General features: G+C 49.1%; 362 protein-coding genes, 1 tRNA gene, 5 pseudogenes and 2 other annotated features. Of the genes and pseudogenes, 254 read left to right on the top strand and 114 right to left on the bottom strand.

Features of this window, described 5'->3' with window-relative positions:
* The first annotated feature begins 469 nt into the window (after positions 1 to 469).
* The 16 genes from CRG97_RS25930 to glnA all read left to right on the top strand — a co-directional run bounded on the left by CRG97_RS25930 (position 470) and on the right by glnA (position 20,296).
* A complete protein-coding gene (locus CRG97_RS25930) occupies positions 470 to 991 on the top strand; it encodes a 3D domain-containing protein (protein ID WP_481856224.1) in 522 nt (173 codons plus the stop codon).
* A 131-nt stretch (positions 992 to 1,122) separates the two neighbouring features.
* On the top strand, positions 1,123 to 1,323 hold the full coding sequence (locus CRG97_RS25925; RefSeq protein WP_098748677.1) for a hypothetical protein: 201 nt from the start codon (positions 1,123 to 1,125) through the stop codon (positions 1,321 to 1,323).
* A 197-nt stretch (positions 1,324 to 1,520) separates the two neighbouring features.
* Positions 1,521 to 2,642, top strand: a complete 1,122-nt coding sequence (liaF, locus tag CRG97_RS25920) for a cell wall-active antibiotics response protein LiaF (protein WP_098748548.1) — start codon at positions 1,521 to 1,523, stop codon at positions 2,640 to 2,642.
* Positions 2,643 to 2,647: 5 nt separating this feature from the next.
* Positions 2,648 to 3,730, top strand: a complete 1,083-nt coding sequence (locus CRG97_RS25915) for a sensor histidine kinase (protein WP_098748547.1) — start codon at positions 2,648 to 2,650, stop codon at positions 3,728 to 3,730.
* Between the two features lie 18 nt (positions 3,731 to 3,748).
* The gene (locus CRG97_RS25910; protein WP_076324472.1) at positions 3,749 to 4,402 is read left to right on the top strand and encodes a response regulator; all 654 of its coding nucleotides are present in this window, start codon (positions 3,749 to 3,751) and stop codon (positions 4,400 to 4,402) included.
* 160 nt (positions 4,403 to 4,562) lie between these two features.
* Positions 4,563 to 6,203, top strand: coding sequence for a S1C family serine protease (locus tag CRG97_RS25905; RefSeq protein ID WP_098748546.1), 1,641 nt, complete (start codon positions 4,563 to 4,565; stop codon positions 6,201 to 6,203).
* A gap of 129 nt (positions 6,204 to 6,332) precedes the next feature.
* Positions 6,333 to 7,019: a response regulator transcription factor gene (locus tag CRG97_RS25900; protein ID WP_098748545.1), complete on the top strand. Its 687-nt coding sequence runs from the start codon at positions 6,333 to 6,335 to the stop codon at positions 7,017 to 7,019.
* A 1-nt stretch (position 7,020) separates the two neighbouring features.
* Complete coding sequence (locus CRG97_RS25895) at positions 7,021 to 8,478, top strand: sensor histidine kinase (RefSeq protein ID WP_098748544.1); 1,458 nt, start codon at positions 7,021 to 7,023, stop codon at positions 8,476 to 8,478.
* A 52-nt stretch (positions 8,479 to 8,530) separates the two neighbouring features.
* On the top strand, positions 8,531 to 9,481 hold the full coding sequence (locus tag CRG97_RS25890) for a 4-hydroxy-3-methylbut-2-enyl diphosphate reductase (protein WP_098748676.1): 951 nt from the start codon (positions 8,531 to 8,533) through the stop codon (positions 9,479 to 9,481).
* A 743-nt stretch (positions 9,482 to 10,224) separates the two neighbouring features.
* Complete coding sequence (locus tag CRG97_RS25885; RefSeq protein WP_098748543.1) at positions 10,225 to 11,181, top strand: ABC transporter permease; 957 nt, start codon at positions 10,225 to 10,227, stop codon at positions 11,179 to 11,181.
* A 31-nt stretch (positions 11,182 to 11,212) separates the two neighbouring features.
* Positions 11,213 to 12,109: a carbohydrate ABC transporter permease gene (locus CRG97_RS25880; protein ID WP_076324467.1), complete on the top strand. Its 897-nt coding sequence runs from the start codon at positions 11,213 to 11,215 to the stop codon at positions 12,107 to 12,109.
* 79 nt (positions 12,110 to 12,188) lie between these two features.
* The gene (locus CRG97_RS25875) at positions 12,189 to 13,859 is read left to right on the top strand and encodes an extracellular solute-binding protein (protein WP_083659761.1); all 1,671 of its coding nucleotides are present in this window, start codon (positions 12,189 to 12,191) and stop codon (positions 13,857 to 13,859) included.
* Positions 13,860 to 13,938: 79 nt separating this feature from the next.
* Positions 13,939 to 15,513, top strand: coding sequence for a response regulator (locus CRG97_RS25870; protein ID WP_098748542.1), 1,575 nt, complete (start codon positions 13,939 to 13,941; stop codon positions 15,511 to 15,513).
* A 38-nt stretch (positions 15,514 to 15,551) separates the two neighbouring features.
* Positions 15,552 to 17,342, top strand: a complete 1,791-nt coding sequence (locus tag CRG97_RS25865; protein ID WP_098748541.1) for a sensor histidine kinase — start codon at positions 15,552 to 15,554, stop codon at positions 17,340 to 17,342.
* A gap of 179 nt (positions 17,343 to 17,521) precedes the next feature.
* On the top strand, positions 17,522 to 18,577 hold the full coding sequence (aroF, locus tag CRG97_RS25860) for a 3-deoxy-7-phosphoheptulonate synthase (protein ID WP_098748675.1): 1,056 nt from the start codon (positions 17,522 to 17,524) through the stop codon (positions 18,575 to 18,577).
* 294 nt (positions 18,578 to 18,871) lie between these two features.
* Complete coding sequence (gene glnA, locus CRG97_RS25855) at positions 18,872 to 20,296, top strand: type I glutamate--ammonia ligase (protein WP_098748540.1); 1,425 nt, start codon at positions 18,872 to 18,874, stop codon at positions 20,294 to 20,296.
* A gap of 177 nt (positions 20,297 to 20,473) precedes the next feature.
* On the opposite strand, the gene CRG97_RS25850 is transcribed toward glnA, so the two are convergent.
* The gene (locus tag CRG97_RS25850) at positions 20,474 to 21,517 is read right to left on the bottom strand and encodes a LacI family DNA-binding transcriptional regulator (protein WP_098748539.1); all 1,044 of its coding nucleotides are present in this window, start codon (positions 21,515 to 21,517) and stop codon (positions 20,474 to 20,476) included.
* A 415-nt stretch (positions 21,518 to 21,932) separates the two neighbouring features.
* Between CRG97_RS25850 and CRG97_RS25845 the strand changes: the two genes are divergently transcribed.
* The 8 genes from CRG97_RS25845 (at position 21,933) to CRG97_RS25810 (ending at position 31,054) form a co-directional block, all read left to right on the top strand.
* Positions 21,933 to 23,273, top strand: coding sequence for an ABC transporter substrate-binding protein (locus tag CRG97_RS25845; RefSeq protein WP_098748538.1), 1,341 nt, complete (start codon positions 21,933 to 21,935; stop codon positions 23,271 to 23,273).
* A 107-nt stretch (positions 23,274 to 23,380) separates the two neighbouring features.
* The gene (locus CRG97_RS25840) at positions 23,381 to 24,274 is read left to right on the top strand and encodes a carbohydrate ABC transporter permease (RefSeq protein WP_076324460.1); all 894 of its coding nucleotides are present in this window, start codon (positions 23,381 to 23,383) and stop codon (positions 24,272 to 24,274) included.
* Positions 24,274 to 25,110: a carbohydrate ABC transporter permease gene (locus CRG97_RS25835; RefSeq protein ID WP_098748537.1), complete on the top strand. Its 837-nt coding sequence runs from the start codon at positions 24,274 to 24,276 to the stop codon at positions 25,108 to 25,110. Before CRG97_RS25840 ends, CRG97_RS25835 begins: the two co-directional genes overlap by 1 nt.
* A gap of 25 nt (positions 25,111 to 25,135) precedes the next feature.
* Complete coding sequence (locus tag CRG97_RS25830; protein ID WP_098748536.1) at positions 25,136 to 27,862, top strand: GH36-type glycosyl hydrolase domain-containing protein; 2,727 nt, start codon at positions 25,136 to 25,138, stop codon at positions 27,860 to 27,862.
* Positions 27,863 to 27,940: 78 nt separating this feature from the next.
* Positions 27,941 to 28,825: a hypothetical protein gene (locus CRG97_RS25825; RefSeq protein ID WP_098748674.1), complete on the top strand. Its 885-nt coding sequence runs from the start codon at positions 27,941 to 27,943 to the stop codon at positions 28,823 to 28,825.
* A 101-nt stretch (positions 28,826 to 28,926) separates the two neighbouring features.
* Positions 28,927 to 30,015: a 3-phosphoserine/phosphohydroxythreonine transaminase gene (gene serC / locus CRG97_RS25820; RefSeq protein ID WP_098748535.1), complete on the top strand. Its 1,089-nt coding sequence runs from the start codon at positions 28,927 to 28,929 to the stop codon at positions 30,013 to 30,015.
* A 122-nt stretch (positions 30,016 to 30,137) separates the two neighbouring features.
* Positions 30,138 to 30,602: a tRNA (uridine(34)/cytosine(34)/5-carboxymethylaminomethyluridine(34)-2'-O)-methyltransferase TrmL gene (trmL, locus tag CRG97_RS25815; RefSeq protein WP_098748534.1), complete on the top strand. Its 465-nt coding sequence runs from the start codon at positions 30,138 to 30,140 to the stop codon at positions 30,600 to 30,602.
* Between the two features lie 197 nt (positions 30,603 to 30,799).
* A complete protein-coding gene (locus CRG97_RS25810; RefSeq protein ID WP_009595823.1) occupies positions 30,800 to 31,054 on the top strand; it encodes an AbrB/MazE/SpoVT family DNA-binding domain-containing protein in 255 nt (84 codons plus the stop codon).
* Between the two features lie 281 nt (positions 31,055 to 31,335).
* On the opposite strand, the gene CRG97_RS25805 is transcribed toward CRG97_RS25810, so the two are convergent.
* Both CRG97_RS25805 and CRG97_RS25800 read right to left on the bottom strand, forming a co-directional pair.
* Positions 31,336 to 32,421, bottom strand: a complete 1,086-nt coding sequence (locus CRG97_RS25805) for a phosphodiester glycosidase family protein (protein WP_098748533.1) — start codon at positions 32,419 to 32,421, stop codon at positions 31,336 to 31,338.
* On the bottom strand, positions 32,418 to 32,825 hold the full coding sequence (locus CRG97_RS25800) for a hypothetical protein (protein ID WP_098748532.1): 408 nt from the start codon (positions 32,823 to 32,825) through the stop codon (positions 32,418 to 32,420). The genes CRG97_RS25805 and CRG97_RS25800 overlap by 4 nt, the downstream gene beginning before the upstream one ends.
* Positions 32,826 to 33,206: 381 nt before the next feature.
* Between CRG97_RS25800 and CRG97_RS25790 the strand changes: the two genes are divergently transcribed.
* Positions 33,207 to 33,863, top strand: coding sequence for a DNA-binding response regulator (locus tag CRG97_RS25790; RefSeq protein ID WP_076324451.1), 657 nt, complete (start codon positions 33,207 to 33,209; stop codon positions 33,861 to 33,863).
* Positions 33,864 to 33,973: 110 nt separating this feature from the next.
* Positions 33,974 to 35,188, top strand: a complete 1,215-nt coding sequence (locus CRG97_RS25785; protein ID WP_098748530.1) for an aminotransferase-like domain-containing protein — start codon at positions 33,974 to 33,976, stop codon at positions 35,186 to 35,188.
* Positions 35,189 to 35,326: 138 nt separating this feature from the next.
* Here CRG97_RS25785 and CRG97_RS25780 read toward each other — a convergent pair whose 3' ends face one another.
* Positions 35,327 to 36,103: a DUF2161 family putative PD-(D/E)XK-type phosphodiesterase gene (locus tag CRG97_RS25780; RefSeq protein WP_098748529.1), complete on the bottom strand. Its 777-nt coding sequence runs from the start codon at positions 36,101 to 36,103 to the stop codon at positions 35,327 to 35,329.
* 266 nt (positions 36,104 to 36,369) lie between these two features.
* On the opposite strand from CRG97_RS25780, the gene CRG97_RS25775 reads away from it, so the two are divergent.
* Together CRG97_RS25775 and CRG97_RS25770 are read left to right on the top strand one after the other, a co-directional pair.
* Positions 36,370 to 38,265 carry a PrkA family serine protein kinase gene (locus CRG97_RS25775; RefSeq protein ID WP_098748528.1) on the top strand — a complete coding sequence of 632 codons (1,896 nt, stop codon included), beginning with the start codon at positions 36,370 to 36,372 and terminating at the stop codon, positions 38,263 to 38,265.
* 213 nt (positions 38,266 to 38,478) lie between these two features.
* Complete coding sequence (locus CRG97_RS25770; RefSeq protein WP_098748527.1) at positions 38,479 to 39,540, top strand: globin-coupled sensor protein; 1,062 nt, start codon at positions 38,479 to 38,481, stop codon at positions 39,538 to 39,540.
* A 130-nt stretch (positions 39,541 to 39,670) separates the two neighbouring features.
* Here CRG97_RS25770 and CRG97_RS25765 read toward each other — a convergent pair whose 3' ends face one another.
* Positions 39,671 to 41,062, bottom strand: a complete 1,392-nt coding sequence (locus tag CRG97_RS25765; protein WP_098748526.1) for a SpoVR family protein — start codon at positions 41,060 to 41,062, stop codon at positions 39,671 to 39,673.
* A 286-nt stretch (positions 41,063 to 41,348) separates the two neighbouring features.
* Between CRG97_RS25765 and CRG97_RS25760 the strand changes: the two genes are divergently transcribed.
* On the top strand, positions 41,349 to 43,145 hold the full coding sequence (locus CRG97_RS25760) for a S9 family peptidase (RefSeq protein ID WP_098748525.1): 1,797 nt from the start codon (positions 41,349 to 41,351) through the stop codon (positions 43,143 to 43,145).
* Positions 43,146 to 43,205: 60 nt separating this feature from the next.
* Here the strand turns inward: CRG97_RS25760 and CRG97_RS25755 are convergent, their stop codons facing one another.
* Entirely contained in the window at positions 43,206 to 44,189 is a 984-nt protein-coding gene (locus CRG97_RS25755) for a cation diffusion facilitator family transporter (protein ID WP_098748524.1), read from the bottom strand.
* Between the two features lie 327 nt (positions 44,190 to 44,516).
* Between CRG97_RS25755 and CRG97_RS25750 the strand changes: the two genes are divergently transcribed.
* The 4 genes from CRG97_RS25750 to glpX all read left to right on the top strand — a co-directional run bounded on the left by CRG97_RS25750 (position 44,517) and on the right by glpX (position 47,389).
* Positions 44,517 to 44,690: a GapA-binding peptide SR1P gene (locus CRG97_RS25750; protein ID WP_076324443.1), complete on the top strand. Its 174-nt coding sequence runs from the start codon at positions 44,517 to 44,519 to the stop codon at positions 44,688 to 44,690.
* A 207-nt stretch (positions 44,691 to 44,897) separates the two neighbouring features.
* Complete coding sequence (locus CRG97_RS25745; RefSeq protein ID WP_009595798.1) at positions 44,898 to 45,560, top strand: helix-turn-helix transcriptional regulator; 663 nt, start codon at positions 44,898 to 44,900, stop codon at positions 45,558 to 45,560.
* A gap of 13 nt (positions 45,561 to 45,573) precedes the next feature.
* A complete protein-coding gene (locus CRG97_RS25740) occupies positions 45,574 to 46,380 on the top strand; it encodes a pyruvate, water dikinase regulatory protein (RefSeq protein ID WP_098748523.1) in 807 nt (268 codons plus the stop codon).
* Positions 46,381 to 46,411: 31 nt separating this feature from the next.
* Positions 46,412 to 47,389, top strand: a complete 978-nt coding sequence (gene glpX, locus CRG97_RS25735) for a class II fructose-bisphosphatase (protein ID WP_098748522.1) — start codon at positions 46,412 to 46,414, stop codon at positions 47,387 to 47,389.
* Between the two features lie 97 nt (positions 47,390 to 47,486).
* Here glpX and CRG97_RS25730 read toward each other — a convergent pair whose 3' ends face one another.
* On the bottom strand, positions 47,487 to 47,990 hold the full coding sequence (locus tag CRG97_RS25730) for a hypothetical protein (RefSeq protein WP_076324440.1): 504 nt from the start codon (positions 47,988 to 47,990) through the stop codon (positions 47,487 to 47,489).
* 241 nt (positions 47,991 to 48,231) lie between these two features.
* Positions 48,232 to 49,089 carry a DegV family protein gene (locus CRG97_RS25725; protein WP_098748521.1) on the bottom strand — a complete coding sequence of 286 codons (858 nt, stop codon included), beginning with the start codon at positions 49,087 to 49,089 and terminating at the stop codon, positions 48,232 to 48,234.
* 172 nt (positions 49,090 to 49,261) lie between these two features.
* On the opposite strand from CRG97_RS25725, the gene CRG97_RS25720 reads away from it, so the two are divergent.
* Positions 49,262 to 50,152 (top strand): hypothetical protein, encoded by an 891-nt coding sequence (locus tag CRG97_RS25720; RefSeq protein WP_098748520.1) that lies wholly within the window; start codon positions 49,262 to 49,264, stop codon positions 50,150 to 50,152.
* Positions 50,153 to 50,233: 81 nt separating this feature from the next.
* Here CRG97_RS25720 and CRG97_RS25715 read toward each other — a convergent pair whose 3' ends face one another.
* On the bottom strand, positions 50,234 to 51,151 hold the full coding sequence (locus tag CRG97_RS25715; protein ID WP_098748519.1) for a molecular chaperone DnaJ: 918 nt from the start codon (positions 51,149 to 51,151) through the stop codon (positions 50,234 to 50,236).
* A 267-nt stretch (positions 51,152 to 51,418) separates the two neighbouring features.
* Here CRG97_RS25715 and CRG97_RS25710 point away from each other — a divergent pair, with 267 nt between their 5' ends.
* The 5 genes from CRG97_RS25710 (at position 51,419) to CRG97_RS25690 (ending at position 56,852) form a co-directional block, all read left to right on the top strand.
* Complete coding sequence (locus CRG97_RS25710; RefSeq protein ID WP_076324436.1) at positions 51,419 to 52,168, top strand: DeoR/GlpR family DNA-binding transcription regulator; 750 nt, start codon at positions 51,419 to 51,421, stop codon at positions 52,166 to 52,168.
* Positions 52,168 to 53,079, top strand: a complete 912-nt coding sequence (pfkB, locus tag CRG97_RS25705) for a 1-phosphofructokinase (RefSeq protein ID WP_098748673.1) — start codon at positions 52,168 to 52,170, stop codon at positions 53,077 to 53,079. Before CRG97_RS25710 ends, pfkB begins: the two co-directional genes overlap by 1 nt.
* A gap of 82 nt (positions 53,080 to 53,161) precedes the next feature.
* Positions 53,162 to 55,123, top strand: a complete 1,962-nt coding sequence (locus tag CRG97_RS25700; protein WP_098748518.1) for a PTS fructose transporter subunit IIABC — start codon at positions 53,162 to 53,164, stop codon at positions 55,121 to 55,123.
* A 149-nt stretch (positions 55,124 to 55,272) separates the two neighbouring features.
* The gene (locus tag CRG97_RS25695; protein ID WP_098748517.1) at positions 55,273 to 56,124 is read left to right on the top strand and encodes an MBL fold metallo-hydrolase; all 852 of its coding nucleotides are present in this window, start codon (positions 55,273 to 55,275) and stop codon (positions 56,122 to 56,124) included.
* A gap of 122 nt (positions 56,125 to 56,246) precedes the next feature.
* Complete coding sequence (locus CRG97_RS25690; protein ID WP_098748516.1) at positions 56,247 to 56,852, top strand: YitT family protein; 606 nt, start codon at positions 56,247 to 56,249, stop codon at positions 56,850 to 56,852.
* 97 nt (positions 56,853 to 56,949) lie between these two features.
* Here the strand turns inward: CRG97_RS25690 and CRG97_RS25685 are convergent, their stop codons facing one another.
* The 3 genes from CRG97_RS25685 to CRG97_RS25675 all read right to left on the bottom strand — a co-directional run bounded on the left by CRG97_RS25685 (position 56,950) and on the right by CRG97_RS25675 (position 59,012).
* Complete coding sequence (locus tag CRG97_RS25685; protein WP_098748515.1) at positions 56,950 to 57,618, bottom strand: bifunctional 2-keto-4-hydroxyglutarate aldolase/2-keto-3-deoxy-6-phosphogluconate aldolase; 669 nt, start codon at positions 57,616 to 57,618, stop codon at positions 56,950 to 56,952.
* 64 nt (positions 57,619 to 57,682) lie between these two features.
* The gene (locus CRG97_RS25680) at positions 57,683 to 58,645 is read right to left on the bottom strand and encodes a sugar kinase (RefSeq protein ID WP_098748514.1); all 963 of its coding nucleotides are present in this window, start codon (positions 58,643 to 58,645) and stop codon (positions 57,683 to 57,685) included.
* A 160-nt stretch (positions 58,646 to 58,805) separates the two neighbouring features.
* Positions 58,806 to 59,012, bottom strand: coding sequence for a DUF1657 domain-containing protein (locus CRG97_RS25675; RefSeq protein WP_098748513.1), 207 nt, complete (start codon positions 59,010 to 59,012; stop codon positions 58,806 to 58,808).
* 161 nt (positions 59,013 to 59,173) lie between these two features.
* On the opposite strand from CRG97_RS25675, the gene CRG97_RS25670 reads away from it, so the two are divergent.
* Entirely contained in the window at positions 59,174 to 60,034 is an 861-nt protein-coding gene (locus CRG97_RS25670; protein WP_098748512.1) for a DUF421 domain-containing protein, read from the top strand.
* Between the two features lie 182 nt (positions 60,035 to 60,216).
* Here CRG97_RS25670 and CRG97_RS34310 read toward each other — a convergent pair whose 3' ends face one another.
* The 6 genes from CRG97_RS34310 to CRG97_RS25645 all read right to left on the bottom strand — a co-directional run bounded on the left by CRG97_RS34310 (position 60,217) and on the right by CRG97_RS25645 (position 65,306).
* Positions 60,217 to 60,300, bottom strand: coding sequence for a putative holin-like toxin (locus tag CRG97_RS34310; RefSeq protein ID WP_223260591.1), 84 nt, complete (start codon positions 60,298 to 60,300; stop codon positions 60,217 to 60,219).
* Positions 60,301 to 60,563: 263 nt separating this feature from the next.
* Positions 60,564 to 61,679, bottom strand: a complete 1,116-nt coding sequence (locus tag CRG97_RS25665; protein WP_098748511.1) for a GerAB/ArcD/ProY family transporter — start codon at positions 61,677 to 61,679, stop codon at positions 60,564 to 60,566.
* Between the two features lie 45 nt (positions 61,680 to 61,724).
* Positions 61,725 to 61,922, bottom strand: coding sequence for a hypothetical protein (locus CRG97_RS25660; protein WP_098748510.1), 198 nt, complete (start codon positions 61,920 to 61,922; stop codon positions 61,725 to 61,727).
* Positions 61,923 to 61,934: 12 nt separating this feature from the next.
* The gene (locus tag CRG97_RS25655; protein ID WP_098748509.1) at positions 61,935 to 63,110 is read right to left on the bottom strand and encodes a Ger(x)C family spore germination protein; all 1,176 of its coding nucleotides are present in this window, start codon (positions 63,108 to 63,110) and stop codon (positions 61,935 to 61,937) included.
* The gene (locus tag CRG97_RS25650) at positions 63,110 to 64,570 is read right to left on the bottom strand and encodes a spore germination protein (RefSeq protein ID WP_098748508.1); all 1,461 of its coding nucleotides are present in this window, start codon (positions 64,568 to 64,570) and stop codon (positions 63,110 to 63,112) included. Before CRG97_RS25650 ends, CRG97_RS25655 begins: the two co-directional genes overlap by 1 nt.
* 208 nt (positions 64,571 to 64,778) lie before the next feature.
* Positions 64,779 to 65,306: a DUF2062 domain-containing protein gene (locus CRG97_RS25645; protein WP_098748507.1), complete on the bottom strand. Its 528-nt coding sequence runs from the start codon at positions 65,304 to 65,306 to the stop codon at positions 64,779 to 64,781.
* 201 nt (positions 65,307 to 65,507) lie between these two features.
* Between CRG97_RS25645 and CRG97_RS25640 the strand changes: the two genes are divergently transcribed.
* From CRG97_RS25640 to CRG97_RS25575, 14 genes are all read left to right on the top strand, one after another.
* The gene (locus tag CRG97_RS25640) at positions 65,508 to 65,864 is read left to right on the top strand and encodes a PadR family transcriptional regulator (protein ID WP_098748506.1); all 357 of its coding nucleotides are present in this window, start codon (positions 65,508 to 65,510) and stop codon (positions 65,862 to 65,864) included.
* On the top strand, positions 65,861 to 66,541 hold the full coding sequence (locus CRG97_RS25635) for a permease prefix domain 1-containing protein (protein ID WP_098748505.1): 681 nt from the start codon (positions 65,861 to 65,863) through the stop codon (positions 66,539 to 66,541). The genes CRG97_RS25640 and CRG97_RS25635 overlap by 4 nt, the downstream gene beginning before the upstream one ends.
* Positions 66,538 to 67,110, top strand: coding sequence for a DUF4825 domain-containing protein (locus CRG97_RS25630; protein ID WP_098748504.1), 573 nt, complete (start codon positions 66,538 to 66,540; stop codon positions 67,108 to 67,110). The genes CRG97_RS25635 and CRG97_RS25630 overlap by 4 nt, the downstream gene beginning before the upstream one ends.
* A gap of 44 nt (positions 67,111 to 67,154) precedes the next feature.
* Entirely contained in the window at positions 67,155 to 68,471 is a 1,317-nt protein-coding gene (locus CRG97_RS25625; protein WP_098748503.1) for an LLM class flavin-dependent oxidoreductase, read from the top strand.
* A gap of 172 nt (positions 68,472 to 68,643) precedes the next feature.
* On the top strand, positions 68,644 to 69,624 hold the full coding sequence (locus CRG97_RS25620; RefSeq protein ID WP_098748502.1) for an aldo/keto reductase: 981 nt from the start codon (positions 68,644 to 68,646) through the stop codon (positions 69,622 to 69,624).
* A gap of 77 nt (positions 69,625 to 69,701) precedes the next feature.
* On the top strand, positions 69,702 to 71,042 hold the full coding sequence (locus tag CRG97_RS25615; protein WP_098748501.1) for an LLM class flavin-dependent oxidoreductase: 1,341 nt from the start codon (positions 69,702 to 69,704) through the stop codon (positions 71,040 to 71,042).
* A 5-nt stretch (positions 71,043 to 71,047) separates the two neighbouring features.
* Entirely contained in the window at positions 71,048 to 71,824 is a 777-nt protein-coding gene (locus CRG97_RS25610; RefSeq protein ID WP_098748500.1) for an ABC transporter permease, read from the top strand.
* Positions 71,825 to 71,863: 39 nt separating this feature from the next.
* Positions 71,864 to 72,880, top strand: a complete 1,017-nt coding sequence (locus tag CRG97_RS25605) for an ABC transporter substrate-binding protein (protein WP_098748499.1) — start codon at positions 71,864 to 71,866, stop codon at positions 72,878 to 72,880.
* Between the two features lie 20 nt (positions 72,881 to 72,900).
* Complete coding sequence (locus tag CRG97_RS25600; protein WP_098748498.1) at positions 72,901 to 73,674, top strand: ABC transporter ATP-binding protein; 774 nt, start codon at positions 72,901 to 72,903, stop codon at positions 73,672 to 73,674.
* Between the two features lie 36 nt (positions 73,675 to 73,710).
* A complete protein-coding gene (locus CRG97_RS25595) occupies positions 73,711 to 74,553 on the top strand; it encodes a sulfurtransferase (RefSeq protein WP_098748497.1) in 843 nt (280 codons plus the stop codon).
* Positions 74,554 to 74,764: 211 nt separating this feature from the next.
* Positions 74,765 to 75,358, top strand: coding sequence for a TetR/AcrR family transcriptional regulator (locus CRG97_RS25590; protein WP_098748496.1), 594 nt, complete (start codon positions 74,765 to 74,767; stop codon positions 75,356 to 75,358).
* 94 nt (positions 75,359 to 75,452) lie between these two features.
* On the top strand, positions 75,453 to 76,550 hold the full coding sequence (locus CRG97_RS25585; protein ID WP_098748495.1) for an alpha/beta fold hydrolase: 1,098 nt from the start codon (positions 75,453 to 75,455) through the stop codon (positions 76,548 to 76,550).
* Between the two features lie 255 nt (positions 76,551 to 76,805).
* The gene (locus CRG97_RS25580; RefSeq protein WP_237566588.1) at positions 76,806 to 77,654 is read left to right on the top strand and encodes a helix-turn-helix transcriptional regulator; all 849 of its coding nucleotides are present in this window, start codon (positions 76,806 to 76,808) and stop codon (positions 77,652 to 77,654) included.
* A 203-nt stretch (positions 77,655 to 77,857) separates the two neighbouring features.
* Positions 77,858 to 78,376: a DinB family protein gene (locus tag CRG97_RS25575; RefSeq protein ID WP_098748494.1), complete on the top strand. Its 519-nt coding sequence runs from the start codon at positions 77,858 to 77,860 to the stop codon at positions 78,374 to 78,376.
* A gap of 88 nt (positions 78,377 to 78,464) precedes the next feature.
* Here CRG97_RS25575 and CRG97_RS25570 read toward each other — a convergent pair whose 3' ends face one another.
* Complete coding sequence (locus CRG97_RS25570) at positions 78,465 to 79,493, bottom strand: LacI family DNA-binding transcriptional regulator (protein WP_098748493.1); 1,029 nt, start codon at positions 79,491 to 79,493, stop codon at positions 78,465 to 78,467.
* A gap of 326 nt (positions 79,494 to 79,819) precedes the next feature.
* On the opposite strand from CRG97_RS25570, the gene CRG97_RS25565 reads away from it, so the two are divergent.
* On the top strand, positions 79,820 to 80,869 hold the full coding sequence (locus tag CRG97_RS25565; RefSeq protein WP_098748492.1) for a 2,3-butanediol dehydrogenase: 1,050 nt from the start codon (positions 79,820 to 79,822) through the stop codon (positions 80,867 to 80,869).
* Positions 80,870 to 80,973: 104 nt separating this feature from the next.
* On the opposite strand, the gene CRG97_RS25560 is transcribed toward CRG97_RS25565, so the two are convergent.
* Together CRG97_RS25560 and CRG97_RS25555 are read right to left on the bottom strand one after the other, a co-directional pair.
* On the bottom strand, positions 80,974 to 81,978 hold the full coding sequence (locus tag CRG97_RS25560; RefSeq protein ID WP_098748491.1) for a FecCD family ABC transporter permease: 1,005 nt from the start codon (positions 81,976 to 81,978) through the stop codon (positions 80,974 to 80,976).
* A 2-nt stretch (positions 81,979 to 81,980) separates the two neighbouring features.
* Complete coding sequence (locus CRG97_RS25555; RefSeq protein WP_098748490.1) at positions 81,981 to 83,021, bottom strand: FecCD family ABC transporter permease; 1,041 nt, start codon at positions 83,019 to 83,021, stop codon at positions 81,981 to 81,983.
* Positions 83,022 to 83,172: 151 nt separating this feature from the next.
* Here CRG97_RS25555 and CRG97_RS25550 point away from each other — a divergent pair, with 151 nt between their 5' ends.
* The 3 genes from CRG97_RS25550 (at position 83,173) to CRG97_RS25540 (ending at position 85,110) form a co-directional block, all read left to right on the top strand.
* Positions 83,173 to 84,189, top strand: a complete 1,017-nt coding sequence (locus tag CRG97_RS25550) for an iron-hydroxamate ABC transporter substrate-binding protein (RefSeq protein WP_098748489.1) — start codon at positions 83,173 to 83,175, stop codon at positions 84,187 to 84,189.
* Positions 84,190 to 84,357: 168 nt separating this feature from the next.
* Complete coding sequence (locus CRG97_RS25545) at positions 84,358 to 84,639, top strand: sigma factor (protein WP_098748488.1); 282 nt, start codon at positions 84,358 to 84,360, stop codon at positions 84,637 to 84,639.
* Positions 84,640 to 84,735: 96 nt separating this feature from the next.
* The gene (locus tag CRG97_RS25540) at positions 84,736 to 85,110 is read left to right on the top strand and encodes a VOC family protein (RefSeq protein ID WP_098748487.1); all 375 of its coding nucleotides are present in this window, start codon (positions 84,736 to 84,738) and stop codon (positions 85,108 to 85,110) included.
* 158 nt (positions 85,111 to 85,268) lie between these two features.
* Here CRG97_RS25540 and CRG97_RS33375 read toward each other — a convergent pair whose 3' ends face one another.
* Positions 85,269 to 85,412, bottom strand: a complete 144-nt coding sequence (locus CRG97_RS33375; RefSeq protein ID WP_179090678.1) for a hypothetical protein — start codon at positions 85,410 to 85,412, stop codon at positions 85,269 to 85,271.
* A 289-nt stretch (positions 85,413 to 85,701) separates the two neighbouring features.
* Here CRG97_RS33375 and CRG97_RS25535 point away from each other — a divergent pair, with 289 nt between their 5' ends.
* The gene (locus CRG97_RS25535) at positions 85,702 to 86,466 is read left to right on the top strand and encodes an exodeoxyribonuclease III (protein WP_098748486.1); all 765 of its coding nucleotides are present in this window, start codon (positions 85,702 to 85,704) and stop codon (positions 86,464 to 86,466) included.
* A gap of 98 nt (positions 86,467 to 86,564) precedes the next feature.
* Here CRG97_RS25535 and CRG97_RS25530 read toward each other — a convergent pair whose 3' ends face one another.
* Positions 86,565 to 87,464 carry a LysR family transcriptional regulator gene (locus tag CRG97_RS25530; RefSeq protein ID WP_098748485.1) on the bottom strand — a complete coding sequence of 300 codons (900 nt, stop codon included), beginning with the start codon at positions 87,462 to 87,464 and terminating at the stop codon, positions 86,565 to 86,567.
* A gap of 144 nt (positions 87,465 to 87,608) precedes the next feature.
* Here CRG97_RS25530 and CRG97_RS25525 point away from each other — a divergent pair, with 144 nt between their 5' ends.
* Positions 87,609 to 88,358 (top strand): SDR family NAD(P)-dependent oxidoreductase, encoded by a 750-nt coding sequence (locus CRG97_RS25525; RefSeq protein ID WP_098748484.1) that lies wholly within the window; start codon positions 87,609 to 87,611, stop codon positions 88,356 to 88,358.
* A 226-nt stretch (positions 88,359 to 88,584) separates the two neighbouring features.
* Positions 88,585 to 89,775 carry an enoyl-ACP reductase FabV gene (gene fabV, locus CRG97_RS25520; RefSeq protein WP_098748483.1) on the top strand — a complete coding sequence of 397 codons (1,191 nt, stop codon included), beginning with the start codon at positions 88,585 to 88,587 and terminating at the stop codon, positions 89,773 to 89,775.
* A gap of 118 nt (positions 89,776 to 89,893) precedes the next feature.
* Here the strand turns inward: fabV and CRG97_RS25515 are convergent, their stop codons facing one another.
* The gene (locus CRG97_RS25515; RefSeq protein WP_098748482.1) at positions 89,894 to 90,589 is read right to left on the bottom strand and encodes an HTH domain-containing protein; all 696 of its coding nucleotides are present in this window, start codon (positions 90,587 to 90,589) and stop codon (positions 89,894 to 89,896) included.
* A gap of 94 nt (positions 90,590 to 90,683) precedes the next feature.
* On the opposite strand from CRG97_RS25515, the gene CRG97_RS25510 reads away from it, so the two are divergent.
* The 3 genes from CRG97_RS25510 to CRG97_RS25500 all read left to right on the top strand — a co-directional run bounded on the left by CRG97_RS25510 (position 90,684) and on the right by CRG97_RS25500 (position 97,226).
* Positions 90,684 to 91,178 carry a GyrI-like domain-containing protein gene (locus tag CRG97_RS25510; protein WP_098748481.1) on the top strand — a complete coding sequence of 165 codons (495 nt, stop codon included), beginning with the start codon at positions 90,684 to 90,686 and terminating at the stop codon, positions 91,176 to 91,178.
* Positions 91,179 to 91,451: 273 nt separating this feature from the next.
* A complete protein-coding gene (locus tag CRG97_RS25505; protein WP_098748480.1) occupies positions 91,452 to 94,085 on the top strand; it encodes a winged helix-turn-helix domain-containing protein in 2,634 nt (877 codons plus the stop codon).
* A 156-nt stretch (positions 94,086 to 94,241) separates the two neighbouring features.
* Positions 94,242 to 97,226: an S-layer homology domain-containing protein gene (locus CRG97_RS25500; RefSeq protein WP_161952970.1), complete on the top strand. Its 2,985-nt coding sequence runs from the start codon at positions 94,242 to 94,244 to the stop codon at positions 97,224 to 97,226.
* A 125-nt stretch (positions 97,227 to 97,351) separates the two neighbouring features.
* Here CRG97_RS25500 and CRG97_RS25495 read toward each other — a convergent pair whose 3' ends face one another.
* Both CRG97_RS25495 and CRG97_RS25490 read right to left on the bottom strand, forming a co-directional pair.
* The gene (locus CRG97_RS25495; protein ID WP_098748478.1) at positions 97,352 to 98,209 is read right to left on the bottom strand and encodes an AraC family transcriptional regulator; all 858 of its coding nucleotides are present in this window, start codon (positions 98,207 to 98,209) and stop codon (positions 97,352 to 97,354) included.
* A 150-nt stretch (positions 98,210 to 98,359) separates the two neighbouring features.
* Complete coding sequence (locus tag CRG97_RS25490; RefSeq protein ID WP_098748477.1) at positions 98,360 to 99,460, bottom strand: DUF3626 domain-containing protein; 1,101 nt, start codon at positions 99,458 to 99,460, stop codon at positions 98,360 to 98,362.
* A 232-nt stretch (positions 99,461 to 99,692) separates the two neighbouring features.
* On the opposite strand from CRG97_RS25490, the gene CRG97_RS25485 reads away from it, so the two are divergent.
* The 4 genes from CRG97_RS25485 (at position 99,693) to CRG97_RS25470 (ending at position 104,173) form a co-directional block, all read left to right on the top strand.
* The gene (locus CRG97_RS25485; RefSeq protein ID WP_098748476.1) at positions 99,693 to 100,454 is read left to right on the top strand and encodes an SDR family NAD(P)-dependent oxidoreductase; all 762 of its coding nucleotides are present in this window, start codon (positions 99,693 to 99,695) and stop codon (positions 100,452 to 100,454) included.
* Positions 100,455 to 100,501: 47 nt separating this feature from the next.
* Positions 100,502 to 100,951 (top strand): YdeI/OmpD-associated family protein, encoded by a 450-nt coding sequence (locus CRG97_RS25480; protein WP_098748475.1) that lies wholly within the window; start codon positions 100,502 to 100,504, stop codon positions 100,949 to 100,951.
* Between the two features lie 259 nt (positions 100,952 to 101,210).
* On the top strand, positions 101,211 to 102,617 hold the full coding sequence (locus CRG97_RS25475) for an MBOAT family O-acyltransferase (protein WP_098748474.1): 1,407 nt from the start codon (positions 101,211 to 101,213) through the stop codon (positions 102,615 to 102,617).
* A 17-nt stretch (positions 102,618 to 102,634) separates the two neighbouring features.
* Positions 102,635 to 104,173, top strand: a complete 1,539-nt coding sequence (locus tag CRG97_RS25470) for a copper amine oxidase N-terminal domain-containing protein (protein ID WP_098748473.1) — start codon at positions 102,635 to 102,637, stop codon at positions 104,171 to 104,173.
* Between the two features lie 94 nt (positions 104,174 to 104,267).
* Here CRG97_RS25470 and CRG97_RS25465 read toward each other — a convergent pair whose 3' ends face one another.
* Positions 104,268 to 104,999 (bottom strand): MORN repeat-containing protein, encoded by a 732-nt coding sequence (locus CRG97_RS25465; protein WP_098748472.1) that lies wholly within the window; start codon positions 104,997 to 104,999, stop codon positions 104,268 to 104,270.
* A gap of 142 nt (positions 105,000 to 105,141) precedes the next feature.
* On the opposite strand from CRG97_RS25465, the gene CRG97_RS25460 reads away from it, so the two are divergent.
* Positions 105,142 to 105,714: a hypothetical protein gene (locus CRG97_RS25460; protein WP_098748471.1), complete on the top strand. Its 573-nt coding sequence runs from the start codon at positions 105,142 to 105,144 to the stop codon at positions 105,712 to 105,714.
* A 607-nt stretch (positions 105,715 to 106,321) separates the two neighbouring features.
* Here CRG97_RS25460 and CRG97_RS25450 read toward each other — a convergent pair.
* From CRG97_RS25450 to CRG97_RS33115, 3 genes are all read right to left on the bottom strand, one after another.
* A protein-coding gene (locus CRG97_RS25450; RefSeq protein WP_098748469.1) for an IS3 family transposase occupies positions 106,322 to 107,439 on the bottom strand; the annotation gives its coding sequence in 2 pieces (ribosomal slippage) (positions 106,322 to 107,193 and positions 107,193 to 107,439; 1,119 coding nt in all).
* Between the two features lie 431 nt (positions 107,440 to 107,870).
* Positions 107,871 to 108,572 (bottom strand): DUF5626 family protein, encoded by a 702-nt coding sequence (locus CRG97_RS25445; protein ID WP_098748468.1) that lies wholly within the window; start codon positions 108,570 to 108,572, stop codon positions 107,871 to 107,873.
* 563 nt (positions 108,573 to 109,135) lie between these two features.
* The gene (locus tag CRG97_RS33115; protein WP_161952969.1) at positions 109,136 to 109,300 is read right to left on the bottom strand and encodes a hypothetical protein; all 165 of its coding nucleotides are present in this window, start codon (positions 109,298 to 109,300) and stop codon (positions 109,136 to 109,138) included.
* Positions 109,301 to 109,918: 618 nt separating this feature from the next.
* Here CRG97_RS33115 and CRG97_RS25440 point away from each other — a divergent pair.
* Positions 109,919 to 110,980 (top strand): suppressor of fused domain protein, encoded by a 1,062-nt coding sequence (locus CRG97_RS25440; RefSeq protein WP_098748467.1) that lies wholly within the window; start codon positions 109,919 to 109,921, stop codon positions 110,978 to 110,980.
* A 151-nt stretch (positions 110,981 to 111,131) separates the two neighbouring features.
* The gene (locus CRG97_RS25435; RefSeq protein ID WP_076324394.1) at positions 111,132 to 112,115 is read left to right on the top strand and encodes a diaminopimelate dehydrogenase; all 984 of its coding nucleotides are present in this window, start codon (positions 111,132 to 111,134) and stop codon (positions 112,113 to 112,115) included.
* 51 nt (positions 112,116 to 112,166) lie between these two features.
* Here the strand turns inward: CRG97_RS25435 and gdhA are convergent, their stop codons facing one another.
* Positions 112,167 to 113,546: an NADP-specific glutamate dehydrogenase gene (gene gdhA, locus CRG97_RS25430; RefSeq protein ID WP_098748466.1), complete on the bottom strand. Its 1,380-nt coding sequence runs from the start codon at positions 113,544 to 113,546 to the stop codon at positions 112,167 to 112,169.
* 387 nt (positions 113,547 to 113,933) lie between these two features.
* Between gdhA and CRG97_RS25425 the strand changes: the two genes are divergently transcribed.
* On the top strand, positions 113,934 to 114,824 hold the full coding sequence (locus tag CRG97_RS25425) for a hypothetical protein (protein ID WP_098748465.1): 891 nt from the start codon (positions 113,934 to 113,936) through the stop codon (positions 114,822 to 114,824).
* Positions 114,825 to 114,915: 91 nt separating this feature from the next.
* Here CRG97_RS25425 and CRG97_RS25420 read toward each other — a convergent pair whose 3' ends face one another.
* A complete protein-coding gene (locus CRG97_RS25420) occupies positions 114,916 to 115,752 on the bottom strand; it encodes a YitT family protein (RefSeq protein ID WP_076324391.1) in 837 nt (278 codons plus the stop codon).
* A 321-nt stretch (positions 115,753 to 116,073) separates the two neighbouring features.
* On the opposite strand from CRG97_RS25420, the gene CRG97_RS25415 reads away from it, so the two are divergent.
* A complete protein-coding gene (locus tag CRG97_RS25415; protein ID WP_098748464.1) occupies positions 116,074 to 116,838 on the top strand; it encodes an SDR family oxidoreductase in 765 nt (254 codons plus the stop codon).
* Between the two features lie 84 nt (positions 116,839 to 116,922).
* Positions 116,923 to 117,459 (top strand): SMI1/KNR4 family protein, encoded by a 537-nt coding sequence (locus CRG97_RS25410; protein WP_098748463.1) that lies wholly within the window; start codon positions 116,923 to 116,925, stop codon positions 117,457 to 117,459.
* Between the two features lie 89 nt (positions 117,460 to 117,548).
* Here CRG97_RS25410 and CRG97_RS25405 read toward each other — a convergent pair whose 3' ends face one another.
* Complete coding sequence (locus CRG97_RS25405; RefSeq protein WP_098748462.1) at positions 117,549 to 117,887, bottom strand: VOC family protein; 339 nt, start codon at positions 117,885 to 117,887, stop codon at positions 117,549 to 117,551.
* 266 nt (positions 117,888 to 118,153) lie between these two features.
* Between CRG97_RS25405 and CRG97_RS25400 the strand changes: the two genes are divergently transcribed.
* The 7 genes from CRG97_RS25400 to CRG97_RS25375 all read left to right on the top strand — a co-directional run bounded on the left by CRG97_RS25400 (position 118,154) and on the right by CRG97_RS25375 (position 127,771).
* Positions 118,154 to 119,770, top strand: coding sequence for a helix-turn-helix domain-containing protein (locus CRG97_RS25400; RefSeq protein WP_237566580.1), 1,617 nt, complete (start codon positions 118,154 to 118,156; stop codon positions 119,768 to 119,770).
* A 95-nt stretch (positions 119,771 to 119,865) separates the two neighbouring features.
* Complete coding sequence (locus CRG97_RS25395; RefSeq protein ID WP_098748460.1) at positions 119,866 to 120,873, top strand: ABC transporter substrate-binding protein; 1,008 nt, start codon at positions 119,866 to 119,868, stop codon at positions 120,871 to 120,873.
* 363 nt (positions 120,874 to 121,236) lie between these two features.
* Positions 121,237 to 122,424 (top strand): multidrug effflux MFS transporter, encoded by a 1,188-nt coding sequence (locus CRG97_RS25390; RefSeq protein ID WP_098748459.1) that lies wholly within the window; start codon positions 121,237 to 121,239, stop codon positions 122,422 to 122,424.
* A gap of 516 nt (positions 122,425 to 122,940) precedes the next feature.
* Positions 122,941 to 124,932 (top strand): serine hydrolase domain-containing protein, encoded by a 1,992-nt coding sequence (locus tag CRG97_RS25385; RefSeq protein ID WP_098748458.1) that lies wholly within the window; start codon positions 122,941 to 122,943, stop codon positions 124,930 to 124,932.
* Between the two features lie 69 nt (positions 124,933 to 125,001).
* Complete coding sequence (locus CRG97_RS33035; RefSeq protein ID WP_153047513.1) at positions 125,002 to 125,202, top strand: hypothetical protein; 201 nt, start codon at positions 125,002 to 125,004, stop codon at positions 125,200 to 125,202.
* A 106-nt stretch (positions 125,203 to 125,308) separates the two neighbouring features.
* Positions 125,309 to 126,670, top strand: coding sequence for an SMI1/KNR4 family protein (locus CRG97_RS25380; protein ID WP_098748457.1), 1,362 nt, complete (start codon positions 125,309 to 125,311; stop codon positions 126,668 to 126,670).
* Between the two features lie 75 nt (positions 126,671 to 126,745).
* Positions 126,746 to 127,771 carry a leucine-rich repeat domain-containing protein gene (locus CRG97_RS25375; RefSeq protein ID WP_098748456.1) on the top strand — a complete coding sequence of 342 codons (1,026 nt, stop codon included), beginning with the start codon at positions 126,746 to 126,748 and terminating at the stop codon, positions 127,769 to 127,771.
* Positions 127,772 to 127,922: 151 nt separating this feature from the next.
* Here CRG97_RS25375 and CRG97_RS25370 read toward each other — a convergent pair whose 3' ends face one another.
* From CRG97_RS25370 to CRG97_RS25350, 5 genes are all read right to left on the bottom strand, one after another.
* Positions 127,923 to 128,642, bottom strand: a complete 720-nt coding sequence (locus tag CRG97_RS25370; RefSeq protein WP_098748455.1) for an SDR family NAD(P)-dependent oxidoreductase — start codon at positions 128,640 to 128,642, stop codon at positions 127,923 to 127,925.
* Positions 128,643 to 128,727: 85 nt separating this feature from the next.
* The gene (locus tag CRG97_RS25365; protein ID WP_098748454.1) at positions 128,728 to 129,564 is read right to left on the bottom strand and encodes a sulfurtransferase; all 837 of its coding nucleotides are present in this window, start codon (positions 129,562 to 129,564) and stop codon (positions 128,728 to 128,730) included.
* A gap of 169 nt (positions 129,565 to 129,733) precedes the next feature.
* Positions 129,734 to 131,944 (bottom strand): acyltransferase family protein, encoded by a 2,211-nt coding sequence (locus CRG97_RS25360; protein ID WP_098748453.1) that lies wholly within the window; start codon positions 131,942 to 131,944, stop codon positions 129,734 to 129,736.
* Positions 131,945 to 132,400: 456 nt separating this feature from the next.
* Positions 132,401 to 133,561 carry a sporulation protein YhbH gene (gene yhbH / locus CRG97_RS25355; RefSeq protein ID WP_098748452.1) on the bottom strand — a complete coding sequence of 387 codons (1,161 nt, stop codon included), beginning with the start codon at positions 133,559 to 133,561 and terminating at the stop codon, positions 132,401 to 132,403.
* A 167-nt stretch (positions 133,562 to 133,728) separates the two neighbouring features.
* Positions 133,729 to 134,151, bottom strand: a complete 423-nt coding sequence (locus CRG97_RS25350; protein ID WP_076324378.1) for a hypothetical protein — start codon at positions 134,149 to 134,151, stop codon at positions 133,729 to 133,731.
* A gap of 211 nt (positions 134,152 to 134,362) precedes the next feature.
* Here CRG97_RS25350 and CRG97_RS25345 point away from each other — a divergent pair, with 211 nt between their 5' ends.
* Positions 134,363 to 134,743 carry a DUF423 domain-containing protein gene (locus CRG97_RS25345; protein ID WP_098748451.1) on the top strand — a complete coding sequence of 127 codons (381 nt, stop codon included), beginning with the start codon at positions 134,363 to 134,365 and terminating at the stop codon, positions 134,741 to 134,743.
* An 85-nt stretch (positions 134,744 to 134,828) separates the two neighbouring features.
* On the opposite strand, the gene CRG97_RS25340 is transcribed toward CRG97_RS25345, so the two are convergent.
* Positions 134,829 to 135,377, bottom strand: a complete 549-nt coding sequence (locus CRG97_RS25340; protein WP_237566579.1) for a hypothetical protein — start codon at positions 135,375 to 135,377, stop codon at positions 134,829 to 134,831.
* Positions 135,378 to 135,609: 232 nt separating this feature from the next.
* On the opposite strand from CRG97_RS25340, the gene CRG97_RS25335 reads away from it, so the two are divergent.
* Positions 135,610 to 135,912, top strand: coding sequence for a YunC family protein (locus CRG97_RS25335; RefSeq protein ID WP_098748449.1), 303 nt, complete (start codon positions 135,610 to 135,612; stop codon positions 135,910 to 135,912).
* 174 nt (positions 135,913 to 136,086) lie between these two features.
* Here CRG97_RS25335 and mtnA read toward each other — a convergent pair whose 3' ends face one another.
* Positions 136,087 to 137,166 (bottom strand): S-methyl-5-thioribose-1-phosphate isomerase, encoded by a 1,080-nt coding sequence (mtnA, locus tag CRG97_RS25330; RefSeq protein WP_098748448.1) that lies wholly within the window; start codon positions 137,164 to 137,166, stop codon positions 136,087 to 136,089.
* The gene (gene mtnK, locus CRG97_RS25325) at positions 137,163 to 138,386 is read right to left on the bottom strand and encodes an S-methyl-5-thioribose kinase (RefSeq protein ID WP_098748447.1); all 1,224 of its coding nucleotides are present in this window, start codon (positions 138,384 to 138,386) and stop codon (positions 137,163 to 137,165) included. Before mtnK ends, mtnA begins: the two co-directional genes overlap by 4 nt.
* Positions 138,387 to 138,693: 307 nt before the next feature.
* Between mtnK and CRG97_RS25320 the strand changes: the two genes are divergently transcribed.
* The 6 genes from CRG97_RS25320 (at position 138,694) to sufB (ending at position 144,781) form a co-directional block, all read left to right on the top strand.
* Positions 138,694 to 139,170, top strand: coding sequence for a Dps family protein (locus CRG97_RS25320; protein ID WP_076324372.1), 477 nt, complete (start codon positions 138,694 to 138,696; stop codon positions 139,168 to 139,170).
* Between the two features lie 444 nt (positions 139,171 to 139,614).
* Positions 139,615 to 140,397: a Fe-S cluster assembly ATPase SufC gene (gene sufC, locus CRG97_RS25315; protein WP_076324371.1), complete on the top strand. Its 783-nt coding sequence runs from the start codon at positions 139,615 to 139,617 to the stop codon at positions 140,395 to 140,397.
* Between the two features lie 22 nt (positions 140,398 to 140,419).
* Entirely contained in the window at positions 140,420 to 141,724 is a 1,305-nt protein-coding gene (sufD, locus tag CRG97_RS25310) for a Fe-S cluster assembly protein SufD (protein ID WP_098748446.1), read from the top strand.
* Complete coding sequence (locus CRG97_RS25305; protein WP_098748445.1) at positions 141,721 to 142,941, top strand: cysteine desulfurase; 1,221 nt, start codon at positions 141,721 to 141,723, stop codon at positions 142,939 to 142,941. The genes sufD and CRG97_RS25305 overlap by 4 nt, the downstream gene beginning before the upstream one ends.
* Positions 142,931 to 143,350 carry a Fe-S cluster assembly sulfur transfer protein SufU gene (gene sufU / locus CRG97_RS25300; protein WP_098748444.1) on the top strand — a complete coding sequence of 140 codons (420 nt, stop codon included), beginning with the start codon at positions 142,931 to 142,933 and terminating at the stop codon, positions 143,348 to 143,350. The genes CRG97_RS25305 and sufU overlap by 11 nt, the downstream gene beginning before the upstream one ends.
* A gap of 33 nt (positions 143,351 to 143,383) precedes the next feature.
* Positions 143,384 to 144,781 carry a Fe-S cluster assembly protein SufB gene (gene sufB / locus CRG97_RS25295; RefSeq protein ID WP_076324367.1) on the top strand — a complete coding sequence of 466 codons (1,398 nt, stop codon included), beginning with the start codon at positions 143,384 to 143,386 and terminating at the stop codon, positions 144,779 to 144,781.
* A gap of 191 nt (positions 144,782 to 144,972) precedes the next feature.
* Here the strand turns inward: sufB and CRG97_RS25285 are convergent, their stop codons facing one another.
* The 5 genes from CRG97_RS25285 to moaD form a co-directional block, all read right to left on the bottom strand.
* Positions 144,973 to 146,688 (bottom strand): ABC transporter permease, encoded by a 1,716-nt coding sequence (locus CRG97_RS25285; RefSeq protein WP_098748443.1) that lies wholly within the window; start codon positions 146,686 to 146,688, stop codon positions 144,973 to 144,975.
* The gene (locus CRG97_RS25280) at positions 146,689 to 147,393 is read right to left on the bottom strand and encodes an ABC transporter ATP-binding protein (protein ID WP_098748442.1); all 705 of its coding nucleotides are present in this window, start codon (positions 147,391 to 147,393) and stop codon (positions 146,689 to 146,691) included.
* A 15-nt stretch (positions 147,394 to 147,408) separates the two neighbouring features.
* On the bottom strand, positions 147,409 to 147,990 hold the full coding sequence (locus tag CRG97_RS25275) for a TetR/AcrR family transcriptional regulator (RefSeq protein ID WP_098748441.1): 582 nt from the start codon (positions 147,988 to 147,990) through the stop codon (positions 147,409 to 147,411).
* 679 nt (positions 147,991 to 148,669) lie between these two features.
* Positions 148,670 to 149,716: an HD-GYP domain-containing protein gene (locus CRG97_RS25270; RefSeq protein ID WP_098748440.1), complete on the bottom strand. Its 1,047-nt coding sequence runs from the start codon at positions 149,714 to 149,716 to the stop codon at positions 148,670 to 148,672.
* 87 nt (positions 149,717 to 149,803) lie between these two features.
* Positions 149,804 to 150,541: a molybdopterin converting factor subunit 1 gene (gene moaD / locus CRG97_RS25265; protein ID WP_098748439.1), complete on the bottom strand. Its 738-nt coding sequence runs from the start codon at positions 150,539 to 150,541 to the stop codon at positions 149,804 to 149,806.
* 113 nt (positions 150,542 to 150,654) lie between these two features.
* Here moaD and CRG97_RS25260 point away from each other — a divergent pair, with 113 nt between their 5' ends.
* The 10 genes from CRG97_RS25260 to CRG97_RS25215 all read left to right on the top strand — a co-directional run bounded on the left by CRG97_RS25260 (position 150,655) and on the right by CRG97_RS25215 (position 161,475).
* Positions 150,655 to 152,088: a bifunctional metallophosphatase/5'-nucleotidase gene (locus CRG97_RS25260; protein WP_098748438.1), complete on the top strand. Its 1,434-nt coding sequence runs from the start codon at positions 150,655 to 150,657 to the stop codon at positions 152,086 to 152,088.
* A gap of 69 nt (positions 152,089 to 152,157) precedes the next feature.
* The gene (locus CRG97_RS25255; protein ID WP_098748437.1) at positions 152,158 to 152,982 is read left to right on the top strand and encodes an undecaprenyl-diphosphate phosphatase; all 825 of its coding nucleotides are present in this window, start codon (positions 152,158 to 152,160) and stop codon (positions 152,980 to 152,982) included.
* Between the two features lie 108 nt (positions 152,983 to 153,090).
* Positions 153,091 to 154,176 (top strand): HD-GYP domain-containing protein, encoded by a 1,086-nt coding sequence (locus CRG97_RS25250; RefSeq protein WP_098748436.1) that lies wholly within the window; start codon positions 153,091 to 153,093, stop codon positions 154,174 to 154,176.
* Positions 154,177 to 154,205: 29 nt separating this feature from the next.
* Positions 154,206 to 156,467, top strand: coding sequence for an MMPL family transporter (locus tag CRG97_RS25245; protein WP_098748435.1), 2,262 nt, complete (start codon positions 154,206 to 154,208; stop codon positions 156,465 to 156,467).
* Positions 156,468 to 156,605: 138 nt separating this feature from the next.
* Positions 156,606 to 157,745 carry a radical SAM/CxCxxxxC motif protein YfkAB gene (gene yfkAB / locus CRG97_RS25240; protein ID WP_098748434.1) on the top strand — a complete coding sequence of 380 codons (1,140 nt, stop codon included), beginning with the start codon at positions 156,606 to 156,608 and terminating at the stop codon, positions 157,743 to 157,745.
* Positions 157,746 to 157,770: 25 nt separating this feature from the next.
* The gene (locus tag CRG97_RS25235; RefSeq protein WP_098748433.1) at positions 157,771 to 159,096 is read left to right on the top strand and encodes a hemolysin family protein; all 1,326 of its coding nucleotides are present in this window, start codon (positions 157,771 to 157,773) and stop codon (positions 159,094 to 159,096) included.
* A 34-nt stretch (positions 159,097 to 159,130) separates the two neighbouring features.
* Entirely contained in the window at positions 159,131 to 160,162 is a 1,032-nt protein-coding gene (gene ytvI / locus CRG97_RS25230) for a sporulation integral membrane protein YtvI (RefSeq protein WP_098748432.1), read from the top strand.
* 149 nt (positions 160,163 to 160,311) lie between these two features.
* Positions 160,312 to 160,533 (top strand): spore coat associated protein CotJA, encoded by a 222-nt coding sequence (locus tag CRG97_RS25225; protein ID WP_098748431.1) that lies wholly within the window; start codon positions 160,312 to 160,314, stop codon positions 160,531 to 160,533.
* A 6-nt stretch (positions 160,534 to 160,539) separates the two neighbouring features.
* Positions 160,540 to 160,815 carry a spore coat protein CotJB gene (locus tag CRG97_RS25220; RefSeq protein WP_076324356.1) on the top strand — a complete coding sequence of 92 codons (276 nt, stop codon included), beginning with the start codon at positions 160,540 to 160,542 and terminating at the stop codon, positions 160,813 to 160,815.
* 90 nt (positions 160,816 to 160,905) lie between these two features.
* Positions 160,906 to 161,475, top strand: a complete 570-nt coding sequence (locus CRG97_RS25215; RefSeq protein ID WP_098748430.1) for a manganese catalase family protein — start codon at positions 160,906 to 160,908, stop codon at positions 161,473 to 161,475.
* 102 nt (positions 161,476 to 161,577) lie between these two features.
* On the opposite strand, the gene CRG97_RS25210 is transcribed toward CRG97_RS25215, so the two are convergent.
* Both CRG97_RS25210 and CRG97_RS25205 read right to left on the bottom strand, forming a co-directional pair.
* Positions 161,578 to 162,948 carry a sensor histidine kinase gene (locus CRG97_RS25210; RefSeq protein WP_098748429.1) on the bottom strand — a complete coding sequence of 457 codons (1,371 nt, stop codon included), beginning with the start codon at positions 162,946 to 162,948 and terminating at the stop codon, positions 161,578 to 161,580.
* Positions 162,945 to 163,631 (bottom strand): response regulator, encoded by a 687-nt coding sequence (locus tag CRG97_RS25205; protein ID WP_098748428.1) that lies wholly within the window; start codon positions 163,629 to 163,631, stop codon positions 162,945 to 162,947. The genes CRG97_RS25210 and CRG97_RS25205 overlap by 4 nt, the downstream gene beginning before the upstream one ends.
* Positions 163,632 to 163,810: 179 nt before the next feature.
* Between CRG97_RS25205 and CRG97_RS25200 the strand changes: the two genes are divergently transcribed.
* Both CRG97_RS25200 and CRG97_RS25195 read left to right on the top strand, forming a co-directional pair.
* The gene (locus tag CRG97_RS25200) at positions 163,811 to 164,215 is read left to right on the top strand and encodes a DUF6220 domain-containing protein (protein WP_098748427.1); all 405 of its coding nucleotides are present in this window, start codon (positions 163,811 to 163,813) and stop codon (positions 164,213 to 164,215) included.
* Positions 164,216 to 164,217: 2 nt separating this feature from the next.
* A complete protein-coding gene (locus tag CRG97_RS25195; protein ID WP_098748426.1) occupies positions 164,218 to 164,427 on the top strand; it encodes a DUF5957 family protein in 210 nt (69 codons plus the stop codon).
* Positions 164,428 to 164,459: 32 nt separating this feature from the next.
* On the opposite strand, the gene CRG97_RS25190 is transcribed toward CRG97_RS25195, so the two are convergent.
* Complete coding sequence (locus tag CRG97_RS25190) at positions 164,460 to 164,738, bottom strand: hypothetical protein (RefSeq protein ID WP_098748425.1); 279 nt, start codon at positions 164,736 to 164,738, stop codon at positions 164,460 to 164,462.
* A gap of 194 nt (positions 164,739 to 164,932) precedes the next feature.
* On the opposite strand from CRG97_RS25190, the gene CRG97_RS25185 reads away from it, so the two are divergent.
* Positions 164,933 to 165,619 (top strand): HAD family hydrolase, encoded by a 687-nt coding sequence (locus tag CRG97_RS25185; RefSeq protein WP_098748424.1) that lies wholly within the window; start codon positions 164,933 to 164,935, stop codon positions 165,617 to 165,619.
* Between the two features lie 104 nt (positions 165,620 to 165,723).
* On the opposite strand, the gene CRG97_RS25180 is transcribed toward CRG97_RS25185, so the two are convergent.
* The 6 genes from CRG97_RS25180 to CRG97_RS25155 are packed head-to-tail and all read right to left on the bottom strand — an operon-like array spanning position 165,724 to position 172,433.
* Positions 165,724 to 166,839 carry a YheC/YheD family endospore coat-associated protein gene (locus CRG97_RS25180; protein WP_098748423.1) on the bottom strand — a complete coding sequence of 372 codons (1,116 nt, stop codon included), beginning with the start codon at positions 166,837 to 166,839 and terminating at the stop codon, positions 165,724 to 165,726.
* On the bottom strand, positions 166,821 to 167,360 hold the full coding sequence (locus tag CRG97_RS25175; RefSeq protein ID WP_098748422.1) for a GNAT family N-acetyltransferase: 540 nt from the start codon (positions 167,358 to 167,360) through the stop codon (positions 166,821 to 166,823). The genes CRG97_RS25180 and CRG97_RS25175 overlap by 19 nt, the downstream gene beginning before the upstream one ends.
* A gap of 53 nt (positions 167,361 to 167,413) precedes the next feature.
* Complete coding sequence (locus CRG97_RS25170; RefSeq protein WP_098748421.1) at positions 167,414 to 168,520, bottom strand: YheC/YheD family endospore coat-associated protein; 1,107 nt, start codon at positions 168,518 to 168,520, stop codon at positions 167,414 to 167,416.
* Entirely contained in the window at positions 168,517 to 169,890 is a 1,374-nt protein-coding gene (locus CRG97_RS25165) for a YheC/YheD family endospore coat-associated protein (protein WP_098748420.1), read from the bottom strand. Before CRG97_RS25165 ends, CRG97_RS25170 begins: the two co-directional genes overlap by 4 nt.
* A complete protein-coding gene (locus CRG97_RS25160) occupies positions 169,887 to 171,023 on the bottom strand; it encodes a YheC/YheD family endospore coat-associated protein (protein WP_098748419.1) in 1,137 nt (378 codons plus the stop codon). The genes CRG97_RS25165 and CRG97_RS25160 overlap by 4 nt, the downstream gene beginning before the upstream one ends.
* A gap of 15 nt (positions 171,024 to 171,038) precedes the next feature.
* On the bottom strand, positions 171,039 to 172,433 hold the full coding sequence (locus CRG97_RS25155; protein WP_098748418.1) for a YheC/YheD family endospore coat-associated protein: 1,395 nt from the start codon (positions 172,431 to 172,433) through the stop codon (positions 171,039 to 171,041).
* Between the two features lie 137 nt (positions 172,434 to 172,570).
* Here CRG97_RS25155 and CRG97_RS25150 point away from each other — a divergent pair, with 137 nt between their 5' ends.
* From CRG97_RS25150 to CRG97_RS25135, 4 genes are all read left to right on the top strand, one after another.
* Entirely contained in the window at positions 172,571 to 173,737 is a 1,167-nt protein-coding gene (locus CRG97_RS25150) for a DUF445 domain-containing protein (protein WP_098748417.1), read from the top strand.
* A gap of 72 nt (positions 173,738 to 173,809) precedes the next feature.
* The gene (locus tag CRG97_RS25145; protein ID WP_076324343.1) at positions 173,810 to 174,157 is read left to right on the top strand and encodes a YlbF/YmcA family competence regulator; all 348 of its coding nucleotides are present in this window, start codon (positions 173,810 to 173,812) and stop codon (positions 174,155 to 174,157) included.
* Between the two features lie 141 nt (positions 174,158 to 174,298).
* Complete coding sequence (locus tag CRG97_RS25140; RefSeq protein WP_076324342.1) at positions 174,299 to 174,586, top strand: hypothetical protein; 288 nt, start codon at positions 174,299 to 174,301, stop codon at positions 174,584 to 174,586.
* A 178-nt stretch (positions 174,587 to 174,764) separates the two neighbouring features.
* Positions 174,765 to 176,099 carry a DRTGG domain-containing protein gene (locus CRG97_RS25135; RefSeq protein ID WP_098748416.1) on the top strand — a complete coding sequence of 445 codons (1,335 nt, stop codon included), beginning with the start codon at positions 174,765 to 174,767 and terminating at the stop codon, positions 176,097 to 176,099.
* 81 nt (positions 176,100 to 176,180) lie between these two features.
* On the opposite strand, the gene CRG97_RS25130 is transcribed toward CRG97_RS25135, so the two are convergent.
* From CRG97_RS25130 to CRG97_RS25120, 3 genes are all read right to left on the bottom strand, one after another.
* The gene (locus tag CRG97_RS25130; RefSeq protein WP_098748415.1) at positions 176,181 to 176,492 is read right to left on the bottom strand and encodes a YtpI family protein; all 312 of its coding nucleotides are present in this window, start codon (positions 176,490 to 176,492) and stop codon (positions 176,181 to 176,183) included.
* Positions 176,493 to 176,627: 135 nt separating this feature from the next.
* Positions 176,628 to 177,131 (bottom strand): sporulation membrane protein YtrI, encoded by a 504-nt coding sequence (locus CRG97_RS25125; protein WP_098748414.1) that lies wholly within the window; start codon positions 177,129 to 177,131, stop codon positions 176,628 to 176,630.
* Positions 177,132 to 177,134: 3 nt separating this feature from the next.
* Positions 177,135 to 177,461: a YtrH family sporulation protein gene (locus CRG97_RS25120; protein ID WP_076324338.1), complete on the bottom strand. Its 327-nt coding sequence runs from the start codon at positions 177,459 to 177,461 to the stop codon at positions 177,135 to 177,137.
* A 178-nt stretch (positions 177,462 to 177,639) separates the two neighbouring features.
* On the opposite strand from CRG97_RS25120, the gene CRG97_RS25115 reads away from it, so the two are divergent.
* The 8 genes from CRG97_RS25115 to CRG97_RS25080 all read left to right on the top strand — a co-directional run bounded on the left by CRG97_RS25115 (position 177,640) and on the right by CRG97_RS25080 (position 186,875).
* Positions 177,640 to 181,365 (top strand): DNA polymerase III subunit alpha, encoded by a 3,726-nt coding sequence (locus tag CRG97_RS25115; RefSeq protein ID WP_098748413.1) that lies wholly within the window; start codon positions 177,640 to 177,642, stop codon positions 181,363 to 181,365.
* A 145-nt stretch (positions 181,366 to 181,510) separates the two neighbouring features.
* Positions 181,511 to 182,005 carry a phosphatidylglycerophosphatase A family protein gene (locus CRG97_RS25110; RefSeq protein WP_076324336.1) on the top strand — a complete coding sequence of 165 codons (495 nt, stop codon included), beginning with the start codon at positions 181,511 to 181,513 and terminating at the stop codon, positions 182,003 to 182,005.
* Positions 182,006 to 182,161: 156 nt separating this feature from the next.
* Positions 182,162 to 182,350 (top strand): hypothetical protein, encoded by a 189-nt coding sequence (locus CRG97_RS25105; protein WP_006212044.1) that lies wholly within the window; start codon positions 182,162 to 182,164, stop codon positions 182,348 to 182,350.
* Between the two features lie 92 nt (positions 182,351 to 182,442).
* On the top strand, positions 182,443 to 183,336 hold the full coding sequence (accD, locus tag CRG97_RS25100) for an acetyl-CoA carboxylase, carboxyltransferase subunit beta (protein WP_071218063.1): 894 nt from the start codon (positions 182,443 to 182,445) through the stop codon (positions 183,334 to 183,336).
* Positions 183,336 to 184,325 (top strand): acetyl-CoA carboxylase carboxyltransferase subunit alpha, encoded by a 990-nt coding sequence (locus CRG97_RS25095; RefSeq protein WP_098748412.1) that lies wholly within the window; start codon positions 183,336 to 183,338, stop codon positions 184,323 to 184,325. The genes accD and CRG97_RS25095 overlap by 1 nt, the downstream gene beginning before the upstream one ends.
* Positions 184,326 to 184,436: 111 nt before the next feature.
* Positions 184,437 to 185,864 (top strand): pyruvate kinase, encoded by a 1,428-nt coding sequence (gene pyk / locus CRG97_RS25090; protein ID WP_098748411.1) that lies wholly within the window; start codon positions 184,437 to 184,439, stop codon positions 185,862 to 185,864.
* A 104-nt stretch (positions 185,865 to 185,968) separates the two neighbouring features.
* The gene (locus CRG97_RS25085; RefSeq protein WP_098748410.1) at positions 185,969 to 186,478 is read left to right on the top strand and encodes an acyl-CoA thioesterase; all 510 of its coding nucleotides are present in this window, start codon (positions 185,969 to 185,971) and stop codon (positions 186,476 to 186,478) included.
* A 4-nt stretch (positions 186,479 to 186,482) separates the two neighbouring features.
* A complete protein-coding gene (locus CRG97_RS25080; protein WP_098748409.1) occupies positions 186,483 to 186,875 on the top strand; it encodes an FxsA family protein in 393 nt (130 codons plus the stop codon).
* Between the two features lie 161 nt (positions 186,876 to 187,036).
* Here CRG97_RS25080 and ytvI (CRG97_RS25075) read toward each other — a convergent pair whose 3' ends face one another.
* On the bottom strand, positions 187,037 to 188,155 hold the full coding sequence (gene ytvI / locus CRG97_RS25075) for a sporulation integral membrane protein YtvI (protein ID WP_098748408.1): 1,119 nt from the start codon (positions 188,153 to 188,155) through the stop codon (positions 187,037 to 187,039).
* A 376-nt stretch (positions 188,156 to 188,531) separates the two neighbouring features.
* Here ytvI (CRG97_RS25075) and citZ point away from each other — a divergent pair, with 376 nt between their 5' ends.
* From citZ to CRG97_RS25050, 5 genes are all read left to right on the top strand, one after another.
* Positions 188,532 to 189,644 carry a citrate synthase gene (citZ, locus tag CRG97_RS25070; protein WP_076324330.1) on the top strand — a complete coding sequence of 371 codons (1,113 nt, stop codon included), beginning with the start codon at positions 188,532 to 188,534 and terminating at the stop codon, positions 189,642 to 189,644.
* 143 nt (positions 189,645 to 189,787) lie between these two features.
* Positions 189,788 to 191,080: an NADP-dependent isocitrate dehydrogenase gene (gene icd / locus CRG97_RS25065; RefSeq protein ID WP_098748407.1), complete on the top strand. Its 1,293-nt coding sequence runs from the start codon at positions 189,788 to 189,790 to the stop codon at positions 191,078 to 191,080.
* Between the two features lie 14 nt (positions 191,081 to 191,094).
* Positions 191,095 to 192,036 carry a malate dehydrogenase gene (gene mdh, locus CRG97_RS25060; RefSeq protein ID WP_076324328.1) on the top strand — a complete coding sequence of 314 codons (942 nt, stop codon included), beginning with the start codon at positions 191,095 to 191,097 and terminating at the stop codon, positions 192,034 to 192,036.
* 152 nt (positions 192,037 to 192,188) lie between these two features.
* The gene (locus CRG97_RS25055) at positions 192,189 to 192,614 is read left to right on the top strand and encodes a hypothetical protein (protein ID WP_076324327.1); all 426 of its coding nucleotides are present in this window, start codon (positions 192,189 to 192,191) and stop codon (positions 192,612 to 192,614) included.
* 290 nt (positions 192,615 to 192,904) lie between these two features.
* On the top strand, positions 192,905 to 193,771 hold the full coding sequence (locus tag CRG97_RS25050) for an SDR family oxidoreductase (RefSeq protein WP_076324326.1): 867 nt from the start codon (positions 192,905 to 192,907) through the stop codon (positions 193,769 to 193,771).
* Positions 193,772 to 193,901: 130 nt separating this feature from the next.
* On the opposite strand, the gene CRG97_RS25045 is transcribed toward CRG97_RS25050, so the two are convergent.
* Positions 193,902 to 194,273 carry a hypothetical protein gene (locus CRG97_RS25045; protein WP_098748406.1) on the bottom strand — a complete coding sequence of 124 codons (372 nt, stop codon included), beginning with the start codon at positions 194,271 to 194,273 and terminating at the stop codon, positions 193,902 to 193,904.
* Between the two features lie 218 nt (positions 194,274 to 194,491).
* Here CRG97_RS25045 and CRG97_RS25040 point away from each other — a divergent pair, with 218 nt between their 5' ends.
* The 15 genes from CRG97_RS25040 to CRG97_RS24970 all read left to right on the top strand — a co-directional run bounded on the left by CRG97_RS25040 (position 194,492) and on the right by CRG97_RS24970 (position 211,637).
* Positions 194,492 to 196,048 carry a fumarate hydratase gene (locus tag CRG97_RS25040; RefSeq protein WP_098748405.1) on the top strand — a complete coding sequence of 519 codons (1,557 nt, stop codon included), beginning with the start codon at positions 194,492 to 194,494 and terminating at the stop codon, positions 196,046 to 196,048.
* A gap of 163 nt (positions 196,049 to 196,211) precedes the next feature.
* Positions 196,212 to 197,183 (top strand): bile acid:sodium symporter family protein, encoded by a 972-nt coding sequence (locus CRG97_RS25035; protein ID WP_098748404.1) that lies wholly within the window; start codon positions 196,212 to 196,214, stop codon positions 197,181 to 197,183.
* A gap of 25 nt (positions 197,184 to 197,208) precedes the next feature.
* Positions 197,209 to 199,023 (top strand): two-component system histidine kinase PnpS, encoded by a 1,815-nt coding sequence (gene pnpS / locus CRG97_RS25030; protein ID WP_098748403.1) that lies wholly within the window; start codon positions 197,209 to 197,211, stop codon positions 199,021 to 199,023.
* A 70-nt stretch (positions 199,024 to 199,093) separates the two neighbouring features.
* A complete protein-coding gene (locus tag CRG97_RS25025) occupies positions 199,094 to 199,825 on the top strand; it encodes a response regulator transcription factor (RefSeq protein WP_076324321.1) in 732 nt (243 codons plus the stop codon).
* A gap of 176 nt (positions 199,826 to 200,001) precedes the next feature.
* Entirely contained in the window at positions 200,002 to 201,192 is a 1,191-nt protein-coding gene (locus CRG97_RS25020) for a methyl-accepting chemotaxis protein (protein ID WP_098748402.1), read from the top strand.
* 121 nt (positions 201,193 to 201,313) lie between these two features.
* Entirely contained in the window at positions 201,314 to 202,315 is a 1,002-nt protein-coding gene (locus CRG97_RS25015; protein ID WP_098748401.1) for a PstS family phosphate ABC transporter substrate-binding protein, read from the top strand.
* A gap of 98 nt (positions 202,316 to 202,413) precedes the next feature.
* Positions 202,414 to 203,307: a phosphate ABC transporter permease subunit PstC gene (gene pstC, locus CRG97_RS25010; protein ID WP_481856223.1), complete on the top strand. Its 894-nt coding sequence runs from the start codon at positions 202,414 to 202,416 to the stop codon at positions 203,305 to 203,307.
* Positions 203,308 to 204,183 (top strand): phosphate ABC transporter permease PstA, encoded by an 876-nt coding sequence (gene pstA, locus CRG97_RS25005; RefSeq protein ID WP_076324317.1) that lies wholly within the window; start codon positions 203,308 to 203,310, stop codon positions 204,181 to 204,183.
* A gap of 48 nt (positions 204,184 to 204,231) precedes the next feature.
* Positions 204,232 to 204,987 (top strand): phosphate ABC transporter ATP-binding protein PstB, encoded by a 756-nt coding sequence (gene pstB / locus CRG97_RS25000; protein ID WP_098748399.1) that lies wholly within the window; start codon positions 204,232 to 204,234, stop codon positions 204,985 to 204,987.
* Positions 204,988 to 205,036: 49 nt separating this feature from the next.
* Positions 205,037 to 205,696, top strand: a complete 660-nt coding sequence (phoU, locus tag CRG97_RS24995) for a phosphate signaling complex protein PhoU (RefSeq protein WP_076324315.1) — start codon at positions 205,037 to 205,039, stop codon at positions 205,694 to 205,696.
* A 266-nt stretch (positions 205,697 to 205,962) separates the two neighbouring features.
* On the top strand, positions 205,963 to 208,623 hold the full coding sequence (gene polA / locus CRG97_RS24990; RefSeq protein WP_098748398.1) for a DNA polymerase I: 2,661 nt from the start codon (positions 205,963 to 205,965) through the stop codon (positions 208,621 to 208,623).
* Between the two features lie 145 nt (positions 208,624 to 208,768).
* On the top strand, positions 208,769 to 209,602 hold the full coding sequence (gene mutM, locus CRG97_RS24985) for a DNA-formamidopyrimidine glycosylase (protein ID WP_098748397.1): 834 nt from the start codon (positions 208,769 to 208,771) through the stop codon (positions 209,600 to 209,602).
* A 122-nt stretch (positions 209,603 to 209,724) separates the two neighbouring features.
* Complete coding sequence (locus tag CRG97_RS24980) at positions 209,725 to 210,465, top strand: MntP/YtaF family protein (protein WP_098748396.1); 741 nt, start codon at positions 209,725 to 209,727, stop codon at positions 210,463 to 210,465.
* A 9-nt stretch (positions 210,466 to 210,474) separates the two neighbouring features.
* A complete protein-coding gene (coaE, locus tag CRG97_RS24975) occupies positions 210,475 to 211,074 on the top strand; it encodes a dephospho-CoA kinase (RefSeq protein ID WP_098748395.1) in 600 nt (199 codons plus the stop codon).
* Entirely contained in the window at positions 211,071 to 211,637 is a 567-nt protein-coding gene (locus tag CRG97_RS24970; RefSeq protein ID WP_098748394.1) for a lytic transglycosylase domain-containing protein, read from the top strand. Before coaE ends, CRG97_RS24970 begins: the two co-directional genes overlap by 4 nt.
* Before the next feature lie 67 nt (positions 211,638 to 211,704).
* Here CRG97_RS24970 and CRG97_RS24965 read toward each other — a convergent pair whose 3' ends face one another.
* Complete coding sequence (locus CRG97_RS24965) at positions 211,705 to 211,932, bottom strand: alpha/beta-type small acid-soluble spore protein (RefSeq protein WP_053492022.1); 228 nt, start codon at positions 211,930 to 211,932, stop codon at positions 211,705 to 211,707.
* Between the two features lie 148 nt (positions 211,933 to 212,080).
* Between CRG97_RS24965 and nrdR the strand changes: the two genes are divergently transcribed.
* Both nrdR and CRG97_RS24955 read left to right on the top strand, forming a co-directional pair.
* Complete coding sequence (gene nrdR, locus CRG97_RS24960; protein WP_076324309.1) at positions 212,081 to 212,554, top strand: transcriptional regulator NrdR; 474 nt, start codon at positions 212,081 to 212,083, stop codon at positions 212,552 to 212,554.
* Between the two features lie 175 nt (positions 212,555 to 212,729).
* Positions 212,730 to 212,802 (top strand) — tRNA-Ala (locus CRG97_RS24955).
* Positions 212,803 to 213,488: 686 nt separating this feature from the next.
* Here the strand turns inward: CRG97_RS24955 and CRG97_RS24945 are convergent.
* Positions 213,489 to 213,800 carry a YbjQ family protein gene (locus CRG97_RS24945; protein ID WP_076323519.1) on the bottom strand — a complete coding sequence of 104 codons (312 nt, stop codon included), beginning with the start codon at positions 213,798 to 213,800 and terminating at the stop codon, positions 213,489 to 213,491.
* Between the two features lie 304 nt (positions 213,801 to 214,104).
* Here CRG97_RS24945 and CRG97_RS24940 point away from each other — a divergent pair, with 304 nt between their 5' ends.
* The 6 genes from CRG97_RS24940 to CRG97_RS24915 all read left to right on the top strand — a co-directional run bounded on the left by CRG97_RS24940 (position 214,105) and on the right by CRG97_RS24915 (position 220,659).
* A complete protein-coding gene (locus CRG97_RS24940) occupies positions 214,105 to 214,338 on the top strand; it encodes a carbohydrate-binding protein (RefSeq protein ID WP_161952968.1) in 234 nt (77 codons plus the stop codon).
* Between the two features lie 347 nt (positions 214,339 to 214,685).
* Entirely contained in the window at positions 214,686 to 215,837 is a 1,152-nt protein-coding gene (locus tag CRG97_RS24935) for a GntR family transcriptional regulator (protein WP_098748392.1), read from the top strand.
* Positions 215,838 to 215,870: 33 nt separating this feature from the next.
* Complete coding sequence (locus CRG97_RS24930) at positions 215,871 to 216,689, top strand: MBL fold metallo-hydrolase (protein ID WP_098748391.1); 819 nt, start codon at positions 215,871 to 215,873, stop codon at positions 216,687 to 216,689.
* Positions 216,690 to 216,730: 41 nt separating this feature from the next.
* A complete protein-coding gene (locus tag CRG97_RS24925; RefSeq protein ID WP_202619000.1) occupies positions 216,731 to 217,837 on the top strand; it encodes an extracellular solute-binding protein in 1,107 nt (368 codons plus the stop codon).
* A gap of 87 nt (positions 217,838 to 217,924) precedes the next feature.
* Positions 217,925 to 218,953 (top strand): ABC transporter ATP-binding protein, encoded by a 1,029-nt coding sequence (locus CRG97_RS24920; protein ID WP_098748389.1) that lies wholly within the window; start codon positions 217,925 to 217,927, stop codon positions 218,951 to 218,953.
* Positions 218,950 to 220,659 (top strand): ABC transporter permease, encoded by a 1,710-nt coding sequence (locus CRG97_RS24915; RefSeq protein WP_098748388.1) that lies wholly within the window; start codon positions 218,950 to 218,952, stop codon positions 220,657 to 220,659. Before CRG97_RS24920 ends, CRG97_RS24915 begins: the two co-directional genes overlap by 4 nt.
* Before the next feature lie 260 nt (positions 220,660 to 220,919).
* On the opposite strand, the gene CRG97_RS24910 is transcribed toward CRG97_RS24915, so the two are convergent.
* Entirely contained in the window at positions 220,920 to 221,999 is a 1,080-nt protein-coding gene (locus tag CRG97_RS24910; protein WP_098748387.1) for a substrate-binding domain-containing protein, read from the bottom strand.
* A 329-nt stretch (positions 222,000 to 222,328) separates the two neighbouring features.
* A complete protein-coding gene (locus CRG97_RS24905; RefSeq protein ID WP_098748386.1) occupies positions 222,329 to 223,270 on the bottom strand; it encodes an MTP-1 family protein in 942 nt (313 codons plus the stop codon).
* Between the two features lie 145 nt (positions 223,271 to 223,415).
* Here CRG97_RS24905 and CRG97_RS24900 point away from each other — a divergent pair, with 145 nt between their 5' ends.
* The 6 genes from CRG97_RS24900 (at position 223,416) to CRG97_RS24875 (ending at position 233,387) form a co-directional block, all read left to right on the top strand.
* Positions 223,416 to 224,264, top strand: coding sequence for a helix-turn-helix transcriptional regulator (locus tag CRG97_RS24900; RefSeq protein ID WP_098748385.1), 849 nt, complete (start codon positions 223,416 to 223,418; stop codon positions 224,262 to 224,264).
* A gap of 286 nt (positions 224,265 to 224,550) precedes the next feature.
* A complete protein-coding gene (locus CRG97_RS24895) occupies positions 224,551 to 225,465 on the top strand; it encodes an ABC transporter permease (RefSeq protein WP_098748384.1) in 915 nt (304 codons plus the stop codon).
* 11 nt (positions 225,466 to 225,476) lie between these two features.
* On the top strand, positions 225,477 to 226,373 hold the full coding sequence (locus CRG97_RS24890; protein ID WP_098748671.1) for a carbohydrate ABC transporter permease: 897 nt from the start codon (positions 225,477 to 225,479) through the stop codon (positions 226,371 to 226,373).
* Positions 226,374 to 226,487: 114 nt separating this feature from the next.
* Complete coding sequence (locus CRG97_RS24885; protein WP_098748383.1) at positions 226,488 to 228,113, top strand: ABC transporter substrate-binding protein; 1,626 nt, start codon at positions 226,488 to 226,490, stop codon at positions 228,111 to 228,113.
* Between the two features lie 101 nt (positions 228,114 to 228,214).
* A complete protein-coding gene (locus tag CRG97_RS24880; RefSeq protein WP_098748382.1) occupies positions 228,215 to 231,262 on the top strand; it encodes an alpha-mannosidase in 3,048 nt (1,015 codons plus the stop codon).
* Between the two features lie 499 nt (positions 231,263 to 231,761).
* On the top strand, positions 231,762 to 233,387 hold the full coding sequence (locus CRG97_RS24875; RefSeq protein WP_098748381.1) for a hypothetical protein: 1,626 nt from the start codon (positions 231,762 to 231,764) through the stop codon (positions 233,385 to 233,387).
* Between the two features lie 106 nt (positions 233,388 to 233,493).
* Here the strand turns inward: CRG97_RS24875 and CRG97_RS24870 are convergent, their stop codons facing one another.
* Positions 233,494 to 235,785 (bottom strand): AraC family transcriptional regulator, encoded by a 2,292-nt coding sequence (locus tag CRG97_RS24870; RefSeq protein ID WP_098748380.1) that lies wholly within the window; start codon positions 235,783 to 235,785, stop codon positions 233,494 to 233,496.
* A gap of 299 nt (positions 235,786 to 236,084) precedes the next feature.
* Here CRG97_RS24870 and CRG97_RS24865 point away from each other — a divergent pair, with 299 nt between their 5' ends.
* The 3 genes from CRG97_RS24865 to CRG97_RS24855 all read left to right on the top strand — a co-directional run bounded on the left by CRG97_RS24865 (position 236,085) and on the right by CRG97_RS24855 (position 239,540).
* On the top strand, positions 236,085 to 236,996 hold the full coding sequence (locus CRG97_RS24865) for an ABC transporter permease (RefSeq protein WP_237566578.1): 912 nt from the start codon (positions 236,085 to 236,087) through the stop codon (positions 236,994 to 236,996).
* Positions 236,997 to 237,028: 32 nt separating this feature from the next.
* Complete coding sequence (locus CRG97_RS24860; protein ID WP_098748378.1) at positions 237,029 to 237,940, top strand: carbohydrate ABC transporter permease; 912 nt, start codon at positions 237,029 to 237,031, stop codon at positions 237,938 to 237,940.
* A 61-nt stretch (positions 237,941 to 238,001) separates the two neighbouring features.
* Positions 238,002 to 239,540, top strand: coding sequence for an extracellular solute-binding protein (locus CRG97_RS24855; protein WP_098748377.1), 1,539 nt, complete (start codon positions 238,002 to 238,004; stop codon positions 239,538 to 239,540).
* A 79-nt stretch (positions 239,541 to 239,619) separates the two neighbouring features.
* Here the strand turns inward: CRG97_RS24855 and CRG97_RS24850 are convergent, their stop codons facing one another.
* On the bottom strand, positions 239,620 to 240,624 hold the full coding sequence (locus CRG97_RS24850; RefSeq protein ID WP_098748376.1) for an SGNH/GDSL hydrolase family protein: 1,005 nt from the start codon (positions 240,622 to 240,624) through the stop codon (positions 239,620 to 239,622).
* 42 nt (positions 240,625 to 240,666) lie between these two features.
* The gene (locus CRG97_RS24845) at positions 240,667 to 241,734 is read right to left on the bottom strand and encodes a GntR family transcriptional regulator (protein ID WP_237566577.1); all 1,068 of its coding nucleotides are present in this window, start codon (positions 241,732 to 241,734) and stop codon (positions 240,667 to 240,669) included.
* Positions 241,735 to 241,997: 263 nt separating this feature from the next.
* Between CRG97_RS24845 and CRG97_RS24840 the strand changes: the two genes are divergently transcribed.
* The 5 genes and pseudogenes from CRG97_RS24840 (at position 241,998) to CRG97_RS24820 (ending at position 246,564) form a co-directional block, all read left to right on the top strand.
* The gene (locus CRG97_RS24840; protein WP_237566576.1) at positions 241,998 to 243,020 is read left to right on the top strand and encodes an SGNH/GDSL hydrolase family protein; all 1,023 of its coding nucleotides are present in this window, start codon (positions 241,998 to 242,000) and stop codon (positions 243,018 to 243,020) included.
* A 175-nt stretch (positions 243,021 to 243,195) separates the two neighbouring features.
* Positions 243,196 to 243,540 (top strand): annotated as a pseudogene (locus tag CRG97_RS24835) (sensor histidine kinase); the annotation flags it as partial.
* Between the two features lie 460 nt (positions 243,541 to 244,000).
* Positions 244,001 to 245,263, top strand: a complete 1,263-nt coding sequence (locus CRG97_RS24830) for a M20/M25/M40 family metallo-hydrolase (protein ID WP_098748375.1) — start codon at positions 244,001 to 244,003, stop codon at positions 245,261 to 245,263.
* A 24-nt stretch (positions 245,264 to 245,287) separates the two neighbouring features.
* The gene (locus CRG97_RS24825; protein WP_098748374.1) at positions 245,288 to 246,085 is read left to right on the top strand and encodes a DUF3100 domain-containing protein; all 798 of its coding nucleotides are present in this window, start codon (positions 245,288 to 245,290) and stop codon (positions 246,083 to 246,085) included.
* The gene (locus CRG97_RS24820; RefSeq protein ID WP_098748373.1) at positions 246,082 to 246,564 is read left to right on the top strand and encodes a hypothetical protein; all 483 of its coding nucleotides are present in this window, start codon (positions 246,082 to 246,084) and stop codon (positions 246,562 to 246,564) included. The genes CRG97_RS24825 and CRG97_RS24820 overlap by 4 nt, the downstream gene beginning before the upstream one ends.
* 664 nt (positions 246,565 to 247,228) lie before the next feature.
* Here CRG97_RS24820 and CRG97_RS24815 read toward each other — a convergent pair.
* The 4 genes from CRG97_RS24815 to CRG97_RS34305 form a co-directional block, all read right to left on the bottom strand.
* A complete protein-coding gene (locus tag CRG97_RS24815; RefSeq protein WP_098748372.1) occupies positions 247,229 to 248,839 on the bottom strand; it encodes a GMC family oxidoreductase in 1,611 nt (536 codons plus the stop codon).
* Between the two features lie 1,352 nt (positions 248,840 to 250,191).
* Positions 250,192 to 251,019 carry an NmrA family NAD(P)-binding protein gene (locus CRG97_RS24805; protein ID WP_098748371.1) on the bottom strand — a complete coding sequence of 276 codons (828 nt, stop codon included), beginning with the start codon at positions 251,017 to 251,019 and terminating at the stop codon, positions 250,192 to 250,194.
* 59 nt (positions 251,020 to 251,078) lie between these two features.
* Positions 251,079 to 251,543 carry a MarR family winged helix-turn-helix transcriptional regulator gene (locus tag CRG97_RS24800; RefSeq protein WP_098748370.1) on the bottom strand — a complete coding sequence of 155 codons (465 nt, stop codon included), beginning with the start codon at positions 251,541 to 251,543 and terminating at the stop codon, positions 251,079 to 251,081.
* Positions 251,544 to 251,673: 130 nt separating this feature from the next.
* Positions 251,674 to 251,727 carry a hypothetical protein gene (locus CRG97_RS34305; protein WP_481856222.1) on the bottom strand — a complete coding sequence of 18 codons (54 nt, stop codon included), beginning with the start codon at positions 251,725 to 251,727 and terminating at the stop codon, positions 251,674 to 251,676.
* Positions 251,728 to 251,824: 97 nt separating this feature from the next.
* On the opposite strand from CRG97_RS34305, the gene CRG97_RS24790 reads away from it, so the two are divergent.
* From CRG97_RS24790 to CRG97_RS24770, 6 genes and pseudogenes are all read left to right on the top strand, one after another.
* Positions 251,825 to 252,403, top strand: coding sequence for a hypothetical protein (locus tag CRG97_RS24790; RefSeq protein WP_098748369.1), 579 nt, complete (start codon positions 251,825 to 251,827; stop codon positions 252,401 to 252,403).
* 205 nt (positions 252,404 to 252,608) lie between these two features.
* Complete coding sequence (locus CRG97_RS24785; RefSeq protein WP_098748668.1) at positions 252,609 to 252,992, top strand: GntR family transcriptional regulator; 384 nt, start codon at positions 252,609 to 252,611, stop codon at positions 252,990 to 252,992.
* Entirely contained in the window at positions 252,989 to 253,855 is an 867-nt protein-coding gene (locus CRG97_RS24780; protein ID WP_098748368.1) for an ABC transporter ATP-binding protein, read from the top strand. The genes CRG97_RS24785 and CRG97_RS24780 overlap by 4 nt, the downstream gene beginning before the upstream one ends.
* Positions 253,848 to 254,474: an ABC-2 transporter permease gene (locus CRG97_RS24775; protein ID WP_098748367.1), complete on the top strand. Its 627-nt coding sequence runs from the start codon at positions 253,848 to 253,850 to the stop codon at positions 254,472 to 254,474. Before CRG97_RS24780 ends, CRG97_RS24775 begins: the two co-directional genes overlap by 8 nt.
* 17 nt (positions 254,475 to 254,491) lie before the next feature.
* Positions 254,492 to 254,569 (top strand): annotated as a pseudogene (locus tag CRG97_RS34050) (YfzA family protein); the annotation flags it as partial.
* A gap of 78 nt (positions 254,570 to 254,647) precedes the next feature.
* On the top strand, positions 254,648 to 255,079 hold the full coding sequence (locus CRG97_RS24770; RefSeq protein WP_098748366.1) for a DnaJ family domain-containing protein: 432 nt from the start codon (positions 254,648 to 254,650) through the stop codon (positions 255,077 to 255,079).
* Between the two features lie 169 nt (positions 255,080 to 255,248).
* On the opposite strand, the gene CRG97_RS24765 is transcribed toward CRG97_RS24770, so the two are convergent.
* The 6 genes from CRG97_RS24765 to CRG97_RS24740 form a co-directional block, all read right to left on the bottom strand.
* Positions 255,249 to 256,772, bottom strand: a complete 1,524-nt coding sequence (locus tag CRG97_RS24765) for an ABC transporter substrate-binding protein (protein WP_098748365.1) — start codon at positions 256,770 to 256,772, stop codon at positions 255,249 to 255,251.
* A 30-nt stretch (positions 256,773 to 256,802) separates the two neighbouring features.
* Complete coding sequence (locus CRG97_RS24760) at positions 256,803 to 257,564, bottom strand: response regulator transcription factor (protein ID WP_098748364.1); 762 nt, start codon at positions 257,562 to 257,564, stop codon at positions 256,803 to 256,805.
* A complete protein-coding gene (locus CRG97_RS24755; RefSeq protein ID WP_098748363.1) occupies positions 257,539 to 259,302 on the bottom strand; it encodes a sensor histidine kinase in 1,764 nt (587 codons plus the stop codon). Before CRG97_RS24755 ends, CRG97_RS24760 begins: the two co-directional genes overlap by 26 nt.
* 137 nt (positions 259,303 to 259,439) lie before the next feature.
* Positions 259,440 to 260,936: an ABC transporter substrate-binding protein gene (locus CRG97_RS24750; RefSeq protein WP_098748362.1), complete on the bottom strand. Its 1,497-nt coding sequence runs from the start codon at positions 260,934 to 260,936 to the stop codon at positions 259,440 to 259,442.
* A gap of 90 nt (positions 260,937 to 261,026) precedes the next feature.
* The gene (locus tag CRG97_RS24745) at positions 261,027 to 261,956 is read right to left on the bottom strand and encodes a carbohydrate ABC transporter permease (RefSeq protein ID WP_098748361.1); all 930 of its coding nucleotides are present in this window, start codon (positions 261,954 to 261,956) and stop codon (positions 261,027 to 261,029) included.
* 12 nt (positions 261,957 to 261,968) lie between these two features.
* The gene (locus tag CRG97_RS24740; protein ID WP_098748360.1) at positions 261,969 to 262,925 is read right to left on the bottom strand and encodes an ABC transporter permease; all 957 of its coding nucleotides are present in this window, start codon (positions 262,923 to 262,925) and stop codon (positions 261,969 to 261,971) included.
* A 410-nt stretch (positions 262,926 to 263,335) separates the two neighbouring features.
* On the opposite strand from CRG97_RS24740, the gene CRG97_RS24735 reads away from it, so the two are divergent.
* Positions 263,336 to 263,818, top strand: coding sequence for a hypothetical protein (locus CRG97_RS24735; RefSeq protein WP_098748359.1), 483 nt, complete (start codon positions 263,336 to 263,338; stop codon positions 263,816 to 263,818).
* A 377-nt stretch (positions 263,819 to 264,195) separates the two neighbouring features.
* On the opposite strand, the gene CRG97_RS24730 is transcribed toward CRG97_RS24735, so the two are convergent.
* From CRG97_RS24730 to CRG97_RS24715, 4 genes are all read right to left on the bottom strand, one after another.
* Complete coding sequence (locus CRG97_RS24730; protein WP_098748358.1) at positions 264,196 to 264,540, bottom strand: YolD-like family protein; 345 nt, start codon at positions 264,538 to 264,540, stop codon at positions 264,196 to 264,198.
* Positions 264,537 to 265,805: a DNA polymerase IV gene (locus CRG97_RS24725; RefSeq protein ID WP_237566575.1), complete on the bottom strand. Its 1,269-nt coding sequence runs from the start codon at positions 265,803 to 265,805 to the stop codon at positions 264,537 to 264,539. The genes CRG97_RS24730 and CRG97_RS24725 overlap by 4 nt, the downstream gene beginning before the upstream one ends.
* Positions 265,802 to 266,188: a YhjD family protein gene (locus CRG97_RS24720; RefSeq protein WP_237566574.1), complete on the bottom strand. Its 387-nt coding sequence runs from the start codon at positions 266,186 to 266,188 to the stop codon at positions 265,802 to 265,804. Before CRG97_RS24720 ends, CRG97_RS24725 begins: the two co-directional genes overlap by 4 nt.
* An 88-nt stretch (positions 266,189 to 266,276) precedes the next feature.
* The gene (locus CRG97_RS24715; RefSeq protein ID WP_098748356.1) at positions 266,277 to 267,005 is read right to left on the bottom strand and encodes a 2-phosphosulfolactate phosphatase; all 729 of its coding nucleotides are present in this window, start codon (positions 267,003 to 267,005) and stop codon (positions 266,277 to 266,279) included.
* Between the two features lie 200 nt (positions 267,006 to 267,205).
* Between CRG97_RS24715 and CRG97_RS24710 the strand changes: the two genes are divergently transcribed.
* From CRG97_RS24710 to CRG97_RS24695, 4 genes are all read left to right on the top strand, one after another.
* Entirely contained in the window at positions 267,206 to 268,516 is a 1,311-nt protein-coding gene (locus tag CRG97_RS24710; protein WP_098748355.1) for an MFS transporter, read from the top strand.
* 113 nt (positions 268,517 to 268,629) lie between these two features.
* Positions 268,630 to 269,496 (top strand): phosphosulfolactate synthase, encoded by an 867-nt coding sequence (gene comA, locus CRG97_RS24705; RefSeq protein ID WP_098748354.1) that lies wholly within the window; start codon positions 268,630 to 268,632, stop codon positions 269,494 to 269,496.
* Between the two features lie 385 nt (positions 269,497 to 269,881).
* Positions 269,882 to 270,523, top strand: a complete 642-nt coding sequence (locus tag CRG97_RS24700) for a YitT family protein (protein WP_098748666.1) — start codon at positions 269,882 to 269,884, stop codon at positions 270,521 to 270,523.
* Positions 270,524 to 270,700: 177 nt separating this feature from the next.
* Positions 270,701 to 271,147, top strand: coding sequence for a DUF5946 family protein (locus CRG97_RS24695; protein WP_098748353.1), 447 nt, complete (start codon positions 270,701 to 270,703; stop codon positions 271,145 to 271,147).
* Positions 271,148 to 271,234: 87 nt separating this feature from the next.
* On the opposite strand, the gene CRG97_RS24690 is transcribed toward CRG97_RS24695, so the two are convergent.
* The 6 genes from CRG97_RS24690 to CRG97_RS24665 form a co-directional block, all read right to left on the bottom strand.
* Positions 271,235 to 273,616 carry an ABC transporter permease gene (locus tag CRG97_RS24690; RefSeq protein ID WP_098748352.1) on the bottom strand — a complete coding sequence of 794 codons (2,382 nt, stop codon included), beginning with the start codon at positions 273,614 to 273,616 and terminating at the stop codon, positions 271,235 to 271,237.
* Between the two features lie 6 nt (positions 273,617 to 273,622).
* Positions 273,623 to 274,387, bottom strand: a complete 765-nt coding sequence (locus CRG97_RS24685) for an ABC transporter ATP-binding protein (protein WP_098748351.1) — start codon at positions 274,385 to 274,387, stop codon at positions 273,623 to 273,625.
* Positions 274,388 to 274,487: 100 nt separating this feature from the next.
* The gene (locus tag CRG97_RS24680; protein WP_098748350.1) at positions 274,488 to 275,936 is read right to left on the bottom strand and encodes a HAMP domain-containing sensor histidine kinase; all 1,449 of its coding nucleotides are present in this window, start codon (positions 275,934 to 275,936) and stop codon (positions 274,488 to 274,490) included.
* A gap of 5 nt (positions 275,937 to 275,941) precedes the next feature.
* Positions 275,942 to 276,649 (bottom strand): response regulator transcription factor, encoded by a 708-nt coding sequence (locus tag CRG97_RS24675; RefSeq protein WP_098748349.1) that lies wholly within the window; start codon positions 276,647 to 276,649, stop codon positions 275,942 to 275,944.
* Between the two features lie 348 nt (positions 276,650 to 276,997).
* The gene (locus CRG97_RS24670) at positions 276,998 to 278,980 is read right to left on the bottom strand and encodes a DUF4832 domain-containing protein (protein WP_098748348.1); all 1,983 of its coding nucleotides are present in this window, start codon (positions 278,978 to 278,980) and stop codon (positions 276,998 to 277,000) included.
* Between the two features lie 222 nt (positions 278,981 to 279,202).
* Positions 279,203 to 280,225 carry a LacI family DNA-binding transcriptional regulator gene (locus CRG97_RS24665; RefSeq protein ID WP_098748347.1) on the bottom strand — a complete coding sequence of 341 codons (1,023 nt, stop codon included), beginning with the start codon at positions 280,223 to 280,225 and terminating at the stop codon, positions 279,203 to 279,205.
* Positions 280,226 to 280,577: 352 nt separating this feature from the next.
* Between CRG97_RS24665 and CRG97_RS24660 the strand changes: the two genes are divergently transcribed.
* From CRG97_RS24660 to CRG97_RS24590, 15 genes are all read left to right on the top strand, one after another.
* Positions 280,578 to 281,942, top strand: coding sequence for a DUF4832 domain-containing protein (locus tag CRG97_RS24660; RefSeq protein WP_098748346.1), 1,365 nt, complete (start codon positions 280,578 to 280,580; stop codon positions 281,940 to 281,942).
* Positions 281,920 to 283,263, top strand: a complete 1,344-nt coding sequence (locus tag CRG97_RS24655) for an acyltransferase domain-containing protein (protein WP_098748345.1) — start codon at positions 281,920 to 281,922, stop codon at positions 283,261 to 283,263. The genes CRG97_RS24660 and CRG97_RS24655 overlap by 23 nt, the downstream gene beginning before the upstream one ends.
* The gene (locus CRG97_RS24650) at positions 283,226 to 284,317 is read left to right on the top strand and encodes a DUF4832 domain-containing protein (protein WP_098748344.1); all 1,092 of its coding nucleotides are present in this window, start codon (positions 283,226 to 283,228) and stop codon (positions 284,315 to 284,317) included. The genes CRG97_RS24655 and CRG97_RS24650 overlap by 38 nt, the downstream gene beginning before the upstream one ends.
* A gap of 34 nt (positions 284,318 to 284,351) precedes the next feature.
* On the top strand, positions 284,352 to 285,617 hold the full coding sequence (locus CRG97_RS24645; RefSeq protein ID WP_237566573.1) for a Gfo/Idh/MocA family protein: 1,266 nt from the start codon (positions 284,352 to 284,354) through the stop codon (positions 285,615 to 285,617).
* A gap of 34 nt (positions 285,618 to 285,651) precedes the next feature.
* Positions 285,652 to 286,578 carry an ABC transporter permease gene (locus CRG97_RS24640; RefSeq protein ID WP_098748342.1) on the top strand — a complete coding sequence of 309 codons (927 nt, stop codon included), beginning with the start codon at positions 285,652 to 285,654 and terminating at the stop codon, positions 286,576 to 286,578.
* Positions 286,578 to 287,474, top strand: a complete 897-nt coding sequence (locus tag CRG97_RS24635; RefSeq protein WP_098748341.1) for a carbohydrate ABC transporter permease — start codon at positions 286,578 to 286,580, stop codon at positions 287,472 to 287,474. Before CRG97_RS24640 ends, CRG97_RS24635 begins: the two co-directional genes overlap by 1 nt.
* 70 nt (positions 287,475 to 287,544) lie before the next feature.
* A complete protein-coding gene (locus tag CRG97_RS24630) occupies positions 287,545 to 289,002 on the top strand; it encodes an ABC transporter substrate-binding protein (protein WP_098748340.1) in 1,458 nt (485 codons plus the stop codon).
* Between the two features lie 263 nt (positions 289,003 to 289,265).
* Positions 289,266 to 290,234, top strand: a complete 969-nt coding sequence (locus CRG97_RS24625; RefSeq protein WP_076324236.1) for a LacI family DNA-binding transcriptional regulator — start codon at positions 289,266 to 289,268, stop codon at positions 290,232 to 290,234.
* Positions 290,235 to 290,411: 177 nt separating this feature from the next.
* Positions 290,412 to 291,368, top strand: coding sequence for an ABC transporter permease (locus tag CRG97_RS24620; RefSeq protein ID WP_098748339.1), 957 nt, complete (start codon positions 290,412 to 290,414; stop codon positions 291,366 to 291,368).
* A gap of 12 nt (positions 291,369 to 291,380) precedes the next feature.
* Positions 291,381 to 292,277: a carbohydrate ABC transporter permease gene (locus CRG97_RS24615; protein ID WP_098748338.1), complete on the top strand. Its 897-nt coding sequence runs from the start codon at positions 291,381 to 291,383 to the stop codon at positions 292,275 to 292,277.
* A 130-nt stretch (positions 292,278 to 292,407) separates the two neighbouring features.
* Positions 292,408 to 294,033, top strand: a complete 1,626-nt coding sequence (locus CRG97_RS24610) for an ABC transporter substrate-binding protein (RefSeq protein ID WP_098748337.1) — start codon at positions 292,408 to 292,410, stop codon at positions 294,031 to 294,033.
* Between the two features lie 28 nt (positions 294,034 to 294,061).
* Positions 294,062 to 296,527, top strand: a complete 2,466-nt coding sequence (locus CRG97_RS24605; protein WP_098748336.1) for a PfkB family carbohydrate kinase — start codon at positions 294,062 to 294,064, stop codon at positions 296,525 to 296,527.
* The gene (locus CRG97_RS24600) at positions 296,524 to 298,803 is read left to right on the top strand and encodes a GH32 C-terminal domain-containing protein (RefSeq protein WP_098748335.1); all 2,280 of its coding nucleotides are present in this window, start codon (positions 296,524 to 296,526) and stop codon (positions 298,801 to 298,803) included. Before CRG97_RS24605 ends, CRG97_RS24600 begins: the two co-directional genes overlap by 4 nt.
* Positions 298,804 to 298,884: 81 nt before the next feature.
* A complete protein-coding gene (locus CRG97_RS24595; protein ID WP_098748334.1) occupies positions 298,885 to 300,540 on the top strand; it encodes a glycoside hydrolase family 172 protein in 1,656 nt (551 codons plus the stop codon).
* Between the two features lie 2 nt (positions 300,541 to 300,542).
* Positions 300,543 to 301,967 carry a glycoside hydrolase family 32 protein gene (locus CRG97_RS24590; RefSeq protein WP_098748333.1) on the top strand — a complete coding sequence of 475 codons (1,425 nt, stop codon included), beginning with the start codon at positions 300,543 to 300,545 and terminating at the stop codon, positions 301,965 to 301,967.
* An 86-nt stretch (positions 301,968 to 302,053) separates the two neighbouring features.
* Here CRG97_RS24590 and CRG97_RS24585 read toward each other — a convergent pair whose 3' ends face one another.
* The 4 genes and pseudogenes from CRG97_RS24585 to CRG97_RS24570 all read right to left on the bottom strand — a co-directional run bounded on the left by CRG97_RS24585 (position 302,054) and on the right by CRG97_RS24570 (position 306,780).
* Positions 302,054 to 302,773: a LacI family DNA-binding transcriptional regulator gene (locus CRG97_RS24585; protein WP_343225215.1), complete on the bottom strand. Its 720-nt coding sequence runs from the start codon at positions 302,771 to 302,773 to the stop codon at positions 302,054 to 302,056.
* 137 nt (positions 302,774 to 302,910) lie between these two features.
* Complete coding sequence (locus tag CRG97_RS24580) at positions 302,911 to 304,839, bottom strand: serine hydrolase domain-containing protein (protein ID WP_098748332.1); 1,929 nt, start codon at positions 304,837 to 304,839, stop codon at positions 302,911 to 302,913.
* A 434-nt stretch (positions 304,840 to 305,273) separates the two neighbouring features.
* Positions 305,274 to 305,468: pseudogene (locus CRG97_RS34300) on the bottom strand (IS3 family transposase); the annotation flags it as partial.
* A gap of 646 nt (positions 305,469 to 306,114) precedes the next feature.
* Complete coding sequence (locus tag CRG97_RS24570) at positions 306,115 to 306,780, bottom strand: FadR/GntR family transcriptional regulator (RefSeq protein WP_098748331.1); 666 nt, start codon at positions 306,778 to 306,780, stop codon at positions 306,115 to 306,117.
* 288 nt (positions 306,781 to 307,068) lie between these two features.
* Between CRG97_RS24570 and CRG97_RS24565 the strand changes: the two are divergent.
* The 20 genes and pseudogenes from CRG97_RS24565 to CRG97_RS24470 all read left to right on the top strand — a co-directional run bounded on the left by CRG97_RS24565 (position 307,069) and on the right by CRG97_RS24470 (position 330,313).
* Positions 307,069 to 307,904: pseudogene (locus CRG97_RS24565) on the top strand (sugar kinase).
* A gap of 38 nt (positions 307,905 to 307,942) precedes the next feature.
* The gene (locus tag CRG97_RS24560) at positions 307,943 to 308,587 is read left to right on the top strand and encodes a bifunctional 4-hydroxy-2-oxoglutarate aldolase/2-dehydro-3-deoxy-phosphogluconate aldolase (protein ID WP_098748330.1); all 645 of its coding nucleotides are present in this window, start codon (positions 307,943 to 307,945) and stop codon (positions 308,585 to 308,587) included.
* Between the two features lie 13 nt (positions 308,588 to 308,600).
* Entirely contained in the window at positions 308,601 to 309,752 is a 1,152-nt protein-coding gene (dgoD, locus tag CRG97_RS24555; protein ID WP_098748329.1) for a galactonate dehydratase, read from the top strand.
* 118 nt (positions 309,753 to 309,870) lie between these two features.
* A complete protein-coding gene (locus tag CRG97_RS24550) occupies positions 309,871 to 310,140 on the top strand; it encodes a hypothetical protein (RefSeq protein ID WP_098748328.1) in 270 nt (89 codons plus the stop codon).
* 298 nt (positions 310,141 to 310,438) lie between these two features.
* Entirely contained in the window at positions 310,439 to 311,119 is a 681-nt protein-coding gene (locus CRG97_RS24545) for a TetR/AcrR family transcriptional regulator (protein WP_098748327.1), read from the top strand.
* Entirely contained in the window at positions 311,100 to 311,468 is a 369-nt protein-coding gene (locus CRG97_RS24540) for a DUF4180 domain-containing protein (protein ID WP_098748326.1), read from the top strand. Before CRG97_RS24545 ends, CRG97_RS24540 begins: the two co-directional genes overlap by 20 nt.
* Before the next feature lie 60 nt (positions 311,469 to 311,528).
* Complete coding sequence (locus tag CRG97_RS24535) at positions 311,529 to 312,182, top strand: formylglycine-generating enzyme family protein (RefSeq protein WP_202619003.1); 654 nt, start codon at positions 311,529 to 311,531, stop codon at positions 312,180 to 312,182.
* A 314-nt stretch (positions 312,183 to 312,496) separates the two neighbouring features.
* Entirely contained in the window at positions 312,497 to 313,450 is a 954-nt protein-coding gene (locus CRG97_RS24530) for a glycoside hydrolase family 43 protein (protein ID WP_098748324.1), read from the top strand.
* 625 nt (positions 313,451 to 314,075) lie between these two features.
* On the top strand, positions 314,076 to 315,815 hold the full coding sequence (locus CRG97_RS24525) for an extracellular solute-binding protein (protein WP_098748323.1): 1,740 nt from the start codon (positions 314,076 to 314,078) through the stop codon (positions 315,813 to 315,815).
* A gap of 29 nt (positions 315,816 to 315,844) precedes the next feature.
* Complete coding sequence (locus tag CRG97_RS24520; RefSeq protein WP_098748322.1) at positions 315,845 to 316,816, top strand: ABC transporter permease; 972 nt, start codon at positions 315,845 to 315,847, stop codon at positions 316,814 to 316,816.
* A 15-nt stretch (positions 316,817 to 316,831) separates the two neighbouring features.
* Positions 316,832 to 317,767: a carbohydrate ABC transporter permease gene (locus CRG97_RS24515; protein WP_098748321.1), complete on the top strand. Its 936-nt coding sequence runs from the start codon at positions 316,832 to 316,834 to the stop codon at positions 317,765 to 317,767.
* 51 nt (positions 317,768 to 317,818) lie between these two features.
* Complete coding sequence (locus CRG97_RS24510) at positions 317,819 to 319,597, top strand: glycoside hydrolase family 2 protein (protein WP_098748320.1); 1,779 nt, start codon at positions 317,819 to 317,821, stop codon at positions 319,595 to 319,597.
* An 11-nt stretch (positions 319,598 to 319,608) separates the two neighbouring features.
* On the top strand, positions 319,609 to 320,613 hold the full coding sequence (locus tag CRG97_RS24505) for an aldose 1-epimerase (protein WP_098748319.1): 1,005 nt from the start codon (positions 319,609 to 319,611) through the stop codon (positions 320,611 to 320,613).
* Positions 320,614 to 320,677: 64 nt separating this feature from the next.
* On the top strand, positions 320,678 to 322,420 hold the full coding sequence (locus tag CRG97_RS24500; RefSeq protein ID WP_098748318.1) for a glycoside hydrolase family 2 protein: 1,743 nt from the start codon (positions 320,678 to 320,680) through the stop codon (positions 322,418 to 322,420).
* Positions 322,421 to 322,510: 90 nt separating this feature from the next.
* The gene (locus CRG97_RS24495; RefSeq protein WP_098748317.1) at positions 322,511 to 323,908 is read left to right on the top strand and encodes a family 43 glycosylhydrolase; all 1,398 of its coding nucleotides are present in this window, start codon (positions 322,511 to 322,513) and stop codon (positions 323,906 to 323,908) included.
* 242 nt (positions 323,909 to 324,150) lie between these two features.
* Positions 324,151 to 325,098 carry an ArsR/SmtB family transcription factor gene (locus CRG97_RS24490; protein ID WP_098748316.1) on the top strand — a complete coding sequence of 316 codons (948 nt, stop codon included), beginning with the start codon at positions 324,151 to 324,153 and terminating at the stop codon, positions 325,096 to 325,098.
* A 299-nt stretch (positions 325,099 to 325,397) separates the two neighbouring features.
* Complete coding sequence (gene tetA(58), locus CRG97_RS24485) at positions 325,398 to 326,429, top strand: tetracycline efflux ABC transporter Tet(58) subunit A (protein ID WP_098748315.1); 1,032 nt, start codon at positions 325,398 to 325,400, stop codon at positions 326,427 to 326,429.
* Entirely contained in the window at positions 326,426 to 327,241 is an 816-nt protein-coding gene (gene tetB(58) / locus CRG97_RS24480; RefSeq protein WP_098748314.1) for a tetracycline efflux ABC transporter Tet(58) subunit B, read from the top strand. The genes tetA(58) and tetB(58) overlap by 4 nt, the downstream gene beginning before the upstream one ends.
* A 118-nt stretch (positions 327,242 to 327,359) precedes the next feature.
* Positions 327,360 to 327,592: a binding site (T-box leader), on the top strand.
* Between the two features lie 93 nt (positions 327,593 to 327,685).
* Entirely contained in the window at positions 327,686 to 328,945 is a 1,260-nt protein-coding gene (tyrS, locus tag CRG97_RS24475) for a tyrosine--tRNA ligase (protein ID WP_098748313.1), read from the top strand.
* A 231-nt stretch (positions 328,946 to 329,176) separates the two neighbouring features.
* Positions 329,177 to 330,313 carry an NAD(P)H-dependent flavin oxidoreductase gene (locus CRG97_RS24470; protein WP_481856221.1) on the top strand — a complete coding sequence of 379 codons (1,137 nt, stop codon included), beginning with the start codon at positions 329,177 to 329,179 and terminating at the stop codon, positions 330,311 to 330,313.
* Positions 330,314 to 330,418: 105 nt separating this feature from the next.
* Here the strand turns inward: CRG97_RS24470 and CRG97_RS24465 are convergent, their stop codons facing one another.
* Positions 330,419 to 331,489 carry a hypothetical protein gene (locus tag CRG97_RS24465; RefSeq protein ID WP_237566571.1) on the bottom strand — a complete coding sequence of 357 codons (1,071 nt, stop codon included), beginning with the start codon at positions 331,487 to 331,489 and terminating at the stop codon, positions 330,419 to 330,421.
* 169 nt (positions 331,490 to 331,658) lie between these two features.
* On the bottom strand, positions 331,659 to 332,531 hold the full coding sequence (locus CRG97_RS24460) for an AraC family transcriptional regulator (RefSeq protein ID WP_098748311.1): 873 nt from the start codon (positions 332,529 to 332,531) through the stop codon (positions 331,659 to 331,661).
* A gap of 221 nt (positions 332,532 to 332,752) precedes the next feature.
* On the opposite strand from CRG97_RS24460, the gene CRG97_RS24455 reads away from it, so the two are divergent.
* The 4 genes from CRG97_RS24455 (at position 332,753) to CRG97_RS24440 (ending at position 338,629) form a co-directional block, all read left to right on the top strand.
* On the top strand, positions 332,753 to 335,569 hold the full coding sequence (locus tag CRG97_RS24455) for a winged helix-turn-helix domain-containing protein (protein WP_098748310.1): 2,817 nt from the start codon (positions 332,753 to 332,755) through the stop codon (positions 335,567 to 335,569).
* Positions 335,570 to 335,733: 164 nt separating this feature from the next.
* Positions 335,734 to 336,657 carry an NAD(P)-dependent alcohol dehydrogenase gene (locus tag CRG97_RS24450; protein WP_098748309.1) on the top strand — a complete coding sequence of 308 codons (924 nt, stop codon included), beginning with the start codon at positions 335,734 to 335,736 and terminating at the stop codon, positions 336,655 to 336,657.
* 308 nt (positions 336,658 to 336,965) lie between these two features.
* A complete protein-coding gene (locus CRG97_RS24445; protein ID WP_098748308.1) occupies positions 336,966 to 337,934 on the top strand; it encodes a helix-turn-helix transcriptional regulator in 969 nt (322 codons plus the stop codon).
* An 83-nt stretch (positions 337,935 to 338,017) separates the two neighbouring features.
* Positions 338,018 to 338,629 carry an SRPBCC family protein gene (locus tag CRG97_RS24440; RefSeq protein WP_098748307.1) on the top strand — a complete coding sequence of 204 codons (612 nt, stop codon included), beginning with the start codon at positions 338,018 to 338,020 and terminating at the stop codon, positions 338,627 to 338,629.
* A gap of 929 nt (positions 338,630 to 339,558) precedes the next feature.
* Here the strand turns inward: CRG97_RS24440 and CRG97_RS24435 are convergent.
* A pseudogene (locus CRG97_RS24435) lies at positions 339,559 to 340,207 on the bottom strand (transcriptional regulator).
* Positions 340,208 to 340,752: 545 nt separating this feature from the next.
* Between CRG97_RS24435 and CRG97_RS24430 the strand changes: the two are divergent.
* From CRG97_RS24430 to CRG97_RS24415, 4 genes are all read left to right on the top strand, one after another.
* Entirely contained in the window at positions 340,753 to 340,935 is a 183-nt protein-coding gene (locus CRG97_RS24430; RefSeq protein ID WP_098748306.1) for a GapA-binding peptide SR1P, read from the top strand.
* Between the two features lie 395 nt (positions 340,936 to 341,330).
* The gene (locus CRG97_RS24425) at positions 341,331 to 342,185 is read left to right on the top strand and encodes an NAD-dependent epimerase/dehydratase family protein (protein WP_098748305.1); all 855 of its coding nucleotides are present in this window, start codon (positions 341,331 to 341,333) and stop codon (positions 342,183 to 342,185) included.
* Positions 342,186 to 342,589: 404 nt separating this feature from the next.
* Positions 342,590 to 343,891: a DUF1963 domain-containing protein gene (locus CRG97_RS24420; protein WP_098748304.1), complete on the top strand. Its 1,302-nt coding sequence runs from the start codon at positions 342,590 to 342,592 to the stop codon at positions 343,889 to 343,891.
* 128 nt (positions 343,892 to 344,019) lie between these two features.
* The gene (locus CRG97_RS24415; protein WP_098748303.1) at positions 344,020 to 345,492 is read left to right on the top strand and encodes a stalk domain-containing protein; all 1,473 of its coding nucleotides are present in this window, start codon (positions 344,020 to 344,022) and stop codon (positions 345,490 to 345,492) included.
* Positions 345,493 to 345,680: 188 nt separating this feature from the next.
* Here CRG97_RS24415 and CRG97_RS24410 read toward each other — a convergent pair whose 3' ends face one another.
* Complete coding sequence (locus CRG97_RS24410) at positions 345,681 to 346,850, bottom strand: MFS transporter (protein ID WP_098748665.1); 1,170 nt, start codon at positions 346,848 to 346,850, stop codon at positions 345,681 to 345,683.
* Positions 346,851 to 347,229: 379 nt separating this feature from the next.
* Here CRG97_RS24410 and CRG97_RS24405 point away from each other — a divergent pair, with 379 nt between their 5' ends.
* From CRG97_RS24405 to CRG97_RS24390, 4 genes are all read left to right on the top strand, one after another.
* Positions 347,230 to 347,811: a TetR/AcrR family transcriptional regulator gene (locus CRG97_RS24405; protein ID WP_098748302.1), complete on the top strand. Its 582-nt coding sequence runs from the start codon at positions 347,230 to 347,232 to the stop codon at positions 347,809 to 347,811.
* Between the two features lie 148 nt (positions 347,812 to 347,959).
* A complete protein-coding gene (locus CRG97_RS24400; RefSeq protein ID WP_237566570.1) occupies positions 347,960 to 348,463 on the top strand; it encodes a GNAT family N-acetyltransferase in 504 nt (167 codons plus the stop codon).
* Between the two features lie 229 nt (positions 348,464 to 348,692).
* A complete protein-coding gene (locus CRG97_RS24395; protein WP_076324201.1) occupies positions 348,693 to 348,977 on the top strand; it encodes an autorepressor SdpR family transcription factor in 285 nt (94 codons plus the stop codon).
* Positions 348,961 to 349,599, top strand: a complete 639-nt coding sequence (locus CRG97_RS24390) for an SdpI family protein (RefSeq protein WP_076324200.1) — start codon at positions 348,961 to 348,963, stop codon at positions 349,597 to 349,599. The genes CRG97_RS24395 and CRG97_RS24390 overlap by 17 nt, the downstream gene beginning before the upstream one ends.
* 130 nt (positions 349,600 to 349,729) lie before the next feature.
* Here the strand turns inward: CRG97_RS24390 and CRG97_RS24385 are convergent, their stop codons facing one another.
* The 3 genes from CRG97_RS24385 to CRG97_RS24375 form a co-directional block, all read right to left on the bottom strand.
* Positions 349,730 to 350,398, bottom strand: a complete 669-nt coding sequence (locus CRG97_RS24385; RefSeq protein ID WP_098748300.1) for a hypothetical protein — start codon at positions 350,396 to 350,398, stop codon at positions 349,730 to 349,732.
* Between the two features lie 141 nt (positions 350,399 to 350,539).
* Complete coding sequence (locus CRG97_RS24380; protein ID WP_098748299.1) at positions 350,540 to 351,205, bottom strand: YczE/YyaS/YitT family protein; 666 nt, start codon at positions 351,203 to 351,205, stop codon at positions 350,540 to 350,542.
* Between the two features lie 166 nt (positions 351,206 to 351,371).
* Complete coding sequence (locus CRG97_RS24375; protein ID WP_098748298.1) at positions 351,372 to 352,355, bottom strand: glycoside hydrolase family 43 protein; 984 nt, start codon at positions 352,353 to 352,355, stop codon at positions 351,372 to 351,374.
* Positions 352,356 to 352,524: 169 nt separating this feature from the next.
* Between CRG97_RS24375 and CRG97_RS24370 the strand changes: the two genes are divergently transcribed.
* The gene (locus CRG97_RS24370) at positions 352,525 to 353,874 is read left to right on the top strand and encodes an aminotransferase-like domain-containing protein (RefSeq protein WP_098748297.1); all 1,350 of its coding nucleotides are present in this window, start codon (positions 352,525 to 352,527) and stop codon (positions 353,872 to 353,874) included.
* A 33-nt stretch (positions 353,875 to 353,907) separates the two neighbouring features.
* Positions 353,908 to 354,282, top strand: coding sequence for a winged helix-turn-helix transcriptional regulator (locus tag CRG97_RS24365; protein WP_098748296.1), 375 nt, complete (start codon positions 353,908 to 353,910; stop codon positions 354,280 to 354,282).
* A gap of 56 nt (positions 354,283 to 354,338) precedes the next feature.
* On the opposite strand, the gene CRG97_RS24360 is transcribed toward CRG97_RS24365, so the two are convergent.
* Together CRG97_RS24360 and CRG97_RS24355 are read right to left on the bottom strand one after the other, a co-directional pair.
* A complete protein-coding gene (locus tag CRG97_RS24360) occupies positions 354,339 to 355,415 on the bottom strand; it encodes an SDR family oxidoreductase (RefSeq protein ID WP_098748295.1) in 1,077 nt (358 codons plus the stop codon).
* A 293-nt stretch (positions 355,416 to 355,708) separates the two neighbouring features.
* On the bottom strand, positions 355,709 to 356,371 hold the full coding sequence (locus tag CRG97_RS24355; RefSeq protein ID WP_098748294.1) for a CatB-related O-acetyltransferase: 663 nt from the start codon (positions 356,369 to 356,371) through the stop codon (positions 355,709 to 355,711).
* A 436-nt stretch (positions 356,372 to 356,807) separates the two neighbouring features.
* On the opposite strand from CRG97_RS24355, the gene CRG97_RS24350 reads away from it, so the two are divergent.
* Both CRG97_RS24350 and CRG97_RS24345 read left to right on the top strand, forming a co-directional pair.
* Entirely contained in the window at positions 356,808 to 357,569 is a 762-nt protein-coding gene (locus CRG97_RS24350) for a DUF2935 domain-containing protein (RefSeq protein WP_237566587.1), read from the top strand.
* Between the two features lie 19 nt (positions 357,570 to 357,588).
* Positions 357,589 to 357,984 (top strand): YmaF family protein, encoded by a 396-nt coding sequence (locus CRG97_RS24345; protein ID WP_098748292.1) that lies wholly within the window; start codon positions 357,589 to 357,591, stop codon positions 357,982 to 357,984.
* Positions 357,985 to 358,082: 98 nt separating this feature from the next.
* Here the strand turns inward: CRG97_RS24345 and mgtE are convergent, their stop codons facing one another.
* Entirely contained in the window at positions 358,083 to 359,438 is a 1,356-nt protein-coding gene (gene mgtE / locus CRG97_RS24340; RefSeq protein ID WP_098748291.1) for a magnesium transporter, read from the bottom strand.
* 214 nt (positions 359,439 to 359,652) lie between these two features.
* Here mgtE and CRG97_RS24335 point away from each other — a divergent pair, with 214 nt between their 5' ends.
* Both CRG97_RS24335 and CRG97_RS24330 read left to right on the top strand, forming a co-directional pair.
* Positions 359,653 to 360,573: an aldo/keto reductase gene (locus tag CRG97_RS24335; RefSeq protein ID WP_098748290.1), complete on the top strand. Its 921-nt coding sequence runs from the start codon at positions 359,653 to 359,655 to the stop codon at positions 360,571 to 360,573.
* Between the two features lie 227 nt (positions 360,574 to 360,800).
* Positions 360,801 to 361,757 carry a 3'-5' exoribonuclease YhaM family protein gene (locus CRG97_RS24330; RefSeq protein ID WP_098748289.1) on the top strand — a complete coding sequence of 319 codons (957 nt, stop codon included), beginning with the start codon at positions 360,801 to 360,803 and terminating at the stop codon, positions 361,755 to 361,757.
* Positions 361,758 to 361,821: 64 nt separating this feature from the next.
* Here CRG97_RS24330 and CRG97_RS24325 read toward each other — a convergent pair whose 3' ends face one another.
* Entirely contained in the window at positions 361,822 to 363,279 is a 1,458-nt protein-coding gene (locus CRG97_RS24325) for a sensor histidine kinase (RefSeq protein WP_098748288.1), read from the bottom strand.
* The gene (locus CRG97_RS24320; RefSeq protein WP_098748287.1) at positions 363,276 to 363,965 is read right to left on the bottom strand and encodes a response regulator transcription factor; all 690 of its coding nucleotides are present in this window, start codon (positions 363,963 to 363,965) and stop codon (positions 363,276 to 363,278) included. The genes CRG97_RS24325 and CRG97_RS24320 overlap by 4 nt, the downstream gene beginning before the upstream one ends.
* Before the next feature lie 356 nt (positions 363,966 to 364,321).
* On the opposite strand from CRG97_RS24320, the gene CRG97_RS24315 reads away from it, so the two are divergent.
* From CRG97_RS24315 to CRG97_RS24245, 15 genes are all read left to right on the top strand, one after another.
* Positions 364,322 to 365,530: a DUF418 domain-containing protein gene (locus CRG97_RS24315; protein ID WP_237566569.1), complete on the top strand. Its 1,209-nt coding sequence runs from the start codon at positions 364,322 to 364,324 to the stop codon at positions 365,528 to 365,530.
* A 427-nt stretch (positions 365,531 to 365,957) separates the two neighbouring features.
* Positions 365,958 to 367,028: a bifunctional 3-deoxy-7-phosphoheptulonate synthase/chorismate mutase gene (locus tag CRG97_RS24310; RefSeq protein WP_053492057.1), complete on the top strand. Its 1,071-nt coding sequence runs from the start codon at positions 365,958 to 365,960 to the stop codon at positions 367,026 to 367,028.
* 81 nt (positions 367,029 to 367,109) lie between these two features.
* Positions 367,110 to 367,340 (top strand) — a binding site (T-box leader).
* Positions 367,341 to 367,442: 102 nt separating this feature from the next.
* Positions 367,443 to 369,005 carry a 2-isopropylmalate synthase gene (locus CRG97_RS24305; protein WP_098748285.1) on the top strand — a complete coding sequence of 521 codons (1,563 nt, stop codon included), beginning with the start codon at positions 367,443 to 367,445 and terminating at the stop codon, positions 369,003 to 369,005.
* Between the two features lie 491 nt (positions 369,006 to 369,496).
* Positions 369,497 to 370,660: an MFS transporter gene (locus CRG97_RS24300; RefSeq protein WP_098748284.1), complete on the top strand. Its 1,164-nt coding sequence runs from the start codon at positions 369,497 to 369,499 to the stop codon at positions 370,658 to 370,660.
* Between the two features lie 188 nt (positions 370,661 to 370,848).
* On the top strand, positions 370,849 to 371,721 hold the full coding sequence (locus tag CRG97_RS24295; RefSeq protein WP_098748283.1) for a LysR family transcriptional regulator: 873 nt from the start codon (positions 370,849 to 370,851) through the stop codon (positions 371,719 to 371,721).
* Between the two features lie 104 nt (positions 371,722 to 371,825).
* Positions 371,826 to 372,725 (top strand): NAD-dependent epimerase/dehydratase family protein, encoded by a 900-nt coding sequence (locus CRG97_RS24290; protein WP_098748282.1) that lies wholly within the window; start codon positions 371,826 to 371,828, stop codon positions 372,723 to 372,725.
* A gap of 311 nt (positions 372,726 to 373,036) precedes the next feature.
* A complete protein-coding gene (locus CRG97_RS24285) occupies positions 373,037 to 374,608 on the top strand; it encodes an extracellular solute-binding protein (RefSeq protein ID WP_098748281.1) in 1,572 nt (523 codons plus the stop codon).
* A 29-nt stretch (positions 374,609 to 374,637) separates the two neighbouring features.
* Complete coding sequence (locus CRG97_RS24280) at positions 374,638 to 375,849, top strand: glucuronate isomerase (RefSeq protein WP_098748280.1); 1,212 nt, start codon at positions 374,638 to 374,640, stop codon at positions 375,847 to 375,849.
* Positions 375,850 to 375,894: 45 nt separating this feature from the next.
* Positions 375,895 to 376,197, top strand: a complete 303-nt coding sequence (locus CRG97_RS24275) for an ArsR/SmtB family transcription factor (RefSeq protein ID WP_076324483.1) — start codon at positions 375,895 to 375,897, stop codon at positions 376,195 to 376,197.
* Between the two features lie 149 nt (positions 376,198 to 376,346).
* On the top strand, positions 376,347 to 377,531 hold the full coding sequence (locus tag CRG97_RS24270) for an MFS transporter (protein ID WP_098748279.1): 1,185 nt from the start codon (positions 376,347 to 376,349) through the stop codon (positions 377,529 to 377,531).
* Positions 377,532 to 377,743: 212 nt separating this feature from the next.
* On the top strand, positions 377,744 to 378,787 hold the full coding sequence (locus CRG97_RS24265) for a LacI family DNA-binding transcriptional regulator (protein WP_098748278.1): 1,044 nt from the start codon (positions 377,744 to 377,746) through the stop codon (positions 378,785 to 378,787).
* 729 nt (positions 378,788 to 379,516) lie between these two features.
* Complete coding sequence (locus tag CRG97_RS24260) at positions 379,517 to 380,476, top strand: ABC transporter permease (RefSeq protein WP_098748277.1); 960 nt, start codon at positions 379,517 to 379,519, stop codon at positions 380,474 to 380,476.
* A gap of 19 nt (positions 380,477 to 380,495) precedes the next feature.
* Entirely contained in the window at positions 380,496 to 381,380 is an 885-nt protein-coding gene (locus tag CRG97_RS24255; RefSeq protein WP_076324174.1) for a carbohydrate ABC transporter permease, read from the top strand.
* A 48-nt stretch (positions 381,381 to 381,428) separates the two neighbouring features.
* Positions 381,429 to 383,051 (top strand): extracellular solute-binding protein, encoded by a 1,623-nt coding sequence (locus CRG97_RS24250; protein ID WP_098748276.1) that lies wholly within the window; start codon positions 381,429 to 381,431, stop codon positions 383,049 to 383,051.
* Between the two features lie 33 nt (positions 383,052 to 383,084).
* Positions 383,085 to 384,356 carry a Gfo/Idh/MocA family protein gene (locus CRG97_RS24245; RefSeq protein ID WP_098748275.1) on the top strand — a complete coding sequence of 424 codons (1,272 nt, stop codon included), beginning with the start codon at positions 383,085 to 383,087 and terminating at the stop codon, positions 384,354 to 384,356.
* 92 nt (positions 384,357 to 384,448) lie between these two features.
* Here the strand turns inward: CRG97_RS24245 and CRG97_RS24240 are convergent, their stop codons facing one another.
* Positions 384,449 to 384,880: an Lrp/AsnC family transcriptional regulator gene (locus CRG97_RS24240; protein ID WP_098748274.1), complete on the bottom strand. Its 432-nt coding sequence runs from the start codon at positions 384,878 to 384,880 to the stop codon at positions 384,449 to 384,451.
* A gap of 124 nt (positions 384,881 to 385,004) precedes the next feature.
* On the opposite strand from CRG97_RS24240, the gene CRG97_RS24235 reads away from it, so the two are divergent.
* The 8 genes from CRG97_RS24235 to CRG97_RS24200 all read left to right on the top strand — a co-directional run bounded on the left by CRG97_RS24235 (position 385,005) and on the right by CRG97_RS24200 (position 395,805).
* Positions 385,005 to 385,763: an MBL fold metallo-hydrolase gene (locus CRG97_RS24235; RefSeq protein ID WP_098748273.1), complete on the top strand. Its 759-nt coding sequence runs from the start codon at positions 385,005 to 385,007 to the stop codon at positions 385,761 to 385,763.
* A 271-nt stretch (positions 385,764 to 386,034) separates the two neighbouring features.
* Positions 386,035 to 386,925 (top strand): helix-turn-helix transcriptional regulator, encoded by an 891-nt coding sequence (locus CRG97_RS24230; protein WP_098748272.1) that lies wholly within the window; start codon positions 386,035 to 386,037, stop codon positions 386,923 to 386,925.
* Positions 386,926 to 386,978: 53 nt separating this feature from the next.
* Positions 386,979 to 387,797, top strand: a complete 819-nt coding sequence (locus CRG97_RS24225) for an NAD(P)H-binding protein (protein ID WP_098748271.1) — start codon at positions 386,979 to 386,981, stop codon at positions 387,795 to 387,797.
* A 61-nt stretch (positions 387,798 to 387,858) separates the two neighbouring features.
* Positions 387,859 to 388,815: an ATP-binding cassette domain-containing protein gene (locus CRG97_RS24220; protein ID WP_098748270.1), complete on the top strand. Its 957-nt coding sequence runs from the start codon at positions 387,859 to 387,861 to the stop codon at positions 388,813 to 388,815.
* Complete coding sequence (locus CRG97_RS24215; RefSeq protein ID WP_098748269.1) at positions 388,812 to 389,645, top strand: ABC transporter permease; 834 nt, start codon at positions 388,812 to 388,814, stop codon at positions 389,643 to 389,645. The genes CRG97_RS24220 and CRG97_RS24215 overlap by 4 nt, the downstream gene beginning before the upstream one ends.
* Before the next feature lie 202 nt (positions 389,646 to 389,847).
* Positions 389,848 to 391,905: a HelD family protein gene (locus CRG97_RS24210; RefSeq protein ID WP_098748268.1), complete on the top strand. Its 2,058-nt coding sequence runs from the start codon at positions 389,848 to 389,850 to the stop codon at positions 391,903 to 391,905.
* 290 nt (positions 391,906 to 392,195) lie between these two features.
* On the top strand, positions 392,196 to 393,971 hold the full coding sequence (locus CRG97_RS24205) for an ABC transporter ATP-binding protein (RefSeq protein WP_098748267.1): 1,776 nt from the start codon (positions 392,196 to 392,198) through the stop codon (positions 393,969 to 393,971).
* Positions 393,955 to 395,805 carry an ABC transporter ATP-binding protein gene (locus tag CRG97_RS24200; protein ID WP_098748266.1) on the top strand — a complete coding sequence of 617 codons (1,851 nt, stop codon included), beginning with the start codon at positions 393,955 to 393,957 and terminating at the stop codon, positions 395,803 to 395,805. The genes CRG97_RS24205 and CRG97_RS24200 overlap by 17 nt, the downstream gene beginning before the upstream one ends.
* An 82-nt stretch (positions 395,806 to 395,887) precedes the next feature.
* On the opposite strand, the gene CRG97_RS24195 is transcribed toward CRG97_RS24200, so the two are convergent.
* On the bottom strand, positions 395,888 to 396,757 hold the full coding sequence (locus tag CRG97_RS24195) for a LysR family transcriptional regulator (protein WP_098748265.1): 870 nt from the start codon (positions 396,755 to 396,757) through the stop codon (positions 395,888 to 395,890).
* 125 nt (positions 396,758 to 396,882) lie between these two features.
* On the opposite strand from CRG97_RS24195, the gene CRG97_RS24190 reads away from it, so the two are divergent.
* The gene (locus CRG97_RS24190; RefSeq protein WP_343225209.1) at positions 396,883 to 397,569 is read left to right on the top strand and encodes an ankyrin repeat domain-containing protein; all 687 of its coding nucleotides are present in this window, start codon (positions 396,883 to 396,885) and stop codon (positions 397,567 to 397,569) included.
* Positions 397,570 to 397,602: 33 nt separating this feature from the next.
* The gene (locus CRG97_RS24185; RefSeq protein ID WP_098748264.1) at positions 397,603 to 398,829 is read left to right on the top strand and encodes an amidohydrolase; all 1,227 of its coding nucleotides are present in this window, start codon (positions 397,603 to 397,605) and stop codon (positions 398,827 to 398,829) included.
* Between the two features lie 123 nt (positions 398,830 to 398,952).
* Here CRG97_RS24185 and CRG97_RS24180 read toward each other — a convergent pair whose 3' ends face one another.
* The gene (locus tag CRG97_RS24180) at positions 398,953 to 399,639 is read right to left on the bottom strand and encodes a G1 family glutamic endopeptidase (RefSeq protein ID WP_098748263.1); all 687 of its coding nucleotides are present in this window, start codon (positions 399,637 to 399,639) and stop codon (positions 398,953 to 398,955) included.
* 273 nt (positions 399,640 to 399,912) lie between these two features.
* On the opposite strand from CRG97_RS24180, the gene CRG97_RS24175 reads away from it, so the two are divergent.
* Entirely contained in the window at positions 399,913 to 400,536 is a 624-nt protein-coding gene (locus tag CRG97_RS24175) for a phospholipase D-like domain-containing protein (RefSeq protein WP_098748262.1), read from the top strand.
* 24 nt (positions 400,537 to 400,560) lie between these two features.
* Here CRG97_RS24175 and CRG97_RS24170 read toward each other — a convergent pair whose 3' ends face one another.
* On the bottom strand, positions 400,561 to 401,046 hold the full coding sequence (locus CRG97_RS24170) for an anthrone oxygenase family protein (RefSeq protein WP_098748261.1): 486 nt from the start codon (positions 401,044 to 401,046) through the stop codon (positions 400,561 to 400,563).
* Positions 401,047 to 401,388: 342 nt separating this feature from the next.
* Here CRG97_RS24170 and CRG97_RS24165 point away from each other — a divergent pair, with 342 nt between their 5' ends.
* The 5 genes from CRG97_RS24165 (at position 401,389) to CRG97_RS24145 (ending at position 406,079) form a co-directional block, all read left to right on the top strand.
* On the top strand, positions 401,389 to 402,789 hold the full coding sequence (locus tag CRG97_RS24165; protein ID WP_098748260.1) for an ABC transporter substrate-binding protein: 1,401 nt from the start codon (positions 401,389 to 401,391) through the stop codon (positions 402,787 to 402,789).
* Between the two features lie 99 nt (positions 402,790 to 402,888).
* Positions 402,889 to 403,779, top strand: a complete 891-nt coding sequence (locus tag CRG97_RS24160; RefSeq protein WP_098748259.1) for a carbohydrate ABC transporter permease — start codon at positions 402,889 to 402,891, stop codon at positions 403,777 to 403,779.
* A gap of 16 nt (positions 403,780 to 403,795) precedes the next feature.
* Positions 403,796 to 404,629 (top strand): carbohydrate ABC transporter permease, encoded by an 834-nt coding sequence (locus CRG97_RS24155; RefSeq protein ID WP_098748258.1) that lies wholly within the window; start codon positions 403,796 to 403,798, stop codon positions 404,627 to 404,629.
* A 148-nt stretch (positions 404,630 to 404,777) separates the two neighbouring features.
* Positions 404,778 to 405,137 (top strand): VOC family protein, encoded by a 360-nt coding sequence (locus CRG97_RS24150; protein WP_098748257.1) that lies wholly within the window; start codon positions 404,778 to 404,780, stop codon positions 405,135 to 405,137.
* A 144-nt stretch (positions 405,138 to 405,281) separates the two neighbouring features.
* On the top strand, positions 405,282 to 406,079 hold the full coding sequence (locus tag CRG97_RS24145) for a TetR/AcrR family transcriptional regulator (RefSeq protein WP_098748256.1): 798 nt from the start codon (positions 405,282 to 405,284) through the stop codon (positions 406,077 to 406,079).
* Between the two features lie 168 nt (positions 406,080 to 406,247).
* On the opposite strand, the gene CRG97_RS24140 is transcribed toward CRG97_RS24145, so the two are convergent.
* From CRG97_RS24140 to CRG97_RS24130, 3 genes are all read right to left on the bottom strand, one after another.
* Entirely contained in the window at positions 406,248 to 407,039 is a 792-nt protein-coding gene (locus tag CRG97_RS24140; protein ID WP_098748255.1) for an ABC transporter permease, read from the bottom strand.
* Positions 407,036 to 407,920 carry an ATP-binding cassette domain-containing protein gene (locus CRG97_RS24135; RefSeq protein WP_098748254.1) on the bottom strand — a complete coding sequence of 295 codons (885 nt, stop codon included), beginning with the start codon at positions 407,918 to 407,920 and terminating at the stop codon, positions 407,036 to 407,038. The genes CRG97_RS24140 and CRG97_RS24135 overlap by 4 nt, the downstream gene beginning before the upstream one ends.
* Before the next feature lie 231 nt (positions 407,921 to 408,151).
* A complete protein-coding gene (locus tag CRG97_RS24130; RefSeq protein ID WP_098748253.1) occupies positions 408,152 to 409,501 on the bottom strand; it encodes an alpha-L-fucosidase in 1,350 nt (449 codons plus the stop codon).
* A gap of 116 nt (positions 409,502 to 409,617) precedes the next feature.
* Here CRG97_RS24130 and CRG97_RS24125 point away from each other — a divergent pair, with 116 nt between their 5' ends.
* Positions 409,618 to 410,448, top strand: a complete 831-nt coding sequence (locus tag CRG97_RS24125) for an AraC family transcriptional regulator (protein ID WP_237566568.1) — start codon at positions 409,618 to 409,620, stop codon at positions 410,446 to 410,448.
* 65 nt (positions 410,449 to 410,513) lie between these two features.
* Here the strand turns inward: CRG97_RS24125 and CRG97_RS24120 are convergent, their stop codons facing one another.
* From CRG97_RS24120 to CRG97_RS24110, 3 genes are all read right to left on the bottom strand, one after another.
* A complete protein-coding gene (locus CRG97_RS24120; RefSeq protein WP_098748252.1) occupies positions 410,514 to 410,816 on the bottom strand; it encodes a putative quinol monooxygenase in 303 nt (100 codons plus the stop codon).
* Between the two features lie 5 nt (positions 410,817 to 410,821).
* A complete protein-coding gene (locus CRG97_RS24115) occupies positions 410,822 to 411,814 on the bottom strand; it encodes a helix-turn-helix transcriptional regulator (RefSeq protein WP_098748251.1) in 993 nt (330 codons plus the stop codon).
* A 64-nt stretch (positions 411,815 to 411,878) separates the two neighbouring features.
* Complete coding sequence (locus tag CRG97_RS24110) at positions 411,879 to 412,376, bottom strand: DinB family protein (RefSeq protein ID WP_098748250.1); 498 nt, start codon at positions 412,374 to 412,376, stop codon at positions 411,879 to 411,881.
* A 212-nt stretch (positions 412,377 to 412,588) separates the two neighbouring features.
* On the opposite strand from CRG97_RS24110, the gene CRG97_RS24105 reads away from it, so the two are divergent.
* Positions 412,589 to 413,509 (top strand): aminoglycoside phosphotransferase family protein, encoded by a 921-nt coding sequence (locus CRG97_RS24105; protein WP_098748249.1) that lies wholly within the window; start codon positions 412,589 to 412,591, stop codon positions 413,507 to 413,509.
* 90 nt (positions 413,510 to 413,599) lie between these two features.
* Positions 413,600 to 413,971 carry a hypothetical protein gene (locus tag CRG97_RS24100; RefSeq protein WP_098748248.1) on the top strand — a complete coding sequence of 124 codons (372 nt, stop codon included), beginning with the start codon at positions 413,600 to 413,602 and terminating at the stop codon, positions 413,969 to 413,971.
* A 207-nt stretch (positions 413,972 to 414,178) separates the two neighbouring features.
* On the opposite strand, the gene CRG97_RS24095 is transcribed toward CRG97_RS24100, so the two are convergent.
* Positions 414,179 to 415,318 carry a zinc-dependent alcohol dehydrogenase gene (locus CRG97_RS24095; RefSeq protein ID WP_098748247.1) on the bottom strand — a complete coding sequence of 380 codons (1,140 nt, stop codon included), beginning with the start codon at positions 415,316 to 415,318 and terminating at the stop codon, positions 414,179 to 414,181.
* Positions 415,319 to 415,771 lie beyond the last annotated feature (453 nt).

The following is a 415,771-nucleotide window of genomic DNA, read 5'->3' as shown; positions in this document are numbered from 1 at the left end:
GTGTTAGATATAGAATTTATAAGTTATCAGTGGAACTGATGAAATTCTATATCGCAAGAAAACCTACCCCTGCATCGCGGTCGCTCATCCTTGAAGTGGCCTCGATAGAGGTTTTCTTATCAAAAGCGGACTTTTTGAACAACCTCTATAAAGCTTAAGTAACGATGGGACATGCAAACCTCTGCCATCACGTATATTCTATTTGGGAAGTGGGAACCCTCGCTAGTAAGGGGGAGGTACTCACATGATCCAATGGAAAAAGTGGCAGAGGTTTTTTGCTGGTTTTATTTTATCAGCCGTCTTGTTTAGTGCAGGTTCTTCAATAGTAGAAGCGCACAATCTGATTCTAAGCGAATCCTATGATTCAACAGACTTCAGAAATGTGTATGATCCGGCCGGGGGAATTCAAGGCTCCGATTACGTGGAAATGTCTCGCTTCTATGCGCTTCGTGTAGCAGGTTTTAGCGATATGAATAGATACTTGGAAGTTCCGAATACGGGGCCTAAGGCCAGCGAGCCTGGGAAGAAACGCGAATCCATGCCTGTGCTTGCGCCGAGGGAGGACCAGGTGCTGCATACGGTGAAGGTAACCGCTACAGGGTATACGGCAGGTTATGAATCGACCGGGAAGAAGCCGGGACATCCTCAATATGGAATCACCTACTCCGGGGTGAAGGTTAAGCGGGATCGAAATATGGTATCTACGATTGCCGCGGATCCGAATGTATTCCCGCTTGGCAGTATTCTCTATATACCGGGCTATGGTTATGGGATCGTAGCGGATATCGGCTCTGCGATCAAAGGGCAAAAAATCGATCTTTACTTCTCCACAACCAAACAAGTGTTTAAGGAGTGGGGGAAGAAGGACGTCGAGGTACAGGTAATTAAAACCGGAAGCGGCAAATGCACGGAAGAAATGCTGAGAACCCTGGATAACGCGATCGAAACCTATCGTTTCCTGCCTTCATCTGTTTTGGAGGAAGCCATTTAGGATGATTTTTGCGCGTAGATTGGTAGTAAACATTTAAGAATAATGCCTCCCTGTTCATCACATACTACTTTTCGGGGGCCAAACCCCTGAAGAGGATGATGGTATTGCATATGAACAGGGAGGTGAATACTGTGGCTAAAAAGAACAAGGTACAAGAAAACTTTAAAACACCGAATGAAAAGTTTAACGCTGAGTTTGCTGAAGATACCAGCATAGCCAGCAACCCAAAAGGGAATTCCAAAGTTCAAGAGAACTTCAAAAAACCGAACGAGAAGTTTGACGCTGAGTTTGGCGAACTGAACACACCAGGGGACCATTCTGCAAACCGTTAAGGCGTAGATGTCAGCGCCCGTTCGTGCCAAATAAGACCTCCGCTTTAGCGGGGGTCTTTTATTATGGTTTAATTCCCATTTTTATCCATGAACTCAGTCTCTAGACCGAGATCAACTTCATTCCACCGCCGCTAACCAGTTCATCGCAATATGTTGTACACTGTAGTTAAGAAAAAATAGAACTGGAAGGCAAGGGGATGACCATGAGTAGAAAAGGATGGAGCCAGCTTAGCAACGGTTTGCTGCTCATCGGTATTGGTGTGGTATTTCTTCTAAATCAGCTCGATATGATACATGTGGATCTTGGTTATATATTCTCGACCTTTTGGCCGGTGTTCATCATCTGGTTCGGCCTGCAAAGCTTAATTTATGCACGTGGAGGAGCACTATGGGGCTCCGTTGTGCCAATCATAATCGGATCGTACTTTCTTGGAAGAAACCTGGATTTGATTGACTTCTCATTCGGCGATCTGATCAAGTATGCGATTCCGATTATCCTGATTGGGTTTGGATTGCAGGTTATTTTTAAACCGAAACCTCATACGCCGCCGCCATCACCGCCAAGTCCGGATGACTTCAGCTCGCATCGGCGCGACGATTACAACATTCCCGATCCGCCTGAAGCGCGTCCGCTTGATTCTTCCCTGGATGACGAATTCGAACGGAGATTTGGCAAGCAAGACAAGGCTGACAAGACTGAGAATATTCTGCCTGATCCAGAATCAGAATCACCGGATTTACATGAGCCGGGCAAGGGGTACCGCTGGCAGGGACAGCATCATGAACGCCAGCGCCAGGACCGTCAGGATCGCAGCCGGTTCAGAGTTCATGTTGATTTTGACGATAACGGCAAAAGCTACAGCGACGGATCGGATTATAAGGATGAACAGCACCACCAACATCACCAACACCACCATCATCAATCTTGGCACAGCCATGATGCGGTGAACAAGTCCTCTTTTATCGGGGACGTGCATATGGGAAAAGATTATTTTCAGCTGAAGCCGACAAATATCTCGCAGTTCATCGGTGATACGGTGCTGGATCTGACTAAAGCTCAAATCCCATACGGTGAAACGAAAATCAACATCTCGGCGTTTATCGGGGACGTCAAAGTATTCGTTCCGAATGATTCGGATGTCGGCATTCATGTCACGACCAACTCCTTCATCGGCGATATGAAGGTGCTGGAGGAAAGCCGCAGCGGCTTTATGAGCAATGCCGGTCTGGAAAGCCCGCATTATAGGGAAGCAGGTAAGAAAATTCGAATCACCGTCAGCGTATTTATCGGTGATGTCAAAGTGAATAGGGTAGGATAACCGTTATGATGGGAATATTGAAAAATACCAAATGGGTGATACTGTTTTACTTTCTGTTGATTGGAGCCGGGGTTGCTGTTTTCCTGTATACAGCAAACCAATCCGGCTACATACATATTGAAGATAACCGGCTGTGGGTGTATTACACGGTCGGTGTACTTCTGTTTACGGGGATTGCGGGATACATCGCGGGACAGCGCATCCAGCGACCGCTGGACCTGCTTCATCTGAACATGCTGCAGGTTGCCAAAGGAAATCTGAACGTGCGACTGCCAGCCATGGAAGACGGCTCTTTTGCCAGAGTATACGATGAGTTTAACGGAATGACAGAAGCGCTGGAGAAGAAGATGAAGCTGCTGCAGCGCCTGGGTGAGCAGGATGTCATTGAGAAAGAGATTGCTGCGGAAGCCGCGGTGCTGGAGGAACGACGCCGGATGGCAAGGGACCTGCATGATACGGTCAGTCAGCAGTTGTTCGCGATTCATATGTCGGCATCATCCCTACCGGCAGTTCTGAAGAGAAACCCGGAGCAGGGCGATAAAGTGCTCGGTCAGTTGATCGAGATGTCTCATGTGGCACAGAAGCAGATGCGGGCGCTGATTGCACAGCTTCGGCCTGTTGAACTGGAAGGAAGAACCCTGGAGGAGGCACTCGAACGGTGGTTCCCGGATTACTGCCGTCAAAATGGCCTGAAGGGCATGAAGGATGTCGAACTCTACGGCGGGGTATCGGATGCGATTGAGCATCAGCTGTTCCTGATTATACAGGAAGCAGTGGCTAATATTGTGAAACATGCCGGTGCAAGCCTTGTCAGCATGTCGCTTCGTGAGGATCAGAAACGCGTTATTTTAAGCATTAGCGACGATGGGATTGGGTTTGACGAGGTGGCAGGCAAGCAGGGTTCATACGGGCTGTCCACGATGCGTGAGCGAGCCGAAAAGCTTGGTGGGCAGGTCGATATTATAAGTAAAAAGGGTGCGGGAACAACAGTTCGCGTGAATATTCCTCTGTTTGAGGCCGAGGGTAATCAGGGATCGGCTGCGGAAAAGAGTAAGGATCAGGAAGTGCTGGCTGAGCCAGTGGAATAGAGAGGGGACAACATCATTATGGGTACGATTCGGATATTGCTGGCGGATGATCATGATATGGTTCGTATGGGATTAAAAACGTATTTGTCACTGGACCCGGGATTTGAAGTGATCGGAGAGGCCGCAAACGGCCAAGAGGTTGTCGATATGTTAAGAAATGGGGATGAGGCAGACCGGCCTGATCTCATTCTTATGGATCTGATGATGCCGGTGATGAACGGGGCAGAGACCACACGTGCTGTCATGTCCGAGTTCCCGGACCAGAAGATCGTGATTCTGACCAGCTTTCTCGAAGACGAGCTTGTGGTTGAGTGCATTGAAGCGGGGGCTGTCAGTTATGTACTGAAGACAGTTTCGGCCGACGAGCTCATCTACGCTCTTCAGGGAGCGTTCAGGGGTATGCCGGTCATGACCAAAGACGTGTCGGAAGCACTCACCCGCGGGATCCGCCGACATATGGTGAACGGCGATGATTCCGGGCTTACCGAGCGCGAGAAGGAAGTTTTGCTGCTCATTGCCGAAGGTAAGAGCAACAAAGATATCGGTGAAGAGCTGCATATCAGCATTAAAACGGTCAAAACCCATGTCAGCAATCTGCTGATGAAGTGTGAGCTGGAAGACCGCACGCAATTGGCGATTTATGCCCACCGTAAGGGATGGGTCAAAATGTAGCGACTCCACTCGGATCAGATTCCTTTGACGCGGCCTTAGCTTTCTTTTTATCTGCCTTTTAATTGTTTTTAAGGTACTATTAAGGTTTATAGTACACAATAAGAACAGTTAATCAATTAAACCACTTGGAAGCAAGTGATTTTAAATAGGAGGTAGACCTATGGACGACCAAAGAAAGCGCTACGGGTATCCGGATGATGAGGGAATGAACAACGAGTCGAATAACAATGAAGCACCGAGACGTGAGGAAGCATCCACGAAGAATTCGTCTTATTACTATTCTTACGGACCGTTTCAGTCCATACCCAGCGAACGTGATGATCAGCAGCCAGAGCGGCCATACCAGAGCCGGGAATCGAAGGAAGTGGAAGTTACCGCTCCGCAGCCTGTCAAACCGATTCCATCCTCCGGTTTCTCGCAGTCACATTCCTCCGGAAGCCAGGGGGGCGGCGGGTCTATGGATTCGATGCAAAGAAATAAAGAATGGAACTACAGCCAGAAGCCTAAAAATTCCGTGAAGACGGTGCTGTTGTCCTTCATGGCAGGTGTCCTTGTCATTTCGAGCCTGATGTTTGCCGCTGACCGCACGAATCTGTTTACACCTGATGCGGCGTACTCATCAGAGCCAGCCCAAGAAACTTCAGCCAAAGTCGATGATAACGGCGGAGCTACTACGGCATCGACTATGATTCCTTCGGGTCAAGGAGATGTATCGGCGGTTGTAGATCAGGCGAGTCCTGCCGTTGTACTGATCGAGACGCTTGTAAACAGCAGCAATCGCCAGAGCGCGAATCCGAATATGAATGATCCGTTCTGGTACTTCTTCGGCGGCGGCCAATCGAGCCAGGAAGGAAATGGCGGAAACAGTGGAAACGGTGGAAGCAGCAACAACGGAGGTCAGGAATCCCAGCTTCAGCCTTCCGGCATCGGCTCGGGTTTCATCTTTGAGAAGTCGGGATACATTTTGACGAATGAGCATGTGATCCATGGCTCAGATGTGATCCAAGTAACGGTACAGGGTACCAAAAAGCCTTATGAAGCGAAGCTGCTCGGTTCCAGCTATGAGCTCGACTTGGCCGTGCTAAAAATCGAAGGGGCCGATTTCCCGACGGTGCAGCTGGGCGACTCCAATTCGCTGAAGGTCGGTGAATGGCTTGTTGCCATCGGTAACCCGCATGGTTTTGAGCATACGGTAACCGCAGGCGTACTTAGCTCGAAGGAACGCGAGATTGATATTCAAGGAACGAACGGCGAAGCTGAGCGGAATTATGAGCATCTTCTGCAAACCGATGCCTCGATTAATCCGGGTAACTCCGGGGGACCGCTTCTCAATCTGAAGGGTGAGGTTATCGGGATGAACGTAGCCGTCAGCGCGGAAGCGCAAGGGATCGGATTTGCAATTCCGTCCAGTACGATCAAGGAAGTTGTGGAATACCTGAAGAATAATGAGGAAGTTCCGAAAGAGCCGGTTCCGTTTATCGGGGCAAGCCTAGGAACGGTCACTCCGCAAATTGCCCAGTCTTTGGGTACCGACGTGAAGGAAGGTTCTTATGTTGACAGCGTTGTATTCCGATCGCCGGCTTATGAAGCGGACCTGCGTCAATATGATATCATTGTGGGCGTGGACGGAACAAAATATCCGACCTCGAAGGATCTGACTGAATTCATACAATCGAAGAAGGTTGGAGACAAAATCACACTGAATGTGGTTCGTAACGGTAAGAACATTGATTTGCCGCTGACGATTGGGGACCGTAATAAGTTTGATCTATCCCAACAGCAGCAACAACAGCAACCGTAACCCTGGATAGGTGTGACAACAAGCGGAAGGGACCATTCCCTTCCGCTTGTCTTGTCCTTGAGGCGACCGATATAATGGGATTGTAACGTCGAACTAAATTAAACGTTAGAAGATAGAGGAGATGTCGCTATGCGATCCCGGATATTAATTGTAGATGATGATGAGAAGATTATTTCCATGCTGCGCAGGGGACTTGCGTTTGAGGGCTATGACGTCCTGAGCGCATCCAACGGAGCGGAAGGCTTGAAGGTGATCTTGAGTGAGGACCCGGACGTTGTCGTTCTGGATGTGATGATGCCTCAAGTCGATGGATTTGAAGCGTTGCGCAGACTCCGGGAAGGCGGAAGCACGACACCGGTGCTGATGCTGACCGCGAAGGATGAAGTGGAGAATCGGGTGAAGGGACTGGATACCGGAGCGGATGATTATCTGGTCAAACCTTTCGCGCTGGAGGAGCTGCTTGCCCGCGTACGGGCTTTGCTGCGCCGTAAAACCGGGGACGATAGCTCTAACCACCGACTGACCTACGAGGATCTTGTGATGGATACCGATGCAAGGGAAGTTATTCGCAGCGGGCAGCGACTGGAACTAACCGCCAAGGAATTTGAGCTGCTGCATCTGTTTATGCAAAATCCGAAGCGGGTGCTGTCCCGCGATTTAATAATGGATAAAATATGGGGCTATGATTACAGCGGGGAGTCCAACGTGCTGGAGGTTTATATCGCCATGCTCCGGCAGAAGACCGAGGAACATGGAGGTAAACGGCTGATCCAGACGATCCGCGGAGCCGGCTATATTTTAAGAGGAGATAACTAGCATGTCCATTCGGTTAAGACTGACAGCATGGTATACCGGCATTTTATTTGTGACACTGCTGATTTTCAGCTCGGCGGTGTATGGCTTTGTCCATTTGTATACGTATGAGGAGTTAAAGCAGCGATTAGTACAGGAAGCAAATAAGATTGGTTACACATCTTCGTCTGTTGCACTTCTACCGGATCGTTCCTCCGCGCTTAATATGGAGGCAGCTGATTTATACGTTCAGCTGTATACTTTCTATAATGGGTCCATCTGGAGATCTGGGAATATGGAGTTCAGTGGTTTGCAATTTGAGAATCCGACTGTAGACAGAGCATTAAGTATGACCAAACCCGGAGAGTTTAAACGATTTTCGTTTAATGGGGCCTCCTTCATTGTATACGAATCCCCGGTCGTTGAAACGAACTCAAGGAAATTATTCGGATGGCTTCAGATCGGAGCAAGTACGCGAACCATCGAGCAAACCTTAGATCGACTCCAATCCATCCTTATCATGGGATCCGCAGCAACACTTGTCATTGCTTCAACATTAGGGTTATTCCTCGCCCGGAAATCCATGAAACCGATCGGCAAGGTAACGGAGGCAGCGGAGCAGATCCAGAAGGGGACCGACCTCAGCGTACGAATCGAATACGATGGTCCGGAAGACGAGATTGGTCAGTTGATTGGCACGTTTAACGGGATGCTTGAGAGGACGGAGGGCTTTTACAAAGAGCTTGAAGATGCCTATGCGGCGCAGCGCCGATTTGTATCGGATGCTTCCCATGAACTCCGAACGCCCCTGACCACCATCCGGGGGAATGTGGATCTCCTCCAGAAGATGTGGACGGAAGCCCCTGGCGAGAGAGCGAATATGGACGAGGAAACGATTAAGCAAATCTCGGTCGAAGCGGTGGGAGATATATCCGATGAAGCGAAGCGGATGAGCCGGCTGGTGAACGATATGCTGTCTCTGGCGCGGGCTGATACCGGCCAGACCTTTGAACTGGATCCGGTCCCTCTGCAGCCTTTGGTTGAAGAGGTCGCAAGGCGCGCTCATTTCCTCGAGAAAACCGCTGAGTGGCATGTCGGAGAGCTGTCTGTCCTAAACGGGGTTTATGTAGAAGGAAATAAGGACTACTTGCAGCAGATGCTGTTCATTTTTATCGAGAATGCGTTCAAGTATACGCCGGAGGGTGAGGTCAGCCTGGATGTCGTCCTGTACAAGGGTCAGGTCGGTCTGCGCATTTCGGATACGGGGATCGGTATGGATAAGGATGAGGTTCCGTTTATATTCGAGCGCTTCTACCGTGCGGATCAGTCGAGAGGCATCACGAGTGGCACCGGTCTTGGACTGTCTATCGCCAAATGGATTATTGATGAGCACAAGGGCTCTGTCGAGGTTGTTACCCGAAGAGGGGAAGGCAGCACCTTTATCGTCTGGCTGCCCGTCGTCTTTGCTCCTCCTCTGGAATAGGTTATAATAGACTAGATACTTTACGTATTACAACGGAAAGCAGGTGAGGATCATCGAAGTCTTGAAAATATCGCCGAGAGGTTACTGTTACGGTGTCGTTGACGCTATGGTCTTGGCACGTCAGGCGGCCCAGAATCTGGATCTTCCTCGGCCTATTTATATATTGGGCATGATCGTGCATAACAGTCATGTCACGCAATCCTTTGAGGATGAAGGCATCATTACGCTGGACGGTCCGAATCGGATGGAAATCCTGAGTCAGGTGGAGAGCGGCACCGTTATTTTTACCGCACACGGGGTCTCTCCCGAAGTACGCAAGCTTGCGAGAGATAAAGGGTTAACCACGCTCGACGCCACTTGTCCTGATGTGACGAAAACCCATGATTTGATCCGGGAAAAGGTAGCGGACGGGTATGAGATCATTTATATCGGGAAGAAGGGGCATCCCGAGCCGGAAGGCGCGATCGGGATTGCACCGGAACACGTGCATCTGATCGAGAAGGAAGAAGAAATTGAACAGCTTCAGATAAATTCGTCCCGAATCATCATTACGAACCAGACAACGATGAGTCAATGGGACATCAAGCATATCATGAAGAGTCTGCTCGATAAATTCCCGGGAGCGGAGATTCATAATGAAATTTGCCTTGCAACGCAAGTGCGGCAGGAAGCGGTAGCCGAGCAAGCGGGCCAGGCAGATTTGGTCATCGTGGTCGGGGATCCGCGCAGTAATAACTCGAACCGTCTTGCACAGGTATCCGAAGAGATAGCTGGCGTTCCGGCTCACCGCATTGGCGATGTGACGGAGCTTAAACGCGAATGGCTTGAAGGCGTAGGCAAAGTGGCTGTTACATCAGGGGCATCAACACCGACTCCAATTACCAAGGAAGTCATCGCCTATTTGGAACAATATGAACATGATCAGCCGGAAACTTGGGAGATCAAACGTACGGTGAATATGAATAAACTGCTTCCGCCGGTTCGGGTGAAGAGTAAGTCATAAGAATGGAATACTAATTTTCTTAATACAATCGTCGCGATTTTATCGTGACGGTTGTATTTTTTTGCTGATATCGGTACGTCCTTAATATTATCTTGTCATCGTCCTATTTGGCTCCTTTTCTCGAACAGGGGGATAAGCGTTTATTTTCATGATCACCTATGATATATTAGGAGTTCGAGTCCATTGACTACAGAAAATGGTTTATAGCATACCAGCAGAGGACAGCGTTCAGCTAAACATTGATGGTGTTACCGGAAATTATATCAGTTCATGAATCATTACCTAAACATAACAAGAGATCCATTTTTAATAGTTCAAATTAAGGCTGTTTTAGCATTTATCCATGATGCAATATCAGGTAATAGTGATCGTTATGGATTGTAGCTTAGTTTATAAAAACTATGAATGGTTTAGCCAAATCGTGCTAATTGATAAACTCTCCCCTTGTGGTGAATGGTGGAACAACAGTTCATTTGAAATGAACTGAACACTGTAGACCTAAGGGGATTTTCTATGTCCCGTATTAAGAACAGACGATGAATTTTGGACAACCTCGCCGGATACAGGATCATTTTTTTGGACTAGCAGTAACCCCGTAAATATCCCAAATCTGTAAGCGTTTTAATTTTCGATTGAATAATATCATTTTTCGTTGAATAGGCAAATGTTTATATTGGATAGTTTATTCTACAATGTTAGACATCAGGTAAACTTCATGGCATAGAACACACGGGGGGTTGGACATGGCGCAAATATCCGTAGAACAGGAACCTGTTCCAAAACGGAAAAAGGACAGCTTATTGATTCGCTTTGCTAAACAATGGGATATTCAGTTAATGGTGCTTCCTGCACTCGCACTCATTTTTGTGTTTAGCTATATACCGATGTACGGTATTCTAATGGCTTTCCAGGACTTTAACATTTTCAAAGGGATGGGCGAGAGCCCATGGGCTGGATTCAAGCATTTCGAAATGTTTTTTGAATCACCTGAATTTATGACGGTTATGCGAAACACGATCGTCATCAGTTTACTTAAATTTATCATTGGTTTCCCTGCACCGATTATGCTGGCGCTGATGCTGAACGAGGTTCGGCATATGTTCTTTAAGAGATTGGTGCAAACCGTCAGTTATCTACCGCACTTCCTGTCTTGGGTTATCGTTTCAGGATTTGCGATTTCTCTCTTGTCAACGGATAACGGCAGTGTGAACATTCTGCTACAAAAGCTGAATTTGATTGAAGAGCCGATCAACTTCCTGTCCATTCCTAAGTATTTCTGGACGATACTCGTAACGACAGGGGTTTGGAAAGAGATCGGGTTCTCCTCGATTGTTTACTTGGCAGCTGTTGCCGGGGTTGACCCGCACATGTACGAAGCAGCTGACATGGATGGTGCAAGCAAATTCAGGCAGATCTTTACGATTACGCTTCCATCGATTATGCCGGTCGTTGTTATCTTTATGATTCTTGCCATTGGTAACTTGCTAACTGCGGGCTTCGAAGACATCTTGCTCTTGGCTAAGAACCCGGTATTGCGAGAGGTATCCGACGTTATCGACACGTATGTCTATCGAATAGGTATTGAAAATTCCCGATTCTCATATGCAACGGCTGTAGGCTTGTTTAAAGCGGTAATCAGCGTCATGCTTCTGACGATTGCCAACTTGATTGCACGTAAATCAGGGAACAGCTTATGGTAAAAGACCACTATGATGAAGGGAGCGGGTAATTGTGGTACGTCTAGCATTTGGTGACAAAGTGATGATGGTCATCATTTATATCTTCTTGGCATTACTGGCCTTTGTAACTTTTTATCCGTTTTGGAACGGACTTGTCATTTCATTTAACTCAGGTTCAGATACAGCAATGGGGGGCGTTACCTTCTGGCCCCGGGACTTTACATTAGAGAATTATGGGATCGTCTTTCAGGATAACAGGCTGCTGAATGGTTTCAAGATTTCGGTGCTTCGTACCGTGATCGGAACCATCTCCTCCATACTTGTAACCTCTATCTTCGCTTATGGGATGACGAAGAGCGAACTGATCGGCCGTAAGTACTACATGGTTATGTGTATTATTACGATGTATTTTGGCGGTGGCTTGATCCCATCCTTTATGCTCGTTCGCGGTTTGGGTCTGATGGATTCTTTCTGGGTGTTCATTATTCCGGGCTTGGTAAGTGTGTGGAACATGATCATCTTCCGGACGTTCTTTAACGGCCTCCCGAATGGTCTTGAAGAGTCCGCCAAAATTGACGGCTGTGGCAACTGGGGTATTTTCTTTAAGATCATTCTCCCACTGTCCGGTCCGGTAATCGCAACATTGTCATTGTTCACCGCGGTTTCGCATTGGAATGAATGGTTCTTGCCGAGTATCTACATCAATAACGAGAACTTGCTGCCAATTCAGACCATGCTTCGCCAGATATTGAACTCTAATATTATGTCTGAACAGATGAGCAATCTAGATTCGGCTTCTCAGGCCGTTCTCTCCCGGATGCAGAGTGTGACCTCCAAGTCGTTGTCCATGGCAACCATGATGGTGGCAACACTTCCGATTATTATGGTGTATCCATTCGTACAGAAGCACTTCGTTAAAGGTGTTCTGGTAGGCTCCCTGAAAGAGTAAGGGCAACAATATGTGTTGTTTGAAGCATTATGCTTTAGACATAAATATCAAGTGTAAAGACGAAAGGGGAAATTAGAGAATGAGGTTGAGAAAGAAATCGCTGACCACATCGATGACGGCTTTGCTTGCGGCAGCGCTAATGCTTTCTGCATGCGGCGGCGGCGGTGGAACCAAGACTGCTAACCCTGAGCCAGCAGGCGAAAGCGGAACTAGCACGCCTCCAACGGAGGCATCTGACAAGTTTGTGCTTGGCGAAACTCCGCTTGAGTTCAGCTTCTATGGTCATTATAACGAGTACACCATGCCTCCATGGGGGCAAGACGAATCCTCGAAATGGATTAAAGAGAATAAGAAAGTAACCGTAAATGCCATTCATTCGCAAGGTAACGCACAACAAAAATTCAATACCATGATTGCTTCCACGGAGCTTCCAGATGTTATGTGGATGGATCGCGGACCGGATGTAGAGAAATTACGTCAAGCAGACATGCTTGTGCCTTATGACGAATATCTCGATAAATACCCTAACTTGAAGGAATGGATGGGTGAGGAAGGCCTGAACATGCTTCGTTCCCCTGACGGTAAACTGTATCAGTTCCCGAACTGGTATACGAACCAACCGAACGGTAACGCAGGGTATGTTGTTAATAAACAAATCTACCATGAGTTAGGTTCACCTAAACTGGAAACAACAGATGATTTGTACGAATACCTGAAAGCAGTTAAAGCCAAATATGGCGATAAAGTTGTTCCATTTGAACCGCACGTTCAAGGTCAAGGTATTGAAGTACTGTATTCCGCTTTTGCTGAAAATGCTCTAACGCGCTGGATCAGCATCCGCGGCGTGCCTAACGGTGACAAGTTGTCTTCCATCTTTACTGATCCTATCTTCCGTGAGTCGATGCAGTATTCCGCGAAGCTGTTCCGTGAGAAGTTGATTTCTCAGGATGCTATGACTCAAACTGTAGATCAGGTTAAAGAGAAAGTGAACACGGGACGAGTTGCAGTATATGCTGCTTCAAGCCCGACTGAAAATGCAATGAACGCACATGCCGATTTGGCAGCAAAAGATCCAAACGGAGGATATTTCATGATCTGGCCGATTCACAAAGAAGGCCTGGACAAGAACAAAATCTTCCCTGGTACTTACACGCAATTGGGTTGGAACGTAAGTGTAATTACGAAGTCTGCTAAAAATCCAGAAGCGATCTTCGCATTCCTGGATTGGTACACAGGTCCTGAAGGACAAAGTGTTCTGATGTGGGGTCCTCCAGGAGGATATTGGGATGGATTTGAAGACGACGGTGTGACACCTAAATTTACTGAGAAGTATGTATCTGATGCAGCCGGTCTTAACAAGCTGCAAGCGATAACAACGAACTTGCATTGGAACGGTAACACGGTATTTATTGATACAGCAAAAGCAAAATATGAAAGCACATTGCCAGAGGAGCAGCGTAACTGGTCCACTCGTTGGCAGTATGAAGTCACTTGGAAAACTCAAGCAAATGCTACGGAATACATCAACCTCGATCCGGCCCCGGACAGCGAGGAAGGAATTATCCGTCAGCGTGTAGAAGATATCTTTACAGAATCCAGAGCGAAAGCCCTGTACGCGAAGGATGATGCTGAAGTATTGGCAATCCTCGACAAGGCGGAAGCCGATGCGCAATCTGCCGGATATGATAAACTTCTTGCATTCAAAACAACGAAATGGCAAGAAAACGTTGCAAAAATGAAAGGCCAATAATAATCTTTACTTAAAACCAAGAAGGGTATGCTGCTCATGCAGTATACCCTTATCGGAATTTATGGGGGAGATGGTACCCGTGTATAAAGTGCTGCTGGCAGACGATGAAATACTGGACCTAGAGGGCATGAAGAGCTTTATTCCATGGGAAAATCTCGGAATGAAAGTGGTAGACTCGGTCAATAATGGCTTTGCTGCCTGTGAGGTTCTCGAAAGGGAGAAGATCGACATCCTCGTTACCGATGTACGCATGCCGAATATGACCGGGCTTGAGCTTGCTCAGCGGGCACTGAAATTGCAGGAGGAACTCCGGATTATCTTCGTAAGCGGTTATCAGGACTTTGGTTATGTGAAGCAGGCGATTGCCTTGAATGCATGCAGTTATGTGCTAAAGCCGATGGAGGACCAAGAGCTGATTGATGCATTAACGAAGGTGAGGGTGGAGCTGGATCGTCTCCATGAACGCAAGGAGACCGAAGAAGCTTACCAGCAGATGATCCCCATCCTCAAAAATCAGTACCTCCTGCAAATTCTTCAGAGGCCCTACGATGGAGCCATACTGGATATTATCAAGCGGGAGTACCGATTGACGGAGCTTCACTGGCCGGTTTGTGTCATTTTGCTAGAGCTTGATAATGTGAGCACCTGGCGAAGCAGCTTGCTCGATTCCGAGGAAAAGCTTAGTGTCATAGAGGAGTATTTCTCGAGACTGCATAAACTGCTCGAACAGAACGGCTTCGAATACATATGCAAGGTAACAGATCAGCGGACGGCCGTATTGCTTAACGGGGGCAGGGGCAAAGAAGAGATTCAATCCCTGCTTGAGGAATTGAAGCAGGAATATAACTATACGATGACGGTAGGAGAAGGAAGAGCTGCCTACCAACTGGAGCAGCTTCACACGTCGTATCAGGAGGCATTGGCCGCGCTGGACTACAAAATGTTCCGGGGCAAAGGTAAATGGATTCTGTACAGCGAGGTGCCTACCGAGGACCGTGAGGATGTAAAAAGTCTCGATATCCGTCTGGATGCCTTATTTACAGCCATGACAGAGTATGATATCGTTCGTATTTATGATGAACTGGAAGCGATTCAATTGCTTGCATCCAATATCAGATCCAAGTTCACCATACGCAATTTAGCGGTGTATATTATGGTGAAGCTGGAAGGCCATCTTCAGACGATGAATGAAGAGTTATACCGTATGGCAGGATTGGAGCTCAAAAATCTTGATATTCTACTTCATTTTGAAACGATGGATGATATTTTCTCATGGCTTCGCATGAAGGCAATGGAAATTTCGGAAATGCTCAAGAACCGCAAATCAACAAAGAATGGCAGGCTGGTCGAAGAGATCATAGAAAATATCCAAGCGCGTATGCATGAGAATATCACGCTGCGAGATATGGCAAACCGGTTTTCTTTTTCACCGAATTATCTTGGGGTACTCTTTAAGGAAGAAACCGGACATAACTTCAGCGACTATGTAATCAAGCTCCGCATGGAGCGCGCTAGAGATCTGCTCAAGACGACCAAGCTCAAAATATACGAAATTGCATCGCAAACAGGATATCAGTATTTGCCTTATTTCAGCAGGCAGTTTAAGGAAATGTATGGAATGACACCTCTGGAATACCGGCGCAAGCACTCGTAATTGGCAAAATTCAGATTAGATGTGGGGTCAAACAGGTGATGGCAGGGAAATTCGAACGAATACGGGTCAAGATACCTTTCGGGTACAAGTTAATGATTTCGTACTGCGTGTTCATCATTATACCGGTGCTGCTTGTCGGTCAGATTGCGAATCAGGTCTTCGTAAAGTCCACTCGGGAGCAGACGTATAACAATATTCAGGGTACGCTGCATCAGATGAGCGAGAATATATCGTATAAGATGGAGGACATGATCCGCATATCGGACATGCTTTATTTTGATACAACCTTTAACAGTCGTCTGCGTTTTACTGAAAGTGCTTGGATTAGCTATGACACAACGATTAATGTGTTGATTCCGAAGCTGGAGACCGCGGTGAGTACGGCTAACCGAAGGATCTGGTTATCGATCTACCTGCGTAATGACGACCTTAGGGAGATCTATGACAATTATTCCCATTCAGACCCGCTGGATTCCAACAAACGTCTGTTTGATATTTATCAATATGACAGGCTAGAGGACCGGTCATGGTATAAATTGTATCCAAAGGAAGAGAATTATGGCGTAACCTTGCAATGGAAACAGATTGAAGACGATGTGAGGAACGGACGCATTTCCTTGCTGCGGCGGTTGGTGGATATCAGCTCGACGATTAAACCGCAGGAGATCGGATTCATGCGGATCAACGTCAGTATGACCGACCTGTTCGAAAGCATGGATTACAACAAGATCGGTGACGGAACGGCATTATATTTATCGGATTCCCAAGGGCGGGTGGTTCTTTCCTCGGGAGGTATACAGACAACCGTCTTCAAGGAAAAAGAACTTCGCAAGAACGGCGACCTCCTCATTCGGAAGCCCATTCCCCAGCTCGGATGGGATTTGATTGCCGTCGTCCCTGCTCAAATCGTGGAGAAAGATACGGTCAAAATTCGTAATTTAACTTACCTGATCTGTCTGATTTGTATCGCTATCTTTTTTGTGGTCAGCATTTTGGTCTCCAGATACTTCAGCCGCCGGGTTTCCAAAATCGTATCGGTGCTGGACTCGTTCCAGGAAGGGGAATTCCACAAGCGGGTATCCTTTAAGGGCAATGATGAATTTACGCATATTTCCTCTGCTCTGAATGATATGGGCAGCAATATCGGCAAGCTGATCAATGAGGTGTATCTGGCCGACCTTCAGAAAAAAGAAGCGGAACTGGAATCGCTGCATGCGCAGATTAACCCGCATTTCCTATACAACACCCTATCCTCCATCAGCCGCTTGGCGCGGTTTGGGATGCTGGATAAACTGCAGCGTATGGTGATGGACTTAGCGAAGTTTTATCGCCTGTCGCTTAACGATGGCCGGAATATCATCTCCGTGAAGAATGAACTGGAACAGGCTCAGGCGTATGTAGATATTCAAAAGATTAAATACGACGAACGGATGCAGGTTACTTATGATTTCGAGCCGGAAGTGGTCCGGTATGAAACCGTGAAATTGATTTTGCAGCCGTTTATCGAGAATGTGCTGGAGCATGCCTGGACCGGGGATTATATTCATGTTCGAATTACCGCCAGAGTGCTGGAAGACGTCCTGGAATTTAAAATTATCGATAATGGAGTCGGGTTCCCGCCCGGCAGAGTTCTGGACAATACAGGCGGACAGGATCTAACCAATGCCGGATACGGTATTCGAAATGTGGATCAACGAATCAAACTTCACTATGGCAGCGAATATGGGGTCACGTTATTCAGCCGAGCAGGAATTGGGACAACGGTAAGAATTGTGATACCACTCGTGAAGCGAACCGTAGCGGAAGGACGCAGCAAAACATTGATGTAACAGGTAATCGACATCTCCCGATCGTGCAGGCTTGAAGAATGGGCTTGACGAGGGGAGATTTTTTCTGTATATTTACTTTATCAGGTAAAAGCATAAAAGCTTAAAAGCGAACAAGCGCGAAAGTGATTATCCATCGATTGAAATTGAAATTGGAATATATTCAGAAAGAAGGTTTTATTATGATCGTAATTACATCCAATCAAATATCAGAGGAACAAGTTCAGCATATCGTAAGCGAGATTGAGAAGGAAGGACTGCAGGCTCACGTATCCCAGGGGGCGGACCGTACCGTGATCGGGCTGATCGGCAGCGTGAACCCGAAGCTTGCGGAGCATCTTCGCCAAATGAAGGGCGTAGAGAATGTGGTTAAAATCTCCAAGTCCTACAAGCTTGCTAGTCGTGATTTTCATCCGGATGATACCGTCATTGATATTAAAGGCACCAAGATTGGCGGCGGCAATCTGGTCGTCATGGGTGGTCCATGCGCCGTGGAATCCGCACAGCAGATTGACGAGATCGCGCAGCTGGTTAAGGCAGCAGGCGGACAGGTGCTTAGAGGTGGCGCTTTTAAGCCTCGTACGGGCCCATACAGCTTCCAGGGCGTTGGCGTTGAAGGTTTGATTATGATGGCGGAAGCCGGGCAAAAACATGGCCTGCTGACGATTACGGAGGTTATGACGCCCGAATACGTGGATATTTGCGCGGAGTACGCCGATATTCTGCAAGTGGGTACCCGTAATATGCAAAATTTCGATTTGCTTCGGAAACTGGGTACCTGCGGTAAGCCGGTTTTGTTGAAAAGAGGTTTCAGTTCAACCTATGATGAATTCCTGAATGCAGCGGAGTACATTCTTGCCGGCGGCAATCCGAATGTCATGCTCTGTGAACGTGGAATCCGAACATTCGAAACGTACACCCGAAATACGCTGGATTTATCTGCCATCCCTGTTTTACAAGGGTTGAGCCACCTTCCGGTCATTTCTGATCCGAGCCATGGAACAGGACGACGCGAGCTTGTCGAACCGATGTCCAAGGCATCCGTGGCGGCTGGAGCAGACGGCCTTATTATTGAAATGCACACAGATCCAGATAATTCCATGACAGGCGACGGGGTTCAATCCCTGTTCCCGGATCAATTTGCCGCATTGCTTAAAGACTTGGAGCAGCTGGCCCCACTAGTAGGGAAAAGCTTTGCGACTGCCAAAGCACCTGCTTCTGAATTTGCGCGCGTATAGTAATTGATAAGCGACGTTGTACACTCGGGGATAGCGTTAAGAACATAGTTAAGGTTCGCCAATTCCTTAAATCTAATATAAAAGACATCTGCAAAAAGCTTGCAGGTGTCTTTTTTCTGGGTTTACATTAATTGGTTTCTTATGTTATATAACCTGACATTGTTTTCAAAAATACCTTACATAGGTATTGACGTCAGGTTATCTCCCGGCATATAATGACGAAAAGAAATCGAAAGATTATGAACATTGTTAAGCTGTTTAAGTCTTAATGTTCGGAAATTGGGAGGAAGAGACATGTCGGTAGAGAAAGTATTGCAAACCATTAAAGAGAACAATATTGAGTGGGTCGATTTTCGTTTTGTAGACTTGTCGGGACGGGTTCATCATATTAGCTTGCCGGCTTCAGAAGTAGATGAAGAAACATTCGTGAACGGGGTAGCGTTCGATGGATCTTCTATTCCAGGATTCCGCGGCATTGAAGAATCGGATATGGTTATGATGCCTGATCCGGATTCTTGCTATATCGATCCGTTTACAGCACATCCTACGCTTAACATTATGAGCAACATTTATACACCGGAAGGTGATTCATATGAGCGTGACCCGCGCGGTATCGCAGCTCGTGCCGAGCAATACCTTCAAGAGGCCGGTATCGGAACAGCAGCATTCTTCGCACCGGAATCCGAGTTCTTCCTGTTTGATGAAGTTCGCTATGAAAGCTCCATGAACAGCTCCAGCTATTTCGTAGACTCCGAGGAAGCACATTGGAATACGAACCGCAAGGAAGAAGGCGGCAACCTTGGTTTCAAAGTTGGCGTTAAGGGTGGATATGTTCCAGTAGCACCTGTGGATACTCAGCAGGATATCCGCAGCGAAATGTGCCGATTGCTTGATGAAGCAGGACTTCGCGTTGAGCGTCATCATCATGAAGTAGCAACTGCCGGCCAAGCGGAAATCAACTTCCGTTTCGATACATTGAAGAAAACAGCTGACAATTTGTTGATCTATAAATATATCGTCCATAACACAGCGCGCCAATATGGCAAAACGGCTACGTTCATGCCGAAGCCATTGTTCGGGGATAACGGAAGCGGCATGCACGTTCACCAGTCCATTTTCGATGGTGACACCCCATTGTTCTATGAAAAAGGCGCTTATGCTAACCTGAGCCAAACAGCGATCCACTACATCGGCGGTATTCTGTACCATGCGCCTGCATTGATCGCTTTGACGAATCCAAGCACCAACTCCTTCAAACGTCTGGTACCAGGCTATGAAGCGCCGGTTAACCTCGTATTCTCCAAGGGCAATCGTTCTGCCGCAGTGCGGATTCCGGTTGCAGCCGTAACGCCGAAGGGCTGCCGCATCGAGTTCCGTACACCGGATTCCACGGCGAACCCTTACCTTGCATTCTCCGCTATGCTGATGGCTGGCTTGGACGGTATCAAGCGTAAAATCGATCCTACCGCACTCGGTTATGGACCATTCGATAAAAATATCTATGAATTGTCCGACGCCGAGAAGAAGGAAATCCGCAGCGTACCGGGTTCCCTGGACGAAGCCTTGGATGCACTTCAAGCAGACTATGAGTTCTTGACTGAAGGCGGCGTATTTACGCAAGAATTCCTCGAGAACTTCATCGAGTTCAAGCGTGCCGAAGCCAAAGCGGTTAACATCCGTGTTCATCCGCACGAGTACTCCCTCTACTACGACCTATAATAAACAACGTCAAAAAGCCTAGGGCATCATGCCCTGGGCTTTTTTTTGCACACATATAAAGCCTAGCTAGGTTAGGCGAGGATGACCATACCTAGGGAGAACAAGGGCTATTTTCAAAGGCAGGCATGAATAGCCTTGCTCTTGGCTGAAGCAGCCCCTTACTCCCTTACCCCAGCTTTACTCTTTAAAGTATCCGTAGTGATGCGTATTGCTTCCGCAAGATTCCCGAACGATGAGTTCAGGCTCTACGACAAAGGAGCTGATGGGCGATTGTTTATGGATAAGGTCGTAGAGCATGAGCGCTGCCAGGCGACCGATTTTCTCTTTGTTTTGCCGAATCGTCGTTAGTTTGGGTGTTGTATATTTGCACGCCTCAATATCGTCACAACCGATGATCGATACATCGTCAGGGACCTTCAGGCCATGTTCCTGAAGCGCTTGGATGGCTCCAATCGCAATCTGATCGGAGGCCGCAAAGATCGCGCGAGGAAGGGAACCCGCTTGGATCAGCCGTGTCATGGCTTTGTATCCGCTTGCCTCATGAAAATCTTCACCGCTTAGGAACCATTCCGCACGGGCTGGAAGCCCGAAGCTATCCATGGCGTTACGATAACCGGCTTCACGCTTGTTGGAGATTTCAGACTCCTTGCTGCCTCCGATGAACCCCAAGTCTCTGAAGCCTTGAAGATAGAAATGCTCCACGACCTTCGAGGACATTTTATAATTATCGGACATGATATGCCCCGACATTTCGCCGAACAGTTCAATATCGACCCCGATACACGGAATATCGCTCTCATCCAGCTCTTTAATCGAGGGCTCGATTTCCTCGCCGGATATAATGACACAGCCATCCACCTGATAATGACGACATCGGCCGAGGTAGTCGGCGTCATCCCCTTGGAATTTCTCATTTGAAAAAAACAGTAGATCGTAACCGAGAACCCCCATTTGCTTCTTAAAGGAATTGAGAACTTCAACAAAAAAAGGATGAGTAAAATCGACATTCAGCTTTCCCGCAAATATGATGCCGATTAAATTCGATTTCTTGGTTGCTAATGTTTTCGCAGAATTGGAAGGGGTGTATCCCGTCTCTTTCATAATTTCCAACACGCGTGCTTTGGTCTCTTCGGATACATCACTGTAGTTGTTGATAATCTTGGAGACGGTGGATACGGATACCCCGGCCATTTTAGCGATTGTTTTGATGTTTAACGCCATGCAAAACGCCCCTTATTCTGTTTATATTATCATTTCATAATTTTCGTGAGTTTTCGTTAAGTATGATTGCTACTTGTCCGTTATTCAGTACAGAAGCGAAACTGTTTCGTAAATTAGTGTATCTGCTTTAACTAGGTAAGTCAATGAAGAGAGTAGTCAGGATGCTTGTAATAGAAAGGAATAAAGCTGAATCGCGTTCAATAACAAAATATTTTGGGAAAGAGAAAAAAAGCTTTGACAAACAAAATATTATGAGTAATAATAGGCCTTGCGAAACCGCTTTCGGTATATTTCGCTGAATTTCGAAAATTTATAATTATTGTTTCGTAACATCAAGATTGTACTGGGCGAGAAAAAGCGGAATGATGAATCCGGTTTCATAATGAATTGCACTTTAATTTCAGGGGGTAAGGAAATGATTAAGAAATTATCAGCAATACTTTTGGCGGGTGCTCTGACTTTCTCGCTAGCGGCTTGCGGAAGCAGTGATTCAGCCGATAAAGGTACACCTGCGAAAGGTGATAAAAAGGTCATCAAAATTTTACACTGGAAACAAGATAACATCAATAAAGCGGTTGAAGAGATCAACAAGAAATTTGAAGAGAAGTATCCTGAGTATACGATAGAGTATACCACTACGGGTCCGGATGACGAATACAAGCAGGCGCAGAGAGCAAGAATTACCGCTAATGACGTCGACGTTTTGGCTGATTTATCGGGAATGAGACTTTCCCCGCAGGAATGGACACCGGGTGCGAAAGTACCTGATTGGCAGCAGTGGATTGATACGGGATTGATCGCGGATTTATCCGACCAAGCCTTCATTAAGAATTATAACGCTAACGATATTGAAAAAGCCGGAACTTATAACGATAAAGTGTATGCGATTCCAACGGGCAAGGTTGCGATGTCCGGTCTGTTCTACAATAAGGAGATCTTTGAACAGAATGGATTGAGTGTTCCGAAAACGTGGTCGGAGTTCATCAAGCTCAATGATGATCTAAAAGCCAAAGGCATTACCCCGATTGTTGTTGCAGGTAAAGACGTATGGCCTTTGAAACTCCCTGTATTCGCCCTGCAAGCCAAAATTCTGGGCGGCGGAGACCAGCAGAAGTGGATTGAAGGCGTTTGGAAAGGCGAAACGGCTTATAACGATGAACAAGCAATCGAAGTATTGGAAAAAATGAAGACGCTTCAAGACAATTACATGATTGACGGATTCATGGGGATTGATTATGCAACAGCGCCTTCCTATTTTGCAACAGGAAAAGCGGCCATGCTGGCTGATGGCTCTTGGGATGCTCCAACCGTCGCAGCAGCAAATCCGGAGCTGAAATTCGGTTACTTCCCGCTTCCGGCTACGGAAGATGCAGCCAAGAATGCCTCTTTTGTCGGCAAGTATGACGTAACCTGGTATGCAACCGAGAAGGGACCGAACAAAGAAGGAGCCCTAAAATGGCTTGAATTCTTCTCCGAGCCGGAAAATTACACGACATTCGTGAAAGCTGCCGGTTTCATCCCGACACAGGATAACATTCAGACGGAAAGCGACTTTATTGACAATGAACTGACCCCATATCTCGGAGAGTTCGAATTGGCGTACGAAATCATGATGATTAACCGTCAAAATATTGGCGAGCATCTGGCTGCAGAAGGTGTTCATACAGAATTCCTGGCACCGGGCGGTCCATACAAAACAGCAAAAGAGCTGGCTGACATTCAACAAAAAGAATGGGAAGCTGCTGCTCCGAAATAAGATTCTTCTATTATAAAGAGACCTATATAGAATGAACCATACTGTAGTCGGGGTCTGTGCAGCAGGCCCCGACATTTATTGAAATGGGATTTTGCGAGGTGAGAGAGATGTATCCATTTGGAAAAGGATTTAACCGATTCATACCCTTATTGCTGCTGCTGATACCGATGGCGCTTTACATCGTGTTTTATTTTGGACCATCGATCCTGACGGTCATCTATTCCTTTACCGATGTCAAGAACCTCCCGGGCAGCACGTACCAATTTGTCGGGCTTGATAATTATAAGGAATTATTCTTCTCGGGGAACTCAGGGGAGCGGTGGCGTTCCATCGTAAACACCCTGATCTTTATGTTCGTTGTTACGATCGTGCAGAACGGGGTCGCTCTGTTTATCGCCGTCATCATTAACCAGCGCCTAAAAGGCGATTATTTCTATCGCGCGGTATTCTTCTTGCCGGTTGTACTGGGCGTAGCTGTCGTTGCTCTCATCTGGGGGATGATGTTCGATCCGTTAAACGGACCTGTCAATCGCCTCTACGACGCTCTCTTCGGCTATCAGGACATGTTCTTTGGGAGCTTCACTCACGCGTTCGGCTATATTATTTTCGTCCAAATTTGGATGTACATGGGCTATTCCATGCTGATCTTTCTGGCCGGACTCCAATCGGTCCCTAAAGATTTATACGAGGCGGGTCATATTGACGGCACCAGCAAGTGGCAATCTTTCCGTCATATTACCTTCCCCCTGATCGCACCATCCTTCACGGTGAATATGCTGTTATCCATCATTGGCGCAATGTCTACCTTTGATATCATTTTGGCGACAACAGACGGTCGCTTCAATACAAGGACGATGGCTTACGACGTGTACAAAGAGACGTTCCGGGGAAGCTTGGAAATGGGCCTTCCTTCGGCGCTGTCCGTTGTGCAGTTCCTGATTATTCTCCTCTTTGTTGTGGTGGCTGTCAGACAGACGCGTAAGAGAGAGGTGGAGTATTGATGCGAAATTCCAAAACCACGCAAATTCTTTCTTACGCCGTCATATGTTTGCTGCTGATTCTGTATGTCGTTCCGCTTCTGCTCGTATTCAACGTATCACTTAAGTCCTTCAACGAATACTTGCTCAATCCGATCGGGATCGTCCAGAACATGGAATGGGGTAATTATACGCAGGCATGGTCTGAGGGCAATTTCGCCGGTTATTTCGCGAACAGCTTAATTTATACGGTAGCTGCGACGGTACTGACCATCATCGTGTCGTTGTTTGCGGCGTTTCCGGTCGCGCGCGGATATGTGATGTGGAGCGGCTTCATATATATGTTCTTTTTGCTGTCCCAGTTTCTTCCGAATCCGATGGTTGCCCAGTATAAACTCATGCTGTCCTTCAAGGAGAGTGTTTCGTTCTTCGGGTATGATACCAAGCTTGGTTATATCTTGCTGAAAACGACGGGAACGGGCGTTGTGTTCATGATGTTTGTCGGCTACATCAAGTCGATTAGCCGCGATCTGGATGAGGCCGCCGGGATGGATGGTTCCGGTTATATCCGTTACCTGTTCCAGATCATTCTGCCGCTGATGAAGCCGGTTATCGCAACGGGCGTCATTCTGACCGCGATTGGAATCTGGAATGATTTTGTCGGTCCGATCATGTATCTCCCGAGTCCGTCCAACTATCCTATTACGTTTGGCCTAAAGGAATTCAGGGGGCAATACGGGAATAACTGGCCGCTGCTTGCATGCGGAATTACGATCGTAGCGGCGCCATTGATCATTCTGTACACGTTCATACAGAAATATCTGGTGGACGGGGCGCTGGCCGGAGCCGTCAAATCCTAAGGCATAGAAGGGAAGAGATCGCGATATGAAATCAACAGGATGGAAGTTTGAGGGAAACCATGGGGTCTTTACGTTGCGTAATCCCGAACATCATAACTATTTATATTTTCCTTTAGTGAATGAGGCCGGCATGATGTCGGCCGTCACGCCGAATCTTCACGGTGAAATGACCAGCAGTCATAATACGTTTTTCATGTCGCCCGTATCGGTGGAGGATCTACATAATTCCAAGTCCGCACGTAACTTCTGGGTGCATATTGACGGGCATGGCGCATGGTCCGTAACCGGAAATTCAGCCAAGCAGAATGCAAACCGGTTCATGAACAAAGAAGAAGAAAGCCAATTGGCAGCCGGGTTTTTATGGCATAAGCTGACACGGATGAACGGGGAAGCCGGACTGCAAGCGGAAGTAACCAGCTTCGTTCCGGTAACGGATGACAAAATCGAGTTAATGAAAGTAACGCTGACCAACGTAGGCGAGCAGACGCTAAAACTGACCCCTACCGCGGCGATCCCGCTGTATGGCCGTTCGGCAGACGACCTGCGGGACCACCGTCACGTGACATCCCTGCTTCACCGGATCTTTGTCCATCGCAAAGGGATCGAAGTCCAGCCTGCTCTCTCATTTGACGAGCGGGGTCACCGTATCAATCACGTATCCTACAGCGTCCTAGGTGCGGAAGCGGACGGTGCGGAACCGATCGGCTATTTTCCGGTGCTTGAAGAGTATATTGGGGAAGGCGGCGCTCTCGATTGGCCTGAGGCTGTCATTGCCAATAAGCAAGCGGGCGCGCAGGCAGGTGACTCCTTGGAGGGATATGAGGCCATTGGAGGTCTGCGGTTTGCGGGGGTTCAACTGCAGCCTGGCGAATCCAGGGCTTATGTTATGGCGATGGTCATTTCGGAAGATCGCGCCGAGACCGGAAGACTTGCCGAAACGTATTTATCGGAGAAGCGCTTTGATGAGCTGCTTGCTCAGAATGAAGCCTATTGGAATGACAAACTGAATACCGTATCCTTCCATACCGGCGATCAGCAGCAGGACTTGTGGATGAAATGGGTAACCTTGCAGCCGATATTGAGGCGTCTCTATGGCAACTCATTTCTTCCTTATCATGACTATGGCCGTGGAGGACGTGGATGGCGTGACCTCTGGCAGGACTGCCTGGCATTGATGATCATGGAACCATCCGAGGTCCGGTATCTGCTGCTTAATAATTATGCGGGTGTACGGATTGATGGAAGCAATGCTACAATTATTGGAACGAAGCCCGGTGAGTTTATCGCTGACCGGAACAACATACCGCGCGTATGGATGGATCACGGTGCATGGCCGTTCATGACGACGCTGCTTTATTTGGATCAGAGCGGGGATTTGGATTTCCTGAAGCAGCCGCAGACCTATTTCCGCGACGTATTTGTAAGTCGGTGCAAGGAGAAGGACAGCGGATGGCTGCCTGAGCATGGGAATCTACTCTTAACCGTGAACGGTGAGGTATACGAAGGTACGATACTGGAGCACATGCTGCTGCAGAATCTGGTTCCGTTCTTTAATGTAGGTGAGCACAATAACATCAAGCTTGAGGGAGCGGACTGGAATGATGGTCTCGATCTTGCTCCGGACAGAGGCGAGAGCGTAGCCTTTACTGCGTTCTATGCAAGCAATTTGATGCAGCTTGGCGATCTGCTGCTGGCATGGCAGGACAGAGAAGGCGTTGAGTTTCTTGAAATCGCGGAGGAAATGGCTGTGCTGTTCGATTCGGTAACGGCACCCGTCTCATATGAAGATGTGCAGGGGAAGCTGGAGCTGCTTGATCAGTATTATGAGGCTGTTAAAGTCTCCGTGACCGGAAACAAACGAGAGTTTAGCGTTACGGATGTTGTGAAGGATTTGAAACTGAAAGCGGACTGGATCATCCGGCATTTGCGCAGCAAAGAATGGATTACAAGCCAAGAAGGATACTCGTGGTTTAACGGTTATTACAATAATGACGGAGCGCGCGTGGAAGGCGATCATCCCCTTGGCGTGCGCATGACGCTCACAGGCCAGGTCTTTGCCGTTATGGGCGGAATCGCGGACGATGAACAGGTAGGACAAATTACGAAGTCGGTTGATCGGCATTTAAAAGATCCGAGCATCGGCTATCGTCTGAATTCGAACTTTGGCGAGATTCAGCAAAATCTCGGGCGGGCATTCGGTTTCGCGTTCGGACATAAAGAGAATGGAGCCATGTTCAGCCATATGAGCGTCATGTACGCTAACGCTCTCTATAAGAGAGGTTTTGTCCAAGAGGGATACGAGGTATTGCAATCGATTTACGATTTAAGCAATGACTTTGAACGCAGCCGGATGTATCCGGGTATTCCTGAGTACATCAACGAGAAGGGGAGAGGGATGTATCCCTTTCTTACCGGGTCGGCAAGCTGGCTTTTGCTCACCATGCTGACCGAGGTTTTTGGAGTGAAAGGAAATCTGGGACATCTGCTCTTGGAGCCGAAGCTTAGTCCTTCGCAATTCGGAGCCGACGGTACTGCTGCTGTGCATACGCGGTTTGCGGGTAAACAGCTTCAGATTGTATACAGCAATCCGAAGCGATTGGATTACGGAAGTTATACGATTCAATCGGTAACGCTGAACGGCGAGAAGATTCAGCTGCGCAGTCAGAAACCGGGGGCTGCCGAATTGGATCGCAGCTTGCTGTCTGCGTTATCCGAAGACGAGTGTCAACGAATTCGTGTCGAGCTTGCCTGACACACGAGCATACAACATTTGGGAAGCCCCGGCAGGCAAGTTGGCCGGGGCTTCTTCATCATGAATGGAGCGATTGTTTTGGAACATCAATTAGCAAACGGGCAATTGGAAGTCGATATAGCGGAAGTCGGTCTTTATCAAGGCACGCGTTTTGACCGGACCGGTTTCATTACCCAGGTCAAATTGACCGAGAGTGGTCACACATTCTGTGTTCATGAGTTTGCGGATGGGTTTAACCCTCAGGCCGGGTCCGGATTGTGCAACGAGTTTGGACTGCATGAGGGGATGGGTTATGCAAAGGCGGAAGTAGGTGGGTGGTTTCCCAAATTAGGAGTGGGCCTTCTCAAACGGGTCAGCGAGGACCCGTATCACTTTCAGTATACGTATCCGGTGGAACCTTTCAATGTGGATATCACTTCGGATGACGTGAGCATTTCATATACAATGCATCCTAGGAACGTCAAAGGGTATGGGGCAAAACTCGTTAAGAAAATCTCGATTCAGGACACGGCATTGACGATAGATTATGAGCTCTGCAATGAAGGAAGCCAAAGGATGGATACGGAGGAGTACATTCATAATTTCATAGGGATTAACGGAGAACTGGTAGGACCAGAGTATAAACTGAAGTTACCGGTCCCTGTCCGCTTTACGGAGGTCGAATCGGATTATACCTCGGGCCTGCTGTCTGTTCAGGATAACGAGATAGGCTGGAATGCCAGACCGGACAAGCCCTTTTATGGGAGAATGCAAGGCTTTATCGGCAGCGATTATCCTTATTCCTGGGAGCTAACGCACAGCGCCAGCAGGGCGGGAGTCAGGGAGATTAGTGATTTTCCGGTCGCGCATATGGCTCTGTGGGGGACCGGCCACGTTATATCGCCAGAAGTGTTTATTCAATTAAGCCTGGCACCCGGAGAAAAGAGATCCTGGAGTAGAAAGTTCCAATTCTTCTGTTGGTAGCCGGAGAAATCAATGTGAATAATTACACTTGAAGGTCTATGGGATTGTTGCTATGATTAGCGTTAATTAGCATTCATAGTAGAGAAAGGGTGGAGAGTCTTTTGAGCAAGAGAGCATACAATTTTAACGCAGGACCTGCTGCATTGCCGCTTGAAGTGTTGGAGCGCGCCCAGGCCGAATTCGTCAATTACGGGGATACCGGCATGTCGATCATGGAAATGTCTCATCGCGGTGCTGTATATGAAGCGGTTCATAACGAAGCGCAGGAGCGCCTGCTGTCCCTGCTGGGGAATCCATCCGGCTACAAGGTGTTGTTCATCCAAGGCGGTGCAAGCACGCAATTTGCAATGATTCCGATGAACTTCTTGGGACAAGGCCAGGTTACGAACTATGTAATGACGGGAAGCTGGTCTGACAAGGCGATTAAAGAAGCCAAGCTGATCGGCGAAACTCATGTGGCAGCCTCCTCTGAGGAGAGCAAGTACATGGCTCTGCCTAGCCTTAAGGACATCAAGCTGTCGGATCATGCAGCTTATCTCCATCTGACTTCTAATGAAACGATTGAAGGCACACAGTTTAAGGAATTCCCGGATACCGGTTCGGTACCGCTTATCTGTGATATGTCGAGCGATATCCTCAGCCGTCCGTTCGATTTGAACCAATTCGCGATGGTCTATGCGGGCGCTCAGAAGAACTTGGGGCCGTCCGGCGTTGCGGTTGTGATCGTCAGAGAGGATATGATTACAGATTCTCCTAAACATCTGCCGACTATGCTCCGTTACAATACGTATTTGAAAAATAACTCGCTGTATAATACGCCACCTTCTTTCGGCATCTATATGATCAACGAAGTGCTGAAGTGGATTGAGGAGAAGGGTGGCCTGCAAGGCGTTCAAGAGATGAATCGCAAGAAAGCCGCACTCATCTATGATGCCATCGATAACAGCGAAGGCTTCTACCGCGGCTGCGTGAATGCAGAGGTTCGTTCCGATATGAACATTACGTTCCGTCTTGCCTCCGAGGAGCTGGAGAAGGAATTCGTAAAGGCGTCGGAGCAAGCAGGCTTTGTCGGTCTGAAGGGTCATCGCAGTGTCGGCGGTTTGCGGGCTTCGGTCTATAACGCCGTCCCGTATGAGAGCGCTCAGGCGCTGGTAGAATTCATGCAGCAGTTTAAGAACAGTCACAGCTAAGATCATACAAATATGATAACCTTCCGCCGGTTCGGCGGAAGGTTATTTCTGGATATCCCGGGAAATCGGGAAGGAATCGGTTATAATAAAAATAAAACAGAAGAAAAGGTGGACTTATCAACATGGCATTACACATCGTACTAGTCGAACCGGAAATTCCAGCCAATACGGGCAATATCGCCAGAACTTGCGCCGCAACGGGCACACATCTGCACCTGGTCCGTCCGCTCGGTTTTAATACAGACGACAAGACATTAAAGCGGGCCGGGCTGGATTACTGGTATGCCGTACATATTGAATATCATGATTCCTTTGAGGAGTTAAAGGCACTTTATCCGGAAGGACGCTATTTCTACGCCACGACGAAGGCAACCAAGCGTTATATGGATATCGAATATCAAGACGGGGATTTTTTGGTGTTTGGCAAAGAAACCAAGGGATTGCCGCCGGAGCTGCTAGCCGCGAATAGCGAGCACTGTATTCGCATGCCAATGACGGATAAGGTGCGTTCACTGAATTTATCCAACTCTGCAGCGATTATGGTATATGAAGCACTGCGTCAATTGGATTTCCCGGGTATGGAATAAGTTTTTGCAAAGCTTTGAGTTTTTTTGGGGAATATCATCCAGTATACCTAGTTGATATTGAAAAAAACTAAGAAATTCTTAATTTCCAGCAGGATTCGACAACTTTTTATCGAACTATTATACTAGGCCCTTGTTATCAGTTCTGAACTGTGGTGTCAGAAATCACTTGTTGAAAATGAAAGAGGTGTACAATCGTTATGAAACCTGCTGGTGTTGTTCGTAAAGTTGATCAGCTGGGAAGAATCGTTCTGCCTAAGTCTCTACGCAAGAGATATCAAATGAACGAGGGGGATCCCGTAGAAATTCTTGTACAGGGGGACCATATTATATTGGAGCGCTATCGTCCGAAATGCGTCTTCTGTGGTTCTATGGACGGAGTTAGCGAGTTTAAAGAGCGCTATATCTGTTCACAATGCATGTCCGAAATGCAGCAGCTTCCGAAACATGCCTAGTACCTCAAATGAATTACCTTTTGCGCATCGCTAATGAGCGGTGCCTTTTTTGTTCCTCAAAAAAATAAAACTCCCCCGATATACGAGGGAGACGCCTTACAGGCCTTTGGTTTTATCATCATTGTATGCCGCGGTCCAAATGCCAACCATGTAAAGGGCGAATACGAGCATGACGATCCAAAATGTTAATGAGAACGACATTCTTGCCACCTCCTGCTAAGCTAACCTTATTATAACCACCTTGAGCCAAAAAATAAACGAGAATATGAGTGCCGATTCTATCATTTGAAAAATAAGAAGTGCGTGGGTACCGGGCGCAGATTTCCGTCCGACGGTTTGTTCACGACTCGGCCGTTTAGGATTAGGGATGCGGACCCGCCGCCATCGAGATTATAAGCGTCAATCACGCCCAAATTTTTAAGCTTGTTCTGCAGCTCTTGCAGCGTGGCTCCCGATTTGCCCTTCTCGTCATATCCTTCGGTAACCAGGATGAGCAGCTGATCGTCCTTGTAATTGCCGATGACGGTACGCGGTGCCCGGCCGGGGGTCGTTCTCCATTTCTCGGGAATTGCTGTTTTGCTGCCGTTTTGGAGCAGCACGGGTACAAAGGTAGCACCGAACATGGGATCAAGCCGGTCAAGCTCGCTCTGGCTGTAGAACTTGCCACCGATCAGCTTGCCGGATTTGCTCATGCCGACAAAGGCAAGATCCTTAAAGCTCGGTTGAAACCCCGAGACGTATTTGCCATCATAATAGGTCGTGCTCAGCGGATGTCTGCCCCCGTTCCCGTCAGCGTATCCACCGGCATTAATCCCTGCAACCGCACCATGCCGGCTTACGGCACGCATGGTGGTTTCTACGGACCCGGGTCTGCCGCTTTCGCCCCCTAGCGACATCTTCATCGCGGAAGGATCCTTCAATTTGACCTTCATCGCATATCCGTGGTAAGTACCCGGGTTGATCTTGTATAACTCAATTCGAATCCGGTCACTGTTGACCGTTTCAATAGGGGCACCCAGTTTGGTTGTGATCCGGCGATTATAGATTTGCTCCGGGCGTGAAGCTTGTGCTTCCGCTGTTTGCAGAATGGTTCCTACCGTGGCGGTCGTTTGCCGATAGAGCTTGGCCGTTTTTTCAATGGAGGATATCGTCTGTTCCGCATAGACGGCGGCTTGATCCAAATCCTGTTTGATCACGGCGGACTGTTCCGATATGCTGCCGGATGGTATGTACTCCGCGGTTTCGTGCGACAGGCGCGGCGGTTCCGTAATTAACCACATACATAGCAGCATTCCGATAAAAGGTGCAATGGCCAGCATAAATGTACGGTTTAACTGCTTGGGACGGATATACTTCAGTGTTCTCACTTCAGCAGCTCCATCTTGCGTTCCAGCTCTTTCAGCTGTTTCTCAACTTGGCTTAGCTGACTGTACAGCTTGTTGCTGTTGTCCGTTTTGCCGCTAGCCTGATCCTTGGTAAAGGTCAGCAGCTCATTAAACGACTGAACCTTGCTCTGCATCTCGTCCATTTCCTGAACCAGCTCGTTAAACCTTTGGTCGTACTCCGCTTTGAATGCCGCCATCTCCTGGCGCGTATCCTGCTGCAGCTGCACCACGACTTGCTCTTTCAAGTGATTGCTATATAGGTAGGCTGCGGTGGTACCCAGCCCGATGAGAACAATCCAAAATACCCAGAACCATTTGGTGGATGGCCCCTTTTGCTGCACTTCCTCACGGGATTTATAGGGGGTATTGTGTTCCTGCTCCAACATTGGCATTTCATCACCCCTCAAAAACTATCATTTTTTCCAAATTTCATTCTAACATGTCAGGATTACTTTCGCAAAGACGAACTAATAGCACTTGTTTTTATGAAAAATAGATTGCCTAGAAAGATAGAGTGGGATACAATCTGTATAGATTTGATTATCAAACAGGATACATATAAGACATTCGCCATGCATACCGTCAAAGGCCCTGCGCCTATAGGATTAATTAACCTTATTTCTACACGAATAACGGCTCCGAATTGCGTCTATCCATATCTGCAAACAACGGAGATTCGCAATACCGGATATGTAAGAAATTGACGGCGCTTACTTAATAGAGATACTAGAGATTCAAGTTTGCTGATACAGGAGGTCTATTAGAAAATGAATCAGGTTTGGCGGGTAGTTATCGTCGGCAGTCAACCTACAAGCATGCTGGGAACAAAATTGATTTTGGAAGAGCAGCAGGATCTGCTCGTTGAGGGAATGACATCCTCGGATTCAGAAGGGCTTCGAATGGTCGGGGATTTGCTTCCTGACTTGGTACTATTGGATTATCATTTGTCGGAACATACCTCGGAAGCCGTATTGGAGCAGATGAAGCAGCTGTCCCCTAAGACCCATGTCGTCATTATGACCGACAATGATGGCCTTCCTTTGCTGCAATCCTTGATCAGCCGCGGTGCAAGCGGCCTATTGTCCAAGCAGGCATCCACTTTTCAACTCATACATATGATTACCGGACTCCGGGAAGGCGTTGCCTCGCTTCCGCTCGACTGGGTAAGGCAAGGCATCTGGCCGTTAACGGCCTCTGCAATGAACGAAGGCGGACTCCAGCTTTCCGAGACGGAGGCTTTTATAATGGAACGGATCGTCCAGGGCATTACATACGACAAAATCGCCATGGAAATTCAGGTAAGCCGCCGCTCAATTGACAATTACCTCCGCAAAATCTATGTGAAGCTCGGGGTATCCACTCGTGCGCAGGCGATCGAGAAATATGCCCTCTACACCCGCCAAGGCCGGCAAATTTATGCCTAATGCAGGATTAAGGTTATAATATATAAATATCAGGAATACCTTTTAGAGGTTGTTAAGAGGCTCCTGAATACAAAACCGAGGTTTTGATAACGGTTAGAGGAGGGACTTCCATGCAGTTTTCCTTTGCTTCCCGTGCACAGACCCTTTTGTCATCCCCGCTGCGCGATATCAGGGAACTTGCGAAGCGGGATTCTTTTATTTCCTTGGCAGAAGAGCTGCCGGCCGAAGAGTTGTTTCCTTTGCATTCACTGGCAGAAGCGGCGACATCGGTGCTCTCCGAGGACCCGCTTGCCTTGCAGTACGGTGAGGCAGAAGGGTATGGGCCGCTGCGCGAGTGGCTGAGCGAGGACTTTTCCCGGCGTAAAGGCCTGAGTGTCCTGCCTCAGCATATTTTGCTGACAACGGGCACCCAGCAGGCCATCGATTTGCTGGTCAGGGTGTATGTGGACCCGGGCGACCCGGTACTGGTGGAGAATCCAACCTCACCAGGACTGCTCCAGGTGCTGCGCCTCCAAGGTGCGGTCATCGTGCCTGTGGAGGGAGATCAAGACGGGATGCTGCCGGAGCACCTGGAGACCATGATCCGGCAGCACAAGCCGAAGCTGCTTATGGCTGCGCCCAATTTTACCAATCCGACAGGCGTGATGTGGAGTTTGGAGCGGCGTAAGCAGGTGCTGGAGCTGTGTATCTCACACGGACTTCTTATCGTGGAGGATGATTCTTACGGTGATCTTTATTTTGTGGATCCCAAGAATCCGAAGCCCCGAATTCCTTCCATCTTCTCACTTGAGGAGCCGCAGGGAGGACATGTTCTGTATGTGGGCTCGTTCAGTAAAACCGTTGCGCCGGCGCTGCGTACGGGATGGGCTGCCGGGAACCGGCGCTTGATTGAGATGATGACGGCTGTGAAGCAGATGGCCGACTGGCAATCCAGCATGCTGAACCAGCGGATGCTGCACCATCTGCTGGAATCGAAGCATTTTAAGCTGGAAGATCATATCGGCATGCTCAATCGGGAATACGCAACGAGGCTCAAGCTGATGGTGGAGCTGCTGAAACGCAGCGCATGGAAGGATTCGAAGTATGCAGTGCCTGCCGGGGGGATGTTTCTCTGGGTACAGCTGCCTCCAGGCTTGAATGGGGATGCGCTCCTAAGAGCTACTCTATTAAAAGGAGCCGCTTTCCTGCCAGGCTCGATGTGCTCGGCAGCTGATCATACCCGTGAGTGTATCCGGCTGAATTTTACGCATCCGGGGCGGGATGAGCTGCTGCTGGGCATGAATCTCATCAGCGAGGCCGTAATGGAATTTACAGCCCGGAATTAGACATGGAAGGTTTCTTTTTACGAATCGTGTATAACATAGCAAAGCTGCTGATGGAGCCTGATTTCAGGTTCGGAAGAGAATCAGCAGCTTTTTTTTCATGGGCGAATATTTATTTGTTCGAAGGTCTGCATCCAGAATTTATGATTTCAATACGGTAGCATAGTCTGCCAGGGCCTGTACGCCGGCCGGTGTCAGCACGTAGCGTCCGCGGCTCACCCGACGGAACCAGCCGTAGTAATTGCGCTGCAGAATGTCAGCCGCTGATCCAACGCCGCTTCGATCCCGCACAGCCGCGGGAGAAATACCGGGCAGCATCGCAGGGGCAGTCCCTTCTTGAAGCTCATGCCCCTCCTGTAATTCACGCGAGCTCCGCTGCTCCACTTCCGCCGCATTCATGGCAGCAGCCACGCGCAGCGTCTTCTCGCGATAAGCGGTAACCAGCTTGGCTCTCGTTACCCCACCTGTGTTGTAATCGCCGCTGCGCTCACGAAATTCATACAACAGGCGTTCCTTGCGTCTGATGGCGGTCCTTCCCTTCTGTACCGCCATTTCCGGCTCACAGAGCACCTCGATGAAGGGCACTTTGGTTTTATAGAAGGTGACCGTAATGAGTCCCAGTCCCAATCGTCCGCAAAGCCCCGTCAGCTCCGCCCAGCGCTGATTGACCGCTCCTTTCTTCGCCCGGCTCTTCTCAACGGCTAGGTAAACGTAAGGAGTCAGCTTCAAACGCTCGATGCCTTGGAGCAGAAGGGCCAGATTGAATGTTTTTTTCAGCTCCACAATCAGCGGTTCATCGGCGCCCTCTTTCATACCGACAAGATCGCAATTGCGTACCTCGCCCTTCACTTCATATCCGTTCAATTCAAAAAAGGCCTTCAGGGGAGCGTACAGCTCGGCTTCATGCTTTATCGCCATGATGACTCTCCTTTTATTCGAAAGATGCTTTAATGTCAAGTTAATGTAATTTCAGTATAGCATGGGGACGGCTCGCGTGGCGTACCCGAGTGTAGAATGGACCGGTGGTTAGATAAAATTGCATGCGCATGACTTCGAAAATAAGGTCAACTATTCCAAGTAAGTCGCATAGGTATGTAATACACTTTTTCGAAAATGGAATGTTTTCTAATGACGCTGTGGAATGGAAGCCAATCCCCATAAACAGACTCATAGGAGGTAGCGAAATGGATATTTTCGAACGCATAGCATCATATCGGGCAGAAGGCGACCGTTTGGCGTGGAGCGGCACATTTAGGGAATACATTGAAATACTTAAGAAGGATCCCTCTCCAGCCATGACGGCACATGCCCGTGTATATGACATGATCGAATCCTACGGTTTCGAAGAGAGCGGGGGTCAGAAAAAATATAAGTTTTTTGAACAGGAAATCTTCGGTCTCGACCGAGCTGTTGAGAAACTCGTTGAGGAATATTTCCATTCCGCGGCCCGCAGACTAGATGTACGTAAACGCATACTGCTGCTTATGGGGCCCGTCAGCGGCGGGAAATCCACGCTAGTCACGCTGCTGAAGCGCGGCCTGGAGAAGCATTCCCGTACCGATCGTGGGGCCATATATGCGATATCCGGCTGCCCGATGCAGGAGGAGCCGCTGCATCTGATTCCACTGGAGTTAAGACCTGAAATCGAGAAGGAGCTTGGCGTCCGAATCGAGGGCAATTTGTGCCCGGCTTGCCAGCTCCGCCTTAAAACCGAATACGGCGGAGATATCGAACAGGTTGAAGTCGAGCGGGTATTAATCTCCGAAGATAACCGCGTCGGCATCGGCACATTCAGTCCGTCCGATCCCAAGTCGCAGGATATTGCCGATTTAACCGGCAGCATCGATTTCTCCACCATCACGGAATACGGCTCGGAGTCGGATCCGCGTGCCTATCGCTTTGATGGTGAGTTAAACAAAGCGAACCGCGGTTTGATGGAATTCCAGGAGATGCTGAAATGCGACGAGAAATTTCTGTGGAATTTGCTCTCCTTGACCCAGGAAGGGAACTTTAAAGCGGGCCGGTTCGCGCTAATAAGCGCGGATGAGCTGATCGTGGCTCATACCAACGAATCCGAGTATAAAGCATTCATTGCCAATAAGAAAAACGAGGCGCTGCAATCCCGGATGATTGTTATGCCGATTCCTTATAACCTGAGAGTCAGTGACGAGGAGAAGATCTACTCGAAGCTGATCGGCCAAAGCGATATGAAGCATATCCATATCGCGCCGCATGCGCTTCGTTCTGCCGCGATATTCTCCGTTTTGACGCGCCTGAAGGAAACGAAGAAGCAAGGGATGGATCTGATCAAGAAGATGCGCATGTACGACGGGGTGGAAGTCGAAGGATATAAAGAAGCGGACCTGAAAGAGATGCAGAATGAATATTTGGAAGAAGGCATGTCCGGGATTGATCCGCGATATGTCATTAACCGGATATCCAGTGCTTTGATTAAGCAGGACCTTCAGTGCATTAACGCGCTGGATATGCTGCGGGCGATCAAGGATGGGCTGGATCAGCATGCTTCGATTGCCAAGGAGGAGCGGGAGCGCTATCTGAATTTTATTGCCGCCGCACGCAAGGAGTATGATGATCTGGCGAAGAAGGAAGTCCAGAAGGCCTTTGTGTATTCCTTCGAGGAGTCTGCCAAGACGCTGTTCGAGAATTATTTGGATAACATCGAAGCATTCTGCAACTGGACGAAAATCCGCGATCCGTTAACGGATGAAGAGATGGATCCGGACGAAAGATTGATGCGTTCGATCGAGGAGCAGATCGGCGTCTCGGAAAACGCGAAGAAGGCTTTTCGGGAGGAGATCATGATTCGCATCTCGGCTTATTCCCGGAAGGGTAAAAAGTTCGAGTATCACAATCATGAGCGCCTGCGCGAGGCGATTGAGAAGAAGCTGTTCACCGACCTGAAGGATATCGTCAAGATTACAACCTCGACCAAAACGCCGGATGCCGTGCAGTTGAAACGGATCAACGAGGTTAGCTCCAGACTGATCGAGGAGCATGGGTACTGCCCGGTATGTGCGAACGAGCTGCTGCGTTATGTGGGCAGCCTATTGAATCGGTAATACCCGATAGAATAATGGAATGCCATGAGAAGCCACCTAAGAAGTTAGGGTGGTTTCTCATGCTTCGGGATGAAATAGCCCGGTTAGGAGGTGCAAATATACACATAATTAGGACTTTAGAATTATGTCTAGGTGGTAAATATAGTCTATAATGGACCCTAAGTACTTGAACCTGTGATATGGATCACGTTATTTAGGAGTGGATTTTTCGAAATGATTGATGTTTCCCCGAAAAGACGCCAACAGTTGGAGTATATCGGATTGGATGAACAAGGGTTGGAACTGCTGGCTAAACATCGTGACGTGTTTGCGAAGGTGGTTGAAGAGGTCGTTAACCGGTTTTACGCGCAGATCGGGACGCAGCCGCAGCTGATGCAGATTATCGAGCGTACCTCGACCGTTGAACGGCTTAAGGAGACTCAGCGGGTATATTGGATGTCACTTGCGTCAGGGAGAGTAGATGATGCTTATATTGCCGAACGGATTAAGATCGGACAAGTTCACTCCAGAATCGGCCTGAAAACAGACTATTACCTTGGTAGTTACATGGTTTATCTGGACATCGCCACAGATTTACTGAAGCAAATCGTACCGGATCAGTGGATCCAAGTGGTGCATACGCTGAGCAAGATGTTTAATTTGGACTCCCAGCTCGTCCTGGAAGCTTACGAAATGAAAGAGAAAGAGAAAATCAGCAATTTGGTATCGGATCAACAAAGGATGTTGGAAGCGATTACAAATGCAGTTCAAGAATTGACGGCCATGATCGTGGAGCTGGATCAAAGCGCGGCGTTAATGGCAGACAATGCAATCAAAACAGCAGAGGCACAGGATAAAGCGCATACACTGACTTCCGAGCTGGGCGAAGAAATTCTGCATATTGAGCAGATGGGAAGCTTGATCAGGGAAATCTCGGATCAGAGCCACCTGCTCGGTCTGAATGCGGCGATTGAGGCTGCTCATGCCGGGGAATTAGGCAGAGGCTTCGAGGTGGTTGCCGGGGAAGTCCGAAAGCTGGCCACCAACTCCAAGAAGGCGATGGATGAGATTCAGGACAAGGTTAGCGGCATTATTCGCAAGCTGGGTCTTGTGGAGCAGGAATCGAAAAAAACGTCCATGAACGCACGTAATCAGGCGGCTAGCTCACAGGAATTGGCTGCTTTTGTGAAAATGATGGAAAAGCTGGCCGATGATTTGGAATCGCTTCAACATGAATATGATGTTCAGAAGCACGATGTCCAAGAGGGAACCATATCCGAGAAGGTAAGCGTATAACAGGGACCTAAGAAGCGAATAGATTAATGATATCTGTAAACAACAGCAGCACCCGCGTTGAGGAGAATTCCCTCATGTGCGGGTGCTGTTTGTTATATGGCGCCACATTGTTCTTCAAGCATTGCGTGTGTTAAATAAATCGCCGATGGAGCTTCTTGCCGTCGTAGGAGAACAGGATCGGTTTGCCCTCGATCATGCTGTGCAGATGCACGGGTTTGCCCCAGAGCCGGTAAACATAGGGGATGGTGCGCTCCATATACTTCAGGTCAAGCTCAATACCTTCGTACAGATGCTTGATCATCAGCTCGCCGGAGCGGAGATGATCGCCATCGGTCACTACGAGAAACGGGGAGCCGCCGTTTACGCGGGAGACGACCAGCTGATCGCGGATATTTTCCCACGCCTTGTCGGTGATTTTCCACTCCGGACCTTTTTTCTCAAAGACATACAGGTCCAGATCCTCCACCAATTCCTTTGTCAAATAATTACGCAGGAAGGAGATATCGGAGTCGTATTCGCGGACATCAAACATCTTCTCCCGATCCCAGCGACGTTCGATATCCTCGAAGATTTTTAGCCCGAGATAGTAAGGGTTCAGGCTGTGGCGTGACGGCTGCACGACCGAGGCGTTAAGCTTGGCAAATTCCACCGTTTCCTCGCTGGTTAGGTCCATCTCTCGCAGAATACGCTGATGCCAGTACGAAGCCCAGCCCTCGTTCATGATTTTGGTTTCCATCTGCGGCCAGAAGTACAGCATCTCCTCCCGCAGCATGCTCATAATGTCCCGCTGCCAATCCTCCAGAATGTCGGAGTGCTCCTGAATGAACCACATGATGTCTTTCTCCGGCTCGGGCGGGAAGCGTTTGGGTGACGCCGGCGATTTGTCGGCTTTGCCTTCACCGTCTTCGTCCATATCCCATAAATCGTCGTACCGGCCCGGAGGCTTCTGCCGCTTGGCTTCCTCCTTCTGCTCCTTCATCCTCCGTGCGGTGTACCGCTGCTTATCAAGTTTATCCGGTCTTATGATATGCGGATCCACATGCTCTTGAATCGCTAGCACGGCGTCAATAAACTGCTCAACCGCCTCCGTGCCATGTTCGATCTCATAACGGGAGATGCGCTCGGCAGTAGCCGACATGCTCTCGACCATATTACGGTTGGAGACGGAGAAGCGGGCGTTGTTTTTAAAGAAATCGCAGTGTGCAAGGACATGGGCGACTATGAGTTTATTCTGAATCAGGGAGTTGCCGTCCAGGAGAAACGCATAACACGGATTGGAGTTGATCACGAGCTCGTAGATTTTGCTAAGGCCGAAGTCGTACTGCATCTTCATTTTATTGAAGGTTTTTCCGAAGCTCCAGTGGCTGAACCGGGTAGGCATGCCGTAGGCACCGAAGGTGTATATGATGTCTGCCGGGCAGATCTCATATCGCATAGGGTAAAAATCAAGGCCAAAGCCTGTAGCGATCTCGGTAATCTCCGCAATGGAACGTTCCAGTTCCGCGATCTCGTCTTGGTGCACGAGAATCCCCCCTTCGTTATTAAAAACATGGTTCTTATCATTTATATGGAATCTTGGTGCAGATATGCGGGCTGAAGAGGGAATCCGTGAACGGATGATGGCAAACGCACAGACTGGCCTTAGGTCAAAAAGTGCCTCATCTCGATCCACAGTCGTAGCCATCTGCCAGACTATGTAACGATGCCCCTTGGAAAGCTTTGCGTTATAATGGGATTAATCCAGTGGTTGGCAAACTTCTCCATTTATTAACCGATGGATAATAAAATAAGGTCAGGGAGGCAATGGAATGATCGAATTTCCTAAACCCGATGTGGAGCAATTTTTTCAAACGTATGGCATTCGTACCTTCGGAATCAGCGCAGACGAGTCACGGCTCGTGTTCAGCAGCAGCCTGAACGGAAAGTTTAATTTATGGGCCATGGAGTTAGAAGGGGAGACGTCCTATCCTTATCCGCTTACATACAATGACCAGATTGCAAGTTTTATCAAGCTGGACCCGGAAGGGCGACATATCTTAACGGCGTTTGACCGTGACGGGAATGAGAATTATCAGTTTCATGCGCTGCCTTGGAATGGTGGTGAACCGATGCCTTTGTTTGAAGAGGCTGATGCGGATGACAAACATTATTTCGTACATCTGTCAGAGGACGGCAAGCGCTTATATTACGTTACGTCGAAAGACAATCCATCCTTTCTGAACTCGCGTATATACCATCTGGATACCAAAGAGGATCAGCTGCTGCTTGAAGGCCAGGTTACGTCAACCGAAATGTGTGCTGTCAGTCCCGACGAGAAAACCATCGCGTATACCCAAATGTATGCCAACACCTACTATGTCAGTTACGTGAAGCGTGAAGGCGAAGAGCCGTTGTGCTTGACACCTTCTCCTGAACAGGTGCATATCTCGGGTGATGTGCTGTTCGCCAGCAATGACCAGGTCATTTTTGCAACGGATTACGAATCGGAATTTTCATATGTAGCCACTTACGACATTCCTCAGCAGAAGTTTGAACCGCTGTGCCGCATCGACCGGGAGAGCATCCAGCTCTTGCGCTACCATAAGGATTCACGGACTCTCTATATCGTCACGGAAAAAGGGGTGGAGGATCGACTGTATGCCTATTCGCTCGACAGCGGTGAGTTAACCGCCATTCCTCTTCCATCGGATATCGTGGAGCAGCTGAACGTGACGAAGTCCGGCAATCTGTACCTGCTGGCCCGCGGCGCCGTGAAGCCGCTTAATATTTACCGTTACGCCGGCGGTGCATGGAGCATGATCACGAAGAACGTCCTGACAGGATTAACCGACGAGGACATGGTGACACCGGAAGTTGTAACGTATCCCTCTTTTGACGGAATGGAGATTGAGGCGCTCCTGTTCCGCGCCAAAGACCATGTGGCGAATGGTTATACGGTATTTTGGCCGCATGGCGGCCCGCAAGCCTCGGAACGCAAGCAGTTCCGTTCCATGTTCCAGTATATCCTGGCCAAAGGGTATCACATCTTTTGTCCGAACTTCCGGGGAAGCACGGGTTACGGCAGCTCCTTCGTGAAATTGGTGGAGCAGGATTGGGGCGAGGGACCGCGCAAGGACTGCTTGGCAGGCATGGATTGGCTGTTTGAGCAAGGCATCTCGAGCCGCGAGAAGCTCTTCGTGATGGGCGGAAGCTACGGCGGTTATATGACTCTGCTGCTGGCAGGGCGTAATCCGGAGTATTTCAAAGCGGCCATTGATATTGTCGGGGTCAGCAACCTGTTTACCTTCTACAACTCGGTACCCGAGCACTGGAAGCCGATTATGGAACGCTGGATAGGCGATCCGGAACGGGATAAAGAACGCTTTATCAAGGATTCGCCGATTACGTACCTGGATGATATGGTGAACCCGATGCTGATCATCCAAGGGGCTAACGATCCGCGTGTCGTCAAAGAGGAGTCTGACCAAATTGTCGAAGCTTTGAGGGTGAAGGGTCGTGACGTGGAATATCTCGTGTTCGAAGACGAGGGTCATGGCATTACGAAGAAGGCCAACGAAAAAATCGCTTATGCGCGGATGGTCGAATTCCTGAAGCGCAATCAGTAAGAGTCGTATAAAAAAGAGGCATGCCCCAGGTCCAATCGGACCCTGAGGTATGCCTCTTCCTCATTGACTTGGATGATTCAGATCCTCGCTCGGATTCCAGAGCTTGATTCCATCGTCCTCCAGGATGCCCAAGGTCACGTCCGAGATGTTCGTATCCTGGGTCAGCAGGGCGTTGATTCTCATTTTGGAATGGCCGGCCTCGGCCAGGGTCATCCCTTTCTTCAGTTCAATGTAGGCCTCCACATGATAGTTGCGGCCTTCCTGCAGGATGCGAAGACGATTGATATCGCGGACATCCGGATCGCCGAGAATGATCTGGGAGATCTTCTCCTCCACTTCATTCGGAGCGGCGACTCCGATTAAGCCGACCATATTGTCATATCCGACCTTAAAGGCAACGCCTACCATCAGACAGCCGATCAGGATTGTGGCGATTCCATCCAGGATGAGGAAGTTAAAGAAATATGCGAATATAATGGCAACCAGAGCAAAGAGGGCGCCAAGCGTAGCCACGATGTCTTCATAGAACACAAGGCGTGTAGGCGGAGCAGCGCGGCCGGCATTTTTGAAAGCGGCGGGCAGCAAAGCAAGGCCGGATGCTTGAACGCGGGTTTCCTTCATAATCTCTTTCATGGCTTTAACCAATATGGAACCGTCAATGATAACGGCAATGGCCAGCACAATAAAATTAAGCCAGAAATTCGTGGCTTCTTCCGGATGTTTTAACAGCTTGAAACCTTTCAGTATCGTTTCGTAGGCCATGATGGTAACCACGATCACCGCGACCATACAGACCAGATTAATGACCCTGCCGAATCCGGTGGGGAACTTCTTGGTCGGCTTCCGCTCGGCCAGCACGCTGCCTACGAATACAAACCCTTGGTTTACGGCATCGGCCACCGAGTGCATGGCGGATGCAAACATCGTACCGCTGCCGCTAACGGACGCTGCAATCCCCTTGATTATGGCCAGTCCCGTGTTGCCCAGTGCCGCTATCGCGGATGAGGTGTTTCCTTTCTTAATGAGCTGCCATGTGTTCTTCAATCCAAACCCTCCGTCTATAATGTCAATTTCTATTAAATCTGAAGTATATATTATCATATCATGCCAAATTAAGGGTATCCCCTATGCTCCACACATGAAACATGATGACATAAATATTACTCAACATGTTTTTTGTTTCATTATCATAATTTACTCATATCTTCATTTCTTACCCAATACATTAAGAATATAGTGGAAAATAAAGGGATGTATGTTAGCGAAACGGTTGGTCTGGTCTTTAGCAGGATGTGCGAATCGAGTTACCCCCTTGATAACAAAGCGTAAACTGCCTTGCAGCAAAGTGAAAAAACATAAGGAGGAAATGTTATGAAAGCGTTAACAAGTCCGGAGGCAGCGAAAGGCAAGGCAAACGAGGAATGGGGCCTGATTATATGCTCCAGATGTGATGAAATGGTGGACACGATTCCAACCGACGGAGTGAAGATCATTTATGGATTTTGCGGTAAAGGAGAATGCAAAGGCACAGACCCTCAAGATTAAACAATTGATAATGGTTAGATGAAAAGTAAATACAAACACAAAGCATGCTTATGGGGAGGAAACTTTCCTGAAGCATGCTTTTTTAGTGGATTTATAACCTTTTTTGATGGGCATTAAAAAAATGATTGATACCTAATTATGTATTTTTGGACGAAAATATGTTGCATATATATTATATATGACGTATTATATCGGCAAGTAGAGGAAATGCACGCAGGAGGGATCACTATCGAACTGACGACAAGGCAGCAGGATATCGTCGATATCGTAAAAAAACATGCACCGATTACAGGAGATCAGATTGCGGAGATGCTGAATGTCAGCCGAGCCACCCTTCGTACCGATTTATCCAAACTGGTGGTTCTGGATTATATTGATGCTAAGCCAAAGGTAGGGTACTTCCTGGGAAAGCGGGGTACGCGCGACCGGGAGGAGAAGTTTCGCCTGCTCAAAATGAAGGTTGGCGATCTGCACGGTGTTCCGGTTATTGTGCGTGAGACCACGACGATTCATGAAGCCGTTGTATCCTTGTTTCTGGAGAACGTGGGGAATCTGATCGTTACCGATGCCGACGGCCATCTGGCCGGGATTGTGTCCCGCAAGGATTTGCTTAAGGTAACGCTTGGCAACCCAACGGCATCCTCCATGCCGGTAAGCCTGATTATGACCCGCCGGGCTAACGTGACAACCGTGCAGCCGGAAGATACGGTGCTGGATGCCGCGCGAAAAATCATCAATCATCAAATCGATAGCCTGCCGGTTGTTGTTCCATCCACCACGGGGAATCCGGGGGAACACTGGAAGGTTGTGGGTCGGATTACAAAAACGAATATTATCAAAATGCTGCTCGACATGGTGGCCGAGGAATAATGGGAGGAATCGGATGAATCAGGCAATCACTCATTTCATAGCAATCTGTTCGGACTCCATTGGGGAGACGGCTGAAGCGGTTGTGCAAGCTACGTTACGCCAGTTCGAGCTTCCGAATACAGAGATTAAACGTTATATGAACGTTCGCGACGAGGATGAATTGACCGAATTGATGGAGGAGGTGGCGCGGCGCGGAGGCTTTGTGGCTTACACGCTCGTGCAGCCGGAGCTTCGCGAGGTAATGCGGGAGGAAGCCGTAAGGCTCAACATTCGTACGGTGGATATTATGGGGCCGATGATGCAGGCATTTGCCGATACGTTCAACGATTATCCCAAACGGCTGCCGGGGCTGCTGCATCGCTTGGACGACAGCTATTTCCGGAGGGTCGACGCGATGGAATTCGCTGTCCAATATGATGATGGCAAGGACGTTAGCGCCATTTTGAAGGCGGACATCATATTGCTGGGCGTATCCCGAATCTCAAAGACGCCGTTATCGATGTTTCTCGCTCATAAAGGCTACAAAACGGTCAATTTCCCGATTGTACCGGAGATGTCGCCCCCTTCACAGCTTAGAGAAGTAACGGACGGCACGATTATCGGACTTACGATCGAACCGAAGCATCTGCTCAAAATCCGCAGCGAGCGCTTAAAGGTCATGGGATTGCCGCACCAGGTGCAGTATGCATCCCTTGAGCGGATACAAGAGGAACTGGATTATGCGTTGTCGCTGTATGCGGAGCTCGGATGTCCCGTCATTGATGTTACTGACAAGGCGATTGAGGAATCCGCAGGACTGATCATGAATTATTTGAAATAAGTTGCATCGGTATTAAAGGAGGGATTCATTCATGGAGAGTTCATTAGCATTGGAGCTTGTAAGAGTGACGGAGGAAGCGGCGCTGCAATCCGCCCGGTGGACAGGAAGAGGTGACAAGAACAGTGCTGATGAAGCCGCGACGGTTGCCATGCGCAAGCATTTTGATTCCGCAGCGATGGATGGGGTCGTTGTCATAGGTGAAGGCGAGATGGATGAAGCGCCCATGCTGTATATTGGAGAGCGCGTAGGGAACCGCAAAGGTCCGAAGATGGACGTAGCGGTGGATCCGCTCGAAGGAACGGAAACGGTGGCCAGCGGGCTGAATAACGCGTTGTCCGTGATTGCGGCAGCTCCCCGCGGAACCCTTCTGCATGCACCCGATATTTATATGCATAAGCTCGCGGTTGGACCCGAGCTTGCGGGCAAGCTGAGTTTGAATGATCCGATTGAGGTAACCCTTCGAAAAGCATCGGAGATCCTATCAATGCCGCTGTCGGAGATGACGGTATCCATTCTCGATCGTGAGCGACACAGCGCGATGATCAAGGCTTTGCGAGAGTCCGGGGTAAGGATTAAACTGTTGAGCCACGGAGATGTCATGGGAGCGATCGAGACCTGCACCGACAGTGAAGTCGATCTCTATGTGGGCTCCGGAGGGGCTCCGGAAGGCGTTCTCGCTGCCGCCGCTTTGAAATGCCTGGGCGGAGAAATCCAGGGACGGCTCATACCGGAGACACCGGAGGATTTTATCAGATGTCAGGACATGGGGTTGAAGCATCCCGAGCAGCTGCTGACGATGGAGGATATGGTAGGCCGCGAAGGCGTATTATTCGTGGCTACCGGCGTGACAGCTGGCGATTTCCTGCGCGGCGTGAAGTATATGCCAGGTCAGCGGGCCGAAACGCATTCCGTCATGATGTACTCCGGCACGAGAACCGTCCGTTATATCCGCAGCGTTCATCATCTGTTTCAAAGCAGTGAAACCTTAGCTGCCGCTGCCTCTTCTTGATGCAAACGCAGGGAATCCATAACATAAAGGCACTCCAAAGGTTAACCAACCTTCGGAGTGCCTTTATGCGTTGTTAACGGTTGAGTGCAGCGGATGCTTAACCGTGTCTCTTCCGTCCGAGCATCAGCCAAGCTCCGCCAAGCACAAGCAGCACGGCGATGACAGGCTGCACGACGGACAGGTAATTCAGCACAGGTCCGATTGAGAATACCACGAAGAACAGCAGCGACAATACGGTCAGAATGTTAATCGGGATGAGCAGCCACTTATTACGCGATCCGAACCAGTAGAACTCGAACAGCCCTGCCGCAACGGCCAGGATAAAGCCGGGCCACATGGAACCCCACGAGTCGAACAAGGAAGCGATTTGGCTGACAATACCGGCTGTGAGCAGAATGCCGCCCGGTATTAACAGTCCGATACCCTGTCGTCCAACCAGCGAGAAGTACATCCAGTGAAAAAACAGGCCTAACGGGATCACGAACAAGGTAGGCCAGAATGTGGCGAAGATGGAACCGGCGCCTACCGATCCGCCTTGGTTTAAGAGTAAGTATGCGCCGAGCAGGATGAGCAGCGGTGCCAAGATTGTACGTTTTGTCATACAAACTTCGTTCCTTTCCTTTTGTAGATTGATTAATCCAAGAATACCATGTTATGGATGGGGATGTCCTCGGTCCTTCGGGGAATGTTTCACCTAGACTTTAGTCTAGGATGGCATGTTTAGCCAATAGGCAGCCCGTTTAATAAGGTCCTAAGCGCACGGTTGGAGGCATGAGTACAGAAAAGACAGTCCTGCAGCAGAGCGTTATAATAGCAGGACTGTCTTTTTCGAATGAAGGATATTATGAAGGCTTCTTGGTATACATGAGTCCGACGGTTTGAGGACCGCAGTGGCTGCAAATGACGCAACCCGCCGTAGAAATGCTAACCTGCCGTGCGCCTGTTTTCTCCTGCAGCTGCTTCTGCAGGAAGCGGGCTTCCTCTTCGGCCATGGTATGTACAACAACAATCAGATCATTGTCCATTTTGTCCACTTGAGCCAGCGCATTTTGGATCATCTGCTCCAGTGCCTTCTCTTTTTTGCCGCGTACCTTGTAAGCGGGGATCATGCCGCCGTCCACGACTTTGATAACGGGGCGGATTTTCAGCAGGCTGCCAATGATGTTTTGCATGCCGGAACAGCGTCCGCCTTTATATAAATAATCCAGCGTATCGACAACGAATTCGCACTCCACTTCATTTACGGTATGGCTTAATAGCTCCACAATTTGCGGTATGGAAGAACCTTCATTGGCCGCGTGAACAGCCTTCATGATAAGGAGTCCGATGCCGGAGGAAAGATTGCGTGAATCAAACACGGTAACCCGGCCCTCGGGCAGCTCACCTGCTGCGATCAACGCATTTTGGTATGTGGAGGAAAGCTCTGATGAAATGCTAAGGAACAGGATATCCTCGCCTTGTTCAATGGAAGGCGTGAAGGCCGCAATGAAGTCAGACGGAGAAGGTGCCGCTGTTTTGGGCAGGCTGCCGATCTGATCGACTTTGGCGTATAGCTGTTCCGGTGTAATGTCGACTCCGTCGCGCAAAGATTGTTCTCCGAATACGACGTAGAGCGGAACGATGCCGATATTATATTCTTCTATCCATGAAGGTGGTAAGTCGCAAGTACTGTCAGCAAAAATTCTAATTTTACCAGACATGAACATCTCCCTTTATCAACTAATTGAATCTTGTACTACTAGAATACCTTGTTTGATGGGAAAAGGGAATGCTCTTGTCGTTGAAGTCGCGGAAGCATTGGATTTGCCTCAAAAAAGGGGAATTGTGCAACATTTTCGCAGGGCTCCCGTTAATCATAATGGAGGTGGTTTTATGGCTAAGCGAAGGCATTTGAGCAAAATGATCGCATTAACGACCGCTGCAATGCTGCTGATGGCGATAACGGCATGCGGAGGTGAAGACCCAACTTCTCAGCCGCCGGCTAATCCGAATCCAATAGAGGATAATTTCAAGGAACCGGTTGAACCCGTCGAAGAGCCGAAGTACGAGATTAAGCAGGGAACTGGTACCTATGTAGGTCAAATCGATAACAATTCCGTTGAAATTGAAACAGCAGATGGCCCTACCGCGTTCCGTCTGGGCGCTGGTATGGACCAAGTGATATCCAAACTTCAGGGAGATGAGTCCGTCTCGTATGAGTATTGGGAGCAGCCTATTGAGGGCGAAGAGGAATTGAAACAACTGATCCTCACCAAGCTGACGGTGGAAGAGGGAGGCGGGGGCACGGATTCAGAGAACGCGCAGCTGCCTGCAACCAAAGATTTTGAACTTGAGCTGGAGGGCATGAAAGAGACCAAAACAGCCAAACTGGCCAAGGGCGACGGTTACGCGCTGTATATATTTGATATCTTTTCCTTTGATGCAAAGACCAACAAGCTGACCATGAATGTGGATCAAGATTATTATGTCGAGATAACGAAGCTGCCTTCGGATTATAACGAGGATGAACTCAAGCGGGAAGCGGAGAAAGAGCTTGCCGAGGCAGGTAAAGTTCGTGAGGCTGGCGGCAATGAGAAGCATAAGGGCATGGAGGATGCGTCCGTGTATATGATAGGCGAAGGTGAGAGCCTGACCAAGATGTACATTGTGGATGAGATTGACGGACAGGGCTATATTTTCCGCGTCAATAACCCTCACCGTGAACCTTCCGAAGGATTTGCCACGCATGCCTTTACATCCTTGAGCTCGATCGTTAATCAATAATGCGCATAAAAACAGCCTCGGCTGTTTGGCCATAAGGCTAAGCAGCGAGGCTGTTTTTGTTATTCATATGGATGGGAGCATCTATTGTTGCTTGGACGTCTCCAAATATTGCTTAATGAAGCGCAATGCATTTGCGTCACGTTCCGTGCCTTCACGAATGCCCGCAAACATTTCTTTCTTAAGGACAGGCAGTTCTTCGCCAAGCGCGCTGCCCATAATATCCACGGCATACACATGCTCCGAACCGTCTTCCTCATTTTTTCCCTTTACCAGCATCTCCGGCTTGAGCAGCTCTTTCAGCTCGCCTTCAACCTCCGCTTCGAGCGGACGAACCATCCCTTGATTGCCAACCCAATCAAAGGCAGTCTGATCCATAATGTACAGGTCCGGGCGCTCGGTGGACAGTACAAGCAGTGCCTTTTGCAGCATGGCTGCATCCTGCGGATTGTTGGAATCCAGAGGCGGTACATAGTTAATGTTAACGGTTACGCGTTTCCAATCGGGGAATTGCGCCAGAATCGCGTCTTCGATCGGTTTGAGGTCTTGTCCTCCATCCTGATTCATATAAGATCCGAGGAACATGACTTCCAGATCAACCGGGGGCAGATTGGCCAACCGTTCTTTCTCGGCCTGATGGTTGAAAATGCTGATCACGATATAAATGAGTACGCCGACTAGAGCAATACCGCCGAGCACATGAAATTTATAATAACGGAAGAAATGATCGGTTTTCTCCGCTGTCCCGGCAAACCTTTTATATTTGCCGTACCGTTTCTGATTCATCTCTTCCAAAGCTTTACGGTTCTCTTCTTCAAGGATGAATTTATAGGCTTTGGTGATTTCGGCAAACTCGGCTTCGAACTCCTCCGCCCGGTCCGGCTCCCGCCTTTGATGTGAGCGGGTTTGGCGCATGAGCAGCGTATACCGGTCGTCGAGCTGTTCCTTGGTTGCATCCTCTGGTAGACCCATTCGCTCATAGGCTTCTTTCAATTGGTCCATTCATGTCACCTCTTCTATACTGTGAGAGTTTCCTATTTACCAGTATATAGTGTAGAGGCTGCAGGTTACAAACGTTTATGTGATGTTTCGACACTTGCCGGCTTGATAATGGGTAAACTGTCATGAACAAGCAAAAAATGGCGAATGAAAATGATCCTATATGGTAAATGATTTTCGGATTTCCTGAATGATTATGAATGTTTTTGAAAGTTTTAGATTGTTTTTCGAGATAGTTATGGTACTATATGCAATGAGGGGGGATTCATTATGCTGACGGAAGAAAGATACCGAATCATTTTAGAGCGCTTGCAAGAACGCGGCGTCGTGAAGTTGCAGGAATTGGTTGAACTCCTTGAAGCTTCGGAATCAACAGTAAGGCGTGATTTGATCGACCTTGAAGAACGTCAATTATTAAAGCGCATTCATGGCGGAGCGGCTCTGCCGAGCCCTAAGATACAGGAACCTGGAATTGAGGAAAAAACGTTCAAAAACATTCAACAAAAAAATGTCGTTGCTCGTTTAGCGGCCGCACAGGTGGAGGATGGAGAAAGCATTTACCTCGATGCGGGAACGACCACGCTGGCGATGATACCGTTCATCGATGCGAAGGACGTCACGGTTGTTACAAATGGTTTATCCCACATCGAAGCGCTGGTAAGCAAACGAATCAAAAGCTATCTACTGGGCGGCATGATGAAAATTCATACCAAAGCCGTCATCGGAAGCATTGCGCTGCAAAATATGGACAACTTCCGCTTTGACCGCTGCTTTTTGGGCACGAACGGTGTGGATGTAGAGATGGGCTACACCACGCCCGATCCGGAAGAAGCTTTGATTAAGCGGCGAGCCCATCAGCTGTCCGCCTCCAGTTATGTCCTTGCGGATTCCAGCAAAATAGGTGAGGTTTCCTTCGCTAAATTGCTGGATCTGAACGAAGCGACGCTAATTACAGAGCCCTTGCCGGAATCATGGAAGAAGGCCATCTCACAGAAAACCAAAATAATTGAGGGATCATGATGATATATACGGTTACACTGAATCCTTCCATCGATTATATCGTGGAAGTTGAGCATATCGAGCTTGGCGGATTGAACAGAATGACCCGGGACTTGAAGTTTCCGGGGGGGAAAGGAATTAATGTATCGCGGGTGCTGAACCAGCTTGGAGCTGATAATACGGCCATCGGTTTCCTGGGCGGATTCACCGGTCGTTATATAGACGAGATGCTGGGCAAGGAAGGAATCCGCACCGATTTCGTAAATATCGCGGACGATACCCGCATCAACGTCAAACTTAAGCATGGCGACGAGACCGAGATCAACGGCCTGGGTCCTATCATCCGCGAGGAAGAAACGAAAGAGCTGCTTCATAAGCTGTCACGACTTCAAGCAGGGGATATCGTTGTGTTGTCCGGCAGCGTTCCGCCTTCGCTGGGAACTGACTTCTATGGCCGTCTTATCGAAGCGTGCCGGAAGAGCGGCGCCGAATTCGTGATGGACACCACCGGCGAGGCGCTGATGAAGGCTTTGGCCTGGAAGCCGCTCCTTGTTAAGCCGAATCATCACGAACTGGCCGAGTTATTCGGCGTCGTTATCGACTCAAGCGAGAAGCTTGTGGAGTACGGCCGAAAGCTGCTCGAGGAAGGAGCGCAGCATGTCCTTATCTCCATGGCCGGCGAAGGGGCTTTGTTTATCACGACTGATCGGGTATATCATGCCAACGTACCGTCAGGTACAGTCCGTAATTCCGTCGGGGCCGGCGATTCGATGATTGCCGGATTCGTCGGTACGCTTGCGATGGGCAAGGATCCGATCGAGGCATTCCGGACAGGTGTCGCCTCGGGAAGCGCGACGGCGTTCTCGGACGATTTGGCTGTGCGGGAAACGATTGATCGACTTCTTCCGCAGGTTAGGATCACGGAATGGTAAGCCGCCTTACATCGAATCCGGCGTTATGACGCGGCTATAGCGTGGTAGTCATCACGATGATTTCAAGGGAGTGTGAACCAGCATGAAAATTACGGATTTAATGATACAAGAAACGATGATCATGGACCTAAAGGCGGTCACGAAGGAGGCAGCCATTGATGAATTGATCGCAAGCCTGGCAGCAAGCGGACGGATCAACGATCCGGTCTTGTTCAAAGAGATGATTCTGAAGCGTGAAGCCGAATCCAGTACGGGGATTGGGGGCGGCATCGCGATGCCGCACGCAAAGACGAAAGCTGTTAATGAACCGACCGTTGTGTTTGCCAAGAGCAGTCAGGGCGTGGATTTCGAAGCGTTGGACGGAGAGGCGGCGTATGTGTTCTTCATGATCGCTGCTCCGGAAGGAGCCGGGAATACCCATCTCCGGACGCTTGCTGCGCTATCGCGGCTGCTGATTGATGCGGAATTCATCGGTCAATTGATGAATACGAAGACGCCCGGGGAAGTAACAGCTTTATTCGATTCGAAACAGGAGATTGAAGAAGCTGCCAAAGCGGAGAAGGAAGCGGCCAAGAGAAGGGAAGCGGCAAAAAAGGAATCGGAGAAGCATCAGGAATCCGATATAACTTCCCAATCTGACCCTATGAAGGGTCCTGCCGGAACCTCGGAAGCTTTTGTTGTTGCCGTAACGGCGTGCCCAACCGGTATTGCCCATACATTTATGGCTGAAGATGCCCTGAAGAAGAAAGCCCAGGAAATGGGCGTCGAAATCCGGGTGGAGACCAATGGCTCGGAAGGTGCGCAAAACGTGTTGACGGAAGAGGAAATCCGCAGGGCTGCAGGCGTCATCATTGCGGCCGACAAAAACGTGGAAATGGCCCGCTTTAACGGAAAGCCCGTGCTCCAGCGACCTGTCAGCGACGGTATCCGCAAATCGGAGGAGCTGATTCGCAAGGCGATGAGCGGCGATGCGCCGATCTACCGGAGCGAAGGCGGCGGTGAGTCGCAGGCGAAAGAGAAGGGCAGTATTGGCACTAAAGTGTATAAGGACCTGATGAATGGTATTTCGCATATGCTGCCATTCGTCGTGGGAGGCGGCATTCTTCTGGCTATCTCCTTCCTGATCGAGCAGCTTGCAGGTGAACATCATCCCCTCTTTCAGCTGCTGCAGACGATTGGCGGGGGAGACGGCGCCTTCCATTTCCTGATTCCGGTTCTGGCGGGATTCATTGCGCTGAGTATAGGTGATCGTCCGGCATTGATGCCCGGCATGGTCGGAGGCCTGATGGCCCTCAATTCCAATTCGGGATTCCTAGGCGGACTTGCGGCAGGTTTCTTGGCGGGTTATGTGGTGATCCTGCTGCGCAAAGCATTTGCCGGGCTGCCAAAAGCGCTTGACGGCTTAAAGCCGATTCTGCTGTACCCGGTTGTCGGCCTCCTTGTCACCGGAACCATCATGTTCTACCTGTTTGATCCGTTCTTCAGCTGGATCAATCTCGGTCTGATTGGTATTCTGAACAATCTGGGTACCGGCAACGCGGTGATTCTCGGTCTTATTCTGGGTGGAATGATGTCAATTGATATGGGCGGTCCCTTTAATAAAGCGGCTTATGCATTTGCGATCGGCGTATTTACATCCAGCGGCAACACGAACGGCGCCATGATGGCTGCGGTTATGGCTGGCGGGATGGTTCCTCCGCTCGCCATTGCGCTGGCAACGACGTTCTTCAAGCATAAGTTTACGGAGCAGGAACGAAAGTCCGGCGTGACCAACTACGTGATGGGCCTTTCCTTTATAACGGAGGGCGCGATCCCGTTTGCCGCAGCCGATCCGCTGCGTGTGCTGACATCCTGTATCCTCGGCTCGGCGGTTGCCGGCGGGTTGACGCAGCTGTGGAGCATCAACGTCCCTGCTCCTCACGGGGGGATCTTTGTTGCCGCTCTGGCCAACCATGCGCTTCTGTTCTTGCTGGCCGTTCTTATTGGCGCGGTGATATCAGGCATGCTGCTTGGTCTATGGAAGAAGCCGCTTGAACGTAATTAGGATTCATATATATGAGACAAAACGAGTTTGGAGTGGGCATTTTTGCTTACTCCAAACTCGTTTTTTTCTTTGTCGGTTGGGCCATTTCTACAGATGACCGCATGTTATAATCTAGTCATGATAGTGAAAGGGAAGGAGAAATAATAGAGATGATGGAACAGAACAGCAAGCATCGAGGTCCCGAACAGCTTATCGAAGAAATCAACCGGACGTCCACAGCCGAAGGGATGGCAGCGGTATGGTTCCTGGGGCAGGAGAGCGTTGTCCTTAAAGGTGGGGAGGTTGTCATTTACATCGACCCTTATATGTCAGAAGATCTGGAACGCAAAGCGGGATTTAAGCGCGCATTCCCTGCACCGCTGAAGCCGGAGCATATCACGAATGCGAACATGGTACTAATCACCCATGAGCATGACGATCATATGGATCTGGGAACGATTGCGGTGATAGCCAAACAGAATCCGGAGACAGCCTTTGTTGCACCAGCTTGCTGTCATGAAGCGATGAGAGAGGCTGGTGTCGCGCCGGAGCGCTTGTTCGCGGCGGTGTGCGATCAATGGCAGCAGTTTGAGGGCTTCCGTCTGATGGCGATTCCGGCTGCCCATGAAACCCTGGATGAGCATGAACAGTTTGGACACCGATTTGTCGGATATCTGGTGGATATCCAGGGCGTGTTGATCTACCATGCAGGAGATACGGTCGTTTATCCTGGTCTGGTTGAAAGATTACAGGCGCATTCGATTGATATCGGGATGGTGCCGATCAACGGGGGAGATGCCTTCCGCCGGAATGACGGGATCGTTGGAAATATGGGCTTCCGGGAGGCCACAGAGCTTGCCGCAGCATCGAGATTCGATCTGACCATTCCGATGCACTACGATATTTTCCCTTGGAATGGAGAGAAGCCAGGGTATTTTGTGGATTATTGTTATGAGAATTATCCATATATGAAGACCAAGGTGATGGCACGGACCGAGCGTTTAATTTATGTAAAAGATTAAAAGCGAAAAGCATCCGAATCGAACCCGGTGGAATTTTTTTCAAATGCGGGACAGCAAGTTCGCAATTTTCCGAAATGACAAGCATATAAATAAGACATGCCCTTATAAATGGAGATGGGGAAATGGTGTCATTTCGAAAACACGTCATTATCGTGATCGGCAGTTTTCTGATCGCGATGGGGACCAATTTTTTTCTTGTCCCGCATAAAGTTTTGGACGGTGGAGTTATCGGCATTGCTCTGATTGCTAACTATGTGTTTGATCTACATATTGGATTCGTCATCATTTTGTGCAGCATTCCCATGTTTATCGCAGCCTGGATATTAAATCGCGAAATCTTTTACAATAGTCTGTCAGGCATGCTGATATCTTCATTTATCATCGATTTGCTTTCACCGCTGCAACCGGGTTTTTTGCGATTTTTTGCCCCGCATGTCATCCTAAGCGCGCCCCTGGGCGGGGCTTTGATCGGGGCCGGCCTTGGGTTTATGCTTAGAAACAATGCAAGCACGGGCGGAACGGACCTGTTGGCACATTTCCTGGCAAAATATTTGCCGTTAAATGTAGGCGTCATTATTTTGCTGATGGATGTCGTTATCATCGGTTTCGGAGGCATCCTGCTGTCGGGAAGCACCTTCATGTATTCCGTTTTGACAATAGTAGCAGGCGGGTTTACGACGGGAATGCTCACGCAAAAGCGTTGGTTCAAAAAGAGACGGATTAAATAAACAGACAAGCCTATCAAGTCGACTCTTGATAGGCTTGTCTGTTTATGAAAATAACAATATTCGGCGAAAACTGTGTAACAAATCAGTACATCATTTTTTATCTTTGGGCATGAGCTTCTTTAAATGCGTTGATATAAGCGCGTGCCTTTTCTGTAATCAGACTGAAGTCTCCATTCTTTAGCGCGTCCTTGGTTAGATCCGATCCGATCCCGACCGCAAACGCGCCGGCCTTGATCCATTCATGCAGATTGTCCAAATTTACGCCCCCGGTTGGCATGATGTTGGCTTGCGGGAGCGGACCCTTCAGGGATGGAATGACGGATGGGGAGTACAAATTCCCCGGGAAGAGCTTAACGACATCGACGCCAAGTTCAAGAGCGGCGACGATATCATGAACGGTTACGGCACCCGGCATCACCGGGACGCGGTAACGATTACTGAGCAAAATGGTATCGCGGTCGAAGCCGGGCGAGACCACAAATTCGGCGCCGGCAAGAATGGTGATTCTGGCTGTTTCGGCATCCAGAACCGTGCCTGCGCCGATAATGGCATAATTATCCGCTTGCGGATCTTTGGAGGAGTACATTTTGGCCAGCGTCGTAATGGCTTCGGTAGCAAACGGTACAGTCATGGTGACTTCGATAACCTTGATACCGCCTTCAATCGCACGTTTGGCAACCTCGACAACCTCTTCAGGGGAATCCCCGCGAAGGACAGCGACGACACCTGCATGATGAATTTGTTCGATCAATCTTAGTTTTTTCATGTTAACACACTCCTTCTCGTCTATGAATGGATGTTAGAAAGATGGCTCGTTGAAAGAACAGGAGTTAACGTTCGATATGAGCAGCATTCCCGCGCCGCTGCTCTACTTCTTCCCATGTCGGAAGTGCTTCCCAATCACCGGGCGCTTGGATCACCAGTGAACCGGTTAAGCCGCCCAGTGAAAGAGCTTCTTCGGGTGTCCAGCCTTTGGCAATACCAGCAAGGAAACCGGCACAGAAGCCGTCGCCTGCTCCCACGGTATCCACCACTTGATCCACCTGCTCAAAGGGAAGGGAATAGGTGTGGTTCTTGTGGACAATGACATTGCTCCCATTGAAACTTTTGATAACGGACATTGCGGGAAGCTGTCGCAGACGATCCAGGATCACCTGCTCGTCCTCTGTTTCGAACAGCAGCTTGCATTCATCATAGCCCGGAAGAAAATAATCGCAGACTTCCGCAAGCTCCAGCAATACAGGACGAGCTTCCTCGATATTCCATAGCTTGAGCCTGAGGTTAGGGTCAAAGCTGATCTGGACGCCATGCGCTTTGCATACGGAAATGACATGACGTATCGTCTCCAGGCAGCTGCTGCTTAAAGCTGCGGTGATGCCTGTAAAATGAAGGATGCGGGCATCGGCTATGTATTCGGAGTCTACATGGTCCGGCGTCATTTGGCTGGCGGCAGAGCCTTTGCGGTAGTAATAGACGGAGGATTGACCGCGAACGTTCTGTCGCAGCATAAGACCGGTCGGTGCTGCATCCGTTTGTCTGGCGGCGGAAATGTCGACACCTTCGCCTCGAAGCGTTTTCAAAATACCGGTTCCGATCGGATCGTTGCCGAGTTGACCGAACCATCCGCTGCTGCAGCCAAGCCTGGCTAATCCGATGGCGAGATTGCTTTCGGCACCACCGAAGGATTGTGCCATGCTTCCTCCTTGACCTATGCCCCGTGTGCCTTCCGGATATAATAATCCCATCGATTCACCGAACGTGATGACATCGATAGAACGCGTACCATTCTTCATAGAATCTACCCCCTTGTATTCAGTCTCCGTTATTAACACTTTACCCTGATGGGGAGGATAACTCAATAATAAATAACACAATATAAAGTACCTCCTATCAGGGGAAGATAGGAGGTATGCATGGGCTTACACGCGATGGAGCTAACAAAAAAACAAATGGTTAGAAACCTTTATACTGAGGCTCTTCCTGTTCAAGTTTCTGAACCCGCTGGGCCACTTGGTCCACGACTTGCTGTGTTTGTTGTGCTGCTGCCGTGAACAAATCCTTGGCATTTTGATCTTGCGTGGACAGTGCAAATTGCTCAAGGCTGGCCTGAGCGCTTTTTAAGGATGAGAGACATGTTTTGACATCGGAAGCTACGGTCATTGTTTTTTATCACTCCTTTCATGCGTAATAATGTACGCATTTTGCAGAAGAACATGCATGGAGCATAGCTTGGGAAATAATGGTGTGATTTCTGAAAGGATATTTGACAATAATCTATAGAGTGATTATTAAGTCGAGACATCAAATGAGGAGGCTTTATTGTGGCCCAATGGTTGGAAATCGTACTTAGAACCTTATGTGCTGTGGTTGTGTTGTTTCTGATGACGAAAGTGCTGGGAAAGCGGCAGGTTTCGCAGCTTTCTTTTTTTGAATATTTAACGGGGATTACGATCGGCAGCTTGGCCGCCTATATCTCCTTGGATCTTGAGGCGAACTGGTATTTGGGATTAGTTGGGCTGGGCGTATGGGTAGGCTGTTCATTACTTATTGAATTCCTACAAATCAAGAGCAAGAAGGCCAGGGACTTTATCGATTTCAAGGCGACCGTACTCATTAAAGATGGGAAGATATTGGAAGGCAATTTAAAGAAAGAAAGACTGTCTACCGATGAGTTAATGGAGCAGCTGCGGAAAAAAGACGTGTTTCAGGTCGCTGACGTGGAATTTGCCATCATGGAGTCAAGCGGGGAGATTAATATTCTACAGACGCGCGAGAATCTGCCTTTAACCCCCAAAGATCTTGGTATCCAGGTAGCGCCGGAAAAAGTTGCACAGGTTGTGGTCATGGATGGTAAAGTCATGGATGAACCGCTGCGCGTAGCAGGCTTCAATCAGGGATGGCTGGTGGAAGAACTGGACAAGCAGGGCGCCAAGATCAAGGACGTATTTCTTGCCCAGGTAGATGCTTATGGACAACTAACCATCGATTTATATGATGATCAGATTCAGGTTCCCCAAAATGAGGAGCGGAAACTGCTCTATGCGAATTTAAAGAAATGTCAGGCGGACTTGGAGTTATTCAGCCTCAGTACAAAGAGTAAAAAGGCAAAGAAAATGTATGAGGACTGCTCCAAAGAGATCGAGCAAATTATAGCCAAGGTAAAGCCCATCCTAAATACTTAATTCGTCACCGCCATTCGTCACCGCCGAGTCATAATTCCGTAAAAATCAGAATAGGATATTTTTGTGTATTACAAAAGGAGTCGGTTGCCGCCGACTCCTCGCACAGCAGATCATCACCTGCAAGGTGGATATTTGCTTGCAACCAGACGTAAGAAATAGATTCATCTGTACAAGGGACGGGTCTATTTCTTATTATGGAAGGCAAGGATCGAAACGACCAGAGTGGCGAACGATATCATTAAAGCCAAAGCTTCATTCACGCCCATGCCTATCACCTCCTGCTGCCACCTTTGCCAGCTGGTCTACTGTACTATATAATATGCCAATTGCTTACAATAAAAGAACCTTTTTGTAGGAAGCGCTTACATAAAATGTTGATTTTTTGACGAGATCAGAAAGAATAAACTGCAGAGGATTATTATACTTATCTCGGTACTAAAGTTGACATATAATCCGGTAACTGGGAGAGCAGCAAATGCCGCTCTCCCAGTTTCTGTTTTTCAATAGGGTATCGATTCAGTTTCAAGGTTCAAGCGGGTTTATGATTAGCTTTAGGTTTGTGTTTACTTTTGGGTTTGCGTTTGCGGAACAGGGAGGCCATCCAATAGAAGATAGGGATGAACTCCATAAGAATAAAGAACATTACCATCCCGAAAGAATTGAAGTCCTGGAGAAAGAGGATCGGATTTTGCGAATACTGATATGCAATCACGATAGCCGTTCCCCCAACGATGGCGATCAGCGGCCCATCCATTTGCTTCAGGTGAAGCAATTTGGCAAGACATCTTACACTTACATGGATGAGAAAGGCGCTGTGGAAAAACATCGAACTGCTCCATAATCCGATGATAAGCGGGTCAGCATTGCCGAGGAACCCACTGGCTGAGCGCATTATTTCAACAAGTGGATATTGCATCTCCCGCCCTAGATAAGGACCGAAATTCAGTAAAGCGGAGGCCCATTGGAGCAATATGCCTATAGTCACCAATATCCCTGCTGTCGCGAGGTTTCGAAACGATTTCCGATTAAATTGGATATAGGGAGCGAGAAAGAGAAAGACGATCCATTCCGCGAAGAATGAAAAACAGAACAGGGCATCCTTAACTGCCGACTCATAATTGTGATGCCTGACCATTGCAATCATCATATCAAAATGGGCTTCCTTGAAGAAAAACATGTTCATGGACACGATCGCAATGACAATGACGAGAAACAGACCGTCTGAAATATAAATCATCGTCTCCATGCCCCATCTGGCGGTTATCATAACAACGAAACCCACGATCAGGATCAAGAACCATTGAGGAGACTCACGCATATAATTGGTGTCGAAGAATAAGGTGAAGCTTTCGATATCCATTCCTGTGTAATTGATCGACCAGAAGAAAACCAAAGCGACGATCGGGATATGAATCCATTTGCTGACAAGTTTACTGCCGAAATCGATCCAGGGTTTCTGAGGATCCCACAGCGCTAGCTTTACCGTAAACCACAGGAAAATCAAACTCATCGCATAGCCGCCCAGAATCGCAGCCCATCCTAAATAAGCCGAGTTCCACAGTAAAGGACTGATCAGAAATCCGGTAGGTATGGCGTTAAGATAGACAAATCCGAAACGGAACAGCTGCCAGGGAGTATTGCGCATGTTGGGTTCGTACATCCTTTCCGTTATAGATTTTATTACCCTATGTTATTCAAGCCAACCGAACAGCAGCATGATCAGATGATTAGGGGTCAGCCACTCGTGAGCGTATAAGGCGATTACATTCCAGACGGAAAAGGCAAGGATCAGAATGAGCATCGTCCATTTTTCACGGGGGGACCTTACCTTTTTCTTCGCGAAGTACCATTCAGTCAAGGAGTATACGAGGAACAGAAGAGCGAGCATGGGCAAGCCTCCTTATTTCGGATTCATTCTGAGTATGGATCCGAAGTTTCGAATCTTGATATCGGTAACAACCTGGATCTCCACTTCGTTTTTATAATAATCGGGCCAGTTGGCACGAACCTTCTGCCAATGATCCGGATAGTTCCAATCCACCAGCATGCCAAGCTGCAGGATGTCTGCTCCTACCCGTTGCGACGTACGAAGAGCCTTTCTCAAATGACCGGCGATTTGATCATTGACCTCGCGTTCGATGAGCTCTTTCATCTGAAGAGTATCAAATTGCTTCTGCTTCTGATTGTATACGACATCGCCTGTCCCGTTTAGCTTCACCGTGAACACGGGATGACCTGAAACCATGCGAACCGACTTCTTGGAGCTTGATGTGATGAGAAACACGCTTGCCTTCTTACCTTCATCCCATGAAACGGTATACAGAGGACCTTTTACCTCGTTTACTGCCCAACTGACAGCAAGTGACTCCTTCATCGGGAGTGTGGCAACTAGTTTATGATGATGGAAAAGCGCCGTACCTTGAATCCCTGCCCAAGGCTCCAGCTTCTCTTGGTCGGCTACCATATGTTTCAAGCCTGCTGCCAAATAGTTCAAGGCATAGCCTTGGTTGGCTGATTCGGCATAGAGGTAATCCTTTAAGTTCGTTGTGATCATGTTGTGTTGGTTCGCAAAACGGATGAGCACCTCCGAGGGCATCTGCTCAAAGACCGGTGTCAGCTCCGCGACTTTCTTGGCGTCTCCGGGCGCAACCATTAAATAAGCACTCAGGTTGGTTGACGGTTCCCGCTGTAGCCAGTCCGTGAGCTCTTCTAATCCTGCCTCCGCGTAGCTTTTGCCCACAACGACGACCTTACTGTGACTGAAGTCAAAACGCCTGGAAAGATCCCGTTGAATCAGGTGCAGGGCATCCTGAACAGTACTAGAGGTCTTGGTTACCATGGCATAAGGGCTACCACCACCTTGCTTGCCTGCTTGGCTTCCAGATGTAAGCCGGTTGGGCAGGGGGGCACTGATCGTAACTTCTACGGTGTCGTCTTGCTGACCTTTATTCACATACATGGCAAATACAAAGGTCTGCTGATTGATCTCCACTTTGGTCATAGTGAAACCACAACCCGTCAACAGCGTCAGAGGAAGCACTATTTTGAACATGTTAAACAATTTGAGTAGAGGCATTATGGCTTTCTTCTCCTTAAATTGTTGGATGACGCATAGGTCTTAGGCCGCTTCTTCATCAGCATGGATGGTGCCCTCAGGAAGGTATCCTTCCATTCGGATATCACAAGCGGCGCAACGGGCTGCAGATAAGGCGTATTAAACGACTTCAGGGAAGCCATGTGGCCATACACAAGGAAGGCAGCGGCAAATACGCCGATAAGACCGAGTGTCCCTCCCAGAATGAGTATGGGGAAACGCAGCAAGCGGAACGCCAGCCCGAGCTCGAAGTGCGGAATGATATAAGAAGCGATTCCGGTTATGGACACCACGATGACCATCGGGTTGGATACGATACCGGCTGCTACAGCCGCCTGCCCAATGACGATGGCGCCGATGATGGATATGGTCTGCCCGACGGGTTTGGGGATCCGGGTTCCGGCTTCCCGCAATGCTTCGAAGGTAAGCTCCATGATCAGCGCTTCGGTTAAGGCGGTGAATGGGATGTTCTCACGTGATGCCGCAATGGTGATCAGCAGATCGCTGGGTATGATGGAAGGCTGAAATGTGGTGATCGCCACATATAGCGAAGGCATCAGCAATGAAATGACGGCGAACATGAATCGGATAATCCGGATCCAGCTGGAAGAGAAGAAGCTATGATAATAATCCTCGGACGACTGCAGTAGGGAAAATAGAGTGACAGGCACAATAAGAGCCGACGGCGTTCCATCCTGCATGATGCCGACCCTGCCTTCAAGCAGAGAAGCGGCTACGGAATCCGGTCGCTCCGTGTATTGAAACTGCGGAAACGGGGATTTCACGCCTTCCTTCATTTGCTCGGACAAGGTGCTGATCCCGAAGGTGCCATCAATGGATATGCTATTCAGCTGCCGGTCCACTTGAGCGACAACTTCGGGTTTGCATAAGCCATCGACATACACCATATATACGGCGGTTTTGGAATAGTCACCAATCTGATAACGTACGGTTTTGAGATCCGTATGTTTGATTTTGTGCCGGAGCAGCGATAAATTCGTACCAATGTCTTCGATAAAAGCTTCTTGCGGCCCGTTCACCACCAGCTCATTCTGAGATTCCGAAACCGCCCGTTTCTGATACAAGGCGATGTCGAATAAATAAGCCTCTGCCAATTGCTCCACAACCACTACCGCCGTGCCTTCGACAATCATATTGGCAATATACTCCGCCGAGGAAGAACGATGAAATGGAACCGATAGGATATCTCCACGATCCATACGGTCAATGAAGTCGTTAAAGTTATGCTGAATCAATGCGGCTTCCTTAATCAGCGGTTTAACGATATGCTCGTGCAGAGTGCTGATATCCACAATGGATTCAATATAGATAACGGTGCACGTCGATCCATGGATACGTAAGGATTGATAGATGACATCCTCGCAATTCGCAAGCCGCTCTTTAACAGGGGCAAGCAGTACGTGCTGCACCTTCGATTTCATTTTTGTTCTTCCCTCCTTTGCCGGTCGTAGTAAAGGCTCATCCTCTTTAGAATGCCGTACTTTTAGCAACTTATACCGAATTTTCCAGAGAAACTGGCCAGGGACTGAAGAGAAGTTGAAATAAGGCAGGGACAATGTAACTTGATTATGAATAAATAAAAAAAGCGCCTGGGAAGGGGTTCCAGGCGCTTTTCATTATGAGCTTTAATCAAGACTTCGATCTTCCTCTGCGAATGAATTCTTTGATTCTATGAAGCAAGGGTCTGCGGTAAAGGGAGAGCAAGATGCGCAGCAAAATATAGAGTATCAATGTAGATAGGATGCTGTTGATGAGGGCGCCGACAAGAAAGTTGACGCCCATATCGCCTAATCTGCCAAAATGATTTGTCTCAATTCGATAATCCGTCTCGGGGACAGGTGCCGAGAGAGCATCTTCGATTTCAAAGGTTTTGGGAAATGTGGTGAACAGATGCACAAATACCCCGATTCTATAGTTTAAATAGAACAGGATCGGCCACAAGACAGATCCAGTCGAAGCTGCAAGGAAGGCGGAGGGGATGTTCGCCCGAACCATACGAGCGAGCAGCGGAGCCAGCAGCAGATCAATGCCAAAGGTTGGATACCAGCAAGGGAAGAAACCTACGGCAAAACCGAGCGCAATTCGATGATCGCTATTTTGCATGCGGAGAGTCCGGAGAATATAGTATTTGAGTCGTCGAATGTATTTATGAAGCAAAACCGTCTCCTCCTGCACGTGCTAAATACAATAATGAAGCAATTCTAATTATTATAGGAAGAACTTTCAAGAATTATATAGTAGTGCTTGTAAACCGTCAATCGACGAAGAGAGAAATATATGTGTGAGGTATTACTTTGACATACATAGTAATATGCGTTATGTTATACCCATTCCATTCCGTTAAGGAGGTCCGGGTATTTGATAGAATCCTTATATAACAGTGATTTGATACGTGGAAATATTGATACCTTTATTTTGCGCGTGTTATCGGACGGGGATAATTACGGTTATCAGATCATTAAAGAAATCTCGATACGAAGCGGGAATCGATTTGAACTGAAGGAGCCTACATTGTATTCCAGTCTGAGAAGATTGGAGAAGCAGGGATTGATCCGTTCCTATTGGGGAGAAGAAACCCAGGGCGGAAGGCGCAAATATTACAACCTCAGCCAGGAGGGACAGGGACGCTTGCTGCAAAATCAAGAGGAATGGAAGGCTGCACGCGAGATTATCGATGTTCTGATCGGGAACGGAAAGGAGCTGACAGAGCAATGACCAACAGGCATGACCTGGAGATCTTTGTGGACCGTCTATTTGCGAATCAACGCAAAACCAAGGAAGTGGTAGAGCTGAAGAATGAGGTTCTCAGCAATTTGGAGGCGCGGGTTACGGATTATATGGAGAACGGCATGGAATATCAATCGGCCATCAGTCTGGCTATCGATAACATCGAAGATATCGAGGCCCTCATTGACGATAATCAAAAAGTTTACAGCTACCGTTTCCGTTATGACCTTGTTCAGAGCGCACTTATTTATTCCTTGCTGGCCTGGATCGTCACCATCCCGGCCCGATTTTTGCCAAGCGGTATAGGGGTGAACACCCTCCTGCTGTGCGTTGTTGTCTTCACCGGAGCGGTGTATCTTTCCATGTCACGGCATCTGAAACGGTATGAGAAGCAGACAAGAATAATCAACGCAGGTAAATTGGCCAAATGGAGTAAAGGGGCATGGTGGTTGTGGTCGATATTTATCGTAGTCGTATCCATGTACACCTTCGTGATTCAATACGGCAGTGATCTATGGTTTGGGCGAGCACTGCGGATCGATGGGCCCTATTCGTTCTACGAAACCGTCATGCGATATGCCATCCCGATGACGTCGGTCATCATTCCGCTGCTTATCCAAAAAGCTTGTAAACTAACTCTTCAACTTGAGGTGAATGAACCATGAGCAGAAAAAATTGGCTGATTGTTGCGCTGCTGCTTATCGGCGTAGTGGGTATGGCTGCACTGGAGGGATTCATTAAGCCCAGGGCAAATGAACAGGCCATTCAATATGAAGCGGAGCAGAATGATCCGTTGACGCATGATATCCGAAATTCGTTAAGCTTCGCCAGCCCGTATATGGGGAATGCCGGGAACCTGATCAATTTGAATGCTTCGCTTCCCATGCGTGACATCGAACGCACATTTCAGCTCTACCCGGAGGAATTGACGGCCGAGCTCCGGCTCCAGGCCAGGGCCGGTGATCTGCAAGAGGAGAAGCTGAAGCAGCTACTGGTTTATAATTCCACTGCGAATTTTGCCATGATTGATAATTTGGAGAAACTGATCTTCGCCTTTGAAGACCAAACCTTCACCATCCGGCGGGACGAGGTTGAGTCGTGGTATGGCAACCAGGTTACTCTTGCTTCATTACAGGATGCCGGGACATGGGAGAAGGAGGTTCAATCCCGTCTTGATGATATGAAGTACGTCGGTGATTACGTAGAGAAACTGGTTGAGCGTAAGTTTCTGTAGAGATAAACAGCTTCAGTAGAGATAAAGGGAAGGTGAGCATAGAGATGGGTGCGGAGCGACGCCAATTAAGTCTGGGCGCTTTTCTAATGAATTACGGCCATCATATTGCCGCTTGGCGGCATCCCGGTTCGGCGGGGGTCGGAGCCGTGGATTACGATTTCTATAAGCGCTGCGCTCAAGCAGCCGAACGCGGGAAATTCGATATGGTATTCCTTGCGGACAACAACTCGATTCCGTTGATCGAGGATTTGCGGACGAATGTCAGCTTTCTTCAACCTGAAGCGTTGACCATGCTCAGCAGTCTGGCTGGCGTCACGGAGTATGTTGGATTAGCCGGTACGGCATCTACTACATTCAACGAGCCCTACGCATTGGCAAGGCGCCTGTCCACGCTGGATCATATCAGCGGCGGCAGAGCCGCATGGAACGTGGTGACCTCCACGAAGGATGCGGAGGCACGCAATTTCGGCTCGGCGGAATTAACGGAGCATGGGAAGCGGTATGAACGGGCGGAGGAGTTTCTACAGGTTGTTAAGGAATGTTGGAACAGCTGGGAGGACGACGCCCTTGTGTTGGATCGGAAGAGAGCTGTCTTTGCGGATACGACCCGGATTCATCGGGTTCATCATGAAGGAGAGTTCTTCAAGGTAGAGGGCCCGTTGAACATGCCTAGATCTCCGCAAGGCAGACCCGTTATCATTGAAGCGGGAACCTCGGAAGCGGGAAGAAGGCTGGCGGCCCAAACGGCCGATGTTGTCTTTACGGCCTGCGAGAGTAAAGAAGATGCGATAAGGTATTACCGCGAGTTTAAGGACTTGCTCAAGGAGTATGGACGGGAAGGGGAAGAGGTGAAGGTTCTGCCGGGCCTACTGATCTTCCTTGGAGAGAGCGAAGCCGAGGCTTTGGCGTATCATCGGACGTTCAGCGAGCTCATCTTGCCGGAAGCAGGGGTGAAATATGTATCGCAATTGCTGAATGCTGATTTGACAGGATATCCGGTAGACGGTCCGCTGCCTGATCTGCCGAGGGAAGGGAACAGCAGCCGGGCGATCATGATTATGGATATGGCCGTGAAATCGGGCATGAGCATTCTGGAGCTAGGCCGGCATTACGCGGTATCCAGAGGTCATATGACGATGATCGGAACCCCGCAGCAGATTGCCGATCGGATCGAGGATTGGTTTCGAAGCGGGGCTTGCGACGGATTCAACATTATGGCCCCTTTGCTTCCGGGTGGTCTCGAGCAGTTTGTGGAGCGTGTAGTGCCGCTGCTTCAGCAGCGCGGCGTGTTTCGCGAGGACTATACAGGCAGAACGTTACGGGATCATCTCGGTCTCATCCGGCCGGAAACCCAACATTAAAAATAATTGACGACAAAATTAGACGATGCTATAATCCTACTTAACATATCGGAAATAATAGAATTGATGCGCATTCTACCGGACAGCCGGAGATGCATCCTTGGATCAGCTTGTGGTCCGAGGTGTGTCTTCGGCTGTTTTTTTGTATGAATCTTACGAGGAGGCAGCAATCATGAAGTATAGAGCACTGGGTAGAACCGGAATTCAAGTGTCGGAGGTGAGTCTGGGGACGATGGCTTTCGGGCGCTGGATTGATGAGAGGGCTTCGGCCGCCGTATTGGATCAGGCACTTGGGTCTGGCATCAATCTCATCGATACGGCTGACGTGTACGGCACCGGTATGGATAACGGGAACGTAAACCAGCTTGGGGAATCGGAAGAAATTCTGGGCAGGCTGCTGAAGGAGCGAAGACAAGATATTCTCCTAGCTACCAAGCTGCATAACCGGATCGGTCCCGGCATTAATGACCAAGGCCAAAGCCGCTATCATATCTACCGTGCGCTGGAGAATAGCCTTGCCCGGCTTCAAACGGATTATATCGATCTGTATCAAGTGCACCGGTTTGATGAGTTTACCCCGCTGGAAGAGACGCTTGAGGCGCTTACGGATCTTGTACGTCAGGGTAAAGTCCGCTATATCGGCTGCTCGAACTATGCGGCTTGGCAGCTGGCCAAAGCTCATGGCATCAGTGCGCTCCACGGTCTGCGCAGGTTCGAGAGCGTACAGCCGGAATACAGTCTCATTACAAGAGATATCGAACGTGAATTAATTCCCTTTGCCCAGTCCGAGCAGGTTGGGGTTATCGTGTACAGCCCGCTCGGCCGGGGCATATTGTCCGGGAAGTACCGGGCGGGCGAAGCTCCCCCATCGGACTCGCGCCTGGCTGCAGGCGAACAGAGATTGCAATTGCTGCTGAACCAGCGGCATGCACTCTCCGTTGTGGAAGCGATCCGGCCGCTGGCCGAGCACCGGGGATGGACGCTTCCGCAGTTCGCCCTGAACTGGGTGCTCAGTCGCCCAGGCATCACATCAGCCATTGTCGGGGCATCGAAGCCCGAGCATATCGCGGATTCATTGAAGCATTCGGATGAGCGGCTGACAGAGGAAGAACTGCAGGAAATCGACCGCTTATCAGAGGGAATTCGCGGATAAAGCAGATATATAGCGATAGCTATACGGCACGATGATTATCAACCATAACCATTACAGATCAGGAAGGTGACACAACTATGAGTTCAAAACGTCGTCAATTGCATCTTGGATTGTTTTTATTTGGGACGGGCTATCATCCCGCGGGCTGGAGGCTGCCCGAAGGCAAAACGGACGGTGCCTATGACCCCCAGTTCCTGAAAGAGGTTGCCCAGAAACTCGAGAAGGCCAAGTTTGATTTCTTCTTTCTGGGGGACCGATTGGCCACGAGCGCGGATATGCAGCATTTATTCCCTTCCCAAATGACGCGGCTGGAGCCGTTTACGATGCTGTCCTATCTGGCTGCGGCAACGGATAAAATCGGTTTGATTGGCACGGTGAACACCACCTATGCGGAGCCGTACAACATCGCACGCATCACGGCATCCTTGGATCATCTAAGCCAAGGCCGGGCCTCATGGAATGTCGTGACGGGTTCCGATCCGCGGGCAGCGCTGAATTTCAGCCGGGAGAAGCATTGGGATAACGCCAAGCGGTACGACTATGCTGAGGAATTTATCGAGATCGTCAGCGGGCTGTGGGACACCTGGGAGGACGACTCCCTTCCGCGGGACAAGGCAAGCGGTGTGTTCGCCGACGGAAGCAAAGTACACGCCCTGGACCATGTCGGCGAGCATTTCTCCGTCGCAGGGCCGCTGAACATTCTGCGCCCGATGCAGGGGCAGCTGCCGCTCATCACAGCTGGAACCTCCCTGCGCAGCCAAATGCTGGCGGCTAAATATTCCGACATGGTCTTCACGGGAACGAATGTGAAGGAAGTTGCCGTCAAATTCTTCAAGGAAGTGAAAGGCCGGCTTCCGGAGTATGGACGGGAAGCTTCGGATTTGAAGGTCCTGCCTGGACTGGTTCCGATCGTGGGCCGGACGGAGGAAGAGGCGCGTGCCAAATATGCGGAGCTGAATGAACTGGTTGTGACCGATTACGATCTGGGTCCGCTGTCGGATAAGATCGGGATTGATCTAAGGGGGTATCCCCTGGAGGATCCGCTGCCGGATGTATCCGCTTCGGAAACGGCATTGCACTGGGCCGACCTGGCCAGAAAGGCCAACGGACGCGAGGATATTACGATCAGGGATCTGTTCTATTTCTTCACCGTCACGGTCCGCGGGCATCTGCTTGTTGTCGGCAGCGCGACGCAAGTGGCGGATATCATCGAGGAATGGTTCCGGGATGAAGCGGCCGATGGATTCAATGTATGCCCGCCTTATATGCCGGGTGGACTGGATCTGTTCCTGGAGCTGGTTGTACCCGAGCTTCAGCGTCGGGGCTTATTCCGTACCGAATATGAAGGCAGCACCTTCCGGGAGCACTTGGGACTAAGCCGCCCGGGGAACCGCTATGATCTGATTGCGAAGGGGTGAGCCTGATGGGAACGAGGAAAGCCAAGAAATTTCGCGGCATCTGGGTGGGACAGGCGGCTTTGCTGCTGATCATACTGGGCATCTGCGAGCTTCTGGTTCGCACGGAGACCGTCAGCAGCCTGTATCTGCCTGCGCCCTCCAAAGTATTCCAAGAGCTGTTTAAACTGTTTGGTGACGGGGAGATTTGGAAGCATCTGTACGTCACGCTGGCCGAATTCGTTGCGGGCTATGGCATTGCGGCACTTGGAGGCCTGGCCGTGGGCATGGCTCTGGTGCTGATTCCTTGGGCGGAGCAGTTCTTCAGGCCCTATCTTTCGGCGCTGATGGCGATTCCAAAGGTGACGATTGTGCCGCTGCTAGCCCTCTGGCTCGGGATCGGGATCACGCATAAAATATCGATTGTGTTCCTATTCTGTTTCTTTACGATCACGGTCAATACGATGACCGGGATTAAGCAGACGGCGGACAACCATCTGAAGGTCGCCCAAGTATTCGAGGCCACGCGGTACCAGACCATCATGAAGGTGATTTTGCCATCGGCTGCGCCGACCATTTTTGCGGGTCTGCGCCTATCGGCTGCAACCGGACTGGTCGGGGCTCTGTTTGGGGAGATGCTGGCGTCGAAGGATGGCCTTGGGAACATTCTCGTGAAGGCAACATCGCTGTACAATACTGCGCAGGCTTTTGCTATTGTAGCGCTGGTTACCGTCGTATCCGTACTTATTATTTCATTAATCGATTTGTTGGAACGCAATGTGTTTTTGAAATGGAAATCATCATAGACCATCGGAAAAAGCGTCACTTACAGGGGAGAGATCCATATGACCAGAAGAGGAATACGTTCATACATGATTGCATTTGCAGCGATATGGCTGATCGCCATGACGGCCGGCTGCGCAAGCGGCACGGATAATGGCAAGGGAGCAGCTCCGTCCACAGAGGGCGGAGAAAGCGCTGCGGGAAACAAGCTGAAGAAGATTCGATACGCACCGCTTAGCGGTGCCAGCGGATTGGCAGTGTCCTTCGGGGCGGAGAAGGGATTCTTCGAGGAAGAAGGACTCGACGTCGAGTTTATTACCACCAAGGACCCGATTGCCGGCCTGACCAGCAAAGACATCGATGTGGTCGACGTAGCTACGACGACAGCGATTGTAGCTGCGGGTAAGGGCGCACCCGTCAAAATTGTCTCCTCCATGTTCCGGACCAAAGGCCCGTTCTACCTGATTGCCTCACCGGAAATCAAGACGGTGGAAGACCTGAAGGGCAAGAAGGTAGGCATCGCCGTGTTTGGCAGCGGGCTGGAGGTGTATACGCAGGTCATCCTGAAGGAGCATGGATTGAAGCCGGAGGATGTGACCTTCATTGCTAACAGTACGCATCAGGCGGCATACGCGAGTCTGGAAACCGGACAGGTTGACGCCACCATCATCCATGAGCCGTTCGCTTCCCTCGCGGAGAAGCAGGGAAAAGGAAATATCATTGCTACAGGCTGGGATTACCTACCGACCTTCCACACCGGGGTGCTGGCGGCGCGTGAGGGGATTCTGAACGAGAAGCCGGAATTGGTAGAGAAGCTGCTGCGGGCCTATTTTAAATCGCAAGAATATGCGAAGAGTCATCCGGACGAGTATAAGGCTTACTATCTGAAGAACATCGAGATCGATCCCGAGGTGCTGGATCTGGCGCTGGAGCGTGAAGAGGTGCTGTGGGAGAACAATCCGGACGTGGACATCAACGCGCTGAATGACACCCAGCAGATCCAAAAGGAATTGGGCTTCCAGGATGAGATCTACAAGGTGGAGGACATTCTTGACCTCCGATTTATTCCAAAAAAATAAGTGTGGCAGGAGGAGTTCAAATGTCTGGCTTTACGGTGAAAAATGTCTCAAAGGTATATGACGGCGATCTTCCTACGATCACGCTTCAACATATAAACTTGCAGGTCCGGGATGGCGAATTCCTGTGCATCCTTGGGCCGAGCGGCTGCGGGAAAAGCACGCTGCTCGAACTGCTGGCGGGACTGCAGCTCCCGACGGAAGGCGAGATTTTGCTGGATGGTGCGAAGGTTCAGGGACCCACGCGGAGCTCGGGGGTCGTGTTCCAGGATGCATCCCTGTATCCATGGCGTACGATCTCGCAGAACGTCGGCCTTGGGCTGGAGATCGGCGGCATGAAAAAAGCAGAGCGGCAAGCGCTCGTAGACAAATATTTAAATATGGTCGGTCTGCAGGGATTCGGCTCGAAATATCCCCATCATCTGTCGGGAGGCATGCGGCAGCGCGCCGGGATCGCAAGGGCGCTCGTGAATAGTCCCAACATCCTCCTGATGGACGAGCCTTTCGGCGCGGTGGACCATCTTACCCGGCTCCAGCTTCAGCAGGATCTGCTCCGCATATGGCAGGAGGAGAAGAAAACGGTAATCTTTGTTACCCATGATGTATCAGAATCCGTCTTTCTCGCAGACCGAGTCGTCCTGTTATCCCCGCGTCCTGGGCGTATTCACCATATTTTCGACGTTCCCCAGGAGCGTCCGCGCAAGCGGGAGGATGCCAGTCTTCTGAAGATTCAGAACGATATCTACTCGGCGATTTATGACGTGAAGACGGAAGAGGATTTGGAATTTACGATTTAAGAACAGCCGCTGGAAATCAGAAGGGATGTGGAATTATTGTCAAATCTCGTAAGCAAGGAATGGGTGTTGGAACAGCTGGAGTCGAAACCGGGTCGGCTGGTTATCGCGGATGTCCGATTCAGCCCGGGTGATGCAGGTTACGGCTTTGAGGCTTACCAGCGTGAGCATGTGCCCGGTGCCGTATTCGTTGATTTGAAAAAGGATTTGATGGATCTGCCAAGCGAGCACGGCGGCCGGAGTCCGCTCCCGCATCCGGAGGAGCTGGCCCGGCGACTCGGCAAGCTCGGGATCGATGCCAATACGCCTGTCGTTGTCTATGACGATGACCTCCGCCCGGAAGGAGCGCGGTTATGGTGGATTTTGAAATATCTGGGCCACGGGTCGGCATATATATTGGATGGAGGGTTCGCAGGCTGGAAAGCAGTCGGATATCCGCTTACTTCAGGGGAAAGCGAAGTGACGCCGCGTTCTTTCCAGACAAATGTCCAACAGGATTGGCTGGCTGATGTGAACGAGGTGAGGGCGAAGCTTGGCGCAGCCGGCGTGACCCTGCTCGATTCAAGGGACTGGAAGCAGTTCACGGGAGAAACCGCGCCGCTGGATCCGGTGGCCGGACATATTCCGGGAGCGGTGCATGCTTTTTGGAAGGACGGGATGAATGAAGAAGGGACACTGAAGGGAGCAGAGCGGCAGCGGGAACGTTTTGCTGGAATATCTCCCGAGGATGAAGTAATAGTCTACTGCGGCTCTGGGTTGTCGGCTTGTCCGAACGCCCTGGCTTTGCAGGAAGCCGGATACCGCAAGGTGAAGCTGTACGCAGGCAGCTGGAGCGACTGGATCAGCTACAAGGACAATCCGGTAGCCACTGGGAACATGTAAAGCGGAAGAGCCAGCGTCTGACGTGGGTTCCGATAATAAAGCGGTATAGCACATATATGCCTTTGAACTCTCCTTATCTATTCTCCTGTTTTTTCTCCACTAGCGAAATCTATTCAGCGAAAATAAAACATCTTGTAGGAAACAGGAAAAAGGATTATTATATTTTTATTGACTGTATAACGTATTTGTAGTCAGTAAAAGGAGAGGGATTATGCCTAAGATTGTCACCGAACATGAAAAAGATATGGTAAGAGAAGCGATGTTTACACAAGGGATTGAACTGATTCGCAAGAAAGGCGTAAAGCGGATTACAGTAGAGGATATCACCAGTGCGACCCATATCGGCAAAGGTTCCTTTTACTCGTACTACAATTCCAAAGAAGAACTTCTCTATTCGATTATCAAAAAGAGCGAGAGCAGAATGTTTGAGAGAGTGGAGGCCGTATTATCTAAAAATACAAATTTGAATGAAAGGCTTGTAAAAGTATTAAAGGAAATTTATCTGGCAGCGGACAGTATCGTGCTCTACGTTTCCCCATCGGACATAGAGCTGCTGCTTCGTAAGCTCCCAGCTGAGGTAGCGGACCGGGAAGCGTCCAAATCAAACGACTATTTTAGCAGGACGCTGTCGCTTTGCGGCATTGACGAATCGAGATGCGAAATGGATGTGCTTGCCTATTTAATGAACGCACTCCATTTTGTTGGGTCGACAGATATGACTTTTGGTGAGCGGGGAAGAGAGAAGGCCTTGGATATACTTGTCCATGCCATTGCCGACTATATGACGGGAGGAGCCGAGCAATGAGTGAATCCCTGAAGAAATACAAACCGTTGTATGGGATTGCCCCTAATTGCTCTGCTCTGTGTAACCCAGATCCTAACGTTTACCGGAGGAAACGATGACTGTTATATGGATCGTAATAGCCGGGTTACTCTTATTCGCCGTAAGCTTCGTTCTGTTTGTCCAGTACAAGAAAAAGAAGATTGCACATCAAATTCGGATGAATCCCATGAGTAATGGTATTGATTGCAGAGAATTCGTAACCATCGGCGGCATTTCGCAATATTTGCATCATCGGGGCGAGGACATGGATAATCCAGTGATGCTGTTTTTGCACGGCGGTCCAGGAGAACCTATATTGCCGTTTGCCCAAGAGTTTCAGATCCCGTGGGAGAAGCATGTTACGATCGTACATTGGGATCAAAGAAACAGCGGCAAAACGTATTTCAACAATGATCCGAAACAAGTTGCCCCAACGGTTACGGTTGACCGTATCGTTCAGGATACATATGAAATTGTGAACTATTTGAAAGAAAAGTATCATAAAGAGAAGATTATCATTTTGGGGCATTCCTGGGGCTCGGTGTTAGGCAGCCTGTTCAGCAAACAATATCCGGAGCTTGTGCAGGCTTATATCGGCGTTGGGCAGGTTGTCAATATGATGGACAATGAACGCGTCGGCTATGAAAAAGTACTGGAAGTGGCGAAAATGGCCGGAAACGACAACGATTATCGGGATCTTCTTCGGTTGAAGCCTTACCCCCCGCCTGCATTCGATAGCGGCATGGTTAGGAACCTTATGAAGGTTCGAAAATTACAAAGAAAATATAAGTTATCGGCTGGTCCAACAACAGAGCTTATCCTCAATGCGTTAGGTTCACCATTTTATACGCTTAAGGATATGAGATATTTTTTCATCTCCGGAGCATTTGGCGAAGGACAGCGTCCTATTTGGAAATATTTATGGGAATCGTTCGATCTGTCGTCTATGGGCGCCGCATTTGAAATTCCAGTCTTTTATATCCATGGAGAGCGGGACTGGCAAACCCCCTATCCGCTGGCGGAGGAGTTTTTTTCAACAATCCAAGCGCCGCTCAAGCTGTTTTACTCCATTCCGGAAGCGGGCCATATTCCCATGCTGGAGCGGAAGGAAAAATTCAACGAGGCCTTATTTGATATTTTGGAGCGAACGAATGTTACGGCGAAGGTCAAGTGAGTCTCTGTACAGGGCTGCCGTTAATACAGGCGGATACCCAAGCCAGCTGGAGCGACTGGATCAGCTGCTGGGACAATAAGGGAGCGGGGGATAGATAAATACGGAAGGTTTGTCGACCAGATCACTGGAGGCACAGCTATGGGGCTGTGTCTTTTTGTTGTTTTTTATCTGATAAACTCAGGCGCAACAATGCCAGGATTCTACGGTAGCAGGAAACATTCTTTTTTTGTGAGGGAGGGATTTCATGTGAAGGAGATGGCCTTCGAATATGCCGAAATGAAGTACTGCATACCTTCGGAGATGGAAAGAAAGGGCGGAATTTGGATTCTCCGTACAGGCCGCAGCATGGCGAAACCCCATTATTACGTGGGCCCCAAAGTATCCGAAAACTATGCGCTGCATTTTGTTCTAAACGGAAAGATCACACTGGCTTATGGGGATGAGGAGGTCACCTTGTCGGAAGGGGATGTCTTTTGCCTGTTCCCTCATACAAGGTTCAGTTACTGGGAACCGAACCACCATTCGGAGCCGATGCTGCGTACGCAGTGGGTCGTCCTGGATGGTGAATTAACCGACAGTGCGTTGACCCGGATCGGGTTATCTCCGCGCAAGCCCTTTATGTTTGCCGGGATGAAGGGGGAGCTGCAGGCGGTGCTGAATCAAATATACGGGTGCGTGGATGACGATACCGCCCGAAACGAATTTGGACGACAAAAATGGTTATATCAGTTGTTTGAACTGCTGGCTGCCGCCACGGTCAGAAAAGGGAGCAAATCGAACTGGCTCGAGCAAAGCGTGTTTTATATGGATTCCCATTACATGGAGGGGATCACGGTTACGGATGTTGTCGAGTATGCCGGCGTACACCGGACGCATCTGTATTGTGAGTTTATTCGGGCGTATGGCATCAGTCCGAGTCATTATTTAATGAAGCTGCGGATGGAGCGGGCAGCGGTGCTGCTGACCGAAACCGACGTGTCCGTGACGGAGGCTGCTTTTTCGCTGGGATATTCCAACCTCCACACGTTCTCGAGAGCATTCGCGAAATATTACCACACGTCGCCTACCTCGTATCGGCAGCAGCACGTGCCGGTGCCAATGTAGTGAATTAGACGGGTAGGGATTTGTGAAAGCAATACGACTATTCACGCCTACTTGGCAACATATATGCTAGAATAGGATCAGATTATTTTCAGGAGGCGTTTGAGATGAAAACAACAATCGTTCACGGGCAAACTTATATGGGGATTAGCGCATAATTGCCCTTAAACTGCGTGCTTCCCCGCCTATGAAAAGGGGAACGACGATTGAAAACATGGATATTGCGGCAGTATGATTACCACGTATGGGCAAACCGGAAGGTTTGCGAGTATTTGCAGGGGCTTTCGGAAGAGGTATACCGCAAGGAGATAGTCAGTGTCTTTCCATCCATTTATGAAGCGATGGTTCATATCTATGTCATTGATTCCGGCTGGCTGTCATTTTTTAATGCGGGCGGAGTTTCGGAGGTGTCACCTTTGTACCTGGAAAATCTCAAGGATTCGATCGATCGGCTGGTTGCGGAGACGGAAGGCAAGCGAATCGAAGAACTGGAGCACCTAATGGACGATCTGGCGGTGCGCTTCAGGCTGTTCATCGAAGAGCATGAGAATCTGGAAACCGTCTATCCGTCCGGAGACTTTAAAGCCAGCTGTCTGGATTATATCCAGCATATGGTCAATCACGGGTCGTACCACCGAGGGAACGTAACCGCCATGCTCCGGCAAATCGAACATCCGGGTACGCCTACCGACTACGGCTATTACTTGTATACTTTGAGTCATTAAGCGTCCAATATTCCAATTAAAGAGTCGAAAGAAAGAGCCTGGGACTTCATGTTCCAGGCTCTTCTTTATGGGCCTCGGTTGCTGCATCCTAGTCGGTTGTTGCATTTCGTATAAAGGACATGCTGGATTCCCTGACGATGAGCCTCGGTTCGAATTGCACGCGTTCGTATTGGCCGGACTTTTGCTCGCGAAGCCGCTTGAGCAGCAATTCCGTAGCCAGCCGGGCTACTTCATCGCCCATGATAGACACCGAGCTGATCTGAGGCGTTGTGACGGTGGTCCATACATTGTTATCGATGCCGACGACGGCCACATCATCGGGAACCCGAACCTTTAGCTCTTTAAAACGGTTGACGATGCCGATAGCAACCATATCGTTTACCGCATAGATGGCGTCCGGCATATGTTTCAGGCCATAGAAATAGTCCGCTGCACGAACCCCTGTTTCAAACGAGAAATCCTCTCCGAAATAGACAAGCGACGGATCGACTTGCGTCAGCGATTGCTCATATGCCCAATACCGCTCTTCGATTTTGTCCTTGGGCGCACCGGCATAGGCGATTCGGGTCCGTCCGATTTTCAGCAGATGCTCCATAACAAGCCTGCCCTCCTGACGTGCGAGGCCTACGATATCGGCTCTATACTCATCTCCCAGCTGTTTCCCGTAATTAATGATTGAGACGGGGAGGCTCGATTTGTTGATCAGGTCGCCCAGTGTTTTGGGATAGGCCAGTGGCATAATAATCAAGCCATCTACGTGCAGCTTCTTGATATCTCTTACGATTTCAAGCTCGTTTCGTGCATTCCCAGCTGTATTGATCTGAACAACTCGATATCCGTGCTGCTTGGCGGTCTGTTCCACCGACCAGGCGATTTCCGGGATGATCGCATTTCGGATGTCAGGCACGGCCAAGGCGATTTGATTCGTCTGCCGCACCTTCAGGCTTTGAGCCGATGTATCCGGACTAAATCCGATTTCTTCGATCACCTGCAAGACCCGTGCTTTCGTTTTCGGACTGATTCCCTTGCTGTTGTTGATGGCTCGAGACACGGTTGCTATTCCAACGCCCGCTTGTTTGGCGACATCTTCAATCGTCACCTTTTTGGGATTCACCATATTCAAAAGTCCTCTCTATATAACGGAAACGTTTCCTGTTCTTGTTCTGATTTGAGATCTTAATGGAGCAATACCTATATTATACCATTAAGAATACCTTTAAATCATGGAACACCTCGGCGAAGAAAAGAAGTGCAGGAAGCGTGCTGTATACATTGCTGAAGATCACTGGAAAAGAGGGGGATCATTGATCTCAGGTTGTCCATGACTTTTCATACATTTTAGGCAATGTTGTTTGACATATTGTCGAAAATGTGACATATTTGATTTCGGAAACGTTTCCTGTTTTGTTTTTATTTTTTCGAACCCATAAGGAGATGAAGACAATGCAAGCATTGCGCTGGCATGGAGTAAAGGATCTGCGTCTGGAGACAATTTCGGAGCCGCAAGCAACGAGTGGAAAAGTGAAAATCAAGGTTGAATGGTGCGGGATTTGTGGTAGTGATCTCCACGAATACGTAGCTGGGCCTATATTTATACCTGAGAATACGCCTCACCCCCTTACTGGAGAACAGGCTCCGGTTGTAATGGGCCATGAATTTTCCGGCCAGGTGGTAGAGGTTGGCGAAGGCGTTACGAAATTCAAGGCTGGTGACCGCGTGGTTGTTGAGCCAGTATTTGCATGCGGAAAATGCGAAGCTTGCAGACAAGGCAAATACAATCTGTGCGACAAAATGGGCTTTCTCGGCCTTGCCGGCGGTGGCGGCGGATTCTCCGAATATGTAGCCGCGGATGAGCATATGGTTCATAAAATTCCGGACAGCGTCTCCTATGAACAAGGGGCTTTGGTAGAGCCTTCGGCAGTCGCCTTGTATGCCGTACGCCAAAGCCAGCTGAAAGCAGGGGATCGGGCAGTTGTATTCGGTGCGGGACCGATTGGTCTGCTCGTTATCGAAGCATTGAAGGCAGCAGGGGCATCCGAGATTTACGCAGTAGAACTGTCTGCTGAGCGTAAACAAAAGGCCGAAGAATTGGGGGCTATCGTCATTGATCCCAAGGCTTACGATGTCGTAGAAGAACTTCATCGTCGCACCGGCACCGGGGTAGATGTGGCATTCGAAGTAACGGGTGTTCCACCTGTACTGAATCAAGCCATCAACTCTACGAAGATCGGCGGACAGATTATGATTGTCAGCATCTTCGAAACCTCCGCGCCCATCGTGCCGAATGACATCGTAATGAAGGAGCGCAATATTACTGGAATCATCGGTTATCGCGACGTATTCCCGGCTGTCATTAGCCTGATGGAAAAAGGATTCTTCCCTGCGGATAAACTGGTAACCCAGCGGATCAAACTGGATGAGATTATTGACCGGGGCTTTGAGGCCTTGCTCAAAGAGAAGAACCAGGTGAAGATTCTGGTGAGCGCTCACTAAACGCCGCGCCGCAGTTGTACAAGTTTTAGCGCATGACACAAAAGAACGGCGATTACCTCCTGTACCGGGAGGTAATCGCCGTCTTTTTGTTATACTCGTTCAACTTAATCCTTGATCAGCAAATATATAAAGTAGGGCGCTCCTAGGCAGGAGACGACCAATCCAACCGGGATCTCGGAAGGGGCCATCAGGTTCTTGCCGATCATGTCGGCCACAAGCAGCACCAGAGAGCCAAGAAGCGCAGAGACAGGCAGCATGCCCTGATGACGGGGGCCCACCAGCTTACGCGCCAGATGCGGTGCAACCAGTCCCAGGAACGCGATGCCGCCGCCAACGGCCACGCAGGCGCCGGCCAGGGCAACGGAGATGAACAGCAGCGTTCTTCGCTCGCGTTCTACCGTGACCCCAAGTCCCGCTGCCGTGTGGTCCCCCAGGTTGAGCACATTCAAATGTTGCGATTTATATACCGCCCAGGGAATCAGCAGAAGGATCCACGGAAGGATTGCAACGACATATTCCCAGCTTGCTCCCCATATGCTTCCGGACAGCCAGATGGTGGCCTGCATGAAATTGTTGGGGTCCATCATGAGCTGAAACACGATAATAAGCGCCCCGAATGCCGCGTTGATGCCAATCCCCACAAGAACCAGCCGGATCGGCGTCACGCCTTGCTTCCAGGCTAGCGAATAAATGAGAAAGGCGGCAAGAAATGCACCCAATAGCGCGGCAAAAGGCATGATATAGACGGACCATATGCCGGAACTGAACGAGCTGCCTTGAAAATAAAAGATATACAGCACGACAGCCAGTCCTGCTCCGGAGTTAATGCCTAGAATGCCCGGGTCTGCCAGAGCGTTCCGTGAAACACTCTGCAGAATAGCGCCGGAGACGGCGATGCCTGCACCGATCAGGATGGCAATGACCATGCGGGGTAAACGAAAGTGCATCAGAACGGTATAATTTTGCTCGGATCCTGTCCCGTTGAATGCTTTGATGACCTCAGCCAGCGGGATTTTCATCGTTCCCATATTCAGGCTGACCAGAAACACGGCAAATATGGCCAGCAGCAGGATCATCGACACGGACATGATTTTTCTCGTTGTATTCATCGTTACAGTCCCCTCCCTTCCCGACGTGCAAGATAGAGGAAGAAGGGAACACCGATCATCGCCGTAATCGCACCGACAGGCGTCTCGAACGGAGGGTTGATCATCCGCGCCCCCACATCGGCAAACACCAGCAGAAGTGCTCCCATGACAGCGGAGCAAGGGATGATCAGTCGATAGTCGGGACCTACGATGAAGCGAACGATATGCGGGATGACAAGCCCCACGAATCCGATCGTTCCGCCCACAGCTACCGATGCGCCCGTGAGGAGCAGCACAACAAGCGTGCCCAGGAACTTCACGGTTCCTGTTTTTTGGCCAAGCCCGGTAGCGACCTCCTCACCTAGGCTCATGACGGTAATGGATCTGCTGAGTGCCAATGCAATCAGCAAACCAATGATGGCGACAGGGATCAGGAGCTGCACGTTCACCCATTGCACGCCCGATACACCTCCGGCATACCAGAAGCTGATATCCTTGGCAACATTAAAGCGGATGGCAATGGCTGAGGAAATCGAGCTCAGGAGCGCGGTTACGGCTGATCCGGCCAGCGCCAGCTTAACAGGCGTCAGGCCCCGCTTGGATAACGAGCCGATGAGAAGCACCAGCCCAGCCCCAAGGCCCGCACCGGAAAAAGATAGCAGCATGAGCACGGTGATGGACGGCGACTCCATCAAGGCAAACCCAATCGACATCATGAAAGTGGCACCTGCGGTGACTCCCATAATGGAAGGGGAAGCGAGCGCGTTCCTTGTCATGCCCTGCATGATGGCTCCGGAAACGGCCAAGGAACCGCCGATCAGCGCAGCTGCCAAGGCCCTCGGCATGCGCAGTCTCTGGATAATCTGGTGCGAGGTGGAATGGGGATCGAAGTGGACAAACGCCTCCCATATGGTGGACAATTGGATGTTCGACGCACCATAGATAATCGAGGATGCCATAGAGGCAGCGAGGAGGCTAAGCCCCAACAGAATGACGGCCGCAGCTGTCTTGGGGCGGTAGATTGATTTTGCAGTTGTTTTGTTAATAGGCTGATTTGCTTGCATAGTCACCTAAACCTTTATGTTGATAAAAAAATTAAAATAACGTATTGTAATTGAGAATGAATTTCATTATCATGGTTATTATTATATCACTTCATCACAAGATTGCTAGTGATCTATGCAGAAAAAATATACATAAAGGGGACCTATAACAATGAGTCGGTTCAAGAAAAAAATATGGATAATCGCAGGACTATTGGCAGCTTTCACGCTGCTTGCAGCTTGTGGAAATAGCAAGGACGCAGCCGGGAACGAGCCAACGGAGGCGCAAGCACCAAGCGAGCAGAACGGCGGCAACCAAGCCAAGCCGGCCGAAGGAAGCGCAGAAGCCAAGACAGAACGGACACTGACAGACGCCATGGGCCATGAGGTGAAAATTCCGGCTGAGCCGAAACGGGTGATTGCTTCTTACTTGGAGGATAACCTGGTGGCGTTGGGCATTATTCCGATCGCGCAGTGGTCGGTCAAAGGCGGAAGCGTCCAGGATTATCTACAGGACTCATTGAAGGATGTGCCTACGATTGAGCATGATCTTCCCTTTGAAGCGGTAGCGAGCTTCCAGCCGGATCTATTGATCATGGACTCGGCTTCCATGGTAGAAGGCAACAAGTACAGCCAATACGAGAAGATTGCTCCAACCTACGTCATCGGCAATGAGGTCAATAACGATTGGCGCGAAGAGCTGAAGAAAGTGGGAGAAATCTTTGGCATGGAGGAGGAAGCGCAAGCGGCTCTCGATAAATACGAGCAGAAGGCAAAGGATGCCAAGGAGAAAATCCAGCAATCGATCGGCGGTGAATCTGCTGCAGCGATTTGGCTTGTCGGCGGTAAATTGTTCGTCGTTAGCGAGACGTTGTCCAGCGGAGCCGTCATGTACGGTGACTTGGGTCTTACGGTTCCGAATGTGGTGAAGGAAATCTCGGCATCGGCTACGGGCAACTGGTCATCCATTTCCCTGGAGAAATTGGCGGAACTGGACGCGGATCATCTGTTCTTTATTAATAGTGACGGCGAAGGGGCCGAAGTGCTTCAGGATCCGCTCTGGGCGAATATTCCGGCTGTTAAGAACGGCAACATCTATGAATATGGAAAAGATACGAGCTGGTTGTATACCGGCACGATTGCTAACAGCCAGATCATTGATAACGTGCTGGAGAGTTTGGTGGAATAAACGATATCAGATTGAATGTGCAGCCGTCTTCCCGGTGTTGATCGGGGAGGCGGCTATTTTGTTTGGATACTTTAACCTGCGCTTTGCGGATTCAGGGTATTGCACATGAAATTTGAGCAGGAAAACATCAGCGCCCCCGAGAACTAATTAGCGAGGTGGTTGACTGCTATGCCAGAATATACGCTGGATTTGCCCGGTCTGCAGACCAGGCTGCACAGATATTGCCTGCATGTGACCAGGGACCTTTGGGAAGCGGAGGATCTCTTGCAGGAAACGATGATCAAAGTAATGCGGGCGGTTGAAACAGAGCCAGAAAGGCCATTATCCAATGCCTATTTATATCGTATAGCGAGTAACGCTTGGAAAGATCGAGTGAAGAGGGATAAGTCCAATCTGAGTGTTTCTTATATAGAGGATCCGGACGGCAATGTGTGGCTGATTACAGAGTGAGGACATTTTTTCAGAGCTTTGTTTGGTTTTTGCACGAAATATCGTTTCTTTTGTATTGGAACACAACCAAACTCAATATAGGGAGGAGGATGGAGATTGACCAGACCCCCATTGTACGGCGTGGGAATTTTTGTTCCGGTGAGTGATTTGAAGCGTTCAACGGCATGGTATACCGAGATGCTGGGCCTCGAGATCATTCACAAGGATGAACCCGATGCAATCGTCATGAGAATGAACGATGAGAAAGTGAGCTTTTGTCTAGTGCGGTCCTATGAGGTGAAGCAGCCGGTTTTTCCTAAAAATGATTATGGTGTAGGACAGTACTTCAATATCCACACCACGGATGTTGGCGGGATGCATCGGCAGTTGAAAGCCAAGGGAGCAGATGTGGGCGATATTGAGGACTTTGATGGATTTCAAGGCTTCTCACTGACGGATCCGGACGGCAACCGGTATGGCGTGACGTCGTAGCGAAACCAAGTACAGCGGTATTGGAATAGACAAGATGGTGTCACTCTTATAAAAAGAGCAGGATATAGCAATAGCAAAAAACACCCGTTACATTGCCAAGCAAGGATGGGTGTTTTTGCTGTTTGATTGTTTATGGAATGCGCATCGGCGGTAACCTGCTATTCTTGATCCCGGCAGTTCTCCTCGGCGGCCGAAGTAAACTCTTCTTCGTTCTCGGAAGCAAGCTTATCTCCGTATTGGTCCAATCGCTCAGGACTGCTGGATGGCCCGTCGTTCTTAGGTTTGTTGTTTCTGCCTGCCATGCTGTATTCCTCCTTTTGTGGGGTTCTCATCGATTGCGGGCGTACGAATGATCGAACTTCGCGAACGTTTATGTTGTTCCTGATTTGGCGCGGGATTATGCACGTACCACAACTTCACTTCATGCTTTGCGGACACTTGTGCCTTCAGTCATGAGTTGTTGATGAAGTTATGGTGAAAGCGCGCGAAGCTGCTTGTTCGTTCCGGCCGTGACGTGATACCATAATAGAATTTAGAAGATTCATAGATTCAACACGCTAAAACGATATGGATACCACGGAGGTTGCGTAAATGAAGCTAGTGTCATGGAACGTCAACGGATTGCGGGCCTGTGTAACGAAGGGCTTTATGGATTATTTTCAACAGGCGGATGCCGATATATTTTGCGTGCAGGAGACGAAGCTGCAAGCCGGGCAAATTGAGCTTGAATTGGGAGCGGAGTATCAACAATATTGGAATTATGCGGAGAAGAAGGGATACTCGGGAACGGCGGTATTTACGAGAATCGCACCATTGTCCGTTCGCTATGGTCTGGAGGAGGACAGCGAGCCCGAGGGCAGAGTGATCACGCTGGAGTTAGAGGACTTCTATCTTGTGAACGTATATACGCCGAATGCGAAGCGTGACCTGAGCAGGCTGGATTACCGGCTGGAGTGGGAGGAACGGTTCCGTTCTTACTTGCTTCAGCTTGACGAACGCAAACCCGTGATCGTATGCGGTGACTTGAATGTGGCGCATCAGGAAATCGATCTGAAAAATGCCAAGTCCAATCATGGCAATTCCGGCTTCACGCTGGAAGAGCGGGGCAAAATGACCGATCTGTTGGCAGCTGGCTTTATCGATTCCTTTCGATATTTCTACCCGGATCGCACGGATGTATACAGCTGGTGGTCGTATATGGCCAAGGTAAGGGAGCGGAATATCGGCTGGCGCATCGACTATTTTCTGACGTCTGCCCGTTTAACCGAGAAGCTGAAGGATGCCGAGATCGACTGCCATGTGATGGGAAGCGATCATTGCCCGGTGAGTTTGACGTTTAGCGAGTCATTACGTTAATACAGATTTTAAAAAAGCCAACCGGAGAGCAGGGGGCTGGATAACGGTCACGACCCTACTTGTCGGTTGGCTTTTATATTTGGGAGCAGAGGCTCCGTTCATCCAATCTGATGCTTCAGCTTGTCCAAAAAGATCGATGCCGGCTTCGACAGATAGTGAGTTCCGGGCTGTACCCAACCGAATGAGGAAGCAGCATGGCCGGGGGGCATCTCCAGCTCCAGCGTTACGATGTCTCCCGAAGGGATGGGCGTGAAGCTGGAGAAGGACAAATCGACCCCCACCGTGACCGCAACATTCTCTTCGACGACCTTCTGTAGGACCCTTGTCTGGTTGGTTGAGAAGAGCAGATCCATTTCCCCGTATTGCTCCTCGAATACATCCATCAGCTTGAACAGATTGTCATCCTTGTAGAGAACCAAGGGGTATTTACGCAGTTCTTCCGGCGTGATCGATTGCCGCATGGCGAGTGGAGATTGACGGCTGACCCCCACCACGAATTTGCTCTCCAGCAGCTTGCCGAAGTGGAGGCCGCGGTGTTGATGAATGATGGAATCATCGACAAAAATCAAACCGATATCCGCATGATTTTGCTTGATATCCTCAATAATATCAAGAGTTGCTTTTTCCGTAATTTCCAGTTTAATCTGGGGAAAGTCCTTTTTGAACTGGATAATGGCATCGATGGAAAGTGTTAAGGGTACCGGCACGGTAGCAATCCGCAAAGATCCGCTCAGCAGGTTGGAATATCCTTCGGCCTCCGATTTCAGCTCCTGAAATTGTTCCAAAATGGCATAGGCTTTCTGGAGGATTCGCTGGCCCTCGGCTGTGGGTACGGCACCAAGCCGTGATCGGGTAAATAAGGAGAAACCGAACTCGGCTTCTAGGCTGGACACCGCTTGGCTGACGGCAGAAAGGGTAACATTGCAATTCTGGGCTGCTTTGGTTAACGATCCTGCCTTGGCCGTCTCCACGATATACTCCAGTTGTTCAAGATTCATATGGCCCCATCCTTAATTTAAAGTTAAGTAATATTAATTAGGTTTAAATTTACTTAAATATAACCTAGCGTTACAATGAACACAAGGACATGGACACAAAATGTTCAAATAATAACGCTATTTTACCCTAGGAGGTCATTGATAATGTCAGAACAACGTGTAGCGGTAATTACCGGTGGAGCGAGCGGAATCGGTCGTCAGGTCTCCCTTAAATTTGCAAGAAAAGGCGATCGCGTCGTCGTAGCCGATTATAATGAGGCTGCCGGTCAAGAGACGGTGGACATGATCAAAAAAGAAGGCGGCGAAGCCACTTTCGTTCAAGTCGATGTTTCCAAACAAGAAAGCGTCGAGGCGCTTGTGGATAAAGCGGTTGAGCTTTATGGCCGCATCGATGTCATGCATAACAATGCGGGGATTGGCGGCGCTGGACCGGTTCTCGAGCAAAATATGGATCTCTACCATCGCACCATTAACGTGAATCAGCACGGGGTTGCCTACGGTATTATTGCGGCAGGCCGAAAGATGAAAGAGCTTGGCATTAAAGGCGTAATCATCAATACAGCATCCGTATTCGGATTCCTGGCTTCACCCGGAACGTTTGCTTATCACGCTACAAAAGGCGCCGTCATCATGATGAGCAAATCCGCTGCACTTGAACTGGCACCATACGGTATTCGTGTCGTTGCCGTTGCTCCTGGAGCAGTTGATACACCGATTATCCAAGGCTTTAAAGATTCTGGACTGCTGGATTCCATGAGAGCCAAAGTCATGGGCGGAGAATTAACACAACCTGAAGTTGTCGCAGATACCGTGTATCTCGTGTCTCTGGATGAAGCCGCTGCGATTACAGGCAGCGTGGTCATGGCTGACCAAGGGTACGCTTCATTTAAATAATTTAACGGCCATACCATGGATTGCTAATTATCGGATAAAACTCTAAAATAACCTCTCTTTTGAATCGGTGCTGGCTGCAGCTACCATGATTCGAAAAGAGAGGTTTTCTTGGTTTTCCTGTCAAAAGATTTCCTCTCTCCACAAAAAACAGTTAAAATAGAAAGGAAATTTAAAAGACCATACATATGGTGTCAGACGACGAGTACTGGAAGAGAGGTATATAAATATGATCATTAAACCTAGAACACGCGGATTTATTTGCACAACGTCCCATCCTGTAGGCTGCGAAGCCCAGGTGCAGGAGCAGATTGATTATGTGTTAAAACAGCCTGGCATCGAGGGGCCGCGCAATGTGCTGGTCATCGGCGCTTCAACAGGCTACGGCTTGTCGGCCAGAATTGCTGCCGCATTCGGCTCCCGGGCGAATACCGTGGGCGTGTATCGTCCCAGCCAGGCAACCGAGAAGCGGACCGCTTCGGCGGGCTGGTATAATTCGGTCGCTTTCGAGAAGGCAGCGGAGGCCGCAGGCTTAAAATCGTTCAGCGTGACGGGAGATGCTTTCACGCAAGAGACCAAAGCCAAGACGGTTGAGCTTATCCGCCAAGAGCTGGGCCAGGTTGATCTTGTGGTGTACAGTGTTGCCTCGGCGCGCCGTACGCTGCCTGAGACGGGTGAAACGGTCAACTCCGTATTGAAGCCGATCGGACCGGCCTATACCAACAAGACGGTAAACTTCCATACGGGTGAAGTGACGGAGGTAACGATTGAGCCGGCCACGGAAGAGGAAGTGAAGAACACCGTAGAGGTGATGGGCGGCGACGATTGGGAATTATGGATGAATGAGTTGGCGGAAGGCGGCGTTTTGGCTCCTAATGTGACCACGATTGCGTTCTCCTACATCGGCTCCGAGATTACTAAAGCCATTTACCGTGATGGATCGATTGGACAAGCCAAGGATCATCTGGAGGCCACCGCGCTGAAATTGAACGAGAAGCTCTCTGCCGGAGGCGGACGCGCTTATGTGACGGTTAGCAAAGCGTTAGTGACCCAATCCAGCTCGGCGATCCCGGTCGTTCCGCTGTACGTATCGGCGCTGTACAAAGTCATGAAGGAGAAGGGGCTGCACGAGGGCTGCATCGAGCAGATCTATCGTCTATTCTCCGATCGTCTCTATAAAGGGCAAGAGACGCCGGTGGATGAGAAGGGCCGTATCCGTATCGACGATTGGGAACTTCGTGATGATGTGCAAGCCGAAGTGGCCGAATTGTGGAGCAAGGTTACGAGCGAAAATATTGAAGAACTGACAGACCTTGCCGGTTACCGCCGCGAGTTCTTCCAGCTGTTCGGCTTTGAAACCGACGGCGTGGATTACGATGCGGATGTGAATCCTGTGGTCGATAATCCGAAAGCCATTTAACGAGTAAAAGCGAGTCACGGATCATGATCCGGGGCTCGTTTTTTTTAGCTGGAATAAGACCTTTGCCCCTGTGTAAGGTGTGACTTACCGAAGGATTGATGACGATTCGGGAAGTCTCTTATTCAATTAAAGGGATGTAGATTTGGGCTTTAGAGGCATGTATCGAGGTTCTCAGCTCTAAGCTGTAGAGCGTCGGGTTTGGCGTAAGGCCCCGTTGTTTCAACTGCTGGATAACATAGGCATAGGATTGGTCGGTATCCTCCCGGTCGGCATGTCCTTCGTGGGTGTACATGGCATATTCCTGTGTCCGCAAGGTTAAACCCACCATCCGCTTTGGCGTATCACGAATCGTGGTTACCTCGACTCCGGCTACATAATGATAGATCTGCTGCCGGTTCAAAACAGCTGCAATATACAAGGGATTCGACGTTTTCTTGCGGATATATGGAATTTCCTCCATGCGGTCCTGGAGTTCCTGCCAGAGCTTTGGCTTGAGGGCTTGGGACATATAATAGGCCGTGAAAGGAAGCAACATTTCCAGGCCGACGATTAGGGTCTGCGGTTTGATGATCCGCTGAATGGATTCATTCGTCTGCGCGGATCGTTCTATCATTTGCCGCGATGTCAGCATGGAATAACCGCCGTTTTTCCCCTCATTAGCGTATAAAGGAACACCTAGACGAGACAGCTCGTGAAGATAGCGGAGCATCGTACGGTACGAAACCGAGAATTCTTCGGCTAACTCGCCGACGGTGAAGTTTTGCCGTTCATACACCCGCTGCATGACCTTAAGGATCCGTTCGGTTTTGGGCATGATTTCGCTCCTATGATTTTTTTATACTGTGACAGTTTCTGGCATAGTTCAAGTATATAATGAAATCAAATATAGGATAAAGGAGCATTTACGGATGACTATCGATCAACGAAACGAAGCAGCGGTTACGAGCAAGGAAGCTTTTCAGGCGATAGGATTGAAGTGGGAAGGGACATTTGCCGAAGCGGGTGCAGGCGGGATACGTGCGGTGCATCGGACGCTGCAAGAGCGGCTCGAGGAGATACCCCATGCCTTACATACCGACACGTTGCTGGGGTTATCTTATCACGCAGTTCCCGGCGGTGAGGGATTTATTCATTACGCGGTCGTGGAAGTGGAACGGATCGACGAAGTTCCGGACGGGATGGTTACGATATCCGTTCCTGCTTTAACCTATGCCACTTGTACTCATCAGAAAGAGCAGAGCATCGATCAGTCGTATAACAACATCTATGCCTGGATTAAAGAACAAGGTTACTCGGAATATAACCCGGATCATTTAACGCATTTCGAAAAATATCCGATGAGTCAGGATCCTTATTCGGATGACCCGGAATTTGTCATCATGATTCCCGTGCAGACCAAGTAGACGGATCAGGTAGGTACACCATACCCGATGACGATGGACTTTCTTCCTGCTGTACAGCGTATTACACAAAGAAGCCACCCGCTCTGATGAAGAGCGGCTTTTTCTTTTATATGAGCATATGAAGGAGTCTTCGAATGGTCCAGGATTGTAAATTGGAGCTTACTGCCCTGTTCACGGAATGGTAGAATAGTACTGAAATGATGGATTAACGCGTCTGGGTGTTATGTTGTCAGCTTATGTCCCAGCCTAAAATTCGAAGTGAGACGGAGGCGTATGATGATAAATGGAACTGAACTCGGTGTACGAGAGCCGCTGCTGCATTCGAAATTAACCGTTCCCAGAACGATGTCCACTCTAATCCCTCGGCCGCGTCTGGATGACAGGCTGATGGATGCGATGTCGGGAAATATGACCCTGGTCTGCGCTCCGGCGGGATACGGAAAAACGACGCTTGTCAGTGAATGGCTGCTGCAGCAGGAGAGACAGACTGCTTGGGTGTCACTGGATGTCGGCGATAATCAAGGCTCCCGCTTTTGGAGGTACATCACGGCGGCCATTGCTAAAGCGTTTCCGACGTATGAGGGTGAAGTCCAGCCCGTGCTGCCGCTTCTGCATACGGAAGGTTATGCTCAAGGGCTTATCGTGTACCTGAACATGCTGGATAAACTGGATCAGGAGCTGATCCTGGTTCTTGATGATTTTCATGTGATTCAGAATGAAATTTTGCTGGCGTCATTCGCTTATTTTACGGACTATTTACCCAAGTGCATCCATGTTTGCCTCATCAGCCGTACCGAACCCGCTTTCTCTGTAGCTCGCATGGAAGCCAGGCAGCTTGCCAGCAGACTCAATGCCGAAGACATGCGGTTTACCGAGAAGGAGGGTGCGCAGTTTTTTGAACGCACTGACTTGCCGCTGAACACGGAGCTCTCCTCCGTGCTCGTCAGAAAAACCGAGGGATGGATTACTGGGCTTAAGCTTGCATCCATTGCGATGCGACGGCAGGAGAATAAAGAGTCGTTTATCCATAATTTTGCAGGGGATAGCCGAGAAGTGAAGCGGTATCTGTTCGAAGAGGTATTCTCCGCTCAGGGCGATCGGATGAAGCAATTTTTGCTTACATGCTCGATCCTGAAGCGCTGGAATGTTTCCTTAAGCGTGGCTGTGTCCGGATTTGAGGATAGCCGCGAGCTAATCGAATCGATAGAACGTTCTCATCTGTTTGTCGTGGCACTGGATGATAAGGGAGAATGGTTCCGATTTCATCATTTGTTCTTGGAATTTTTGCTAAGACGCCTTGAACAGAATGAACAGGTTAATAAGAGACTGTTATATAAGGCAGCCGGCGATTGGTGTTGTAAACAGCGCCTTGAAGAGGAAGCCGTTGAGTATTACTTGCAAGGTCAATATTACGAACAGGCCGTATTGCTGTTAAGCGAGATGACTTCCCGCGTCGTGGATTGGGAATGGTCGAATCTGCAAAAATGGTTATCCGCGATTCCGAGCGACATTTTGCTTCAGCACCCGGTTCTCTTTTTCTCTTATGCCAATTCGTTGATTGCCGAGGAATCTGGGGAAATCTCTGAGGGAGAAGCACTGCTGCATCAAGCGGACGCCTGGTATGCCGAAGCCTATGAGGGATTGAGCGAGGCGCAGCGCCATGAATATTTGGCGATGTCACATTATGTACGCGGCACGTTAATGGTATTTGGGCGGAATGATCTGAAGCTGGCGAAGCAGGAGTATGAGCAGGTCGTGCGATATGCTCCGAGTGGCATCAAAATCATATTCGGCCAACCGGAGAAGCCGCTGCAGCCAATCACGGTAAAAACCTATAAAATTGGACGCGGCCATGCCTCAAGGTCGATTGCAGCGCCTTACACCATGCAGATGGCAGAGGTGTATCAGGCTGTGAATCCGATTTTTCTAGGCAAGTTATATCTTAATCATGCGGAAGTACTCTACTATTGGAATGATCTATCGGCGGCTGCCGATTATGTTTCCAGGGCGATGACGTGGATCAGTCAAAATCCTAACCGGCCTGAGCATGATCTTGTTGCGAGCTGGATCCTCCAGGCGAAGCTCAAGGCGGCCGAAGGCCATATGTTTGAAGCCCTGGAGCTGCTTGAAGGCGGGCAGCGGCGGATGAAGTGGATGGACATTCCCCGAGGGATGGAAATTTTACATCTGGAGGGCATACGTCTCCAATTGCAATACGGTGATCCGGCGCCTGCACTGGCTTGGGGTGAACAGTGCCATTTATCCAGCCGGGACAGGGTAGCTGTCTTTGAATTATTTGACTATCAGCTGTTTGCCCGCGTTCTTGTTCTACAGGGTAGATGGGAGGAGGCCGAAGAGCTGCTGGACCGGCTGCTGTACCTTGCGGAGAGTGAGATGAGGCCGATCGATGCGGCCGAAATTTTATGTATTACGGCCGTGATGCTGCAGTCCAGGGAGGAGCAGCGCAGAGCGCTGATTCAGCTTGAAGAGGCGCTCCAGGTATCGGAGGCCAATGACTTCACCCGGATATTCCTCGATGAGGGCGCTCCGGTCATGGGAATGCTTCACGAATTGATCCGCGCCAAGCAGCGGGGACAACACCGTGGGAAGGATTCCGCCTCTCTTTCATTTGTCAGATCGATTCTGGCTGCAGCGGATGGAATGGCCGAATCGGTGGATTCCCCGCTGGAGGCTCTGTTAACGTCCAGGGAGATGGATGTTTTTCAAGGACTGCTCGATCATCTGAGCGGAAGGGAAATTGCAGAGAAACTGAATGTTACCTATGAAACGGTGAAGACGCATCGGAAGCGGATCTATAGCAAACTGAATGCGGCCAATCTGAGTGAGGCAATTGCGCAGGCCGAGAAGCTAAGCGATCCCAAGAGAACGAATAAACTTCAAATTTGATGTGATGTATCCATTTCCCACCTCCTCTATCCCCCCTTAGGGGGATTTTTTGTTTTACGCGTTGTCTTACAATGAATTCGGAGCACACCAATAAAGGACAGGTCTATTTCATGAACGGGAGGTTAGAAGTTGAAGTTGATGAACGGGAGGAGATGTATGAATATTCGAAAAGGTTATAAATTCATGATGGCACTGCTATGCAGCCTTTTGCTGCTGCAGCCGAGTGCCTTTGCGGCCGTGCCAGACTATGAGAATAAATTCGAGATCACCCAGCTTGGCGGTAAGGTGACAGATTTAAAGTCGGGTGATTTCAACCATGACGGTCATTTGGATTTTGCGGCCATAACGGATGATGGGTGGGTCCATGTATTCTATGGCCAGGGGGATGGAACATTTGGTCCTTCACCACAAAGCCTGCAGGTTCTGGGGGTGCCGCATTCACTAGAAATCGATGATTACGATCAGGACGGTCATTTGGACTTGCTGATCGGAACGCAAACAGGGACGTTCATATGGTACGGGGAAGGTGACGGTTCCTTTCGTGATATGAGGCTGCTTTCATTGCTGCTTTCTCAGGATATTGTGGCTGCGGACTTTGATTTGGATGGTAGGACAGACATTATGATTATTAATTTCAATCAGGTTACCATTGTTCACGTAGCCGCAGATAGAAGTTTTACTATGGTCCCCATCACTTTGACACCAGGCGGCAATAGAGCGACAACAATCACGAATGGAGCTATTGGCACGGTGGATTTGGTTGTCGCAAGCCCGATGCTGGGTCTGCAGCGGTATAAGGGAAATGATTATACGCGGAGCGAGAGCTTTCATCTAATACCGGGAAATATCGTGGATCTCGTTTCAACGGATATTAATGGTGACGGGCACATCGATATTCTGGCGCTGAATGATATGTTGGGTGTCTTCTTTTATATGAATCAAGGGGACAATACATACAATCTTCAGCAGAACTCTCTAGTCCCGGGCAATCAAAAGGTTTATGCAGAGGATGTAAACGGGGATGGTCAAGCGGAAATAATCGTTGCGACGGGAAAAGGCGTTGAATTGTATTCCAAGGAGTATGCGTCAGCCCAGTTGAATTTGCTGTGGCAGACCGAATTGGCGGCTCAGGGAAATGGAATACACCGGGCGCTTGTCGGGGATTATGCCGAGGACGGAATGCCGGATCTCATTGTATCTTCTAATCACACCCTGTATATCTATAAGGCAATTGTTGTGCAACCCGAACCGGGCACGCTAAGGCTGGAAGCGGCTGATTATGAGGTTTCGGAAGACGGATCTGAGGTGCGGGTGAAAGTGATGCGTGAAGGAGGCAGTCATGGTGCTGTCGCTGTCACTTATCATACTGCGGACGGAAGCGCTAAGGCTAACAAGCATTATACGCCAGCTTCGGGAACGCTCGCATTTGCCGATGGAGAGCTTGAGAAATGGATTGAGATCGAAATTCTAAATGATAGTATCCATGAAGAAGACCGTGAGTTTTATTTGAATATTGCTGCAGTGCCAGGTACAGCCGTTGGTACGCCAATCCAGGCGGTTATCACGGTAACCGAGGATGACCCGCAGCCAGACACGGAAGAGCCGTTATGGCCTGCGGCTGCGGAGCTGCTTGCATCCGACATATCCATCGACTCCCTCAAGCTGTCTTGGCCTGAAGCCACGGACAATGACGAGGTTGCAGAATATCGCATTTTTAATGGGAATGATGCCACGCCGGCAGCAACCGTGACGGGTGCCACGTATTCCTACGTGATGAACGGTTTGGCGGCCGACACATCGTATACGCTTAGCGTCCGTGCCTATGATCGGGCCGGCAATGCGAGCGTTCCGCTCCAGACGACGGTTCAGACGCTGGAAGATCCGAATTCAGGCCCTGATCCGGATCAGGAAGCCCCGGTATGGCCTGATTTCGGACAACTGACGATATCTGACATTAGCACTACATCGATGAGGTTATCCTGGCCGCAAGCCTCGGATGATGAAGAGGTTACAGGATATCGGGTATACCGCGAAGATACCGCAGATACTCCGGTAGCAACGGTAACTGGCAGTACGTATTCCTACGTAGTTGGTGGGTTAACGCCGAATACATCCTATACGTTTCGAGTAAAGGCGTATGACCATGCCGGGAACGAAAGCACACCGCTCCAGGCAGCAGCCAGGACACTTCAGCTCCCTACGACGCCTCCAACTCCAAGTCCAGGAGGCGATCCTGATCCAGGACCGGCGAATCCGAACCCAACTACACCGATGATTCCTTCGGATAGCGCACAGCTTCATACATTCTCTATTGGAATTGGGGAAACCGGGGATGCTTTGAAGCTGAGTCCAGCCTTCTCGCCGAACGTGTTCGCGTATCGGGCCGAGACCGAGTCGTCAGAGATCCGATTCGATCTGACGGCCGCTCATAGCAAGGCGAGAATCACCGGACCTTGGGATAAAGATGGCCGGCTCTCCTTAAAACCTGGGGAGAATGTCATAGAGATTAAGGTAACGGCCGAGAGTGGTAAGGTGAACACGTATACCCTGACCATTGTTCGCAGCGTGCCAAATCTTGAGCCGCCGATCAAACCTGAACCTCCTCAGGCTCTGGAAGCTTTTCGTGACACGAAAGGACACTGGGCTCGGGCAGCGATTGACGAGCTGGCCAGCAAAGGGCTGGTCAAAGGCTACGCTAACAGCATATTTAAGCCGGATTCCTTGATTAGACGTGATGAATTTACGGTGATGCTGGTTAGAGCACTGGCTTTGCAGGGTGACAGCAAGTACACGTTTAAAGATGAATCAGACATCCCAGGATGGTCTAGGGAAGCGGTAGGGCTTGCGGCAGAGGCAGGGATTATCCAGGGATATAAGGATGGGCGATTCCAACCTGCAGGCGTTATCACAAGAGCGGAGTTAACCGTTATGCTCGCCAAAGCGTTAGGTTTAGAACCGCTTCAAGGACAGGATGCCAAGTTTGCAGACCTTCCGAGTTTTTCAGCCTGGGCCAAAGGCTATATCGCCGCCGCATACGCCGAAGGACTGGTTAGCGGTCGCAGCGGCGGGAAGTTCGAGCCGGATGCCCCGGCCACCCGAGCAGAGGCCGTGGTTATGCTGCGACGCATGCTGAACAAGTAACGTCAAGATCACAGCCTTGATGCACAATTTCTATATAAGAGCCGCAAACTCTGTATTGCACAGAATTTGCGGCTTCTTTTATTATGATTTTTTGGCAAAAAAGTGCACGTCTTCAGCGATGGAATCTACTGTGCCTTTCTTACGACAGGAATCCATAACTCGTTCTTATGCTCGTCCGGAGGAAGATAGCATTCGATGGCAGGAAGCGGTGCGAGATCATAAGCATGGGATGGTATCCACTCCGTATAAAGACGCTTCCACATCTCCGCAATGCCGCTCGGATCTCCTTCCAGCTCGAATACGGCCCAAGTGGCGGCGGGGAAACGCCGCTGTACCATCGGTTCCTGAGGCGTATCCTGGGATACAACGGACATGATGTAGTCAAAATGCTCATTCTTCCCGTAGTCACCGTCTGCACAAACACCCAGTATTCCCCGGATTGGATGGTCTTGCACACGATAGTTCCATAGCTTCTCGAAAATGCCCTTCTCCTGAGCCTCCATCCAGAGGCGGGGAACGTCTTCATAGGCACGCTGCGTGCTTACCTGCTCTTTGAAACCGACCACGGAAAACTCCTTCATTTCTTCGATTCTGTAATTCATTTCGGCAGCCCCTCGCATTGAGAATTGAAAGGAGATGCGGGGATAGGCCTTCAGTTTGGTACCCGTCTGACGTGCGGCCGTCGGCGTTGTGCCATGCATGTTCTGGAATGCACGCGCGAACGCCTCCGGGGAATCATAACCATATTTAAGGGCAAGGTCGATTACTTTGATTTCGCTGTTTTGCAGCTCGTAGGCGGCCAGTGTCAGCCGGCGTCTCCGTATGTATTCGGACAGCGAAACATCCGTAATGAACGGAAACATGCGTTGAAAATGGTACACGGAGCAGCATGCGATCTGTGCAGCTTCAGCGTAATCGATCTCCTCGGTTATGTGTCCTTCTATATAGCCTATGGCCTCATTCATCCGCTGGACCCAATCCATCCGGTCATCATCCTTTCTAAGATCAATATATAAGAAGCTGCGCCTAAAAGACCTAGCCGTTGCTGAACGGATATCGCTAGCCCGGTTATCTTTAGTCGGACCCTCATGCCAATGCGCGTACTTAGGCAAAAATAAAGCTTAGCGGTTTGGTCAATACGGATACGAATGTCCATACTTTACGAGCACATGCCACAGCTGTTTGAGATGCTGGAAGGTTTCATCAAATGTTCCCCAATCGCTCCACTCGCTTGGATCATGGTGCAGTTGAGCAGCGGCTTTGCCAATAATGGCTGCATCCAGCATGCCCAGCGAGCCTCCAAAACGTTGATCGATCCGTTTGGCGAGCGGCGGCATGACGGGTCCCCGGAAATCATCCGGAACATCCTGTACAGCAAGGCGGAAGCCTGGGTGCCAGAACAAGGTGAGGTTATACCGTTCACATAATGCATGGAGCAATTGGCCAATCGGGGTGTCCCGGTAGGACGGATCGGCCACTAGGGCCTCCACATCGCTGGACAAGTCGATGACACCATGGATTTGCGCTTCAATATAATCATCCAAGGAACGCCCAACGGGCCCGGAGGAGCCGGTATTCGATAAAGGCAGATGAAGAATCCGCTCCAGCATGTATGGAATGTCCACATCCCGGTAACCCAGGGCCGAGCCTGTAGACTCAACTTGATGCAAGAGTGCAGCGAGAATTGAATTCCATTGACGAATGGTACCTACAAACTCAGGACCTGCATGACTGTCTCCGAATGTAAAGGTGCAACGGTTCAATATGTTAGGGGATAGCACCAACAAACAGGAACCGAAGCGGGGAGATGCACCATCGGCATAATTCATGAGATTGAGTGCTCCGTATTTCGGCCGCTCGTCGTTACGTACATCAGGCTGCTGGTAGGCACCGCCAAACAGGAGCCGTTCCCATTGGTCGCGGTCACCGCCCGGGTAGGCGGTTCGGCTTCCATTCGTCACGCTCGTGATGAACTGGTTATGATATATGCCTTCTGCCAAGAGGGATTCGATGACAGCGTGTCCGGTGGGCATTATCCGATCCGGATGGAAATTTAACGTAACACGTGCAGACTTTCCGATATGGGTTAACAGCGAGCCGATCGTTACGGAGTCTTGTTCATGTTTCCGCAAGATTTGTTCCGTCATTTCCAAAGCGACTTTTCGTTGGGCCGCCGCTGTTGATTCGACATGAAGAATCGCTTGTTGCTGCGCTTCAGATAATCGTTCGCTCATACTTGGATTTCCTCCATTCTCTCCATACTCTCCATACTAGACAACGATCGCTATATTTCTCATCATTTCTAGCCCACGGGCAGAGATTCCTCTATTGCTGCTGCAAATTAACGTACTTTAGGCCTTAATCGGATGGATTTACTGGGGAGGGGGATCTGGGAACGATTGCGACTGACCAGCCATCATGCTTTAATGAAACTACATAGAATCTAAGGTGATGGAGGTATTACATATGCAGCCTAATTTCAGCATTCAGGATAAAATCGCAATCGTGACGGGGGCCAGCAAAGGCATCGGCTATGGACTAGCCCAAGCGCTGGCAGCAGCAGGAGCCAAGGTTGCCGTCATGGCACGAAGCAAAGACTCGCTGGATCGATTGGTCGAGGAAATCTCTCAGGCAGGAGGTCAGGCCAAGGCCTATGAGCTGGACGTCCGGAATGTGGAGCAGATCCGAACCGTGTTTGGTCAGGTAGCCAAGGATTTCGGCCGGCTCGATATCGTGGTCAATAACGCGGGTCTGGGAGAGGGGATGCTTGCGGAAGATATCACCGAGGATTATTGGGATGAGATGATGGACGTGAATTTGAAGGGCGTATTTTTCTGCTGTCAGGCCGCCGGCCGCATCATGCTGGAGCAGGGGGACGGAAAAATCATTAACGTCAGCTCCCAGGTGAGTGTCGTTGGGATTACGGAAGGGGCTGCCTATTGCGCCTCCAAAGGCGGCGTGAATCAGCTGACAAAGGTGCTGGCGCTGGAGTGGTCCAGCCGTGGCGTGAACATCAATGCCGTCGGTCCTACGTTCATCCATACGCCGGGAACAGCCGAGCGACTGGACTCCCCCGATTTTCGCGACGGCGTCCTGGCACGGATCCCGGCAGGGCGAATCGGTACCATTGGCGATGTGGCTGGAGCCGTTATTTATCTCGCCTCCCCGGCATCCGATCTTGTTACAGGCACTTTGCTGCTTGTGGATGGCGGCTGGACGGCACAATAAGGCTGTGTTCGTGGTAGCCCATGATTTTTAACTGGAGGAATACAAAAATGGAATTTCAAACGACGATACAGTTAGGCGGTAAGACGGCAACAGGGTTTCAGGTGCCGGATGAAGTTGTGGAAGGCCTTGGTTCGGGCAAAAGACCCCCAGTTGCAGTCACCATCGGCAAGCATACCTATCGCAGTACCATCGCCCCTATGGGAGGCGTATTCATGCTGCCGCTCAGCGCAGAGAACCGGCAAGCAGCGGGAGTTGCAGCGGGTGACGAAGTGACCGTTCAGATTGAGCTTGATACCGAGCCGCGCGAGATCATGGTACCCGAGGATTTTTCCGCGACTCTGGATCTGAACCCGGTGGCACGACAATACTTCGATAATTTGTCCTACAGTAATAAACGCCGCTTGGTGCTGTCGATCGAGGGGGCTAAGGCGATGGAAACCCGTCAGCGGCGAATCGATAAGACCATCTTGATGCTGAACGAGGGACGTTCACAGTAGCCGGGGTTATTTATACTACGCAGATCTATAGCATGGCAACAAGGGGACCGCATGAATAGCGGCCTCTTTTTTTATACGAAATTACTAGGTTTTATAGCTTATCTTTATATGAAAAAAGTTCGATATATATCATATCGAGTCCTAAACAAGAAAATTATATCTCGAATGTAAAATATATGATATTATTTAGAAATTACCGCCAAGAATCGACATCGTTAACGAATGGTCAATTTAGAAAGTCGGAGGTGCCTTTCCCGGCATGTTGTTTAATTCCTATCCCTTTATTTTTATATTCCTGCCGATCACGGTTATCGTATATTTTGGGTTGAATCGGTTTCGATATAGCCTGGCAGCCAAGTGCTGGCTGGCGCTTTCTTCGTTATTTTTTTACAGCTGGTGGAATATCAGCTATCTTCCTCTTCTTCTCGCTTCGATTGCCTTCAACTATTTCATCGGACGGCTGCTGCAAGCCCGTCAAGCCAACTCCAAAGACCCTTCTTCCTCCCAGCGGGGTGCCAGAGGCATATTAATTTGTGGCATCACAGGCAATGTGCTGCTGTTAATCTACTATAAATACGCCGATTTCTTTCTCGTTAATATAGGAGCTGCAACAGGGTGGGAAGTATCTCTCCTCAATCTGGTGCTGCCGCTTGGGATCAGCTTCTTTACCTTTACCCAAATCGCATATTTGGTAGATGCTTACAAAGGGAAGGCCAGTGAGTACAATATCGTCAACTATGTGCTGTTTGTGACCTTCTATCCTCATTTGATCGCGGGACCGATCCTGCATCATGGTGAGATGATGCCGCAGTTCGATCGGGTTCGGGGGAAGCTGTGGGATTGGGGAAACGCCGCTAACGGTGTTTTTATATTCTGTGTCGGCTTGTTTAAGAAGGTGGTCATTGCCGATACACTGGCGATCTATGCCAATGCGGGCTTTGACACAGCAGCGGGCTTCGTTGATTCCTGGATCGCTGCTTTGTCATACACATTTCAACTCTACTTCGACTTCAGCGGTTACACCGACATGGCCATCGGTGCGGCGCTTCTGTTCAATATTCGGCTGCCGCAGAACTTCAATTCGCCTTATAAGGCGCTGAACATACAGGATTTCTGGCGGCGCTGGCATATGACCCTAAGCCGTTTTTTGCGGGACTATATTTATATCCCGCTCGGAGGCAACCGCCGGGGTGAAGCGATCATGCTGCGGAACCTGGTGCTGACCTTCCTGATTGGCGGTTTGTGGCACGGTGCCGGCTGGACCTTTCTGTTCTGGGGCCTGCTGCACGGCGTGGGACAAGTCATTCACCGATTCTGGGGGAAGCTTGGCATTGCGATGCCGCGTCTTCTCGCTTGGACGATCACCTTTGTGTTCATTACGGTTACCTGGGTCTTTTTCCGTGCGGAAAGCTGGGCTCAGGCTATGCGTTTATTAAAGGGAATGAGCGGTTTGTCAGGCATTCATCTCTATTTGAATGATGCCATATTAGAGCCGCTGGCCATCATTGTTGTCATCGCGCCGATTGTGCTGCTCTGCCGGAATTCCTCGGAATTGTCGGTTTCCTTCCGTCCGAATTTCAAGCAAGCCGTCGTATGTGCGGTTCTGTTTGTCATCTCTCTGATGTACATCACCCGCATTAGCGAGTTTTTGTATTTTAATTTCTAGGAAAGGCGGCGTTCAACATGCCAACGACATCAACGGCCACCAAGTCGGCGTCTCCCAAGTCGAGCGCAGCCGCTGCTCCTCAATCCGTTCGTATTCATCGGAGGGCAGGGAGAAGGATGCTGATTCAGTTTGCGCTCGCTTCCCTCATTGTTGCACTGCTGGTCGGCTGCATGACATTTGTATTGGATCCCTTTCAGTTCTACCGCAAAGCGACCTGGTACGCTCCGATCTTTACCAGCGAGCAGCGATACCAGAACCCGGGACTAGCCCGCAATTACCCATATGATACCATCATCCTCGGCACATCCATGACGGAGAATTTCCTGCCGTCCGAAGTGGGAAAGGCGCTGGGAGGCCAAGCGCTAAAGTTATCCATGCGCGGATCGACAGCCGATGAGCAGTATAAAATTGCGTCTCTGGCGCTTCAGACCGGGAAGGTAAAGACCGTTTTGTGGGGATTGGACTATTTTGCGCTGAAGAATCCGGATGAAGGCGCGGACGACTATTTTCCGGAATATCTGTATGACGATATCTGGTGGAATGATTATAAGTACTGGTTCAATTATTCAGCCTATGAAAACTTTGCGAGAGGGATCGTCAAAACACTCATGGGAGGCACTCCCCAAAATATCGAAAATCTGTACAACTGGCACAACGAGGTGTCATACGGAAATGATCAAGTGATGAATGCCTATGATCGGGCTCGAAATACGGAATACTATTTCAGCGTGAATGAAGAGCCGATCGAGCAGGTTCAGCATCATTTCAATACGTATGTATTGTCCTTGGTAGAGGCTTATCCCGACGTTGAGTTTATTGTCTATTACCCGCCATACAGCATCCTGAGGCAGAAGCTGTGGCAGGATACGAACCCGGCCCGTTACAGCAATCAACTGGAGATGAAGACGTGGATGTTCCAGCAGCTGAACCGTCACGGCAACACGCAAGTATATGATTTTCAGGCGGAAGCGGACTGGACCTATGACTTCTCGCAGTTCAAGGATCTTTCTCATCATTCCCAGGACATAAACTCCCGGATTACTCAAGCGGTGAGCCTGCAGGATGCCCGCTATAAGATGACGCCCGAGAATGCCGCGACCTTCATGGAGCAGTTAACCAAACAGGTTGATACAGTGCTGATAGTCGGGAAGGAAGCCCGAAGCGTGGAGGTACGGATTACCGAAAACGGAGAACCCGTCCATTTTACAAGTCGGAAGATGCCGGATGAGACGGAATTGATGGTACCCGTGAAGGAAGCGGTTAAAGCGCTCGGGTTAACGGCGGCATATAACGCAGGAAAAATAACTTTATCGGGTAAAGGTTCTGTCGCCGAACTGACGGTAGATTCAACGAAAGCTTGGGGGTGGAGCAGCCAAGAGGATCGCAAGAAAGAAGCGGCCGCAGCCGAAATTACGCTTCGGCATGCTCCTTATATCTCGGAGGGCAAGACGATGATGCCACTCCTGCAAACGGCAGATTTATTGGGGTATCAAGTAGAGGTGAAGAAGCTGGATCATTATACGTTACAGTTTGTGCTCGAGGGTCCTGCATCTTAGAGATATTGTGATGGATAGGCTCCTTCGGTAATAGAAGAACCCGGTCTTGCTATAGGCAAGTTACCGGGTTCTTTGACGATTGTATTGGGTCAGGTTATTTTAATGGAACCTGCTTGGACAATGCTTCAAATTGCTCCAGGTGAGGAGCCACTTTGTTTTGAATGCTCTTGAAATATTGGATCGCGGCGTCATTTTGACGCTGTTCAGCCGCCGAGTTGGCAGGGAAAACCGAAGATTTTTTGTTGATGGAGCCGTTTCTGTAATGAACGCTGAACATCGTTCCGGCGGCCCAGGCTTTCTTTATGTTTTGATTGAAGCCCATGATTTCGAGCGATTCCTGGCCTTTCTTGTAGATAAAGTTGTAGTCGGGATCCGCGATGGCATGAGTGACATCGTATCCGCTTTGGAAGACGCCTGCCTGGAATGTCCCTTTCTGGATCTGATTCCATCGGACGGACCCGTCAGGCAATGTCACCTTATGCGTCAGGATGCCTTCGCCATCCATTTTGTCGTTACTCCAGCGGCCGGTGTATACCACCTTATGTGTTTCACCGTCTACTTGGTATTCGTTAATGTATTTACCGTTTCCGGTGCGCTTCCCGTTAATGAATTCGCCGGAATATTGTTTGCCATTTCCCCATTTGATCGTACCGCGTCCATTGGGCTGGCCGTTGGCTGCTTCACCGTAATAGGACGTCCTTTCGGAGATCTGTATCCATTCCTTGGCTGAGGTCGCATCGACGGAAACCGGCAGCGAAGCTAGTGAAGAGGCCATAATCGAAGCTGAAAGTGTTAAGGTTACGGATAATGCCGTTATTTTTTTCATGAACATGTAGGCTCCTTCGTTGATATGGTTCTATTATACACTTCTCTGGAAACTTCTTCATTCCCCTATACGTCCTATATAATGAAGTGGAAGAGGATGGTGATATGGGCATGAACGGTGAAGATATTCGGATACGGCGAGAATGCACATGACTCAGGAGGAGCTTGTAGATTTAAGGTCATACATACAAGAGCACGCACTTCCCTTTACAGATAGGTTTCGCATACAGCAATGGGAATACCCGGACGGCGAAGAGGGCTCCTTCTTTTTACAGCTGCCTAAAGCTGATGCACAGTCAGATCTGGAGGCATTCGGCCTGCTGCTGTTAAGACTGGAATTTCTGGAGCAGGAATTGAACTGGACCAAGACGGAAGTGGAACAAGCCGGGACACGCATTCTGACAACTGCCTTATCTTATATGATCGACAATGGGACATGCTCGCCCGTGGAATGGAAGGAACTATTAGGAAGATCCTCGGAGTTGACGAAGGGGCATCTGGACATTGAAAATGAGATCACCGGGGAGTCCCGTAATCTGGTACTGTACGATGATTGGAACCTGCTGCAATGGTTTGGCATGAATTCGAATGACTATTATATGTATCTCTCCCTAGCGAGGGGAAAAAGAAACCTGATACTAGCAGATCAAAATCCTACTCTCAACGCATCTGTAGCCTGTTTCTTGGCGGTTACAACTACAGATGACTACAACTAATGTAAGGGGAGGAAAGATGGGATTTCTGCCGGTATCGGGTTTCTTCATATATCATATAATGGGCAAGAATATAATATACCAAACATCAAGATACAAAAAAGAGACCTTATTATGATGGTTAGGTCCCTTTTTCGCACTAGTCTACAATGATCAATCTAATCGACATAGATAGCTATGTACGATATAAAAATGGAAAGCAATAGAAATGTTGGGAGGAATACATGTGACTCTGGGTGAAACAACAGCTAAGACAGACCCCGCGCTTATTATCATTCAACAGTCCTTAATATTTTCTCAACTTCTTTCAATCTTTGTTCTAACTCAATTAATTGTTTTTGTTGATCTTGTAAAATAATCTTTTGTTCATTAATTAACTTTTGGTTCGAGCGATTTTCGTGATTCCTAAACATTCTACTAAAGATTATAATGATTAGTAGAAGAATTATAATAATAAATATTAAACTGACACTCATTAATGATGATGCATTAATCATTTATCGTTCTCCTTTCATTTGTTTAATAATATTGATTATTCAATTATGGATCCTTCAATCCACACAAAGACTTCACTAGATCGTGAATAATATCTTGGATTGTCAACAGTAAATCAAACAACATTTTTAAGGGCTGACTGGCGGTATTGAATAGGCGTCATATAGCCTAAAGTTCCATGAATGCGATGTTTGTTAAACCAGTTGACGTAATCGGATAATTCCAGTTCTAACTGTCGAAGGCTCTGGAAGTTCATCTGGTTCACGAACTCTGTTTTCATGATTTTATAGGTGGCTTCGGCGACGGCGTTGTCATATGGGCAACCTTTCATGCTGAGTGAGCGGCCAATATCAAACGTCTCTAAAAGCTCATCCATCTTTTGATTTTTAAACTCACTTCCTCGATCTGTATGGAACCATTGGATCTGACGTAGATCGCCCTCAATAGTCGCAAATGCGCGGGCAATCAGAGTAGCGTCCTTGTTCGGACTTGCACTATGGCCAATGATTTCTCGATTAAATAGATCCATCAGCACACAAATGTAATGCCATCGGTTCTGGACCTTCACGTACGTCAGATCGCTGACGACGAAGCGCTTGGCTTCCTTTTGCTCAAACTTTCGATCTAGGACATTTGCCGTTGTTGCTTCGTTACATGCCGTCTTATGTGGCTTGTATTGAGCTACCGTGTACGTGGAGACCAAACCTTGCTCTTTCATGATTCGACCAATTCGACGTCTGGATACGATGAAGCCGCGCTCATGGAGCTTAACTTTGATCTTGCGTGTACCGTAGGCTTTACGATTCTTTTGGAAAATCTCCACAACAGCTTCGGTAATATCGTCTTCATTCATTTGTTCTTTGGCTTCATAGTAAAAAGTACTTCTTGCGATTTGCAGGACGTCACACATTGCTGATACTGAGTATTTATCACGGTTGTTTTGGATGATAGTTACTTTCATCCCATGATCAGCGCGGCTTGCTTTAAAATATCGTTCTCCATTTTGAGGCGCTGGTTCTCTTTTCGTAAAGCAATGAGTTCATTTTCTTCCACAGAGCGATTGTTCTTCTCTGAGAACAAGCCTGAGGTTTGAGATTGCTTAATCCAACGATCTAAAGATGAGGCTGTGAGGCCATATTCCTCCACAATCGCCGCTCTGGACTTCCCATTCTCATAGAGTTCTACCATTTGTTTCTTGAATTCTGTTGTAAATGTCCGTCGTTCTCTTGGCATTGTAGATCCGCTCCTTTATCTTATCTGCTTATTCTACAAGCCCTTATTTTTATTGTCCAACTAAGTGTAGCCGGTCCATCTTCATTTAATTTAAAATCAAATTGTTTCAAAATAGAAATATCTCATAGCCTTTCCGCTATTAGATATTTCTATTTCACTGTCTATAAGTTCTACCCCCTCTAATTTTTTCGAATGAAGATAAAACAAAGTTCGGCTTATTATTAATTGACGAGCTAGTTCACTCACATAGTACCTCCCACCATAGAGATTAGAAATGATTTTTAATCGTAAAGGATAGAAAGTGTTTCTAATACTAATAATAACTGATCATATGAGAATCCTGTTGAAACAGCAATAAGTTGTATTAAAAAATGTAGAACAAGCCTTGTAACAGCATGTTCTACATTTTGAATGTTCTTTTTAATATACCATTACATATACGAAGGGGTACTATAATGACTATTACCAACTTGAAGTTTTAGCCAGCAAGTTCCTCCGCCCCAACCGCCCCAACCACTAACAATGAAGCTTAATTTAGCCTCTGCTGGATAATTAAGATCTTCCTTATACTGTATAACATTTAAACTTACATCACTTATAGTACCACCGACTCCGTTTACATCTCCATCATAAACTCTAGTGATATAACTCATGCCTTGATTTACCGTTGTAAAATCAGCATAAAATTGAGCAAATAATACGATTTCATTTTTATATATTCTTGCGCCACGATAGTTGGTGTAACCAGAACCCGAACTTATATTACCTGGATCTAAATCATAAGGTGTAATTACATCCGATACTTCTGCCGTAGATAAGTCCATTGCTGACACAGATATTGAACCATCTTGAAATATTTCCACTTTTTCTTCAATATCATTTTTTAGAACTGTACGGGTAGATACAGGTTTAACCCCTTTCAATGAATCCCATTTTTCATTGTTTTTTAGCTTATTAATCAGATCTTCTTGTGTTTCTTCACTGACGCCGTATTCTGATAAAGACATTTTAATACTAGTAATTTCATTATTCGATAGGATCAATTCGTTGCCTTTTTCTTCGGATGCAAATGCTTGACTATTAACAGTTAGAAAAAGTGTTAAAATCGTAATAATGGATAGTATTTTTTTCATTGAAAATCCTCCTTATGTACTAGTTTATAATTTACATAAAATGGAATTGTCTACCCTCCTCTCATATCCCTAAATCTTCCAGTTTGATTGTACCACAATTATTCCGTTAAATGTTATATATTTCTAATTTATAACAAAATTTTCATCTTCGAAAATCGATTGTGATTCTGACAACTGGACTGCTATAATAGATATATATAAACTAAACAATCTCATCTCAGAAATGATATCCGTTTTTCACGTATACTTTCGTTATGATGAAGATATTTTTTCGTCTATAACTGGAATCTGATCCTGAAACAAACAGAAGCAGCCCGGCATATAGCCGGCTTATTATCTATACAATATTTATTCCTCCTGTTCAGAAACTGACCCAGAGCCCCAACATTCATCACATTTCCCTTGTTCTGTGTAACGAGCACCCTCACATTCAGGACAAACAATCAATCAGAATTATATCCAATGTGCTACTTGCTGTTATTCGGTGCAATCCACGCACCATAGCTTATATTTTGAGTCGATCCTTAAGATTCCAACCGCATCTTTATCTACCATGTCCCACGTTAAACGTTTGCTGCAACTACAGCAGTTCCCCAGGTTACCGTTAGAAACGCCACACAAGCTAAGAGCCAATTAACTTCCAATCCAGTGTCAGGATTTCGTGCATCTAATAGACTCCACAGGTTTCCTCTTATTTCTCCGATTCGCATTACTTTTTCTTTTGACATTAAGTTCCCCTCCTGTGGTATAGTATCCTCAATTACTCTGCTAACTTACCGTTCGCATCTGTCCAGGAAACTTCCCTTGTCTTGGTATGATAGCCGGTTATTAGTGGGTAAGTAACTGTCCAATTTCCAACAGCTTTTTCCTGGCAATCCCCACTTCCAGCCCCTCCACCACTACCGCCAGAAGGCGAAATTACTCTACAACCAGTAGTAGCGATATTATTAGTCCGGTCTTTATCGGGCTTTTCCTTATCTGGATCCACATGCACACTGATGTTATGGACACCCGCGCTAGTACCCCCGGCCCAAAATCACCTTTAATCTTCATCTTTTGTATAGAGAAGATGACGAGTGTAGTTGTTCAGCTCTTAGATCGATTACATATAATAATAAGAACTTCTTCTTTAGGAGGCTGATGAAAAGATGCTTAGATGTTATTGTCAAAGTATTACAAGGTAAATATTATATCCTAGCGGTTATTGCTGGAATCGACTAACGATAGTCTTCGACATCGGTATTCAACCGCTTGAATAGCGGGGGGCTTCACGAAACATTTGAATGCTTGAGCCTATTCGGATACGGTTTAATTTTGGAGGTAAACGATAACGGGAGGGAACAGGATTGACACATGAAGAAAACGCCGCAGGTTGGGACGCGATTGATGAGAAGCTGCTGAAGCTGTACGGGGAGCAGGAGCCGAAACATTACGGGGCTCTAATTCCCTATGCTCTTGGAGGACCCGATCCGCTGAATGGAATCAGCGCTTATACGTCGAATGCCCCAAGTCCGCATTGGCATATGGTTACTTATGGCTTTAGCGAGCTGTATGACAAGGAATCGGACAATCTGGAGGAGAGCGGTTACGGATTCGAATTGACGTTCAGGCTGGCTAAGGGGGAGGATGAGGAAGAGCCGCCGGCGTGGGCGTTAAATCTGCTTCAGAACATGGGGAGATATGTGTTTAACAGCGGGAATGTTTTTCGCTCGGGGGATTATTTGGATGCCAATGGGCCGATCTGTCTGGGTGCCGATACACAATTGACCGCACTCTCCTTTACCCTGGATCCCGAGCTGCCAGGGATGGATACGCCGAATGGTCGGGTAGAATTCCTGCAGATGGTTGGCATCACACGTGAAGAACTCGAGGCGATGCAGACATGGAATACGCTTGGTGTATTACAAGCTTGCGGGGAGCATATGCCGCAATACATAACGGATCTGGATCGGGATTCGCTGCTGAAGGTACCTTCGATTTCGGAAGCCGTTGACCGAGGGACAAAACAAGAGGGCTCGAACACCGGATTTCTCTACGTGAGCCAGCTGGCTTTTGAACCGGGGAAGAAGGGCTGGTTAAGTAAAACTCGGGCTACATTACAAATAGGTGCCAAGCAGGCCGAAATTATCGGGAAGCTGCTGCAGGGCCGAATTCTGAAGGATAAGAAACTGAGCCTTGTAGGTTCGGATGTTCGGGTCGTATTTGAGCCGGGAGAAGAGAGCCGCTGGACTGCGGAGGACGGAGATGTTACCCTGGTTTTGGACGATCGAACCGCGGGTGAATTCTCAAGCCGATTGCTGCCGCAGGTCAGCACCTTCGAGCTTTCTGGCTTGCAAGGAATCCGGATTGAGGTCCTGAAGACGGAAATCAAGGATCAAGAAGGAAATGTTGTACAAGTTATCGGATAGTACGGTGAAAAATAAGAATAACACAGATAGAAACAATTTCCTGTCCATATAAAATAGTTTACAATTTGAGTGATGTCTATATACTTATACTTTAAAGCGGTACATAAACATCATGCTACAGGGAAATGGTTCTGACAAAGGGAGGATTACATTGAAAGCATCTATTAAAGTAGGGATCGTAGGTTATGGAAACTTGGGCAAAGGCGTACAGAAAGCAATCGGGCAAAATCCGGATCTGGAGCTGGTAGCCATCTTCACGCGCAGAGACCCGCAGCAAATGCCGTCCAATTCCGGTGCTCGCTTCGAGCATATATCAGCGGCAGAGCAATACATCGGCAAGATTGACGTTATGATTCTGTGCGGCGGTTCGGCTACGGATTTGCCTGAGCAAACGCCACAGCTTGCCAGCATGTTCAATACGGTAGACAGCTTTGACACACACGCGAAAATCCCTGAGTTTTTCGAGGAAGTCAACAAAGCAGCGATGGGCGGAGGCCGTGTCAGCGTCATTTCGACGGGCTGGGATCCGGGCTTGTTCTCCATGAATCGTCTGCTTGCCGAAGCGATTTTGCCGGAAGGAAAAGATTATACCTTCTGGGGCAAAGGCGTGAGCCAGGGCCACTCGGATGCCATCCGTCGTGTTCCCGGGGTGAAGGCAGGCGTTCAATATACGGTTCCAGTAGAAGAGGTTATCAACCAAATCCGTGCTGGTGAAACACCGGAGCTCGCCACGCGCGAGAAGCACCGGAGAGATTGCTTCATCGTAGCGGAAGAAGGTGCGGACCAAGAGCAGATCCGTCAAACGATTGTGTCGATGCCTAACTATTTTGCCGATTACGATACAACCGTAACTTTCATTACGCAAGAAGAGCTTGAGGCTGAGCATGCAGGCATGCCTCATGGCGGATTTGTCATTCGCAGCGGCGTAACCGGAAGCGGAAATAAACAAATTGTTGAATTTGGCCTGAAGCTTGACAGCAACCCGGAATTTACGGCCAGTGTGCTGGTGTCTTATGCAAGAGCTGCCCATCGTTTGAGCAGAGAGGGACAGAAAGGCGCCAAGACGGTGTTTGATATCCCGCTGGGATACTTATCCCCAAAATCGGCCGAAGAGCTCCGTAGCGAGCTTCTATAAGCTGTAAGAAGCCCTACCGCATATGCGGTAGGGCTTCTTTTTGTTTCTTATTTATACGATACCTTGTGCGATCATGGCATCAGCGACTTTAATAAATCCTGCGATGTTGGCACCAGCCACTAGATTGCCGGCTACGCCATACTCCTCTGCAGCATCTACGGCACTGCTGTAGATGTTTTTCATGATCTGATGCAGCTTCGCATCCACTTCTTCAAAGGTCCATGACATTCTCATGCTGTTCTGGCTCATTTCCAGCGCGGATACGGCAACCCCGCCTGCATTGGCGGCTTTAGCCGGTCCGAACAGCACGCCGCTGTTGATGAACTGCTCAATCGCTTCCAGCGTGGAAGGCATATTGGCTCCCTCACCGATAGCTTTTACACCATTCATGATGAGTGTTTTCGCTGCTTCTTCATCCAGCTCATTCTGCGTGGCGCAAGGAAGTGCGATATCGCATGGAATGGTCCAGATGCCCGTGCAGCCTTCGGTATATTCGGCATGCGGGTGAATCTTGACGTATTCGCTGATCCGCAGGCGATCCCGTTCCTTCAGCAGCTTCACGGTTTCGAGGTTAATTCCGTCCGGATCGTACAGGTACCCGTTGGAATCACTGCAGGCGATGACGTGTGCACCGAGCTGCTGTGCTTTTTCAATCGCGTAGATGGAGACGTTGCCCGAGCCGGACACCACGACGCGGCTGTCTTTGAAGCTAAGGCCTTGCGAAGCCAGCATCTCCTGTACGAAGTAGACGCAGCCGTAACCGGTTGCTTCCGTACGTGCCAGGCTTCCGCCATAGATGACGCCTTTGCCTGTCAGAACGCCGGCCTCATGTCCGCCGCGGATCCGCTTGTATTGGCCGAACATATAACCGATCTCGCGAGCGCCGACACCGATATCGCCAGCAGGCACATCGGAATCAGGTCCGATATGGCGGTACAGCTCGGTCATGAAGCTCTGGGTAAAACGCATGACTTCCTGATCGGACTTGCCTTTCGGATCGAAATCCGAACCGCCCTTGCCGCCGCCGATGGGCTGGCCTGTGAGCGCATTTTTGAAGATTTGTTCAAAACCAAGGAATTTGACGATACCGGCATACACCGAAGGATGGAACCGGATGCCGCCTTTGTACGGACCCAGCGCGCTGTTAAATTGAACACGGAACCCGCGGTTTACTTGGGTTTTACCTTGATCATCCACCCATGGAATACGGAAGGTGATCATTCGTTCAGGCTCCACAAGGCGTTCCAGAATACCGTGTTCCCGATATTTCGGATGCTGGGCTAAAACAGGGACGAGGGAATCTACAAATTCACGGACGGCTTGATGAAACTCTTGCTCATGCGGATCTCGAGCCACCACTTGGTTATAGATGGATTCCACATAGTCTTTCGCGGCAGTAAGGGGTGAAGAAACGGAAATATTCGTAGTCACTTTTGCGATGCACTCCTTCAAATCGTTAAAGTAGAATTGCGTGATAAATCGTCTGTTTTGCGGGAAAGGTAGCCTGTCTCGGACAATTTGTACTAAAACATTAAAAGTTTGCACTCAGCATTTTTAAGTTAAAAAGAATTGTATAGAATCTTGCCCCGTATTACCAATAAAATGTTTTTTGCGAACTCATTAAATATTTCTATAAAGTTGTCATTTGGTGTAAGTTAATAAGTCATAACTCCGTGTTTCGTGTAGCTAAAATGCAAAAAATAATCCGAATTTGTCATGGGGAAATACAAATAAAAGGAACTTTGGCTTCAACTTTTTCGGTATGTTTAGCGTCTGAGGTTATGGAAGACTTGGAATCTTATTACAGGAGCTGAGGGCATGAAAAGGTTATCGGCAGCGATGTTTATTATGGCAATAAGTACCTTGACGGCATGTGCGGATCCGGAGATGGAGCAGGCCCCCGCCCCACCCGTTTCGGACGTGAAGCCGGCGCCTGATATAAAGGATGAGCAGCCCTTGGTGGTCCAGGATGTGGCTGCTTTACAGGAAGGGACCTTCGCTTTTGCCGACGAGACGGGGCATAGGCTGTTGGTAGACCCGGATGCGGCTATTCAGGATGAGCAAGCCTCGCTGATTGCCGTGGGACAGGGAGGCGTGGTGCTTCCGGTTCAATATGCCGGCTCGCAGCCAGCGACGGAGGAAGATAACGGCAGGCAAACCGCACCGAATTTCAGCCATCAGGCTGGACAATTGTATGAGGTGAGCGAAGGGGCCGCAGAACCGAATTCCACCTATTTTATCATCCCTAAGCGCCATCTTCCTACGGATGCCTTAATGACTATTCAACCAGCAAATCCGGAGGAGATCAATGAACAGGGGCTGCAGGACATCAAGGACAGCAAGGGGAGAGAAGTAGACAAGGCATGGCCCATTGTTCAACTTCCTGATGGGGAGTCCCTCTATCTGGTGCAATTCGTCAGACAGGGTGATGATATGCTGGCAAGCCTGGCGCTGAAACGTGAGAGCGGCTGGTTATATTATGATTATCCGGCGAAGTTTGATCCGAGCTCTACATGGAGAGTGGATGATCAAGGCGAGGTGCGGCCGGAGATGTTCTCATTTCTCTTTGCGGCAAAAACGGAGCTTGGCTTTGTGTTGGGCGTCCAATGGATGGGCTCGGAAGGAGAGAATGTTTCGCTTCTGTCCGTGTCGGATGATGCCATTACGGATCTCGGGCTGGCGTATGGAAGATATATGTCTCCCTTATAAGCCGAAGATGGAACTGAGTATAATGAAAAAAGATCGAAACCTGCCCGAACGGCTGTTTCGATCTTTTTTTGTATAAAGGATAAGTCCCCTCTTATTTTGAAATATCAATAAATCCTTCGCCAAACACGTCGCGTACGTCATGGATCGTGACAAAAGCGTTTTTGTCTTCGGCCCGGACGATTTTTTTGAGCATGGAGACTTCCTGTTTACTGATGACGATGTAGAGCACATCTTTGGTCTGACCGGTGTAATATCCATAACCCCGGAGCACAGTCACCCCGCGATCCATAATCTCCGTAACCCGAATTGCGATGCGATCATGATGGGTCGAGATGATGGTAACGGCCTTTTTGGGATTCAAGCCTTCAATAATGAACTCCATCGCCTTGGTGCCGATATAGAGGATGACCACGGTGAACATCACCTTCTCGATCCCGATTACAAAGACAGACAGTCCGGCCACGATCAGGTCAAAGAACAGCAGGGCATAACTGATATTCCAATCCCAATATTTATTAGCCAGGCGGGCCAATATCACCGTACCCGCCGTTGTGCCACCCACCCGGACGATGAGTCCAATCCCGACGCCGGCAAACAGTCCGGCAAATATGGCATTGATCACCGGCTCATCCGAAGCGATGCTCCAGTTCTCCGTCAAATGAAGGAACAGAGAGTGAAAGGCAACAACGATAATGGTATAGACCGTCGTTTTTTTATCCAGAAGCTTGTAGCCGATAATCAGCAAAATCCCGTTAATCACAATGCCGACCAGCGCCGGGGACCATTTCAGCACATAAAACAGAATGATCGAGATCCCGGTAACGCCGCCTTCGCCAAAATCGTTGGGAATGACGAATAAATTGACGGCCAGCGCAAAAATAAATGCCCCGATGAGCAGCATGATCATATCAAACGCTCTTTTTTTCATACGATATACCTCCATGACTTTCAACAAGCTCACAAAAAAAGCGACTAAAGGAAAAAATCATCCTTTAATCGCTTTATGCAAACACAGGTTGCGCAGCTCTTTTGATATTCTCATTATAATAATCATTACATGGAATGTAAATGATTTTTAATTCACTGAGCGTAGGCGGCGACGCAAATGCCTACATTCTAGCCCCCCCCGTGCAGGCGGGGCATCTTTTATGGGGTTTATCAAGAGGAAGGCGAGAATAGGAGCGCAATATTTCGAAATGGGGCCTGTGATAAAACTAAAAGTGAAAGAAAAAGAGGAGATGATGAGAACATGAATACATTGACGGGAAAAGTTGCTTTGGTTACGGGCTCCAGCCGAGGCATTGGACGTGCCATCGCGATACGATTGGCAAAGGAAGGAGCGTTGGTAGCCGTTCACTATGGCAAGAACCATGAGGCCGCGGAAGAGGTCGTGAGCGAGATAACCGAGGCCGGAGGTGAAGCTTTCTTGGTAGGGGCGGATCTTACTTCCATGGATGGAATAAGTGCCGTGTATGGGTCGCTGGATGAGACGTTAAAAGCACGAACCGGTAATACGCAATTCGATATTCTAATCAACAATGCAGGGATCGGCTTAGTGGAAACCATCGAGGAGACCACGGAGGAAAGCTTTGATGAAGTGATGCGAATGAACGTGAAGTCGCCATTCTTCATGATTCAGCAGGCTCTCCCACGCCTTCGAGACGATGGCCGCATTATCAATTTATCTTCTGCGGTAACCCGAATCTCCTTGCCCAATATTCCTGCGTATACGATGACGAAGGGGGCCATCAATTCGCTGACCCTCTCCCTGTCGAGCCAGCTAGGTTCCCGCGGAATCACGATCAATGCGATACAGCCTGGATTCGTTGCTACTGACATGAATGCCGCCATGCTTCAGGACCCGGCCTCGTTCCAATTCGGAGCCGGCTATTCGATCTTCGGAAGATGGGGTGAGCCTGGGGATATCGCAGATATTGCAGCATTTCTGGCTTCTCCGGACAGCCGCTGGATCACCGGTCAATGCATCGATGCCAGTGGAGGATCCCATCTGTAATGACTGCTCCCTCTTTCCGATATTTCCATTATAATGATTGGAGAAGATCCAAGACAGGAAGTACCAGGATGGAGGAAGGCCAAGATGTGGAATATCAATTTTGAGCACCCGTATGACAAACGTTCCGGCGCGACCGGTGAACAAATGACTCGTTTTGTTAAGGAGTGGAATACGGAGCTGTCTACGCAAGAAATGGATGAAATCAAGGGAAGACAAGTGAATCCTTTTCACAAAACGTCTCCCTTTTACGATCAATATACGCCGCTCGATCCTGCAGGCTGGAAGCTGCCCCAGAGGAATTTCCCCGCAAGCTATTTGGACTTATTGAAGTATTCCAACGGCGGGGAATTTCAACAGGGAGAACGTCTTTTTCAGTTCTTTAGCACGGATGACCTGAGGGAGATGAACCTGGCTTACGAGCTGCCGGAGTATATGCCGAAGGCTGTATCGTTTGCTATGGATGGAAGCGGAAATCATTATATGTTCGATATGAGGGAAGAGCCGGTAAACGGTGAATATCCGATTCTGTTCGCGCATTCCGGCAGCTTGGGCTATGAGGACTGCGAGCGGGTTGCGGATTCTTTGCTGACGTTATGCACGGAGACATGGGAGCTTTATTAAGCCTGACATAACATAAGAGCCCACGCGTGATGCGTGGGCTTTTGCGTGTAGCGGATGAGGAATGGCGTTGTCCCATGTAACGATGATGATTAGGCCAGAACTTCGACAGTAAACCCGCCCGGTGCCTTAATGTAAAATGTCCATCCGTGGGCTCTTTGGGGCGGCTTGACATCGAAACCATCATCCTTTAGACGCTGATAGAGTTCATTTACCTTCGCTTCGCTTTCCTGAATAAAGCCAATATGAAACGTCTTGGGGTAGTTAATCTCGGTACCCCGCATTAAAGTCAGCACCATTCCTTGATCGTCAAACAGCGCTGCAAATGACTGACCGCGCTCGCCTCCGATTTTGAGTCCGAAATAGGTTTGCAAAAATTCCTTTGCCGCAGTTACATCAGTGACAGTGAGATTAAGATGGTTCAGTATCATATCGTGCACACTTCCTCCCTGTGGAATGAGTGGTTCTGAATTCAAGCGTAGCACATTTAAGCAAGTGGAGAGCTTATGTAGGTTTAGGGCAGGAATGGTCGGCGAAACCCGTCACATAAGTCGAATGTTTTAGATAAGGCTTCGTCATGATTGCTTGGAAGGAGGAAGCTTATGAAATGGATTTAACGTAACAGATGGAGCAAAGCATCTGGTATAATAACATCACATTAATTGATAATGATTATCATAATCAAGGAGGGCGTTCCGTGTCACTACCTTCAACGAATAAACTTCCCCCTCATTTTTTTCACGTACCGACTCGTCTAATGGGATTGGATGAAGAGATTCCGAACGCCAGCGGAAATCACCAAGAGCAGAGCTATCGCATCGTGATCATCCAGGAGGGAGAGGGCCTGCTGCATGCGGATGAGCGATCCTATCCGGTTTTCAGAGGAAGCGTATTTGGTTCCGGCAGCCTAACGGAACTCAAGCTGGAGTCCATAAGATTAACGCCTTTACGGGGGCTTTATATGGAATATCGATGCTTATGTGTAGATGACAGCGCATCTTACGGACTTGAATGTAATGTTCCGATTCATGACATTCCGTCCGAGATTTTACGGCTGGCCGGAGAGCTTGAGAGCATCTGGGGAGGTGCGAATCACGGGGAGCCTTTTCAGCTGCAGCATCTGTTCATTAAACTGCTGCAAGAGATCCATGCGGAGACGATATCCAGATCATCTTCACAGCAACGATCTTGGGTGGAACAAGCCCTGCAGTATATGGAAGAGAACTACTATAAAGATCTGACAAGAGAGCAGATGGCCGCTAGGGCGGGTGTTAGTCCGGAGCATTTCTCGCGCAAGTTTCGCAAGCATACCGGACGTACTTTTAATGAATACTTGACCCTGTTTCGAATACGTAAAACGCAAGAACGACTGTTGACCGGGTCGCAAGATTTAAATACGCTGGCACAGGAAGTAGGGTATAAGGAGGGCTTGTACCTCAGCCGTAAATTCAAGGAAGCCGTAGGCATGTCTCCCACGGCTTATAAACGTAAACCGAAGCGAATCACCGCATTGAACCTAAACCATACGGCATCCTTGTTGGCGCTTGGCGTTACACCTGAGCTGGGGGTGTATACCCCTTGGCTTCAGCAGACCCCATACAGCAATCATCTGAGTGCAGACCATCGTTTCGACCCGTATGCTCTCGCATTCGATCATTATTATGAGACGATAGCTTCATCCAATCCGGATCTGATTATCAGCTACGATTCGGCAATTGAGAACAAGGCGCTACTCGCTTTGGCGCCTGTCCTGGAGCTGCCGTTCAAGACGATGAGCTGGCGCGAGCAATTCCGCTTCATCGCTTCCGCTATAGATAAAGATGCGGCAGCGGAGGAATGGCTGTCGCGTTACAACGAACGGGTCGATCACTCGAATGAGGTACTCAATGGAGTGCTTAGTAAGCGGGGAAGCGCCATCGTCTGGGAATTTTGCGCGGAGACAGCCTATTGCTTCAGCGGCAGTTTTGGCAGAGGGAGCCAGATTCTATACGACGATATTGGATTTCATCCGCCTGCCGGGCTGGTGGATGAAGGGCTCCATCGCCGCGGATATGTGGAAGCGGCAATCGGCAAGGTCGCTTCTTACGTGGCCGATCATATATTCATAACGTCATTACCTAACCATCCCTACGGTCTGGAGCGCGTCAAAGCACTGTTCAGATCACCGGATTGGCGGCATTTGGATGCGGTACGGCACAATCGAGTCTATGTTCTGAATCAACCGGAATTATTCTTCGGATATGATCCCATCTCCTCGCAAGCACAGCTGCGCGAATTAATGAAAGTGCTGACAGGACATCATAAATTTGCATGAGTAGACATCATTTTAAGGCATAGCCATTGGAGGGGACAGGAGGTAATGTTTATATGAGAATGATTATCGTTATCGATACATAAGGGGGATATAAAGTGTTTTCTTTTCGTAGTTTAAGCAGAAGGCGTGTAACTCTTGTTACCGCAGTGCTCTTTCTGGCATTTATGCTCAGTGCCTGTGGAGCAGGAGAGACAAGTAAGGGAAATAACACGGAGACCGTACCGACCGCAGCTAATGATTCATTGCAAGCGCTGGATACGAATTCGGCGGAAGAATCCAAAGTGAAAACCGTTTCTACCGTCAATGGCGATATCGAAGTTCCGGTGAGTCCGAAGCGCATCGTCGCAGAAGAATATTTGGGCAGCCTGATTGCGCTTGATGTCATTCCGGTTGGAGCGCCGGGGCTAACCATCAAAAATTATTATTTTAAAGAATCCTTAAAAGGAATCGAGGATATCGGGGATTACGGAAAACCGTCGGTCGAGAAAGTCATGGCTTTAAACCCGGATCTCATCATTACCGGCAATGGGGAATCAACCTATGAACAGCTAAGCAAAATCGCACCCACTATCGTCATTCCATATGGAGATTTAAAGAATGCCCATGAAGAGTTGACTTATTTCGGCGAGTTATTTGGTAAGGAAGAGGAAGCCAAAACCTGGCTGGAGGAGTATGATCGGCGTATTGCCGCAGCCAAAGCTAAAGTCGATGCAGCGATTCCGGCGGATGCGACCTTTAGCATTTTGGAAGACGGCGAGAAGACAACCTGGGTGTACGGTGATAATTTCGGCCGTGGCGGTCAGCCTGTCTATCAGGCATTGGGAAGAAAGCCTCCGGGCGGGGTGGCTGCGGAAATATTAGAGAAGCAATGGGCTGAGTTAACGGCTGAAATGATAGGAAAATACGCGGGCGATTACATTATTATGACGTCCAATACGCGTACGATCGAAGATTTCCGAGCGGATCCGATTTGGGGTAGTCTCCCTGCGGTCAATAAGGGGAACATGTATGTATGGCCCGAGGAGCGTTCCTGGTATTACGATCCGCTTGCCGTTCTAGCCCAGACGGAAGAATTGGCAGAATGGCTCTCCAAGAAGAATTGATAAATAAAAGGTGCTCGCATGGTCCTGTAAGTTTTCAGGGATGGCGGGTGCCTTGTTTTTTGATTGTGATGCAAGTACGAGCAATCAATTCCTCAAAAAAATAAAACCTTCTCTCATTTTTCTGTTTTTGCTGCCCCTGGCCCAAAGTGTAAGGCTTCCCGTGGGAGGGAGAATCAAGAGCTCAAGAGCGCATTTTGCCTGCAATTCTGCTATAATACTCGGTAGATATAACCCCCTTATTCAGAAAAAAAGGTGACTTTTTATGCTTTCATTTACTAGACTAACGAAATGCAAACCCCCGATCCCGTAATTTCTTTGCCAGCCAACTAGAGATTTTTTGAAATGATAAGGGGGATGTTAGCTGTGCAAAGAAAAATCTCAAATCCATCCATATGGTTATTAATTATCCTTGTGGGTTTCCCACAAATTAGTGAAACGATATATACACCTTCATTACCGGACATTGCCCATCAATTGGGAGCAAGCAACAATGCAATCCAACTAACGCTCAGCATTTACTTCTTAGGTTTTGCCTTCGGAGTGTTTTGCTGGGGAAGGCTTTCGGATTCCATCGGACGTCGTCCTGCTATGCTGTGGGGCATCCTGGTTTATGGATTAGGCAGCTTGGGCTGCTATCTATCCGGTTCGGCCGAATGGTTATTGGTGAGCCGATTCATTCAGGCTTTTGGTGCCAGCACCGGCTCGGTCGTCACCCAAACCATTTTGCGTGAGAGTATCGATGGAGCCAAGCGTCATGCGGTGTTTGCCCAGATTTCGGCAGCGCTTGCGTTTACGCCCGCTATTGGGCCGCTCATTGGCGGATGGGTGGATCAATCTCTTGGTTTCAGAGCAGTGTTCTTGACGTTGGTTTTGATGAGCGCCGCCATTTTGTTGTATACCTGGACTTCTCTGCCTGAAACCAGGGTAAAGGCGGTCTCGAAGATTAACACCCTCTCCGTGGGCAAGCGCCTGGTCTCTGACCCCAGAATATGGGGATTCGGTTTTCTCATTGGAGCCACCAACGGCATATTGTTCAGTTACTATGCGGAGGCCCCGTTTATTTTTATTGAATTTTTTCAGATGAGCCCCGGTGGCTTTGGTTTCTTCGGTATCTTTGTTGCGATGTCATCCATCTTAGGTGCGATGCTGTCGAAGAAACTGCTGACCAGGTTCCAGGCTGAGCGCATTATCGTGATCGGCACGATCATTACGATGCTGGGGGCCCTTTGCCTTACCGTTCTTGCTGTTAGCGGAATTAACGCCACTTTAATGGATATGGTGTTCATGGTAGCGTGTATTTTTATTCTGCTGCTCGGCATCGGAATGGCGATTCCGAATTGCCTTAGTCTAGCGCTGAACCAATATGGAGATGTGCTCGGAACGGCAGGAGCGATCTTCGGATTGGGTTATTACATTGTTGTCAGCCTGATTACGAGCGGCATGAGTCTTCTTCACAATGGCTCGTTAATCGTGATGCCCTTGTATTTTCTTGGCCTTGCCGTAGTCATGGTCTGCGTGAGCAAGAAGCTTGCTGGATATGCGCGGAGGTAGTTTGGCATCTTGTTTAAGTTTCATATAGGATTGAAAAGAAGCTGTCCCCTTTCTAGCAGGAGGGGCGGCTTCTTCTTGTTACACTGGATTAATAGAGCGGCGGTGGTGCGCCTATCGATAAAAGATTCCCTGCTGTAGTGGAATATTTATCCATCGTTTGGTACCATTTTAACTAGAACTATAATACTTTACTTAATTAAAGTGATTAAACTGAAGTCGGAGGTTCAAAAAATACTGTGTGAAAATTCGAGTCTAATGGTTTATTTTAACACCTGTGAGCTCTTCCCCAGTTTTAGGAATGCATCTTTCACTTGAACGACCATTTCATCCAAATTCTTGATACTTGTTGAGCAATCTTTTATGGTCATAAATCCTAGTGCCTAATTGTCATATGACATTTTGAAGTGTCTTGGCATTGTGGGTGACGAAATGACACTTGTTGATATGACAAGCCTTTTGCCATACTCGGTTCAGCCAGTTGTTATGAGGCAAATACATTTTGAGGAGAGACCATGTATGAAAAAAAAGACTCGCACCATCGCGGTTCTGCTATTATCCGCTATGGCAACGACCGCATGTATCCCAGCTAGCAGCTCGACAGCTAGCGCAACAATGGCCACACCCATTGCATCTGTAAGTTCTAGCTTGGAGGGGCCCCGCGATGCCAAGGAGCTAGAAGCATTTGCAGATAGCGTTTTTGCGGACGTGATGAAGAAGTATAACACAGTCGGTTCTAATTTTGCGGTCGTGGGCGATGGGAAAGTGTTACTAAGCAAAGGTTACGGTTATGCTGACAAAGAAAAGAAGATTCCCGTTGATAAAGACACCGTTTTCCAGATCGGCTCTGTTACCAAGACATTCACGGCCTTGGCGGCTATGCAGATGGTCGATAAGGGGAAAATCGATTTACGAGGCGACATTCAAAAGTACTTAGGAGGAGTGAAGATTCCGAATAAAACGGGGAAAAAGCTGACCATGTATGATCTGCTTACCTATGCAACCGGATTTGAATCACCCGATATCTCTTCGTATTATTCACCGGAATATGTTAACAAAAACTTTCCAATAAAGGATTTTGTCAAATCACATATGTCAGCGGTTGTGAGGCCTCCGGGAGAAGCATACGTTTATGACAATTTTGGGTTTTTGCTAGCGGGGTATGCGGTAGAGAACGTCTCGGGAATGCCCTATTCGAAGTATATGGAGAAAAACATTTTCAACCCGTTAGGCATGACCTCAACGAATGTACGGTTTACGCCCGAACTATTAGGCAGAATGGCTGCTCACTATGGACCGAAGGGTGAAAAGATCCCCATGGATGGAACTATGCCTACAGAAAAACCTGAAGGTGGTATCATCTCAACAGCAGATGACATGGCAAAGTATCTCTTAATGCATCTGAACAAAGGAAAGTATGATGGCAAAGAAATTGTGAGCCAAAAAAGCATAGAGCAAATGCACACATACCAGTTTTTTGCTGATAAAACGATTCCTCTTACAACAATCGGGTTCGAAGGCTACTTCAATGAGAAGATGAATGGTCAACATGTGATTCTAAAAGGAGGGAATGTTACAGGGCATTCATCCCTGATTGTTATTCTGCCTGAGAAAAATGTAGCCTTGTATATGTCCAACAATGACGACAACCCCTATGTGAGCATTGACGTGTATGAAGCGTTTATGAATCACTATTATCCAAGAAAGACAGAAGTTTCAAAGCCAACCTATTCGGCAATCAGTGAGCAGCAAGCCAAAGCGTATGTCGGATTATATAAAAACACGCGTATGGAGGCCTCAAGGACTATGGTTTCTTATTCGAACGGGAAATTAGTTACGGAAACAGCTTCAGGCAAGCATACGCTGAAAATGATCCACCCTTTATTGTTCGAAGATGAATCAGGTACTAAAATGACGTTTAAGAAAAACGCAGCTGGCCATATTGCATATATGTATTCTACGGGTCTACCAGACTTAGTTGCATTTTCAGAAAAAGTTAACGTTGATTCACCTTTCTCTGATGTACCTGCGAATAGTAAGTATAAATCATATATTAACAATCTCAAGGCTTTGAAAGTCATGAACGGGAAGTCTTCCCATACCTTTGATCCAAAAGGAACGATGACTCAAAGTGAATTCTCAGAAGTGCTACTTCGCGCCCATGGGTGGCATAAACAGCCTTACATGATTGAACTCAATAAGAAGCAGATGAAAGCCGGACTGCCTAATTATCAGCCTAATTCTCCGATCACTAGACAAATGGCGGCGGTGATGATCCAAAACCTGAAACAGGTAGAGCCTAGAACGAAGGTTAAACTGAGTGGCACAACGGATGCCTGGGCAGTTGAAGCCATCAAAGCGCTTATATCCCAAGGGATCATGGACCCGGATACCAAGGTTAAATCTGATGGCTCCGTGAACTTCCGTTCAAAAGAACTTTTGAAACGTCAAGAGGCTAGTGCCTTATTGGATCAAGCATTTAATTACTATACTTTACCGATTAGTCACTAATTTACCCGACTCATGAACCCCCAGTCAAATTGAAGGGTTTATACAGTAAGAATCAAGCGGCTGCCGTTATTGCCGTATCCGTTGGCATTCTACACCGAACGATCTCAAGTTATCCTGGAGCGAAATTTCATTGCAAACCAGGGGCTCCAGTATCGACACCGGACCGCTCCTGATCTCGGCTGGTCTGTTTGGAACTGGAGCAGCATGATGAGGCCTTCCAGGGAAGCGAAGAAGTATCTTGACTATTATCTGGGTCGAATCAAAGGGTAGAACGTGGATGCGGACAGCTTCATGTCGATGGCTGTCTGAAAAAGCCTGGACGGTCATTGCCGGGACGCAAACGACTGATTATATGGATATCTAAGGAGTGAACAGAATGTATGGCGAGCAGGTGCTGCGAGTTCGTGAAAAGCTGAAACAGGCGGCTGCCGCAGATCCGAACTGTCAGGTATTCGGTGCGCGTATGCACCAATACCGGTTGAATGAGCCGTTGAGTCAGGCAGAGCTTGTGCAGTTTGAGCAGCAGCATGGCGTTAAGCTTCCGGATGCGTACAGGGTTTTTCTTACTGAGATTGGAAATGGAGGAGCAGGTCCCTATTACGGCATTCATCCGCTTGGGAAGAAGCAGGTGATTGGGCTGGAACGGATTCATGGACCCTCGGTGCTCCGAGCAAGGGAGGATCAAGCGGCTGGAAAGATGACGAAACTTTGTCTCGATAATGATATAGACGATGAGGCGTACGATGAGGCTATGGCTGAGTGGTGCCAGGGCCTGCTGAATATCGGAGAACAGGGGTGCGGCTATGAGACGATGCTGATCGTTACCGGAGAATACCGCGGAAAAGTTGTGTATCTTGATCTAGATCAATACCAATCCTTTTTTACATATGAGGAGCATTTTCTGGATTGGTATGAACGCTGGCTGGATGAGACCATAGCTGGTTATGAGAGCGCCTGGTTTGGGCTGCGAAGAGGAGGGGATGACCAGGCCTTGATGAAGCTGTACCATACTGTACGGGATGAATATACCCGGTACGAGGCTTTGGAAGGCATGCTTAAACTGCCTTCCATTGCACCGGAAACCGCAGATTTTCTAGTCGATCAATATGAGAGGGGCCCGGGGAATATTCCAAACCTGGCTTTGCAAGTACTGGCCAAAATGGATTTTGACCGTGCCGATCCGCTCATCCGGAGGACGCTGCATAGTCAGGACCCCGCGGCGCGACTGCTGGGCATGCAGCTGATCAAATGGTATATGCCGCAGGGGGAGAGGCGCTTTATGGACGAACTGCTCGCTCTGCTCCCGCAGGAGCTGAATGAGGAGGCATTCCGTCTCTGCAGTCAGCTTCTGTACGAGGCCGGGGTTGAGCCGCTACCGCTGCTCATTCCTTTTTTCAGGCACCCTAACCTGGAGTTTCGTATTCAGGCAGTTTATCTGGCAGGGAAATCGGCGGATAAGGCGAACTATGTATCAGAATTCATGCGGGCACTGGAGGACGAAGAGGTACGTGTCCAGCATGCCGCACTACAGGCACTTAGGGAGGTCACCGATCCCGGTTTGCTGGAAATCTATGAGCGAATGCTGCGCCAGCATAAGACTAACAAGGACTACATCCGCTCCAATATCAAGGTGCGCCTGGAGGAATTCGCCTTTGCCTCATTAGAGGAGATCGAAAGAGAGATTCCGGCAGACTGGACGCATGTGCGGGGCATGTTGAAGAAGATAGCGGGTCTTTAATGGTGGCATGAGGCTCAAATGGACTTTTTTCTTATAGAACTTTAATTTCCTTTCAAAGAAATGGAGGCGAACGAAATGAGCGAGCCGTGGGCTGCATCGATGAGCGGGGTCCCCTGGAGCACGGACAAAATGGACAGTGCCGTTAAACAGCTGAGGAACCGTGCAACCATTGGTTTTGTTGTTGGGGCAGACAAAGCAGAAGATCTGCTGAAGCTGGATAAACAGGTGTTCTCCAAGCGTCCGGACTTGATATTGCATATCTATCATGCCGAGCCGAAAGGTCGTTATACGGAGGAATTTTTGGAGACACTTTCAGGATTGAAGTTTGTCGCTGCTTTGCACCTGGATCTCAAACAGCAACAGGATTTGAACAGGCTGGGTGGGATGGATCGAATGGAGTTTCTTAAGATACGCTCGCCCAAAACGCAAGATCTCGACTTTATCCAGAATTACAAGTTTTTAAAATACCTTGAGCTCAGTGGCAAATTTGATGATCTATCTGCGATAGCGGACTGCATTCGGCTGGATACGCTGGTCCTGAACTGCGCGATCGACCAGCTGGATTTTGCCGTGGATTTGCCGCTGATGAAGTATCTGGCCATAGACAGCTGTATTTTGAACGGTTCGCTGGAAGTGCTGGCTAACTCCAATATAAGTATGCTAAGGCTCTCTGCCGTCCGAAACCTGACGAATATCGATGCCCTGGCGGTATTGGATCATTTGGCTTTCCTTCACTTGTCGCTGCCGAAAGTCGAGCGCCTGTGCGATTTCTCGCATATGCGAAATCTCCGGCAGCTTGAGCTGGATTACATGAAATCCTTGCAGGAGATCAGGAACTTGTGGACCGCCGACCGGTTGGAGGTTCTGATGTTAAAGGAGATTCCTACAAGGATCAAAGCGGAAGCCTTGGACGGCTTGGCGGATATGGATTGCCTGCGGCAGGTAGACTTCCGGTTTATCGATTCCGGCAAAGGCCGGATTGCCGCCATCCGCAAGCGAATGGCTGAAGCGGGCAAAGAGGATCTTCTCTACGAGAATATCGCCGAGGAGAAGCGGATACAATCGATGGCTCTTGAGCATCTATCAGGGAGACTGATGTAAGAGTGCAGATGCTATAAAATCGGCAAAAAGCCCGCTATGGTAGCGGGCTTTTTGCTGATTTTAATCTTTTTACACGTCCCAATCCACCGGGTTCCCCACATAACAAATCCAATCGCTCGAGCTGCCGGCGTACAGCTATCATATGGTATAGTTAGATATTCGTATCCATTAGCGCCGGAATATTGATTTCTTTGACACAGGCTGCTTTAGACAAGCTGACCACACATTTTACTAAGGAAACTATATCCTGGAGCGGAATACGTGTCCCATTATAGGCAGAAAGGGCACGATCAACCCCTTCTTCATATGGAATTTCAGCAGCCAATTCACCAGGATTAATACATGTCACAGCAATACCATCTTCTCTCGTGTGCTCCCTAAGAGCCTCTGTAATTCCTCGAATAGCGAATTTTGAGGCAACAAAAGAAACTTGACTGCTGTTCGCATTATTCAGGCCTGCTGTCGAACCAATAAGGATAATTTTTCCTGCATTAGATTTACGAAGATGAGGCAATAACGCTTGAATACATACAATTGCAGCAGTAATATTCACTTGTATAAGATTACTGATGTCAGCAGGCTCATCGTGATCGAAGGTATAATGATTCTCAAAACCTTCTTTTTCCCAAATTCCTACATTATATATGAGAACATCCAATGTTTCGTTCTGCAGCTTATCCTTAATCAGTGTCGATGAATGGAACTCAGACAAATCCGCTGGTATCCATTCCCGTTCAATGCCATCCTCTAAATCCAAACTTTCAGGCTTGCTGCGAGCAACCACCCAAACTTTATCTCCTCGCTGAGGTACACCCCTAACAAAAGCATCTCCCAATCCCTTACTAGCACCAAACACAATATATGTTTTCATCTACATTCTCCTTATTACATCGCCCAAGGCATACAAGCTTAATGGCGATGTAATCATCATTCATATCATGTTCACGTCTTAGCTCCTATTCCTCTCCAGTCGCCACCGGATTCTCCTCGTAGCTGATCCAATCGCTCCAGCTCCCTGCGTATAGCTTCACGTTGCCGTAACCGGCTTCCTCCAGGGCAAGCACGTTCGGACAAGCGGTGACGCCGGAGCCACAGTATACGATAATCTCGGCATCTTGCGGGATATTGGTAAAATGCTCGCGAAGCGCGCCTGCATCCTTCCAATGTCCAGAGGTGTCCATGACCCCTTTCCAGAAGTAGTTCACCGCCCCCGGAATATGTCCGGCCTTGGTGTCCAAAGGCTCCTCGACTCCAGCATATCTGCGGGGCTCACGGGAATCGATAATCGTTTGGGTACCCTGCACCGACGCCTCGCGTACCTCATCTACGAGGACCAGTTTATCGGGCTTAAGCTTGATTTCATATGGTACCGGAATCACGATCGGTTGTTCATCCGTTAACGGATACGAAGCGTCCTTCCAAGCCGTAAAGCCTTCATCCATCACATAAGCCTGTTCATGCCCGATGTATTTCAGCAGCCACCATAGACGGCTGGCCATGGCTCCGCCCTGGTCGTCATAGATGACGACGCGGCTGCTCTCCTGAATACCGGACTGGCCGAGACGCTGTGCAAGCTGATCCAGGGCCGGTAGAGGATGGCGTCCGCCATGTTGGGTGATAGGGGAGGAGAGGTCCTTCTCCAAGTCAAGGTAAACGGCACGCGGAATATGCGATTCCTCGTAAGCGGCCCGGCCGCTTTCCGGCTTGCCGAGGGCAAAACGGCAGTCAACGATGACCAGATCGGGTTCATAGAGTCTCGCCAGCAGCCATTTCATTGTCACGATATTGTTCATATACCAGGACACCGCCTTCTATTAAGAAATAATGAGATTAAGTAACCGAATTATATCATATTGCTGCTTCCGATTACGTATATAACTAAAAAGTCGACCTGTCTCACAGAAGGATGAGATCAGGTCGACGATATGAGAATGAATGATGGCAAGAATCAGGATAAACGCTTTATTTCTTGATAGCTTGAAGCAGTATGGACGTGTAGGCCTCGGCACCTTCTGGCTCCAGATGGACGCCGTCAGACCGGAAGTATTCCGGATGATCCTTACTGGCTGAATACCAATCTACCAGCGTAACCTTCGGGTTCTGGGCAGCCGCTTTTGCCAGCATGCCGTTTACGTTCTGTTCCCAATCACGTGGAACCCGTGTATTGATAAGCAGAATTTGCTTAGCCGAATCCAGCGGACGCAGAAGAGAATCCAGATCCTTTTTCGAGAACGCCCCGTTGGTTCCTAGCCCGATGACGATAATGCCGCCATCTATCCGGTTCTGGGCTTTCATAACGGGAATCAGGTCATCGGCCTGACGCATTTGGCGGCCTATCACCGCATCGATGTGAATGCCAGGCAGCGATTTCTCCAGATAAGGGGAGACCCCGAGCATGACCGAATCTCCAATGGCCGTGATGGCGGACTTGGATACCGGAGGATTTTGAGGCTCATTCGTTGGCTTCGTAGGATTGCTCTTTCCGCCTGTCGTTTCGCCTGCCGAGTCCTTGGATTGAGCTGGCTTATCAGTCTTATCCTCACCAGGTTTACCAGCTTTATCTTCGTTCGGTTGATCCGGGATTGTTTTCCCGGAATCAGCCTTATCGGAGCTTCCGTTCCCTGCGTCGGTTGGCTCATCTTTATTGTCAACGTCATTTCCAACAGGATGATCCGGCTCTTCGTTCCCGCCAGCACCGTCATTGCCAGACCCTGTTGCTCCATCTGGAATCCGCAGTTGATCCGCTTCTTCATCGGAGTTTGGCTTCTTCACAACACCAGGCTGCTTCGCGTCGGTAGGCGGCGGGGTTACGTTCCCGTTCGTGTCTGCAGGAAGCGGCGATTGTCCTTGTGGTGGCTCCATCGCTCCGGGCTCTCCACCTTCAGTCTGGTCCGGTTCTTCCGGGGCAGGGTCATCGAGGTTTAGCATGGCGGCGATATCGCCCACCGTTCTCGCAGAGGATACACTGCTCATCATCCCCGAGCAAAAAACGCCGATTAGAATTAGCGAGCTTATCGACACGATCCAGCCTCTTAACGAAATCGAAGTCGAACGGCGCCGAATGGATCGGGCCTTAAACCATAATTTCTTCAGTCCGCCATGTCGTATCGGTTCTTCAACATACTTCCAGGATAGGGCCGCCAGCAGAACGCTTGCCGCAATTTGCAGTGCAACCTGAGGCAAACTCAGATCGCCTGCTCCGGATGCAGGTGAGGTCAGGATCATCACCGGGTAATGCCATAAGTAAATCCCATAGGATCGAACGCCGATCCATAACAGGGGTTTCCAGCTTAACAAGCGGCTGATCGAAGCTCCTGGGTGCGCCAACACCGCAACGAGGACGGCGGCGGCAAGAGAGAAGAGGAACATGCCTCCTTGATACAGGAACGAATCGTAACGGTCCACCTGCCACATCATGGAGAGTATGATAAGCATTGCCACGGCGCCTGTCACATTGAGTCTGCGCCGGGTAGCCCTTGAAACAGGGGTGGACAGCTTCCAACTGGGCCATACGACAGCCAGCCCAGCTCCGATGAGCAGACCAAACGCTCGGGTATCCGTTCCATAATAGACCCGGCTAGGATCATCTCCCGGCTGATAGATCATCGCCATGGCCAAAGCCGAAATCGCGGCTCCGGCAGCAATGAAAATAAACAGCTGTCCCCTGCGGGGGAATAGCTTGAGAACCGCTAACATGATCAAAGGCCACAGTATGTAGAACTGCTCTTCCACAGCAAGCGACCAGAAATGCCCCAGTGGAGAAGGTGGGCCAAATGATTCGAAATAAGATTGCTGCTGAAAAATAAACTGCCAGTTGCTTATGTATGTAACGGCGCCGAGCACCTCACTCCGGAGCGTAGCCAGTCGCGATCGGTCAAACAGCGTAACCCATACCACAAGGATGAACAGCATGAGCAGCATGGCCGGCAGGAGCCGCCGGAACCTTCGTATCCAGAAATCTTTCAGATCGATCCGGCGCTGGTGATGCCATTGCGATGCGAGAATATCTGTAATGAGATACCCGGACAGTACAAAGAATAAACTTACTCCGAGAAAACCACCGCCTGCAAAACCAAAACTCCAGTGGTATCCCATCACTCCGATCAAGGCGAGGGCTCTAAGCCCATCGAGACCGGGCATGTAGCGTGAACGTGGCTTATCTGATGCTGGCACGGGAGATCGCTCCTTTCGAAGGATCTGCGCTTATGCCGCCCTGTAACAGCCGCTGCGATAATATGTAGGACATATTCTCAAACGTCTGGGTGCTGAATAGTGAATGTGTCATTTGGAACATGGTAAACCTTCCCTTTCCTTTATAGGAGGATATTTTAAATTAAGGAGACGCATATCGAATCCTGTAATATCCTGCAACAAGATGTCATAGCTAATACTATCATTCCTGGAAAATCAGAAGGTGACAAAAAAGTGAAGCTACGGCTACATTAAGATGTCAATAATAAAACAGATTTTTCATTCGAAAGGAAAAGTCTGCAGACTCCGTTGTCCATGCTTCGGTAACGATCTGTTAGCCGTATCGCAGTAGGCCATAAGAAAGAGGAGGTCCCCGCCTCCTCAGATATCTGGATGAACATGCATCCATGATTTTCCTTTTATAAATTTTTATATGGATTAAATGGCGGCTCCTTGCCGTTTACGAAAAAAGGTTTTGAGTGCCTCGTACACTTCCCCTTTGTCTTTGATGACATGGTACATGAATTGGTCCAGCTTGATATTCTTATAGGCCGACATCAGCGTGCTGCTGCGATTGTATTGATTGACCTCACCGTAACCGAACATGTTGCTTATCTTCAGCAGCTCGCCGATGAGTTTGACGCAGCGTTCATTATCGGACGTGAGATTATCGCCGTCGGAGAAGTGGAAGGGATAAATGTTGTATTGGGAAGGGGGATAACGGTGATGGATAATATCAAGCGCCTTCTGATAAGCGGATGAACATATGGTTCCGCCGCTTTCACCTCGCGTGAAGAACTCTTCCTCGGTCACTTCTTTTGCTTCGGTATGGTGGGCGATAAACACGATTTCTACTTTCTCGTACTGTTTGCGGAGGAAACGGGTCATCCAGAAGAAAAAGCTGCGCGCGCAGTATTTCTCAAAGGAGCCCATGGACCCGGACGTATCCATCATGGCGATAATAACCGCATTGGACTCCGGAATGACGGTATCGTCCCAAGTCTTGTAGCGCAGGTCGTCCGGACTGATGCCGTGGATGCCGGGTTTGCCGTCTCTGGCATTGCGGCGCAAATTCTCCAGGATGGTGCGCTTCTTGTCAATGTTGGACATGATGCCCTTTTTGCGGATGTCGTTGAAAACGATGGATTCTGTCTCGATCTGCTCTTTATCCTTAGGCTGCAGCAGCGGGAGCTCCAGTTCCTCAAACAGCATGTTCTCCAGTTCTTCCAGGCTGACCTCGGTTTCCACGATGTCCTGCCCTGCCTGATCGCCGGCCGATTCCCCCTTACCGGGCTGGGCTGACGAAGGGTCGCGTCCAAGGACGTCCCCAACCTGACTGTCACCGTCGCCCTGACCGACATGCTTTTGCTTTTGGTAGTTATAGATGAAACGGTATTCGTCAAGGCTTCGGATCGGAACTTTAATGATCTGCTTTCCGTCGGACAGAATAATGTTTTCCTCGGTAATAAGGTCGGGCAGGTTGCGTTTGATGACTTCACGGATTTTATGCTGATGACGTACCTGATCCTGGTAGCCTTTGCGGTGCAGCGACCAGTCTTCACGGGATACGACAAACGACAGAGCGTCTTCATTTTGCATGGACAGTCACCTCCCAAGTGTAGCCTTGACTCGGTTGCCGTCTTTTCGGCTGTAGTAATTCATTATATTCGGGAGAAAGAGCGATATGTGAGTAATGAATCCGGGTTTGTCATGAAAAAGACACTTAACCTGAGATGAATCAGGCAAGTGTCTCGAAGTGGTGCTCCTTAAGCACTTAATACGAATAGGAAAAGAGCTCCGATGGTGATAATGACTACGCCATTCACGATGGTTGCGATGACGGCGACGACACGCTTGCGCGTTTTGGAGAAGCAGCCTACAATGCCAAGCACCAAGCCGACGATATTGATGACCATGACGAGGATGAACACGGCCGCCAGCGTGGTCATCGCTTCCAGCGTTTCCTGAGTCGGCTCAAGAATCGGTCCATTCTCCGTCATGTAAGGCTCAATCATCGTTGTGCCGAGTGCGCCGAGTAGAATATACCCGAGCAGCGTCACGATCGACAGTATGAATGAGGCGATGCCGAAGCGAGAGTTTTTTCTGTCCTCGGGTGGAATAAATGTGGTTTTAGGTCGTTTGGGTGAACCTTGGTCCTCGGATGGGGAGGAAGGTGATTGTTGATCCATGTGTTTAATCGCTCCTAACTTAAGAATTCATTCTCTAATAGGTACATGTGGGTCTTCAATAAAAAGACATCCTTATTAATCTTTCACAAAATGGCCCTGAAATCAAGTCCAAAGCGCTTGCATGCCGGTGGAAAAGCTTCATCGAATCCGTTAAACTTAATTTGATTACATAAGGACACGGGTGTCCACTGACAAAAGGGGTTGAAAAGGCATGAGTCGTAGATTCATTGCATGGGGTTCGATCCTGATGGCATTGTCTGTCGCTATCGGGGCATTCGGTGCCCATATGCTGAAGGATAAGATTACGCCGGACGAACTTGCCATTTATGAGACCGGAGTTCATTATCATATGATTCACGGACTTGCGGTGCTGATTGCGGGGATTGTGGCGAAGGTTCTGGGCGAATCCCGGAAGCTGTTCTGGGCAGGGGCTTTATTCATCGCGGGAACCGTCATATTTTCCGGAAGTCTCTACGTGTTAAGTATATCCGGCATCAAGTGGCTTGGGGCGATCACGCCGATCGGCGGTGTCTCCTTTATCGTGGGTTGGCTGATGCTGATGTCTTCGGCGCTCTCCCGAAAAAATGCTTGATGTTAAAAAAACGGCTTCACCGATCCCTTCTTATGGGGCGGCGAAGCCGTTTTTTTAAAATGGATTCCGTTGATGTGATACCAACTCAGCTGACGCTGAACTCGTCAATTTCATTGAGCTTGAAGGTATACACCTGTTTCTCATCGACATGATAAACGTTGACCAGGAAATTGCTTTCATCATAGTTGAGAATCCGGCAGGGCAGACTTGTCTGCTTACCGTGGCGGTTGGTTGTCAGGCGAACAAGGCGATTGTCCTTACTGTATACTTTAATCCATTCGAAAGGATCACTTCCGGTGAGTGGAGTTTGGACAGGGGGTACGCTTGCAGCGATCTTTTTTTCCGGCGAGGATGTCGCAGGTGGCACAGGTGGCGCAGGTTTCTCTTTCTGAGAAGCGGCAGAAGCCATCTTCCCGGAGGCTTTGCTAATAACGGAATCTTTCTTGGCTTGAACCAAGGTGTTGATAATTTCTCCAAGTTCCATTCCGGATTTAACCCGGAAATCGACGACTTCAGCCTTGTCGTTCAGCATTTCTAGCAAATATTGCAAAGCCAGTGCGTTGGAGGAACTCTTGACCAGAATATCAACGTTGAATAAAAAGCCGTTATCATCGGTGACAGGAATTGTGTTCATAGCTTTTATCATTCACCAGCTTTCACATGTTTTCTACTGAATCAAATATACCATAAATTTCGAATATTAATAGTCCTAATGTCATGTGTATTTCATCTTTATTCTATTGACTTACGAGTCATTCGCACCATATACGTAGGTTGGAATGCATAATATCAGAGACATTCGCACCATGTCGGTTCCAAAAGAATAAACATAATTCTAAGCCGACGTGAGGGGAGGTTTGTTGATATTGGTGACTTTACTGCCGATCGATATTGAAGGACATACTGTTATGGGCGTCGAGGTACAGCTTCCGAAAACAACGCTGCTGGCCGTATACACTTCCCGCGGCTATATTATGTGCGGTGCACTCGATGTGGGCCTCCTTAACGAAAAGCTTGCGGACCGCAAGATTATCGCAGGAAGAGCCGTAGGGGTTCGCACATTGGAGCAGCTGCTGGAGGCGCCGCTGGAATCGGTAACCCTGGAGGCGGAGAAGTGGGGCATTCATCCTGGCTTGGCTGGCAAGGATGCGATCCTGCGCATGTTATGAGTCATATATGGCTTACGTTACAAGAGTGATTCCCGTGCGGATCGCTCTTTTTTTAGAGATAAGAAAGTATCAACTTTAAATGCACTAACATGCAAACCGCAAAAAAAAACGGACAATACGGCTGGAGGGCCGTTTGTCCGTTTTATGATGCCATAAAACATTCGGATACAGCGGCTATTCGAACAAGCTTTTTAAGCTCTCATGATAAGGAGCCTGCACGACGCCTTTTTCCGTAATGATTGCTGTCACATACTCATTCGGCGTAATGTCGAAGGCAGGGTTGTACACTTTTACGCCTTGCGGCGCTGTGCGCTTGCCGAAACCTTCCGTGATCTCTTCCGCTGGCCGCTCCTCAATCGGAATATCGGCGCCTGTCTTCGTATTCAGATCAATCGTCGACAGCGGGCACGCCACGTAGAAAGGAATGCCGTGAGCTTTAGCAAGGACCGCTACTCCATACGTTCCGATCTTATTGGCGACATCGCCGTTTGCGGCAACGCGATCCGTACCGACGATCACCGCTTGTATCCAGCCTTTGGACATGACCATGGCGGCCATGTTATCCGCCAGCAGTGTCACGTCGATCCCCGCCTGCTGGAGTTCAAAAGCAGTTAAACGCGCGCCTTGCAGGACAGGTCTTGTCTCATCCGCGAACACCTTGATGTTCATCCCTTGCTCATGAGCGAGATACATCGGTGCCAGTGCGGTCCCGTACTTGGCAGTCGCCAGTCCGCCCGCGTTGCAGTGGGTAAGCACACCCATACCCTCTTTGAAGAACGGCAGCGCGTTTTCGCCGATGCGGCGGCATACATCCTCGTCCTCGGCCCGAATGGCCTCGGCTTCGGCGAGCAGCGATGCATTCAGTCCGGCCGTATCCAGTTTCGATTCTGCCAGCTTCTCAGCCGCAAGCTTGATACGGTCCAGCGCCCAGAACAGATTGACGGCCGTCGGTCTGGAAGTGGCGAGATAAGCGCAAGTTTTTACGACTTGCTGCAGCCATCCCTCGTTATCGTTGGCTTCAACCTGCATGCCGCCAAGGACCGCGCCGAATGCTGCCGCGATGCCGATAGCCGGCGCGCCGCGGACTTTCATGGAGTGAATGCCTTCCCAGACTTCCTCCGGTGTGAAGAGCTGGAGATAGACAATCTCTTCCGGGAGTAATCGCTGGTCCAGTAGGACCAGATGGTCTCCCCCCCAATAAACCGAGCTTAGCGGTTCATAGGTGCTGGCATTGCCGGTAGTCATACCGCTCATATCGATACCTCATTTCCTGTAGTTGCTTGTGTGATCAAAGTTAAAATGTCCTCAAAGGACTTGATGCTGCGATGATGACGCACGAGATTTTTGCCGATAGCAAGCGCTTTGCGCTGCGCAGCTTCTCTGGCTTTATCATCGGCTATGGTGTCAATGTCCGCAACATGGGACAATCCGACGATGCGCCGGATCATTTTGCAGCCTGCGAATCCTGCGGTGTCCTTCAAAATCTGTGATACATAATGGTCCTGATAACCTGGTGTCCGGGACATTTCGTCCAAGAGATCATCGTTCCACAGCATGCGGAAGTTGTTCTCGAAGTGGGTCCACACGTCGCTTGCCATCTCGAGGAGTTTGGCTTCCCGGGCAGTCATCGTATGCTCGTCCTGACACCAGCCCGGCTGCGCCGCATAGTTGAGCAGCAGATTGCCGATGACCGCACCGATATCGAATCCCATCGGGCCGAAATAAGCGAATTCCGGGTCGATGACCTTGGTCGATTCCGGCGTGACGAAGATGCTGCCTGTATGCAGATCCCCGTGCAGCAGGGCCTGTGCGTGAGTCAGAAACTTCTCCCGCAGCAGCGCGACTTCAAAGTGAAGCGGCAGGTCGGCACGGAGGGCTTCGGCTTCATCGGCGATGCTCTGCGCATAATTGTTATTGGTGGATTCGCGGTATGGATCTTCGAAGATTAAATCTTCGGTAATTTTGCATAAATCCGGATTGACAAAGCGGCCGGCAAGTTCCTTCTTCTTCTGTTGGTTCATCCCGAGATCCGACGTGTAGAACAGGGTTCTGGCCATGAAGCGGCCAATATGCTCTGCGAACTTCGGATAGGCATTGCCTTCGATCAGGCCTTTGCGCATGATGGTATACTCGCTCAGGTCTTCCATTACCGTGTAGGCGAGCTCATCCGAATAACCGTATACTTTGGGCACGAGGTCGGGGCAAATGGAGTACTCTGTCTCCAGCGCCAGACGTTCGATGCGGGCCCGGTCGAGAGACAGCGGCCAGGATTCGCCTACAACTTTTGCATAAGGAACAGCTTGCTTGATAATGATACTATCAGTTGTATTTTTGGCGGTGACATGAAACACCAGATTGAGATTGCCGTCGCCGATTTCGCGGCATTCGAGCTGGGCATGGTCCGGGAACCGGCCCGGTATACTTTTAGCTAATTGTATAGCTTCTTCCGCGTTCAGCGGATGATATGCAGACATGGATGGTCACCCCCAAATATAATAGAAGAAAACAAAGCCAACTTTTTTGCTTGGTATTACCTAGTATAACGTTTTTTCGCGAATTTTGTATAATTTTTTGGCAAGACGAAAGGTTTGCGAAATTGATTCGCTTTGTAGTCCTAAGGGTAAACTATAAATAGACGCCCCAGCACAGGATGTACTCATATATTAAGGAAGGAATGGCATTAGCAGATGGTACCAGTTACAATGGGTATACACCGCTCTGCCGAATGTTCCTTTGACGCAGTACAGGGTGCATTTCATATAGAAAAGGAAGGGATTAACCATGGCAAAAACTACATCTGGCAAAGCTGCAGGAAAAACGAAGAACGCAAGTCTGGAGCAATTGTTGAATCAGCAGGTTGCGAACTTCAACGTGCTCTATGTCAAACTCCACAATTATCACTGGTATGTAACCGGAGAGCAATTCTACTCCCTTCATGTTAAATTCGAAGAACTGTATGACGAAGTTACACTTAAAATGGATGAGGTTGCGGAGCGCTTGCTCTCGATTAAAGGCAAACCTGCTGCAACGATGAAAGAATATTTGGAACTTGCGACAGTCCAGGAGGCTTCGGGCAACGAGGATACCCGCGGCATGGTACAAGCTTTGATTGAGGACTTTGCAACCGTATCTGAGGAGCTGGCGGAAGGTATCGAAATGGCTGAGGAAGCCGGAGATGCGCCAACAGCGGACATGTTCACCGGGTTTAAGGCTGATCTTGAGAAGCATATGTGGATGCTGCGTTCGTTCCTTGGATAAAGCGTGAATACAACAGAATGATGCCTATTCTTCCCTTGTATTTGCAAGAGCTAAGGTTCCCGGTTACTGTGCCGTGTGCCTTATCTCGTGATGTTGACCTGAGCACCGTCTGTCAACGCGCGATAAACGCCGGTGCCGGATGCCGTAATGATTCTCAGGAGCATTAGCAAATAGGAAGGGGAACAGGGCGAACGAAACAGGCTTGGCCGGTCTATCGGTCATGCCTGTTTTTTTAATTGTTACGGTTGTCTGAATGTTGTCTGTAAAACGCTTGTCCGGTTGAAATACGTCATATTTTATTATAAAATGGCTTGAGAATCATTGATAATCAGTTTAGAATGATTATAAATAAAGAATTATTTTTTGTTTTATGAAATCAGGGCGTCCAATCCTGTTATCATATAGGACAACAATACACTACCTATTCAACGGAGGGAATCTAATATGTCAACCAAGTTTGTCATTGAAGGATTGAAAGCAACAATCGAAGGCAAGGAGATCCTTAAAGGGATCAACCTTGAGATGAAGGGCGGAGAAGTTCATGCCATCATGGGACCAAACGGTACAGGCAAAAGTACTTTGGCTTCCGCGTTGATGGGGCATCCTAAATATGAAGTTACAGAAGGTAAAGTATTCCTTAACGATGAAGACGTGCTGGAGATGGAAGTTGACGAGCGCGCCCTCGCAGGTTTGTTCCTGGCCATGCAATATCCAAGCGAAATCGCCGGCGTTACGAACTCCGATTTCCTGCGCAGTTCCATCAACGCACGCCGCGGTGAAGGCAATGAGATTTCCCTGATCAAGTTCATTCGTCAAATGGAAGGCAAAATGAAGGAGCTCGAGATGAATCCTGAGTTCGCTCACCGTTACCTGAACGAAGGTTTCTCCGGTGGTGAGAAGAAACGTAACGAAATCCTGCAAATGATGATGCTGGATCCGAAAATCGTCGTGCTTGACGAAATCGACTCCGGTCTTGATATCGATGCTTTGAGAATTGTGGCGAACGGTGTAAATGCCATGAAATCCGAAGAACGCGGTTTCTTGATTATTACCCACTATCAACGTTTGCTTAACTATATCACTCCAGATTACGTTCACGTGATGATGCAAGGACGTATCGTAAAATCCGGCGGCCCTGAACTGGCACAGCGCCTGGAGGCAGAAGGTTATGACTGGATTAAGGAAGAGCTGGGCATTACTGATGAAACTGTAGGTCAAGACGCGTAAATAGACGGGAGGAGGAAACGATATGACTACACAAACCATTCTTCCGGTCAACGCTGAGGCTCTGAAGGCATTGTCCGAAAGTAAACAGGAACCGGCCTGGCTGACAGACAGCCGTTTGGCTTCCCTGGAACTGGCTGGCCAGTTGGAACTGCCCAAGCTGGAGAAACAACGCATCGAGCGCTGGAACATCCAAAGCTATGGTGAATATAAAGAGAGCAACAAACTTGCTTCCCTTGACGAATTGCCTGAACAGGTAGCCAAACTTGTCGAAGGTTCAAGAGAAGGCGGCTTGGTTATTCAACGCAACTCGGGAACCGTATATGTAAGCTTGGCTCCGGAACTTTCCGCCAAAGGCGTAATTTTCACCGATTTGGAAACAGCGGTTAAAGAACACGCGGATTTGGTTAAACCTTATCTGCATCAAGCGCTTAAGAATGACGAGCATTCGATGGGCGCTCTGCATGCTGCCGTATGGAACGGCGGGGTGTTCCTCTATGTTCCTAAGAATGTCGAGGTCGATGTACCTCTGCAGGCGGTGATGCTGACGGATGATGCCGAAGCAACATTTGCTCCGCATGTGCTGATCGTAGCTGAAGCGAACAGTCAGATCACTTATGTAGACAACTACGTATCGGATTCTCTGGCAGCACCGGTGACCCATAACGGAGCGGTGGAAGTATTCGCCAAAAACGGCGCAAAGGTGCGTTATGCTTCCGTTCACCAATTGGCTGGGGAAGTAACCGATGTTACATTCCGTCGTGCGATGCTGGACAATGACGCTTCGATCGAGTGGATCGTTGGTGAAATGAACAATGGCGATACAGCTAGCGATACCATGAGTATCCTAAAGGGCAACGGCTCGACATCCGATGCAAAAGTCATCGCGGTAGGTTCCGGATCCCAGAAGCTCAACTACACCACGCGAGCGAAGCATTATGGCAAGAGCTCCGAATCCCAGATGATTACCCGTGCGGTTATGCGCGAAGAGGCACAAGCCATCATCAACGGAATTACCAAGATCGAGAAGGGTGCAACGAAGGCGGACGGACAACAGACCGAGCGCGTGCTGATGCTCAGCCCGAAAGCTCGCGGCGACGCGAACCCGATTCTGTTGATTGACGAGGATGATGTAACAGCTGGACACGCAGCGTCCGTAGGACAAGTGAACCAGGAGCAAATTTACTACCTGATGTCCCGTGGTATTTCGCGTACCGTGGCAGAATCCTTGATTATATACGGCTTCCTGGCTCCGGTAGTCAGCGAAATTCCGCTTGAGGGACTTCGCGACCAACTGCAGGGGCTCGTTGAAAGGAAGCTGGGACAATGATCGCCTCTGTCCGTGAGCAATTTCCCATTCTTCATCAGGAGATCAACGGACATCCGCTGGTATATCTCGACAATGCCGCGACATCGCAAAAGCCGCAGGTGGTCATAGATGCTATCAAGCGGTACTACGAGTGGGAGAACTCCAATGTACACCGCGGGGTTCATACACTCGGCAGCCGTGCTACTGATGCTTATGAAGGAGCCAGGGAGAAGGTTGCCCGTTTTATTAATGCCGAGAGTTCGGAGCAAATTATTTTCACCCGCGGTACGACGACGGCCCTGAATCTGGTAGCTTCGTCCTACGCGCGCTCTGTGTGCGGTCCTGGGGATGAAATTGTCCTGACGGAAATGGAGCATCACAGTAATCTCATACCGTGGCAGCAGGCGGCTATCGCCGTTGGCGCTACGCTGAAATATATTCCTCTGCAGCCTGACGGCACGATCCGTGTCGAAGATGTAGAGGCACTCGTTACCGAACGGACCAAGGTTGTAGCCATCGCTTACGTATCCAACGTGATGGGCGTTGTACATCCCGTGAAACAAATGGCGGAAATCGCGCACCGCCACGGTGCCATCATTGTGGTGGACGGTGCGCAAAGCACACCGCATATGAAAGTGGACGTCCAGGACCTGGATTGCGATTTCTACGCTTTGTCCGGCCATAAGATGTGTGCTCCAACAGGTATCGGCGCATTATACGGCAAGAAGGCGCTGCTGGAATCAATGGAGCCGATCGAATTCGGCGGAGAAATGATCAATGATGTTGGATTGTACGAGTCGAACTGGAAGGAGCTCCCTTGGAAGTTTGAGGGAGGGACGCCTATCATTGCAGGGGCTGTCGGTTTGGGCGCTGCCATCGATTTCCTGGAGGAAATCGGAATGGATGCCATCGAGCAGCATGAATCGCAGCTTGCGGCTTACGCCATGAACCGCCTCTCCGAGATCGAAGGCATTTCCATTTACGGTCCCCGTGAGCGTAAAGTAGGCCTCGTTACATTTAACCTTGGCGACGTTCACCCGCATGACGTGGCAACCGTGCTGGATGCACAGGGGATTGCGATTCGTGCAGGACATCATTGCTGTCAACCGCTTATGCGTTGGTTAAAAGTATCCTCTACGGCACGCGCGAGCTTTTATCTGTATAATACAGAAGAGGACGTTGATCGATTAGTTAGCGCCTTAATCCAGACAAAGGAGTATTTTGGCGATGCAACTTGACGATTTGTACAGACGTGTCATCATGGATCATTATAAGAACCCCCGCAATCGCGGCAAGTTTGAAGACGATGCGGTAACCATCGATTTGAACAATCCGACTTGCGGAGATCGCATTTCCTTGCAGCTTAAGGTAGAGAACGGCGTAGTAGCCGATGCCAAATATACAGGGGAAGGCTGCTCCATCAGCATGTCTTCCGCTTCGATGATGACGGACGCTGTAAAAGGCAGAACGCTGGATGAAGCGATCAGTCTGGCGGATCGGTTCTCCTCCCTTATGAAAGGCGAGGCTGTAGATTTTGACGAGTACGAGGATATTGAAGCCCTATCCGGTGTTAACAAGTTTCCTGCACGCATTAAATGTGCAACCCTTGCGTGGAACGCACTCCGAAAAGGAATAGACGCGAAGTAAGTGAATCAATAGATCGATAGGGAGGTAAGTTAAATGGCTAAAAAGGCACCAGAAATTGGAGAGTATAAATATGGTTTCCGTGATGAGCACAAAGCTATTTTTCAAACCGGCAAAGGTTTGACGCGTGAAGTCGTAACGGAAATTTCCAAAATCAAGAACGAGCCGGAATGGATGCTGGAATTTCGTTTGAAATCACTGGAGCAGTTCGAGAAAATGCCAATGCCTCGCTGGGGCGGCGATCTCGACGAGCTGGATTTCAACGATATCCAGTACTATGTAAGACCTTCCGACAAGCAAGGCAAGACTTGGGAGGAAGTTCCTACCGAGATCAAGGAAACCTTTGATAAATTGGGTATTCCGGAAGCAGAGCAGAAGTTCCTTGCGGGTGTATCCGCACAGTACGAATCTGAAGTTGTTTACCATAACATGCAAAAGGATCTTGAGGATCAAGGCGTTATCTTCATGGATACCGATACAGCTCTCAGAGAGCATCCTGAGATCTTGAGAGAGTACTTTGCAACAGTAGTGCCTCCAACGGATAACAAATTCGCTGCGCTGAACAGTGCCGTATGGTCTGGCGGAAGCTTCATCTATGTTCCAAAAGGCGTGAAATGTGAAATTCCGCTGCAAGCGTATTTCCGGATCAACTCCGAGAACATGGGCCAATTCGAACGTACGCTGATCATTGCGGACGAAGACAGCTTCGTGCACTACGTAGAAGGATGTACAGCGCCAATCTACAGCACGAACTCGCTTCACAGTGCGGTGGTCGAGATCATCTGTAAAAAGAATGCGCGCGTTCGTTATACAACCATTCAGAACTGGGCGCCGAACATCTACAACCTCGTGACCAAGCGTGCCGTTGCTGAAGAGAATGCAACGATGGAATGGGTGGACGGCAACATCGGTTCCAAGCTGACAATGAAGTATCCTGCCGTTATCCTGAAGGGTCGCGGTGCAAAAGGGATGGTATTGTCCATCGCTGTAGCAGGCAAAGGCCAGCATCAGGATGCAGGAGCCAAAATGATTCACTTGGCACCGGACACGACTTCTACGATCGTATCCAAGTCCATTAGTAAGCATGGCGGTAAAGTAACGTACCGTGGACTGGCTTCCTTCGGTCGCAATGCAGAAGGCGCGAAAGCCAACATCCAGTGTGATACACTCATCCTCGATAATGAATCGACGTCTGATACGATTCCTTATAACGAGATCAAGAATGACAACATTACGCTAGAGCATGAAGCGACCGTATCCAAGGTGTCCGAGGAACAATTGTTCTACCTCATGAGTCGTGGCCTTAGCGAGTCTGAAGCTACGCAAATGATCGTTATGGGCTTCATCGAGCCATTCACCAAAGAACTTCCGATGGAGTATGCCGTTGAGATGAATCGACTCATCAAGTTCGAAATGGAAGGCAGTATCGGCTAATGACATAAAACCCTTGTTGCAGCAAGGTTTTTATGGTGGTATGGAATCGTCAAAAATTAGGTTGTGCCGATTTTGTACCGACAGTTTTATCTTTTAGTGTAGGAGGCGAACTTTTTAAGTTCGTCTTCTTCAATTTTTTTAGTTATATCTAGATATGTGTACGCTGTAGTTTTTAGTTTTTATACAATAAGTTAAAAATAATCTGTTATCTGTTCTTGATTTATAATTTTTTTTATTTTGAAATTAAAAATCATCTGTACACACGTATAAATTACATTTAATATTAACAAAATTATTAATATAGTAATCGTATTTGTTTGAAAAGGCATATAGTCACCAGTTTGTATAGATAGTCCCTTTTGTATTAATTGGCTTATCCAGATACTCGGAAAAAGTGTCACGATAAATGAGAAGCACAAAATAGGTCTATAAATATTGATTAACATTTTATTAATTTGCTTTGTTTGGTATCCTAATAAATCTAATACTAATATATCTTTTATTTTTTCTTGAAAATTGAGTAATAACACCAAATAAATTAAAAGGCAGCCAATTATACATCCCAATACTTGATTAATGACCCCACTCATGCGGTTAGATACCGCATTTTTATCCAATTCTATCAATCTGTCTGTCATCGTGATGGTCTTTCCACTGTGCATAATTAAAGGCTCCGTACTCAAAACGCCTGTATGAACGTTTTTCGGAACACCTAACCACTCGGCCACTTGCTTTTTAGAGATATAAATCGAATTCGTCTCTGCATTTTCAGCTATATCTAATATGGTTGCCGATTGCCTTTGTCCAGAAATCGTAAAAGTAATTTTGTCCCCTTTGTGGAATCCATACAGTTCCTTGAGTGCCGGATTAATTAGAACTTGATTATCTGTTGGAATTGTCAATGATATCCCTTGTTCATTTTTTAGTTCAAGCAGATGGGCAGGTCCATTCATTCCAACGATCTGTTGAATAACTTCTTGTTTAGGTTCAATTTCTATGGCGATAGGTGTTCGTAAATAATAACTAACTTCATGATTACTTTCATCGTCTGTCTGATACTCGTCGTGTTTTGTGTCAAAGCTATATCTATGTCCTTCTGTTTGGGATGTATATACTTTTTTACTACTTAAATTTAAAGAAATACTTATGACAAACAAAGTTGTAACTATTCCTACAGTAATAACTGTTAATAAAATGGTTATTGGTTTTCTCATTGCTATCCTGACAGACAATTTATAACGTTTTGGCACAATATTTGCGAGTTTTTCAGCCAAGTGATTTTCTTTTTGCTTGTCTGAACCATTGAGAAGTAATGCTGTTTCTTCATTATAAAACTGGTTGCAAGCCCAAAATGTAATAATGCACAAGACAATAACTACTAATAAAACGCCCAACAGGGAACTAGAGAGATGAATACCTTTTTTCACATTTTCAACAGAATAAGCTTCAATGCTGGCAGTTAGTAATAGATCAGAACCGAACCATCCTAGTATCATTCCTAACAATGAGCCTACGAAAGAAATTAGAAAGGTAAATGAGATGAATAGAAAACATATCGTTTGATCGGTATAGCCTAAAGCCTTAAAACATCCGATTTCCTTTTTATGAAGAGTAAAATATCGTTTATAGAACATGTAGAAAATAAATCCAGTTATCAGAGTTAAAATAATTAAAAAACTACGCGCAAGAATGGTATTGGATTGTAATGCTGTAAGAAATTTTTCTTGATTATCCGTTAAAGTCTGGCCTGATTGAATCATTGATTTTAATGTACTCATATTTTCATCCACTGAGAATTGGACAAAAAAATACATAAAAGACGTCAATGTTACCAATGCAAAAAGGATGACAATATTGCTTTTCGTTTTTAATAAGCTTGTAAATGACTGTTTAAATAAATATTTCATTTAATTGATCTCCCAATCTATTTCATTTGCAGATAAAGGGGTTTCATTCCATATATCTTTATAAACAGCACCATCTTTCACCGTAATGACTCGATCTGCCGTTTCTGCAATTTTTAAATTGTGAGTAGTAAAAATAACGGTTACACCATATCTCTTTTTGAATTCATGTAAAAGGGCGACAACTATTTTACTATTTTCTTCATCAAGTGAGCCTGTAGCTTCATCGCAAAATAAAACATGAGGTTTTTTTATAATCGCTCTTGCAATGGCAACGCGCTGTTGCTGACCTCCTGATAATTGGGATGGGAATTTAGATAGAATGTCCTCAATTCCTAATATTTTTGTTGTTTCGTTATACGATAGATCTACTTTTTGAGGAGACATGCCAATTTTAATATTTTCTTCTGCGGTTAAATCTGCAAGCAATAAATAATTTTGAAAAATAATACTAAGTTCATTGCGCTTTAAATTTGATAGTTCTCTTTTGCTTAGTTTGGTGATATCAATATCATTATAAAAAACTTTGCCAGAAGTCGGATGTAATAGACCAGATAAAACATTAAGTAATGTAGACTTTCCAGAACCACTTTGACCTAAAATAACAGTGAACGAATTAGAGGAGATGGACAGGTCTATTCCTTGTAAAACCGTTTCGTTATTGTTAAATTTTTTTATTATTTTTTCTGCCCTAATAATCGGCTTCATAATTGTCCTCCATTCTCAAGTTGAAACTATTCTTTTTATCATCATGTCTATCTGCTCGTCTATCAGTGTTGGTGAAACAGACATGCTCAAAGCCATAATCGTTAACCCTTCAAGTAAAATCACAATTTGCCTTGCCATTCCATCTGTATCTAGAGGCATTATTTCTTTTCGCTCAATTCCATAGGACAGTGTTTTCGAAATCATAGCAACAGCATCATTAAAGTACTGCTCTAAAATCCCCTCGAACGAATTATCTTTTTGAGATAAGAAAAACTCATAAATGGCTAACCTAATAGTGCTATCAATGTTTAATAACTCCTCTTTCTGCTGCTGCAAAAATTCAGTTAAAATGGTTACGGCATTTTTTTTATTTTTCATGCTTTCATAAAAATAAGAATTATCTGCGCTTTTCTGGGACGATAAAATCCCCTCAAAAATTTCTTTAGTGGAGCTAAAATATTTGTATAAACCTCCCCGGCTTATACCACATTCCTCAACAATGTCTTTCATGGTCACAGAGGTATAGCCCTCCCGGATAAAAACATGTATAGCCTTTGCTAAAATATAATTTCTTTTCTCAACAGCTTTTGACCCCATATAAAAATGTACCTCCTGGAATTACTAATAAGTAGCGAGTGACACGTGTGTCACTTTATTACTTAGTAGAATATACGACACGTGTGTCACTTTTTCAAGCCTTTTAAATCATTTGGTGCTTTCGCCCAAAAAAAATAATGTGTCCTTTAAGACCAAGAAAAAATGGCACCCCCCAAAATTTCAATCGGATTAACCCGGAGGTTTATCCAATGTCCATTTTAGGGAGTGCGATCGATTCCATCCCCTACGCTACTTACTTTTTATGTCAAGAACTGATTATAAGATTGAGCCGTTAAGCAGTTGGAGACCATGACTGGGCACAATAGGGCGGGCATACTGAGGAGCTTACAATACCTGGAGGAGCACGGATTAATCCAGTGGCCGGATAAGGTAGCGAGGATCTTATCCATATCTCCGGAAAAACCGCTTAATCTTGCCCAGTACATAACGGACCCTTCACTTTGCCCCTTTTTTATGTTCGGATTGTTTGCGCTATGTAGATTTCATTGTGACTTTTATGGTTGCCCGAGCCGTCTCGAAAGGACAAGCCTTTTATTTTGTCAGAAATCAAGAGTGAGGGGATGTGAGGAATGTCACAAAAGCGCGCGAAAAAACCGCCAGCATACTAGCCTGACGGTTATATGGGCTATTTATAAGGGGCCTTAGGCGAAAACGCCGGTTACAGAAGAATCTCTTGGATCTCGGTATTATATTCCTTGGAGAGGTCGATGAATCGATCCTCAGTTTTCACGAGCGGACGGAAGTAATCCGAAGGATTGTTCATGACGATATTGCCGGATTCGCCGGTCGTCAGCAGAACCTTTTTACCGATAAAGTTCGGCAGCATCTGCTGGATGAAAGCATGCGTCGGCTTGCCGTTCAGTTTACCGAAACTAAGACGATACAGCTCCCGAAGTACGGTTAACAGCTGCTGCTTGGATTGATAGACCCGGTTCGTTGTCATCGCGCTATATACATCGGCTACAGCGCAAATATGAGAGTATGGATGAATCTGGTCTGCACGGAGCGCTCGTGGATAGCCGGAAGCATCATCCCGTTCATGGTGCTGGAGTGCGACCATAGCGGTAATCTTATCTTCCATGGATTCGGAGATCATCTCGTATCCATAGATGGTATGCAGCTTCACTTCCTCATATTCTTCAGAAGTCAGCTTCCCTGGCTTGTCCAGTATATTCCTTGGAATTTTGCTTTTGCCGATATCATGGAGATAGCCCGCTTTGCCGATTTCATAAGCTTCCTTGTCGGAGTAACCCATCCAATCCGCGATATAGTACGATAACATTCCTACTTGAATGGAGTGCCTGTAGGTATAATCGTCTTTACCATTAAAAAGCAGAAGCAAGGAGACCACGTCCGTATGCTCATTCAGAGAGCCGACTAAGGGTTTGAAAACATCGTCCACAACGGACTCATTGAATTTACCGGTTTGTGACGCTTCGGTAAATAAGGTGGAGCACCCGTCAAATGCAAGATTGAAATGGGGTTTAACCTTGTTGTATGAATCTGAAATTTCAGATGATGAATCGAGGGATACGGACAGTGCGCGTGGGTTTATTTCTATGTAATCGATACCGTGCTGCAATAGCTTGGATATATCCTCTAACCGAAGGGTTGCTCCTTTTTGTAGAACATGAACGCCGTTTGTGTTGTAAGCATCATCCTGCATTTGATCACCGGGTATCAGGTCCGTGACATGTACTCTCAAATCATTGCACCTCTTGCCCTTATATAAGTAAAAAGATCAAAACTATCTTAGCAAGAAAATTATGGTTTTACAATGTGTAATCATGACTTATTGCCTAACGGTTGGGTCCCAGGGTCCGGTCTGCGGTCCTTTCCATTCCGAACCATCGTCCCAGATCTCCTTTTTCCAGATTGGAACGGATCGCTTCAATTGTTCGATGGCATAACGGCTGGCCTCATAACATGCATTCCGATGCGGGGAGGATACAGCGATAACAACACTGGTTTCTCCAATACCGACCGTACCGATACGGTGGGAAATCGCACATTGTGTGCCGGGCCATTGTCGAAAAATGTCAGCACATATTTGCTGCATCTCTTTTAGCGCCATCGGGATATATGCTTCATACTCTAGCGTAACCGTTCGCATCTGGCCGGTCATCTCTCGCGTTGTACCTACAAAGGAAAGCGTTGCTCCATGATTATCATGATGAACTTTGGCAATGGTTGCTTCTACGGACAACTGGTCGTAGGATATAGAGCACTTCCCATCTGCCGAGGACCTGGATCCGGAGTCTTGCGGGGCGGTTCCGTCACCACCGGACACAGGTGGAATCAGAGCTACCTCGTCACCGCTTTGAATAAGCTGATCCGGTAACGCATACTCTTGATTGACCGCGACGAAAGCCGTGGAAATCTGGGATTGGACATCAGGATAAGCCTCGCTAAGAAGCAGCTTCAATTCCCCGGCTGTAAGGGGAAAGCCCGGTACGTTAAATGTAAGTGAAGCTGTGCCGATTCGATCAGCTAATCCTGCAAATAATAATATAGAAATGGTTGTTGACATTCTTCATCACCTCGTAATTCTTATGGGCTACAATATACCATATTCTTCGCTAAAATGTTATGCTTGTAAGACCGGAAATTATGGAATAACGAACATGGGGAGGGGGCCGCCAGATGGGGTTAGGGAGCAACAAGCAGAAGCTGACGATATTGTATACCAACGATATTCACAGCCATTTTGAAATGATGAGTAATGTGGCGGCACTTATTTCCCGGGAAAAGGCGGTTGCCGGTGATAAGGCAATTGTGCTGGATATCGGTGATCATATGGACCGGGCATCGGTGGAAACCGAAGGCACGATGGGCCAAGCCAATGTGGATGTCATTAATTTGACAGGATACGACGCCATCACGATTGGCAATAACGAAGGGCTCACCATTTCGTATGATGTTCTGGAGAGTGTATACGCCGGACTGCAGTGTCCCGTTGTGTGCTGCAACATAAGCGAGACAAAGAGCGGTAAACCTCCTTCATGGATGAAGCCGCATGTGATCCTGGAACGAGAAGGCATTCGAATCGGGCTCACCGGCGCAACGGCTGCTTTTGCAGGATTTTATCAATTGTTAGGCTGGGAAGCCGGAGATCCGGTGCAGGCTATTGCTGAACAAGTGCGAGCGCTTCAGGGCCAGTGTGATATCATGATTGTTTTATCCCATTTAGGACTAACGATTGATAAAAGATTAGCAGAAAATGTTGAGGGGATTGATGTTATTCTAGGCGGTCATACCCATCACATCCTTGAGGAGCCTCTGATGATTGGGAAAACTGCCGTGTGCGGTGCAGGCAAGTTCGGACAATACGTAGGTCGCCTTGTCATGCAGCGCGATCATGCAGAAGATCGCTTTACCTGTATAGAGGGAAGTCTGCTGCCCGTGGATAAAAACTTGATGGAACCCATCGTAGAGCAGGCGATCATGAAACACCATGAGCTGGCAAGGGAGAAATTAACGGAGGCCGTAGCCGTTATTGACCGTAGTCTGCCCATTCACTATGAGGAGGAGTCGCCGTTTGCGAACCTGCTGGCTCAGGCAGTGCTGCAGCACACGGATGCCGATTTTGCTATCGTGAACTCGGGGCAGCTGCTCGGACCGCTGCCGGAGGGCGAGATCAGCACCGGTATGCTGCATGGCCTGTGCCCGTCCCCGATTAATCCCTGCGTCGTGAAGCTGCGCGGAGAACATATTTATCAAGCACTTGAGGAGAGCCTGCTCCAGGAGTTCAGCGGGAAGAAGATACTGGGCTTTGGCTTCCGCGGTTATATATTAGGCGGCCTGGCTGTCGATGGATTGAAGATTCACTATGACAAGAACGGAGAGCCTTATCGCAAGATCACGCATATCTCCATGAAGGGACAACCGCTAGAGCCGCAGCGAGAATACAAGGTGGGAACACTCGACATGTTCACTTTCAAAATCGGATATGAGTCGTTGTCACTTGGTAAGGATACGGTATATATGCTGCCGGAGTTTATTAGAGACTTGCTGCGAAGTGAGCTTTCGAGGCCCGGTTCGCTTGAAGAGTCCATGATTCCACGCTGGATATCCTGACAATCCCCGACTAACTTCCTTTGGCCGAGCATACATATGAGGAGGACAAAGGTAAGGAGGGGAAGGATCATGGATTTTATCACATCCATTATACTGGGGATTGTGGAAGGACTGACCGAATTCATTCCGGTGTCTTCCACAGGCCATATGATCTTGACGGCTAAGGTGCTCGGTTACGACGATCAAACTCCGATCATGAAGACGTTTGAGGTTGTTATTCAGCTTGGCGCTATTATGGCGATCGCGATTGTTTACTGGAATCGGATTTTGAACCTGCTCGGCTGGAGCCGAAGTGAACCATTGACCAAGAAGATGCCTCGAAGACGATTGAATTTGATTCATATCTTTTTGGGGATTGCGCCGGCCCTGCTGGTTGCTTTTTTTGCGAGGGATTTCATCAAGAGCCTGTTCCATGCACAGACGGTGTTGTTTGCACTCGTTGCCGGTGGTATTTTTATGATTTTTGCAGAATGGTACAATAAACATAAAGTTCAAGTGATATCGCATGATTTGGATGACTTGACATATAAACAGGCCTTTCAGATTGGCGTCTACCAGATCATATCCGTATTATGGCCGGGTTTTTCCCGTTCGGGATCCACCATCTCCGGGGGGATGCTTAGCGGTGTGAGTTATAAGGCATCGGCCGACTTCTCGTTTATTATCGCAATTCCCATTATGTGTGCTGCATCCGGATATGAATTGCTGGATTCTTATCGATATTTTACTTTAGATACGATCGGTGTATTTCTTGCCGGATTTATCGTTTCGTTTGTTGTCGCTTATTTTGTCGTCTTGGCCTTCATGAAGCTCATACAGAAGATAAGGCTTACTCATTTTGCGATCTACCGTTTTGTTCTCGCTGCCGTTTTTTGGCTGTTTATCATGCATTAAGCAGGAGGAGACACAAGGAGGAGATCCGGCTTCTTCGTATCGTGATCCACTGAAGACTAGACGCTATATCCCACACAAGTTTGAGAATAGCAGAGGAAGTGACGGATTTTGCGTCTTATACCTATCAACGCGTTGAGGCCGGGGATGGTTCTTGGTAAAAGAATATATAATAGCGATGGTTTAATTCTGCTTGCCGAAGGCGTGGAGCTGACAACAGGGCTGATCCGCCGTCTGGGCACGTTGGAACTCGGGTATGTCTATATCGAGGAACCGATGACGGAGGATATCGTGGTTCCGGAGTTGTTGACCGAGGAAACTCGACTGCACGCGATCCAGTCAATTCGGACGAGCTTCAAGACCCTGGAGAGCCAGGTTGCTCTGAAGGGAAGCTTCCTTCATTTAGGCAAAACGTTCTCTGGAATGATGGAGTCTATTATGGATGAAATATCGGATCATGACGAGGGCATGGTGCTGCTGACCGACATGAATACGAACGATTACAACTTGTATCGTCATTCTCTTAACGTATGTCTGTATTCAACGGTTCTTGGTGTGTCTTACGGCTATAATCGGCAGGATCTGAAGGTGCTGGGCTTGGGGGCATTGCTTCACGATATCGGCAAGACGAGGATATCCCAGGAGCTGCTGAATCATCCAGGACGTCTGAGCGAAGAAGAATTTCGCGAGGTTCAGAAGCATACGGAGATCGGGTTCAAAATATTGAAAGATGAACCCAACATTCCGCTGTTATCGGCGCATTGCGCCTTGTCACATCATGAGCGCCTGGATGGCAGCGGTTATCCCCGAGCCTTGAAGGGACCTGAGATCCATGAATACGCCAAATGGATTGCGATTACGGATTCTTACGACGCGATGACAACACAGCGGGTGTACAAGCCTGCCTTATTGCCGCATCAAGCGGTAGAGGTGATGTATGCAGGCTCGGGAACACTGTATGAACAGTCATTCCTGGCCATGTTTCGGGATCGGGTTGCGATATATCCTCCAGGGATCACCGTGAAATTGCATACGGGTGAGAGTGGAGTGGTATCCAAAATTCACGCACATGTGCCTCATCGCCCCGTTGTCCGCGTATTAACGGATGCCGAAGGCACCCCGCTATCTGCACCTTACGAATTGGATTTGTCGGAAACACTGGCCATTATGATCGCTGGTATCGGACGAGCACCATAGATAAAACTTGACCTAAAGGAGGTTGACTCGTGAGACGTAACGGCCATACAACATTGCTGCATACATGGGGGCGACAGATTTACCGCTACCGTAAAGCGATTGTTGTGACCTGGCTTCTTTTGTTTTGCGGGCTGCTTCCGTTTGCGTTCAAGCTGCCGTCCATTCTGCAGCACAACGGGTTTACGCCGAAGGATAGTCCGGCCCAGATCGGGATCGAGAAGCTAGAAGAGGGATTAGGATTGTCGGCAGCCTCATTGGATGTTGTCGTAGTCAGTCAGCACGATGAGAATCTGACGGCAGGCACGGCCCAGAGGCGAATATTGACGGAGCTTGCGCCTTTGCGAGCCCGTCCCTATGTCAGGGATATTTATATGAATATGGCAGCCCATAAGGCAGGCCAGGATCATATCGTATCCGTGACGGTGCTGCTGGATCTGGATTCCACGGAAGCCTTGAAGCAGTTTGAAGAGATTCGAGATTCGGTTCCGAGCATCACGGGAGCGGATACTTACATAACAGGGAACACCGCCATCTTCGCCGACATGAACCGAGCCGTCAAAAGCGATATTATCCATGCCGAGATGGTAGGCATTCCCTCAGCTTTACTCATTCTGGCCGTCGTATTCGGAACATTGACTGCCGCGATCCTGCCATTGTTAGCCGGTGTTGCCAGCGTGGTGGTCACGATGGGAATCCTGTATTTCGTCGCTTTGGCCGACGGTTCGATCAGCAATTTCCTTCCGAATGTTGTAACGATGCTGGGGCTGGCCGTGGGTATTGATTATGCTTTGCTGGTCGTAAGCCGCTTCAAAGAAGAGATGCGGGCACGGAGCGGAGATGTGGGAACTGCCCTGGCTGTCACTTGCGCAACTGCCGGCAAAGCGGTGATGTTCTCCGGTGCGGCTGTGTTGATTGGTTTCGTGGCGATGAGTTTCATAGACCTGCCGATCTTCCGTTCCTTCAGCATAGGCGGCATTACCGTCGTGCTGTTATCGGTGCTGGCCGGTAACACGCTTCTTCCCGCATTATTGGGAATATTGGGCCCGCGTATAGAAACGCTCCCTCTATTCCCTGCCGCATACCGGACGCTTCGGGCACGGCAGACCTCCGGTATGTGGAGAAAGCTCTCCAGATTTGTCATGGCGCATCCTGTAACCATCTCTATCGCAGCGATCGGTTTACTGTTGGTGGCGATTTATCCTGTTAGGCACATGAATATCGCGATCCCCGCAGCCGAAGTGCTTCCCCCCGCCTATGAATCCCGTTATGGTCACGACCTGCTCATACAGGCTTATGACGAACGTGAATTGAATTCGATCGTTGTGGCGGTGGAGCTTCCGGCCTCTTATGAGGAGTCTCTCAGCATCGAGCTAATGAAGGTATATACGGATGAAATCAGGATGATGCCGGGCGTGAAGCAGGTAGAGAGTTATCTGAGCATTGGCAGAGGATCGGTAGAGGAAGCATCGAAGTATTTATCCCGCGAAGATATCCGCCAGCAGCTGGAGCAGCATCGTTTTGTTAAGGGGAAAATGGCAGCCGTCGCCGTGATCCCGGAATATGGGGAATCCCATGAGCTTACCATGCAGCTTGTCCGAGCGTTACGGACGATGGACACGAATGAGCTGACGACCTATGTCACCGGAAGCCCCGCGTACAAACTGGATATCATTGAGGTCATCCATCAGAATATCTCCTTCGTTCTGGTCTTTGTATTTGTAGTTACCTATGTCATTCTCCTCCTGGCGTTTCGATCGGTCGTACTCCCTTTAAAAGCGAGCATAATGAATATGCTTAGCCTCGGCGCCGGACTCGGTATCGTGGTGTGGGTATTTCAAGAGGGGATAGGCGCGCAGTGGCTGGGTGTTTCCTCTACGGGATCTATCTTTGCGCTTTTGCCGATTCTGATATTCTGCGTGGTGTTTGGCATATCGATGGACTATGAAGTCATGATGCTCTCGCGTATGATGGAGAACTATGAACGGACGGGGGACAACGAATTCAGCACAGCTGAAGGTCTGGAGAGCACGGGCGGGCTGATTACAAGCGCTGCCTTAATCCTGGCCGTCGTTGTGGGTGCGTTTGTATTTACGGATAATGAAGTAATGAAAGCGATCGGTTTAGGCCTGACAGCAGCCGTTCTGCTGGATGCCACCGTAATTCGGGTGCTGCTTGTGCCTGCGTTTATGAAGATGATGGGCAAAGCGAATTGGTGGAGTCCAAGATGGATGTTTCCGGCACACAAACTTACTACCAAGGAACGCTCAGACAAACATGGGGAAGCCGAATGATTCCCGGCCGAATCAAGCAGAAGCCTTCTGTTTGGGTATGTTATAATCATATAATGGACATTATCAAAACCGTAGAGTACATAAAGCGTAAGTTGTACTGCATGAATCGGTAATTCAAAGAAATCAGGTGAGTGAACCATGAGTAATACAGCACAGCCATTTCCATCAGCCGTAAGGCCCATTTCGCCGAGTTATGATCCGTGGGATCCGATAACTTCACTGCGCGAGCATGGTCGTCATGTGCTGACCAGTGTGGAAATGACAGTGACGCATCTTTGTAATATGCGCTGTGAGCATTGCGCTGTCGGTGATATGCTTGTCATGAAGGAAGCCCCGATGCTGCCTCTCGATACGATGCTGAAGCGACTGGACGAGGTAGAGCATCTACAGACGATTAGTCTGACGGGCGGTGAACCGGCATTTTTGGGCAAGACGGTGGACAACGTGATTGTTCCCTTGCTCAAGTATGCCAAGGAAAGGGGCATCCGGACCCAGATTAACTCCAATCTGACGCTCGATCTTAGTCGGTATGAGAAAATGCTGCCTTATCTGGACGTTATGCATATCTCATTCAATTATTTGAACGGGGATGACTTCTATGAGGTCGGATTTGCAAATAGCGCACGTTCTGTCTCCAAGGAGACGGCATACAAAATGTACGATACGATGCTGGTCAATTCGGAGAAGCTGAGTGCAGCGGGTATGTACATATCCGCTGAATCGATGATTAACTATCGGACGCATACGAAACTCAGCGGCATTCACAAGCTGATCAAGGATATGGGCTGCAAAAGGCACGAGGTTCACCCGATGTATGCCTCAAACTTTGCTTCCGCTCTGCCCGTATTGTCCTTGAATGATACGAAAGCTGCCATCCACCATCTGCTCGATGTCCGGGATCGGGACATGTGGATGCTGTTCGGAACGCTGCCCTTCTATGCCTGCAGCTCCGATGATCATGACCAAGAGATCATTCGCCGTCTGCGGCAAGAACCGAACGTAACGGTCCGGAATGATCCGGATGGTCGTAATCGGGTGAATGTGAATTTATTCTCGGGTGACGTATATGTAACGGATTTTGCTGATATCCCGGCTTTTGGTAATATTAAGGAACAGAAGCTTGACGATATTTTTAACGAATGGACAACGGGACACCCGTTGAATCAAACGGTTAACTGTCACTGCGATGCAGTGAGCTGCTGTGGGCCGAACCTGTTGGTGGCGGACATGTACTACCGGGGTGTGGATTTCAAGTCAAGGCAAGCAAAGACAAACTAGAACTCTAGAAAGAAGGCGTGTCATCATGGCGGAGGAATTTGAGGTCGGGAAACTGATTTTGAATTTGCTCTTGGTTTTCCTGCTCGTTTTGTTGAACGGCGTGTTTGTAGCTGCTGAATTTTCACTGGTGAAAATGCGTCAATCCCGGTTGACCCAGCTCGTTAGCGAAGGGAACCGGCTGGCTGGCATTGCCCTGAAAGTAAATCAGAAGCTGGATGCGTATTTATCCGCAACTCAGCTTGGGATCACATTAACTTCCCTGGGTCTTGGCTGGATTGGGGAGCCTGCCATTTCAGAATTGCTGGTGGCTCCCATTATGCATAGCATTGGCTTTACGGATGAGCGATTGATTAGCACGATATCGGTTGCGGTGGGATTCTGTATTATCACTTTCCTGCATATTGTGTTAGGGGAGCTTGCACCGAAGTCTTTGGCTATTCAGCGGACGGAGGGGACGGCTCTGATTCTGTCGGCGCCGCTGCTGTGGTTTTATCGCATTTTTCTGCCGGTGATCTGGGTTCTGAATGCTTCCGCTAATCGTATTCTGAAGATGGTCGGCATCGAGCCGGCAAGTGAGGCCGAAGCAGCCCACTCCGAGGAAGAGATTCGGATTCTGATGAACGAGAGCGCAAAGAGCGGTGTCATTGACGAGAACGAGATGAAATTAATGGACAACCTGTTCGATTTTTCTGACTTGAGAGCCCGAGAAATTATGCTGCCAAGGACGGACATGGACGTTCTTTTCACCAATTATACCTTGGAAGAGAATCTTCAGATCGTCAATGAGACGAAGCATTCCCGTTACCCGGTTGCAACGGACAACAAAGATCGCATTATCGGGTTTGTCCATATTACCGATCTCTTGCTGGCGGAGCCTGATAAGCAGCGAAATCTGGCTTCCTTGATGAGACCGATTATGGACGTATCGGAATCGACGGAGATCAGCGAGGTGCTGCGGAAGATGCAGGCAAGACATGAGCAGCTTGCGCTCGTGGTTGACGAATATGGAGGGACGGCCGGTATTCTGACAGCTGAGAAGATTCTGGAAGAGATTGTAGGGGACCTGTACGATGAATTTGAAGATGAGCGGCCTGAAATTGAAGTGTATGATGAGTACTTTTCAGTGGACGGGCGGATGCTCATTGAAGAAGTGAATGATTTGACCGGCTTGATGATTGAAGAGCATAACGTGGATTCCATTGGCGGTTGGTTATTCAAGGAGCTTGAAGGGAACCCGGCGGTCGGGAAGAAATCCACCTTTGACGGGGTGGTCTTTGAGGTAGAGGAGTCTACACGGTTGCGTGTAACTCGCGTCATGATTCATCAGAAGCTCGAGAGCAGCTTCACCTAGAACTAGCAAGACTCTATTTGTTAGGAAGTGGATTATGTCGATAAAGCAGCTCATATTTATCGGTCTCGGCCTCTTGTTGCTGTACGGAATGTTTACCGTTGGAGCTCCGTTCTTGTTGGCCATCGTGATTGCTATTGCATTGGAGCCGTTAAATCGGCTCTTAATGAAAAGACTTCGGTTGAACCGCATCGCGGCCGCAACGGTGACAAGCACGTTATTCCTTCTTTTGATGCTGCTGTTGGCTTATTTGATCGGTCTGCAGGTGTTTAACCAGCTGGTCGAATATTGGAGCCGGGCTCCGCAATATTTTGACGGGGCTAACGAATTCCTTCAGCATACGATTATTCAAGCGCAAGACATGCTGAACGGCATTTCGCCGGGGCTTGCCGACAGCCTTACCGAATTCATGTCGAATATTTCTTCCTATATACGGTCGCTTGTCAATTCGGTATCATCAACATTTTTGTCCTTTGCCAAAACGCTGCCGAACCTGTTCGTCACGTTCATTGTATTCTGCGTAGCGGTGTTCTTGTTCGCTTTCAGCCTCGATACGATGCGTGAGAAAGTGTTGTCGCTATTCGATGAGACATCACAGTCGCAGGTGAATGAAGTGCTGATCAGCCTGAAAAAATCAATTTTCGGCTTTTTGCGGGCACAGCTGATTCTCAGCCTGTTTACGTACGTGATCACGCTGCTCGGCTTGCTGGTATTAGGCGTTAACTATCCGCTTGCCATCGCCCTGCTTGTGACCATTGTCGACATTCTGCCGATTCTGGGTGTAGGTTCCGTCTTGATACCATGGTCTATCTACCTGCTTGCAGTAGGCGATATTTTTACAGGGGTTGGCTTGATCTTCATGTTCATTCTGATTACGGTAATCCGCCGCGTGCTGGAACCGAAGGTCATAGGGGATGCCGTCGGAATCGGCGCACTGCCTGCCCTGGTCAGCATGTATATTGGATTTAAACTGGTGGGTGTGATCGGATTTTTTATCGGTCCCCTGGTCGTTATTATCTATTCCGCTATGCGTAAAGCTGGCTTGTTCCAAATCAAAATTAAATTTTGAGGACAACTTGATAAGAACCCTTTTCCCGGAAATATTCCAGGGAAGAGGGTTTTTTTGTCATTTTGGAGTTCATTTTCTGGGCGGAAGACATATGTTAAATACGAAGAGCCATTGATAACAACGGAAAGTAAACATAAGGAGGAATACCCTTGAAGGAAAATCCAGAGGTGCGCGTATACCCGGTATTTCATTCGCCATTCGATCCTTGCCCTCCCAAGCTCTACAGATCGTATGTGGTGCCTGTCAACCAGTATGTCGTGTTTCAACCGGCCGGACTGCCGCAGTTCAGCCCTGCCGAGGCGTTGAGACACGGAACGTTATGGCCATCCTTGTATAGCCTGTATACCTCGCGAAAATTCAAAGGAGAGTGATCGGCCGTGAATGAAGCCAGACCCCAGGTTGGAGATCTGAAGTATTACGAAATGCTGGAGCAGCTGCAGGCATTGGATTTTGTCCTGGTGGAGCTGAACCTGTATTTGGACACCCATCCGGATGACCTGAAGAGCATCGAGCAGTTCAACAAACTAACCCAGGAAAGGACTGTGCTTGCGAAGCAATTTCAAGAGCTGTATGGGCCGCTGCAAAATTTTGGCCGTGCTTTTTCCAGATATCCGTTTGAATGGGCCCAAGGTCCTTGGCCTTGGCAGGTTTGACGGTGTTGGCAAGCGGGCTGCTGCCCTCTTCACCACCTGCATGCAGCCCTCATGAAGAGGAAAAGCGAGAACAAGGAGGCGGAAGATCTCATGTGGGTATATGAAAAAAAGCTTCAGTATCCGGTACGTGTAAGTAAATGTGATCCAAGGATGGCGAAGTTCTTGATTGAGCAGTACGGTGGGGCTGATGGGGAGCTAGCGGCAGCACTCCGCTACTTGAATCAGCGGTATACCATTCCTGACAAGGTCATCGGATTGTTGAATGATATCGGGACCGAGGAATTCGCACACCTTGAAATGATTGCCACCATGGTGTTTAAATTGACGAAAGATGCCACGGTTTCGGAGATGGAGGGTGCCGGATTGGGCGCGCATTATGTCAATCACGATCATGCGCTGTATTATGAGAATGCCGGAGGGGTTCCGTTTACGGCAACCTATATTCAAGCAAAAGGCGATCCGATTGCGGATTTGTATGAGGACATTGCGGCAGAAGAGAAGGCACGTGCTACATATCAATGGCTCATCGACATGACGGATGATGTGGATTTGCAGGACAGTCTCAAGTTTTTGCGGGAACGAGAAATCATCCATTCCATCCGCTTCAGGGAAGCCGTAGAGATCATCAAGGAGGACCGGGCAACGAAAAAAATATTCTAGGGGAGAGGAGATCGTTTCGACATTCTAATGTATAACCAATGACAGACCCGGTCGATATCTGTCCGGGCCTGTCTGTTTATGTTGGATAGGAGTATGGGGCTATTATATCCCGTGCGACTGCTGATCCGAGTCATGATAGGGCAGCCGGACCGTAAATGTAGTTCCTTGCCCCTGCTGGCTCTCCACCTGAATCGTGCCACCGTGAGATACGATAAATTCCTTGGCAATCGCTAGACCCAGTCCCATACCGCCTTGATGCCGCGCACGTGCTTCATCCGCGCGGTAGAAGCGGTCAAAGAGATAGGGAAGATGCTGGGCGTCAATGCCTGGGCCTGTATCCCGAATATCAATCCGTAGCATGCCGGAAGCGGGCTCCTCTTGTAAGGTAATGTGGACAAGCCCGTCTTGGGGTGTATACCGAACCGCGTTGATGAATAGATTCAGAAACACCTGTGTGATGCGGCTTGGATCCACAGGAACGGAAGTGTGTTCCGTAGTGCTCGTCAAACGCAGGGTCAAATTCTTGGCATCGGCATCTGGCTCTATGCGCTCCTGAATCTGACCCAGCAAATCCAGCATGTCCGTAGGTTTCCGAACCAGCGGCAGCTGCTTCGCTTCGGCCAGAGATAGTTGGTGGAGGTCTCCTACGAGACGGGTTAAGCGAATCAACTCATCCTGGATGGGAAGTAATAGTTCCGGCTGGATCGGTTGCCTGCTCTGTTGAAGCAGATCCAGCTTGCCTCTGACGATCGTCAGCGGTGTTCGAAGCTCATGTGCGACATCAGCCACCAGATTGCGACGGACCATCTCGGACTGTTCGAGTCTGGAAGACATTCCGTTAAAAGCAAACGCGACCTTCCCGTATTCATCTTCCGAGGTAACGGGAGCCTGGATACCGTACTCGCCTTGACCGAGGCGTTCGATGGCCGGTACGAGTTTGCGCAGCGGCGCAGTAAGTCTCCGCGATATCCAGTAGGCGGCTCCGAGGGAGAGCAGGACGAAGAGGATAGTGCCTCCTCCCAACAGAATGATGATGGATGTGGGTGTGCCAATTCGAAGCTTGGACAGGTTTGCAATATCCGTATCATAATAATACACGTCCGCAATCGGTTTGCCTTCAAAATATAACGTCCGTTTAACCCCCAAGCGTTTGATCTGTTTTTCCACCGCGTCCCCCTCATGCAAGAGAACCGTTTGTTCCCTGGATACCAGCAGGATACTTTCCTGGTGGTCGGCTACTGGTAGACTTTCGGTTAACCATTCCTGATCCTGAATGGCACGGAAGGTGTTCCCATTCTTCACATAGTAGCTGAGCAGCCTGGCCTCAAGCTGATTCAGCTCCTCTTCACGCGAGGTTTGCAGCATGACATCCATGGAGTCGCGGATCACAATGTAAGTAAGAAGGACGAAAACGGTGCTGAATCCGATAATAAACGACGACAACACGATGAATATCTTACGTCCAACACTCATGGCTGCTGTTCAAACCGGTAGCCGAAACCATACACCGTTTTTATAAAAATGGGCTCGGCAGGGTCATCTTCTACTTTTTTACGGATCCGGCTGATATGGGCGTCCGCGGTCCGTTCATCATTGTGGATATCGTCCTCCATGGCCGCTTGAAGCAGTTGCAGACGGCTGTATACCACGCCCGGTCTGGAAGCAAGGGTAAGGAGGAACTTGAATTCGGTAGGAGTCAGCTGAATCTCCTGGCCGCGTTTCCATACCCGGCATTGGGTTTCCGAGATCGTTAATTCGCCGCGCTCAAGCAAATCTTCGGAAACCGAACCGCCTTCCATTCTGCGCAGAACAGAACGAATCCGGGCAGCCAGCTCGCGGAGTGAGAAAGGCTTGGTCATATAATCATCCGCCCCTACCTCAAGCCCGATTAGTTTATCCGTCTCCTCAATCCTTGCAGTAACCATAATGATGCCGACACGGCTTGATTTTCTGAGCTCGCGGCATACCTCAATGCCGCTTAATTCAGGCAGCATCCAATCAAGTATGACCAGGGAAGGCTTGAAAACTCTCGCTTTGGCTAAAGCCTCCGTACCTGTCGCAGCGGTAATAATCTGAAATCCTTCTTGCCGGAGGAATGACTCCATAAATTCAATGACTTTCCGTTCATCGTCTACAAGAAGCAAGGTATGTGCCATGCTGAATCCTGCCTTTCTTCTGATTCGTTAGGTTTAACCTTAAATCCCCCCCATTATATACGGTTTCCAGCCGCGAATGGAAAATTTCACGGAATCCGCAAGCCATCATCACAAGATCACAACATTCCGGTGATAGGATGGTATCCGTAACGATCATGAAACAAGAGAGGGGTATCGAGATGAATCAACAAGCTTCATCTGTAATAAAAACACCGCTCGCCGGTTGGATTTCACTAGGGCTGGCCTGGATTTTTGTTGTTTGTATTGCTATTCAGACGCTATTTGCCGGCATGGCGCTGTTTCACGATGGATCGATGTGGAGAAGCCATACTCTATTTGTTCATTTTTTTGAAATTGTGCCGCTGCTTATGCTGCTTTCGGGTTTTGCAGGCAAGCTGCCCGCCAAGTATAAATGGAGCTCGTTGGTCATGTTGTTATTGGTCCTCAGCCAGTATTTCACGGCCAATTTCCCTGGTGCGGGTGCATGGCATCCGGTCATTGCCATCGGATTGTTCTGGCTCGCGGTGGACACGGCGCGCTCCGTTCTGCCGTATTATCGACAGGGACAAAGAGGGGTAGATTGAATATGAAAGGCCTTGCGGCGCTCTTGATGGCTTTAATCGGAGGTTATGCGGGTGGGCTCATTCTGAATGAAGTGATTGCCGTTATGTCGCAAGTATTATATGGAGGAGACGAAAAGGGGTTGAAGGGTCTCAAGTATTTGCCGGTAGTTACCTCAGCATTATGCGCCGCCACATTAATGATTTGGCGTCCACGTTCGTGCTTTAAACGATAAACGCCAATCAGGTGGTACCTACCTCTACCCTATTACCCTTCAACTGCCAGCGATACCCAAACGAACAGGATATAGAACAGAATGGGGATCATCATTCCCATGGACAGCAGGAGCCATACGAGCGGCGTCCGGATCATCTCTTTAACAACTACGATCGGGCTGCGGACATACCGTTCTTTCTTAAGGCGGCTCACCATCCGCTTGAGAATGACAGCTTGTTCATGGGGATCATAGCGGCTCAGCTCAGCCAACAGCTCGGCTTCCAGCTGCCCAATTGGCGGTGCAGTATCAAACTCCTTTATTCCAGGCATGTAAATCCCCCTCATCGTAGTACGTGTTATATGTATAACAACTATAAAGCACTCCTGGTTACGCATATTTTATAGGCGGAAGATCAAAAGTAAATGAGGAGATGGGGTTTGCAGATGTGATATGGTTCCTATATGATGAGGAAAGATTAGACTAGAATCAGATTATATGGATTGAAGGGAAGGGAAGGACCAAATTGGAAAATACAGCAACGTTGATCAAGCCGGAAGCGATGATATTTGACATGGATGGAACGCTGTTTCAGACGGAGACCCTGCTGCTGCCCGCCTATCACAAATTGTTCGACATTTTACGTGAAGAGGGGCATTATGAAGGAGAAACGCCGGATGAGGAGCTCATGCTTGGATGTCTGGGAATGCTGCTCGAAGACATTTGGAAGATTGTCATGCCGAATGGAACGCCGGCAGCCCATCGCCGTGCAGACGAGCTGCTGCTGCAACTTGAACTCGAAGGCTTAAACAATGAAGCAGCCGTATTGTATCCTGAAGTGAAGGAGACGCTGGAGGAGCTTCATCGGCGCGGCGTCCGATTGTTTGTTGCCAGCAACGGCCTGGAGCATTACGTAAAAGGCATAGCCGAAGCGAGAGGGCTTATGTCGTTCTTTGAAGGAGTCTACAGTGCCGGAGAGCATGGAACGGCTTCAAAGGTGGATTTGGTACGATTACTGCTTGATCAACATGATATCCGGGATGCCTGGATGGTAGGGGACCGGTCATCGGATGTGGAGGCAGGCAAAGAGAACGGACAAACCGTCATTGGCTGCCACTATGCAGGCTTTGGCGGGGAGCAGGAGCTGAAGGGATCAGACGTCGTCATTCATTCTTTTTCACAGCTGCTGAAGCTTCATGACCAAGCCGAGTAGATCGATAGGAGTCACAAAGGCTGTTCCCAAGGGTAGCAAGCAACCCTCTTGGAAACAGCCTTTGTGTATTTCTGATTCTAAAATACGGTTTCTTATGATTTATCTTAAGCATTTTTCGCGGATTTTTTTTGACTGTATACCCACATTGCATATTCTAAAGGTTTCACCATGGATTCACGGTAGGCAGCCATATCGCCGATTTGTGAGAAGACTTCCCTTGATGGCTTAGGATTCACCTCGAGGAGAAGAACTCTTCCGGTTTTGTCCACGGCCAGATCCAGGGCTAGCTCGCACAAGCCTCCATACTGTCCGTCAAGAAATTGGGCTACATCCACGCCGAGGGAATCGGCTTCCTCGCGGATGCTGGCGCGCTTTACCGGATCTGTGATCCATTTACTTAATAATTCTTCCATCATGGTCGCGATTCCGCCGCCATGCAGGTTGGAGGTAACGCTCTTCGGCGCCCCGACGCGTCCCACGCAACCGGTCACCTGCCATTGACCGGATCCATCTTTCTGTACGAGCATGCGGTAGTCATGCACTCTTCCGTCGGTCAGCTCCAGTTGTATCCCCTCTTGAACCAGATATCGATCTTTATTGCCCCAGCCCGACAGATATTGCGCCAAATGGCCTGAAGGCATTCGTTTCGGTTTAATAATACTCCGATTGGAATTGCGTCCCCGGATTTCATACGTGCCCGCAACCCCCGGAACCTTCGTAATCCGCAGAATTCCGCGTCCGCCCGTTCCGTTGATCGGTTTAAAATAGACGGTAGGATGAACATTTAGCATCCGGTGGATGTCACCTGTTCTTGTTACGATCTGAGTATCCGGCAGATGGGGCCGGAAGCGTTTCTTGGTGGACAGTACTTGATGAATCGTCCATTTGTTGCGTAAAGGTCTGTTCAGAAATAGCAAATGCCGATAGCGGGAACGAAAGCGCAGCAGCTGTTGAAAGCGGGGGCTCTTTTGAATGCGGCAGCGATCAAAAATCATATTGGGAAACGAACGCCATCTCCGGCTCCAACTCCGGTGATCAGGATCGTATTCCATGGCGTTGATCAGGCCTTGGGTGCTGTTGACATCGGCGGGAGTGAAGACGTAAACGTCAAGCCCCATCGCTTTTCCTTCCCTGATCATATGCTCGTAGATATGCCGCTCCTCCAGCGTTTTCCGTTCATCCAAGTATAACGTCATAATTCCTAAGACGGGTTTTGACACAGAAGTTCACCTTCTTGTATAGAGTCAGCACTAGATGTTGAAGAACTTTGGAATTCGTGCAGGGGCAGGGTTCCGCTCATAACGAGCGTAGGTTTGCCTGTGGGTCCTTGCTCAAGCGCAATGGCCTGCAGCCCTGCATGAAAGCACATTTGCAAACTTGCTGAATGATCAGCAGCCACTTTGCATCGCAGCCGCCCGAATCTGGATAATTGTGAGCGGATCAGGGAAGAGCCGATATGCCGGTTGCGGTATAGAGGGTGTACAGCAATCATACAGGCACCTTCTCCATAGTCCGCCGCAAAGCAAATCCCCACCGGTATGCGGCCGATATCGCTTCGAACCGTAGCTGCCATGATAGAAGTGCCGGGCTGCAGCAGCTCGTCATAGGATAGCGAGGCCAGACGCTGGTAACCTTCGCGGGTTAGACGCTTATTGCTGTAACGCCGGAAGAATTCGCTGCACTGCTGTCTGGCATACTGCCATTCATCCGGGCTTGAGAGAGAGAGACATGAGATCTCCACATGATCCACTCCTTTCATGGTTATTCTAAATGGTGTTCTAGATCATGCAAAGGCTACCTTTGTTTGATGAGGTATTCGGAATATTGAAAAATTCGTTCCAGTGATTTTTTGCGGATCGCAGGTTCGTCAAACTTCATCGGTCTTGAGTTGGCTTCAAAGAACCAAAGGACGCCTTCGTTATCAATTCCGAGGTCCATAGACATTTCACCATGCGTTTGACCGGAGCTCTTCTCAATCTGCCGTGCTATATGCACGGCCGCTTTTCTAACTTCGCCAAGGATGGCATCGGACCGTTCCGGACCGAATACGATCGGAAGCAGCTTCTCCGGATCCTCAATCGTTCCTCCGCGGGGAACATGCGTGGTTATGCTCTTGGCGCCTGCCATGCGAGCACCGATTCCCGTGACCGCCCAGGAACCGGACTCATTCTTTTGCACAAGAATGCGGAGGTCAAAGGCGCGCCCGTGGACCTGGGCTAACTCAATCCCCTGCTGGATCAGGTACGAACTTCCTTTGGTTTCCTGATAAACCCGATTCCAAAGCCGCTCTAAAGAGGCCGCTTTGTACGTGGTGCTGTTTTTGTTGTTCTGAATCTGTATGCGGTAGGGGAGCGGCTTGTTTTTCTGGTACCGTATCCTCATAATACCTTGACCGGCTTTGCCGTCCTCGGGTTTAAGATACAGGTAGGGCATCTGCTTCATCACATCATACAAAGTGGGGTAACCTTTCAAACGCTTAGTCAAAGGAGCCCACTTTTTGGTTAAGCGTGATTTGTTCAGCCAAGCAAACAGCCGCCATTTGTTAAAGAAGTGCGGATTGTAGATATCGATATGGGGATGTTTTTGGCATTCCTTGATTTTACGGCGAACCCAGGGGAGGGCTTCATCCTCTCGGTAAGGGATCCGGTTATATATTACCTGGGGCAGAGGGCATAGCCTCTGCTCCCAGATATGGTCATTGTTCAGGATGTAGCCCTTGACAGCCCCCGTATCAAGCATCAGATCACGTACAGTCACTACATAGACCAGAAAGCCCATCTCTTTTCCCGTCTTGATGATTTCCTGAAAGTTTTGCCGGTTGCCCCTGAACATCGTATGCGTATCGTGCATGGTCAGGATGGCTACAACCGATCTTCCATCACTCTCCACTCGGTTGATCACGAATCATTCCCCCTGTGGAAGCCGCTGAGATACATACTGTGTTCAAAAATATGCTCGACCGATGCCTTTCCTTCCCCTTTAAGGGAAGGGTGGTTGAATATCGATCGGCCCGGCTTCGAATTCGCTTCAAACATCCATATTCTCTCGTTGTCATCTATTCCGATATCGAACCCGATTTCTCCTAACAGATGCGGATGATGATTCTCGATCGCTTCCGACATCGCGATGGCAGCGTCCTTGGCACGCTCCAGCACATCTTTCGCTTTGGAGCCGAAGGCCCGGCTGAGCGCGTGCTCCGGTGTCATCAAGGAGCCCCCGTTCTTGATATGCGTCGTGACACTGCCCCTTCCGGCCTTTTTCGCACCGATACCAACCACGGACCAGCGGTTTTTGCTGTTCTTATGCATGTGGAATCTGAAGTCGATGGGGCAGCTATCGATTTCAATGAGGCGGATTCCTTGCTGGATAACATAGTTTCGTAGCTTGGAGCCGTGCTTGGCCTGAAGCATCCGCATCAGACTATTAAAGCTTGGGAACTTGAGAAGGGTGTTACCCCCGTTTCCGTGATAACGCGCAAAATATCCTTTTTTGGGAAGATAGGTTAACCGGTAAATCCCGAGGCCTAAACTTCCGGCTGAGGGCTTATAATACACAAAGTTGTGACGCTCCATCATATCCTTAATCCGCTCGGGACTAGGATTATTATACGTTTCCGGCAAATATTTGCCTGCCTGCACATCGCCGTCCAGTTGCGAGTATACATCGGATTTATTGAAGAAGGCCCAGTTGAAAAATTTGATGTTGCGCTTCAGAAACCGATCTCTCAGTTGATTGGTAAAGGGGGAGAAGTCGGTTTTCCGGCTAGGCAGGCGATTATAGACGACATTAGGGAGCGGAACGGTCTTGCGGACAAAACCGCCGCCGGAACCGAGCATATAGGCATGAACGGTTTCGCGCTGCCAGTTGATATCCCGGGGGGCAAAGGCATATACGAACATTTTTTTGTTGCCCTCACGAAGGAGCTGCCGAATATACGAGGTTCGGGCTCCAAAAGGGCTGGATGGATTATGCGGTCCGTCGGACAGAACCCCAACCACAGGCCCCAGCTCGATTTCGCCCTCACGGGGGGAATGGATATAGACAGGGCCCTGTCTGGGAACGTGGATGCCATTTCGGACACCGTTGCTTAAATAGATGTGTTTCCCCGATCGCTCAATCGGTTTCACAGCAGCGGACACCGTATTGGTACCGATGCGAAGCTTAATCGATTTCCTGCTTGATAGCCCAAGGCTCTTTAGAAGCGAACCGGATAAAAAGACGACTTTTTCGGGCTGCTGCGAGAAATGAATATTTCCGAAATTCAAACTCATGTATTTACCCTCCTAAGTTGTCGAAGCAATAAATAACGGGCGTATTGAATCGGATGTTCGACGGACAGCCGGGCTGCGTGACCATCTCCCGTTAGTGTAAATGCGCGGCGGCCCGGTTTGGAGTTGACCTCTAGAATCCAGATCCGTCCCTTTGTATCCACGCCAAAATCGATTCCCAGCTCGCCAAGTCGGCCGAATCCTTCTTCGAGCAAAGATGGAAGCTGAGCGGACAGATCCCGGATGTTCTGAATGATCTTCATGGCCTGTTCTTCTCCGAAATCAGTCGTTAGATAGGGAAGGGCTGGAAATGCCGTACCTCCCCCGTGTAGGTTCGAGGTCAGCCCTTGGCTTACGCCTTGCCGTGCGGCGATTCCTGTGATGGACCATATGCCGCGGTCATTCTTTTGAACCAATGACCGAATATCAAACGGGTCTCCGTTACGGTTACAAAGCTCCAGGTAGGGTTGAATGATAAACCGGCGTCGGCCGGTAAAACGCCTCACCCATTCGTTCATCTCTTGTGCGGGAATGGTCTGCTGGAACATGCGATTGCTCCGATCCCTTCCTTGCAGTCTGACACGCTGTTGATCTGTCAGAGCGAGGTACAAAGTATGACGGCCTTGGGAGCCTCCGCTAGGCTTCATGAAAAGTCTGCTGCCAAAAGCCTGCAAAGCCCTGCTCAGTGTTTCGGCTCCCGTATAGTTTAAGGTTGCCGGCAGATAAGGTCTTAAGGCGGAGGAGCGCTTTAATACTTGATGCACTTTCTGCTTGCCGGGCAGACCTCGTGACCACAGCTTTGCGCCCTGCTGCAGCAGTTGGTCCAGACATTGGCCGGCAGCAGCCGTTTCCTCACCGTTTCGGTGCAGGCATCGGTCATAGATGACGTCAGGAGGAGGAAAGGTGCCGATGGTCCAGCCATCTCCCGGATTGAATTGATATCCTTGTATCCTGTCTATGGAGCTTTCAACACCAGAAGCAGGAGAGGCATCATCCGGACAAAAAACAAATACCTGCATGCCGAGTTCCTTGGCCTTCGAGCTTAGTTCACGGAGAAATTCCTTCTCGCTAAAGGGAGGAAAGCCCGGTTTGCGGCATACCATGACACCCAGGGTGCCTATCTTGTTTGAGGACATAGGGTTCTCCTTTTTTTAGAAACCCGTCAAATATTGACAGTACTGAACGAGTCGTACGGCTGACGGTCTTACTTTGGAGTCGGCATTCAGCGGTGCGTTTTCGCTTTTGGACGGCTTGGAGTTGACCTCCAGGAGCCAAATGCGTCCTGTCGTATCAATTGCCAAGTCAATGCCCAGCTCTCCGAAATGATAGGGAATGGCAGCCTCCAGTCCGTGAGCAATATCGAGCGCCGCTTGATTCATTCGAGCGGGAGCCGTTTGCTTGGAGTTTAACGGGATACTACTCATGGCAAGTGCATCCTTGACGGAAGAGAGTGTACCGCCTCTGGCGAGATTGGAAACAAAGTGGTTTCCGCCAGCAATGCGGGCCACGACCGAGGTCACTGCCCATTTGCCGTTTTTGTCTTTATGAACAAGCGCGCGAAAATCAACGTTTCGCCGGTTGATGCGGATTAAATCCAATCCTTGCTGAATTTGATAACGCGTTTTTTTTATTTTTCCGGTTAAGCTGCTGAACAGCTTTGGAAGCGAGGAGTAGGTATTCTTCTTACTTCCTTCAAGAGAGGTGGTCATCGTTTGATAATGGCCGTTCTCTTGGCGGGATATCCGGATGATACCTTTTCCCAGACTACCCCGCACCGGTTTCAGGAAGACCGTCCGATAAGCAGCGCACATTTTTTTGAGCGTCGGATAACCGCTGAGCAAGTAGGATTCTGGCAAATATTTCTGCAGTTTCGCATCAGGTCCGAGTGCCTCGAAGACATCGGATTTATCGAGAAATTTCTCGTTAAAGATATGGGTGCCAAATTGTGATTTTACTTCTCTCATAAAATGCTGTACGCTAGGACTATTCTCCAGTTTGCGGGTAGACAGCCGGTTATTAATGACGTCCGGAGCTGGAACGCTGAGCTTTTTCCATCCCGCGTCATAAGCAACGGCTTCAAGTGTTGCCGGGTTCGAACCGATCATGTCAGGTGTGAAAAAATATACATATGCGCCTTGTTTCTTGGCTGCGTTGACCATTTCCAAGCAGAAAGCTGAGATCGATCCAAAAGGTTTATCAGGTTCATCCGGTTGATAGCGGCTGACCATGATCCCGATAAGCGGACCGAGCTTCAGTGTTCTTTCCGTTGGATAATATTTGACATTCATGACGGTACGAGGAAGAAGTCCCGAATGGCTGAATACGGAAGGGCTTAGGGCCAGCGAGTTCGATTTTCCTCCTGAGGTAACGCTGACTTCCTGCTTGAAGGAGCCAAAGGCAAGCTGTACCTTTGAATCTGTCGGGATACGGAGCTGTCTTATGAGCCGGTCACCAAGCTTGATATCGTTATCCGAAAGCTGGGCTGAGCGGATTAATTGAGTCGATATCTTGGATTTGGTGTTGGATTTAATCTTGGATTTGCGCATGATGGATCTCCTTCCGACAACAACTGGTTACTTAAGTGAACAGACAAAAGACTTCATCTGATCATTGCATGTAATGCATCATATGAGGACATATATCCCTTGGTGATTGTACTGCTCGGGAAAAAGGAGTGCTTAAAATGCAGAACTGGCTGTTTATTTTGGTGAACGTGTGCGTTGCTGCTTTTGTTGGCGGCATAACGAACCATTTTGCGATAAAAATGCTGTTTCATCCTCGTGAAGAAAAAATCATCCTAGGTCGCCGTATACCCTTTACACCAGGGCTCATCCCCAAGCGTAAAGACGAAATAGCCGAGTCGTTGGGACGCGTGGTCTCGGATTACCTGGTAACAAGCGAGGGCTTGCAGGAGCTTATTCGTAAGCCGGTGTTTCGGGGTAAGATAGAGGACAGCCTCTATCGGAAGCTGGAGGAATGGAGCCAGTCGGAGCTGAGCTTCCGAGACTTGGCGCTAAAGGTATGGAGTTCCGAACAGTGGGAGCAATTGAAGGTCCGTGCTGAACAATCAGCCCGCCAGCTTACGGCCCGGGGTGCCGCAGCAGTATGGCATGGCTACGGGCTGGAGGCAAAACCGCTGAAGGAGCTTGTTCCCGGCTGGTCGGAGGAAACGATCCAGGGCTGGAGCGGGGCTGCCGCCGATATTGTGCTGAAGGAGCTGAAGAACACGCTGCTGTCCGCTAAGGGGCAGCTTATGCTTTCGGATGTGGCTTCTTCGCTCATCGATAAGGCAGGCGGATTTCTCGGGACCATGGCTTCGATCTTTGTAGATGAGGATAAGCTGGTCCAGAAGCTGACGCCCATGCTGATTCAGCAGCTGGAGGGAGAGAAAATCCGCAAGACCATTACGGATATCATCTCAGGAAAGCTGTCGTATTACGGTGATATGCCGCTTGGGGATCTCATCGAACATGTCGCGGATAAGCCGGGCCTAGCTTGGATCACCCGGACTTTGGATGATAAGCTTCCTTGGTCCAAGTGGATTGAGCGGATCGAGCTTCTTCGTGTTAGCGAAGTGATCGGACCGCGAATGCCGGCCATTGGGGCAGCCTTGCCTGGACTGCTCGATAAGGGACTGGGTTTCCTTGAGCGAAGCATCCCGGCTGCGATGAAGGCTGTTAACTTGCCGCAGCTCGTTCAGGAGCAGGTGGAGAAGTTTCCAATTGAGCGGCTGGAAGAGATCATTCTAAGTGTATCCGGCCGCGAATTCAGGGCTATCACATGGCTTGGGGTTCTGCTGGGCGGAGTGATTGGATTGTTCCAATCCATGCTGATTGTGCTGTGGAGATGAGATGTTTGATGGAGTAAGGCGAAAGGCGAATTAAAAACGGCATTTCGGCCGAATATATTGGAGGAATTAAAAATGAACATTTATGACAAGGCACATGATTTGGCAAAAGCGATGAGGGAAAGCAAGGAGGTAGAGGAGATCACCTCTGCTATGAAACTCGTGGATGCAGATCCGGAGAGCAGACGCATGCTGGATGATTTTCGTCAGCGCCAGATGGAGCTTCAACAGCGCATGATGTCCGGCGATATGCCGGCTCAGGACGAAATGGAGAAGATGGAGAAGCAGTTTGAGGTGCTTAGCTTGAACCTGAACATTCGTCGTTTGTTTGACGCTGAGCGGCGTTTGAGTGTCATCATCGAAGACGTGAACAAGATTATATCGGATAGCCTCCAGCATCTGTACGGACCAGCTCAACCATAAAGCAATCTATTTGTAACCATGATGCGGGTCGTTAATTTCGGATCGAATTTGAACAATTTTTAAAAACTTGTCTCATAAATTGCGCAAGCTCCTCATAGAGTAGAAATATAGATTTCAGAGAGTAGAGGAGCTGCGTTTACAATGAAAAAAAAGAAGAACAAGTTTAAACACACCGCTTATTTATTGGTTGCACTCGGCATGTTGATATACGCCTTACCCAGCATTTCTTTTTCTGGCGGGTTCTCGTGGGTTTCGCTGTTCGGTGCAGTCTGGGCAGGATTTGCCCTGCTCGTGATCGGTTCGCATCTCTATTACCTCATCGGTGTAGATGAAGCGAAACAGAAAGCGCTCGATGAGATCCGCAAGGAGAAATTGCGTCAATGGGAATTGAAATGGCCTGAGGAACAGAAGAGCCAGGAAGCTAATTAAGAGTTGGATCATAGCGAGCGTTGTGATGAACAAAAACCTCCCTTTAAGGGATACGGTTGGATCGCCCATCCGTTATCCTTTATGGGAGGTTTTTTTGTATCTGACGGGTATGGGAGTGTTATAGGACGTGATATAATAGATACAGTATGGTACAGATAGTGTTCTGGGGGTGTAACAGTTGGACGTTCGAGATGATACGATTACTAAACACGAGCAGTTGGTTCAGCATATTGAAAGTTTGAAGGTTGGAAGCAAAATATCGGTACGACGGTTAGCTAAAGAGATGGGCGTCAGCGAGGGCACCGCTTATCGGGCGGTGAAGGAAGCGGAAAGCCTGGGCATTGTGGTCACGAAGGAGCGGATCGGCACGGTTCGTGTGGAACGGAAGCCGCGGAACATATCCGAGCAGCTTATGTTTGCCGATGTTGTTGAAATAGTGGAAGGGCATGTGCTTGGCGGTGCGGAAGGGCTTAATAAAAGCCTGCATAAATACGTGATTGGCGCTATGAAGGTAGAGGCGATGATCCGATATATCGATGCCGGAAGCCTCATGATTGTCGGTAACCGTGAGGATGCCCATTTCCTGGCACTTGAGCAGGGGGCGGGCGTATTGATTACAGGCGGTTTTGGAACCAGCCGGGAAGTGAAGCAGCTGGCAGACCAGCTGCATCTGCCCATTATATCGTCCCGTCATGATACGTTTACCGTCGCCTCCATGATTAACCGCGCCATTTTTGACCGTTTAATTAAGAAGAAAATTATGCTGGTGGAGGATATCGCTCATGATAAGCCGAAAAATCACCAGTTGAAAAACTCCGTCACCGTTGAGGAATTCAAACGGATTTCACAGGCGACCGGGCAAATCCGGTATCCGGTAACAGACGAATGGAACCGGGTCATCGGCATCGTCGGGGTTCGGGATGTGGAAGGGCTCGCCGAAACTCAGCCGATCGAGAAAGCGATGACCCGCAACCCGGTAACGGCAAGCATGAAAACGTCGCTCGCATCTGCGGCGCAGATTATGATGTGGGAAGGGATCGATTTTCTGCCGATTGTGGATCGGAACCGCAAGCTGCTTGCAACGATTACTCGTAAAGAAGTGCTAGGGGCACTGCGGGATGCGCGAAATCAGCCTCAGCTCGGCGAAACGTTTGATCAGCTGATCTGGAATGGGATTGCAGAGGATCGGGATGAGGAAGGGCGTTTGTTCTTTCACGGTTTTATCACACCCCAAATGGCTTCAGAACTTGGAACGATTTCGCAAGGAGTGCTTACGACCGTAATGAGCCAAGCGGCGGTTAAAGCGGCCAAGGATATCAGCGGCTGGGATCATGTCCTCGATCATCTGTCGACGTATTTCATCCGGCCTGTGCAGATCGAGGATCCGATTGTCATTATGCCGAAATTGCTGGAGCTCAGCCGCCGTACCTGCAAGATGGAGATTGAGATTCAGCATCAGACGAACCTGATTGCCAAAGCGGTCATGACAATGCAGGCGATCGATCACGGCTAAAATAAACTCCGGACAAAATAAAGGGGCATCCTGCAGGTCTTAATAGACCTTCCGGGATGCCCTTGTTCCGTTTAATTTAATTTAGCTGGCCGTCCGCGAATCCTTCAGTCTGCTGTAATAGGTGCGGCTTCTTATGCCGGAAAATATATTAAATGCGCCAAGCACCAAGAATACGGCTTCTACAATGACAGCCGGCGTGGAGCCGCTGAACAGAAACATGCAGACTAGCGAAAGGGAAACCAGCATAATGCCCATATAGAGGTTCATCATGGACATATAGATTCCGCGATCAGCGGGATCCGCTACTCGCCGTGCGCGAATGCTATACAGCGCGGCAGCGATTACGGACAGAACGAGGATAATGTATAGGATATAGTGGATGACTGTGATCATGGAATGGAGGGCTCCTTTATATTCAGTAACATGCTTACGATATAGCAAAAAGTGCGTGTTCAATAAGTCAGGCTGACTTACTGAACAACCTCTTAAAGCGTGTTAGATTCGATCATGTACAGTACCGATATTGTATCATGATCCGGTTGACTTTGCATCCACATGATCAAAGCTAACCCAGATTTGAAGTACACCTTCCATCACAAGCATGGTCTTGATCTGGACCTTGTAATCCTTTTCGCGAACCGTATATATTTTGTCGCTAAGGAGTGAGCGCGTCAGCTTGCTATCTGCGTCGATATCAAACACATTACGGCCCCGAAGGGCTGCCAGATCCTCGCCCATAAGCCTGACGAGTTCTTTGATGATCACGGGATCCAGCGGCGCCCTGTCGTTTTGCTCGCTCCGGATCTTGATTTCTTTGATGACCGTGGATTGTTTATTGTATTTTTTTAACGACTCGATGTCTTCTTCATATTGTGCAATTTTGATCTGCTGGCCTTGATTCGTTTCCCATAGTTTATTGTAGGCTGCATGATAGACCGAGTTGTAGACGATGCTGCCGACAACCATCCCCAGCACGAAGATGGATGCGACCTGATAGAAGGGGCGGAAGCGGTGGGTTGGAGGTACGCGCATCGATTAACTCCGGCTGGAGCACACCCATTTGACCAGCTCGCTGCCCATATGTGCTCCAAGAAATGCAAAGCCGAGATATAGAATTTGTTTGATCACAGGGGATAAATTACCGCCAAGCATATTGCTCTCAATGACCCGCATCGGATCGATGGTGCCTCCGATGGCAGCCGCAAGCGCCCAAATCTTAATTCGGTCTGCGACCTCCATCATGGTGTGGGTGGGGGGCTGCAGGGACAGCACGGCGCCCACACCTCCCACCATGGCTCCCCCCAGCACGATGCCGAAGGCTATAAAAAAGTCCAGGATCGCTTTTGATAAAAAAACGCTCATGCCCTCATGTCTCCTCTCTTCTCTTGGTGGATGTCACGGCAACCGCCTGTCCACGTACTTCCTAGTTTCATTCTATGGGCGGGCCTAGCGGGATTATGATAAAATGGTATAAAGACTTTTAAAGATATCTTTGGATTGATTTTAAATATACATGTACCGGCGAAAGGAAGGCGTTACGATGAGCTCTTTCGTGCATTTGCACGTGCATAGTGAATACAGTTTGCTCGATGGAGCGGCACGTATCGGTGACCTGGTGCGGGAAGCGGCGGCGCTTGGAATGAAATCGCTGGCGCTTACGGATCATGGCGTGATGTATGGTGCCGTTCCGTTCTATAAAGCCTGCATGGCGCAAGGCATCAAACCGATTATCGGCTGCGAGGCCTATATCACGGCAGGCTCCCGCAAGGAGCGGGGAAGCCGCAAGGATCAGCCGATCTATCATTTGATTCTGCTTGCCAAGAATGAGACCGGCTATCGCAATTTGATGAAGCTGTGCTCGATTGGGCATCTGGAGGGGTACCATTACAGACCCCGAATCGATATGGAGGCACTCGCCGCCCATCATGAAGGCATCATATGTCTCAGCGCTTGCTTGGGCGGCGAGGTTCCCCAGCATCTGCTTCATGGACGTGAGGCGGAAGCGAAAGCCGCTGCGCTTCGTTACCAGGCGATTTTTGGAGAAGACTACTACTTGGAGCTGCAGGATCACGGAATTCCGGAGCAGAAGCGCGTGAATCCCCAGCTGATTCAGCTGAGCCGCGAGACCGGCATTCCGCTGGTCGCTACCAATGATGTGCATTACCTGGCTGAGAGCGATGCTGAAGTTCAGGACGTCCTGATCTGCATCGGCACGGGCAAAACGGTGGAAGATGAAGACAGGCTGCAAATCCAGACGAACCAGCTCTATTTGAAGAGCGGCAGCGAAATGGAGCGTCTGTACCCCCATGTGCCTGAAGCTATATTGAATACGGCTAAGATTGCGGACCAATGTAACCTGGAGCTGGAGTTCGGCAAGTCCATTTTGCCGGAATACAGCTCTCTTCCCGAAGGGGAAAATGCAGCCGAATACTTGCGGGATCTCTGCTTGAACGGGCTGAAAGAACGTTATGGGAATACGGAGCGGTGGCAGGATGAAGCGCTGCGCAGCGAGCTGGAGCAGCGACTGAACTATGAGCTCGGTGTCATTGAGAGCATGGGCTTCAGCGATTATTTCCTGATCGTATGGGATTTTATCGCCTACGCCCACAGGCAAGGCATCGCGGTTGGGCCGGGCAGGGGTTCATCGGCGGGCAGCTTGGTAGCTTACACGCTTCACATTACAAATGTGGATCCGATGAAATATAAATTGTTGTTTGAACGCTTCCTGAACCCGGAACGGATTACGATGCCGGATATTGATATCGACTTCAGTGACGAGCGCCGGGAAGAAGTCATTGATTATGTGGTGGATAAATACGGGAAAGAACATGTCGCCCAGATCATTACGTTCGGTACGATGGCGGCAAGGGCGGCCGTCCGTGATGTCGGACGTGCGCTGAATGTGCCGTTCGGGGATGTGGACAAGGCGGCCAAGCTGATCCCTAACCATCTGGGCATCAGCATCGCAGGAGCGATGGAGCAAAGCCCGCAGCTGAAGGAGCAGTACGAGACGAAGCCGAAGGTGCGCGAGCTGATCGATATGGCGATGAAGGTCGAGGGCATGCCCCGTCATGCTTCGACGCATGCGGCGGGCATTGTCATTTCCCGCGATCCGCTGACGGATGCGGTGCCGCTGCAGGAAGGCAGCGAGAAGACCGCGCTGACGCAGTATTCCATGGAGAATCTGGAGAGCGTGGGGCTGCTCAAGATGGATTTTTTGGGTCTGCGGACGTTGTCCATCATTGAGCGTACGCTGCGATGGATTCAAGAATTGACAGGGAGAACACTTGATTTCGAACAAGTGCCGGATGACGATCATCTGACGTATGAGATGCTGGGGCGAGGCGATACCACGGGCGTATTTCAGTTCGAATCCGCGGGCATCCGGCGGGTGCTGAAGGATCTGAAGCCTTCGGTATTTGAGGATATCGTATCCGTCAATGCCTTGTACCGCCCGGGTCCCATGGAGTTTATTCCGAAGTTCATCCAAGCCAAGCACGGCCGGATAGAGCCGGAGTATCCCCATTCGGACCTGATCCCGATATTAGGCGATACGTACGGCATTATCGTCTATCAGGAGCAGATCATGCAGATCGCTTCGACGATGGCCGGCTTCTCGCTCGGGGAAGCCGATTTGCTGCGAAGAGCGGTTTCGAAGAAGAAGCGCGAAGTGCTGGACCGGGAGCGGAGCCATTTCGTGTCGGGCAGTCTCAAGCTCGGCTATAGCGAGGATGAGGCCAACCGTGTGTACGATATGATCGTCCGGTTCGCGAATTACGGATATCCCCGTGCGCATGCCGCCGCTTACGGCGTGCTGGCCTTCCAGACGGCTTATCTTAAGGCGCACTATCCGGTTCCGTTCATAGCTTCCATGCTGACTGCGGTTATGGGCAGCCACCGGAAGGTAGCCGAATACGTGCTGGAGGCACGGCGGCTCGACATCGAGGTAATGCCGCCGGACGTCAACGAAAGCGGAACGTATTTCACGCCGGTCATGAGCGGCCCTGCTGCGGAGGGTGGCGATGATGAAGCCGGTCGTCCGGCCGGAGGCGGAATCCGATTCGGGCTTGCCGCGATTAAGAACGTTGGCACGCAAGCGGTGGAGAATATCGTCGAGATCAGGCGCGAAAAGCCGTTTGAAAGCCTGCTCGATTTTTGCCGCCGGGTGGACCTCCGCGTATGCAACAAGCGCGTGATCGAGTCGCTTATTCAGGCGGGGGCCTTCGATTCCTTGCAGGGTCACCGCTCCCAGTTGGTCGCCATGCTGGACGAAACGGTTGAAGCGGCCGTGAAGTGGAGAAAGGAACGGGATGATCTCCAGATTCAGCTCTTCGATTTCGTGGAAACGACGAATTGGGACATTGAATATCCGGACATCCCGCCATATACCGCAAGTCAGCAGCTCGAATTCGAACGTGAGCTGCTGGGCATGTATTTGTCCGGTCATCCGCTGGACGGATTCGAAGATACGCTGACGGAATCCGGAGCTGATCGGTTAATGGATCTGCATGAAGCGGAAGATGAGTCGATGGCTACGGTTGCCGGGATGGTGGTTACACTAAAGACCATTACGACGAAACAGGGGAAGGCGATGGCCTTCATGGAGTGCGAGGATCAAATCGAGCGCTGCGAGGTCGTTCTCTTTCCCGAAGTGTGGAAGCGAAGCGCGCATCTGATAGAAAAAGGCGCGCTGCTCGCGATCCGGGCGAAGGTCCAGCTGCAGGACGAAGGCTTCAAGCTGCTGGCCGAAGAAATCGCTCCGCTTGAGGAGCAAACCTTGAGCCAACTGGTTCACCGGAGCAAGGTTCGGGGAACAGCAGGCGGAGGAAGATCCGGCGGAGAGAATAACGGCCGGGGCGTAAAATCGGGTGCAGTCGGCATGCCGCCGGTTTCGGCCGGTAATCCATCGGCCGTCCCGACCCCGGAGCCGCTTGCTGCCCGTAGTGGCGATGATTCGGCCTCAATCCGAAATGAAGCATCGGGCAGCAGCTTATCGCCCGAGAAGGAATCTCGTACCGTCGTATCGAATCATAAGGCTGAGCAGCGCGTGTTTGTGAAAATAACGGCCGATGCGGAGCAATCGGAGCTGCTGGTGAAGCTGAAAGAGCTCCTGCAGCAGCATCCGGGGCATGTGCCAACGGTGCTGTTTTATGAGCGAAGCCAGAAGGTGCTTGCGCTTAGCGATGCCTATCGGATTAAGCCTTCGACAGAGCTTTTTGCCGAAATGGAGAGCATGCTGGGCAAGGACACCGTTAAAGTGAAGTGACATGAAAATTTAAGAACGTTTCCCATCCCTCCCGCATACAATTAGGACACTACAGGTAATGTTGGCCGAGTATTCGCATGAAGAAGGCTCTTCGTGATAGAACCGGATTGAAAGAGCGCGGCCAAAGACGCGGGGGGGATTTGTGATGTCAATGGACTTGGCAGAAAGCATGCTCAGCCGCAGAGGAGTCAGCGTAAGCTCCATCGCGGATATTGTGTTGAAGCTGCAGCAGCGTTATCATCCGAAGTTAACCATCGAGCAGTGTGAAGAAAGCGTCCGGGCCGTTCTCGGCAAGCGCGAAGTCCAGTATACGCTGTATACGGGCATTGCGCTGGATGAGCTGGCGGAGAAGAAACTGCTGCCGGAGCCGCTGCAATCGATTATGGAGCAAGACGAACCGCTCTACGGAGTGGATGAGACCATGGCGCTTGGTGTCACGAGCATATATGGCATGATCGGGCTGACCAGTTTCGGCTACCTGGACAAAGAAAAAATAGGTGTGATTGAGATATTAAATGAAAAGTCGGACGGGATTCATGTGTTTCTGGATGATCTCGTTGCAGGCATCGCCGCTGCCGCTTCCTCGCGCATCGCGCATAACAATCCCGATGCGGCCCATTATACCGCAGGTTCTGACTGATTTGCGCGAGCGGTGTCGAATCGCTGCATAAGGGTAAGATTTGGCTTTCAGCCCCCCTGCTCTCTTTGTTGAGGTAAAAACTGAAGTATGTTATCATTATCCATTATATCGGCTCAGGATATGCCTGTGGGACGAGATTAGGGGGATCTGAAAGGCATGTGGACGGTAATCTATATTGCGCCAACTGCAAAGGTGGCGGAAATGATCAAGACCAGGCTAACGGAAGAAGGTTTTTTGGTTCAAAGCCGTCCTGTGAATCTTTCCAAACAGCAGTTTGAGATTTTGGTACCCTCCGGAGAGCTTGAGGAAGTACAGGAAGTGTTGAATTCGATATTGCACCCCTAGTTTCATCTGGGTTACATAGCGAAGCTTAGCGTACGGATCGGCGATGTGCTATTGCGGCGGCCATTCAAATTTACGGCTGGAGAGGTGTAGTTGTGTTTAAAGACTTGTTTCAGAAAAAAAGGAAATACGCAACGATCCCATCGGAACGACTTGGGACAGCAGGGCAGCCTCAGGAAGGCGAACGCCCGAAACGGGAAATTCCGGAAGGTCTGATGAATAAGTGTGCTAAGTGCGGCACCATTCAATACAGCAAAGAGCTTGAGAAGAATCTGAAGGTGTGTCAGGAATGCGGACATCATATGCGCCTGAACGCAGTAGAACGGATTGCCATGACGCTGGATGAGACAGGCTTTGAAGAGTTTGACGCGGATATGATCTCGGTGGATCCGCTCAAATTTCCGGGATATGCGGCCAAGCTCGAGCAGCAGAAGATGAAATCCGGTCTTCATGATGCGGTTATTACCGGTCAAGGCTCGATTCTCGGCCAGCCTGTTGTGGTAGCCGTGATGAGTTTTGATTTCTTCACGGGAAGCATGGGCTCCGTCGTCGGGGAAAAAATCACCCGAGCGATCGAGTTTGCGACGGACAAGCGTTTACCGCTTATTATTTTCTCCACCTCCGGCGGTGCCCGGATGCAGGAGAGTATTCTCAGTTTGATGCAGATGGCCAAAACAAGCGCAGCCCTGTCCAGGTTTAACGAACTCGGTGGGCTCTATATTTCAGTGATAACGGATCCGACGACCGGCGGTGTATCCGCCAGCTTTGCGACGCTTGGTGATATCAATATTGCCGAGCCTGGAGCCGTATTCGGTTTTGCCGGCCGTATCGTTATTGAACAGACCATTCGCCAGAAGCTGCCGGATGATTTCCAGACAGCGGAGTTCAACTTGGCGCATGGTCAGCTTGACATGGTTATTCATCGGAAAGATATGCGTTCCATGCTTGGTAAGCTGCTGGAGATGCATACCGTGAAAGGGGGATTCTGATGTCAGGCGAACTGCCTTTTGAAATGCCACTTGCCGAAATGCGCAAGAAGATTGATGAGCTGAAACAATTCGGACAGGAAAAAGGGATCGATTTCACGGATGAAATCGCCCGCCTGGAAGAACGATATAGTCGTTTGGAGGAAGAAATTTATTCTTCGATTTCGCCTTCCCAGAAAATGCATCTGGCCCGTCATCAGCAGCGACCGACGTCGCTTGATTTGATCCAGTTGATCTTTACGGATTTTATTGAGCTGCATGGAGATCGTCTCTACGGGGACGATCTTGCCATTGTCGGCGGCTTGGCCAAACTGGACGGTGTTCCGGTCACGGTGGTCGGCCAGCAGCGCGGTAAGGATACGAAGGATAATATCGCACGTTTCTTCGGAAGTCCGCATCCGGAAGGCTTCCGTAAAGCCCTGCGACTTATGCATCAGGCGAACAAGTTCAAGCGTCCCATTATCACGTTTATTGATACAAAAGGCGCATATCCGGGTAATACAGCAGAAGAAAGAGGTCAGTCCGAGGCGATTGCCCGTAATCTACGGGAAATGTCGTCCCTTGGGGTGCCTATTGTTTGTGTGGTCATCGGCGAAGGTGGGAGCGGCGGTGCTCTTGCGATGGCTGTAGGCAATCGTGTGTTGATGCTTGAGCATGCCATTTATTCCGCCATTTCACCGAACGGCGCGGCATCCATTCTGTGGAAGGATGCATCCAAAGCGGACCAGGCTGCGGAAGCCATGAAGATCACCGCTAAGGACCTGCTTGAAATGGAAGTCATTGAGGAAATTATACCGGAGCCTAAGGGCGGTGCGCACCGCAACTATGAAGAGACGGCTGCCGCCATTCAAAGCGCACTGATCAGCCAGCTGAAAGAGCTATCCGTCATGGATGCCTGCGAGCTGAAGGAAGACCGGTACCGCAAGTTCCGCAAGATTGGCGAATTCGATTTTGCGAAGGCGGAACAGGAAGACGATTCTGTGAAAATCTGATGAGTATGTGACGATATGACAAAGTTCCTATACAAATTAGACTTTTTGTAGTAGATTTAGTTGTTGGAAAAAGAGATATAGAGAACCCTTTAATAAACGGAGGAAACCCAAATGCGCAAAACAAAAATTGTATGTACCATCGGTCCTTCCAGTGAATCGTTGGAAAACACCAAGAAGCTCATTATGGCCGGCATGAACGTGGCTCGTCTGAACTTCTCTCACGGCGACTTCGAGGAGCATGGCAACCGGATCAAGAACATCCGCCAAGCTTGCGAAGAGTTGAACAAAACGGTAGCGATCCTGCTTGACACCAAAGGACCGGAAATCCGTACAGGTAAACTTGAAGTGGAACCGATTGAGCTTGTACAAGATGAATATATCACCCTTACTACCGAGGAAATCCTTGGTGATAAGAATCGTTTGTCCATTACTTATAAAGAGTTGCCGCAAGATGTTCAAGTCGGATCCACGATCTTGATCGATGACGGTTTGATCGGTCTGACTGTGGTGGAGATTCAAGGCTCCGAAATCAGATGCCGCATCGTCAATGGCGGAACCATTAAGAGCAAAAAAGGTGTAAACGTACCGGGAGTCGCGATTTCGCTCCCAGGGATTACGGAAAAAGACGCCAACGATATCGTTTTCGGGATCGAACAGGGCATCGATTTTGTTGCCGCTTCCTTCGTTCGTAAAGCAAGTGACGTGCTTGAAATTCGCGAATTGCTGAAGAAGCATAATGGCGAGCACATCCAAATCATCTCCAAAATCGAGAACCAGCAGGGCGTTGACAACCTGGATGAAATCCTCGAAGTATCCGATGGCTTGATGGTAGCCCGCGGCGACCTCGGCGTTGAAATTCCGGCTGAGGAAGTTCCATTGGTGCAAAAACGCATGATCGAAAAATGTAACCTGGCTGGCAAACCGGTCATTACGGCTACGCAAATGCTGGATTCCATGCAGCGCAACCCACGTCCTACCCGTGCAGAAGCAAGTGACGTTGCCAATGCGATTTTTGACGGTACCGATGCCATCATGCTGTCCGGCGAAACGGCTGCAGGTAAATATCCTGTAGAATCCGTGTTGACCATGTCCCGTATCGCAGAGAAAGCGGAATCCGCACTGAACTATCGTGAAATGTTCTTGAAACAGCGTATTGCTCAAGATACCAGCGTTACCGAAGCAATCAGCCAATCCGTTGCGATCTCGGCACTCGACCTGAATGCCAAAGCAATCATATCGTCCACGGAATCTGGTCAAACGGCTCGTATGGTATCCAAATACCGTCCAGAGGCTCCTATCGTCGCTGTCACGACTCAAGACAGAACGATGAGACGTTTGGCACTGACTTGGGGCGTAACGCCGGTTAAAGGCGAACAGGCTTCTTCTACGGACGAGATGTTTGATTACGCGCTGCAAGGCGGCGTGAAGTCCGGACTCGTTAAAGAAGGCGATCTTGTTGTGATTACAGCAGGCGTGCCGCTGGGCCGTTCCGGTTCGACCAACCTGCTGAAAGTGGATCAAATTCCACAACAGAAGTAATACAACAGTCAAGAATCCGTTGGATTCTGAATATAGCAGCATATGAGCAATGGACGATGATTCTGTCGACCATTGCTTTTTGCATAGATAAGGGGGTGATGTTGATGCCTAAGCCATCCGTACCGACACTAAGCCGCTGGTTCTGGACGTCATTTCGGGTGCGTTATCAGGAAAGCGATCAAATGGGTGTCGTATACCATGCTAACTATTTAAACTGGTTCGAGATCGGGCGCACCCAAATGATCCGTGAAATGGGATTTACGTATCGCGGAATGGAAGAAGAAGGCGTCCTGCTCCCGGTGGTTGATCTTGATATCAAGTATCGCCACCCTGCGCGGTATGATGATCTCGTAACGGTATTTACCAGAATGACTGCTTTCTCCCCGCTTCGAATACACTATGAATATGAGGTCCGTTTGCTGAGCGAACAGGAGCAGGCAGATTTGGGGACGATGGATTTGTCTCCCGAATCCAGGCTTCCCGGTACCTTGTTAACGGCAGGTGCGACCCGACATGTATGGCTGAATCGAGAGTGGAAGCCGGCCCGACTGGATAAATGCTCCCCAAAGCTGTATGATGCATTGAGGGACACCCTTTGGGGGAGGAAGGAGTAGCTTCATGTTCAAATGGTTGCTGGCAGCGATTATCTTCGTGCCTGCTATTGAAATATTCGGCTTCCAGTTTGTTGCGGATCGCGTGGGTGGCATGAATACCTTGCTATTGACACTGCTGACCTCTGCGGTTGGCGTGGCCATGATGAGGTTCGAAGGTCGCAAAGCGATGGAAGATGCCAAGCAGAGAATGAACTCAGGCATGGTTCCGGGTGCTTCCATGGCTGATGGCCTATGTATATTTGCGGGTGGAGTACTACTTATTCTGCCGGGCTTTGTAACTGACATTATCGGATTTACGCTGATATTTCCGTTGACCCGCCCGCTGTATCGGATTTTGCTGTTGAAATGGATGAAGAAAAATATGAAAAACGGCAAGATTACGATCTTTCGCAGGTAATACAAACAGGATCACCCATAAGACCGGCCCCTTCGTGGGCCGGTCTATTTATGCACGGAGTAAGAGAGAGTATCAGGGAGTACCATGAAGTACTTCTATTCAGTCCTGCGATAATCGGATCACTATTGCCCCATCATGAGTCAAACCTGTTCGTCCGACGGCTACCTGAACCTGCCTCCGATAATATAATTCCTTAGGTCCTTGAATACATGGGCCCGGTGAAATGCATCCAGGATGACAAGCGACACAGGACCTACAATCAGTCCCAGAATGCCAAACAGCTTGAGCCCAACGAACATGCCCAGCAGGGCGGCGAGCGGGTCCAGTCCCACACTGCTGGCAAGCACCTTGGGCTCCATGATCTGCCTGACGATCAGGATGATGCTGTACAGGACGGTCAGTCCGATGCCGAGGGTCAGGTCGCCCGACATAAAGGCATACAGCGACCAGGGGATCAGGACGATGCCGACGCCGAGGTATGGGAGAAGATCCACCAAGCCGATCAGAAGTCCGATGGAGAAGGCGGAATCGACCCCGAGCGCATAAAGCGTGATGATGACGATGAGGGCCGTGATGGAGATGAGGATCAGTTGGGCCCTCGCGAATCCGAACAACGCTTTTTTTAGGTCCGAGAAGATATAGATCATGGGTTTGCGAATGACGTCGGGCAGGATGCGGGTAAGCGCGCGATTATGGCGCTCCCAGCTGTTGCTGAGAAAGAATGTTGACAGTAAAACAACAATCAGAATCGTGCCTAAGTTCGGCAGGTAATAAATAATTTGCAAAATTCCGTTAAAAATACTAGTAACTAAATCGGTCACAGCCGTGCCAATCGTTTGTGTCGTGCGGGTAATATTTTGATTGATGGTATCGTGATAATTCGGGTTGTTCTGATAGAACCGGCTAATCTCATTGATGATATTCTGGAAGCTATCATTCTGCATCCAGGCCGTCAGCCATTCCATCCAGGTATCAATATGGAGATTGAAGGACTGGGACAGAATAATCAGTTCCTTGACCAGTCTGGTAACAGCCGCAGTAAGAATCAGCAGAGCCGCTCCGAAATACAGCAGCAGTGACAACGTGACGGCGAGCCACCGCGGCAGCTTCAAACTCCGCTGAAGCAGGTGGACGCAAGGATTCATGGCATAGGCGATGATCCAGGCCAGAAGGAAGGGATAAAGCAGCGGCAGCAGTACATATATCAAATAGGCAATCACGAAGATGGAAGACAGCACCCACACTCCCCGGCCAAAACGCTTGAGCATCAATCGTTCCAAACAATCACACTCCTTTGCAGCACTTCAGGGACGAGCAGAATCGCTCATTCCTATACGTATGCAAGGAGTTTCAATATAAGGATAAAGAGTTGGAAAACGCTTGTCTTCATGATTCGACAATGAGAATTATCACAGGTATAATGGAATTGTAAGTGATTTCAAAAAAATGTTTATGGTGTCGATAAAACAATTTGATGCGGCGAATGTCGCTGCTCTTGTTCACATATCAGACAAAATCCAGTATGATATGAGAAGGTTTATGACTAGGACCATAGCAATTTTTTTCGCGTTTTTCTTTTTTATCCGACTTCATGAAAATGTTTTCATGAATGTCAAAATAGTTCAGTTTATCCCGATCATAAAGGAGAGATGTTGCATGACAGCTACCAAGGGTTTGGAAGGCATTGTAGCTACCACCTCCGCGATTAGTTCGATCGTCGATGGCGTTCTGACTTATCGTGGATATGATATTGACGATCTCGCAGAACATGCAAGTTTTGAAGAGGTAGCCTATCTGCTCTGGTTCGGAAAACTTCCGAATGCCGAAGAGCTTAAGGCCCTTCAACAAGATTTGAGCGACTATGCTGCCATTCCGGATGAGCTTATCCAGCAGATCAAATTGTATCCGAAGGATACCAATACGATGGCTGCGCTTCGCTCGGCTGTATCCGCGCTTGCTCTGTATGACGCCGAAGGCGACGATATGAGCCGTGAAGCGAACGAAAAGAAAGCGGTTAAACTTCAAGCTCAGCTTCCGACGATCATTGCTGCCATCGCCCGTGTTCGTCAGGGTAAAGAGCCGGTGGCTCCGAAAGCCGGCGTCTCCATCTCGGAGAATTTCTTGTATATGCTCAGAGGCGAAGACCCTGATCAGACTTCGATCAAGGCTCTGGACCAGGCACTGGTATTGCATGCGGATCACGAGCTTAACGCATCCACGTTTGCTGCCCGTGTAACCGTAGCCACGCTGTCTGACATATATTCCGGCGTTACTTCCGCCATTGGCGCGCTGAAAGGTCCTCTGCACGGCGGCGCGAATGAAGCCGTCATGAAGATGCTGAACGAAGTCGGTTCGATTGATCGGGCTCAGGCTTACATTCAGGAGAAGCTGGACAACCGTGAAAAAATTATGGGCTTTGGACACCGCGTATACAAAAACGGGGACCCGCGCGCGAAGCATCTGCAAAAAATGTCGCGTGAGCTTGGTGAAATGAAAGGCGACACCACGTTGTACGACATGTCGGTACTGATCGACGAAACGGTTACCAACCAAAAAGGGCTGAAGCCGAACGTTGATTTCTATTCCGCATCGGTCTATACGCAGCTCGGGATTGAGCAGGAATTGTTCACGCCGATTTTTGCCATCAGCCGTGTATCCGGATGGACTGCGCACATTCTTGAGCAGTATGAAGGCAACCGTATCATCCGCCCGCGCGCAGAGTATACAGGTATGACCGACCAAAAATATGTGCCGATAGAACTTCGCTAAGTGGCTGGCAATCATGTACAATAGGCTAGAGAACCGCTCAAACGTGAGTGAATCGCGGGTGGCGGGTTTCTCTGTGCCTATTCTGGTGGAATTTTTGGAATAGTTAGAGACAAGAACCATATTCGAAGGAGGAACTCATACTCATGAAATTGGAAAAATTCGCACTACCAACTGAAGGCGAGAAAATTACGATTGATAACGGAACTCTGCAGGTGCCTAACAACCCTGTCATTCCTTTTATTGAAGGTGACGGTACTGGCCGTGACATTTGGAAAGCTTCCAAGCGCGTTCTTGATGCAGCAGTAGAAAAAGCATACAACGGTTCCAAGAAAATTGCCTGGTATGAAGTATTTGCCGGTGAGAAGGCATACAATACATACGGTGAATGGCTCCCGAACGATACGCTTGAAGCGATTCGCGAGTATATCGTTGCGATTAAAGGACCTCTTACAACGCCAATCGGCGGCGGTATCCGTTCCTTGAACGTTGCCCTTCGCCAAGAGCTGGACCTGTACACTTGCCTGCGCCCTGTTCGTTACTTCGACGGCGTACCATCTCCGGTAAAACGCCCTGAGCTGGTTGACATGGTTATTTTCCGTGAGAACACGGAAGACATCTACGCAGGTATTGAGTATAAAGAAGGCTCCGAAGAAGTGAAGAAAGTGATCAAGTTCCTTCAAGACGAAATGGGAGCCAACAAAATCCGCTTCCCGGAAACGTCCGGTATCGGCATCAAGCCTGTATCCTCCGAAGGTTCCAAGCGTCTTGTACGTGCAGCGGTTGAATACGCAATCAAGCATGGCCGCAAATCGGTGACATTGGTTCACAAAGGCAATATCATGAAATTTACAGAAGGCGCCTTCAAAAACTGGGGTTACGAAGTGGCTGAAGCTGAATTCGGCGATAAAGTGTTCACTTGGGCTCAATACGATATCATCAAGGATAAAGACGGCGTAGATGCAGCTAATGCTGCTCAAAAAGCGGCTGAAGAAGCTGGCAAAATCATCGTTAAAGATGCGATTGCTGACATCGCGCTGCAGCAAGTTCTGACTCGTCCAACCGACTTTGATGTCATTGCGACATTGAACCTGAACGGTGACTACCTGTCTGACGCGCTGGCTGCACAAGTTGGCGGTATCGGTATCGCTCCAGGGGCTAACATCAACTATGTAACTGGACATGCGATTTTCGAAGCGACTCATGGTACAGCTCCGAAATATGCAGACAAAGACGTAGTAAACCCTGGTTCCGTTATCCTCTCCGGCGTAATGCTGCTTGAGCACCTCGGATGGCAGGAAGCGGCTGACCTTATCTACAAAGGTATGGAAACATCGATCAACAACAAAACCGTGACGTATGACTTCGCCCGCCTGATGGAAGGCGCTACCGAAGTGAAATGCTCCCAGTTCGCAGACGAAATTATTAAAAACCTGTAAGGAGGAGATTCATCGTGGCAATTACTCGTAAAAAGATTACGGTAGTAGGTGCTGGCTTTACAGGTGCGACTACCGCCCTGATGCTTGCTCAAAAAGAATTGGGTGATGTGGTGCTGCTGGATATCCCGCAGCTCGAGAACCCAACGAAAGGTAAAGCGCTGGATATGCTCGAAGCAAGTCCCGTTCAAGGATTTGACAGCAACATAGTCGGTACTTCCAACTATGAGGATGCAGCTAATTCCGATATCGTAATCATTACAGCAGGTGTAGCCCGCAAGCCGGGCATGAGCCGCGATGACCTCGTTAATACCAATGCAGGGATCGTGAAATCCGTATGTGAGAACGTGAAGAGTCACGCACCGAACGCCACGGTGATCATCTTGAGCAACCCGGTCGATGCCATGACTTATGTGGCATATAACACGCTCGGATTTCCCAAGAACCGCGTAATCGGCCAATCTGGCGTACTGGATACGGCTCGCTATTGCACTTTCATCGCGCAAGAGCTGAACGTATCGGTTGAGGATGTCCGCGGATTCGTACTTGGCGGCCATGGTGATGACATGGTTCCGCTCGTTCGCTACTCCAGTGTTGGCGGCATTCCGATCGACACGCTGATTCCGGCTGAGCGCATTGAAGCCATTGTGCAGCGTACCCGGGTTGGCGGCGGCGAAATTGTGAACCTGCTGGGTAACGGTAGTGCATACTATGCGCCGGCTGCATCCCTGGTACAAATGACGGAAGCGATTCTGAAGGACAAGAAACGGATCATTCCGATTATTGCTCTGCTGGAGGGCGAGTACGGCTATGACAATCTGTTCATGGGCGTACCGGCAATTCTCGGCGGAGACGGCATCGAGCGAATTTTCGAGCTTGAGCTGACGGCCGAAGAGAAAGCTGCGCTCGATAAGTCTGCGGAATCCGTACGTAATGTAACCGCGGTCGTGACCCTGTAATTGAATCAGGGTTCACAAAATCGTCTAATAATGCAATCCCGTCCCGTGATTCGGGGCGGGATTGCTTTTCTTTGGAGGATCTCTCCAGTATAATAAGAGACGATGAACTTGATGTAACAAAAATCACACTAACGACTTTGGAGGAATTGTTTATGTGGAACGTGACATTTTTTCTGCATATGGTCGGTACGGCGGCGCTAGGATTTTACTTGATTCTGCCGTTTGTTGTTGGCGGTATTCAGAAACTGTCCCTCGGCGCACAAGAAGGAGCCGTTAATACGATTCGTGTAGCGAACCGGTTTGCTCAGTACGGCTTGGTTATTCAGTTGTTGACTGGCGGATACATGATGTCCCAAGGCGAGTATTCGGTTCCTTGGATGATCATTGTAACGGTATTGCTGCTGGCGATGTTTGCTATTGGAGGCATCATGAGCAAGCCATTGAAGAATGCGCTTGCAGGAATCCGCGAGAAGCGTGAAGTGAAGGAAGAAACAAGCAAGTTGGGTACGCTTAGCGCACTCCTCTCCTTGCTGCTCCTGGTTATGATCTTCTTCATGGTATTCAACCATATCATCTAAGAACAGCTACATACGAAAGAGAAGCCGTCCGTTTATTGGGCGGCTTTTTTTGATATTAGAATTCATATAAATTACCGGCGTCCCCCCCGCAAAGGATCTGAATGGACTTCGGAGCAATGCCCCACGATGTGGGGTTATTTTGTTGGGCGCAATGGGCTTCAATTACGTTTGATCCCATTCAATCTGGGTAAAAACAATAGCGAAGGGCTTTTTATGAGTATAAAGAGGCGTGTCGTACGCATCCTATGAGTGGTAGTTTGAGATACTGACCCGAAAGGAGAAATGTTCATATGCCACAAGATCAACAGAAACAAACCTTGCCGCCCCAGCATCAGGATCACAGACCCGGAACGGAATCGGAGATGAGTCCAAAGCCGGAGTTTGAGAGCAGTGCTTACAAAGCAGCCGGTAAGTTGAAGGGAAAGGTTGCGCTGATTACCGGAGGTGACAGCGGTATTGGCCGTGCGGTAGCGGTCCACTATGCCAAGGAAGGTGCGGACGTATCTATTGTGTACCTGAATGAGCATAAGGATGCGGAAGAGACCAAGCGTCAGGTGGAGCAGGAAGGCCGTAAATGCTTGCTGATCGCCGGTGACGTCGGCGACGATGCGTTTTGCCGCGATGCGGTTACCGAAACCGTGGAGAAGCTCGGAAAGCTCGATATTCTCGTTAACAATGCAGCCGAACAGCATCCGCAGAAGAAGATTGAGGATATTACCAAAGAACAATTGGAGCGGACGTTCCGTACGAATATTTTCGGTATGTTCTATCTGACGCAGGCGGCAATGCCGCATCTGTCGAAAGGAAGCTCGATTATTAATACAACCTCCATCACAGCTTACCGGGGAAGTCCGCAGCTGCTGGATTACGCATCAACCAAGGGGGCCATCGTTGCCTTTACACGCTCGTTATCGATGAACGTGGTCGGGCAAGGGATCCGGGTGAATGCCGTTGCGCCGGGACCGATCTGGACGCCGCTGATTCCTTCGACGTTCCCGCCGGATCAGGTAGCCGAGTTTGGGGCGACCCAGCCGATGAAACGTCCGGGTCAACCGGAAGAGCTAGCTCCTGCCTATGTATATCTGGCCTCGACGGACTCCTCCTACGTGAGCGGTCAAGTCATTCACGTAAATGGCGGCGAAGTCATTAACGGTTAAGGTGTTTGTTTCACTTACGTTGTGAAGACATACTCAATGAATAAAATAGAGCGGACATCCGGGGCTCCAGCCCGGATGTCCGCTATTTTATCATGGATGAATTAGGAGAGATTACGGAGCTTACGGAGAATCAGATGGTTCTAAAACCGTTTGGAAGCGTACCGGTATCACGGATCGCCCGGATTTGAGCCAGCGTCAAACGACGGTTGGAGCTGATAATGGATTCCGGCTCTTCGCCACGAATAATATCATCAAGATCGGCGATGTTGGTGTTGCCCCGGAATACTCTGAATCTGCCCCTGAAATTCGTTTCCGAGAACAGGACCAGGGTTGCATTGGGGTTGGTGGAGAAGAATCTCAAGCTTTCAATGTCACCGAAAGCTCTCTCGAGATTGCGGATACCCACGTTTCCACGTACCACAAATCGCCGTCCTCTGTAAAACTCGTTTCTAAACAGGGCAAGTCTTGGAAAGACAACTTGGGAGATTGAGGCTTTCTTCATAGCTATCACCTCCTTTCCTTAACCAATATATGTGAGATTCATAGAATGGTATGGTCGATTAAACGAGTGTATCAACACATTTTCTCTACTCTTTCATTTTTTGAAGTAAACCCTTTCATGTGCGAAATGATATGATATGATAACAATATTGGCAGTTTGTAATGATTCTTATTTTGCTATCATGCCTGGGTTATGAGAGAGAGGAGTTTACCGACGTTATGAAATTATTTGAAGAGAGTATGTATCGACTGATTGTAGAAACCTCCACGAATTTGCCCGGAGATGCGCGAAGAGCAGTCAACCGCGGGCGAGCGTCTGAGGATGCGGCAACGCGAGCGGGGCTGGCACTGGCAACAATCGCTCAAAATATTGAGATGGCCGAGCAAGAAGTATCGCCGATCTGCCAGGATACCGGCATGCCAACATTCATCGTACATACACCGGTGGGTGCGAACCAAATCAAGATGAAGAAGGCGATTTACTCTGCAGTGATTCGCGCCACGAAGGATGGCAAGCTACGTCCTAACTCGGTGGATTCATTGACTGGCGCAAACAGCGGGGATAATCTCGGTCCTGGCACGCCGGTCATCCATTTCGAGCAATGGGAGCAGGATCAGGTGGATGTCCGTCTCATCCTGAAAGGGGGCGGCTGCGAGAACAAAAACATCCAGTACAGTCTTCCCGCAGAGCTTGAAGGATTGGGGAAAGCAGGCCGCGATCTGGACGGGATCCGCAAATGCATCATGCATGCCGTGTATCAAGCTCAAGGCCAGGGCTGCAGCGCTGGATTTATCGGCGTAGGCATCGGGGGCGACCGGACGACCGGTTATGAGCTTGCGAAGCATCAGCTGTTCCGTCATGTGGAAGATGTGAACCCGAACGAAGATTTGGCGAAGCTCGAAGATTACATATTGGAAAATGCAAATAAGCTGGGGATCGGCACGATGGGCTTTGGCGGAGAAGTCACGCTGCTCGGCTGCAAGATCGGTGCGATGAACCGTTTGCCGGCAAGCTTTTTTGTATCGGTTGCTTATAACTGCTGGGCATTCCGCCGTCAGGGCGTATTGATTGAGCCGGAAACCGGCGAGATCACGGACTGGCTGTATGAAGCGGGCAGCGAGGTGAAGATGAACGCAACGAATTCCGAAACGGCTGTGTCCCAAGCCGAAGACTCAAGTCCAAGTGATTCCAAGGGCCGCGAAGTGGTGCTGCAGACACCGATCAGCGAGGAGCAAATTCGTTCCCTGCGCGTTGGGGATGTGGTGGTTATCCGAGGCGAGATGCATACCGGACGGGATGCGCTTCATAAATACCTGATGGATCACGATGCTCCTATCGATCTGAACGGGTCCGTGATTTATCACTGCGGGCCGGTTATGATGCAGGATGAAGATGGATGGCATGTCAAGGCGGCAGGCCCGACAACCAGCATTCGCGAGGAACCGTACCAGGGTGATATTTTGAAAAAATTCGGCATTCGCGCGGTCATCGGAAAAGGCGGTATGGGTTCGAAGACGCTGCAAGCCCTGCAGGAGCATGGCGGCGTGTATTTGAATGCAATCGGCGGGGCCGCTCAGTATTACGCAAGATGCATTAAAAAAGTAAACGGCGTGGATTTCATGGAGTTTGGCATTCCGGAAGCGATGTGGCATCTGGAGGTTGATGGCTTTGCCGCCATCGTCACGATGGATTCACACGGAAACAGCCTGCATGCCGATGTGAGCAAGGATTCGGCAGAGAAGCTGGCCATGTTTAAAGAGCCGGTGTTCTCCTAATCCAGAGCATCTGAAGAAGCATCGATTGGCCATTATGTGCCGGTCGATGTTTTTTTGTTGAGCAGGGGTGGGGGTCCCTTATTTCGAATTTTCGTTGCGGTTTTCGCACACTCCGGTTTATGATGAAAGTCAAATACGTCAATTCAGTCATGGGAGGAAACAGGTGAGAAGTTTTGGACTAGCCTTTGCATCTTGGTTTGAAAAGTACACCTTTCTCTTGATTCCAGGCTCGCTGGTGCTAGGCTGGCTGCTCTCGGATGTGTTGCTGGACTTTGTTCACTGGATTCCTTATCTATTCGGTTATATTACACTGGTTATGGCGCTTGGCTGTGGGATCCGTCATCTGCAAGGGGTTCTAAAACGGCCCTTTGCCGTTATGTTGACGCTCTTTCTCGCCCATGCGGCCGCACCGGTACTTGCCTATGGACTGGGCTCGGCTGTGTTTGGTGCGCACTCGGATTATACGATTGGCTTGCTGCTATTCGCGATCATTCCGCTGGGGATATCCTCCGTGATGTGGGTCGGAAGCTCCGGCGGCAGCGTTCCGTTCATCTTAGCGGTGGTCGTGCTGGATACCATACTCAGTCCGCTGGTCGTCCCGGCTTTGATGGATATGTTTATCGGGGATGCTTTGATTACATGGAATGCGTCTGAGCTGATTCTCGATTTGCTGACCATGGTGGTATTGCCCACTCTGATCGGGGTGATGCTGTATGAAGGTTCCAAAGGACGGATTAAGGACTGGTCGGCTCCCGTAGCCCAGCCGATATCGAAGCTGTTTTTTATGCTCGTGGTTATGCTGAACGCAGCAGCCATCGCTCCGCATGCAGCAGGCATGAAGGAGGAGATGCTGGTGGTCGTCCCGGTTGTCTTCACGCTGATTGTGATCTGTTATTTGCTTGGTTATTTTGGCTCGTATGCGATGCTGGGACCGACACGGGAAATGCAAATTACATTTACTTACGCGTCCGGAATGCGTAATATATCACTCGGGATGGTGCTGGCTACAACTTATTTCTCACCCCAGGCTTCCATCCCGGTGGTGCTGGGCATTATGTTCCAGCAGCCGGCGGCAACTATCATTCATGCTTTATTCCACCGACGACGCACACGGGCGGTAAGTTATCCAAAATGATCACGCGGCAGAAAGAGGAGAGACCATGAGGCAGTATCGCAATCGTTTGACTCTGATTATGCTTACTTTAATTGGGTTATCTATGCTCGCGGCAGGACTGGCTATGGTGACGGTATTCAAGCAGTCCCATGTTCAGCTGCTGGAGGACAATATGGTCCGGGAGATTCGGCTTCTGCAGACCATGATGGAGTTTCCGGATGCGGACAGCGCGGATGCTATCACGTATTATACCAACAGATCCATGCAGCTTGAGGAGCTGTCCGAGTCAAGAGTGACGTTTATATTGAAGGATGGCAAGGTTATCGGGGATTCGGAAAGTGATCCGTTAACTATGGATAACCACGCTTATCGCGAAGAGATGCTTCAGGCGGTAAAAGAAGGCCGCGGGAGTACCATTCGCCGGAGCGATACGCTTGAGCAGGACATGCTGTACGTTGCTCTTCCGGTCAAGGCCGGAGAGAATTTCGACGGATTCGTCAGGTTGTCGGTTAGCCTGAAAGCAGTGGACCAGGGAGTCAGGCAAGGCTGGACCGTCATGGGGATTGGTCTGCTGGTGCTGTTCCTGATTGCTGCCCTGGTGAGTTATCGTGTCGCCAAAGGCTTGACGTCACCGCTAGAGAAAATCACGCGCGTTGCCAGACGGATATCGAGCCTTGAATATGATGCGAGGGTGAAGATTCATCGTAAGGACGAGATCGGTCAATTGGCGCAAGCCATTAACGGAATGGCCGACAGCCTACAGACCCAGCTGCGGACGATACGGGATAATGAAGATTTGCTGCAAAGCGTTCTAAACAATATGACAGGCGGCATTGTCATGGTGAACGGAGCAGGTCAGATTATTCTCGTGAACCGGGCTGCCGAGCGAATGCTCGGCATTAATGCCGAAGTGATAACAGGCAAATCGTACCGTGAGCTCAAGCAGCATTATGAATTGACCAAACTGATGGAGGAAGGTCTGGAGAGCAAGGAAGGCTTCCATGAGGAGCGCAACATTTATTATCCGGTGGAATCGATCATCCGCCTGGATGGAGTTGCGATGATGCAGGAGGAAGAGCAGGAGTCCTACCGAGGCATGCTGTTTCTGCTGCAGGATGTAAGTGATATTCGCAGACTTGAACGCATGCGGAGCGAATTCGTAGCCAACGTGTCTCACGAGCTGAAGACTCCGCTTGCTGCGGTTAAGGGGTTTGCCGAAACGCTGCTTGGCGGCGGGGTTACCGATGAGAAGACATCGCGTTCCTTCCTCCAGATTATCTATGACGAGTCCGAACGGCTGAATCGTCTAATCGGTGACATTCTGGAGCTGTCCAAGATCGAATCCAAGCGGATTCAGATGGATTACTCGCCGATTCATCTGTCGGCGTTCTTTGATACGATATCCGAAATGATGCGCACGGTCGCGGAGAAGAAGCGGATCAGCCTGGAGCTCGACATTCCGGAAGAGCTGTTTATGGAGGGGGACGAGGACAAGCTCCGCCAGATTTTTATGAATCTGCTCTCGAATTCGATCAGTTACACGCAAGAAGGCGGGCGAGTAAAATTAACAGCTCGTGAAAAGCATAGTAATGGGAACGCCGAGGATATTGTAGAATTCATTGTTAAGGATTCCGGGATTGGCATTCCGAAGAAAGATCTTCCCCGCATATTTGAACGATTCTATCGGGTGGATAAAGCGCGTTCGCGCGGATCAGGCGGAACGGGGCTTGGACTATCGATCGTGAAGCATCTGGTGGATCTTCATCACGGAACCATCAAGGTGGAGAGCGAGCTGGGAATCGGCAGCTCCTTCATCATTGAGCTTCCGATATTGCAGGAAACGCAGGAAACAGGGAGTTAACACTCCGTTAACATTCTGTTGATATACTTGCATAAGGAGTCCAATTATCAAGATAAGGGCGGGGGTAACATTGACGCAACGCATGCTGGTTATCGAAGATGAGCCGACACTTTCGCGGCTGTTGTCTTACAATCTGACGCAGGAAGGTTTTCAAGTCGAGGTAGAGGAACACGGTACCGCAGGTTACGAGAAAGCGTCGCATCATGAATATGATCTGATCCTGCTGGATGTCATGCTGCCAGGCATGAACGGCTTTCAGATTTTAGAGAAGCTTCGCAGTAACGGAATTACCACGCCGATCATCATTCTGACCGCGAAGAACGCCGAGGAGGAAGTTGTTCAAGGTTTGAAGATGGGGGCGGATGACTATATTACCAAGCCATTTGGTGTATCTGAGCTGCTGGCCCGCGTATCGGCCGTCATGCGCCGGGTTTCCGGTCACGCCGATGAAGTAAAAACGACGGACAATCAAGGGAACGTCATTTCGCTTGGACAGCTGGAAATCTATCCTGAGAAATACGAGGTCCGGCTTGGTGGTCAGAGCATTAATCTCCGGCCGAAAGAATTTGAGGTGCTGCTCTACCTGGCCAAAAAACCCGGCGTTGTGTTAACGAGGGATGATCTGATGAACGTGGTCTGGGGCTTCGATTATATCGGCGGGCAGCGAACCGTGGACGTTCATGTGAGTTCCCTGCGCAAGAAGCTTGAGCTTGATCCTGAATCTGTACACATTGACTCCATTCGCGGGGTTGGTTATAAACTTGTAGTAAATCCGAAAAAAGGCTCCCATCATTCCGTTTGAAATGATGAGGAGTCTTTTTTTTTGGGTCTTTGGTCAGATCCTGACGTGTCTAATGTCTCATATCCCCGCGATTATCCTTCCGTAGTTTACGCTCCCTTAATCATTCGAGTATATTCCCATAATACTTGTCCGGTAAGATGCGTCTAAAGGACCAGATGAAGAAGGGGTGAAGGCGCATGACACTGCTTCAAACCAAACCAAATCAGACAGAGAGAATGAAGATGGAGGTAGAGCCGGAACTTGATGGACAAGTAGCAAACGAGCCTGAAGCAGGCGCATTATATCGGCAATACATAAGAAGGGTCCCTGTTATAGGAAAGTCTGAATCCTGCCTCGATGTGCTGAATGTTTTTGCGAAGGATCCGCGTATTCCGTGTGTTATTTATTGCGATGAGGCAGATGCACCAGCAGGACTGATCATGCGGGATGTGTTTTACCAGCGAATGATGGGCAGGTTTGCCGTTGACCTGTATTATTCCAAACCAGCCTTCCAGTTTGCGGACCATCAACCGACGCGTGTGGATATATCCGAGAAGGTGGGAACACTGCTGGATTTGTCCTTGCAGCGCCCGGATTCGAAATTTTACGATTGTGTCTTAATCACGGATGCAGGACTACTGCTCGGCGTGCTTACGGTCCGGGATCTGATGAGTCTGTCCAGCGGGCTCCAAGCGGAGGCGGAAGAGAAGCGGGAACTGATCCTGCAGGAAAGCTACCGGCATACCCGGAACATTCAATCCTCTTTAACCGACGTCCGCACGGCAGCAGCGAGAACGAACTCGGAATGTATACGGATGAAGGAGTGGTCTCAAACCGGGAAGGCGAAACTGGATCATGTCCGAACCTCGTATCTTGGCCTTGTGGAGGATATGACGAAGCGTGAAGGCCAGGCCTCCGAGCTCGCTGCCGATGCCAGCCGCATATTTTCTATAACCGGCATGATTACCGAGCTTGCGAACCAAAGCAGTCTGCTGGCAATGAATGCCTCGATTGAAGCCGCGCATGCCGGCGAGCATGGGCGAGGATTTCAAGTGGTTGCGGCAGAGGTACAATCGCTGGCAAAACAAACACGCAAGCTGTCAGGGGATATATCGCAGCTGCTGGAGCAAATCCAGAGGATGGCAGCAGATACAGCCAAGGGCGCTGTGTCATCGCTGAAGGAAATCCAATCCTGCGAGGGGTATGTAACGGAAGGTGCCCAAATGTTTAATGAAATGGACAGCGCCGTTCAAGAGGTTCAGAAGTCCGGTAATCAGGTTTATCAACTGGCCGAGGAAACCGTGAAGCGTGTGGAGCGGGTTAAGGATGAGCTTGCCGGAATGAACACCGGTGAAGCTTCGATCATGGAAGAAAGATCGAAACTATAACCCTACTTTTATTAAAATATTTTACACTGCGTTTACATTTCTCAGAAACTGCTATTACATTCCGGGATTATTATCAATATTGTAAGTAGAGACAACAACCATTTTGAAGGAGTGGATTCGTTTGTTTAGAAGAAGGGGTCGTAAACCAGCAGGTATTCTCGTATTGGTGTTAATGCTGAGCACACTTTTGGCAGCATGCGGAGGAGGAACTTCCGGCGGTGCTTCAGGAGAAAATAAAGAGAATGGTTCAGCACAACAAACAGAGGAAAATACCTCAACAGCTTTGACAGGAACAATTGAAATTGATGGTTCAAGTACACTGCATCCATTAACCGAAGCGGTTGCTGAAGAGTTCGGCGCAGCTAACCCGGATGTCCGCATTCCGATCGGAACAGGCGGAACAGGCGCTGGCTTCAAACGTTTTAACAACAGCGAGATCGCAGTGTCCAATGCTTCCCGTCCGATTAAAGACAGCGAAGCTGAGGAAGCAAAAGCCAATGGCATTACCTATCATGAGGTTCTGGTAGCTTATGACGGACTGTCCGTCGTTGTTAACCCAAGCAATGAATTCGTAGATAAATTGACCGTTGATGAGCTCAAGAAAATTTACGAGCCAAACAGCACCGTAAAAACATGGGCTGACGTTCGTGAAGGATGGCCGGCAGAGGAAATTAAAATCTACTCGCCAGGTACTGACCACGGAACATTCGATTACTTCACAGAAGCGATTAACGGTGAAGCGCAAGCAAGCAGAAATGATAGCCAAATTACGTTCAGTGCCGATACAAACGCAGTCGTTCAAGGGGTAGCTGGTGACAAGAACTCCATCGGATACTTCGGATTCTCCTTCTATGAAGAGAACCAAGACAAGTTGAAGCTGGTTCCGATTGATAACGGTACGGCTACCGTAGCTCCAAGCATGGAAACGATCAAGGATAACAGTTATGCTCCATTGTCCCGTCCGCTGCTGCTCTATGTTAACGATAAAGAGCTTGAGCGACCAGAAGTGAGTGCATTCATGAACTTCTACCTTGATAATGCCGCTAGTCTTGCTGGCGAAGTCGGATTCGTACCGCTTCAAGATGAACAGTACAAAGCAGAAAAAGACAAGTTGGCAAAATAATTAAAGACTAGATGCCCGGAGGGAATCCTCCGGGCAACCCATAGAAAGGGAAGAGGAGAATGAACAAAACTTCACCCGTGGCGGTAAACACAAAAAGCATGACATTCCGTCGAAGCAAAACACGCATCTCAGACAAAATCATTCCAATCTTACTCGGCTTGTGTGCCCTGCTTTCGGTGTTTACTACCATCGGTATTGTATATACGCTTCTGCAGGAATCCGTGATCTTCTTCAAGGAAGTACCGGTATGGTCCTTTCTGACTGGAACGACATGGAGTCCGATTCTCCCTCCAAAAGAATTCGGCGTGCTGCCCCTGCTGGGCGGCACATTGCTGATTACAGGCATTGCGATCCTATTCGCAGTGCCTATCGGCTTGGCATGCGCTATTTATCTCAATGAATACGCTCCTGCCCGGGTTCGGGGGGGTGTAAAGCCAGTGCTTGAGGTATTGGCTGGTGTACCAACGATTGTTTATGGATATTTTGCGCTTGAAACGGTAACGCCATTCCTTCAAAAGATTTTTCCCAACATGGGTATATTCAATGCGCTTAGCGCGGGTATCGTGGTGGGGATCATGGTCCTGCCGATGATTTCATCTTTAAGTGAAGACGCGATGCGCGCGGTACCTAAGAGTCTTCGTCACGGTGCCTACGCGCTCGGTGCTACCCGATTTGAGGTTGCACTGAAAATTGTGCTGCCTGCCGCTCTGTCGGGGGTCGTGTCGTCCTTCGTATTGGCATTCTCGCGCGCGATTGGCGAAACGATGATCGTAACGGTGGCTGCTGGTGCTACGCCGCAGCTGACGTTGAATCCGCTGGAAAGCATCCAGACCATGACTTCTTATATCGTTCAGGTAAGTATGGGTGATGTTCCGCGCGGAACGATTGAATACGGCACGATTTTTGCGGTAGGTCTGACCTTGTTTGTCATCACCTTCTTGCTTAATATATTGGCGCAGTGGGTCGCTCGCCGCTTCAGGGAGGAATACTAGATGGAACAATTGAATCTGGGAGATAGCAAAGGAATCAACCGGAGACGCCGTAGTGACCAGACGCTGCACATTATATTCCTGGCTTGTACCAGTATCGGTATTCTTGCCTTGATGGCTTTGATTGTTACGATTGTGACGGATGGCATTTTCAGACTATCGCCAGATCTGTTCACCAACTATCCGTCACGTATCGCGGATAAAGCAGGACTGAAGTCACCGATTGTCGGCACGATTTACTTGCTTCTGCTCATGGCTCCGCTGTCCTTCATATTAGGCGTTGGCGCAGCGATCTTTCTCGAAGAGTATGCGGGCCGCAGCCGCTGGGTTCGGCTGATTCAGCTGAATATCAGTACGCTTGCAGGGGTTCCTTCTATTATATATGGTATCCTGGGGCTCGCTATTTTCGTACGTGGGATGAATCTAGGCCGCAGTCTGCTCTCCGGGGTATTAACGATGACGCTGCTGGTGCTGCCGATTATTATCGTTGCCGCCCAGGAGGCGCTTCGCGCCGTGCCTAAGAACCGGCGCGATGCTTCTTATGCGCTGGGCGCAACGAAATGGCAAACGGTATCCAGCGCCGTGCTGCCTTCAGCGATTCCAGGAATTATGACCGGGGTTATCCTGGCCTTGTCTCGTGCGATCGGCGAAACCGCACCGCTGATCATGATCGGTGCCTTAACGTACGTGGCCTTCTTGCCGGAAAATCTGCTCGATTCGTTTACTGTCATGCCGATCCAGATCTTTAACTGGATATCAAGACCAAGTGAGGCTTTCCACGAGCTGGCGGCTTCGGGTATTATTCTGTTGCTCATCATGCTGTTCATCATGAACATTATCGCCGTGTGGATCCGGAACAAGTATTCGAAGAACATCTAAGAGACGCTTAAGCAGATCTAATCGTGAAAAAGGAGACATGAATAAGATATGGAATCCATCATACAGATTAAGAAATTAAACCTTTACTATGATACGTACCATGCGCTTAAAAACGTAGATCTGGACATTCCGGAGAAAACGGTAACGGCGTTCATTGGACCGTCGGGCTGCGGTAAATCTACGCTGCTGCGTACGCTGAATCGGATGAATGACATGATTCCTTCCACCCGGATTGAAGGCAGCGTTCAAATCGGCGGGACGGAAATCTACAGCGAGGAAGTCCACGTTGAAGCCCTGCGCAAGCAGGTAGGGATGGTGTTCCAGCAGCCGAATCCGTTTCCTAAATCGATTTATGATAACATCGCCTACGGGCCGCGACTCCACGGTATCCGCAATAAAACAGAGCTTGACCAAATTGTGGAACAGAGCTTGAAGCAAGCCGTGCTGTGGGATGAAGTCAAGGATTATCTCAAGCGGTCCGCGCTGAGCTTGTCCGGGGGCCAACAGCAGCGTCTGTGCATTGCCCGGGCACTTGCCGTACAGCCGGATATCCTGCTTATGGACGAAGCTACTTCCGCGCTGGACCCGATTTCGACCCTGAAAATCGAAGAGCTAGTACAAGAGCTGAAGAGCAAATACACCATCGTTATGGTAACGCACAATATGCATCAGGCCGCCCGCGTATCCGGGCAGACGGTATTTTTCCTGAATGGCGAAGTGGTTGAATCTGCAAGCACCGATACGCTGTTCTCGACGCCGTCGGATGCACGTACCGAGGACTATATCTCGGGTCGATTTGGTTAACCCACACTAATATGATCTTTCTTAAAAGTAGATAGGAGGAACATCACACATGATCCGGAGAATTGAGTTTGATCAGCAGCTTAATGAGCTGAAAACCTTGCTGCAGGATATGGGCAAGCATATGGAGGAGGCGCTGGCGAGCAGTGTAGAGTCTCTCCAGACCTTGGATGCGGAGAAAGCGCAGGCGGTTATCAAGAACGATGTGCAGTTAAACACAATGGAAGAGCAGATCATGGAGATCGGCTCCCGCTTGATCGTAACCCAGCAGCCTGTGGCGAAGGATTTGCGCCGGATATTGGTTGCTTTCCGGATTGCCAGCGATTTGGAGCGGATGGGCGACTTGGCTCGTGATGTCGCTAAAGTCACGATCCGTCTGCAAGGCCAGAAGCTGATCAAGCCCTTAGTGGATCTTCCGCGGATGTCGGATTTGGTTCGTGCGATGGTCTCGGAATCCATCGAATCCTATCTGATGGAAAACACGGATTTGGCTTATAAAATGGCCCAGGATGACGATCAGGTCGATCATTTGTACAGCGTCATTCTGCAGGATCTGTATTCGCATCTGACCTCCGATCCGGATTCGGCCAATCAAGCGATGCTGCTGATCATGGTGGGCCGTTACATTGAACGGATCGCCGACCATGCCACAAACATTGGCGAGAGCACCGTGTACCTCGTAACAGGTCACCGTCCCGACCTCAATCAATAGCATCATGACAGTCTAACGCTGGCGAAAGCTGGCGTTTTTTTGCGAGAATTTAGAAAACTCCAGCGAAGCGGAAGCAATTCTTTAATCGCATTTATATATTTGGGCCCCCGCAAAGTATTTGGAATAAGCATCGAAGCACAGGCTCCACTTTGTGGGGTTATTTTGCGTTTCATCAAGAATTCATCGTTAATCGAACGGATTGTTCGGAATTGGCGGTAACCTATGTTATCATGTGGAAAGGAAGTAATATTGGTGCGAGGTGTTCTATGGACAAGCTGATTTTGATTGATGGAAATAATATCATTTACCGTGCATTCTTCGCGATGCCGCCGTTGACCAATGCCAGCGGTCAGCAGACGAATGCAGTTTATGGCTTTACGACCATGCTGCTTCGCTTGATTGAGGAGCATAAACCGACCCATATGATGGTGGCATTCGATGCCGGCAAGGAAACGTTCCGGCACGCGGATTATCAGGATTATAAGGGTGGTCGTCAGAAGACTCCTCCCGAGCTCTCCGGACAATTCCCGCTGCTGAAAGAGCTGCTGAAGGGTCTTGGCGTCTCCCAGTTTGAAATCGGCGGTTATGAGGCCGATGACATTATCGGGACCATTACCCGTCAAGCTGACGAAGCTGGCCGCAAGGTGATGGTCGTATCCGGGGATAAGGATATGCTGCAGCTGGCTTCGGAACATACCACGATCGCGATGGTCCGCAAGGGCGTTACCGATATTGAGTATTACGGACCGGAACAGATTAAGGAGCGATATAACCTGACACCTGATCAGATTATCGATCTTAAGGGTCTGATGGGCGATGCTTCCGATAACATTCCCGGTGTTCCAGGAGTGGGTGAGAAGACGGCTCTGAAGCTGCTTCATGAATTTGGATCCGTAGAGGCCGTTGTGTCACGTACAGATGAGCTGAAGGGCAAGATGAAAGAGAAGATCGAAGAGCATGCCGATTCCGCCATACTCAGCAAGAAGCTGGCCACGATCTTCCGCGAAGTTCCGCTGGAGCAGTCGCTGGATGACATGGCGTTTACAGGGCTGAATGAAGAGACGGCAGGACCTGCACTGGCGAAGCTGGAGTTTAAATCGCTGATTGAACGGTTAAACCTGAGCACAAGCGGAATGGGCGGAGATGCGGCTGAGTCGAAGCCCGAAGCGAAGATTGAAGTGACCCTTGTGGACACGAAGGATCTTGCGGGGCTTGCGGATAACCTGGCCCAGGTGACCGTGCTCCATGTTGAGACGCATGGGGAAAACCCTCATCATGCCGAGGTGATCGGGCTCGCACTTGCTACAGAGGAACGACAGTACTTCATTCCGTTTGAGGTTCTGAAGTCGGAAGAGGCCGAGCCTGTCCGTACTTGGCTTGCCGATAGCGGGATCCCGAAACGCGGGTATGATCTGCACCGCATTGATCTGGCTCTCCACTGGCAGGGTATCGCTTTTGCCGGCGCAGCATTCGACGTTCATCTGGCTGCATACCTGCTGGATCCGACGGAAGCGAATCAGAGCCTTAGCGGGCTGGCCTCCAAATACGGGCTTGCGTATCTTCAAGCCGATGAGGATGTGTTCGGTAAAGGGGCCAAATACAAGGTTCCCGATATGGTGAAGCTCAGCGAGCACATGGCCAGAAAATGCCTGGCTGTATCCGAACTGGTTCCCGTTCAGGAGAAGGAGCTGGCAACTAATGAAATGCTGCCGCTGTTTCATGAGCTTGAGATGCCGCTTTCCCGCATTTTGGCCGATATGGAGAAACAGGGAATTGCCGTGAATGCGGAGGATTTGAAGGAGCTGGGTCGCGAGTTTGAAGGACAGATCGCGAAGCTTGTTCATGAGATTTATGAGATCGCTGGAACGGAATTCAATCTCAATTCGCCTAAACAGCTGGGCGAGATTCTGTTTGTGAAACTGGAACTTCCGGTCATCAAGAAGACCAAAACCGGTTATTCTACCGATGCCGAGGTGCTGGAGAAGCTAGCTCCTTATCATGATATTGTCCGTCTGATCCTAAAGTATCGTACCTTGGCCAAGCTGCAATCCACTTATGTGGAAGGTCTTCTGAAGGAGATTTCGTCACAGACTGGCAAAGTGCACACCTATTATCGCCAGACGATTGCCGCAACGGGGCGTCTGAGCAGCCAATTTCCGAATCTGCAGAACATTCCGATCCGTCTGGAGGAAGGTCGCAAGCTGCGTAAGGTCTTCGTTCCGTCCGAGCCGGGCTGGAGCATTTTGGCAGCGGACTACTCCCAGATCGAGCTGCGCGTGCTTGCTCATATCTCGGATGATGAACGGCTGAAGGAAGCTTTCGTCCACGATATGGACATCCACACCAAGACCGCGATGGACGTGTTTGGAGTCGGCGTGGATGAGGTGGACTCCAATATGCGCCGGTCCGCCAAGGCGGTTAACTTCGGCATCGTGTATGGAATCAGTGATTATGGCTTGTCCCAGAACCTGAACATTACCCGGAAGGAAGCCGCGGCTTTCATTGACCAGTATTTCGAGGTGTTCCAGGGTGTGCGGCGTTATATGGACGTGATCGTCAAGCAGGCGAAGCAAGATGGCTATGTGAAAACGTTGCTTGAACGCAGACGGTATCTGCCGGAGATTAACGCCAGCAACTTTAATCTGCGGTCCTTTGCGGAGCGGACGGCGATGAATACGCCGATTCAGGGAACGGCCGCCGACATTATCAAGCTGGCCATGGTCCATATGGACAAGGCATTGTATGATCGTCAATTAAAGAGCCGCATGCTGCTTCAGGTGCATGATGAATTGGTGTTTGAGGTGCCGGAGGATGAACTGGAGATCATGAAGGAATTGGTGCCTGAAGTGATGAGTCAGGCACTGAAGCTGTCGGTACCGCTGAAGTCGGAAGTCAGCTATGGCGAGAACTGGTACGAAGCGAAGTAAAGCTGCACATTGTGTCAGTCGATAGAAGATCTTTTATAGGGATCATGGCGTGAAGAGGGGCGCAATATGCACCATACCTTTCCACAAAACCATGGTCCCGCTCTGTCCCAACTTCCGGTATAATGGGAAATGAGGTGAAGTCATTATGCCGGAATTGCCGGAAGTAGAAACCGTGAAACGAACACTTAACCAATTGATTAAAGGTAAGCATATAGATCATGTATCCGTACATCTGCCGCGGATCATTCAGCGTCCTGACGATATTGAGGCATTTGCGTTTATGCTGAAGGATCATACCGTGGAAGGTGTAGAGCGCCGCGGGAAATTTTTGCGGATATTGCTGGACGGGTTAGTGCTCGTCTCGCATCTTCGGATGGAAGGGCGTTACGGGGTGTACCCTGCCGAGGAGCCGGTGGAGAAGCATACCCATGTCATCTTTCATTTCTCGGATGGCACGGAGCTGCGCTATAAGGACGTACGCCAATTCGGAACGATGCATCTTTTTGCAACGGGGGAAGAGTTCCAGCACGCTCCTCTTGCCAAGCTGGGTTATGAGCCGCTGGATGAGACGTTCACGTTCGGAACCTTTAAGGAAGTCATCGGCAGCAAGAAAACGAAGATCAAGGCGGTGCTGCTGAATCAGGCATATGTGGTCGGTATCGGCAATATATATGTCGATGAGGCATTGTTTCGAGCCAAGATTCATCCGGAGCGCAATGCTAACAGCCTGAAGGATGCCGAGCTCAAGCGATTGTATCATGCGATTGTGGATACACTGTCCGAAGCCGTTGACGCGGGTGGCTCTTCCATTAAATCCTATGTCAATGGACAGGGTGAAATGGGGATGTTCCAGCACAGTCATCAGATTTACGGACGGAAGGACGAGCCGTGTAATACATGCGGAGGACCGATTCATAAGATCGTGGTTGGCGGACGGGGGACCCACTTCTGCCCGAAGTGTCAGCCGTTAAGGAAGTAATCCAATAGGCGTGCACCCATTCCTTTCCTCACACATATAATGTGGAACATATGTGGAGCGCATGGAGCTGCTCTTCTTCATGAATGAGCCGCTTGATGTGGAGCTTACGAGGAGGGAAAAGGGTGCTCAGTCATATTTTCTCGTCTGTGCTGCTGGCTATGGCATTAAGCCTGGACGGATTTGGGGCGGGGGTTACATACGGTCTGCGCAAAACCAGGATACCGCTGCTGTCTGTATTGATCATCTCGCTATGTTCCGGCTTGGTGCTTGGCGCCTCCATGCAGGCAGGCGCGCTGTTACAGCGGTTCTTATCCCCATCTGTGGCGTCCGTGATCGGAGCCGCCATTTTGATTCTGCTGGGCTTATGGTCTCTATGCCAGCAAGTTCGCAGAAAAAACGAGTCTGATGTGCAGCCGGTTTCCAATGAGGTTATTACAAAGTCTCTTATGGAGACGCAGGGGGCTGACCATCAAGTAAAATTACGACGTGAGGTTAACACGGCAGGTCAAGAGCATCTTCAGCGGGCGGTATTCTCTCTTGAGATTCCGAAGATCGGCGTTGTCATTCAAATTCTCCGCAGTCCCTCGAAGGCGGATCTGGACGACTCCGGCAGCATCTCTCCGTGGGAGGCAATGTGGCTCGGGATCGCGCTATCGCTCGATGCGTTCGGAGCAGGGCTTGGCGCAGCCATGCTGGGTTTCTCACCGCTAGGTACCGCAACGGTTGTTTCCTTGTTTAGCGGGATATTCCTGGTGCTGGGCATGAGGGTTGGTTTACGCTTTGCATCCAAAGGCGGCATGCGTTTTATCTCTTATTTGCCTGCTTTTTTGTTAATCGTCATGGGTATAATGAAGCTGTTATGAGGTGAAGTCATGAATATCGGTTTAACCGGAGGAATTGCAACAGGCAAGAGCACCGTGTCCTCCATGTTGACCATGAAGGGAGCACTTCTCGTCGATGCGGATCTCATCGCCCGGGAAGTGATGCTCCCGGGTCATCCGGTGCTGGGTAAAGTGACCGAACATTTTGGACAAGCGATCCTGTTTGAGGACGGTACGTTGAATCGAAAAAAACTCGGGGAGATGATATTCCATCATCCCGAGCAGAGAACGGTGTTGAATGAGATCACGCATCCGGCGATCCGGCAGGAAATCCGGGAACGGACGGAAGCGTATGAGCGGCAGTATCCGGACCGGCTCGTGGTAGCGGATATACCGCTGCTGCTTGAGGCTAAGAAGCATTATTCTTATCTTGACCAGATCGCTGTCGTTTATGTGCCGCGAGAGCTACAGTTAGAGCGTCTGATGGCGCGCGATGATCTTAACAGGGAAGCGGCAGAAGCGCGTTTAAACAGCCAGATGGATATCGAGGAGAAGAAGCGTCTGGCGGATATCCTCATCAATAACAGCGGAACATTGGCCGAAACACAGCAGCAGGTGGACAACCTGTGGGGCAGGCTGGTTCGGTTATGAGGTGGCTCCGTAAAAAAAGAGTGCTGCTTCTGCTGTTTGTCTCTTTTGTAGCGCTGCTGTTTCTGAGCTCGAACTGGATGACCTTGCTGTATCCGATTTATTATAAGGATGAAATCCGGAAGCATGCCGCTTACTATGAGGTCGATCCCTTCCTGGTGGCTTCCATCATTCGAGTGGAGACGAACTTCAAGCCAGGTAAGGAATCCAAGAAAGGGGCACTGGGCATTATGCAGCTGATGCCAGATACGGCGAATTGGGCGATGGAAATGGCCAAGCTGCCTTCGGTGAACCTGCTGAACGTGAAGAATGAAGTGGATGCGAATATCCAACTGGGCACCTGGTATATTCAGAATCTCCACAAGGAGATGGACGGTAATCCAATTGCCGCCATCGCCGCTTACAATGCAGGCCCCGGGAACGTGAAGAATTGGATCAACAAGGGCATGTGGGATGGAACCTACGAGAATGTGAAGAGTATTCCTATCGGGGAAACCCGTCACTATGTACAGCGCGTGATTTATTATTATAATCAATATACAGATGTATATAAGGACGGCTTTTAACGAAAAAAGAGCGCTGGACAGGCTCTTACATCGAGCTGTCCAACACTCCTTTTTAAGGAAGAATCAATTATTGACCGGAGAATTGACCAGCCAATTGTTGCTCGGCCAGGGTTACAAGACGCTTTGTGATGTATCCCCCGATCGAACCGTTCTCGTAGGAAGTCATGTTACCTTGGTATCCGTCTTGTGGAATGGAGATACCAAGTTCTTGAGCTACCTCGTACTTCAATTGCTCAAGAGCAGCGTTTGCGCGAGGAACAACCAGGTTGTTGGAGTTGTTGTTGCTTTGTGCCATGTTAAGTTCACCTCCTTGGGTTGGTAAAAGTATTATGTCTCGGGTTTCGCATTTTCATAACATAAAAGAACAAAGTTTTGCTGGTAAATTTTTCTCTAGCGCTATTCAAGGCGAAATACGCTGAAACGAAGGAAGTGAAGATGACTTTATGAAGTGTCCATATTGCAGTTATGCCGGAACGAAAGTGCTTGATTCCAGGCCGGCCAACGAGAATAAATCCATCCGCCGCCGCAGGGAATGCGAGCAGTGCAGCAAGAGATTCACAACCTTTGAGATGGTGGAGGAAACGCCGCTGATCGTCGTGAAAAAGGACGGAAGCCGCGAAGAATTTAGCAGGGAAAAGGTGCTCCGCGGTTTGATTCGGGCATGCGAGAAGCGTCCGGTATCCGTGGACCAGCTGGATATGATTGTATCGGATGTAGAGAAGGCACTGCGCAATACCGCAGCAGCAGAGGTGGAGAGCCGCCAGATCGGGGAGCTTCTAATGGAGCGGTTATATCCGGTCGATGAGGTAGCTTACGTCCGCTTTGCATCCGTGTATCGCCAATTCAAGGATATCAATATGTTTATGAAGGAACTGAAAAGCCTGCTGTCCAAGGGTACGGACGTTTCGGAGTTGTAAGAGCGTCAGGTTCTGCACGATCCAGGTGCTCTTCTGGGGCTCTCATAGGGCCCATTATCATCATCGCTAAGTGACATTATATAGAGAAGTAAAAGGGATACAGCACGTCATCAAAAAATGTGAAAAACATGTTGACATGCCTGCTGATTTTTTATATGATATAGAAGTCGCTTACGGGGCCTTAGCTCAGCTGGGAGAGCGCATCGCTGGCAGCGATGAGGTCAGGGGTTCGATCCCCCTAGGCTCCATAATAAGAAAACCCTTGATGGTACATCAAGGGTTTTTTGCTTTTTTAATGACTTGTTAATTCTTTTCAGAAAAGGTCTTGGGGACGAATCTTAAACATTATGTAGAAGTTGCAGAGTTAGGGTTCCCGCGCTGTTTTTAAATCCATTGAACAGACTGAGCTAGGGTTTTAAATTTCCGAATCCCCAGTCGTTTGGCCACCTCTCGATAGGACATGTTCTCCTCAATAGCCAGCCGCACGGCCTCCTTCTTAACTTCCTAGAATAACTCTTGTTTGTACGTCCTGTTTTCCCCATGAAAAAAAACCCCTCCAGCAGCCATCTTAACAGATGTCTCTTTTTCGTTGTCTACCATGAGGGGAGAATACCATATTATGGGCGGTATTTTCTTTTGTAATGTCTAGTTTTATTTGTGGTGTCTTCTCCTAATTGAATTAGAGTCTGTCTGAATTCATGTTCACGAAGGCAAAGATGTCCTAAAATAAAAATAAATCTTTGAGATAAGGGGATATGTGACTACACGTTATGAGAGCAATGACTGTTAAAAGCAAAGTAAATGTTGGACGACAAGAACATGAATACTTTGAAAGTCGCATTATATGCGGCTTTTTTGTTTTAAGTATATAAGTTCTTGCCATAACTCAGCGACAAGAACTTATATACTATGCGGAAAATTTACACTGTACCGGCTATACCACCACTGCGGTTCCGCTGACGGCCACCATCAGCATTCCCTCACGAATAACTTCATAGTCGATGTCCACTGCTATAATGGCGTTTGCCCCCAGGCGCACGGCTCGATCTTCCATCTCGACAAACGCTGCATCCCTTGCTTCCTGCAGCTTGTTTTCGTATGCCCCCGAGCGCCCGCCGACAATATCGGTAATGGAGGCCAGAAAGTCCCTCACTACATTAGCACCCATAATGACTTCGCCGGTCACAATACCGATATACCTTTGAACAGGGTAACCTTCAATAGTGGATGTCGTTGTAATAATCATGCGTTCTTCCTTCTTTCAAATAGATTTTTATAGCGGTTACATGTAAAAGCAACTTCCGAAAAAATAGTCCTTTCCAATAGAACGACCAGGTTGGTGCACCGCCCCCAGGATGATGATCGCCTTGGTGGAGAAGGTTACCTGATGACAATGACTGCATGACTAGAAGAATACGACCCATTTTTCCAGCGTGTGTGTCTTCCTTTTATTACGCTGACAGAAGAGGATTGGTTGCACGAGTGGACGTAATAAGCAGGTACAGATGGTTGTCAGCTGTCCATCGAGTATTCCAGCATCAGCACGAACTGTGCGCCGAATCCCAGCCATAGAGGTTCAGCTAGGCGGAGTGGACGGCACCTTGATCGGAACGATACCGGTGCCTCCAACGGCAGGCAGGTGGGCGACCTACATAATCGCCACCGGACAACTGACGGAGGCGCTCACAGGCGTTCACGATGTGTATTTTGTTTTGAGCGGCTCAACCGATTCCACCTATAAATATATCGGAAACTTTGACCGGGTAGAATTCACCTGGAAATAAAAAGCAAAAGTGTCCCACAAGCCTTTTCTTTAAGGCTTGCGGGACGCTTTTTTATCTTCTGTTCCAGCCAATATCTTACGGATGTTGAATGGATGGAGCAGGTTTTTCTTTCGTTGATCGGGGAAATGGCAATAGTTTGCATGGTGTATTGTACCTTGATAGCAAACATGGTGAATTAATATATCACTGATATGTAATTCTTGATTCAGGACCGCAGCATTGAGATTTAACATAGAATTTACAAGGCTTTTACAAATATATCATTGAATATGTCAGTGACATTCATTAAGTTTAAATCAGATCCCTTGCGGATTACGAGTCGACTCAACGATTAGAGGGATAATTTGATGAAAGATGTACGTTTGATTAAACAGAATCAATTATATCACCGGGTGGCGGATCAGGTAATCGAGATTATTCAAAGTCGTAGGCTGCGGCCGCATGATCCTGTTCCATCCGAAGGAGAGCTTGCCAAGCTGTTCGGCGTGAGTCGAATGACAAGCAAGCTGGCGCTTCAAAAGCTGGCAGAGCAGGGACTGGTGTACCGCCTGCCCCGAAGAGGGACCTTCCTTGCCCAGCCGCTAGAAGGATTGATGGCCGATGGAGGAACTTCTCCCCAGGTCACCGAGGCGGCGCCGAACGTGGACAGGTTGGTTGGACAGATCGCACTCATTATGCCCCATCTATCCGATTACACTTCCAGAATCATCGCCGCCGCCGAGGCTGAAGTGCGAAAGCACGGGTGCGACCTCATTTTGAAAATGACGAAGGACTGCGACGATGAGGATCTTTGTCTGGAAAGGCTGGCCGAAGGAGGGATCACCGGTATCATTCTGTTTCCTCAGGGGCGGAAGACCTGCAGCGATCAGGTGCTGCGACTAAAGTTGCGCAAACTGCCGCTGGTGATCATCGATCGTATTTTCCATGAAGTGGAGATTGATTGCGTGTATCACGACCACTATATGGGCTCTTATCAAATGACGAAGTATTTGATCGAGAAGGGGCACCGGGAAGTCGGATACACTTCGAATCCGATCGACAATATCACAAGCCGGAAGGAACGGTATCAAGGCTATATCCAAGCGCTGCTCGACCATAAAATTCCGGTGAAGATCCAGAACATTCATTTTCGAAGCGTCGCTTGCGATACCAGCCGCATTAATGAGTGCGATCCGGAACAGGAGCAGTTTATTCTGGACAACCCCCGGATGACGGCCATCATGTGCGGGGATGACCATGTCGCCATCTCGACCATTCACACCGCACTGCAAATGGGGATTTCGGTTCCTGAAAAGCTGTCCATCGTCGGGTTCTCCGATATTCAGTTAGCGGCATATATTCCGACACCGCTTACGACGGTTCGACAAGATACCGAGAAGCTTGCCCGATCGGCCGTTGATTTGCTGATGAAGCGCGTTGGCAACTCCAACGAAAATCCAATCACCATTAAAATTCAAACATCGATTGTAGAACGACAATCCGTTCAGTCTAGGACGTAAAATGGATCACTACAGTGGCAAGGAGACATGACTTTGAAAATTCACTTTCTAGGAACTGCAGCCGCAGAGGGCTTTCCTAATGCCTTTTGCCGCTGCGAGCATTGCAACAAAGCGCGGGAGCTTGGAGGAAAAAATATCCGCACGCGAACTTCCGCCATCTTGGACGATGTCATCAAGTTTGACTATTCCCCGGATTCCTATATGCAGGCGCTGCGGGACAATATCGATCTGGGAGCAATCGAGCACCTGTTGGTCACGCATTCGCATTCGGACCATTACAATGCCGTTGATTTGGAATGCCGCAGGGAAGGAATTGCGCACGGCCTTCAGCATCCGATGCACATTTATGGGAATGGTACGGTGATGCATCACACGCGTGCCGCCATCGGCCGCTTTGAAGGACAAAGGTATCAATTCCATCTGTTGCGCCCGTTTGAGACCTTCGCTATGGGCGATGCAAGGGTAACGCCATTGTTGGCGGATCATGACCGCATGGAAACCTGTCTGTTATATGTGATCGAAAAGGAAGGAAAAAAACTGCTGTACGGGCACGATTCGGGCTGGTTCCCGGATGCGACATGGGCATGGTTAAAGGGCAAAAATCTGGATTGCGCCATCCTCGACTGCACGCATGGATATACGGGGAACTCCCGCGACCGCAATCATATGTGCGTAGAGACGGTGCTGGAAGTCCAGCGCGAGTTCCAAAAAGAAAATATCCTGAAGCCTGAAGGCCAAATCGTCGTCACACATTTTAGCCATAATTCCAAGCTGCTTCATGAGGATTTTGTCCGCATCTTCAGCCCCGTCGGAATTTTGCCGGCATATGACGGGTTGATCATCAACTTTTAAACCAAATAAAATGACACGATCAAAGGAGAGTTAAGGGAATCATGAGAAAACTTTCAATGGCGCTACTTCTCATTATGTGTGTGATTGTATCGGCTTGCGGAGGCGGCAACAATGCCGGCAATGCAAACTCGGGCACTTCGGAGTCCGGGGCTCCGGCCGGGTCGGAATCGTCGTCTACGGAACCGGTCCAGAATGAAAAGCTGATCGTGTACACGAATGCGAACTCTGACGGCCGCGGCGAATGGCTGATTGAGAAAGCGAAAGGTGCGGGCTTTGACATCGAAATTGTCGGAGCGGGCGGCGCCGACTTAACGAACCGGTTGATTGCCGAGAAGAACAACCCGATCGCGGACGTCGTATACGGCTTGAACAATATGCTTTATGAAAATTTGAAAAAGGAAGACGTTCTGGCTAAGTTTGTTCCAAGCTGGGCCGGAGATGTGGAGCAGGGCTTGAACGATCCGGAAGGCTACTATCATGGCCTTGTGAAGCAAGCGATTCTGCTTGGGTATAACCCGAACGAATTCACGGCCGATACCGCGCCAAAGGACTGGACCGACCTTTATAAGAACGATGCGTACAAAGGGAAGTACGAAGCTCCTACGCTGCTTGGACAAAATACGCCTCGTCTTATTGTAGCGGGCATTCTGACCCGTTTCCAAGATCCGAATGGTGATCTCGGTATATCCGAGGAAGGCTGGAATGAAATTCAGCAATTGTATGACAACGGCGTCAGCGCAGTCGAGGGCGAAGACTTCTATGCCAATTTGGCCAGCGGCAAAACGCCGCTAGGGGCGCTCGTTTCCGGAACCCTGCAGCAGAAGGAAGAGCAATATAAAGTGAAAGCAGGCATTGTCAGTCCCGAAGTCGGCGTACCAATGGTCGTGGAACATGCAGCGCTCGTGAACGGAACGAAGAAACAGGCAACGGCGGAGCGGTTCGTAGAATGGCTCGGATCCAGCGAAATTCAAGGAGAATTTGCGGCTGAGTTCAATGCCATGCCGGCAAATACGAAAGCAGTCGAGCAAGCCAATGATTCCGTCAAGGAGCTGTTTACTTCGTTAAAACCACAAGATTTCGATTGGGCCTTTATTGCCGAAAACATGGATCTGTGGGCGGAGAAAATCGAGTTGGAGATTATGCACTAAATAACGGAATGGAGTCAAGCCGGCTGCATATTGGGAACGCCAATATGCAGCCGTTCATTCAAGTACAACAAAAAGGAAGATAATAATATGATTACATTCCAGAACGTTGACATTAAATTCGGAGAATTTCATGCGGTCAAAAACCTTAATTTGCATATTCGGGAAGGGGAATTCTTCACGTTCCTCGGTCCCTCGGGTTGCGGGAAGACGACGACTCTCCGCAGTCTGGTCGGGTTTATTATGCCTACGAGCGGACAGATCCTGCTGAAAGACACCGACATTACCCGTTTGCCGATCGAAAAAAGAGAGATCGGGATGGTATTTCAAAGCTATGCGCTGTTTCCGACGATGAATGTGTACGAGAATATCGCTTTTGGCTTGCGTGTCAAGAAGTTTTCCAAGGCGGAAGTGGACCAGAAGGTAAAGGACATTGCTCGGAAGGTTGATCTGAAAGATGATCAGCTGTTCAAGAAAGTATCGGAACTATCCGGCGGCCAGCAGCAGCGCGTTGCGATTGCCAGGGCGCTGGTTTTGAAGCCGAGCATCTTGGTACTGGACGAACCTTTATCCAACTTGGACGCCAAGCTGCGGGTACAGCTGCGCAATGAGCTGAAACAATTGCAGAAGAAATTCGGGATCACAACGATTTATGTCACGCACGACCAGGAAGAAGCGTTAACGCTGTCCGACCGGATTGGCGTATTCAATCATGGGGTCCTGGAGCAAGTGGGCACGCCCATGGAAGTTTACAATCAATCTCAAACCGAGTTTGTATGCAATTTCATAGGAGATATTAATCGGATCGATCCGCGGATGGTAGAGAACAGCCGGTTGAGGGATATTGTTCAGCCAGGGAATATCGCCTATATCCGCAATGAGAAGGTAAGCCTGCTGCCCCTGCAGGGGATCGATACGGTCCAACTGAAAGGCAAGATTGCGGACCGGGAATTTTACGGTTTATACAGCAAGTACGTATTGGAGATTGCCGGCGGCGGACGGTTAAAAATCATCGAAATAGAAAGCCCGCTCGTCCATCATGAGGTCGGTGACGATGTAGACATCTACCTCCCGGCCCGCGATATTTTGCAATATCCGATGAAGGAGGGGGAAGCATGAATGCCCGGAACCTGAGCACCCGGCTGGCTTCCATAAACCCTTTCTCGATCCTTTTATACGGGTTGATTGTCTGGTTTGTCATTGCCTTCCTGATTTATCCGAACTTGAATATTTACGGCGAAATATTCTTTAAGGACGGCAAATTTACGCTGGAAGCGGCAGAGAAGCTGCTGTCGTCCGAACGCGCGATGAGAAGTTTATACAACAGCTTTATTCTCGCTTTTTCGCTTGTCATTACGGTAAATGTGGTGGGCATTACGCTGGTTTTGATTTCGGAATATTTCGATATCAAAGGCGCGAAGATGTTGCGGTTGGGTTACTTTACGACCCTGATTTACAGCGGAGTCGTGCTGGTGTCCGGCTATAAATTCGTCTATGGCGAAGAGGGGTTTATGACCAAGCTCTTAGTTCAATTGTTCCCTTCCTTTGATACGACATGGTTTCATGGCTATTGGGCGGTTCTATTCGTCATGACGTTCGCCTGCACGTCCAATCACTTTCTGTTCCTGAGCAATGCGATTCGCAAAATCGACTTCCAAACGGTGGAAGCCGCGAGAAATATGGGGGCGTCTACGGGGTATATCCTATGGCGGGTCGTACTTCCGGTCCTGAAGCCTACGATCTACGCGCTGACGATCCTGACTTTTCTCACCGGCCTGGCTGCGACGTCCGCGCCGCTTATCCTCGGGGGCAAGGAATTCCAGACGATTACGCCGATGATTCTGACATTCTCGAGAAGCATGACGTCAAGAGACTTGGCTGCGCTGCTGGCTCTTATTCTCGGAGTGGCCACACTGGTGTTGTTGACCGTGATGATCCGGTTCGAACGTAAGGGCAACTTCATGTCGGTCTCCAAAGTCAAATCGGAGCTGGTCAAACAACAAATCCGCAGCAAATCCGGTAACATAGCTGCTCATATTCTGGCTTACGGCCTGTTTGTTCTCTACATCGTTCCGGTTGTGCTGATCATCATCTTTTCGTTCACCGATGCGGCCAGTATCTCGACCGCCACGTTGAATTTGAACAGCTTCACGTTGGATAATTACATTCAAGTGTTTTCATCCATGTCGGCATTTAAGCCTTATCTCGTAAGTATTCTATATGCCGCGGGAGCCTCGGTCATTGTCGTCGCATTGGCGCTGGCCGCGTCAAGGATCTTACATAAATATAAGAACAAGTGGGCGCTTGCCCTGGAATACGCATTGCTGATTCCGTGGATTCTGCCGTCAACGCTGATTGCAATCGGACTGATCGTAACCTTTAACACGCCAAAGCTGATGATCGGGAATACGGTGCTGGTTGGCACGGTCTGGATGCTTCTGATTGCTTATGTCATCGTCCATATTCCTTTCACCCTGCGAATGGTCAAGGCCTCCTTCTTCAGCTTGGACAGCAATCTGGAAGACGCTGCAAGGAATTTGGGTGCCAAACCGTTCTATACGTTCAGAAAAGTATTGCTGCCGATCATTCTACCGTCGACGCTAGCTGTTCTTGCCTTGAATTTCAACGGAATTTTGGCCGATTATGACGTTACCGTGTTCCTCTATCATCCTTTGTACCAGCCGTTAGGAATCGTCATCAAGAACAGTACGGATGCGCAGGCGCTCGCGGATACCAAAGCGTTGACATTGGTGTATTCGGTGATACTGATGATCATGTCCTCCGTTACTCTATATTTCGTTTATGGAAGAAACAGCAGATCTTGAGGGCAAGAGAGGATCACTTCGTCTTTTTAGTATACGTGCACAATGCTAGGCCTAGGCAAGCAATCGGCGGTGTTGTACCCGTCAGCGTCGAATAGTACAGAAATGATATGAAGAGGATGGGCTTGAAGGATTATAGATAGGGGCTGGTCCATGATCTTTCGCAAAGACAATGAACCAGTTCCTTTAGCATGTTTTGCCGCATTATGAAAGGCAATGGACTCCAGCACATCCTGGAATCCATTGCCTTTTTGGCGTTGCCTCTAACCTTGGACGGGCTTGATCGTGTCACGTATGACCAAGCTTGTAGGCAGCATGACTTTCTTATTGCCGTAAGACGAGCCTTCGGTAATTTCGAACAGCAGCTTGGCACTCTCATAGCCGAGGACATCGAAATATTGCTTCACGGTGCTCAAGGCGACCTTGGCGAATTTGGAGCTCTCGAAATCATCAAAGCCCATGAGGGATACTTGTTCGGGGATACGAATGTCAAGTGCGGTGAGTTGTTCGATTACCTCAAGGGCCCGCTTGTCGTTCGCGCAGAACAGAGCGGTCAGCTCTCCGTTGTGGATAAGGCTCGCCAGTGCAGCATAGTCGAGTTCCTTATCCAGGAACAAGAGCGAATCGGGGATCGGAATGGACGCATTCGACATGGCGTTGCAATAACCGTTATATCGGTCAACCTCCGGGCTCAGATGATAGTCGTAAGCCGCAAATCCGATTCGTCGATGTCCTTGCTGTATCAAGTATTCTACTGCTTCATAAGCACCGTCATGGTTGTTACAGGTGACAACGTTGACCGGATAGCCGGAAGGGGAACGATCAAGCATAACGAACGGAATCGATTTTTTGCGAATCTCTCCCAGATAGCCCTTAGCAGCTTCGGGATCGGAGGAATAGATGAGTAATCCTCTTAGCTCCGTTTGAATCAGCCCCAGAATGAGCTCACGTTCCTGTTCGAAGTCGTTCTCCACGAATTCGATGATCAGCTTGCAGCCATGCTGGCCTAGAAATGACTGAATGCCTCTCATGATCTGCATATACGAACTGTCGTATAGGTCGACGCCGGAGATGACGAAGGCCACCAGATTGGAGGTCTTCTCTGAGACGGCTGCTTGGCTGGCGACAAAGCTTCCCTTACCTCGGACGCGGTAGATCACGCCCTCGTTCACCAGCTCAGACAACGCTTTACGTACAGTGATGGAGCTGACATCCAGCAGCTTGGAAAATTCCGACTCGCTAGGTATCCGATCGTCCTTCGTAAATTCCTGATTCTCGATCTGGGATAAGACATAATCTTTAACCATCTGGTACTTTGGCAGAGCCAAGTCCTTCTTGCTCAAGTAGGTTCACCTCGTATCAACATTTCCTCAATTATAGCGCATTTCACTTTAAAAAGTATACGTACTTGGAGCGTAACCCGGAAAAAGATTTTGTCGAATAGGCCGGAATTTTTCGGGAATTAAGCAAGAAAGGAGCGAAATGATATAAAAGCTTTGAATTTCATGAAGGTTTGTATTACTATGAGGTCAAATAAAGTATGTGTTTTCATATATTTATTATAATAACTTTGAGGCGGACACCTTGCAAAATGAAGGGTGCTATACCAAGCCGCAACCAGATATAAAAATGAGCCGCCGGGGAATCCAGCAGCTCGATCATGGAATTACAATTATAAGGTTACAATGGCGCCTTCCTTCTCGAACGGGTAGTCGATGACGATGCGTGCCGCTTCGGTATCACCGATGCCGCTGTACAGATTGACCTTACCGTCGGTACGCATTTCGATGCCGGCGGTGAACGCGCAGTCGGTCAGATGCGCCTTCTTGGCGGGGCCATCCGGATAGCAAGGACGGGTGCCGATGATTTTCAAATCCGAAAATTGATTCGTCTGCGTGTCCAATACGAAGGCCATGTTCATGTAAGTCGACGTATCTCCTTGAGCATAGCAGATATGGCCGATCACGCCGATCTTCCCGCTTTCGAGCAAGTATGCCTGGTTGCAGCCGCCCCATTCATCCTTGCTGAATAATCCGCGGATATAAGGGGCGTTCTCGATGACTTCCGGTGACAGGTCGTCAAGGCTGTCGATGACGGTGAATCCCACCAAGGATTCGCTGCCGAATTCCTTGCGAATCCCTTCGCCGCGCGGCCTGGAGAAGACGCCGATCCTCCCGTCCTGGAGCTCTACGAGCCGAATGTCCTTCATATAATCCGGACCGGTCGTGAAGTAGAAGAGATCGTGAAGATCGCTGCCTTTGTAGAAATAGCCGTAGAACGTATCGAGCCGTCCCTGCTTGTAACGGACATGCGTGCCGCCCAATACGAGCTGTTTGTTGATCACGCTAATATAAGGGTCTTCAAGCTGATAAATCATCGTATTCGGTACGGCCGTCCACTCGTCCGGACCGCTCTGCTCGAACAAGCGAACCCAGGACCTCGCCCACTCATGTCGTTTCTCCACACGCCCGTAAATGTAGCGCTTGCCGTTCCATTGAAACGGAATCGTAGGGTTGTATACATCGAAGCCCTCGACTCCGCGGAAGACAAGCTTGGCGCTTTCATAAATGTGTTTGTTAGCTTCGAATTGCTGACGCAGTTCCAGTAAGTTCATTCGTGGCAAATCTCCTTTCAAGCTTCAATAACAACTCTATCCTAATCGAAAGTACTGCTCTCGATCTTGCTCTATTTTGGAATGCTTTATGGTGTTTTGACATCGGAGGAACTAGTCAGTATACAAAGAAGGAGGGATATCGACCATGTTGAAGCTTTATGCGGCAGACGGCATTGATTCTGAAATTCAGGCCCACTATCGGCTGATCGCTTCGGTGCGCGACACGATCGGCATGCATACGCACGACTTCTTTGAATTGTTTCTTATCCTGAAAGGAAGCGTTGTGCATGTCATTAACGGCAAAAGGCAGCTGCTGCAGGAAAATACACTCGTGTTCATACGGGACCGGGATGTTCATTATTATGAGCAGACGACGGACAGCGATTGCCAGTTCATCAATTTGTCGTTCCATCGCGAGGTCCTGGAAGACCTCATAGCTTTCTTGGGAGAAGGGTTTCCAAGCGAAAGACTGCTTGGACCGGCCATGCCGCCGTCGACCTTGCTGTCCAAAATGGAGAAGGAATATGTGCGGTACCGGCTGGACCAGCTCAGTCTGATCCCGCAGGAGAAGAAGCTGGCCGTCAGAGCAGAGGTAAGAGCCGTCATGACCGACCTGTTCTCCAGGTATATCAAGGCTGATGCGGATCCGATTGAACTTACCGGACAACCGGAATGGTTTAAGTCCTTATGCAGAGAGGCAAAAAAGAAAGAGCACTTCACGCGGGGAACGGCTGCGCTTGTCCAGCTGTCGGGCAAATCGCATGCCTACGTATGCAGAATGTTCAGGAAGCACCTTGGAATGTCCCCGACCCAGTACATTAACGAATTGAGAATGTCCTATGCCGAGAATTTGCTGCTGAACACGGATATGGAAATCGTGGACATCAGTCTTGAGATCGGACTTGACAACGTCAGCTACTTCTACGACTTATTCAAGCGGAGGCATAATTTAACGCCGTATCGGTATCGCCAATTCGGAACTATTCGGAGATAGTATGCTAATTTCCGGTCAGATTATAAACTTTTTTATGTATTGACGATAAAAATAGTATGTGTTATTTTCTACTTAGCATAACAACTTATGAGACATCATGATGATCATATCTATAGGGGACGGTAGCCGAAAGCAAATGCGTTTTCGACGAACGTTAGGATATAGTCTGGGGGTGAAAATGAATACGCTTACATATAGAACGAACCAAATGGCCAGGCTCATTCGTCCTCGAGCCATAGCACCAACAGATCGGATCACAACATGTTAACAGTCAGGAGGTGTTCCTTTGAAGACAACCAATAACAGGCTGATGGCCAGGATCGTCAAGCACCGCTATCTCTACCTTATGGTGCTTCCCGGCTTTCTGACGCTGTTAATCTTTCACTATTTTCCGATGTACGGAATATTAATCGCTTTCAAAGATTTCAACGCTTCCAAGGGGATTTGGGGAAGCGAGTGGGTAGGTATAAAATACTTCACTTCTTTTTTTAACGATCCGATGGCGTTCAGGGTATTAAAGAATACATTGCTTCTCGGTTTGTATACTTTATTTTGGTCATTTCCCGCGCCGATTATATTGGCCCTGTTGTTTAATGAATTGAAAAACAAGGGCTTTAAGAAGCTTGTACAGACGGTTTCTTATTTCCCGCATTTTATTTCGGTCGTCATTGTTGCGGGGATGCTTAAGGAATTTACGGCGAGAGACGGTTTGTTTAACCATATTGTCGGCTTCTTCGGCGGAGACCCGATCATGTTTCTTCTCGAACCTGACTATTTCCGGACCATCTTCATTTCTTCCGGCATATGGCAGGGCGTCGGGTTCGGCACGATCATCTATCTGGCTGCATTAAGCGGAATTGATCCTACGCTGTATGACGTGGCCGATGTAGACGGCGCAGGCCGGTGGAAAAAAGTTTTGCACATCACATGGCCGTCGCTCAAGCCGACCACCATTATTTTGCTGATTTTTGCCGTCGGAGGAATCCTCGGGAGCGATTTCCAGAAGATCATTCTGCTCTATTCGCCTGAGACTTACGAAGTAGCGGATGTCATCGGATCCTATGTTTATCGTCAAGGTATACTGGGCGCACAATACGAGTACACGACGGCCATCGGATTATTCATGTCGGTTATTTCCTTTACGATCCTTTACTTGACCAATTGGTTAAGCCGGAAAGTATCAGAGACGAGTTTGTTCTAGGTGGTGGGATGTTGAAAAAGGCTAGTTTAGGTTCCAGAGCATTCGATGTATTCAATATGGTTATCATGCTATTCATCCTGATTGTCGTGCTGTATCCGATTCTGAACATTATCGCGACATCGCTAAGCGGCACGCGTTACATCTCCTTGGGGAGCGTAACGATTTGGCCCAAGGGGTTTAATCTGGAAGCATACACCACGGTATTTCAGGATCCGTACATTTTTAAAGGATATCTAAACTCGATTATTTATGCGGCCGGCTCTACGGGCATCATGCTGCTGTTTACGGCACTGATGGCGTATCCGCTCACGATCCCGGGATTTGCGGGCAAGAAATTTCTGACCATTTTTCTCATGATTACGATGTTTTTCGGCGGCGGCTTAATTCCGACCTATCTGCTTATGCGCGGTTTGAACCTGTTGGATACGGTCTGGGTCATGATTCTCCCCGGTGCGATTAGTGCTTATAATGTGTTTCTGTTTCGGACCTTCTTTCTGAATATTCCTTCAGAACTGAAGGACTCCGCCTATATCGATGGAGCGAGTGATTTGGTGGTTCTTTTCAGGATCATACTGCCGTTGTCGAAAGCGCTGTTTGCAACCTTTGCTCTATTCGGTCTGGTCGGAAGCTGGAATAGTTGGTTCGAGGCTTTGATTTATCTGCGAGATCAGGACAAGTATCCCTTGCAGATGGTGCTCCGAAACTACCTGTTTACCTTGGATACGACTGCGATTCAAGGGCGGGTAGGAGGCGGCGCGGTCGCCATCAATGCTCCGGGGGAAACGCTTGATCCCAAGGCGGTACGAATGAGCGTCATCATTATTACCATGTTTCCGATCATGTGTATTTATCCGATCTTCCAGAAGCATTTCACCAAAGGGATATTCGTCGGCTCCATCAAAGGCTAGAGAAGCGGATGCGGCGGTGCAAGCAAGCTGAGTGTGCAGTCATTCATGACCAGTAACGAATAGCAGACTTGAAGAAGATGAAGCGGTTAATTGTGCAAATTAGGGGGAAATGGAATGAACAAATTGGCAAAAATGCTTGTCCTCGGATTGGCCCTACTGATGGTTTTTTCCGGATGTTCGAATAATTCCAAAAAAACCGATACCCATGAAGAGAATCAAGAAGTCATGCGCTTTTCGGTAACCCTGGCTGCGAACGGTGTGGATAATCCGAACAGTCTGGTAGGCAAGGAATGGCACAAACGCATGGAAGCTTATATGGGCAAAAAATTAGAAATTGAATATAACTATATTCCGTCTTCCGAATATGACGAGAAGGTCAAGCTTATGATCGCAAGCGACGATCTGACGGATTTCTTCGTTACGCCTTTATTCTATGATACGACCGAAATGGCCGAACAAGGCCAGCTTCTCGAGTTAGGCCAGTATAAAGATTTAATGCCGAACTATATGAACTACATTGGCAAGGTAAAGAACGGGATGAAACGGGTAACGGATGCCGAAGGCAACATGTTCACCTTTAAAGAAACCTCCACGCCTAGATTCCCCGAGGATCGCGGCATGCTCATCCAGAATACGTCTGCCTACCGCTATGACGTGTTCGAGGCCAATAACATCAAAATTCCGGAAACGCTCGATGAATTTTATGGGGCTGCCAAAAAACTTAAAGAGCTCTACCCCGACAAATATCCCGTTGCGACAAAGTGGAACAGCTTGAGATCGCTGTTCTCCGCGAACCATATCCGGGATGAAATTTTCTGGGACGGCGAGAAATACGTATACGGAGTTCTGGATGAAGGATATAAAGATGCGCTCCAATTTGCAAATAAGCTGTATGCGGAGAAGCTGTTAGATCCGGAGTATACCATTGATACAGACGATACGCTGAAAAGAAAAGCGCTGAACGGCGACAACCTCATGTGGCTGACGCAGTGGTTTACGACGCCGGCCGAGTATACGAGAACGGCCGACGACGGGAAGATTTTCGCGGTTTCGTTGTATCCCGACAATCCGAAGTACGGAAAAGCCTGGCAGGAGGTTGTGAACGGCAATACCCCTGACTTGGGCTGGGGAGTCTACGGCGTAAGCTCGAAAGTTAAAAACCCTGAAGAATTGATTAAATTCATCGATTATCAATATTCGGATGAAATGATCGAGCTCATCACTTGGGGAATCGAGGGCACGACCTATACGATCGGAGAAGATGGCGTTCCGACCTTTGTCGACTCGCTGAAAACGGCCAAGGATCCCTGGTTGGAGGGGGATAAATACGGCATGCGCGCAAGCCGAAACCATAACCCCGGTCTGCAGATGGTAAGCGACGCAAGAGCGTTCGTGGATTTTGCCGCGACAGACTATACGGTATTTAACGGCAAATATGAAGAGGTGCCGATTGAGAAGGCGGAATTTCTGACGAGTCTGCCGATGCCCGAGAACGACTATGTTCCTTCCTGGTTGAGCGAGCCGTCGATTCAACTCACGGGGAGCGAAAGCCAGCGGGTTTCGGAGATTATGAACCCGATCAAGACGTTCGTTACGGAAGAACAGGCCAAATTCGTAGCAGGCAAGAACAGCTTCGACAATTGGCAGGCATTCATCGATAAGGTCAAAAAAATGGGCAACATTGATGAAGCGCTGAAAATCTATAATGATGCTGCACAAAGAGCGCTAGGAAACGAATAGAGAGAGAGCGTCCCTCCGCTGCCTACCGCCGCGGAGGGGCGGTATGTCGCAAGGCGATAGGATCAAATCAAAGATAACGAAATCATAGGATGTGAGAAACCTTGAGTGAAAAAAAAGAGATTTTATTCCATGTGGAAAAGCTGCTAAACAAAAGAGATCAATTTATGATAACAAAGCTTTCTTCTATAGATTTTTCCGGTTTTACGACGATGGAACAACTGTTCATTCATGAGATGGATGGACAACCGTTTGAGAGCATCGCTCCGGGTCAGCGGTGGGGAGAAAATTGGGGATACGGCTGGTTCCGCTCGAACATTACCGTTCCCAAAGAGGCCGAAGGCAAACGGCTTGTGGCCATGCTTGATTTCGGATCCGAAGCGACCGTATACATAAACGGTATCGTGAGCGGCGCAAAGGACCTTAACCATCATTACGTAACTTTAACCCGTTCCGCAAAAGCCGGCGAGCCATTTGAAATCGTCGCGGAGGCGTACGCCGGCCATTCGGATTCCAGGCCGACGTTCGGAGAGTCGCAGCTCTGCGTTTTTGAAGAAGAAGTCTACCAGTTTTTCATCGATTTGGAATGCTTGTACGATCTTCGCAATCATCTGGATGCCAAATCCCTCCGCGTGGCGGAGATTGATCGTTGCCTGACTCAGGTGTTCGCGACGATCGACCTGACCCTCCGCCAGGAATCGCTCTGTGAGAACGCTAAGCTGTGTCGGAAGTTGATGGAGCCGCTCTTGGCCTGCGTGAACGGTTCGACGGCGCCGACCCTGTACCTGATGGGACAGTCCCACCTGGATGTCGCCTGGCTGTGGCCGATCGCGGAGACAAAGCGGAAGATTGCGCGGACCATGTCCAATCAGCTGGCGCTCATGGACGAATATCCGGAATACACTTACACCCAGAGCCAGCCGTATTTGTTCCAGGTGGTCAAGACGCTGTATCCGGAGCTTTATGCGCGCATCAAACAGGCGGTAAAGGAAGGGAGAATCATTCCCGAAGGCTCCATGTGGGTGGAGCCCGATACGAATCTGCCCAGCGGCGAGAGCCTGATCCGCCAGGCGCTGCACGGCAAGCGGTTCTTCAAGGACGAATTCGGCGTGGACAACGAGATGCTGTGGCTGCCTGACGTATTCGGCTATTCCGGGAACCTGCCGCAAATCATGAAGGGCTGCGGGATCCATTATTTCGCGTCTACAAAATTGTTCGGTACTTATGATAATGTAGCGGACCCGTTCCCGCATAATACGTTCCTGTGGGAAGGGATCGACGGTTCGCAAATTTTGACGCATCTGATGAACTACGGCGATTACTACCCGATTCGGATCAATCCGTCGTTCTTGATCCATCAGTGGAGCGATCGCGTCCAGCTTGAAGGAATCTCTACGCGCCTCACGCAGTTCGGACACGGCGACGGAGGCGGCGGCTCCAATCGGGATGATCTCGAGTTCATGCGCAGGCTCGGGAATTTGGAAGGCGTCCCCAAGACGAAGCATGGTTCGCCGATTGAATTTTTCGAAGATCAGATCGAAAAAGGCGTTCCTGGCGCCAAATATGTAGGAGAGCTCTATTATCCCGCTCACCGCGGGACTTACACGACGCAAGCAATCATCAAAAAGCTGAACCGGAAGGCGGAAATCGGTTTACGCGAGGTGGAGCTTTGGGGAGCTGCGGCGGAGCTGCTTAATAACCGGGCTTATCCTTACGAGGACTTGGAACGGTTGTGGAAGACCTTGCTGCTGCACCAGTTCCACGATATTCTGCCTGGCTCCTCCATCCATCGCGTCCATGAAGAGGCACAGATTGAGCTGAAGGCATTGAATAAGAACGTGTACGACTTGGCTTCGGATACAAGGGATGCGCTCACGGACGAAGATGCCTCCCGGGTTACCGTCTTTAACTCGCTGTCCTGGCCGAGAAAGGAACTGGTCGCGTTGCCTGCCGGCGTTCATGGCATTGCGGACGGGAACGGAGCGGTTCTGCCTGTGCAATTGCACGAAGGCGTTACCTATGCCGAGGTAGAGGTGCCTTCCATGGGCTGGTCGACGTACAAGGCTGAAGCGGAAGCGTCGGGTGCTCCAGCAGCGTCGGCGGTCCTTGCAACGGAATCGCGTCTGGAGAACGAATGGATTGCGCTCGAAATGAACGAACGGGGCGAGTTAACGTCTGTTTTTGACAAGGAAACCGGCACGGAATGGGCGGCGGACCACTGCAACGTCATGCGGATGTATCGGGATCAAAATTCGGATTTCGATGCTTGGGAGATCGATCGGCGCTACCGCTTGGCACCCGTCGAGCTGAATGCGAGCGCCAAGGTATCCGTTACCGCAAACGGCCCGCTTTTCGCGAATATTCGGGTTGAGCGCGAACTGAAGCAATCGACCATGATCCAGGATGTCCGGCTTTGTGCCGGCAGCCGCCGAGTGGAATTCCATACGACGATTCACTGGCGCGAGAAGAATAAGCTGCTAAAAGTCGATTTCCCTGTTCGCGTTCACACAAACGAGTCGCTGCAGGAAATTCAGTTCGGTTACGTCAAGCGGCCGAATCATGCTTCGCGTCCGCATGATGCGGATCGTTACGAAGTGGTTCAGCATAAATGGTCGGCGCTTGCGGAGGCGAACCGCGGCTTTGCGCTGCTAAACGATTGCAAATACGGGATTTCCGTCAACGACAACACGATGAGTTTAACGCTGCTTCGGGCTCCGACGTGGCCGGATGAGACGTCCGATCAAGGGACGCACCATTTTACATATGGATTTACGTTCTGGAACGGCGCGTTCCTGGATAGTCCTGTCGTGCGGGAAGCTTACGAGCTGAACTATCCTGTCAGCCTCGTGTTTGGAGGAGGCCGGGAGGCGCAGTCGTTGCTCTCCATCGATCAAGCCGATGTGATCGCGGAGACGGTCAAGCTTGCCGAAGACGGATCGGGCGATTGGATCGTGCGTCTGTACGAGAGCAAGGGAGCTTCCGTAGCTTGCGGGCTTCACTTCGGGCTGTCCGTTGCGGCGGTTTATGAGACAAATATGCTGGAAGAGAAGTTGGCGGATTTGCCTCACGAGGGCCAAGATGTATTGCTCCAGTTCCGTCCGTTCGAGGTGAAGACGATTAGGCTCCGGCCGAATGGGAGGAATAGGGGATGAAGCTGAACGAAGGGCAACGAAATTGACGGGGCATCTGCTGCTTGCGCGCGCACTGCTGGAGGCGATGGATTTCGGTCACGCATGCGAATGGGCTCCTGACGCCAACTGTCTTAGTTGTTGGAATAGTTCCTCATAAGCAGATTTATGGGTTCAAAAGACGTTTCTTCACAGAGAACAGCCGCGCAGCTTGAGCGGCTGTTACACATAAAGAATAATGTATTCGCTTACATTATAGGCTTCGAGACGGAGCTTCCTGATACCGCAAGAAAACTTCCGCTAATATGTGGTCTGGCTTCATTGAATAAGCACGTCGATAGACGTTTTTTATTGCTCGATCTCCAACATTTTTGTATTGCTCTTCATGCTGCGAAAGGAGGTGGTTAGTGAGGAGGAGTTCTTCAACGGAGAAGCGATGCCGCTCAGCGTCGCTTCGATCGCTTGGCCGCGACAGCGCAACGATTTCTTCTATTAAAACGACAAAGACCGGGAGGTAAGAGAAATGAAAATGAAACAGTGGAAACGTGCGGGGATATGGACTTGCATCCTGCTGATGGCCATGACGGCCCCGGGCGCCGCGATGGCAGCGCAGGCTGCCGGAAGCAGCGCCGAGCCGAATGTGAGCAGCGAGAAGATAAAGGTCCAGGAGCCATTCATGATCAAGGTCGTGGATGCCGAGACAGGCAGGGGCATTCCTCATGTCCAACTGAAGACGACGAACAGTGTGCTGTATTATACGGACAGTGCCGGTATTGTGGCATTCGACGAGCCAGGTCTGATGGATCAGACGGTCTTCTTCCATATGTCGAGTGACGGCTACGACATTCCTGCCGATATGTTTGGCAACCGGGGGCAGGCTGTAGAGGTTAAGCCCAAGGGCGGTGTAACGCTCGAGATGAATCGGATCAATATTGCAGAGCGGCTGTATCGGCTGACAGGCCAAGGCATTTATCGCGACAGCTTACTCGTTGGCCAGAAGCCGCCCATTAAGGAGCCGCTGATCAACGGCTTGGTCATGGGACAGGATTCCGTGCAGACGATTGAGTACAATAATAAGCTGTACTGGTTTTGGGGCGATACCGACAGGCCGGCCTATCCACTGGGGAACTTCCGCGTGACGGGTGCGACTTCCAAGCTTCCGAGTAAGGGGGGGCTGGACCCGGATGTCGGCGTGAATCTGGACTATTTTACGAATCAAGACGGTTTCGTCAAAAGTTTGGTGCCGCCACTGCCTGACGGGGCAGGCATAGCCTGGGTATTCGGTCTGATGACCGCCAAGGACAGCACCGGACAGGAGCGTCTGCTCGCCGGCTACAGCACGCACAATCCTGAACCTACCGCCTTCGGTATTCTCGTCTTTAACGACACCACGAAGGAGTTCGAGCAGGTCGTCCAGTTCCCTTCCAAAGACGATTGGCGCCATCCGGGCGGACAGGCGACCTACTACGAGGAGGGTGGTAAGGGATACTGGCTCTTTACCGAACACCGAATTCCGAATTTGCGCGTTGCTGCCAGCTATGACGCCATCATCGACTATACCGAGTACGAATCGTTTACTTGCCTGACGCCGGGAACGACATACAACGGGGCTCAAACGTCGCTGGAACGCGACGCGGACGGCAAGCTTGTATGGGGCTGGAAAAAGGACACCCAGCCGCTCAACCAAGAACAAGAGAAAGAGCTGATCCAATTAGGGCTGATCAAAGCTGACGACCCGCGTTATTATCAATTGAAGGATATCGATACTGGTGAAGACGTTCAAATCGCCCAAAGCTCCATTGAATGGAATGAATATCGGCAGCGTTACGTGATGATCGCGCAGCAGGCACTAGGCAAGACATCGGTACTTGGGGAAGTCTGGTACGCGGAAGCGCCATCGCCTCAAGGTCCTTGGACCAATGCCAAGCATATCGTTACGCATAACGACTATACTTTTTATAATGTAGCCCAGCATAAACACTTCAACAAGGACGGCGGCCGGATCATCTACTTTGAAGGAACCTATACGAATACATTCACGAATCATGTCCCAACGCCGCGGTATAACTACAATCAAGTCATGTATAAACTCGACTTGGCGAATCCGAAGCTAGGGCTGGAGCTGGTTCAAGAAACGACCGGTAAATAGCGCCAGAGCTTTTGGATAAACGAATAAGGACCTTTCCGTAAGCGCTGTGGAGCTTTACCGGAGAGGTCCTTTTCGACTTGAGCTTGTTCCTGCGGAACAAGCTTACCTAGCTGCCGCTTCTCCATGATAAGCTGGGAGGAGCGATATCTTTACCGGCGGAGTCCCCGTGGATTTCCCGATACTGCTTCGGAGTAAGATTCGTGAACTTCTTGAATGCGGAGAAAAAATGCCCTTTGGATATGAAGCCGCATTGATCTGCGATCTCCAGCACCGAGAGCTGGCTGGATATCAGTTTCTCCTTCACTCTCTCGATTCGTTCCTGAAGGATGTACTCGGACAATGATACGTTCATGATTTCCTTGAATAGCTGCCGGATATAACTGACGGAGAAGGAAAAATTGTCGGCTACCTGCTCGATCGATAATTGCGCATCCTGCAAGTGGTTGTCCGCGTACTCTTTGATCTCCAGGACGATCTCTTCCTTGCGGCTCGAAGATTTCGCAACTTCGGTCTCGGACGCGAGCATCGTGACAATGTTCTCCAGCCATGCTTGAAACTCGGACAGCGTGCTGTACCGCTCCAGCAATTGATGGATGCTGCTGATCTCGTGCAGGACGCTGGATTTGTTGAAGTTCTTGAGCAAATCGTAGGTAAAGTAGGTCAGGTTAAGCTTACAGTCGCGATAAGGAAGCTCATGGACGTGCTTCATCTGCTGACGCAGCAGAACGAGCGCGGTCTCCGGGCGGCCGCGGCGGATCGACTTGATGATCTCGGCAGTCTCCAGCGCCTCAGACGCAGAAGGATACCCTGCCATAAACTCTTCATAATCACTCTCCAGAAAAATTTGCTTCTCTCCGTTAAGAAATCGCAGCTTCGTCAATTCGTAGATATGGTCATATATGTTTCGGATATTGGCGCCGAAGTCATAGGCATTGCTAACTGCGGTGGTTGTATCCACGTTCAGGATGCGTGCTACCTGATTCTGCGTCTCCTCCAGAAGACGTTGTAGTTGAAGCCCGCCCGATGCATGGCCCCCAACGACCAGAATGATATGGTCGCCGCCCATATCCAAGCCTTCGGCCGCATAAGAACCTGAGCCAATCACTTCTTCGCTAATATTGCGTACGGCGTACTTGATCAATTTCCGGGAAGGGAAGTCGTAACGTTCGCAAAAAACCGTATAGGCTTCGATCCGAAGGACGGCCAAAAACAGAACTTCACAGGAGGCCAGTTTGGTCTTGGTCTGAATATATTCGTAGCTCTTGGTACCCGGCGTCCCGTGAAGCATCCACTGGGCGAGAAGCTCCGTTCGTACGAGCTCGGATTGGTTTCTCATGGACGCATGAAGCTGTTCCACATTGTTCAGCAGCATATCGATGCCGTCATTGATCCATTGGATATCCGGCCTGGCATCAGACGTGGCGTTTGCGAATGCAACCTTTCCCTTCAGCTTTTCCGACAAGAAGGTGATGGAGCGCAAGGAACGGCGAGAACTCCAGAAGAACAACAAGGAGAGGAGTGCCAATAGCAGCAATGTATACGTTATCAATTTTTGCTGGAATAAGGAGATATGGCGTGTCAAAATATGATACTCGTTCGAGTAGTATACCGACCAATTTTCAGTAGTCAGCTTGGCTGTATTGACGAACCATCTCTGATGCGGGAGCCGAACTTGAAAATCGCTTTCCTGCTGCTCCCGGCTCGCTTGATAAAGCTGTTCGCTCAGCGCGGGATTAGACGCGCCCAATAGAAGCTGCCCATGCTCGTCCAGAATCCGAATGTCTTGCTCCGAGGAGACCGTTTGGCCGAACAGAAGCTTCGACAGCAGCGGTTTATCAACGAGCAGCACGAGATAGAAGTCAGACGGCTTCTCGGGGGTTGCAGGCAGAATAAGGGCCAGGGAGTCCGAGCCATCCAGCGAATGATTAAAGAATCGCAAATATTGGGGGTGGAATGACTCCACACGCTCTAGCGTGCTCTGGTCGGCAAAGGATTCATTGCGGACGATTCCGGCTTTGGAATCGATGACAAGATCATGCTTCAAATTAATCAGATAGGATCGCTGGATGAGAGGTTCGGTGGACATGAAATTGGATTGGGCGACGAGTGCGGCATGGTTGATGAGCGGATCGTTTCTTGTATTGAAGAACCAGTTCTGAATATTCTGATCGGCGTACATGCTGAGCCCGTTAGCTTTCAAATTGCCGAGAATCATTTCGGCCTTCGAAGCCAGATTGTTGACTTCGTTCTGCGAATTGCTGCGAACCTCCAGCATGGTGTATTTTGCGAATTCCGCAGACAGTAAATAGACGAAAGGAATAATGGAACAGATCAGAACGGTGGTCAGTAAAAGAAAGGTTCGAAAATAGGTCTTCTGTAAAATAGGTTTGATCTTCATATAATGCCAGCACCCCTTGCTGATGGATTGACGGTTTAAGGGTATAACGTAACTGTTCGATAGAAGAAACGAACCGGGACCTCCTTACTCAATCATATCCTGACCCTTGTGTGAAGTCCTCATTTTGACAAAGTAGAAATTAAGATGATACCGGAAGCCCGATTACCGCACAATCCTTCAGTTGAGTACCCTTTGTGACACAATGAGGACTATTCCGAATTCCTCCTTCCGTACATAATAAACACTGTCAGGATATGGCCACATCGGACAGACCAGCTCGAATGGAGGGATACTATAAATTGAGAATGTTTAGGGATTTTGCAAAGAACCGGGGCTTGTATTCGATGGCGATACCGGGAATCATCTTTCTCGTTGTTTTCTCCTATATTCCTCTGTCCGGACATCTGCTAGCGTTCAAGGACTTTCAGATCAGCAAAGGCATATGGGGCAGTGATTGGGTGGGGCTGGACAACTTTCGCTTCTTTTTCTCCAATCGGGATTGGATTCAAGTTACGGTCAATACGGTTTATTTAAATGCGCTGTTCATTATTTTCGAGATGGTCTTTGCGCTTCTCATTGCTCTCTTCTTGAATGAGATTCGCTTGAAATGGTTTAAACGTACGATCCAATCCGTCGTCTTCCTTCCTTATTTCATTTCCTGGGTCGTCGTAGGGTATATGACGTTCATTCTATTCAACAACACGGACGGTCTGATTAACCGTGTGCTGAGCATGAGCGGATTTCAAGCCGTCGATTGGTACCAGACCCCGTGGGTATGGCCGATTATTCTAACCTTAACGCGAATCTGGAAGAGTGCCGGTTACTACTCGATTATTCTGCTCGCTGCCATTACCGGTTTCTCCTCCGACTATTATGAGAGCGCCCGTCTGGACGGAGCCACGAGGCTGCAGCAGATGAAATACATTACGCTGCCTTTGCTGAAGCCGCAAATCATCATTCTCGTCCTCTTGGGAGTCGGACGGATCTTCTACGGGGATTTCGGTATGATCTACGGAATTATCGGGGACAACGGGATTCTATTCCCGACGACCGATGTCATCGATACATATTCCTATCGGGCGTTAAGGCAGCTTGGCAATTTTAGCATGTCATCGGCTATCGTGTTCTATCAGTCTATTATGGGGCTTATCGCCGTCGTTTCGTTTAATGCGCTGGTTCGGAAAATCGATAAAGACTCCAGATTATTTTAATTTTGCGAAATGCAAAGGGAGGTGAATTCCATATGAATCGTCCAGTAGCTCTAATTCCGCCCCCGCGAGTCCGACGGACAAACGGGTTCTCCGATAAAGTGGCGGTGTTCTTGTTCGGACTGTTTTTGATTCTATTTGCGCTGGTTTGTTTGTTTCCTTTTTGGCTGATGGTCATCAATTCATTCTCCAGCACCCGAAGCTTGGCGGTGAACGGATACTCTATATGGCCGGATGAATTTACGCTGGAGTCGTATCGCTTCCTCCTTCAGGGCAAGCAAATGTTTACCAGCTATGGCATCACCATTGCGGTAACAGCCATCGGAACCGTAATCGGCCTCGTTGTCACCGCGTTGTTTGCTTACGTGCTGGCCCATCCGAAGAACCGATACGGCGGCTTCCTCTCGTTCATGACCTACGTGCCGATGGTCTTCGGCTCGGGGCTCGTCGGCTTCTATCTTCTGGTCGTCCAATGGCTGCATCTGAAAGATACGCTGTGGGCGCTTGTGCTCCCTTACGTCATGAATCCGTTCTTTGCGTTTATCTTAGTCTCGTTCTATCGTTCGTTGCCTTATGAGCTGAACGAATCGGCTAACATGGACGGCGCCGGAGAGTGGACGATCTTCTTCAAAATTATCCGGCCGATCTCCACGCCGGTTATTGCGACGATCAGCTTGTTCTACGCGCTGCAATATTGGAACGATTGGTGGCTGTCGCTTCTGTTTATCGATAACAGCGATATGTACCCGCTCCAGCTGCTTCTTCGGCAGCTCATGTCGCAGATGCAGCTCACGTCGCTCAATCACGGCAATGTGCTGACGCTGCCGCCGGCGGAAGGGGTCAAGTTGGCAACGGTATGCCTGACGATCGGCCCGATCATACTCGTCTATCCGATGGTTCAGAAGTATTTCGTCAAAGGTCTGACACTCGGCTCGGTGAAAGGTTAAGTGTAAGAGGTTGTTCAAAAAGTCATCTTTCCATAACGAAGATTTGAAGGGAGTCATTTACATGGCCAAATCAAAACGCAAATTCTTGGTGACGGCGCTGCTCGGACTAGCCATCGTTATGTCCGGGTGCTCCGAATCCGGCGGGGACGCCTCCGCGCCGGGTGGAGCCGGGGAAACCGGCGATCCGTCCCTTGAACCGGTCACTTTGGAGGTTGTCATTCCGGGGGCCAAGGGGGCTAACTATGACGAGGTGCTGGCCGAAGTCAACAAGCGATTAAAAGCCGAAATCAATACGCAAGTTAAATTTACATTTGTCGACTTTGCCGATCTAAATCAGAAGACCAACGTCATGCTGGCTTCGGGAGAGAGTGTGGATTTGATGTTTGATGCCCCGTGGCTGCATTTGGACACGATGGCTTCCCAGGGCTATTACGAAGAATTAAGCGAACTGCTGGACCAATACGGCCCTAATGTGAAAAAGACGAGGCCGCAACAAATGTGGGACGCGAACAAAATTAACGGTAACATCTACGGCGTTCCCTTGGGAAGCGCCTATACCCAACAGAGATCGATCTTCATCCGAAAGGACCTGAGGGAGCAGTTAAACTTGCCGCCCGTAAAGACGTATGAGGATCTAAAAGCTTATCTCTACGCCGTTCGTGACAGTAACTCCGGTATTACGCCGCTCCTCGCGGGCGCAGATGACGTCACCTACAGCTGGGTTAACTGGCTGATCCGGGACGATACCAGCGTCAACATTCGTCCAACAAATTTTGCTGGCGCCAGCTTGATGCTGTATTACAAGGGCAACGATGGTAAGGTCTACAACTTCTTTGAAACCCAGGAACCAAAGATCTGGTCCGGCATCCAGGATGTCCGCCAGCTGTTCGTTGACAAAGTCATGTCGCAGGACGTCTTGACGAATAAAAGCAGCCCGGGGGACATGCAGCTCCAGAACAAAGTCGCGGCTACGCCCCAAATGGCCTTTGGCATTCCCAAAACGTACAACGATCAGTTGAAGCAGGTCGTGCCCGATGGAGAGCTGGAAGCCGTTCGTCTATTCGATCTGACCCCTGGAAAGAACCTATCCAATTTCAAGATGGATAATTTCATCTGTATTGTAAAGACGAGCAAACATAAAGACCGTGCGATGATGTTCCTCGATTGGGCCAACCGGCAGGAGAATTATGATTTGTTGGAGCACGGCATCGAAGGCGTGAACTGGAAATCGGTCGGTGAGCATCAATACGACACGCTGAACAACGATGGCGGCATTGTCTCGTTCCAGCTCATGTTGAATCCTGCGTTAGAGCGGGAGTGGGCCGGTATCGACGAAGAAACCCGAGAGTATAATCAATTCATTACGCAAGCCGACAACTTCACGAAGGATATCATGACCGGCTTCACTTTCGATCCGACGCCGGTGAAGAACGAAGTGGCCCAGTTCGCGACCATTCAAGCCAAATATTATAGCGGATTATTTAACGGCGCGCTTGATCCGGACGAATACTTCGCCAGGTTCAAAACGGAAGGGGAAGCGGTGCTCAAGCAAATCCAGAATGAGCTGCAGAATCAGGTTGACGCCTTCTTAGCAAAATAAAAGTGTTGCTGTCCAGTGAGAACAGCGACCCGCAAAAAAAGGACCGCTTCCTATACGGAGCGGTCCTTTTCGTTATGTTCTAGTAGCTGCCGGAGAAGGGGGACAGGGAACAAACCTGACGGATCGTCGCGGCCAAGTGTTCGGCCATTTGCCGATGCTTCTTGACGGAGGGGTGTCCGCAGCCTCCCATGCCGTCTTCCGGCCGTTTAATGAGCGGGAATTCGACGAAATGAATATTGTTGTCGCCTTCTTCGTTGAGGCTTTTGACGAGAGCCTTTAAATGGGGAGCGGGCCCGAGGGTCATCGGTCCGATTGCGCAGAACAATGGGACGGACGGATATCTATCGCGAATAAAACCCGTCAATTTGCGATATTGTTCAAGGTAATCCGCAGGCTCGATGGGCGCGGACCAATCATTGGTCCCAAGATTAACGACAACCCATTCAGGATGAAACGGATCCATGGCTTCTTGATCGAGATCAGGACAGATGGTTTCCATGAAATAATCCGACATGCGGCCTTCTTGGCCACCGCCGAAATTCTGATAGCATCCCGTACCGGATGCGCCCACAATCAAAGTTTCGGCATTCAAAAGTTGACCGGTCAGCGAGCTGTAAGCAAGCGCGATATTTTCTCGTGAAGCATCGCAGTCGCAGGGAATCTGCGCTTCGTTGCCGAAGCCGCACGTGATCGAATCGCCGATGATGAGCAGACGATGGGGAAGAGGGGCTGGCGGGCTCAGAAAAGCTCCGTTCTCTGTCGTCAAATCGGTAAATTTAATGCTGCCGAATGCAGCTTCCGTACGCTTCTGCAGCGTTAAGGTATGGGGCGCGTCTTCAAGGTCATCCGCAAGCTGGTACAGCCGGTTATCCGGATCGATTCTCATCACCTTTACCGGAAGATCGTCGATATAGACGTTAAGCCAGCTTTTCCCCTCTCCGTTGACATCCTCGATCTCGGCCGTTATTTCCCGTCCTTGAAAGCGCACGGTTATCGCACTGCCAGGAAGAAAACAGGAGATGCCATCCGGCTCTTGATGAAAGAGCCCGTGTCTCAGACTGGAAGTCGAAAAGTCGAATTTCATAACGCATTCCTTCCTTTCATTGACCTATTTGAGCTGACAACGTTAGGCGTAAGGGTTCTCGCATGTAGACTCCCGGATCACCAAAGAAACACCTGACAATATTTTCGTGTTGCCTCCATGAGTATTGCCTTGAATAACTTGGTGGAGTAAATTCGCAGCGTTTCTGCCGATTTCCTCGAAATCTTGCCGGACGGTAGACAATCCGATCGATAGGTTGCTGGAATGGTCCCAATCGTCGAATCCCATAATGGAAACATCCTGCGGAATTCTAACGCCGCGGTCGGTCAGCTTCTCGATCATTTCGATGGCAAGCTTGTCATTGCAGCAAAACAAAGCGGTAACATTCCGCTTCAAAATACTGTCGGCTAGTGCGTCATAGTCCACGCGGGTCAGCAAGTTTTCGTCGGTTACCGGAAACCCTGCCTGACGCATGGCGCTGCAGTAGCCGGCGAACCGCTCCTGCTCGGAGTGGAGAAAGAAGTGATAGCTAGCAAACTTTATTTTGGTGTGCTTCAGACGGATCAGCTCCCGGGTAGCCAGGATCGCCCCGTCGTAATTGTTGCATCCGGAAAAATAGCTGGGATGATCCACATTGTACCGGTCTACCAAAAGATAGGGGATGTTGTTTTGTTCAATGAATAAGTAGTTATCCTTGCTCTGGATCGGATCGAACGGATAAATCAAGAAGCCGTCGACTTTCCGGTCTAGCATTTTCTGAATGGATGCTTGTTCGACGGTCAAATTTTCGTTGCTCCATTCCACGATTAAGGAGTAATTGAATTCAGCTGCCACTTGCTGCGCACCTTTGATGATCTTCATATACGATACATCGTAATTGTCCTCTGCCGATAAAATGAACGCGATCAAGTGACTCGAATTGTCCGCGGCTTGAGCTCCATTTACAAAAGAGCCTTTTCTTTTGATTCTGGTGATTATACCTTCGTTTGCCAGTTCCGTCATCGCTTTTCGAATCGTTATTCCGCTTACATGAAATTGTTTCATAAGCTCTTCTTCATTCGGCAGTTTATCGCCGGGTCGAAGCTTGCCGACTTGAATCTGATGCAGCAGCGCTTGTTTTACCGTCATGTACTTCGGCTCGTTCACAATCATTCTCCTCTTTTTACAGACTGATGATGAATACAGCACGTTAAATGATTATATAAAAGTATACTTTATTAATATAATGGAATCAAGCCTACAATCTAGGATTACTTTATTTGTGTATACATTATAGTAGATGAATTGCTTTTTTATTGACTGAAAGCATATGGATTGATAATATTATTATAGATTTATTGATTAAATAAAGTATACTTTATTATTCGTGAGTGCAATTTTGATAGTCTATGCAAAAGCTGAAGGGAGGAATTATTTTGGAATTTAGCTTTACCGAATTTGCCAGGCTGATGGGGAGATTTGATCTGGCCGAGAAAGAGAATCCGAAATGCGGATGGGTCAACAGCGCCGTTTTTCTTGCCTTCCGAGGTACGGCCATCTCGATGACGGCTGAGGATTCCAACGGCCAGGATTACGTTGAAATCGTATTGGATGGTGTCGCCCGTAATTGGATCAATCTGAAGAAGGGGGTTCATGAATACATAATCGAACAGGGGCTGCCGGACGGCGAACACACTTTAGAGATCCACAAGCGAACGGGTATTCTGACCGGAAGTATTGCATTTCATCATTTTTCTCTGCCTGACGGGGGAAGCTTCCTTGCCCCGCCCGAGGCAAGACCTGTTCGGCTTGAATACTTTGGGGATTCCATCACGGACGGAGCAGGGATCGGCCATCCGCATGTGCTCGCTGAAGCTCCGCATCTTGACGACGGATACATGTCCTATGTCGGGATCAGCGCCAGAATGTTGAATGCGGAATATCACACCATGGCCATTTGCGGGATTGGCGTTTGGCAGGATGCGGTAGGGAACAAGCAAGGATTGCCGGAACATTTTTTCGGGACGCTCGGCAAAGGGACGGGGCCCTGGGACTTTTCCCGGTATATTCCTGATGGAATTGTCATTAATTTGGGCCAGAACGATTATTCTACGCCAATTGATGATGAGGCATATATTGCCGCTTATATTGAATTCATCCAGGTTATTCTGGAAAAATATAACGATCCCTATGTTTTTTGCTGTGTTGGAACCATGAATAACAACTATCTTGCCAGTGTGAATAAGGTGGTGTCCTATTTCAATCAAAGCGGAAACGGGAAGGTATTCGTAGTTGATTTAGGATTGATCCATCCTGAGGTGGAAGGATGGGGCGGTCGATATCATCCCGGCTATCAGACGCATTACCGAATGGGCTGGGAACTTGCCTCTTCTATATCCGCCAAGACCGGATGGGAATTGCTTAAGCGTCCGTCGATCGCCACGGAATGCGTATTCTGAGATCATCCCGTAGTGGATCGAATGCCAAGCGAGAACATGGTAAAACGAATTCGTAGAAAGGTCGGCCTGATTGGGCCGACTTTTTTGGCATGCCGTAGAGTGATGCTGCTGCAGCTGTTCCGGGACAGCCAATGCCGATAGATTCTCATCTAAACAAAAATGCTGGCAGTCGACTCACGATCAATTAAACCAGGTATGGACGAACATCATTGGCAATAGCATCAAATTTTCAAAGGATGGCGGCGTGATTAACGTCAGCATCAATCATGATATGAAACACGTGACAGTCCGAATATCCGACACGGGCATAGGTATTTCCCTTGAGGATCAGAAGCGTATATTCGAGCGTTTCTTTAAAACTGATCGTTCCCACAGTCGTAAATATGAGTGGAGCGGTATGGGACTTGCCATTGTTAAACAGATCGTATCGCTTCATCAAGGCGATATCCGAGTGGAAAGTGAACTTGGTCAAGGAACGTCTTTCATTGTCACCTTGCCAATCATTAGGCCAACGGATTAGTCAGATTCATGGGGCATCGATCGGATCATTTTAACGTTACTGTTATGTCTCTATGCTGCGGCTCTCATGCAGAGCTTCTTTGTATGTGACGCCGCAGCATTTTTTGTCTGTTCATATTCAGTTCATATTGTCGTCAGGGGGAGTATATCTTCGTCGTTTATTAATGAGGAAAAAGAATATGAATAAGAGTCCGGATTTTTAACGTATTATGTTCTCTTTTCTTACATAAGAGAGAAAACCGGATATTTTTGGCGCTTTACAGAAAAAATAGGTGTAATTTTATTATAATGGTAGAAAATAGGCGTTAAGCTGTAGGCCGTCTTAATAATGGCAGCGGGAAGACCGAGTTATATCAAATCATGATCACTTTTATAGGAAAAAAATATAACGTGATTTTTATTGACACATTAAAGAAAACTAAACTAACATAAGAATTATTTTCATCAAGAAGGAGGCAGCTATGAGCTTTAAAGAACAGTACGAAGAAATTGCAGGTGTTGGACGAACCATATTCGATAACCCCGAACTTGGCTACAAAGAATTTAAGACCAATACAACTGTGACCGATTTTTTGAAGAAGGTAAATCCGGATATCGAGCTGCAATCATTCAGCACAACCGGGCTTAGGACAACCCTCGGCAGCGGCAAGCCGCTGAATATCGCTTTTATTGCGGAGTTGGACGCCGTATACGCTCCGACTCATTGGCGATCAGATAAGGAGACGGGAGCGGCACACAATTGCGGTCATTATACGCAGGTGGCGATCGCACTGGCTTTATACAAACATTATTTTGAATCAAAGGCGTACGAAGCCCTTGATTATAGTTTAACGTTTATTTTCATTCCCGCTGAGGAGTATTTGGATCTCGCCTATAGGGATGAGCTGCTCGCCAGCGGTAAGATCTCCTATTACGGAGGGAAACCTGAAGCGATGAAACTCGGCGTGTTCGACGATATCGACATTGGGCTATGCGTACACGCCATGGGTGGAGAGTTTGCAGAGCGCACGACAGAAATCAACTGTGACCTGGCTGGATTCCTATATAAGCATTATACGTTCACCGGAAAAGCAACCCATGCGGGTTTTGATCCTTTCTCAGCTAAAAATGCTTACAGCATGTCGACCCTGTTCAATGTGGCGTTAGGGCTCAGCAGGCAGCAAATGAAGGACAGTGAGAAGGTTCGCATGAATCCGATCGTCCTGGATTCCGACATGTCGACAAACGTCATTCCCAATCGGATTACGGTGGGCAGCGATCTGCGCACCCAGTCGGTCGATTACATGAAGGAAGCGGCCTCCAAGATGGACGATGCCGCCAGAGGTAGCGCGCTGGCACTTCAAGGCGAGGTTGAGATTAAGACACAGATGGGATATTTGCCGTTCGTTCAGGACCGGTATTTGTCCGAATTCGTACTGGAGGCATTCCAGGATAACAAGGAGATTGCCGATATTTGGAACAACAACGCCATCAGCGCGGCAGGCGACATTGGCGATCTAGCCTTCATGATGCCTTGCATTCAAATCGGCTACAGCGGCTTTACAGGAACGATCCACGGGGACGATTTCAAGGATATCGATCCCGAGTTTATCTATGAAGTGTTTCCGAGATTTTTAACCCAGGTGCTGGAGCGAATGAGCGGACGTATCGACCGATCGAAGCTGTACCGCCGTACATTCGCCGAATATGAGAAGCTCCTTGCGTCGATAGTTAGCTCCAACTAAGAACAGAAAAGAGGACACCATGGCATGAAGTTAAAACTACAGTATCTCTATTTGCTTGCATTCGTGCTCGTTGTAATAGCGGTTGCCGAATTTATCGGCATTCAGTCGATCCAGGTTGGCTCCGTGAAAATAAGCCTGCTCCCGCTCGTATTCGCCATTGTGATCACGATGGTGCTCGGCTTGTCGATATTCCGGAAAGGTTTTATGAGGAAAATTTACAGTAAGGAGAATGTCGGTTTCTCCAGCAAGTATCTGATCTTCATTATGCTGCCGCTCATGGCGAGATACGGCGCTGATGTCGCTCCCCGAATTGAAGAAATATTAAAAGTAGGCTGGGTGTTCATTATTCAGGAAATCGGCAACTTGGGTACGATACTGCTCGGTCTTCCAATCGCTATTCTGCTCGGTCTGAGAAGGGAAGCTATCGGCGCTACGCTTGGACTCGGGAGGGAAGGGGAACTCGCCTACATATCCGAGAAATATACCCTCGACTCCGACGAAGGCCGTGGGGTGCTGTCCCTCTATATTATAGGTACCTTATTCGGCACGCTGTTCTTCAGCATTCTTGCGCCAGTCATGCTTGCCGCCGGCTTCTCGATCGAAGCATTGGCCATGTCCTCTGGCGTCGGCTCCGCCAGTATGATGACAGGCTCTTCTTCCGCGCTAGTTGCGCATTCTCCTGAGATGACAGAGACCATTAATGGATACGCTGCTGCGAGCCAGCTGCTTACCAGCTTCCTCGGAACGTATACGATGGTATTTCTCGCGGTCCCGCTGCAGCGGTTTATGTACAAATTAATGGTCAGAGGTGATAAGAAATGAGCACCGGTTTGAATAAATACGCAAAATACGCCCTCGTCCTGCTGCTTAGCGTTGGTCTTATTTTATTTACGGAGCAAATGAAGTTCATTAAAAACGGCGAAGGCCATATTACGTTAGGGACGATTGCCGGCTTGGCCGTGCTGTGGCTTTTTTCATTCATTGGCGTTCTGATCTCGTTACTCATGAAAAAGACTCCGGTGAAATTCTTGCAGGACTTCCCGGTTCTCGGCTGGGTATCGATCGTTTCGCTTATTTGCTGCCTGATTTCGGATGTGTTCGTGGAAGCCATTTCCAACGTCAACTTCTTATCCATTACGACCCCGATTTTGGCGTTTGCCGGCATTTCCGTTGCCGACAGGCTGGTTGATCTTCGCAAAACATCGTGGCGTGTCGCGATCGTTGCGGTTTTCGTGTTCACGGGAACGTACGTTGGAAGTGCACTGCTATCAGAGCTCGGCCTCTATTTATCCAATAAGTAAATGAATGCTATTTCTTTAGAAACCCGCCTGTCCTTGTTGACTGGCGGGTTTCTATTTGTTTTTATATCATATTTATTCAATGTTGAAGTGCTGCAGACCAATGGGGAGATTACCCATCTATACTTAATAGTTCTTAAAAAAACTAATAAGTCACATTAAAATATAACTATCACATTTCAGTTGAGTTTTAAATTACAAGATTTAAGGAGAGTTAACAATTTCTGATTCTAGGGAATACAAGATGATTTTTGGCTGGGAAGATGAAGAATGTAATCCTTTCAACACAGTGGCACATCTTCACTTTCACATGGTTCTGATTGGGGATGTGCAAAGAAGCCCTGCAGTATTATTCTGCAGGGCTTCTTTGCATTGTGTTATCGACACCTTGTTTCCAAGTGTAACTGAAAGCATCAGACTAACCTTGAAGCTTAATTGTATGATACTGTTTATCGAGCGATGTCTTTCTCCTAGGGGCATCAATCACCACCAATTGATACAAATTTTTAACAGAACCCCCGCTATATTCGGCTAGAGGGTCTTTGTTTTCCGGTGTGTCTAAATAACAATTCGCCGTGTCAACTTTATAAAATTTTGAATAATTTGAATCATAACGTTGAAAAGGAGGGGCACTCATGGGTGAAGTTGGTTGCGAAAGAGCTTGCTTTTATTCATCCCCCACTTCCTTCCAACCTCGTTGATTTTTTTTGCGTTTACCTAATTGCTTCGCTATGGTATAGCCGATAAGATATGCAGCAGAAGAGGTGTTTCCATCGACTGTAAATGGAACTATGGACGCATCTGCAACGACCAAATCTTGAACCCCATGCACATTTCCTCTACGGTCAACGACTCCTCCTTTCGATAAAGGAGCCATACGCAGAAAGCCTTGCTGATGGTGATTGTGATCGAAATTTTCCTTAATAAATTCTTCAAGCCTGTCATCATCATCAATCACATCGAATGTTGGGGATAGGAGCTGATATGAAGAATCATTCTGTTCCAACTCTAAGGCAATATCTCTGATATACGTTCGATAAATTCTTTTTACAGCCTCCATGTCGTCTGGATTCGAGAGAAATCCTTCGTCTGCCAATACGATATTTAGCGGATCTTTGCTTTGTATGCGAATCGTCCCATTGCTCTTTGGCCGCAAGTACAAAATCGCTATTGTCAATTCTTCTTCAGATCCGATGCCAATGAGTTGAACTGCCCGTTCATCCGGATCGATACCAGATGGATCTGGCAAGAAAGCTCCTCCCGTATAAAGTGCATTTGGATCTAGGGTAGGGAGGGGACGATCTTCTGAATTGGTAGCAAATACAGCGGAATTTAGCGTATGGTTTTTTAACCTTTGCCCAACGTTTGGGTTATCGAAGATGACAGGGATTCCAGCCTTTTTCAACATTTTAGCGGATCCAATTCCAGACAACATTAACAACTGAGGGCTATTTATCCCTGCCGATATAATAACTTTTTTACGGGAATACGCACGGATGCATTTGCCATCCTTCAAATATTCAACGCCAATGGCACGTTTACCGGAGAAGAGAATACGGAGAACCGTTGTCCGAAACATTACAGTTAATTTTCGGTTATGAACTCCCCGACCTGTTGTCGTCATAATATCAGGAGACAGGAAGGCTGTGGATGAGCTTTCCCTACGACCATCAGGTTGTTGGTATAATTGCCAACGGGTGAACGGTCCCATGGGAGTATCCGGATCATTGTAGTCAAGAATAATAGGATAACCTGTTGCCCGCTCGATTGCAGTTGTCAGCTTGTGAGCCATCGGTGTCGGAGTTTCGGGTGCTTGCCTGATGTTAATTCTTCCTCGATACCCATGCGCATTGATATTTGTGGTTTCACCGTTATAATTCTCCAATGCTTTGAATCGTTGCGTGGCTTTTTCAGGTGACCATTGAGGTCCAAGCAGTCGTTCCCACTTTAGGAGCACGGCAGCTGTCGGTCGTACATACTGCTCTCCGTTGATTGAGGAACCGCCACCCGAGAGTCGCCCCGTCGTCCATTCGAATGCGCGTCCGTCAAGTTCTTCTTGGGGAATGCCTTCTCCCTGCCAGAAGTAATTCGGAAAGAAATTTTCTTCAAGCTCAAGTGCAAAGGTTGAATCTTTGATCGGTTTGTCTTTGTCATGATTTCCACCGGATTCTAATACAAGCACGGAAGTTCGCATGTCATCAGTGAGTGACTTTGCGATAACGGCTCCTGCCGGGCCTGTGCCTACCACAATGTAATCATAAGTTGATTTTCTTTTCATTAACGCACTCCTTTTAGAAATGAACTAGTTCAGAATATTAATTTGTTCTGACAAATGTGACTAATACTGTATCGGTCCGATGGTGAAGGGCTAATAGTAAATGAAATGGAGATCCAGCGTATAAAAATCCTTCTAGGAAATTAAGAAGATGACGATTCTCATGCAGGATTTTGCAGGTTTCGAGGAGGAATGAAACAGTACCATTTACGGTGAATCAGCTATGCAAATTTGACCAAGAGGATCGACATGCTGATAAGACGGCAATGCTACAAATAATGCTTGTAAAAGTCTTGGTCGCCGTTGTTTTACTTAGTCCTTTTATCAGTGCAATTATTTCTGGCTTTCAAGGTACTTGGCGAGTTGATCAATTGCCCTAAATTTCAGCATCACCAAATTGACCCGGAGGATTCGGTCTGTATGCAAGAGCATATCACTATCCTTTATACAAGGCAGCTTAGGATAACTGGGGCGAAGAACTCTCCCGATCTCGTTTTCAAGTAGAGGTCGACCTTCGAATCGGCGCGACTGGAGCAGTGGAATAAACTCACCTTTATTTAAGGCAAGAAATTTATTCATAGCTGACTTAATGTTTGTTGATATGTTTATCGGCATCAGCAACTTGGCAGACTGACGCTGTAGGGTAGGGCAGGTGCAATGAAAATTCCGCATGTAACGATGTTCTGAGCGATGATTAATGCAATAGCAGCCCCATTCCTGAAGTTTAAGATTGGCGACAGCTTGATGTAAGTTAGCTGCGGTATTGTAAGCAATAGCATTGCACATCACTATCAGGAGGTGTATGGAATGAAGCTTATCTCCGGTTTTTCAGAAGACGGATACTTATTGGGAGAGGTCAAACAATCCGATCAGGAATTTATGATCAAGGTTGATGTGTTTACAGGCTAATGGGAAGAGACCCATGACCCTTTTAAATAGAAATAATCGAATGCATCGAAGATAATGGGTTCTAATCTGGGGAGGTTCATATCAAGAGTAAGAGGGGACATATAAAACGCACGGACTGTCTCATGGGAACACTTAACTGGGATAAGATCCTGCCGTGCTGTACATGGGGTACTATGCGCCTACTTTGATTTCGTAGAGGAGGTCTTCTTTTATGAAAATAGAAAATAAATATCGGAAGGTGGGTGTTGTAGTCCTTGCTGCTCCTATCCCAGACGAAGAGCATGAATAATAGATAGACCGCGTTTCCGATGAAGCTTAGCCAGTTTCACGGTATGCCGCTGTAAAGGAAAACGTTCACTAACGTCCAAACCACTTTACAGAAGGGACATTCCGTAAAGTGGTTTTAACGTATAACACTCGAATCATCTTTCGTCTCGATTTTATCATCAGTTAGATCTAACCTCTGTCCCGATATAAGATTTGAGGCTTTCTTTCAACGTTGTTACCGGACGGCCCAATAAATTCTCCAGGTCGCCAGAAGTTGAAGCCGTATCGATTTTTCTTAAAAAGCTAAATATCCAATGCTGCACCTCGTTGGTGGGACATAGGGATATCGGTTTGCCCGTTAGCTCTGAAAGAGTGGAGACCAACTCATTGAAACTCCAAGCGGCTGGCGCAACAAGCTCATAAGTCTTATTCCAATGGCCCTCACCGGATATGCCCCCCGCTATAGCGACCGCCAGATCGTAGCGCGTAACAACGTTGAATTTCCACGATCCTGGAGGGATGCGAAGATTCCCTGTTGACATGACTGTATTCAAATCCAGTGCTTCAATAAAGTCCATGTACAAACCACTGCGAAGAAAAGTATAAGGAATTCCGGTTGTGCGAATGGCATGCTCGGTAGCCAAATGCAAATGGGTCATTGAAATGTCGCTATGTTCAGGAAAGGCGAAACCGGTGTATAAAAAATGGCCGACGTTCGCTTTTTTTGCGGCTTCAACCACATGGGCATGCTGCCGCAAACGAACGGTATCATCGGGGTGGGGGCTAGAAATGAACAACAGGCGCGAAGCGCCGGCGAATGCCTCCTTCAGGGAGGCAGGTTCGTCGTAGTCGCAGAAGCGGACCGCAATTCCCTGCTCCTCCAATGCTGCTGCAGAGTCCATCTGACGAACGCAAGCAACGATTTGATTAGGCTGAACATGGTGTAGAAGCTCTTTGATAATGAGCCGGCCGAGCCGGCCGCTCGCTCCAGTAATAATGGTAGACATCGAATGTCATCCTTTCCTTATTTAGTTAAGTGCTTAACTAGATTGGCGTAAGAACACCGTTACGCTTCCTTTAATTTTTGCAGAAGGCCCAGAAGCTGCTTTAATTCAGGTTCACTCAGCACATTCATTTTTTCGGATATCCGCTGCCTGTTTGCGGGCAGGTTGTGGATCAATAGACGCTGACCTTCGCTTGTAATGGTGATGACCGACTTTCGACCGTCCCGGGGATGGTGATCCCGGCGGATCAAGCCTTCATGTTCCAAGGGGGTAAGCAGCAGACTGATATTGGGTTTGGTTACACCGATTTTTTGTGCCAGCTTGGAAGGAAGCATCGTACCTCCCTCTTTCATAAGCTCAACTAGAATCCGTATTCTGGCTCCGTTAAGCCCTTGCGCTTTCCAGTAGCTTTCGGACACGTCGACCAGTTTTGCCGTTGTTTCCACCAGCGTGAAGAAAGCAAGGGTAGGCAGCGGCAAATCCAGCACGTATTGTTGCAGGTCATTCAAAGTGATCACGCCTTCCATATAGTTAAGTACTTAACTATATTCAATGTAATTCTAACTGGGGCAATTGTCAATCGACGAAATTCCCTAATCCGTTCGTTCCAGTATGTAACAAACACTTACGATGATCGCAAGTGCTTGTTGGCGTGCTTTAACGATTGGAAACAGCCTGTTTCCTGTACGCTCCGGGAGTCATGCCCGTCAATTTTTTGAAATTGCGATGAAAGTGCGTTTAGCGTGGCGTATCCGCAGATTTTAGCGATTTGCCCGACAGACTCCTCGATGGAGCCAGGAAGATTTTAATGAGTATATTGCAAGTGCTTGATAACGGTCGTCACGTGCTTACTTATCGATCCGTCGACAAAGCCGGCAATGAGGAAATCCCGCGAACGATCCGGTTGCATGTGGATCAAGAGGGACCCGTAATCGACTGGAAATCGGACATTCCCGAAGAAATCAGCAGTGCGGATGATTTGGAGCTAGCCTTTGAAGTTCAGGACGAATGGTCAGGCGCAGATTCCGATCGTATTGCGATAACTCTGGATGGTGAGCAAGTAAATCCTGATTCAGTCCTTCCATTATTCGGTCTACCTCTTGGCGAGCATACGCTGACGATACGGGCAGCCGACTTGGCTGGTAACGAATCCGTTCAAGAGGTGAATTTCAAAATCGTCACTAGTTTCAACAGTCTGGAAGAGCTTGTATATCGATTTGCTGAACAGGGATGGATTGACAATCATGGTATTGCGAACAGCCTTGCTACGAAGGCCGTAAAAGGGAATATCACAGCATTTATAAATCAAGTCCGCGCCCAAACGGGTAAGCATATTTCAACTGAAGCAGCAGCCTATTTGATTCGGGATGCATCGGCACTCCAGTAATAAATGAAGTTGAGTATGCCATAAGATGGCCCTGTCGGAGACAAGAACATACACCCATACAAAGTCGCGTAACCCGCGGCTTTTTTATTTTTAATCGAAGTGGACAAGAATGACTGCCCAGATGGATGAATTGACACAAGAGAGAATAGTGTATATATTATATATACACACTATGCACTTAATTAACAGCAGTGAGGTGAGCGGCATAAAAATCATATTATCCAACGCATCGAGCGATCCGATTTACATACAGATTATGAACCAGATTAGACAGAGTATTCTGAGTGGAGAAATGCGCGCAGGTGACAGTCTCCCTTCTATAAGGCAGCTTGCTAAGGATTTGCAGGTTAGTGTTATTACGACTAAGCGTGCCTATGAAGAATTGGAGAACGAAAAACTAATCGACTCGGTCGTAGGTAAGGGTTGTTTCGTATCAGGGGCAAATAAAGATTTCATCAGGGAGCAGCTGATGAAGAGATTAGAAGAGAAAATGATGAATATCATTCGAGAAAGCAAGGAATTAAACATGAGCCAACAAGATGTAATCGATCATCTGACTTTACTGTTCGAGGAGGAACAAACGCCATGAATGCAATCGAATTACGAAATTTAACAAAAACATACCCTCTTTTCAAAGTCGATCATGTATCTCTGGATGTGAAACAAGGCTACATTACTGGACTCATTGGTCCGAATGGTGTTGGTAAAAGCACCTTAATCAAGATGATGCTCGGCATGATCCGTCCCGATTCCGGCAGTGTAAAAATACTCGGCCTGGATATGCCTAAACATGAAGTCGACATTAAACAGCGCATCGGCATCGTCTCGGATGATTGCTTCTATTATGAGCATCTTACGATTCGTGATACGAAGAGAATGATCGCACCTTTTTACAGCCATTGGAATGAAAAGAAATTTAACCGCTACCTCGAACAATTCGAATTGTCTCCTAAGAAGAAGGTTGAAGATTTATCTAAGGGAATGAAGATTAAACTCTCCCTTGCCATTGCCTTATCCCATGAGGCAGAACTCCTGGTCATGGATGAGCCGACTTCTGGACTCGATCCTGTGTTCAGAAGGGAAATGCTCGATCTGCTTGCGGATATGATGCAGGACGAAAAAAATACGATTATCTTCTCGACACATATTACGACGGATTTGGACCGCATTGCTGACTACATTACTTTCGTCAATGACGGAAAACTCGTATTCAATGAAGCGAAAGATGATGTGCTTGAGAGATACGCGATCGTGAAGGGCGACTTACAACTGATTGATTCGGATATTCGAAAGGAATTTATCGGGATTCGTGAGACGGCGCTTGGTTTTGAGGGTTTAGTAGATAATAGACGCAAGGCCGAGCAGCTGTTCGGCAATAATGCTATTTTAGAAAAACCATCCTTAGAAGACATCATGTATTTCACTGCCAAGGGAGGACGAGTTCATGCTTAATTTGCTTCGTAAAGACTTCATCGCTTTAAAAAGCTCACTTTGGACGATTCTTCTTTATCTCGCTGTATTCAGTTTCGCTTTTATACCCAAAAGTGAAATGTCTATTTATTTTGTAGGAATCTATACGGCTTTCGGCTCCATTATTCTAGCTACGATGATCGATATCAAAAACCATAACCATAAATTTCTGGTCACGCTGCCGATTAGTCGCAAACATATTGTGCAAGCCAAATACATAACAGCCATCATGTATACTTTGTTTGGAGTCATTGCTTCTTACGGGATTCACCGGCTCATTAATCTTTCATTCCCACAGCTTGAAAAGCCAGACTATACGGTATTGTCCATATTGGTTTCAGTAGGAATGCTGCTTGTTCTAATTTCTATCTATATGCCTCTTTTTTACGCACTTAGTAAAAAAGGAGCCGGAATTATCAATGCAGTATTCATGGTCTCCTTAATTATCCTGGCACAACCTGCAGCGGTGCTAATGAATATGGTGAGCGAGAAAGGCGTCCTTAGCGATCAAACATTGCTTCTTATTCTAATTGGTATCGTAGTCGTATTCATCGCTTCCTATTTCTTAACGATAAGCCTATTTACTAGAAAAGACTTGTAAGAGTCTCATACAACTTATTCACTGCCATTCTTGCCATTACATTACTCCCAGTAGCGTTAATAGGTGCAGTAAAAGACCTGGTTTCTAGAAAATGAATTCAAAAGAGGAATAGCCTTTCTTTTGCCGAAAGAATGACTACGAGCTTCATATGAATTGTAAATGGAGGTGACTGAATGGATTTGAACGATGACCCAAAAGAATCAGCTTCTGCTGCCGAAGAAGATCAAAGTGAAGAAAAGGAACGACGCTCCATGTCGACCAGCAGCGGGCTTCTGGAATCGGCCATCGACAAATTTGCCAGAGAAGGCGGCTTTGACGACTCACCGTTAAAGGGAAAGCCGATTAAGATCGAAGACGGGGATGTTCTAACCGGGATCATGAAGAACGCGAATTACCAGCCAGCTTGGGTGGAGCTGAGAAAAGAAATCGCGGCCGACATCAAGCGGCTCTTGGAGCGCCCGGAGTCGACTGCGATTCCGGAGACAGAGTTCGAGGCCATTAATCAAAAGATTATAAAATACAATCGAATGGTTCCGAATCCACAGCTGCAAAAAGGACTCCTGTCCGAAGTCAATTTGCATGCAGCCTACGATAAATGGGAATAGCTGATCACCTCGAATGTGCTTCTTCCTCGTTACCGTTCAGGGGACTAAGATAACAAACGGCGAAAAAGACCTTGAAGCTATCCGCTTCAGGGTCTCTTTTGAATAGGGTCCATGTCTCGATGTGAGGGCCTAGGTGGATCTGACCGTGGGAAGCAAAAGCTGTCAATACTCACTTCATTTCACCCCGCCAAGCATCCAGCTGCTTCTGCACTTCCTGCCGTACGTCGTCCATGCCTGCTTGCTTCAGCTCCTCGTTAAACTTGGGGAGGATCGTATCCACATCGACGGAGCCTGTCATGAGGCTCGGATAATATTTATGCCAGACCATCTCGATGTTATCGGTTTGGACGGTCAGCTTGGATAGATCGGGTGTAAAGCCGAGCACGTTGGACTTGACGACGCCAGCGTTATATTTGCGGAATTGATCCCATTTGTCGAGGGGGTCCGGGTTATCGCCGCCCATGGTTTTCAGGATAAACCAATTCCCCTGCGTGTACTGTACTCCTGAATAGCGGCTTGCAGGCGCATCCGGAATCGGGTTGCCATCGCTGTCCTTGTCCGTGGTTAGAACGACTTGCTCTTGTTCATCCAGTGTATAGTGCACGCCTTCAATCCCATAGTTAAATAAGTTTCGGATTTCCGGGTCCGTATTGAGCAAATTCAGAAATTTAATGCATTCCACCGGATGCTTGGTATTGGCATTCACGGTCATGATGCCGCCCCGGACGGATTCCGTTGTGACGGTGCTTGGGGTTACGGGATTCGCTACAATCTTGTAGCCGCGATCCTTGCTCCAAGTTGTCTCCGAGAGCGGACCTCCGCCTGAGGACTTCCAGAACACCTTGGCCCCGCGTTTAAGTCCTCCAGGCTCTCGCAGCGCGGCATCCTCATTAATGAAACCTTCCTTGTAATAACGCCGCAACGTATCCAGTACCTGCCGCGCTTCCTTGGTTTCGAAGATATTCACCACCTGAGCACTCGGGTCCAGTGATTTGATCATCAAGGGCAATTTATGGTTCATAATATATTCGTATCCATGGAGAGCGAAGAAATTGTGGGAGTCCCGATCCAATTCCATAGGGATGTATGTCGGCTCTTCCCGATGAATCATCCGAAGCAGCGGTTCAAGCGACTCCAGCGTATTGTACTTGGTAATATCGATATTGTACTTACTCACGATGGAAGCGGGGTACATCCACTGATCAAGCACGGCTAACTCTTTATTGGTCGGCACACCGTAAATGCTGCCATCGTTCAAACGAACCCCTTGCCAAAAGGTGGGGTCGATCGTGTCGTACATATCCTTACCCAGGCCGGCAAGATAGTCATCCAGCTTCAGCCAGGCGCCCCGCATAGCGGTGGTTGCATAATCGGGTGCAAAAGCAATGTCAAATGGACTTCCGGCGGATATCAGCGTGTTCAGCCGATCTTCATATTCCTGCCAGCTTACCTTGACATAGGTGATCGTCACACCGATTTTACGAGCCATGATTTCATTGATTTTATCATTGACGAGCTTCAGATCCTTGTCAGGCTCTCCGATCGTATAATAGATTAGATTTACCGTGTCCCCATCATAGGTTTCGTCGTTGTATCCGGGCTGCCGGAAGCAGCCGGTTGTAGATAATGTGAGCAGCAATATGAGACTGATGATCATGAAGAGGCGTTTGGGCCTTCTTGGGTGTTTTAACATCGGTATCCTCCTTTTTCGCCGCGTTTGTTGTTAACCTTTTCCCCGCAGTTCAGAAGGAGATTTTCCGAAAAAGCTGTGAAAGTGCGTATAGAAATAGTTGAGATTGTTGTAGCCGACGGAAAATGCGATGTAGGAAATCTTCTCATCTGTCGATTGAATTCGTTCTTGTGCAAGAAGCATTCGGTAAGCCATGAGGTATTCGGAAAACTTCATGGCGGTTTCTTTAAGAAATAGTTGTCCAAGATAAGTGCTGTTCATCTGAAAACGCTCCGCTACGGATTTCAAGGTTATATTCTGAGTATACTCTGTCCTGATCATCAGCAGGATACGGTTGACCAGCTTGGATAAGCTGTCATAGCTTACACCTAATACCGGGTCCTTGTTCAGGCTTTCGCTATTCCTGTTACCTATCGAACCGCCCAGATCCTCAACGATGATCTTCTCAATCACTTGCTGCAGCTTGGTGCGTTCTATAGGCTTGAGCAGATAGTCTTTGACGCCACAGCGAATGGCTTCCTGGGCATATGTAAATTCACTATAGCCGCTCATAATGATATATTTCGTAGAAATTTGAAATTCGTTCAGCCTGCGGATCGCTTCATATCCAAGCTCCTTGCCAATGCAAACATCGAATATGGCGACATCCGGCAGCAGGTCGACCGTTTTGGACATGGCCTCCTCCGTGGATTCGCAGGTTTCGATCCGACCAAATCCGTATTGTTTCCAATCCAGGATTCGCTTCATTCCCTCCAGAATCTGAGGTTCGTCATCCACAATCATCAGTTTGTACATGTTCAATCACCTCTTTTGAAATCCGCACGGAAATGTTGACTCCAGCTTCCTCATTATTCGCAATCTCGATCGAAAAGCCGTTCCCGTAGAAAAAGTGAAGGCGCGTATATACGTTGCGCAGCCCGATACTATTGGAAGAAGGTTCATCATGATTAGACAGTGTGCTTCGAACGGTATGTAAACGCTCCGGAGGAATACCGCGTCCGTTGTCCACGAATTCCAGTACATAACAGTCTTCGGCTTCAAAGCCATTAACGACATACAAATTAAACTCATGATTCGCGTTAAAGCCATGGATGAAAAAATTCTCAGCCAAAGGCTGCATCCAGAATTTCACGGTAGGGATGAGGAGCAGCGCCGGCTCTACATTGACTTGATAATAAAAGCGCTCGGGATACTTAAACTCCATAATCTCCAAGTACTTCTGCAGCAATTCCAGCTCGCTGGCAATCGAGATGATATTTTCTTTTTTGACGATTTCACGATAGAGCGTCCCCAGCGTTGCAATGGCGTCAGCGGTGTCCCGGTCCTGATTGACAAGAGCCGTGGAGCGGATAACCTCTAACGTATTGTATAAAAAATGAGGGTTAATTTGGTGTTGAAGCGCTTTCATTTCGGTTTCCTGCTGTTTGATCTTTAACAGATATTCATTCCGGATATGCTTATCCAGCTGCTGAATCATATCGTCCAATTCCCGGGCGATCATGCCGTATTCATTCCGACGGTAGCGGGCAGGGCGGTTAGGTGTAAAATTGGCCATCTTCACACGTCCAATCGATTGAATGATGCGGCGCAGGAAGAGGGCATCATCCCGCATATTGTAGGCAATGAGTAGAAGCACACTAATCATGGCCGTCAATACGATCAGAAAGATGGTGATCAGCATCCCGGCATGCTGACGGATGAGCATGGATAAATCGATGATGCTGACGAATTTGAAATTAAACTTGGTGGATGGAAAGGAGACAAAAAAGATATGCTTCAGAACACCTTTAGAAATAATGCCGTGACTGCGTCCATTCGCCGCTGCTAGTCGGGATAGTTCTTCCAGGTCCTGGTCCTGTCCGTTACCGATCAGATATATTTCACCGGAAGGACTAACTGCAGCCGCATTACCCAATCGGAAGCTTTGAACGGATTTAAAGATTTGCTCACTGCTGACCAAGAAGCGCAGCTCACCGAATTCCTGGGGACCTGACGTGGGATCCGACAGTTTCTTGCGATATACGAATCCCTTCATCAGGGTGTCGCGAAAAGTTTCATCCGTATTCGGAAGCCCGAAGGTAAAGCTTGCAATTCCGTTATCATTAAAACGGACGACATTGCCGTACTTGTCGGTATGCGTGCTTATCTGCGTGATTTCACCCTGCGCCCAGCTGTACAGATAGGTCTTCACATCCTCCGGAAAAGAAACCAGCGGCTGTGAGAATTGGCTGTTCTGCAGCCTGCTGGTTAAGTATCCCTCAGCACTGCTGCTTAAAAAGCTGCGCGCATCATCCATCAGACCTGTATTGGAGTAAATACGCTGCATGTAAGCCTCAATGCGGTCGGCATCATACTGCAGCTCATTCTCTATACGCGAGAAGGCATTAGCCGCCTCGATCCGGGAGTTGCCAACCCATTGATTCAGCAGCATGGCACAGGTCAGCGTACCAAGCGTGATCCCGATGGCCACGACGAAGATGACATAGGCAATAAACTTGTGACGATAAATTTTGATTTGCAAAAAAGAGCCCATATGACACCTCGATTGCAGCAGGTCGTTGAAACAAGTTGCTATATCTCAATTTAACACGATTAACGCCTAGCTTCATAGATCGTAAGGAAAAAGCACCCCTTAAGAGAGCCTCATTAAGGGATGCGTTGAATGTAATCTTACTTGAAGTAATTGTTGATTTGCTCTTGGGCAGCTTGCATAATCGTATCCATGCCGGCTGACTTTAATTCAGCCGTAATCTTCGGCACCATTTTCTCCGGATCGGATGCGCCCGTGATCAGCTCATATTTGTATTTATCCCATACCGCTTGGCAATTCGCTACTTCGGTCTGAAGATCGGTGATGTCCAGCGCAAAGCCTAAGATCGTAGAAGAGGTCGCTGCATCGTTCAGCTTTTTAACCTGTTCCCATTGATCTTCAGGAGCGCCTTTGGTCACCGCCAAATTAAAGAATGTGCCTTGTGTGTAGGCAGCCAGCGGCCAAGTATCGGATGTACGCTCAATCACCTTTTCGCCATCAACATTGTTGTAGTCTACGCCTATCTCGCCGAATGCCAGCATATTGCGAAGTTTAGGATCCGTGTTCACTAATTCAAGATATTTCAAAGCTTCCTTCTGATATTTCGAATTTGCCGAAATCGCATTGAGCGAGCCTTGGATCGTACTGGTGGTATAAATAGGCCCATAATGCTGAACCATATTATACTTTTCAACGGCGTCATTGATTTGCCAGCTGACCTCGGCTCCCGGGAATGCCTGGGCTGCAAAGAACGGTCTGCCTTTGTCGTTCTCCGTTTTCGTCGGAGCATCCGGGTTGATGATGCCATCCTGATACCATTGGTGCAGGAGCTTCAGATTAGCCATGACATCAGGCTGCTCGAGAACAGAGACGACCGTGCGTGCTGCATCGTCCGCTTTTACGCCGATAGGAGGGAAGCCTAGCGTTAAATCGTCATATTCGTTAAAGAAACCGTTCAAGCCTTCACCTTGCGTCATTGGCAGCGGATAGAAGCTTTTGCCTTCGCCAGCCTTCATGTCATGGAGAGGTTTATCCAGATCCTGCAGCGTTTTGATATTATTCATGTCGATGCTGTACTTTTGCACATACTTATCATCGAATACCCAGTATTGCGTTAGCGCTGAATCCTTGTACGTCGGAACGGAATAATATTTGCCGCCGATTTTTGTGCCCTCCCATACCTTTTCGGGAATCAGTTTGTACAAGTCGGGCGTTTCGCTCTGAACCAGATCCGTAATATCGGCAAATGCGCCCATCGCTACTTGCTTGCTGTATTTACCGCTGTTCGTGAACATGATGTCGAAGGGCTCGCCGGTATTCACGATGGTGTTCATTTTGGTATCCCATTCTCCCCAGCTGGCTACCTTGATGTCGACCTTCACGCCAATCTTCTCGGCCGTGTAGGCATTCATGGCATCAACCGCTTTGCTGAAATTGTTCGGCACTTGGCCGCCGATGGTCCACCAGGTCAACGTCGGAATATCCTTGCTTGTTTCGGTGTTGTCCTTCGGCGTGTCGGTTGTCGCCTTGGATCCATCCGTTGTAGCTGGAGACTTCGAGCCGCCGCAGGCTGCTAAAGCGGTCAACATGAGTGCCAGTACGCACAGTGTAGAGATGAACTTAAGAGCTCTCTTCATTCCAAATTCCCCCTCATTGAAGTTAAATCGCTTAAGAGTTGTACAGTGTGATCTATCATAAACCAAGTTTTTTCTTGGCTTATTTCGTCATTAGCCTTTCACGGCGCCGACCGTCAATCCGGAAATAAAATACTTCTGGAAGAAAGGGTAGGCAAATGCTACAGGCAGCACGATGAGAATGGCGACAGCCATACGGGCTGATTCCTTCGGCATCGTGGCAACGAGCATGGCGTAGCTCACGCCCATACTTGCTGCATTCTTCGCGAGTGCGTCTACATTACTCATTAAGCTGTTGAGCAGCGCTTGCAGGGAATACAGGTTCTGGTTGTCGATATAGAGCATCGATTGGAACCAGTCATTCCAGTAAGCAAAGCAGAGAAACAGGCCGATGGTTGCGATGACCGGCAGCGAGATCGGCAGGATGATGGAGAAGAAGATTCGCAGCTGGCTGGCACCATCGATTTCAGCAGATTCGATCAGCCCATCGGGAATCGTGCTCTTGAAGAAGGTTTTACATATAATTACGTTGAACGATGAAACGGCTAGCGGCAGTATTAGTGCCCAGATGCTATCCTTGAGTCCTAATAAATTGGTATTAATGAAGTAGCTGGACACCAAGCCGCCATTGAATACCATGGGGATGAATACCACCCAGGTCAGAAAGCCCCTCAGCTTGTAGTTTGGGCGAGAGAGCACATAACCCATGGAGGCGGTAAGCAATACGCCGAGCACGGTACCGACCACGGTAACGAGGGCGGATACGCCGAGCGCTCGCAGAATCATCGTTCCCTGCTTGACGATATAGACGTAAGCCTCAGCCGACAGAGCAACCGGCAGCAGATGATATCCGGTCTCACGGATGGACTCCTCACTGGAGAAGGAAATGGACAGAACAACAACTACAGGTATGACGCAGAGCAGAGCCAAGATGATAAATATCAGGTTGAAGAACAGGTTGACGGCTTTGTTTGTACGGTTAAACTTCTCAAGGCCTGTCTCGTAAGTGGTTTTCGGTGTCATCGTCTTGCCTCCTTACATCATCGCGCTATCCGGATCGATTCTGCGAACAATCCAGTTAGCGATCAGAATCGTTGCGCATCCCAGAACAGACTGTACGAATGCGGCTGCGGATGCCATCCCTACGGTGGCGGTTTTCAGTTGCTTATACACCATGACATCGATGGTGGTTGCCACGTTGAACAGCGAATTGGAATCTCGCGTGACCTGATAGAACAAGCCGAAATCAGTGTAAAATATCCGCCCGACGGCCAGTATGAACATCATGACGATCACCAGCTTGAGCATGGGCAGTGTAATAAATCTCGTCTGCTGCCAAATCGAAGCGCCATCAATAACAGCTGCTTCATAATAGGTGCTGTCAATGCTCGTGATGGTTGCCAAATAAATGACCATGCCATAGCCCAGGCCCTTCCAGACATTCAAGAGAATCAAGAACAATGGCCAATATTTCGGCTCCATATACCAGTTAATCGGATCGCTGCCCATACTGACGAGCATTTGATTGACAATCCCTTTATCGAAGCTTAAGAATGCCCAGCCTACCGCAGATACGACTACCCAGGATAGGAAATAGGGGAGGAACATCATCGTCTGATAGACTTTGCTCGCTTTGCGGCTGTGGAGGAGTCCGATCATAATCGCGAATAGAACGGGCAGAACAATCCCCAGTACGATAAACACAATGTTGTATCCAATGGTGTTGCGAATAATGATCCAAGCGTCATTTGATTTGAATAAAAATTCGAAGTTTTTGAGGCCGACCCATGGACTGTTAAACACATTGCTCAAGAAGCCGCCGCTAATCTTGAAATTTTTGAAGGCGATAATGATCCCGAACATCGGTAAGAAACTAAACAGGATGTACCAAATCGTGGTCGGCAACGCCAAGAGGGTAAGTTCCGTATCCTGCTTGTGCCAGCGTATTCGTAAACGCTTTCGTTTATCTTTTGATTCGGTTGTAGAGCTCATGTCTGTCACTCCTTACGGTGATATCTCGCTTGTCGTGCACCTAGTAGTTTCATTGTATAAGAGGAAGATTCGCTGCTTCCAGATAACAAACTTGATACTATAGTCAACAAACGTTAGATTCGAATGATTTTATGGGGTATAGGCAAAAGAAAATGAGGCTGTCCCAAAAGATCTTAGATCTTGCGACAGGCTCCCCTCTTGCTGTTAGAAGAAGAGCTGCTACCATGAGCCCAGAAGCAGTAATAAGCTTTAGCCTAGGAAGATTTCCCCACGGAGCAGACCTTCGAACTCGAATTTATGACCCGATCGGGTAAATAAAGGTGAGCAACTCACTAAAAAAACCAACTTTTAGTACATATGGATGTTTATATATATGAGAACCTAGAATAAGGCTAAGGAGATGGGAAAACATGAGATCAAAATTTATAGTTAGTTTTATTGCAGTCGGCATTATAGCATCTGCTTTAAGTTATGCAAGTGCAAATAATGCATTAAAACTGCCCGAGAATCCAAAGACCGAGGCAGTTGCTGTCGTAGAAAGATATTTTAGTGATTTACAAACTGGTAATTTTGAAGATGCAATAAAAATCTCTGATAATCACATATATAAAGATGAAAAAACTGCACTGGAAAGAACAATCCTAAATAACACTCACAATCACGTAAAAGATTTCGAGATTACTTCAGTAGATGACACCGACCCTAGAAGTATTAAAGTCTCTGTGAAAGTAGAAGAAACGGCAAATGGTGAACTTCCACCTGTAACGTATAATGTTGATTTCAAAAACGGTAAATATAAATTGCAATTAAAAACAGTGATTATTGATATGAACCCCTCTTCTCCAACATATAAGAAAGTTGAATATAATAAGAATGTGAAATATGAGGATTAAAGCATCATTTCCTTATTTTTGTATAAAAGGTGTGTGATATAGAAAAGGGGAGGGGGTAAATTGAAAAAACGATCTTTATTGGTGGTTTTAGTGTTGGCAGTAACAGTTAGTTTTGCGCAGGAAATACCTACGAATAAATACTAGCCCAAAACAAAAGCGAACGAATCTTCCTTAGGAAAATCATCGTTCGCTTTTTTATCGCCAAGTAGGCGTTTTTTTATTTTAACGATGTTAAGTTCTTCTCTCGAGCTGAGGACAAGAACTCATATTCATAACCGATTAGACGATTTTCTAGTCTCAATCGACCTCGGCAGCCCATTATGCTAACGGGCAGTTATCTACAATGGTTTGTTTTACATTCCGACAAGCGTTCTTTTTCAAAATATGCTTGCGGAAGTAATATCATCAATTTTAATCCAACGCGATTCTTCTTCTGCCATGGATAGTTTGATCTCACGTCTAAACGTATGGATCAGCACGACAATCCCTGTTAATTCCGTGTCCTCATATTCATCGAACAGCCTCACGGTAATCATGCGGTGTTCATGAAATGACTCGGCGAGCGCACTCTCGATTAATTCCATTTCCTGCGAATCCAGCGTTGGCCGGTCTTTCCTGCCCTCTTCCAGTTGTCTGCGAATGATGGTTTCTTTGTGTTCCGGCAGCATCATCCGACTGGATTCCCACAGCCCGTTACCCTCAAGCTTTTTTCGTGTTGTCATTTATAGTGTCCTCCTATCTTGGCTGATCGATCCAGCGCTTGGCCTGCGTCTGTTTTGGATACGGCTCGGATCACAACCGAATTCCCGTATTTATTTTTGAGAGCATCGGTCACCCGTTCAAGTGCCATCGACCGCTCCCGTCCGGTATCAAACAATGACATTTGGTATTCCGTATCCGGGGAAAACTGTGACAAGCTAATACCGACCCGCCGAATCGGCAGGCCGTCCCAATACGTTTCAAGCAGCCGGCATGCCCAGCGGTAAACCTGATTCGTAATATTCGATGGATCCTCCATCTTCATCTGTCGGCTAAATCCCGTAGGGCGGTCAAAGTCTGCCCCCATACAACCGACCGACACAACATGCCCCATAAAACCAAGACCGCGGCATCGCTGGCAAACCAACTCGGTTAGCTCAAGCAGCACAACCTTAATTTCTTCCAGCTTGGTATAATCCCGAGGGAGGGTCATCATGTGTCCAACCGATTTAGGGTCAACCTGGTGAGTGCCGGGTCTTACCGGGCTATCATCGATTCCGTTGGCAATTCGCCAGTACATCTCGGCTGAAATATCGGAATTTTTACCGAATTTACGGCGCATCATCTGCTTCAATTTAGCAAGAGGCGTCTGAGCCACGCTGCCGATCGTGGGCAGCCCCATGACGTTAAAGTGGCGGGTCATCTTGCTGCCGGCCATAAACATACAGCTAACGGGCAGTTTCCAAAGGGTATCCGCAAGCGAGTCCTTGGACAACGTGTAGATGCCGGACGGATTTTTCTTGGCGTAGTTGTCACAGGCGGTTTTAGCAAGGATTTTGGTTTCACCGATGCCGAAGCGAGCGTGAACACCCGTAGCATCCAGAACATGACGCTGAATGGTTGTGGCTAACTCATCGGGCGTGCCGAATAGGTGCAGTGAACCGGTAACGTCTAAAAATTGCTCGTCGATACTGTAAGGCTCAACTAAATCGGTATAGCTCTTATATATCTCCGTGATTTGCATCGAAACGTCAATATACTTCTGCATCCTAGGTTTAATGACGACAAGATCCGGACACTTTGACAGTGCTTCCCCTAATCTCTCTGCCGTCGTTATTCCTTTTTCTTTAGCAAGTGGACAAGCAGCCAACACGATACCTGAACGTCTTTCCGGATCCCCTGCAACTACCAAAGGGCGGCCTTTATACTCTGGGTGGTCTGCTTTCTCAACAGATGCGTAAAAGGACTGGCAATCCCCTAACATGATGACTCGGTTAGATGATTTCACAACAGACTCCCCTTATCTGCAATTTGTAGCCCCAGGTAGGTGTACGATCTTTGCTCGATCTCCGCCTCAATTAGCCCCCATAGTATGGACAGCTTGTGATGATACCCTCTACAGACGAATTCAACCTCAATGCCCAGCTTTGTTTTTCGATCCTCGTAAACCTTAATGGCGTATTCACGCATGGTTCTACGAGCCTGAGCTAAATCGGATAATGCGGCTGCCTGCAAATGGTCGATGATCGCATTCGTTAGCTCGGGGGTCTTTAAATCTGCTCTGCATAGGATCGAACGATCATGCTCTAACACATCAAGTAAAAGGGGTAATAAAATATAATCCTTCACCAGTTGGGTTTCATCTGGTTTCAACCCAATACTCAACATCATTAACCACCTCATTGACGGGAACGTTTGTTTGTATTATATGCGAACATTCGTTCTTTTATCAATGTAAATTATACCCTTATGATAATGATCACAAGCGGTACCCATCATGATGAGGGATTAAAGCCCCCACCTGGAACCTTTCAATCAACGGATTGTTTTTATTAAGATTTACTTTCATTACAAAATCGGAAGGGAGCTCTTGGATGCAAAACGAAATATCCTCCTGTAAAAATTCCGGTTTTTCATTATCGTAAAATTTCTCGGCCGCTTCTGACTTTCGAATCCGTTCAATGGTTTCCTCGGCAGATATACGGTTAGTGTCTTGGAGAATCTCCGATATATATTGTGCGCAGGCCAGATCATCATCCCCTGACGGATGCGAAGCAATTACATTAATCATCATGTTGTCTTCTTTTAATAAGTTTCTCTTTATAAACTCTGCTGTTGTTCTTGCATTGGTGAACCCGGTAACGAATAGGTGCTCGGTACTCAATGCGTTTAGGGTTGCTGTAACCCCATTGGTTGTCTTCTGGATCAGAAATTTCTCCCGAAGATCCAAGTTGTGTAAACGTACAGGCGAATTGTCCAGTTCAAACCCCGGAATCGGCAGACCCTGTATCTCTCCTGCTAATAAAAAGTCAGGATCGATTTTCTTTAGACGCAAGGCGTCGTCTAGAGTTCCTGCCAGAATGATACCCTGAACCCCATGGATAAAGGCATAGTGCGCTACGGTAAAAGCCCTTATAACATCAATTACAACATTGATGTGCGATGCTTCCAATGTATGATGGTGCCCTTGAATAATCTGTATCGGCATGCAGCAAACCCCTTTCACCCGGCATACTTGGGCTATTTTAGTAACAGTATATTTGCCCAAATCCAAGGAGTGCTCAAATCCTCCAAGGATTCGGCAGCAATGAAGGAATATTAAATTTGGATGTGGTGATAATTAGGAAGCATGTACTAATAAAGAAAATGGCCAACTATACACGAACTTCAAGTCCAAGGAGCGATACCATGGAAAAGACCAAAAAGCGAAAACTGAATATCAGCTTTAATAGCGATATCGACCTGCAGACCGACTCCGCGGAGACAAAAGACAGCGAATCTGCCGGAAAATCAAAGTCTTCTAACAGCTCAAAGGGTCAATTGTGGGAATTTATCGCACTAGCGACGATCCCAATCGTACTCGTTTTCGGCAATTCCATGCTAGTTCCGGGGCTTCCTGAAATGCAAAGGGAGCTTGGTATCAGTAAATTCCAAAGCAGCTTGATCATCACAATTTTCTCCTTGGCAGCAGGTTTGTTTATTCCAATTATTGGTTATTTATCCGATCGATATGGACGCAAAATTATTATTATACCCGCCTTGATCATATATGGAGCTGCCGGGATTCTTGCAGGATTCGGCGCCGTTTGGAACTCATTTGCGGTGATTATCTCTGCGAGGGCGATTCAGGGGCTTGCAGCCGCCGGAACAGCACCGATTGCCATGGCGCTCGTTGGCGACTTATACGATGGGGGGACCGAAAGCAAGGCACTGGGCCTAATCGAAGCCTCCAATGGCGCAGGCAAAGTACTCAGCCCGATCATCGGCTCCCTGCTTATGCTGATCGTGTGGTATGCTTCCTTTTTCGCATTTCCCGTGTTCTGTGCGCTATCGTTGTTGGCCGTCATTTTTATGATCAAAGAATCGAAACAACCTTCAAAGCAAGAACTAGGGAAATACCTTGGGAAAATCAAAGGCATCTTTAAAGAAAAAGGCCGCTGGCTCATCACTGCTTTTTTTGCCGGTTCACTGGGGCTATTCATTTTGTTTGGCATACTGTTTTATTTATCCAACATTCTTGAAGACAAGCCTTATAACATTGACGGGGTCGTGAAGGGCTTGATTCTGGCCATTCCATTACTTGGGATGGTGATCACCTCCTATACAACTGGAAGTTTGATCAAGAAAAATGGCCTGCTGATCCGTTGGCTGATGAATATCGGGCTGATTGCCATGACCCTTTCTCTGGCGGCTACACTTTTCTTTATTAACAACATTTACGTGTTTATCGGATTGCTGACAGTCAGCTGCATCGGAACCGGAATGCTTCTTCCTTGCTTAAATACAATGATCACCGGCGCTGTTGAGAAAAGTGAGCGAGGAATGATTACGTCCCTTTACAATAGCTTGCGATTTTTGGGAGTTGCAGCAGGGCCTCCCTTATTCGGGTGGATGATGGATAAATCGGATCATGTTGTTTTTATAACCGTGTCTTCACTATCTTTGGTTGCTTTAGGTTTCGTGTTCTTTTTGATTAAGCCGCCTCGGCAGATCGGATGACGGACAAATCGCTTATTGTAAAAAAGATGGGCACCTGTCAATGGGCATGAGCATATTATGCCAATGTCATTGGATTAAACGACTACATCAAAAAGAATTGAGGAGATCCTAAAATGAACAGTTCCCTGCGAACAGTTTGGCCCATGGAGATATGTGATCCGAGCGGGCTGCGCGAAAATCCCGAGCACGGCAAAAAAGACCACGACACCTACGGGGTCATGGAACGCGGGATGACGATGGTTATCGATAAAGGCTTGGGTAGAAACATGTTTTCAGATGTGATCGAGACAGCCTCGGATTACATCGATTGCGTCAAATTCGGTTTTGGGACGGCTCCGCTGTATAAAACGGAAATGCTGCTATATAAAATCAATCTAGCCAAACAACATGGAATCACGGTCATGCCCGGCGGAACCTTGCTTGAGACAGCCGTGCAGCAAGATGCCGTCCCCGCATTTTTTAATACCGTATGCCGTCTTGGATTTAACGCAATAGAAGTATCTGACGGCACGATTGAGATGTCGCGAAAAAAACGAACGGAGCTCATCCGGGAAGGTAAACAACGCGGACTTCGGGTTTTTACGGAGTATGGTAAAAAGCAATCCGGTTCCCGCATCGAAGCCGAAATGCTCGCGTATACGATGGAAGCGGATTTAGACGTAGGCGCCGAGTTTATCATCGTTGAAGCGCGCGAGTCAGGACTAGGTATCGGTATTTTCGATAAGCATGGCGAGTGCCAGGAAGAAATGATAAATACTATCATCGACTATGTGTCGGATGCAAGAAAGCTGATTTGGGAGGCACCTCTTAAGGAGCAGCAAGCGGTGCTTCTCCGCAAATTGGGATCTAATGTGCATTTGGGGAATATCCAACCCACCGAAGTGCTTTCCCTTGAAACGATGCGCCGGGGACTTCGTCAAGATACGTTTGAACTCGGGGTGAGAGAGAAACATCCAGATGGATTTTGTTACGTGATTTAAACATAGACCAAACCACAAGAGAATGATAAATACTAGAAGTGCGTGTTCAAAAAGGTCGATTTTCAGCACCGAGAAGGTTGGATGAAGCTAGGGACTGAGGAGCGGAGCGTACGTTTTGGGTACGTGAGCACCGGAAGGCCCGGCTGAATTCAAGATTCGATGCCGAACTGCTTCCTGATTCGCTTCGTGATCAAAAGCGGACTTTTTGAACAACCTCTAGAAGGCTGTCTATGGATATCTCCAGACTCCAGAGTCAGCCTATACATATTTTCGTTGAAGAGACCGATCCCGGTAATCCCCTTCAGGGAACAAGCATACACTAAACAAGCAGGACTGGCTTGTTACTCTAATCTATGAAGGATGATTCCGTGTGAACTTACAGATCATGCCCGGGCGAAAGAGCCCCTTTTTCTTTCGTCATATTTCTAAGAAACTCTTCTTCATTACCGCCGGCTCCATCATTCAAGGTTTTGCCATGGCAATGTTCTTGTTTCCTCACGCCATTCCTTCGGGGGGAGGAGCAGGGATCGCGGTTCTTCTGAACCATGTGTTTGAACTCCCAATGAGTCTCGGACTGTGGCTAGCCAATTTTATTTTCCTTGCTTTTACAGTCCCTTATCTTGACGGTGTCAGTGCCTTCGGGACCATATTTGTTATAACGGTAACGTCCGTTTCCGTTAATTTCTTCGAGGTGTTCTTAGAACCCCCGTTTGGCAATGTATGGATTGATCTTCTATTCGGCTCGGTTATTCTCGGAACAGGTGTCGCCATCCTCATAAGGCAGAGGGTATCGAACGGAGGAATCGGGTATGTTGCTTTGGCCATTTACAAATATAAAAGAATTAACCCCGGTACTTCCTTGTTCTGGATGAATGGAATCATATTCGCTTTCACGGCCTATGTGATCGATTGGAAAATCATTATCCTTGCGGTTGTATGCCAGTGGGTGTCAACCCGGATCATTAACTGGATTCACCAGTTTCCTCCCCCGAAGTCAGTCTATCAACCCGCTTGGCGCAAAAAGTGATTCTATATACGGACGTAAGCTTTCAAGTGTCCGGGGAATAAGGGTTTAAACACCCTTGTTTTACTGGCGGCACAAGATTCGGGCAGGGTCATTGAATAAAAAAAGTTGACCTTACGTAACGTCAATCTATTAATCTTAGGGAAGTAGGGTTTTGGTTTTGGATGGGGGGATTTTAAAGTGGTTGATAATCGTACAGTTATGGAGTCTGGAAGATGTATTGAGTGTGGAGCTAAGGGGATAGATGGGTTTTCTTGCTATGAATTATTCGGTTTTCCCCTTGTCTGGGAACATCGTGATCCAGCGTTATATGCTTTACATTTTTGGCTTGTTTCATGTTATATGCTGCAGCATCCTTCCAATTATACAGAGGAAGGTTACCGATTGCTGGTTGATTTATTTACGGATGCTTATGATCATGATTGGGATACCGCCTATATACTTAAGAAAAATCGAGAGTTAGTAACCAAGGTTGGTAAAATAACAAACCCCCTTCCGAATAACGTAAGAAGTCGCAAATCTAAATTTTGGTCAATGACCATAGAAGATATCTACTTGGGCGGTGAAACAAACGCCATCGCAAATATAATCAAGTGGAAGGAACAAATACGATGTGAATTAAAATAAGAGAAACAACATTAAGATTTACTAAGGCAAGAAGTAAAAAAGATGACCTCCGAGATTCGGAGGTCATCTTCTGCTCGTGGGCTGTCCTCATGAATCCATGACCAACACCCTAAGGGAGGTGCGGCGGAGGATTCGCGAAGCAAGCCAGCAGCCGCTGACTGCAATAGCAAGCCCGATCAGAGCCAGCACAATGGCTAGCGGCCATTCCATGATGAGTGGCAGCTTGACAATACCGTAGGTAGAGAGCAGACCGCGCAGCACGGCTGGCAATGCGTAGACACCGCAGGCGATGCCAACAAGTGCACCAAGCGCAGCCAGTCCGGCAATGCCACTTGTCAAGGCACGACGGATATCGGTTGCTGTCAGGCCGAGCGAGGCATAGATGCCATATGTTTTCGTTTCCTTACGAATATGCAGACGGCAAGTCGTATAAACAATAAGACAAGTGACAGCCATGAACAGAAGAGCCAGCATACTCATCGGAATGAGCAAAACCGCCGCAGCTTCTTTGAATACGGAATCGAGCAGCACTTCCTGCTTCAGCGCTTGGATGGAAGGGCCGTAACGCTCGTTCAGCTGCTGTACAAGCGCATCGCTATCGGTTTTGCTCTTCAGCTGAATAAACCCGGCGTCCGGATGCAGCTGCTCCACAAGGTCCGAGGTGACCCTGGCGACGTTCGACAAATTGGAAATAGACTGAAAGGTGCCGGTAATCAGCAATTGCTGCGGTTTTCCTTCAATGTAGATCGTGAGTATGTCGCCGATATCTTTGTCCAACTTACGCGCAATATTGATTCCGATAGAAACTTCATTAGGCAGTGCAGGATTACGGCCCGCAAGCGAGGCAAATCCCATCTCGTCCATGCTGCCTTCCACGACCGTCAAAGGGAGGCTAAACGTCTGTTGATGATCGCTATCCCCTTCGACATCCGCGATGACGCCGGTGGCGGCCCCAGACCAGTTTAGACTGAGAACCCGAGGGTCGTTTTGGATATAGGCTTGCATTTCTGCCCGATCCATACCTTCCGCATGGATAACCATAATGGCGATATCCGCATCGTCATAACCCCACTGGGCCGACGTTTCACCAATGCGATAGACACTGGTTACCAGCACGGCGCCAAAGACGAGCACAGCCACCGTGATGCTCATCAACAGAAAGATCAGTGCTGCGCTTTTTTTGTTGCCGCTCACATGCTTCCAGCCGATGACCGTGGGTACGGACCATCGGTCCAGTAGTCTTATGCGGGCACCATGCCGATGGGTACGACTATGCGAGGATTCCGACATGCCGTAACGGATCGCTTGAATGGGCTCAATATGGCGTGTCTTAGCAGCATAAACAAGGACGCATAGAAGGATGATGAGCAGCAGGCCGCAGCCGGTCCAGATCGCAACATCTGCTGCTTGAACGGGAGCAGGTGCTGTATCGGATTTGAGAAAAGACAGGGAATTCTGGATGATGACATCTGAAAGGAGGCGACTTGCAATCAGTGCTGGGACCAAGGCGACAATCGCCATTAAACCGTATTGCAGCAAGTAGGTACCGATGATGCGTTCGGAAGTCATGCCGATCGATTTGAGAATGCCAATGGTGCGATAATTGGCAAGGATCGTGTCCGTGATCGTAAAGCCGATCGTAAGCAAAGCGACGAGGATCATGATCAGCCCGAGGAAACTCATGACAAAGCCGATCACCTTGTTCATGATAAAGTAAAAGGCCGACAATTCGGCAAACGAAACGCGTTCCTCCAAAAACGGCGATCCGAGCGCCTGCTCAAAGCGCTGCCAGTACTCCCCGCTTTGTTCGGGATACGCATAGCGAAGCGATAACATGTATTGCTCCGGAGTGGACAAGCTACCCATGGTTGACCGGTAGTCGGCATCGTTCATCCAGATGCGGGCAGTGGTCGAGAAAGGACCGCCATGGGATAAGTCGATGACAATGGCGCCAATCGTGAAATGTACGGGTGCAGTCCCTGAGGTGAACGTCAATTCATCACCGATGTGCATGTTGTATTTGTAGGCAAGCGAGGTGGGTATCCAGATCTCGCCGGCTTCCGGAACGGTCAGATGCTCAGGGCCTGTACCGGGAAGAGGATTGTTGACCCCATGCGGCATCGGAGGCGTATTGATCATATACAGATAAAGATTGGGCAATTCTTCTCCGTTATAGACCAGTCCCGTCCATGGCTTATAAGGGACTAAGCTGGATGCGGTTACTCCGTCTTGGCTTGACCACCAATCGGCTACCATTTGTTTGTCATGCAACCCGCGGGTCATATTGATGACTTCATGGGCACCCTGAGCAGCCGTATGGCGATCGTTGAATACATTTTCCGTATTCATCAAGACCGTAAATGCGGTGCTGACTAGTAGGGCAGATAGGGCAATAAGCAATGCGATCAGCGTGTTTTGCATTTTTCTTTTGCGCAGGTTGCCCCAGCAGAGTGTTAATATGGCTCGCATCCCAGACTACCTCCTCCCGGTGACATAAGCAAAGATCATCGCTTCCCGCTCGGAGGCTTGCTCTGGACTGTAGGGTCCCATATCCAGCGTGCCCCCGATCTTGCCATCTCGAATATAGATGAGGCGATTGCCGCGGCAGGCTGCCTTCATGTCGTGGGTGACCATGACAATCGATTGACCTTCCGCGTGCATCTGGCTCAATATATCAAGCACCGTAACGCCTTGCTCGTAGTTCAGGCTGCCGGTAGGCTCATCGGCGAAGATGATGTCCGGGTTATTGATGAGCGCCCTGGCGATTGCTGCCCGCTGCTGCTGTCCTCCGGATACTTGGGAAGGCAGCCGGTTGCTCTGTTTATCGAGGGACAGATTGACCATCAAGTCAAGTGCCCGTTGTCGCACTTGCTCCTTGTCCTGATTAGCGATATATCCAGGGAGGGCAATGTTATCGAATAGCGACAGGTCCGGTACAAGGTTGCTGTTTTGATAGATAAAGCCGATTTGATTCGCCCGAAAGCGTGCAAGCTCCTTGGCTGAAAATTGATCAAGGCGCTGTCCCTGCAGACAGACTTCTCCGGCTGTTACTTCATCAAGTCCGCTGAGCAAGTACAGCAAGGTGGACTTACCCGACCCCGAATCGCCCATAATGACGGTGAAATCTCCTTCATAAATGGACAGATCGACATTGCGGATGGCATGGTATTGCTCCTTGCCAGTGGTGTATGTTTTGCATAAATTACTAGCTTGCAGCATAACGGTGTTGCTTGAAGGCATATTGTGATCTCCTCTCTTTATCTCCCACTGCCACCAAAGTATAGAGGACGAATCTTGCACATTTGTTATCAAATTATAAATAAAGTATGACAGGAGTCAGCTAAAGGGGCAGAGTTAAGCAGAAGGTCGTTCCCTGCTGCTGTTGACTGTGAAAAGAGATCGTACCGCCATGCGCTTCCATAATATATTTGCAAATCGACAAACCCAGTCCGACCCCGTGGCGCTCGGCCAGTTGGCCGGCAGTTCGTTGTAAAACGTTACCCTGATAGTACCGTTCAAAAATAAAAGGCATATCACGCGGGGAAATCCCGCTGCCTGTATCGGAGACGATGATCTGCAGGCAGGATGTTTCCGAGTGTTCTTCAACAGCGAGGCGAATTGTATCCCCGGTTGCGGTATGCTTCAGTGCGTTCGTGACGAGATTGGCAATGACTTGTTCGATCCGTACAGCATCGATGCGGACAAGCGCGTTAGGAATCGTAGCAGGCGCTTCGCAGCGTACGCCCATCGTTCGGATATAATGGCCCATCGCGTTGAAGATAGGCTCCAGCGCTGGAGCGCTGTACTGCTCAATCGGATGTACGGCAATCTGTTCCAGATCACGCAGTGCGTGCAGCAGCAAATCGTCTACGAGCACGGCCATCTTACTCGTATTTGCGTGCACGACTTCAAGATAAGTCATCGCACTTGGCAGATCAGGGCAAATCCCTTCGCGAATGGCTTCAATATACGCTTTGATTGTCGCCAGCGGAGTTTTCAAGTCATGAGACAGATTGGATATGAGTTCTTTATGCGACTGGCTGTGTGCAGCTTGCTGGATATGTAAATTACGAATCTCTTCACGCATGAGATCAAATACGGCATAGAGCTCCCCGACCTCATTATCGCTTGTCCATTCGGCACGCTGCTCATAGTCACCTCTCAATATAGCTTCCGCATAAGGCTTGAGTCCGGCAACAGGCTGCACCAGGTCATGCTGCACCCGGCGTCCGATGGAGAAGAATAAATAAAGCAGCGTCAAAAGTGCCAGAGAAAGCATGATCCATGACACATAAATAAAGGAGTCGGAGGAGGGCATTACTGCGGCCAAGGCAGATGCCGGGACCGCAAATTGAGCGTAACCTACAAAGGCTTTGGTGCCGGCATCCAGCAGCGGAAAAGCGAGATGATAATGGGGCGGTTCGCTGTCAGAAATGCGCAGCGTATAGTCTAGTTCAAAGCGCGGATTGATTGGGCGCTTCGATGAATTTTCGCTATCATAGATCAACGTTCCATCAGGAAGCACAACCTTGAGGCCGCCCCGCGTCTCCTGACTCCAGTCGGTTAATTGCCGCCGGACCGGAGCGTCGGTGAGCAGTAATTCCGCATGCTCATTTTCCAAGGTATGGACGATCGGATTCGTCAGTACGCGAATTTGCTTCACAATAGTTGACGGAGCCAGCTGGTTTGAAGATCCAATAAGAGTAAGCCAAACGACAGATAGTATCACTGTAATGATGGATAGACCAGCTGCCCAGAGTCGTCTAGCATACCAAGTTTTCCAGTCCATAGAGGCTACTCCGTTTCATCGGGGTTGAATTTATATCCGACGCCCCATACGGTTTTAATATAGGAGGACTTGATTTCGGTTCGTTCCAATTTCTCACGGAGCCGCCGAATGTAGACCGTGATCGTATTATCCTCGACATAAGCCGAATACCCCCACACATGATCCAGCAGCTGCGATTTGGTAAACACTTGATTAGGGTTGGAGGCCAAAAAGTATAGCAAATCAAATTCTTTGGCGGATAAAGAAATTTCCAGCTGTCCGACCATGACCTTGCGGGCATTTTTATCAATCGACAGGGCGCCAAATTGCAAGCGCTGCTGTGGGGATACCGGGAGTTTCGGATCTGCCATTCTGCGCAAATGTGCCTGAACGCGAGCGACCAGTTCACTGAGCGAGAAGGGCTTGGTCATGTAATCATCGGCGCCAAAACCCAGGGCAAGCACTTTGTCCGTGTCGCTGCTGCGGGCGCTTAAAATTAGAATGGGCGCAGCCGTCAATGTACGGAGCTTGCGGCACACTTCAATCCCGTCAGCGTCAGGCAATGTCAGATCGAGAATGATAAAATCCGGCTGCCGGTGGCGGACCGCCTGCAATCCGTCGCCGGCATTTTCCGTGATGAACGTGCTGAATCCCTGAACACGCAAATAGTCATTCACAATGCGCGAGATATCCTGTTCATCTTCAATGATCAGTACTGTTTTAGGAGAATTCATTAGAAAGTCGCCCCTGTTCCGTATGCTTTAAATGGTGAGTCCATTATAGCATGGGCTAAGGAAAACAAGGGGAATATTACCAGTTAGGGTGGTGAATGGTGACGAAATATGCGGAGAAACGGACGGAATTGAAAGAAGAGGGGGATTATGAGGCTTTGGAGTATGAGGTTTAGCTGAAACTGTCTCGCCGACTCTTCCACAACAAAGCTGCACAATCGATATGCGGTTACCTGACCTGTCGAGAACTCAGCCAGGGGACGATTTTATTGGCATCTTAGGTGAACAACAGCTATCGGGATATTCCCGATAGCTGTTGTTCATAGTGTTCGGATCAGCCTGCGGCTTTTATTATTTAGTCCATGTACCGATCTTATAAGCTCCGTCCGAAAGGCGCTCCGTATTAGCAAAATCAACCCCGGGTTGGTTCGTGGATGGATTAAGAATAGCTATGGTCAGCTCATAGGTACCGTTTGGCAGCGTGTTTGTGGAGATAGAGCCTGAGACTGTATGTAAACCAGTCCTCCAGGTTCTTAAGTCCGCCGATGTGGATTGACGTGCCACGACATGGCCTCCGCTGCGCAGCTGCACTTCAACAGGCCAGTTGAACGGGAAGTGTTGAACTCCCTTATTTTCCACAGCGACGGATACATTTAACGCACTTCCGCTATTTTCTTGTGGATATGCAACTTTCTTCAATACAAAGTGATAGCCCATTCGTTTCTTCAGTGTATCCATATTGGCTTGCAACGGATTGCCTAGCGCCAAGGAAGCTGGAGAATTCGGTCCAAGCCAGCTCGGTTTGCTAAGCTCGGTCTGCCGCAGCGTCTCATTAAAGCCGCTGCCTGTCGTGAGCGCAGCATTCATACCATAGGCACCCCCGTAAAATTCGCCGCCAGAGACGCGAGTGTCCCAGAAGTTGGCATGGTTTGGCTGCTGCTGGCCGATATCATCCCAATAGCCGTTCTGTGTGCCAGTATACCATCCCCATTCGGAATCGAAGCTCGGCTGATCACCGAACACGTCATTATACATTCCTAGAATCAGACCCTTGTTATTATTCTTGGCCAATTCCACGCTCCGTCTGATCAATAGCTGCGTATGATCCTCCTGATCGGCGAAAGAATCAATATAGTGCTGAATGTATTGGTTGGATATTGGGTTCGGAGGAAACGCGCCCGTGTAGTTGCTTTCCCCGTTCGGTCCGATGTAAGGCCAGGTGTGGAATTCCGCCCAATGGCCCAGCGAACCGATTTGCACAAAAGCAATTGGGCTATCGGCCGTGTTGTAATGCTCCGCAATCGCCTCAATGGCAAGCTTGTGTCTGGCGATCAAATACTGGGAACTGTAATTCGGGGAGAAGCCCGTGTTGTTGCCGGCTCCCATACCACCGGTTTCATCTTGGTAGGCCTTACCTGGAGATTGTCCCAAACTGGCCATGTCGTTGTACAACCAGTCGGGAATATCCCGGTGAGGAACGCCGGAAGGACTGTCCAGAATAAAGCGCAGCACCACCTTGACTCCGCGGCTCTGCCAATAGTCGAAATGATTGGACGCTTCAATTGCACTGAAATCATAGTTGCCTTTGGTAGGCTCTAACTCCTTCCAGGTGACACCGGCATACACGAGACGGTGGTCCTGCGGGTAATTGGTTGATTTCGCTGAAGGAGCCCAACCCTTAAACGGGTTATTGAGCGGATCATCCAGCTCGCTTGGGTAAAATTCGATCATTTCTTTTCCGGGATTCCCTTCATTAAGCGTATAAACGGGAAGCGGCTGGTTCTGCGCTGGCAGGCGATGGATATCCGAATTGTTGTCCAGATAACCAATGCTCACGCTGCTGCCTACAGCTAGTCCAAGTGTAGCGAGAGGGAGTGCAACTTCAATCGTAGATGAGGTACGCACGTATTGAGAAGAAGGAAGGGCGGAAGACCAATCCCAATTCCAGCTGCTTCCATTTCCTGCGTAGCGGTATAACGATTGATTCTCGAGGAGCCATTCAATTCCGGTCGCCCCCCATCCGAAAGCTTGATATCCGGTCGAAGCATTCTTGTCCGTATTCAGCCAGAAGCTTCCCATGGTAGTGCTAAGGGCTGAGCCTTCCACAAGCAGATAAAGATTCCTGTCGTCGTGGGAAGCCTTTAAGATGTTAGCGGTTCCCGAATTCGTGGAAAGAGCCGGAAGCCCTTCCCAGTCACTTGGATCACCATCCACAACGATAGAAGGCGCTTCTGCAGCCGAAATAAAGAGGGGATAAGGGAACAAGGTAAGAAGAATGGCCGTCATCGTAAAAATAGCGAATCTCATTTTCAATTGTATACCCCATGCTTTCATGTCAAACCTCCTCACAGAATGATTGGTGTCATAGAGCTGCAAGTCCAAACGTCTTTTTAACACTGGATTCACTCTACCGAATCTGAGTCTATCACCTCCTTTCCCAAGTAACTTCCTAACTTCCCCCATCCACCATGAAAAAAAGAGCACCGTGTTGGGTGCTTCTTGTGCAGTGGGTCTATGGGGTAATGAGCATATTCATTTCAGTCTTCGCCGCAGTTATTAAGTGGAACTGCGTACGACCAAACGGGTAGGCAAAATCACCTTCTTGGGCAGTAGTTGATTTCCGTTCATTCTGTCGATCAGGTTGTCGACGGCAACCATGCCGATTTCTTTTGTCGGTACATCGATCGTTGATAGAGGCGGATTGGAATACTTGGACACCTCGATATTGGATAGACCCATGACAGCCACTTCAGTAGGAACGGCAATGCCGTTGTTATACAAGCCGTTGAGGGCAGCCATGGCCATTAGATCGCTGCCTGCAAAGAAGGCGGTCGGGCAATTTTTGGTCTTACATAAATGATTGATTTGTTCAATGCAGACCGCTTCATCCCACATGCAATCAATAACCCAATCGGGATTCACCGACATTCCGGCAGCATGCATGGTGGCGTAGTAGCCTCGGTAACGGCGGCTGTCTTTCAGGTTATTCGTTAATCCGCTTCCCCCGATGTAACCAATCTGGGTGTGGCCTTTTTCAATGAGGTGGTTGACGGCCATCGAAGCAACATTGTAATGATCATAGCCGACATTATCGATATCCCCGCGCTCGGTATCAATCCCCACGATATAAGGGACCTGCTTGCGTATATACTCATAGGTTTCACTGTTCAACGATTCCATAAGAATCAGACCGGTAATCGGTTCGCTGAATGTATTGAATAAGATCTTGCTATCATTCAGCTCAATTCCAGTCCGGATAAAGGAAATGTTATATCCCGCACTCAGCAGTCGCTCTTCCACACCGGATAAGATCGACATGAAATAAGGGTCGTTGTATTTATCTTTTGTTACGCTTAGTACACAACCGATTTTGATATGCGACTTGCTATCGGAATGATCCTTGGTTGAAACTTTTCGCTTGGGACTTGAAGTGATTTTATAGTTCAGCTGCGTAACCGCCTGCCAAACGCGTTCCCGGGTTTCGTCCGTAATTTTATATTTCGTATCATTGTTTAACACTCTGGATACGGTGGCAGTAGATACATTTGCTAATTTAGCAACATCCCGAATGGTACTCATAAATAAACACATTCTCCTTTTTAGTTACGAATAGTCACCATTTAAAGTTTATAGGAATGTCACATGGTAAACAATGATGGACCTGTTGGTTGATTTGTTGCGTTAATTTGTTGCGTGATTCCGTTACATTCTAAGTTTACAAGCGTTCATGATTAAAATCAATCATAACATGTTCCTATCGTGCAATGTTACTAGAATTTTTTTAAAAATTCAAAATTATTATTGCAAGGATATGCATGGATGATATAACATGAAGTCACGAAACGTTACAAGATTTTACGCTGTTTTGTTACGTAAAATTAACGTAACAAAACAGCGGCGTTTGAGCAGGCGGCGGGGGGCTGATTAGAACATGAACAAAGCTGTAACCGTTTACCCCATGATTTTAGAAGACATCCTAAACAACCCGGGCATTGGTTTTACAGCAGCACCGGGGTTAATGGGGGACCCGGATCGGATCTGCGACAACCGAGGGGAAGAGCAGAAGAAATATAAGTTCACGGAAGATAGCAGAACGTACAATCATCCCGACAGCAAAGTGTATTTCTGCAGCGTGCGCTGGCGGGACTTGGAAGTTCGCCAAGGGGAGTACAGGTGGGAAGTTCTTGAGGAGAGGCTGGACTACGCCAAATCGCTAGGCTGTACGGCCGTGGTTCGTTGTTCCCCATACGCGTTAAGCCAAGAAGATGATATACCAGCTTGGTATCGTGCGGAACATCCGGAAGAACCCGACTTTCCGTTTTGGAGAGTAGACCCTGAGACAACACCCTATGTGTTGTATTGGTCTGACTTTATCAAGGCGTTTGCCGCACGGTTTGACGGACACCCGGTCATAAGCTCGGTTGATTTGACGATTGTAGGGGCCTGGGGAGAAGGCGGCGGAACGGAGTTTTTAAAGCCGAAGGCCATTAAGCGCATTACAGATGCCTACTTGGATGGGTTTAAAATAACCCCGCTCCAAGCTCTGCTGCATGATCCCCTGTCGATCAGCATCATGAAGGAGCGCAAAGCCAAAGTGGGCTTTCGCGTCGATTGCTTGGGCGATATGGGCGGCTTTCATGGAAAACAGTGGTCTCATATGACGGATTTCTATCCTCAGAATATTCAGAATTTCAAGATGGGCGATGCTTGGGAGAAGGCTCCGATTCTATTTGAAGCATGCTGGCACATGCATGATTGGTATTTTCAGGGCTGGGATATCGATTATATCATTCACGAAACGCTGAAGTGGCATATTTCTTCCTTTAACAACAAGGGAACGGTAGTCCCCGAACCGTGGAAAGAGAAGGTCAAGGCTTGGCTGAACAAGATGGGATACCGTTTTGAATTGAGGAAGTTCACGTACGATTCGATGGTGAATGCGGGTGGTCAGCTAAATATCAGTGCGTTGTGGGCTAATGTAGGAGTGGCCCCGATCTATAATCACTATCCGCTGGTCGTGCGGCTTACCGGCCATGATCAAACCTATACGCTGCGCAGCAGAGAGGATATTAGGGAGTGGCTGCCGGACGAAGATATTGCTTGGGAAGAAAGTTTCCATTTACCCGGTAATATGTCCGAAGGCGAATATCATTTGGAGATTGGCATCGAAACCGGGGTTAAGGGAATCGGGAATATCCAGCTGGCGATTGAGGGAAACAAGGGCGGCTATTACCCGATGGGCAAGCTAATCGTTGAACGGGGGAGAAAAGGAAATGGAGAGTCTGTTGAATTTTAACGAGTGTATCGCAATCTGCAAATTTGATTACCTGCCAGAAGGGTTGGAAGCCAAATATCATCGATATAAACCGGATAGCAAGCCCCATCTCATCCCGCGGGAGTTCTTGTCTGGAATCTTTGAGCATTATCAAATTCCTGAACCTACCCGCCAATGGCTGGTTCATGGGGTTGAGGCGATAGAAAAGGACGCCGTACTATTTCGCTTTACCCAATTTTTGGTAGATGATATGTGCACATTGCGCAATCGCTGTGATGAGACTCATTATACGAATATGACACCGGGATGCATGGAGCAATACGGAGAATTATACTCCTTTCTTTTGCTGCTGGCCTGCGTTGTTCCTTCCATGAACATGCTGGAGGCGCGTTCCGTACCTAAAGCCTACTACGAGCAGATCCCTCAACAGCCCCTGAAGCTTCAATTGGAAAAATTGGTGTTGCACGGCGATGCCAAGGTTCATGATTTTCCATGGGTGATGAATTTTTATACCTGCTCCATCTTTCTGTTAGACCGGTTTTATTTTATCCCCTACCGATTCGAGGATCCTTTCACCATGTTCCGTCATGTGGACACGCAGGAGGTTATTGCCCTTCGGCACGCAGGCGAAGAATTTCGCAGGGATGGACAACGGAATGGCATCAATGATGTATATGATCTTCAAGGAAACTTCACCTCAGAATGGCACGAGAATGCCGAGTTTGTCATCGCTAATCGGATAAATCCCATGGGATTCGTTGAAAGAGAAACAACGCCGATCCTTAAGAAGGAATGGGAGCCGGTACTTCAAAAAGGGGATACGCTGTTAGCCCTTCACATTCCATCTGGCCCCGGGTACACACCGGACAGGTTGAAGAATTCCATGGAGATGGCTGCTGCATTCTATGACCGATACTTTCCCGAGTTATCCATCAAAGGCTTCTGGAGCTCAAGCTGGCTCTATGATACAAGGCTGTCGCTTATCCTGGACCCTGAAAAAAGCAATATTGTCCTCGTTCAACGACAATTCTATAATTATCCGACCATGGAAGGGGACGGCATGCTGCGTTTTGAAGCCTTTGGGGACTGGAAGGCAGATCCGGTCCGAAGCCCAGGCGAATATACAACCTCACTACAAAAAGCAGCAGCGGCGTATATGGAAACGGGAGCCCGTTTTAACACATTAAGCATGATTGTATTGAGGGAAGATATCGAAAAGATTGGCAGCCGGCCGTATATAGCCGATGCAGATATCGAGCAGTTCCATAAAACCGTTGATAGCCATTTGCAAAGGAGAGAAGAGGATGGGGAAATACTCGCTCGAAAACTACGAGAAGTATAAAACCGTAAAAATCCGACCGCAACCCTTATCGAATAGCGAGCATGATGCAAGCCAGGATCCATTCGAATACGTCTCCTTTTCCTGGAGAGCGCTTGAGCCGGTTCGAGGAGAATACAGACTTGAAGCGATCCATGAAGCATTGCATACGGCCCAAAATCCCATTCTTGTCCTGGTACCGGAATTGCCGGTCTGGGCTCCGGATTACGCACCTGATTGTTTTGCGGCTTTGGTCCGAAAAGTAGGGAGTTATATCGACTCCGACAGACGCTTAACAGCCGTTCTGATATCAACCTTAGCTGATAGTAAGGAAGAATGGAACGCTTATATGGAGTCATTTGAGACGCAGACGCTGCTAGCTGAACTGCAGAATGATAGACTGATTCAACATTTAAGAGAACACAGTCGTGGATTTGGCCTGCTGGTGAAGTGCAGTGAGGCGAATTGGATCGAATGCTGTGAGGCTTTTGCCAAACACAAACTGCAGAAGATATGGAAGCGCTACCAGGTGGTCCTTCATGTGACCGATGATGTTTGCGGTCCTCATACCAGACGCGAGGCATATCGCTGGCACGCCGGCCTCTCCAATCTGAATATAGGGCTTGGATATCATCTAACTTTACGCAGACTGACTTATCCGGAAACGGTATATAGTCGTGGGAGCTTGCCGCTGCGACTCTGGTTTGTCAACGCGGGCAGTTCCAGAATTTATCGGGAATTTCAGTTATGGGTGCAGTTAAAGCAGGAGGAGGTTTCCTATGAATATCCCCTGCACGCAGCCACGCATTCCTGGTTAACCGGGGATCTTGTCCATAACGAGATGATCCCCTTGAAGGATATGTTACCAGGAAAATATACGCTGAGTATAGCACTCTATTTCGAAGACCGCTCGTATATCCCCCTACATATACAGAATCCGCAACAGGATGGGTATTATGAGGCAGGCGCGATACAAGTCGAAATATCCGCTGAGGATCCGCTGAAAAATATTTGGGACACTTATTATCCGGAAGGATATTATCCCTTGGAAGATCCTGTGGTTCCAGAACAGGAGTAGATCGTTTAGGACAAATACGAGTTTGTTGGAGGTTATGGATTTGAAGTTAGCATTAATCGGCGCAGGACAAAGAGGCATGATCTACGCAAGGCATGCATATCAAAGCGAGGAAATTGTTGCGGTCGTTGAACCGAATGACAGCAGAAGAAAGGCGGCAGCGGATGAGTTTCAGATTCCTCTGGAGAAACAATTTAAATCCGTAGATGAATTTTATCGACTCGGTAAAATTGGCGATGCCGTTATTGTTTCTTCCATGGACCGGGACCATTATAACCAAACCATGAAGGCACTTGATCTTGGCTATGATATTTTGTTGGAAAAGCCCATTTCACCAAGTCCTGAAGAAAGCTTGAGAATACAACGAAAAGCCAATGAAACAGGCCGGAAAGTGATTGTGTGTCATGTGCTCCGCTACACCCATTTTTTTGCAGAGATTAAGAAAATCATTGATAGTCATGAGCTCGGTAAAGTGATCACCATTCAGCATAACGAGAATGTCGGTAATTTCCATATGGCACACTCCTTTGTAAGAGGTAACTGGAGGAGAAGCGACCTGGCCAGTCCGATTATCATGCAGAAGTCCTGCCATGACATGGATATTCTAGCCTGGCTGGTGGATAGTCAAGCGAAACGGATCTCTTCCTATGGCAACTTGACTTATTTTAAAGAGGAGAATGCACCTGCTGGAAGCACTGAACGATGCTTGGACTGCAAGGCCGCTGAAGATTGCCGATTCGATGCAAGAAAAGCCTATATGCCCGTCAGAGGACAATGGCCGGCTACAGCCATTTCGGTGGATCAGTCCGAAGCGGGACTTATGAAGGCGTTGGAAACAAGTCCTTATGGACGCTGCGTTTATCGGATGGACAATGATGTGTGTGATCATCAGGTAACCATTATCGAGTTTAAGAACGGGGTTACGGCAACGTTTAACTTGAGCGGATTTACCAATAAAATGTACCGCACGCTCAAAATCATGTGTGAGCATGGGGAAATTCGCGGGGATGACAGCTTGAATGTCATTGAAGTCACTCGATTTAACTCCAATATGGCTGAAGCCAGTCAGCAAACGGTCATTCGGCCAGCAGCCATGAGCGGCGGACATAATGGCGGCGACACAGGTCTTATGATCGACTTCTTGGATAATGTGGGGAACGCCGACTTCAGCAGCAGATCCTCCATCGACATGTCCGTCGAAAGTCATATCATGGCGTATGCAGCAGAAGAGGCCAGAATGACCGGAACCGTGATTGATCTGGATCAACTTAAGGAGAGACTGCAGCAGAGCATGTTAGCTTAATCGTTAATCACAATGCAAAGGTCGTGATGATGGAATGGGTTCAGTGGTTAAGGGGTTTCTAGATGAAATAAAGAAAAACAGAATACTGTATCTGATGTGCGTGCCTGCTCTGATTGTGCTGATGATGTTCTCCTATATCCCTTTTGCAGGAATATGGATGGCATTTACCGATTTTAATGTGGTTGATGGCATCTTCGGCAGTAAATTTGTGGGTCTGGACAATTTCAAATACTTTTTCTCGGAAAACAGCATGGGATGGAAGGTTACCTATAATACGCTGTACATCAACTTTTTTGGTCTCATATTAGGCATTATCATTCCTGTCAGCATTGCCATTCTGATCAACGAAATCCGGCATAAAACCTACAAAAAAGTTGCTCAAAGCATGATGTTTTTTCCCTATTTCATCTCGTGGGTCGTTGTGGGGGCGATTCTGTATGGGATCTTCTCTACAGATGTTGGGGTTGCTAATCATATTCTGGAGTTCTTCGGAGCAGAGCCGATCAGGTGGTACTCGGAGCCGAAGTATTGGAAATGGATCATCATTCTGTCGAGCGTCTGGAAATGGAGCGGGTACAGTTCCATTATCTATATGGCGGCGATGTCCAATTTTGATGGAAGCTTGTACGAAGCGGCTAAGGTGGATGGCGCCAACAAATTGCAGCGGATTTTTTACTTGACCGTGCCCATGCTGAAACCAACCATCATTGTCTTGAGCTTGCTGAGCGTCGGCAGGATCTTCTACGGGGACTTTGGCATGATTTACGGTATTGTGGGCAACAACCCGGTCTTGGCTGAAGAAGTAACGGTCATCGATACTTATGTTTATCAGTCGATGCGTACGCTGGGCTTTTCCTACTCTACGGCCATTGGGTTATTTCAGTCCTTGATGGGATTGATCCTGATTACGGCTGCAAACCAATCGGCTAAGAAAATAAATGATGGAGAGGGTCTATTTTGATGAGACAAAAGAATAGATTGCTTGGCGATCAACTGGTGATAGCCTGTGCCTATGGATTCATTGGCTTATTCGCGCTCGTGTGTCTGTATCCCCTTGTTTTAACCTTAAGCGTATCCTTTTCTTCGGAACAGGCGGTTGCGAGAAACGGCTATTCGATCTTCCCCTTGAGCCCAAGCCTGGATACCTATAAATATATCTTTGTTAATAGTGGGATGAAAATACTGAAATCCTACGGTGTGACCCTGTTTGTAACCACCGTTGGGACGGTAGGGGCCCTGCTGATTACCAGCATGATTGCATTTTCCCTATCCATCAAAAAGCTGAAATACCGCAACGTACTCGCCTTTATCAGCAATTTCACGATTATCTTCTCGGCCGGACTGATTCCTTGGTACATGGTCAGCGTCAACTTTTATGGACTGAAGAACAGCATTCTGGCCTTGATCCTGCCTTCTATATTCAGCGTATGGAATATGTTTCTGATGCGCACGTATTTTGCAAGCATCGCTCCATCTTTATATGAAGCCGCCGAGATGGACGGCGCCAATTATTTTACGATCTATGTGAAAATAGCCCTTCCGTTAAGCAAGACTGCGCTGTTGACGGTTGGTTTAATGTATGCGCTTCAATATTGGAATGATTGGTGGCATGCTCTGATTTTTATCAATGATCGCGATTTATTTCCGCTCCAATATTTCCTCTACAACATCCTGTCGAACGTCAATGCGATAAGCTCCGGACGAATTCCATCAGGGGCATCAGGCAACATCACACTGCCTGCGGAGACCGTGAAGATGGCCATTACGGTCATTACGATCGGCCCGATCATTTTCCTCTACCCTTACATTCAAAAATACTTCGTGCACGGGATTATGGCTGGGGCCGTCAAAGAATAGACACCTGCGTGGTTACTGGCCGATACCGGCTTTTAACATAGATTAACCATTTTATTAGGGAGGGTCTTTCATGAAAGCAAGGACAATGCTGATCTTGTTGGTCTTATTGATGGCGTCCGTTTCGGTTATGGCAGGATGCAGCGGTAAAAAAGAGGGGGCAGCCAAGCTCGAAACCGTTACGATCTTGTATCCGGGGGAGCGAAGCGATCGCATGAGCGAATTTCTGGGCAACGAGTTTGCCGAGAAGATGGCCGCCGATCTGGGTTTGAAGGTCGAAGTCACATTTGTGCCGTGGGCCCAGTATTGGGAACAAAAAGATATCATGCTGGCAGCCAACGAACCGATCGATTTATATTGGGACGGTCTCCCGGATCTTTCTACCATTGTCAACAAGAAACAAGCCATGGTATTGGATGATTTAATCGAGAAATATGGTCAGGATATGTTAAAAGTTCTGCCGATGGAACAGCTTCAGGGGGCAACGATCGATGGTAAGATTCATGGCATTCCATCCGCATATGCACCGTCCTCCGCCATGTACCAGCTGGTGGCCGTTCGTCAGGATATTCTCGAAGCGGTGGGGATGACCGACTTGAAGACAGCTGACGATTTAAAGGAATTCGCAACCAGGGCGAAAGAGAAATTCCCTGAAATGAAGGGGCCCGCCGATATTGTCTTTAAACCGTTGACCCGATATTTTAGCGATGAACAATATAACTGGATCGCCGTAGAAGATTTGGTCGTATTCGGGGAAGACAGCAAAAAAGCATACAGCTACTATGAAACGGAAGCGTTCCAGGAAGTCGCGAAGTTTAACCGCGGCATGTATGATGCGGGGTTATATACAGAGGATCTGACTATCAAATACAACGAGAGAGACTCCCGTATGCAGACAGGCTTATATTTATGGGTTGAAGGCTCTTTGGGCAAGGAAATGGAAATTATTGATGCCATCAAAGCCAATGCACCGGATGCCGAGGTTAAAACATACCTGTTAGCCGAGGATAAACCGCGTTATGTGACTGCTGCAGGCGGAGAGGTGCTGGGCATACCTGTGAATGCTCCTAATCCGGAAGGCGCCATGAAGTTCGTGAACTGGATTTATAAATCCCAGGAGAATTATCTGTTTGCTCTCTATGGCGTCGAAGGCAAGGATTACGAGATTGTAGATGGAAGAATCAATAAGCTCACCGCTAGCGAATTCTTCTATGAATGGATGTTTAGAAACCAAAATTATCAATTGTTCGGGCCGAATGTGGCCCAAGAGTCCATCGATAAGTATAAGAGCTGGGATGAAAAGGCTATCCGATCCGATTCATTGGGCTTCCGATTTAACAATGAGAAGGTCAAGTTAATCGAGACGGCTCTGAAAGAAATTGCGGGCAAGGATTTAGCTGCTATACGTTCCGGTTTCATCGATTTTGAGACAGAGTATCCCAAAGCCATCGAGAAGCTGAAGGCCGCGGGCATTGATGACTATGTCGCTGAAATTCAGCGTCAGTTGGATGAGTTTTTGGCGGGGAAATAAATGCGTATACCGTGTCGACCCATAGATTCGAAGGAGACTACGAATCTGCCTATGGAAACATGGCTATCCGAAACCTGTAAGAGAGCGGCAGGGTCTAATTTGACCCTGCCGCTCTAGTTTTTTAAAACGTAATCAACATGCTAAGAATGTTGCCAAAGTTCCCCCTGTTAGAATGACGACAGCGTTTCCAAAAAAGATATTGAAACGTTTCCAATTTGGTGTTATGATGATTTCCATAAAAGAGAGAATAAGTGGGGGGTTAGATGTCTAGTATTAAAGATGTTGCCAATTTAGCTGGCGTAGCTGTGGGAACTGTGTCCCGCGTCATTAACAATTCGGGCGCCGTTAAACCCGCAACGCGCAGAAAAGTCGAGCAGGCCATACAAGAGTTGAATTATATTCCTAATGAGATTGCCCGAAATTTTAAAATGCGGAAGTCCAAGATGGTAGCCTTGCTGCTCCCGAGTATCTGGCATCCCTTTTTCTCCGAACTGGCTTATTATATTGAAGATGAGTTGGATCGGGAAGGTTTCAAGCTCATGCTTTGCAATAGCGGCGGCAAACCTGAAAAGGAATTGTATTATCTTGATATGCTTCAGCAAAACAAAGTGGCAGGTATTGTCGGCATTACTTACAACGATATTGAAAATTACGTTAGCAATGACATTCCGATTGTCAGTATCGACAGGCATTTCAACAAGAAAATCACATGCGTCACTTCGGATAATTATGAAGGAGGGCGTCTGGCGTTAAGAGAACTTGTCAAAGCGGGATCCCGAAAACCTGCCTTTTTGGGGAGCATCACTTCCGTTTTCAGTGAAACCATGAATCGGAAAGAAGGCTTCATTCAGGAGGCCAGAACAATGGGAGTCGATTATGTTGTATATGAGAAGACAGACCCCGTTGTGGACGACGATGCCTATTATGGCGAGTTTCTTAATGAGTATCGGGACGTGGACGGCATTTTTGCCATTACGGATATGTTCGCCGCCAAGTATATCGAGAGAGCAGGTAGGCTGGGCATTCGCGTTCCAGAGGATGTAAAGGTCATCGGATATGACGGGATTCAGGATCATCCTTATTTCCATCCGATATTGTCAACGATCAGACAACCTGTAGAGGAGATGGCACGTACGACGATCCGGCTGCTCTACAAAAAGATCGATGGCGAAACATTGGACCGGGAAGTTTATCGTCTTCCGGTCATATTTAGACAAGGTGAAACGACTTGATTGTTCCTCAGAATAAAAAGGCTTTACCCTTTAATAAGTATTGGAAAAACATCAACTGCCACGGCTGTTTCACCGGTGGATTAACCGGGTGACGTTTTTCTCATGGAAAATTGGAAACGTTTCAATTAAATTGGAAACGTTTCAATAACATGCAATTATTTTACGAAGAAAGGGAGTATGACGGTGATTTCACGAGATTCCGGGGGAGAACAACCCTTGATCAAAGAAAATCATAAAACTTGGAGTCGAGTCAAACGCAACTATGAGCTGTATCTGTTCCTGCTGCCGATCATTCTGGTTTACCTCCTGTTCAAGTACTATCCGATGTACGGAGTACAAATTGCATTTAAGGATTTTTCACCGAGCCAGGGCATTTGGGGCAGCGAATGGGTGGGTTTCCAGCATTTTATTGATTTTTTTAATTCTTATAACTTCTGGACCATCATGAAAAATACGCTAACACTCAGTTTTCTATCGCTTGTGTTCAGCTTCCCGGCTCCGATTATTATCGCGATCATGCTGAATCAGATGCTGGGCAAGCGATACAAGAAATTTATCCAGACCGTCATTTATGCACCGCACTTTATTTCTACCGTTGTGCTCGTCGGTATGCTGCATGTTTTTTTATCGCCAAACAGTGGTCTCGTGAACCTCATCATTACCTGGTTCGGTGGAGAACCCATTCTATTCATGGCTGACGAGGGATGGTTCCGTCCATTGTACATTTTGTCAGGCATATGGCAAGAGACCGGTTTCGCCACGATTATATATCTGGCTGCGCTTGCTGGGGTTAATCCCGAACTGCATGAAGCCGCGATTATGGATGGAGCAAGTAAATGGAAGCGTGTATGGTACGTGGACATTCCGTCCATCTTGCCAACCATTGTCATTCTGTTAATTCTCGCACTCGGGAACGTCATGAGCATCGGTTTCGAGAAAGCATTTCTTATGCAAAGCGATCTGAACTATGCGACTTCGAATATTATTCCGACCTATGTATATGAATTGGGGATTCAGAAGGCGCAGTACAGCTTTTCCACGGCCGTCGGGCTGTTTAACTCCGTCATCAATATCATCCTGATTGTAACCGTCAACCGGATCGCCAAAAAATTAACGGAAACCAGTCTTTGGTAGGGGGGATTCACTTTGAACCAATTATTAAAGAGAAAAAGCAGAGGAGACGCATGGTTCGATGCCATCAACTATTTCTTCTTGACCGTAGTTATGCTGATCGTATTATTTCCGCTGTATTTTGTGCTGATTGCTTCATTCAGTGATCCCAATCTAATCTATTCGGGGGAAGTATGGTTATTTCCCAAGGGCTTCACGCTCGATGGCTATGAACGAATATTCAACGACTCCTCCATTTGGATCGGGTATGCCAACTCCCTGTTGTACGCGGGTATTGGAACCTTGATCGGAGTAGCGGTTACCGTATTTGCCGCTTATCCGTTAGCCCGTAAGGATCTGGTTGGAAGACCTGTTATCATGTGGTTTTTATTGATCACCATGTTTTTTAGCGGCGGGTTGATCCCTACGTATTTGTTAATCAAGGATCTTCACATGCTGAACACGATCTGGGCACTTGTGATCCCAGGTGCCGGCGGCATCATGAATGTCATTATCGTAAGGACTTTTTTCCAGTCCTCTATACCTGATGAAATGTGGGAAGCTGCTTCGATTGACGGTTGTTCCAACACCCGATTTTTTTGGAGCATTGTATTGCCTTTATCCAAGTCCATTTTAGCCGTCATGGTGCTGTATCATGTCGTCGGTTTCTGGAACGGTTTCTTTGATGCTTTGATCTATTTGAATGACGAAAGTAGATATCCGCTGCAACTCGTGCTTCGCAACATTCTCGTCCAGAATCAGGTGAACTCCGGCATGATGGTGGACGTGGAGTCCTACGCAGCGAAGATGCGAGTTACGGAGCTGATCAAATACGGTGTCATCATTGTATCCAGTCTGCCGCTGCTGATTTTGTATCCTTTCCTTCAAAAGTACTTTGTTAAGGGCGTAATGATCGGCTCGATCAAGGGATAATGTTGTCATGGTACTTGAAAGGGGGGATGTGCAGCAGCATCGATATATCTGAATCCAGGTAAATACAGAAGTAAGTAGGACGATGAAAGATATCCAACTTGTGGAATGATCTTGAGGGAGGTTATGTACGATGAAATCTGTATTCAAAAGAGCGGGGATTCTTATACTGGCCGGAGCGTTTGCGCTGAGTGGATGTTCAGGAGGCGGTGGAGGCTCCAAAAATCAGGCAGATAATCCTGATCAGGCTGCCAATTTTAACAAAACGGGTCTTCCGATTGTGAATGAACCGGTATCGTTAAAGATGGTATCCCCGAAAGCCGCATTGGCGCCGGAGTATTCGCAGATGGAAATTTTCAAGCGGTTGGAAGCGGAAACCAACGTTAAGATCGAGTGGGAGAACATTCCGGACACCGACTTTACAGAGAAGAAAAACTTGCTGCTGGCCAGCGGCAACCTACCGGACGCTTTTTACGGAGCCGGATTCTCTGATTACGAGCTGGTGAATTACGGTACAGACGGCACGATCCTTCCGCTGGAGGATTTAATCGATCAATATGCGCCTAATTTGAAAGCGCTCTTAGATCGCCGGCCTGACATCAAGTCCTCGATCACGGCACCGGATGGGCATATTTACGGACTGCCTTCTTGGGAAGAGAACAATCTTGGAACGAACCCTTTCTTTCACGTTATCAATAAAAAATGGCTCGACAAGCTGGGGCTGAAAATGCCGCAGACACTGGATGAATATACGGAAGCATTAGCTGCCTTTAAAACGCAGGATCCAAACGGTAACGGCAAGGCCGACGAAATTCCGTTAAGCTTTATGCACATGCAATGGTGTATGGACATCGCTGGCATATTTGGAGCTTTCGGACTTCCGGATAACATGGAACATCGGATCGTCCGCGACGGAAAGGTGATCTTTACCGCTACGCAGCCTGAATATAAGGAAGCATTGAAATATTTCCATGAAAAATGGTATAAGCAGGGCTTGATTGACCCTGAATCGTTTACTCAGGACGCCGCTCAGTATCTGGCTAAAGGGAAAACAACAATCGAAACACTCGGCTCTTATATCTGGTGGGAAGTCGATGAGGTGGTCGGACCGGAGCGAAGTGAGGATTATGCTTTGCTGTCTCCGCTCAAAGGACCGAACGGGGATCAATTGATCGGTCGCGGCAACGGTGGCGGTCCAGGACGCGGCGCTTTCGTGATTACAAAAGAGAACAAGAATCCGGAAATTACGATGCGTTGGATCGATCAGCAGTATGAGCCATACATGGCTGCTCAAATCCACTGGGGTCCGCTGGATATCGTATTCGAGAAGGACGAGAATGGGAAATTGGTGAACCTGCCGCTTTCTGAGGGGACTTCCGCAGGCGAATTCCGTCAAAAAGTGGCTCCGGGTGCAGGCGGCCCTGGCGTCATTACGATCGAAGATTTGGGAAAAGTAGTTGATCTGGAGCCTAGAGCCCAGCAGCGCGTTAAAGACTTGGAGAAATATTACGATCCCTATATGGAAAAGGAAAACTATCCGAGTATCTTCTTTGAGCCGGAGGAACTGGACAAAATCAATCGAATTGAGCCCGAATTGATTAAATATGTCAATACCCAACGAGGAAAATTCATTGTTGATGGCGGCGTAGATGAACAGTGGAACAGCTATGTGAAGACCCTGGAGAAGATGGGCTTGAACGAGTTGATGGAGATTTATCAAAATGGACTGGATCGTTATAACGCAAATCTAAATAGATAAATAATCAAACGACAGGTGGGGAGAAGCTGTGCTTGATGTAATAGCCATTGGGGAATTATTGATAGACTTTACTCCGGCAGGGCGTACAGCCGGGGGCAACGAGCAGTTAGAATGCAATCCCGGAGGGGCTCCGGCTAACGTCGCAGCCGCACTAGCCCGTTTAGGAGCCAAATCTGCTTTGATCAGCAAGGTTGGCAAGGATCACTTCGGTTCGTTGCTGCAAGGCACGTTGCTTAGCTGCGGGGTCGACGTGAGCGCGCTTTCGTTTACGGATGAAGCCAAAACAACGCTGGCATTTGTCCATTTGGGTGACAGCGGAGACCGATCGTTCAGCTTCTACCGGCAGCCGGGAGCGGATACCTTGTTGCGTTCAGAGGATGTCCCGCTCGAGTGGATTGGGAACTGCCGGGCGCTGCACTTTGGTTCATTGTCGATGACCCATGAGCCGGCACGCATGGCAACAAGAGCGGCAGTCGTTAAGGCCCAGGAGGCTGGAGTTCTGCTTTCATTCGATCCGAACATCCGGTTTGCGTTATGGGAGAGTATGGAGGAAGCGAAGCAGAATATCCTGTGGGGCATGAAGCATGCAGATATCTTGAAAATATCAGAAGAAGAGCTTTGCTTTATCACGGGTATATCCGATGTTGAAAAAGGTTCACTCATGTTACAGCAACAATTCGGCATCGCCTTCATTGTCGTTACGTTAGCTGAACAAGGCTGCTATTACCGGTCGGCTGCTCATGAAGGTTATGTCCCGGGTTTCCAAGTGAATAGCATCGATACGACGGGGGCCGGCGACGCTTTTCTCGGCTGCTTGTTATACAAAATACTGGAATGCGATATTTCTTTAAATAAACTAGAAAAACAGCAAATCATCAGCATGCTGACTTTTGCCAATGCTGGCGGTGCATTAGTGACAACACGGAAAGGGGCTCTTCAGTCAATGCCGACGATAGATGAAATCAATAAGATCATGGAGTCAAATAAAGAGATGGATGAGAGATTTAGACCGGGAATTCATTTTTCGCCTCCATCCCATTGGATGAACGATCCGAACGGATTAGTCTATTACGAGGGAGAATATCATCTGTTTTATCAACACCATCCCTTTAGTAATCAATGGGGGCCGATGCACTGGGGCCATGCCGTAAGCCATGATCTAATTCACTGGCAGCATGAGCCTATCGCTCTGTTCCCAGACGAGCACGGAGCCATTTTTTCCGGCTGCTGTGTGGTTGATTTTAATAACAGCAGTGGACTGTTCGCGGGCACCCATGGATTGATTGCGATTTTTACCCATGCGGACACATGTCCAGAGACCGGGCAGCCGCGCCAGCGGCAAAGCTTGGCTTACAGCAGTGATAAAGGCAGAACCTGGCACAAATATGAGGGGAACCCGGTTCTTGCCGAACCTGATCTGGTAGACTTCCGGGACCCGAAAGTGTTCTGGCATGCACAAAGTGAGCGGTGGGTTATGACCATTGTCGCCGGGGACCATGTTCGGTTTTATGGATCGGAAAACTTGCGTGATTGGTCGCTTACAGGGGAATTCGGCCATGAGGAAGGCTCGCATGACGGTGTTTGGGAATGCCCGGATCTCTTTGAATTGCCGATCGATGACAGTGGGCATTCCAAATGGGTGCTTGTCATCAGCATTGGGGATAATCCCTCCTGTCCGGAAGGATCACGCACACAATATTTTATCGGAGAGTTTGACGGAAATACATTCATAAACGACAATTCGGCTGATCATATCATGTGGCTGGACTATGGTCGGGACAACTATGCAGGGGTCACCTGGTCGGATATACCTGAGCAAGACGGACGGCGCGTGATCATCGGATGGATGAGCAACTGGAAATATGCCAACGAGACGCCTACCGGTGCCTGGAGAGGCGCAGCGACGCTACCGCGCGTTTTGTCATTGACCCATCGGGATGAGGGCATCGTGCTAACCCAAATGCCTGTCCGGGAAATCGAGCAGCTACGGAAAGAGTCGAGGAACTGGAATATGCTCATGGTTGCGCCTGAGTCACCTTACATGCTGAAGACGAAGGATGACTTGCTTGAAATTGAAGCGGACATCGATATTCAATCCGCGGGCGAGGTTTATATCAAAATGCAATCGTCCGGGCAGAGTGAGACGACAATCGGATATGATCCTGTGCGCCAATGGCTATTCATCGACCGTTCCAAATCAGGCATGACGGACTTTCACCCGTCGTTTGCGTGCAAGCATGGCGCCGAATTGGTTCCGGAAAATGGGAAAATCAAGCTGCATATCTGGCTGGATCGCAATGCGGTTGAAGTGTATGCGAACGAAGGCCTGGTTGTTCTCACGGATCAAATTTTCCCGGAAACCACGATTGATAAGATATCAATAAGTACGGAATCAGGGCAGGTTGTGCTGAATTCGCTCCATGTCCATGCGCTTCGGTCTATTCATGCTTCCAATTACAACATAGAACAGACATCAGGGAGGGATGAGGCATGAGCCAAACATCCGACAATCAGGGGCTGATGATGTATTGGCCCTTCGATGAAGGAACCGGAGCCAATGCTGTGGAGAGTATTTCTCAAGTACGGGATGATATTCAGTACGTATTGAATCAAGCCGAGTTTACGGAATCCTGCGATCCGCAGTGGGGACAGGGAGTCATGGGAAGCGGGCTCCTGTTCGATGGTTACTCGACATACATTGCCCATCCGTTCAAAGAGGGAGATGCGGACCGGGAGACAGAATATCGATCAGCACTGAGTATCGGAGTATGGGTAGCTCCCCGTTCCTATGAATGGGGGTTTGAAGGTAAGTTGTCAGCTATTGTGAACCGCTACAACATGGATCGTCAGCAGGGTTATCTGCTGGGCATGTTTCGTCATGGCTCCTGGTCCTTCCAAATCGGGCTGGAAGGAGGAGACTGGAAGGAACTTTGGTCGCCGGACGGTCTTGAACTGCCCAAAAACAAATGGTCTTACGTAAATGCTGTGTTTGATGGGCAGCAAGGGAAAATGAAATTGTACTTAAACGGTAGTGAAATCGCTTCGGCTGAGCTACCTCGTAATTCCCGGTTGGCCGAACCGGTAGATACGGAACTACTCATCGGCAAAAATAATCACAGCAGCCAATGGGCGGGCGTGTTTAGTCTTCACATGTTTAGCGGTATCATGGATGAACTCAAGATTTATAATCGTGCTTTGAGCTCGGAGGAGATTGCCGAATCTTATCGGCAAGTCTTGAATGATGCCTGCGGGGGAGCCCATCCGCAATTAACGTATGATGAGATCAAGTTGGATCGGACACCTTTGCTTCTGGATCGACACAGACCGCAGTATCATGCCAGCCCGCCGGCGCATTGGATGAACGAACCCCACGCGCCGATCTATTTTGATGGTCAATACCACCTATTCTATCAGCATAACCCTCTTGGGCCATTTTTTTATCACATTCATTGGGGACATTGGGTAAGCGAGGACCTGGTTTATTGGCGTGATCTTCCTGTGGCATTAGCTCCTGAAAAAGATCAGCTCGCACCGGATGGGATCTGGTCGGGAAGCGCGACCTATGATGCAGACGGCCTGCCTGTCTTGTTCTTTACGGCGGGTAATGACAGTGCTTCGCCGAATCAGAGCGTGGCGCTTGCACGAAGTACCTATTCCCGGGATGGAGATCCGGATCTGGTTCATTGGGTCAAGCATCCGGTGCCGTTGATTATACAGAAGAAGGGTGTGGGCGTATTCGGGGATTTCCGGGACCCGTTCGTGTGGAAGGACGATGACGGATGGTTTGCTTTGGTCGGGTCCGGGATCGAAGGCGAAGGTGGAGCAGCGCTGGCTTTTGCGTCTTTGGATATGCTGAATTGGACATACAAAGGGCCATTGTTTCAAGCGGATATCCAGAAGTTTCCTTATCTTGGACCCATCTGGGAGCTTCCCGTGCTTCTTCCCCTTGGCAGCGATAAGCAGGGAGTGGACAAGCATCTTTTACTGGTCAGCCCTGTGGGACAGGGAGCGGATGTCGAGGTATTCTATTGGATCGGGCAGCTTGACAAGCAAAATCTATCATTCATTCCGGATCAAGAGGAACCGCAATTGATTGATGTTGGTGATTTTCATTTTACCGGCCCGAGCGGAATGGTCGATCCGAAGACTGGCAGAAAGATCATATTTACAATAGCCCAAGGCGACCGGACCCTCGAACTGGAATATCAATCGGGTTGGGCTCATAACGCCGGTTTGCCGCTAAGCGTGTATCTGAGGGAGGATGGACGGTTGGGTATTGAGCCGATTCAGGAGCTTCAATCGCTGCGTGGCTCCAAACGGCTATCGCTCCGGGATAAATCATTGGCTGAGGCTAATGAACGGCTTCAGGATGTTCAAGGCGATATGCTTGAGATCCAATTGGAAATGGAACCGGGCAGCGCCAAACAATTCGGAATCAAGATCCGGCGTACACCGGATGGAGAAGAAGAGACCCTGCTGTTTTATGATATGAACCAATCCACGTTCTCTGTCGACCGAACCAAAACCACGCTTCACCCGGGAGAAAAGTGCGGAGGAATTCAGGGCGGCAATGTGGAGCTCTTAGGGGAGAATCTAAAGCTTCACATTTATTTGGACCGCTCCATGGTCGAAGCCTATGTTAACGGATTGAAAAGCCTGACGACCCGGGTGTATCCGAGCCGTAAGGATGCTTTGGGGCTTGAGATTTGGGGAGACGGGGAACTAGTGGTTAAATCCTTGGATATATGGGATATGCAGGCCATTTGGTAATGTGAGCGCTTAGGCGCTCCTTACCATTTGGGTAAAGGGACAGATGACCAAGAAACGTGCAGGTACAAAGGAGAGACTAACATGAATCAAACTGAGCAGGTTTATACGTATCAAGACCTCGTGAAGCGATTATATGATCTGGAAGCTCTGGCTGTACCACCGCAGGCCGATGAGAAATCGGGGTGTTTCTCAAGCTTTGACCGGAGCTCTATTTATAATGCCGAGTCAGGCTTATACGAGAATTGGGGCGCCAATGATGACGGAGGAGGCTTCATTCATAAGGAAGGAGACAGCATCGTCGCCATGGAACTGGACGGTCCCGGCGTCATCTGGAGATTCTGGTCCGCGCTTCCCGAGGATGGACATATCCGGATTTATGTTGATCATGCCGATACCCCCGTGATTGATCAGCCCTTCCGAGATTATTTTGAAAAATTCAATCAGGAAGGGCCGCCATCTAATTTTCCGAATCTGTCGCCTACTTTGTCTCGTGGAAGAAACTGCTTCATCCCCATCCCGTTTCAAAAACACTGCAAGGTGCTGCTGGATAAAGGTTGGGGTGCTTATTATCACATAACCTACACCACCTTCCCTGCTGGGGTCCAACTGCCGTCCTTTAATGGCGGCATCGACAAGGAGTCGGCTATTGCCTTGGCTGAAGCAGACCGGGTTTTACAGCAAAGAGGAACGTACTCGTTTATGAAAACTAAAGAGTCCTCTGCCGAAAGCGTTACGGTATCCGTACCAGCAGGCGGCAAAGCGTTGCTTTTGGATAAACAAGGGGCCGGCGCTATTTCCATGATCCGGATGAGGACAGACCTTGGACGAAAAAGCGAAGAACAGCAGCTCATCATGGCTAGGCAATTGGCTATCTCGATGAAATGGGACAATGAAGAAACCCCTTCCGTATGGGCTCCGTTGGGCGATTTTTTTGGCAGTGCGCCCGGGATCAAGCCGTACCGCTCTCTGCCTCTCGGTATGAATGAACATGAAATGTACAGTTATTGGTACATGCCGTTCTCGGAAGGGGCGAGGATTGAAATTGAAAATGACGGGAGGGAGGCATGCGAGATTTCGGCGGAGATCTTGTATACTCCTCTATCCAAGTCTCATGCGGACAACCTCCTGCGTTTTCATTCCAAATGGCATCGGGATGATTATCTGGATCTGGATGCGGAGCGCTTCAAGGAAGGCGGAGATCGCTGGCCGGATTGGCCTCTGCTGCTGACGAAAGGCCGGGGAAGGTTCTGCGGCGTTCATCTGCATGTGTACAATACTTGGGAGAAACCGGATGAGGAAGCCGAAACCTGGTGGTACGGGCTTTGGGATCGAAAAACGATTGACTGGTGGTGGGGAGAAGGAGACGAGAAGTTTTTCGTGGATGGCGAATCCTTTCCATCAACGTTCGGAACCGGCAGCGAGGATTATATTGGCTATGCCTGGGCGGCCGAGCCGCCTTTCCCGATGTTTGACAGTGCCTTCGCCAGCCAGCCGTACATCGAACTGGATGCGAACGGACATACCTCAGTCAACCGATTTCATATTTGCGACAATATTCCCTTCATGAACTCCTTTGAGGGATTTATTGAGAAATACAAGGGGAATCATTGGGGCGCCAATAACCAATGTGTGTATGCCGCCACCGTTTACTGGTATCAGGAGCGGGGCACAAGCGATGCGTACATGCCCGTTTCCTTGGATGAACGATTAAGCCACTTAAACCATCAGGAGGGATGAAGATGAAGGAATTTTTCTATCGACCGGAGAACGCCTGGGTAGGGGACGTTATTCCTTATTATGAAGACGGGGAGTTTAAGCTGTTCTATCTGCACGGCTGGCGGGATAACTACCGGGAGGGCCTTGATCACGGCTGGTATCTTGTTGGAACGAAGGACTTCGTCAATTATCGGGAAGAAGGACCCTGTAAGATAGAAGGCGGCACCGGTCATATTCTGAAAGTGGACGGTATCTACCATATGTTCTATTGCATATTCCCACCGGGCAAGCAGCTGGTATGTCATGCGATCAGCAGAGACTTGAAGACCTGGGAGCCCATTCCCGAGGATACCTTTGCAGCTGACGACCGCATCTATGAGCTTTCCGATTGGCGCGATCCCTTCGTGTTCTGGAATGAAGAAGAAGGCCAATATTGGATGCTGCTTTCGGCGATGGCGAAAGGGCCGACCAATCGGAAAGGGTGCACCGCGCTGCTGTCATCCAAGGATCTGAAAGCCTGGGAGTACCGCGAACCCCTGTACGCGCCGAATCTGCACGTGGGGGCTCACGAATGCCCCGATTTGTTCCGGATCGGGGATTGGTGGTATTTGATCTACTCCTCTTATACGGGAAGATTTGCAACATTTTACCGAATGAGCCGTAGTCTGAATGGCCCTTGGATTACCCCGAAAGAGGATACGTTTGACGGGCGGGCTTTCTATGCGGCCAAATCCGTGGCTGACGGACAGAATCGTTACCTGTTCGGTTGGAATCCGACAAAAAACGACGATTTATTCGGCTGGAATCCGCCCAAGTCCCTTGGCAAGGATTACGACACTTGGGATTGGGGCGGTAATCTGATCGTGCATGAAATCGTGCAGCGTCCGGATGGCACCCTCGGCGTCAAAGTGCCAGATACGGTCGATGCTGCATTTAAAGAACCGATGCCCATGCGTTTTAACCGTGTTGAGGGAGCGTGGCTCGATTCGGGTCGCTCGCTCTCCTGTCAGTTGCCGTATGGGTTTGCTGGCTGTACGACCCGGGAGGAATTGCCGGATCAATGCAAGATATCCGCGAGTGTTTCATTCTCCGAGCAAACGCAAGGTGTTGGGTTCATGCTCCGAACAGAAGACACCTTGGATGTGGCCTATTATGTCACGCTGGAACCGCAACGAAACCGCCTTACCTTCCGGGGGGCGATTATGCAGTCGGAAGAGGGCGGAAAGACATTCCCTTATGAGGTAGAGCTGGAGCGTCCGATTGAGCTTATTCCGGAACGTTCTTACGAAATCAAAGTGTTTATAGACGGCTCGATTTGTGAGATTTACGTGGATGAGAACATAGCGATGAGTGCCAGAATGTACGATATCCAGCATGGGAAGCTCGGTTTGTTTGTCAGTCAGGGCAGTGCTCAATTCAGCGATGTTAAAATCGAGACCAGAGGATAAGATAGAAAAAGTCGAGCAGGGGACCTCATCGTTCCCTGCTCGACTTTTTTGAATTAAATTGTCGGATTGCATTCCTAGAAAACAACCTAGCTGGTTCGCCGAACCATCAGTTCTGTCGGAAATACTTCTTCGACAGGTTCGATGCGCTGACCGTCAGACTCGATCGATTTGATCATCAGTTTGGCAGCGGCTTCGGCCAATTCGTTGATAGGATGCCGTATGGTCGATAAGCTTAGCAGTTCGGAGACGGTTGGCATGTCGTCGACGCCCAACACGGCGAGTTTATCCGGAATGGAAATGTTCAAATCTTTGCACGCTTTTAAGGCTCCGATGGCGGATATGTCATTTAAGCAAAACAACGCTTGCGGCAGCTGGTTGTTTTGGACCAAGTTAACTACAGTATCGTATCCGAAAGTTTCCGTCATATCCCCTGTAATAACCGTCGTTAGTTTGCCGTTCTGCTGCAAAGCCTCGCTGGCTCCGTTCAGCCGATCATCGAATCCGGGAACGTGACCGTGCGGATAAGTCAATATGACCAAATTCTGATAGCCGCGTGATAATAAGTGATTCACGCCGGTCTGACCGCTTAGGTAGTCGTCGACGCGGAGCATGTGCGCACCGTAAGATAAATTGTGGCGTCCTATTGTAATGACCGGTACGTTAAGGTTCATTAACTTGGGCATAAATTTTTCCGTATCTATGGTCGCTTTGACGATGATTCCATCAACCATCTGGATATTCATGAAGATTTCTTCAAAGTCCAGCAAGATAATTTTATATCCCAACGCTTTTAATTGATGTTTGATGACTTGGGCAAAATGCAGGAAGTATTAAAAAAGCTCTTAAGAAGCGAAAGTTCGCATCTTAAGAGCTTTTGTTCCGTTTTCTAATGCTCAGTGCACATGGCGGCTCCACTAGGACAAGCGGATTTCCCACTCTTTGTTTATGGGATAAAATGAAAGAAGTGCCAATTGGCAAGCAGCAGTGCAAAGCCGGAGGACAGCACTCCCACCCCGATCCGGATCCTTTTAATCCATTTGGACTCGGGTTGATGTTTGCCTTTAACAAAAGAGAGCACAATCAGCATACCGACGAGGATGGCCAGTACCCAGTTCAAGGCGATACCAAAGTTCATCTGGCCTACCGTCACGTTTTCGTTGATCAAGGCATTCGCCAGCAGATACAGAATGTTGACTGTCAGAATCGTCCCGCACACGATAGCGGCCGTCAGCAAACGATGGGCTGCAGGTGCGGACGTACTTCTTTTTCTTTTCCGTAACAGCCATCGCATCGACATCACAAGCGGGGCAAGCATAAAAAACAAAACAGCGATTGCGGCCAACACCAGATAACATATCAGTGCCGGGATCGAGCGACTTCCCTTGATCGGCAAAATATCCGTTGCAATCCCTTTGCTTAAGCGCACGACTTGGCCATCCGAAATTTCCGCGTATAGGATCGGCGCCAATCTTTCAAATCTTGGATCATCGGACTTGTCGAATTTATAAACATTCGGACTAATTTGCTTTAGAACTCCGGATAAGCCCATCACGCTCAGAGTAAGATCATGCTCGCCCTTGGCCTTCACTTTAATTAAACCCAGATAATTGATGAGCTCGTGGTAAGTGGTGTAGGTACCGCCCGATTGCACATAATAGCCGGCTAATTTGCCGGATGGCGACAAATCGGCCGCCGGGACCTTAATTTCGGGTGCTTTTGTCTTGTCCTGAACCAGCAGATTGATGACGCCGGAGGTGAGTTTCTGCTCGATCTCGGTGTTCGTCAAGACAACAATGCCGAGCTGTTCATCGGGGACGACGGCAAAATTGCCGGAAAATCCCTTCACATTCCCGCTATGTCCAACGACATGAGGCTCAGCCCGGTACTCCCAGAATCCGTGTGCATTGGACAGAATCTCCTCGTTCGGCGTATAGCTCCTTGAAAGCATACTCTGCACGGTCTCTGGCCGGGTGAACATCTGACTGTCCGGGGCATTCAGCGCCATCGCGAATCGGGCCAGATCTTCCGCGGTTCCTTCCATAGCTCCCGCAGGATATAACGGAACATAAAAGTGTGCTCTCGCTTCAAAGCCACCCTCTTCCTTCACTGCGTAACCTGTTGCCTTCGTTTCCTGTAAATCCGGGTGATCACCCAGCGTAGGATGGCCGGAACTGCGGTTCATTCCCAGCGGGCGCAGAATATGGTTCATCTCATAGTCGGAGAAAGATTCCCCGCTAACCTTCTCGACCGCCAGACCGGCCAAGGCGGTGGCAAAGTTGGAATAGGCGATGACTTTGCCAGGTTCATAGATTTGTTCCGGCTGGGAAGACAACAGCGTCTCTTCAAGTGAAGTCAGATTCTCCGCCGACGGAGTAAATGTACTGAGCGGATGCTGCTCATAACCGGCCGTATGGCTCATAATGTCCAACATCGTAATCGGCTTGTCATAACGCAGCTTCTTCGCGAACTCTTCAGGAAAATAAGCTCTGATATCTTGATCCAGCTTCATCTTGCCCGCTTCCACCAGCTGCATCACGGACGTCCAGACGAACGCTTTGTTGATAGATCCATAAGCAAACACGGTGTTGGCGGGATCGACTTCCGTTTTTTTCTCGATGTTGGCATAACCATAGCCTTTGGAGAAAATAACCTTGTCACCCTTGGTTACCACAATCGCGGCGCCTGGGGTTGATTTTCCTATATGGGAGTTTACATAGCTGTCGATCTCCTGCTCCAGCCGATCGTAAGGAATTCCCGAAGGGGTTTCCCCGATATTAGTTGTATCCGCCGCATAGGCTGGAACCGAAAAGACGATTAAGAGCAGTACACTTATCAGAAACCCAAAGACAGGGTCTCGCATTCTCGTATTCATATGGTTCTCCTTCCTGTTTTCAGTGCCGTATTAACACGAATAACGATTATTCTCTTGTCGACAAGTTGCATAATTAGGTATCCGGTACATTTCTATCCTAAAAAATAATTCTTAATTCTATCTTTAGCCAATCCTTAATTATTCCTTAATTATGTCAGGTGAGCTTGATCCACGGTCATTGGCGTCTAGACTGGCTGAATAAAAGAAGCTCTCAAGAAGCGAAAGTTCGCAACTTAAGAGCTTTTGTTCCATTTCCTTGTTTCGACTTCGAAGAATGCTGATGCCGGGCTACCGGCTGCTTGAATTTACACACAGCTTTTCATTTTGGCCTTCACTATGGCCGTGTCCCGATCACTCACTTGCAGTATAAATCAAATAAATCGATGAAATATAATTGCGGATTGTGCCCCGTGTAAAGAACAATTGAAAAAAGGTTAGGCACACTGAAGAAGATGGTTTCTGTACTGTACAGGAGTCATCTTCTTCAAGTTCCATTGATATTGATAGTGGTTGTAATACGTCATGTATTGTTTTAACCCAACCTTTTTTACAAGCTTTTGAAAGTAATGGAAACCTTGATCGGAATGAATCAGTGCATCTGATGTAAGTGTTATTGACCGGTTATTCTTAGCTTTTTAACGGTTTCTAGTGCAAAATCAAGTGTAATCTTATCCAACACCTGATAAGCCAAAATTTCATTGGTGCATGCATCTTGGATCGTAGAGAGATATGCTTTCTTTCCTTGTCCATAAAACAAATGTGTAATACACGATGTTCCTGCGTAGCCTTTGCCATTCGACGATAAGGATTTGCTTTTCGGAGTATTCCAATGTCAAAACCGCAGGACTCAAAGATTTCTCTCGGCAGTCGACCAGACTTGTATTCTGCAATAAATAAGCGCTTGAATTCATCTGTGTACGTAATGCTCTTCTGACTTACGCTTTTCACATACGGATCGGCATCTTGTTCACATCACGTTGACTAAATAACTTAATACTCATGGTTTTCTCCCCAAGTTTTATTTTATATAACAAAGTAATACGAATAATGCATTTTGCCGCGGCTCGTGAAGATCGTGTACGCGGGAATTCACCCCTGTATGCAGGATATGGTTCATTACTCAAGGTGGAGTAACATGGGAAAGCTGAAAATCTAACAATCGCCATGTCGTGGATATGGATTGTTGCTGGAGGAATGGTTTAAATTGAATAGCAATTTAAATACGTAAATCCCTGGTAGCGAAGGCTAGCAGAGATTTACGCGTTTTTGCTCCTATTATTTTTTTAAAGCTTGAAGCATGTCATTGATATGATAGTGCATCAGTTGTCTAGCCTGCTCAGGGTGCCGTTCTTCGATCGCGATGGCGATCAGAATGTGATAATTGGAAGCTTTGGTTCTCATATGCGGCAAGGTGTTCGTTTGCTTGCGACCTTCAGCCAGCAAGGGATAGATCGATTCCATCATCCGCAGCAGGACGGGATGCTGGGCCGATTCGGCAATCAAACGGTGAAAAGACAGATCCGTGTCCAGGAACGGACCGCCGTCCTCCATCTGGCGAATCATGGCATCCGCCATTTCCCGAAGTTGCCTGGCCTCGGCATGCGTGGCCCGTTCGGCGCTCAACGCGGCCAGTTCCGGCTCAATCAATAATCGGGCCTCCAGCAGTTTGACGAGCGAAATATCTCCGAGTTCTTTCAGATTAGCCGTAGGGTCTTCCAACAATAATGGATCATTTCGGACATACATGCCCCGGCCGTGTTCAATGCTCACATTTCCCTGACTTTCAAGTGCCCTCAAGGCTTCTCTGACGGTAGTAACGCTGACCTCCAATTCCTTTGAGATCTGTTGGAGAGTCGGGATCCTCGAACCGGCTGGCCACTCTCCATCCACGATTTTCTTTTTAAGCAAATCTATCGTCGTAGTGAATGTACTTTTTTTCATCGTCAGCGTCCCCTGTTAGTTCATATATAATCCTCATTTTATCATAGCCGTACCTATCGCTGCTAATATAACAAGCATATTGACATCCTTATTTAAAGATAATATGATATGAACATAAACATAGTATCTATTTTGTGTTTGTCGATCAAAAATTATACTTTTTTGCTTTATTATACGGAAAAGATCGGGTCATTCAAAGAAAAACAATCCGTTTTTCTATATAGATATGATCTATTTTGGTGGTAGTTAAGCATACCCTGATTTGCTGATACCAAGGAGGAAGTTCGGATGGAGGTTGTAACTTTCGGTGAATCGATGGTCCTGTTTAGCGGAGACCAGGAATTGCCGTTGGAGTATGTTCACCAGTTTCATAAACAGATGGCTGGAGCCGAATCGAATGTGGCGATCGGGCTGGCAAGATTAGGTCATTCTGCAGGCTGGTTCAGCAAGCTGGGCCAGGATGCCTTCGGACGATACATCTTGCAGAGCATTCGGGGCCAAGGCGTGGATACTTCGCGTTGTACATATACTGATGCAGCCCGACGGCCGTGTTCTTCAAAGAGCGCAGGTCCGGTGGAAAAACGCAGGTTTACTATTATCGTCAAGGGTCCGCGGCCAGTTTGATGACTAAAGAGGATTTGAATGAATCCTACCTTGCCCAAGCAAAGATTTTGCATGTTACCGGGATCACGCCGGCTTTGAGCGAAAGCTGTTTCGAGCTGACGATACATGCGATGGATGCCGCCAAGCGCAATCAGGTAAGCATTGTGTTCGATCCCAATATCAGGTGGAAACTGTGGGATCGCGATACGGCGAAGTCCAGACTGCTTGAACTGGCGGCAAGAGCCGATTACATCCTTCCCGGATTGGATGAAGGCGAGTTCCTGACAGGCCGGCCGAGACCGAAGGATCACGCCGAATTTTTTCTAAAGCTTGGCTCAAAGGCGGTTATCGTAAAACTGGGAAAGGACGGCGCGTATTATCAGTCATTTACGGAGAGGGGGCATGTGCCTGCCATTCCCGTTCGGGAGATCGATCCCGTGGGAGCCATCGTAGTAGGGGTTAAAGGCGACACCGAAGGCCTTCCCAATGAAGAAGAGCTTCAAGGGATGATGTCCGGGTAAACCGGTTATCAAAACGTTCAGCGTTAAGGGGTGACGAAATGAATAAAGAAGCAAAGTTAAAACTACTTAAGGAATCCGGCGTTGTTGCCGTTGTGCGCAGACCTCCTTTTGAAAAGGCAGTCCGCATAACGGACGCGCTTGTTGCGGGCGGAGTCAAAGCGCTGGAGATTACAGTGGATAGCGACAGGGCATTTGAGCTTATTGCCTTGTTAAACGAAAGATACGGGGAAGATGTCTTGGTAGGCGCAGGCACCGTTCTGGACGCCGAAACGGCCGAGAAGGCGATTGAAGCCAGAGCGCAATTTATTTTTTCGCCTGTTTTGGATGAAGAAACGATTAAAACCACGATCCGCCGTGAAGTGATTTCCATTCCGGGCGTGATGACGCCGACCGAGATCGTGAAGGGGTACCGGTTGGGTGCGGACCTGCTCAAGATTTTCCCGGGGTCTTCGCTAGGAGTGAATTATATCAAGGAACTTTCGGCGCCGCTTGGCCATATTCCGATGATGCCAACGGGCGGAGTCACACTGGATAATGTGGCACAGTTCATTCGGGCGGGCGCCGTTGCGGTCGGACTGGGCAGCTCGCTGCTCGACAAGAAAGCCATGGAAGAAGAACGGTATGACGATATCGCCAAACGTGCAGAGCAATTCATTCAAGCGATTCATCAAGCAAGAGAATAGGGAGAGATCAACCGTGAAAATTACAAAGTATAGCACTTATATCGTCCCGCCGCGTTGGTTGTTTTTGAAGATCGAAACCGATGAGGGCATCGTAGGCTGGGGAGAGCCCGTAATCGAGGGCAAGGCTCATACGGTGCAGGCTGCGGTCAACGAATTAATGGATTTCCTGATCGGCAAAGATCCGCTGCGCATCGAAGATCATTGGCAGGTCATGTATCGGAGCGGATTTTACCGCGGGGGACCGATCCTGATGAGTGCGATTGCCGGGATTGACCAGGCGTTATGGGATATCAAAGGGAAGGCGTTTAATGCGCCCGTCCATCAATTGCTTGGCGGAGCTTGCCGGGATTCCATGCGCGTTTACTCCTGGATCGGCGGGGATCGTCCGACCGATGTGGGCCTAGCAGCCTTGGAAAAACAGAACGCAGGTTTTACGGCGATCAAAATGAATGCCACGGAAGAATTGCAGTATATCGACAGCTATTCCAAAGTGGATCAGGTCGTGGAGAGGGTAGCCGCCATTCGGACGGCGACGGGACCGGATTTCGGAATCGGCGTAGATTTCCACGGACGCGTCCATAAGCCTATGGCCAAAGTATTGGCAAAAGCGCTTGAGCCTTACCGGCTCATGTTCATCGAAGAACCGGTGCTTCCGGAAAACAACGAAGCGCTTCGCGAAATCGCCAATCACACCAGCATCCCGATCGCTACCGGGGAGCGAATGTTCTCCCGTTGGGATTTTAAACCTCTATTGCAAGACGGATATGTCGATATCATTCAGCCGGATTTATCGCATGCGGGCGGGATTACGGAGTGCAAGAAAATCTTTGCCATGGCGGAAGCCTACGACGTTGCCGTCGCACCGCATTGCCCTTTGGGACCGATTGCGCTTGCTGCCTGCTTGCAGGTGGACGCGACGGCGCACAATGCGGTCATTCAGGAACAGAGCTTGGGGATTCATTACAATGCGGGCAACGACTTGCTGGATTATATCGTCGATCCCGGCGTGTTCTCCTATGATGACGGGTTCGTGAAAATTCCTCATGGACCCGGGCTGGGCATCACGGTCAATGAAGAGTATGTGATTAAAATGGCACTGGAAGCGCCTCACCGGTGGAGAAACCCGGTTTGGAGACATCAGGACGGATCGGTAGCGGAATGGTAAGAGGCATTCCGTGAATCAAACAAAATGACTCCGTAATCGGACAAGAGTCGGTTTGAGAGCCTTTTCATTTCATATACAATAAAATCATTCAAAGTACTTTCTCGGAGGGAGAACCAAGATGATCCAGATTCCAAAATATTGGGGAGATCTGAGCGTGCTAGAGAAAAACCGCGAAGCTCCCAGGGCTTACTATATTCCTTATGCAGATGCGGAATCTTCTCGCAAGCAAAAACGGGGGGGGGGGCCCGTATTATCGGACGCTGAACGGGAACTGGAAGTTCAAATACAAGGATTCCGTCCGGCAAGCGTCCGTGCTGGTGATCGCGGAGGAAGAGGAATGATGAAGATCCCGTTCTCTAGGCAGGAGAACGGGATCGTTTTTCGATAAAATACACGAATTTATTAGTTGAATTAATTCATCTGGCTTATCAAAAATATTCCTTCCGGAATTTTTCGGGATTTGTAATACCCGTTACTGCTATAATCAATTCGTTTTCTATCACTCGAAATAGTAATTGTGAGTAGGACCAGTAGGGTGGAACCTGATGGACGGTAGGAATTACCCATTTAGCTTGGCTATTGATTCAATAAACCTTCATTGACAATATGTGCCATCATTGTGTACACTTTTTTTATTCCGACTGTTCAGTATAAATAAAATCAACAAAGATACAGGTGAAGAAATCATGCCTAAATTAGGAATGGAACAAAAACGCAGGGCAGACGTCATTAATGCTACGTTAACCTGCATCAGCATGTATGGGATTGACGGCATGACCCTGGATAAGGTTGCCGATCATGCGAACTGCTCCAAGGGAGTTGTCACTTATTATTTTAAGAATAAGGATCAATTGACGATCGAAGCTTTCAAGTCGTTCTTGGCGTACTATGGACTGAAGATCGAATCAGGCATTGAGCATACCATGACATCGGGGGAAATGATGGATCTTACCCTGAAGTTTATGCTTCCCCCGTTCACCGATGACAAGGATCAAACGATTAATGTGTCGCAGTTGGATGGGGTCGACAAGATGTATATCCCGCATGCTGATCAAGGCAAGCTCTTTGTGCAGTTTTTTTCAAAAGCCATGCTGGATCGCAATTTGCAGGAAGTGGTATCGAAGAGTTACGAGGCTGATCTCCAAGGCATCACCAAGATCATGGATTACGGTAATCGGACGGGACAGATGTCCGTTGAGGATTCCCACAGCGCTGCCTATGGGCTGATGGCGATGGTTATAGGTCTGAGCTTCTTTAGAGTAGCGAACATTCCACCGGCCAACGGCGGCGATAACCGGTACATATGTGAGGATTATGTAAGAAGACTTACCCAAACAGGAGGGAACTATGAATATCGAGAAGGTTGAAACAGATAAAGGAACCATAGCGGTCGTAAGCAGCAATGAAATATTAATTGAGGATGTCCAATCCGCATTGGATCTTATGGCAACCGTGCAATATGAAACGGGCAGCCATCGTATGGTGATGAATCAGTCGATATTCAGCGAAGCCTTCTTCGATTTGAAGACGCGCCTTGCAGGCGAAATCCTTCAGAAGTATATCAATTATCACGTAAAGGTTGCGATTATCGGAGATTTTTCTGTTTATCCGAGCCAAAGCTTGCAAGACTTCATATATGAATGCAATAAGGGAAGCGATTTCTTTTTCTTGCCGAGTGAACAACAGGGAATTGAACGGTTAAGCGGGTTGAACTAAGAGACGAAAGCGGGAGGAAGACGGTTGACAGTACCAGGGTTTAATCCAAAAGAATATCCTATGGTAGACATTCCAGCAGGCGAAATTCAATTAAGGGACGACCGTGTCAAATCTTCGTGGGCGGTTGAAGTGAATGCTTTTCAGCTTGCACCGATTCCTGTTACGAAGGCGTTATATTTCTCGCTTATGTCGCAGTCGGCAGGATTCACTGACGTCATGCAGGCTCCGGTCGTCGATGTATCCTGGAATGATGCGATTCACTTCTGTAATATGCTATCTCGGCACTCAGGTCTAGACGAGTGTTATTCTTCGGTCACGGAAGATGGTGAGCGTGTGGTGTGCAACTGGGAGGCGGACGGCTACCGCCTACCGACAGAAGCGGAATGGCAATATGCGTGTAGGGCCGGGAGTGATGGATATCGTTACGGAGAGCTTGATGACATCGCTTGGTATGAAGGGAATTCCGGGGGCGCCCTGCATGAGGTAGGCAAAAAGCATCCGAATGCCTGGGGGCTTTACGATATGCTCGGAAATGTGTGGGAATGGTGTTGGGATATATACGATCCGGACGTATACGGCTCATACAGAGTATTCCGCGGCGGAAGCTGGGCGGAAGAGGCCAGGGGCTGCGGGGCAACATGCCGCCGTCGTAGCCACCCGACGTTTCGGATTGAGGATCTCGGGTTTCGTCTGGCGAGATCGATTTTACGATAATGCTGATCCTTCGGGGTCAGCTTTTTTTTGATCGTGCAGCACCTAACGAATTTCCAATAAACGCATCGAAACGCCGTCAATTTTCTTCAGAAGGTAATAGATGCTAGGCCATCAATACTTCACTATAACTAGATATGTCACATAAACTAACGCGGTAAATATACCTAAATTGCGTATAGACAAGGCTGGAAGACATCAGTAAGATTGGGTTTAACTTTTCGGGGGAGGTGTGGGGAGCTAAAGGGAGTCAAGGTTTGAATTGCCGTAGTGTTGATCAAAAACCAGGAAATTCAAGGGATGAGGGGGATAAGAAGATGCCACATGGACCAACATTCAATAATCCGATTGTGGAGCAAGCAGCCGATCCTTGGGTATGGAAGCATACGGACGGCCATTACTATTTTATGTCGACGAGACGCGATCGTCTGGAGTTGACGCAATCCGCGACTTTGACAGGCCTTGCGGAGGGCCGGAAGAAAACGATCTGGACTCCGGAAGCCGGCGGACGCTATAGTTATAACCTGTGGGCGCCGGAAATTCATCATTTGGATAACAAATGGTACATTTATTTTACGGCGAATGACGGGGGAGGCGACGAGTCCCGCCAAATATGTGTGCTGGAGAACGGGGAGCCTGATCCGATGGAAGGCGAGTGGACATGGAAAGGCGCGCTGCCGACTCCTGTCCCGGGCTTGGATGGCACGATCATGACCGCAGGAAACCAGCTTTATTTCCTGTATGCCGGGTATGGTCATTTCCCGGATTACGGGTCCGCTCTATACATCATGCGCATGACGAACCCTTGGACATTGACGGGAGATCATGTATTACTTACCGCCCCGACTCTATCCTGGGAAAAACAAGGCGGAATGGCCATTAACGAAGGTCCCGTTGTCCTTCAGCGAAACGGCCGCATCTTCCTGGTGTACTCGGCCAGCACCACCTGGTCTGAGGATTATGCGCTGGGAATGCTCACGATGGATGAAACCGCAGATCCGATGGACCCGCTTTCCTGGACTAAATCCATGGAGCCTGTATTTTGCAAAAGCGTGGAAAACGGGGTGTACGCTACCGGCCATAACAGCTTCACGCAATCACCGGATGGCAAGGAAGACTGGATTGTCTACCATGCGCTTCCAGCGCCTGGAGCAGATACGGCCTTGCGATCGACCCGCATCCAGAAGTTCGACTGGAAGCCGGATGGAACCCCGGACTTCGGTGTCCCGGCCAGTGATTCGCAGGCTATACCAATACCGTCCGGAGAATAATGTATGCGGATTCATAACGTGAACGAGTAGGTATTCCAAAAAGAGACGATGATGACGGCAAAGGAGCGGCAAATGCCGCACTGATGAGTGAACATTCATAGGATTTTATATAAACCCCCATTCATTACGGAATTTCTGTAATGAATGGGGGTTTATTACGAATAAGAGTGAAACGTGAAGGAACCGCAAATCCCTAACGAAAATCGTATTTTTAAACAGAAATCCCTTTCGTTGTAGGGGCTATAAGTTTATCGAGCGTTTCCGATATCCTAAATCAAAAGCATGAATTTGCAAAAATGACTCATTTTAGTTACGGAAATTATGTATGAAAGCGTTGACAAGATAAATTGATATGCTTATACTTCGGTTAAAGATACAGGATAATTGTATTAAATGGATGCGTAGAGGTTGGTAATACCGTCAACTTACATGTGAAAGGGGATCCATTGGAATGGTGATGAGGAAGAGCAGTATTTCAGACCGGGGGTGCTTAGACACTCCGAAGATTGAAGAATGGTAGATAGCAAACTTTCAACTGGCGCCCCTTAAAAAACTACGGAATATAGATCCTCTCGACGCAATGCTGGGGGGGCTCGTCAATTATTCATATCATGGGAGGTTAAGCATGAACAGAACGATGAAGCGTTTATTCACTCTGTTATTCATATCCATATTGATCATTTCGACGGTAACCGCTTGCAGCGGTAAAGCAAAGAATGAGCCTGATAGCACCGTAACCCAGGAGGAGGGCGTTTCCAAAGAGAAGAATGAGGTGACCTTTGAAGATATCAGCGGGGACATACGCGGCAATAAAGCACCAACACAGGAACAAATCGACGAAGTAAACAGCACGCTGAATGATACATACCTTGGCGACGTTTTCGAAGAAGTCATTCCTAGCGATTATTCTGCTTATCCCGTTAAAGGTGATGTGGTGCTGGATGTATGGATGCCTGCCAACTCCAACATCCCGGATATGAATAATCACTTGGTTCAGAAGCAGGTAGAGAAACTGACCGGCATTAAGGTGAACTTCATTACGCCGCCTGTCGGGCAGGAAGCGGATGCTTTCACCTTGATGATCTCCTCCGGCGAGCTGCCGGACATCATCATTGACCCGGGTCGTTATCCGGGAGGCTTTGAAGCGGGGGTAAACGACGGCGCTTACCTCGATCTGACCGACCTGATGGAGAAGAATGCTCCGAATTATTCGGCATGGCGCAACTCGGACGAAACGAGAAGAAAAACGACCGTGACCGACGATGGTAGGCTGCTGGGCTTCTACGGCATCGCGCCGTACTCCGAATGGACCTGGTTCGGTACGCTAATCAAGCAGGAAGCGCTGGATAAGACGGGACTTCCAGTCCCGACGACGATAGACGAATGGTATGAGTTCCTGAAGAAGAGTAAGGAAGTCGGATATAAGGCGCCGCTGAATTACGGCTCGAAGTACGGCCAAATTTTTACCGGCATCATTAATGGCGCATATGGCGTCTGGGACTGGACCTTCCTGGACGAGAACGGAAAGGTTGCATGGGGGCCGGCGCAGCCGAAGGCCAAGGAATATCTTGCGACCATGCAGCAGTGGAACAAGGAAGGCCTGTTGAATCGGGACTGGGCAACCGCCGATTTCAATCAACGGATGGCTAGCGCGATTTCCGACGATACGGCCGTCATGATGGATTCCCCGGATACGATGTGGAGCTATTGGAAAGTGCAGAACGACATTGATTTCGTGGGGGCGCTGAATCCTGTACTCAACAAAGGAGACAAATCCGCAACCACCTATAAAAATTTCAAAAGAGCGGGAACCAGTGCAGCCATCACAACTCAGAGCAAAAATGTGGAAGCCGCGATGGCGTGGCTGGATTTCAACTATTCCAAAAAGGGCTGGGAGATCATCAACTTCGGAGAGTACGGTACCGTGCACTTGGTGGATGAGCAAGGAATGCCTTATTATCCTGAAAACAGTTATATGTACAATGATCCGGAAGGTCAGCCGGTAGACGTTACACTTTGGAAATACCGCTGGCATAGTTGGCCGAATATCCGCGACGAGCACCACGCCAACCCGTTGATCTCGGCTAAAGGAAGCTATTCGGGAGATATCCGCCAGTATTGGACGGAAAACATGGATACCAGCATGGCGATGCCGCCGATCACGTTCACCAAAGAAGAAGCCTCGCGTGAAGCCGAGCTTGGAAACCAGTTGTCGACGCTGCGCGGAGAATACTTTGCGAAGATCATTATGGGCGAATTGCCGGTCGATGCTTACGATAAATTTTTGAAGGAAGCGCAGAGCATGGGGCTGGACGAATTCTTAAGTCTCCATCAAGCAGCCTTGGATCGGTATAACCAACGATAGTTTTCATAATAAGAACAGGTGGTTGATTCATGGAGATATTACAGAAAAACAAGGAAATAGGCCATGTTCGGACGCCCTCTGAGCCCAAGAATACCAAACGGTTGATTCAAAAGGATCTGAGAAAGAATTGGTTCGTCTATCTGATGGCCCTTCCCGTCGTGGCGTGGTTCATTATCTTCTGCTACGGGCCGATGTGGGGCGTTATGATCGCATTCAAAGATTTCAAGCCTTTGCTGGGCTTCGCGGATAGCGATTGGGTGGGTTTCAAGCATTTCATCGATTTTTTCTCCGGACCCTATTTTTGGAGAGTGGTCAAGAATACGCTCTTGCTGAATGTGTGGGGCATCGTGTTTGGATTTACGGCACCGATCATCTTGGCATTGCTGCTGAACGAAGTTCGCTCTTCCAAGTTTAAGCGGACCGTTCAAACCATTACGTATATGCCGCATTTTATTTCCCTGGTCGTTGTGTGCGGGATCATCCACATCTTTACGGCCAATGAAGGGGTCGTTACGCAGCTGCTTTCGTTCATAACGGGAAAAGATTACTCATCCCTTCTCGGTTATTCCAATTTGTTCCGACCGATTTATACCTTTTCCGGAATCTGGCAGAGCATCGGATGGGACAGCATCATTTACCTGGCGGCGATGAGCTCCATCGATCCTTCATTATATGAAGCGGCCGATATCGACGGGGTCGGCAGGGTGAAAAAAATGTGGTACATTACGCTGCCTCAGATCAGCCCGGTCATCATCATCCTGTTTATCTTTGCGATTGGCGGATTGATGGCCTCCGGCTACGAGAAAATTATCCTGCTCTATAATCCTTTGATCTACGATACGGCGGATGTCATCGCCTCCTATGTTTACCGAAGGGGCTTGAGGGAAGCGAGCCTGAGTTATTCCACAGCCGTCGGATTAATAAGCTCCATCGTGAACTTCGGGCTGTTATGGATGACAAATACCATCGTGAAGCGCAGATCTGAATCCAGCTTATGGTAAGAGAGAGGGAAGGCTATGGAGGATATCAAGCAATTCAAAGTGAAACGAAGAAGGAAGCATAAAAGCATAGGGGACCGCGTATTCGACTTTACCAACTACACGCTTTTGACGGCATTGACCTTGGTTTGTTTTTATCCCATATTGCATATCTTATTTGCTTCCGTCAGCGATCCCAGCGCCTTGATGGCTCATAAAGGTGTATTGTTAAAGCCGCTGGGATTCACGCTCGACGGTTACAAGCTGGTGTTTAAAGACAACAGCCTGCTGAAGGGGTACATGAATACGATCATTTATGTGGGACTGGGCACCTTGGTCAATATGGTCATGACGATATTGGGCGCATACGTGCTCTCCAGACGGGACTTGTATTTCAAAAATTTTATCATGATTTTAATTACGATCACCATGTTTTTTGGCGGAGGCCTGATTCCTTGGTTCTTATTAATGAAGGACATCGGTTTGTACAACAATCTGTGGGCCATGATTCTGCCAACCGCTTTAAGTACATGGAACATCATCATATTAAGGACCGGGTTCCAATCGATTCCGAGAGAGCTGGAAGAAGCGGCATTGATTGACGGCGCAAGCCAGGCCAATATTCTGATCACAGTGATCCTGCCGCTGTCGAAAGCCACGCTGGCCGTTATCTTCCTGTACTATCTGGTCGGCAATTGGAACTCATGGTTTAACGCCATGGTCCTGCTTAAGGATAGGGAATTGTTCCCGTTACAGCTGTTAATGAAGGAGATCCTGGTCGCCAACGATTCGACGGCCACCACGATCGGCAGCGCAGGCGGGGTTGTCATCAACAGCGCCCAGAGCTCGACCGCGTTCCGGGAGCTGGTTAAATATTGCGCAATAGTAGTTTCGACCGTGCCTATATTGCTGGTGTATCCTTTCCTGCAAAAGTATTTCGTGAAAGGCGTTTATGTGGGTTCGATCAAAGGCTAGACGTTCAAACGAGTAGATAGAGAGATTGAATAATTAGGAGTGAGTTGCATCATGTTGACAGAAGTTAGCAAGACACAAACGGTTCGCAACGAATATCCGAGACCCCAGTTTCAGCGCAACGAGTGGTTAACCCTCAATGGCGAATGGGATTTCAGTTTTGATGATGAAACCATCGGCGAGGATGAAGGGTGGTATCGGGCTGAAGCGACGGCTTCCTTTACACGGAAGATCAACGTCCCCTTTACGTTCCAAAGCAAGCTGAGCGGCATTGAAGATCCTTCTTTTCATGATGTGGTATGGTACCGCAGAACGTTTGAAATCCCGCAGAACTGGAACGGGAAACGGATCGTGCTTCATTTCGGTGCCGTGGATTATATGGCAAAAGTGTGGGTCAACGGGCATTTGGTGGCTATGCATGAAGGAGGGCATACGCCGTTTCAAGCGGACATTACGGCCGCGCTCACGGAAGGGAGCAACACGGTCGTGCTGCGGGCGGAGGACTTCAGCCGCGACGTCACCTTGCCGCGGGGCAAACAGTACTGGCTTGAGCATTCGGCAAGCATTTTCTATACCCGTACGACCGGCATCTGGCAGAGCGTGTGGTTGGAGCCGGTATCCCCGGTACATTTGGGCAAAACGGTGATGACGCCCGACATCGACCGGAACGAAATTCGCATCCGGACCTTCCTGGAGGGTTACAAGCCCGCGGAGGATCTCAACCTGCAGATCATCGTATCCTATCAAGGCGAGTGTGTTGCCGAGGATCAATATACGATCCGAAATGCGGAACAGCTCCGGACTATCGGGCTGAGCGATTTTACGGATCATGGCCTGGGACGCCTGTGGAGCCCCGAGTTTCCGAACTTGTATACCATCGAGTTTCGCCTTGTTCAGGATGGGAACGTCTTCGATCAAGTATCCAGTTATTTTGGGATGCGGAAGGTATCGATCGAGAACGGCAAGCTGTGCCTGAATAACCGCCCGTATTTCCAAAGGCTGGTGCTGGATCAGGGGTATTTCCCTGAGGGAATTCTGACGGCTCCGTCGGACGAGGCTTTGAAGCGCGATGTGGAGCTGGCGAAGGAAATGGGATTCAATGGCGTGAGAAAGCATCAGAAGACGGAGGACCCAAGGTTCCTGTACTGGTGCGACCAGCTCGGCTTGCTGTTATGGAGCGAGGCGGCCAACGCCTATGAATATTCCGAGTCGTATGTTCGCCGCTTCACGGCGGAATGGCAGGAGATCATCGAGCGGGACTATAACCATCCTTGCATCGTCACCTGGGTACCGCTCAATGAGAGCTGGGGCGTTCCCAATGTCCAGATGGATAAGCGTCAGCAGCAGCATGGGCTTGCCATGTATCATTTAACGAAGTCTTTGGACGATAGCAGGCCGGTTGTTTATAACGATGGTTGGGAGCATATGACCACCGACCTGGTTACTATTCATGACTACGAGAGCCGCCAGGAAGTGCTGGAGGAGCGGTATGCGACAGCCGCGTCCGCCGTGGAAGCCATGCCGGCGAACCGGAGAATATTCGTCGGCGGTGCTTCCTATGAAGGCCAACCCATTCTGGTATCGGAGTTTGGCGGGATTGCCTTTAAGAAGAGCGATTGGGAGGGCTGGGGGTATTCCGGCGCCGAGAACGAGGAGGACTTCCTGATCCGGCTCAAGGCCGTAGTGGACCCGATGTTCTCATCCCCGGTGATCCAGGGATATTGCTATACGCAGCTGACGGATGTTGAGCAGGAAATCAACGGTTTGCTGACGTATGACCGTAAGCCGAAGGCGCCGATTGAAACCATTCGCAACATCATGACGGGTAAATAGGAGGTGGAGAAATGGAAGGGACGAATGCCTACGAAGGCGTATACCATAACGAGCGAGCAGTTTATCTAAGAGCCGGGGGTTATGAGGCCATCATGCTTCCGGATATCGGCGGGAATTTGATATCGTTCCGGGACCTCGATAAGGGCTACCGGTTTCTGCATGAGCCAACGCCGGAGGAAATGCCGGGCTTCAAAGCAAGACCGATGATTCACGGCATTCCGGTGTTGTTTCCACCCAACCGGTATAAGGACGGTAACTTCCGGTGGAATGGCAAAGTCCATCAGCTGCCGGTTAATGAAGAGGCAACCGGTCATCATCTGCATGGATTTCTGTACAACATTCCATGGGAGGTCGATGAATACGGGCATTCCGAGCAGGAAGCTTATGTGACCGTTTCTGTCCGTGTGGATGAACGGCATCCGGTATTCCGGAGCTTCCCGTTCCGGTTCCATATTCAGCTTCGGTACGGCTTAAGTCGGCAGGGGCTATCCCAGCGGGTAACGATTACCAATACAGGTCAAGAAGCCATGCCGTGTTTGCTGGCGTTCCATACGTCCATCAACGCGCCATTTACCAATGGAGGCGACGCCCGGGATTACCGCTTAAAGCTGACCGTCGGGCAGCGGTGGGAGCTGGATGGGCGGATGCTGCCCACCGGATCCTATCAGGAGCTGTCCACTAACGAGCAGGCCATGCAAGGAGCAGGCGTTTACCCCTTCTTCGAAAGTATGGACAATCATTACACCGCCGTGGCTCAAAACGGAAGAAACCGGATGGAGCTTACCGATGGTGCGGAGAAACTGACGCTGGTTTATGACGTAGGCACCTCCTATAAACAATGGATGATCTGGAACAACGAAGCGACCGAGGGTTTCTTTTGCCCTGAGCCGCAGATCAATCTGGTCAATGCGCCGAATATGGACATGGAAGCCGAAGAGATCGGATGTTTCAGCCTTGAAGCGAATGAAATCTGGGAAGAGACCAGCAGGCTGTACGTGAAGGAAAGCCGAGGCTAAAGCCGCAGGTGACAGCCGGGCAATAGATAAATACCGACAATTAAACATAAAAAAGGAGTTAAACATGACAGAATTAACACTGCCGCGTCCGGAGTACCCCCGTCCGCAATGGGTAAGACCCGACTGGATCAATCTGAATGGTGCTTGGCAATTCGAAATCGATCATGGGAAAAGCGGGAAGGAGCGCGGATTTCATGAGCCGGGACATGATCTGTCCGGAATGATCACTGTTCCCTTCTGCCCCGAAAGCAAGCTGTCCGGCGTTGAATATAAGGATTTCATGGCAGCTGTATGGTACAAACGCGATTTTACCGTGTCTGAAGAATGGAAAGGCAGCATCCTGCTTCACTTCGGGGCTGTGGATTACGAGACGGAAGTATGGGTAAACGGTGTATCCGTAGGAATGCATCGCGGGGGATATACGCCTTTTAGCTTTGATATTACTTCGCATGTGATACCGGGCAAGAACGTGATTACCGTCTGTGCGGAAGACGATGTCCGTTCCGGACGCCAGCCGCGCGGGAAACAAAGCGGGCGGTTCCACTCGCACGGCTGTGATTACACACGTACGACGGGGATTTGGCAGACGGTATGGCTGGAGCAAGTGCCGGAGGCCTATTTGTCAGACATGAAAATAGTGGGTGATCCCGATAATGCCTGCGCGCACCTGGAAGTAAAGATCAGCGGAAATGCCGCGGGACATAAACTGAGCGCCTCTGCTCTGTATGAGGGAAAACCTGTAGGGAACGCCAGTGCCGTTGTATCCGGGCCGTCCGTCAAACTTACCATTCCATTGTCGGAGGTTCACTTGTGGGAGGTGGGTCAGGCCAGGCTGTACGATCTGGAACTATCCCTGCAAGGACAGGATCAGGTGTGCGACACCGTCCAATCCTATTTCGGGCTCCGAACCGTCATGCTGGACGGAATGGCCTTCCGCGTCAACGGCAAATCAATATTTCAACGCCTTGTGCTGGATCAAGGCTTCTATCCGGATGGGGTCTACACCGCGCCAAGCGATGAGGATCTCCGCAAAGACATCGAAATTTCGATGGGACTCGGCTTTAACGGCGCAAGGCTTCACGAGAAGATGTTTGAACCGCGCTTTCTGTATTGGGCTGACCGGTTAGGGTATCTGGTATGGGGAGAGCATGCGAATTGGGGGCTCGACATTACCACGGCCGAGGGATTGTCCCATTTCCTGCCGGAATGGCTTGAAGGGATGGAGCGCGATTTCAATCATCCGGCCCTCATCGGCTGGTGTCCCTTCAACGAGACGTGGGACCGGGACGGCTCCAAGCAAAATAACGACGTACTGCGCATTGTATACGAGGTAACGAAAAAGATGGATCCGACCCGTCCCGTAATTGATACGAGCGGTAACTTCCATGTCGTGACGGATATTTTCGATATCCATGATTACGACCAGAACCCGGAGACCTTTAAGGAACGATATGAGCCGATGAAGAACGGTGGAGAGGTGTACAATAGCTTCCCGAATCGGCAGCAGTATGAAGGCCAGCCTTATTTCATCAGCGAATATGGCGGCATATGGTGGAATCCGGACCAAAAAGACGAGAAGTCATGGGGGTATGGCGACAGGCCGACCTCCGAAGAAGCGTTTCTGGAACGTTATGCGGGCTTAACGAATGTTCTGTTGGATCATCCGAAGATGTTCGGATTTTGTTATACCCAGCTGTACGATGTGGAGCAGGAAGTGAACGGATTGTACACCTATGACAGACGTTCGAAATTCGATCCCGAGGTGATTCGCCGCATCAATTCCCGCAAGGCCGCGATTGAAGATTGAGCCGTCATCATGACCGTCAAAGAAGTAGGCAGAGTTCAATTCCTGTTTGGTGTATGAATGCATATTATCCGAAAGGAACGTGACTAAAGGATGAAGGTGAACTACCGGAACAAATTATTGCTCACGATATGCGCATTTCTTATTCTTCCTATGGGTCAGGCGACACATGCGGCTACGCTTCAAAATAACTTCTACAACGTGGTCATGCAGGAGGGCGCGGATCCATGGGTATATAAACACACCGACGGCTTTTACTACTTCACAAAAACGACCGGCGGAAATGTGACCATATGGAAGTCCGCACAGCTCACGACGATTGATGCAGCTCCGACGAGGGTCGTGGAAACGGGCTGCTGCAGCATCTGGGCTCCCGAATTGCATTACATCAATGGCGCCTGGTACATCTACTATGCCAAGGATGACGGGGATAACGTCAACCACCGCATGTATGTCATGGAGAACACGTCGGCGGACCCGACGCAGGGAACCTGGCAGTACAAAGGCCAGATTACGGACCCGACGAACAAATGGGCGATTGACGGCACGGTGCTGCAAACAGGCGGTCAGCTGTATTTTATATGGTCCGGCTGGGAAGGCGACACCAATGTCCGGCAGAATTTGTATATCGCCCGCATGAGCAATCCCTGGACGATCGATTCGAATCGCGTTGAAATCGCAAGGCCTACCCACAGCTGGGAAACGAACCATTCCCCGCACGTAAACGAAGGGCCTCAGGTGATTGTGCGAAACGGTCTCATCAATCTGGTATACTCGGCAAGCGGAAGCTGGACCAATGACTATTGCCTGGGCCTCATAACAGCCAGCACAACCAGCGATCTGCTGAATCCGGCATCATGGAGCAAACGCAGCCAGCCTATATTCAAGTCCGGTAACGGTCTGTACGGACCGGGTCATCATTCATTCACCAAGTCGCCAGACGGTACGGAGGACTGGATACTCTATCATGTCGCCAAGTACAATAATGCCGGGTGGAACCGCGAGGTTCGAATGCAGAAATTCACGTGGCATGCCGATAACACGCCAAATCTCGGCGTCCCGGTGAATCCGAATGCTCCGATAACCTTGCCTTCCGGCGAAGCGGCACATACCCGTTACGAAGGTGAGGAAGGAACATTCGGCGGTATCGCCTATGCATCTCAAAGCCCTAATGGTTCGGGGGGCATGAAGGCCGGGCATATTGATACGCCGGAGAGCTATGTGGAATTCAAGGTACATGCTGCGTCCGCAGGCGAATACATTCTGCTCGCCCGCACGGCGAATGGAACAGCTGGGGGGAATTGGTCCCATCTCATGCTCAGCGTAAATGCCGGTACGGCAAGCAAGTTCCACATCACGAATAAAGGATGGGAGAACTGGGGGCTGTCCACGGCGCGGGTTCAGTTGAAGGCCGGCGTGAATACGATACGTTTTTCAAAAGGCGAGGGATACGGAGAAATCGACTTTTTCGACATCAAGCCGGCGAATTAGGACACAGCCGATGGTATAGCGGGCCGATAAATAAAGAGTTGTTAGCTTGATCATGGATGGCTTCCGGTTCTCCCGGAGGCCATTTCTGGCTATGAAAGTCATGGTTTTCTACCTCCGACTATACGATGCCCTATGACAAGAGGCAGGAAAATGGCTGGTGTAAGCCTTTCCAGTGTGATTGTTTTTCATTTCATTAAGAAGTAAAATTATTGTAATGAATATGTTTAAAGGAGAGCAGATTTGTGCTGGAACTTGGTTTTAACGACCCGGAAAGATTGGTCACGGTAACCCATGCCTTGTCAACACGTTCTCGGGTTGATATTCTAAGGCTCTTGAATTCCAAGAACTTGAATATTATTGAAATCGCCGAGAAGCTCAAACTCCCCGTTTCGACGGTAGCGAGCAACATCAAAGTGTTGGAAGCGGCTGAGTTAATCAATACGGAATTGCTTCCGGCGTCACGTGGGGCAATGAAGGTCTGCAGCCGGAATTATGATGATATTCATATTGCGTTGAATTTGAAAAACTCGGTACCCAAAGGAGTAACGCATCTCTATGAAGTAGAGATGCCGATTGGCCATTACAGTGATTGCGAAGTATCGCCCACATGCGGAATGGCGAATGCCGACGGGTATATCATAAAGGAAGACGAGCCGGCGAGCTTTTACCATCCCAAGCATGTCAATGCCCAGATCATCTGGCTGCGCAAAGGATATTTGGAATATTTAATGCCGATGGATATTCCGGCCGGAGCTCGCATCGAATCGCTTGAATTGTCCATGGAGATGTGTTCCGAGGCGCCCAATTATGATCATAACTGGCCTTCGAACATTTCCGTGTGGGTCAATGGCGTGGAGATCGGCATGTGGACAAGCCCCGGTGATTTCGGGGATCGACGCGGCAAGCTGAATCCGAATTGGTGGTACGATTGGGCAACGCAGTACGGGTTTCTCAAAACTTGGCGGGTCGATCATGAGAAGACGACGCTGGATATGGAGAAAGTATCGGGTGTTACATTGGATGAGCTGAATCTTTCCGAGAGTCCCAAATTGCGGTTGCGTATCGGCATCAAGCCCGATGCTGTGAATCAAGGAGGACTGAATCTGTTCGGTCGCCAGTTTGGAGATCACGAACAGAATATCATCATGCAGGTAAAATATACGATGGATCAGGATGGGGAAGACCTTTAATCATGCTTTGTATAAGTGGCCGAAGGCTTAGCTGTTGACGAAGAATAGGCAAGTCCAGCGGCAGCTTGTTGGCGGAGAGGTTCCCGTTTTTTATAAAGGAAAAAGTGGCAGTGCAGAAGGTTTTTCTGTGCTGTCACTTTTTTTGTTTACCGTCAGAAGTAGTCGGAGTAAACCGCGAATCCTTATCGATTGAGGATCATTTTCATAAGAAGAGCCCAATCTTTTCCCGGTTTACATTCCGTTTAAATAGGGGTGCTACGATTCAAGCATCATCCATTAGCAAAGAGGAGGAAATCATAATGGAGCATGTATACAGAAAGAAAATAGAGCCTAACCCTGGTGACTTGGCCGTTGAGGCTTACGGGCTGGTCAAAACATTCGGCGATAATCGTGCCGTGGATGGCGTGGATTTGAACGTGCGTACCGGAACGATCTATGGCGTGCTTGGTCCGAATGGGGCAGGCAAGACGACCACCATCCGGATGCTGGCGACCTTGCTAAGGCCGGATGCCGGTACGGCCCGAATCTTCGGACACGACGTGCAGACGGAATCGCAGATCGTCCGTCAGTTGATCGGGGTAACCGGTCAATACGCGTCGGTGGACGAATCGCTCAGCGCTACGGAGAATCTGATTATATTCTCCCGTTTGCTAGGTCTGGGGCGTACGGAGGCGCGGCGCAAGGCGGGTGAGCTGCTTGAGGAATTCGGTTTGTCGGAAGCCGCGAAGCGACCGCTAAAAAATTTCTCCGGCGGCATGCGGAGAAGACTGGATCTGGCGGCAAGCCTTATTGCCCAACCGCCGCTCATCTTCCTGGATGAACCGACGACGGGGCTTGACCCGCGTACGCGTTCCCAGATGTGGGATACGATCCGCCGATTGGTGAATACCGGTTCAACGGTATTGCTGACCACGCAGTATCTCGAGGAGGCGGACCAATTGGCAAACCGCATCGCCGTTATCGATTACGGCCGGGTTGTGGCCGAGGGGACAGCGGATGAACTGAAGATGTCGGTAGGCACTTCCTCGCTGCATTTGACCGTCCAGCATTTACAGGACATGGATCGCGCCCGCCATACCGTGGAACAAGTGCTCAAAGTTCATGCTAATGTATCGCCGGAAGCCGGAAAGATAACGGCACCGATGGCTAATGCGGGTCTTGTTACAGACCTGTTGATCGAGCTGCGCACGGCAGGAATCGGCTTGTCCGAGATGAGCATGCAGAAGCCGACCCTGGATGAGGTGTTCCTGACAATCACCGGCCACGGCGTGAAGGAAGACGCTGTCCAAGGGTCTTATGAATCCAATGATAGAGAGGTGGCACGGGTATGAGCAGTACCATGATTCAGCCTGGGACGGAACGTCAGCTCAAGAACCGCACGAGTTTTGGTCAAACGGTCCGAAATTCGTTGACGATGGCCTACCGCGGGCTGCTGAAGCTCCGGCGTACGCCCGAGCAGTTGTTTGACGTCACGTTCCAGCCCATTATCTTTACGCTGATGTTCACCTATATTTTTGGCGGCGCCATCTCCGGTGACGTGGCGAGTTATTTGCCCGTTATCATTCCCGGCATCCTCGTCCAGACCGTGATTACGACCTCCGTCGTCACAGGTGTTCAGCTGCGCGAGGATATGGATAAAGGCGTATTCGACCGATTCAAATCGCTGCCGATTGCGCGAATCGCACCGCTGGCTGGTGCCCTGCTAGCAGACACGATTCGGTATACCATTGCAACGGTGCTTACCTTTACGATGGGTTATATTATGGGATATCGGCCCGAGGGCGGCTTGGGTTACGTTGCTCTTGCCGGGTTGGTCGTCATTTTGTGCTCATGGGCCATCAGCTGGATCTTTGCTTTCTGCGGCGTGATTGCAAGATCCGCCTCCGGCGTGCAGGGAATATCGATGATCGTGCTGTTTCCGCTCACGTTTCTCTCCAACGCGTTCGTGCCGGTGGATACGATGCCGGGCTGGCTGCAGTGGTTCGTCAATATGAATCCAATCTCGCATCTTGTGACAGCCGTTCGGGATCTCACCAACGCTGGCACCGTGGGCTGGGATCTCACGATATCCTTGGTCGGCGCCGCGGTCATCGTGACGATCTTTGCTCCCATTACGGTTCGTGCGTACATGCGCCGCACCTGATATCAAGGGGGCTCACCTGACGGCGGTTACCCATGCTGCCGGGGAAAGCAGGACATCCGTCCGAAACGCAGGTTGACATCGATTTATTAATTCACTATACTGTCTGTAATCTTATATGCGACATACGTTGAAAGAGCCCAGTAGCAGCTTGGTCCCTGTTCTAGAAAGCCGGGGGATGATGGAACCCGGTACACACCAAGGCGGCGAATTACACTCTGGAGTATCTCGGGTAATGCCGAGCGGAAACGGCGAACGATATCTCGTCTAATGAGCGGCATGAATGACGCGCGGCAAGCGTTGCAGATCATTCGTGCAATCTGGGTGGTAACACGGTTAATAATCGTCCCTATGTCTGTAACAGACAAGGGGCGATTTTTTGTTTTTTCAGGCGGGGTTGGACGTTTCGTTATAAGGAAATTAATGAATTGAAGGAGTGTTAACACTGTGAATATTATCGACGAACTGGACTGGCGCGATGCGATCAACCAACAGACGGATGCCGAAGGCCTTCGGGAGCTTACGAATGAAAAATCAATCTCGCTGTACTGCGGTGTGGATCCAACGGGCGACAGCATGCATATCGGTCACCTGATTCCCTTCATCATGCTCAAACGCTTCCAGCTTGCCGGCCATCGTCCGGTCATTCTGATCGGCGGCGCGACCGGCACCATCGGCGATCCAAGCGGACGCCAAACCGAGCGCTCGCTGCAGACGCTGGAGCAGGTTCAGGCTAACGTTGACGCGTTGACCGGACAAATGAAAAAGCTCTTCGTGACGGAGGGCGACAATCAGATCCGCATGGTCAACAACTACGACTGGACGCATAAGATCAACATCATCGAATTCCTGCGCGATTACGGAAAAAACTTCAGCATTAACTCGATGCTGGCGAAGGACGTGGTTGCGAGCCGTCTTGACAGCGGGATTTCGTTTACGGAATTCTCTTACCAAATTCTGCAGTCAGTCGACTACCTGCATCTGTACCAGCATGAGGACGTGCAGCTGCAAATCGGCGGATCGGACCAATGGGGCAACATTACAAGCGGCCTGGATCTGATCCGGAAGAAGGAAGGACCCGAGGCCAAAGCATTCGGCCTGACCATTCCGCTCATGCTGAAGGCTGACGGCACGAAATTCGGCAAAACGGCCGGTGGCGCGATCTGGCTCGACCCGAACAAAACGACGCCATTCGAGTTCTACCAGTTCTGGGCGAATACCGACGACCGCGACGTTGTGAAATATCTGAAGTACTTCACCTTCTTGACCAAAGAGCAAATTGACGATCTGGCCGAAAAGGTGCAGAGCGAGCCGCATAAACGCGAAGCGCAAAAAATGCTGGCTGAGGAAATGACGAGATTCGTGCACGGCGAGGAGATGCTGGAGCAGGCCAAGCGCATTACGGCGGCTTTGTTCAGCGGCGATATTAAATCCCTCACGGCTGATGAGATCGAGCAGGGCTTTAAAGAGATGCCGACATTCGAAGCCACGCCGGAAACGAAGAATATCGTGGACTGGCTTGTGGATCTGGGCATCGAGCCTTCCAAGCGGCAAGCTCGTGAGGATATCACCAAAGGCGCCATCTCGATGAACGGCGAGCGTATCAGCGACGTCGGTCACGAGGTGACAGCCGACCAAGCGATTGGCGGCCGGTTCATCATCATCCGCAAAGGCAAGAAAAACTACAGCTTGGTGAAAATGTCCTAGAAGACGGTGTAACAATCAGGGGAGAAGGGTCTCCCCGGACAAATACACCCGTAAAAAGCCGCTAAACACGATTCAAGTGCTTAGCGGCTTTTTTTAGAGATAAGAAAGTATAAACTTCAGAGGCTTCCCCTCCTGATCTCGCAAGAAAAACATCTGCTATATGCGGTCTGTCTTCAGAGAAAGTATGTCGATTGGCGTTTTTTTATTTGGAAATTTCTCTCTTTTAATAGGATAATATCTGTAGTGTTAAAGGAGGTATATTATATCATGAACATTCAACTGCAGACCGAGCTGTGCCAACGGTTCCAAATCCGCTATCCGCTCTTTCTGGCAGGAATGGCCGGGGGACCGACGACAGTTGAGCTGGTCGCCGCTGTATCCAACGCAGGCGGACTCGGCACGCTGGGTGCGGCTTATATGGAGCCTGCAGCCATTCGTCACAGCATTCAGGAAATCCGCAAGCGGACGGATCAGCCTTTTGCCGTCAACCTTTTTGCGCCCAGTGCCCCGGATCGCCATGAGCGAATCGGAGAAGTTCAACAGGAGTTAAACCGGATGCGGGATGGCCTTGGCATTCCCCATGCGGGCAAGGATCACATAACAACCCCGGATTGGTTCGAGCAGCAATTCGCGGTTCTGATTGAAGAGAAGGTACCTGTCATTAGTACGGCATTCGGGATTCTGGATGAGCCTCATATGCAGCAAGCGAAAGCGGCTAAGCTTCTGGTTGTTGCGATGGCTACCACAGTCCGCGAAGCCATGCTGGCTGAGCAGGCAGGGTGTGATGCCGTCGTCGCCCAAGGCAGCGAAGCGGGCGGACACCGTGGAACGTTTGATATTTCGGAGCACCCGATGGGCGCCCAAATCGGAACGTTTGCCTTGGTACCGCAAATCGTGGATCGCGTCAAGATCCCCGTTATTGCCGCCGGAGGCGTGATGGATGGACGCGGACTCGCAGCGTCGCTTGTTCTTGGAGCCCAAGGCGTTCAGATGGGTACGCGATTCCTGACCGCGGTTGAATCGGGTGCGCATGAGGTTTACAAGCAAGCTCTGCTTCGGAGTACGGAAGAGAGCACGGTGATCACCAAAGCGTTCTCGGGACGGCCCGCAAGGGGAATCCGCAATGCATTCATCAGGCAATGGGACGAGAGCGGCATAGAGCCGCTGCCTTTTCCTACGCAGAATACGGTGACCCGCGACATACGAAACGCCGCTAATCGCCAAAACAATCCGGAGTATATGTCATTGTGGGCGGGTCAAGGGACAAGAGGGCTGACTTCGGGACAAACCGCAGCGGATATTGTTGCCGAGACGATCCGGGAAGCGCTGTTGATCTGCCCATATCGCGAATCCGATCATTTGAAATGAGAGAGGATTACGCTACGCGCTTAGAAAAACATGAAGCAGCAGGCCACCTTAGGAAAAACCTTGAGGTGGCCTGTAAATCTTTTTGCTAGAAGCCAAAGCTTTTTACTAAAAACCGTAAGTATCTCCGCCTTCGCCGTTCCACGTCATCTCCACAAAGGAGGACGGATTGGAAGAAGTTGCTGTTTTGGAGCCGGATGCGTAGAGTCCTCCGGCAACACCGGTCATTGTATAGTCGGTATACAATTTGTTCGAAGTATAGTTCGTGTAAATCATCGCTCCCGAAATATTCGATGCGGTTACGTTCTTAAGCTCCAGATTGCTTCCGTAGGACACCCCGTCCGAGGCTGTGGTTTTGCTTGTTCTGAATGCCTGGCCCGTGGCTGCATTGTTTTTGACGGTGGTATTGATGATCTGTACGTCATTGGCCCGCATGAATATGCCGTTGTTGCCTACGGTCGATTCCGGTATCGTATTCTGAAAGTCAACCGTGCTGCCGATCACTTTGATATGATGCGTCCCCTCTTTAAAATCAAAGCCGTCGTTTTTGGTCTGTATGGCGCTGCAATTCAGGAACGTAATATAACCGCTTCGATCCGGGTTCGGCAGTGTGGTCCAGTTCTGGTCGGCATCCCCCACATAGAAGCCCTCGCCGAATTTTCCGCCTTGCCCCGCGCTTTGTGCGGTACTGTTCGAGACAAGCCAGTATTGGCTGTTTTTTCGAATCTTGAACGCTTCTCCCGTCGTATTTTTGACCGTTACGTTGGTAACGTAGCCGTGAGAGGCCTCAATCAGCAGGCCTTTGTTTGATTTGGAATTGGAGTTAATCGTCACATTCTCCAGTTTGTAATAGTTGTTCTTGATATGGAAAGCTGCATTGCCTGCCGATGCGGTGAAATGAAATGTGGCTCCGCTGCCCGTGCCGCGAATCGTGATGTAATTGCCTGACGCTCCGTTCCTTGAGGTTGCAATGGTTCCATCTGACACCGAGTAGGTCCCGGATACTTCGATAATGTCACCGGGATTCGCACTGGCTAAGTAGCTCCGCAGCGTCGCGACGTCACCGGCCGGGACCGATTTGGTTGCCGCCTTTACAATATGACCAGGGTAGAATGCAACTACAAGCATGAAGCAAAATAAGGATACTATGCCAAACTTGAATGATGGCTTGATCATCATGAAACCTCCTCGCTATTTTTGACACTATTCATCGTGCAGTCGCATTTGTTGCCTTACGTTCTTTCTGTGCGAAACACATCACCTCACTTAACCTTAACAGGGATCAGATTCATTGTTTAAGCGCTCTAATTATAATCCAATCCGAATACCACATTGCTGCTTGAAAATATCATAATTTCGTCTGCATTCGATACCGGAGAGGCGTCATGCCGTACTTTTTTTTGAACATGGCGATAAAATACGAGGGGTAGTTGAATCCGGTCTGTTTACTGACGTCTTCGATTGTCAGAGAAGGCAAGCCAAGAAGCGTTCTGGCTTCCTCCAAACGCTTGTTGTTCGTATATTCGATGATGGTCATGCCCATCTGCTCTTTGAACAGCTTGGACAAATAACTGGGGGAGAAATGAAGGTCCGCAGCTATTTCGTTAATCGTGAAGGATAGATGATAGTGCTTGCCAATCCAACTTACCATGGCGCCGACAGGTTCGAGCGAAGCAGCGGCTGTATGATACTTGAAGCCCCCGCTACGATCCGGAGGATAAATATGGCTGTTGAAGTAGGTGAAGAAATGAAATAAAAACAAGGCAACAACTTCCTGCTGAACCTTTCGCGGAACGCTGGCCAGCATCTCATGCAATTGCAGAAATTGATTTTCCAAATATAAGGAATCCTTGAATGACAGATGAAATACCTGATTGGACCACGGATGCTCCAACAATTGTGAAACAGCGGTTGTCAGCTGCGGGAGTGCGGTGAGGAAACGCTCGATGACGGAGGCTTTGATTTTCAGCAGGCTGCGAATGTAATTCGGCGGTACGATGACTTGAATTTGGTGTATTTGAAAAGGCTTAATCAACACCAAGGTGCAGGGCTTCAGCGAGTACGTTTGATTATTGACGATATATCTTCCGGCGCCTTCATGAATGTACAGGATCTCCAACCCTTCATGATAATGAAAATATTCCACCGGCTCTGTATGTACGCTTCGATAGTTGAACAGATACACATTGTCACGCCAGGGAATCGAATGGTGAATTTTCATCTGAAACCTCCTTATGCATGAATGATGGGAATGATGGGTTCAATTACAGGGCCTCAAGCATTTCGGATACATCGTATGCCTAACCCAACAAATCATGCTTCTGATATTCAACCCTAACGAATGCATTTAACGTACAAGAGGGAAATCCGGGAAGCCGTCGAACTTTTTATCATAATATATATGTTAGAAAATGCTGCAATGACGGCATAACGGGGGTAAGGATGTCCACGCCTATTTTGTCTACAAAACTGTATATACCTTCTCCTCGATCGGGGGCTGTTCTTCGCCCCCGCTTGATTGAGCGTTTGAACGAGGGGCTGCGTCTGCAGCGCAAGCTGACTACGATTTCCGCCTCTGCAGGCAGCGGTAAAACTACGCTGCTTAGCCAATGGATCATAGACTCCCCGCTGCCCGTCGCCTGGCTGTCTTTGGAGGAGGGGGATCGCGAGCCGACAAGATTTCTGGCTTATCTTGTGGCTGCCTTGGAAACCGTCGGGGTTGATATCGGAGAGGGCGTGATGAGCAAACTTCATGCGCCGTCCTCACTCCCTCTGCCGCTCGAAGCTATCGTCACGGCCATCCTTAATCACATTGCGACCATGGGGGACCGTTTCATTCTGGTTATTGATGATTACCATGTGATGGATTCCAAATCGATAGACAGCGCTCTTGGCTTTCTCATTGAGCACATGCCGCCGCAGATGCATGTGGTTATCGCCAGCCGCCAGAATCCTGATCTGCCCTTGGCCCGGCTGCGTGCCCGGGACCAGTTGACGGAAGTGCGGACATCAGATTTGCGCTTCACATCCGCTGAAACCTCTGAATTCCTGTGCCGCTCCATGGGACTGGATTTGTCAGCAGAGGATGCAGCGCTTCTCGAATCCCGCACGGAGGGCTGGATTGCCGGCCTGCAATTAGCGGCGCTGTCCTTGCAGGGCCATCAAGACGCGGCCACCTTTATCCGATCCTTCGGCGGCAAGCACCGTGACGTACTGGACTATTTGGTTGAAGAAGTGCTGCAGCAGCAGCCTGAGGGTATTCAGGATTTTTTGCTGAATACCTCCATTCTTGACCGGCTGTGTGGTCCATTGTGTGAATATATTCTTCGTAGCGAAGACCGTGATGCTCCGAAGAACGCCATCTCCGGCCAAAAAACCCTGGAGTATCTTGAGCGCGTCAACCTGTTCATCGTTCCGCTGGACAAGGAGAGGCGCTGGTACCGATATCACCACCTGTTCTCGGATGCGCTTCGGCAGCGTCTAACCCGAACGGGTGTTTCTGCGGTTGGCGGAGAGAGGGACGTGTCCGAATTGCATCGTCGTGCCAGCGAATGGCATGAACGTCATGATCTTCTGCTGGAGGCTTTTCAACATGCGATTGCCGCGCAGGATGTGGATCGGGCCGCACGTCTGATTGAAGGGGAGGGGATGCCCCTGGTTTTCCGTGGAGCGATAGGCCCTGTGCTCCATTGGCTGGATTCCTTGCCTAAGGAGGAATTGGATGCAAGGCCCGCTTTAAACGTCATGCATGCTTCTGCGATGTTAATGGTCGGCCGAATGACCGGTATCGAACCTAAACTTCAAGCCGCCGAGACTCATCTGCATGCTGCGGAGGACGATTATACCCGGGATCTTATAGGGCATATCGCCTCTATACGTGCCACCCTTGCTGTCAGTAAACATCAGCCGGATACCATCATGGCCGAATCGCGCCGGGCTTTGGAATTCTTGAATCCGCATAATCTGCCTGTCCGCACTGCCACGATATGGACGCTGGGATACGCCTACCAGCTGCAGGGGGATCGGGCCGCGGCTGGCAAGGCGTATCAGGAAGCCGTAACCATCAGTCAGAAGATTGGGCACATCATGATCAACATGATGGCGACGCTCGGACTCGGAATGATTCAGGAGGCGGAGAATCAGTTATATGCAGCGGCCGAGACGTATCGGCGCGTTCTGGATTTAGCGGGTGATCCTCCGCTGCCGGCAGCATGCGAAGCGCATCTCGGCCTAGCCCGAATATGCAGCGAGTGGAATGATCTGGATGCCGCGGAACAGCATGGGCAGCAGGCCCTCCACTTGGCAGGGCAGTTCGAGCATATCGACAGGGGCGTGGCCTGCGAGGTATTTCTCGCAAGGCTGAAGCTTTCACGGGGAGCAGTGACCGAAGCGGTTGTCATGTTGGCTAAGGCGGATCACTTCGCCCGTCAGCATCATTTCGCGCATCAGCTGCCTCATATTGCCGAGGCACAGGTGCTTGCCATGCTGCTGCAAGGGGATGTCGGTTCAGCGTTGCAGCTTGCCCAAAAGTTTGAGCTCAAGCTAAGCCTAACCAGAGTGCTGCTCGCTCAGGGGGATACGGCGGCAGCGCTGGTGATCCTCGAACGACTGCGGACCGATATGGAAGTTAAGGAATGGGTGGACGAACAGCTTAAGGTGATGGTGCTGCAGGCTTTGGCCCTGCACGCCCATGGGGAGAAACGGAGAGCGGCACAGGTTGCGGCGGATGTGCTGGGGATGGGCGAGCCGGGTGGTTTCATCCGGTTGTTTATCGATGAAGGGGAGCCGTTGCGGGAGTTGATAAGCGCAGCAGCTGTGAGCAAACCGATGCAGAAGATAGACAAACCGAAGCAGCGGCCCTTAAGAGGGGCGGTAGACAAGCCGAAGCAGAAGCTGTTAAGGGAGGCCGTAAACAAACCGAAGCAGAAGCTGTTAAGGGACGCTGTAGACAAGCCCATGCACGACTACCTGGAGCGGCTGCTGCATGCATTTGATGTTGAAGGACTGGAACGTAGAGTTACATCAAGGTTCGTTCCAGGGGTTGTTCAGCCCGCGGATTCTCTGATTGAGCCGCTAAGTCGGCGGGAATTGGAGGTTCTGCGTCTCATTGCCGAAGGGCTATCCAATCGTCAGATTAGCGAGAGGCTTTTTGTTACGCTCAGCACCGTGAAAGGGCATAACCGGATGATTTTCGATAAACTCGAGGCCACGCGCCGTACCGAAGCTGTAGCGCGTGCGCGCGAGCTGGGTTTACTGTAGGCGACGATCACAGAATCGCTATTCATCCATAGCGATCTCCCTTCAAATATCGCTGTTCATGAGAAAACCATACTGCTGTTCATAAGAAAACCATACTTAAGTATCTATGGCCCGGTACCTGACGGCAGATATACTGATTGCAAATGCGAGTTTGGAGGAAACCCATGAAAGCAATGGTATGTACCGCTTATGGAGCGCCGGATGTTTTAAAGCTGCAAGAGGTAGTGAAGCCTATCCCTAAGGATCGCGAAATTCGGATCAAGATTTACGCAACTACTGTCAATTCGGGGGATTGCCGGGTGCGGGGATTTCGCAGTCCTCTTTTGTACAGGATTCCCATGCGGCTGGTGCTGGGTCTGAGAAAGCCAAGACAACCGATACTCGGGGTGGAGCTGGCGGGGGAAGTAGAAGCAATAGGCAAGGATGTTACGCGATTCAAGGTAGGCGATCAGGTCTTGGCATTCAGGGGAATGCGATTCGGCACGTATGCCCAGTATATCTGCATGCGCGAAGACGCGTTCTTGCTGTTAAAGCCCGATCAAGTGACTTATGACGATGCCGCCGCCGTATCTTTCGGAGGAACGACGGCCCTGCATTTTCTTAGAAAAGGGAATATCCGGCAAGGGCATAAGGTTCTGATTTATGGAGCGTCCGGTGCGGTGGGGACTTTAGCTGTACAGCTTGCCAAGCAACATTATGGAGCAGAGGTTACCGGCGTTTGCAGTACCGCGAATGTGGGGCTGGTGAGGTCGCTCGGAGCCGATCGGGTCATTGATTATACAAAAGAGGATTTTACGACAAGCGGAGCGCGATACGACATCATTCTGGATGCGGTCGGTAAACTGCGGAAATCCAGATGCAAGCATTTGCTCACCCAGGGCGAGAGCTATGTAACCGTTGAAGGACAAGGTGTGGCCAAGGTGCTGATGGAGGATCTGAGATTGCTTGTGGAGCTGCTGGGAAAAGGGAAGATCAGGCCGGTCATCGACAGAAGGTATGCATTGGAGCAAATGGCCGAGGCGCATCGGTACGTGGATGAAGGACGCAAGAGGGGCAGCGTTGTCATCACGGTGGGCCATGATCATTGAGGAAAAGTCATCATTCACGGCGGAGCATGATTATGACAGCAGATGAAGCAAGGCATCATTCAAGGATATTGACAGCGATCCAAGCATGCCCCGGACCACGCACCGTGCGGGTACAGGGAGCAGTGCCACACGATGTACTCATTTACCAGCCGATCCTGCAGAGGGTCGGCTTTTCTTATCGGAATGAGGGGGAACGGTGATCAACATCCGGATGATAGCAGGAAGAAATCTCTGAGCCTTCTATGGAAGTGATATATAATGTGATCACAAGAATGAAATGAATTCCATGGGAAGGGCTGCTGCACACAATGTCTAAAGCCGATAATATGCTGGCGATGCTATGGCTGCTGAAATCGCGAAGAAGAATGACCGCTAAACAACTGTCGGAGGAGCTGGGCGTACATATTCGGACGATTTACCGGTGCATTGATGCGCTGTGTATTTCCGGCGTGCCTGTCGTATCCGAGATTGGGCGCGATGGAGGTTACTCCATCCCGGAGCATATCAAGCTGGAGCCGCTGTTTTTTGAGGCCGATGAGCAAAAGGCGCTTCTTCATGCAGCTGCATTCGCACGGGAAGCGGGCTATCCCTCCGAAGAGCCGCTCCATCGAGCCGTTTCCAAAATTAAACGATATACGAATCCGGAGCAGCTGGAGCGTTTGGAACGCCACAAAAACAGTATAGAGGCCATCCATCCTCCTACAGCTTCTTCGCTCACCAGGATACTGCATGAGATCGAGGCGGGGATCGACCGGCAATCCAGTCTCGAGATCGATTACACCACAGGCTACGACGGTATGGAACATACACGTATCCTGGATCCTTATGGACTCGTCCACTGGAAAAGTAAATGGTACGCGGTGGGATATTGCCATCTGCGCGGTGAAATTCGCTGCTTCCGTGTCGACCGTATGAGCGATATCCGGCATACCGACAACACGTTTGACCGTCCGGCGTCGTTTTCCCCGCGGGAGTACGTATTGGACAGCTTGCTATCGGGGCAAGGTTCCGAATCCAATCCTCATTTGGTTTCCGTGCATATCCAAGGAATCCCACAAGCTTTGGACGATTTATGTTCGCATTGGCTGCTCAGTCAAGCCCTCGTCGATCGTACGGCGGAGCATGCGGTGTTCAGGCTGGATGAGCATACGTTATACACGCAAGTTGCCTACTACCTTTTGTCGTTTGGCGGAAAAATTCGAATCATGGGGCCCGATGAACTGAAATCAGGCATGATCGACATTGCGGAGTCCCTATTAAAATATTATCAATCCTGAAGATAAACACTGACCTTCTCTGTCAGTGTTTGTATTATATAATGAACTTCATCAGATAGCGTCAGGGAGGAGAGAGTACGCTGATGGCAGGCTCTATTTTTAAACAAGAAGTGATGAAGGTAACGGGACGTTCTTGGGAAGAATGGATTGTGGCCCTTGGGCAGGAAGTGGGCCCGCTCTGGTCCCATGAGCAGATCCAAAACCATATCGTTGAGCAGCATCGGGTATCCGAGGAGTGGAGCGAATGGATCGCCGTTATGTATGAGCAGGTCATGGGGCGGGTGCCGGTCGGCGTTTCCAAAGATGCCGGGGTGCAGATCGGGGTCAGGAAAACGATGGCCGTGACGAAAGAGAGAGTTTGGGATTTCCTCATGTCTTCTGAGGGGCTGTCGTTATGGATCGGAGATGTCCCTTCTCTGGAGCTGCAGGTCGGGCATGAGTATGAGTCAAAGGAAGGCGTGTCCGGCAAAATTAGCGTGGTCGTACCTTACCATAAACTGCGCCTGACCTGGAAACGCAAGGAGTGGGACAACCCGTCCCGGCTGCAAATCTATGTGTTGTCCACGAATACCGGAAAAACAACCATCGCGATTCACCAGGAGATGCTGGATGATGTTTATATGAGAGAGATCATGAGGCGTTATTGGGATGAGATGCTGACTACCTTACAAAGCCAGGTTATAGCACCAAAATGAAGAGATTCAGTCATATGGATCTGAGGGTCCGTAGGGGTAGGTATGTTGCCCGAGGAATACTAGGCCGCAGTATGAGTCTGGTGGATATCTGCAAGAACTGATGCATGCTCACGTTAGGTACTGCCATTACATGCGGATTTTAGAGATGTTATAGGTACGGTCTCGTGTTTGACTGTTGCAAGTGTTGATGTTTATTATGCACGGTCTTGTGTTTGACTATTGCTACGTTATGAGGACAGAGGTTCCGCTATTACGTCTCGGTGGGTGGATTTTGGTTAATATGAGGACACCAGATCCGCTATTACATAGGGAAGTGCGATAATTCGTGGTTTTTAAAGTGAATAGCGGATTCTGAGTCCGGAAGTAAGGGTAAAGTGGCTGTTTATTTCGGAATAACGGATCTGGTGTCCTTAGTTTGTTTAGTCGTCTATTGGATAACTGCAATACTTGCAATACTTGTAATAGCTGTAATAGCTGTAATAGCTGTAATACCTGTAATGACTGTTGTATGATCCGCCAGTATTACATCACAAGCGGAGTTTTATAGGTGCGTGTTCGCAGTTTATTACAAGCGGTGTTTATAGATACGGGCTCATTGTCGAGTGTTGCAACGATATTTATGAGGACCGTGGTTCCGCTATTTAGCTTCGATTGGTGGGTTTTGGGCGATATGAGGACACCAGATCCGCTATTGCATAGAGAATGGCGATAATTCGTGGTATTTAAAGTAAATAGCGGATTCTGAGTCCGGAAGAGCGGGTAAAGTGGCTGTTTTTTCCGAAATTACGGATCTGGTGTCCTTTAGTTTGTTTAGTTGTCTCTCGGCGACCTGAATAACTGCGAGAATTGCAATATCTGCAAGAACTGCTGGATGCTCCCGTAAGTCCTGCTGTTACAAGGAAGTTTTATAGGTACGTTTTCGCAGTTCATTACAAGCGGAGTTCATAGGTTCGGGCTCGTTGTTGACCGCTAGCTATGTCCAGAATCTGGAGCTCGACCAGTTTATGCAATAAGCGTCGGGTATGCCGGTCACTCACCCTAAGATGATTCGCGAGTTCTATGGGGGTTATCGGGCGCAGCAATCGCCGCGCAAATCGGACGGCTTCTGCCTCCAGCCAACTTAAAGGACGCAGGTACATCTGATGCCACAAATCTGCCGACGAAGGATAAGATGAGCTGCTGGCACTGTTTCGGCTCATCGACGATGGAGGGGTAGGCAATGGGAAGGAATGTCCAACCATCCAGTGCCAATAAGCAGTGACGGCGGCATAAATCCTTAAACCTTCTTACGTCCAGATCACGGGCATGCGGCCCGTATCCTTGGATTTCGATCCCTCCTCTCGCACCACCGGGCATATAGGCAAGGTCCAAATAACGATAACCATTGCTGAAATCGCGTACTTCCCATTCCGGATGCAAGTCATTGAAATTACCGATCGCCGGAAACCATACCGAGCGCAGAAACTCGACGGTGCCGTGGCCCAACCCTTTATGAAGGATTTCGAGCCTGCGGGGATTCCTTTCATTCAGGATATTCGTGTGCATCCAAAGCTCATATTGTTGATCAAACCGTGACATGGTCAATTTTCCTCCTTAGTATTAGATGCAACGCGTTGCGCTAGAACACAAAAAGCCGCCCCATACAATGCGACCCCAATCCTTCATTGGGGCACTTTGCATAGAAGCGGCGTGTTCTTCACGTCCTTATGATGGCTAGTATAACTCGTGTTTTGCGGGTTTAGCAATGGGTATTGCTTTCACATTATGCTTGACAGCGATATAGTTCGCCAATTGATTTAAAAAGCATCTGATCGCCTGATCTTCGCAAATTTAGGCAATGAACCGTTTTCTGTTACTACAGGAAGCGGTTTTTCATGTTTTCTTCACAAATATGACGTCATATATAACGAAAAATAACCAAATATTCGAATATATATTGTGTATTATTTATTTATAATGTACATTAATCACGTAAGATGATTATAAAATATGCATTATTGGAGGTGGATCGAAACCAGAGAAGTTTGAAGCGAGAAGGGGAGGTTCAGTCCTGCAATTAATCAGGAAGACGATGGCTGGGAAGTTCGAACACAAATCTGATACCAAGAGAGGATGAGTGAAGCGTGAACAATTCCATTAAAAAGGTGAATATGGGTGTCATCTTGTGCAGGCATTGCAACTCTCAAATCGATACGGTGGATACGAATCGAATCGTTACTTTTTATAGCGTGTGCGATCAGCCGGAGTGCCGGCAGCTGCACAGCCGTATGCATGTATCAGTAAGTGATGTAATAGACGAAGAGTAATGATAGGCGAAGGTTGTTCCCATAAATACGTACCACTTAATGTGGTGCGTTTTTATGTTGAACGAATCATGCGATTGCTGTGTATTCTATCGTGCTTGTCAAACTACGGTGCTTTATGCACTTGTCTAACTACAATGCTTTGTTCACGTACAGCGAGTACTCTATTCACGCTTGTCACAATGCGCCCTGTAGCGCCTGTCAAACTGCGAGAGCCCTGTACTCTTTCCACCTGTCAGCCATAATCTCTCAATCGAATGAAATGGCATGGTTGACTTGATGAAAAATGGTACTTATAGCTGTCTATCCATCATGCTAAGATGAAACTGCCATTATCCCATTTTTGATGGGGAGGTACCCAATCCACTTCATATGCAGAAGACTGGAGGTTATCATTTATGAAAATATTCGTAGCGGGCTCTACAGGAGTTATCGGACAGCGGTTGCTTCCCAAGCTGGTACAAGCTGGTCATGAGGTTACAGGCATGACCCACAATCCTCAGCGAAAAGGGTTGATCGAATCATGGGGAGCAAGGGGGATCATAGCAGATGCCTTTGATCGGGAAGGGATGATAGCCGCGATCGGGGAAGTACGGCCGGATGTCGTTATCCATCAGCTCACTTCGCTAAGCCAATGGAATCTGGAGGATAATGCGAGGATTCGAATGGAGGGTACCCGTCATCTGGTAGAAGCCGCGCAGATCCATGGCGTTAAACGAATGATTGCCCAGAGCATTGCCTGGGCTTATGAGCCCGGAGATCATCCTGCCACCGAAGACGTCCCCTTGGATGTTCAGGCGCCTGCGCCGCGCAAGTCCACGATAGATGGGATCGTCTCGCTGGAACATGCCGTTGCACAAATGCCGAATCACGTCATTTTAAGGTATGGTATGTTCTATGGCCCTGGCACGTGGTACGACGCCAACGGGGTAATGGCGGAAAAGGTACAAACTCGAGCTCTTCCGGCAACGGATGGCGTCATGTCATTTCTCCATGTCGAGGATGCGGCGAATGCCGCTCTGCAGGCATTGAACTGGCCGGCGGGTCCGGTCAATATCGTAGATGACGAGCCCGCTACTGGTACGATGTGGCTGCCGGTGTATGCCAAGGCGCTGCGAGCGCCTGTTCCAGCATATCAAGCGGGGAGCAAGCGCGGCGAACGCGGCGCTTCGAACGCCAAAGCCCGGAAGGAGTACGGCTGGCAGCCGCTGCATCCCACGTGGCGAACAGGATTCGCGCAATCGCTGAGGTGAGAGCGCTTAGCGATGCACCAATTGGTTCCACCGTTAAGAGAATATACACAAGATATATGCTATTCACAATGCACACCGTAAAGGAAGGGATAGCATATAGACATGCCCCGGACCACGCACCGTGCATACAGGGAGCAGCGTGCACGACTCCATGGAGACGCTATAGGGTTCCCAATCATCATGCTCCCTAATATGCTGAAATCTAGATACCTGCCGGTCCAGTGGTATGATTCAATTTAGCCCCTGTTGATATGGGAATGAAAAGAAAGCTATAGTTAATAGAGGAGATTCATGGCCATGAGGATGAATAGGAGCCAGGATCAAACTGAGTGGACTTGCCAAAGAATAAGAGCCAGAATCCAGCTGAGCCGAGTTTACTAACAATAGAATAAGGAGGGGCTAGCATGACAGAACGGCTGCCATGCCGAAGCGAAGGCTGTTCGGCAACGATATTGCCGGCAACCGCGGCCAAGACGGGCGGTTATTGCATGCCGTGCAAGCAGGAGATGGAGCGTAAGGAACGGCAGCGTTACATAGAGCAGAATCGGAGAGACATCGACTTATACGAAGGGATTACAGATCCAGTAGAGATCCTTAAGATCATGCATGCCCCGCTGAGGCGGGATCCATTGATTCGATATATTCCCTATCCTCTGAAAAGAGAAGAGGTATATTCAGCATTATCACCAGGTGAGGCCGAACGCATGCTGACTATTGCCCTTGATCTGCTGGAAGCAGGCGATGAGGACACCTGCCAGGAAATTGTGGTTTCCCTGGTCTGCTATCAGAACAAGTCGCTTGAATCCTGTATCCCGACATTGATGGAGCGCGGTATCTATTACCCCGGCATTTTGTTCAAAGATGCATCTGCCCATAGCCGCGACAAGCTGCTACAACAAGTAGAACAGGACAAGGATAACCGCAACCATCTGCTGCTTGCCCTGGCTTGGATTGGGGATGATCAGGTTGTGCACCAATTTCAAGAATGGCGGGCCGTACCTCCATCATGGGCGAAGGAACTATTCGTTCCGCCTGAAGCTTATGCGCATGAGGGGGGATGGGAGCTTACGGAGAAAGGGAGCAAGCGCCTATTATTCTACCATGACAGCTACGCCATAGAAAAAATAGAGCCGTCAGAAAGCACATGTGTAGCAGAACCGGAACCCGCAAAATTTTTGAAGGAGCATTCCACTCTCTGTCCATGGTGCGGAAGCAGTCTAACCACCTTGACGGATCTGGACATCAGCCATCCGAAGCTTCAATTCTTGGGGTTGTCCGGAGAGAGGCTGCGGGTGAGCACCTGCGTGAATTGCAGCTGTTACGATACGATCTATATGGATGTGGATTTTCATGGGAAATCCGAATGGAGCCAAGCCAATAGTAGACAGGGTTATGTACCGGAGCCTGATTCTGAGGAGGATGATAGAAGCTATTCGGCGGTGGGGCAGTCCTTACGGCTTGCGGACCATCCTCGCAACAGCTATTATGCGGCCTATTGGACGCTCGGTCCGGCGGTTTCGCAAATCGGCGGCTACCCGGCTTGGATTCAGGACGCCGTATATCCTTCCTGCTCCTGCTGTTGCAAAAGCATGACATTCATCGGGCAGCTGGATTGGGAACAGATCGAGGAGTATGGAGAAGGTATTTATTATATGTTCCTGTGCGCGGACTGCCAGGTGACTGCAACCTTGTTCCAGCAGACGTAGCCTGACTTAAGCAATGATTTGAGTAACTGATTCCAGCTATCAGAACGGGTAGTATACTATTTTTTCCATACCATCTTTTGATATGATATTATATACCATTATAAGGATTGAGAATGGAGGCCTCATACGTGAAGGTATTGAAACGTAGAGTAGCTTATATGTTAGTGACGATACTGCTGGCAGTCAATTGTACCGCGATGGGCGCTGCGGGAGCTGCAGAAGCTGTGCATGGAGACTCCTCGCCTAAACCGGTAAGCGTGGCTGGCGGCAGCGGGCATGGTGTAGCGGCATGGAGCGACGGCTCCGTGACCGCCTGGGGTTATAACAAGTCAGGTCAAGTAGGTGACGGGACTAGCATTCATCAATTGGTGCCAAAGCAAGTTGCGGGTCTAACTGATATTGTTCAGGTGGCAGCAGGTGACAATTCTTCATATGCCTTGGACAAAAACGGGGATGTGTGGGCCTGGGGCGATAATTACTCGCCTTATATTAACGGGGATCCTTTCCAAAAACGGGGAGGGCTGATGAAGCTGGAAGGACTTAAGGGTGTAGCCAGTTTGGTCATTTCAAACCATGGTTCTGTCGCATTACATAAGGATGGGACTGCAACGATATGGCGTCCGACGTATGATCCGAATGATCATTTAAAGATGACCGTCAAGTACTTCCCTATCAAAGGAGTCACGAATGTAAAAACAATAGTGGTCGCCGGACATGAGGCACTGATTCTCGGTAAAGACGGCAGCGTCGATATGTTAACGGTATATAACAGTTTCTACGATCGATTCCGCCTGGAACGTGAGTTTGGCGAGGTTAAACCGCTGGTTACCTCCTCCATTACCGGAATCGCAGTGGATTGGTATGACGTGTTCCTGCTGCATGAGAATGGGACGGTGCTGCGGTGGAATGTGAATACCAAGCAGCAAGCGCCGATTGCAGTAAAGGGCCTTAAAGAAATCCGAGAGATAAGAACAGGGTCCAACCGTTTATTTATGCTTAAAAACGACGGCACGGTCTGGCAGTGGAATTACAACGACCCGACGGCAAAGCCCTTTCAAGTGAAAGGTCTGACAGGTATAACGGCGTTATGGGGCACCAAGGGATATACAGGTTATGCAACCAATCAGGACGGTAAGGTGCTGGCTTGGGGAGAAGAGAAATATCAGGGCAGCGGCTCTCTTAACGAGAACGATGGGAATCCAGTCTTCGTACAGACTCCTCTGTCCTGGTCGGTAAACGGACAAAAGGTTAGCTTCTATGGATCATCCGCCATTGTGAAAGACAAGCTGTATGTACCGTATAATAGCGTATTTGAAGCGCTCGGGATCAAAGTGAAGCGCGGACAGTCCAATCCGGATCCGAAACACGGAAATCATCGATTTCCAGTTTGGTCTTTCTCTTATGGAGGGAATACCGTATCCATTAAGTCCAGTGATCCTGCAGTTGTATTGGTGAACGGGAAGGTGACGCGAGAAAATGCCAGCATTCCATTCCTGGCTGATTCGAGCATGTTTCCATTGGAGTTGATCACATCAAAGCTTGGCATTCCGTCGTTCTGGAATAAAGCGACAGGCGAAGTGATCCTGGGGAAAACACCATAAGGAAAGGTTGATGAAGGCACGCCCATGCGGCGTGCCTTTTGCAATTCTGAGGAAAAGCATCCATAACTATAAATAGAGAGTTTTCAATTTTCATTGACGTATGGGCTGGAAGGCCCTGTTCAAGGAAATTAGAGAAGACCGCTCCCCCATTTCCGAGGGAAGCGATCTTTTGAAGTTTGAATTTATTGTCATAAGGCGCCTTTAGCACCTTTGGTCATAACCCAAAATATAAGAGCAACAGCGCTGACGGAGGCTCCAAGCAAGCAAACTCCATGCCAACCATACTGTGCATAGATATGGGTCGAAGCAATGGAACCGGCGGCACTTCCGATGGAATAAAAAATCATATACCCGGCAACCATGCGACTGCGCGCCTGCGGGCGCAATACAAATATCATACTTTGATTCGTGACATGCACCGCCTGTACCGCCAAGTCCAGCAGAATAATACCAATGACTAAGGCAAACAGGGACTGTTCCGTGTAGCTGATCGGCAGCCATGACAGCAATAACAGGGACAATGCAATTCCCGTCGTTCTTTGGCCGTAACCTCGATCGGCTAGCTTACCGGCCTTTGCTGCAGCCAATGCACCCACGACGCCCACGAGACCAAACGCCCCGATGGCAGAGTGCGAAAGGGATAGTGGCGGCGCGCTAAGAGGCAGCACCAATGGCGTCCACAAAATGCTGAAAGCGGTAAAAATCAGCATAGCTAACACAGCGCGGATTCGTAATAACCGTTCTTGCAGGAACAACATCAGTACCGACTTAAGCAGTTGAGAATAGGGAAGAGTCTTTACCTTACGCTCAACACTGGGCAGCACCTTATATAACGCGTAAACCATGAGCAGCATCAACGCAGCAGAAATCAGATAAACCGAACGCCATCCTGCAAGATCCTTCAAAACTCCTGAAATGGTTCGCGCAAGAAGGATCCCAATCACAATTCCGCTGGTAACCATACCTACCGCACGCCCTCGTTCAGCAGGAGCAGCTATGGTCGCCACGAACGCCACAATAGTCTGCGTTACTACGGCAAGCAATCCGACCAAAGCCAAACCTGCAAAGAGCATCGTGCCGGACGATGCAGTTCCAACGATAACGAGAGCCGCCATGGAGATCGCCATTTGACCGATAATTAATCGACGCTGGTTCAGCAAATCCCCTAGAGGCACCAGCAGCAGCAGTCCCAATGCATAAAAGATCTGTGTGACGGTAATCAGAATTCCAATGATGGAATAGTCTATGTTGAACTCGTTCGACAGCTCATCGAGCAGCGGCTGAGCGAAGTAGATATTGGCAACTGACATACCGCAAGCAATCGCAAACAATAACGTAACGTAACGAGTCAGAGGCATACGATTACCGGATTCCGCCGTGGTCACCGTCCCCTGTGACGCATTCGCCGTTGTTTCGTCATGGACCACTTTTTTTGCTATCAACTCTTCCATTTTTGTGCACCAATCCTTTCGAAGTTTTTATGTACCGATCGGTATGTTAAATTGCCCGATAAATATATCCCACAATAACAATCTATGTCAACAGGTTTATTTCAATCGTAAGAGTAACATCTGAAACATGTGGGTATAACACTAAAATATATAGGGAATCGGTATTTGACAAAAACATCCATATATCATAAAATAAATTATACTGATTGGTAATTAAAATCCTGTTTGCTTCCCAGTGTGATCATAAAATTTCTTTAAAATCAAATGTAACGAGAGGTATTTCAATATGGGACGAGTCCGCGAATTTGATGAAGAGAAAGTATTAGATGCCGCGATGCAGTTATTCTGGGAGAAGGGATATGAGGCTACCTCATTAAGCGATTTGACCTCCAGAATGGGTATTCAGCGGCCCAGTATATACTCAGCCTTTGGAGACAAAAAAGAACTGTTCGAAACCGCTCTGCGCAAATACACGAGAGGGCATGCTTCCGAGGCGCGAACCAGGCTGCAAAACCACCGATCGGTTAGGGAGGCGTTCCGAGCCTATTTTGAGAATGTGGTGGATGAGGAATACTCCGAAAGCCGGAGCCGCGGATGTTTTTGCATCAATACGATGGTCGAGCTTGCGCCTCATGATGAGAAATTTGAAATTCTGACGAGGGAACATCAGATGTACCTGGCGGTCCTATTTCAAGAAACCATTGAGCGAGGCATGCAATCGGGGGAGCTTGCGAGCGACACAGACGCCAAAGCTTTATCGCAAGCGCTCATCGTATCGTTAATTGGTTTGACCGTCATGTTAAAATCCCGTCCGGAGCGCTCATTCGTAAACAATACGATAGAGGTGACTCTTACATTGCTTAGATAAAGGGGCCCGTCTGTAATGGAACGTTTAAAGACGCGCTATCCACCCCAATTTTTCGTGGGATGACGTTGAATTTCATGCTTACGAGTTGTTGCAGCTGTCCAAGCGTAGTAAACTGTTCTAAAAAACAATAGTAGGTGCATCGATGAATATGAACATACGGACAGGACGCATAGAGGACCTTCAGGAAATCATGGCTTTGATAACCCGCTGTGTTGCGGTCATGCAGGCCGGAGGCAGCGATCAATGGGATGATCAATATCCGAACCGGGAGGTAATCGGTGAGGATTTACAGCGGGGAACGTTGTTTGCAGCTGAGGGCAAAGGCCGTATTTTGGGGATCGTTGTTCTCGACGAATCGCAGGCAGAACAGTACCAGACCATTAGCTGGAAGCAGGAAGAGGGACCGCATCTCATGATGCATCGCCTTGCCGTTGATCCTGAAGCACACGGGCAGGGCATCGCACGAAAATTGGTAGCGTTCTCCGAAGAGTATGGTGCACGCCAAGGTTACCGAAGCCTTCGACTGGACACCTATGCCAAGAATACGGCGGCGCTCAAGCTGTATCAAGGATTAGGTTATGACCTGCGGGGAGAAGTCAACTTCCCGGGCAGAACAGCAAGCTTTCCAGTATTTGAAAAGGTACTTGGATAAACAGACCTTGAAAGTAAGTCTGCTGAGGATCAGCTCGTGTGCTGTTCCGCGGCGGACTTTTGTTGTTTTAAGATAAGTAACGATTTCTTGGTTATGGTGATAGGGCCTGTAGGGATACCCATTTTATCTTCTATTTAGATTTTTTTCAAAATAGGTATTGCCATTCGGTGCAGGGATGAGAGATAATGTATTTAGATGAAATTCTAAATAGAAGTATGGGTGATGCACATTGGGGTTTCCGGAAACATTTAAGGCGTTGTCTGATCCGGTGAGACGGGACATCCTCGTAATGCTCAAGCGCGGTAAAATGTCAGCCGGAGAGATCGGCCAGCATTTCGATATGACCGGGGCAACTATTTCGTATCATCTATCGCAGCTGAAGAAGGCCGGGCTGATATTTGAAACGAAATATAAAAATTATATTTACTATGAGATCAACGTGTCCGTTTTCGAAGAAATTATGTTGTGGTTTTCACAATTTAACGGGGGGAAACAAGATGGGGAAAAAGAATAGTTCGATGCTGGTTATAACAACGCTGATCTGTTTGTTGCCGATTATTTTATCAATGACGCTGTATAGCCAATTGCCTGAGCAGGTGGCTGTTCACTGGGACGCGGCGGGCAATCCGGATAATTATGTGTCGAAGGCGATTGCGGCGTTTGTGCTTCCGTTGTTTACGGCAGTTATTAACGTCATTATGCATGTAGCGCTTAACAACGATCCTAAGAAAATGAATGCTGCCCCGGTTTTAAGAACGATGGGTCTTTGGCTCATCCCCGCGCTGTCTCTCATTCTCATGCCGATCACGCTGTTCAAGGCCATGGGGGCCGAGCTGCCGATCCAGACGATTGCACCGGCTCTCGTGGGCATGCTTCTCGTGGTCACTGGCAATTATTTGCCGAAGAGCAAACAGAATTATACGGTGGGCATCAAGCTGCCTTGGACGCTGAACAGCCAGGATAATTGGAATAAAACACATCGTTTTGCAGGGTATCTATGGATGGCAGGTGGAGCGTTCATGATCCTGATGGCGTTTCTGAAGGTGAACCTTGCCGTCGCAGTTGTCCCTGTCATTATACTGATTGCAGCGGCTCCAGCGATATACTCATTCTCTTTGTATAAAAAGGGTGTGTAATAACGGGCGGGTTCTCAAAGCATAAACTACACGAACTGCCAACAAGCTGACTCCAGGATCGAATGGGTCAGCTTGTTTATTTTACGGCAAAGCGCGAGTCTATCCGTTCGGGAGACCTCCCCCATAGCAGCTATAGGCACTGCGCTGCATAGGGATGGAGCTCATACTTCACGACATGTTTGCCCTGGGACCCGGTTACCGGAATTAGCAGCCCCTTATCGCAAAGAGAATGAAGGAAGCGAAGGGCGGTCCGATGATTCAGACGCAGATGTGTCTTCACATCGATCGGGCGGAGGGGTCGTGCAAGCATGCATGCAAATCGGATGATTTCACGTTCTGTTACCGTGGATACACTTGTTGAATGCGGTTCTGCCAGATACCGGTTTATGACCATCCGCAGGAGCGTCATGCACAGCTCCGGGCGGTGAGCCACATCATCGCAAGCAAATGAAATCACCTGATAACCCATAGCGAATAAAAAGGTTTCCCGATTCAGCTCGTTGCAATATTTCTGCCGGTCCATCTCGGTTGTATGTGTGCTAAATGGTTTAACCTCGATGATCAGCCTCAGATGCGGAGTGATGAAGGCGAAGCTGCAATAATAGGATCGTCCGCGCCAATCCAGTACCTCGAATTGTGGATGTAATTCGCGAAAATGACCACGCAGCGGCCACCAGACATTTTGGCAAAACAAGGTTTCGGCCTCACCATGCCCTCGTTCCAGACGACCTCTTCTTTCTCCGGTTCTGTTCCTTAGATGATAATGCATAAATGTCCCATGAGCCTTCTCAAAATCCATCTTACGGTATACCTCCCCATATAAATAAAAAAAGAACGCCCCGGCCTCACTCCAAATAAGGAATGCGCTGGGACGTTCTTCGTCTCTTGCCACTTATTATAATCAAAATGTGACCGTTTAACCACAGGATTGTCATGAAAATTACGAGCTCTGCTCGAGCACCGCTTCCCGGGCTCTTTTGCTGCGCAAACGAAACATGATCCGGCGCAGCAGCTTGATAAAATAACCGACCAGAAAAGCCGAAATGACCGTGCCCTCGCGTACGCCTTCAATCGAACCGAAAGCAAACAGCGAGATGACGATGCCGATGGATACCAGGGTCCAGTCGAACATGATCTTAATGTTCCCGAATTCGGCACCGAGCTTTTCAGAGATGACTTTCACGATACCTTCACCCGGGTTCAGGATCGTATTCGCGATGATTTGAAGATAGATGCCGATCGCCAGAATCATACAGCCCGTCAGTAACGCCAAAATTTTCATGAAATACACTGTAAAGTTGAGCGAACTTACGATATACGCCCCCATATCCAGAAACAGGCCAAACAGAACACCAACAAACACTTGCAGATATTGCATCTTGGGAAACTGCTTACCGAGCAGGAGGACCTGGATCACCACAAACAGCAGGCATAACAGGATGGTCATCAGTCCCATGGAGAGGGGGAATTTTAAACTCAGCACATACGGTACGCTGGCAATAGGGGAGGTTCCAATATTGGCTTTGGTCACGAGAGCCGTGCCAAGTCCCATTAAGAATAGACCTACAATGAGGATGATATATCGTTTCATAAGCTGCCTTGTCATGGTTGCATTCCTTCTTCGTTATGATATAGATGGATCCGCCGACACTAACATCAAAAAATGATAGCAGCTTTCATTATATCACTAAACAACGACAGCGAAGCAGCTGTATAAAAAATGAAATAAAAAAAGCTGAACTCCATCATCGTGGAATTCAGCTTGATATGCCTTATTTACCGTACGGATCAATCGTCTGAATGGTACCGTCCTCATGGTAGGTCAGCTCGGTGAACTTGACGCTGCGTTTGTTGTCGGCCCCGCCGGAGAGGGAGCTGTCATGGTAAAAGAGATACCATTTATCCTGAAACTGAACGATGGAGTGATGGGTCGTCCAGCCGATAACAGGTGTTAGAATTGTGCCTTTGAACTCGAAAGGCCCCGTTGGACTTTGACTCGTGCCGTAGACGATTTTGTGTGTTGAGCCGGTAGAGTAAGAAAGATAGTAGGTGCCGTTGTATTTATGAACCCAAGGTCCTTCAAAATATCTTCGCTCTTCATCCCCCGCGACAATCGGGTTGCCCTCCTCATCGACGATGGATATTTCTCGCGGCGCCTCTTTGAAAGTAAGCATGTCATCGCTCAGCTCAGCGACCCGCGGTCCGATGGCAGGCGCGTCTGCGGCAGGTCCTTCCGCATCCGGAACATGCGATCCGGTCTGCCATTGTTCCAGTTGTCCGCCCCAGAGGCCGCCGAAGTAAATATAGGCACGGTTGTCGTCATCCACGAATACGGCAGGGTCGATGCTGTAGCTGCCCGGAATGTAATGAGGCTCTGGCTTAAAAGGGCCGGAAGGGGACGAACTTGTCGCTACGCCAAGACGGAAAATATCGTCATGATCCCTGGCAGGGAAGTATAAATAGTAAGTATCGTTCTTGAAGGCAGCATCCGGTGCCCACATTTGCTTTTTCGCCCATGGAACATCTTTTACATGAAGGGCTTCGCCATGGTCTACGCATGGAGCATTCACATCATCCATTGATAGAATATGGTAATCTTCCATGTCATACTGGTCGCCGTTATCATTGGAGGTATTCTCGTGGTCCAGATCATGGGATGGATAAATATAAATTTTACCCTCGAATACGTGGGCGGAAGGGTCCGCGGTATAGATATGGGTTACGATCGGTTCATTAGGCTGTACGGGTTTGGTCATCACGTTTCCTCCTTGAATCGTTGCATTGTAAGCGCTTGTATTTATTCTATCAGACGCTTTCCTCCCAAAAAACCTAATAAAATTAGGTTTTTCACCTAAAAATATTAGATCTTTTTAGATTGAGGCTCGGTCGGATATAATCAAGCATAGAAATGACAGGAGGTGCATGATGAGAAAATACTTGTCCATCCTCTCGGATATGGAATCCAAAATCTCGGAAGGACAATACCGTCCCGGGCAGAAGCTGCCTTCCGTACGGAGTGCCGCGCTCACGTACGGATGCAGTGTCAGCACCGTGCTGCGAGCCTACGCCGAGCTTGAGAAACGACATGCGATCTATTCCGTATCCCAGAGCGGATATTATGTGGTCGACCGTCCGAAAGAGGAAGAAGACGCGAGTGTCAGCACCATGATCGATTTCTCTTCGGCCTCTCCGGATGTGAATGTATTCCCGTATCTGGATTTTCAGCATTGCCTGAACAAGGCGATTGATACCTATAAATATGAACTGTTTACCTATGGCGATCCGCAAGGGATGGAGAAACTGCGCCATACCCTGGTCTCCCATTTGGCAGGAGCTCAAGTGTTCACTACCGCGAAGAGGATCGTGATTACGGCGGGCGCCCAGCAGGCACTTGAGATTTTGACAAAAATGCCGTTTCCCGGCGGACATTCCGCCATTCTGGTCGAACAGCCAAGCTACAATAACTACTTGCAGTTGTTGGAGAGTGAAGGAGTACCCGTTATCGGAATAACCCGCACGGCAGCGGGGATCGACCTGCAGGCTCTGGAGGGGCATTTCCGATCCGGACATATTAAATTTTTCTATACGATGTCAAGATATCATAATCCGCTGGGCACCACCTATAGTGCAGAGCAGAGGAAGGCTATTGCTAACCTGGCGGCGAAATATAATGTCTACATTGTGGAAGACGATTATATGGCTGATCTCGGCGAGGAGCGGGGATACGATCCCATCTATGCCTACAACCGAACTTCGCATGTCGTGTATTTGAAGAGCTTCTCCAAGATTATTTTCCCTGGATTGCGCCTGGGAGCCGTCGTCCTGCCGGAACATTTGCTCCAAACGTTTAATGCCCACAGTAGTTATGGGGATACGTCGCTGCTGTCCCAAGCGGCGCTCGAAATTTATATCAGCAGCGGGATGTACGAGCGGCACAAACAGAAGATTTATAGCCAGTATGAAGTCCGAATGCAATCTCTGAATGCTGCTGTGCAGCGATACGAGGGAACTGGATTGATTGAAGCCGTACCTGGCGGCGGAGGAATATATAAGCTGTTTAAGCTGCCGCATACCGTTAACCTGGAGCGATTGATCAGGCGGCTGCAAGAACGGAACATTCATGTGGTGTCCGGCAAGCTGTTTTATCTGTCCGACTACCTTATACGCGAGAAGTTTATACGTATCAGTATTTCCAGAGCACGGTTGGATCAGATCGAGGAAGGGGTTCGTGCGATAGTCGAAGAAGTAAAGCGGGAGGTTGGAAATAGTTGGTGATGTCATATCGTGGAACGAAGGAGCGAGGCTTACATGGAGCATAAAGAAAAAGTTTACAACACCGCGGTCGAAGCTACGCTGGAGGTCATTGGCGGGAAGTGGAAGCCGGTCATTCTCTTTCATCTTACCTTCGGGAAAAGACGCAATAGTGAATTTTTAAGCCTAATTCCCAAGATCACGCAAAAAATGCTGACACAGCATCTGCGGGAACTGGAAGAGGAGGGCGTTATATTACGCAAAACGTATAATCAAGTTCCGCCCAAGGTGGAGTATGAATTGACCGAGTATGGCTGGAGCTTAAAGGAAATTCTTCATCTGATGTGCAGATGGGGAGATACGCATATCGAACGGAAGTATGGCGAATCCGCCATGGTGCTGGAGAAGCCGGCATTGGAGGATCCGCATTAAAAGGTATAGTGAATGAAAGAGCCGACTTTGAATCCATAAAGTCGGCTCTTCTATCCTTATGGAATGATTTTACGCCGCCGGAGCTCGTCAAAGATGTTCATAAACATGGCCTCTGTATCGACATACTCATGAAATCCGAAGCGGCGGGCCTTCGAACCGTCTGCAAAGAAATCATAATCCCAGGAGAACACAAAATCACCGAACTTCCAGGAGGAAACCTCTTGATACGTGTGCTCCGCAAGTCCGTGCTGCTCAACCATACGATTCCAAACCGGCTCTTTATCTGCCATGACCGTTTCCAGATTCATCTGCAGGGGGGGCGCGGTTTCCATGTCAAAGTATTTCGCAATCTTCGGCCATAACTCGTTCCAACGGAACAGGTCCCCGTTCGTGATATTAAATGCTTGATTGGCGCATCGATCATCGGTTGCTGCCCATACTGTAGCCTTCGCGAGCAGATCGGCATCGGTCATCTCCAGCAGAGTGTGATAGGCCCCGGGCTTACCTGGAAAACGCAGCGGGATGCCGAGCTCTTTCGAAATCGAGGCATAGACGGCAATGACCATCGCCAGATTCATCGGGTTTCCAAGGGCGAAGCCGCTGACAACGGATGGACGCAGGGCTGACCATGTCCAAGCTTTGCCTTGCTGCCGTTCCTCAAGGAAGTTCTGCTGATCGATATTGAACTCTGGCGGCATATGGTTGGCATCTGTCTCCCGTGCTGGCGTCTTGAATGGACCGAGATGCGCGCCGTATACCTTGTAACCCTGCATCAGGCTGACATGCTGCAAATTGGCGGCAATCGGCTCGATAGCCTCCACTACATGGACGAGCATCGCCAGATTCGGTGCAACGAGCTCGGCCCACGTTGGCCGGTCCTGATAGGCAGCATAGAAGATATGCGTCACTTCCGATAAGTGACTTAATTTGGCGATCGTATCCTCGCGATCAAGCAGGTCGGCCGATATATAACGAACGCGGTTCGTTGATTCCCCGCCTCGGCGCGATACACCAATAATATCCCAATCGGGAAGCGTCGCAAGGTATTCGATGAGGTTGCGGCCGATCACCCCATTGGCTCCTACAACCAAAGCCGTCTTTTGCGAATAATGTGAATGTTGATCCGTATTCATAAATTCATCTCCTAACGACATGTTCTTGATTAATGTCATTTTGCACGTTAGGGTTCGGATTGAGAAGTACGCACTTTGAAGTGACCTAGTTACTGGTAATGTTTAAGCAATGCCAACCACATAAATCTAAGGGGATACGAAGCTAATGGGTTTCTTTGAACAGGATGACAAAAGAGTTTTGAATGATAAACAAAACTTTGAGGATCGGGCTCAGAAAAATAGTCCCTTCTTGAATTTCAAGAAGGGACTATTGCTTTTTAAACTATTAGTTTTTTCTATGAGAAGATCTGAAATTAAACGTATGGTTTTATTTCTTTTTGATAAAAGTCATATAATTGATCAACGGAAGAACTGGACAAGATATGACTGACCCGTTCAATTTTCTCGCGCTTCCAATCAAACCATCGCATTTCCTTTAACTTTTCAATTTCTTCTTCCGCAAAGCGTTTCCTTATCTCTTTAGCAGGGTTACCGCCTACGATAGTATATGGTGGGACATCTTTTGCAACTACCGAACCAGCCGCTACAATGGCGCCTTCGCCTATGGTCACACCTGGCATAATCATGGCATTCATTCCAATCCAGGCATCACTTTCGATGACTGTATCGCCTTTTGGTAGGTAAGAAGTTTCAATCTGCTCCACAAACGGATATACGGTTATCCATTCAGGATGATGATTGTGATTTCCACCCATTAAAATAACTACACCACTTGCAATGCATACGTAGTTTCCAATAATCAATTTATCTATATGCCAACCATGGTCTTCGATGGGGTTAAACAATCTTCTGGATTTTTCATCTCCCCATAGGTATCTAACGCACCCATCTTCAAAATCATGATGATCGTAATAACCAGAATAGTAAGAGTATTCCCCTACTTGAATCATGGCGTTGGTGACAATATCCTTTAAATACTTAATTTCGGACCAGTGTTCATACCGATGTTGTTTCATTCTTTTTCCTCGCTTCTAAGTAGAATAAAATCATTATTTACTCAGAAGCTTAATGCAGTAGCTACATTCTTAAACCTTTTCAAACGACGAACCATCGTCCTCATCCTTTTCCTGTTTGTTGGTGAGATTGTAACAAACGGATTGTCTTTTCGTCAAACACGCAGTTCGAATATACAGTGAATTTTTGTCCCATTCATTACGCCTGATCATTTTCTCACCTCAGCTGGCAACTTGCCAGCGAGGCTTTTTTTAATTTAAATCTAAATGATCTTGATTTTTTATTTTTCGACAGCATATTGAAACAAGCCCTCACCATATACTTTGCTATCAAGTCAATATAGATGGTTGTCTTTAAGTGTGCCGAAAGGTGGGATATGGTTTGTCGGATCCTTTTGTAGTCCGATCATTAGACGAAATACGTTTTTGGTCACGCATTATGAAAGAACATTCCTTTTTTCTTCGACTAGGATTTAGGTGTGAAGATACGCAGTTAATTAATGAGGCTAATCAATTTCATGAAACCTTCGAGGATATTGAAAGAAGATCACATTCTTTTCAAGCTGATACTGATCCCCAAACAATTCGACAGTTTAATTCAGAAGTTCACAATGCCGCTGTTCACATTTGGGCATTTAAGAGAAAGGTACTCGGGCTTATACTAAGGTGCCAACTTCCTGGGGGAAACAATTTCCCTTTGCTTGTAGATCATGTTAGCCGAGAAGCAAATTACTTTAGAAATCGGTTAGAGGAACTCAATAGCGGGAGACTTGAACCATTACCTGATGCGATTATCGATGAAAATGTCTTTTTCCTAAAAATCATGGCTGACCATGCAAAATTCATAGGCCATCTGCTTGATCCATCCGAGCGAAAATTAGTGGAACAAGCAAGGGAGTTTAGCCAGGATTTTGATACGTTGATGTATCAAGCCATTGACTTAAGTTCCATGCGTCCACAATCGCAAACCCATCCATTACTAAGTCAATTTGTTGATGAAAACCGCGTTTCAGTCAAATCATTGCGAGATTTTAAGAAGACTGCGCGCGACTTAATTGAGGAGTGTCGCATCAAAAGTATCATCCATCCCTTATTAGCAGATCACGTTTTTCGTGAAGCTGAACGATTCTTATTTATTCTTGACATGTTCGATCGGTCATTGTCTGGCATGAAGGTAAACAAGAAAGAAATCATGCATTAAAATAAGGGAGGGATATTTGATGGAAATACAAATAACGGGATTTGTTGTTCATTCCAATGACTCCGATTCGGGACATTCGCATCAACTCTTTCTTACATCTTGGGATGGAAGACCCGTTAACGTTCATGTTCATCCCTTCGAAGGAGATACATCCTTTGATGTTGGACATTTCCATCATTACGTGGGTGTAACGGAACCAGCTCCAAGTGGCGTTCCACACGTCCATAATTATCATGCCCAAACATCATTTAATGACCAACACAAGCACATGATTAGAGGAACAACTGGCCCCGCCATTCCCTTGGCAGGCGGCGGGCACTATCATTATTTTGAAGGCTATACCACAGTAGATGGTAGGATTCCACATGCTCATCGATATAGTGGAAACACGGGTAATGAACAGGCAGGTTATTGAGCCAATGGAGATTCTTGCTCTGGCAGAGCCCCAAAAAGACTTCCGGTTAGTAAGCCGGAAGTCTTTTTAACGTAAGGAATATATTTCGTAAATAGCTGCTAGATGTAAGAAAGAAACAGGGTGGCGATACCAAAGTAGATGACAAGCGATAGGATATCGTTAATGGTTGTAATTAACGGTCCCGAGGCTACTGCCGGATCAATTTTGAATTTGAATAGAATGAGCGGAATAATTGTACCTGCCATGGTTCCCACGATGAGTGTTGCAATCAACGAGCTTCCGACCACAAACCCCAGATAGAGATTGCCCTGCCAGAAGTATGCGATCAAGGATATCAGGATGCCGCATGTTACCCCAATCATCAATCCGACCTTCAGCTCTCTCGCTAACAGCCGGTACACCAGCGATTTCGTCATTTCTTTCGTGGTCAGGCCTCGCACAATAACAGCAAGCGACTGCGTGCCGGTATTGCCGGTCATTCCTGCAATCATGGGCATGAAGAAGGCTAGCGCCACAACCTGTGCCAGCGTCTCTTCAAATCTGGAAATGATCGTTCCGGAGATCAGACCGATGAATAAGAGCAAGATTAGCCATGGCAATCTTCGAAAGGCGGCAACGGTTGCTTTGGTGTTGAAGTCGATGGATTTGCCCCCGGTGGCATTCATTTTCCGAATGTCCTCGTCGGCTTCCTTGATGACGACGTCGAGAATATCGTCAACCGTAATGATGCCTACAAGTTTGTTATCCTGTTCAACGACGGGGATGGCGACGAGATCGTATTTTTGGATAATCTGGGCGACTTCCTCCTGATCGGCATCCGCAGGTACGGACAGAACCCGGCTGTGCATGATATCTACCATATATTCATCCGGCTCGGCCAAAATGAGTCCGCGGTAGGACACCACGCCCATCAGCTTTTTGTCTTGGTCAATGACGTACAGATAGTTGATCGTTTCCGAAATGGAGACGTAGGTTTTTAGCTTCTGGACTACCTCCGATACGGTGTAATGCTGGGGAATCCACACATAACGGTTCGTCATGATTCGGCCCGCAGTTTCCGGCGGGTATTTCATCAGGTTCTGGACAAATTGGGATTCCTCGTCCCGCATTCCCTTGAGGAATTCGTCTTTCTGCTCGGGTGACAGCTCATCAAGCAGAATGGCGAGGTCGTCGTTATCCATCAAGTCCAGGATGATGGCTGTTTTTTCTTTGCCCAGCTTGCCCAAAACTTCGATTTGCTGGTCGTGCTCCATTTCCTGAATCATATCAGCCAGCTGTTCCTCGTTCAGAAACTGCAGAAATCGGGTTTGGTCTGTATCGCTGAGATGGCTATGTATTCTGGCCAGGTCATAAGGAAGAAATTCATCGATCATTCGCTGAAAGTCATTTGGTGTTTTTGCTTTCAGACTCTCTATAATGTCCGGCATCCATTGCTCCAGTGTCCGAGTATTCACGCCGACAATCCTCCTTTCTGATTCCGTTCTATTATAGCAAAATGTTTACGTATTATAGGGTTCACCATAACGACTTGTTATTAAACAGTCAGGATACGGCAAGTGAATGAAAATAAGGTCTATGGACGAAAAAAAGAGTCTGCAGCAAGAGTTGCAAACGGTTGCAATTTCAAATAAGATATAGGCGCACAAATCTACGAGTAGGGGTGAGTATATGAAGTACAGACGTCTCGGGAAAACGGATCTGAAAGTATCGGTAGTCGGTGTGGGAACCTGGCAGTTTGGCGGTGATTGGGGGAAGGATTTCAATCAAAAGGAAGTCGATGCCATCTTAACGCATGCGAAGGAACTTGGCATTAATCTGCTCGATACAGCCGAATGTTATGGGCCTCATCATATGTCCGAGAAATTCATCGGCGATTTCTTGTTGCGCGATCGCCGCGAGGATTGGGTCATTGCCTCGAAGTTTGGTCATCGATGGCATGAGCAATGGGAGAACGCTTGGGATGCGAAGCAGATCCGAATTCAGCTGGAGGAATCACTTAAAGCGCTTCGTACCGATTACATCGACCTGTATCAATTCCATTCCGGCTCGGATGAAGTGTTCAACAATGATGATATGTGGACGATGCTGGACAAGCAGGTTCAGGCGGGAACCATCCGTAATCTGGGCATTTCCATTGGTAGCAACAAAAATATCTATCAAACCGACAAGGCCGCGGAGGTTAATGCTAAAGCCATTCAGGTTGTATATAACCGTCTGGACCAAGCTCCGGAGGAAGAGGTTCTTCCTTCATGCATGAAGCAGGATCTTGGCGTATTGGCGCGAGTTCCACTTGCGAGCGGGTACTTAAGCGGAAAGTATAAGCCGGGGACGGTCTTCAGCGATAATGTGCGCAAGAACCGTGACCAGGACGAGATTAATGCCAAGCTGAAGCTTGTGGAAGAGATTAAGCAGAACGAAGTGCCGGAGGGCGTGAATATGGCCGAGTGGGCGCTGGCCTGGTGTTTGAAGCATCCTGCTGTCAGCTGTGTCATTCCCGGCTGCAAGAGCGTCGAGCAGGTGGAGATGAACGCAAGAGCCGTGGAGCTGGATTTGGTCCAGGACGACCATCCGGGTGCGTGGAGGGGATAAACGCTCTGATTTCATTTATTATTTTAGCTGATCGGTCATGGGCTGCGGCTTTGAATCTAGACATAAATAATATGAAAATCGTAAAAAGCCACTTTGCTAAGTGGTTTTTTTCGTTAGATTGTAATCTTTCAGATCAAGAATTATGAACGAATTGGGAATCGTATTTAGTAATAGGTTATAAATATGATAGAGTAGTTTTATGGAATGAAGATCGTGGGAGGAACCAGATGAAACCGATTAATAAACTTAGCGTTCAAGATGATTTTGTTGGATTTTACTTGCTGAAAGAATTAAATATGAGACAGACCAACGGCACGCCGCCGAAAGATTATTTTGATATTATCCTCTCGGATGCGAGCGGCCAGATTTCGGCCAAGTACTGGGATGTGACCATTCAAGATAAAGAAACGTTCCTGCCGATGCAATTAGTCAAAATCCGGGGAACCGTGCTGAGCTACAGGGATCAGCTTCAAGTCAAAATCAGCCGAATTCGTAAAGCAACGGATGAGGACGGCGTTTCCTTGACCGATTTTGTAAGGGCTGCACCAATCCGACCCGTGGATCTATTACATACGATCAAACTTACGATGAATGAGATTACGGAGCCGCAGATACGAAGCATCGTGCAGTATTGTGTGTCGAAGGTGGAAGAGAAGTTGATGCATTATCCGGCTGCCAAAACCTATCATCATGCTTACTTTGCCGGACTTGCCTATCATATTGTCCGCATGCTGGAGATTGGCGATTTCATCTGCAAGCAGCGGCCGTTTCTGAATCCGGACTTGATCAAGGCCGGCATTATCCTTCATGATATCGCAAAGCCGGAAGAGATGATCGCCCAGATGGGCATCGTTACGGACTACAGCAATCAGGGGAAATTGATCGGACATATCGCCCTGGCATCCAACTGGATCGTGGAAGCGGCCATTCAGAACGACATCGCGCTAGAATCCGAAGTGGTACTGGGATTGCAGCATCTCGTACTTTCCCACCATAACCTGGGAGAGTGGGGGAGCCCGGTTCAGCCGCAAACGGCTGAAGCCGTTGCGCTGCACCATATCGACCTGCTGGATGCCAAGCTGCAGATGGTAGAGGATGCCCTGGATACGACCCTTGAAACGGAGCCATGGACACCGATGATCCGTGGACTCGATAATAAGGCGATTTATCGGTTGAAGGTATAACAATTGAGGCATCCCCCGATCCATTGGATCGTGAAGGATGCCTCTTTATGATGCTTGAGGAAGCTTATGATTCTTGGATCGGTAGGGTAAAGCGCACCGTTGCCCCGCAAGGCGGGGTGTTCTCGGCAGAAATATGCCCTCCATGATGCTGTATGAGAAGTTTGGCGATATACAGCCCCAGACCGGAATGCCCTTTTTGTCTGGAGGAAGGGTGATCCCCTTGATAAAACTGCTTAAATACCTGCTGCAGATCTTGCTGCTGCCCAAAGCCTGCTCCATTATCCGTCACAGCCATCATCACCTGCTGCTCGGTGATTTCGATCCGCCATAGAATCTGTCCGGCTTCAGGGGTATATCGAATGCTGTTCGAAACGAGATTATCCAGAACCTGCATGATGCGATAGGGATCCAAGATGACGGGCTTCTTGTTCATTCGATTATCGTTGATCTCTGTATGGAACGTTATGTTCATATTGCTGCATAAAGCGGCATATTCCATGGTTTTATCATCCGCTAATTCTTCAATATCCACGGGAAGCGGCTGAAGCTGAAAAGATACCTTTTCAATTTCTGCGATAGTGTTCATATCCTGAAGGAGTTTCGAAGCACGTGTCGTGTTGCGTTTGATGACTTGCAGATATTGCGATCGTTTAGCTTCATAAGACTCCCCGTTCATCTGCTCCAAGCCCTCAACATGTCCTTGAATAATCGTAAGCGGTGTCCGAAGGTCGTGAGCGAGAGCCGCAAACATGGTGCTTCTATCCTGCTCCAATCTCCATTCCCGCTCGATGGATTGCTCCAGCTCCTGACGCATGTCCTCAAAAGCATTCGTAAGACGATTAACTTCCGTTATGGACGATGTCCCTGCCATGGAAAAGTGTAAACTTCGCTCTTTAATCTGTTCGGCTCCTTGCAGAAGCTGCTGCAGCGGGGTGCTGATCTTGCGGCTGAATCGTCTTCCGAATATCAGAGTGAACAAGATGATATACAGAAAAGGCGTCAGAATAAAGGCCAGGGACCCAAAGGTTATCAAGGGATTCAGCGCCGGATTGACTGCCGTCACCTTCAGGTTATATCCAAGCAGAAGAGCCCCTGCAAGATCTCCGTCACTGGAGACAACCGGAATGTATTTAACGACTTGATTCATGCTGCTGTGCGTCTGGTTCAAGCGTGCCAGTATCTTTTGCCGGTTAAGCGATTCTTTTAGAGTAAGATCACCATATAAGGGTTCGCCGGTAAGGGACACAACGAGGTAGGACATGCCCTGCGAGGGGATCACCTTTTCCAGTTCGGCTTGTCCCTGCGTGCTCATGACAGAATCGCCCCGGTCTTCCGCGTACTCCGAAATAACAGGGATCTGAGCTTCATAATGATTTGCCGGGAGCGCGATGTCATGGTTGAACAAGTACCCAAGCAGCATGACGAGCAGTCCCCAGGTTACAAGCGTAGCCAGCAAGCTGCAGGCCAGAATCGAGGCGAAATGGCGGGCGAACGTGTTTTTGATGGAACGCTGTTTCATCATTTGGGATCCCACTTGTAGCCGATGCCCCATACGGTTTGAATATAGCTGCGGTCCTGTGCGTGGGCGGCCAGCTTGGCCCGGATTTTCTTGATATGCTCGGTAATGGTAGCGTCGTCCCCCTCAGCGTCAAATCCCCATAACTTCTCGTAAATCTGTTCTCTGGAAAAGACCTGCCCCTGATGCATCGCCAGCAGTTCTACGATCTGATACTCCTTATTCGTAAGAGCGATGTTGTGCCCGCTGCAGGTAACGGCATGCCCCTTGCAATCGATCATCAGGGATTGGAATCGCAGGAGGCCTTGTTCTTTTTGCGCGTGGATTCTCTGTTCTCGCCGCAGATGGGCATGGATTCGGGCTTTCAATTCCGCGAGGCTAAAGGGCTTGAGCAGATAATCGTCCCCGCCGGCAGCCAGCCCTCGAATCCGGTCCACTTCACTTTGGCAAGCACTCAAGAACACAATAGGACACTGCGTGCTTTCCCTAAGCTGCTCGCAGACCTCAATGCCGTTCATCTCGGGCATCATCACATCGAGGATGATCAGGGACGGCTGCTGCTCGCTCTGGATTAACGCCTCCCGTCCACTTCCAGCAGTCAGTACGTGATAGCCTTCAATCTCCAGAGCGTCTTGTATAAAAGAGATGATTTCTTCTTCATCATCCACCAATAGGATCGTTTCGTTTGCCATATTTATTACATCCTCCGAAAAATAGCTATTTCTAAATATACCTAATTAGTGTAGTGTACACGTCATTTCTAAAGAATAAATAAAGAAAGGAAAGTCTGATTACTTGAAGTTTATAGGTGCCCAACCTTCAACGGAGCAGGCGGAATCATTCTGGAGAAGCGGCAGCGGTCGCCTTTGCATCCGGATTTCAACCATTCTTAAAAGGATAGATAGAAATCTGGGGGCAACAGCGATCGGAAGAATGATCCGCATGCGCAGTGATGCTTAAGCTACTGTATTTTTAGTTCAATATGTAAATCTTTATCCTTTCTTTATGATTGTACCTTAACCTGATGGCACAATGATAAGGAGGTACGATGATGGCAACGAATTCACAGCCAAGAATACAGCTCATTGACAGCTTGAGAGGATTTGCACTATTAGGCATCTTTTTGGTTAACATTACGTTTTTTACAACATCGCTACAAACGATTTCCTTCGGGGTCGAATTATGGTCAGGCTGGTACAATGAGATCCTGATGCTGCTGCGCGGAATTGTAATTGACGGCAAATTTATTTTGATTTTCTCTTTCCTGTTTGGTTTTGGTATGGTGTTGTTACAGGAGAGCAGTCAGGCCAAAGGGCGGAGCTTTAACCGCATCTATACTCGCAGGTTGACGGCTTTGCTTCTGATCGGTCTGGTTCATGGCATCCTGATTTGGTACGGAGACATTCTGACCCACTATGCACTCATGGGTTTTCTGCTGATGCTGTTTCAGCGCTGCAAGCCGAGAACGCTGCTAATCTGGTCACTGTCCCTGCTGCTGCTCGTTCCCGTCCTGCTGACGGGAGCAAGTCTGCTGAGCTCTTCGGCCGGACAGGTTTTTGAGCCGTTGAGCCAGGCGGATGCGCATCAGATGGGAATCTATTTCCAGGAGCGGGATGCAGCCATATACGGAGAGGGGACGATGACTCAGATCATCGCTCAGCGGCTGAATGATTACATCGGCTCCATTTTGAATATGGTGGTCTTCTACCCACAAGTATTAGGGATGTTCCTGATGGGTGCCTACTTCTGCAAGCGCCGTATTTTGCACGAGGTCCAGAAGAACCGGAAGGGGATCATCAAATTGGTCGTCATTGGCGAAAGTTTGGGTCTTGTCCTTCAACTCGTGATGTCGCTAGCGGATGGACTTCCATCCTGGGGCGAGGCGGTAGCCTTATTCGTTGGGGCACCACTCTTGACCCTGGGCTATATCGGCGCGTTTGCACTTTTATACCAGAATACATCGTGGCAGAAGGTGTTGAATTTATTTTCTTATCCCGGGAAAATGGCCTTCACCAACTATTTGCTTCAATCGATCCTTTGCGGATTGATCTTTTACAGCTACGGATTGGGCTGGTACGGAACGATCGAACCGATCTGGCAGATGGTGATGGTTGTCGTCATTTTTGCTCTTCAAGCGATCTTCAGCAGAGTCTGGTTGAAGCGGCTTCCGATAGGACCATTCGAATACATCTGGCGCCTGTTTACGTATTGGGGAAATCCGGTAAAACAGGGGCAGAAGGTGAATGTTCGTCTCTGACATGAAGCCCGCTTTTATAAAACTTCACTGCATCAAAGCACCCAAGCTTTAAATAAAACTCTTGCAATTTCAATCCGGGGTGTATTACAATGCTTCTTAATTAACGAACACGATATGTTAAAACAAGCGATGATGGAAAGAGTAAGCGAAAGAACGTTCCTGACAGGAAAGGGCTGCCACCGACTGAGAGCGCCCGGGCGAAGGTTCTCCGCTGAAGTTCATTCCGGAGCTGGTATGCTGATAATCTGCATGTTACGTGCGGATGGTAGGTTTACCCGTAACCCTTGCGTTAAGAGGTTCAAGTGAGATGTGTTTGCTTTTTTTCGGCATATCTAATAAGGGTGGTACCACGACTCCTCGTCCCTTTCCGGGCGGGGGGTCTTTTTGTTTTTATAAACTAGAAAAATAGGTGAGGGAGAGATTTCAGATGAGTCAAGGACGTTTGGAACAATTAAGATCGGAGCTCGATGCCGTTAATCTTCAGCTGCTGGAGCTGTTGTCGGAGCGGGCACGAATCGCCCAGGAGATCGGTCAGGAGAAGCAAAAGCAGGGAGTGCCTGATTTTGATCCGGTACGTGAGAAAAAAATGTTGGACACTCTGGTGGAGCATAACCAAGGTCCTTTCGATAATGAAACAGTGCGTCATTTATTTAAACAGATTTTCCAGGCATCCTTGAAGCTGCAGCAAGTCGATCACAAGAAGCATTTGCTGGTGAGCCGGAAGAAGAAACAGGAGGATACGCTGATTCAGCTGGGCAGCACCATCATTGGTGGCGGCACGCCGGTAATGATCGCAGGACCATGCTCGGTTGAGAGTTATGAGCAAGTACGCCAGGTTGCGGCTGCCCTTAAGGAAGCGGGCATGACTGTCATGCGCGGCGGTGCATTCAAACCGAGAACATCGCCTTACGATTTTCAGGGCTTGGGTATTGAAGGCCTGAAAATTCTGAAGGAAGTGGCGTCCGAGTTCGGCCTGAAGACGATCAGCGAAATCGTGGACCCTGCGCATATCGAGCTTGCGTGCGAATACATTGACGTCATTCAGATTGGTGCGCGGAACATGCAGAACTTTGAGCTGTTAAAAGCGGCGGGGGATGTTCAGACGCCGGTGCTGTTGAAACGCGGTCTTGCGGCTACGATCGATGAGTTCGTGCACGCTGCGGAATACATTGTATCCCGCGGCAATACACAGGTGATGCTGATTGAACGCGGCATTCGGACGTACGAGAAGGCGACGAGAAACACCTTGGACATCTCGGCGGTGCCGATTCTGAAACAAGAAACACATCTTCCGGTACTGGTGGACGTGACCCATTCCACAGGCCGTAAGGACATCCTGGCCCCTTGTGCCAGAGCGGCTCTCGCTGCAGGAGCAGACGGCGTGATGGTAGAAGTTCATCCCGATCCGGCTACGGCGTTGTCCGATGCAGCGCAGCAGCTGAATATTCCGGAATTCCATGATTTCCTGGCGAATGTGAAGAAGTCCGGATTGCTGTAAACCATGCGTTCTTTTGCTTTTGGAAGATAAAGGGTTGACAAAACCCTCCTCTTTCCTTAAGATAGTTATCAAAATTCATATCGAAATGTTTTGATTAGAAATAGTAAAAGCGAAATGACTTTTCAGAGAGCCGTTGGCAGGTGTGAAACGGTAATGTCGTTCCCTTTGAACTCGTCTATGAACAGCTGCCTGATCATGTAGGGTTAGCCGGAGTTCCACCGTTATAGGGATAGATGGTGATGGCCATCGAAGAAGATCATTTTGCATAAAAATGAATTAGAGTGGTACCGCGGGTTCAACCCCGCCTCTATACGTAGAGGCGGGGTTTTTTGTTGGTTAAATTCCGGGTTTAACCAACCCCGCTTGATATAAATAAACGAAAATGAATGATCGATTATCGAGGAGGAATATCAAATGGAACGCAACATTATCGTATTGGACACAACCTTGCGTGACGGAGAGCAGGTTCCGGGCGCCAAACTGAACGTACAGCAAAAGATCGAGTTTGCACAGCAGCTAAAGCGGCTGAACGTCGATATTATCGAGGCGGGTTTTCCCGCGTCTTCGGCAGGGGATTTCCAAGCGGTTCAGGAAATCGCCCGATCCGTAGGCGATAGTGTCTCGATCACCGCACTTGCACGCGCGGTGAAGGGCGATATCGACGCCGTATATGAAAGCATTAAGCTTGCGCAAAATCCGCTGATTCATATCGTGCTCGGCACCTCGAACATTCATGTGGAGAAGAAATTCAACCGCTCCAAGGATGCGGTGCTTCAGATGGGTGTTGATGCGGTGAAGTACGCCAAAACGCTGCTGCCTCATGTACAGTATTCGACCGAGGACGCATCCAGGTCCGATTTTGAATATCTGTGGACAACGATCGAAGCCGTCGTGAAGGCCGGAGCAACGATGATTAACGTACCGGATACGGTCGGTTATGCCGTTCCGGATGAATTTGGCGAATTGATCCGCAAAATCAACGAGCGCCTGAAGAATCTGAACGACCAGGTTATTCTCAGCGTTCACTGCCATAACGATCTCGGGCTTGCTACGGCGAATACGCTCAGCGCAGTGAGAAACGGCGCCCAAAAAGTAGAATGCACGATCAATGGTTTAGGGGAGCGCGCAGGCAATACGTCGCTTGAAGAAGTGGTCATGGGACTCAAAGTCCGGGAGAATCACTTTAAGGCCTCCACCAATATCCGGCTCAAGGAGCTGATTAGAACCTCCAGGCTGTTGACGCATTTGACGGGCCTGGATGTGCAGGTGAATAAGGCGATTACGGGTGAGAATGCCTTCGCGCACTCTTCCGGCATCCATCAGGATGGATTGCTTAAGGATAAACAGGTTTACGAAATTATGTCGCCGGAGGAAGTTGGCGCTGACAGCATGGAGCTGATCCTGACAGCGCGATCCGGGAGACATGCGTTCAAGAATGCGGTGGAGAAGCTTGGCTTCGAGACAGGGGAAGGCGAAGATTTTGAAGCGCTGTTTGAGAAATTCCTTCAGCTTGCCGATGCTAAGAAGGAAGTATATGATCATGACGTTTTTTATCTGGTGACCCAGCATCGTACCCATGAAGAAGTCAGCAGTCATCTGTATGAGCTGGATTCGTTCCAGGTCGTGACCAATGATCTGTATCCGACGGCAACCGTGAAGCTGAAAAAAGGCAGCGAGACGTTCAGGGACAGCATGGTAGGGGATGGCCCGATCGATGCGCTGTACAGCGCCATGAAAGCGTTGGTTGGTTTGGACGTACAGTTAAAGGATTACAAAATCAACAGTCTGTCCAGAGGAAAAGAAGCCATCGGCCGGGTAAACATTCGAATCGAATATCAGGGCAAAATCTATTCCGGGCGCGCAATGGATACGGATATTATTAAGGCAAGCGCGTTGGCTTTTCTTAACGGAATTAATGCGGTATTGCTTGATACCAGCCACGATATGCAGGTGCAAGAGCCGGCGAGAGAACTATAATTAATGCCGTCATTGGGATCGTTGATGGTTGATTTGATAAGCTAAGGAAGCTCGGTACGTTCACTAATGGGCAAGTCATTAAGGCAACGTAAAGCTGTTGCGGAGCTAAATACCCCACGTCTATTTCTAATGTAGAAGCGGGGTATTTTGGCTGTCGTAAAGGACAATTCTGTGGAATGAATAACACTTATTGACCGATCGTTACAAAATATATATAATGAGCTGAAAGCCTTAGGAAAGGAGCAGCCAACACCATGAGAAGAGTATGGAGGGCACGTTGTTGCAACGACGAAATGGTACATTACGAAATGTAGTAATTTAGAGAGGCGTGTTTTTTTGAATATTTTTGTACTGAATAGTAAAGAAGTTGATTTTTATGTGAAAGTGTAATCCAGCTATAGTGCGGTTTATAGTGTGGTTGGACTTGATGCGCTTATTTTTGTACCGAAAGTTACAAAACTATTGAATAATTATGATAGGAGCTGTTCCCATTGCCTTTTTCCATTTATGTATTAGGCCTAATGATCTTCTCAATGACCACCTCCGAATTTATGGTGGCTGGCATTATGCCTTCGCTTGCAGCGGAATTCAACGTTTCGATTGCCGCCATCGGATATCTCATTACAGCATATGCGGTCGGGATGATCGTAGGAGGGCCGCTGCTGACGATAGGGCTGTTGAAAGTGAGGCCCAAACAAGCCTTCATGACCGTGTCCGTTATCTTCCTAATGGGACAGACTTTAGGCGCCATAGCCCCGAATTACGAAGTCATGTTGGCAGCGCGGATCATTACAGGGCTTTCCTCCGCTGCCGCGTTCGGTGTATCGCTCGCTATCTCCTTCAGCCTTGTTGATCCGGAGTCACGGGGACGCGCAAGCTCTATCGTTATCGGCGGATTGATGGTTGCTACCGCAATCGGAGTTCCGCTGGCGATGTGGATCGAGCAGCTGCTGGGCTGGCGTGCCAGCTTCTGGGCCGTGGTGGTCCTGCTGCTTGTTTCAGGACTGGTAGGCCTGTTTACGATTCCATCCCTGCCGAAGCCGGAGAAGGCTGGCATCCGGCAAGAGCTGGCTGCCTTTAAGAATCGCCGGCTGTGGGCTGCATATGCCACAAGCATGCTGATTATCGGAGCTACCTTTGCCGCATTCAGTTATTTCTCGCCGATCTTAACCGATCTTGCCGGCTTTGGCTCTCAGGCGGTTCCGATCCTGCTTGGCGTTTACGGCTTGGCGACGGTGCTTGGCAACATGGTCACCGGCAGGCTGGCGGATCATTATATGATGCCGATTCTCACGATAGGGCTGATTACCTTAGCCGCTGCTTTGGTGGTATTTGGACTGTTCGTTCACAGCCCGGTCATTGCCATGATCGCTGTTGCGCTTGTTGGTCTGGTGGGTGTGCCCATGAACCCGGCGATGGCTACCCGGGTTATAAGAGTCGCCGATACGGGGTCACTTGTAACGACGGTTCATGGTTCTGTTATCAGCTTGGGGGTTGTTGTCGGCTCCTCTATGGGTGGAATGACCATAGATGCCGGTTTTGGCTTGGCATCGCCTCTGTGGGTTGGAGCGCTCTTGGCTGTCGTGGGCTTGCTTTCCTTGCTGCCTGGCATTAGAGGCAAGGAGAGAAAAACGGCGATTGCCAAATCTTCCTGAACGAAAGAACCGACTCGTATTCTGGAGGAGTCGGTTCTTTTTTTGCTAAACATTCAAGCATCATCTCTTTTATAGTACATTAGGAAATAAGATCTCAGCATCAGGGAATGAATGTTAGTATTAAGAAATTGAAATGTAAGAACAACAGGGGACCTTTCGATTGATATTTGACAGGAGGTGCTTCATTGATGGTCGATTTTGAGTGGTACAGAAGCTTTTGCACGATTTATAAGCATAATTCCGTTTCCGAAGCGGCGAAGACCCGGATCATGACCCAGCCGGCGATGAGTCAGCATCTCGCTGCCTTGGAAGCCGAGGTGGGAGAAGCGCTGTTTATTCGCACGACCCGAAAAATGGTGCCAACCGAACGAGGGAAGGAGCTGTACTCGCAATTGGCTCCTCTGATCGAGTCACTTGAAGAAACGACGATGCAATTTAAATCGGCTTCCCTTCCCTCGCTTACGGTCATTAAGATCGGAGCGGCGCATGAATTTTTTAGTGAGAAAATCCTGCCCCGGCTTGAAACGTTCAGCACATGTACGCTCTCCCATTTTGGGACCGCGGATGAGCTGCTGGAGCTATTAAAGGAAGATAAGCTCGATATTGTCATTACGTCCAAGAAGTATCAAACACCGGGAATCGAGTATGTGAAGTTTATGGAAGAAGAATTTGTTATCGTTGCTCCCGGGGATTACGACGTACCTGTATTTACGGGGGTTCAGCAGAAGGAGCGGTGGCTATCCTCCCAGAGCTGGATCAGCTATGGCTTGGAATTGCCCATCATACGAAGGATTTGGCGAGAGCACTTTAAGAAGAGGCCATTAATTAGACCGAAGCATATCATTCCGAATTTACATATGATTTTGAGGGCGGTTGAGCAAAGTATGGGGTTAAGCGTTGTGGCGACCTATCTGTTAGGCGATTCGGCAGACAAGGGTAAATCGAAAGTCATATGCGAAGAATGCAAAGTGACCAATGAGTTGTTTTTTGCTTATCAAGCCAAACATAAGCATCTGCCTCAAATTCAAGAAGCCATCTCCACAATTCGGGATTATATATAATAATATTTATAAATACGCGATAATTTCATGATTTGTTTTATAGATAGGGCTGCCGTTAGAATGAGAGGGCAACCTAAAGTCTGAAAACAGGAGGAGTTCACAACATGAAAGTCTTTGTTACAGGTGCTACCGGTTATATAGGAGGCTCCGTTGCGAAAGTTCTGCTTGATGCAGGTCATACGGTGTACGGCTTGGTACGCAATCGAGATAAAATAGATGCTCTTCAGGAGCTGGGCATAACGCCCGTACTCGGGACATTGGAGGATACGGAGACGCTAACCCAATACGCGCAAATGAGCGATGCGGTTATTCACACGGCGGACTCGGATCATCGTCTGGCGGTGGAAACATTCATTGAAGCTTTACGCGGCAGCGGAAAACCATTCCTGCATACGTCGGGCTCCAGTGTCGTCGGCGATGACGCCAGGGGAGATTCCGTCAGTGAACGGATTTACGATGAAGAGACGCCATTCACGCCGATGGATATCCGGGAAGAACGCGTGGCGATCAATAACCGTGTGCGTAGAGCCGGAATCGACGACGGGGTCCGAAGCGTCGTGATCGTGCCTTCCATGATATATGGGGACGCGCTTGGTTTGCCTACAGAGAGCGATCAATTGCCGCAGATTATTCGGAAGTCGCGTGAAATGGCAGCCGGCATTCATGTGGGCAGAGGGGTCAACCGTTGGTCCAACGTCCATATCAAGGATTTGGCACGGCTGTACCTGCTGGCTCTTACGAAAGCGCCGTCCGCTTCCTATTTTTTTGCGGAGAACGGCGAGGAATCCTATGGGGATATCGCAAGATCCGTCAGCAAGGCTCTTGGTTTCGGCGGAAAAACGATGTCTTGGCCGGCTGAGGATGCGATGGCTGAGCTTGGAGACTGGGCGAGGTTCGCGATTGCCTCGAACAGCCGCGTGCGTGCCGTTCACGCCCGGAATTTACTCGGCTGGCAGCCTGCGGAAGAACCGCTGCTGAACTGGATTCATGATCATGTAAAATAAGCTTTGCAAATCAAAACGGCAGAAATGCCGTTTTTTTGTGCGTTTGACGAGGTGTGACCATGAAACGGTTATCGGCATCCCGGTCTGCTTGCGCCACCAGCATAGGAAAACACATGCGATCAGAAGAAAGTACATGTTAATATTCCGGAGTTGGATGTTATTATGAAAGCGCTTTAGGTTTTGAGGTGATACGCACAAGGGGGAAAGGGATATCCGGTTTCATAAGGAGATGGGCAGCTCGAAATCCGAGCCGTTGTGCAGAAGCGACAAAGGTAAACAATCTGTAAGAAATATGGAAGGGAGCGATATGCATGAGAAGAAAATGGAGTTTGGTTTTGATGAGCGCGCTAATCGCCTTAACGGCGGTCGGCTGTAATGGTGCCAAGGAAGCGGATGGTGGAACCTCCGGTTCATCAAGCGCTGCCGCTGATGGCAAGCTGTCCTTCACGATGTCCATGGCAACCAGCGGAAACAAACATGTCGAGCGTTCGAAGGATGTAAATGAAGAGAGATGGGTGAAGGAGCTTGAGAAGCTGACCAACACGGATATTGAACTGACGATGCTTCCACTGAAGGACTTCGATAGCAAAATGACTTTAATGTTTGCCTCTAATGATATTCCTGATGTTGTTCAGAACGTGGGAGGGGCTACAAGCAAGGGGATGTCCGGTTCCGTAGAAGCAGGCGTATTTATGCCGCTTGACGACTTGCTGAAGGAGCATGCTCCGAATTTGATGAAGAGCGTGCCGAAGGAAGCCTGGCAGGAGACAAGCTATGACGGCAAAATTTACGGAATACCGGCATGGCTGTCCAACCCGTCCCGGAGAGGGCTGTATATCCGGACCGATCTGCTGGAAAAGACAGAGCTCCCGGCACCAAAAACGGTGGATGAATTTCTGGACGTAATGCGTGCGATGAAGAAGGAAGGCGTTGAGTTCCCGTATCAAATGCGGGAGAACTTTAAATATGCCGACACGATTCTGGGGGCGTTCGATGTGCTGCCATCCCAGTACGAACTGCAGAACGGGGAGGTTGTTCCCAAGTTCTTTGACGTGGAAAATATGACGAAGGCACTGGAGACCTATAAGACCATGTACGATGAAGGTCTGATTCCCAAAGATTTTGCGACCCTGACCTCCAGTGACTATGGAAAAAACATTGAGAGCGGTAAATCCGGCATGTGGTCCGCCAACGCCCAGCTTCTGGCAGGCTTCCGCGGCAAGCTGAAAAATGCCGTACCAGACGCCAAGGTTGATATCATTGCATCGCCGCGCGGTCCGGAGAACACCGGAGGCCATCTTCTGTATTCAAGCATTAATACGTCTTACTATATTAATAGCAAGGTCTCAGAGGAGAAAGCCATCGGCATTATCAAGTTTTTTGACTGGATGCTGACGCCGGAGGCGGAGACATATTTCTCGTTCGGCATTGAAGGTGAAACTTACACACGGGAGAACGGCGCAATCAAGTTCACGCCTCCATCCACGCCTGAAGCCATGGATGAAGACGGTTTCCGCAGCATGTTCTGGTTCGTCCACGATATGGTGTACAACAAGGCAAAGGAAGAGTTGACCGAGGACGGGCAGGACATGATCAAGTTCATGGATACGGTGGTCTTCAAGGAAGGGCTGGGGTCGATCCGCTTCTCCCCGGCATTGGACGCGTATTCCAAATATCCGGATACCGCACCGCAAGGCGATGACGTGGGGCCGAAGCTGGTTCTCGATCATATGATCAAGATGATTTATGGCAGAGAGCCGATCTCGGATTGGCCGAAAGTGATTGAGGAATATAAGAAGAAGGGTGGCCTTGAGATTATTAAGGAAGCCACAGACCGCTACAACGAAGAGAAGGGCGTTGTCATCTCGGAAAACCGGAAATAACCGATTCATGAAGAGAAGGAGATGTTCACATGAGCTTGCATGATATGAGCGGCAAACAAGCTGTATTCTTCGAGCAAATCATGGGGCTGCCGGTCTTCGATACCCATACCCATCTTATCGGTGACCGGCTTGGCGCAAGGGACTTTTGGGAGATCGCCCATTACTTCTGGTTCTACCGAGAGCTGCAAGCCGGTGGCTACCCGGATGAAGCGGATAAATTGCCGGAGGCGGAGCGAATTGCTGCTTTTCTAAAAGCCTATCAATCAACGAGAAGCACGCTGATGAACTGGGTATTCACCTCCATTATGCGTGAATTATACGAAGTTACCATCAAAGATGAACATTCGGTGCGGGAAGCTATGGCTCGCGTACGGCAAGCGTCCGCCGAAGAGGGCTGGGCACAACAAACGGCAGACCGGATGAACATCCGCCGGTTTGTCGTGAATCATCCGGAACATGCAACGTTTCAAGGCATGCGGGATGATGCCGTATTGATCCACAGGATTGATGGCGTGCTGGGTCCCTGGGTTGACCGCATCGTGCAATCTAATGATCCGGCCAGGACTTTTCTGGATGTGGGAGGCGAGATTGACCTGCTGCTCGGCAGATTTCGCGAAGCTGGCCTCCCGGGCATCATGACAACGCTGCCGCGGTATGAATCGAGTTCGCACATCCGTAAGGAGATTGGGCCGGCAAGCGGGCGTGACGACATTCTGATGGAGCTGCTGCACGTCATATGTGGTGCTGCGGAGCGGAACGGCCTGCTCGTTCAGCTGTTTCTGGGAGTAGAGAGGTCGTGGTGCGGTACGGCGTTCCCGGCCAACGATACAGAGCGGATTCTAAAGCTGACTGCTTTGTTTGAGTCGTATCGTTGTGAATTTGAGCTTGTGCTTGCATCGGAGCTGAGCAATCTTGATGCTGTACAGGCAGCCTGGAATTTCCCGAACGTTCATGTCGGCGGCATGTGGTGGTTCAACTTCCGGGCGAGCACCTACCGGGACAGCATGCAGTACCGTCTGGAGGCACTCCCGGCAAGCAAGAGCTCGATTATCGTTTCCGATGCCCGCTGCATGGAATGGAGTTACGGCAAGATTTTGCTTGTGAAGAAGCTGGCTGCCGAGTTTCTGTGGGAACGGATCCTATCTGGCTGGATCGACGAAGAGACGGCGCTGCATACGGCACATGAATGGTTCTACGCGAGTGCTATGAGACGCTATGGCATTCGTTCGGGAGGTATTTGAGGGAAACAGGTTGACACATCGATAATTCCCGATATAATGATACGTATGAAACCAATCGAAGTTTTTAAAGCGTTGTCGAATGAATCGCGGCTTGAAATATTGCAGTGGCTCAAGGAACCGGAACAACATTTTACACCCCACGAAGGGATTGATATGAGGAAAGTCGGGGTATGCGTAAGCCAGGTGACCGAGAAACTGAATATGACGCAGTCCACCGCATCGCAATATTTATCGATTCTGCATCGGGCAGGTTTGATCAAGACGGAGCGGCTTGGAAAATTCACGTATTATAAGCGGGATGAAGAAGTTATCCAGGAAATCGGAGAGTATTTGAAGCAGGAGATATAGAGCAGGTGCTGAATGATTCCTTAAGAAATAAGGAATATTCAGTCTTGCTCCATACTATATATCTACATATTGCGATATGTATTTTTATTGGTTTAACATATCGACAATTCGTGATATATAAATACTATAGAGGGAGTGGAATTAATATCATGACAGGTGCTTGGAAGATTTATTTTTTGGCTATCGTTAGTTTTTTAGTGGGAACATCAGAGTATATTATATCGGGAGTTTTGGATAAAATTGCAGATTCGTTAGGAATTACGATAACCGCTGCTGGCCAGCTGATCACGATTTTCTCTTTGGTATATGCGATCTTGACCCCTATTCTTATGGCGCTGACCGCTAGAGTGGAGAGACGGAAGCTGTTGGTTTATTCATTGGGTATTTTTGTGATAGCGAATCTATTGTCATTTGCCCTTCCGGGGTATATTCCGTTTGTGATTGCGCGCGTTATTATGGCGATGGGCGCAGGGATGGTAGTCGTAACGGCACTCGGGATTGCCGCCAAAATCGCGCCTCCGGGTAAACAGGCGAGTTCAATCGCTACGGTTGTCATGGGCTTCACAGCTTCCCTGATCATTGGCGTCCCCCTCGGTCGTGTCGTAGCTGCTGTTTTCGGATGGAAATCCGTATTTGGTTTCATTGCCATTCTAGGGGTTGTTTCCATGATCGTGCTGCATAAGGCGATTCCGAAAACAAAAGGAGATGCTCCCGTGCCGCTGCTTCAGCAATTTGCGCTGCTCAAAAAGACAAAAGTCGCACTCGGTTTGGCGATCACGTTCTTCTGGCTGGGCGGGTACTCCATTGCCTATACGTACCTGTCTCCGTACCTTCTTCAAGTCAGCGGCCTGAACGAAGGTCTGATTAGTGCAGCACTGTTTGCCTTTGGCATTGCCAGTCTCATTGGCTCCAAGTTCGGTGGATTCAGTACGGATCGATGGGGGGTACCGCTCACATTAACCGGTGGCATGATACTGCATATTCTTGCGTTAATCGTTCTGAATTTTACCCATGCATCCGTATCTGTCATCCTCGTGTTTGCGATTCTTGTTATATGGTCCTTATCCGCCTGGTCTTCGGGTCCGACGCAGCAGTATAACCTCGTCCAGCTGGAGCCGGATTCATCCGGGGTTATGCTAGGCCTGAACCAATCCGTGATGCAGCTCTCGATGGCTGCTGGCGCAGGCATCGGAGGAGTTGCCGTGGAGCAATGGTCCTTATCGTCCATCACCTGGATCGGTGCCGGGGGCGTTGCCATAGCCATAGTAGTGTCGGTTGTACTTTTCCGATTAGGAAAGCGGGAGAGCACGGGGCGCGTGCCATTGGAAGCTTAATGTGAGTAACCGCTGGTGACAGCTATGCTGTAACGGCGCCTGATATGCAGCATCTTCAAACAATGTCGGAAAACGAAAGAATCTGTAAGACATCCCCCCTTCTCCAGAGATGAAAGGGACATCAATTTGACGCCCCAAAACGAGAAAGTTTATGCTATGATCAATGGATGGCGGAAAATTTGGTTCCAAATTTTGCGAAGGAGGAGATGCGATTGGCTAAGCTTAAAGATATCGCCGAACGAGTCGGGGTATCCATATCTACGGTTTCGCGGGCCATCAGCAATGATGCAAATCGTCCGGTCAGCGAGGATACCAAGCAGAAAATCCGGCAAGCGGCGCTTGATCTTGGATATAAACTGCCTGAGTCATCCAAAAGCGTACATGATAACGGCAAGGCCGATAAGCGGGTTGTCTGCGTCGTTCCCCAAAACCTGATGGACGACCACCCGTATTTCTCAACGGTTCTTGCCGGTTTCCATAAAAAAATGGAGGAACTCGGACAGTCCCCGGCGATCGTTCGTACATGCGAGGAAATCGGCGATGCCGACAAAATACGCCTCATGCTTAGGGAGACAGGAGCCCAGGGGATTGTAGCCGTCAGTTGGTACGACAAGGAGCTGTTTGAACTGATACAGCAGGCCGGGGTTGCCATCATGGGCGTGAGTTTGAATGATGAGCAGCTGACCGTGCCCGTTGTAGACTGTGACCGGATTTTATCAGCGAGGGCAGCCGTACGCCACCTAATTGACCAGGGGCACACGCGAATCGCCTATATCGGGGGACCTGCGTATTCCAAGCAGATGGAGAGCGAAGAACGGTATGTCGGATATAAATTCGCTATGCTGGAAGCCAACCTGGAAGTGCGCGAGGAGTGGCTGATGAATACCGGATGGAATGTGGATCGGAGCTTCAGCAAGATGTCCGATCTATTGGGGGGGCTTCCTAAAGAGCAATGGCCAACGGCTGTTTTTTGTGCCAGCGACATGCTTGCCATTCCGGCCATGCGTGCCGTTGTCGAGAATCAAGGTCGCATACCGGAAGATATCGCGATCGTGGGGATGGATAACATTGATGTAGCCCAATATACAACGCCTCCGTTAACCTCGGTTTCCGTGCCCAAATACGAGATCGGCAGGGTGGCCGCCAAATCCATCGTGGATTATTTGGACGGACATTTCAAGGTGGCAACCAAAATATTACTGCCATGCTCATTGATTGTTCGGGAGTCCTCTAGTTTCACCAGAGAACGAAACTAACTGACTCAGTATGTATGATTAGTTGACATAGGTAGACGAAAAAAGGATCATCGAACAGCTGTCGGCATGAAATCCGACAGCTGTTTTTTTACGGATTTCACCTAATTGTTGGGGTTGTTGCGCCAAAAAAATCCAAAAAAGTGTTTGACAATGCCATATTGCTATATTATTATGAGTGAAAATCAATGATGTGTTTGGAATGAATTTTCCGATTTTGGAATTCGAAATGAACCACACTTCGCATATTTCCACCTTGTTTTTGTTTGCGCTTTCATTACTTTGATATAAAGAGATTATGAAGGTAAAGAATTCCTCTTATTAATGGATCAGGCCCTACGCATGCTCAGCGTTATGCCTTTCATATACCAATATGTATCCAAATTTAATCCGGAATTAGCCAAATAAACATCCAAAATAAATCCAAGAAATGAAATAACACCTGACTTGTTCGGGTTTTATTTATAAAATAATATTGCGTTACTATATCTAACATATAGTGCGCTCCAAAAAGGTATTGGCCAACAGATAGCTTGAGGTGGTGGTAGCTTAGTCATATGACGAATTGCAGAGAAAAGGAGGAAAATCATAAACGAGTATGTTTCACACTTCATTCATGGGAAGGAACTAATTCGCTGAATGAGTGGATACCCCACGCATTGTTGGCATGTCAAGATTGCTTTGCTAGTGAAACGAGGTTAACCCAATCCCATACATACGAGGTGATGCTCATTGGCTAATACGGCCCTGCAGCCCGCAGCAAACGCGGTACCCGAAACAAAACGTAAGCGCTTACTGTGGAATCGTATCTTACGCAATTGGCAGCTTTATGCCCTGATTTCACCGGTCATCGCCTATTACATTCTGTTCCAGTATGTTCCGATGTACGGCATCCAGATCGCCTTTAAGGACTTTATAGCAACGCAAGGAATATGGGGCAGTCCATGGGTCGGCTTTGAGCACTTCGATCGCTTTTTCAACAGTTATTATTTCTGGCGCCTGATCAAGAATACGCTGGGCATCGGTTTATACAGCCTTGCGGTCGGTTTTCCGATCCCGATCATTCTGGCTTTGCTCATGAACGAGGTTCGGGCTGAACGTTTCAAGAAATTCGTGCAGACCATCACGTATGCTCCTCACTTTCTGTCTACCGTGGTCGTTGTCGGGATGATGATGATTTTCCTGTCGCCCCGTTACGGCATCATCAATCATTTTATTGAAATGTTCGGCGGTCAGCCGATCAATTTCATGACGGAGCCCTCCTGGTTCAAATCCCTGTACGTTCTGTCGGATGTATGGCAGACCATGGGCTGGAGCTCCATTATCTATTTGGCTGCCCTTGCCGGCATTGACAACCAGCTGCATGAAGCTGCGCGTGTTGATGGTGCGACCAGGCTTCAGCGCATATGGCATATTAACATCCCAGGCATTATGCCAACGATCATCATCCTCTTGATCCTGAACATGGGCAGCATTATGGGTATCGGGTTCGAGAAGGTGCTCCTGATGCAAAACAACCTGAACATGGAGAGCTCCGACATTATTGCCACCTATGTCTACCGAATGGGGATTCAGAATGCCGAGTACAGTTTCTCCGCGGCCATCGGATTGTTTAATTCCGTCATCAATTTTGTCCTGCTGGTTGTCGTGAACTTTATTTCGAAGCGCGTGAGCGAGACCAGTCTTTGGTAAAGAGGGGAGTAAAAGAAGCATGCAAATTGAAACCAGAGGGGACCGCATTTTTAATGTTATCAACTATACGATTCTGATCCTGGTCACCATCATTGTCATGTACCCGCTGGTCTTTGTGCTTAGCGCATCGTTTAGCGACCCACAGGCGGTTCTACGGGGCGAGATGCTGCTGTGGCCCAAGGGAGTCAACTTGAATTCCTATGTGAAAATATTTCAGAACAAGGATATTATTAGCGGTTTTACCAACACGCTGGTGTATACATCGCTGGGCACATTCATTAATCTCACGATGACCATCCTTGCGGCCTATCCGCTGTCCCGGAAGGATTTTGTCGGGCGAAATGCGATCATGGCGCTGCTGGTCTTCACGATGTTTTTCAGCGGAGGACTCATTCCGACGTATTTGCTGATCAAGAACCTCGGCATGCTGAACACGCTCTGGGTCATGATTATCCCGAATGCGGTATCCATCTGGAACATCATCATTATGCGCACCTTCTTTCAGCAGTCCATACCCGGTGAGCTGCAGGAGGCGGCGACGATCGATGGCTGCTCGAATATTAAAATTTTGACCCGGATTATACTGCCGCTGTCCATGCCGATTATCGCGGTGACTATTTTGTTCTATGCGGTCGGTCATTGGAATGCGTTCTTCAATGCACTTCTGTATTTATCGGATAAAGATAAATTTCCGCTGCAGCTCATCCTGCGCGAAATTCTGATTCAGGGACAAACGAACGACATGGTCAAAATGTCGACCGAATCGGCGATTAAGCAGCAAAGGGAAGTGGAAGGCATTAAATACGCGGTGCTGGTCGTGGCTAATCTTCCGGTGCTGGCGCTCTATCCGTTCCTGCAGCGGTATTTTGTCAAAGGCGTGATGATTGGGGCCATCAAAGGATAATTCCTTGCATGGATATATGGATGGAACATGAAAAGGGGAGGATTACGGATGAAGCTGAAGCAATGGGGAAGTCTTCTATTGACCTGCATGTTGTCGGTATCGCTGGCGGTGGGCTGCAGTTCAAAAGGCACGGGAGGAACGGCTGAATCGGACTCCGCGGGTGAAGGGAAATCAGCGATTAATGAGACCGGGTTTCCGATTGTCAGTGACAAGATAACGGTGACCGGTTTTGCCGGAAAGTTCTTTGCCAACGCGGACTGGAACAGCATCAAGCTGTGGCAGGAATATGAGAAAACGACGAATATCCAGGTCAAGTGGGACACGGTGCAAAAAGACAATTTGGCGGAAAAGCGGAACCTGCTACTCGCCGGCGGCGATTATCCGGAAATGTTTTACGCCTCCGCCTTCCCAAGGGCGGACTTGCTGAAATACGGCAAGCAGGGAGCTTTTATCCCGCTGAATGATCTGATCGATCAATACGCGCCGAATTTCAAGGCGTTGATGGAGAAGTACCCGGTGATCGAGAAGGGGATCACGATGCCGGATGGCAACATTTACGGGCTGCCGACGCTGTATGATCCGGAGTTTCGTTCCGTGTTGTACGGAACGCCTTGGGTGAATTCGGAGTGGCTCACAAAGCTTGGGATTGCCGAGCCGCAGACGCTGGATGAATTCTACAACATGCTGAAGGCATTCAAGGAGGAGGATCCGAACGGAAACGGCCAGAAGGATGAATACGCCTGGGGTGGCGTCAAAACGGCCGGCATCGTAAACTACTTGCGCGGTTCATTTGGCCTGAATTATAACGGGACTTCCAACATTAACTTCGATACCGATCCAGAGAGCGGAAAGGTCTGTTTTATTCCGTCTGATCCGAGGTACAAAGAACTGCTTCAGTTCGTGAACAAGCTGTATAAGGACGGCCTGCTGGAGCAGGACATCATGTCCGTTCAGAGCACGGAAGTGGACGCGAAGGGAATGGAAGGGCTCCTCGGGGTAGTAGATAACGTGGACCCGGTCGCCATTTATAACCAGAAGGGTTATGTGGGGCTTCCCGTATTGAAGGGACCGCACGGCGATCAGATGTTCAGCGCTACGGGCTCACCCCTGGGCAATATCGGGATGTTTGTCCTGACAGACAAAGCGAAGAATCCGGCCGCGCTGATCCGCTGGATGGATTACTTCTACAGCGACGAAGGCATCCGCATGTTCTTCATGGGCTGGGAAGATGAAACGTATACGGAAGATGCAGACGGCAATGTGGATTATGTGGACGATATTAAGAATAACCCGGAAGGACTTAATCTGGACCAGGCGGTAGGGCAGTACCTGATTTGGCCTGGCGGATACTACCCAGGTTTTGTAACGCAGAAGTATTTTAAAGGAGCGGAAGGCCTGCCGACTTCTGTGGAGAACGCGAAAAAAGCGGAGCCGTATGTCATCCCTCAAGACAAAGTCTGGCCGCCGTTTAATTTTACGGCCGAGGAACAGTCCGAGCTTACCGGCATTCAGACCGACATTAACACGTACGTGGATGAGATGAGGGATAAATTTATTGCCGGCAACGAGTCCTTTGATAACTGGGACGAGTATGTAGCCACCCTGCAAAAAATGGGAGTGGACCGCTATCTGGCCATTTACCAGTCCGCGGCAGATCGTTACGCCGAATAGAGAGTACCTAAACATAAAAAGGAGCGACACGATATGACACAAATGAAAGCCATATTGATCGGGGCAGGCGCGCGCGGCGCCGGAGGTTATGCCCCCTATGCCCTGGATTATCCGCATGAGCTGACCTTCGTGGCCGTGGCCGAGGCCGATCCGGCGCGGCGAATCCGTTTTGCCGAGAAGCATGGAATTCCGCCGGAACGGTGTTATGAATCCTGGGAGCCGCTGCTGGCGGAGCCCTGCCTTGCCGATATCGCCGTCATCTGTACACAGGATCGCATGCACTATGGTCCAACCATGCAAGCACTGGAGAAACAGTATCACGTGCTTCTGGAGAAACCGATGTCTCCGGAACCGAAGGAGTGTCTTGAGATGGAGCAGGCGGCCATTCGCAACAACCGGCTGCTGACCATATGCCATGTTCTGAGATATACCCCTTTTTGGAGTACCATCAAACGCGTGATTCAGGAGGGGACCATCGGTGAGGTGGCTTCGATCCAGCTGAACGAGAATGTGGGATACTGGCATATCGCGCACAGCTTTGTGCGGGGGAACTGGAATAACTCCGACAAGGCCAGCCCGATGATATTGGCCAAATCCTGCCATGATATGGATGTGCTGTCGTGGCTGATGGACCGGCCGTGTACGCAGGTTACTTCGTTTGGCTCCCTGATGCATTTCCGGGAGGAGCAGGCCCCCGAAGGTTCGGCCGACCGCTGCCTCGATTGCCAGGTAGAACCAACCTGTCCATATTCGGCACCCCGGTTTTACTTGAGCGATCAGTACAAGGGATGGGCGGGGCATTTCACCCAGGAGCTGACCAAGCCGAACATCATTCAAGGGCTTCGCGATACGGACTATGGCCGCTGCGTATATCGGAGCGATAACAATGTGGTCGATCATCAGGTCGTCAACATGGAGTTTGAGGGCGGTGCCACCGCGATGTTCAGCATGTGCGGATTCACGTATGAACAGGAGCGCAGAATTCAGATCATGGGCACCCGCGGCGAGCTTCGTGGTGAGGAAGGCAAGATTACGGTTTACGATTTCCTGACTGGACAGAAAACAGAGATTACGATTCCTTCGCAGTCCAGCGGACATGGCGGGGGCGACAGCGGAATTGTGGCCAGCTTCCTGAAGGAGGTTCGGAGCTATAACGGGCAGGAGAGCCTGACGTCGGCCAGTGCCTCCGTGCGGAGCCATCTGATTGCGTTCGCGGCAGAGAAATCGAGGCTGAATCACGGCCAATCCATCAATTTGAACGAATATGCGCGGGAATTGATGGCGGAAGAAAACGCGGTGAAATAAATGAAATCATATTAAAAATACATCATATGAAAAATTCACAATAGATACCAAGAAGAAACCGCCGATCTCGTGGATCCGCGGCTTCTTCTTTTTTATTTCACCTGATCAATGGACAGGCTGACTTTATAATTGCCGTACTTCAGAAGCTCTTCCAGAAAATCATTCAATTCTTTGGGTGAGCTGGCCCGTACTCTTAACCAATAACAGCCTTCACCACTGACGCGATGGGTTTCGGCGACCATGTCATGTGACTGAACAAAGGAGACAAAGGCGGAATGAGCCGTGTTTAACACCATAAACATGGTAATAAACGCATGAACCGTCAGACCGATTTTGTCCGGATTCCAGCGCAGCGTAAAGCCTTCAATGACTCCCAGATCCTGCAGCTTCCGAACACGGGCCCCGACGGCTTGACCTGTCAAATGTACCTGTTGTCCGATGGCTTTGTGAGACAGACTCGCATCCTCCAGCAGGTGATGTAAAATGCGAAGATCGACTTCGTCTAGTTCATGAGCGCTTGGCATGGTCATTTCCTTTCACGATGAAAGTGAGTCCCTCTAATTTCTTTCATGAAGCTGTAGGCGGGAATATTAGCGTACTCTATAATGGGTTCAGAACCATATTAAATGAAACAAAGGGGAAATAAAAGTGAAACTTCAGCTTATACGTAATGCTACGTTAAGAATACAGTATGCCCATCTTGAACTGCTGGTCGATCCGATGTTTAGCGATGCCAAGGCAAACCCGCCGGTCATTAACACTGCGAATGACAGACGGAATCCGCTTGTGCCGCTGCCGTTCTCCATGGCTGACAAGCTCCGTCCGGATGTGGTGCTGGTCACGCACCTGCACCCGGATCACTGGGATCAAGCTGCTATGGATGCACTGCCAAAGACGACGCCGATCCTGTGTCAACCAGGAGATGAGGATACCTTGGCATCGCAAGGCTTTACGTCGGTGACGGCAGTCCAGGAAACCCTGGAATATGAAGGGGTTACGATAATCCGAACTGGCGGTCATCACGGCACGGGTGAGATCGGTCAGATGATGGGGCAGGTATCCGGTTTTATTTTAAAAGCAGAAGGACAGCCGACTCTGTATATAGCAGGCGATACCATCTGGTGTGATGAAGTGAAAGAAGTTTTGGATGCCCACAAGCCTGATATGACGGTGGTCAACGCCGGCGGTGCCCGGTTTCTCACGGGAGATCCGATCATCATGGATGAGGACGATGTGATCGAACTGCTGCGTTATGCTCCCTACACAAAGGCGGTTGCGGTCCATATGGAAGCCATCAATCACTGCCTTGTGACAAGAGAGGAGCTATCCGGTCGTCTGGCAGCGGAAGGTCTGCGTGCACCAATGGAAATTCCGCAGGATGGCGAATGGGTCGAATGGAAAGCGTAATACGCAACAGCTCGACATAGCAGTGGTAAAAGCTAACCGTCAGCCGATGCTTTCAGTAGTAGTTAGACAGTTTGAACATGATATAATCTATGCAGGAAGCTCCGTAATACGGAGCTTTTTTTGTTATCCCACCTCATCTACTACTTTTCATAAAAAAATAATCCCCATTCCATCAGGAACGTTATTTAATCCTGACATACTAGATGTCAGGATTTATGATTTATCATTCGATTCAGAAGTCAAAAAGTACGAAACGCGAGGAGTGTTAACGATGAAACTCGACAGGCTGCTAGGCATTACGATGGAATTGTTGACCAAAAAAAGAGTGACAGCCACGACGCTTGCCGCCCGGTATGAAGTCTCGGTTCGTACGATCTACCGCGATGTGGACCTCATTAATCAGGCCGGCATTCCGGTTGCTTCCTATCCCGGTGCGGATGGCGGCTTTGAATTGATGAACGGGTTCTATCTGACGAGGCAGCACTTCTCCGTTGATGACTTTTTGACGATCTACAATCTTTTGAAGGGCATCGAAGGGACTGTGAAGGGGAGATACACCACCATCATGAATAAGCTTGGAACCTTGCAGCCTGCCCTGTTGAACGGAGGATGTCATGAACAAATCCTATTCGATATGAGCACGTCGGAACATGAGCGGGCGTGGGTTCAGCCCATTCTAAATGCCATTGAACGCTCGAACCTGATGACCCTTCAGTATACGAGCACATCCGGCAGCTGCTCGGAGCGGCAAGTGGAGCCGCTCCAGCTGTACTGGGAACAAGGGGTGTGGTATTTGGAGGCTTACTGCTTGTTAAAGCAGGCGAAACGAATCTTCAGAGTATCGCGCATATCCAGTCTTGAAGTATCCAACGACACGTTCCTCCCAAGAGGAAACCTGGCGCGGGAGGATCAGGAGGCGGTGCAGGGTATACAGGCTCATCTCCGTTTCGATTCTTCCGCCGGACCGCGGGTGACCGAGCAATTTCCGGAGGCCTTCATCTCCGGCGAAGGACTTCTTGATGTCCAAACTGTTTTTTACACCAAAGCTTATGCCATCTCGGTGATCTTAAGCTACGGTTCCAAGGTGGAGATTATCTCCCCGCCGGAACTGAAAGAAGATCTGCTGCAGGAGCTGGAGGAAATACGTAAACGTTATGAATGATGAACAATCCAACAATATGAATCTTAAATCAACGCTCAAGGAGGAAGTTCCATATGACGATTTTGGTAACAGGCGCTACAGGTACCGTTGGAAAGCACATCGTGCAGCAACTTGTTCAGCAAGGTATAGAAGTAAGAGCGATCTCACGCAATCCGCAGCAAGCGAAAGTGCCGGAGGGCGTCCAGGTGGTTGCCGGGAATCTCAATGACCCGGATAGCCTGATCCCCGCCATGCAAGGCGTGACGGCCCTGCATTTGATCATCTCCAGTGATGAGGCATACGGGACCCTGCAGACGGATCCGCGGATTATTGAGCTTGCCGAGAAGGCAGGCATAAAGCGGGTAACCGTATTGGTGGGCTATGAAGAAGGTCCTGTCGAAGCTGCCCTTCGAGACAGCGGAATGGAATGGACCTTGCTCAAGCCAGGCGAATTTATGGCAAATATTCTGGTCGATTGGCAGGAGTCGATCCGCACAGAGGGGGTCGTCCGCGAGCCGTTCGGTCATGCGCTGAGTGCGAGAATACATGAAGCCGATATCGCGCGCGTTGCCGTCGCCGCACTTCTTGAGGAAGGTCACCATGGCCAAGAATATTTCCTTACGGGACCGGAAGCCCACTCGCGAACAGAAGCGGTTCGGATTATAAGCGAGGTAACAGGCAAGGACATCCGCTTTGTGGAACTGACCGAGGAACAGGCGAGGGATAAATGGAGAGCGCAAGGCTATGACGAGGAGTCGATTGAATTTTTTGTGCAAATGGGAAAAAATCCGCCCGAGATTGGTTATACGGTATTGCCGACGGTAGAGCAGGTCACGGGGCGGCCGGCAGCCACGCTTGCTGATTGGGTCCGTGATCATTTGGACGATTTTTAAGAATAAGCCAGCATGGCATACTGTAGGTCGGTATTTATAGAAAGAGGAGGAGTTGTGAAACTTGCCTTACGCCATTGAAACGAAGGAGCTTCGCAAATCTTACAACGGCATGGAGGTCGTTCGAGGAATCGATCTGCGAGTGGAACAAGGAGAGCTATTTGCCTTGTTAGGTCCGAACGGAGCTGGAAAAACAACCACCATCCATATGTTATCCACTCTAGTTAAGCCGGATGGGGGTTTCGCAAGCGTGGTTGGGCTTGATATCGTGGGCAATGCCCGGAACGTTCGGAGAAAGATTAGCCTGACAGGCCAGTTTGCAGCACTGGATGAAGGACTCTCCGGTCTTCAGAATTTAAAGCTGATTTCAAGGCTTTACGGTTATTCGACGAAAATGGCTCGATCCGTAAGCGAGGAGCTGATCGAATCGTTTGGACTCGGCGAAGCGAAGGACCGCGCGGTGTTGCATTACTCTGGCGGGATGCGGAGACGGCTCGATATTGCCGCCAGTATCGTTACCGAGCCCGACGTTATTTTTCTGGATGAGCCGACAACTGGCCTCGATCCGCAAAGCCGCATTCAAGTGTGGGAAGTTGTAAGGTCTCTCTTGAAGCGGGGAACCACCGTGCTATTGACGACGCAATATCTGGAAGAAGCCGATCAGTTGGCGGACCGGATTGCCGTGATGGATAAGGGGAGTTTGATTGCGGAAGGGACGCCCCGGCAATTGAAGGCTTCCGTTGGCAACAGAACGTTAACCATCCAATTCATCGAACTGGTCGATCAGCGCAAGCTGGGTACTTTGTTAAACGAGGAACACGCGCTGAACGTATTGCAGGACGATCATCCGTTGGTACATAAGATTCCGGTGAAGGATGCAAGTGCTGCGAATCAGGCCCTTTGTACGCTGATGAAGAACGGGTTCGCCATTGAACATTTCGCCTTAAGCGAACCGAGTCTGGACGAGGTCTTTCTGTCACTGACCCACGCGAAGTCGAAGGGAGGCAGAGGTACTCCATGAGTGTGAGCCAACATACAGCGAATAAGGACGGCGTGCTGCCTGTTCGCCAAGCTGATACTGATCCTCCCAATGCCCTGACGGCAATTCGAATTTTTATGTGGAGAACCTGGCAGCATACCAAGGATAACGGATTTGGTCTGGTGATGGACGCGGTTCTGTCGCCGGTTCTGCTGCTGCTCATATTTAGTTACTTGTTCGGAGGAGCAATGGCCGGGTCAACCGGGGCTTATATTCAATTCCTATTGCCCGGCATTCTGATCCTGACAGTCGTTCCCATGACGGTGTATAGCGGAACCACGATATGCTCAGATATTACCAAAGGGGTATACAATCGTTTTCGAACGCTGCCCTTTTGGCAGCCCGCCTCCGTGCTTGGTTCCATCGTGACGGATGGTTTACGCTATACGGTCGGCGTTATCGTTGCTCTGGGTACAGGGCTTGCGCTGGGCTTCCACCCCGAGGGCAGCGTCATCCAAATTGTACTCGCCATTGCTTTCATCCTATTTTTTGCATTCAGCGTCAGCTGGATATTTGCACTGATCGGCGTCGTGGCCAAACGGCCGGAGACGGTATCGGGGTCCAGCATGATCGCGATATACCCGCTGCTGTTTGCCAGCAATATTCTGGTGGATTCGTCGACGATGCCGAAATGGACGGGCATTCTCATCGATCTGAATCCGATCAGCATGGCGGCAACCACCGTCAGGGGACTGATGAACGGCACGGCAACCATGCCTGTGATCATGATCGGAATCGGGGTCTGCGTGGTGATTATCGCTATTTTCGCCCCGATTACGCTGTATCTGTATCAGACAAAAAACGAGCGGTAAGAGGCACAAAAAAACCAGGTTTGCATGAGCATGCAGCCTGGTTTTTCATCTATGTATCGTCATTATGGTTGATGTAAATCGTATAGGTGTTTTTGGACCCACGATAAATACACAATACTACAACGGAAAGTATAAGTCTATATTTTTTTCGGGAAACCCCTATACTTAAAGCTATTCTTTAGCAAAGAGGGGGAATTTCCGAATGCTGAATCCAAGCGAAAGCGCAGAGCGGGAATATCTAGAGTTTGTATTAAAGGAGCTTCATCGAGCATCGGAGGAATTAGAGGGTAAGGTGTCCGATTCGTACAAGGATATCATTGAAGCGAAGAAATATCTGTGGGTGAACATGGCCCAATTGGATGCGGCGGAACGGGCAGCCAACCGGGTTGATATTTCCTTGTCGATTGATACAGGAGAGAAGACGGTGGCCAGGCTGCAAAAGATTCGCAAACTGCTCGCCTCGCCGTATTTTGGTAGGGTCGATTTCCGAACGAATGAAACGATTGAAGAAGGTGCTTATTATATCGGCATCCATTCTTTCACGGACGGAGGGAGTCAGGAGCATTTCATCTATGATTGGCGCTCGCCGGTAGCAAGCTTGTTCTATGATTACAATGTCGGTCCTGCGTCGTATGAAGCGCCCATGGGCAGGATGCAAGGCGAAATTACCGTCAAAAGGCAGTACAAAATCAAAGACGGTCATATGGAATATATGATTGAGAGCTCCATGAACATCAATGACGACGTGCTGCAGAAGGAGCTCAGCAGCACGTCGGACGAGAAGATGAAGAATATTGTGGCTACCATCCAGCAGGAGCAAAATGCCATCATACGAAACGAGACCGCAAATGAGCTGATCATACAGGGGGCGGCAGGCTCAGGCAAAACCTCAGTGGCTCTGCACAGGGTAGCTTTTCTGTTATACCGCCATAAGGAGACTTTGACTTCCAGCAACGTGCTCATTATATCCCCCCATAAAGTGTTCTCCGATTATATATCCAACGTTCTGCCAGAGCTTGGTGAAGAGAAAATCATGGAGGTTACGATGGAGGAGCTTGCTGCCAAAGAGCTGGGCGGATTATGTCAGTTTCAGACCTTCTTCGAACAGGTGAATGAAATCGTGAGCACCCATGAAGAGCAGGTCATTGAACGGATCCGGTATAAGGCCGGCATGCACTTCGTGCACGAGCTGGAGGCTTATATGAAATATGCCGATGAGCAGTTCTTCCTGCCTGCGGATATTCAGCTGAAGGGCGTATGTATTTTGGCTTCGGAGATCAGGGACATTTACCTTGGCATCATGACCCTACCGCTCAGGCAGCGCTTGGAGAAGACGGCCTCCATCCTGTCAGGCCGGGCTCGTACGGAGGATGGAGAGAGGCTGACAGCCGCAGAAGCCAAAAAAGTCAAAGCCGCGATCAAGAAAATGTTCAAATTTCAAAATGCGCTCAGCATGTACAAGGAATTCTTCTCATATAGGAACAAACCGGATATGTTCATCATGAACGGAAGGAACACGATCGAGTATGCGGACGTTTTTCCGCTGCTGTATCTCAAAATGTATTTGGAGGGAAGGACGGCATACGATATGGTGAAGCATCTGCTGGTCGATGAAATGCAGGATTATACACCCATTCAATATGCCGTGCTCTCCAGATGGTTTACGTGCAAAAAAACGATTCTTGGGGACAGCAACCAGTCGGTCAACGTATATACGTCCACTTCACTGCATGATATCAAGGGCGTGTTTCCATATGCCGATACGATTGAGTTGTTAAAAAGCTATCGTTCCACGCTGGAGATTATGGGACTCGCGAAGCGAATCCATCCGGGCAGCACCATGATTCCCGTGGAACGGCATGGAGAAGAACCGCAGGTGATCCGGTGTCGTGACGCCCGGGAGGAGCTGGCGTTCATTCAAGAGCTTAGCCGTCACTTTTTAGATTCCGGGCTGCAGACGATGGGGATCATATGCAAAACGTCTTCGCAGGCCCGGCAGGTGTATGAGTCTATCAGGGAGCTTGAGGGCAGCGTGAATCTGCTCGATTTTAGCAGCGACCGCTTTCAGGATGGGATTACAATCACCTTCGCCCATATGGCCAAGGGCCTGGAATTCGATCAGGTTATCGTTCCTTTTGCGGACGCCGAAAACTATCGTTCCGAGATGGATCGAAGCTTACTCTACATTGCTTGTACCCGGGCCATGCATAAGCTATCGCTGACCTATTCGGGCGAGCCGGCACCTTGGTTGGCCGTGTGAGCGTGAGCCGGAATCAGGATAGCGTCATCGATGTCATCCATAAGAACACTTTTTGATAAAGTCGCGACCGATGTTTGCGGCTTTTTTCATTAGATGATTGGAGTGAAATTACATCGATTATTGTTACTCTAGTATGTCTAAATTTGAATAAATCATATGGCCGGTTAGGAAGGAGGACTGATTTATTTCTAGAACCTATTAATATGGGAGTATCACAGCAAACGTATGGAAGGAGGAAAACGTAACGGGCTATTCAATCCAACAACGAAGACAGGAAGTGATATGGGACATTGGACTCTCATCGAATACTCGGAGATTTTTTCAGGAAGACGTGGCCGTTTTATGTATTGTCGATTTGCTGCCATTTGGTAGCCAACATCATTCACGTGAATTTCCCAAGGGTGCTGGGCCATTTTACGGATGAACTGAAGGATGGTTTATTGTCTGTCGATGGCATCGTACGCTACAGCTGGACGCTGCTGGGAATCGGCGTCGGCTTTGCCGTCATCGGCGGCATTGGCCAGTTTCTGGTGATGTACACGGGACGGTATTTCGAATTTATGAACCGGCGCCGATTGTTTGTCCACTTTACGGGGCTCAGTGAGCGATTTTATTCCAAGAATGGCGTTGGCAAGCTGCTAAGTTATTTCATGAATGACGTGACGACAGTAAGGGAAGCGATCTCAATGGGGATCAATCAGACGGCAAACTCCTCCATCCTGCTGGTCTCCACGATCGTCATGCTGCTGATCACGAACGTACCGCTGTATCTGGTGGCTGCGAGCATCGCGCCTTTGCTGCTGATTCCGGTTATTGTCGTATGGCTCGGACCGATTATCAGAAGAAGGTCGCTGCAGGTACAGGAAGCGCTGGGTGTGATGACGGAATCGGCCGAGGAGCAGTTTGGCGGGATCCGTGTCACCAAGAAGTTCGCGGTGGAAGACACGATGAAGCGGCGTTTTGGGACGACGGTGGACCGCATCCGGGACAAGCAGCTGCGGCTGGTACGCGTATCATCGCTCTTTCAATCGATCATTCCGTTCCTGGGCGCCACCTCACTCATTATCGCCCTCTTATTCGGCGGTTATCTGACCATTCTGGGACGGATTACGGTCGGAAACTTTGTCGCATTGACGCTTTACATTCGCATGCTGATGAATCCGCTGCAGCAGATCGGCAATGTCATTAATGTCGTTCAGCGCGCGAGAGCTTCGCTTGACCGATTGAACGACCTGCTTGGCAAGCAGGCCGACATTAAGGAACTGCCTGGCGCCAAGGAGCTGAATCAGGAGATGCCAGGCATTGAAGTGCGTGATTTGTCCTTTTCCTACGACGGTGTGGATGGTCAAGAGGAGGGGGCGAGACAGGTTCTGCGCGGCATTCAACTGGATGTTCCGCCTGGATCGACGCTGGGCATCATTGGCCGAACGGGAAGCGGCAAGACTACGCTGATGAAGCTGCTGCTGCGTACCTACGATCCGCCTCCAGGAAAAGTGCTGATCGGGGACGTGGATATTCGGAAGCTTACATTAAAAAGCTTGCGCGAAGGGATCGCCTATGTTCCTCAGGACGGCTTCCTGTTCAGCTCGACCATCCGCGAGAATATTGCCTTCTATAAACGGGACACGGAGTCGGCTGTCGTTGAGGAAGCAGCGCGAAAAGCACGGGTGTATGACAACATCGCGGAGTTTCCGGATAAGTTCGAAACCCGCCTCGGGGAGCGCGGCATTACGCTTTCCGGAGGACAGCGCCAGCGGACAAGCCTTGCACGGGGAATGATCAAGGATGCACCTATCCTCATTCTGGATGATAGCGTAAGCGCCGTCGACGCGGTGACGGAGACGGAAATCATGGAGACGATTCGGGATATCCGCACTGGGAAGACTACGATCATTATTGCTCACCGGATCAGCGCACTGAAACATGCCGATGAGATCATCGTCCTGGATCAGGGAGAGATTGTTCAGCAGGGTACGCATGAAGAACTGCTGTCGAAGGACGGACTGTACCGGACGCTGCATGACATTCAGGAAGAGGGGATGAAGCATCATGGCACAGGCCATTAACAATTGGCAGCTGGACCAGAAGGCGGATTTGAATGCCCCTCAGTCCAAGCCCAAGTATATATCCACATTCCGTGCTTTATCGGGTTATATGAAGGAATACCGGCTGATTTTTGCCGGGTTTATCGGCTGCACCTTGATTGCCATATCGGCAGAGCTGCTGCAGCCGTACCTGATGAAAATCGCAATCGATGATAATCTGATGGTCGGCAAGAACGATTTTCGGGGCCTGATGCTTATATGCGGTATCTATTTTTTGTTATCGCTGCTCAGCATGGTGTTCACCTATTTGCAAAATAATTTGCTGCAAAGGGCGGGGCAGAGCATTGTAGCGAGCATTCGCAAACGGCTGTTTGCCCATATATCCAAGCTGTCGATGTCTTATTTCGATAAAGTGCCGAGCGGAAGCTTGATTACGCATGTGTCCAGTGATACCGAAGCGATCAATCAGTTTTTTAACCAGGTGCTGCTCAGCCTGTTCCGCGACGGCTTCACCTTGATCTTCATTCTCGTCTTGATGTTCCAACTCGATGTCACGCTGACCTTATACTGCTTGATCCTGCTGCCGATCATTGCGGGGATCGCCATTGCGTTTCGGCGTTATATGCGCCATACCTATCAGATGGCCAGAACGCGGTTATCCCGGCTGGTGGCCTTTGTGGCCGAGAATCTCTCGGGGATGAACCTGATTCAAGTTTTCCATCAGCAGAAGGAGCAGGAGAAGCAGTTCGAGGAACGGAACGGCTCTTACTTCAAGGCCAATATTCGGGAGATCCGGACGAATGTGCTGTTTAACCGCTCCTACGAAATATTGAACAACTTGGCGATTGCGTTCGTGACATGGCTCGGCGGACAAGCCGTCCTAGGGACGACGCTGGAGTTCGGCGTGCTGTATGCCTTCATAACGTATATCCGTTTATTCTTCCAGCCGATCAACACGATCACCCAGCAGTGGAATACGCTGCAATCGGCGACGGTGGCGATTAACCGGATATGGGGTCTCTTGGCGATTCAGCCTGAGGTTACCGATCAACGCAAGCCGGTGACCATTGAGAAAGCAAAAGTTAAGGGACGCGTTGACTTTGACCGGATCACGTTCGGTTACGAAGGCGGGGCGCCGGTCATTCAGGACCTGGATCTCCATATCAACCCCGGAGAGATGATCGGGATCGTCGGTACCACCGGCGCGGGAAAAAGCTCGCTTATCAGTCTCCTGTGCCGTTTCTATGATGTGAACGAAGGAAGCATTCGGATTGATGGAATCGACATTAGGGAGCTGGCACAGCCCGATCTGCACCGGATGGTAGGCCTTGTTCAGCAGGAGCCGTATCTCTACTCCGGGACGGTGCTGGACAATGTACGGTTGTTCGACGAGACCATCTCGAGGGAACGGGTGATCGAGGCTTGCCGCTTTATCGGTGCGGATTCGATCATCATGAGGATGAAGGAAGGCTATGACACCCGATTGTCGGAGCGGGGCAGCGGCTTGTCCGCCGGCGAGCGGCAGCTGATCTCCTTCGCCCGGATCATCGTGTTCCAGCCCAAGATTCTCATTCTTGACGAAGCGACGGCCAATCTGGACTCGCACACGGAGCAGCTGATCCAGAACGCGCTGCAGCTCGTGGCCGAGGGGCGAACGACCCTTGTCATTGCCCATCGCCTATCTACCATCATGGGGACGGACCGGATTTTGGTCATGAGCAGAGGCCGGATCGTGGAGCAAGGCACGCATCAGGAACTGCTGGACTCCCATGGGTATTATGAAGAGCTGTATCTTCACTCCCAAGGACAGAAGCAGGAGCATGAGGCTGCCGGTTCATTGTATCGTACAAGGTAACAGCATTAATTTTTTGCCAGAGGACGGAGCTTTCATTAGCTCTGTCCTCTTTTTTATGAGAGGCCGATCATGGAAGAAGTATTTATAAGGCGCTTGTCAACAAGTCAATGAAGTTCAGAGCCGTTCTGGAGACGTGATGATCTTTCAGCCAGATCAAGGCTGTGGAAGCCGCAGCCGGGGTGTCCTTGATTTTGAAAGCATGAACAGATGCAGGCAAGTGCTGCTTGACCAGCGTTTCGGGAACGATCGCCACGCCAAAACCCGAAGCGACCAAACGCAGCAACAGCGAAATGTCGGAGCATTCGGCTGCGATGTTCGGCTGGAGTTTCTGTTCCGAGAAAGCCATCTGGATCGTATAATACACGCCCAACCCTTCCGTGCTTGGCAGAATGAGCGGATACTGCGCAATATGAGGGAGTGTTATCTCCTGTTCGATGGATGGCTCTGAGGTGAGCATATAAAAAGGCTCTGTCTGCAGATGGAGGATCGAGAAATCATCCAATTCGAGCGGCAGGCGGACGATCGCTAATTCGAGCGAGCGGTTTCTCACAAGCTCACAGAGCTGATACGACTCGTTCTGCTGAATTTTATATGAAACTTGGGGATATCTTGCTTTGAACTCATGCAGCCATGACGGCAGTTCAACCGAAGATAATGTATTGATGCCAAGACTCAGTGTTCCCTTATCGCCGTTCCCGACCTCTTTAACCTCGGCTTTGGCCTCTTCCATGAGCTGGGTCATCTGGAGCGCATATTTATACAGCGCTTTACCCGATTCGGTGATTTCCAGCCGCTTTCCTCTACGATATACCAAGACGGACCCGAGCTCTTCCTCCATCGCTTTCAGCTGCTGACTGAGAGGCGGCTGTGATATATGAAGCCGGTTGGCGGCAAGCGAGATCGTACCTTCCTCAACGATGGCAATAAAATACCGGAGCTGTCTGATGTCCATAGGTTGATGCAACCCTCCTTGTATATGAAAAACCTTAGTGAATTCAATTTTTTAAGTATTTTTCATATGGTTCTGTCTCATGTTAGCATACCAATATACACGATAGAAAGAGGAGGGAGCATCGAGTGCTGCGTTTATCAGCGGTTCTATTGATCCTTTTCCTGTCGGCCTGTCAACCTAATCTGGAGAAAGAAGAGGTGCAGAATATGGATCGTGAACTCATTGAATATGCGAAGCAAGGCAATACGGAGCAAGTACGCCAGCTTCTTCAATCCGGCGCAAACATCAATGCGACGGATGAGCAGGGAAGAACAGCGGTAATGGCTGCAACCTACCACAATCATGTCGGAACGGTAGAGGCTTTGATCCAGGCTGGCGCTGATATCAATATTCGAGATAAGCAACTGAATAATGTATTTTTGTATGCCGGTGCAGAAGGAATGGTGGAAATTTTGCGGTTGGCGATCGAAGCCGATGCGAATGTGACGTTGACCAATCGTTTTGGCGGGACGGCTCTCATACCGGCCTCCGACCGCGGACATGTGGAGATTGTTCAAGAGCTGCTGACCCGGACCGACATCGATGTGAACCATATTAATAACTTGAACTGGACCGCGCTGCTCGAGGCTGTCATTCTCGGTGACGGCAGTGAGAATTATCAGCGCATCGTGAAGCTGCTGCTGGAGCATGGGGCGGACGCTGGGCTTCCCGACGGGAATGGCGTAACTCCCCTGCAGCATGCCAGGGAGCGGGGATACCAAAAAATCGAACACATCTTATTGGGCGCTGTAAACGAAGAGCGAGGCAAATAGAAGGCAGGTATAAACGAGAAGGGGATGAACACTATGATTGAACAGAGTAATGCGTATTGGCTGCTGCATGTCCGTCTGGAGACGGGTTACCGCTACGAGGATGACGTCGTGATCGGAACCGAAACGGGACTTTTTCATGTGAAAATAGAGAATGGGGCTTTCTCCGAGATCCGCCCTGCGGATGCTTTGCCTGACACGTTATTGCCGACACGGGACATGAACGGTGATCTGATGCTCCCATCCTTTAGAGATATGCATATCCACCTGGACAAAACCTATTATGGTGGCCCATGGAAGGCACCGAGCCGTCCGGCTAACGGAATCTTCAGCCGAATCGAGGAGGAAGAGAGGCTGCTTCCCGAGCTTCTTCCTACCGCCAAGGAAAGAGCGGAGGGACTGCTGGATCTGTTGCTGCGTTACGGGTCTACCCATATTCGCTCCCATTGCAATGTGGATCCTGTTGTCGGCTTGAGAAATTTGGAGGCCACCTTGCAGGCGGTTGAAGGATACAGGGAAAAAGCTTTTGTTGAGATTGTAGCATTTCCTCAGCACGGCTTGCTTCGCAGCCAGTCCGTCTCTCTGGTCAGGAATGCGCTCCGGAACGGCGCAGCGCTGGTTGGGGGCTTGGATCCCACAACGGTGGATGAGAACATGGAGAAATCACTGAACACCGTGATGGAGCTGGCTGTTGAAGCCAACGCCGGCATTGACCTGCACCTGCATGAGTCGTCACATGTCGGGCTGAACACCTTTAAGCGCGTGGCTGACCTTACGGAAGAGGCGGGTTGGAATGGGAGAGTCACGCTCAGCCATGCGCTGGCCTTCGCGGACGTCTCACCAAGCGAAGTGGATGAGGTGGCGATTCGGTTGGCGGATCTGGGGATTTCGGTCACCTCTTCCGGACCGCTTGGACGAACCATTCCGATTCCGCAGCTGCACCGCCGCGGCGTAGACATCTCGCTTGGGCAAGACAGTATAATGGACCATTGGTCCCCGTTCGGCAAAGGGGATAATCTGGACAAAGCGGGCACGCTGGCCGAACGCTTCCATATGTCCGATGAGCGTTCGCTCGGACAGGCTCTCGGGTTTATTACGGGAGGAGTGACGCCGTTAGACCAGAACGGCCGCTATGCCTGGCCTAACGTCGGGGATGCGGCAGACGCGGTGATTGTAGAAGCCAGCTGCTCCGCAGAAGCCGTTGCCAGACGGTCACGCCGCCGGGCCGTGTTGTTCAAGGGAAAACCGGTTTACGAATCATGATAAAGAAACAGCCGCTGCATGCCGGACTTTTCCGGTGTGCAGCGGCTGTTGTTGGTTATGGGGTTTACAGATGCTCCGTATCATCATGAGGATAATCCTTTACGCTGCCTGAAGGTCAAGTCTCTATTGAGAAACACTTTTGACAACGAACCGGTCTCCTGCCCTGTTCGGATTGGAAGGCATGGAAGTAACGCTTAAATTCTGAAGCATAATGCCTCCGTCATCGGCTGTGAGTTTTGGACTTTTCCCATTGACGCGGCAGCAGGAGAAGGCGACAGGGGATAATCGTGCCATTGTTGCAAGTGCCCCATTGACCTGCGGCGCTTCGACGATCCATTCCGCCGAGGTCTGTGGACCATTGTACCGTTGTAGTGTTCGAAAGATCCAATTTCGTGATACGTTTCGAAGGCAGATTAACCAGTTAGAACCGCTGCGCTTGCTGATGCTGGCATGCATCCGGTCACCCGGCTGAATCGGCAGCGGAATGATCGTAGCCGAGGCGGGGAGAATCTCCCACCATGCATAATAGTAAGCCTTACCGTCTATGAATTCATGACCCGTTCCGGTCTGTATCAGATTGCTGTTGCCGAAGCCGTCTATTCCGATCCATGCAGACGAATAGGTCGCCGCACGGCTTGGACGAACAAACGGTACGTTCCATTTGGCGGAAATCCGTTTGTAAGTCCCTTTTTTTCCAGTGATGCTGTATCCGCTCCAATTGCTTGAAATCCATCCGATGTTACGTCGCGGCTTGGCTGAAGTGTCAAGTTGGCATGCGTGATTCCACTTATCTATCGTGAGAATCCCCATATCTCCACCGCCTTTACTAGATTGATAGTATATCTAATGAAGAATCGGTAGAGTTGGTATGGGTTTTCTGTTAGAAAGTTTGAACATGCAGCTCTTAAATCTCATTTTCTGGTACATCCAGCTTTAAGAGTTTCTAGTGCGGAGGAGTTAATCGCAATTGATGGAGATTCGTGAAAAAACTTCTGTTTTTGTTATGATGGAGACAGCAGCATGTGATGAAGGTACAGGTTTGAGGTAACGCCATGCTATGAACTAGACGAGGTGATCTTGTATATGAGAAGAAGGATGACATACTTAATTCTCCTGCTTGCAATAAGCGCCGTAGCTGCAGGTTGCTCATCGACCGAAGGGGATATGGACGGGTTATCGAATGGGGAAAAAGGGAATGAATCCACCGAAAATGCAAGCTTCGAAAAACGAACAACTCAAGCTCGTGTCGATACCTACTTCACCCGAGAAGAGGATCATCCGGAGGAAGCGATGATACGGCTTATCGAGGAAGCGCAGTCCACGCTCGATATCGCGATTTACAGCATCAATTACGAGCCGATCGTTGATGCCGTGATCGATGCAGCGAAACGAGGCGTGCACGTACGACTCATTACCGACGCCACCCACGCCGAAGAAAAAGGGAAGCAGGCTAAAGCATTGGAGAACATCCGCAGCGCAGGGATACCGGTGAAGGTGAATGCGCATAATGGCAAAATGCATCTGAAAATGATGATCGCCGACGGAACAAAGGTAGAAGTGGGTTCATTCAATTACCTTCAATCGGCCGTGGAAGAGAACGACGATGTTGCGGTGATCATTCAGGATGAAGCGACAGGCGCAAGTTTTGAATCGGCATTTAATAACATGTGGAACGATGGGGAGGCATTCAAGGATTATGGATTATAGCCGCCCCATTCCCGTGATCCCGTCTTAAGGGAGATGCCGTAAGGCAAAAACAAACAGGATCATCGCCCCTAAAGAAGTGATGGTTCGTACATGATTCCAGGGCACCCAGCGTCTCAGGTAGTTATTCCATACCTCGCATCCGGCACCGCTTCCTGGGTCAACAGCGGCCAGTGCGTCGTTTAGCGGGACGTTGAACGCCATCGTTACGATGAATCCCGCTAAATAAAGCAGGCTGGCGGCAAGCAAGTACAACGAGCCGGGTTCCCCCCAGCGCATGATGGATAAGACAGCAAGCACGATACTGGTTAATGCAGTACCTGTAAACAATGTGCCGAACAAAGGATTGAGAATAGTTGCATTGATGGACTGCATGGCATGAATCCCCTGTTCATTGGGAATCCGGGCTAGCGCTGTCATTATAAAAGACGAGAAAGCGAAGAACAGCCCGGCTATGAGTCCCGATCCTGTTACCGAGAATAAAGCCAACAAAAAAATCAAGCGGTCACTCATGGATGGTATACCTCCAATGTCATAGGTTATTACTGGTATGGTTCCAGTCCTGCATGTTCATTTAATTGTTTGTACATACAAATATAATTTGATTTCCAGCAAAAGTAAAGACCTAAATAGGCAGGAACTTAATATCAATCAATAGACTCAGATTTATATGATGAGAAAATGCAGAAGGAATGGCTGCTATAAGTCGCTTTCATATAGAGCGGCCTATTTGTCACGAAAAAAAGTTCAGAATATCCCCACTATTTTCAAAATAGAGTTATATATACGCTCTCGTAAGCGTATACAAAATTTGGATAATATATCAAATTGCTGCAGCCAAAAGGAGGGATTCGTATGAAGTCAGGCAAGAGGGGTTTTTGGCTAGTAACGACGGCTTTATTAAGCGTTTCTTTGTTATTCGGTTGTACCGGAGGTAAGGGAACCCCAGCCGATACCGGTGAACCAGAGCCGGGAAAGGATGGAGAGACAGCCAAGAAAATCATTACCGTGACGTTTCGGGATGACGGAATCGGCGAGAACGGAGCGTTCTATAAATGGCTCAAGGAAGTTTCGGCTAGCTACCCCGACAAAAGCGTAGAGATTAAGCCGACACCGATTCAGGCATCGGAAGGCGATTATTTTGCCAAGGTGGCCTTGGCGCTCAAGTCCAAAGATACGGCGCCGGATATTGTGACAGAGGATACCTTTATCCTGAACTCTGATGCAAGCGCAGGCTATCTGGAACCGCTTGACGATAAATTGGCGGCATGGGAAGACTGGGGTAACGGTTCATTCATTGAAGCGATGAAGAAGGGGGTCACCGCCAGCGATGGCAAGGTGTACGGCGTACTGTACAATACGGATTCCAGGGGCCTCTGGTACAACAAGGACATTTTCAAACAAGCGGGTCTTCCGGAGGATTGGCAGCCTAAGAATTGGGAGGAGGTCTTAAGCGCTGCACGAACGATCAAGGAGAAGGCACCTGACGTTGTACCAATCTGGATGAACATGGGCAAGGCTACAGGCGAAGCAACCTCCATGCAAACCTATGAAATGCTGCTCTACGGAACAGGCGAAAGACTGTATGACGATGCCAGCGGCAAATGGATTACGAAAAGCCAGGGTATTCTCGATGCGCTGACTTTTGTGGAGACGGTCAATAAAGAGAAACTCGGACCACCGCTCTCCAAAGTATTGAATGGTCAGGCAGGCAACACGGCTTCCCGCGAATACCTGCCGCAGGGCAAGCTGGCGATTTCGCTGGATGGATCCTGGATCACGGGCAACTATATGGAATCAGGCGCGGCGCCATGGCCTGAATACCAAGATGTGCTCGGCTTCGCGCCGATGCCGACCAGCCAAGGGCAGGGCCCTGGGTCGATTACGCTAGCCGGAGGGTGGGCGCTGTCGATTCCAAGCAACTCCAAGAACAAAGACGAGGCTTGGGAATTTATCAAATATGCGCTAAACAAGGATAATACGCAGAAGCTTGTCATGTCCTCAGGGAATATCACGGTACGTGCCGATGTTGCCAAGGATCCGGAATATACGAAAATGCCGTTTAACGAAATCGCGACCGAATACCTGGAGAATGCAGAGTTCAGACCGGCGCAGGAGAAGTATCCGGAAGTGTCGACACAGATTCAGACGATGGTGGAGTCCGTGGCAACGGGAACATCGCCTGCGGATGCCATGAATAAATATGCGCAGGACGTCACCCGCATTGTCGGAGCGGATCATATCTTGGAGAAATAAGCAGCTATACGCACAAAATTAGCTTGCTCAAGCGCTCCATTCATCGCGGAGACTTGGGCAAGCGGTTTTTTAGATCATCTGCATGGAAGGAGAAGACACATGAGCAGTCTGTCCGTGGACGTTTACCCGAAACGAAGAAAAACGTATACCTGGCTCTTTTTTTTGCTTCCTTCAATCGCGATTATGCTCGTGTTTTTTATATATCCGATTCTGTTAACGTTCTTCTATTCCTTCACCAATCTGGCGTTAACTGGCGAAGCGGCGAGGGAGCTTAAGTTTATCGGCCTTGACAACTATGCCCGGATGTTCCAGGACCCCACGGTTCGAATCAGTATATGGAACACTTTGGTTTTCCTCATCGGCTCGGCGGTGATCGGGCAGCAGGTGCTGGGATTTCTGATCGCCCTGCTGATGAAGCAGAGGAATAAGACTTTTCGGCGAGTGATTGGAACGATTGTGCTTGCGGGTTGGGTGACGCCCGAGATTGTATGCGCTCTTTGCTTGTACAGCTTCTTCGGGGATGAGGGCACGCTGAATGCGATTATCACTTTTTTTGGATTTTCGGAAGTGACCTGGCTGTTTACCGTCCCGATGCTGACGATCATTCTTGCGAACATTTGGCACGGTACGGCCTTCTCGATGCTGGTATTTCAAGCCGCGCTGGATGATGTGCCTAACGAAATTGAGGAAGCGGCGGTGGTAGATGGAGCCTCCAAGTGGAAAATCTTCACGCGCATCATTATTCCATACATTAAAAGCACCATTACAACCAACATGATGCTGGTTACGCTGCAGACGCTTGGGGTGTTCGGACTCATCTATGCGATGACCGGGGGCGGTCCGGGCAATTCTACGACGACCCTGCCGATCTTCATGTACAACCAGGCGTTTGTGAACTATCAATTAGGCTATGGAACCGCCATTTCGCTGCTGCTGCTGCTGATCGGGATTGTGTTAAGCCTGCTGTATATCAAGTCGATGAAAGAGTAACCAGAGGTGAGATCATATGAATGCCAAACAACGTAAATTAATCTATCGAATTCTGCCGTACGCTATTCTTACGGGGATCGGCATTTGCTTTGTGCTGCCGCTGCTCTGGGTGCTTGTAGCTTCCGTCGATCCGAATGCGATGCAATCGCTGAAGATGCCCAGCAAGGTTACCGGCGCAAACTATGTAGAGGTGATGACCAGCAGCGAGAACCAGCGCGCTTATCTGATTGGTCTGGTGATGTCGCTTGGCCAAGCCGTATTGGTTGTCCTTCTGGCGCTGCTTGCAGCGTACCCGCTATCCCGTTATCAGATGAAATATAAGAAGCCCTTTATGCTGACCATTCTGTTTATGACATCGCTCCCGATTACGGCTGTTATGGTGCCTGTGTACCAGCTGTTCCTGGGGTTGAAGCTGTATGACAATATTTTGGGTGTCATCTTGTTCTATGTCGCGTCGTCCATGCCGTACGGGATATGGATGATGAAGAATTTCATGGATTCCGTGCCTAGCGATCTGGAGGAAGCCGCCTGGGTGGACGGCGCATCGGTGTTTACGGGAATGCGCAAGGTGGTGGCACCGCTAATGGTTCCCGGTATTTGTACGGTCGCGATATTTACCTTCTCGGGCAGCTGGGGCAATTTCTTCGTTCCGTATATCCTGCTGCAATCGCCCGAGAAGTTCCCGGCTTCCTTGAAGCTCTATCAGTTCTTCGGTCAGTATGGCATGGTCGACTACGGCAGCCTGGCCGCCTTCTCGGTGCTGTATGCCATCCCGGCGATCATCATGTACATTCTATCCCAGCAGTTTATGTCCAAGGGCTTTGGGCTGCAGGGTGGAACGAAGGGATAGGGGGAGCTAACGAATCAGCTGTTGAGTAAATCTTAACAGCTTTTTTTCGCTGGGAATATTTGTTACACTTCAGTTATGTATTTTACATGATGGCGTGTATAACGTAGATGCAGTGATATCTTTAGCATGATGAATGGAGGAGAACAAGTTGGGAGTTAAACGAATTGTCGCGAATGTCGCAACGAAGGATGTCGCCGCAGCGAAGACGTTTTATCAAGATGTGTTGGGTCTGGATATCTTAATGGATCATGGCTGGATCGTCACTTATGGCTCGCAGGAGAGGATGAGTATACAGATCAGCTTTGCTTCCGAGGGAGGCAGCGGCACGCCCGTCCCGGATCTGTCGATCGAAGTGGATGAGATAGAGGCTGTGCTGGAGGAGATGAGGCGGGCAGGCTTTTCCATTGAATATGGACCCGTTGATGAGCCTTGGGGAGTAAGACGTTTTTTTGTCCGCGATCCGTTCGGGAAGCTGGTCAACATTTTGATGCATCTGTCACATGATTGAGTGTACGTTGGTCAAGTCGGTATCCTTGCACTGATGCTTATGTGCTACCCAGTACATAAGGATGAACATATATGATATACTGTTTATAATATAAACAATTATCGACGACATCAGAAGCTAGGATGCAGAAAGGATACACTGTTCATGTCAAAAGATGAGAGTATGGATCCAGATATTGGATCCAAGCTGCCCGGAGGGGCGGCTCTGAGCTGGGGATTGGTAAAGCCGCCGCAGCGGGGACCGAAACGGGAGATGAGCTTGTCGCAGATCGTGCAGACGGCCATCGACATCGCTGATAAGGAAGGGCTTCAAGCGGTATCCATGAATCGGATCGCATCCGCTTTGGGGTTTACTGCCATGTCCCTGTACCGATATATTTCCAGCAAGGATGACCTGTTGATCCTGATGCAGGACGCCGTGTGTGATATTCCGATTCCGCCTGAAGATTCGGCAGACTGGCGGGAGAATATGCGAATCTACGTCAAATCGACGATGCAGGTATTCCGGGACCACCCCTGGTTTGGCGACATACCGATTGCGGGTATCCCCCTTACGCCGAACAATCTGCGATTTATCGACTGGGGCCTGCGCTTCATGCAGGACATGCCGTTAAATGACTATGAGCGGATGTCTTTGATTCTCCTGTTAAGCAATTATTCGAGATCAAGCGGCATGATGCAGCGGGACATGGACCGCGCTCTTCAGGCAGGATCCACCCCAGAACAATTTAACGGACTCGATTACACGGCCGCGCTGAAACAGCTTGTGAAGCCGGATCGGTTTCCGTTCCTGCATCCAGTTGTGATGTCGGGGGTCTATACGGAAGAGAATCAGGAAGAGAACTCTATCGGCAACGACATTGATTTTGGGTTGGAACGCATTCTGGACGGTATTGATCATTACCTTCAGTCCAAGACACAAACCGGACAGTCGGACAAGTAATGATCCTGGTCAAGGTTACAGTTACAGGTCGGGGTTGATAAGAAAGTGCAGTAAGAAAGAGCGATAAGAGAGTGCCGCAGCTGAGCAAAAAACCGATCCTCGCATGAGGATCGGTTTTTTGCTGGTTGATTTGGCCCAAAGCGGGCGTTTTATCAAGCGTATGCATATTTAGCGTCGTCCGGCTTTTCTCTTAAACGTCCACATGCTCCATACCATGGACCCGACAAGGATGAACAGACACCATCCAATTGCCCAGCCGATGTGATCTTGGATAGAACCTCCCGTCAGCAACCCGCGAATGGACTCGATGACCGGCGTGATCGGTTGGTTACTTGCGATCCCCTGCAGCCATATCGGCATCGTCTCGGTAGGAACGAAGGCACTGGAGAGGTAGGGGAGGAAGAGCAGAGCGAATCCATAGCTGCTGGCCGCTGCCGGACTGCCTGCAACGAGGCCGATGGCGGCATAGAGCCAGGTGAAGGCAAAGATGAAGAGTGCGATCAAACCGATGGCGAGAACCCAATCCAGAAGACCGGCTGAAGGCCTGAATCCAACGAGCAGAGCCACTGCGATGACAACACCTGTCGCCAGCATGTTTCGGGCAAGGCTGGCTACCACATGTCCTGTAATGACACTCATGCTTTGAATGGGCATGGTGCGGAAACGGTCAATGATGCCATTGGTCATATCTTGAGAGACATCTACGGCCGTGCTGGATGATCCGAAGCCAGCGCATAGCAGTATGATTCCCGGCACCACGTAGTCTACATACTGTCCGCCGGGATCGAGGGCGCCGCCAAATACATAGGTGAACAGCAGCATCAACATGATCGGCAGCATCATTGCCGTTATCATCGCCTCCGCGTTCCGGATGCTGTGACGTAAGCTGCGACCGATAAAGACGCTCTGGGTGACCGCAAAGGACGTTGTTTTTGTGTTCGAAGCTGTTCCTCTCATCATACGATTTCCTCCAATTTCTTGTCGGTTAGCGACAGGAATACATCATCCATATTTGGTCTATGAAGACTTACGCGCGTCTCATTCGGTAGCAGGCGAGTGAACGCTTGGAGCGTCTGCGCGACGTCCCCGATGCTGCCGCTTGTTGGAATCCTGTGAATCACCTCGTCGTGTTCGTCGCGGAGCTCCAGCACTTCTCCTCCGACACGGGTCTTCAGCTCGGCCGGACTTCCCTCAGCAACGACTCGCCCGCCATCCAGGACCGCGATCCGGTCCGCGAGCTGATCCGCTTCCTCCAAATACTGTGTGGTCAGCAGTATGGTGATACCCTGGCTCTTCAATTGCAGAATGATATTCCACAGGGTACGGCGACTGCGTGTATCCAGTCCCGTGGTCGGTTCATCCAGGAACAGCACGGGCCGCGGCACAACAAGACTGATCGCAAGATCAAGCCTTCTCTTCATCCCGCCCGAATACATCTTCACGCGCTTGGCTGCAGCAGCTGCGAGATCGAATTGTTCGAGCAGTTCGGCGGTTCGCAGGCGTGCTTCCGCTGCGGATAGACCGGACAGCCTGCATATCATCCGCAGGTTCTCTTCCGCGGTCAATACTTCGTCGACGGCGGCAAATTGGCCAGTCAGACTGATGGACCTCTGGATATCCTGCTTGCCCTGGCTGAGATCATACCCGTTGATCCGCACACTGCCTGCATCGGGCGTCACCAAGGTCGAGAGGATGTCGATGAGGGTTGTTTTGCCGGCCCCGTTGGGACCGAGGAGGGCGAACACGTTTCCTGCCGGCACATTCAGGTTGATCCCGTCCAGGACGGTTTGATGTCCAAAGCTTTTGCGCAGTTGGCGAATCTCAACAGCATAGTTACTCATGTAAGGTTCATCTCCTTGGATATAATTGTATATATAATAAACAGTTTAATTTGTAATTAGTATATTGTATAAACAGTTAATATGCAATATGATTTTTTTAAGTTTGGATTTGCTTGATACAAAGGATCACGGTGGGTGTAAAGGGCACTAAAAAGAGCCTGACATGATGTATTAAAACATCATGTCAGGCTCTTTTAAAGAATTTAAGCCAAGGTATGGGCCAGCTTGTCGTTATGAACGCTCCGATTCGTCATGAAGCTCCAATTCAATGACGGTATTGCGTTTGTCAGGGAGCGGAAACGTGAAATGTTCAGGCCGCGCGAAATTCACAAATGCGTCTTCGGTGAATTCCGCTGCGCTCCATGGGCGGCTGAGGAACAATTCGTATCCGTCTGCGAGCAGACGGGCTTTCTTCACCTTGTCGGCCATGCCGATGAGATTGATCGGTCCGATGGACTCCTCAAAGACGTGGGCGTACAGCTTATTGCCTTTTTGGGTGTACCGACCCCAATCCGGCTTCGGATAATCGGCGGCCGCACAGCCATAGATACTGTCGCCGTTCTTGCTCATCCAGTCACCGATTTCCTCGAGCACGTCGAGGCTCTCCTTAGGAATGACACCCCTCGCGTCAGGTCCGACATTCAGCAGCATGTTGCCGTTCTTGCTAACGCATTCCACCAGTTTGCGGATGATCGTGGTTGCCGATTTGTAATTGCGGTCGGCGGCTGCATAGCCCCAATTGTTATTCAGCGTGATGCAGGCTTCCCATGGGATCGGGGCACCTGTCTGATCCACGACGCCGTGCGGCGGAATGATCTGCTCAGGCGAAGCGAAATCTCCGCTGTAAACGGAAGGATCGGTAGTATAGATGCTGCCTCCGCTCTCGCCGCTGCCTTCAAGCCGGTTATCGATGAGAATGTGCGGCTGCAGCTCGCGGATCATCTTCATCAGCTCGGTGGCGCGCCACACTTCGCCGCGCATGTTACCATAGGAGAAGTCAAACCACATAATATCCAGCTTGCCGTAGTCTGTCAGCAGCTCCCGAACCTGCCCGTGCATATAATCCAAGTATCGGTCGAAGTTTTTCGGATCGCGCTTGAAGGCTTCGTTGGCGCGCATCGGGTGAATGCGGTCCCCATACGCTGGATAGTCCTCATGGTACCAATCGATCAGCGAGAAGTAGAGGCCGACTTTAAGACCTTCTTCACGGAAAGCTTCCAGAAACTCCTGCACGAGGTCCCGGCCGGCTTTAGTATTCGTTGATTTATATTCCGTCAGCTTGCTGTCGAACAAACAGAATCCGTCATGGTGCTTGGCCGTTAGCACCGCATATTTCATGCCTGCTTTCTTGGCCGCTTTGGCCCACTCCCGAGGATTATAGTCAACGGGATCAAATTCATCGAAATAGGTCTGATAGTCTTCGATGCTCATCTGTTCCGTGCTTCGGAGCCATTCGCCTCTGGCGGGAATGGAGTAGAGCCCCCAGTGGATGAACATGCCGAAACGGTCGTTCTGGAACCATTGCACACGCTGGTTTCGATCGTGAATGACTTGATTGGTTGGAGTGGTAGTCGTTGTCATGGATTCAAACCTCCGATTCTTGGAATTGTCGAGTTTGATTTTAACAAGAATGTGTTAGTATGAATAGATAATTACTTAACTCTGACGGGTATAATAATAACTTTAGAGGATAATCGATGATGAAGAATGAACGAAATGAACATGAAGCCATTCAGCAGATGCTCCTGAATATGCAGGTTCAGATCTGGGAGGCCGAAAGAACGCAGTGCTGGCCGGAGTGGAAGGAATTCGACTACACCGTGTCTTACAACAAGCTCTATTTTATCCTGGATGGGGAAGGATGGGTGAAGATCGGTGATGAGGAGTTATATCCTGTCCCGGGGCAATTGGTTCTGATGCCGGCACGGACCAGGCAATCCTACTCTGTCATCAGCGGCCGTCCCTATCTTAAATACTGGTCGCACTTCTCGGCGACCGTAGGCGATTCCGATGTGTTTTCCTGGCTGAACGTTCCTTATTGCTATGATTTGTCGGAGAATGCGGAGATTCCGTCATTATTCCAGCAGCTGGTGGATGCGCATCGTACCGGCACCATCGCCGCGCGGTTAAAGGAAAAGTCGGTGATGCTGGACATCCTGTCCCGAGTGTTCGAGCACCAGCACCCGCAGATTCATACGGACAAAATGGAAGATATGGGCAGGCTCCACAAAGTGCAGCAGTACATTAAGAATCACCTGCATGAGGAGATTACGCTGGAGCAGATGGCGGGGACGCTGCATTTGCATCCGAATTATTTTATTAAGTACTTTAAACGGCATTTTGGGATCACGCCGCAGAAATATTTAAGCCTCAAACGAATGGAGCAGGCCAAACTCATGCTGAGAACGACCCCTCTGAGCATCAAAGAAATTGCGGACGCAACTGGCTTTGAATCGGCGAACTATTTCTCGAAGACGTTTCGTAAAGAGGTTGGTTACAGCCCCTCGGAATACCGGAACAATATATAGCAAAAAAAGAGGCTGTCCCTGAATTTCGATTCGGGGACAGCCTCTATTCTTCTGATCAGGTTTACCTAAAAACCTTTACCTCCAAGCGGCTTAAGCCTGAGCGGCTCCGCGCCGGCGATCAGCTGCCGTCCGCGCTGCAGCAGCTCGGACGTATCGGCTCCCTGCAATGAAGCGGCATGCGCGTCTTGGCTGCTCCACAACTCCGTGACCCATACGGCATTCGGATCGCTGTCCGAAACGTTGACGATATAGAGTTCACAGTCTTTGTTAGCGCGAAGCATCGCTGCTGCTTCGAGCAGGATCTCCGCAAGTTCATCCCGTTTGCCGGGATGGGCGATCAACTTTCCGTACATCGCGAATTTCTCCATCGGGTTCACCCTTCCTTTTTTGTCATGTCGCTTAACATGCGTTCGTAATGGAGCGCCATGCTTGTCGTGATTTCTGATAGTTTCAGAACAAGAGAAGCGGGCTCCAGAATGGTTAAAGATTTGCCATAAGGGAGAAGAAAATAGGGAACATAGGACGTCAGCGAAGACGTATCCAGTCGGAAATGAGCTTCTCCATCACAGCGTTTCACAAGCGTATGTCCAAACAACCAATGCTGACTTAATTCATTGAGAACATGCTCGTGGCCTTGGATGACGACATGGACCAGCGGTTCATGGCTGCCTTGATCGGGCAGCAGACTGCCAAGCAGTACATCCTTGGCCGAAAAATCAGCGGGCCGTTCAAATACATGTTCTGTCGGCTCCAGCCCAATGATCCGATCCACGCGGAAATTGCGAATCTCTTGACGCAGATGGCAGAAGCCGGCGGCATACCATTGACCCTTCCAGTGGATGATACCGTAGGGGTCGAAGTTTCGGGTAATGCTGGCGCCTTCCCTGCCCTTCGAATACGTCATTTTCAGGGTTTGCCCGTGCGCCGCGGCACTTTCAAGCGTCTGAAGCAGCGGCCGCAGCCCCTTATGGACAGGAGGCTGCAAAACCGAGACGCCGCCGCTGTGCCGTTCGATCTGAGAAAGCTGCTCTTCGTTCGTATAAAGCTTCAGCTTGTCGATCGCCCGCTGCAGCGCGTCTGTAAACGGATAGCCGCTTTCTTTGGCAAAGATCGAAGCATGCACCAATGCCTTCTGCTCTTCTGCATCAAACATCAGCGGGGATTCCGCAAACTGCCCGAGGATCCGAAAGCCGCCGTTCGGGCCGGAATCAGCGATGATGGGAGCGCCGCTGGCGCATAACGAATCGATGCAGCGGTACACCGTTCGAACATGGATTTCCAGTTCATCGGCGATTTGCTGTGCGGTCATCTTCTTGCCCGAGCGGAGCATCCACAGGATCGACAGCATATTATCCGCTTTGGACATCTAGATGCGCTCCTTCCAGATGGGATGATCCCGAATGTTTGCTTTTAAGTAGATTGTATCTTTTCTACACGAGCGGGTCCATTCCCTTGTCGATCCAGGAATCGTAAGTCGGACCGTAGAGCTCGGGAATCCGCAGGCCGGCTTGTCTCATCAGCACCGTCATCTGTCCGCGGTGATGGGCTTGATGAACCAGGGTAAAATGCAGGAATGCCGCATTTGGCCAAGGCTCTCCGTCGAATTCACGGGTAGCGCGAAGATCCTCCTCGCTCCACTGCGACTTCACGGCATCCAGAAAGGCATGCCGGATCCGGTGGTAACTGTCCTGAATCTCGGCGGCAGAACCCGGGATTTCCTGCTCGCGAGATGGGGCCTCAAATTGCAAACCGAGCATGGTCATGTACTGAATCGACATCACCAAATGCCAAGCCAGCTGACCGAGCGTGCGATGCTGTTCCGTCATGGCGGTTTTGAGCGAATCGTCGGTTAATGCGTCCATGACTTGTTCCGTAATCCGTGCCTCTTTTAACCATTCTGTCGTAAAATCCTCTAAGCTCATGTTCATGTGTAACCCTCGCTTTGGTTTAGGATGTGTGCTGCAAAACGAGTATATAACAGTATTCCTGACAGTTACGGTCAGTGATTATGGAGAGAAGAAGAATTTATTTATTCCAGTGTTTAGCCGGAAATTATCTGCATGGTCTATAGAACCCTCTTCATTTATAATGTATGAGATTTAAAGATCGTGCAGGATATCGAATATAGGGGGTGTGCAGCATGCAGGACGCGATTCGCGAAATCCCGGGGGCAGATAAATGGATGACCGTTCAAACGGTTGACAAGGGCTGGTCGGCAGATCGTAAATACTATGTTCAGGATACGGAAGGCCAGGAGTGGCTCCTTCGATTATCCGACATCTCTCAATATGAGCGAAAGCGGTGGGAGTTTGAAGCGGTAAAAAAGCTGGATCCTATCGAAATGCGAATGTCCCGCCCAATTGATTTTGGCGTATGCCATGATGGCAGGCAAGTATTTTCCCTGTTCACATGGGTTCCGGGAGAAGATGCAAGGGATGCGATTCCTTTGCTGGATTCTGAGGAGCAGTACCGGCTTGGCGTTCAGGCAGGGCAATATTTGAGCGAAATGCATCGCATTCCGGCTGAAAGCGGCTTTGACACATGGGCGGATTATTATAATTCCAAAATGGATAGGTACATCAAATATTATAAGAACTGTGGCATCCAGCTCGCAGGTGCTGAGAACATTATTCGTTTTATGGAGGAGCATCGGTATTTGCTTGATGAGCGGCCCCGTTCTTTTCAGCATGGGGATTATCATGTCGGCAATATGGTGGTTACTCCTGAAGGCGAGCTGGGCATCATCGATTTCAACCGGGCGGATTACGGTGACCCTTGGGAGGAGTTTAATCGGATTACGTGGGATGCCGCGATTAGCCCGTGGTTCGCTTCCGGTCGTATTCACGGATATTTTCAAGGACGTGAGGTACCGGATTCATTTTTCAGATTAATGGCACTTTATATCGCGAGCAATCAGATTTCCTCAATTCATTGGGCGATTCCATTCGGAGAGCAGGAAGTGGAGGTTATGGTGAATCAGGCTCAAGAGGTGCTGAACTGGTATGAGGGGTTCCAGACGCATATGCCCAACTGGTATAAACCGATGCTTAGGTCGTCTTAAACCAACGCTGCTAGGATAGCAATCCAGAAGAATTTTTCGGTGATGCTGCATGATACAATGACATCAAATCCCAAAAGGAGGTTTGTACTCATGTCATCAGCGGATATTCAGTTTGTCGGCGGAAACAATATTGCCCTTAAAATTCCGAAGTACAAGTATGAGGAAACCGTGCATTTTTACAAAGAGGTTTTGCGGCTGCCTTATTTGGGCTTCAAGGATGGTTCACACCTCTTTCAGCACGGCCCGAACAATTTATGGCTGGATTGCATGACTCACTATGCTCAGCAGGATGTCTGGTTAGAGGTCACTACGGATCATCCCGAGACCGCCGCTTCATATTTGAGAGAACATCAGGTGGATCGCAGGGATGAGGTGGAGGTTTACGAGAACTCGCGAGGCTACTGGATATCCGATCCGTGCGGAACGATCATCCGGGTGAATGCAACAAAAGCAATTAAATAGGCGTTCGACTCGGCGTATGTGTTTGCCGTCGACGACACGCATCCTTAAGACGTGAGGTCATGTCCCAAACGCCCAACACTCATCCGGCAAAATTTATGCTCACGCACTAAGCTCCATCAAAACAGGACATAAAAAACCAAGCACTTCCTATCCAAGCCAGATTGTGACAGGGAATGCTTGGTTTATTTATTTCGCTGCGAAATTACGCTACGGCTTCAGAACCACTTTGGTGCAGTCTTCTTCATGATCGCTAAATATCCGATAGGCATCGCTTGCTTGTTCCAGTGGAAGCCGGTGAGATACAATCTCGGTTGGATCGAATTCCCCGGCGGTGATCTTCCTGAACAGCTCCGGCATATAATGGATGACAGGGGCTTGTCCCATGGTAAGGGTAATGTTTCGTTCAAAAATATGGCCCAGCGGGAACATGTTGTACAATGAACCGTACACGCCGGTAAGGTGAACGGTGCCGAATTTGCGAACGGCATCGAAGGCAATATCCATTGCGCTTAACGTTCCGCCTTGGAGCTTCAGCTTTTGACCGATGGCTTCCATGGTTGACTTCTTCCCGTCCATACCAACGCAGTCGATCACAATATCCGTGCCGCCCTTGGTGATCTCGCGGATGTACGCGCCCATATCATCATAGTCTTCAAAATTGTAGATCTCAACGTTGTTCATCTGCTTTGCTTTTTGCAGCCGGTAGGGAAGGCGGTCCACGGCGATTACCCGTTTAGCCCCCTTCATCCAGGCGAATTTCTGGGTCATCAGACCGACCGGTCCACAGCCGAGCACCGTCACGGTATCACCTGGCTTAACGCCGGCATTTTCCACGCTCCAATAGGCAGTAGGCAGAACGTCAGACAAGAAGAGAAGCGCCTCATCCTCCAGTTCGCAAGATTCGGGGATGACAAACGGCATAAAGTTCCCGTACGGCACGCGCAGATATTCAGCCTGCCCGCCAGGGTAGTTGCCGTAGCGTTCGGTGTAACCCAAGTACCCTCCGGCATGGACATCCGGGTTGCCATTGGAATTGTCGCATTGACTCTCCATATCATGATTGCAATAGTAGCAGTGGCCGCAAGAAACATTGAACGGAAGAACGACGCGGTCGCCTTTTTTTACGCGGGTTACGTTAGCACCGATCTCTTCTACGATCCCCATGGGCTCATGGCCGATCACGAAATCTTTAGTCGTGGGCATAGTCCCGAGGTATATATGAAGATCGGAACCGCAAATGGCAGTAGAGGTGATACGGACAATAATATCATCCTGGGTCTGAATGGATGGATCCTGCACGTCTTTGACCTGAATGTCTTTTGCGCCTTGAAATGTGACTGCTCTCATATGTTCCCTCCTCATGCGATGTACATATGTTCTCTTTTTAATACCCGATATGCACTTTTATTAACATCCCCATCGCTATTTATGCATATGCGCTGCTACGCGCAAAAACATAGTTTGTTTGAAGAACAGCCAATGCTAAACATAGTAAAATCACGGTGTTACCCGGGCCCGATGGCAAGCGTGTTAAATGTATACTTTCGGGCTTACCGGACATAGGACGGTGATAACTGCTGGTTCGATAAGTGGATACTTTCGGATTCTACCGGACACAGGATACGTTATTTGATCCGAAAAGAGCTAAACTGAGATTCTAGAGGACATGAGGTACGTTATTTGCATAAAAAGTCCGTCTTTTCGTAGCGAGAAGGTTAAATAACGGACTTGGTGCACCTAGAATAAAAAGTGGACACCTCTTAAACTTGTAGTAATAATAAACCTACTAAGACAAACGAG

Origin of the sequence: Paenibacillus sp. EZ-K15 (assembly GCF_002573715.1) — a bacterium.
In the GTDB taxonomy this organism is placed as follows: Bacteria; Bacillota; Bacilli; order Paenibacillales; family Paenibacillaceae; genus Paenibacillus_AQ.
This window is presented reverse-complemented; position numbering and strand designations above follow the sequence as displayed.

What these genes read in the sequence shown, in the direction of transcription:
- CRG97_RS25930 (WP_481856224.1), top strand. Translation starts at nt 470, where the DNA reads ATGAATAGATACTTGGAAGTTCCGAATACGGGGCCTAAGGCCAGCGAG.
- liaF (WP_098748548.1), top strand. Translation starts at nt 1,521, where the DNA reads ATGACCATGAGTAGAAAAGGATGGAGCCAGCTTAGCAACGGTTTGCTG.
- CRG97_RS25915 (WP_098748547.1), top strand. Translation starts at nt 2,648, where the DNA reads ATGATGGGAATATTGAAAAATACCAAATGGGTGATACTGTTTTACTTT.
- CRG97_RS25910 (WP_076324472.1), top strand. Translation starts at nt 3,749, where the DNA reads ATGGGTACGATTCGGATATTGCTGGCGGATGATCATGATATGGTTCGT.
- CRG97_RS25905 (WP_098748546.1), top strand. Translation starts at nt 4,563, where the DNA reads ATGGACGACCAAAGAAAGCGCTACGGGTATCCGGATGATGAGGGAATG.
- CRG97_RS25900 (WP_098748545.1), top strand. Translation starts at nt 6,333, where the DNA reads ATGCGATCCCGGATATTAATTGTAGATGATGATGAGAAGATTATTTCC.
- CRG97_RS25895 (WP_098748544.1), top strand. Translation starts at nt 7,021, where the DNA reads ATGTCCATTCGGTTAAGACTGACAGCATGGTATACCGGCATTTTATTT.
- CRG97_RS25885 (WP_098748543.1), top strand. Translation starts at nt 10,225, where the DNA reads ATGGCGCAAATATCCGTAGAACAGGAACCTGTTCCAAAACGGAAAAAG.
- CRG97_RS25875 (WP_083659761.1), top strand. Translation starts at nt 12,189, where the DNA reads ATGAGGTTGAGAAAGAAATCGCTGACCACATCGATGACGGCTTTGCTT.
- CRG97_RS25865 (WP_098748541.1), top strand. Translation starts at nt 15,552, where the DNA reads ATGGCAGGGAAATTCGAACGAATACGGGTCAAGATACCTTTCGGGTAC.
- aroF (WP_098748675.1), top strand. Translation starts at nt 17,522, where the DNA reads ATGATCGTAATTACATCCAATCAAATATCAGAGGAACAAGTTCAGCAT.
- glnA (WP_098748540.1), top strand. Translation starts at nt 18,872, where the DNA reads ATGTCGGTAGAGAAAGTATTGCAAACCATTAAAGAGAACAATATTGAG.
- CRG97_RS25850 (WP_098748539.1), bottom strand. Translation starts at nt 21,517, where the DNA reads ATGGCGTTAAACATCAAAACAATCGCTAAAATGGCCGGGGTATCCGTA.
- CRG97_RS25845 (WP_098748538.1), top strand. Translation starts at nt 21,933, where the DNA reads ATGATTAAGAAATTATCAGCAATACTTTTGGCGGGTGCTCTGACTTTC.
- CRG97_RS25840 (WP_076324460.1), top strand. Translation starts at nt 23,381, where the DNA reads ATGTATCCATTTGGAAAAGGATTTAACCGATTCATACCCTTATTGCTG.
- CRG97_RS25835 (WP_098748537.1), top strand. Translation starts at nt 24,274, where the DNA reads ATGCGAAATTCCAAAACCACGCAAATTCTTTCTTACGCCGTCATATGT.
- CRG97_RS25830 (WP_098748536.1), top strand. Translation starts at nt 25,136, where the DNA reads ATGAAATCAACAGGATGGAAGTTTGAGGGAAACCATGGGGTCTTTACG.
- trmL (WP_098748534.1), top strand. Translation starts at nt 30,138, where the DNA reads ATGGCATTACACATCGTACTAGTCGAACCGGAAATTCCAGCCAATACG.
- CRG97_RS25810 (WP_009595823.1), top strand. Translation starts at nt 30,800, where the DNA reads ATGAAACCTGCTGGTGTTGTTCGTAAAGTTGATCAGCTGGGAAGAATC.
- CRG97_RS25800 (WP_098748532.1), bottom strand. Translation starts at nt 32,825, where the DNA reads ATGTTGGAGCAGGAACACAATACCCCCTATAAATCCCGTGAGGAAGTG.
- CRG97_RS25790 (WP_076324451.1), top strand. Translation starts at nt 33,207, where the DNA reads ATGAATCAGGTTTGGCGGGTAGTTATCGTCGGCAGTCAACCTACAAGC.
- CRG97_RS25785 (WP_098748530.1), top strand. Translation starts at nt 33,974, where the DNA reads ATGCAGTTTTCCTTTGCTTCCCGTGCACAGACCCTTTTGTCATCCCCG.
- CRG97_RS25780 (WP_098748529.1), bottom strand. Translation starts at nt 36,103, where the DNA reads ATGGCGATAAAGCATGAAGCCGAGCTGTACGCTCCCCTGAAGGCCTTT.
- CRG97_RS25775 (WP_098748528.1), top strand. Translation starts at nt 36,370, where the DNA reads ATGGATATTTTCGAACGCATAGCATCATATCGGGCAGAAGGCGACCGT.
- CRG97_RS25770 (WP_098748527.1), top strand. Translation starts at nt 38,479, where the DNA reads ATGATTGATGTTTCCCCGAAAAGACGCCAACAGTTGGAGTATATCGGA.
- CRG97_RS25760 (WP_098748525.1), top strand. Translation starts at nt 41,349, where the DNA reads ATGATCGAATTTCCTAAACCCGATGTGGAGCAATTTTTTCAAACGTAT.
- CRG97_RS25750 (WP_076324443.1), top strand. Translation starts at nt 44,517, where the DNA reads ATGAAAGCGTTAACAAGTCCGGAGGCAGCGAAAGGCAAGGCAAACGAG.
- CRG97_RS25745 (WP_009595798.1), top strand. Translation starts at nt 44,898, where the DNA reads ATGCACGCAGGAGGGATCACTATCGAACTGACGACAAGGCAGCAGGAT.
- CRG97_RS25740 (WP_098748523.1), top strand. Translation starts at nt 45,574, where the DNA reads ATGAATCAGGCAATCACTCATTTCATAGCAATCTGTTCGGACTCCATT.
- glpX (WP_098748522.1), top strand. Translation starts at nt 46,412, where the DNA reads ATGGAGAGTTCATTAGCATTGGAGCTTGTAAGAGTGACGGAGGAAGCG.
- CRG97_RS25730 (WP_076324440.1), bottom strand. Translation starts at nt 47,990, where the DNA reads ATGACAAAACGTACAATCTTGGCACCGCTGCTCATCCTGCTCGGCGCA.
- CRG97_RS25725 (WP_098748521.1), bottom strand. Translation starts at nt 49,089, where the DNA reads ATGTCTGGTAAAATTAGAATTTTTGCTGACAGTACTTGCGACTTACCA.
- CRG97_RS25720 (WP_098748520.1), top strand. Translation starts at nt 49,262, where the DNA reads ATGGCTAAGCGAAGGCATTTGAGCAAAATGATCGCATTAACGACCGCT.
- CRG97_RS25715 (WP_098748519.1), bottom strand. Translation starts at nt 51,151, where the DNA reads ATGGACCAATTGAAAGAAGCCTATGAGCGAATGGGTCTACCAGAGGAT.
- CRG97_RS25710 (WP_076324436.1), top strand. Translation starts at nt 51,419, where the DNA reads ATGCTGACGGAAGAAAGATACCGAATCATTTTAGAGCGCTTGCAAGAA.
- pfkB (WP_098748673.1), top strand. Translation starts at nt 52,168, where the DNA reads ATGATATATACGGTTACACTGAATCCTTCCATCGATTATATCGTGGAA.
- CRG97_RS25700 (WP_098748518.1), top strand. Translation starts at nt 53,162, where the DNA reads ATGAAAATTACGGATTTAATGATACAAGAAACGATGATCATGGACCTA.
- CRG97_RS25695 (WP_098748517.1), top strand. Translation starts at nt 55,273, where the DNA reads ATGATGGAACAGAACAGCAAGCATCGAGGTCCCGAACAGCTTATCGAA.
- CRG97_RS25690 (WP_098748516.1), top strand. Translation starts at nt 56,247, where the DNA reads ATGGTGTCATTTCGAAAACACGTCATTATCGTGATCGGCAGTTTTCTG.
- CRG97_RS25685 (WP_098748515.1), bottom strand. Translation starts at nt 57,618, where the DNA reads ATGAAAAAACTAAGATTGATCGAACAAATTCATCATGCAGGTGTCGTC.
- CRG97_RS25680 (WP_098748514.1), bottom strand. Translation starts at nt 58,645, where the DNA reads ATGAAGAATGGTACGCGTTCTATCGATGTCATCACGTTCGGTGAATCG.
- CRG97_RS25675 (WP_098748513.1), bottom strand. Translation starts at nt 59,012, where the DNA reads ATGACCGTAGCTTCCGATGTCAAAACATGTCTCTCATCCTTAAAAAGC.
- CRG97_RS34310 (WP_223260591.1), bottom strand. Translation starts at nt 60,300, where the DNA reads ATGGGCGTGAATGAAGCTTTGGCTTTAATGATATCGTTCGCCACTCTG.
- CRG97_RS25665 (WP_098748511.1), bottom strand. Translation starts at nt 61,679, where the DNA reads ATGCGCAATACTCCCTGGCAGCTGTTCCGTTTCGGATTTGTCTATCTT.
- CRG97_RS25660 (WP_098748510.1), bottom strand. Translation starts at nt 61,922, where the DNA reads ATGCTCGCTCTTCTGTTCCTCGTATACTCCTTGACTGAATGGTACTTC.
- CRG97_RS25655 (WP_098748509.1), bottom strand. Translation starts at nt 63,110, where the DNA reads ATGCCTCTACTCAAATTGTTTAACATGTTCAAAATAGTGCTTCCTCTG.
- CRG97_RS25650 (WP_098748508.1), bottom strand. Translation starts at nt 64,570, where the DNA reads ATGAAATCGAAGGTGCAGCACGTACTGCTTGCCCCTGTTAAAGAGCGG.
- CRG97_RS25635 (WP_098748505.1), top strand. Translation starts at nt 65,861, where the DNA reads ATGACCAACAGGCATGACCTGGAGATCTTTGTGGACCGTCTATTTGCG.
- CRG97_RS25630 (WP_098748504.1), top strand. Translation starts at nt 66,538, where the DNA reads ATGAGCAGAAAAAATTGGCTGATTGTTGCGCTGCTGCTTATCGGCGTA.
- CRG97_RS25625 (WP_098748503.1), top strand. Translation starts at nt 67,155, where the DNA reads ATGGGTGCGGAGCGACGCCAATTAAGTCTGGGCGCTTTTCTAATGAAT.
- CRG97_RS25620 (WP_098748502.1), top strand. Translation starts at nt 68,644, where the DNA reads ATGAAGTATAGAGCACTGGGTAGAACCGGAATTCAAGTGTCGGAGGTG.
- CRG97_RS25615 (WP_098748501.1), top strand. Translation starts at nt 69,702, where the DNA reads ATGAGTTCAAAACGTCGTCAATTGCATCTTGGATTGTTTTTATTTGGG.
- CRG97_RS25610 (WP_098748500.1), top strand. Translation starts at nt 71,048, where the DNA reads ATGGGAACGAGGAAAGCCAAGAAATTTCGCGGCATCTGGGTGGGACAG.
- CRG97_RS25605 (WP_098748499.1), top strand. Translation starts at nt 71,864, where the DNA reads ATGACCAGAAGAGGAATACGTTCATACATGATTGCATTTGCAGCGATA.
- CRG97_RS25600 (WP_098748498.1), top strand. Translation starts at nt 72,901, where the DNA reads ATGTCTGGCTTTACGGTGAAAAATGTCTCAAAGGTATATGACGGCGAT.
- CRG97_RS25590 (WP_098748496.1), top strand. Translation starts at nt 74,765, where the DNA reads ATGCCTAAGATTGTCACCGAACATGAAAAAGATATGGTAAGAGAAGCG.
- CRG97_RS25585 (WP_098748495.1), top strand. Translation starts at nt 75,453, where the DNA reads ATGACTGTTATATGGATCGTAATAGCCGGGTTACTCTTATTCGCCGTA.
- CRG97_RS25580 (WP_237566588.1), top strand. Translation starts at nt 76,806, where the DNA reads ATGGCCTTCGAATATGCCGAAATGAAGTACTGCATACCTTCGGAGATG.
- CRG97_RS25570 (WP_098748493.1), bottom strand. Translation starts at nt 79,493, where the DNA reads ATGGTGAATCCCAAAAAGGTGACGATTGAAGATGTCGCCAAACAAGCG.
- CRG97_RS25565 (WP_098748492.1), top strand. Translation starts at nt 79,820, where the DNA reads ATGCAAGCATTGCGCTGGCATGGAGTAAAGGATCTGCGTCTGGAGACA.
- CRG97_RS25560 (WP_098748491.1), bottom strand. Translation starts at nt 81,978, where the DNA reads ATGAATACAACGAGAAAAATCATGTCCGTGTCGATGATCCTGCTGCTG.
- CRG97_RS25555 (WP_098748490.1), bottom strand. Translation starts at nt 83,021, where the DNA reads ATGCAAGCAAATCAGCCTATTAACAAAACAACTGCAAAATCAATCTAC.
- CRG97_RS25550 (WP_098748489.1), top strand. Translation starts at nt 83,173, where the DNA reads ATGAGTCGGTTCAAGAAAAAAATATGGATAATCGCAGGACTATTGGCA.
- CRG97_RS25545 (WP_098748488.1), top strand. Translation starts at nt 84,358, where the DNA reads ATGCCAGAATATACGCTGGATTTGCCCGGTCTGCAGACCAGGCTGCAC.
- CRG97_RS33375 (WP_179090678.1), bottom strand. Translation starts at nt 85,412, where the DNA reads ATGGCAGGCAGAAACAACAAACCTAAGAACGACGGGCCATCCAGCAGT.
- CRG97_RS25535 (WP_098748486.1), top strand. Translation starts at nt 85,702, where the DNA reads ATGAAGCTAGTGTCATGGAACGTCAACGGATTGCGGGCCTGTGTAACG.
- CRG97_RS25530 (WP_098748485.1), bottom strand. Translation starts at nt 87,464, where the DNA reads ATGAATCTTGAACAACTGGAGTATATCGTGGAGACGGCCAAGGCAGGA.
- CRG97_RS25525 (WP_098748484.1), top strand. Translation starts at nt 87,609, where the DNA reads ATGTCAGAACAACGTGTAGCGGTAATTACCGGTGGAGCGAGCGGAATC.
- fabV (WP_098748483.1), top strand. Translation starts at nt 88,585, where the DNA reads ATGATCATTAAACCTAGAACACGCGGATTTATTTGCACAACGTCCCAT.
- CRG97_RS25515 (WP_098748482.1), bottom strand. Translation starts at nt 90,589, where the DNA reads ATGCCCAAAACCGAACGGATCCTTAAGGTCATGCAGCGGGTGTATGAA.
- CRG97_RS25510 (WP_098748481.1), top strand. Translation starts at nt 90,684, where the DNA reads ATGACTATCGATCAACGAAACGAAGCAGCGGTTACGAGCAAGGAAGCT.
- CRG97_RS25505 (WP_098748480.1), top strand. Translation starts at nt 91,452, where the DNA reads ATGATGATAAATGGAACTGAACTCGGTGTACGAGAGCCGCTGCTGCAT.
- CRG97_RS25500 (WP_161952970.1), top strand. Translation starts at nt 94,242, where the DNA reads ATGAATATTCGAAAAGGTTATAAATTCATGATGGCACTGCTATGCAGC.
- CRG97_RS25495 (WP_098748478.1), bottom strand. Translation starts at nt 98,209, where the DNA reads ATGGATTGGGTCCAGCGGATGAATGAGGCCATAGGCTATATAGAAGGA.
- CRG97_RS25490 (WP_098748477.1), bottom strand. Translation starts at nt 99,460, where the DNA reads ATGAGCGAACGATTATCTGAAGCGCAGCAACAAGCGATTCTTCATGTC.
- CRG97_RS25485 (WP_098748476.1), top strand. Translation starts at nt 99,693, where the DNA reads ATGCAGCCTAATTTCAGCATTCAGGATAAAATCGCAATCGTGACGGGG.
- CRG97_RS25480 (WP_098748475.1), top strand. Translation starts at nt 100,502, where the DNA reads ATGGAATTTCAAACGACGATACAGTTAGGCGGTAAGACGGCAACAGGG.
- CRG97_RS25475 (WP_098748474.1), top strand. Translation starts at nt 101,211, where the DNA reads ATGTTGTTTAATTCCTATCCCTTTATTTTTATATTCCTGCCGATCACG.
- CRG97_RS25470 (WP_098748473.1), top strand. Translation starts at nt 102,635, where the DNA reads ATGCCAACGACATCAACGGCCACCAAGTCGGCGTCTCCCAAGTCGAGC.
- CRG97_RS25465 (WP_098748472.1), bottom strand. Translation starts at nt 104,999, where the DNA reads ATGAAAAAAATAACGGCATTATCCGTAACCTTAACACTTTCAGCTTCG.
- CRG97_RS25460 (WP_098748471.1), top strand. Translation starts at nt 105,142, where the DNA reads ATGCACATGACTCAGGAGGAGCTTGTAGATTTAAGGTCATACATACAA.
- CRG97_RS25445 (WP_098748468.1), bottom strand. Translation starts at nt 108,572, where the DNA reads ATGAAAAAAATACTATCCATTATTACGATTTTAACACTTTTTCTAACT.
- CRG97_RS33115 (WP_161952969.1), bottom strand. Translation starts at nt 109,300, where the DNA reads ATGTCAAAAGAAAAAGTAATGCGAATCGGAGAAATAAGAGGAAACCTG.
- CRG97_RS25425 (WP_098748465.1), top strand. Translation starts at nt 113,934, where the DNA reads ATGAAAAGGTTATCGGCAGCGATGTTTATTATGGCAATAAGTACCTTG.
- CRG97_RS25420 (WP_076324391.1), bottom strand. Translation starts at nt 115,752, where the DNA reads ATGAAAAAAAGAGCGTTTGATATGATCATGCTGCTCATCGGGGCATTT.
- CRG97_RS25415 (WP_098748464.1), top strand. Translation starts at nt 116,074, where the DNA reads ATGAATACATTGACGGGAAAAGTTGCTTTGGTTACGGGCTCCAGCCGA.
- CRG97_RS25410 (WP_098748463.1), top strand. Translation starts at nt 116,923, where the DNA reads ATGTGGAATATCAATTTTGAGCACCCGTATGACAAACGTTCCGGCGCG.
- CRG97_RS25405 (WP_098748462.1), bottom strand. Translation starts at nt 117,887, where the DNA reads ATGATACTGAACCATCTTAATCTCACTGTCACTGATGTAACTGCGGCA.
- CRG97_RS25385 (WP_098748458.1), top strand. Translation starts at nt 122,941, where the DNA reads ATGAAAAAAAAGACTCGCACCATCGCGGTTCTGCTATTATCCGCTATG.
- CRG97_RS25380 (WP_098748457.1), top strand. Translation starts at nt 125,309, where the DNA reads ATGTATGGCGAGCAGGTGCTGCGAGTTCGTGAAAAGCTGAAACAGGCG.
- CRG97_RS25375 (WP_098748456.1), top strand. Translation starts at nt 126,746, where the DNA reads ATGAGCGAGCCGTGGGCTGCATCGATGAGCGGGGTCCCCTGGAGCACG.
- CRG97_RS25370 (WP_098748455.1), bottom strand. Translation starts at nt 128,642, where the DNA reads ATGAAAACATATATTGTGTTTGGTGCTAGTAAGGGATTGGGAGATGCT.
- CRG97_RS25365 (WP_098748454.1), bottom strand. Translation starts at nt 129,564, where the DNA reads ATGAACAATATCGTGACAATGAAATGGCTGCTGGCGAGACTCTATGAA.
- yhbH (WP_098748452.1), bottom strand. Translation starts at nt 133,561, where the DNA reads ATGCAAAATGAAGACGCTCTGTCGTTTGTCGTATCCCGTGAAGACTGG.
- CRG97_RS25350 (WP_076324378.1), bottom strand. Translation starts at nt 134,151, where the DNA reads ATGGATCAACAATCACCTTCCTCCCCATCCGAGGACCAAGGTTCACCC.
- CRG97_RS25345 (WP_098748451.1), top strand. Translation starts at nt 134,363, where the DNA reads ATGAGTCGTAGATTCATTGCATGGGGTTCGATCCTGATGGCATTGTCT.
- CRG97_RS25340 (WP_237566579.1), bottom strand. Translation starts at nt 135,377, where the DNA reads ATGAACACAATTCCTGTCACCGATGATAACGGCTTTTTATTCAACGTT.
- mtnA (WP_098748448.1), bottom strand. Translation starts at nt 137,166, where the DNA reads ATGAGCGGTATGACTACCGGCAATGCCAGCACCTATGAACCGCTAAGC.
- mtnK (WP_098748447.1), bottom strand. Translation starts at nt 138,386, where the DNA reads ATGTCTGCATATCATCCGCTGAACGCGGAAGAAGCTATACAATTAGCT.
- CRG97_RS25320 (WP_076324372.1), top strand. Translation starts at nt 138,694, where the DNA reads ATGGCAAAAACTACATCTGGCAAAGCTGCAGGAAAAACGAAGAACGCA.
- sufC (WP_076324371.1), top strand. Translation starts at nt 139,615, where the DNA reads ATGTCAACCAAGTTTGTCATTGAAGGATTGAAAGCAACAATCGAAGGC.
- sufD (WP_098748446.1), top strand. Translation starts at nt 140,420, where the DNA reads ATGACTACACAAACCATTCTTCCGGTCAACGCTGAGGCTCTGAAGGCA.
- CRG97_RS25305 (WP_098748445.1), top strand. Translation starts at nt 141,721, where the DNA reads ATGATCGCCTCTGTCCGTGAGCAATTTCCCATTCTTCATCAGGAGATC.
- sufU (WP_098748444.1), top strand. Translation starts at nt 142,931, where the DNA reads ATGCAACTTGACGATTTGTACAGACGTGTCATCATGGATCATTATAAG.
- sufB (WP_076324367.1), top strand. Translation starts at nt 143,384, where the DNA reads ATGGCTAAAAAGGCACCAGAAATTGGAGAGTATAAATATGGTTTCCGT.
- CRG97_RS25285 (WP_098748443.1), bottom strand. Translation starts at nt 146,688, where the DNA reads ATGAAATATTTATTTAAACAGTCATTTACAAGCTTATTAAAAACGAAA.
- CRG97_RS25280 (WP_098748442.1), bottom strand. Translation starts at nt 147,393, where the DNA reads ATGAAGCCGATTATTAGGGCAGAAAAAATAATAAAAAAATTTAACAAT.
- CRG97_RS25275 (WP_098748441.1), bottom strand. Translation starts at nt 147,990, where the DNA reads ATGGGGTCAAAAGCTGTTGAGAAAAGAAATTATATTTTAGCAAAGGCT.
- moaD (WP_098748439.1), bottom strand. Translation starts at nt 150,541, where the DNA reads ATGTCAACAACCATTTCTATATTATTATTTGCAGGATTAGCTGATCGA.
- CRG97_RS25260 (WP_098748438.1), top strand. Translation starts at nt 150,655, where the DNA reads ATGGGGTTAGGGAGCAACAAGCAGAAGCTGACGATATTGTATACCAAC.
- CRG97_RS25255 (WP_098748437.1), top strand. Translation starts at nt 152,158, where the DNA reads ATGGATTTTATCACATCCATTATACTGGGGATTGTGGAAGGACTGACC.
- yfkAB (WP_098748434.1), top strand. Translation starts at nt 156,606, where the DNA reads ATGAGTAATACAGCACAGCCATTTCCATCAGCCGTAAGGCCCATTTCG.
- CRG97_RS25235 (WP_098748433.1), top strand. Translation starts at nt 157,771, where the DNA reads ATGGCGGAGGAATTTGAGGTCGGGAAACTGATTTTGAATTTGCTCTTG.
- ytvI (WP_098748432.1), top strand. Translation starts at nt 159,131, where the DNA reads ATGTCGATAAAGCAGCTCATATTTATCGGTCTCGGCCTCTTGTTGCTG.
- CRG97_RS25215 (WP_098748430.1), top strand. Translation starts at nt 160,906, where the DNA reads ATGTGGGTATATGAAAAAAAGCTTCAGTATCCGGTACGTGTAAGTAAA.
- CRG97_RS25210 (WP_098748429.1), bottom strand. Translation starts at nt 162,948, where the DNA reads ATGAGTGTTGGACGTAAGATATTCATCGTGTTGTCGTCGTTTATTATC.
- CRG97_RS25205 (WP_098748428.1), bottom strand. Translation starts at nt 163,631, where the DNA reads ATGGCACATACCTTGCTTCTTGTAGACGATGAACGGAAAGTCATTGAA.
- CRG97_RS25200 (WP_098748427.1), top strand. Translation starts at nt 163,811, where the DNA reads ATGAATCAACAAGCTTCATCTGTAATAAAAACACCGCTCGCCGGTTGG.
- CRG97_RS25195 (WP_098748426.1), top strand. Translation starts at nt 164,218, where the DNA reads ATGAAAGGCCTTGCGGCGCTCTTGATGGCTTTAATCGGAGGTTATGCG.
- CRG97_RS25190 (WP_098748425.1), bottom strand. Translation starts at nt 164,738, where the DNA reads ATGCCTGGAATAAAGGAGTTTGATACTGCACCGCCAATTGGGCAGCTG.
- CRG97_RS25165 (WP_098748420.1), bottom strand. Translation starts at nt 169,890, where the DNA reads ATGAGTTTGAATTTCGGAAATATTCATTTCTCGCAGCAGCCCGAAAAA.
- CRG97_RS25160 (WP_098748419.1), bottom strand. Translation starts at nt 171,023, where the DNA reads ATGTCCTCAAACAAGATAGGCACCCTGGGTGTCATGGTATGCCGCAAA.
- CRG97_RS25155 (WP_098748418.1), bottom strand. Translation starts at nt 172,433, where the DNA reads ATGCGCAAATCCAAGATTAAATCCAACACCAAATCCAAGATATCGACT.
- CRG97_RS25150 (WP_098748417.1), top strand. Translation starts at nt 172,571, where the DNA reads ATGCAGAACTGGCTGTTTATTTTGGTGAACGTGTGCGTTGCTGCTTTT.
- CRG97_RS25145 (WP_076324343.1), top strand. Translation starts at nt 173,810, where the DNA reads ATGAACATTTATGACAAGGCACATGATTTGGCAAAAGCGATGAGGGAA.
- CRG97_RS25140 (WP_076324342.1), top strand. Translation starts at nt 174,299, where the DNA reads ATGAAAAAAAAGAAGAACAAGTTTAAACACACCGCTTATTTATTGGTT.
- CRG97_RS25130 (WP_098748415.1), bottom strand. Translation starts at nt 176,492, where the DNA reads ATGATCACAGTCATCCACTATATCCTATACATTATCCTCGTTCTGTCC.
- CRG97_RS25125 (WP_098748414.1), bottom strand. Translation starts at nt 177,131, where the DNA reads ATGCGCGTACCTCCAACCCACCGCTTCCGCCCCTTCTATCAGGTCGCA.
- CRG97_RS25120 (WP_076324338.1), bottom strand. Translation starts at nt 177,461, where the DNA reads ATGAGCGTTTTTTTATCAAAAGCGATCCTGGACTTTTTTATAGCCTTC.
- CRG97_RS25115 (WP_098748413.1), top strand. Translation starts at nt 177,640, where the DNA reads ATGAGCTCTTTCGTGCATTTGCACGTGCATAGTGAATACAGTTTGCTC.
- CRG97_RS25110 (WP_076324336.1), top strand. Translation starts at nt 181,511, where the DNA reads ATGTCAATGGACTTGGCAGAAAGCATGCTCAGCCGCAGAGGAGTCAGC.
- CRG97_RS25105 (WP_006212044.1), top strand. Translation starts at nt 182,162, where the DNA reads ATGTGGACGGTAATCTATATTGCGCCAACTGCAAAGGTGGCGGAAATG.
- CRG97_RS25095 (WP_098748412.1), top strand. Translation starts at nt 183,336, where the DNA reads ATGTCAGGCGAACTGCCTTTTGAAATGCCACTTGCCGAAATGCGCAAG.
- pyk (WP_098748411.1), top strand. Translation starts at nt 184,437, where the DNA reads ATGCGCAAAACAAAAATTGTATGTACCATCGGTCCTTCCAGTGAATCG.
- CRG97_RS25085 (WP_098748410.1), top strand. Translation starts at nt 185,969, where the DNA reads ATGCCTAAGCCATCCGTACCGACACTAAGCCGCTGGTTCTGGACGTCA.
- CRG97_RS25080 (WP_098748409.1), top strand. Translation starts at nt 186,483, where the DNA reads ATGTTCAAATGGTTGCTGGCAGCGATTATCTTCGTGCCTGCTATTGAA.
- citZ (WP_076324330.1), top strand. Translation starts at nt 188,532, where the DNA reads ATGACAGCTACCAAGGGTTTGGAAGGCATTGTAGCTACCACCTCCGCG.
- icd (WP_098748407.1), top strand. Translation starts at nt 189,788, where the DNA reads ATGAAATTGGAAAAATTCGCACTACCAACTGAAGGCGAGAAAATTACG.
- CRG97_RS25055 (WP_076324327.1), top strand. Translation starts at nt 192,189, where the DNA reads ATGTGGAACGTGACATTTTTTCTGCATATGGTCGGTACGGCGGCGCTA.
- CRG97_RS25050 (WP_076324326.1), top strand. Translation starts at nt 192,905, where the DNA reads ATGCCACAAGATCAACAGAAACAAACCTTGCCGCCCCAGCATCAGGAT.
- CRG97_RS25045 (WP_098748406.1), bottom strand. Translation starts at nt 194,273, where the DNA reads ATGAAGAAAGCCTCAATCTCCCAAGTTGTCTTTCCAAGACTTGCCCTG.
- CRG97_RS25040 (WP_098748405.1), top strand. Translation starts at nt 194,492, where the DNA reads ATGAAATTATTTGAAGAGAGTATGTATCGACTGATTGTAGAAACCTCC.
- pnpS (WP_098748403.1), top strand. Translation starts at nt 197,209, where the DNA reads ATGAGGCAGTATCGCAATCGTTTGACTCTGATTATGCTTACTTTAATT.
- CRG97_RS25020 (WP_098748402.1), top strand. Translation starts at nt 200,002, where the DNA reads ATGACACTGCTTCAAACCAAACCAAATCAGACAGAGAGAATGAAGATG.
- pstC (WP_481856223.1), top strand. Translation starts at nt 202,414, where the DNA reads ATGACATTCCGTCGAAGCAAAACACGCATCTCAGACAAAATCATTCCA.
- pstA (WP_076324317.1), top strand. Translation starts at nt 203,308, where the DNA reads ATGGAACAATTGAATCTGGGAGATAGCAAAGGAATCAACCGGAGACGC.
- pstB (WP_098748399.1), top strand. Translation starts at nt 204,232, where the DNA reads ATGGAATCCATCATACAGATTAAGAAATTAAACCTTTACTATGATACG.
- phoU (WP_076324315.1), top strand. Translation starts at nt 205,037, where the DNA reads ATGATCCGGAGAATTGAGTTTGATCAGCAGCTTAATGAGCTGAAAACC.
- polA (WP_098748398.1), top strand. Translation starts at nt 205,963, where the DNA reads ATGGACAAGCTGATTTTGATTGATGGAAATAATATCATTTACCGTGCA.
- mutM (WP_098748397.1), top strand. Translation starts at nt 208,769, where the DNA reads ATGCCGGAATTGCCGGAAGTAGAAACCGTGAAACGAACACTTAACCAA.
- coaE (WP_098748395.1), top strand. Translation starts at nt 210,475, where the DNA reads ATGAATATCGGTTTAACCGGAGGAATTGCAACAGGCAAGAGCACCGTG.
- CRG97_RS24970 (WP_098748394.1), top strand. Translation starts at nt 211,071, where the DNA reads ATGAGGTGGCTCCGTAAAAAAAGAGTGCTGCTTCTGCTGTTTGTCTCT.
- CRG97_RS24965 (WP_053492022.1), bottom strand. Translation starts at nt 211,932, where the DNA reads ATGGCACAAAGCAACAACAACTCCAACAACCTGGTTGTTCCTCGCGCA.
- nrdR (WP_076324309.1), top strand. Translation starts at nt 212,081, where the DNA reads ATGAAGTGTCCATATTGCAGTTATGCCGGAACGAAAGTGCTTGATTCC.
- CRG97_RS24945 (WP_076323519.1), bottom strand. Translation starts at nt 213,800, where the DNA reads ATGATTATTACAACGACATCCACTATTGAAGGTTACCCTGTTCAAAGG.
- CRG97_RS24935 (WP_098748392.1), top strand. Translation starts at nt 214,686, where the DNA reads ATGAAAGATGTACGTTTGATTAAACAGAATCAATTATATCACCGGGTG.
- CRG97_RS24925 (WP_202619000.1), top strand. Translation starts at nt 216,731, where the DNA reads ATGAGAAAACTTTCAATGGCGCTACTTCTCATTATGTGTGTGATTGTA.
- CRG97_RS24920 (WP_098748389.1), top strand. Translation starts at nt 217,925, where the DNA reads ATGATTACATTCCAGAACGTTGACATTAAATTCGGAGAATTTCATGCG.
- CRG97_RS24915 (WP_098748388.1), top strand. Translation starts at nt 218,950, where the DNA reads ATGAATGCCCGGAACCTGAGCACCCGGCTGGCTTCCATAAACCCTTTC.
- CRG97_RS24905 (WP_098748386.1), bottom strand. Translation starts at nt 223,270, where the DNA reads ATGAACTTACTGGAACTGCGTCAGCAATTCGAAGCTAACAAACACATT.
- CRG97_RS24900 (WP_098748385.1), top strand. Translation starts at nt 223,416, where the DNA reads ATGTTGAAGCTTTATGCGGCAGACGGCATTGATTCTGAAATTCAGGCC.
- CRG97_RS24885 (WP_098748383.1), top strand. Translation starts at nt 226,488, where the DNA reads ATGAACAAATTGGCAAAAATGCTTGTCCTCGGATTGGCCCTACTGATG.
- CRG97_RS24875 (WP_098748381.1), top strand. Translation starts at nt 231,762, where the DNA reads ATGAAAATGAAACAGTGGAAACGTGCGGGGATATGGACTTGCATCCTG.
- CRG97_RS24870 (WP_098748380.1), bottom strand. Translation starts at nt 235,785, where the DNA reads ATGAAGATCAAACCTATTTTACAGAAGACCTATTTTCGAACCTTTCTT.
- CRG97_RS24860 (WP_098748378.1), top strand. Translation starts at nt 237,029, where the DNA reads ATGAATCGTCCAGTAGCTCTAATTCCGCCCCCGCGAGTCCGACGGACA.
- CRG97_RS24855 (WP_098748377.1), top strand. Translation starts at nt 238,002, where the DNA reads ATGGCCAAATCAAAACGCAAATTCTTGGTGACGGCGCTGCTCGGACTA.
- CRG97_RS24850 (WP_098748376.1), bottom strand. Translation starts at nt 240,624, where the DNA reads ATGAAATTCGACTTTTCGACTTCCAGTCTGAGACACGGGCTCTTTCAT.
- CRG97_RS24845 (WP_237566577.1), bottom strand. Translation starts at nt 241,734, where the DNA reads ATGATTGTGAACGAGCCGAAGTACATGACGGTAAAACAAGCGCTGCTG.
- CRG97_RS24830 (WP_098748375.1), top strand. Translation starts at nt 244,001, where the DNA reads ATGAGCTTTAAAGAACAGTACGAAGAAATTGCAGGTGTTGGACGAACC.
- CRG97_RS24825 (WP_098748374.1), top strand. Translation starts at nt 245,288, where the DNA reads ATGAAGTTAAAACTACAGTATCTCTATTTGCTTGCATTCGTGCTCGTT.
- CRG97_RS24820 (WP_098748373.1), top strand. Translation starts at nt 246,082, where the DNA reads ATGAGCACCGGTTTGAATAAATACGCAAAATACGCCCTCGTCCTGCTG.
- CRG97_RS24815 (WP_098748372.1), bottom strand. Translation starts at nt 248,839, where the DNA reads ATGAAAAGAAAATCAACTTATGATTACATTGTGGTAGGCACAGGCCCG.
- CRG97_RS24805 (WP_098748371.1), bottom strand. Translation starts at nt 251,019, where the DNA reads ATGTCTACCATTATTACTGGAGCGAGCGGCCGGCTCGGCCGGCTCATT.
- CRG97_RS24800 (WP_098748370.1), bottom strand. Translation starts at nt 251,543, where the DNA reads ATGGAAGGCGTGATCACTTTGAATGACCTGCAACAATACGTGCTGGAT.
- CRG97_RS24790 (WP_098748369.1), top strand. Translation starts at nt 251,825, where the DNA reads ATGAGTATATTGCAAGTGCTTGATAACGGTCGTCACGTGCTTACTTAT.
- CRG97_RS24780 (WP_098748368.1), top strand. Translation starts at nt 252,989, where the DNA reads ATGAATGCAATCGAATTACGAAATTTAACAAAAACATACCCTCTTTTC.
- CRG97_RS24775 (WP_098748367.1), top strand. Translation starts at nt 253,848, where the DNA reads ATGCTTAATTTGCTTCGTAAAGACTTCATCGCTTTAAAAAGCTCACTT.
- CRG97_RS24770 (WP_098748366.1), top strand. Translation starts at nt 254,648, where the DNA reads ATGGATTTGAACGATGACCCAAAAGAATCAGCTTCTGCTGCCGAAGAA.
- CRG97_RS24765 (WP_098748365.1), bottom strand. Translation starts at nt 256,772, where the DNA reads ATGTTAAAACACCCAAGAAGGCCCAAACGCCTCTTCATGATCATCAGT.
- CRG97_RS24760 (WP_098748364.1), bottom strand. Translation starts at nt 257,564, where the DNA reads ATGTACAAACTGATGATTGTGGATGACGAACCTCAGATTCTGGAGGGA.
- CRG97_RS24755 (WP_098748363.1), bottom strand. Translation starts at nt 259,302, where the DNA reads ATGGGCTCTTTTTTGCAAATCAAAATTTATCGTCACAAGTTTATTGCC.
- CRG97_RS24750 (WP_098748362.1), bottom strand. Translation starts at nt 260,936, where the DNA reads ATGAAGAGAGCTCTTAAGTTCATCTCTACACTGTGCGTACTGGCACTC.
- CRG97_RS24745 (WP_098748361.1), bottom strand. Translation starts at nt 261,956, where the DNA reads ATGACACCGAAAACCACTTACGAGACAGGCCTTGAGAAGTTTAACCGT.
- CRG97_RS24740 (WP_098748360.1), bottom strand. Translation starts at nt 262,925, where the DNA reads ATGAGCTCTACAACCGAATCAAAAGATAAACGAAAGCGTTTACGAATA.
- CRG97_RS24735 (WP_098748359.1), top strand. Translation starts at nt 263,336, where the DNA reads ATGAGATCAAAATTTATAGTTAGTTTTATTGCAGTCGGCATTATAGCA.
- CRG97_RS24730 (WP_098748358.1), bottom strand. Translation starts at nt 264,540, where the DNA reads ATGACAACACGAAAAAAGCTTGAGGGTAACGGGCTGTGGGAATCCAGT.
- CRG97_RS24720 (WP_237566574.1), bottom strand. Translation starts at nt 266,188, where the DNA reads ATGATGTTGAGTATTGGGTTGAAACCAGATGAAACCCAACTGGTGAAG.
- CRG97_RS24715 (WP_098748356.1), bottom strand. Translation starts at nt 267,005, where the DNA reads ATGCCGATACAGATTATTCAAGGGCACCATCATACATTGGAAGCATCG.
- CRG97_RS24710 (WP_098748355.1), top strand. Translation starts at nt 267,206, where the DNA reads ATGGAAAAGACCAAAAAGCGAAAACTGAATATCAGCTTTAATAGCGAT.
- comA (WP_098748354.1), top strand. Translation starts at nt 268,630, where the DNA reads ATGAACAGTTCCCTGCGAACAGTTTGGCCCATGGAGATATGTGATCCG.
- CRG97_RS24700 (WP_098748666.1), top strand. Translation starts at nt 269,882, where the DNA reads ATGCCCGGGCGAAAGAGCCCCTTTTTCTTTCGTCATATTTCTAAGAAA.
- CRG97_RS24690 (WP_098748352.1), bottom strand. Translation starts at nt 273,616, where the DNA reads ATGCGAGCCATATTAACACTCTGCTGGGGCAACCTGCGCAAAAGAAAA.
- CRG97_RS24685 (WP_098748351.1), bottom strand. Translation starts at nt 274,387, where the DNA reads ATGCCTTCAAGCAACACCGTTATGCTGCAAGCTAGTAATTTATGCAAA.
- CRG97_RS24680 (WP_098748350.1), bottom strand. Translation starts at nt 275,936, where the DNA reads ATGGACTGGAAAACTTGGTATGCTAGACGACTCTGGGCAGCTGGTCTA.
- CRG97_RS24675 (WP_098748349.1), bottom strand. Translation starts at nt 276,649, where the DNA reads ATGAATTCTCCTAAAACAGTACTGATCATTGAAGATGAACAGGATATC.
- CRG97_RS24670 (WP_098748348.1), bottom strand. Translation starts at nt 278,980, where the DNA reads ATGAAAGCATGGGGTATACAATTGAAAATGAGATTCGCTATTTTTACG.
- CRG97_RS24665 (WP_098748347.1), bottom strand. Translation starts at nt 280,225, where the DNA reads ATGAGTACCATTCGGGATGTTGCTAAATTAGCAAATGTATCTACTGCC.
- CRG97_RS24660 (WP_098748346.1), top strand. Translation starts at nt 280,578, where the DNA reads ATGAACAAAGCTGTAACCGTTTACCCCATGATTTTAGAAGACATCCTA.
- CRG97_RS24655 (WP_098748345.1), top strand. Translation starts at nt 281,920, where the DNA reads ATGGAGAGTCTGTTGAATTTTAACGAGTGTATCGCAATCTGCAAATTT.
- CRG97_RS24650 (WP_098748344.1), top strand. Translation starts at nt 283,226, where the DNA reads ATGGGGAAATACTCGCTCGAAAACTACGAGAAGTATAAAACCGTAAAA.
- CRG97_RS24645 (WP_237566573.1), top strand. Translation starts at nt 284,352, where the DNA reads ATGGATTTGAAGTTAGCATTAATCGGCGCAGGACAAAGAGGCATGATC.
- CRG97_RS24640 (WP_098748342.1), top strand. Translation starts at nt 285,652, where the DNA reads ATGGGTTCAGTGGTTAAGGGGTTTCTAGATGAAATAAAGAAAAACAGA.
- CRG97_RS24635 (WP_098748341.1), top strand. Translation starts at nt 286,578, where the DNA reads ATGAGACAAAAGAATAGATTGCTTGGCGATCAACTGGTGATAGCCTGT.
- CRG97_RS24630 (WP_098748340.1), top strand. Translation starts at nt 287,545, where the DNA reads ATGAAAGCAAGGACAATGCTGATCTTGTTGGTCTTATTGATGGCGTCC.
- CRG97_RS24625 (WP_076324236.1), top strand. Translation starts at nt 289,266, where the DNA reads ATGTCTAGTATTAAAGATGTTGCCAATTTAGCTGGCGTAGCTGTGGGA.
- CRG97_RS24620 (WP_098748339.1), top strand. Translation starts at nt 290,412, where the DNA reads ATGACGGTGATTTCACGAGATTCCGGGGGAGAACAACCCTTGATCAAA.
- CRG97_RS24610 (WP_098748337.1), top strand. Translation starts at nt 292,408, where the DNA reads ATGAAATCTGTATTCAAAAGAGCGGGGATTCTTATACTGGCCGGAGCG.
- CRG97_RS24600 (WP_098748335.1), top strand. Translation starts at nt 296,524, where the DNA reads ATGAGCCAAACATCCGACAATCAGGGGCTGATGATGTATTGGCCCTTC.
- CRG97_RS24595 (WP_098748334.1), top strand. Translation starts at nt 298,885, where the DNA reads ATGAATCAAACTGAGCAGGTTTATACGTATCAAGACCTCGTGAAGCGA.
- CRG97_RS24590 (WP_098748333.1), top strand. Translation starts at nt 300,543, where the DNA reads ATGAAGGAATTTTTCTATCGACCGGAGAACGCCTGGGTAGGGGACGTT.
- CRG97_RS24580 (WP_098748332.1), bottom strand. Translation starts at nt 304,839, where the DNA reads ATGAATACGAGAATGCGAGACCCTGTCTTTGGGTTTCTGATAAGTGTA.
- CRG97_RS24570 (WP_098748331.1), bottom strand. Translation starts at nt 306,780, where the DNA reads ATGAAAAAAAGTACATTCACTACGACGATAGATTTGCTTAAAAAGAAA.
- CRG97_RS24560 (WP_098748330.1), top strand. Translation starts at nt 307,943, where the DNA reads ATGAATAAAGAAGCAAAGTTAAAACTACTTAAGGAATCCGGCGTTGTT.
- CRG97_RS24550 (WP_098748328.1), top strand. Translation starts at nt 309,871, where the DNA reads ATGATCCAGATTCCAAAATATTGGGGAGATCTGAGCGTGCTAGAGAAA.
- CRG97_RS24545 (WP_098748327.1), top strand. Translation starts at nt 310,439, where the DNA reads ATGCCTAAATTAGGAATGGAACAAAAACGCAGGGCAGACGTCATTAAT.
- CRG97_RS24540 (WP_098748326.1), top strand. Translation starts at nt 311,100, where the DNA reads ATGAATATCGAGAAGGTTGAAACAGATAAAGGAACCATAGCGGTCGTA.
- CRG97_RS24535 (WP_202619003.1), top strand. Translation starts at nt 311,529, where the DNA reads ATGGTAGACATTCCAGCAGGCGAAATTCAATTAAGGGACGACCGTGTC.
- CRG97_RS24530 (WP_098748324.1), top strand. Translation starts at nt 312,497, where the DNA reads ATGCCACATGGACCAACATTCAATAATCCGATTGTGGAGCAAGCAGCC.
- CRG97_RS24525 (WP_098748323.1), top strand. Translation starts at nt 314,076, where the DNA reads ATGAACAGAACGATGAAGCGTTTATTCACTCTGTTATTCATATCCATA.
- CRG97_RS24520 (WP_098748322.1), top strand. Translation starts at nt 315,845, where the DNA reads ATGGAGATATTACAGAAAAACAAGGAAATAGGCCATGTTCGGACGCCC.
- CRG97_RS24515 (WP_098748321.1), top strand. Translation starts at nt 316,832, where the DNA reads ATGGAGGATATCAAGCAATTCAAAGTGAAACGAAGAAGGAAGCATAAA.
- CRG97_RS24510 (WP_098748320.1), top strand. Translation starts at nt 317,819, where the DNA reads ATGTTGACAGAAGTTAGCAAGACACAAACGGTTCGCAACGAATATCCG.
- CRG97_RS24505 (WP_098748319.1), top strand. Translation starts at nt 319,609, where the DNA reads ATGGAAGGGACGAATGCCTACGAAGGCGTATACCATAACGAGCGAGCA.
- CRG97_RS24500 (WP_098748318.1), top strand. Translation starts at nt 320,678, where the DNA reads ATGACAGAATTAACACTGCCGCGTCCGGAGTACCCCCGTCCGCAATGG.
- CRG97_RS24495 (WP_098748317.1), top strand. Translation starts at nt 322,511, where the DNA reads ATGAAGGTGAACTACCGGAACAAATTATTGCTCACGATATGCGCATTT.
- CRG97_RS24465 (WP_237566571.1), bottom strand. Translation starts at nt 331,489, where the DNA reads ATGATGATCAAGCCATCATTCAAGTTTGGCATAGTATCCTTATTTTGC.
- CRG97_RS24460 (WP_098748311.1), bottom strand. Translation starts at nt 332,531, where the DNA reads ATGAAAATTCACCATTCGATTCCCTGGCGTGACAATGTGTATCTGTTC.
- CRG97_RS24455 (WP_098748310.1), top strand. Translation starts at nt 332,753, where the DNA reads ATGTCCACGCCTATTTTGTCTACAAAACTGTATATACCTTCTCCTCGA.
- CRG97_RS24450 (WP_098748309.1), top strand. Translation starts at nt 335,734, where the DNA reads ATGAAAGCAATGGTATGTACCGCTTATGGAGCGCCGGATGTTTTAAAG.
- CRG97_RS24445 (WP_098748308.1), top strand. Translation starts at nt 336,966, where the DNA reads ATGTCTAAAGCCGATAATATGCTGGCGATGCTATGGCTGCTGAAATCG.
- CRG97_RS24440 (WP_098748307.1), top strand. Translation starts at nt 338,018, where the DNA reads ATGGCAGGCTCTATTTTTAAACAAGAAGTGATGAAGGTAACGGGACGT.
- CRG97_RS24425 (WP_098748305.1), top strand. Translation starts at nt 341,331, where the DNA reads ATGAAAATATTCGTAGCGGGCTCTACAGGAGTTATCGGACAGCGGTTG.
- CRG97_RS24420 (WP_098748304.1), top strand. Translation starts at nt 342,590, where the DNA reads ATGACAGAACGGCTGCCATGCCGAAGCGAAGGCTGTTCGGCAACGATA.
- CRG97_RS24410 (WP_098748665.1), bottom strand. Translation starts at nt 346,850, where the DNA reads ATGCCTCTGACTCGTTACGTTACGTTATTGTTTGCGATTGCTTGCGGT.
- CRG97_RS24405 (WP_098748302.1), top strand. Translation starts at nt 347,230, where the DNA reads ATGGGACGAGTCCGCGAATTTGATGAAGAGAAAGTATTAGATGCCGCG.
- CRG97_RS24400 (WP_237566570.1), top strand. Translation starts at nt 347,960, where the DNA reads ATGAACATACGGACAGGACGCATAGAGGACCTTCAGGAAATCATGGCT.
- CRG97_RS24390 (WP_076324200.1), top strand. Translation starts at nt 348,961, where the DNA reads ATGGGGAAAAAGAATAGTTCGATGCTGGTTATAACAACGCTGATCTGT.
- CRG97_RS24385 (WP_098748300.1), bottom strand. Translation starts at nt 350,398, where the DNA reads ATGGATTTTGAGAAGGCTCATGGGACATTTATGCATTATCATCTAAGG.
- CRG97_RS24380 (WP_098748299.1), bottom strand. Translation starts at nt 351,205, where the DNA reads ATGACAAGGCAGCTTATGAAACGATATATCATCCTCATTGTAGGTCTA.
- CRG97_RS24375 (WP_098748298.1), bottom strand. Translation starts at nt 352,355, where the DNA reads ATGACCAAACCCGTACAGCCTAATGAACCGATCGTAACCCATATCTAT.
- CRG97_RS24370 (WP_098748297.1), top strand. Translation starts at nt 352,525, where the DNA reads ATGAGAAAATACTTGTCCATCCTCTCGGATATGGAATCCAAAATCTCG.
- CRG97_RS24365 (WP_098748296.1), top strand. Translation starts at nt 353,908, where the DNA reads ATGGAGCATAAAGAAAAAGTTTACAACACCGCGGTCGAAGCTACGCTG.
- CRG97_RS24360 (WP_098748295.1), bottom strand. Translation starts at nt 355,415, where the DNA reads ATGAATACGGATCAACATTCACATTATTCGCAAAAGACGGCTTTGGTT.
- CRG97_RS24355 (WP_098748294.1), bottom strand. Translation starts at nt 356,371, where the DNA reads ATGAAACAACATCGGTATGAACACTGGTCCGAAATTAAGTATTTAAAG.
- CRG97_RS24350 (WP_237566587.1), top strand. Translation starts at nt 356,808, where the DNA reads ATGAAAGAACATTCCTTTTTTCTTCGACTAGGATTTAGGTGTGAAGAT.
- CRG97_RS24345 (WP_098748292.1), top strand. Translation starts at nt 357,589, where the DNA reads ATGGAAATACAAATAACGGGATTTGTTGTTCATTCCAATGACTCCGAT.
- CRG97_RS24335 (WP_098748290.1), top strand. Translation starts at nt 359,653, where the DNA reads ATGAAGTACAGACGTCTCGGGAAAACGGATCTGAAAGTATCGGTAGTC.
- CRG97_RS24330 (WP_098748289.1), top strand. Translation starts at nt 360,801, where the DNA reads ATGAAACCGATTAATAAACTTAGCGTTCAAGATGATTTTGTTGGATTT.
- CRG97_RS24325 (WP_098748288.1), bottom strand. Translation starts at nt 363,279, where the DNA reads ATGATGAAACAGCGTTCCATCAAAAACACGTTCGCCCGCCATTTCGCC.
- CRG97_RS24320 (WP_098748287.1), bottom strand. Translation starts at nt 363,965, where the DNA reads ATGGCAAACGAAACGATCCTATTGGTGGATGATGAAGAAGAAATCATC.
- CRG97_RS24315 (WP_237566569.1), top strand. Translation starts at nt 364,322, where the DNA reads ATGATGGCAACGAATTCACAGCCAAGAATACAGCTCATTGACAGCTTG.
- CRG97_RS24310 (WP_053492057.1), top strand. Translation starts at nt 365,958, where the DNA reads ATGAGTCAAGGACGTTTGGAACAATTAAGATCGGAGCTCGATGCCGTT.
- CRG97_RS24305 (WP_098748285.1), top strand. Translation starts at nt 367,443, where the DNA reads ATGGAACGCAACATTATCGTATTGGACACAACCTTGCGTGACGGAGAG.
- CRG97_RS24295 (WP_098748283.1), top strand. Translation starts at nt 370,849, where the DNA reads ATGGTCGATTTTGAGTGGTACAGAAGCTTTTGCACGATTTATAAGCAT.
- CRG97_RS24290 (WP_098748282.1), top strand. Translation starts at nt 371,826, where the DNA reads ATGAAAGTCTTTGTTACAGGTGCTACCGGTTATATAGGAGGCTCCGTT.
- CRG97_RS24285 (WP_098748281.1), top strand. Translation starts at nt 373,037, where the DNA reads ATGAGAAGAAAATGGAGTTTGGTTTTGATGAGCGCGCTAATCGCCTTA.
- CRG97_RS24280 (WP_098748280.1), top strand. Translation starts at nt 374,638, where the DNA reads ATGAGCTTGCATGATATGAGCGGCAAACAAGCTGTATTCTTCGAGCAA.
- CRG97_RS24275 (WP_076324483.1), top strand. Translation starts at nt 375,895, where the DNA reads ATGAAACCAATCGAAGTTTTTAAAGCGTTGTCGAATGAATCGCGGCTT.
- CRG97_RS24270 (WP_098748279.1), top strand. Translation starts at nt 376,347, where the DNA reads ATGACAGGTGCTTGGAAGATTTATTTTTTGGCTATCGTTAGTTTTTTA.
- CRG97_RS24255 (WP_076324174.1), top strand. Translation starts at nt 380,496, where the DNA reads ATGCAAATTGAAACCAGAGGGGACCGCATTTTTAATGTTATCAACTAT.
- CRG97_RS24250 (WP_098748276.1), top strand. Translation starts at nt 381,429, where the DNA reads ATGAAGCTGAAGCAATGGGGAAGTCTTCTATTGACCTGCATGTTGTCG.
- CRG97_RS24245 (WP_098748275.1), top strand. Translation starts at nt 383,085, where the DNA reads ATGACACAAATGAAAGCCATATTGATCGGGGCAGGCGCGCGCGGCGCC.
- CRG97_RS24240 (WP_098748274.1), bottom strand. Translation starts at nt 384,880, where the DNA reads ATGCCAAGCGCTCATGAACTAGACGAAGTCGATCTTCGCATTTTACAT.
- CRG97_RS24230 (WP_098748272.1), top strand. Translation starts at nt 386,035, where the DNA reads ATGAAACTCGACAGGCTGCTAGGCATTACGATGGAATTGTTGACCAAA.
- CRG97_RS24225 (WP_098748271.1), top strand. Translation starts at nt 386,979, where the DNA reads ATGACGATTTTGGTAACAGGCGCTACAGGTACCGTTGGAAAGCACATC.
- CRG97_RS24215 (WP_098748269.1), top strand. Translation starts at nt 388,812, where the DNA reads ATGAGTGTGAGCCAACATACAGCGAATAAGGACGGCGTGCTGCCTGTT.
- CRG97_RS24210 (WP_098748268.1), top strand. Translation starts at nt 389,848, where the DNA reads ATGCTGAATCCAAGCGAAAGCGCAGAGCGGGAATATCTAGAGTTTGTA.
- CRG97_RS24200 (WP_098748266.1), top strand. Translation starts at nt 393,955, where the DNA reads ATGGCACAGGCCATTAACAATTGGCAGCTGGACCAGAAGGCGGATTTG.
- CRG97_RS24195 (WP_098748265.1), bottom strand. Translation starts at nt 396,757, where the DNA reads ATGGACATCAGACAGCTCCGGTATTTTATTGCCATCGTTGAGGAAGGT.
- CRG97_RS24185 (WP_098748264.1), top strand. Translation starts at nt 397,603, where the DNA reads ATGATTGAACAGAGTAATGCGTATTGGCTGCTGCATGTCCGTCTGGAG.
- CRG97_RS24180 (WP_098748263.1), bottom strand. Translation starts at nt 399,639, where the DNA reads ATGGGGATTCTCACGATAGATAAGTGGAATCACGCATGCCAACTTGAC.
- CRG97_RS24175 (WP_098748262.1), top strand. Translation starts at nt 399,913, where the DNA reads ATGAGAAGAAGGATGACATACTTAATTCTCCTGCTTGCAATAAGCGCC.
- CRG97_RS24170 (WP_098748261.1), bottom strand. Translation starts at nt 401,046, where the DNA reads ATGAGTGACCGCTTGATTTTTTTGTTGGCTTTATTCTCGGTAACAGGA.
- CRG97_RS24165 (WP_098748260.1), top strand. Translation starts at nt 401,389, where the DNA reads ATGAAGTCAGGCAAGAGGGGTTTTTGGCTAGTAACGACGGCTTTATTA.
- CRG97_RS24160 (WP_098748259.1), top strand. Translation starts at nt 402,889, where the DNA reads ATGAGCAGTCTGTCCGTGGACGTTTACCCGAAACGAAGAAAAACGTAT.
- CRG97_RS24155 (WP_098748258.1), top strand. Translation starts at nt 403,796, where the DNA reads ATGAATGCCAAACAACGTAAATTAATCTATCGAATTCTGCCGTACGCT.
- CRG97_RS24145 (WP_098748256.1), top strand. Translation starts at nt 405,282, where the DNA reads ATGTCAAAAGATGAGAGTATGGATCCAGATATTGGATCCAAGCTGCCC.
- CRG97_RS24140 (WP_098748255.1), bottom strand. Translation starts at nt 407,039, where the DNA reads ATGATGAGAGGAACAGCTTCGAACACAAAAACAACGTCCTTTGCGGTC.
- CRG97_RS24135 (WP_098748254.1), bottom strand. Translation starts at nt 407,920, where the DNA reads ATGAGTAACTATGCTGTTGAGATTCGCCAACTGCGCAAAAGCTTTGGA.
- CRG97_RS24130 (WP_098748253.1), bottom strand. Translation starts at nt 409,501, where the DNA reads ATGACAACGACTACCACTCCAACCAATCAAGTCATTCACGATCGAAAC.
- CRG97_RS24125 (WP_237566568.1), top strand. Translation starts at nt 409,618, where the DNA reads ATGATGAAGAATGAACGAAATGAACATGAAGCCATTCAGCAGATGCTC.
- CRG97_RS24120 (WP_098748252.1), bottom strand. Translation starts at nt 410,816, where the DNA reads ATGGAGAAATTCGCGATGTACGGAAAGTTGATCGCCCATCCCGGCAAA.
- CRG97_RS24115 (WP_098748251.1), bottom strand. Translation starts at nt 411,814, where the DNA reads ATGTCCAAAGCGGATAATATGCTGTCGATCCTGTGGATGCTCCGCTCG.
- CRG97_RS24110 (WP_098748250.1), bottom strand. Translation starts at nt 412,376, where the DNA reads ATGAACATGAGCTTAGAGGATTTTACGACAGAATGGTTAAAAGAGGCA.
- CRG97_RS24105 (WP_098748249.1), top strand. Translation starts at nt 412,589, where the DNA reads ATGCAGGACGCGATTCGCGAAATCCCGGGGGCAGATAAATGGATGACC.
- CRG97_RS24100 (WP_098748248.1), top strand. Translation starts at nt 413,600, where the DNA reads ATGTCATCAGCGGATATTCAGTTTGTCGGCGGAAACAATATTGCCCTT.
- CRG97_RS24095 (WP_098748247.1), bottom strand. Translation starts at nt 415,318, where the DNA reads ATGAGAGCAGTCACATTTCAAGGCGCAAAAGACATTCAGGTCAAAGAC.